The organism is Microbulbifer maximicatervae (SeqCode), assembly GCF_052466985.1.
On record NZ_CP174298.1, the window covers coordinates 4,859,179 to 5,249,552 of the forward strand.

Genomic DNA, 390,374 nt, shown 5'->3' on the forward strand with positions numbered 1-390,374 from the left:
AACGATGCCCGCATCGATGGCATGATCGAGGGCTTGGTGCAGGTGGCAGAGCTGCCCGACCCGGTGGGAGAAGTTGAAGATTTACGCTATCGCCCCAGCGGTATTCAAGTGGGCAAAATGCGTGTGCCCCTAGGGGTGGTGGGCATTATTTATGAGTCCAGGCCCAATGTGACAATTGATGCAGCGAGCCTGTGCTTAAAATCCGGCAATGCCACAATTTTGCGTGGAGGCAGTGAAGCGCTGCACTCGAACAAGGCAATTGCCACCTGTATTACCGCCGGCTTGCGCGAAGCGGGTTTGCCGGAAACGGCGGTGCAGGTTGTCGATACCACCGATCGAGCGGCGGTGGGTGCCCTGATCACCATGCCGGAATATGTGGATGTGATTGTACCCAGGGGCGGAACCGGCCTGATTGAAAGGGTCAGTCGCGAAGCCCGGGTGCCGGTGATCAAACACCTACACGGTGTTTGTCATGTGTATATCGATGATCGGGCTGACCTGGACAAAGCTTACGATATCGCCCTCAATGCCAAGACCCATCGCTATGGTGTTTGTAACGCCATGGAGACACTTTTAGTTGCCGAGATGGTTGCGGCGGATATACTGCCGCGCTTGGCTGGTGCCTACGAAGAAAAAGGGGTTGAATTGCGCGGTTGTGACCGGACCCGTGAAATCATTCCTCACTGTGTAGCGGCGACAGAAGATGACTGGAGTGAGGAATACCTTGCCCCGGTTCTCGCTGTGCGTGTTGTTGCGGATATGGAAGCGGCTATGGACCATATTGCCTGTTACGGATCCGGCCACACCGAGGCAATTGTCACCCAGGATTACAGTCGCAGCCGCCGCTTTATGAGTGCTGTGGATGCCAGCTCAGTGATGATTAATGCCTCAACCCGTTTTGCTGACGGTTTCGAGTACGGCTTGGGGGCGGAAATTGGTATCAGTACTGATAAAATCCACGCCCGCGGCCCGGTTGGCCTGGAAGGGCTCACTTCGCAAAAATGGATTGTGTTCGGGGATGGCCATATCCGGCAATAAGCACTTTTTCCTTTGGGGCAGCGAGTGCGAGAGGTACGAGAAATAATTGTGGCGAGCAAAAGGCATACGTTGGCCCTGTTTGGCGGAACCTTTGATCCGATTCATCTCGGTCATTTGCGCATGGCGCTGGAGCTGCGCCAGGTGCTCGAATTTGATGAAATGCGCTTGCTACCCAGCCACCAGCCCGCCCACCGGCAGACGCCAGGTGTATCGTCCCGCCAGCGCAGCGAAATGCTGGCTCTGGCGCTGGAGGGGTGTGAGGAACTCACCCTGGATGAGCGAGAACTCCATCGTGGCGGAGCTACTTATACGGTAGATACCCTGGAGGAGCTGCGCAGTGAGCTGGGAGGTGAAGCCTCCATCAGTTTCTGCATGGGATTGGACTCCCTATTGAGTCTGCACCGCTGGCACCGCTGGGAGCGCCTCTTGGAGCTGGCACATCTGGTGGTGGTAACAAGGCCTGGCTGGCACCTGCCAGATCGCGATAGCGAAGAGCATGGCCCTCTGGCAGAACTGCTGGAGAATCATCGGGGCACGGTTGCAGACTTGCATACACGAGCATGTGGTTGCCTGCTGTTGCGGGAGCAGACTATGTTGCCGATTTCCGCGACGCAAATTCGCGAATTAATTAAAAGTGGCCAGTCGCCACGCTATTTGCTGCCCGCAACTGTGTTGCAGTACATAGAAGATCATCGACTTTATACAGAGGTTGCTTCAGGCGACCCGCAATGAATCAAGGTGTTATGACAAATATTAAAGATATCGCTCTCAATGCGCTGGAAGATTTGAAAGGTAAGGATATTGTTTCCCTGGATGTTTCCGGGCTTTCAGATGTAATGGACAATCTGCTGATCTGCACTGGTACTTCCAGTCGTCAGGTTAAGTCCCTGGCAGAGAACGTTGTAGACGAGCTGAAAAAAGAAGGTATTCGCCCCATTGGTGTTGAAGGTGTCGACCAGGGCGAGTGGGTATTAGTCGACTACGGTGATTTGGTTGTTCACGTGATGCTCGCAGATGTTCGCGGTTTCTACGATTTGGAAAAACTCTGGTCTATGACTCCGAATACCCGTGACGATGCCGATGGCAGTGATCCGCACCAGGGTTAATTGCTGTGAAAATCCGCATTCTTGCCGCCGGTGGAAAAATGCCGGCTTGGGTGCAGGAGGGCTACGCCGAGTACGCTAAGCGCCTGCCCCGGGAAATTGCTCTGGAAATGGTGGAAATTCCACTCGGCCAACGAGGCCAAAAGAGCTCTGCAGCCCTGATTGAAAAAGCGCGAAAAAAAGAGGGCGAGGCGATGCTCGCCGCTTTGGGACCGCGGGACCACGTGGTAGCGCTCGATGTGAAAGGCAAGCCCTGGAGTACCGAGCAGTTGTCGGCGCAATTAAGTGATTGGCAAATGCTTGGGGAAAATATCAGCCTGTTAATTGGCGGGCCCGAAGGTTTATCCGAAGACTGCCTCGCCCGTGCGCGCCAGCGCTGGTCTCTGTCCCCACTGACCTTGCCGCACCCGCTGGTGAGGGTGGTTCTGGCTGAACAAATTTATCGCGCCTGGACATTATTGGCCGGCCATCCCTACCACAAATAAAATATTTGCGATAAGTCGCGGAGAGATTTGCCGACTCGGTTCTCTCTCCTGACTCGCCCTGTGTTAATGTAGGGAATTAGATTTTTTGCACGCCAGTCAAAAACCATCGAATAAATTCTGATGCCGCACGATTACCATCTCAAGGACCCCCATACCGAGCAGCGATTGTTTCGCAATCGTATGTTGGTGGCGCTTGTGGGGGTTATCTTTTTACTGGGTGTTCTCGTAGCGCGTTTCTACAACCTCCAGGTGGTTAATTACGAAGACTACCGCACTCAATCTGATGAGAACCGTATCCAGGTGCGCCCAGTCGCGCCGACCCGCGGATTGATCTACGACCGCAATGGCATTTTGCTAGCCGATAACCGCGCCAGTTATAACTTGTCGATTGTTCGCGAGCGCGTTCGCGATATGGATGCCACGCTAGAGCTGATCGGTAACCTGGTGCGACTTGATGAAAATGATGTCACCAAATTCCAGAAACGCCTCAAGCGCCGGCGCCCCTATGAGCCAGTGCCTCTCCGGTTTCGTTTGAGCGAAGATGAAATCGCACGGATCAGTGTTAATCAATTCCGTATGCCTGGGGTGTCAGTGGAGGCGGAGTTGGTGCGCTACTACTCCCTAGGGGATCTATTTGCCCACAGTGTGGGCTATGTGGGGCGAATCAGTGACCGCGACCTGAGTAACTTTACCGAGGATGATGTGCGCCGCTATCGCGGTACCCGCAGCATCGGTAAGGTCGGGTTGGAACGCTCCTACGAGGACCTCCTGCTCGGAGAGGTCGGTTATGAAAATGTTGAAATTAATGCTCGTGGCCGGGTTTTACGAGTACTGGAGCGCCAGGACCCCAAACCGGGCTCGGATCTGGTGCTCAACCTGGATGCTCAACTGCAACAAGTCGCCTCTGATGCCATGGGAGATCGTCGCGGTGCAGTAGTTGCGATCGATGTAAATAGCGGTGGCGTGTTGGCGTTTGTCAGCAAGCCGTCCTTCGACCCCAATTTGTTTGTGACCGGCATCAGCTTTGCCGACTATCGCGCCCTCAGCGATTCCCTCGATGTGCCCCTGTTTAATCGGGCGGTGCAGGGTCAGTATCCACCGGGTTCCACTTTAAAGCCGTTGATGGGGCTGGGTGGACTCCAGGCGGGCATTATTACTCGAGAGAGTACAGTCAAGGACCCCGGCTTTTACAAGCTGCCCAACGATCCGCGCATCTACCGCGACCACGTGCGCTGGGGGCACGGTGAGAAAGTGGATCTGATACAGGCCATGGCGCAGAGCTGTGACGTCTACTTTTGGGATATGGCGCACCGCTGGGATATCGATGATATGCACAGCATCGCCTCTCATTTTGGCTTGGGCAGCAAGACAGGGATTGATCTGCCCATGGAGCGCTCTGGACTATTTCCTTCCCGAGACTGGAAGCGCGGCGCCCGCGGAATGCCCTGGTTCCCCGGTGACAGTTTGAATGCGGTGCTGGGGCAGGGGTTTGTGTTGGCGACGCCACTGCAGCTTGCAGTAATGACTGCCACGATTGCCAATCGCGGTACCCACTACCGCCCGCAGATGGTCAAGTCGATCAACGGGGTGGAGCAACCTCCCGAGATACTGCACAACCTCGAGGCCCGCCCTGATCACTGGGATTTGGTATTCGAGGGAATGGAGGCTGTAGTCAACCACAGTACCGGTACGGGGAAACGGGCAGGTAAAGATCTGGATTTCCGCGTGGCGGGTAAGTCCGGTACCGCTCAGGTGGTCGGCATTGCCCAGGGGGAGCGCTATGACTCAGAGGCCCTGCAAGAGCGCCACCGAGACCACGCCCTGTTTGTGGCTTTCGCGCCTGTGGATAACCCCCGTATCGCTGTTTCGGTACTAGTCGAGAATGGCGAGGGCGGCGGCAAGGTTGCTGCTCCGGTGGCAAGAGAGCTATTTGCGGAGTGGATGTCACGCCCGCAGTTGGAACCGCAAAAGACGGCGGATACCACTTATTTGAGCGAGGGGGCTGGCAATGGCTAGTCGCGATTTCTCCCACCGTTTGTCAGATGCCCACGGCAGTCTGCGCAAGCCGGTCAGTCTCTCACGCCGCCTGCATATTGATATACCGCTACTGGTGCTGTTGTTGGTGTTGGCCGCTGTAGGACTTGGAGTGCTGTACAGCGCTTCTGGCGGTGATATGAACTATGTGCGGCGCCAGTCAATTTTTATGTGCGTGGCCTTTGTGGGCATGTTTATCGTTGCGCAAATCCCCCTGGATTTTTATCGGCGCTGGTCCCCCTGGGCCTATTTGGCCGGTTGTGCGCTATTGGTTGGGGTATTGTTCTTTGGTACCAAGGCGATGGGGGCACAGCGCTGGTTGGAGATAGGCGGATTTCGCTTCCAGCCATCGGAAGTGATGAAGCTCGGTGTCCCCATGGCAGTGGCAGCTTACCTGCATCAACGCCGCTTGCCGCCATCACTGACCACGGTGATTGGAGCTTTGGCAATTGTGGCGATTCCCGCAGCTCTTATCGTACGGCAACCGGATTTGGGGACCTCGATCCTGATTGCGGCGTCCGGTCTTTTTGCCCTGTATCTAGCGGGGTTGAGTTGGAAGATGATCAGCGCGGCGGCAATGGCGCTGTTGGTTGCTGCCTATCCAATTTGGCACTGGGGGCTCCACGACTACCAGCGGCAGCGAATTTTGACCCTGCTCAACCCAGATGATGACCGTTTTGGTGCTGGTTGGAATATATTTAACTCCAAAGCGGCTATCGGCTCCGGTGGTGTTTACGGCAAAGGCTACCTGCAGGGAACCCAGTCACAGCTCGATTTCCTGCCGGAGAGCCATACCGATTTTATTATTGCGGTACTGTCGGAGGAGTGGGGCATGCGCGGCGCCCTGTTGCTGCTTTTGCTATATGTACTGATTATCGCCCGTGGCATTTACATTAGCTTTATGGCCCAGCACGTATTTGGCCGATTGTTGGCGGGGAGTATTACCCTCACTTTTTTTGTCTATGTATTTGTAAACATTGGTATGGTTACAGGATTGTTGCCGGTGGTGGGGGTGCCTTTGCCAGTGATTAGTTACGGCGGGACATCCTTGATTACATTGATGGCCGGATTTGGCTTGTTGATGGCTGTTGGCACTGAGCGGCGCAGAGTTCACTTTTGAGGAACACTGCATAGGGACAATAACCGGATTTAGAGACGCGAGATGAAGACAGGAGCGGTCGTTTTGAAGTGGACCTCGGGATTATTAATCGGGATGGGACTGGCCCTCGCCGCCTGTGCGCAGGAACCGGGTCACGGAAATAATAAACAAGCGCAAGAATTCGTTGATTATATGGTGGAGGAGCACGATTTTAATCGCGAAGAAATGCAGACTCTGATGCGTGAGGCCAAGCGCAAAGACTCCATCCTAAAGGCGATCAAACGGCCAGCTGAGAAAGCCAAGCCCTGGCACGAATATCGCAAAATGTTTCTCACCCCGCAGAGCATTGCCGGTGGGGTGGACTTTTGGGATCAAAATGCCGAGGCCCTGGCTGAGGCTGAAAAGAAATACGGTGTGCCCGCTGAAATGATCGTTGCCATTATCGGTATCGAAACCCGATACGGCGGTAATATGGGCGGCTACCGGGTTTTGGATGCACTTTCCACGCTGGCATTTAACTATCCCCGTCGCTCTGCGTTTTTTACCAAAGAGTTAGAAAACTACCTTCTGCTGACTCGTGAGCAGGATATGGACCCCTTGGCTCTCAAGGGCTCTTATGCTGGGGCTATGGGCTACGGCCAATTCATGCCTTCAAGCTACCGCTCTTATGCAGTGGACTTCAGCGACGATGGCAAGGCGGATATATGGAACAACCCTACCGATGCGATCGGCAGTGTGGCTAACTATTTCGTTAAACATGGATGGAAGCCCGGTGAACCGGTCGCGGTACTGGCAAGCCCCCGCCCGAATGCGGATATGACAATCGTCAACGATACTCTGCAGCCGCAGTGGACCGTTGGAGAATTGGCGGACAAAGGCTTTAACGCGACTAGCCAGGTGGCTCCGGAAATGCCGGCCAACGTATTCTCCCTGCAAACTGAGCAGGGAAAACAGTATTGGCTCGGTTTGAATAATTTCGCGACTATCACCCGCTATAACCGCAGTCGTCTCTACGCTATGGCCGTCAATGACCTGGCCCAAGAGATCGTTAAAGCGAGAGGCGGCAAGTCTTAAGGCGGCTTCAGTCCCGCAGCTAAATTTAACCCAAATGGAGGGAACCATTTGGGTTTTTAGTGTTCATATTTTTCTATTTTATTTAGCAGTTCCAGATAATAGCGGCTTGGAGACGGCAGCAATAAGTTGTCGCGCGCCGGGGGGATTATGTTTCAGTGCAAAGCGCGTTGGGGAGTGGCCCTGGCGGTCCTGATATTAGCGGCCTGTAGTGGCCCGCAGCCAAAACCACAGAAAACCGAAAACACCAAGCAACCGGACTTTAATAGCATTAAGGATAGTGGCCCTGCTGCTCCGGTAAATATGCAAGCAGCCCCTGAGCCGATCCCTGTCCGCGAGCCGATCGGCGACGCCGGCAATAAATCCCCTTATAAGGTCAACGGTGTCACGTATCGTGTACGCAATGACGTCAAGGGCTATAAAGAGGTGGGGCAGGCTTCCTGGTATGGAACAAAATTCCACGGCCGACGCACTGCAAATGGCGAGGTCTACAATATGTATGCCATGTCTGCTGCCCATAAAACGCTACCACTGCCCAGCTATGCCAAGGTCACCAATCTCGACAATGGCCGCAGTATTATCGTGCGGGTAAACGATCGGGGGCCCTTTGTGCACGGGCGCATCATCGACCTCAGTTATACTGCTGCGCAAAAGCTTGGATACATTGATAAAGGCATTGCTCGGGTTGAGGTAGAGGCTTTGGACCCGGCCGCGTTGCCGGCGGCCAATGAAGTATTGGCCAATAGTGATGGCACCGCTGGTTTGGCGGAAGATACGACTATCAAGTTACCCGACAATACCTATTTGCAAGTTGGTGCTTATAGCAGTTCCGCGCAGGCCCAGGAAATTCGCACCCAATTGGTAGCGGCCATTGACTATCCTGTTGCTGTTAGTTCTGTTCAGAGTGGCGGCAAGACTTATTATCGAGTTCGAATTGGCCCACTCACCCAGCAGAGAGCTTTGGCAACAGCGCGGGAAACTGTTGAGCAAAAGCAATTTGGACAGCCACAAGTAGTTTACGAATAGTGTTGTGGGCTTTTGGGTATCAATAGGGAAGGGTGATATCTGCCTTAAATGATTGTGACTGATGCTATCGGTGGCAGTCATTTGAATACCCGTTCACAAAATAGTGCGCATTGACGCGTTTTTTCTTGTATTTTGTAATTTTGTAATGATAGGCGGCGTTTGGTGACAAGCTCTAGTGCCGCTGATTAACCTTGTAGATTTCGTTGCAGGTTAAGCCAACGAAAACGAGGAATGACGAGACATATACCTATGATCACACGGATTATCGCCTGTTCTTTCCTGTTGTTATGTGCGGGCCTGGCCCAGGCGCAATCTCTTATCCCTGCACCGCCTCAATTGGCGGCGAAGTCTTACCTGCTCTTAGATGCCAATACCGGTCAGGTCCTGGTTGAGCACGAGGCGGATACTCCGGTACCGCCGGCAAGCCTAACCAAGATGATGACGGCCTATATCGTTTCTGAGGAGATCCTTAAGGGGAGCATCAAAGAAAACGATATGGTTCGTATCTCTGAAAAGGCCTGGCGCAAGGGTGGCTCCAAGATGTTTGTCAAAGTGGGTGACCAGGTGCCGGTTATCGACTTGATGCGCGGTGTGATTATTCAATCCGGTAACGATGCGAGTATTGCCCTGGCAGAACACGTCTCCGGTAGTGAAGAGGTCTTTGCCGAAGTTATGAACCAGCAGGCAGAGCTGCTGGGCATGGAAGATACTAACTTCGTCAACGCCACTGGCTGGCCTGCAGAGGGGCATGTAACGACTGCCCATGACCTGGGTGTACTGGCGCGTGCGCTGATAATGGATCACCCGGAGCATTACGATATTTATTCCGAGAAGTATTTCAGCTACTCCGGCATTAACCAGCCCAACCGCAACCGTTTGCTGTGGCGCGATTCCTCTGTAGACGGAATTAAGACCGGTCATACGGAAGAAGCAGGGTACTGCCTGGTAGCTTCTGCAATGAAGCGCGGCATGCGCCTGGTTGCTATTGTTGTCGGCACCGACAGTGATGAGAAGCGCGCCTCTGAGACCCAAAAACTGCTCGCCTACGGCTTCCGCTACTACCAAACCCACAAGGTCTATGGTCAGGGTGAAGAGTTGCAGACGGAGCGTGTCTGGGGTGGTAAAGAGCCCAGCGTGGGTATTGCCGTAGCTAAAGATGTATTCGTTACTATCCCCCGTGGCGGTGAGGAAGGCATTAAGGCCGACCTGATTGTGGATGGTGAGCTGGAAGCGCCTGTGCAGAAGGGCCAGCCAGTGGGTAAAGTTGTTGTGACCCTGGATGGTGAGACTGTCGCCGATGTTAAAGCAGTTGCTGCCGAAGATGTGGAGCGTGCCGGTTTCTTCAAGCGCATGTGGGACTCCATCAAGCGCTTTGTAATGGGCTTTTTTAGCTAATTGCTGATTTAGGGATGGGAATGATTCCCATCCCTGTCCATCCCTCCCCAGTCTCTGTCCACTTCCCCTTTTGCTCACTGTCCACTACTGTTTAGCCGCTGTATAATCGCCGCCCGGCTGTGCCTAAGCTTTTCTCAATATCTAACAGCCCGGCCCCGGAGAGTGGTATGAGTCAAGATCCCAATCAAAAAGCCCCGAAAATTGAATTTCCCTGCGAAGACTACATGGTCAAGGTCGTGCGTGATGCCAATGATGAGGCGCACGAATTTGTACTGGATGTGATGCGTCGCCATGCCCCCGGCCTGGACGAAGAGCGCGTTACCTTACGTGACAGTAGTACTGGTAAATTCACCTCAATGACTTTCTTTATCCTCGCCACTGGTGAGGAGCAGCTCAAAGCATTATTTGAAGAACTGAAACAGCACCCCGCTGTGCATATGGTGCTCTGATGACCATTGTTCGCGATCTTGCGCGGCGAGATTACAAGAGTGTCTGGCAGGCGATGTCGCGCTATACCGATAGTCGCGATGGCGAAAGTGTCGACGAGATCTGGTGTGTAGAGCACGAGCCGGTTTTCACCCAGGGGCAGGCAGGCAAAGCCGAGCACCTGCTGAATACCGGTGATATACCCGTGGTTCAGGTGGATCGTGGGGGACAGGTGACTTATCACGGCCCCGGCCAGTTGGTGGTGTACCCATTGTTGGACCTACGCAGAGCAAAAATCGGCGTGCGTGATCTGGTCACTGCCCTGGAGACTGCCACGGTGGCAATGCTGGAAACTTTTGGTGTTGCAGCGGCACCCCGGGCCGATGCGCCTGGGGTCTACCTCACTGAAGGCCCAGGTGCGGGAAGTAAGATTGCCTCTATCGGATTGCGAGTTCGGCGGGGGTGCAGTTTCCACGGTATTGCCATCAATATCGATATGGATCTGGCTCCATTCCTGCGGATCAACCCCTGTGGCTACGCGGGGATGCAGATGGTGCAGATGGCAGAAATATTGGAACCAACCCCGAGTTGGAGCCAGGCCGCCGAGATTTTTGTACGCGAGCTGCTCCACACTCTTCAGTTGCCCGACGCCCAGTGGCAACCCATTGATGAAAAAGTATTTGCGCAGCTGAGCGCAGAACAGCAGGAATTAAGTAATGGCTGATAAACCCGACCTGGTGCCCGTTAAGCGCACTCGCCGCCTCCAGCAGGGGGAGAAACTTCGCGATGGCGATAAGGTAGAGCGTATCCCGGTGAAGGTAATTGCCAGCGATAACCTGCTGCGTAAGCCTGACTGGATTCGCGTAAAGGTTCCCGCTTCAAAAGAAGTGGATCGCATCAAAAGTATTCTCCGCTCACAAAAACTGTCAACGGTTTGTGAAGAGGCGAGCTGCCCTAATTTGGGAGAGTGCTTTAGTGGCGGTACCGCGACATTTATGATCATGGGTGAAATCTGTACCCGTCGCTGTCCTTTCTGCGACGTGGGCCACGGTAAGCCCAATCCACTGGACCCGGAAGAGCCTAAGAACCTGGCAGATGCCATTGCTGCAATGAGTTTGCGCTATGTGGTAATCACCTCTGTTGACCGGGATGACTTGCGCGATGGTGGCGCCGAGCATTTTGCCAATTGTATTCGTGAATCGAGAGCGCAATCCCCGAACCTGCAAGTGGAAATTCTCACCCCGGATTTCCGCGGCCGTATGGATGTAGCGCTGGATATTCTGGAGAAAGAAGCTCCGGATGTGTTCAACCACAATTTGGAAACTGTGCCACGCCTGTATAAAGAGTCTCGCCCCGGTGCCAATTACAAGTGGTCTTTAAAGCTGCTACAGGAATACAAAAAGCGCCGCCCTGACGTACTGACCAAGTCCGGGTTGATGGTTGGCCTGGGTGAGGAGAAAGAGGAAATTTTCCAGGTAATGGACGATATGCGTGAGCATGATATCGATATGCTTACGATCGGCCAGTATCTGCAACCGAGTAAAGAACACTTACCGGTACAGCGCTACGTCCACCCGGATGAGTTTGAAGAGTATCGCCGCTACGCCGAGCAAATCGGCTTTAAACACGCGGCCTGTGGTCCCTTAGTACGTTCTTCTTACCATGCTGATAAGCAGGCTCATGGAGAGAAAGTGGGTTAAGCCGGCGGAATAAGTTGATTTGTTAAGGGTGCTTTCAAGCACCCTTTTTTGTCATTCTCCCCAGATCATATGTAAATACGAACCCGAACTGCCCGCTCGTAAAGATATTCAGTTGCTAATCGCTGGGGCTAATGTCAGTCCAACCCTAGGAGAGTGTGTGATGAAAGCTCCTAGCTAGACTCTAGAGATGCTGCGAAAAATCATATACTGAAAAACTCTGGTGATACATGGGTCTCGTTGTATTCTTCACAAGATCCCAAATTACTCCAAACAAAATTTATATTCTTTTGGGTTATTTTAGCTGTAAGCAAAGTTGAGTAGGCTCGAGTTACTTGGACTTCGTCAGGGAAATCAATTTTGCACCAATGCTGGGAGCAGGTCATATTTGTTTGAAAGTATACACCACCATTTTTATGGGTTATCAATCGTGTAACTTGCTCGGTGCAGTTAATTGCGGCATTTGCACTCGTAGCGCAAAGGATGAACATAAGGCTAAAAGTTATTTTGTATAGCATAGAAAAGTTTCCTGAAATTTTTACTTGCTTTGTATGGAGGTGGGTTTATTGTTTTATTTACAAGGTTGATGCTTTATTTGTTTGCGTATGAATATTGATTTCCTTTTTTAAGATTTGGGCTCGTAAGTGTCTTTAAGGTGTTATTTCGATTTTCAATGCAAGCTTGTCAGGGCTTTTCAGCTTGAAAGGATTGGTGTGCGAAGATATTTTTTTTGGTGTTTCGGGAATTACAATTAACTTGTACTACTGTTTTAAATGACCTCTAAATTTTTTAGTTTTTCTAGATAGGAGTTTAACATCTGGTTGAAGCTTTTATTCTGATTAAAATACCAGTGACTTGAATGAATGTATAGTGCATGGTAAATTTGCGAAGAATATGTATCCCTATTTTGGTGTAATTCATGGCTAAGGGATAGGAATTGGATGAGTTCCGCTCCGAAATTGGAGGTTCAGCCATGACAAGGATTTAACAATGGTTGTGCTGTATTCTAAGTCTCTTCGATTCTTCAGGGTATTTTTTGCCCAAGCTTTTCTAGCTATCTCTCTCTTTATGTTGATAGCTTCTGCATTTGCCGAAACTAATGCTAGTCTTACTTTCGACTCACCGAGTGACGGCACATATGTATCTAGTCGATTTCCAGAATTTAGATTAAAGCTTGAAGGGGTGGCAGATTTAGCGGATCTATCCCTCGTTGTAGGAGGCGACCCTTCACCAAAGAACGCCTGTACCTTGGAAAAAACTGGTATTTTTGCTCATTGCTCTCTATCGGTGAGCTTAGATAATGGTTGGCAGTCAATCTCGGCTCTTCTCTATGATGGTGGTTCTCTTATTGCGCAAGCAAATGTCTCTATAGCTGTGGATCTAGATACGGATGGGGTTCCTGACCATCTTGATAAATGTGGTGGTACCGCGGAAACAGATGAAGTTAATTTGGATGGCTGTTCCGCTATCCAGCTAGATAGTGATGGGGATGGTATATCTAATGTTGAAGAGTTTTTGCAGGTACTTCCTGCGATAAATCAACTTCTCCTCTCCCCATCTGATGCCCCTACTGAAGTGTCACAGCCGTTGCAAGAGGCTGTCGAAGATGGTTTGGTGTTTGAAACTCCTGCGCATAATTCCTTGGTCCCAAATAGTAAACCCATAATACGATTGCGTGGGGATAGGGCTAAGAACTATTCGGGAAGTATATTGGAACTATCGATTGATGGTAAGAGTATTGCCAGTTGCAACTTTGATGTAGCTACTGCTATTGGTCGCTGTTTATTGTCTCAACCTCTGCAATATGGTTGGCAAACTCTTGAAGCTTCACTGTCTTCGAGTGAAGGTGAGCTAGGAAAGGCGATCATATCAGTCGCATTAGATTCGGATGAAGATGGTACATCTGACCATCAGGACCAATGCTCTAATACATCATTGAAGGAAGTTGCAAATAAATGGGGCTGTGCTCCGTCGCAAATAGATTCGGATCTAGATGGTATCTCTGATATTGACGAGCTGGCAGGGGGTAGTAATCCCTACAGCCGCAACAGTTATCCCGCCGTGAGCGTCCACTCTTTCTCTGCTCTACCCTCGCACATTTCTAGAGCTGGAGATAGTACAGGCTTGAGTTGGTCCGTTGGTGGTGCTACTAGTATTTCTTTAAAAAATGATGCCAACGGTACTACGATTAGAGGGCTATCTGCGGTGGGGACGGCAAGAGTATCACCACTGATAGCAACTACTTATACTCTAGAGGCTACTGGTCCTGCTGGGACGAAAAGTGATCAGGTACGTGTATCTATTACTAATAGTGCACCACAAAACCAATGGCCCACTTCTCCCCTAGATCAAGTTACGGAAGCGGTTGGTTCTTCCCTCACTGTTTCTGATGATGGGTCTGTTTTTTTGGGGGCATTTGATGGGAATTACTACCGCTTCACACCCGGTGGCGATCTCGCATGGACTATGGAGAATATCGGTATCGTAATGAATAAAGCCGCTGTTTCTGGTAGTACAGTATTTGTTGGGACTAATAGTACTTCAGGTGGCAGCGTTCGGGCGCTTAATGCCGAAAAAGAAGTACTGTGGATAGAAAGAACTTCTAGTGGAGTTATTGCGAGTCCGGTTTTAAATCCCTCAAAAACGATTTTGTATATAGCTACATATGATGGAACCGTATTGGGTCTTGATGTTTCGAGCGGAAACCGAGTTTGGAGTTATAAATTGCCAGAAGGTGAAACTGTAAGTGCGACACCAGCTTTAAGCTCAGATAACTCAACACTTTATATTCATAGTAATAGTCATCAGGTTTTTGCTGTTATTGTGAAAATCAATGAGGTTCAAACCTCGCTGGATTCACAACAGATAATTTTGGAATCAGATGTTGAAGCTTCAGATAGTAAATCTTCACTTAGATGGCAGAGTGATATAAGCAACTAAGCTGAATGCTAAGCGCTCTTATTGTGCTTTTCGATAATTTATACTGTGCGCTTAAGAGTGCGTATTTATAGGGACTAATAGGTAGAGTAGGGATGTTCTGTTCTTTAATTAAAAATATTGTGTGTGGCTTTGGATTTATCTCGCACAGGAATGTTTTTAAATATATTACTTTAATCTGTCTGTCTATGATGTCTTTTGAGGGGTATGCAGGTGACGGGGGAGGGATTATCGATGTCCCGAATACTAGTAGCACCGGAAAATTCAATATAAAGTTTGTACATTACGCCCCCTCTAATGCAAGTTATCATATTGACGTATATCATAATGGAGTTAAGCATAGCAGTATCAGCAAAACAATATTGAAGAAGTATGTTGATAGTTTTGACCCATGGAGTCCCGGATCTTACCCATATACAGTAAATGAAGTAGGTTCATGGAAGTTTCAATACTGCACTAGAGATCCAGGAACGGGTACTCGTTGTAATGAGGGGCATAGCGATACAGTTGTAGTATCAAAACCAATCAGCAAACCTGTCTTTAATAAGCCAATTCCCGATGAAAAGACCGCCGCTGGAGGGATGTATACTCTTACTTGGTCAAACCCTTCAGGTGCTACAAAGATTGTTCTGTTTGAAAAGGTAAATTCGAACGGTAACTATAAAGAAGCACTGGTTTCTGAGTTGACTGGGTCAAATAAAAAACTGGCTACTAGTTTTTCTCCCTCTAGCGTAAAGAAAAAAGGGTACACATATTATTATAAGTTGGAAGCGTGCAATAATCTGAAACAGTGCAGTGGTCTTACGAGTCCAATAGGGGTTAAGGTACGAACTAATGATCATCCTGAACTTAAATTTGAAGAATTTCCCAATGGTGAGAATTATCGCCCAGGAGATTTGCTCACCTTATATGCTATTGCATCAGATTATAATGGAATTGATAGTGTTAAGTTCTATCATGATAATGGGACTAATTCTAATGGATCTAATGCCAATCAACCTGATGTAGAGGTTTTAATTGGTTCTGGTCAAACGTATAAAGCCCCTAATGAAGAAAATGTCTTGGAGGAATGTGAAACCTGTTATCGCATAAATTGGAAGTTGCCCAGTTCCGAGATAGAAAATATAGAAGTATGGGCCGTTGCGGAGGATAACTTAGGTGCTAAAACAAAAATTATTGCAGGTGGAGTGGTCAGTGTTTCTGAAAATGAGCAGCCAACAGGGTGGCTAACTAACCCTCCCTCTACCGTAATTGAAGGGGATAGTGTTAAATTTACAGCATCCGCCTCTGACAATGATGGTAGTGTAGAAGCCGTTGAGTTTCTTGTGTCTGGATCTAGTATTGGTATAGACACCTCCTCTCCGTATGAAATGTTGTGGAATGATTTTGCTACTGGTACTTTTGATGTAAAAGTAAAAGTTACAGATAATGAAGGGCTAACCAAAGAGTCCTCCCCAATAACTGTGGAGGTGATCCCAAGAACCCCTCCCGAAGCCCCAGGCCTTCTAACTATCGATGGCGTTTCGGGAAGTACACCAGATAATATAACCGGTGATTTCATCTTAGCTTGGGAGCCGGTAGCGGACGCTTACTATGAGCTTTGGAAGCTAGAGGTCGGTGTCAATACATCCTATGTAAAAGACACCTCCTACTCAAATACTAAAATACCGGGTCATTCGGTATTTGATCTGCGATCGGGGAAGTACCGCTATAAAGTATTTGCTTGCAATACGCTGGATTGTAGTAATAAATCAAGTCCCGAGGTAGAAGTTAGAGTCGTCAAAGAAAAGCCAAACTCTCCTAAGGGATTGATGGCGACTCCTGATTCTGATGCACAACTTTTCACGGGTGGATATAAGTTAAACTGGAATGATTACTCTCCCGTGATTGACGGGATTCGTCCTGACTATTATAAGCTACAGGAAAAAGTGGGCGGGCCTGAATCTGCAGGGGAATGGATAACTGTATCTCAAAGTAATGGGGTGTCGAACCATCACATTGATAGTCAAGGCCTTGGAACGTTTAGTTATCAAGTGATTGCATGTAATGCTAGGGGCTGCAGTAACCCCGGTGAAATTATAAGTGTTACAGTTTTACCTCCTCTTATTAATACAGCGCTGCTGTCTTGTGATGATTCGTGTATAAGGTTATCTGGTTCAGCTTTTGATCCTGCTTTATCACTACAATTAACGGCTATTCATAATCCCAATATACAGGAGGTAATCTCCTATGAAGGGCTTTCGATACAAACGGGTTCTGATATTGAAGTAGAGCTTAAGCTTAGTTCCGATATATATAAAGCTCTGTTTAACTTGGGTATTCGGGCAACCATTATTAATCCGAATGGTAGCCGGGGAGGGATAACCATTTACGGAGACCGAGCAACAGAAATTATCGGAGAGGTACAGTCTGCTCCTGCTCTTGGATCTGATGGCACGGTTTATGTGGGAGCAGGTAACAAGCTTTACGCTCTAGATAGTGTAACTGGAAATGTCAAACCTGCATGGCCTTTCTCAGCTAATGGGGTAATCAAGGCCACGCCGAGGGTAGATGGACTTGACGGGACCATTTACGTAGGTTCCCTAGATCATATTTTATATGCGGTTACTCCTGATGCAATTGAGAAGTGGCGTTTAAAGACTGAGGGGGAGATTGTTTCATCAGCAGTTTTGGATGATGAACGAATTCTCTATTTTGGCTCTATGGACGGACAGCTCTACGCGGTTAATGCAATTAACGGAGGTATAAGATGGACCTACCCAGCTAATGGTGGTGTGGCAGAAACACCAGTGCTGGCAGGTAATGATATCTTGTATTTCACTACTGTTGAGAGTAATCAAGTTCACGCCATATCCCGCCTTAGTCAAGGGCCGGGAAAGTTGGTTTGGGAAAGTGTGGATGACACACTTTTATGGGGAGAAATTGGAGACTGGAGCCCAACTCCCTCTATGAAGTCTGATTTTCTCACAGTAGCACGGCTCTATAGAGGACTATTACAGCCACCACTGGCGCTAAATAGAAAAGTAACAACCTTTTGGACCTACCAATTTGTTTCAGGGCTTGCCACAGAGGTAGATATTGCCCGAGCTTTTTTGGAATCTGATACGGGAAAAGTTAACTTTCCTCCTACGCAAAGTGATGAAGCTTTTATAAGTGCCTTATCCGATAGAATCTACCCTAATCAAGCAACTCTTGAGTTAAATATTGGCGGTTTAACGTATAGTCGTAGCATGCTACTTGACATGCTTGCTGGCGGGTATAGTCGAGCACAAATTGCCGCGTTATTTACCCAGTCCCTGGACTATGCATACTCGACGAATGCTCTTCTTAGTTATGCTTTTGACTATCTTTATGTCCAAGATTATTCCTGGGCGGTGACTTTATGTGATTCTGGCGATGCATACACCCGAGATTGCGATGGTGATGAGTTGCCAGATTGGTGGGAAATTCTTTTCCTCGGCAGTACCGACTACGATGCAAATGATGATCCAGATGGAGATGACGTAACTGTTGGTGAAGCTTTTGCCCAAAATCAAAGTCCATGTGCTGCCGGTTGTTACAATGGTATTACCGATGATCCACCGTTACCTGCTGAGGCCCCAATAATAAACACTATTGACTTAAGGGTATCGGAATCGATGGGCTCGCTTGCTGGAGAGTTCAAAGTGACTGAATCCGGTGCTGCAACTTATTCAGTACCCATCAGTATTCCAGTTGGCACCGCCGAAGTTACTCCCCGGTTGTCTTTGAATTATTCCAGTCAAGGGGGGAATGGTATTTTAGGTCAAGGTTGGAATTTGGGGGGGCTCTCCGCAATTTCACGTTGCCGAAGAACTCTTGGCCAAGACGGTGAAGCCGGAGCAATTTCCTGGGATTCAGATGATAGGTTCTGCCTTGACGGGCAGCGCCTGATATTGGTGGGTAGTGGTAAATATGGCGAGCCAGGATCCAAATACCGAACAGAAGTAGATGGCTTTGCCATGATAACTGCCTACGGTGGGAATCAAGGTAATCCCAGCCACTTTACGGTAGAGCGTAAAGATGGATCGATCTCGTACTATGGTCGGGGCAATAAGTCTCAACAATTAGCGGATGAGTTTGGCATTCTTAACTGGACTATCAGTCGTTATGAAGATAGCGCGGGTAATGGTATCGAGTTTATTTATTCTCGTGATAATGGGCATCGCATTCATGAGATCCATTATGCATTTGGGGATGCTACTCAACCGGGCGCGCGAGTCTCTTTTGAATATGAAGACAGATTAGATGTCATCAGTGGCTATTATTCGGGAGCGTTCTTATCCACCAAAAAACGTATGGTTGCCGTAAATGTATTGGGTGGAGATAGCTCCCTACTACGAAGCTACGAACTTGAGTATTTAGATAGTGGTTATGACTACTTGAGCCGCTTGGAGCGTATTCGAGAGTGTGCGGGTGGGCAATGTTTGCCTGATACTGTATTTAGATGGCGCTTACCAGCTACTAAGTTTTTATTCAATGTCTTTGATAGAGTACAGCTTAGCAACCAAAAAGACCGTGTAGCCATGTCACCACGCCCTGTGGATATAAATGGTGATGGTTTAGCAGACCTTATTTGGCAAGAGCCAGATTGGGACGACGATGGACGGATTCATGACCAGTATTTCAAATATTTATTGGCTGATGCCGATGGGTTTGGATCGGAGAGAACGGTTTTCAAGTATGGTGAGGATGTAGATACGCCCTACCGCTGGGAAATGATTGATTACAACGTAGATGGTCGTGCTGATCTAGTTGTTTATGCCCGTGAGCATGGTCACTGGATGCTGCATCAATCTAGAGCGGTTCACACGGATTTTGAGTGGACACTACCTTTAGGCAGTTCGCCTGTGAGACTTCCCATTACAGATGAAGATACTCGTTTTATTGATATCAATGGGGATGGTTTGGTTGATGCTGTTTCATCGAAGGGATATCGTCTGCTTGAAAGGGATTTCTCTGAGGATGATAAATCAGCGAATGTATATCATTTTGGAGATGAGAAACCTTGGCAAATAAGTGGGCTAGAAGCCTGGGAGATGTCTGATCCCGGTTGGGAAAGTACATATGTCTATCTGGATCCTCAAGTTGTTGGCGATTTCAATGGTGATGGCCAGGTTGACTTAGTTTTAGTTGACTCAAAGCAGCTTTGGAGAGCAGATTCTGCTGAAGATTTTGTGCCTGCTGATAGGGACCTGTGGTATCCCGGGGGCGGACCTAAAAACGCGTATCTATCTAATCAGCATACTCGCTTTTATTTAGCAAAAGTTGAGGGTGATAAATTAGTAGCTGAGCGAAAGCTCTTAGATTTTATCCAGGGTGGGTTTGGAAATAACAGTAAAAAGCCTGATGCTACCCCGCTAACACGTCATAATGAATTGAATAAAGGTTTATTAAGTATAGACATCAATAGTGATGGTCTTGTAGATCTATTAACTAAAAATAAAGGTGTATATTCTTATCAAATCAATACTGGAGAGGGCTTTAAGGAAAGTGTGCCATTGGGGGATTTTGGTGAAAACACAGCCCTCAACTGGTTCGACTATGAAGGAGATGGTGATCTTGATCTTGTTTGGCGAGAACATGATGGTTTTAATGGACAAATGCTATTTCGTCGTTGGGAAAGTCATGCTCAGAATTTCGCTAAAGATGATGAAGTGTTTCAGGCCCTAAGAGCAGATCAGAAAGGTGGTCAAGATATTTTCGTCGATATGAATGGTGATGGCGTAACTGACTATCTAGAATTTCATAGAGATTATCTGCATGTATATCACCAGCAGAATAGTAACGTGGCTCAGAATATGGTTGATCAAATAACCAATGGCCTGGGCGCCCAGACAACTATCCAATACGGTTCTACTTCCTCTTCTGCACATTTTGCACGCTTGGGCGTGAGTAAAGCCGTCAATACTTTTTGTGAGGATGCTGCTGGAGATGATGCTACTGAAGAGTGGTGCCTTAGCTATAAAGCGAACAGTATCGATGATTTCTATGAATCGATAAATGGCGAGTGGACAGGGGAAAGCACGCTAGGAAAAAACTCACCAGTATTTGAGACAATTGGAACACAGTTTCTAGTTACTCGTGTAGAGAGTACCGCGCCAGCCGCCGATGATATTCCTGGGGCTGTCGACAACGCCGCAACAAGCGCCGTAAGTTATTTTTATGGTCGAGCACGAATGCAAGCGAGTGGGCGAGGCTACCTCGGTTTTGAAAAGATACGCACTGTTGATGAGCAGACCGGTGTCGCTACGACAACGACCTATAGGCAGGACTTCCCATATATCGGTTATCCATTGAGCACCGAACAGCGTTCGCGGGAAGGTATGTTACTGAGTGAAGCGGAAAACACTTGGAGCTTGTATGGATGGCAGTCAAGTTGGCCGCAGACGGCTAAACTCAAAGGTACCGCTGCTCTTGGGTCTTTACAGCCCTATATATCTGAAAGTATAGAGAAGATCTACGAGTTCAAAAATGAAGGGAAAGTACAAGGTCAGTTACTAAAAACAGTAACTAAAGAGAATCAACAAGATGAGCATGGCAATGCAAAGCGCATTTACGTTAATACTGAATCCTTTAACGGAGATTACTTTTCTACAGAAACCATTAATAAATATGGTAATGGCCAGCAGGTAAGCTTCGCCAACCCAGATCATAACTTTAACAGTTATGCAGAACTGGGGCGTTTGACTGCCACAGAGGTGTCCCACAAGCGCCTGGAAGCTGGAGAGCATAATCAGGCGACACGTAAGAGTACTTTTACTTACTATGAAAGTGGAAGTGAAGCGGGGCTGCTGCGCAGCGAAGTGGTTGAACCGGATAATGGTAATTCTGGTTCATTAGAGCTACGTCTAACTACTAACTATGAGTATGACTATTTTGGCAATAAAGTTCTGGTTGAGAAAACTGCGGATAATGAAGAGAGCCGTGTGCAGCGCTGGGTCTACGATAATGGCCGTTTCATAGGTCGGGAAGAGAATAGTTATGGCCAAACAACTATATCGGTGCTTGAGCGCAATAGTTTTGGTCAGCCTACCCTGGTTACAGATATTGCTGGTGTAGAGACTTACTTGGCCTACGATGTCTTTGGACGCCAAACCTTAGAGTATAAAACGACTGGAGCGTATCAAGTTAGTCTATTTGCCCCTGCTGGCGGGCAGTGCCCAACTAGTGCCGCTTATCAGGTTGTAGAGCGCGCAGCTGGCGGCGGCGAATCTATAACCTGCTTTGACAGCCTCGTGCGGGAAGTGCGTAAGAGTACTATTGGTTTTGATGGAGGTTGGAACTTTGTAGATACTGAATATGACAATCTGAGCCGTATCCAGCATAAGTCAGAGCCCTATCAGTCCGGCAATGCTAATTACTGGACAACCCAATACTATAACCTCGCAGGACAGGTGATTGGTTCAGATCTGCCGGGCATTGATAGTTCCAATGGCACTGCCTATGACTTGACTATGCAATATGATGGCTATACCACAATAACCACAAATCCAAAGGGTCAAGTACACAAAGTTACCACTAATGCGATCGGTGAAACCGTACGGGTAGAAGACAATCTTGGTAATGTGCAGGAGTTTAAGCATGATGCGCTAGGTAACCAGCGATTTGTAATCAACCGTGGTGATGGCTCACGAAATATAGTTATGGAGATGAAATACGACCTACGTGGTCGCAAGATATTGATGTCCGATCCGGATAAAGGTATCTGGTATTACTATCATAATGCTTTTGGGGACCTAGTTCGACAGACAGATGCGGAAGATCAGGTGATTATTAATCACTATGATCGCCTCGGGCGTCTGATAGAACGAAATGATTTAGATGCTAAAGGGAACCCTGTTGAAACGACCCAGTGGCGCTACAACAATAATATAGGAGTGGATGAGTACGGAACCCCGCCTGCTGCACTCAGGGAAGTAGAATCGTTCAACTCAGGTTTTATTAAGTTACATGGCTACGATAACTTTGGTCGTACGAGTGAGACGATAACCAGCTTCTCAGAAGGGGATGACCACTTCGAGAAAAATAACTACGACCAATACGGTCGGGTCTTCCAAGTATTTGATGCCGGGGGCAATGGTAATTGGGAGAGCAGTGCTATTCAGTACAAATATAACCAGTATGGTTACCTGGAGCAGGTCGTGGATGCAGAACGAGTGAATCTAGCGACTGCCGAGCAGTTCTATACCGTATTGAAGATGGATGCCCGGGGAAATGTGACGGAGTATAAGACCGGCAATGGAGTAACTACGGAGAAAACATTTGACCCAGCTACGGGGCGTCTTACAAAACAGTTAGCACATGTCCTTGGAGTACAGTTGATCCAGGATCTTACCTACTTCTGGGATGACCTGGGCAACCTGGAGTATCGTGAAGACCGCAGTGGCGATAAAAACTTGCGTGAGGATTTTACTTACGATGGGCTAAATCGACTGGAGCGATCCCAAGTCAGTGGGCGAGATGCTCTGGAAATCCGCTACGACGACTTGGGCAATATCACCTACAAGTCAGATGTTGGTGATTATCGTTATGGCAGTGAATGTACCGAAGGTTTTGGTCCTCACGCGGTATGTGAAACTTCGGATGGAGTCAGTTATGAATATAATGAAAACGGGAGTATGACCAGTGATTCTAGTGGGCGTTCATTGGTGTACACCACTTTTGATAAGCCTGAGGAAATCACCAAAGATGGACATAAAACGGAGTTCTTATACGGCCCAGAGCGCAAGCGTTATCTACGTAAAGACACTACTAAGGATGGTCAAGTTACAGAAACCCGATATATTGGCAATGTGGAGAAAGTTACTCGGGGGGATGATACTGAAACCAAGCGCTATCTCCCAGGTGGTGCATTGGTAACGATCTCATCAGCTGGACGCCAGAGCCATTACATGCATAAGGATCATCTCGGTTCGTTGGATGTGATTACCGATGCATCGGGGCAGATCGCTGTGGATGCGTATGGTAATGAGCAGCAATTTAGTTTTGATGCCTGGGGACAGCGACGAAATGCTCTGGATTGGAGCGCGCTACTGAATGCTGAGCTCATTAGCTTTGCTTCACAAATGACAACTCGCGGCTTTACTGGCCACGAAATGCTTGACCAAGTTGGTTTGGTTCATATGAATGGGCGCATTTACGATCCGCGTCTGGCTAAGTTCCTGCAAGCGGACCCATTTGTGCAGGAACCGAAGTACAGCCAGTCCCATAACCGTTACGCCTACGCTTGGAATAATCCGCTAAATGCGACCGATCCAAGTGGATATTTTATCCAGATCATTGCGATGGCCGTACTGATTGGAGCAGAAATTACTTGCTTATGGACGATTGGTGCAGTTATGGCATACGCTGCATTTTTTGATGCTGTATTGCAAGGTGCCAGTTTCCATGATGCGCTTAGGAGTGGGCTTGTGGCCGGGGTGTCTGCGGCCGCCTTTGCGGCAATTGGGCAGGGGCTTAAAGCAAATGCAAATTTTAAAGGCACTTTTGCAGCAGACTTAAATCCTACGGGCTTTGGTGTAAAAGTTGCTGCTCATGCCCTCACGGGTGGAGTAATGGCGGAGCTCGGCGGTGGAAAATTTGGGCATGGATTTGTTTCCGCAGGTTTTACTGCGGCAGCTACCAGTTTCAATAATCCTGAATTTATAAAGGGTGCTTTCACAAGGGTTGCTATAGCTTCGATTATTGGTGGAACTGCTTCAAAGCTATCTGGGGGTAAATTTGCTAATGGTGCTATCACTGGGGCTTTTAGTCAGGCACTTAACGGGGAGCTTTCTGGAAAAGATAATAACGATGGCAAACAATCTTTATTTGACTACGTTGAAGAGTTAGTAGGGCCTGAGAACGCGGAGGCATTTCGAACTGAAGCCCCCGGGGAGTACATGGTTTGGAAGCGTTGGGCATCTAAGATTTACGGAAACTGGACGGAAACTAATATAAATTACCAGATTAAAAGATTTGAAATGGAAAGTATGGTAGTTACACAGGAATTAATAGTTGAGATGACCGTCGATTACGGTATAGGTGAAGCAGAATCCTATTATGAGGGAAATAAAGTAGCAGTAGGCACCGGAGCTCTGGAGGGGGCACTTGCCTGGTTTACAAGAAGTCTTACGAGATTTACAGGCATAAGTTATGGTTGGACAACTTGGAGTGCAGGCGGGACAATCAAAAATACTGCAACAGTTTACGATAAGCTGAATGACTTACAAAATTTTAAGGAACCCGTTTGGATTTCGGTTAAACCGATTAAGTCGACTGATTGAGTCATGAAAAATTTTAAGTTTATTGTAATCGTTCTGTTTTCTATCTTCTCTGCTGGATGTTCATTAGAAGTTAATGACGAGGACGTGTTGTATCAAGGGTACATGAGAAATTTGGACTTGGTGTACGATTATTACAAGCTAACTGCTGGCCAAAGAGAAGCAGACTCTATACTTATTAACTATCTAATAGGAGTGGGTACGCTCTCGATGGCGGTTGTAAATGATATGAAAGTTTCTCCTAGGGAAAATAGGTTTCTCTGCATATCAGACAGAAGGATTCATGAAATTAAGGATGATTTAAAAGTTAGGTTGCAGAAGAAGGAGTTGGATCCTTTTTTGAAATCTACTTTAAAAAGTTCTAGAGAAATAATTGATGAGATAAAAAATGAATTTAATCTTGAATGTGAAAGTAAGTTGAAGCAATTTAGAGATAACTTGCAGGGATAACTTGAGCTCGAAAATTAGTGCAATTGGTAAAGGGGAGCTTCGCTGGTAGAAGCGGTATCTTTCCTGACGAAGACAAAGATACTTAAGAGCTGCTGCTAGCTTAGCTGAAGCGAGCGATATTAAATGCTCAGATCGAGAAATACTGTATGCTCACTGAAAGCAAAAGATAAGCTATTGTCACCCCTAGTTGTGAGGCAATTATATTTTTCGAGGATGTCGCTCAGATGAGCACATAAGTTTGTAGGTCTTAGGGGCTGGTAATTCTATAAATTATAGGAAGTAACTGATTGAGCTTTGGCAATGAACAGAAATCTAATTAAAGAAAAATTATGTTCGCTATAAGCTATTTAAAAGGCGTTTGGTTGTGTTTTACGGTATGAAATGATATGCATGCTGATATATTTTAGTAAGGTTTGATTTTGGATAATAAGTGCAATTGGTAAGGGGAGCCTCAGCTGGTAGAGTCGGCACCTCTTCCGACCAAGAGAAAGGCACTGATGAGCTACTGCCAACTTAGCGAGAATGAACGATATCAGATTTAGAGCTTAAAAAAGCCGGACACTCTCAAAAAGCAATAGCAAAACTATTAGGGAGGCACCCCTCGACGATCAGCCGAGAGCTACGACGCAATACAGACTTGCGAGGATATCGGCCGAGGCAAGCACATAAACTTTCGGAGCTTAGACGCCGGCAAGCGCATAAGGCATAGAAAGTGACTGATGGAGTGTGGCAACAAATAGTCATCCTAACTCGGAAAGAATTAAGTCCTCAGCAGACTGCTAGCTATTTGAAAAGACATACAGGTCTATCGTTGCATCATGAGACGGTCTACCAACTCATTTATTTAGATCAGACAAATGGTGGAGACTTGTACAAGCATCTTAGGATTGTATCAAAGCCCTATCGTAAGTGCTAAGGTAAATATGATCGACGTGGAAAGATCAAAAACAGAGTGAGCATAGATGAGCGGCCAGCGGTTGTTGATCGGATGAATCGGATGCGTGACTGGGAAGGTGATACCGTTATAGGCCGGGTACGTGGTGGAGCTTTGCTGACTATGGTTGAACGCAAGACGTTATTTGCTGTTGTTGTTAGATTAACTGATAAACGATCAGCCTTGTTGGCTGAAGCAGCTGTTAGTCACATGGTGAGCTTCAAAGATAAAATCAAAACAATTACCATTCGATAATGGTCCTGATTTTTCTGGTCATGAAATAATTGTAGAAGGCTTAGAAGCTAATATTTATTTTGCTCACCCATATTCATCATGGGAGAGAGGGGTTAATGAAAATACTAATGGCCTCATCCGGCAGTATTTTTTAAAGTATACCGACTTTAATAAAGCAGTAGATGAGCAGGTTCAATTAGAAATGGATCGTCTGAACAGTAGACCAATAGCGAGTCGGGGTGGAAGGTCACTGAATGAGTTATTTATGAGGCTTTAAGATGATCTGCTTGCGGTATAAAACGATTGCGCTTGATAGTTGAAGCCAAGGAAAGTAAATTTTATTTTTGTGTGTGGCTGCCATTTTGTTCAATGTTTTATAAAAGTAATTCTCTTCCATAAGTTTTTTTGATTGAATGGTAAAGATTTATAGTTGATTTTTGATTTGGTGTGAATGGCGAGCTGTTGTTGGTGTCTAGCATATAAACTTTTTAATTTAGATGTCTTGCTTTTAGGTTAAAGTAGTGTAGATGCAAAACGCGCATGGACTAGAATGCGATGTAAAGCCAATTTTTTGAGCTTTATAAAAGGTATTCAAAGTTACGGTTTTTTTTAGCTGATCTGTCACTTGGAATTCTAGATTTTGGATTGATGCTTAATAATCACTCCATTCAAAAGCTCCTAGATAAAATTTTTCATTGGCGCCTGGCTTTAACTTTCAGTCTTAACTGATCATGGCAGATCTGGACTCCCCTTCGCCGATTGCCAGATAGTCAATAATGATATTTATGGAGGCAGCAATCTTTATTGGGTCTGTATTGCCTAATTTTATCGCATCAAATATGATCGACGTAAGTCTAGCGGCACTGGTAATTTATATCTTGACTCGGTTCTTGTACACCACTTCCCGGTGGTATCTCTAAAGCAAGCCGATTTTAAAGGTGAAATGGATGAATAGACTCATGTAGTTTATCTTCTGAGCAGTAAGGTAGGATGAAATAGGTGGCAGGAATCAATACACCAGTTACTCTTGGCAAAACAAAGTAAATTACTTGAGTTACAGAGAATTATAGTTATTGATTAAAATCAAAAGGTTAAGGTTGATTTTAGGTTTGAATAACATTCTGATCAGAAATCGAATTCATAGGTCTACGAAAGGGATATATGATGTTTAATAAAGTATTGGCTATTTTATGTTTTTTAGCGCCAGCGAGTGTTTGGGCTCATTCAAGTACAGGAAGTATATCTATTACTAAATTGCAAAGCTGGAATGGCGGTGGGATTTTTATTAAAACGGATGAGTTGGAGATAAGTAATCCCGCAGGGTGCGCTATTACTGATCAATATGTCCTTTCTCCAAATGCATCTGAAATGTCACAGTCTATGCTGCTTAGCTCATATATTGCTGAGCAAAAACTGAATCTAATAGTGTATGGTGATGGCTGTGAAAATGATAGACCTATGATAGTTGCGGTTACATTTCATAAATAAAGTAAGAAGTAGCTCGGCGATATTTGTCACCGGCACATTTTGTGTTGCCTGGTGGTAATATTTATTTCTGGCACTTGTCTATTTTGTACCAGGTTTGTCAGTAAGTCGTTTTTTTCTTGAAGATGAAAAAAATTCTGTGAAAATGCTCACGAATAAGGAAGTGGTTTTTTCTGTAGTTGGTTGTTGCAGTTTTTGGTCGGGATGCTAAAAGTGTAATCTTTCGATTCGCGAAAAATCTGGCCATCATCAAGGATGAAAAAATGGTTGGATCGCTCGCTGAGCCTCTTCATAAAATGGAAGCTAAGGTAGTTTCTATTTTTTTCTCTTTCTTCATTATGTTTTCTACCTACCCTGTTGTTGCAGCCACAACCGCATCTGTATCAATAGATGCTCCAGGTAATGATACGCTAGTTCCAGGTAGGTTTCCTGATGTCGAAGTTTCACTTGCTAACGTTCAAAATCTAACAAATCTTGAGCTTAAAATAAGCCAGGGGCGTGGAGTAGAGAGCTTATGTTTGATCGATTTGACTGAAAATATAGGGCTTTGTTCACTTGCAGTAAGTCTTGACGATGGCTGGCAGGCTATTGATGTGAGTTTGTATAGTGATGGAAGCCTGGTTTCCAAAGCAGCAATATTTGTTGCCGTAGACGAAGACCGTGATGGTATTGCAGATCATTTAGATAAATGTACGAATACTATTGATACTGAGGTCGTAGATGTCGATGGTTGTAGCCCCGTGCAGTTGGATAGCGATGGCGATGGAATTTCAAATGTAGATGAATTTCTACTTATTTTGCCTGCGATTAACATGCTACTCGACTCTCCTTATGATCCCGTAGAAGAACCTAAACCACTAGAAAACGCTATCGAAGATGGTTTGTTTTTTGAATCCCCAGCCCATAAAGCTCTGGTTGTAACCGATAAGCCCTCTTTGCGGCTGAGAGCTAACTCAAGTCTAGATTTAACTGGTGCAAAATTAACAGTCAGCATTGGTAACGGAAGCACAGAGTCTTGTAGCTTCGATCCTGATACAAAGGTTGGTAAATGCGATTTAACAAAGCCGATAGGACATGAATGGACAGATATAGAGGCTGTCCTTTTTAAGTCTGATACACAGCTTGCTCGAAGTGTTATCTCAGTTGCGCTGGATAGCGATGAAGATGGAATCGCTAATTTTGAAGATTTCTGTTCTTCAACTTCCCTAGATGAAACCGCGAATAGTTTAGGGTGTGCTCCATCTCAAATTGATTCTGATTTTGATGGTATCAGTGACATTGATGAGATAGCAGCTGGTAGTAATCCATTTAGCGGAAAAAGTTATCCGGCCGTTAAAATTAGTGCATTTACGGCATTGCCTGAAAAAATCTCTCGCGCTGGTGATAGTGTAGGGTTGAGCTGGATAACATCCGGTGCCACATCAGTTAGTCTTACTAACAATGCTGATGACTTTTCTTTTTCCCGACTACCTGATGAGGGTAATGCGAGGGTGTCGCCAAGCTTCTCGACTACCTATACCGTAGTGGCTACGGGTCCCGGAGGTAAATCAAGTGCAAATGTACAAGTTAAAGTGGGAGCATTTACGCCACAAAACCAGTGGGGAGAATCCCCTCTTGATCAAGTAGCTGAAGCGATTAGTGCTTCACTCACTGTTTCAGAAAGTGGAGCTGTTTTTCTGGGAGCTTTTGATAATAATTATTATCGTTTCTCACCTAAAGGTGATCTTGATTGGACGCTGAAAGATGTCGGTGTGGTGATGAATAAGGGCGCTATACAAGGGAGTACCATATTTATAGGAACCAGCAATTCAACTGGGGGAACTGTAGCAGCCCTTGATGGAGATAAAACCACCAGGTGGACATCAAAGACTGAGTCAGCAGTTATTGGAGGGCCGGTTCTTAATTCCACAGGCACAATTGTATATGCTGCGACATATGATGGATCGGTATACGGATTTGATACTGTAGATGGTCAAGAGCAGTGGAGTTACCAGCTGCCCGAAGGTGAGACTGTAAGTGCAACACCTGCCTTGAGTCGGGATGGTGCGACCCTCTACGTGCACAGTAACTCCCATAATGTATATGCACTGAGTTTACTGCCATCGCCCCTGTTAATGATGCGTAATTCTCAGTCGTTATCCGGCCAGAGCCCTTCAAATAGTGAGCAATCTCAGACTAATGGCACTTTACTTTGGAAAAGTGATATTGGTAAAGAGGAATAAGAAAGTCGAGTAATGGCTTTAACCACTGTCTTCAACGTAATGGATGGTGGGCGTAGTGAATTATTTATAATGAACGATAGTGCAATGTAGTCTGCCAGTCGTCTTGCATATGGAACGGTTTGTTATGTCTTTTTGGGGATTACTCTGTAAAGTTAGATCAATAGTTAGCTCTATATTTCTCGCTTTATTATTTCTTTCTTGTTCAACTAAAGTTTGGGCGATTCAGTGGTTTTCAAATGACTACCGTGATTATTTTGAAAATATAGATGTGACTTTTAGTGTCACTCCGAACTCCATAAGCAAAGATGGGAAAATTAAACTTAAAGTTGTAACAGAATCCAATGGTTACTCCTCTGGTTCATTCACTTGGCCAAGTTTGCGAGATGATGGAAAAATAATTTCTACTCCCTGTATGATCTACCAAAGTACGGACGGAGGAAGTACCTGGAGTCGGATACCGGAGAATTTCTCTTTTTTTACTGGTTTGGAAGGATTTCTTCCAGAAATTGACTGTAACCCGAACACCTTTGGTAGAGCGGGTAAACAGACCATTTTGTCTGCCACCATAACCCGGAATGTTAATAAAACTTATAAATTTAAGTTCAGAATGGCGACTGGTCCAGGTATAGGAGCAGATCCGGTAGACTATTGGACAACTCCCGTTGAAGCCGTAACGGTTGATATCCCAGAAAGACCAGGCAAAGTAAGAATTACCTCAGCTACTGGTGAAAAAGAGGCCGCCGATGGTGTTTTCACTATTAAATGGGCTAAACCTTCTGGGGATGTTAATACTTATAAAATACGGGAGTACTATAAACGAGGTAATGTTACTTCCGACCCAAAATATATCACAGTAAACAAAAACACTTACAGCTATACTCCTCCCAAAAAACCAGCTTCAACTACTTACTACTATAAAGTTAAGGGGTGTAATGAACTCAATCAATGTAGTAATGAGTGGAGTGATCCTCGGGCTGTTAAAGTAAGAACCAATGAAAAGCCGACAGTTAAATTACAGGCTCCAACTCACGGCAAGACCTACCGGCCAGGTGATATAAAAACCATTTACGCCACTGCATCAGACTATAACGGTATTAACCAGGTAGAGTTTTTTCGTAGTGCGAGCAGCTCCGGTAGCAAACCAGCTTCGTTAGGATATAGTACCTCTGATAATGGTGATTGTAATGGCTGTTACCGTATTAATTGGCCTGCAAACTCTATTTCGGGAGAAAATATCTATATTTGGGCTGTAGCTAAAGACACCCTTGGTCTGAAAAATACGATAGACGATACGAATACAGTAAAAATTTCAATTCTAGATAATGAACAGCCTGTTGGCTGGCTAAATAGTCTGCCATCCTCTATTACTCAATATGATAACGTTGTGTTAACTGCAACTGCCTCTGACAATGATGGAAGTGTGGCATCAGTTGAGTTTTTTGTCGGCGGATCCAGTTTAGGTATTGATAGAACTTCACCATATACGGCTAATTGGAATGATGTGCCAGATGGGAATCATTTATTATCGATAGTTGTTACGGATAATGAGGGGTTATCTAAGACTTCCAATCCAGTAACCGCTAGTGTAAAAGCACTAGACCCACCAGCTCCTCCTAGCAGTTTAAATATTGATGGATATACCGATCCAGTTCCAGAAAACACTACAGGGTCTTATACCGTCAATTGGAGCGATGCTGGTGAATATTATGTTCTTGAACAATTAAAAGTAGGAGTTGACAGCGTATTTAAGTCAATTCCTTTGGCGAACAATAAAATTACCGGGCAATACATGCCCAATCAAGGTGCGGGCACTTATAAGTATCGAGTATATGCTTGCAATAGGGCTGGTTGTAGCTCTCAACCTAGCCCAGAAATATCAATAGAAGTAGTTAAAGAAAGTCCTAAATCCCCCCAAAAACTTGTAGCTGTCCCTGCGGGAAATGAAGCTCTCTTCACAAGTAACTACCAGTTACAATGGGACGCGTTTAACCAACAGGAAGGGGGGGCAAGGCCTACTTATTATGTATTACAGGAAAAATCAGGAGGGCTAGAGACCTCTGGAAAATGGACTGTACTTTCCTCCAATAGCCTTTCCAACAGTTTTTCTGTGGAGCGTAAGAGCCCAGGAGTTTATAGCTATCAAGTTATGGCATGTAATGTCATAGGATGTAGCGAACCAGGGGAGATAGTCACATTAACAGTAGTTCCACCCTATTTTTCAGCGGCAGCTGTCTCATGCGACGGTCAATGTATCTCACTTTCTGTTAACGGGCTGGACCCGGAGGGCTCGATCCTGTTGAGCGCGATACATTCCAAGCTATTTGACTTGTCTATTTCTGCTAAAGATCTCAACTGGCAATCCTCTACAGAGTTTGAGCTTGCAATAGTTCCTGAGATGGAGCTTTATAAAGGCCTGTTCGAGCTTGGTGTCCGAGTAACAGCTGTTAACCCTAATAGTGCCAAAGGGGGTATAACTGTTTATGGAGATAAAGCTACAGAGATTATTGGCGAGAGTCAGTCGGCCCCAACCCTTTCCCCGGATGGCACCTTATATGTCGGTGCGGATGAAAAGCTATATGCCTTGAACACTGAGGACGGCTCCGTTCTTCCAGAGTGGCCTTTTACTACTGGAGGAATTATTAAAGCGAGCCCACGGATTGATGGAACGGATGGAACGATTTATGTTGGATCTTTAGACCACAGTCTCTATGCGGTAACTCCTTGGGCTATTCAAAAGTGGCGCTTAGAAACGGGGGGAGAGATCGTCTCCTCTGTTGTGATTGATGACAGCCGCGTGCTTTACTTTGGTTCTATGGATGGTGTGCTCTATGCCGTGAATGCACCTAATGGGAGTATAAAATGGACGTTCCCTGCGGATGGCGGCATTGCGGAAACGCCAGTCCTTGCCGGCAATGATACTCTGTACTTCACCACGGTAGACAGTAATCAAGTATTTGCAATTCCTCGCAGTAACCAGGGGCCTGGAAAGCTGGTCTGGGATAGCGTTGATGACTCTTTGATATGGGAAGAGATCGGCAATTGGAATCCAAATATCGCCCAATTGCCTGAATTTCTTACCGTTGCACGACTTTATCGAGGTCTTTTACAGCCACCACTAGCAATGAATAGAAAGGTACTAACTTTCTGGACTTATCAGCTATTGAGTGGCGACTATACGCAAGTCGACATTGCCAGAGCTTTTCTTAATTCGGATACGGGTCGTAGTATTTATGCTTCAGCATTAAGTAACACTAAATTTATAGACACTCTATATGAAAGAATTTTTCCCGGTCAGGGAGCTCCGCAGATAACTTGGGGTGGGGTAACGTATAGCCGTGCGATGCTGTTGGATATGCTATCTGGTGGCTATTCTCGTGAGCAAATAGCAGTGCTATTAACGCAGTCTCTTGAATTTAGTTATGCCACCAATACCCTTTTAAACTATAGCTTTGATTACCTTTATGAACAGGATTACAGCTGGGCAGTAACAACCTGTGACGAAGGAGATGAATATACTCGCGATTGCGACTCGGACGGGCTCCCTGACTGGTGGGAAATACTCTTTCTCGGGAGTACGGATTACGATAGCTCCGATGACCCAGATGGCGATGGAATTACTAATGGCGAAGCATTTGCAGGTAATCTGAGTCCATGTGATGCTGGTTGTTACAATGGAATCGTTGATCAACCACCGATCCCGGCAGGAATTCCTCAATTATCTGCAAGCGAGATAAAGACATCAGAATCAATAGGTGCATTATCTGGTAACTTCAGGGTCAATGAGACAGGCGCTGCGACTTATTCTATTCCCCTAAGTGTTCCTGTGGGCACCGCCGGTGTTGCGCCAGAGCTTGCTCTAAGCTACTCCAGTCGATCAGGCAATGGGCTTTTAGGGCAGGGGTGGAGCTTATCAGGACTTTCTTCTATTAGCCGGTGTAATAAAACCCTGGACCAGGATGGTAAGGGTGCAGCGGTTTCGTGGAGCAAAGATGATCGATTCTGCTTGAATGGGCGCCGCCTGGTATTGGTTGAGGGAAGTTATGGAAAACCTGGATCACAGTACCGAACTGAAATAGATACCTATGTTTTAGTTACCGCTAAAGGAGGGACAGCAGGCCACCCCAGCTACTTTACGGTTGAAAGCAAAGACGGATCGATAAGTTATTTCGGTGACGGCAATAAATCACAACAAACTATTTCTGGAAAAGGTACTTCAACTTGGGCAATTAGCCGTACGGAAGATAGTGCGGGTAATGGTATAAATTATATTTATGCAAATGATGGTGGTCATCGTATACGGGAGATACGCTATGCCTATGGAGCGGGAGTAGTAGCTGAGGCCCGAGTCTCTTTTACTTATGATGATCGTATGGACGTGATCAACGGCTATTTTGCTGGCTCCCTGCTATCAGTTAAAAAGCGAATGACCGGCATTGAAATATTTGGTAGCGAAAGTGATGCCTTGCGTCGGTATGAGATTGATTATCTAGACAGTGGTTATGATCACCTGAGTCGAATTGAGTATATACGGGAATGTGCAGGCAATATTTGTAGGCCGGATACAGCCTTCGAATGGCATCTGCCTTCCATTATGCATAATCCTCAGTACTCAGACACGCTGCAGCTGAGCAAACAATTAGATCGCGCAGCCATTTCTCCCCGACCGGCGGATATCAATGGAGATGGTTTACTGGATATCATTTGGCTGGAACCAGATTGGGATCCCGATGGAAGGATCCATGATCAATATTTCAAGTATGTACTAGCTTCTGGTGATTCATTTACAAGAGAAAGATTAGCCTATAAGTACCAAGAGGATGTTGATACACCTTATCAGTGGAGCATGATTGACTATAATGCGGACGGGCGCTCCGATTTGGCTATCTATGTGAGAGAGCGTGGCCACTGGGTAGTTCACCAGTCTCAACCGAGTTCGGCTGGAGTTTGGAGCCTTCCTTCATCCAGTATTCCGCCTATCGACTTGCCTGTTTATGAAGAGGATGCGCGCTTCATAGATATCAATGGCGATGGACTTGCCGATGCGGTATCTGCCACTGGATATCAGTTACTAGAGCCCGATAGCTCCAAACCTACTTCTTCAGCCAATTACTATAAGTATGGTAATAAAAGGAGCTGGACGATTAGTGGACTACCGTCTTGGGGTGAACTTGACAGTAAATACGAAAGTACAGAGTTGTATCTGGATCCAGGTGCAGTAGGAGATTTCAATAATGATGGTCGGGTAGACCTTGTTTTTGTTGATACTAAGCAGACTTGGGAAGTTGATTTAACTAATTTCGACTTTTCTTCAGGTAGAGATGAAACCCTCATTTTGTCCAATCAACATACTCGGGTTTACTATGCATCCATTGATGGGGATAACCTGTTTATTGATGGTAAATTGTTGGATTTCGTGCAGGCGTCCTGGCCAGATAAAGAAAATAAAGAATATGAAACCACAGCACTTGAAAGACATGGGAGCCTTAAGCAGTCGCTACAGGTGGTCGATGTTAATAGTGATGGCTTGCTAGACTTAATTACACGAAATGGAGAAAACTATAAATATCGAATAAATACTGGCGATGGTTTCAATTCGGAGGTTAACCTCGGCACATTAAATAAAAACTTATCGTTCAGCTGGTTTGATTACGAAGGTGATGGTGACCTTGATGTGCTTTGGCGAGAGGAAGATGGGGCTAGTGAAAAGTTAGTTTTCCGTCGCTGGCAAAGCCGTACCAATAACTTCTCTGAGCCTGAAACTTTCAAGCGTGTGAATAGTTCCCGGGTTGGTGGTAAGGATATATTCCTAGATATGAATGGGGATGGGAGGACAGATTATCTCGAATTCCATGATGATTACCTCTATATCTATCATGCTGAGGAGCGCCAGGTTGCCCCTAATGTTATTTCTCAGATAACTAATGGTCTTGGGGCTGAAACTTATATTACCTACAGTGCAACAAATGCCTCTGGCCACTACGCCCAGCTGGGAATCGGTGTAGCCCTTTCTGGTTATTGTTCTCGAGTTTCAAATTCTGACAGTAATGTAGAGGACTGGTGTTTAACTAATAAGGTTGCTAGTAGCAGCGAGTTCTATCAAGCCCTTAATTCTGATTGGCAACACTCTTTAACCCTTGGGAAAACCAATGTCGTTATGCCGTTATTGGGTAACCAATTCCTGGTGACTCGCATTGAAAGTTCGACTCCCGCTGCGGGTCACCAACCCGGTACGGTTGACAATCTTGCAACGAGTGGAATTCGCTATTTCTATGGAAATGCTCTTCTACAAGCGGGCGGAAGGGGCCACCTGGGGTTTGAGTCTATCCAGACTTTAGATGAACAAACCGGCGTAACCACGACCACCACCTATAGGCAGGATTTTCCCTTCATCGGTATGCCTCTACGTACAGAGCAGCGTACTGGTGATGGCGCTCTACTAAGTGAAGCGGATAATACCTGGGATATTCTGGGTATGGAGGACTCTTGGCCTGGGACTGCTAGAAGCGAAGGAACTGTCTCTTTAGGCTCGTTAAAACCTTATATTTCCCAAACTATCGAATCCAGTTACGCCTTAAGAGCGAACGGTCAAGCTCAGGGGGAACATCTCAAAACTGTTACCACCCATACGGAGCAGGACATGCATGGTAATGCCACCAGGCTTACGGTAAATACCGAGGCCGCTAATGGTGATAACTACATTACTGACACCGAAAATGATTATGGTTCTGGTCGGCGAGTCAACTTCGTTAACCCTGATCACCAATTGAATGAGTATGAGGAACTAGGGCGCCTTGTCTCTGCCAGAGTCACTCATAATCGTTTTGAGGGGGGAGAGAATGATTCTGCGGTTCGATATAGCGAATTTAGTTACTATGAAAATGGGTTTAAAGCAGGTCTCTTAAGAGAGGAAATCATCGAACCGCTCTCCGATATCTTGCGAATCACTACTCTCTATGATTATGACCAGTTCGGTAACAAAATATTCGCGCAGCAGTCAGCGGCGAATGAAGAGAACCGTTTCCAACACTGGATTTACGATGTCAGTGGGCGCTTCGTAGATAGGGAAGAAAATGTTTATGGGCAAACCACATCCCTAGTATTGGAGCGTAATGAATATGGTCAGCCGACTCTGGTTGAGAACATTTCGGGTGTGCCTACATCATTCCGTTACGATAGGTTTGGCCAGCAATTACTAGAATATAGTGCTACAGGCTCACACAAAATAGTAATGCTGGGCCATGCCGGTGCTCAGTGCCCTGCATCTGCTGTTTACCAAGTTACCGAACGCGTCGGCGGCGGTGGTGAATCTGTTACTTGCTTCGATATGCTGGCGCGGAAAATTCGTACCGCCGGGCGCGCTTTTGATGGAGGGTGGAACATTGTCGATATTCAGTATGACCAGCTGGGGCGGGTAAAGCATCAAAGCCAGCCTTATTCCCAGGGGCGTTCTCGTTACTGGACTACACAATATTACGACTTAATTGGGCGTATCGTCGGAACCGACTTACCCGGAGTTTCAGGGGTTAATGGCACTGGCTACGATGTTGCTGTGGAGTATGATGGTTATACGAGCTCATCTATAAATGCTAAAGGCCAGGTTCACCGGTCAACAAAAAATGCGTTGGGTGATCAGGTACGAGTCCAGGATAATTTGGGCAATGTGCAGGAGTTCCAATACGATGCCCAGGGTAACCTCCGATTCGTATTTAATCGTGGCGATGGCAGTCGCAACATTGTGACAGGTATGGAGTATGACCTGCTGGGACGTAAAACAAAGATGTCCGATCCCGACAAGGGGGAATGGGGTTACAAGTACACAGCTTATGGCGAGCTGTTCGAACAGACTGATGCCAATGGCCAAGTAGTAATTAATCGTTATGACCGCCTTGGTCGCTTAAAGGAGCGTACGGATAAAGATAGCTCTGGTGTAATTGTTGAGACTACGCAGTGGGGTTATAACAACGAGGTATCCTCGGATATTTATGGCACACCTGCGGGGGCCCTGCGTGAAGTGGTAGCCTTGGATAGTGGTTATATCCGCTTGCATGGTTACGATACTTTAGGCCGCCCACAAGAGACGATCACCAGTTTTGCTGATGGTGATGATCATTACGAGAGAAGTAATTACGACCAATACGGCCGCGTGTTCCAGGTGTTTGATGCGGGTGGTGATGGCAGCTGGGAGAGCAGTGCGATCCAGCATAAGTACAATGAGTATGGTTATTTAGAGCAAGTTATCGATGCCGAACAACTCAACCTTGCCACTGCGGAACAGTTTTATACTGTTATTCGCATGGATGCTCGGGGTAATGTCACTGAATATTTGAACGGGAATGGGATAACAACCCAAAAATTCATTGACCCCGCCACTGGTCGTCTTACTGGTAAAGTCGCCCATGTACTCGGGCTTGGGAATATTCAGGAGCTAAGTTACCAATGGGATGATGCGGGTAACCTCGAGTACCGGGAAGATCGCAGTGGTGACAAGGATCTTCATGAAAGCTTCAGTTACGATGGTTTGAATCGACTAGAGCGATCGCAAATCCAAGGGCGCGATGCTCAAGATGTGCACTACGATGATTTGGGTAATATTACCTTCAAATCAGATGTTGGCACTTATAAATATGCTGAGCAGTGCAGTAACGGCGCGGGTCCTCATGCGGTGTGTGAAACCAGTGATGGTGTCAGCTACCAATACGATGACAATGGCAATATGACCTCTGATTCCAGTGGCCGCTCATTGGTGTATAGCACTTTCGATAAGCCTACCGAAATTACTAAAGATGGCCATAAAACCACATTCCTTTATGGTCCAGAGCGCAAACGTTTTCTCCGCAGAGATACGGCTACTGATGGTCAGGTAACTGAAACTCGCTATATTGGGAATGTGGAAAAAGTCACGACTGATGGTAATACCGAAGTAAAGCGGTATTTACCCGGTGGAGCCTTGGTGATTATTTCTGCTGGGCAGCGCAAGAGCCGTTATATGCATACGGATCACTTGGGCTCATTAGATGTCATAACCGAAATTAGTGGGGAAATAGCCAAAGACAGCAATGGAAATCAACAGGTCTTTAGCTTTGATGCCTGGGGTCAAAGGCGCAACGCTGTAGACTGGAGTGCTTTATTGGGTGACGAACTTACAGGCTTCTCATCCAGCTTAACCAGCCGCGGCTATACCGGCCACGAGATGTTGGATCAGGTTGGACTGGTCCATATGAACGGGCGCATCTACGATCCCCGCCTGGCCCGCTTCCTTCAGGCGGACCCCTATGTGCAGTCGCCGGATTACAGCCAGTCTCATAATCGCTATGCTTATATATGGAATAACCCACTTAATTCCACCGACCCTAGTGGTTACTTCAGGCTTAGAGACTGGGTGGGAGTCATTGTTGCTGTAGTTGGTGCATGGATTTGTGGCAGCCCTTGTGCAGAATTTGGTTGGGAGATGGTCGCCCTTGGAGCCGCTTCTGGTGCAGCAAGTGCTGCCGCTAATGGAGGGAATGTTCTAGAGGGGGCTTTGATTGGGGGCATAAGTGCTGCTGCTTATGGAGCGGTAGGGCAAATGGATTTTGGTGGGCTGGGCTCGTTTGCAGGCGTAGCTGAGTTCTCTGCTTATGGCATAGCAGGTGGTATTACCAGTGTATTAGGAGGCGGAAAATTTGGACATGGGTTTGTTTCTGCCGGTGTGAATCGGAGCGTTTCTGGGAAAATTGATGGTGTTGGAGGATCAGGCTCTACGGGAGTAGCTTTACGAACGGTTGTAAAAGCTGTTGTTGGTGGAACTATTTCTGAGGTTACAGGTGGCAAATTTGCCAATGGCGCCGCTACTGCTGCTTTCTACGAATTGGTGGGTTCAGTTGAATTAGATGAAAGTTCAGGTTCAGGAGAAATTGATTTTTCAACAGAAGGAACTGCTGAAGAGCGACAGGAGCGGTTTAATCAGGTTACAAAGGGTGAAAAAAATATTGAGTTTCGTGATTGGTATAGAGGGAAGCAAAAGGATGCTGATGGAAATATTACTTATTTCGAGACCGAAGATGCCGCGGAGTTTAAAGAGTGGTTAGCAGATCGATCTGAAGGAAGATCTAGAGGGTGGGTTAATGGTGTCAACCCAGCCCCTCGGAATTTCTTTGGCTTGAAGGTAAATGGCACAATAACTTTGTATCGCACGAGTGTAATGGGTTTTCATGGGAGAAAGTATCTGCCTGATGGTCAGGAAATTAGTGGTCTATTTTCACCTTTAGAGAACGGTTACATAACCGTCGGCCACGAACTTTCACATAGAGCTGGTATTGAGATGGGGAACAATGCTGTTGCTCATTTGCAATCGAATCTGCGGGGTTACAGTAAGTGTTTGTCAGCAGGGATGTGTAATTGGCAGGGCTGGTCTTTTGGCGGTTTGTGATTATGAATAAAGTTTTTATTGCTTCATTATTTTTTATTTTGAACTGTTCTGCATTTGCAGAATCTGAGATTCAATTTCAGGCCTCTGAAGCTGAGGTTGTCGCAAGGTCATTCGATATTGTAGAAGGGGAAGTTGTTAGTGGCACGGTTGAAAAGCCAGCGGGTGTGGGGACATGTTTTAGTTATGTATATGATCTTAAAGTAGAAAATAGCTTTAGGGGGAAGTATAAAGCTGGTGAGGTAATTAAGATTGGTCTTAATTTGAATTCTATCGTGGTCGCACCGAATCAACAGCAGCTTATAGTTTTAATGGAGCCTTCTAAGGATTTTTTTAGGCATTGTGTTATCGCTGACTTTGGTGCAAGTCGTGTGGATAAAATTGTATCGGAGCACCTTGTAGGTATATTTGAGCTTTTTTCTGTTGGGGGGGAGGTGGTTAAATTTAGAGGTGTCAGTTGTAATAGGAGTAAACCTATTTTATACGAGGATTTTGCAAGGGAGAGAAAATGGATAACAGGATCATGTTATGAGGCGATTGGGCGGTATCAAGACTTAGAGAAAGAAATAAAGAAAGTGGTGGAGGAAGGTGATCGTTAGTTTTGATTTTTGATGTCGGTGTTTTTTTAGTTTTATTATCTACAACGATTCTCTCCTGGATTCAGTCACTATTTTGAGGTCAAGAATATATTATGTTCCGGTCTATTATTTTTTTCTGTTTTCTTATTTTTTCATATGGCGCCTCTGCTGCCTCCACAATGTGCTCCCAATATGGCAATAAATTGGATGGGCTGGTTGGACCCGATTCGGGCACAGGCGATAGAGTATTTTCATCGCTTAAGTCAGAAAGTATTGAGTGTGGCTGTACATTTGTACGGTTTATTGAGGGTACAGCCGATGTCAATAAAGTTCTTTCGGTACTTATGACAGCAAAAGTAAGTGGGAATACTGTCAGAGTGGATTTTGCTGAGCCGAATAATTGCAATAGTGGAGTTAGAGTTTATCTTGAGTAATAGACTGTCAGTTAGTTTTCAATGAGTTTTCACTTTTAGGGCTGAATTTTTTCAAATGAAGAGTAAGTGTTTAATATTCGTAGTGAGCATCCTTGGTTTCACACAAAATGCATTCGCAATGTGTACTCAAAATGGTAACAGTTTGAATGGGTTAGTAGGGTTGGGCAGTAGCGGAACACTGGTTTACGCGGACGTGAATTCCGCATCCAATGAGTGTGGTTGCGATCGTTTTAGATTTCAGCCTGAGAATACCGATATTAAAATTGCTTTAAGTGTTCTTCTTTCTGCCAAGATAGCGGATAAAAAAGTGAGAATTGATATTGAAGAACCAGGTAATTGTAATACGGCAACTAATGTCTACCTTCAATATTGAAACTGCCAGCCTGTCCAGAGAACGGATTACATCCTAGAGCCTGTTTAGATCCTCACGAATAAGCAAAGTCAGTACTTTCAATAATAAGGTTTGCACTTTTACGAAGACTTAAATTTTAGCCTATTCTGAATCTGTACAGCTTTCTGTCCCTCCCTCGCAATTTATATATTGGGCTTTTGATGGAAACCTAATTTATCTGGGTAACATTTTGACTATTCAGTCCCTTTTGCACTGAAGAATAATCTAAAGTAAGTTTATCCATTAAGAATAACAATAAATTCAGGCTGCCATTCAAGTTGCAGTTACTGCCAGTAGAGCCACTGTGCCACTTTATTGATGGTGTAGAAGGTTACAATCTTACTGAGGATTTTTTGAGGATATTTTCACTAATAAAGCCTGCTACTTAGTACCCAAATTACAAAAAACACAATAATGAGAGAGGACAAGCGATGACCCCGGAAGAAAAGTACGAGATGGTGAAGGACCTGCAACCCCTGGAGCTTCTATATCAAAGAGAGTTGCAACAGGCGGATACGGTCTTTCTTCGGCAGATGCAGCAGCGTCAATGGCGGGATTATACCTGGGGTGAGGTCATGGATCGGGCTCGCAGGATCGCTGGGTACTTACGGGCTCAGTATGAGCTCGGTGATCGCATCGCTATTCACGGCAAAAATTGTGCAGACTGGATTATTGTGGATCTGGGTATCATGTTGGCGGGAATGATCAGCGTGCCGCTTTACCCAGGTCAATCTGTCTCCTCGATGACCTATGTTTTGCAGCACTCTGAATCGAAGTTGCTTTTCTGTGGGGCCACCGACAATAATGCGGCTCTACAGGAAGTTGCTGATATGCTGCCCTCGGTCGCTATCCAGCGCTGTGAGATCCGTTGTGACCAGGATTTGGAAACCCTAATCAAAGGGAGTGAGCGCTTTGAGGAGAAGCCGACCTTTGATTTGGATGATATCTTTACGATCATGTACACCTCTGGAACTACAGGTAATCCTAAAGGGGTTATGCATAGCTGGTCTTCGGTGGTTTTTGTCTCCCCAAATATGATTCGCGGTTATGGAATGGATGAGAATGACCGTGTTCTTTCCTATTTGCCCTTAGCCCATGCCGCAGAGCGGATACTGGTTGAATTCCATTGTTTGTATTCTGGTACCCCAATTCATTTCCCCGAATCTCTGGATACTTTCCTGGAAGATTTAAAGCGCACGCGCCCTACGATGTTCTTCTCGGTTCCTCGCCTTTGGACCAAATTTAAAGAGGGAATTGATGAAAAAATCCCGCCGTCACTGCAAGAAGTACTGCTACGTATTCCTGGAATCAATACCTGGTTGAGAAAGAAAGTTCGAAATGGTCTGGGGTTGGATGATGCAGAAATATTGGTTAGCGGCGCGTCCCCTATTTCCATTGAACTACTGCGCTGGTACCACCGTATGGGAATGAAGGTGGCCGATGGCTACGGTATGACCGAGAATTTTATTTACGGTTGCTTTGCTCCGCCGGGGGAAGATCCTGTGCCGGGGACGGTTGGTAAGCCTTATCATGGCTGTGAAGTTAAGATTTCTGAGGAAGGGGAGATACTATTTAAGAGCGGTTCCTTGATGAAGGGATACTATCTTGAACCTGAAAAAACCGCGGAGGTAATACGGGAGGGTTATTACCACACGGGTGATTCTGGTTTTATTGATAAGGACGGTCTGGTACATATCACTGGGCGTATTTCAGAAACCTTCAAAACCAGTAAAGGCAAGTTTATTCAGCCCAGCCGACTCGAAGGATTTTTTGGTAATGAGACAATGCTGGCCCAGCTCTGTGTTCTGGGGCACGGTATGGATCAGCCAGTAATGCTGGTGACTATCTCCGAGTCCGCTGAGAAATTACCACGTGGGGAAGTTAACGAGCATTTGCAGAAGCTACTGACTTCAGTGAATGATAAGTTACCGCAACATGAGCGAATTAAGACCATCTTTATTACCAAGGAAGAGTGGACACCCCTCAATGAGTTCCTAACGCCGACACTAAAGATTAAGCGAAAGGTACTTGAAGCTCATTATCAGCCTCTATTTAAACAACACGTGGATACCAAGGGGATTATATGGGAGCCTCGCACTGCGGTGAGCGAGGGTTCAAAAGAGGCTTCACTTGAACCTGTGAGTTAATCGCCCCCGATTAATAGAAAAGCCCGGTGAGTATTGATCCGGGCTTTTTTATTGGGTTGTTGGTTGCCTAGTCAGTGAGTGTAGCTCTGACAGTGCTGGGATTTTCCTGTCAGCCCAATTTGAATGCTTTCTGCTGAGCACTCGAAGTCATCATTAAATTTACAGTCTTCCATTTTGCAGGCACCAACTCCGGCGGTGCGGGAGCTGCTTGTATGACGGGAGTTGGTGAAGAAAGTATCACAGTCGGGATCGGCACCGTCACCAATGGTAATTGCTCTGGCGTGGCAAGCATCATTGGCGTTATAAGCACATTGGCTGGCGGCACATCGACTGACTTCTGGCATATCGGTTGCGATAATCATGGCAGTCCTCTCCTTAATAGTAAGTTGGAGACTAGACCAGCATGGTTGCATGTCAATGAAAAACCACAGGGTCTGTGTGGTATTTTTATTATCAAGGTGCAGCGACGCTGTATATCAGAATAACTTTCTTAAGAAATAGTTTTTATTCTAGTTTGTTATTTCAGCTGCGTCTTTGTTCCAGGCCATTAAAATCAGTTTCTCAGTCTCGCCTGGCAATACAATTTGCTTCTCTTGGGCTAGGCCGAGTTTTTCCAGTAATCGGATAGAGGGTTTATTTTCTGGTTGTGCAATCGCAAGGATTCGCGTTAATCCCAGTGTATCCCTGGCGTACATCATTACAGCTTTGGCAGCTTCTAAAGCAAATCCCTGGCCACGATAATCGGGTAAAAAGGCAAAACCAATATCGGCTCCATTGAGCCCCTCTCGCTTAATCAGTCCGCAGATGCCTATTGCAGTGCCATTTTTCAAGGACACTTTGTACATACCAAAGCCGTGCTCACGATACATGGCAATGGGGCCATTTAGGATATAGTTGCGAGCCTCACTTTTTGTGCGAACTCCGCGATCGCCAATATTCTTTAGAAAATCGGCATCATTGAGTAGTGCCAGCATTAAACCGTTATCCCGGTCTTCATTAAGTTCTTGAATAACCAGGTTGTCAGTTTCCAATCGGAGCATTTGGACGGACCCTATTTTTTCAGTTTCACTGATGAGGGAAGGCTCTGAGGTGAGAAGATTCGTAGTTAAATTAAATAGAAGGGGAGGCTGTGCCCCCTGGCAGGGGGCACAGTTACCACTTAGAAGCGGTAAGTCAAATTGACTGAGGCAGATTCAGTCGTTGGGCGGGAAGCGACAGTTGCGCTAACAGCGATAGCGTCAGCTGCTTGCCAGCGAATACCGGCAATCATACCCATACCACCGTTGAAGATACCTTCGTCGACACTGGCATAGCTAGGCATGGCATTCATATTGCCTTCCATGGATTTTACACCCACTTCAATAGTGTCTTCTTCAGTACCGTTGGTGTCTTCATACCAAATTTCTGCATAGGCATTAATGGTATCCCAGCTCTTATTGGCGAAAGCACCAAAACGCATATTTCTCAGGCGGCGCTCTTGATCACCGTAGTGCATACCCAGTGGGTCGAGCTCATTGCCACTCAGGTCGGTATAGGTAAAGCCTTCGATGGCGTCTTCGGTGTAGCCATCTACATCCGTAGTTACCTTGGTAAAGCTTACAAATGGACCGAACTGGAAGGTTTCGCTATTGAGCAGGTTGGCACCGGCAGTAATACCCAAGGACAAGTTCTCGCCAGAGGTATTCCCGGTCAGGTTGCCGTTATAAGTGTCGCCCAGAGAGACAGAACGGCTGACGTCATCGTAATCTACATCGGTCAGGGTCGCGTTACTTTCGACAAAGAAAATGTCGTAGTGCATGCGGCCAAAAACGCTGTAGTTGGTTGAGGTGGAATCAATAGCAAGCTGTGAATTATCCACATCAATATTGGAGCGGCTTACTGCAAAACCGATTTCCGCATTGTCGCGCACGGCGAAAGTCATGCCGAGAATATTGGAGTAGCCATCTCCCCTGACATTGGCGGTGTAATCTGTATCGTAGTCGACGTTACCCAGGGAGCTACCGGCGAAAACGCCAGTCTGAGCGGAGCGGTAACGAACACTGGCCAGGCTCTCGTCAAGGCTGTTGGTGTGGGTGCGAGTAGCCTGGATTGCGATATCTGGCAGCTGACCGGCAACCTGAGCAGCATTCACGATTGCGGTGTAGTAGTCACCGAGGATTTCCTGACCAATTTGAGTGGGGTGAACACTGTCGTTGAAGATCAGCTTGTCTGCATCGGGGTCGGTGCCGTTAATGCCATAAACGGAATGCTCAATACAGTCGTTGCCACTGCCGTCGTAACAAAACAGTTGGTTCTCTGAGGAGGATAAACCAAAGATGGTCGGGTTATTGAGGGCGACTTTCAGGATACCTGCCTGGTCAACCATCAGAACGCCGTCGATATCCTTGGCCTTAGCTAACAGTGCTGAGTTGAAGGTTTCAGAAGTGCTACTTGCTTCGAAAAGTATCTCTTCGAAGGCGGTGGCCAGCTGGGCATCCGCATCTTCCTGGCTCACTAGTCCAGCATCAACTGCAGCTTGCAGAGCCTCTGCATTGTCGCTGGAGTAAACGGCTTCATATGCAGCAGCGTAAACGCCAGGAGTTTTGCTGACATCCGGTACATTGGATACGAGGATGTAATTGGCACCTGCATCGGATAGAGCGCCAGCTGCGCTTGCCAGCATTGTTGATGCAACGTCCAGGTCCGCAGTGACTTCTTCGATGGTTGAGGTGCCAGCGACGACATCTTCGAAACCGCTGAGTAAGTCGTTACCACCGCCGTTTACCCAATAGAGAGCGTTGTGATCAGCACTTCCCAGAGTACTTTCCAGGTAGCCCATTCCCAGAGGGTGTGGGTTACCGGAAGTTCCAGTAGTGGCTATAAGATCAGCAAAGGTGCCCTCAATGGCGTCGCCCATAGCAGAAGCTTGGGTCATCAGGTCAGCATAAGTTGCGGTATCACCTTCTGCCAGGGCAGCTTCGGCTTGGGCTACTAATTGGGCTGCAGTGGCCTGTTGTACCAGCAATTGGGTCAGGAGTTCGGAGTCCGGGTAGCTGGGAGTTAAGCCTTCGTCACCAGTGGTTGGCATCAGGGCGCTTAACAGGTTATGACGGCTCGGGTCAGCCTCCAGGCCATATGCCTGCAGGTAGGCTGCATAGTTGTCGGGACCGATGATATTCATCAGAACATCAGCTGCTTTGTGCCCGCCTACGGCCCAGCCTGTACCGGCATTGCTCAAGCCAGCAGCAATCTGAGCAGTAACGGAAGCTTCAAGTTCCTCTGCACTCAGTGAGGGGTCTACGGTGGGTAGGCAAAAGGAAGATTCCATACCTGCACAAGACGGAGTTACGGCACCCAGGCCCAGGTTCTGGGATAAAAGACTAATGGCTACTTCGCGATCGTCGCCCCCATTAGTGAATACATCGTAGTTGCCGACATCAGTCAGGCTGTCACCGAAGGCGATAACCTGGGAAAAGGCTGCCTCTTTGGCAAAAGCCGCAGAGCTTGTCATTGTTGCGAGTGCTATGGCCGCTGCGAGGCTACGCTTGGCGTTATGCATGGTTTTCTCCTTGTCGCGGTAATCTCACACCCGCGGAGACATCGGGAGCAGTCCAGAGGAAACTACAGGGCGCGAGTCTTTATTGTTCTTTGCTCCAGTACTTCTAGGAAGCCGGGCAATCTTAGCGGATTTGACTATGACTTGAAAATAAGTCACAAATCATTCCGCAAATCTTGGTTGGCCTTTAAGGCCCCTTTAATAGCTTTTATTCGGCTGGCGCAATATTACTTAATGAGGGTTTCCCGGTAAATGAGGTTTACCCCTAGATACACTCATTTTATAGGAAGCATTTTTTTATAATTTGATTTCTGTCAATGGCGAATTGTATCTGTGTGGTGGGGCTGGTTAATAGCTGCACTATTTGGGCAGAATGGTCATTAGATTTTGTATTTTTAGTAAAATGATGTAACTCGGGCATTGGGTGTTTATGGTTTATGGAAAAGGGAAGGTGTCTGTCCCTCAAGAAGAAATCGAAATGAGTGCGATACGCGCACAAGGCGCCGGTGGCCAAAATGTAAATAAAGTTTCCAGTGCAATTCATCTGCGGTTTGATATTCGGGCTTCTTCACTTCCACAGTTGATTAAGGATGGTCTTTTAAAGTTAAAAGATCGTCGAATCTCCTCTGATGGCGTGGTGGTTATCAAGGCTCAGAGGTTCCGAACCCAGGAGAAAAACCGCCTGGATGCCCTGGAGCGACTGCAGGAACTGGTGGATAAAGCTGCATTTAAGCCAAAATTCCGCGTGGCCACAAAACCCAGTCGTGGTGCCAAGGAGCGTCGCCTGCAAGCAAAAAGTCGTCGCTCTCAGGTGAAGTCAATGCGGGGTAGGATAAAAGACCAGCACTGATCCAATTGCCCGAAATATAGAGAATAATTTTTCTTGAAACTATCTTTTTACTTGGTTCTTTGGTGCAAATTTCCTGGTGGTCTATAAGTCGAATAGGGGGCAACCGCTGCAAGCCTGCCTTTTGTAGGAGGCCTACTTTTTCTATTTATCATATGGTGTCAGTTTGGTAGTAATGGAGACCGGGATTAGAAATGGTTGATTCACGACAATAGATAGAGACAGGAATTAACCTCTGCAGATTAGGGCCCGCAGAGGTAATCTTGGCTCTTATGGGATTTTAGAGCAGGGTTACAGGTAGGGAGAACGGGCCAATACTTCCTGATACTCGGCTTCTCGCTGCATAAGTTCGAACTGCAAGCCAGTAATTTCCATCCCCAGCTCTGAATGCCTGACCTTTAGGCGAGCAATATCAGCGAGCAATGTCACCCGCTCAGAATTGTCGACTGTCTCATCTACCAATAAAGCACCGATCTCTGTCATATCATCGAGAATATGCTCTCTTGCCAGTTCCAGGTCATGAATTGTCGATACCAGTTCCTCGACAGCAGATTTGGCAAGAAAAATATCCTGGCCTGAATTGTATCCCCGCAAGAATAACCCTTCGAGGTCTGCGGGGCAGACCCCGTTATAACTGTTGCCAGAGCGACCCTGATCAAAGCCGCGCAGCTCGGTGCAAAAAAGCTCTAGTCCTTCAGTTCGCCCATTGCGATAAGCCGTTGTATTGACTGACACACCGTACTTTGCACAAGCCTCACGACGCCCCCCTAAATAAGAAATGTCTCGACCTGCTGCACCGTCTTCATACCCGATTGCCTGCCAGTCTGCGACATAGCATTCATCTTCGCTCATGGTGGCACATCCCGAGATCAATGAAACTAAAAGAAAGAGGAGTGCAATTTGAGAGGGAAATTTCACAGCGGTTATCCGTGTCGGTGATTTCACCAAAGCTTACTGTGAATTTCCTGACTGGAAGCTGAACTTTCTGTATTGCGTGAAATTATTCCATCGGACCTTTTAAAGAGAAGGTGGAGCAAGTAGTTAGCTACCGACGACTAGTCTGATGAAGTTAGCGGATCAGTAATTGGAAGGCTTACTCGATGGGCGATTTCGTTGGGATGACAGCTCTTGAGCTGTTGCATGGATACAGGAAGAAGTCTTTCTCACCGGTTGAGGTTACCGAGGAGTTACTCAATCAAATTGAGCGACTTAATAGGCATGTTAAGGCTTTTTGTTTGATTGACAGAGAGACAAGCCTCTCCTATGCGCGGGAAGCTGAACACCGCTATATGTCTGGTAATGCGAGGGGGTTACTTGATGGGGTGCCAGTGGCAATAAAGGATGTTTTCTACACACCGATGTGGCCAACGGTTTTCGGCTCCCAAATAATTGATCCAGAGACGACGCTGGGATGTGCGGCCCCTTGCATTGCGGCATTACAGCGCAACGGGTACACGCCAATAGGGAAAACCACAACACCGGAGTTTGGTTGGAAGGCGGTGACGGATAATGCCATAGACGGTATTACGAGAAACCCCTGGGATAGGGATAAGACATCGGGTGGTTCGAGTGGCGGGGCCGCTGTTGCAGTATCACTGGGATTGAGCCCTCTGGCTGTGGGGGCTGATGGTGGTGGATCTATCCGGATTCCTGCCAGCTTTTGCGGCACAGTTGGGTTCAAACCGAGTTTTGGGCAGGTTCCCCATTGGCCATTAGGTACCTTCTCCTCCCTAGTGCATGTGGGGCCCTTAGCATCGACGGTGGAAGACTGTGCACTGATGATGAATGTAATCAGTGAACCGGATCATCGGGATATCCGCGCAATACCACGTCGGAACATTGATTTCCTTGCAGCTACAGAGGGAAGGTTGATTGAAAGAACAGGAAAGTTGCGTATTGCTTACAGCCCCAGTCTTGGTTACGTAGAACCTGATCCCATGGTGGTGAGCAACGTTTCTGCTAGTGTAATGCACTTCCAGGAATTGGGTGCTGAAGTTGTAGAGGTTGACCCAGGTATTGATGATGCTAGTGCATCTTTTGGCTGTCTATTTTGCGCGGGGATAGCGAGCATCTTTAGGGCGATGGATAGTACCAGGCGCCAACTGGTGGAGCCCCAATTGTTGGAGGTCGCAGAACAAGCGGACAAATTATCCTTACCTGATTATCTCGACGCGCTGAAGTGGCGAGATAACTTTGTCGAGCGATTACAGGAATTTTTTCTGAAATATGATCTTTTAGTGACCCCAACTTTACCCATTACCGCATTTAGTGCTGAGGCCAATGTGCCGGATAAAAATCCAGGCTCTCTATGGTATTCCTGGACACCTTATACCTACCCCTTCAATTTATCAGGCCATCCGGCAATATCAATCAATTGCGGTTTTTCAGGGAATGGTCTGCCAGTAGGTCTGCAAATAGTAGGCAGAAAATATGCTGATGAGACCGTTTTATGTGCAGCCGCTGCTTTACAAAACCAGCAGGGATTAAAAAGGAGGCTTCCTGGTTGGGTAGATTCTGTGTGAGTTGCAATCTTAAAATTCTTCTTGTAGATCTAATTAAAATAAAGGACTGAGAAACCCTCTAGTTCAGAAATTATTCCTAGTTCTATTTGCTATTAATAGTGTTTTTATATTCTATGTTTTTTGTGTATTTGTGATCCACTTAAAGTTTATTGCGGCTCTTACGCTGAAAGATGCCAAATTGTTTTAGTATTTATTTGAATGTGCTAGCTTTTCCTTGCCGGATTGGTCAACCCGGTTTTGTTTGTTCTCTCTGCGCTTTTCGAAATTCGAATAATAAAAATATTTCTGGATTGTCCGTGATTGTTTATAGGTATGGCCTGTAGTTCCATCCTCATTGATTTTTGTATTATTTGAATATTATTGAGATTCAAAACTGCTGTTTGTGCAGGCTTCTTGCATGTGTGTTTATTGCCTGCCTGTGTTTTTGAAATATCAGGGATTCGCAGGGGGCTAACTTAATGTGGAGAAGATAATGAAAAAAATTATTAGTAGGTCTTTAGTTGGGGTTCTTGCACTCCCCGGCGCTGTTATGGCAGAAGAGCTGTGGATAACTATAGGTAGTGATGGTTATAAAACCTTAAAGCAAAACAGTAGCCTGGTTGCCAAGCAACCACTCGCGATTCAAGGTGAGGAACGTAACGGAGTCACTATTCTAAAAGTTAATGAAAAGAATCTTTCCGAAATATCGACTCTGATGCATATCAACCATAACCGTTGTGGCGGCTTTATGGTACATGACTCATTGGAGGAAGCAGAAGCTGCCCAGGTTTCATCGTTGACGACAGCAGTGAATAACGTGATCGCTTACTCTATTGATAATGCAGATGTGGTTAACGCCCTGCAAGCAGAGATCTCAGAGTCTAATATACGGTCAACTATTCAAAGTTTGTCGAATTTTACTAATCGCTATTACACCACTTCAACCGGCGTGGATGGTGCTGAGTGGATAAGGGATGAGTGGCAGGCATTAACGAATTCACGAAGTGATGCCTCTGTCGAACTTTATAGCCATAGTTGGGCGCAACCCTCTGTAATTTTGACGATTCAGGGGCAAACTGACCCGGATGAAATTATCGTGCTGGGGGCGCACCTGGATTCTACGGTCGGTTTTGGCACTGGTGAAGGTACGAGAGCGCCGGGGGCTGACGACGATGCGTCTGGCATAGCAACATTGACTGATGTCATTAATGCAATTGTCGCTACAGATTATAAGCCGGATAAAACGCTGGCTTTTATGGGGTATGCTGCTGAGGAAGTGGGGCTGCGGGGGTCAGATGATATTGCCAGCGATTACAAGTCACAGAATAAAAATGTGATAGGTGCCTTGCAGTTGGATATGACTAATTACTATGGTTCAAATAGTGATATCTATATTATTGGAGATTACACCAATAGTGCCCAGAATAGCTTTCTTGAGGATCTGGCCCAGACCTACCTGAGCGGTCTCACTGTTGGAACAACTTACTGTGGTTATGCGTGTTCTGATCACGCATCTTGGTATAACCAGGGTTATCCGGTTTCCTTTCCTTTTGAGGCGACTTTTAATGGCTCAAACCCTTATATCCACACTTCAAGTGATACCCTCGCTAATAGTGGTGGAGATGCCAGTCATGCGGTGAAGTTTGGAAAGCTTGCTGCTGCCTATGTCGCTGAATTGGCCAAGGGTTATATAGGGGATGATCCGGGCCCAGACCCCGATCCGGACCCCGATCCCGACCCCGGTGAGGAACAAACAGAAACCTTTAGTGGTGATGTGGGTCGAGGTTCGGAGGATCACTATGGACCTCTCAGTGTAACGCCCGGTACAGATTTTATCGCGGATATGACCGGTACTAATGATGCCGATCTATATGTCCGTTTTGGTGCGGCACCTACTTGGCGCTATTACGATTGCCGTCCCTATGAGGGAGATAGCTCTGAGAACTGTTCCTTAACCGTGCCAAGTGGTGAGAGTGAAGCCTATTTTATGGTGCGGGGTTACAGTCGCCTTGGATCGGATTATGAAGTTGACGTTACTTATACACCTCAATAGACGGTGCTGATTTCACCTATTTATTTTTTAAGTGAATTCATTGCTGTCACTTTTGCTTCAGCCTTTCTAAAAGTCACGTTTGGCAGTTTTTGGTATTTGCTAAACGTGTACCCCCTCCTTTTAAAATAAATATCGCGACATTAATTTTTTGATTTGTTGGAAGTTGACATTTAATCGCGTAAAAGATCTACCCCAGGCGTGCGCTAATTTCTGGCATGGATGCAATTTAACGGAACGTCAGTATGCCGCTTTTTTTGTTTAACCCCTGCACGGATCTAATTTGATGTGCATTGCTTTGATGAGTTATCCGGTGATGTTCTGTTTGATGTTAATAATGAGAAGAGAGGGTGGTGAATATGAAGCGTTACTTGTTGAGACCTTTGTCATTGGCGGTGGCAGTTGCGATTTTTAATTCTGGTGGGTATGCGATTGCTGAGGAAAAGGAAGAGGGCGCCTCTAATACTGCTGATCGGGCAATGGAGGAAGTGATAACCACAGGTACACGCAAAGAGGGTGTATCTCCCACCGAGACTCTTTCTCCGGTAGATGTGGTTGGCGGAGAGGACATTGCGGATCAAGCGAGCTTTGATCTTACTGAGTCCCTGGCAAAAATTGCCCCTTCATTTAATACGCAGAGATTTCCAATTGCTGATGGCACCGCTTTTATCCGCCCGGTGACTTTACGTAATTTATCCCCAGATCAAACCTTGGTGCTGGTCAATGGAACCCGCCGCCATCGCTCTGCGCTGGTTAACTTGCAGCTTGCCCCCCTGGGCACAGTTAACCAGGGTGCCCAAGCCGTCGACTTTTCGGCGCTACCCTCTATGGCTATAGAGCGAGTTGAGGTTTTGCGTGATGGCGCTTCAGCACAATATGGCTCTGATGCGATTGCCGGTGTCGTTAACATTATCCTGAAGGATGATGCAGAGGGATTTAGCTTATCAGCTCAGACAGGGGAGTATTTTGAAGGGGATGGAACCCGGATGAGTATTGCCGCTAATACGGGATTTGCGCTGGGTAATGCAGGATTTATTAATGGCACCGTTGAATTTTCCCGCGCAGATAAAACCTGGCGTAGCGAAGCGCGGCCAGATGCGCAGCAGGTAGGATCAGTTGTGGGAAATAATTTAGTACCACTGGATGGCTTGGGTCAGAGATGGGGTGATCCCGATGTTGAGTCCCTGAAGTTTTTTATTAACAGCGGCCTGGAGATCTCTGATTCGGTAGAGCTCTATGGAAACTTCGGTTATTCACAAAATGAAACAATTTCTGACTTTTTCTATCGTGGACCGGTGCTCGACCCAGAACACCAGTTTACTGCGAGAGGTACCCTGCAAGTAGACAGCCCCAATGACCCCCTTGATCCGAATAGTATCGATTACATGCCCGACCCAGCTCCCCAGTCTTTAGTGGATTCTATTTTGGCGCAGGGCCTAAACCCCTCGGATTACCTGGTAGCAGATACTTCCAGCGACAGTGGGTACGTGTTGCGAAACCCAATTTATACTCAGTTCCCCGGCGGCTACAACCCTGAATTTGGTGCAGATATTTATGATATCGCTGCTGTATTCGGGGCGCGTGGAGAGCTTGCCAATGGTCTCTCCTGGGATCTACGCGGACGTTTGGCTGAAAATGAAGTGGACTATGTCCTGAAAAATTCAATCAATCCAAGTTTGGGTATTTTGTCTCCTACTTCCTTCAAGCCGGGAACCCTCACGCAGGAAGAGTCCAGCCTCAATGCGGATTTTGTCTACCCCATTGATGTCATGGCTTTTGCTTCGCCATTGAACCTTGCATTCGGCGCTGAGTGGCGTGAAGAGACTTACTCAATTGGTAGGGGGGATGCAGCGTCCACTGAGGTAGGTCCAACTGCTGCGTATTTTGGTGTGGGTTCAGATGGTTTTCAGGGGTTCCCGATTGAAGCGCTGGGCAGTTTCAGTAGTGAGAGTATTGCAGCTTATATTGACCTTGAAGCCGACCTGACTGAGGCTCTGACTTTGGGAGCGGCTTTACGGTTAGAGGAATATGATGAGTTTGGCTCGACATCGGATTGGAAATTGTCAGCACGGTATGATGTGAATGAACAACTGGCATTTCGAGCGACGGTAAATACTGGTTTCAGGGCGCCAACACCCGGACAGGTGAATACCTTAAATGTTACTACTACGACAGACTCCAGTGGCAACCTGATACCCAATGGAACCTACCCTGTGGCTCATCCGGTGGCATCAGCGCTCGGAGCCGTTGAGCTGGAACCGGAGGAATCCACCAGTTTCACCTTGGGTGCGGTTTTTGCCCCACTGGACAATACCAGTGTGACAATAGATTACTACAACATCGACATCGAGGATCGCCTGGCTCTGCGCAACAATGCCATCGGAGATGACGAAGTGATTCTGTTGCAAAATGCCGGTATAGAAAATGCAGCACTACTCAACGGCAGCAATGCAAACTATTTCGTCAATGCTTATGACTCGGAAGTGTCAGGTATAGATCTGGCAGTTACCAGTGATTTCGAGATTTTTGAAAGTTTATTAGTGGTGGATTTACGCCACAATCACAATCGCCAGGAAGTTACCAGTGTTACGCCAAATACCATCAATGCCTCACGGGTATTTGACCTGGAAAACCAAGTTCCCAGTGATCGAACGACTTTAACTTTTGACCTCGATACGGGTGATTTATTTGCAGGGTACCTGCGTTTTAATCGCTATGGCAGTTGGGAATCAACAGGCGGGTTGTTTGGTGCTGGGGATGCCAGTGATACCTATAGTTATGGCAGTGAAATTCTCGTTGATATCGAAGCGACGTTTACGCTGTATGAAAATTATAAATTGTCGTTGGGGGGCGAGAATATCTTTGACGTAATGCCTGATGATGAGCAGGAGCCCACGTTGCGATATCTCGGGGTACGTCATGCCCTCACATCACCATTTGGCTTTAATGGTGGTTATTGGTATTTACGTGCTAGCGCAGAGTTTTAAGCTGTATAAATAGGGGAGACTATTTAGCCTCGAGTCTTTTCCTGCTTTAACTCACAGCAGTAGCCCGGTAATTGTCCCGGGTTACTGTCTGTTCTCTTAATTGGTGAAGGGGATCTTCTCCAACGTCTAAGTGCCAGTTTTTGTGAATTCAACACGGGCATTAAAATCGGATACGATTTGAGGTTCATCAGTGAAAACCCCATCAATACCTTGAGCTGCCAACAGTATCAAATCGTTGGGGTCGTTGACGGTAAATACGTAGTTCTTAAGCCCGCGCTGTTTTGCATCGGCTATTAAATCTGCATTTATAAAATCTACGTTCGTATGTAATGAATAGGCCTTTAATGGAGCAGAGCAGGCTGCAAGATCGAGGGGAACACCGGAAACCAGAACTCCCCGCCGAACCTCAGGAGCTAATTGCAGGCACTGGTACAACTGGCGGTGATCAAAAGAGGAGACGATGTATTGCTCGTAGCTCGCACCAGTATCCTGCGTAAAGGTGTGGATTTCATCCGCGAAAAGGGCTGCACAGTTAGGCCCTTTCAGCTCGATATTGAGTTGGGCACTATTTCCCACAAGTTCCAGGACTTCCCTTAATGTAGGGACCTTATTCCCGCAAGGGAGAGGCCTCTCTTTCAGGGCATCGGGATGCATTTCAGTGATGAGTTCAGAGCCCGCGATTAGGCGTCCGAGTCGCCGGTCATGCTTGACCAGAAGCTGCCCACCAATATTCCACACATCAATTTCGATACCCCCGACGTTGAGTTCCAACGCATGCCCGATTGCTTGGAGAGTGTTTTCACTGGCTCGCTGTTGATAGCCCCGGTGGGCGAAACAGAAGAGCGTAGTTGAAGTCATGGCTTATCAGTCCATTTTCATGGTTTGCTTCAGACTGCCCTTAAATTATTACGAGGTCACTAATGCAACACCAAAGTTTCTGCCAAATACTGGTTAATTGGCATTAAAAAATTATTTTTATAGCCTTTGGGTAGTGATTAGGCTCCAAAAAGTGAGCTGCTACTCTCCAGCCAATGCACGATAACAGCCTTGATGAAAGACCAGGGGTTCACCACCAAAAGCGGCAAATTCCAGCACCTCTCCAAGCAATATTGTGTGATCTCCACCATCAATGCACTGCGCGCGGCGGCAATGGAAATAGGCTGCACACTCCTCTAGGCGGGGTATACCATTGGGGCCTTCATACCAGTTGACCTGTCCAAACTTGTCTGCCCCTCGACCAGCAAATAGGTTTGAGACATGTTGTTGGTCTGCTCGCAGGATATGCACGGCAAAGTGCTCCCGGGTGGTAAATGCTTTATAGCCCATAGACTGCTTATCGATACTCCATAGAACCAGGGCGGGGTCGAGGGAAACGGAATTAAAGCTGTTAGCCGTCATGCCGGCAGGTTGGCCATTGGTATCCTGAGTGGTAATGACAGTTACACCGGTAGCAAAGTGGCCGAGGGTGTCCCGCAGTAGCCGGCTTTGCTCGGGTGACGGGGAAATCGAACGGCTTTTCTCTGTCGTCATACTAAGGCTACTTGTACCAAAACTTTGAAGGGCCGCCATTTTAAGGCAAAAGTTAACGGTTTGCGCGCTTTACCTCGAATAGCTATTAAAATAAGTACGATTATCAGTTATTTTTTGACTGGTCGTTCATAATTGGCTGGCACTCTTGGCTGAGCCTTTCCCGGAGGGCGATCGCACCACCGGTAAGGGCAAAACCTAGTAGATTGCCCTTTTCGTCGCGAAATTCGGCGCAAACCCCTGAATCTTCTTTGTTGATTTGCCAAGTCCCCTTGGTATCAGGGCTTGGTGGGCAAACGGTAGTTGGGTGCAGGGTTGTCTTTACGGCCACAGGAATAACGCCAAAGCAAACGGGAGTCAGATTTCCTGACAGAGTTTGTGCGAGACTCTTCGCACAGCTGATTAGGGGGGCGACAAAGAGTAACTGATGGCCGTCTATTTCTGCGCAATCCCCCAGGGCGTAGATATCGAGATCGCTTGTTTGCAGATATCGATCTACAGCAATACCTCTTTGCACGGCTATACCGGCCATGGAGGCTAAGCCGGTGTTAGCCTCAAGTCCAAGTGCGGCGAGAACGACATCCGCTTCTATTTGCTCTCCATTACTCAGCTGGGCCCGGAAACCGGTGCTCAATTTCTCAATACGCTTTAATGATGAGCCCCCATGGAAGCGAACGCCATAGTCTTCCAGGGCTCTCTGCAGATCGCGTCCGGCGACTTTCGGCAGCAGTGTCGCCAGTGGCCATTGCTCCATGTCAACCAGATCCACTGCGAAGCCGGTCTGTACCAGATCGTTGGCAAATTCACAGCCAATCAAACCAGCGCCCAGGAGTAGTATGCGCTTGCGCCCCACCACGGCAGTGCGAAAACGGTGGTAGTCTCTGAGATTATTTATGCGAAAGATATGTGATTGGGCATCCCCCTCATAGTGGGGAAGTTTGCGGCACTTGGCCCCGGTTGCCAGAACTAGCTTTCCATAGGGAATCTTGGATACATGCTCTGCACCATCCTGCTGAATCGTCAGAGTTTTGTTTTGGCGATCTATATGTATTACCCGCGTGTGAACCAGAATTTGTGCATTGAGTTCGCTAGCCATATCTTCGGCACTGGAAGTGCTGAGTTGCTGTGCAGTCTTGCCGTGAGAGAAAGAGGCTGACAGCAAAGGCTTGGAGTAAAAAGCTCCATCATCGGCGGTGATTAACAGGAGAGGAGACTGGGGGGTAAGCTTGCGAAACTCTCGCGCCAGATTATACCCGGCCAGCCCTGTGCCAATAATAACTAAAAGTGCTGAGGTTGTAGTGGTTGTTTTTTGGTTGGCTGAAGGGGACGGGGCGATGGGGGCTTGGCCTACAAGAACCATATCAAATTCTTGTTTACTAACGCCGCATTGAGGGCAATTCCATTCGTCGGGAATATCCTCCCACCGAGTACCAGGAGCAATGCCATCTTGTGGACATCCCTCGGCCTCATTGTATGTCCAGCCACATACCATGCACTCCCAGATCCGGAAGCCATCATTGCTAGCTAAGCTGGCTTGAGTGGTATCGGCGCCAATCTCCAGCATGGAGAAATCTTGTTTGGCTGCACCACACTCCGGGCAGTACCAGTCTTCAGGTATATCTTCCCAGCGAGTACCGGGAAGAATTCCATCCTCGGGCCAACCTTTGGACTCATCGTATATCCAGCCGCAGTTCTGGCACTGCCACTTTCTGTATGCCGACATGTTTCTCCACCAAGCAGGGTCGAGCCCGATAAATAAATACCGGGGCTTTCCCATTTATAGTGGTAAAAACGAAAGGAGTTGTGGTTGGGCGGTATTATTCCGTGCTGCGCTGGGCGATTTTGCTGAGAGCACTTTGATAAATATCAGCAATTTCCCCCGGGTGCTTGATTGAAATACCCAAATCGTGCACCAGGCCATCCTTGAGTCCATATACCCACCCATTGACGGTCAGTTCCTGGCCCCTACGCCAGGCATCGCGGACAATGGTGGTCTGGCAAACGTGTATTACCTGTTCCAGAACATTGAGTTCGCACAGTAAGTCTGTGCGTTGCTGTTGCTGGAAAAGATCTATCAAGGTGTGATGCTTATCCCTGACATCCTGAATGTGTCTCAGCCAGTTATCGATCAGGCCAAGCTGCTCGTTATTAAGTGCAGCCTGGACACCGCCGCAGCCGTAATGACCACAGACAATAATATGTTTTACTTTTAGGATTTCTACAGCGTACTGCAGTACTGAAAGGCAGTTCAGGTCTGAGTGGACTACTACATTGGCAACATTTCTGTGGACAAAAAGCTCCCCGGGTAATAGGCCGACAATTTCATTCGCGGGAACGCGACTATCAGCGCAGCCAATCCAGAGGTATTCAGGGCTCTGCTGCTCAGACAGTTTAAGGAAAAAGTCAGGCTTATCTTCGCGAGTTGCCTCTGACCAATGTTGGTTGTTCTCTATTAAATGATTAAGCGGGTGCAATGAATCTATCCTGATGTGACCGTTTGGACAATTAGTCAGCAGGATAGCGACTTTGTTCGTGCGCGCCAAGTGTATCTGGTCTAATCTAAAAAGATGACTATTGCCTAAAACCTGGTCTAAAAAGGAATCTAAGATCATGGGAAGAAAGAAAAGCGCCATTCCCAGAAGGCGGCAGAGGGTTTCCAGGCACTCGAATTCAGTGGGGCGGCATCGCTTGAGAGTGCGTCAATTGCTTGCAAGACGGACGCGTTTGCGTAGCTATTTACAGCATTTCCCAATGGATGAAAAAGCCAATATCGAGGCGGTACCGGAAAAGAAGGGTGCTGAAGTTACGGAGTAAATCCGATATTGTACCCTCTGTTGTCCACGCTGTATCAGAGATCTATAAGTGTGGTGGATAAGTTGGCTGTATAAGTGGTTAATAAATTACATTCAATAAAACCGTTGAGCTAATGGAAAAGTAAAAAGAGAATCATATGGTGTTGTCAGGTTGTAATGTAGATATTGATTTAAAAATTAGTTTGGCGAATTATGATGACTTGCATGATGCAAAAAGCATAATTGCTTTAATGGAAGAGTATGCACTTCATCCATTTGGTGGTGGTGAAGCTCTTTCTGATCATTGTCGAACAGGGTTGGTGTCGGCACTAAGTGAATTTCCTGGAGCTTTTAGTATTTTAGCATACCGAGATAGTAGAGCTGTTGGTCTTATTAATTGCTTTACTGGTTTTTCCACTTTTTTATGTAAGCCTCTTATTAATATTCACGATGTTGTTGTTAGTGAATCTGCACGAGGTTTGGGCGTTTGTACGGCTATGCTGGGTTTTCTTGAGAAAGAAGCAAAAGATAGGGGATGTTGTAAGTTGACCTTGGAAGTTCTACAAAAAAATTACACTGCGCAGGCTGCTTACCGTAAGACTGGTTTTAAACCGTACGCCATGGATGAGGAGTTCGGTCAAGCCGAATTTTGGCAGCGATATCTTTAATGTTTACCTTTTCAAATTTGTAGTCTTTGTATGGAGCTATCTTCCGATAAGCCGTGGCTGTGATCTGAAAGCTACGGCTGGCAAATACTGTTAGATATTTTATTGGTAGCTCCTGAAGTGCGTTGTACCCCAATTATTAGTTCCATTGATTGAGCCTGTAACCCTGAGACTTTACTGATTGATAATATTAAAAATAATGTCCATACAAACGGTGGTAGCAGTAGATACGCAGAAGCTTTTTGGAAGGGAATGTTTCTTGGGGTTTTGGGTGTTTTAAGAGTCCTAAATACCAATATCATATTTCTTGACTTCGGTGACGCTAGTGCGTGAAAGCTGGTAGGAGAAAGCGATATTTATAGGGATCTAATGGTTGTATTCCAGCAACATCATGGATACCTAAAGATATTGTCTCCGTAGCTCTTATAAGAGAATTAGTAGTTGAATTAGCGATCCTCTATTCAAACAAATTTCTGACATGCTGTTGCGTCGAATTTTACTCGCGATGAAAGCCATTCACTTTGCTGTACCAGCAAGTTACTGGTTTCGATGAGTGATATGGATAATGATAAAATTTGAGAGTTTTCTCTTTGGTCATGCTCAAGAATTAAAGGCTACCAAATATATTTGGCTCATTCCCCCGGAAATCCTGTGCTGCCAGCTGGAACTTTGTGCTTATGTGACGTGGGAAAAATTATTTGATGTTTATTGCGCCAGCTTGACGTTATTCCGCTTAAATAGCTTAAGTTTCTTTTGGGTGAATGAGAATAAAAGAAGAGGCTGTAAGTACTTTTGTAGATATAGGTTTTCCAATGATTGATAGTTGGTTCTAGGTCAGGAGTTACCTGGAATTTTGACGAGCCTAATTTCTGGATACCTTAAATGAATCTCACTAGTGCTTTATATAAAACGTTCACTCTATTGGTGCATCCGGCTGGAAAATTCTTCAACTACTTCAGGTTAAGTCATTCACTTTGGGGGTGTTTCAGCTGTTTCATAGTTTTCTCCTATTTTTAAATCCTTGTGTTAGTCACTGTCTCCATAGTGTTTGGCTAAAGGAGGCGTAAAAAACGAGGTTAGCCTCCCTCCATGTGCAATACTTTTTGGGTACTGGACCGCCGGTCTGATGTACAGCGAGCAAGGAGGGAACCTGCGATGCGTTTAAATTCAACTTTGGCTCAGGGTCGCTATCACTACAGTTGTGATGGCAGGGAAATGCCTGTGCAAGATAGTTGGCAGTTAGGGAATGATGAGCAGGGGCGACGCTCGCTTGTCAGTCGGCGCTTAGTCGGGGACCAGGGGTTTGGTATCGAAGTATTTGCTCTTTTGGAAGGGGGGCTAGTGAGTGAGTGTGTTGTGCATTGGCGAGATGAAGTTGATGAGGTGAGCGCCCACTACAAGTTAATTCCAGAAGAGGGAAAGAGTCCTGCGATAGGTGATGATATTCAAGCCAGCTGGACAGGCCCCAATGGCCCTCAGCAACTCAATATCGAAGGGGAAGAGCGGCTATTGTTTCCACTGATGCGGGTTTTTATGGGGCCTGTATTGTCGAGGTTGGTACAACATGAAAATGGCCTGGAAGTTGTATCCCCTGATATCGTCGATCCATCTCAGCGGGGCAAGTTGCTCTCTCCTAGGGTGAGCCATCGCACGGCAAGATCAATGGCGGGGGATGTTTCGAGTCAGAAGGCTCAGGAACTGGGTTCCGATATAATTGCTTACATTTACCAGGGTGATGAAGCTGAAAGAGATGCCCATTGCTATGTTGATAGTCGGAGCCTGTTAGTGGGGTACGATTGGCCATCTAGTACTGGTCGCCTGTGGCAGGTTCGGCTGAGGGACTTGGAGTGGTCGTCGAGCTTAAAAGGACTACTTTAGCCCAGCTTGAGGAAACTTTATAACCACTATTGGTCACACAAATAGTCTTAAATGGAGATTCCTGTTTCTATACCTGTCACTATTTAGTTTTCTGTTCTATCTAAGCTGAAATTAGAGCTTCTCTAGCCTGATTGGCTGTCTTGTCACGATAATCGCAAAATTATGTAGTGGGACTTGTAATCCTCTCCAGTGTAAGCTTGCATCACGATTGCAATAAATGACTGGGGGAAAGCGTTTTGTCCTACTATCGAAGAAGGGTTTTTGCCGGGCTCACATTACTTTCTTCTGTTGGGTTAGTTGCACAGTTGCCAACAGCTTTAGCTGAAGAAGCGCCAGAATCAACTTTTTCTATGGATGCGGGAGAAAACCTGCAGACCCACCATAAGCGCTGCTTGAACGAGCAAATTCTTATTTCGGATGCCGATGTCACGATAAGGGAAATCCGACGTATCTGCGCTGAAAGAGTTAGAGCTGAACTGACTCTTGAAGAGGATCCGGTGATAGCGGACTTTATTGTCGACGAGTATGAGGAAGACCTTCCGACAGATGAAATATTGTTAGGGGGCAGGGCTCAGGCTATCAGGGATGCTGCCAATAACCCTTTTACTTTAGCTTCCCATAAAACTAACTACGTGCTGCCAATGGTCTACAATCCAGCCCCTGAAGAGGGAGGGCTGGCAGACATTGAAGGCCTAGCTGAGGCAGAAGAGTTGGATAACGTCGAAGTTCAATTCCAGCTTTCTGTGCAGGTGCCTATTTGGCGGGGTTTTTTGGGGCAGGCTTCTGTACTGAGTGTCGCCTATACAAATCGCAGCTTTTGGCAGGCGTACAACTCCGATGACTCCGCTCCCTTCCGTGAGACAAACCACGAGCCGGAATTGATTCTGAGTTGGCTCAATGACTGGAGCCTATTTGGTTGGAATAATGTGGCTAACCAAGTAGCGATTAACCACCAGTCAAATGGGCGTAGTGAACCCTATTCCCGTAGCTGGAATAGAATATATGCGAATTTCATTTTTGAGCGGGATAATTATTCAATCAGCCTAAAGCCCTGGTACAGGGTTCCTGAAGATAAGGATGATGATGATAATCCGGATATTGAGCACTACCTGGGGCATTTTGAACTAGGTGGGCGATACCGCGATGGAGATCACACGGTTTCACTGATGTTACGTAACAATTTGCGCTCAGATAATCGTGGTGCAGTGGAGCTGACTTGGGGCTTCCCTCTCGGGAAACGCGTCGATGGATATATCCGCTATTTCAATGGTTACGGCGAGAGCCTCCTTGATTATGATGAATCAGTGCAAACTTTAGGATTTGGATTTGTATTAGCCCAGGGGTTTTAACCTTAACGACGAGGGCGTACTCGCAATGAATAGGCTCTCGTTTTTCCCTTCTTAACCTGACTTGTTATCAGGGTTTGTTCATGGCCTTTGATGATAGTTACCGCTTGAGTGCCCATGCGGTAATCACGAATACTGGCGGAGAAGTACTGCAGCTGAAAGCGACTTATGCTGAGCGTAGCTGGGGCTTGCCAGGTGGAGCATTAGACCCGGGTGAAACTGCCCATGAGGCATTGGTGCGGGAGTGCCATGAGGAACTTGGACGAGAAGTTCGAATAGAGTATCTCAGTGGCATCTACTACCACAACGCTTTCAATTCACATGTTTTTATTTTTCGAGCCCATTTCATTAAAGAGGGTGACTATATTCTCTCTGATGAACATTCCCAATGGGCTTACTTTCCGCTTCACCAATTATCCCAGGTACAACGTCACAGGGTCGAGGATTGCCTCACGTTTAATGGTATTGTGCGTAGCGCAAAGTTCTAACTTTATTATCTTCCTTGGCAATAGATCTGGTATGCCTGGGTACATTTGGCGAAAATCGCCAAATGCAATGTAGTCGCAGAATTCCCCTCCCTCCTACATTAGTATTTGCTCCCTGGTGTTTATTGCCCTGGAATTCCAGAGCCACCGCAACTCGCGGGGGCCTTATAAAAGTTAATAAAATCAAATAGTTGAATAATTGATACAGCAAGTTGTACTCACCTGCAAGCTATGCTGATGGATAAGAATTATGGGTTTGGAATTGAAGATGCCTGAGTTGGGCAACCTAAACGAAAACAGCCTTGAATTAGAGTGCCGGGTCGCTCTGGTCAGTTCTGATAGCAAATTGGCCAATGAGTGGATTACCGCTCTCAATAATACGGCAGCAGTACACGACAATCCTTTTGGCCTTCATTTTGAAGCCGTAACGCCCGCAGATGCTGAAAGGTTGGCAAAAGAAGAGGATTCCCTGCAAGCGGTCATTGTCGATGGTGGCAGTGACGGGCAGGGGCTGGATGCTGCAGATGACCTCGCTGACCGAATTCACGCTTTGCGTTCCCAGCTTAATATCTTCCTCGTAGCCCACAGTGGTTTTGCTGGAACAACCTCCAAGCCGGGCAAATCCGGTTCAAAATCCCTGGCAAATTTGCGTCGCCGCTTCGATGAGTTGTTCGACCGCCGTGAGGGTAATTTCAACCATATGTTCCGCTTGGTGCAGGCGTTTATTGCTCGAAGAGCTTCGACTCCTTTTGCCGACACCCTGAAAGAATACGTATTCTCAGCTCGGGATGCGTGGCATACACCTGGTCATTCTGGTGGTGACAGTTTGCGCAATAGTCCCTGGGTGGGGGATTTTTATCGCTTTATGGGTGAACATATCTTCAATACAGACTTGTCTGTATCTGTTCAAGTTTTAGATAGTTTACTCGAGCCCCATTCGGTTATTCAGGAGGCGCAGGATCTAGCGGCTCAGGCTTTTGGGGCTCGCCATACCTTTTTCCTGACCAACGGCACCTCTACCGCGAATAAAGTGGTTATTCAGCAAATTCTTGGCGGTGGCGGAAAAATTATCGTTGACCAAGCGTGTCACAAATCAGTTCACCATGCGATTGTGATGAATCGCTGTGAGCCGGTTTACCTGAAGTCTGTACTGCATCCAGAGTTTGGAATTTACGGGCCTGTAAAGCGTTCGGATATTGAAGCTGCCCTGGATGAGCATAGTGACGCGCGCCTATTGGTAATTACCTCCTGCACCTATGATGGATTGCGTTACGACCTTAAGCCAATTATCGACTACGCCCATGAGCGTGGAGTGAAAGTGCTGGTGGATGAAGCCTGGTTTGCCCACGGTTTCTTCCATCCCGAGTTGCGGCCTACAGCACTGGAGTGTGGGGCAGATTATGTGACCCAAAGCACCCACAAGATGCTGTCGGCCTTTTCCCAGGCCAGTATGATCCACGTGCAAGACCCGGACTTTGATGAATTCCGTTTTCGTGAAAACCTGAATATGCACGCCTCTACCAGTCCTCAGTACGCAATGATTGCGAGCCTAGATGTGGCGCGTAAACAAATGGCGATGGAGGGATATGGTCGTTTGAAGCAATGTCTAAAGATGGTGGAAATTTTACGTAATGCCGTTAATGAGACAGGTGTGTTCCGCGCGCTAACACGTGATGACTTAATTGCTGACCCACTTTCCAGTGATAACATTCGCCTTGATCCCACCAAGGTTACTATTGATATTTCCAAGAGTGGTTACTCTGGCAATGAAATGCAGATTAAATTGTTTGATCAGTATGGCATCCAGGTGGAAAAGACCACCTACAATACCATTACTGTACTTGTAACCCTCGGTAGTACAGAGAGCAAATTACTTCGCTTGATTCATGCTCTTAAGCAATTGGCAGGAAATACTCACAAGCGTATTCATATCGGGTCGCCGAGGCGTTTGCCAGAATTTACCCGTTTTACATGTCTACCGGCAGATGCTTATTTTTCGGAAGCAGAAGAATTGCCGCTGATGGATAATGGCACAGAAGCTATTGAGAACCTGGTTGGTCGGACCAGTGCAGATGAAATTGTTCCCTATCCGCCAGGTATTCCGGTCCTTGTGCCGGGACAGGAAATTTCAGCCCAGATAGTGCAGTTTTTACAGCAGCTACTTCAGGGGCAGAATACGACAGAAATTCACGGTCTTATTTTCCGCTCTGATGAGCCGATGCTAAGGGTCGTTAAGGAAGCCTCCAAGGGCAAAGCTGAGAAAGTGCAGTCTTCTGGAGAGAAAAAGAAAGGAAAATAGTAAAACTCCATAATCCGGCATGGAGGCCGGTATGCTCGAAAGTCCACAATCTGTGTTGATAGCCGGTGCTTCCGGTGGCATAGCGCAGGCTATTGGCGCCGAAATTATTCGGCGCTATCCTCAAGTTACATTATTGACCTTGAGTCGAATCACAGTTGATATGATTCCTGGCCATGTCGGTGAGCGACACCATTTATCCGTTTGTTTAGAGCAAGCCGAGTCCATCGATATTGTTGAAAATTTTTTGGCCGAACACTCTGAGCCACCAGGTTGGGTAATCAACTGCTGTGGCATTTTACATGATGAGTTCCACGGACCGGAGAAGTCCCTATCGCAATGTGATGATCACTGGTTATTGCAGTCGATTCAGGTCAACGTACTTTCCCATTTACATTTAGCGCGCGCACTGGATGGATTCTTGAAGCGCAGACGCCCTTTGTTGTGGGCATCGCTTTCGGCAAAGGTGGGAAGTATCACGGATAACCAACTCGGTGGCTGGTACAGCTACCGGTGTAGTAAGGCCGCATTAAATATGCTGGTTAAGAATCTGTCTATTGAGTGGGCGCGGAAACTGGAGGAAAGTTGTGTGGTAGCGATTCACCCAGGTACGACAGATACTTCACTATCCAAACCTTTTCAGTCTAATTTGCCCCCAGATAAACTCTACACCCCTGAATTAAGCGCGAATCGTATTGTAGATGTCTTGAGCCAACTGGCATCGGCAGACACCGGAAAATTACTGTCATGGGATGGAAGTTTTATACCCTGGTAGCGATCAGCGTGAAATAGGCGCGATAGTAGCTGTTATCGTATCTTAAGTTATAAGAGGGTTTCCCCGCTCCAGAATAGTGGCGATATCAATCCCAGTGGGTAGGCTTCCAGTATTGTGTGTGCCGTTAATCCCTATTCTTGATTTGATAAAGGCGTCAGTTACACAAGTGTTACTCCCCTGTAGCAGAAGGTGCGCCTGCATGGTCAGGGCCATTTGGTCAATAATATGACGGGCACGGTATTCAAATTGATTTAGGTCGGAAAGATCGTTTCTTAACTTGTCGACTGCCGTATCAAATTGTGTGTTTATGCCTCGGCTAATGTTTAACTCATCAAACCAGTGGCTAATTACTGCAGGGGTTTTAGTGATGGCACGTAACACGTCCATCGCTTGAATATTCCCTGAGCCTTCCCAGATTGCATTTATCGGAGCATCTCGGTACAGCCGTGCAGTAATAAAGTTTTCAATAGCTCCATTGCCTCCCAGGCACTCCATAGCCTCATAGGCGTGATGGGGACTGCGTTTGCATATCCAGTATTTTCCCACCGCGGCCCCGAGTCTGAGTAGCATCTTTTCGTGTTCGCTGCCCTCTTGATCCATTGCTCTGGCTATGCGCATGGTAAAGGCAATTGAGCCTTCCACCTCCAATTGCAGGTCGGCAAGCACATTTTGCATCAGTGGCTGATCAATCAGCTTTTTGCCAAATGCTTTGCGCTCACTAGCGTTGTATATTGCCTGGATAACAGCTTGCCGCTGCCCTGCAGATGAACCCATCATGCAATCAAACCGTGTAATCGCTACCATCTTGATGATGGCGCTGACTCCACGCCCTTCCTCGCCGATTAGCCAGCCCAATGCGCCGCGTATCTCAACTTCTGAAGATGCATTGGAAACATTGCCACACTTTGTCTTCAGGCGTTGAATCTCCAGCTGGTTCTTCGATCCATCCGGCCTCCATCTTGGAACCAAGAAGCAGGATAAGCCGCCGGGCGCCTGGGCAAGAATTAAAAAGGCATCGCACATAGGGGCGGACATAAACCATTTGTGCCCTAATAATTCATAGGTTCCATCGGCGAGGGGAATTGCAGCGGTGGTATTTGCCCTGACATCTGAGCCCCCTTGTTTTTCGGTCATGCCCATACCGATCGTCAATGAATTTTTCTCAAAATATGGGCGATTACTTCCATCGTAAGTGCGGCTGGTTATTTTGGGTATCCATTCGATGGCGATTTCAGAGTTTAGCTCGATAGTGGGCACTGAGGCGAAGGTCATAGTGATTGGACACCCGTGACCGGCTTCAAGCTGAGTGTGCAAGTAATTTTTTGCAGCTCTGGCCACGTGGGCACCTGCGCGTGGGTCGGTCCAGGGAGAGCTGTGTAAACCTTCTGAAAGTGCCAGCTGCATTAGCTGGTGATAAGAGGGGTGGTATCGAACCAAATCAATGCGGTGGCCGGAACGATCGTGACTTTCGAAGATAGGTTTAAATTCATTAGCGGCATAACCCCGCTCAATCATTTCTGGCCTGCCACACACCTCCCCATACCGCTCCAGGTCATCTTCAGCCCAATGGGCCCCATTAATATGTACGGCTTCCTTTAACGCTTGATCAGCAATATAGAGGTTATGACCAGAAAGCGGGCTGGGCTGGTTGGCAACCTGATAATTGGTTTTGCAATCTGATGTGTGGATCTCACTGTTCATAACTTCACCCTGGAGGATGTAGATTTCTATTTGATGCTGTAATTTAACTTGTACGGTTTTGCCAATTCCCCTAGGGGAATAGTTCAGGCATAGCCGAATATGAGCATAAAACAAGCTTTTCCTGATTACTATTTAAGCTGTTTAATTTTAAGTCGTGATTTTGCCGTTTTTATTTGCAGGGCCTGATCCTATGAATTCTCAGGTGATTTTACTCGATCAAATATGGCTTAAAAGTAATGAGGTGAAATTTATATTTTATTGCTATCGAATACCGTTTTGTCAGTCTGTCTCCGATGAGGCTCGAATCATCTTGTGTTTGTCGTCTTATTGTTGGTAGCAATTTTTTTTATCTTAAATTATTCAAAATAAATTTATTAATAATGTGGACCAGTACAAAAAAATTGATATTTATAGAGCTCTATTGCCGATAGGAAATCTATACCAAAGCATGTTGATTTTTCTTTTTAGTTTACTGATCCATGATACCTTTGTATTACAAAATGGTATTAGAGAACCAAGTTGGCACACTTAAGATTGAATTTTTGATATCTAGATCACTACCGGTTGCAGTTAATGAGTTGATCGAATAGATTTAGCTCACAGCGTAAGATGAGCGCGGAAAATTGATAAAAAATAGTTAGGCTGGTAACAGGCTGAAACATAAAAGGACTGCACATTGGGGGAACCCAGATGAATTTGCATAAGGATTATGCACCACTAAAGGTTGTTAGCCCTAAGTCAGAAAAAACAGGGATTACAGTTGCCTTTTTAACCGCATGCGTCAATCTTCAATCCTCAATATTTGCCGGGCGAATTGAAGATGAATTTAAGACTACCTGCGCTATCCTTCAGCGCTCGACACTTTCATCCCTAAGTGGTATTAAGGCCGAATACCTTCTTCTTGATTGTGCCGATGTATCCTCTTCAGATCTCGAGAATCTTTTGAGGGAGATACACTCCCTGCCCACACCTCCTAACATAGTATTGATCAATGTCGATCAGAAAGCCGATATTGATTTTGTTCTCCATTGGGAAAAAGTTCTGGGATTAATACCCTCCGAATGCGAAGCAAAAGTCATTATGGAGAGGTTGGGTAGGATATTCTCGGGAGAATACTGGTTTCCAAGAGATGTTCTCCATAATTTTCTCAGGCAACACAGAAAGCCTAAAAAGTGGTGCGATAAGGCTTCAAACCTCACGCAGCGAGAACGGCAAATTTTACAGTTGATCTGTGATTGTAATACCAATGCCAATATAGCCGAAACATTATGTGTTAGCGAGCATACCGTTAAAAGTCATTTGTATAAAATCTATAGAAAAATAGGCTGTAAGAATCGGTTAGAAGCAAGTAGTTGGGCCAGTCAAAACTTGTAATATTATGAAATCAATATTTTTGTGCGCAACTGTGTTAACAGTTGCGCTTTCGTGTATCGTTCACAAAAGTCACGCTCAAGAAACAAGTGATCAAAGCTCTGAGGAATCCCTGCTTACTGGATTGGTAATTGATAATACGGTAAGCGGTATAGGTCATGAGTTCGCTAGATCGCTATCAATTTATATAACAACTAATTTGACAGGATTCGACTACAACCTGACCGTGCATGAAAGGCCTTCGGCAAGGTGGGGCAGTGTTGTTTGGGTAACCTTTGATAGCAAGCAAGTCTTTAAAACTGTCATTTATCCTGGGCGGAGAAAGTTCGGTGCAATTGTCGAGCAGGCTGCTTCGCAAATAAATAATAATGTGAGGCAGCAACGGTTGCAGGATCTTTTATCTCAAAATGTTGATTTGGCGGGGGATGAAATATAATGAAATTTTTATTCACAACGGCTTTTTTATTGTTTTCTGGCTCGGTGTTTGCAACAGAGCTGGTGTACACGCCTGTGAATCCATCGTTTGGGGGTAATCCTCTTAATGGTAATTATTTACTGAATAATGCTAGTGCACAGAACAGTAAAAAAGATCCTGACGCTAAGGATTCACCGTACTCTGATTCTTCTTCCCTGGATAGATTTACTGACACACTAGAATCTCGTCTGCTCTCACAGCTGCTAACAGATGTGGGAAATGGTAATGACGGTACTTTGGTAACTGATGACTATATCGTAAATATTGTTGATATTGATGGTGAATTGACGATCACCATTACCGACGCTGTTACGGGTGAGATATCTGAAATTGTAGTTGTAGGTCTCAATCCAAGTAACTAATAAAATTATATTTGTAAGCTTAGGTTTTGTGGGGTGGTGCGATGTTATCGAGAATATTTATTCTAATTATTGTTTTTAGTATTAGTGGGTGTAGTTCTGTTAAGGAAGCGTTGTTCGGCCCTGGACAACAAAAGGCAACTTTGACGGATAGAATGAGCACCTATTCTGATTTAGTCAGTTTGCCTGCTCCTAGAGGGAAAATAGTTGCCGCAGTATACGGTTTTAGTGATCAAACTGGACAATATCGGCCAGCGCCCTCCAGCTCATTCTCGACCGCAGTGACTCAAGGGGCTGCAGCTATGCTGGTTCAGGTTCTGAATGAATCTGGGTGGTTTGTGACTCTTGAGCGGGAGGGTTTACAAAACCTCTTAACCGAAAGGAAAATAATTAGAGCTGCACTGAAAGAACAGGACAATCCTGCCAGTCCTGTATTCGATCTGCCTTCTCTTATGTCAGCCAATATTATGTTAGAGGGTGGAATAGTCGGTTACGATACAAACATCAAAACAGGGGGTGCGGGGGCACGTTACTTCGGTATCGGTATTTCTGAACAATATCGTGTAGATGAGGTTACTGTAAACCTGCGTGCGGTAGATGTCCGAAGTGGACGAGTTCTAAGTAGTGTTTTAACGAGCAAGAAAATCTTGTCGAGGCAAGTTCAAGGCGATGTTTACACTTTTGTGGAATACAAGCGCTTACTTGAAATAGAGGCTGGGATGACCACGAACGATCCAGCTCAATTATGTGTTCTTTCTGCGATAGAGTCGGCGGTAATTCATCTTATATCCCAGGGGGTTAATGCTAATTTGTGGGCATTGGAAGATAATAGCCAATACCCTATGTCTGTCCTCAGTGAATATTCTGCGACACCAGTAAAAATATTATAAATCTTTAGCGGATATTAAATTTTATTGGTATGTTCATTTAGAGGTATATGTAATTTGGTGAAATGGAATTTTATTAAATTATATCTATGTGTTTTCATGTTTGTGTGTGTAATTTGGTGGAATTGAACTGTTTTATTTTTTGTGTGTTTTGATTTAAATCACCACCTTAATACAAAAGTTTTACGTTCTTCTTATTCTTTCCGGTTAAATGTAATCTTTCTTCTGATTTAAGATATATTTTTTTTTACCTATAGTGTCCATGTTGTTTCTTATAGTTGTTAACCGTTCTTATTGGAGAGGTGGTTGGTGATTGCTACAGCTAAACGAGTAACGGCAATTTTATTTCTGTTTCTGGTTTTACCGCTTTCGGTGTGCTGGGCTTCTGATTTAGATGACCACAATGAATTGTCTGCGGGGCAGGGTGCTCTGGATCTTCTTTTGTTAAGAAAAGATTCAATTACGGGTAACTTGGCCCAGGTTTCACAAGTAGGTGATTACAACCTTGCTGAAGTTACCCAGTCTGGTCTTTACAACCAGGCTGTCCTGATCCAGGAGGGTGGCTCCAATGCAGCGTTGGTGCAACAAACAGGCGATTCTAATTATGCTGCGATATCGCAGTCAGGAGCCTACAACCAAGCTACAGCGATACAGAATGGCGTAGATAATGTGGCTTTAATTAGCCAGGTTGGTTACGGAAATTCTGCAAACATTATTCAAAATGGTGATGGATTGTTTGGTTATGTCGCGCAGTTCGGTGACGACCATGCGGTGCAACTGGTGCAGTACGATTAAGGCATTGCACTATTTTACTTGTATTTATAATTTTATTCTGAGGGAGATTGATAAATGAAAAAGATTACACTTGCTGCTGCTATTGCTTTGATTGCTGGCGCAGGTCAGGCTGTAGCTGATAATAACTACGGTGATCAGGTTCAGCTCGGCGAAAATAACTCTGCAAATGTATCCCAAGTATATGAGGCTAACAATAATGCTGCCTATCAGTGGCAGGAGGGTAATGATAACGTAGCTGTTGCAGCTCAGGATTATGCTGATGATAACTACATTGATCAGACCCAGCTTGGTGACCGTAATGCTGCTTACACCAGTCAGTCCAGCCAAATGGGCAGTGAAGCTTTGACCTACCAGGATGGGGAAGGTAACAATGGAACTATCCACCAGTGGACCGGTTCCTACAATAGTGCCTACGCTGCGCAGTTTGGTAGTGAAAATATGATTCATTTGGATCAGTATACCGACTCTAACTTTAACTATGCCGACATGTATCAAGACGGCAGCGACAACATGGGCGTTCTGCAACAGGAAGGTGACGGTAACTACTTCGTCAGCACCCAGGTTGGAGACAATAACGGTGTTTGGAACAGCACCTGGTACTCCTCATTTGATGGTTTTGTTGGTGGTCAGGTAGGTGACTTCAACGTAGGTACTGTTTTTCAGTCAGGTGCTGAGAACACTGCAAACCTGATGCAGAGTGGTGATATTAACCTGCTCGACCTGTCTCAATCCGGCCTCAGCAACACTGCGACTATCCTGCAGCAAGGTGATGCTAACGCTGCTTTCGGTTACCAATCCGGTGTTAACAACGTTGCCAATATCACCCAGAATGAGACCAATAACTTTGGTGCTATGGCTCAATTTGGCAATGACAATACCGCTAACCTTGTACAAACCGGTGACATGAATAGTGCTGACTTTGGTCAGTATGGCGATGCTAACCTGGCAAATATTGATCAGACAGGCAACAGCAACTACGCCTATGGTTACAGTGCTGGTGTTGCAAATATCGTAGATATTGATCAAGCGGGTGAGTTGAACCTGGCAGAAGTTCACCAAGACTTTGGCGGCGATAACCTGATTACTGTGGCCCAAACTGGCTACGAGCATTCCGCTCACGTTGGACAGGGTGGCTATGAAAATGTTGCCACTGTTAGCCAGAACAGTGCATATAATATGGCTAGCATTGAGCAGGTTGGTGCAAGCAACGTTGCCACCATCACTCAGAACTGATTCTGAAGAGTTTCAGGTATGAAGAAACCGCCCTATTGGGCGGTTTTTTTATATAAAGGTAGAAGCTAATCCTTATCTAAGAGCAGATTGACTAAATGGTTCTCTGCCCGCAAAAATTGAGAGTCAGCTCTAATAGCCCTGTCCATGGAGATTGCTGCCCACTACCACCTTTAATAGAGCTATCTATAGCTCGAGCGCGAATTAATAAGCTTTCCAGTTGCTTCTTATTAAGTCTGTGTAGGGCTCCTTGGACCAATGGCTGTCGCTTTTGCAGCCGAACCAATCTCGCTAGAGGTTGGCCTTGATCCAGTTTTTCCATAATGTCGAGAAGAGTGCGAATTTCTCTTGCTATTGCCCAAAGTACAATGGGTGGTTCAATACCTTCGACCCTCAATCCGTCGAGTGTTTTGACTGCTTTGGCTGAGTTGCCAGAGAGTGCTGTGTCAATTAGGTCAAAAACACTGTAACGGGCGGAGCTGGTGACACTATGCTCCATCATTTCCCGGGTGATTTCTTGCCGGGGGCTGGAAAGCTTAAGTTTTTCTATCTCCTGGCTTGCGGCAAGCAAGTTACCCTCTACTCTTTCTGCCAGGATTTGTACTGCTTCTGGTTCGGCTGAGAGGCCTGCAGATGCAAGGCGCTGGTTGATCCAGCGGGGCATTTCCTGAATCGTCACAGGCCATACCTGAACCAGTACTCCTGATTGTTCTAGGACTTTGACCCATTTGCTGTTGAGTTGCGATTTATCAAGTTTCGGTAATACCAGTAAAAGCAAAAGATCTTCACTCGCCATTGAAGCAAACTCTTGCAGGGCTTTACTGCCCTTATCCCCGGGTTTACCTCCGGGTAAACGCAGCTCGACAAGTTTTTTTTCTGCGAAAAGAGACATATTTCCGGCTGAAGCAACCAGCGTGTTCCAGTCAAAATTATGCTCTGCGTGAATAAGTTCTCGCTCGGTGAAACCGTGCTTTTTCGCTGTTGAGCGGACTAAATCGCAGCACTCTTGTACTATTAAGGGCTCATCACCAGTGATAATAAAAATTGGCGATAGGCCCTTTTTTAGATTTTGCGATAATTGATGGGGGTTAACGCGCATTAATAAAACTAACCTAGTAGCTCTTTTCTTCTAATGAAGCATTCACATCGATACGCCGTAAGCGATCGATAATGCGCCCAATAAGCTCCCGCTGCATCTCCGCGCGCAAGGTATTTTCCTCTTCACTTTTACTGACAATTTCATCGACATCCCACTCCAAGGTGCGGTAAACATCTGCCTGTGCTTTATTTAGGAGGACTTGGCCTGAAGCTGTGCGTACGCTATAGATTGCACTGGTAATTAATTCGTATTCAGATGCTCGCCCTTCAGAGTCTACAGCTACGGTTAGTTTTCTCTCGGTTTCCTGGTGAATGATGAGTGTATAGTCAGCTTCTGCAGGTGATTCCGCCATAGGCACACCCGCATTATTGAGCAGTCGAGTTAATTGATCTGCGATATCACTGCGAGGGTCTACTGTGGATATATAGAGTGTACTACCGGGAGGAAAATTCTTAGGGGCGCCTCTTAGATGCCAGCCGCAACCGGCAATAGTGATAGCGAGAAGAAAAATAAAGGCTCGAATTGCGATTGTTTTCATAAACTACTTGCCTTGGTCTTGTCGGCTACAGCGAGCTGACTTAAGTGAGCCGGGAGTGAAACTCCCGGCATCATATTGCGGGTCTCTACTTGGCGACAATATTAACCAGTTTGCCAGGAACGACGATTACTTTGCGCACCGTAGCTTCACCGATAAATTTCTGAACGTTCTCATCGGCGAGGGCGAGTTTTTCCAGGCTCTCTTTATCTGCATCAGCAGGCGCATCCAGTTTTGCGCGTACCTTGCCATTGACCTGGACGACCAAAGTAATCGAGGTGCGCACCAGTGCTTTTTCATCTGCCACTGGCCAAGGAGAATCGATTAGGGCACTGGTATTCCCCAGAACCTGCCACAGTTGGTGACAGATATGAGGAGTAACCGGAGCCAACAGCAAGACGGCGGTCTGTAGGGCTTCTCTCTCTACAGCCAGTCCTTGATCACTGTTGCGATCTGCCAGCTTGCCGACTTCATTGAGCAATTCCATTACTGCTGCGATAGCGGTATTAAAGGTTTGGCGGCGGCCATAGTCATCCCCCACTTTTTGGATGGTCTCGTGGGTTTTGCGGCGCAGCTGCTGTTGCTTGTCATTGAGGGACTGCTGGTCGATCTGTGCTTCACTGGAGCCCGCTGCAATATGGGCGTGAACGGTTTTCCAGAGTTTGCGCAGGAAGCGGCTGGCACCTTCCACACCGGCATCGTGCCACTCCAGAGTCTGCTCCGGAGGGGCGGCAAACATGGTGAACAGGCGAACGGTATCGGCACCGTACTCCTCAACCGCAGCGTGAGGGTCTATGCCATTGTTCTTGGACTTGGACATCTTTACCACGCCGCCGGCAATAATCTCTTCGCCGGTGGCTCGCTCAATCGCTTTGGTCGGCTTGCCCTTGTCATCGCGCTCGACGTCCACATCGGCGGGGTTGATCCAGGTCTTGTGGCCGTGTTCTTCCTTGTAGAAGGATTCGGCTAACACCATGCCCTGACACAGCAGCTGCTTGAAGGGTTCATCGCTATTGACCAGGCCCTCATCCCGCATCAGTTTGTGGAAGAAGCGCGCGTAGAGAAGGTGCAAGATGGCATGCTCAATACCGCCGACATACTGGTCCACTGGCAGCCAGTAGTTGGCGCGGTCCGGGTCCAGCATGCCCTCTTCAAAATCGGGACAGGTATATCGGGCGTAGTACCAGCTGGACTCCATAAAGGTGTCGAAGGTATCGGTTTCACGCTCTACGGGAGTGCCGTTGAGTTCGTCTTTACGCCATTTGGGGTCGGCTTTAATAGGTGATTGAACGCCGTCGAGCTCGACATCTTCCGGCAATAGAATCGGCAGCTTGTCGGCGGGTACTGGTATTTCTCCGCCGTCGGCCAGGTTGAACATGGGGATGGGCGCACCCCAGTAGCGCTGGCGGGAGACACCCCAGTCGCGCAGGCGATAGTTGGTCTTAACCCGACCCTTACCTGCAGCAATCAGCGCTTCGGAGATCGCAGTAAAGGCGCCATCAAAATCCAGGCCGTCAAAACTGCCGGAATTTACCAGTTTGCCTTTCTCCGTATAGGCCCCTTTCTCCAAATCGATAGACTCGCCGTCGGCAGCCTCGATAACCTGGATAACGGGCAGCTGGTATTTTTGTGCAAACTCCCAATCGCGCTGGTCGTGTGCCGGTACTGCCATCACCGCGCCTGAGCCGTAATCCATCAGAACATAGTTGGCCACCCATATGGAGACTTCTTCACCGCTGATGGGGTGAATCGCCTTGAGCCCGGTATCCATGCCTTTCTTGTCCATCGTGGCCATATCGGCTTCGGACAGGGACTGCTTTTTGCACTCGGCGATAAAGGCTTTGAGTTCGGGGTTGGACTCGGCAAGCTCCAGAGCGATGGGGTGCTCGGCGGCGAGGGAGACATAGGTAACGCCCATCAGTGTATCCGGACGGGTGGTATACACATCGAAGTGGTCCATACCCGCAATAGGCTTGGGCAGGGCAAAGCTCAGCTCTACTCCCCGGCTTTTTCCGATCCAGTTGCGCTGCATGGTGCGCACCTGCTCGGGCCACTCGGGCAGTTTGTCCAGGTCTTCGAGCAGCTCTTCGGCATAATCGGTGATCTTGATAAACCACTGGGCCAGCTCGCGGCGCTCAACGGTGGTGCCACAGCGCCAGCAGGCGCCATCTTCTACCTGTTCATTGGCCAGTACAGTCTGGTCGTGGGGGCACCAGTTCACTGCAGAGTTTTTCTTGTAGACCAGGCCTTTCTCGTAGAGACGGGTGAAGAACCACTGCTCCCAGCGGTAGTAGGTGGGCTGGCAGGTGGCCAGTTCGCGGGACCAGTCAAATCCAAAACCCAGGGCCTTGAGCTGGCCTTTCATGTACTCGATATTGGCATAGGTCCATTTGGCTGGAGCGGTCTTGTTCTGGATGGCCGCATTCTCTGCCGGCAGACCGAAAGCATCCCAGCCCATCGGGTGCAACACGTTTTTGCCCTGCATGCGCTGATAGCGAGTAATTACATCGGTAATGGTGTAATTGCGCACATGCCCCATGTGTAGCTTGCCGCTGGGGTAGGGGAACATGGATAGGCAGTAGAACTTTTCCCTGCCGGCGTCTTCCTTTACTTCAAAGCTCTTCTCGGCCTCCCAGAATTCCTGGGCGGAAGCTTCGACTGCGGAGGGGTTGTACTGCTCTTCCATCGATTCGGGACCTATACTCTGTGATCAAAATTTGCGGGAAACTGTTCAGTGTTTATTGGGGGATGTGAACGCTTGTCAATCGGTAAAGATTGATCGCGATCAAGTTTCGCTCCCAGTGCATCTTTTACGATGCGTAAACGCGGGATTATAGGAGGGATACCGTGACGAAGGAACCAAAGTTGCCGCCGAAGGACGATCTGATTAATGAGTTTCGCGAAGACTTTGAAGATTTGGTCGAAGGTGAGCTGGCTGTTGAGAATCTCACCGCCAATAAGATGGCATTTTTGCGGGCTTGGCTGAAAGATGACCTGCATCGGGCTGCTGACTATATCCGGGGACTAGGTGGGGAATTGAAGACCCTGGAGGAGCGCAGCGGTGATTGGCTGCTGGATGCGGCGGACCCCACAGAAACCGCCTGGCCAAACTTAATGCGATGCATCAAAGAGGGCAAGCCCTGGGCTTTGGCCGGCGAGTTTGTAGGGCCGGATGAGGAGTTGCAGTGTTTGGGCTGTGGATACCGAGCTATGCCACCGGCAAATACCCAGATCACTCCCTGCCACCGGTGTGGTTATGGATGCTTTCGCCAGATTGAGGGTGGTCTCGAGTATTGAATGGGTTCTATACGGCGGCGGCCACGCTTCTGATGCCTCCAGCAGCCCCATTGTTGGGGCTGCTGGTTGCATTTCTTTTGCGATTCTCTTCATCCGGGTCCCTGCTTGAGAGATGCTCTCTACCCTTGGCTGTGATTTCCTTTTGTGTGCTTTGGTTAGGGGCGACCCCGGCATTCTCATCCTGGCTTGGGGATCGATTGGGCAAGGTACCTTATCAACCCCATGTAAGGCCTGAGGCCGTTGTGATCCTTGGTGCAGGGCGTTATCGCGACAGGTATTCGAATAGGGAGAGACTCTCTGCGGCGAGTCTTGAAAGAGTTGCCGGTGCTGTCGAGCAAGCACCAGAAGAGTTACCGATTCTGGTATCTGGCGGTCGGGTTCACAGCGGAGAGCGGCTGGCAGAGTCTGATTTAATGGCTGCGTTGTTGGAGGAGGAGTTTTCCACTCCGGTCACTTGGCGTGAAGATTGCAGTCGCACTACTGCAGAGAATGCAGTAAATAGTGCTGATATTTTGCACAGTGCTAATGTGAGGTCGGTTTTTTTGGCCACTCACTGGTGGCATATGCCTCGCGCAGCGGAAATTTTTTCCCGCGCTGGCTTAGAGGTACAACCCCTGCCAGTTGGGAGTGCCGGAGAATTGATGCCCCGCGCTCAAACAGGTGTGGGGCGCTGGCTGCCCAATGCTGTCTCCCTGCTAAGGACCCAGGTCTACTGGCGGGAAATACTGGCACGGATCTGGTATCGGTGGAGTTCGCTACCGCCCATCAGAAAATGTTGAGGATGGATAAGGAACTTTTTGATAAATGTAATCTCAGAGGCCTACAGGATTTGAGGGATCAGGCGTCGAGCCCAAATGTTTGAGAGCTCTTGATTGCTGGTTGTACCGGGCTTAGGATGACTGGCGCCACAGGACATACCCATTGATTACCTTTTTATATGGAGTAGCGGCTGTGGATAAGAAACATAACAATAATCGAGATAACCTTATGATGAAGGGCATCCCACTTTCTTTCTCTCCGATACAGTTACATAACCGGTTAAACCGGGCTGTTTGGATTGGCTTCAAGCGGGTTGAGCAAGATGGCCGCACACTGGTTTTTCTGTGTGCCGGTGGCGATAGCGGCGCCCAACTCAGTAAAAATTTTGAGACCTTTGCCGGGCAGATAGTCCGGGAGTTCGGTTTTGCTCCCGCCGAAGTGGAGTTTATCGAGCTGCGTTCAAAAGCCGAGGAGTCCCATTGGTATCGCTGGCATGCCCAATGGGTGGGGTCTGCGCCAATGGAGTGCCATGGCGACCTGGTGACCAGTGAATCTAGCCGACGCTACTTAGCCCAGGCACTCGAAAGCGATATGGCCGCTGCTTAAATTCATTTGTTCAGGCGCTGGCTTTAGTGGTAGCGCCGTCACCCTTGAGCAGGTCTGAGAGGGCTTGCTCCAGAGTTGGAAATTGGAAGGTATAGCCGGTTTCCAGTGCTGTACAGGGCTCGACCCTATCACTGGCTAGCAGTAATTCATCAGCCATCTCTCCAAAAGCTATCTTTAAGGCCCAGGCTGGTGAGCGTAAAAACGCCGGGCGATGCAACTCTTTAGCCAGGATTCGGGCAAAGCTGTTGTTGGTTACAGGTTCCGGTGCACTTCCGTTAAATGGGCGGCAAAGTTGATTGTCGATGGCGTGTAATATCAGCCCGACTTCGTCTTCTTCGTGAATCCAGCTCATCCAGTGCTCGCCCGAGCCCATGGGGCCGCCAAGCCCGAGACGAAATGGTGGCAGCATTTGGGGAAGGGCGCCACCGCGCATGGAGAGAACGATAGCTGTGCGGATAATGCCTACCTTAACGCCAGAGTGCTGCAGCGGGAGCGTGGCGGCCTCCCAGTCCCGACACAGCTGTGCGGCAAAGCCCCCTCCTGGAGCGCTGTCTTCTTTCAGTAACTCCCCTCCGCGATTGCCGTAATAGCCGATTGCGGAGCCGGACAAGAAGTAGGATGGCTTGTCTCTTTGGCCCAGGGTCCAGCGAACCAGCTTCTCTGTTGTGTCCAGGCGTGAACTGCGAATTTCAGTGCGATACTTTTCTGTCCAGCGACGGGAGATGGGGGCCCCGGCAAGGTTCACAATAACATCTACGGGCTGGTTCACCTCTGCGGGATCGCGGCAGGCGTTGGCTGATTCGCCACATAAGTTTCGAACCCTGTCCGGATGTCGGCTTAATACCGTAATAGTATTGCCTCGCTCCAGCCAGCGCCGACAAAAGAGCCTGCCTATAAGCCCGGTGCCACCGCTAATCAAGCAATGCATGGGGAATCACCTTGCCTTATATTCGCTAGAAAATTGAATGGAGCATAGCAGTGATATTCAGTGGCGGTAGCTTACCGATGGCCACCCCGGCAGGGAGTGGCTGCAGGGCTTGTTTTAATCGGGTAGCTCGCCACTGAGAGGGGAGTTGGATTGGGGCTCCACCCTACGGCGTAAAAACAGGGCCAGGGCCAGCATTGGGAGCGCCAAGGCAAATACCAATGAGATGCCGGCTAGCATAAACGGGGTGGCGCCACTCATCGCTCTGATATCCCCGGTCATATTCGCGCGCTCGAATTGGGGGAGTTTTTTAATAACCTTCCCCTTGGGGTCCACAATTGCCGTCACACCAGTATTTGTCCCTCTCACCAGGTAGCGACCAGTTTCCAAAGCGCGCATCTGCGTCATTTGCATATGTTGTAAGGGGCCAATAGAGGTCCCGAACCATGCATCATTGCTAATGGTCAGCAAAACCTGGGAAGACAGTGCTGAGTCGGCAACCAGCCTGGGATAGACAACCTCATAGCAGATAAGCGGCGCCCAGCTTGCACCAGCAGCATTGAGCGGCGATTGTTCGTCCGGGCCTGAGCGGATAAAGGAAGTGGGGAGATTAAAAAACTCGATAGTGCCCCGAATAAAATCCTCCAGAGGTACATACTCACCAAAGGGGACCAGGTGACGCTTGTGATACACGCTGGGGCTCTGGCCAAAAACTGCGGCGGAGTTGTGAATACTCCGCCCCTCCTGTGTCGAACCCCGGGTGTCATAGAGAATACCGGTGATCAAATCGATGTTGGTAGTCTCAGCATTGCGTTGCAGCGCCTGCATAAGGTTGGGGGCTTGCCCGTAGAGCATGGGCAGGGCGGCTTCGGGCCAGATAATAACGTCTACATCCTGATCGCTAAGGGCGCGAGTACCCTCCTGGTAACGACTGATAGTTTCCCCGCGAAATTCTGGCAACCACTTCTTTTCCTGAGGAATATTAGCTTGCACCAGCCCAACGCTTATAAGAGGACCTTTTGCGGAGGTCCACTCCACTTGGGAGAGGGCAGCTCCTATTGGCCAGGGGGCCAGTGCCGCAGTGAGTAGAATGATATGGCTGTGTCGCTTGAGCGGGGATAGGCGGCCACTGACAACCAGGGCCAGCACTGCGCCGGTAAATGCCAATAGCAGGCCTATGCCGTAGACACTCAAAATCGGCGCCCAGCCCGCTAGCCAGGTTTCTGTATGGCCATAGCCGGCGAAGAGCCAGGGGAAACCGGTAAAGGCCCAGCTGCGCAGCCATTCACTGATAAACCACAATGCGGCAAAAGCCAGGGCGAAGCTGAATTTATTATCTGTGAAGCGGCCCAGAATGTAGAAGGGCGCGGCTAACAGCAGCGCCATAATAGCGACGAAGCTTCCGGTGAGGGCCAGTCCTAATGGCACCGATGAGTTGCCAAAATTTGTAATCGAAACGTAGACCCAGGAAGCCCCGCTGGCGAAGAGGCCCAATCCATAGCAGAGGGCGAGCCAGAAGCTTTTGCGACCCGGTAGCACCTGCCCTTTGGCTGCGGAGAGCAGAATCCAGGCGAATAGTGTCAGGGACAGCAGGCCACATACCCAATAGTTAAATGGGGCAAATGAAAGTGTCATCAACCCGCCAGCTACAACGCTGGCGAGAGGAGAAAATAATCTGCGCATAAAGTTGTTGTCAGGACACCCCGTTCGCTCAGGGTATCAGTGTGTTAAGGCTTGCAGTAATGAGCGGTGCTCAGCTGTCTTCTTCTGGCGGTTTGCGCATATGGGCAACCCGCAAAAGGTGTATTTGGCGGCTGTCTGCATAGAGTACCCGGAACATAAAGTCACCCAGTCGGGTGACTTCGTCGCGGCCTGGCAAATGGCCGAATGACTGCATAATAAGACCGCCGACAGTGTCGAATTCTTCGTCACTAAAGGCGCTCTCGAAAAATTCATTGAACTCTTCAATGGGAGTCAGAGCTTTAACGATAAAATCGTTTTCCCCAACTTTACGGATATAACTATCCGCTTCTTCCTCGTCGGTCTCGTCTTCGATTTCACCGACAATTTCCTCGAGGATATCTTCGATAGTCACAACACCGGATACACCGCCGTACTCGTCTATCACGACCGCCATATGGTAGCGGTTCTCACGGAACTCGCGCAGCAGGATATTGAGGCGCTTGCTCTCGGGAATAATATTGGCTGGGCGGATCAGGTCTTCGAGCTGAAATCCGTCGAAACCTTTCAACAGGAGAGGGAGCAGGTCTTTGGCGAGCAATATCCCGCGTATATCATCGACACTTTCGCCGACGACAGGGAATCGGGAGTGACCCGAATCAATAATTTTGGGGAGGAACTCTTCCGGCTTATCGTGAAGGCCTACCACAACCATTTGCGAGCGTGGAATCATAATCTCGCGGACTTGCTGGCTGGAAACGTCCAGTGCGCCTTCGATAATAGAGAGCGCTTCAGCATCTACCAGCTGATTTTCAGCGGCGTCCTTAATGATGTCCAATAATTCGTCGCGAGACTTGGGTTCAGCTGAAAAGGCGCTGAACAGCTTTTCCAGCCAACTTTTTTCACTCGCGCGGGATTTGCTCGCTGAGTGACTACTTGGGGGCTCGTCTGTGGTCATGGAAGTGGCCATGCTCCGGGGTTCTCTCGTTTGTAGATAAAATTCAGTAGCAGTTTGCCATTACTTCGGTGGTACAGCGGCTATCATCCCACTTCATCCTGTGGGGCGTAGGGGTCTGCAATGCCGAGGTTGGCGAGCAACTTCGTTTCCAGGCTTTCCATAACCTGAGCGTCTGCATCTTCGATATGGTCATAACCTAGAAGGTGCAGTGTGCCATGGACCACCATATGTGCCCAGTGCGCCGATAGTGATTTGCTCTGTTGCTCCGCTTCCAGTTCAACTACTGGGGCACAGATCACAAGATCTCCAAGCATCGGGAGATCCAGCTCCGCAGGGAAATCGGTAGGGAAGGATAAAACATTAGTGGGTTTATCCTTGCCCCGGTACTGGTGATTAAGTTCCTGGCTCTCACTTTCGTCCACGATTCGCACCGACAGTTCCGCTTCGTTGCGGTGGCCGGTCAAAGCCTTGGATACCCAGTTGCTGATAGCCTCATCGGAAGGGATGTCGTGGCAGCGGCTGACCCGCTGCACATCGAGTGTTAAATCAGTCATAACTCAGGTGCGGACTCTAAGCGGCATTCTCGTCGGCTTTATTGGAAATTCGATCTGCCGAGGCCATTTCCAGCTCAGCTTCATGAATATCGTAGGCCTCCACAATGCGCTGCACGAGGGGGTGGCGAACCACATCCTTGGCTCCAAAGTGGGTAAAGCTGATTCCATTAACTCGCCCCAGTACTCCAACAGCATGGCGCAAACCGGAAGCTTGGCCACGGGGCAGGTCGACCTGGCTGGGGTCACCGGTAATTACGGCGGTGGAGCCAAAGCCAATCCGCGTGAGGAACATTTTCATCTGCTCGCGGGTGGTATTTTGGCTCTCATCGAGAATAACAAAGGCATTGTTCAGGGTGCGCCCGCGCATATAGGCAAGGGGAGCCACTTCGATAACGTTGCGCTCGATCAGCTTGCCAACAGTTTCAAAACCGAGCATTTCGTAGAGGGCGTCGTAGAGTGGGCGGAGGTAAGGGTCTACCTTTTGGCTCAAGTCACCGGGCAGGAAGCCCAATTTCTCGCCGGCTTCAACGGCGGGGCGGACCAGGAGGATTCGCTCAACTTCATCCTTGAGCAGAGACTCCACAGCACAGGCTACCGCCAGGTAGGTTTTACCGGTACCGGCGGGTCCGATACCGAAATTGATATCATTGGTCTGCACAGCACGAACGTATTTACGCTGATTGAGCCCTCTGGGGCGTACCGAGCACTTCTTTGTGCGAATCAGTACTACTTGGTCAGCTTCGCTGGAATCACTGCTACCATCTTGGCCGGTGAGTTCTTCAACCCCCGATTGCTGCAGAGCCAGGTGAATCTCATCTGGAGTGAGATAGTCCTTGGTACCGGTTTCCTTGTAGAGCCTACTGAGTAGTTCGCCAGCGGCACGCGCCGATTTGGCATCGCCGAAAAATGAAAACTGGTTGCCGCGATTTCGAATTTCGATATCCAGGCGCTGTTCTATTTGGCGTAGGTGTTGGTCGAACTGACCGCAGAGATTGGCGAGACGGCGTGCGTCGTTGGGCTCGAGAGTGATGCTGTGAGCGAGGGTTTGTGTTTCCAAATTGGTTTCCGGCACCTTTAATCCAGGGGTTATATTGCTAGGGTATACCCATTTTCCCTAAAGGGGAAAGAGGTGATTCCTACAAATAGGTTCTAACTTTACCTGATTTTAATTACGGGGCGTAATTTGGGGGGTAAGTTGAGCCTAATTTGGCGGCAGGATGTGCTTTCGAAGTACATCTTGCCGCTATTTGAGGTAATCACAAAGTCTTAGAACAGGTCTTCTTCCAGCTCAGATGTGACTAAAGTACCGCGCAGGGAGTTTGGCAGGGCCTCTTCAATCACAACATCGGCAAATTTGCCGATCAGGGCGAGATCGTCCGCACGGAAGTTGACTACCCGGTTGTTCTCGGTGCGGCCTTGCAGCTGTCCGGGGTCCTTTTTGGAGACACCGGTTACCAGTACACGCTCGGTGTTGCCAACCATGCGGCGTGCAATAGCTGCCGCCTGCTGGTTAATCCGCGCTTGCAGCAGCTGTAGGCGCTGCTTTTTCACTTCTTCCGGCGTGTCATCGGCCAGGTCGGCAGCTGGGGTGCCCGGGCGAGGGGAATATATAAAGCTGAAGGAGATATCGAAGCCCACGTCCTGGATCAGGTTCATGGTCGCTTCAAAGTCCCTGTCAGTTTCGCCGGGGAAGCCGATAATAAAGTCTGAAGACAGGCAGATATCCGGGCGAATTTTCTTCAGGCGGCGGATCTTGGATTTGTATTCCAGGGCGGTGTGGCCGCGTTTCATTGCCATCAGAATGCGGTCGGAGCCACTCTGTACGGGCAGATGAAGGTGACTAACCAGTTCTGGTACCTGTCCGTAGACATCGATCAGCGCATCGGAGAACTCTACCGGGTGAGAGGTGGTATAGCGGATACGGTCGATGCCATCAATCGCTGCCACATAAGTGATCAGCTCGGCGAAATCCACTTCGTGGCCATCTTCTCCTGTAGCGCGGTAGGCGTTTACGTTTTGCCCAAGCAGGTTCACCTCGCGGACACCCTGGTCTGCCAGGTGGGCGATCTCTTCGAGTACATCGGCCACAGGGCGGCTGACTTCTTCGCCACGGGTGTAGGGAACCACGCAGAAAGTACAGTACTTGGAGCAGCCTTCCATAATAGAGACAAATGCGGTGGCGCCGTCGGCCTCTGGCTGGGGTAGGCGATCAAACTTCTCGATCTCCGGGAAGCTCACATCGACGATAACCGCGCCGCTTTTTTGCTCCTTGGTCTCCATCATCTCCGGCAGGCGGTGCAGGGTCTGGGGGCCAAAGATCAAGTCTACATGGGGCGCGCGCTTGGCAATCGCCTCGCCTTCCTGACTGGCTACACAGCCGCCAACACCAATCACCAGGTCGGGATTTTTTTCCTTCAGGTGTTTCCAACGGCCCAGCTGGTGGAACAGCTTTTCCTGGGCTTTCTCGCGGATAGAACAGGTGTTGACCAATAGTACATCCGCCTCGTCGGGATCGTCGGTAGGTACCATGTCGTGGGACTCGCCGAGCAGATCGCGCATCCTCGCGGAATCGTACTCATTCATTTGGCAGCCGTGGGTCTTAATATATAGCTTTTTCACCGATGTTTCGGACATATCGCGCCTGGTTAAAAACTGGTCAACAATTAGGGTGGGGCATTATAGCGATAGGACCCGGCACTGCATAGATGGCTATATTAGCTGTTGCGAACCTGTGCTATTCTTGCGCGCTTTTTCGGGCTTTGCCCGTTCTTTGATCAATTTGAGCTTCGGGGTCATCCCCATCCTGAGAGACTTATGGCCAACCCGATTTATAAAGTTATTTTCCACAATCAAAACCAAGTGTACGAACTCTACGCTCGGGCCATCTATCAAAGTGATATGTACGGCTTTATCGAGGTGGAGGAGTTTGTATTTGGGGAAAAGGCTCAGCTTGTGGTCGACCCCAGTGAGGAAAAGCTGAAAACCGAATTTGCTTCGGTAACCCGTTCCTATATTCCGATGCACAGCATCGTGCGTATTGATGAAGTGGAAAAAGAGGGCACCGGCAAGATTGTTGAAGTAAAGGGTGACAAAGTTGCCAAGTTTCCTTTTGCCCCGCCTATCCGTCATCCCCAGGACACAGAGTAAGCTTTATTTTTACTCTGAATCAGGCCGGGCTCTATGCCCGGTTTTTAGCGCCAAAATCATCCGCTGCACCTTTTTTTCCTCTGCAATATAAGCTTCAATAAAAATCCTCCTGACTGTCATCAAATCGCTGCAAAGTGGTTGCGCTGACGATCAACGCCGTTCTGTATTTAGTTGATCTCAATTTGCTAGCAAGAGAGCAAATACGGATTTATCGATTTTTCTCAAGTTAGCTCAAGCGACGACCTATATTTTTGCCGCGTATCTGCCCTGATTTTTATGGGCTGATAACTGGTACAGACTGGAACTTTGCTATGAGCAATCGCTATCGCGCACTGTGGATTTCCGATGTCCATTTGGGCAGCAGAGACAGTGAGCCCCATCGACTTGCAGATTTTCTGGCTCAGAATCGCGCCGATACGGTCTATCTGGTTGGGGATATTTTTGATATGCAGGCACTCGCTCAAGGACGAGGTACATGGTGCCAGGCCTCTTCGCTGCTACTGGAAATGCTTTCCGAATTAAGTAGCCTGACGCCTGAAGTCATTTATATTCCTGGAAATCACGACGCGCCAATGCGCAGCTGGGCCGGAAAGCGGCTCGGCAATATCCGAATTGAAAAAGACTATATCCACACCGCTTCCAATGGGCGTCGCTTTTGGGTGACCCACGGCGATCAGTTTGAACACCGAATTAAAATAAATCCAATCAGTTACCATATCGGCGATCGCAGTTATTACCTGATGCTGCGCTTTAATCGCTGGATCAATTATTGGCGCAATCGATTTAATAAGCCTTGGTGGTCGCTGGCCAGCCAGATAAAAAATCGTGTGGGTGCCGCTCGACAAATGATGAGTGATTTTGAGGATGTCGCCACCCGTGAAGCGATATCGCGGGGATTTGATGGTGTTATTTGTGGCCATATCCATAGGCCTGCCCTTAGAAATAAAACCGTGTGTGGGGATGCTGTGACCTATGCGAATTGTGGTGATTGGGTCGACTCTATGAGTGCGGTTGTAGAACAACAAGATGGCAATTTAGATCTTTTACATTGGTATCGGACTCCAAAAATTGCCAGCATAATGACAGAGGTGGTTGCGGCATGATTCATCTTGAGACTCTTTTGCAGAAAAACGCCTGGTACAGCGCGGCACCACAAAAAACCACGCGAAAATTAGTTTCTGCCACAGTAAAGAAAATCTGTTGTGAGGAGCAGCTACAGGAATTTACCAGCAGTTACCCCCACCTTGGCGGCCTGGATTTTATTCGCCAGGTATTCGATGACTTGAATTTTCGCTACGAATTAAATCCATCAGAGTTGGCTCGGGTTCCCACTAGTGGGCCGCTGGTGATTGTGTCTAATCACCCCTTAGGAAGCCTGGATGGTCTCGCTCTGATCGATATGGTAGCGCGGGTACGGAAAGATGTTCGAGCTGTTGCGAGCCAGTTATTGTGGAACATAAAATCCCTGCGCCCCTGTTTATTGCCCGTAGATAACTTTAATGGGCGTACCCGTCGAGCCGATATTGAAGGTATTTATAGCCATTTAGGTGACGGGGGAGCGATTATCATTTTCCCGGCGGGCGAAGTATCCAGGCTCACCCCCCATGGGGTTCGGGATGGACGCTGGAATTCAGGCTTTGCCCGTTTTGCGGAAAAAACAAATGCGCCGATATTGCCGGTGCAGGTTTTAGGGAGAAACTCCTGGTGGTTCTATGGCCTCTCCATGTTGAACAAGCCTCTCTCGACTTTATGGTTGATCAGGGAGATGTTTAAGCAGGCCAGCCGCAGTATCGATATTCGTATAGGACGTCCCTTGGAAGCGGAACACTTTCGTAGCTGGCCGCTAACACCCCGCGCCAAGGCTGCCTTGTGGCGTAAACATGTCTACCAATTACATCGTTCGCCCGCCCCTCTGGGGCCGGAATTAATTGTTGAAGCTGAGCCAAAAGCCGATGTAGCGCGAGTGGTTGAGTCCTGTGTATCACTCTCTGAACTGGGTAATTTTTCTGTGCGTTTGTATCGGCAAAAAGCAGATTGCCCCGTCATGCGGGAATTGGCCAGAGTGAGGGAGATTGCCTTTCGCTCAGTGGGGGAAGGGACCGGCCAGAGCCGGGATTGGGATGCGTTTGATGCTCATTACGACCATCTATTGTTGTGGGATGCAGAAAATCGACAGATTGCAGGAGCTTACCGCATAGCAGCGACCGAGGCGCTCTCGGATGATCAGATATACAGCAGTACGCTATTTAATTACCCGCAGCCTCCTCGGCAGTGCCTGCCAGATTCTGCTGAGCTAGGGCGTAGCTTCCTACTGCCGGAATATTGGAGAGGGCGCGGGTTAGACCTGCTCTGGTGTGCTATTGGACAGTGGGTATTGCGCAATAAGGTACGCTACCTATTTGGCCCAGTGTCTATGCCCGGTACATTTTCCGTGAGAGCGAAGTCCGTCATTGTGCGCTATTTTTCCCATTATTTTGCTCCTGAAAACTCCTTGGGGGATGCTCGACTGCCATTTCCGGAAGCACAATCTGAACTGCCTGAATTACTTGGGGATTCGGTGTCAGATATGCGTCAATTGAAGCATATTTTGCGTGAGGAGGGCGTTATGCTACCTCCCCTATTTAAAAAGTATGCCTCTGTTACTAAAACTGGAGGGACCAGTTTCCACGCCTTTAATATTGACCCGGATTTTTGCGATGCTGTGGATGGGCTGGTCGTTGTTGATTTATCAAAAGTGGACAAGAAGTTTGCTAAACGTTATTTATCCAGCTGACTTAGAAGTGACTCTTTATGAAAAAGGCAGCGTAAAGCTGCCTTATTTGAAGATTCAGGAAATCTCACCTGGCATTTTGGATGGTTAAATTTTGCCAAGCTTTTTACGTAGACTCACCAGTTTGACACAGAGGACGAAAACAGACATTGCGGTATCCAGTTCTTCCAGCGGTGGGAAACTGGGTGCAATACGAATATTGCTGTCCTCAGGGTCCTTACCATAAGGGAAGGTAGCGCCGGCAGGTGTTAATTTTACTCCAGCATCCGCAGCCATTTTAACCACTGCTTTTGCGCAACCGGGAAGGGTATTAAAGGAAACAAAATAACCCCCTTCAGGTTTTTCCCAAGTACCCATATCTGCATCGGTGAGGGCATTATGTAAATGCTCCAGAACACACTCGAACTTCGGGCGAAGAATATCTGCATGTTTATGCATGTGTTCTGTCAGACTGGTGTATTCGGTAAAAAATCTCGAGTGACGCAATTGGTTGACTTTGTCAGGACCAATGGTCATTGCCTGCATTTGGCCTTTGAGGGAATCGAGATTTGCCTGGCTGGCGCTCACAAACGCAACGCCTGCGCCAGCGTGGGTGACTTTTGAAGTTGAGGCAAACTGTATTACGGAGTCTGCAGTATCATTTTCCAGGGTTGCTGTGCGAATATTTGGCAGTTTTACATAGTTGCCAATGTCATGCACCGAATAGGCATTGTCCCAAAATATCCGGAAGCCGGCGCCGGCAAACTGTCCCAGCTGCGCCAATCTTTCTACAGTTTCCTTGCTGTAAGTGGCTCCTGTTGGATTTGAAAACTTGGGCACACACCAGATACCAACAATCTCTGCGTCTTCGCGCACGAGCTTTTCCACAAGCTCCATGTCGGGCCCCTGCTCTCCTATGGGCACGTTAATCATCTCGATACCCAGCTGCTCACAGATCGTAAAATGGCGGTCATAGCCGGGAACAGGGCAGAGAAATTTGGGAGCTTTTAATTTGCGCCAGGGGGTAGTGCCCGCAAAGCCGAACAGGTAACCGGTGACTAGGGCGTGATACATCAGTGTAAGAGAGCTGTTGCCTCCGGCAATCACTTCGTTGACCGGCACTTGAAGCATTTCGGCTCCCAGCTCCCTTGCGCAGGTCAGACCGATTAAGCCACCGTAGTTGCGAGTGTCGGTACCGTCTGCCGCTCGATAGTCACCGGAGAGAATTCCATCAAGTTTATCGGAAAGTTTTAATTGCTCCGCCGAGGGCTTTCCACGTGTGATATCCAGGCTTAACTCGTGTTGACAGATCTTGTTGTAGTGAGCGCTTAATTCTTTTTCCCACTCGATCAATTGTTCCTGTGTGGCGGATTCGATATGCACTTGAATTCCCCTGGCTGGTAATGTGAGTTGGCGAGCTTATCAGCCTTAGGTCGCTTTCGTCAGCAGGAAATCGCACATGATTATTAGTTTCTCTTGAAATCTATTGAGTGGAATTTATTCTGGATACGCTAGATTTTTGAGGTGTCATGTCGTTCATTAGTTCGGCGGTGGTGTTGGGATCTGGGCGTCTGATTATTGGCTGGCTAGAGAGCGGAAGTCCTGGGCATAGTCGCGCAGAGTTTTGCTTAGATGACGGCGTTGTGTGGGGCTGGTACTGGATAGAATTTGTTCTCCCAGTTCGCGAGCTTGGGTTTTGCGCTGCTCTTGCGCCTTGCGATATTCGTCGGACCAAAGTTGGTCTGGGTTTTCCAACAGACCGCGCAATTGTTGTTGGTATCCATCAGGCTTCTGTCGGATAAGCTCAATAGCATGTTGTTGCCAAATCATATGTTGTTCGTTACGTAAAACAGGGTTGTACTCTACCTGCTTTACCCAGGCTGCGATCAGCTGCTTTTGTTGCTCGGTTAAACTTCCCAGCCATCGCCTGCTCTCCCGGCGAATTTGCCGATCGCGGTGTCGTTGTATTTTCCACGGCGAGCGCTGCCATTTTTCCAGTGTTTTCTGCTGCTTTTTGGCCAGGTTGTGTTGCAGGTGATCAATCTGTTGTGGTGTTAACTGCGCCACAATAGGAAGCATTAAGTTGAAGGCGTTGTTACTGGCGCTTTCGATGAAGTGGTACACCTCTTTTTCAACTGGGGCCAGCTGAGGATTCTCAAGTTGGCCTTGATCTACTTTATCTGCCAGTTGGCTCAGGAAATCGGCATATTTTGGTAGCTGTGTTTGGCGGTGCCAGTGAAAAAAGCTGTTAAGAGCCCCTTGAAACTCCAGCTCTTGCTGGGAATTTAAGTCGACATAGTCACGAAGCTTCCAGCGTATCCAATAATCAATGTTGTTATAGGCGAATTGAATGCTGGAGCAGCTGCTCAGTAAGCTCGCAACTACAAGGAGAATGATTAAACGCCATTTTTGTGTGGTGTAACTGCCCGGGGTTTGGGGCATTGATCCTTCCTGTAGATATGATCGGCAGCGACTGATAGGGGTGCCTTAAGCATAGATTAAAAAGGTATACCCAATTCCAGTTTTATTGTGACAGTAATGGGGTATCGGGTTGGCGAGCTAGTGGGCGTTTGAAAACAAAGCAGGACGATTAATGGCGTCAATTATCCGAGGTGAAGTACTGCTGGGCATAGACTGATTGGTGGAGCTCGGTATTAATGTGAGAACTGGGTTCATATTTTGTGTGAGTCAGGTAGGAAGTATTATGGTTACAACGGTCATGGAGGCTGAGGCTCGTGAGGCGCCGGATAGGATTGCTGAACAGCTGCATTCCAATGCCAATATAATGTCTCATCTGGGTGAGCGACTGCGCCAGAAGCCTCCTCGTTTTGTGATGATTGTGGGGAGGGGGTCTTCTGATCATGCGGGCGTCTTTGCCAAGTATCTGATAGAGATTGAAACTGGTACCCCTACTTTTGCTGCCGCACCGTCGGTCTCCAGTGTTTATGGTCGCAAATTAAAGCTCGATGAGGCCCTGGTTATCGTCATTTCCCAGTCTGGGAGAAGCCCAGATATTCTGACTCAGGCCCGCATGGCGAGAGAGCAGGGGGCTTATACAGTCGCTTTGCTTAACGATGAAGATGCGCCGATTAAAGATGTGGTTGACCTGGTAATTCCCTTAAAGGCTGGCCCGGAAAAAGCGGTTGCAGCTACGAAAAGTTATCTGGCGACCCTATCTGCGATACTGCAGATGGTCGCCAATTGGACGCAGGATCCCGCTCTTTGTAATGCTCTGGAAAAGTTGCCGGAAACTTTGAGATCTGCGGTGCGGGCAGAAATTCAATTGCGTCCGGAAAACCTGGCCTCGGTACAAAATCTGGTAGTTTTGGGGCGGGGTCCCGGTTATGGGATTACCCGGGAACTGGCGCTGAAGTTAAAAGAAGTCTGCAATATTCATGCGGAGTCCTATTCCAGTGCGGAATTCTTGCACGGCCCCGTTACGCTGGTGGAAGGGAAATTGACAGTGGTGAATGTTCCAATCGAGGATGAGTCATTCCCCACACACAGCCAGCAGATCGATGAAATTCGTCGGCGTGGGGCGGCTCTGATTAATTTGCATGTGCCGAGTAAGGGGGTTCACCCGAGGGTGGCTCCACTGGCGCTGTTGCAGCGTTTTTATATCGATGTGGCCCACGTGGCGGTAAGTCGGGGGATTAATCCCGATGAGCCGGCGGGTTTAAAGAAAGTTACTCAGACAGTCTGAATAAAACAGAAAATAGTATTTGGGAGGGGGAAGTGGGGGTTATCCTGATTGCTGAAAAGCTATTTGATGGCGAGCGCATACTTGCAGATGTTGCTATCACCATTGGAGATAGCGGACTGATTTCCGCAGTGGGTGGGGGTGTCAGTTCGGATGCTGAGCGCTTACCGGGTTTGTTGGTGCCGGGCTTTATTGATATCCAGGTCAATGGTGGTGGTGGTGTACTGTTTAATCAGGAGCCCTCAGTTAATGCGCTTCAGAAAATAAGCGAAGCCCATAGTCAGTTTGGTACCAGTGCTTTCCTGCCCACCTTGATCACGGATAGCTTTGCAGTGATGCAGCGGGCAGCCGATGCGGTAAGTGGGGCCTTGTCCAGCGGTGTTCCGGGTGTGATTGGAGTACATTTTGAGGGGCCGCATTTAAGTGAGGCCAAAAAGGGTACCCATGAAGGAGGGTTTATCCGCTCTTTGAGTCATGAGGAGCTCTCCCTCTACGCCCGGGAAGACCTGGGAATCCGCTTGGTCACTCTGGCGCCAGAGTGTGTATCGGTATCCGATATCCGAAAGTTGGTTTCCCTGGGGGTTCATGTTTGTCTCGGCCATTCGAATGCGAGTGCTGAAGTTGTTGAAGCTGCATTGGATGCTGGAGCGACAGGATTTACCCACTTATACAATGCAATGTCCCCGCTTCATTCGCGTGAGCCGGGTATGGTGGGGGCAGCCCTGATCCGGGATGATGCCTGGTGTGGATTAATTGCCGATGGCCACCACGTCAGCACCGGCGCTATGGCGTTAGCTTTGAAGGCAAAACCTCGCGGTAAGTTGTTACTGGTAACCGATGCAATGTCGCTAGTGGGCAGTGATGCCACCAGTTTTCCCCTATTTGATCGAGTGGTTACACGAGAAGGGGATAAACTGACCTCCAGTACCGGAGAATTAGCGGGTTCTCACTTGGATATGATCGGCGCGGTTAAAAATATCCGCGACCGGTGTGGGATTGAGTTGCCGGAAGCGCTGCGCATGGCAAGTTTGTATCCGGCGCAGTTCCTTGGTCTGGGAGCAGGTGTAATCACTGAAGGGGCCCGAGCGGATATGGTTTTATTGGGTGAGGATCTGCAAGTGAATAGGACCTGGAGCCTGGGGCGTGAAATTTATCGACAAAATTAACTTTCCAGATCTCTCTTAAGCCGAAGGGGTTATTTGGGCGCGGGGCCAGTGGATTGTCGAATAATTAACTCGGGGGTGAAGCTACGGTATGTTTCACTCTCTTGCCCAGAACCATTGAGTTCTTTTGAACTTTTACACTGAATTTTCTCAAGCAGTAATTCTGCTGCCGAGCGGGCGATTTCCTGGTTGGGTTGGTGTGCGGTTGTAAGTTTGGGCCAGGTTTGTCGAGAAAATGGGCTGTCTTCAAATCCTGCGATAGAGACTTGCTCGGGAACATCAATCTTTAACATACGGGCGGCAAATAGAGCGCCCGCTGCGATTTCGTCATTAGCGGCAAATATTGCTGAGGGAGGTTTGTCGCTGTCGAGGATCTTTCTTGCATTGATCTCGCCCGATTCAAATGAATATTTCCCTTCAACAATCAAATGTCGGTCTACTGCTATTCCTGCATCTTCGAGTGCCTGGCTGTATCCATTTTGGCGCCCCAATGTGGAAAGGTGCTCCTCGCCTCCGCTTAAATAAGCGATACGCTTGTGCCCGAGTGAAAGTAGATGCTGGGTAATATTGTAGGCGGCCTGGCGGTCGTCAATCTGTATAGACTTTCCCTTTGCTTTCTCTGTATTGGTGGAGGATATAATTCGCACAAATTCCACATTCATGGATTGGAGCGTATCGATAAAAGAAGGTGACTCTGAAAAAGGGGGGGTCAGGACCAATCCGGCTACTTTGCCGTGCTCGACCAGTTTATTTAAGTCGCTGTGGATAACTGGAGATTTCGAATTGCAAGGATGGATAAGTAGCTCATACCCTTTTGCTCTGCAGGCTTCCAATATGCCGTTTTGCATATCGATAACGTAGTGGGCATTAGGGTTGTCATAAATAAATGCGATGGAATAGGAGTGTGTCCCCGCCAGATTCCGCGCTGCCAGACTGGGTGTGTAGTTCAGGCTTTTGACTGCGTCGAGCACTTTTTGCCGAGTGGCTGCGCGTACAGAGGGCTCATTATTGATCACCCTGGACACTGTTTTGATAGATACGCCGGCGCGCTCGGCAACATCGTTAATTGTGACTTTCATGCATCAACTAGTTCTATCTGAGCCTTGGCCTTACTGGCATCGACAAGTAAGTATTGCTGGAAGGTGGGATTTTAACAGTTATGAGCCTGCAATTAGCTTATGGGGTGCGCCTCCTTTCTTAATTTGTGGGTAATTTGTAGTTTTTTATCCCAATTCTTTGAGATTCCTAGACTTTATCATTTGCCTGTAAAAATCCTACACCTAAGTAAGGCCAATCTTTCACTTTGTGACTGAATGAAGGCATTAAGTTTCCCGGTATTAAAGAAAATGATGGCTTTTACGCCAAATACTTCCTATATGCCTGTCTCCCCTGGTCAACATCTTCAATCACTATTTGAAGCCTCTTGAAAATTTTTGTAGTTTTACTACATAATGCGCATCAATAAGATTGAGTGGCTACAGATTGGGTGAATTACTCAAGCCGGGCGTCCAAAGTCTCTACCACCTCAGTGGGGAGGAGGTTCCGGCATTGTTGGATCACTAACATTCAGCTCTAAGAGCGGGAAGAGGTTCGGAAGTGAGATTTCTACCCGATAACAGGATTTCCCATGAGTCTCCATAAGCAGTCTTGCCGTGGGCTGAAAGGTTGTCCGCTGGAATGATTGGGTTTCCAGCGATCTGATAAAAGCAACTTTGTTCCTCCTGCTTCAGATTTACGATTGGGCAATAGGACATTGATGGCACTACAACCAAAGGGTTGCAGTGGGAGCCATTCCGCCGAAAGGCGCTCCACGGAAAGATAATCACAGGTGGCTGATGCCACTGAAATGTGACCCTGGTGGTTTTTGTAACTAGAGACCACCTCAACAGAGTTATTACGGAATAGTCATGGTTCACAGCAAGCTTCAGACCGTTACCGAACGCATCATTAAGCGCAGCGAAGAAACTCGTGCAGAGTATCTGGCGCAGGTTGAGAAAGCGCATATTGAAGGGCGGGCAGCGGCACATGTGTCTTGCGGAAACTTGGCCCACGCAATAGCTGCATCTCCGGAAGGTGATAAGCAGTTGATCGCCTCTGGGCGGGGGCCGAACCTGGGTATCGTCAACGCATACAACGATATGTTGTCCGCTCACCAGCCCTATGGTGCCTACCCTGCTCAATTGAAAGAGGCAGCTGCGCGCAATGGCGCAACGGCCCAGGTTGCCGGTGGCGTACCGGCAATGTGCGATGGGGTGACTCAAGGGCGTGCAGGGATGGAACTCAGCCTGTTTTCGCGAGATGTGATTGCCATGTCCACAGCAATCGCGCTTTCGCATGATGTTTTCGAAGGAGCCATATTCCTGGGTATCTGCGACAAAATTGTCCCCGGCCTGGTTATTGGTGCTCTTTCTTTTGGCCACTTGCCTTCAATTTTTGTACCTGCGGGTCCAATGCCCACTGGCCTGTCCAATGCGGAAAAAGTCCGGGTTCGCCAGCTCTATGCTGAAGGCAAAGTAGGGCGCTCTGAACTATTGGAAGCCGAGAGTGCTTCCTACCACAGTGCCGGCACCTGCACCTTTTACGGCACTGCCAACAGTAACCAGATGCTGGTAGAAATTATGGGGCTGCAATTGCCCGGCAGTTCCTTCGTAAACCCCGGTACTGATTTGCGCTCGGCATTAAATGAAGCTGCTGTGGCGCAATTGGTAAAAATTACTGAACCTAGCCAGCACACTTCGGTAGCTAAAATTCTCACTGAAAAAGCATTCGTCAACGGAGTGGTGGGATTGCTCGCTACCGGCGGATCCACAAACCACACATTGCACCTTATTGCGATGGCGCGTGCAGCAGGTATTCAGTTGACTTGGCAGGATATGGCAGACCTCTCTGAAGTGGTGCCGCTGCTTTGTCATGTCTACCCGAACGGCACTGCGGATATTAACCACTTTGCCGCAGCCGGGGGTATGCAGTTCCTGATTCGCGAACTCCGCTCCGCTGGCCTTTTACACGATGATGTTCACACAGTACTCGGTAATTCCGGTCTCGAACCCTACTGTGAAGACCCCTTCCTCAACAGTGATGCTGGCGGCGGTGTGGTTTGGAAACCCACTCCAGAAGAGAGCGGTGATACGACGGTCATTCGTCCAGCCACAGACCCTTTCTCCCAGCATGGTGGTTTGCAGTTGCTCGAAGGAAACCTGGGACGCAGTGTAATCAAAGTCTCTGCGGTTAAATCTGAGCACCTCAAAGTGAAGGCTCCGGCCATTGTTCTGGATAACCAGGACGACCTGCTCAAGCGATTCAAAGCCGGTGAGCTAGAGCGTGACTTTGTCGCTGTAGTGAGATTCCAGGGGCCTCGCGCCAATGGTATGCCGGAACTGCACAAGCTGACACCGACTCTGGGCGTACTGCAGGATCGTGGTTTTAAAGTGGCGCTAGTTACAGACGGGCGCATGTCCGGTGCATCCGGAAAAGTACCGGCTGCTATTCATATGTCACCGGAAGCCGTAGAGGGCGGCGCGATTGCCAAGGTGCAAGAGGGTGACATGATTGAGCTGGATTCAGAGGCTGGCGTCCTGCGCGTACTGGTAGACGAAGCTGAATTTAATGCTCGCGAACCGGCTCAGTGTGATCTGTCGGCAAGTGCCCGTGGAACCGGCCGTGAACTATTCGCTAATATGCGCGGGCTTGCCAGCGGTGCAGAGACCGGTGCAAGTATTCTTTATTGATTATTGCGGAGCCAGTAAGGCTCCGAGACAAGAACGATCTCAGAGCAAAATTTATGATTAACCCTTTTGATATGGTGTTATTTGGTGGAGGCGGAGACCTTGCACTGCGCAAGTTACTACCGGCGCTTTACCGAGCATTTAGAGAGGGCAGCTTGGTTGAGGGCTGTCGCATCCTTCCGGTGTGTCGCCGCCAGTCAGATGTTGATCAATATATCGATACAGCCCACCAGGCACTGCAAAAATATCTCCGTGAGGGTGAGTACAGTGCTTCGAGCTGGGACCAATTTAGCCATTTACTTTGTCCGATCGCACTGGATATCGCCGTACCGGATAGCCAGTGGGATCACCTGGCAGAAATTCTCGGTTCTGACTCAGAGCGGGTTCGTATTTTCTATTTGGCAATACCGCCCGCGGTATTTGGCCCCTGTTGTGAAAACCTCTCCGTAAAAGGCCTTATTACTGGAAATTCCAGAGTCGTAGTGGAAAAGCCATTGGGCTATAACGCTCAAACCTCTGATGAAATCAACAGTAAAATTGCCAGTTACTTCCCGGAAGATAGTATCTTCCGTATCGATCACTACCTGGGTAAAGAAACTGTCCAAAACCTTCTTGCACTGCGTTTTAGCAATGTATTGTTTGAGCATCTTTGGGATGCAAAAACCATTGATCATATCCAGATCAGTATTTCAGAAACCGTAGGCCTGGAAGGGCGCGCGGGTTTTTATGATGAAACTGGTGCTATGCGGGATATGGTGCAAAACCATCTGCTGCAACTGCTGTGCCTTATCGCCATGGAATCTCCCAACAGTATGTCGGCGAAGAATATCCGTGCAGAAAAAATTAAGGTACTTGAGGCTTTGCGCCCGCTTATCGGTAATTTGGTCGATAAAAACGTTGTGCGTGGCCAGTATATAGCTGGGCAAATCAATGGCAGTGATGTTCCTGGTTATCTCGATGAACTCGACAGTGGAACCAGTTCAACCGAAACCTTCGTTGCCATTCGAGCGCATATCGATAGTTGGCGTTGGGCAGGGGTGCCGTTTTACTTGCGTACTGGCAAACGCATGGAAAAGCGTTGTGCCGAAATTGTAGTGCAATACAAAAATATTTCTCATCATGTATACGATGAGTCAGCCGGAAAGATTGTTCCCAACCGTTTGGTTATTCGCTTACAGCCAGAAGAAAGTATCAAACTGGTTTTGATGGCGAAGAAAATGGACAGTCTCACCACCGAGTTGCAACCGGCTGAATTGAATTTAACCCTTTCTGATACTTACGACAGCTTCCGCAGCGACGCTTATAAACGCCTGATGTTGGATGCTGCAGCAAATAATCCCGCGCTTTTTATCCACCGTGACGAAGTTGCTGCTGCCTGGGCGTGGGTGGATCCAATTATTGAGCATTGGCGCGAAACGGCTAATCAGCCGCAGCCCTATCCTGCAGGTAGCTGGGGGCCAGAAGAGGCAGAAAAACTGCTGTCACGCAGTGATCGTCATTGGTTTAACGCGCAGTAATAATTTGGAAAGCCGGCGCAGCTATTAATTTTACCGCGCCGGTTTCCACTAAGAGAAATGGAAGAATCCATGGCTGAAGAAAAATTTTTCCAAGATCGCGAGCGCCTGGTGCAGGCTCTAGCCCACGATTGTGCTTGCGAACTGCAAAAAGGTATTAAAGAAAATAATCACGCAAGTTTCCTGGTATCTGGCGGCAGTACGCCGGAATCAGTATATCGCGAGCTATCCAAACGCCCGCTTCCGTGGTCGCAAATTACAGCGGCTCTCGTTGATGAGCGCTGGGTAGAAAAAACCGAAAGCGGTAGTAACGCAGCTTTTATTGAGAAGTCGCTTTTACAGAAGTTTGGCGCCGAAGCCAATTTCCTGGGTATGAAAAACTCACATGCAACAGCCGCTGAAGGTGAAGAAGCCTGTGAGCGCGCATATAGCGAGTTGCAGAAACCGTTTGATGTTTGTCTGCTGGGTATGGGCAGTGACGGCCACACCGCATCACTATTCCCCCATGCACAGGGCTTACAGGATGCACTAAATCCTGATTCACAAGAATTGTGCAAGGCAATTACTGCTAATCAGAGTGAAGTTACCGGCTCCAATACCGAGCGTATGACTTTGACCCTGAGTGCAATTTTGCAAGCGCGCAATATCAAGTTGTTGATCACTGGTGAAGAGAAGCTAAAAGTTTACCGCGAGGCGTTGCTCGGCAGTGATGAGTTGGAAATGCCGGTGCGCAGTATTCTTAAGCAGGGGCTGAAACCAGTCACTGTTTACTGGGCGCCTTAACGAGAGATTTGGAATTAACTGATGCAGAAAAATATCGCCGAGATTTTGCAGGTAGCTGGCGTTGTCCCAGTACTGGTTGTAGATAAAGTTGAAGATGCCCTCCCTCTTGCCGGCGCTTTGATTGAAGGTGGCCTGAAAGTACTTGAGGTAACCCTGCGCACTGAGGCAGCCCTGGAAGTTGTTGAACAAATTGCAAAACACCTGCCGGAAGCCCATGTGGGAACTGGCACGGTGCTCAATGGTGATGATCTGCGTCGCTCTATCGAAGCCGGCGCCAGCTTTATGGTGAGCCCCGGCGCAACCGACCGCTTACTGGATGCTGCTGAAGGCAGTGAAGTACCGCTGCTGCCTGGTGCTGCCAGTGTTTCAGAAGTGATGCGCCTCTACGAGCGTGGTTATCGCTACCAGAAATTTTTCCCAGCCCAGGCGGCAGGGGGAGTGCCAATGCTGAAATCCATTGGCGGTCCGCTACAGGACGTTCGCTTTTGTCCCACCGGTGGTATAGGGCCTCAAAATGCCCCGGACTTTCTGGCTCTGAACAATGTGGTCTGTGTCGGTGGTTCCTGGATGGCGAGCAGCACTCTGGTTCGTGAAAAGAACTGGGCAGAGATTACTCGTCTGGCAAAACAAGCTGCGGAATTGAAATAACACACACTCGGTATGGTGCACTCGCAAGCGGGTGCCACTTGAAAAACCAGAAGCATATAAAGAGGGTAAAGCGAGATGAAAATTAAAATTGCCATTAATGGTTACGGTCGTATCGGTAGAAATGTCACCCGAGCTATCTATGAATCAGGCTACAGCGATCGTGTTCAATTGGTCGCGATTAATGATCTCGCTCCGGTAGCTTCTAATGCTCACCTTACTCGCTTCGATACTATTCACGGTCGCTTTGGTACAGACGTCAAAGTCGATGGTGATTCTCTGGTTATTGGTGGTGATCGAGTTCAGGTTTGCCAGGAGCGCGACCCTTCCAAATTGCCTTGGAAGCAATTGGGTGTGGATTTAGTCCTGGAGTGTACTGGCCGCTTTACCGATCGCGCTTCCGCTTCTGCCCATATTGAAGCCGGTGCCGCTGCAGTGCTGATTTCTGCACCCTCAAAAGATGCGGATCTCACAGTTGTTTACGGTGTAAACGACAGCAATCTCACTGCGGATCACCGTGTGGTATCCAATGCATCCTGCACTACCAACTGTCTGGCACCTGTAGCTCAAGCACTGCATCGTGAATTGGGTATTGAGCGCGGCTTTATGACCACCGTGCACGCCTATACCAATGACCAGAATACCCAAGATGCGGTGCACGCAGATATTTATCGTGCCCGTGCGGCGGCGGATAATATGATCCCTACCAAAACAGGTGCGGCTGCAGCGGTTGGTTTGGTATTGCCTGAGTTAAAAGGTCGCCTCGATGGTATGGCCGTCCGTGTACCGGTAAGCAATGTGTCTCTAGTGGACTGCCAGTTTATTGCCGGCCGTGACACCACCGCCGAAGAAGTTAACCGCATTATGCAGGAAGCTGCTCAGGCCAGTGGTGGTGTACTGACTTACTGCGATCAGCCCTTGGTATCTGTGGACTTCAATCACACCAGTGCCTCCAGTCACTTTGATGCGAATCACACCCGTGTGAATGGTAACTTGGTGAAGGTCATGGCCTGGTACGATAACGAGTGGGGCTTCTCCCACCGTATGTTGGATACCAGTCTGGCAATGGCTGAGTCACTTCAGTTGAAGCAGCCTGTTGCTGAATCCGCCTGATCCCCCCTCATTTACCATATTTTGGTAATTCAATTACTGAGGGCCATTAAATGGACATAGAATTCCTGTTTGATAGCCCTCTGAACCTCCTTCTCAAATTATTAGATGACGGGATCTTATGATTCGCCATACAAAAATCGTAGCAACCTTAGGCCCGGGTACGGACAAGCCTCGCGTAATCGATGAAATGATTCGCGCTGGGGTGAACGTTGTACGTCTGAACTTTTCTCACGGATCGGCGGAGGATCACCGACGCCGCGTTACAGAGGTGCGCAATGCCGCCGAAGCGCAGGGAAAAATTGTTGCGGTTTTGGGGGACTTGCAGGGTCCCAAAATCCGCATTGCCCGTTTTGCCAAGGGCAGTGTACAGCTTGAAAACAATGACGAATTTACCCTCGACCTGGATTGCCCGGTTGAAGGGGGAGATGAGCACCGCGTTGGAGTAGATTATCCAAGCCTGATCAGCGACTGCCAGTCCGGCAATATCCTGCTGTTGGATGACGGCAAGATTCGTCTCGAAGTAACCGGCACTACGCCAAGCAAGCTCTATTGCCGGGTTTTACAAGGCGGTAAGCTGTCGAATAACAAGGGCATCAACTTATTGGGCGGCGGCCTGTCTGCACCGGCACTGACAGAAAAAGACTACCGGGATATCAAGCTGGCAGCAGATCTCGAAGTGGATTTCCTCGCAGTCAGTTTCCCGCGTTGTGCGGAAGACCTGGATACTGCTCGCAAAGCCATGGCAGAGGCTGGTAGCCAAGCAGCGATTGTCGCCAAAGTTGAAAGGGCCGAGGCTGTTGCCGATGATGAGCAAATGGACAGCCTAATCCTGGCTTCTGATGCGATTATGGTAGCTAGAGGTGACCTGGGGGTAGAGATCGGTGATCCCGCTCTGGTCGGGGTGCAGAAAAAACTGATCAACCGCGCAAATGCTCTCAATCGCGCCGTAATCACTGCAACACAAATGATGGAGTCGATGATTACCAGCCCGACTCCTACCCGTGCCGAGGTGATGGATGTTGCCAATGCGGTGCTGGACGGTACCGATGCAGTTATGCTGTCGGCGGAAACAGCTGCAGGCGATTACCCGGTTGCCGCTGTGGAATCTATGAGTGAAGTGATTATCGGCGCTGAACAGTATTTGGGCAGTGTTCCCTACACTGCAGAGGACCACGGTTCTTCAGCTTTAATCGATACTGTAATTGCCCAGGCGGCGATTGATGTTGCAACGCGCGTGGAGAATCTCTGTGCTGTAGCCGCACTGACCGAGTCTGGCCGCACACCGAGAATGATGTCCCGTGCAAATACTCGCTTGCCGATCTATGCACTAACCCGGCACCCTAAGATCGCTCGCCAGCTGATGCTGTTACGGGGAGTAGAGACAGTGAGCTTTGATCCGGCTTCAGTTCCCCTGGGACATTTAACCGAAGCGGTTATCGAGGTATTAAGCTCTAGAATCGATTTGCAGAAAGGGCAGCGGGTACTGATTACCCAGGGGGAACGCCTCAATATGGGTGGGCACACCAACTCCATGCGGATCAAAGAGATCGAATAGGCTTTCTGAAAAAAGGCCCAGGCACCTGATAATGAGGTTACTGGGCCTACTTCAACCCATACGCGCTTTATTTGCAGTTAACGCTATTTTCCAGCTATTCATGTTTGCTGATTTTCCCCTATCCCTCAGCCTGTAACTGAATTGTTTTGTGATAAGTGTCACAAATTTAAAAATTCAATTTCACGGTCTGCCAAACGTTATCTAATTAGATGCTTTTATCAATAACGGAATATTGATGCTCGCTGTTGGGAAATTATCCAATTACTGTAATTAATTGGACAATAATTGTTCATATAAATTGTATTGCGGGATATTTTTCTAATACGCAGGTACTATATTTATTTGATTATTAAAAATTAATCGATGATAGTTTTAGTCTAATTCTTCATTACTGAAGTTTTGATCACTGTTCCCGAAAGCTTCGCGACTCAGCTTAACACTTGCTATCTACCGTATTTACCTAATTTGCGGTAACCTCGCGAAGTAGATCTCAGCCCTATGTTTTATTCGGCGCCACCTGGATTCTTAACCTCTTTAGATTGACAAGGAAGATAAGAATCTAATCGTTAGTATTCTTCTAGCACGGTAGCCCTTAAGCTCCCTTTTTTGGATAGAGAATGTTCTTCTCAGCGGCTTCGTTGTGTAATGGCGTGGTATTGGCTGGTCTTTCAATTTCGATTTTAATCGACGCCGACAAAGCCCGGAGGAATTTTCAGTTGAAGTCACGCTGGTTTCAGCTTAAGGGCATTTTGTTCGAAAAATAGACGGAATCGAAAGCTTACCGGAGTTCTTTGGGGGTTCCCTAATGTTCGCGGGTGAGAGTTAACTGAATTAGGTCCCCACTAGGTCCAGATAGGCGTAAGTGTTTAAAGGATTATCATGCAGCTACGTGTTGAAAATAAGCAGGGCATCCAGTACGAAGTGAGAGTAGGGTGGACGTACCCGCTGGGGATTCCGGTGCAGGTCGATGCCGGCCACTTGCTTTCGATGTTCGACGATGCGGTTATTGAGAAAATTTACCAGCACTTTTTCAGCCTGGGAGGTAGCTCCTGCAATTTGCTCAGTACCAGTATTCAAGCGGGTACCTCGGGCACAATCTTCCTGGGGCCCCTATCTGAGCCGCCCGGCCATTTGTCCTCTTCTGAACGAGAGGTTTATCGCGCTTTAATCCAGAATCGACTGATTATTGAAGAAGCGCCAACAGCAGCTGCCGTAATTGCTGACAAACAGGCTGAGTTGATTGCCAAGATTCGTATCGGCCTACAGCAAATTATTGCCCAGGAGAGGGCAGAGGCGGCCCAAATCCAGCAGCAGCATGAGAAGCGCTCAACCCTGGAAAAAGTGGGTGCCTATATTGAAAGTGGCGCGACCGGTTTTGGCAATGCCGCCTGGGGCTTGGCGGTATGGACAAAAGATGTGCTTGAAGTGGCGCAAATGCTGAATCCCATGCGTCAGTCTCAAAGGCTGGGTGTTGCCACAGCAAATTACTTCTGGAATGACAAAAGCTTTACAGAATCTGGCCAGGAATACGTCACGGACTTACAAAAGGAAGTGGTGGATGTACTCGGTTTTGACCCTTCAAAGATTACAAAACAGCAACTGGATTTGGCATTTGATGTTGCTCAAATTATTTATGATGATCCGGCCCTGCGCGAGATTATTTTCCGCTTTGCCCAGGATTATGTAAAAGCACAGCACAGCCTGGAAATTACCGAAATAGCTGGTGGCGGAGCATTTGAAATTATCCTTACTATCGTCCTTGCTGCGATAACTGGAGGCGTCGGTGCAGCTGTAGCTATGGTCAAAAATGCACGCCTGCTGAAGTCCTTTAAAAATGTCGGCGAGCTGATGTTGGACTTGGCGAAACTGAAGAGGCAGCAACAGTTAGTTTCCAAGAAAAAGGGTGGCAACGCTAAGGGAGGAGAAGGCGCTAACTTCTCCGATTTGAGTTCCTCTGAAGCGGCGGCACCCACCAGTTCTAGTGGTACATCTTCAAGCAGCTCTAGCACAAGTAACTCGGGCAATAGTTCAGCTTCAAACTCCAGCCAAAGCAACAGTAACTCCAATAGTGATTCAAATGGAGCAGAGAATAACCAAGCGAACAATACTGACGAACCCGATAATACTACTGAAGCAACAGGGCAGACCCCGGAAGGTGATGAGGCACAATGTGAAGCGAATACCTGTTTCGGCGGTGAGCCAGTCAACTTAAAAACCGGGGAAGAGAACCTCTCCTTGGTAGATGCGGTACTGGATGGCCCATTGCCGTTGATCTTAACCCGCACGTATCGCAGTAGTAACAGTAAAGACTTTGGCTTGGGCCATGGCTGGACTCATACATTAAATGAACACTTGGTCTGGCGTCCAGGCAAAGCGGTACAGCTTTACGATGCAGAAGGCCGGGTAATTAGTTTGCCTGCACCAGGTAATAGTGGTCGAAGCCACAATGTGGTGGAAAAGTTATCGCTGACTCGCATCAATGATGAGCACTGGGTTGTAACTCCTTACGGTGCTTTAAATGGTATTCAGAAACACTTTAAGGCTATGGGTAATAATGGTGCCTTAAAGTTGTCCGAGATTCGCGATGGTTATGGTAACTATTACCTCTTCCACTATATCGATGAGCGTCTGATTTGTATCGAGAGCAGCCTTGGTGAAGCTCTGCATATCAGCCCGCCCGAAGGGCAGTCGAATAGTCTGCGCATTGGCGAACTGAAAAAAGAAACTCGCGATGGTCGCATTAAAATACTGGCTAAGTACGAATACAGTGATGAAGGCGATCTGATAAAAGCCACCGATGCGGATGGCTACAGTGAGCAATATGAATATCATCAGCATATTATTTCGAAGCGTACTTTAAAAACCGGTTACCGCTTCTACTTTGAATGGGATAGAGAGGGCCCTTCTGCCCGCTGTGTACGCCAATGGGGCGATTCTATTGATGGGCAGGCCACCTACAACTACGAGTTTGACTGGGATGAGGATGGTCACGGGGTTACCGTTACGGATACCCGTGGCGGACAGGAACGTTACCGCTTTAACGATCGAGCCCTACCGATTTATCAGCGCGCCCCTGAAGGCGGAGAGACCCTCTACAGCTACAACGAGCTGGGCCAAGTTACCAAAGTACAATTGCCCAGCGATGATGGCAGTCGGCGTGAGGAGTTCTATAAATATGATGACCAGGGTCGCCTGATACAAAAGACCGATGCCGCCGGCAATAGCCACCGCATCGAATACAATAGTGAAGGCCTGCCAGCCAAAGTTACTGACCCCAGTGGTAACACCTGGCAACGTGAATACAACAAGAAAGGCCAGATCGTCACGACCAAAGACCCTCTTGGCAGTAGCACCCGATATAGCTATAACCCGGTAGGATTGATCGGCAGTGTTACCGATCCCTTGGGCAACGCCACCCGCTATCTATGGAACCCCGAAGGCAAGTTGGCAGCGGTCAAAGACCCCATGGGCCGCACTCAGCACTACCGCTACGATGGTGCCCGCCGTCTGGAAGAAGTGCAGCATGCCCCAGGCCAAATTACTCGCTATGAATACGACGCCCAAGACCGTATCCACGCGGTCATTACCCCGGATGGTGCCCGCACTCAATATAGCTACAACCCCCAAGGATTGCTCGCGGAAATTACTGACTCCGAAGGCCGTAGCACTTGTTACGCTTATGATGGTCTCAGCCAGGTTAAAACACGCACCAACCCGGATGGTAGCCGCCTGGAGTACCACTATGATGGTGAGCGCAACTTAATTGGCCTCACCAATGAAAATGGTGAACGTTACCAGCTGAAATATGACCTCAATGAGCGACTGATCGAAGAAGTGGGTTTCGATGGACGTGTTACTCGCTATGCGTATAACAGCGCCGGGCACCTGATTAGTTCCAGGGCAGTCACTGATGCTGATACCGGCAAGGGTATTGATACCATCTTCGAGCGCGACCCCTTTGGCCGCCTGTTGGAAGAAGTCACCCCTGATGGTGCAACCAATTTCCGCTATAACCGCAGTGGCCAGCTGATCGAAGCAGAAAATGCCCACCGCAAGCTGCGCTGGGAATACGATGCCAATGGCCGCGTAACTGCGGATTGGCAGGGCAAGGATAAACTCACCCATAACTACGATGCGGCAGGCAACCGCATCGCCACGACCTTACCCGATGGCGAAGTGCTCAACTTCGCCTTTAACCCCGCCGGCCAATTCCAAAGCCTGCACCGCCGCCCATTAGGCAGTGATACGGATCAACTGATTACCAGTATCAATCACGATGAGCAGGGTAGGGAGAGCCAGCGCAAGCACGGTAATGGGCTGGAGAGCCAGCGAGATTATGATCCTCAGGGGCGCCTGCAAAAACTGCGTCTGGGTAAAGTCAGCGGTCCGGTATCAGATCCAACCCTAAGTACAAACTCAATTCTGGAGCGTAGCTACCAGTACAATAAAGCTGGTCAGATTGCCAAAATCGAGGACAGTCTCCGTGGTACGCGTAGCTACCACTACGATACCCTGGATCGCCTAACCCAGGTTGATGGCCCCAACCCAGAGTATTTTGTGCACGACCCTGCACACAATATTCTTGCTGCCGCTAATTCGAAAGATGAAGCCAAACAGCAGGCTGGCGCCACTCAAGTCAAAGGCAATCGTTTAGCCTTACGTGGTGATACCCACTACCGTTACGACATCCACGGCAATCGTATCGCCGAGCTGCGGGGTAAAGGACAGAAGCTACAGACCCGATACCATTACAATGCTCGTCAACAGTTGGTATGGGTAGAAAAACTCAAGGTAGAGGAAGGAGCTGAGCAGCTTCAACAAGAGATTCACTACCAGTACGACCCACTGGGCCGTCGTGTTGGTAAGAGAACCACCAGTGAATACACTAACTTTCTCTGGTATGGGGATGTCCTGCTTCGTGAAAGCAAATCTGATATCCAAACGCGGCAGGAACTGAATACTCGGACTTACTACTTCGAGCCAGGCACCTTTAAGCCTGTTGCACTGAAAGAAGACGAACAGATTTTCCACTACCATCTGGATCATCTAGGAACTCCTGATACTCTTACCAATCAGGAAGGTGCCGTGGTTTGGAGTGTTGCCTATAAAAGCTATGGCAATATAGCGTTAGCCCATAAAAATCAGATTGAACAGCCTATTCGCTTCCAAGGGCAGTACTTCGATGAGGAGACTGGGCTGCACTACAATCGGTTTAGGTTCTATGATCCTGAGGTTGGGGAGTTTACTCAGCAGGATCCGATTGGACTGTACGGAGGTGTAAATAACTATAAGTACGCGCCTAATCCGATAGAGTGGATTGATCCGTTCGGTTTGAAGTGTAAAGAGGGGGAAGGTTCTTCTGGCACTGCCTCGACGGTAAAGAAAAAGAAGTGGCGAAAAAATACAGTAGAAGGTAGAACCGTCTACCAGCGTGATGATTTAATCGATCCGAATCGAATAGATGAAAATGGTGTTTCAAATTTAGATAGAATGCTGAAAGGTAATGCGCCAATAGGGCCTGATAGTTTAGAGGTTAACTTACACCATGTCATTCAAGATGAGCCGGGGCCTATGTTGGAGATTGCATCAAGTTATCACTCTGAAAACGATCGTGTTTTGCATATGTACTCAAATCAATGGGATAAAACTTGGGTTGGCCCTGATGGAGTAAGGCGTAGATATAATAGTGCTCCGCCATCAATGGATCGTAGGCCGTTTAATAAATGGAAAAAGAAATACTGGAAAGCTAGGGCGCAAGACTTTATCTAACTATGAACAATAAAATAGAATTGGCAAATCAATTAATGCTTGAAACTGGTGAGGATATTGATAGTTATCCATTACCTGAGTCTAGTCAGCATATAAAGGAGGTTGAAGAGGCTTTAAAGGTGATACTGCCTAAGTCCTATAAATACTTTCTCGATAAGTATGGCAACTTATCATTTGATGGCGAAACGTTCTACGGCCTTACTAAATCAGGTAAGGCTGCAACTGCAGCACCATCCGTAATATTTGTAACTAACACATTACGCCAACGTGGCGATTTATCAGATAGTATGATTGCCATTAAGACGTCTGGGTATGGCCCAAATTTTTGCATAGATTTGTCTGAAGTAGATGAGCATGGAGAAGGCCCAGTTTATGAGGTGCCACTGTCATTTAAACGAACGGGAGATAAAACAAAATTGTCCGAAAATTTTGCCGATTTCTTTTATGACGAAATTAAAGCAGCTGTAGATGATTTAGAAGGAGAAGGCTAGGTTCTTTAAGCCATTGATAGAACAATCCTTGGACACTTTTCTGGACAGTCACAGTTTGAAAGTAAGTTCTAACTGTGCTGTCAGTGAAAAATTAATGTGGTTTCTATCCGACTTAGTGCTTAAGGCAAACCAATCTAGAGTATCTATATTTTGGAAATATATTAGGCCAAAGAGGAACTCATCCCGATATGTGGATAATATAAAGCCAGTGGAGCGTGATAAGACAGGCCGAGGGAGAGATGAAAATTATGTAAGTATGATATGTAAAGGTAAATGTCTAGAGCTTATTTTGAGGTGAATACGAGGGGGTAGTATTAAACTCTATTTGGTTTTTTATTGAAAATATTTCTGATGGAGTCTCTTCATTTACCGGAGTGATGCCAGAGAATTCAGCTCTCACTATGCCTGAAAAGTATATAGAAATGGCTTGAGGTAAGCCATTGAGTACGGGAGGAGGGGTATCTCATCCACTATTTGGAGAGATATCAAAATGAACCTTCCAAAATTTCAAAAGTGAATATTGTATCAATATCACCTTTGAGAATTATCAAGTAAAAGAATAATGTATCAGTTATTCTCACGATTATCAAATGTAGATTTTAGATTAAATATCGTTCCATGTGGGTGTGTTAGTTGATAGCTTAATTATCTCAAGAGCGCTCACTAGCTATCTCTAGGATGTCGACAGGTTATTTCACTTAAGAATAATAATATTAGACTACATCTCAAAAGCTATTTTTTGGAGTAGGTATATTGGGAAGTGTAAATCTTGTATTTAGAACTGACATATAAAGGACGTGGAAGATTGAATATAAATAGTATGCAATTACATATTGGCTGGATCCTATGATATTGGATAAGCAGGGGGGGGAGCAGATAGGTAGCTCTTATAGTCTCATGCCTCCCAACTTTGTTTGGCCAGCTTGTTGTATCGTCTCTATTTTTCCTGTCTAACCTTTTTAGCCTATTTAGATGCTCGCGACCTATAAATTGCTGAAGCCTATTGGGTTAAAGGTCTGAGATCTCCGCACATATGTGTTGTTGAATCGTGGCATAGTTAGTCTCTTCTGGTGTTGTGACTATATCAATATGGATAAGAGTGAGGTCGGCAAAGGTAATATTGGTAGCAAGGTGCCTTTTATCCAATAAACGCTGAAACTTGAAGCGGCCTTTCTAGAAGAGACTTGTGCTAATGTCTTCGGCATTAGTTTGGTGGGCGATAGTTTTGTTGTAGTAGTGTGTAAATCAGCAAAGCCCCTTCAATAGTTCTCTTCAAAGAGTTAGCTTTCCCTCCTCGTAATGATCATATGTATCGCCTGAAGGTAAAGCAGGGTTAGATTGGAGGCTTTAAGTAACCTTTACCTGCGCAGACTGACTTATCTATCCGGCCAATTCAGAGTTAGTTCTTTGTTTATCTGAAGTACAGCATGTAGCGATTGCTCATCACACATGTGCCGCGATATTGATGGAAAGTCGGAGCGAGGTTTTGAATTTTAGATATAACTCAGTCACGATGTTGCTTGTAGTTATTGCCAGGATCCATATTTTGATCTTATAAAGAGTCACTTTGATTACAGTGAGTAATTTGTGAGGAATAGTGTGTAATTTATAATGACTCCTGAGTGCTACAGATAATCGTGATTAGTTTCCCCGCGTCTAATTATTTATTAAGTATTTGAACTGTCATTTTATGTTGTGTCAGCATAAGCGACCCTGAAGTTACCACTTTATTCGATGGCCAAAATAAGAAGGGGCCGCTTGGATCTGCTTCATTTTTACTTTGCTATGTCCTCTGTCTATGTTCTGCACTATGGCTATTAGGTGAGTAAGGTGTCTCCTGCTTCTCGCCTATATATCTTTTGTATAGATAAACGAGCATCTCAATTGTGCTGGGTTGAATCTCGGTTTGTTGGAGTAAAGAGTTGTCTTTTGTTTGTAGTGAAACTTTCTTGCAGTGTGTTGTAGGGCTTCCTTCAGAGTGTATAGCCATAAACTTTGTGTGGTTGTTGGTGCGGTGTTTGATAAGATTTCTAATATTTCATTCTTACTTTGAAATTTGCATAAAAAATTCCTTAATTGAGATGCTGGTATTTTATTGAGAGTTTGAGTGATGTTTATTTCGATAACATCTGTTTTTTTTATTTATCCTTATTATGATTTTTCTAGGGTGGCGCTAGTGACTAAATGATAGATGCTTCCATGTTATTTGTTTCCATTGATCTAAATTTGTTTATCTGCAACCATTAAAGACAGTTAGGCCTAGCTTGAAATGAAGAATCTAAATTTACGACCGGGCCTTGGTATTCCAGTCAAAAATAGGTTCTATAACCTTTGATTGATAGGGGATGTGATGAAAGCTGTTCAGTTTGGAAAAGTAATAATTCATAAAAAAGAACAAGCCAGTGGTAATGAGGCGATCCTTTACGCACATGGTTCATTTGATAACGGCTCTTTTGGTAACGCTGAATTGCCAGAGAATTTGGCTCTATACTTCTACTCATTTCATGGTTCGGCGTCTTCTGATCATGCAGTCAGGAGTTTGACAAAAACAGGTAAGCCTGCCAATGAGGAAAATAGTAAAGAAAAATTTGGAACTTTAGAGTTCCTAAATATGGGGTCAGGAAAAGTTCACTCGATAGCTGGTGGTGGTGCGAGTGTTTATAATTATAATCTCTCATATAATGAAAAAAGCCCTGGTCATGTGGATAATATTAAGAAGGCTTGGCAGAGTGGTCTTCATGATCATGATTTGATTTTGGTTGAAGAGGGGGCCCATATTCATTTAGATGATGTTCTAAAAGTTATTACTGAAAATAAGCTAGGTTATAACAAGCTTCACTTTACCGCCTGCCGCTCGCCGAGCAGCGGAAATGATCTTAGCTCTCAAAAACAGTGGGGTTAATTTAGAGCAGAGTGTTCACTCTAGTTTAAAAATTGTAGAATTTATAAAGGCCACTTACCTTCATGGCCACAGAAGGTAAGTGGCCTTTGTTATTTGTGATTGGCCTTTTGAATTGGGTGCTCTAGTGGTTGGAATATCTTTTTATTGTTAACCCCAGTTGGTGCGAGCTGTTTTTGCGATGATGTATCATAAAAAATATAACTGTCCGCTTTGTTGAAATAAAATTCGGTATTTTTTGTTGGAATTTTACCTGTCAGTAATTTCAGGTTCCTCAACTTTTTGTTCGCATTTTTAAGTGAGTTGCACCTTGTGTTTTACGTGAAAAAATTTCATATGTAACTACTTTTAGAGAAGAATGTATCTGCATTTTGTTTTTTTGGGTTTTTATTTTTTTATATTTACATTTTTTTGTTGAACGTTACGCCTTGTTAAAGAGTTTGGTGTCATTATCATCAATTTAAGAATTGGTGCTATTGACAAAAGTTTATGGAAGCGTGGAAAGTTGGCGGGCTCTTATGGGAGTGTAAATAAATAATAAAATTAAGGCTTAGGTTATGAGAAAGACTGTTTCCAATATCTCGATTAAAACTGCTCTATCATTGTGCGTGCTTGCTTCATCAACTATAGGTTTTGCTCAGAGTGTTTCTTCGGTTGAGGCTGCCAACAATAGCGTTGGGCTAAAGCGCTGCGGTACAGACCACCCATCAATTCAGGAAGCTGCATTAAAAGAGCAGCATTTTTCTACTCTGCGTGGTATATCAAGTGATAGAAGTGTGGCACACACATTGCGGCCCGCAGGTTCTGTAGAAGTTGATGTTTACTTTCATGTAATTACTGACTCAGCTAATAATGGAGCGCTTTCTAATAGTGAGATTAATGCGCAAATGGATGTGTTGAATGATGCTTACGCAAATACTCCATTTACTTTTAATTTAGTTTCAACCACTGTTACAGCAAATAATTCTTGGTATAACGTTGGTTACAATTCATCGGCTGAGCAGTCAATGAAATCCTCCTTACGAGTTGGCGATGCCGGGGATTTGAATATCTATGTAGCTGAAATTAGTGACGGCCTACTTGGGTGGGCTACATTCCCAAGTAGTTACTCCTCTGATCCACTTGATGACGGTGTAGTAATTTTAACTGGTTCTGTGCCTGGAGGTGATGCTGCGCCCTACAATGAGGGGGACACCTTAACTCACGAGGTTGGCCACTGGTTGGGTCTTTATCATACGTTCCAAGGTGGATGTTTTGGCCGGGGGGACTATGTCTCAGATACTCCTGCGGAGAGATCGGCTGCTTATGGCTGCCCTGTTGGTCGGGATACCTGTACCAGGGGAAGAAATGCTGAAGGGGAAGATCCGGTAACTAATTTTATGGATTATACTGACGATAGCTGTATGTACGAGTTCACTGAAGGTCAAGCCACTCGCGCGGATGAACAAAGCGCGACTTATCGTGGACTTTAATGGTTAAGGGGGGCTTGCCCCCCTTCTTTAATTATGAATAAAGAACATTATTTATTTTTAGTGCTGAGCTTATTTGTTTTTGCTAGTCCGAATCTTTTGGCTCAAAGGCTAGCTGTTCCAGAGTACGTGACTTGTGATCGAAACCAATTAACTTCATGGCAGGGGGAGATTACAAAACTTGTGCGGGTGAAAGATGGAGTTAAGCTTTGGGTTGCTACTGACCATGGAACAAATGAGTTTCTAAACCTGACTATGCCAAATTGGAAGGAGGTTCTCGGGCAGTTCCGCATCCATGGCCGTTCTTTTCATTCCAGCGATTGGGAGAAACTCATTGACACTAAGGGGAAGCTTAAGGTTGGCATAAAAGCGATTGTTTGGTTATGTAATACTGAAGGAGTAAGCCCGGTAATCAATTGGCAACCAGCCTCAGAGTGAAATCTTGCTATAGGCGGAGAAAGAATTTTTTTGAATCTTATGCTTAAGCGATTATTTTGAGTGCATAAAGTTCTGAGATCAAAAGTATATTGGTGTGATTTTATCTGTGACATAAATTGCAAGAAAAAGAACTATAAAGGTGCCCATTATCCATATACTCGATTCCATTAAAGATAAAGAATGCATCTCCATTTTAGGCGTTTCTGCTTGTGAGGTAGCCTGGATGTGCGGTGCTGAATTTGAGGCGCATTCATGAGAGCAATGACCAAGATTGGGTGCGACTCCATCTTTTCCCGGGAGGGTCATACAGCCATGTTTTAAGTGATTTTTTACCAGCCAATAGTTAATAGGGTAAGCAATGATGCCCCCAACAATGGTTGCCAGGCTCATACGAAACCAAAAGGTAGCATTTGTTGGGTCTTCAGAATTTGGCCATATAGAAGTCAGTATTACCATAGCGGGTATCATGCCAGCCATAACTATATTCATAGATACAGTTTCAGCAAAGAAAGTTTTACCCACTGCTTTTAAGTAGTTTCCCTGATACATACTTCGCATCATCAATGCCTGAAAAATAAACAAACCACAAACAAAGCCAGCCAAGTACTCAATTATGGAATCCCATCCATTGGTGAGGCCCAGTGTGGGTACAATAGATGCTGCGATAAGGATCCCAGTTGCATCACCTGCAAGACAATGCATTTCGCTATTTACACTTTGCTTCCATGTCGCTCGAGTGAATTGATCATGGCCGCCTGGAAAGGGGCGGCGACAGGTGAGCAGGTAGAAGATTAAGCCGATAACACCGGTATAAAGAATCACTAATATCCAAGCCAGGCGCTGAACCCAGCTGGTTGGCGCATTAGTGATTGAGTCCCAAATAACAAAAACTAGGCTGAGACTGGTAAGAATAAACCAAACAAGCATTGCTCCGGTTAACATATAGGCTACCCATGATTGAGGGGGCGGGGTCCGTGTATATAAAATAATTATATCTTCTGAGCAATCAAGTAGGCGTGTAATTCTGACGGTTGATCGTACTCCAGATGTCTACAAATACAACCAGATGAAATAAGGAGTTGTACAAATTTATTTGTGCCTAAGGTGGAGTAATATAATTCCGGTCCCATCGCATCATTCGTATGATAGTCCTCTTTATCTGTTCCACCAAAGGAAAATATTAGAACGCCTTCCTTGTTTAAGTAAGACGCTAGATTCCTTATTGTTTCCTCTTGTTTTTCAATTGGTATATGCCAGATGCTATCCCACGCACTTATAAAGTCATATTTTCTTGTGGCTTTCCACTTACATATATCCTCTAGATAGAAGTTGACATTAGGGTGCTTATCCCTGGCGATCTCTATCATTTTCTCAGAAACATCAATTCCCTCGGGAGAAAATCCTTCAGTTAGCAGAAGCTCGATATGCCTTCCTGTGCAGCCACACCCTACATCTAGTGCGGAGCCTCTATTTTTTACAAGGCCAAGTGCCCGCTTATACTGGCTAATACCGTTGTTCCTGTTGAACTCTTTACGTTCCCATAGATGTGTGATGGTATCGTATGCTATCCCGGTTTGTTTCGGTTCCATAATTGTAAATTCTGTTTATGAGTTTTATTTAATGATTGCTGCACGCTTTTTGTTTTGTAGATTCGTTAGAGTTTGATTTATTTGAGGCGAATACTTCAACACCTATAATTATAACGGTCGCCACGAGTATCCACATGAGCCACTTCATGCCATTTTAAGCTAGTGTAACTTGTAGTGGGTTGCCAATAAGGTAATCCATCAATGGTTGCCTCACTAGAGCGCCGTGAATGGCTGTTAGTAGAGCTGAAAAAATTAGAATTCTAAATGGAAGTCTGTATTTGAATAGTTTGTCCTGTATCAGGAAATATAGAACTATTGCAGTGACGCCATACATCGATTGATATCAATAGAGCTATATATACTTCTATTTTGGTATTCCCTGGTCGATAAACCCAGAATCAACACCAAACCAAAAGCTTCCATCCATATTGTTAAAATACATATATCTTATATTTCCACCACTTGGAACTGGGGTCTTGCTTGTAAATTTCTCTTTTTCTGTGTTAAAGGCAAAAATGATATTTGGAATCTCTCCAGTATCAGCGAGCCAAAGTTGGTTATTGTTGTCCAGTGCTGTTCCGTAGGGGCGTGGATTCTTACTGGGTAGCTTCCACTCTTTAAACTCCTTGGTCGTCGGAGTATAACGCCCCAAATAGCCTTCTGGATAATCAACGTACCAAATATTGCCGGTAGGATCGATTTCCAGTCTGCGAGGGCGAGCATTTGGGCGTGGCAGGTTAACCTCATTTATGGCCATGGTTTTTGCGTCTACTCGCGCTAACTTGTTGGTGCCAAATAGAGCTACCCAGGGGTTTCCCTGGGCATCAATCTTAATACCATAGGGGCGGGCATTAGCGGTTGTTGGGGTGACACTTAGAACTTTGCCACTCTGTACATTTAGCAGGCCTATGCGGTTACTTTGCTGGGCTGTGAACCAGATATTTCCCTCTCGATTGAAGACTAGCGTATGTGGGTCTTTGATACCTTCAGGCATTGGATATTGTTTAATTTGTCCATTATTAGTGTCTAATCGCCCAATATGCGCATTTCGATTACCTGCATACCAAACAATATCGTTTGAATCCACAATCAGGTTATGAGGGTGAGTACCTTCAGGTATTTCATACTGCTTAAACTCTTCAGAGGTGGGTGTAAAATTCCCGATGTAGTTACCCGCTTGTCCACAGAACCAGACATTACCTCTACTGTCTACATGCGGGTCTCTGGGGAGTCCCTCCCAGGGAACCTTCCATTCGTTTAATTTAAGTTTGTCAGGTAAGTTATCTTCTTGAGCAACGGCGTTCACCAGTAGAAAAGGGAGTGTGGTAAATATCATGACTAAGGTGAGATGATAAATTCGCCAGGAATGAATACGCATTTTTCTCTCCAAGAGTTATCTATGTCGGTAATCAGCCATGCTGTGGTGTAAGGCGCCTAGCTATATAGCAGTTAAAGCATAGGTGAGTTTAGATTAGAATTGTCTGATTCTAGTCGTTATAGATAGTGAACTAAGCTTCCTCATCTCATTCAAAATACATAATCAGCGGTAATTTATACATAATTAGATTGCTTGCTACTTTTCCAATTGGTACGTCTTGTTTACCAATTTTTCGGGCAATTGAGCAAGTGGTTGGTCGGTGTTACCACTATTTAATGGTTTAATTAGTATTTGATTTATGAGCTGTAATATTCTCGATGAAAAGCTCATTCTCCAGTGCTATTTTTATAATTTTACAGTTGGATATTGAGGGCGTATATTGCGGGCCTTAGCTATAGGAGGTCATTTATGCTACAACGTCTTCGCCGGCCTGAAATTCTTTTGCTTATTCTGGCAGCTTCGATGCCGCTCTCATTTGCTGTTTGGAATACGCTACTTAATAACTTTGTCATTGAAAAGGCAGCATTTACCGGTGCAGATATTGGTTTGTTGCAAAGTGTGCGTGAGATACCTGGCTTTTTAGCCTTCCTGGTAGTCTTTGTTTTGCTTTTTGTCAGGGAGCAGAGGCTGGCGATAATCTCCCTGGTAGCAACTGGCCTTGGAGTGATGCTAACGGGACTGTATCCATCATTGACCGGGTTGTTACTCACTACACTTTTAATGTCTACGGGATTTCATTTTTATGAGACCTTGCAGACTTCCCTGGCACTCCAGTGGTTTCCCAAACAAACAGCAGCAGTTTGGATGGGACGCATGGCTGCCGCAGGTTCCTTTGCTGCGCTTCTGGCTTATGGTTTGGTGTGGGGTTTAATGAACTTCGCGGGTTTGGATTATTCCTGGGTTTATCTAATTGGTGGTGGCGCGACCATTGTCATTGCTTTAGGTGCCTGGGTCCTTTTCCCTCAGTTTGCTCAGCCCCACAGCCAGCATAAGAAGCTTATTCTGCGAAAACGCTATTGGCTCTATTATGCGCTCACGATGATGAGTGGGGCTCGCAGGCAAATCTTTATAGTATTCGCTGGTTTTTTGATGGTGGAGAAATTTGGATACAGCGTGGGGGAGGTTGCTGCTCTCTATACGGTAAACCATTTACTTAATTTGTATATCGCACCGAAGATCGGACAGTTTATCGTTCGATTTGGCGAGCGCCGTATCCTCACTTTGGAATATATTGGCCTGATACTGGTATTTGCGGGTTATGCGCTGGTAGAAAGTGCTGAGCTGGCAGCGGCATTATATATTGTTGACCATTTATTCTTTTCTATGGCAATTGCGATTAAAACCTACTTCCAGAAGATAGTCGACGAGCGGGATATCGCGGCTTCGGCTGGAGTCAGCTTTACTATCAATCATATTGCCGCAGTAGTTATCCCTGTAGTATTTGGCTTGCTGTGGCTTGTCTCTCCGCCAATGGTATTCTTTGCCGGGTCTTTAATGGCCTTAATTTCTCTTGGGTTGGCACAGCTGGTTCCAGAGCAGCCGTTGCCCGGTAATGAGATTAGGGTTGGGCAGTATTCTGGGGCTACCTAGAAAGAGTTGAAATGGAGTTTTTGTTCCATTATCCTTGGCGGCAACTTGAACAAGACAATTTACTATGAAATACGCGCAAGAACTTCTTTCTATATGTTGCTGCCAGGCAACCTGCGTGCTTCTGTAAATTTATTCGGAAGCGTTTTTTGCTTCCGTAGAGTCAAAGAACCCGGAGCGGAAGCGCCGGGTTTTTTTATGGCCAGGTGGCAGAGAGGAAATGCGACGGTCTGCAACACCGTTTTTCACCGGTTCGAATCCGGTCCTGGCCTCCATCTATTCTGTTGATCTATGGATATATGCTTGGCAAGCTGTCTTTTGTATAGCTATCCCCCTTTTCTTTTCTCAGCTTGCTTTTAAATTCCGTCGATAGCGCCAAAGAGCCAATAGTTGTCTGGATTATCCGGGCAGACAGTAGGTCCACACTCTGCGAAGGTTATAAATATATTAAGTGTGGTAATTGAAAATGCAGCCACTATGGCCGTTTTTCCGAGAGCTCTCTGATCTCGAAAGCTAATAAATATGGGGTTCCCATATTGCTTATTAAATGCACTGACAATCGCGATGCCAATAATTGTCATGTAGAAGATAATCAGTGCCCAGGTGTAATAGTGATACCCCATTAATGGATTGCCATAACCTGGTGTTCCGGGAATAACATGTAGGCTGACTTGGCGCAGTGCGGTAGCGGCGCCAAATAGCGCTGACAGTGTAGCCAGGCTGTAATGTAGTGGGCGATTGCCATAGAGTACATTTAGCATCAGGCCAAATAAGACTCCTGTGAGTCCAATCCGTTGGAGTAAACAGAGAGGGCAGGGCAATTCTCCATTCACTAATTGAAAGTACTCTGCGGCGACGAGTACGGCACATACGGCAAGTATGCCCACTGCATTAAGCTCTCGAAATATTTGCCCCATTCACCCTCCTCTACAAGGCCAAGTTGAGATTGTCGCCGGTGTGATAGCCCAGCCAGGCGATACTTGATATCAAGGCAAAAATGAATGTTGCGGTTGCTAGGGTGTGGTAATTCTTCACGGCTAGAGCCATTGCAAGGAGATGGAAGAGAAATAGTAGGCTCATCATAATGAGGCGCCCCTCGGTTTTTGCATCGAACTCACTCCAACCACTTCTTCAATCGTATAAAAAAGCACCACTTGTTACGATAGCTGTAGAGGTTAGGGAGGGGTGATACAGGTAATGCGCTACCTGTCAGGGTTGGCTAGCTAATACTCGATTCGTTGAGTTTGAAGGTTGCCGGGTCATTTTAAGGGGGGAGTAGTGAATTTAATTGGTGCGATAGTCTTGAATAGTATGAACCTAATCAAATAAATTTGTCTTTAGGTTAATGTTGGTGGACTTTGTTTGCCAGTTGGGCTTCTTCCCTGTTTAATGCTGGCTTTGGTTTCCGGCGACTGCCGGGAAGCATTTGTCATCGTAGATGCGTAGAAGAGTGGTACGTTAGGGTATCTCTGAAAATTTAGTAACTATAAAAGTAGCTAGGAGTTGTACTTATGGCACAGATCAAAGCTTTGGATAAAAAGGCACATGCCAACCTGAAACTCACCCAGGACATTACTTTTGACCATGTAAGCGGTAATCACATCTTGCCGCTGGTGGTTCAGGAAATTGTACAGGCAGCCCAGAGCTACCCGATCCTGTTTGTTAAAGACCAGAATACTGACCAGTTTAAAGTTGTGGCGCTTACCGGTCTGCGCCCCGGTGAGAACCTGTTCTCTGGCGCTGATGGCTGGAATGGCAGCTACATTCCTGTGCAAGTGCGCACTTACCCGTTTGTTTTGGTGAAGAATCCAGATAACGCTGATCAGGCTGTTCTGTGCATCGACGAAGACTCCAAGATGCTGAGCGACTCTGAAGGTGAAGCGCTGTTCGATGAGGAAGGCGAGCAAACTGACTTCCTGAAGAATCGTGCCCAGGCAGTGGTTGAAACTGCACAGCGTGTTGCAGTGACTGACTCTTTTATCGAGTTCCTGGTTTCCAAGGACTTGCTGACCCAGAAGAAACTCACTCTCCGTGTTAGCGAAGATGACAAGCCTTACGATCTGACAGGTTTCTTTGTTATCGATGAAGAGAAGCTTAACAAGCTGTCTGATGAAGACTTCCTGGAGCTGCGTAAGCGTGGCGCGCTGCCGGCAATCTACGCCTCTATGATGTCCTCTATGCAGGTTCAAAACCTGATTCGCAAGAAGCGCTTGAACTAATTGCGCTTTGCCCGGCAGCTGAGTCTGCCGGGCAACCCTTCTAGCCGTCGCCAAATCTTGCCTTGATCCCATCTCACACTCGTACCACTATTGTCTCTCTCTGACGCTTTAGCTCACAAATAATAAGATGAAAAACGTGGCGCGATTCTCTCTTCGCTATTGGTTTACTTGGTTGGCTCTGTTTTACGGTGTTTGGTTGTTCCTGATTTTACAGGGCGAGAACCTGGCCCTGGCGCTCGAGCATTGGTCTATGGCCCTGGCGATGGCGCTGGGTAGCTATGCCGCAGGTTCTACGCCGATGGGCGGCGGGACAGTTGGGTTTCCCGTGCTGGTGCTGTTTTTTGATATGCCGGCAAGCCTGGGTCGCGACTTTAGTTTTGCGGTTCAATCGATAGGGATGGTCAGCGCCAGTTTGTTTATTCTCTGCCGACGCCAGCAGCTGGCCTGGTCGATGTTGCGGGGGGCGCTGCTGGGTTCCCTATTGGCGACTCCCGCCGGTATCCTGCTGTTTGCCCCTCTGATACCCGAACTCTGGGTGAAACTCTCCTTTGCCGTCCTCTGGGGCAGTTTTGGTATTTTTCATTTGTATCGCCTCAGCGAAATTACTGATTGTGAGCACGCGGGGGACCCCCGGTGCCCAACAGATTTTCGTGTCGGCTTGCTATTGGGTGCTTTTGCCGGCTTTTGCGTGGTGGCAGTTACCGGTGTGGGTGTGGACATGCTGGTGTATGCGGCTCTTGTGCTATTGAGCAGGGTGGATCTCAAGGTGGCGATCCCTACATCCGTGGTGATCATGGCATTTTGCTCGGTACTCGGAGTAATAGTGAAGTCGCTGGCGGGAGATTGGCAGCCTGGGGTGTTTGGGAATTGGCTGGCGGCAGCACCGGTAGTGGCCCTGGGGGCGCCTCTGGGCGTTTTTGTCGTTAGCTTGCTGGGACGCAAGCCGACCCTATTGATTGTGGCCTTCCTGTGCGTTGTTCAGCTTGTGTGGACCTGTATGTCCGAGAGTGAGGCTATGAAGGGATATGGCGGCCCGCTAGTGCTGCTGGCATTGCTGTGCTGCCTGGCGGGTTTCGAGTGGCTGCGGGCACTGGGTTTGCGCAGGGAACAAGTGCGAACGCCTGCAGCAACTTCAGTTACTACTGCCCTTGAGCCCGATAGAGCCGGAGTGACAGTTGTGGAAGCGAATGGTGTGGTGCTGCCGGAGTAGTTGATTTTTCGATTGTGTTCGCCGGACGAACTCTGGCGAACTATTCGCAGAATCAGATAAAAAACGGTTGGGCTTTTGATTGCTGCCCAGACTTGGGCCTGCTAGATAATTTCGGAAGATGGCTGGGGCGGAAGGATTCGAACCTTCGCATGACGGGATCAAAACCCGCTGCCTTACCGCTTGGCTACGCCCCAGTTTCAAGTTTCACAAAGAATAGTCTCTGTGATTTGAAATGGTAGCAAGGGGGAGACTCGAACTCCCGACCTCAGCATTATGAGTGCTGCGCTCTAACCGGCTGAGCTACCTTGCCATTTCTTTTGTTGTCTCGGCTGTCCCGAGGGCGCGCATTATTAAACGATGGGCCGGGGGTGTCAACACTTTTTTGTATTCTTTTCAGATAGTTAGCGATTTTTTTCATCTGATGCCCGGGACTGCTCAGAACCGCGCCTGGAACTGATTGCGGCAAGGGCGGAACCGAATACTACGGCGCCAGCGCCGGCCCAGCTTATCCAGTTGAGCGGCTCAACTGCAATATAGTCGGGCCAGATAGAGCTGATCAGCGTACTGAACAATAGGGTGATGACTGGCACTAATGACAGGGTTGCGCTGACACTGGATGCCTCCCAGTGCGCTAGTGCCTTGCTAAAAGCCCCATAGGCGATCAGCGTATTGGCGGTGAGAAATGCCAATAGCACCCACTCGAGCCAGCCCAGGTGAGAAACCTTCATTGGCTCCGCCATGGGCAGGAAGAGCAGGGTCCCTGCGATATAAATTACTACCAGTAGATCCTGGGGTGTTGCGCGGCTCAATATTTTTTTCTGGAAAAAGCCGTAAATCGCCCAGGTGACAGCGGCGATCAGGATATAGCCGAGCCCCAGCAGGTATTCGCCGCCGGCGCCACTGGTCAGCTCTTCCAGGCGCTGGTTAAAAAATAGCAGCAGCCCGATTACTACCAGTACCACGCCGCTCCACTGACGCAGAGAGAAGCGCTCTCCCAGCCAAAGCACGCTGGATATCAGCAGAAGCAGGGGAGCCAGTTGGATTACAACCTGGGCGGCACCAGGGGTGATGTGATTGAGTCCACTGGCGTAGGCGAGGTAGTTCACAAGAAGGCCGGCAATGGCTAGGAAGGTGAAAAGTAGTAAGCCGCGACTGAATAGTGGCTTGAGCTGTAGTTTACGCGCCTGTCCGTAGTAGACGCCCGCTAACAGTGCTGCACCGGCGAAGCGATACCAGGTGGCGGTACCGGGACTGATGTATTCGAGAAGCCCTTTGAGAGCGATGGGCAGGGTTGCCCACATAAATACGGTAATCAGCGCCAGGGGCAGGCCGACTTTCCAGTTTGATTGAGCCATGGAATTTACACGGGTGGCGCGCCTCCCCGGGGTGGGGAGGCAAAAAAGGAGAGGCGGTTAGACGTTAAAGCGGAAGTGGATTACGTCGCCGTCGGCGACAATGTAGTCCTTGCCTTCCAGGCGCCATTTACCAGCGTCTTTAGCGCCGGCCTCACCGTTGTTGTCAATGTAATCGCTGTAGCTGATCACTTCTGCGCGAATAAAACCCTTTTCAAAATCGGTGTGGATTTTACCGGCGGCGTTGGGAGCGGTAGCGCCCAGAGGGATGGTCCAGGCACGAACTTCCTTCACGCCAGCGGTGAAGTAGGTGTGCAGGCCCAGCAGTTGGTAGCCGGCGCGGATCACGCGGTTCAACCCCGGCTCTTCCATACCCAGTTCTTCCAGGAACTCCTGCTTCTCTTCGTCGTCCAGCTCGGCAATTTCTGCTTCGAGCTTGTTGCAGATAGGTACCAGTACCGCGTTTTCTTCAGCGGCGATAGCTGCTACAGCATCCAGGTGCGGATTGTTCTCGAAGCCATCTTCGTCCACGTTGGCGATATACATGGTGGGCTTGATAGTGAGCAGGCTCAGTTCGCGCAGGTCCGCCAGTTCGTCTTCTGAAAGCTCGAAAGAGCGCAGCGGCTTGGCTTCATCCAGGTGTGGCTGGATTTTTTCCAGCAGCGCTTTCATCTTGATCGCGTGCTTGTCCTGCCCCTTGGCGGCGCGGGTAAAGCGTTGTAGGGCCTTTTCCACAGTGTCCAGGTCGGCCAGGGCCAGCTCGGTGTTGATTACCTCGATATCCGCTACCGGGTGTACTTTGTTGGCGACGTGGATAACGTTATCGTCTTCGAAGCAGCGAACAACGTGGGCGATAGCGTCGGTCTCGCGGATATTGGCGAGGAACTTGTTACCCAGACCTTCCCCTTTGGAGGCGCCCGCAACCAGACCGGCGATATCGGTAAATTCCATGGTGGTGGGAATTACCTTTTCCGGCTTGACGATCTCAGCCAGCTTGTCGATGCGGGGATCTGGTACCGGCACGACCCCAGCATTGGGCTCGATAGTGCAGAAGGGGAAGTTTTCCGCATCGATACCCGCTTTGGTCAATGCGTTGAATAGGGTGGATTTGCCCACATTAGGTAGGCCGACAATACCGCAAGTAAAACCCATGGTGATATTTTTTCCGTTTGCCCGAGGCGCATACAGCGCGCTCTGCTAATTGCGTTTGAGGTCCGGTAGTGGTTGCGCTGGCGGGATTTTGGATGGGCGGGATGTCTCGGCCACCACAGGGTCCGGGCCAGCCGGGAAAATACCGGCAATTTAGCGCAGCACACTATCGAGATTTCCGCGGCAAAAGGCAAGCCGGCGGGTGGGATCTATTTGTTGGTGTGCAGCGTTTTCATGGCTGCGCCCCAGTCGCCGGAAGCGGCGGTGGGCAGCACGTCGATCGAGCGATCGATCGCATCAGCCAGTGTTTCCTGTTCCGCCCTGGGGGCTCGCTGGAGTACAAACCGGGCCACTTCGCTCGAGCTGCCGGGGTGGCCAATGCCGAGTCGCAGGCGCATAAAGTTTCGGTTGTTGCCCAGTGCGGCAATGATATCCCGCAGGCCGTTGTGTCCACCGTGACCGCCGCCGGCTTTCAGGCGCGCGATACCTGGGGCCAGGTCCAGCTCATCGTGAGCGACCAGAATGGCTTCCGGGGGAATCTTGAAGAAGTTCGCCAGTGGGCCGACAGATTGGCCACTGCGATTCATATAGGTGGTGGGAATCAGCAGCCGGATATCCTGGCTGCCGACCCGCACACGGCCAGTGAGGCCGTGATACTTGCTGTCGAGGCTGAGCTGGGTGCCTTGTTGGCGGGCCAGCTCGACAACAAAGTCGGCACCGGCGTTGTGTCGCGTCCGATCGTATTCCGGTCCGGGGTTTCCCAGGCCGACAATCAACTGGATCGGAGTATCCGGTGCCGCAGTCAAGGCGATTACTCTTCGCCTTCGCCAGCTTCGGCTTCAGCTTCCACAGCGCCGCGAGGCTTGTGGATAGAAGCTACAACCAGATCGTGGTCTGCACCGTGGCTCAGTGCCACAGACTCAACACCTTCCGGCAGTTTCAGGTCGGAGATGTGCAGTACGCCGTCCATTTCCAGGTCGGCCAGGTCCACTTCGATGAACTCAGGCAGCTTGCCGGCAGGAGCGTTAACTTCCAGCTCGGTCAGGGTGTGGGAAACGATACCGCCAGCCTTAACACCTTTGCTGCTCTCTTCGTTCAGGAAGTGCAGAGGTACTTTAACGTGTACTTTGGTGTTGGCAGATACGCGCTGGAAGTCGATGTGCAGCAGCAGGGCCTTGGCCGGGTGACGCTGCAGGTCGCGCAGGATAACTTTCTCTTCTTTGCCGTCTACGTCAACAGTCAGCATGGAGGAGAAGAAAGCTTCGTTTTCCAGAGCTTTGGTCAGGTCTTTGTGCAGCACGGAGATAGAAGCAGGCTCTGCTTCACCGCCGTAGATGATGCCGGGTACACGGCCTTCCAGGCGACGCAGGCGGCGGCTCGCACCTTTCCCTTCATCGCTGCGGGCAATGGCGTTCAATTTAATATCAGACATGGGATAAACCTCGGGTTGTCTGTCCAGAGTGACCTGCGACCGGACCGCTCTGGCATGGATGTTAAATGGGCACTGGGCCCAAAAGTAATTGCCCGGCAGTGCCGGGCGGGCGCGTATTCTACGGGAATCAGCGCTAAAGGCAAAGTGCCCCGGCATGCGGGGCGCAGGGATACCTCGATCGGCAAGCTCCTAGCGGAACATTGCGGACAGGGATTCCTCATTGCTGATACGGCGCATGGACTCGGCCAGCATTGCAGACAGAGTCAGCTGGCGAATTTTTGGTGCCTTCTCCATTTTGTCACCCAGGGGGATGGAGTCGGTAACCACCAGCTCATCCAGAACGGAGTTGTTCAGGTTGGTGATGGCGTTGCCGGACAGTACCGGGTGGGTACAGTAGGCGACAACTTTCTCGGCGCCGTGCTCTTTCAGGGCGTTGGCGGCGTTACACAGGGTGCCGGCGGTGTCGACCATATCGTCTACCAGCAGGCAGGTGCGGCCGCTGACTTCACCGATAATATTCATTACTTCGGCAACATTGGCGGCCGGACGGCGCTTGTCGATGATAGCCAGTTCGCAGTCGAGGCTCTTGGCCACGGCGCGGGCGCGCACAACACCGCCGATATCCGGGGATACCACCACCAGGTTCTGGTACTTTTGGCGCTCGATATCGTCGAGCAGGACAGAGGAGCCGTAAACGTTATCCACAGGAACGTCGAAGAAGCCCTGGATCTGTTCCGCGTGCAGGTCGACGGTTAATACGCGGTCGATACCTACGCTTACCATCATATCGGCAACCACTTTTGCGGAAATCGGCACGCGCTGGGATCTTACGCGGCGATCCTGGCGGGCGTAGCCAAAGTAGGGGACTACAGCGGTAACGCGGCCGGCGGAGGCGCGGCGCAGGGCGTCTACCAGCAGGATCAGTTCCATCAGGTTGCGGTTGGTGGGTTGGCAGGTGGATTGCACCACGAAAACGTCGCGACCGCGTACGTTATCGGTAATTTCTACTGCAATCTCACCGTCGGAGAAGCGCTTGACCGTGGCTTCACCCAGGGGGATCGCCATATGGTCGACAACCTTCTGTGCCAGTTCCGGGTTTGCGTTGCCGGTAAAGACCATTAAGTCAGCCACTGCGAGTTCCTTTAATTCTGTCTTGAAGTGAATTGAAGTGTAGATGCCTGCATATTTGCTAGCAGTCAGGGTTTTTGCTGCAACACTTTTGCGTTGAGCGGCGCACTGTTGCGCGGATAAAAACAGGGTTTTGGCCACAGTTTTTTTCCTTGCTCAACGGGTTGCTCTGGGTGCGTGCTCGCACAACCATCGGGCGCTTGCGCTCAAGCCTGCCTTCAGGATTCTTTAAATATTGGGGGGTGGCTTTGTAATGCCCTGTGCGAATGGCCTGGGCCGGCTGGATCAGCGTAGACTGAATCATGTCGGAACCGGTTTTTGACTGCGCCATTGCATATAAAGAAAGTGGCTGGGGCGGAAGGATTCGAACCTTCGCATGACGGGATCAAAACCCGCTGCCTTACCGCTTGGCTACGCCCCAGTAATGTTTCCTCAAAAATCTGAGGAGATTTTCGCTAGCGCTTGATGTGTCGGTGAAACCAATACACCCGCTGCTGTAAAACCCTGCCACGCTTCAGGCAGTTTGGCGTGTGCCTCAATGGCTGCCTCTGCCGTAGGGAATGCCGCAAAAATGCAGCCCCCGGTGCCGGTGAGTTGTGCTGGAGCAAATTGCTCGAGCCATTCTCTGGCATCGCGTATTTCAGGGTAGAGCTTCTCAACTAATGGTTGGCAGTCATTACCGGAAAATGTTTCCAGTTTTTCGCTGCCGAGTCGCATCTCGTTGGCCTGCTCCTCGCGAAGGGCCGCTAATGTAATTGCGACTGAATCTCTTGTCAAACGTGAATCGCGAAAAATTTTTGCAGTGCTCACTTCGCAACCAGTTGAGACAACCAGGTAGTGGCGTTGCTCGGTGGTTATTGGGGTTAATTTTTCACCAACCCCTTCCGCCCAAGCGGTGCGTCCCCACACAAAAACTGGAATATCCGCGCCCAATTGCCGCCCCAGCTCCGCCAGTTTATTGATCGATAAATTGCACTGCCATAAGTGGTTGAGCCCGAGCAAAGTGGTGGCGGCATCGCTACTGCCTCCACCGATGCCGCCGCCGTGAGGCAACTTCTTTATCAACCGAATAGAGGCGCCAAGAGAATTTTGTCGGTCCGGCTCAACTTGTTTGCGCAGCAATTGGGCTGCGCGATAAACCAGGTTGTCTTCTTCAGCTACATCCAGCTGGCCGGCATCGACACTGACAATGCCATCGCTGCGCTCACTGAATTCCAATAAGTCGCCGAAATCGAGGAGTTGGAACAGGGTTTGTAACTCGTGATAGCCATCCGGGCGACGGCCGAGAATGCGCAGAATCAGGTTGAGTTTTGCTGGGGCGGGCAGGGTTAGCAGCATGAGGCAAAAAGGAGTCAATCAATTACAGGATCGCCATAATACCTGCATGCTGCGATTTGGGCATTGGCAGAGTTATGTGAAACTCTCTACAACCCCCAGTCTTTAATCACCAGGGTGACGGATACCGGGCCAGTGGGACTGTTGGTTTGTGCTTTGATCCGGGTTGGCAGCATAAAGGAGCCTTCGCTGCGATACTCACTAAAACTCAAGGCCCAGCCGGATTGTTGCAGGCTTTGCAGCTGGCCCTGGGCGTTGCGCTGCTCACCACTTTTGGCGCCGGGCGCGGGAAGACCGCGCACCCAGTAGAACATCTCCCGGGCGGGCAGGGGCCAGCCCAGTGCTTCCTGGGTTAGCTGTGCCGGGTTGCGCGCATAAATTGGCGGCTCGCTACCGCGCACCAAACTGACTCCACCGGCTGAGCCGGTGATGACGGTAGTGCCCGCTCCGAGCGGACCGCTGAGATGCAGGCGAAAGTTCTCTGCACCGCCCTGAAGCCAAGCCAGGTTAGCGCTGCCGTTTTCTTTGGGGGAGCGAACACCCAGCTTGCCCTTGAGATTCCACTGGGTAAATTCAGCTACTGTTTGCGGCGTTGGATTTTGATTTTCAGTGGGGGAGCCTGGCTCCGGTTCCTGTTTGGTTTTTTGACCGGCACAAGCGGAAACCATTATTGCCAGACATGCCAGCAGTAACAGATAGAATCTTCGCGCGGTTGTCTTGTCAGCTATCTGATGCATGTTGTTCCAGTGACTCTTTGATTTGTAGGCGCTTCATGGCAGCCGGAATAATTTTGCTGTGGGGATTCAGCAGAAGGCCTTTTCTCCACATATTCATGGCGGCTTCTCTGTTTCCCTGAACCCAGAGTACTTCACCGAGGTGTGCGGCAATTTCGTGGTCGGGCAACTTTTCCATCGCTTGCCGCAGATACTTTTCCGCAGCTTCGTGATTGCCGAGACGGTACTCTATCCACCCCATGCTGTCGATTATTGCCGGGTCCTCAGGCTCGAGCTCCAAAGCGCGGCTGATCAATTGGTAGGCTTCTGTGTGCCGGGATTTATCTTCAATCAGTTTATAGCCGAGCGCGTTGAGAACTGTGGCGTTATCGGGATTTCTTTCCAGTAGGTTTCTCAAGTCCTTTTCGAATTGTTGTGCGTTGCCGAGTTGGTCATGCAACAGCGCGCGGGTGTACATCAAGCGACCGCTGGTGCTGTTGGTTTGTAGTGCCTCGTCTACTCGCTGCAAAGCCATACTGGCTTCACCACTTTTGCGAAGTAATTCGACCTCCATCAGGTAAAAATGTTCTTCCTGAGTGGGGTGTTTTTTTCTTAGTTCAGCAAACCACTCCCGGTTAGTGTTGTACTGTCCGAGGCTCGTCAGTAATTCCGTACCGCGAGTAATGGCTTCTACGTAATCACTACCGGGCCCCACTTCGCGGAAATATTTAATTGCATTGGAAAAATCCCCAGATTTTTCTGCAATGCTGCCCAGGTAAAAATAAGCAGCGGATTCGTGCTGCTGTAATTCAAGTAGTTGGGTAAAGAGGACTTTGGCCTCGTCAGTTTGCTCGGTCTCGTACTGAATTAGGGCCAACGACAAAATCAGGTTGCCATCTTCAGGGCGCTGCTTAACCAGTTCGGCAAACTGTTTGCGTGCCAGGGCCAGGTCCTCCCGAATCAACAGGCGGGCGTACTGAAGGCGCAGGCGGCTCTCGGAGGGATGGATGCCGACGAGTCGTTCGAGAAGGGAAATGGCTTCCTTGCGCTTGCCCTGATCAACCAATAGGTGACTTTCTAGCAGTGGTGCATCCAGTTGGTCTGGATGGTGCTCTTGGACGCGGCGCACCAGGGACAGGGCGCGGGCGAATTCCCTTTCGGTGCGCAGTACCATGGCATAGGCGAGCACGACCTCGTCATCGAGGGGGTAGACTTTTGCCAGCCGGGCAAACTCCCGCTTGGCTTGATCTGTGAGTTGCTCGTGCCCGATAGCGGTTGCCGCGAGAGATTGCATGGGTGGGTTGCCGCCAAGTTCCAGGGTTTTACTGGCGTGAATCAGGGCTGTGTGTAAGTCGCCGGACAAAGTCAGCTCGGCTGTGAGGGCCAGCTGTGCATCGGCGTTTTGTGGCTCAAGCTCTACCCATAGCCTGGCTGAATCCAAGGCGGCCTGGCGGGCATTTAAAAAGCGGGCAATGCGTGTAGCGCGGGCGGCAACCCCGGGATCTTTGGTGACCTCCGCCTGGTGGTAGTAATTGGCTAGTGCAACGTCGTACTGCTCGCGGATACCGGCGACTTCGGCCACTAGAAGGGTGTAGAAGGTATCAATAGGGAAAGTTTTAGCTTCCGGCCCTTCTGACTCAGTGGTTTCCTTTCCCTTAAGGTTGCTAGGCTCCAGTGCTGTGTTCACGGTTTCTGTAGAGGGGGCTGCCGGCGTCTGGTACTGGGTACAAGAAGCAAGCATTACGGATGCTACAAGGAATGCGGCAAGCTTGAGCAAGTGGCTGGAAATTCGGGCCGGAAGCTGATGTGCGCGAGGTGGGAGCATAGATCGTGTCCATACGTTACGTTGTCGCTGAAAGCTGGGTATTACTGGCGTGTTTTAAACGATTATCGCCATATAATTCTAGTCGTGAATCGGGTTTGGAACGGTAGTGGGCAGGGGCTCTTGTCAAATCGGCGGGCAATTTTACTGCCTCTTACGCTTGCAAGGGAGACGGCTGCCTATGAAAATGCGCTCCCAGTGCGGTTTCCGCCTTTTAAGATTTAATGCTAACGGAAGTCTATGCCAATTCTTACCCTGGGTATCAACCACGATAGCGCGTCGGTCGAAGTGCGCGAGCGGGTGGCCTTTGCCCCCGAGGTGATGCCCGGCGCACTGGGAGATGCGCGAAAAGCACTGGGGTGCCGCGAGCTGGCCATCCTGTCTACCTGCAATCGCACCGAAATATACGGAAATGTGGAGTCAGAAGCCCTGTTGCAATGGCTGTCTGAATACCACCAGGTGCCCCTGGAGCAGCTCAAGGGCTGTGCCTATGTGTACAGCGATGAAGAAGCGGTACGCCATATGATGCGCGTTGCCTGTGGTCTCGATTCCCTGGTGTTGGGTGAGCCGCAGATCCTCGGCCAGATCAAGTCCGCCTATGCGGTGGCGCGGGAATCCGGCAGTGTTGGCAGTGAACTGCACCGGGTTTTCCAGCGGGTGTTTACCGTCGCCAAGAAGGTTCGCACCGAAACTGCAATCGGTGAAAACCCGGTTTCTGTTGCCTACGCTGCTGTTTCTCTGGCTTCGCGTATCTTCACCGACCTGAAAAAGCAGACTGCCCTGTTGATCGGTGCGGGAGAGACTGTGGAGCTGGTTGCCCGCCATTTGCTCGATCAGGGAATCAAGCAGGTCATTGTTGCCAACCGCACATTGAGTCGGGCCCAGTTGCTCGCAGAGAGCTTTGGTGCCGAGGCAATCCTGCTTGCGGATATCCCCGAGCATCTGGCGCGCGCGGATATCGTTATCAGTTCCACCGCGAGCCAGCTGCCGATCCTGGGCAAGGGAGCAGTCGAATCGGCGCTGCGCAAGCGTCGGCACAGCCCCATGTTTATGGTGGATATTGCGGTACCCCGTGATATCGAATCGGAAGTTGGCGAGCTGGATGATGTTTATCTGTATACGGTGGACGATCTGCGCGGGGTTATTGATGAGGGCAAGCGCTCCCGTGAGAAAGCGGCGGAGGCCGCTCAGGAAATCGTAAATGCTGCTGCGGCTGAATTTACCAAAGAGAGCCGCTCTTTGGAGGCTGTGGATAGTATTCGCAGTTATCGGCAGCGAGCCCAGGAAGTGAGCACTTCCGAACTTGAACGGGTACTTTTGCAGCTGGAAAAAGGCGAGGACCCTCGTCGACTGATGGAGCAGCTCGCTCGCTCTCTCACTAATAAATTAATTCATGCACCCACCGTCAGTCTGAAAAAAGCCACGGCGGAGGGTGATGTTGAGCGTTTGCGTATCGCTCGCGAGGTCGTTGGGTTGGATGATCTCACCGATATCGATTTAGAGAAAAAGCATCAATGAAAGAATCGTTACTGAATAAACTGGAAACCTTGCTTGAGCGCCACGAGGAAGTATCTGCGCTGTTGGGCGATGCCGACGTAATTGCTGATCAGGATCAATTCCGCGATCTTTCCCGCGAGTATTCTGAGCTGGAAGAAGTGGTGAAATGCTACGGCGCTTACAAACAGTTGCAGGAAGATATAGTCGCGGCTCGGGAGATGCTGGGGGAAGATGACCCGGAAATGCGCGAGATGGCTCAGGAAGAGCTGCGCGAGGCTGAAGGTCAAGTGGAGCCGCTAGAGCGAGAGCTACAGACTTTGCTGTTGCCGCGCGACCCCAATGACAGAAAAAATGTTTTCCTGGAAATTCGCGCAGGAACCGGTGGTGATGAAGCGGCTATTTTCTCCGGCGACCTGTTCCGCATGTACTCTCGCTATGCGGAGAAACAGGGATGGCGCATAGAAATTGTCAGTGAAAACCTTGGTGAGCACGGTGGTTACAAGGAAATTATCACCCGCGTCGCCGGTGAAGATGTCTACGCAAAATTAAAATTTGAGTCCGGTGCGCACCGGGTACAAAGGGTTCCTGAAACAGAATCCCAGGGTCGTATCCACACTTCGGCTTGTACGGTCGCGGTGATGCCGGAGCCGGATGAGCGCGATGCGATTGAAATTAATAAAGCGGATTTACGTGTGGATACCTACCGTGCATCCGGTGCCGGTGGTCAGCACGTTAACAAAACCGATTCCGCTGTGCGCTTAACCCATATTCCCACGGGGATTGTGGTGGAGTGTCAGGACGAGCGCTCCCAGCACAAGAACAAAGCCAAGGCGATGGCACTGTTGCAAGCGAAGCTCAATACTGCGCAGGAAACGGCGGCGGCCCAGGAAATTTCCGATGCCCGCCGCAGCCTGGTGGGCAGTGGTGATCGCTCTGAGCGAATCCGTACCTACAACTATCCCCAGGGCCGGGTTACCGATCACCGTATCGGCCTCACTCTCTATAAACTCGATGAGATTATGCAGGGGTCTCTGGGGGAGGTGATCGGGCCATTGCGCACGGAGTACCAGGCCGACCAGTTGGCGGCCCTGGCCCAATAAATCCAGATTTTTTACGCCGCCTCGAGCGGCGTTTTTATAGGTTTTTCTCCATGACCAGCGTCAAGGAAAATATCGCACGCTGCGCCCAATTAACCGATAGCGACAGCGCGCGCCTGGATGCAGAGCTTCTGCTCGGCAGTGTGTTGGGGCGCGAGCGCACCTGGCTCTATACCTGGCCGGAATACGAATTGAATGAAGCTGAGCAAGTGCGCTATGAGCAGTTGCTCCAGCGCCGGCAAGCGGGAGAGCCGGTGGCACACCTTATCGGTGAGCGCGAATTTTGGTCCCTGCCGCTAAAGGTGGATTCCTCCACCCTGATCCCCCGCCCGGACACTGAATTATTGGTGGAGACCGCGCTGGAGTTTTTCCCCCAGGGCAGGTTGCGAGCATTGGACCTGGGCACTGGCACTGGTGCTATTGCACTGGCTCTGGCGTCGGAGCGACCGGGATGGGAAATTATTGCAGCGGAGAAATCACCCGCTGCGGTAGCACTGGCAGAGGAAAACCGGCGCTCCCTCAAGTTGCAAAATGTGCAAGTTATCCAGAGCGATTGGTTTTCCAGTTTGGAGCCACAGCCGTTTTCCCTGATCGTTAGCAACCCTCCCTATATCGATGCATCTGACCCGCACTTGGTGCAGGGCGATGTGCGCTTTGAGCCCCGCACTGCGTTGGTGGCAGAGCGACAGGGTTTGGCAGATATTGAGCATATCGCCACAACCGCTAGTGATTACTTGGAAAACGATGGCTGGCTAATGGTGGAGCACGGTTGGCAGCAAGCTGAGAGCGTGCGGGATATTTTTTCTGCGGCGGGATTGAATAAAGTTTCAAGTCGCAGGGATTATTCCGGTTGGGAGCGAATTACCTTAGGGCAAAAATAGTGATACCTGCGGAGCTGCCACAGGGATTTGAGGAGGGAGCCTATGCATGATCATGTCCACCACCGAACCGGCAATGGGGCTTTGCGCCCATTAATTATTGCACTGGTTCTCACTCTCAGTTTTTCCATAGTTGAAGCCATAGGTGGTTGGCTATCTGGTTCACTGGCATTGCTCGGTGATGCCGCCCATATGCTGACCGATACTTTTGCCCTGGCACTGGGGGCTATTGCCGCAGTACTGGCGAAAAAGCCCGCTGATCGGGAATTGTCGTTTGGCTGGGGGCGAGCGGAGGTCTTAGCTGCGGTAACCAACGGCCTGATTATGCTACTGATCGTGGTCGGTATTTCTTTTATGGCCATTGATAGGTTGCGCAATCCCCAGCCGGTGCACGGCAGTACGGTGATGTTGATTGCGGCCATGGGGTTACTGATTAATATTCTGGCGGCCTGGGTTTTATTAAAAGGCGAGCGCACGCTCAATATTCGCGGTGCGCTTTTGCATGTGATGGGCGATATGCTGGGCTCTGTCGCAGCACTGGCTTCCGGAGCTGTGATTTATTTTACCGGTTGGGTACCCATCGACCCCCTGCTTTCACTGCTTATTTGCCTGCTAATCCTGGTTTCCTGCGTGCGACTGCTCAGGGATGCAATCGATGTATTGATGGAGCGGGTACCCAGGGAATTGAGCCTTCCGGTTGTGGGCGAGACACTGGCGGCGGTAACCGGGGTGCGCTCTGTGCACGATCTTCATATTTGGCGCTTGGATTCCAGCACTATTTCCCTATCGGCCCATATTGTGGTGGATGACTTACAGGCTTGGCCCAGCGTACTGGAGCGCTTGCGGGAAACCCTGGTCAAGCGCTTCGATATCGACCATATCACTCTTCAGCCGGAACCTTTGACAACGCCCGAAGTGACGGTGATCGATAAAGTCAGTGATTAATAAGTGAGGATTTACTCCTCACCTTCTGTCGGCGGTTGGCGGTTTTCTGGAGTGGCCGGTACTTTGCTCTCTGATTTGTCAGCGACCGACTCTTCCGCTACTACTTCCTGGGGCTGGCTGATTTGTTCCTGGGGAGCCTGGATACCGATATGGTAGGCGGCAAATCCCGGTTGCACGACCTGGTTCAATGCCATGCCGAGAATGCGGCCGTTGTGCTCAGAGCGAATTTCTGTGCGTACATTGGTAATTGGGTTAGTTACCGTTCCCAGTAAGTCGCCTTTACGTACAAACTCACCGAGCTGTACCTCACTAAAGATAACCCCACCGGTCGATGTCCGCTGCCAGGTGGAGGTGTAGTAAACCGGTTCGGGGTCGCCCCAGAGGCGGAATTTACTGACCATACCCAGCTGGTTGAGCAGAGTGCGTATACCTTTCACGCTGTGACTTACCGATAGCTCATCCAGCACCATGGGTGCTCCGGCTTCCAGAGTAACAGTAGGAATACCTGTCTCCACAGCGGCGCGGCGCAGGGTACCCTTGGCTCCGGCGCTGTGCAGCACTACAGTGGAGCCAAAACCCTGGGTCATTTTCACTACCTTGGGATTGGTTAAGTCGCCGCGCAGCTGTGGCAAGTTGGTGCGATAAAAAGAACCCGTATGTAAGTCCACCACGGCGTTACAGTGGCTGATCACCTCGTGGAAAAATGAATTGGCAATTCGCGAGGCCGAAGAGCCATTGGGATCGCCGGGGAAGTGCCGGTTCAGGTCGCGTCGATCAGTCAGGTAGCGGGAGCCTCGATGGAAGCCTTGCAGGTTGACGATGGGTACGCCAATTACCGCACCGCTCAAATGGTCTGCGTCCAGGTCGTACATAACCCGCCGCACAGTTTCCACACCGTTCAATTCATCACCGTGCACTGCAGCAGTAAGGCAGAGAACCGGCCCTGGCTTGGCGCCGTTAACCACTAATACAGCGGTGGGGCTATAGACCCCTTCGAAGTGTTGGCTGGGAGACCAGGCCAGGCGCGTGGAGGTCGCAGGGGGAACCTCTGAGCCTAATAACCGCAGAGGCTTGGCAGTCTCTCCCGGAACCAGGGAGATGGTGCCGGGCTCTGGTAATTCTGGTTGAGGTTTAACTGTTTCAGTTTCTTTATCGGCAGTGGGAGCAGTCTCGGTGGGAGCTGCCGGTTTATCCAGTTCCTGAATAGGTTGGTCCAGCTCCAGATTTTCCGCTTGGGGCAGGGAAACTTCTTCAGAACCAGCATCTGTCGACTGGGATTGCTCTTCAGTAGGGGCAGCGTTGGTGGGTGGCCCCAGTTCTGTGATCACCGGTTGGTCCAGCTGCATATTGGCAGCCTGGGGGACCGCTTCTGTCTCTTCGCCTGTGCTGTCGTCGGCGCTCAAGGCCTGGGTGGATGAAAGCAGTAAAGCCAGGCTTAGCAGGTGTCGGGTCCTTCGGGAGGATTGGCGCGGGATCATTCGGCACTCCGGTCAACTTCGTATATCTGGGTGTGCCGGAGAGCCTTGTGTCCGGCACAGAATGGGACTTTGGAGCGCCAGTATAGTCAATACGTTCCCGAGGAATGTGATACGCGCCGAATTACGCGTATCCGTAGGTTCGCTCGATGGCTCTGCGGCTGGTTCGCCAAAAGCGAATTCCCAGCAGGATTGAAGCCGTTCCCAGGCCGATACAGACCCCGGTCCAATAACCGTATACCCCCCAGAAGCTCTCTCCCAGCCAGTAGGCGGTAGAAAGCCCCACCAGCCAATAGGAAAATAGCTGTATAAACATGGGCGCACTGGTGTCCTTATATCCGCGCAGTGCACCCCAGGTCATTGCCTGGGTGACATCCACCAGCTGGAATGCGGCACACAGCAATAGCAGGTTGGAGGCCACTGCAATAATTTCTTCATTGCTGGTGTAGGCCTGAACAAACAGGGTACGCAGGGTAATCAAAAGTACGCCGGTGCCCAGTGCGTAGATTAGGCCGCTACTGATGCCCACTTTGCCACAGAAGCGCGCGCGCTTTGGCCGTCCCTGACCGAGTAGTTGGGCGGTGCGGATACTCAGGGCCTGGGCCAGTGCCAGTGCGACCAAGTAAAAAATCGAGCCCACGTTCATGCCGATCTGATGGGCGGCGACAATGGCTGCGCCATAGGGGGCAAGCAAAATGGTAAGACTGGCAAAAAAAGTAACTTCACTGGCCGCACCCACACAAATTGGCAGGCCAACTGCGAGCAAGTGGCGCAGGGTTGGCCAGTGGGGGCGTGGCGGTAACAGCCTAAGTTTTAGCTTGTGATAAACCGGATCAGTGTTCGCGTGCCAGAAGAGTGCCAGTGCGATCAGGCAGCTGACCGCTGCGGTAGCCCACCCACACCCCGCTCCTCCCATCGCCGGTATGGGGCCGGCACCAAATACCAAAAGAATATCCAGGGGAATATTTAAAATAGCGGCAGTGATATAGATGCGCATTACCGGGCGCACTTGTCCCATACCCTCACAGTAACCGCGCAACGCCGTGCCAAGTGCAAAAGGCAGGGTACCGACAGTCAGGGCCAGTACATAGCCCTCCATCACTTTGCGAACCGGCTCTTCCGTGTCTATCCAGTGGCTCCAGATAGGAACCGCAAGCAGGGCGGAGAATACCAGGATGCCACCGATCAGTGCGATCCACAGCGCTTGGTGCAATTGCCTGGCGCAGCCAGCTTCATCGCGACCACCGCGCAAGTGTGCAACAACCGGGGAGATAGCAGCGAGCAGGCCGATTAGTGTCACTGCGCAAACAGCCCAAATACTGGCTCCCAAGGCGAGCCCGGCGAGACTTACTTCTCCAGCGCGTCCTGCTACCAGAGTATCGACAACTCCCATGCTCACCACAGCCAGGTTACTGACTACCAGGGGGCCTCCCAAGGTGGTTAGGTGCGACAGTTCGGTTTTAGTGGCATTTCGGTAAAGCTTGAACAAAGAAAAACCTGAGCTCTTGTTACTGGTCTCGATAGAGGGTTCTGGGGTCTGGGCTAATTTTGACAAAAAATTAATCCTGCGGGGGATTGTTAACAGGCCCTGGCCTTCGCAAATACAGCTGAAAACGGGCGGTGGGCCAAAATTCGTAGAGGCTTTCAGTCTGCCGGGGGAAGGCGGGGCGGTACTGCAAAAAGGTCCGACATTCTACGGTACAAACGGCGCCTGCGCCCAGTGCTGATTACGGACTTTCCTCAAGTAGTTTGGCCACAATTTCTGCCTTATTAATAATGCAGTCGTGGTTTATTGCTGCCTCCCGATAAACCCACCCGCTTATCCGCTTTGCTTTGCGGCTACTGTAGATGGCTGGCGGGTACTCGGGTTGGGTACAGTGAATAAAAGTGCATGGAGGGCCCTGCTCAGGAGAGCGTTTTAAGTGGATGGGATCCAGTAACGTTTTGATGGGATGCGGGGTCATACGGCGTTTTAGCCAGTTGATATCATCTGGCTGGGTTATCCCCAGGTCTTCTGGTGGTGGCGGCATAATGCACAGAGTGCCGTCAATATTCTGCGCTTGTTTTAGTCGCTGCTCCTCTATACCGCTGGGAAGTTGGCTGCTGAATGGGCGCCCTGGCTCAGGAACAGCGCCATCCAGGTAGATCAATCTGTGTACCCGTTCGGGTAGAGCGTCGGCGGCACCGGTTGCAGCCATTCCCCCAAAGCTGTGGCCTACAAGGGTGACTTGCTGCAACTCCTCCCAAAGGATTGTATTGATCAGGTCTTGGATAAAAGTATCCAGGCCAACGGAGGGTGAGAGTAGGTGTTTGCGTTCCCCCAGACCACTGTGGGTGGGGGTGAATACTCGATGCCCATTACGCTGCAGTAGATTGGCGACCCTGCTCCAGCACCAGCCTCCATGAAATAGCCCGTGGACCAGTACGTAAGTTTTCCCCACCAGGTTGCTCTCAAGTTACTTGGGTTCTGCAAGCATAGATGTGCTTTGTGGGGCGCTGAGATAGGGCTGTGTAAGAGTTGGCGATATCACTCGACTAAAGTGAACAAAGACACTGATAAGAGAGTGAGCTAAATGAGTGGAGCTATGAATAGCCTGAGCGGTTGGTACAACTGCTTTGTACATTATGTACGCAAAATAGACTGGCTGGGGCCATTATTACTACGGATTTATTTGGCGCCAATTTTTATCCTGGCCGGTATGAATAAGATGAATAATATCGAAGATGTCGCTGCCTGGTTTGGCAATCCCGATTGGGGCTTGGGGCTTCCAGCGCCGATGTTGATGGCGTGGATAGCTGCCTTGGTGGAATTCTTTGGTGGTATCGCCATCTTGCTGGGCGTAGCGACTCGGTTGGTAGCGATTCCCCTGATGTTTGTGATGGCAGTGGCAGCATTTACGGCCCACTGGGAGAACGGTTGGTCTGCGTTGCCGGATAAAACCTTGAGTGTGCCCTGGGAGTGGCGCAAGGACCTTATCGATGAAGCTTCGGTGCGTAAAGAGAAGATTGTTGGTTTACTCAAGGAGCACGGCAATTATGAATGGCTTGTGGAAACTGGAGGAGTGACCATCCTGAAAAATGGTATTGAGTTTGCAGCTACCTACTTCATTATGCTGCTGGCGCTATTTTGTAGTGGGGCGGGGCGGTTTTTCAGTGTGGATTACTGGCTGTGCCGTCACTATAGCGGGCAGGGATCCCCGTAGAGATGTTATACTCGCCGATTATTTGAACATTTGAGCGAGTATTTCACTTGATAGGAAAGTTGTTCCGCCGATCCTCCTCCAAAGAGGATAAGGGCTCCCGCCGGGGAGAAGACAGCTCCGGACGCCGAAAAGAAGGGCAAAAGCCGTCTGATAAGGCTGCCAAGGGGCGTACAAAATCCGCACAGGCGGAGGGGAAGTCGCGCCGGGGCGGTAGCAGAAACGCTCAAAAAGGGCGCCAGCGTAGCAGAAAGCCAGCGGCACCCGCAGCGCCCTGGTCCCTGGATGAATTCCAGGTTCCAGAACAGGAGGGCAAGGTCCGCTTCCATGACCTGGGACTGCCCAACGAGCTGATGCACGCTATTCACGACCTGGGTTTCCAGTATTGCTCGCCAATTCAGGGTCGCTCCCTTCCCCACACCCTCAATGGCCACGACCTGGTGGGTAAGGCACAAACCGGTACCGGTAAGACAGCGGCCTTCCTGATCACAGTGATTGACGATCTGCTCAAGCACCCGTTTGAAGGTGAGCGCTATGCCGGCGAAGCCCGCTCCTTGATTATCGCTCCGACCCGTGAGCTAGTAATGCAGATTGCCGATGATGCCAAGGCACTGTGTAAACACACCGAGCTGGAAATTCATACCCTGGTGGGCGGTATGGATTATGACAAGCAGCAGAGAAACCTGAATGAGCGGCTGGTGGATATCCTGGTGGCGACGCCGGGTCGCCTGCTGGACTTTGTCAGCAATCGGGATTGCTTCCTGGATCAGGTGGAAGTCCTGGTGATCGATGAGGCGGATCGCATGTTGGACATGGGCTTTATCCCCCAAGTGCGCCGCATTGTTCGTCAGACGCCGCGTAAAACTCATCGCCAAACTATGTTCTTCTCCGCCACATTTACTCCCGAAGTTGATGATCTGGTGGAGCAGTGGACGGATGATCCGGTAGTTGTGGAGATTGAGCCGGAGAGAGTTGCCACAGATACCGTGGAGCAGCATGTCTACCTGTCCGCCAGCGAAGAAAAGTACACCTTGCTTTACAACATTGTGCAGCGAGAAGAAGTGGATAGCCTGATTGTTTTTGCCAACCGCCGCGACCAATGCCGCCGCTTGCACGAGCAGCTTCTCGCTCACGGCATTTCTGCGGGCCTGTTGTCTGGTGAAGTGGCGCAAAACAAGCGGGTTCGCACCCTTGATGACTTTAAGTCTGGTAAAACCAAGGTGCTGGTAGCTACCGATGTCGCCGGGCGTGGTATTCATATCGACGGTATCAGCCACGTGGTGAATTTCACTTTGCCTGAAGAGCCGGAGGATTATGTTCACCGCATTGGCCGAACTGGCCGGGCGGGTAAAACGGGCACTTCTATCAGTTTCGCCTGTGAAGATGATGCCATGCGTCTGGAGCCCATTGAGCAATTGCTCGGTGGTAAGCTCAAGTGCGAAGTACCCCCCGAAGAGCTTTTGGTTGAGCCACCCAAAGTGAAAGTTCAGCGCAGTCACGGTGATCGCGATGGGCGTCGCGGTGGCTCTGGTGGTCATCGTCGTCCACGTCGGCACTGATTCTCCTGTGTGCTGTAAGGAGGTTAGCCCTTACAGCACTTACTACCTGCTTGAGAAAGCCATTCCTCCTCCTGCTATTCAGCGCTCCTCTGCTTTGTTAAGGTTTAAACTGTGATGAATGTACCAGTAGAGGCTTTAATTTCATTCAAACTTTCAATTCTGTCCTAAAATTAAACAAATTTGGCTTATTACGTGAAGTAAGGCCCTGCGACTTCAGATGACACAGGTAATACTGGAGTCTACTTGCGGCCTGAAATTGACATCCTTCATTCAATAAAAATTACAGTTCATATTCGGATGCGTATCCTTTATCTACATATCGGTTTCCATAAAACCGGCTCCAGCTCCCTTCAATTGGCAATGAAGGAGCAAGTACAGGCTCTGGATCAGGCAGGCTTTGAATTTCTTTCCCTTGGGAAAAAGGGGAACTCTTCAGGGTGTATTGATGTATGCAAAGAGAAGGGCCGCGTCCATTTCCAGGTAAATTCCCGACTTGATGAGCTGCTTGCTGCGAGCCACAGTGAGCAAGTGATAGTTTCAGCTGAGCATCTTTCCTATCTGTATCAGCGCGATAGTATCGAGCTTGTTCAGAGAGTATGTAGCAAGTATTTCGATAAGATTGTGGTAATTGTTTACTTGCGTAGGCAAGACCTACAGGCAATATCTTTCAAGAAGCAAGGAGCTAGAGGAGCGGCTTCCAATCGGAGCTCCTCGAGTAAATTACTCGGCCACGATGAAGGGGCTTTCCCTTCTTTCAGTAAAGATATTGAAATTTACTACGACTATTTTACCAAGTTAAAGTTGTGGGCGGCTGTATTTGGAGCTGATTCCCTCAGAGTGAGGCTTTTCAGTCGGGAAGCCTTGCACGGTGGTGATATTGTGAGTGACTTTCTCGCTTTGCTTGGCGGGGGAGTAGAGCTTTCTGCTCGCAGAGTGAATGAGGGGGTAGGTAGAAAGGAGTTTTTGCTGACTCATAAATTACTGGAATTGGGCATGGCGGAATCTGAATTGATTAAGCTGAAGCCAATGATGTTGGAGGATGACACTCAGTTGCTGCCTTCAAGGGGGGATGCCAAGCAGTTCTTTATGAGGTTCAAAAATTCCAATCATTTGTTAAATAATACTTTTCTAAATAACGATTCCGGCCTGGCATTCGATACTGATTTTTCTGGCTATCCTGAGCAGGGAAACGATTGGATAACGGTTCGGGATCTGTCTGAGTGGATTCCTGAAATTCTTTCTGCAGGTATTCAGAGGCCAGAGGGATTGCGTGATGCATTGTTGGCAGACAAGCTCCAGCAGATGGTAAGGAAAAAATTTTCAGGTGAAGTGCTTACCCAGGAGCTTGAGGATTTGGCCAATTGCCTGTCGGCTAGCGCTTATATTGCCAAGGATCAGCAGCCCTGGTATCGCGCACTGAAAAAGAAGAAAACATCGGGAAGATAGTGTCAAAATAAAAAGCCCTCTGTACGAGAGGGCTTCCTATCTTACTGGTAAGGTTACTGAAGTACTGGAGTTTGAGCTCCCGGATCCCCTTCAATACGAAGTCGCTCAATCCACAGAGCCGTACCGCCAGCAACTGCCGCAGGCATAATAAAGATATTTAAAATCGGCACCATTTTGGCAAGCATCACGGTCCCACCAAAGGTAAGGCTAGTGAGTTTACGGCGGCGCAGTACCGTTTTTAATTCATCGAATGGCCGTTGGTGGTTATCCAGTGGGTAGTCAACGTATTGAATAGCCATACACCAAGCGCCCCAAACTGCGGTGAGCACTGCGGGGATAATAATGGTCCAGCTGGTGATGGTGGCAATTATAAATACGATCAACCCCCAAAATATAAAGTAACCCAGCTTACGCAATTCCCGGCCCAGGGTACGCCATACCATTTGCACTATCGGCTCGGCAGGAGGAGCTTTATCGGTTAGCAATTCTTCTACTTTCTCAGCGAGCAAACCGTTAAAGGGGGCGGCAATAATGTTGGTGATGACGCTAAATAAATAGCCGTAAGCAAGGAAAAATAGGAAAAGCACTATTAGTGCAATAATCCAGGCGAGCCAGCGAAAAACACTGGCGGTCCATGCTGCACCCTTGGCCATAATGGCTTCCCACCAGGACATATTCTCCGTATTTACCGGCGTGTGGGAAAGCAGGCTACTGATATAATCGGTAAGCCCTCCGAGCTGTGAAATCATTATGCTACTGATAATAATAAACAGCACCAGATTTATTAGTAATGGCACCAGGATAAATGGGCGTAACTCACGCCGGGTAATCAAGTGGATACCGCGCACCAATGCGTCGATACCGTGAACGGGATTTGAAGTCATACTCTCACCTTTCGCTGGTACGATGCCTAAATTTCCAGAGTTCTTAGTTGGCGCCAGCGGCTTTTAAAATCTCGCTATATTCTGCGCCCTGGCGGTGTTCAGCAATACGTGCAAGCAGAGTTTTTCCATCGGGGCCAGGGCTGTTCAGATCCATGCCTTCAGCGAGAAACAGCTTAACAAATGTGGCAAAACTCTCTGCTTTCATGCTTCGGTAGGCGCGCTCGAGCAGGTGAAAATCCCGGTTTACGCCTGCGGGGGCTTCACCAATCAAGAATCCAGCAATACGCTCCTCGTCAAAAACTTCTCCGAGTACTTTTTGTTTGTCTTTTTTCAGGCTCAAAACTATATCCTTGCTACATAAATAGGGGTCGGGCGAAGCCCGACCCAGGTCTTGAAATGTTGAGGGTTAAAGCAGTGCGTCCAATTTTTGCTTGAGGATTTTATTAATCATCTTCGGGTTTGCCTGCCCTTTGGACGCTTTCATAATTTGCCCGACGAAATACCCCATCATTTTGGGGCGTTTTGATTCATCTGCCTTGCGGTAGTTTTCTACTTGGGCATCGCTTGCAGCGATCACCTCATCCACCATTTTTTCGATAGCGCCGGTATCGGAAACCTGTTTCAGCCCACGCTTTTCGATGACTTCGTCGGCACTGCCCTCTCCGTCGGCAATAGCCTCGAATACCTGTTTGGCGATTTTGCTGGAAATGGTGTTGTCTTTGATGCGTGTGATTAGTCCAGCTAGCTGGTCGGCAGAAACCGGGGATTGGGAAATAGTCAGTTCACGACGGTTGAGCAGCGCTGCCAGTTCACCGTTAATCCAGTTGGCGGCAAGCTTGGATTCGCCACATGATTTACTCACAGTCTCAAAATAGTCTGCACTGGCACGCTCCTGTGTCAGCTGGTCTGCATCATAAGCAGATAGCTGATATTCCGCTTGGAAGCGGGCTGCTTTTGCATCAGGCAGTTCTGGCAGGATGTTGCGCAGTTGTTCGACATATTCATCAGTGAGTACAACTGGCAGAAGGTCCGGGCAGGGGAAGTAGCGGTAATCATTGGCTACTTCTTTGCTGCGCATAGAGCGGGTTTCATTTTTGTCCGCGTCGTAGAGGCGGGTTTCCTGGGTAATGGTGCCGCCGTCTTCCAGGATATCGATCTGACGTTCAGCTTCGACTTTAATTGCGCGCTCGACAAAGCGGAAAGAATTGATGTTTTTTAATTCTGTGCGGGTGCCGAGTTTTTCTTCGCCTTTCAAGCGCACGGATACATTGGCATCACAGCGCAGTGAGCCCTGGGACATATCACCATCGGAAATGCCCAGGTAGGTTACGATACTGTGAATTTTTTTCAGGTAGGCCACAGCCTCGGCGGCACTGCGCATATCCGGTTCAGAGACAATCTCGATCAGCGGCGTACCTGCGCGGTTCAGGTCGATACCAGACATCCCGTGGAAATCTTCATGCAGGGATTTACCGGCATCTTCCTCCAGGTGGGCGTGGTGTAAACGCACTTTCTTACTGCTGCCATCTTCCAGGTGAATTTCCACTTCACCTGGGCCGACAATAGGTTGTTCCAATTGAGTGGTTTGATAGCCCTTGGGCAAGTCGGGATAGAAGTAATTCTTGCGTTCAAAAACGGAGCGCTTGCCGATCTCCGCGTTCATCGCCAGGCCGAACATTACCGCAAAGCGAAATGCTTCTTCATTCGGTACCGGCAAGGTGCCCGGCATAGCCAGGTCCACAGCGCAAGCCTGGGTATTCGGCTCGGCGCCAAAGCGGATGCTAGCGCCGGAAAAGAGTTTTGACTGGGTGGAGAGCTGGACGTGAATTTCCAACCCGATAACGATTTCCCATTCCACAATTTATCTCCTTATACGGCGCTGGCTTTGTGCCAGTCGGTTACCTGTTGGTATTGGTGGGCGATATTGAGCATGCGCGCCTCTTCCAGGTAATTACCGGTTATTTGCAGGCCCACTGGCATATTGTCCACCAGGCCACAGGGTACAGACATGCCAGGTAGTCCGGCGAGGTTGGTGGCGATGGTGTAGATATCCTCCAGGTACATAGCTACCGGGTCAGCGCTCTTTGCGCCAAGCTCGAAAGCGGGGGAGGGGGTCGTGGGGCCCATAATCACATCCACTTTTTCGAATGCTTCGACAAAGTCCTGCTTGATCAGGCGTCTGGCCTGTTGGGCTTTGTTGTAATAAGCATCGTAATATCCGGCGGATAGGGCGTAGGTGCCTACCAGGATGCGACGCTGCACTTCTTCGCCGAAGCCTTCACCACGGGAGCGCATATAGAGATCGCGCAGGTCCTTGGGTTCTTCACAACGGAAGCCATAGCGCACCCCATCGAATCGAGAAAGGTTGGCAGAGGCTTCAGCGGGGGCGATCACGTAGTAAGCAGGTATCGCTAACTCGGTATGTGGCAGGCTGATATCGACGAGTTGCGCCCCCAGCTTTTCAAACGCTCTCAAAGCCTCTTGAACCCGGCTTGCGGTTTCAGGGTTAAGGCCTTCCCCAAAGTACTCTCGGGGTACTCCAATCCGCAGCCCGGTGATCGGGTTATTCAGTTCGGCGGTAAAATCAGAGGGCTGCTGCTTCAGGCTGGTGGAATCTTTCGGGTCGTGGCTGGCCATAGCGGACAGCAGGTAAGCCGCATCTTCGGCGTTGCGGGCGATGGGGCCAGCCTGGTCCAGGCTGGAGGCGTAGGCCACGATGCCATAGCGGGAAATACGCCCGTAGGTGGGCTTCAGCCCGGTGGTATTTGTCAACGCCGCCGGCTGGCGAATAGAGCCGCCGGTATCGGTAGCTGTGGCGCCGGGTATCAGTTGTGCAGCAACTGCCGCAGCTGAGCCACCGGAGGAACCGCCGGGCACACAGCGGGTATTCCAAGGGTTTTTTACTGGGCCGTAAAAGCTGCTTTCGTTGGATGAGCCCATGGCGAATTCATCCATATTGGTTTTGCCCAGGGATACGGTACCGACAGCGTTGAGGTTCGCTGCCACCGTGGCATCGTAGGGGGGGATAAAATTATCCAGCATTTTTGAGGCACAGCTGGTGCGCACGCCGTTAGTGCAAATAATATCTTTGTGGGCGATGGGCACACCGCACAGTGCCGGTGCCTCCCCGCTGGCCAGGCGTTGGTCGGCGGCCGCGGCCTGTGCCAGAGCGCTCTCTTCGGTGACGGTAATAAAACTGTTGTAGTTGCTGTCCAGTTGCTGGATGCGGCCGAGTAAATGGCGGGTTAGCTCTGTACTCGAGAACTCTTTGCTCCGCAATCCACGGATGATCTCGGCGATAGTAAGCTGATGCATATTATTCCCTTAAAGGCTCTAGACGGGCTGAGGGCTGGGTATTTAGGTGAACTTAGTCAGTGTTGGGCCGGCTAATCAATTACTTTGGGAACCAGGTAGAGGCCTTCTTCGGTTTGGGGAGCCAGTTCTAGGAAGTCTTTGCGCTTGTCAGTCTCTGTCACTGCGTCGGTACGCAGTTCCTGGACTTCATCCAGTGGGTGCGCCATCGGGGCGATACCATCGGTATTGGTGGATTGCAGCTGGTCGACCAGTTGCAATACATCGCCGAGGCGGTTGCTGACTTCTTCGATGGTTTCTTTGGATATGGCGATACGGGCCAGTTCCGCGAGTTTTTCTACAGTTTGCGTATCCACTGCCATGGTGATGGACTCCTCCAGCTTGAGTTGCGAGTCGAAAACTGCCCGGATTATTTGCTGCGGGCAGAACCGGCAAATTTAGCACATTGGGGTTATATTCTCACCGGCTCCGGCAGTAATGGATAGTGGGCCTCAAATGACCTCCCTTCAGCCTTGCCCTGATGCCTAGCGGTTGTTAGAGTTTGCCGAATCCTGCCGAGTGATGAGAGACTCCGGTATTTTGCGTAGAATCCGATTCGAAATGCGGCTCGGAACTCAGAATTATTTTTGCGGACTAATTAGGATTTGTATCCATAAAAGAAGCCGCGCCCGCAGTGCCCGACCTGGGGGCTGATAATTAGTACAAGGTAATCGAATTCCATGTTTAAACGTTTGCGGGGTATGTTTTCCAGTGATCTCTCCATCGACCTGGGAACTGCCAACACGCTGATTTACGTTCGCGATCGCGGCGTAGTACTCGACGAACCCTCTGTCGTCGCAATCCGTCACTACAATGGCCAGAAAATCGTTGAGGCTGTCGGAGTAGAAGCCAAACGCATGCTCGGCCGGACTCCTGGCAATATTACCGCTATTCGCCCGCTGAAGGACGGTGTTATCGCCGACTTCCAAGTGACCGAGAAAATGTTGCAGCACTTTATCAAGAAAGTGCATGAAAATAGCTGGATGCGCCCGAGTCCGAGAGTGCTGGTGTGTGTTCCCTGCCAGTCCACAGAAGTGGAGCGCCGCGCGATTCGCGAGTCGGCCCTGGGTGCAGGTGCTCGCGAAGTGTCACTGATCGAAGAGCCCATGGCCGCTGCCATAGGCGCAGGCTTGAATGTCGAGGAAGCGAGCGGCTCCATGGTGGTGGATATCGGTGGGGGCACCACTGAGATCGCCATTATCTCCCTGAATGGTGTGGTTTATTCCGATTCGGTGCGTATCGGCGGTGACCGTTTTGATGAAGCTATCGTCAACTACGTGCGTCGCAACTACGGCAGTGTGATTGGTGATGCAACTGCTGAACGGATCAAAGAGGAAATTGGCTGCGCTTATGCAGGCAGTGAAGTTCGCGAAATCGATGTGCGCGGACGCAATCTGGCCGAGGGCGTGCCTCGCAGCTTTACCTTGAACTCCGACGAAATTCTCGAGGCCCTGCAAGAGCCTCTGACTGGTATTGTGCAGGCTGTTAAAAGTGCGCTGGAACAATCCCCTCCCGAATTGGCTTCTGATATCGCTGAGCGCGGTATGGTGCTGACTGGTGGTGGTGCTCTGTTACGCGATCTGGACCGCCTGTTGATGGAAGAATCGGGCTTACCGGTGATTGTTGCCGATGACCCGCTGACCTGTGTGGCGCGGGGTGGCGGCAAAGCGCTGGATATGTTGGATCGCAGCCGCCTCTACCTGATGTCTAACTAGTAGACATCGGTATTATGTGACCTGCTAGGGAGCTTGTGGCTATATCCGCAAGCTCCTTGTAATAAAAAAATGCGAGTCACCTTTTGTGGCTTGTACTGTTCTCACCATCTTTGATTGACCTGTTAAGAGGGGATTGCCTGTGAAACCGCTATTTACCCGCGGTCCCTCTGCCGAATACCGCCTGGGCTTTCTCATCATACTCGCGATCTCGCTGATCGTTTCCGATCATTACACCAATTGGTTTCAGCCTGTCAGAGAACGCTTATCAGGAGTTATTGCTCCACTGTACTGGGTTACAGGAGCCCCCGAGCGTGTGGGCGATTGGGCCGATGAGCAGTTTCGCTCGCGCGAAGAACTGCAAGAGGAAAATAGCCGCCTCAAGCGCCAGGTTTTACTGCTGGAACAGCGCAGCCAACTATTGGCGGCCGTAAAAGCGGAAAACACTCAGCTCAAAGAACTGATGAACTCAGCAGAAATGGTCGATGACCGAGTATTGGTGGCTCAGGTAATTGGTGTTACCCCGGACCCTTTGGAGCATGTGCTGCTGATTGACAAAGGCCGCGATGACGGCATTGATATCGGTACCCCGGTAATGGATGCCAGTGGATTGCTGGGGCAGGTGATTGAAGCTGGCGACTCCTACAGTCGTATCCTGCTGATAACTGATTCCAGTCATGCCATTCCCGTCCAGGTTCTGCGCAACAGTATGCGCACCGTCGCCGAGGGTACAGGTGATCTGTATCGCCTGAAGTTACGCCATCTTGCTAATACCAGTGATATTCGTGAAGGCGATTTGCTGCTCAGCTCCGGCTTGGGTAGCCGCTTTCCCGCAGGTTATCCGGTTGGGGAGGTCATCTCAGTGCAGAGAGATCCGGGTAAACCTTTTGCGGAGGCTGAAGTGTTGCCGAGGGGGCGGATGAATCGCAGCCGCTTTGTATTGGCGGTCATTGGCAGTGGAGGACATTCTGTTGCAAGCGAATAACCGCTGGTTTATCGCGGTCACTATTCTGCTGTCACTGCTTCTCTCGGTTATGCCCCTGCCACAGCAGTGGCTCTGGTTTCGGCCGGCATTTCCGGCTTTGCTGGTGATATTCTGGATTACCCGAATGCCCCAGACCTTTGGGGTGGGGTTCGCTTGGATGATCGGTATTGCCCAGGATTTGGCTACGGGGGCGAGCTTGGGAACTCATGCCCTGGCCCTATCGGTACTCGCCTATTTCAGCTTACTGACTTACCAGCGTACCCGGGCATTTAATCCGGCCCAGCAATTGTTGTGGGTATTTGTTCTGGTGGGCATTCATCAAGTGGTGGGCAACTGGGTGCACGGCCTTGAGGGGAAATCGGTACCCGGGCTGACTTTCCTGTGGCCCGCCTTGACTACAGCCCTGCTCTGGCCCTGGGTGACCCCGTGGCTCAGGGGGCTTTCCGGGCGTTTACACGTTCGTTGACCGTCTCGTCGGCACTGTAAATCAGTGTAAAAAATCGATCATTTTTCGAACAGTGCCGCTATAATCAGCCGCTGACCCACAGGGAATATGTAATAGAGTGACAACAAGCGCTTCAGAAAATCGACTTCTTTTGGCCTCTGGTTCGCCGCGCCGCGCCGAACTGTTGGCCCAGATTGGGGTGCCTTTCTCCCAATTGTCCCCCGCTGTTGTAGAACAGCGCCAACCTGCTGAAAGCCCTCTTGAGTACATAGAACGCTTGGCCCACGACAAGGCTGTCGCCGGGTTTCAAGCCGCTGACAGCCCGCAGGGACTCTGGTCTTTGGGAGCGGATACGGTGGTTATGGCAGGTGAGAGGCTGCTGGAAAAACCCCTAGATTTTGCTGACTTTGAGTCCATGATGCTGGCGTTATCGGGAGTAGAGCACTCTGTTTTCACGGCAGTGTGCTTGCGTTCACCGGATCGACAGTTTAGCCGAGTAGTGGAAACTCGAGTCAGGTTTCGCCACTTGTCCAAAGTTCAAATAGCGGATTACTGGAGTACTGGAGAGCCTGTCGATAAAGCTGGCGGTTACGGTATTCAGGGTTTTGGTGCCGCCTTGGTAGAAGCTTTTAGTGGCAGTTACAGCAATGTTGTAGGGCTCCCATTGGAAGCTGTAGTCCCCATGCTGGATCATGCAGGCATTCCCTATTGGCAGGAGGGCCAATCTTGAGCGAAGAGCTGTTAATTAATGTTGCGCCGACTGAAACCCGGGTTGCGCTGGTAGAAAATGGTGTGCTCCAGGAGGTCTACCTGGAGCGGAGTGCCCGGCGAGGGATTGTAGGAAATATCTATAAGGGAAAGGTGATTCGCGTATTGCCCGGAATGCAGGCCGCTTTTGTCGACATAGGCCTCGAGCGTGCGGGCTTTATCCATGCCTCGGATATTGCACCTCTCGACGAAGAAGGTATGGAGGCACGGGATGCCGAGGTGGCGGATATCCGCGCGCTAGTCAGAGAGGGGCAGTCACTGATCGTGCAAGTAGTGAAGGACCCTATCAGCAGTAAAGGTGCCCGGCTGACTACCCATCTGTCGGTTTCTGCACGTTACCTGGTGTATATGCCGCAGACGCGCCATATCGGTATCTCTAATCGAATTGAAGACGAGAACGAACGCGAGCGATTGCGCCAGTTGGTTGAAGCAGCTTCTCTACGCCTTGCAGAGGATGGTTTGTCGGCCGACGGGGGCTTTATTTTGCGTACCGTTGCCGAGGGGGTGAGTGAGGAAGAGCTGCTGAGAGATATCCCCTTTCTGTACAAATTATGGGGGGAGCTGGATGAGCGCATTAAGGAGCGTCCAGTGACTTCGGTTATCTATGAGGACCTTCCACTATTTATGCGCGCATTGCGTGACCTTGCGCGCCCTTATACCGAAAAGATTCGTATAGACTCCCGAGAGGCCCACGGCCGTGCGGCAGAATTTGCCGGTAAATATGCGCCGGAAATTGCCGGTCGTCTGGAGCACTACCCGGGTGAGCGCCCACTGTTTGACTTGTACGGTGTTGAAGAGGAAATAAGAAGGGCACTACACAACAAAGTCACCTTGAAGTCTGGCGGCTACTTGATCGTAGAGCAGACAGAGGCGATGAGTACAATTGATGTCAATACGGGTGCTTTTGTTGGGCATCGAAACCTTGAAGAGACTATCTTCAAGACCAATCTGGAGGCCGCTACAGCGATTGCCCGTCAGCTGCGTTTGAGGAACCTGGGTGGGATTATTATTATCGATTTCATCGATATGAAAGACCCAGAGCACCAGCGACAAGTCTTGCGCACCCTGGAAAAGACCCTGGAGCGCGATCATGCCAAGTCCAGTATCACCGGGGTCTCCGAATTGGGGTTGGTGGAAATGACTCGCAAACGCACCCGTGAGTCACTGGGGCAGATTTTATGTGAGCCTTGCTCTGTTTGCAGTGGGAGGGGCACCTTAAAGAGTGCGGAGACAGTTTGCTTCGAGATTTTCCGCGAGATTATTCGAGAGGCGCGCTCTTACGATAGTGAAAAAATTATGGTACTGGCCAGTCAGGTGGTTATAGATCTTTTACTGGATGAAGAGTCGGCTAATGTCGCCGATCTTGAAGAATTTATTGATCGGCCGATTCAGTTCCAGGTAGAGCCCATTTACAACCAGGAGCAATATGACATTGTTCTTGTGTAATCCATTATTCACTCGCCAGCAAGCTAAGAGAGCTTATTGTCAGCACTCGGTCCGTGCCTGTTTGGTGGTGAGGGTATAGCGATGGTTGTAATACGCTGGATTGCAAGAAAGTTCTGGTTACTGTCGGTAAGTTTGGTGATTGCACTGGCAATCATCGTGCAAACAGGCCGACTGCTGTCCCCGCAGGTAGAGAACTATCGTCCGCAGATTAGTCATTGGCTTAGTGAGCAGCTAGGCGTTCCTGTACAGATGGATCGTATTTCCCTGCGTTGGGAGGCCCTTGAAGTTGCATTGCAGCTGGATGGACTGCGTCTGGGGGAGCACGGTGAGCTGAGAATGGGGCACGGCCTGTTCCAGCTGGATCTACTTTCCAGTCTCTGGAACCGGGAATTGGTCTGGAAAGACCTGCAAATGAATCAGTTTTCGGCCGGGCTCAACCGCGATGAAAATGGCCTCTGGTATCTACAGGGGTTTCCCGATGCCCCGCTTAAGCTTGAAGGCAGCACTGCACCCAATCCCGAAGCGGCAGATCCGGCCCGCCTATTCCAGTTGAGCCCCAAAATCCAAATCAGTGATGCAGCGATCACTGTGCGCCTTCCCGATGAGCAGCTGGCAGAAATCAATTTGCCTGAAATCCAGCTGGAAAATAGCGGAGATTTTCACCGACTGACTGCACGGGCTTTTATTTCCCGTGAAGGGGAGAGCAGCCAGGTTGATGAAGAGACCCTACGGGTTGTGTTAGAGGGGCGGGGCAATCCCAAAGATAAAGAGCACTTCTCACTGCGCGGCTATATGCAGCTTAATGAGTTGCTACTGGATGAAGACATTGTCAGCTTGCTTCACGAACTCACCCCGTTACCCGACCGGTTTCACTGGCAGGGGAAGAAGTGGGCAGACGGCCGCTTGTGGTTGCATAGTGATGCCGTAAGTGGGTATCGCATAGTGGGCCAGGTGGACTTGGCCCAAGTAGAAAGCCTGACCGATATGCAAAGGGCAGGAGATGATATAGAAGAGCATACACTGGCTCCGTTGCGCGCTTTTTCTGGCAACTTGTCGGGCCGCTGGTTGCCGGGAGAGCACTGGCGATTAGCGCTGCAGGATATTGAAATTGATTGGCAGGGCTTGAAAATGCCGTCGCTGAACCTGCAGGTTAACAGTGACCAAGAGGGTATAGCCCTGATGGCCGATCTGGTCGATCTCGCTGGTTGGAGCAGTATCTTAAATCGCTTGTCGTTACTCGAGGGAGCTGCAGATGAATGGTTGCGTGCACTAAAACCCCAAGGTCAGTTGCGCAGCCTGCGTCTGCGAGCTGGTGCGGACCGGCAGTTAGAGATCAGCGCAAACCTGGAAGATATTGCGGTCGAGGCGTTTCGAGGAGCCCCGGCAATTACTCAGTTGAGTGGATATTTGCAGGTTGAGGGCGCCAGTGGCCGGGTTGAACTCGACGGTACCTCCCTCGGGGCGCACTTTCCCAGTTTGTATAAGAATGCTTTCGGATTCGAGCAAGCTAGCGGCACCATAGCCTGGGATGTCGATAAGGCGTTGAACGAAGTCAACGTATTGTCGGGCCCGCTGATGCTTGGCGGTGAACTTGGTCAGGTCGGTGGTCAGTTTATGCTGTCACTACCCTTCCACGCCCAAACACGACCTGTGGATCTGGTGCTTTCCCTATCGATAAAAGATGCGGGGGTTATTACCCAGGAAGAGCTGGTGCCATTTGTGGTTAGCGATGATTTGCGCAGCTGGTTGAAAACTGGCCTGGGTAAGAACAATCAAGGGCGCGTTGAGAGTGCGGCCTTTATCTATCGCGGCAGCAGTTATAGCAAAGAGGGTAAAGAAGAATCCCTTAGAGCATTCGCGACTCACCAAAAGCGCAGAACGATTCAGTTGGCGCTCGACTTTTCAAATGCGAGCCTGGACTACGCCAGTGAGTGGCCTGAGGTCAGGGATGTGGATGGCCGTTTGTTGCTTGATGATGAAACTGTGCGGGTCAATGCCGATAAAGCCAAGCTCTGGAATATGGATGTTGGAAATATTCTGGTTGCGGTAACCCCACAGAGGGGTGGAGGCTCACGCCTCGATGTACAAACTGAGGTGGTTGGACCCGCTGCTGATGGGTTGCGATTATTGCGTGAATCACCACTCAGGGATCACCTTGGAAGTGCCTTTGATGATTGGAGCCTGACTGGGAATTTGGATGGCGTTGTATCCTTAACTCTACCTTTGGGACAGTCATCAGTAGTTCCCGAGCAACAGGTTGAAGTCAACCTGAAGCACGGCGACCTTCAGCTGAAAGGGCTCCGCCTCAATGCGACTGCGTTGAATGGTTTGGTGAAATACGATAGTGCGACAGGCCTTGAAGGGACCCAACTGAACGGCAAATTGTGGGGCCTCCCGCTGACTGCTCGTATCCAACATATTGGTGAGGGGGATGCACGGGATACCCAGGTGCTTATCGATGGCAATGCATTGGTTGAGTCGGTACACGCTTGGAGTTCGCGGCCAGAACTGCAGTGGCTGGAAGGAGAAATGGATTATCAAGCCCTGGTGACCATTCCTGCAAAATCAGCGGAAACCCCCTACGCCGCCGTATTTGAGCTCACTTCCAACCTGGCCGGTGTGGCTGTAAACCTGCCTGACCCACTTGGTAAGACGGCGGAAGCAGAAACCAATTTTGTATTGCGAGTGCCGATTGGGGAGCAGGGCAGCTTGTTCCATTTGGACTATGGGGAGCATTTACAGGGGCAGTTTTGGCTGATTGATGGAGAGTTGGATCGGGCTGCAATCGCTTTGAATGCTGAGGCAAAATTGCCCTCCAAGCGGGAGTTGACGGTCACTGGAGATATTTCTACTGTTGACTTGCCTCGCTGGCAGTCTCTGCTGGATATTTATCAGTTGTCTGAACCAGCGAAGCCAAGCAGCGCTGTTGTAAGTACCGCAGAAAACCCGGGAGAGGCTGCTGAGAGTGTTATTGAGCCACTTCCGATACGTCTGGATGTCAGTACAGATCAGCTTCGGCTGGGCTCTGCAGAAATTGAGCATATCCATGTTACCGGTGAGGGAGTGGGGACAGATTGGAAGCTCAAATTTGACAGTGAAATGGTTGCAGGAAATCTAACAGGCCTATTGGATGGCAGTACACCGTTACGCCTCAAGCTGGCTCATTTGCGTCTGCCTCAGCCAGAGAAACCGGCTGAAATCGGTGATGAAGCTTTTCCCTTAGACCCCTTTGCGGAGGAGGTGGTAGCGGACCCTTTGGCGGAGTTTGATTTTACTAGTTTGCCACAAATCGATTTTAGTACTGATAACCTTCAAATAGGTGAAGAGGTCTTGGGCCCCTGGTCATTTAAGTTGAGGACAGCTGTAGATCGTTTGGTGGTGAGTGATATCCACGGCACGGTGAGAGGGTTCCGCATCGAGGGGCAGGGCAAACACAGTGGTGAGCTAGGTGCAGAATTGGTGTGGATGAGGGATGCCGAGGGGCAGCAATCATCACAGTTTATCGGTCGATTGGTGGCTGATGATCTTGCAGATATCCAGCGGAACATGGGCCATGAGCCGTTGATTGAGAGTAAATCGGCGAGCTTTGAGACTGCTTTGAAGTGGGAGGGGGCCCCGACCCAGGTAAAAGGAAGTCTTCTCTCCGGAGAGCTTAAGATCGATATTCGCGATGGCCGTTTCCTGCGATCAACCGGTGCGACAGGCTCGACCGTGCTGCGCCTATTGTCATTGTTTAATTTTGATACCTGGGCGCGACGCTTGCGTCTTGATTTCACCGACCTTTACAAGAGTGGTATGGCTTTTGATAGGGTGCGTGGAGAAGTGGTCTTTGAAGGTGATGGCCAGCTTCTTATTGCAGTACCCATTCAGGTGGAGGGGCCCACCAGTGAACTGCAGATGGCGGGGCGGGTTAACTTGGTCCGGGAGGATCTGGACTTAACTTTGGTGGCTACTTTGCCGGTGGGCAACAACCTGGCTCTGGTTGCAGCCCTAGCCGGTGGCTTGCCTGCGGCTGCGGGTGTCTACCTGATCAGTAAGGCATTTAAAAAGCAGGTTAAAAAGGTCGCCAGTGTCAGTTACCGAATTAGTGGCGGCTGGTCAGACCCACAAATGCGATTTGAGAAATTGTTTGATGGAGATGGCGCCAAACGTGAGGGCGCGGTTCTGGATCATGAAGGGAACAAGACACAGGTTAGAGTCGGTTCTGAAGAGAAGTCCCCACCTGCAGCTTGAGTTTTAATATCCAGAGGTAGCGTGCAATAGCCATCTAATCTTAGTGATGATCCCCTGTAAAAGGAGCACTGTAGATGGCGTTGCACTCATTATTGCCCCTCCTTCTTTTTACCGTCGTCACCCTTTCGGCATGCTCTGAGGCAGATGACCACCAGCGCGACCAAAATATGACGGTCGCTCAAGCTAAAAAGCATATTGCAGAGGGTACTGATCTCGATCAGATCCCTAAGTCTGTGTGGAAGCAGATTCTGCCAGAGGATCGCTACAAGGTTCTCTGGAAAAAAGGTACTGAGCCCGCTTTTAGTGGCAAGCTTCTGTATAACAAAGAGAAGGGGGTCTATGTCACCGCGGGTTGCCGTCTACCAGTTTTCAGCTCTGAGCAGAAGTTTAAATCGGGAACTGGTTGGCCCAGCTTCTGGGATGTTGCCTACCCACAAAATATTGTCTTGAAGGACGATTACAGCTGGGGGCTGAAGCGGACTGAGGTGCTATCAAAGTGCGGGGAACACTTGGGGCATGTTTTTAAAGATGGTCCAGAGCCCACTGGCTTGCGCTACTGCCTAAATTCTCTCGCCCTGGACTTTGTGCCTGCCTCAGGGGATAAGAAAGTGCAATAACTTCTGATGACTAGATTGCGGGCGCTGCCAGCCAGTTAACTCTGGAGCGCCCGGAGTCCTTATTCCGCTTCCTGGATAAAGAAGTCGCGAAGATAGCGGAATAATTTTCGTTGATTGGTTGGTGGCTTATTGTTTTTGATTTCTCGATGGGAGTCCCTAATCAGTTGACGCAGCTGTTGGTGATCGACACTTGTATGCTGGTCAAAGAACTCACCCTGGGCACTATTGCCTTCTTCCAGTAGTCGTTTGCGCCAGTCTTCAGCCATTTTATCGAAACGCAGGTATTGGTGGTCTCGCTCTTTAAAACGGTTCAACACTGATTCTATCGCCTCTTGATCGGCACTGCGCATCAACTTGCCGATGTACTGCATCTGGCGCCGGCGAGCTTCATTGGATTTGATCCGATGTAGCGTAGCAATAGCCTCCTGTAAGTCCTCATCTATGGGGACTTCAGCCAGTTGGGACTTGGAGAGCTCGGTTAGTTGCTTGCCGAGATCCTGCAGCTCGTGCATTTCTTTTTTGACCTGACTTTTACTTTTCGGCAGGTCGTCATCGTAGTCGTCTTCGTACATCTTTGATTCGCTTTCAGTAAATAAGGGGGCTTGGTCCAGAGGTGGTTTAGCTAAAGTACCAAGTGGCCAAGCCCAGAAAAGACATAAAGCCTACTACATCGGTGACTGTAGTAAGCGCTACCCCGCCGGCCAGTGCCGGGTCTATATTCATGGCACGCAATGCTACTGGTAATATCGCTCCGGCGAGTGCGGCGGTTAATAGGTTGATTATCATGGCGGCAAGGATAATGACCGCAATCCATATATCGCCAAACCACATGGCGGTTATCAAGCCCATCACAAGCGCCCACAAAAGAGCATTGAGTGCCGCCGAACCCAGCTCACGGGAAAGTAGCCAGCTTAAATTACTGCGTCCTATCTGGCCTAAGGCCATACCGCGAATGACCACTGTCAGCGTTTGGCTACCGGCCACGCCCCCCATGCTGGCGACGATGGGCATTAGGACTGCTAGGGCTACCACCTTATCCAGGGTATTTTGGAACAAACTGATTACCCAGGAGGCAAGCAGAGCTGTGAGCAGATTAATACCCAGCCAAACGGCCCGACGCCGAGCAGTGCGCCCTACTGGGGCAAAGGTGTCTTCCTCCTCATCGAGGCCGGCAAGGCTCATCAGGGAGTGATCTGCATCCTCTCGGATAACATCTACTACATCGTCAATGGTGATTCGCCCCAGCAGGCGGTTATCTTCATCGACTACTGGTGCGGTAATCCAGTCATATTTCTCAAACAAGCGCGCGACTTCAGTGTCGGGCATATCTGCGGGTATCGGTTCCACATCGGTATTGACCACTTCGCGAACTGTCACCGATGGGTCTGTGGTGAGAAGTTTGGATAGTGGCAAGAGACCGATATATTGGCCCCTCCGGTTAATCACAAAAAGGCTGTCGGTAGATTCCGGTAGTTGTTCATGGCGCCTAAGGTAGCGAAGTACCACATCGAGAGTCAGGTTGGGGCGGACAGAGATAGTGTCCGTATCCATTAAACCGCCAGCCGTGTTCTCATCATAGGCGAGAACACTTTCAACTCGGAGACGGTCGGTTTCCGTCATCGATGAGAGTACTTCGGCAACAACGCGCTCCGGCAGCTGCTGAAGTATATCGGCGATGTCGTCGGCATCCAGGCCTTCCATCACCTCCACCATCTCCTCGGTATCCATAGTGGCGAGGATCTGGCTGCGCACATCGTCGGTGAGTTCCTGCAGGACCTCACCTTCTATTTCTCTGTCCACCAAATTCCAAAGTACCTGGCGGATACGCGGTGGAGAGCTCTCCAGCAATTGCGCAACACTCTGGGGAGTTAGGGTCTTGAGCATGCGCCGGACTTCTTGTCCCGTACCGCTATCCAGCGCGGCATACAGCTCACCCAGCTGATTCTGTGCGCGGAATTTGATTTCGGCTTGGGGAGAGCTGGGCACAACAAGTCCTTACTGCTAGTGGTGGATTTGGGAGGCGATGTAAAAGCTTAGCGATTTAATGTTTAGAGTGAGCTTTTCGTGGCAATAGTATACTGGCCTCTATTCAGCTTCGCCGAATCGATTGGAGATCAGTGTGCTGATAGCTTCCAAGGCGGCACTTTCATCTGTCCCCTCTATTTCCAGTTCTAGCTCCGTGCCTTTGCCTGCAGCTAGCAACATTAGGGCCATCACACTTTTTCCATCTACGGCTTTACCCTGGCAATGCACTTTAATATTGGAGCAGAACTTGGAGGAAGTCTGCGCGAACTTGCTTGCAGCTCGGGCGTGCAAGCCGAGTTTATTGATGATGGTCAGTTGGTGTTTCTGCATTGCGCTGCTCGACAAAAATCTATTTTTGTTGCTCCCGGTGGCGTATCTGGACGTTATCAAACTCTTTGGAAAATTTCTTTACCAGCTGTTCAACCATATAAACTGATCGATGTCGGCCCCCAGTGCAGCCGATAGAGACACAGGTGTAGCTGCGATTACTTTTCTGGTAGGAGGGCAGCCAGTTTTCCAAAAAGTTGGTGATATCAGCCTCCATCTTTGCGGTCTCTGGGTGAGAGCGCAAGAATTCAACGACCTCGATATCCTTACCGGTTTTTTCTCTTAGAGCTGGTTCCCAGTAGGGATTGGGTAGACAGCGCAAGTCAAAAATCAAGTCAGAGTCCACAGGCACCCCATACTTGAACCCGAAAGACTGGAAAAGAATCGCCATGCTGTTTGATTGTTCACCAACAACACGATTTTTAATCAGTTCGCGCAGTTGGTGCAAACTCAGGGTGCTGGTATCAATAACCATATCCGCAATGGTTGAGATAGGGGTGAGCAGCTCTTTTTCCTGATTGAGAGCTTCTAGTAAATGGGTGCAATCATTGCTGAGAGGGTGCTTCCGTCTGGTCTCACTGAATCGCTGTACTAAAACCGGCTCGCGGGCATCGAGATAGATAACATCACATTGAACCCCTGCCTCGCGCAAGGACTCAATAACACTGGGAGCCTGTCTTATATCTTGCCAGAGGTTGCGGGCATCGACGCCCAGGGCCAGGGGTGTGTTTTCTTTTGGCGGTTGTGCCTTGACCCTCTTAACCAGCTCCGGGAGCAGGCTGGTGGGAAGGTTGTCGATACAATTGAAGCCGACATCTTCCAGTAATTGCAGTGCAGAACTTTTTCCGGAGCCGGAGCGTCCACTAATTATCACCAAGCGCATGGAGAGCCCTTTTCTTTGATCAAGTCTTTATTATTTCGCTTGTTGCACTACCTGAACAATGAGGTGAATGTCAGCTCTGAAACTCAGTTACTAACAAAACCTCCTCTAGGCGGCTGCGGTACTATCAATAGCGAGGGCATATAGCTCATCACTACTTTGTGCTTGCCTTAGCTTATCTCTAACCTGGCTGTTGGAAAACAGAGCGGCGATTTCGGCTAGCGTATCCAGATGTTCCTGCTCAGCATCTTCGGGGACCAGAAGAGTAAATAGCAAATCGACAGGCTGGCGGTCGACAGAGTCAAAATCAATGGCGGGCTGGGTGGTACAGAGAACCCCAATGGGGCTATCACAGCCGGGCAGCCTGCAATGGGGAATGGCAACACCATCGCCGATACCGGTGGAACCAAGGCGCTCACGGGCGATCAGTTGATTAAAAACTGTATCGGAGTCGTGTTGAGGATATTGTTCGGCGATGGCCTGGGCAATATTGAGCAGTAGCTTTTTTTTGCTGCTCCCCGCCAGATGGCAAAGGCTAAGGCGGGGAGAGAGTAATGCTTCCAGTGTCATAGTTCAGCGATGGTTCTGCAACTTCTCTTTGTGTTTTTTCAGTTGGCGGTCCAGCTTATCGGTGAGCGCATCAATTGCCGCGTACATATCTCTGTCTTCGGATCCAGCACAGAGGTCGTGACCGTTTATATGTACCGTCGCCTCAGCTTTTTGGATCAGTTTTTCGACGGATAAAATTACTTGCGCGTTGGTGATGTTGTCGTAATGTCTGGACAGCTTCTCCATTTTGCTTTCGCAGTAGCTGCGCATAGGTGAGGTAACGTCGACGTGGTGGCCACTAATATTGATCTGCATGGATTTCTCCTTAAAGGTGCATCACAAGCCGGCGCTCACCCCCTATCGGGTCGCAACCCTACTAGGAAGTGGGCCAGAATGGAAGGATACACTCAAATTTTGGATTTTGGTTGCAGGTTGGGGGCGGAAGGCGCCAGTAGCGCATGACTGGAGGTGGGTTAGGAGTCAGATTAATTGGCTGTGTTTGGGTTGTGGCTTAAATGAGCCTCTTTCTCTCACTTGAGGAGGGGATGCCCATAGATTCACGGTATTTCGCTACCGTTCGGCGCGCAACCTTGATGCCTTGCTTGTCCAGCTCCTGAGTGATCTTGTTATCTGATAGCGGCTTTCGAGGTACTTCTGTGTCAATCAGCTTGCGAATCAGAGCTCGAATGGCGGTGGATGACGCATCCTCACCGGAATCTGTACTGACGTGGCTTGAGAAGAAATATTTGAGTTCGAAAACTCCCCGTGGAGTCAGCATATATTTTTGGGTGGTCACTCGGGATATGGTGGATTCATGCATGCCAATGGTTTCAGCAATATCTGCCAGAACCATTGGTCGCATTGCCTCTGGGCCTTCCTCAAAAAAGCCCTGCTGCTTATCCACAATGGACGTGGCGACCTTTAGCAGGGTGTCGTGGCGGCTCTGCAGGCTCTTCAAGAACCAACGGGCCTCCTGCAAGTGATCCCGCATGAAATTGTTTTCCCGGGAGTTGTCCGCCCGTTTTACCAAGGAGGCGTAGTGGCCATTAATCCGGATCTTTGGAGTGATTTCTGGATTGAGTTCGACCAGCCAGCGGTGATCCTTACGGGACACAATAATGTCGGGAATGACATAAGCGGGCTGTTCCCCGCTGAACTCCTCACCTGGGCTGGGGGTTAGTGTCTGGATAAGGCGGATCACTTCGCCGAGCTGGGTTTCGTTGAGGCGTGTGCGTCGGGTGAGTTGTCTGAAATCCCTTTTTCCAAGTAATTCCAAGTGGCGCTCAATGATGGTCTGCGCTTCGTTTAGCCACGGAGTTTCCGCTGGTAGCTGCTTGAGCTGGAGTAGAAGGCATTCTTGGAGGTTTCTGGCCCCGCAGCCAGCTGGTTCGAATTGTTGTACAGCTTTAAGGACTGCAACTACCTCATCTTCTTCGAGCTGAAGTGAGGTGGCTACGTCATCAACGGTGGTATTGAGAAGACCGTTTGGGTCGATGGCGTCAATAAGGTGCTCGCCGATCCATTTATCGTGACTGGAAAGTGCTGTCAGGTTTAATTGCCAGCGCAAGTGGTCTTGAAGTGTGTCGGTGGAAGAGTTGCGCTCAAAATTGGGGTCGTCGCCTTCGGCGGGGCCACTGTAGCTGCTGTAAATGTCGTCCCAGTGAGAATCAACCGGCAGCTCTGTTGGAATATCCTGGCTCCAGTCGGAATCACCAAGCTCTTTTTCCTCAGCGGCTGTTTGGTTTAAATCCTCCCCTGCAGCGGCTGGCGGCTCTTGTTGTGCGTTGCTCTCGGTATTGGCTGTTGCTTGTTGAGCCTGATCTTCACCCTCAGCTTCCAGCATTGGGTTGCTGTCGAGGGCTGCCTGGACTTCTTGCTGTAAATCTAGTGTGGAGAGCTGCAGGAGGCGTATTGCCTGCTGCAACTGGGGGGTCATGGTTAGCTGTGCGCCGAGCTTGAGCTGGAGAGACTGCTTCATAATTTAAAGTTGCAGGCCAGTGCGACAAAGGGTTCGTCAAAATTAACCCGAGATGGCGCAGACTACCTTGGCCCTCAAACTATTACAAGCAATAAGCGTGCCGACTATTGCCTGCTAAGAGGTCGTTTCTTGGTTGATGTATGATAAGTTTCTCGAAATTTTTATTATTAAGTTACACTTGTCATTATTTGCCATTAAATCGTGAACTCATGTCCCAAATAGACTTCGCGTACCTGCTGGTTAGCGAGGACATCATCGGGAGTGCCAGAGGCAATAATATGTCCCTCGCTAACGATATAAGCGGTTTCACAGATATCCAAGGTTTCCCTTACGTTGTGATCTGTGATCAAAACGCCGATATCCCTGTCCCGCAAGTGGCGAATAATGTGTTTGATATCGTTAACTGAAATAGGGTCTACACCAGCAAAGGGTTCATCGAGCAAGACAAAGCTTGGGTCTGTAGCCAGGGCTCGTGCAATCTCCACTCTGCGCCGCTCTCCGCCGGATAGGGCCATTCCTAGGCTGTTTTCAATGTGTGTGATATTGAACTCTTCGAGCAACTCCTGGGCCTGTTCTTCGCGCTCTGTACGATTGAGCCCTTTTCGGGTTTCGAGGATTGCGAGAATATTGTCACGCACTGACAGTCGTCGAAAAACAGAGGCTTCCTGGGGTAGGTAGCCGATTCCTTTGCGGGCGCGCCCATGCATTGACAGGCGGGTAATATCTTCGTTGTCGATCAGGACTTGCCCGGCATCGGCCTGCACCAGTCCTGCGATCATATAGAAGCAGGTGGTTTTCCCGGCTCCATTGGGGCCAAGTAAGCCAACAACCTGTCCACTTGAGACGCTGACAGAGACATCTTGGACAACTTTTCTTTTCTTATATTGTTTGGCGAGGTGTAACGCTTGTAGCGTTGGCATAATGAGTCCTGAAATCTAACCGCAGCCGAGACAGGCCGCGGATTACATCATTGTAAATAGCGCTGTTTTACAGGCATTGAAATTTGGGTGGATTACTGATCTGTGTCGGTATTTGTTTCAGTTGGCTCGCTGGATTCGGTGCTCTCAGGTTTCCAGATCATCTCAACTCTGCCTTGACCCGGTTGGCTGCGAGCGCTCATTTGCTCAGTAGCGAGATCGTAGTCGATTTTCTCGGCAGTCAGGGTGTTGCCATCGCGATCGATATAAGCTTGCCCTGTGAGCTGCAGTTCTTCAGAGCTGATGACATACTCTATGCGCTCAGCGCGGGCTTTAACTGGTTCCTCGCTCTCCAGTATCTTTTGCTGGAAGTGCGCGGGGCGGCCCACAGCAATGACCCGGCTGATTTCATCGCTGGCCGTAAAGTACACTTCCACGCGATCCGCCCTGATTTGGAGTGAGCCCTGTGTGATGACCACATTGTCACTATAAACCACTAAGTTATTGGCGCGGTCGGCTGACATAGATTCCGAGCCCACAGAGATTCTCTGGGTTCTATCATCAGGTAAAGCCTGTGCTACGGTGGTAATAGCTGCCAGCGTAATCGCAGTGAAGGTCTTAAGCATAGAGGGATAGCGGTTATTGGGTGTCATAGCTGCTCTTCACGTCGGATAGAATTTCCATCCGGTTTTCTTTCAGGTAAGCGCGCATCCCCGTTCCTTCAGTGCGGTTGGGGCCGGAGCTAATAGTAACAACTTTGTCGGTCTCGGCGAATTCCCTGTCAGGGAAGATTGTGATTCGCGGTGTCTCCAATTGGATGCCATTCGGGCCAGGGAGTTCATCAATTTGAACGTCGCCACTAAGTACGATACGTTCTCCTCGATTGAAGGCCACACCCCTTTGGGAGCGAGTTGCCCACTTGGGCTGGTCGTCCGTATAGAACAGCATGCGCGGCTCTTTAAGGTTGGCTCGATCCCGACGTTTAAATTGAAAATAGGTGATTTGCTCTGCATCTACTCGATAAGCTAGGTTGCCTGCCTGGTCAAAATGGCGAGTTTCAGCCCTTTTGATAACAAGGTCCGCAGCCCGATTTTGTTGCTGAGGAGTGGGCCTTTTGCCTAAGAGCTGTTCTGGCGGACTCTCGGAAAACCAGAGCCCGGCACTTATAAGCAGAATGACCAGTATGAGAGGCAACCACGAGCGCATCATTTTTCTCCGATATAGGGGGCGAGCGCCGCGTCAAAGGTCCCTTGTGCAATCATAATGCGGTCGCAGACTTCGCGTACAGCACCCTCGCCGCCACGGGCCTCTGTGATCCACAGGGCTCGCTCCCGTACGGGGGGGGCTGCATTAGGTGGTGCGATGGGGCATCCGACCTTGGTCATTACCAGTAGATCGGGATAATCATCCCCGACATAGGCGATATCTTCCAGGCGGCATGACTCTTCAGAAAGTAACTCCTGTAGTGCGGCAAACTTGTCCTCTCGGCCCTGGATCAATTTATTGATACCCAAGTCGTGCGCTCGGCGCTCTACAACATTACTGCGCCGGCCGGTAATGATTGCTACACGCACCCCAGAGTTTTGCAGCATTTTAATGCCGTGCCCATCCAGGGTGTGGAAGGTTTTGAGCTCGTTGCCGCTATTGTCAAAATAAAGCTTGCCATCTGTCAGAACACCGTCCACATCCAGAACAAGCCAGCGGATATTTTTCAGGGAGTCATTTAATTTTTGTTCGGGCATCACCGGAGTAATCTCTCTTCGCCTTTGATTGTGAGGGCAAAACCTGCGTATTAATTGTCCGGTATTATCTCAGATAACTCCGGCGCGCAGAATATCGTGCATATGGAGTACGCCGACAGGGTGGTGAGCTTCATCTTCTACCACTAATGCAGTGATTTTGTAGTCCTCCATAATTCTCAGGGACTCTGCAGCGAGGGTGTCAGCAGAAACCGTTTTAGGGCGGCGACTCATCACCTCCTCCATGAGTGCTTTGTCGAGTTCGATTTTTTGATCTATTACTCGGCGCAAATCACCGTCGGTGAAAACGCCCAGTAATTCACCGTCGCTATTTACAATAGTTGTCATGCCGAACCCTTTGCTGGTCATCTCTAGCAGGGCTTTTGATAGCAGCGTCTCTGGAGTTACCTGGGGGAGTTCATCGCCCGCATGCATCACGTCCTCAACCTTCAGTAGAAGCCTGCGCCCGAGGGCGCCGCCGGGATGAGAGAAGGCAAAATCTTCGGCAGTAAAACCCCTGGCCTCGAGCAGGGCGACTGCAAGTGCGTCTCCCATCACCAGAGTAACTGTTGTTGATGAGGTGGGGGCCAAGTTGAGGGGGCAGGCCTCTGTGGCTACCGATATATCCAAATTGACTTCCGCAGCTTGAGCCAGAGGGGAGTCGGTTTTTCCTGCCATGCTAATTAGTGGAATGCCCAGGCGTTTTAGCAGAGGCAGTAGGGTGAGGACTTCAGCGGATGAGCCAGAATTGGATATGGCTATGACAACATCATCCCGAGTGATCATTCCGAGATCACCGTGGCTCGCTTCGCCGGGGTGAACAAAAAAGCTCGGTGTGCCAGTGCTGGCAAGGGTGGCCGCGATCTTTCGGCCAATATGCCCAGATTTTCCCATGCCGGTAACAATTGTGCGGCCGCGACATTGCATAATCATTTCACAGGCTCGCTGGAATTCGCCATTAACTCTGTGTTCCAGTGCTGCCACCGCTTCAGTTTCCATGCGGACGGTGCGGCGCCCAGCTTCCAAAATCAAATCCTGTGTCATCAACTGCCTCGAATCGCTTACTAGTGCTCTAACAAGTTCTCGTAAAACTGTCTTATTATGCGACAGTTACGATATTTACTTATGCGACAGCGTGGATAATTTTTGTCATATGAGTCCAATATTTAAAGGCGACTCGATCTTTTGCTGTCGTGCTAATCTATATTAGCGGGCTGCTGGCGGCGGAAAAAGCCAGTGCGCACTTTAGGTGTGTCAAATGACACGCTCGTACACCGCCACATTGCCGGGTGTGGCCATGGTATAGTTTGCCGTCTCCGCTGTCAGCTATGTCACTCAATGGATGATCGACACACTCTCAGTTGGGCTGCGGGAAGGTTGATATGTGGTATTGCTATGGCACTAAATTCTGTCATATGCGTCCAAGGATTGATTTGCTAACTGGAGATAATTTGTGAACGCATCATTTTGGATTGGCCGAAACGGTTTGTCGCGGTGGATTAGATTTGCGCTTTGTGTTGTTTTTGCTTCTGCAGTGGTGCCTGCAGCCAATGCGGCCCAAAATCCATATGTAATGATTAAAGGGGTTTCCGATGAGCTTTTGGGGGTAATTCGTACCAACGCTCAGTATGCAAATTCAGACCCACAAAGATACTACAGTGCTGTTGAAGGGGTGCTGACCCCGGTTGTTGATTTTGACTTTATCGCTCGCGGTGTAATGGGGCGCTATGCCAAGCAGGCGACTGCCGACCAACGCTCTCGCTTTACGGATGCTTTTCGTCGCGATCTTGTAGCGACATTTGCTCGCGGCGTGGCAAATTTTGGCGACCTGGATGTAAAAGTGGTCAATCCCGGCACCACACCTCAAGGTAATCGTGTAAATGTGCTGCAGGAAGTTCGCAGTAAAGAGGGTATAACAAAAGTTTCGTATACCTTGGTGCGCAATCGGACAGGCCAGTGGAAGTTGATCAATGTGATTCTGAATGGGGTCAACCTGGGTAAGACTTTCCGCAGTCAGTTCTCGCAGTCAATGCAGACTTATGGGGACATCGACAAGGTGATTTCTAATTGGTCAGCGGCAGACGATGCCGCAAATAAAGTGAGTTGATCCGCGAACTTTGGAGTGCGTAGCTGCGCACTCCGCTTGATTCAAGTACACTTGCGTGCTGTTTTTAACCAATCGCAAGTCCCTCCTATGCAACCAGACGAAATCAAGGCCCTAATCGAAGGGCAAATTCCCGATAGTACTGTTGAAGTGGCTTTTGAAGGTAGTCACCTGATGGTCACTGTAGTGAGCAGTTCCTTTGAGGGGCTGAGTCGTTTAAAAAAGCAACAGCTTGTCTATGCCGCACTTGGTGAAAAAATCGCCGATGGCACCTTGCATGCCGTGCAAATGCAGACTCTGACTCCAGAAGAAGCCAGTCGTTAACTTGCCATTGCCGCTGAGGTGTTGGCTATCTAGAAAGAAATTGAATGGATAAGTTGATAATAGAGGGTGGCAGCCCAATTTCCGGGACTCTGCGGATTTCTGGTGCTAAGAATTCAGCCTTGCCGATATTGGCTGCTGCTTTGTTGGCTGACGGGCCCGTGCAAATCGATAATTTGCCGCATCTCAACGATATTACCACCATGATTACCCTGCTCCGGTGTATGGGGTGTGATGTCACTATTGATGAAAAGCTGGGTGTTGAAATTGACCCTCGCTCAGTCAATGACCTGACAGCTCCCTATGAACTGGTTAAGACGATGCGGGCCTCAATCCTGGTTCTTGGGCCCCTGCTGGCTAGGCATGGAGTTGCTAATGTCTCCTTTCCCGGTGGTTGTGCAATTGGCAGCCGCCCGGTCGATATTCACCTAAAGGGCCTTGAGGCAATGGGTGCGGAGATAACCATCGATGGTGGTTTCATTCGGGCGCGCTCCAATGGTCGTCTTAAGGGAGCCAATATTGTCATGGAGAAAGTGACAGTTGGCGGCACTGAAAACCTGTTGATGGCAGCGGCACTGGCAGAGGGAACTACGACTCTGCACAACGCCGCTCGCGAGCCTGAAATCGTCGATTTGGCAGAGTTCCTTATTGCTATGGGGGCTCAGATTGAAGGGGTTGGCACTGACACCCTGCGTGTTCACGGTGTACCTAAGCTTACCCCCTGCAAGTTCACTGTTATGCCGGACCGTATTGAAACCGGAACCTTCCTTGCGGCAGCTGCTGCGGCGAGGGGCAAAGTGCGCCTGCTCAATACTCGTGCCGATATCCTCGATGCGGTTATGGTTAAGTTCGAGGAGGCCGGAGCTCATATCAGTTGTGGCGACGATTGGATTGAGCTGGATATGAAAGGCAATCGCCCTAAAGCGGTGAGCTTCCGTACAGCGCCTTACCCAGCCTTCCCTACAGATATGCAATCCCAGTTCACAGCAATGAATGCTGTAGCCGAAGGAAAGGGAACTGTAGTTGAAACAATCTTTGAAAACCGCTTAATCCAGGTTCATGAGCTGAATCGAATGGGGGCGGATATCACTCTGGAGGGCAATACAGCAATTGTTACCGGGGTGGAGAAGCTTAAGGGCGCTCCAGTAATGGCTTCAGACCTGCGTGCGTCAGCTAGCTTGGTTATAGCTGGTATGGTGGCGGAGGGTACTACTATGGTAGATCGTATTTATCATATTGACCGCGGCTACGAGTGTATTGAGGAAAAGCTCCGACAGCTGGGCGCGAATATTCGGCGAGTTCCTGGCTGATTGCTAAGAAGTTAACCCCTAGAGCCAATGACGGACTGGCGTAAATCGAAATGACTGCACAAATTACAATCGCACTGACAAAAGGGCGGATTCTTCAGGAGACTCTACCGCTTCTCAAGGCGGCAGGGTTGGAGCCTGCTGAAGACCTAACTAAAAGTCGAAAGTTGATATTTCCGACGAATCGCGAAGGGGTGCATCTCCTCCTCCTGAGGGGAGTGGATGTGCCCACTTATGTGCAGCATGGAGCCGCAGATATTGGTGTGGCGGGGAAAGACACTCTACTCGAGCATAGTTCTGATGGTATATACGAGCCTCTCGATTTGGGCATTGCCCGCTGCCGCCTGATGACCGCTGGTGTTAAGGGGGGGCAACTGCCCAGTGGTCGAATTAAGGTCGCTACCAAGTTTGTACAGAGTGCCAAAAAGCACTATGCCTCGATTGGCCGTCAGGTTGACATTATTAAGTTGTATGGGGCTATGGAGCTTGCTCCGCTAATGAATTTGGCCGACGAGATTGTCGATATTGTAGATAGTGGCAATACGCTAAAGGCCAATGGCCTTGAAGCCCGAGAGACTATTGCGCAAATCAGCAGTCGATTGATCGTCAACAAGGCAGCCATGAAGATGAAATATGCGCCAATCAATAGTTTGATTGAGAAGTTGGCATCGGCTGTAGCACAAACCAAATAGATACCCGAAGCATTATGACGAGCAAAGTGATTCGTCGGCTAAATACGGTCGATAGAGATTTCGATGGCCAATTGAAGCAGCTATTGGCTTGGGAGGCAGTGGCAAATCAAGAGGTTGAAAGTATCGTTGCAGAAATATTGCAGCGTGTTCGCGCTCATGGTGATAAGGCTGTTATCGAGTTCACCAACCGCTTTGATCATCGGCACCTGGAAAGGGCGAAAGACTTTGCTCTGCCGGCTGCTGAGCTTACCGCGGCTCTAGGTCGTATAAGTACCGAGGAGCGCGAGGCCCTGGAGGCAGCTGCTAATAGAGTGAGGCGTTACCACGAGCATCAAAGACAGGAGTCCTGGCGCTATACGGAGGCCGATGGGACTGTGCTGGGGCAGCAGATTACCCCAATGCAAAGTGTCGGCATTTATGTTCCTGGAGGTAAGGCGAGTTACCCTTCTTCCGTGCTTATGAATGCAATTCCTGCAAAAGTTGCTGGGGTTGACGCCGTAAATATGGTGGTGCCGGCTCCGAAAGGGGCGCTGAACGACCTGGTGTTGGCGGCAGCGGCAATAGCAGGGGTGGACCGGGTGTTTACGATTGGCGGTGCCCAGGCAGTAGCGGCGCTAGCCTATGGTACTGAGTCTGTCCCCGCGGTGGATAAAATAGTTGGCCCGGGGAATATCTTTGTGGCCAGTGCCAAGCGTGCTGTTTTTGGTCATGTCGCTATCGACATGATTGCGGGCCCCTCTGAAATTCTGGTGATTTGTGATGGGCAAACAAATCCTGACTGGATTGCCATGGATCTGTTGTCACAGGCTGAGCACGATGAACAGGCGCAGTCAATTCTGTTGTGTCCTGACTCCAAGTACTTAGATCGGGTTGAGAGTTCGCTGCAAAGGCTTCTAGCCGAGTTGCCCCGAGCTGAAATTGCCTCCCGCTCCCTTGCTGATCGTGGAGCATTGATCCAGGTGGAATCTATTCAGCAGGCGATAGAAATCTCTAATCAGATTGCGCCGGAGCACCTGGAAGTTTCAGTAGATAACCCTGAAGCTTACCTTCCTGAGATCCGGAATGCCGGAGCCATTTTCCTTGGGCGCTATACGGCAGAGGCATTGGGGGACTACTGTGCTGGCCCCAATCATGTCCTTCCTACCAGTGGCACTGCCCGTTTTTCCTCACCGCTGGGAGTTTACGATTTCCAGAAGCGCAGTTCGGTGATCTACTGTTCTGAAAAAGGTGCTGATACCTTGGGGCGCGTAGCGCATACTCTTGCGCTTGGGGAGGGGTTAGAAGCTCATGCCCGCTCTGCGGGTTTTCGGGTCAAGGATCTCTGAGTAATACACCCCGACAGGTTCCTCTATGCGGGGTGTACATAACGCACTTATTCTATAGGGGGGATGCGGGTAGCCTGCCAGGCTAGCGCGCGCCACTCACCGTCCCGTTTAATAAATGTGCCGGTATTAAAGTAGTAGCTTTGTTCACCCTTGCCGCTGTCATTTGCAGATAACTTGAATGCAATGATAGCGATATCCCCTAGCAACCGAATGTCGATCTCCTCGGCGGCATAGCTCGTAGTTACAGGCTCGGTGGGAGATGTTTGCATTCCTTGCATAATCTCGCTTTTTCCAAAGCGTTTTCCGTTTGAGCTGGTGTATACCAGGTCCTCGGCCCAAAAGCGTTGGTGGGCCTGGGGATCAGAGGCAGCTTTGCTGATAAAATCAATCAGCAGTTTTTGTAAATCTTCCTTATCTTCCGCTACTGCGGGAGTTACAGTTATTGTAAAAAGCAGAGCTAAAACCATTGAGCGCATGGAGGCTCCTCCTTGAGGGGTTATTCTATTGCTGTTTTTGTCTGTGGCTCTTCTGAAACTGTGGCATTAACTGTATGGGAAGCACCTTCTCTAATAAAGGTTATTGAGATGGTATCGCCGGGGCGCAGAGTGGCCATAGTGGCCTCTCCCTGTTTGCCATCGCCGATAGGGAGGCCGTCAATATGCGTGATGACATCTCCTGGCTGAAGACCTGCAACATGCGCGGGGCCCTCGTTGTAAATAGCTGTTACTAATACGCCACCAGTAGAGTTTAAATTGAACTCCTTGGCCATTTGAGGGCTAATGCCAGTAGCTTCAATGCCCAGCCAGCCGGGTACAACCCGTCCGTAAGCGATAATATCTTGCATGACTTTGAAGGCAATATTGGCGGGAATAGCAAAACTGATTCCGCCTGAATAGCCGGATTGATTGAGAATTGAGGTGTTGATGCCGAGCAGGCGCCCTTGAGAGTCAACCAGTGCGCCGCCAGAGTTTCCAGGGTTGACCGCAGCATCTGTCTGCAAAAAGTTCTGTAAGTAGCTGCCGGTACCTGAGTTTTCAAGGTGACGGCCTTTCGCACTGATAATGCCTTGAGTCACAGTTTGCCCGACTCCAAAAGGGTTGCCGATTGCGAGGACGACGTCGCCCACCTGTGCTCTGTCGGGCTCACCAACAGAAATGGAGGTCAGGCCGTCAAGGTCAATTTTGAGGACGGCCAAGTCAAAATCTGTATCGCTTCCGACGAGTCTTGCCTGTGCCTCCCGTCCATCAGCTAAAAGAATAACAATGGCATCTGCCTGGTCGACTACATGATGATTGGTCAGGATGTAACCGTTGTCACTGGCAATGACACCCGAGCCAAGATTGGATTGCATCCTCTGCCTTTGCGGGACATCCATGTTGTCGAACAAGCGCCTAAAAAGGGGGTCATTGAACAGCGGATGCTGGCGCTGCGGCATAGCCATTCGGGTGTAGATATTGACTACAGCAGGGCCTGCCACATTGACGGCATGGGCATAGGAAACCGGACCTTGGGCATTATTTCCATTGGCCTCAGGGGCGATACCACGCAGTTGTGGGAATATAACCAAGAGCAGGGCAGCCATGGCAAGGCCTACCAGGGTTGGTAGGATCCAATCTTGTAAAAATCGGTTTTGGGACACTCGTGACTCCTCTTTGCGCTGATTATACACACGTCTTCAGGCGGAATCGCTGCACATGGCGTTTGTTAGAGGAAATAGTTTCTTTTGGCTGGGTGGTTGCTCACGGCACAACAATTAGCATATAGGGGCTCTACAAAATGGCTTGGACAGAGGGGCAGTTTGTGAGCCTAATTGAAGGGCGCTTGTATTTCTCACTCTACTATATAGCGATTGTCCGGGTCTGCTCGCTTGGCTGTTGAGACCCTGGAGTTGCTCGGGGAGTGGAATTTGGGAGGTATAATCTAACTCCTGTATGGCAATGACATTGGTCGCTTACGATAGATGCGTATAATGGCCAATCGAAATTTTAAGACTAACCGGTAACTACTGTTTTTGGAGACCTAAATGTCCCTAGTTCGCCCCCATGGCAGCGTTGAACTTCAGCCACGCTTTGTATATGACAGTGAGAGGCATCACCAGTTGATGCACGAAGCGGAGTCCCTGCCGTCAATCGTGGTCAGTTCGGCAGCTGCCGCTAATGCGGTAATGCTTGGGGCGGGATACTTCAATCCGTTGCACGGCTATATGAACCTGGCAGATGCCATGAGTGTTGCTGAAACCTTGCGCACAGTAGATGGCCTGTTCTGGCCAGTGCCGGTTGTTAATGTTGTTAAAGACGCCAGTGAAATTGAGGGTGCCTCCCGTATAGCCCTGCGTGACCCGAATGTCGAGGGTAATCCGGTTCTCGCCGTGATGGATGTTGAGGCGATCGAAACCATTTCAGAAGAGCAAATGGACACCATGGCTGAGCAGGTGTTTGGCACTCTGGATGAGAAACACCCCGGTGTCGCAACTTTTAAGTCTGCGGGTAGAACTCTGATATCGGGCCCGATCGAAGTGCTGAACTTTAGCTACTTCCAGAATGACTTCCCGGATACTTTCCGCACTGCGGTTGAGATTCGCAATGAATTCAAAGAGCGTGGCTGGAATAAGGTGGTAGCCTTCCAGACTCGTAACCCGATGCACCGCGCACACGAAGAGCTTTGCAAGATGGCCCTCGACGGAGTGGAAGCCGATGGTGTGCTGATTCATATGCTGCTTGGCCAGCTGAAGCCAGGTGATATCCCTGCTCCGGTGCGCGATGCCTCCATTCGTAAGATGGTAGAGTTGTACTTCCCGGCGAATACTGTGATGGTGACCGGCTATGGCTTCGATATGCTGTATGCTGGCCCGCGCGAAGCGGTATTGCATGCGGTGTTCCGCCAGAACTGTGGCTGTAGCCACCTTATTGTTGGTCGCGATCACGCCGGCGTTGGCGATTACTACGGCGCTTTCGATGCTCAGACAATCTTCGATGAAAAGGTGCCCGAAGGCGCTCTTGAGATTGAAATTTTCCGTGCCGACCACACCGCTTATTCCAAAAAGCTGAATAAGGTGGTGATGATGCGTGATGTTCCTGATCACACGAAAGAAGACTTTATTCTGCTTTCAGGTACTAAGGTGCGTGAAATGTTGGGTGATGGTATTGCGCCGCCTCCTGAGTTTTCTCGCCCCGAAGTGGCGCAGATTTTGATGGATTACTATCAGAGCCTGTAAATGCCGAATAAAAAAGGCGGGTTATTACCCGCCTTTTTCTATTTCTTGGAAAGCTGCGTTTCATCATCTCGTACAGCTTGTTAATTATTAGCTGCTCTCATGGGCCTCTTTTTCGAGTCCGTAGTCCTCAGCAAGCGTGCCTTTGGCACCAGGTTCCTTGGGGGCCCAGTCGCGAGGCGGCTCTATATCCTGCAATTTCTCATCGTTGTCTTTTAATTTTCCACTGCCGGCTTTTAGCATCTGGCGGCCAATATCCTGGCTGGATAAGCGCAGCGCACTATTAGATAGGTATTCGTGAACCTCTTTATAGCTCTCGGTGAGGTTGTGAACAAGTTGTGACGTTTGGTCAAAGTGATCGTTGACCTGCAACTGGAAATCTTCGAGTTTGTTGTTGGCTTCGCGGAGTCTCTGCTCCAGTTCCTCTGAGCGCTCCACACTGGTACGCCCGCGCACAGCCAGGAATGCGAGGAATGCACCCAGGGTCATACCGAGGACGCCGACTAGAATTAATACCGATGTAGAGTGCACTTACTACCTCCTCAACTTGCTTTTTTATTGTACAGATCGCCTCGTGGAGAGATGAGGCTGCCAATCTTGGCCCAGCCGGCTTCTGCACTTTGGGTAGCCCGCGTTCGTGGCTATTGCCCCTCATAATAGAGAGGCCAGTATACGCGATTATTACGCTGACAATTAATGTTGTCGGTCAATTGCGACAGAATGCTTGGTGCCCGGTTCCAGTTTGCGGGGAGGGCTGGCTATTTCGGGTAGTTGCACTGTTGTAAAGGGTGCCAACCATGTCTATCTGCGGTCTATGCGTAGATTGGTTGAATTTGATAGAGTGCGCGCCAGTTATTCAGTAGTCGAAGAAATTTTCCTCTATGTTGCCCGCCAAACCACTATTTTCTTCCCCTCTTGAGCGTTATGAGAGTGATCTTCAGCGCCCTGACTTTGTTGAGGATCAATCCCAGCGTCAGGCAGTCGAGGAGTTGCAAGATCTCCATCGGCGTCTGGTGGCCCGGTCTGAGCGCGGTGCGATCGTCAGTTTCTTGTCCCGTATTCGCAGTCGCGCTAATGAGCCCGAGAAGGGTCTCTACTTTTGGGGTGGGGTAGGTCGTGGAAAGACCTACCTAATGGATGCGTTTTTTGAGTCCCTGCCATTCGCGGAAAAACAGCGCACCCATTTCCATCGCTTTATGCGGCGGGTTCATCAGGATCTAAAAGAGTACGCTGGAGAGAAGAACCCGCTGGAGAAGGTGGCGGATAAGATTGCCCGCCGCGCTCGGGTGCTCTGCTTTGATGAGTTTTTCGTCTCAGATATTGCCGATGCCATGATATTGGCCGGTCTGTTGGATGCGTTGTTCCGCCGGGGGGTGGCCCTGGTGGCGACCTCGAATATTGTGCCCAAGGGCTTATATAAGGATGGGCTGCAGAGGGTACGGTTTCTTCCCGCCATCGATCTGTTGGAGAAATACACCAAGGTGGTTAATGTCGATAACGGTACCGATTACCGGCTGCGCACTCTGGAGATATTGGAGCTATATCATTCTCCACTGGGACCTGAGGCGGATAGCAGTCTGGAGCAGAGTTTTTCGCAGCTGAGTGTCAGCGGCTGCGAAGCTCGTAGCGAGGTTCAGCTGCAAGTGGAGGGGCGCCCAATTCGAGCCTTGAAAGTAGCGGATGATGTTGCGTGGTTTGATTTTGTGGATCTATGCGATGGGCCGCGATCGCAAAATGACTATATCGAATTGGCCAGGGAGTTCCATACGGTGCTTCTGGGGTCGGTGGTCAAGTTTGATGAGCGTATGGATGCCCAGGCGCGTCGCTTCATTAATCTGGTGGATGAATTTTACGACCGGTGCGTGAAGCTGGTGATTTCTGCGGAGGTTCCAGCTGAGGAACTGTACGTCGGCCGGAACCTTAAGTTTGAGTTTGAGCGCACGGTGAGTCGGCTTTTGGAGATGCAGTCCCGCGAATATCTGGAGCGGCCCCACCGCCCCGAATAAGTCTGTCGGGTCGGGGTAAATTCTGCTTGAAAAGCATACACTCCTTTTGTACTATCCGCGCTCTTTTGTGGGACGGCCCCTAATTCTGGGGGTCATATTACAGGTGTTTATAACATGAAGACTTACAGTGCCAAGCCAGAAGCGGTAAAACGCGACTGGTACATTGTTGACGCTGCGGACAAGACCCTCGGCCGTATTGCTGCCGAGATCGCAACCCGCCTGCGCGGCAAGCACAAGCCTGAATACACGCCCCACGTGGACACTGGTGATTACATTGTTGTAATCAACGCAGAAAAGGTTCGCGTGACCGGTAACAAGGCCAAAGACAAGATCTACCACAGCCATTCCGGCTACCCCGGTGGTCTCAAATCCATCAGCTTCGAAAAGTTGATCGAAAAAGCGCCCGAGCGCACCGTTCAAAGCGCCGTAAAAGGCATGCTGCCGAAGGGTCCTTTGGGTCGTGCCATGTTCAAGAAGCTGAAAGTATACAGCGGTAGTGAACATCCTCATGCGGCACAACAGCCGATTGAACTGGCGCTCTAAACGGGAATATATCTGATGGCAACTACTCAATACTACGGTACCGGCCGCCGCAAAACCTCCACCGCTCGCGTCTTTCTCGCGGCGGGTGAAGGTAAAATCACCGTAAACGGTCGCACCCTGGACGAATACTTTGGCCGTGAAGTGGCTCGCATGATCGTGCGTCAGCCGCTGGAAAAGGTTGAAATGGTCGAGAAATTCGATATCACTGTTACTGTTAAAGGTGGCGGTTCCTTTGGTCAGGCGGGTGCTATCCGTCACGGCCTGACCCGTGCCCTGATGCAGTACGACGAAGCGCTGCGTCAACCGCTGCGCGCCGCTGGTTATGTTACCCGCGACGCCCGTGAGGTTGAGCGTAAGAAAGTGGGTCTGCGCAAAGCGCGTAAGAAGCCGCAGTTCTCCAAGCGATAAGCTTTCTTTTTGGCCCGGCTTTTGCCGGGCTTTTTTATATTCCCGTATCTGTGGTTATCCAGTGTTCTTATGACTTTTGCTGGATATATCGCGGTTTCGCCGCGTGATTCCCGACGTTCCCCGTAGCATTGCCTTGTATCAAATTGGCATTTTCTTTAACATTGCGCCGATTTGTATCCGCTTGATTTGTGGGGTTTATTCGCGCGGGCAATCTGCCGGGCGGGACTTCTTTCAAGACTTTTTGGGTTTGGGCCAGCGAATCTCCGGGCTATCGGGGTCGCTGTGATGGGAGAACTACGTCATGAGTGATGACGGTGTAAATGTAGGACGGCGCCGTTTTCTAACCGCAGCCACCTCAGTTGTTGGTGGCGCGGGTGCGGTGGGGGTTGCCGTTCCCTTCGTCGCTTCCTGGAAGCCGAGTGCTAAGGCGAAAGCTGCGGGCGCTCCGGTTAAATACAATGTTAGCAAAGTTGAACCGGGCCAAATGGTCACCGTAGAGTGGCGAGGCAAGCCGGTCTATGTTGTGCGCCGCACCGATGAAATACTTCAAGACCTGGAGAAGGTGGAGCCTCTTCTGCGCGACCCTAACTCCGAGGAGTCTATCCAGCCAGCTTATGTAGATCCGGAAAACCGCTCTATCAAGCCAAAGCTGTTGGTGTTGGTTGGTCTGTGTACGCACCTTGGCTGCGCGCCTATGTACCGCCCGGAAGTGGGTGCTGCCGATCTGGGTGGCGAAGAGTGGATGGGTGGCTTCTTCTGTCCCTGTCACGGTTCCAAATACGATATGGCTGGCCGTGTTTACACCGGTGTTCCCGCGCCTACCAACCTGGAGGTGCCGCCTTATTCCTATGAAAACGACGATGTAATCGTGATTGGCGTAGACCAGGAGGGCACCGCATGAAATGGCTCGCAGATTTCGGTGATTGGGTAGATCAGAGACTACCCATTTACCAAGCCTGGGATAAGCACATGGGCAAGTACTACGCGCCCAAAAACTTTAACCTGTGGTATTTCTTCGGCGTTTTCTCCCTATTGGTCCTGGTCAACCAGCTGTTGACCGGTATTTGGCTCGTTATGAGCTACAACCCCTCTGCCGAGGAGGCATTTGCCTCGGTTGAGTACATCATGCGTGATGTGGAGTGGGGTTGGTTGATACGATATCTCCATTCCACAGGTGCGTCTGCCTTCTTCGTGGTGGTATACCTGCATATGTTCCGCGGTTTGATGTACGGCTCTTATAAGCCGCCCCGCGAGCTGGTGTGGATCTTCGGTATGTGTATCTACCTGGTGCTGATGGCAGAAGCCTTTATGGGTTACGTACTGCCTTGGGGCCAGATGTCCTACTGGGGTGCCCAGGTGATTGTTTCCCTGTTTGGAGCAATTCCCGGTATTGGCGATAGCCTGGTTGAGTGGATTCGCGGAGACTACCTGATCTCTGGTATTACCCTGACCCGCTTCTTCTCCCTGCACGTTATTGCACTGCCGCTGGTATTGGTATTGCTGGTAGTTCTGCATATCCTGGCGTTGCACGAAGTGGGTTCTAACAACCCAGACGGCATCGAGATCAAGAAGAACAAGGATGAGAACGGCATCCCCAAAGACGGTATTGCTTTCCACCCTTACTACTCTGTTCACGACTTGGTAGGTATCGCGGTATTCCTGTTTATCTTCGCAACGGTTGTGTTCTTCTTCCCGGAAATGGGCGGCTTCTTCCTGGAGTACGCTAACTTCGAAGAGGCGAACCCGCTGAAGACGCCACCGCATATTGCTCCGGTTTGGTACTTCACGCCGTTCTACGCAATCCTGCGTGCGGTTACCATGGATATCGGTCCGCTGACTGCGAAATTCCTTGGTTTGTTAGCCATGGGTGCCGCTATCGCTGTGCTGTTTGTGCTGCCTTGGCTGGACAAGAGCCCGGTTCGCTCGATCCGCTACAAGGGTTGGTTGCCGAAGGGCCTGCTGCTTCTGTTTGCTGCAGTATTTATTATCCTTGGTTATCTGGGTGTTAAATCCCCGACCCCGGATCGTAACTTCCTGTCTCAGGTAGCGACCCTGTTCTACTTCGCCTTCTTCCTGACCATGCCGGTTTGGACGAATCCGAAGAGTAAGAAAGGCATTGGTTCCTGGGCTGTTTGTGTCATCTTCGGCGTGCTGTTCCTGTGGATGGCGGTAGCTAATTACTCCGTGAATACTTTCATGGTGATTGTAACTCTGCTGCTCGCTGCCTTCTTTACTTTGCTGCCCTGGATTACCAATCGCGATGAGGTCTACCCAGAGCCCGAGCGTGTAACCAGCCCGTCTGGTGGTAAAACTTTCGGCATTCTGTTTATCGGTATTATCGTTGTCGGCCTGCTGACCTTTATCCCGATTAAAGCGGTAGGTGCAGAATCTGAAGTGGAGCTGGATCACATCAATATCGATCTGCGGGACAAGCCGTCCCTGCAGCGTGGTGCCAAGTACTTCGTCAACTACTGCATGGGTTGTCACAGTGCCAATTACTCCCGTTGGGAGCGCGTGGCCACTGACCTGGATATCCCGGTTGAGTTGATGATGGAGAATCTGGTTTTGGGTGACGACAAAATCGGTAACTTGATGACGATCTCCATGCGTCCAGATGATTCCAAAGTATGGTTCGGCGCCGCGCCGCCGGACCTGACGCTGGTTGCTCGTTCTCGCTCACCGGAATGGCTCTACACTTACCTCCGCAGCTTCTATAAGGACGACAGTCGTGCTACCGGGGTAAATAACAAGGTCTTCCCGAGTGTGGCCATGCCCCACGTTCTGATGGAACTGCAAGGTCTGCAGGAATGTGCCCCTGGTCCCAAGCGCGACCACGGTAAAGTTGTCCGCGATGAGCTGGGTAACCCGATTATGGATGCCGCTTGTGGTAGCCTGGAAGTCGGTAAGGTGAAAGGCTCTATGACACCTGAAGAGTTTGATGGGGCAATGTATGACCTCGTCAACTTTATGGAGTACATTGCTGAGCCGATGGCTGAAGATCGCAAGCGTGTTGGCTTCTATGTGCTGGCGTTTATTTTTGTGTTCTTTATCTTCGCCTGGTTGCTGAACCGCGAATACTGGAAAGACGTGCACCACTAAAGCCGTCGCTAGTTTGTCTCTAATGGGTGGTGGGTTTACTCACTGCCCTTTTATATTTTGAATAAAAGGTCGGCTCTAGCCGGCTAAAAGTTTGAGGTAGTTTGAACATGGGTGTGCCTACCAACAAGCGCTCCTCGATGACCTTCTTCTCCGATGGTCGCAGCCACTATAGCCACCGAGTACGTATCGTACTTGCAGAGAAAGGGGTTTCCGTCGATATCACCGATGTGGACGCCGATGATAAACCAGCTGAACTCGCTGACCTCAATCCTTACAACTCCCTGCCAACCCTGGTAGATCGCGACTTGGTTCTGTTCGAGACCAAAGTGATGATGGAGTATCTGGACGAGCGTTTCCCGCATCCGCCGCTGCTGCCGGTTTACCCGGTTGCCCGCGCGCAGAGCCGCCAGATCATGCATCGTATCGAGCGCGACTGGTGTCCTTTGGTGGACAAGATCCTTGCTGGTGGTAAGGACGCGGCCTCCGCTCGCAAAGAGCTGCGCGACAACCTGGTTGGCATCGCTCCGATGTTTACCGACCTGCCGTACTTCTTTAATGAAGAGTTTTCCCTGGTAGATTGCTGCATGGCCCCGCTGTTGTGGCGCCTTGAGCAGTTTGAAATCAGCCTTCCGAAAACCAAGCAGGTTAAGCCGTTGCTGGATTATATGGACCGCCTGTTTGCCCGCGAGGCATTCCAGCAGAGTCTGACCGAATACGAACGGGAAATGCGTTGAGGGAATACTGGTGAGCAAGCCGGCCATGACATCCAATCGTCCCTATATTTTGCGGGCGTTTTACGAGTGGATAACCGATAACCGGTGCACTCCTTATATTCTGGTTGATACGCACCTCCCCGGTGTTTTGGTGCCGCAACAACATGTGAACGACGATGGTCAGATAGTGCTGAACATCTCGGAATCAGCGGTTGCCAGTCTGACTATGGATAATTACGCAATCAGGTTTAACGCCCGTTTTGGCGGGGTTCCGACAGATATCCAAGTTCCAGTGGGGTCTGTGGTCGGAATCTACGCACGGGAAAACGGGCAGGGGATGGTATTTGAGGCTGAGGAAACTCCAGAGCCGCCCGAACCGACGCCACCCACCAGTTTGGGTAAAAAATCGGTGAAAAAACCGGCTCTGCGTGTCGTTAAATAGTGCTCCTTTTCGCTGGTAGGGCAGATTTCTGAAGCCCTGCCAGTTCCCCCCGCCCCCGCTTCAATTTTGTGACCTAGTTCCGGGTATACGCTTGTCCCAAGTCCGTATAATGTCGCGTTATCTTTTATTGCCGCGAATGTCATGCCGCCGTACCTTCAATGGCTGCGCTTTATTTGGCTGCCAGGGATGCTTCTGGTGCTTCTCGTTGCGCAGTATCTTCCCTGGATCGATCTGACCCACTTATACAGTCCGCAGCTGCCTGTGTTGCTATTGGCTATGGCAGCATTGCTCAGTTTTGGTTTTCGCTCAAGCCGGGTTGCGCTTTCAGCGCTGCTTATCATGGCCCTATACATCGCGGCTCACTCCCAGTTGCTCCCCAGCTTGCACAGGGATCTCCCGCTATATCTCTCACTGGTAGCGGTAAATCTTGTTCTCTTTACTTGCAGTCGTGATCGCAGTGTCTTCAGTATTTTTGGGCTGCTGTGGGGCCTGTTTTTGCTGGCTGAGGGGGTGGGTTTTGTCTTGCTCTACGATTGCTGCGCGCCGCTGAGGCTGGCATTTCCGGTCGAGAATTTGCCCAGGGGGTTGTCCGGGTTTTTACCCGACGCATTTTCGTTGCCACAATTGATCGGCAGTGTCTCCGCTCTCGGTGCTTTTGCCTTACTTTTTCTCTACCCTGGCCCCACCGCTATGGGTCTGTTTAGTTGTTCTATTTTGCTGCTGTGCAGTGTTTGGTTGGGCTTTCCTCTCGAGTTTACCGGGTCTGTAGCGGGAATATTGTTGGTCGCTTCGCTGCTTGGGGCCAGTTATGAATTGGCGTTTCGCGATGAGCTGACTGGGCTTCATTCCAGGCGGGCCTTCCGCTATCAGATGCTGACGCCAGCATGGAATTACAGCCTTGCCATGGTTGATATCGATCATTTTAAGAGGCTGAATGATCGCTATGGGCACCAAGTGGGTGATCAGGCTTTGCAAATGGTTGCGGCTCAACTCGCGCGCCACTCTCACGGTGCCGTGTTTCGCTATGGTGGCGAGGAGTTTGTTATTTACCTTCCGGGCCGCAGTCGCGAGGCGAAAGAAGCTTTATTGGAAAAAATCAGGGAGAAAATCTCAAGCTACCCGCTGCGCCTAAGGTCATCGGGGCGTCTTGCCGCAGGGGCCTCACTAAGGGGGAAGGGCGGAGGGAGGCCAGTAAAAGTTACTGTGAGTATTGGCGTTGCCCACCGCAATAAAAAACTAAAGAAACCCGAGAATATCCTTAAAGCGGCTGATCAAGCGCTTTATAAAGCAAAGCGCAGCGGGCGAAATTGCCTGTCGGTCCACAGCTGATATAAATCAAGTAAATTTGAAAGTGACGCTTAATTCCCTTTTGGCATTGGTCAATCTGTTGTGCGCCACCGATACTGCAAAGCAGGGTATTGGAAGGGAGATTTGGTGTGCGGATACTCAGTCATACAATAGGTATTCTTACCAACCCGGAAAAAGAGTGGAAAGCGATACGCGCTGATCGCCATTCTTTTTTTGAGGTGTTTGTAACTCATGTGCCGCTTCTGGCGTTGATTCCTACTGTGGCCGGTTACTTTGGGGTTACCCGGGTAGGCTTTCAGGTTGGGGGACATCTAGCAAAGCTGACACCTGAAAGTGCAGCTGTTCTGTCGGTTGTTACTTACTTTGCATTGCTGGTTGGCGTCTATTGCCTCGGAGAGTTTATTAACTGGATGGCGCGATCCTACGGGGTTGAGGGCGATGAGCCCACGCGCCATTATGAAGGGACGGCACTTGCGGTGTTTATTACTACGCCAATCTTCCTGGCGAGTATCGTCGTCCTTTATCCGCACCCCTGGCTCACGATGGCGTCCGTAGGCATTGCCGGGATGTATTCTATTTACCTGGTCTTTGCCGGCATTCCGATCCTGATGAATATGAATAAGGATCGAGCATTTCTGTATGCCTGTGCAGTATTAACCGTTGCCCTGGTAATGATGGTTACGGTGCTTATTGGCTCCGTCATTTTATGGAGTGTGGGCATCGGGCCGGTTTATCAGCACCACGCCTATTAAGGCTTCACAACGCCAGCATTTGTGCTGGCGTTGTGCGGCTACCTAGACTTATCGATAATCGGTGGCATAGGGCAGTCCAGGCTGTCAGCGACGGCCCTTAACAGTTCGATCTCCTCCGCTTTAATTACCCCATTGTGATTCAAGGTGATCACAATCGCTTTCAGTAAGTCGGGTTTCTCCAGGGGCGGTATAAGGCTGGCGATTGCAATGGCCTTGTCCAGTCGTGGCAGGGTGATATCAGCGATGCCGGGTAGCGGGGTTATTTCAAGCCTGAGAGCACTGAGTCCCTTCTCATAAGCACGTTTTGCTGGAAGGTATTGGCTGTTTCCCGCATGGGCGATGGCTGCAATGATAAATCGTGAAGCATCTTTGTTGGCATGTTTGCTGTGGGAGAGGCGCTGACGATCTGGAGCGCCGTCGAGCGCGTGCATTAATACCCGGTATAAGGCCCACTCCCAAACTTCAACTTTCCCATCGCTGTGTAGAAGCTTGATAAGGTTTCGTTTAAAGATCTGGTACTGCTGAGGGACTAGGGCACGCAAGGCCGGGATACATAGGTCTATCAATGCGAGGCGAGCGTTGCTCGGCAGTGATTCCATATGTGGTGTGAGTTTTTTCATCTCGCGGATAACAGCGGGATGGGCAATTTTCTCCAAGAGGTTTAGCTGTTTGTCTCGCTCGGTTTTATCCTTGTGCAGAAGAAGGAAGTAAACCAGTGCCCGGGCGGTAAAAGGTTCGTGTGCAGCCTGTTGGATCAGAGGTGGAATAGAACCCAGCAGTTGATGCCCAAGCTCAACTTGGTGTGTATCTGGTTTGGCAATGCTGTTGTCCACCGCATCCAGAGCAGCCTGGAAAGGCGTTGTAGGAGCGGCCATGGCGAACTGAGGATTTTGCAATTCACTGGGTTTTACAGTCTGGGCTTCACTTTTTACCTGTTCTTCCGTATTGGCGAATAGGCCGTTCCAGGCGGGTTCTAACCTCTTTATGCGCACCGGTAGTGGAGGGTGAGTGGCAAAAAGGCTGAGCAGGGAGCGTTTTACCCCAACCGCGAACAACATATGGTTAAACTCTGCTGCGTTGGGGCTGCTGAGTTCTGAGCCTAAATCGCGGCCACCGATCTTTTTCAGTGCGTTGGCAATACCGAGGTTGTTGCGAGTAAATTGTACTGCGGAGGCATCGGCAAGAAACTCCCGCTGCCGACTGACTGCGGCCTTGATCAGGTTGCCGATCAGCGTACCGGTGTAGCCGAGGATAATCAGAGTTATTCCCAGGCCTAGTAGCGGATATCTTATGGGGGTTATGCGCCTGTGGGGTGCCGGGCTTCTGACAAGGAGCTGTCCCAAAAGTCCAATGATTAAGATTCCATGTAGCAGCCCTGTGATCTGGGTGTTTAGACGAATGTCTCCATTGAGAATATGACTGAACTCGTGGGCAACAACTCCTTGTAGCTCCTCCCGGGTAAGCTTTTCCAAGGAGCCCCGCGTCAGGCCAATAATGGCGTCGGTAGGGTTTTGGCCAGCGGCAAAGGCATTGATGCTGCTGTCCTCAATGATGTAGACATCGGGTACCGGAATACCTGCTGCAATAGCGATCTCTTCCACAACATTGAGCGCTCTCTTTTCCCGCTCAGTTCGCGCGGAAGTATTAAGTTTGTGCCCTCCCAGGGATTCCGCCACAGCCTTTCCCCCAGGGGATAATTGATGGAACTTGTACAGACTGCCCAGAATAACGACGGTACCGATGACAAAGGCTATTGAGCCAAGGGTCTCCCAGCCCAGAAGTTGCACAACTTCAAAGGGAGTAAATGGCTGGCCGCGAGACAGTGACACCATGGCTGCCGTAGCCAGGGTACTCAAACTGATTAGGGCAATGAGGGCCAGGCTGAACAGGAAAACCAGCAAACGACTGCTGTGCTTGGCTTTGTCCTGGTGAACGTAAAAGTTCATATTTAAAACTCGATACGTGGCGCGACTTGAAAGGTTTCTGAGTCTGCGAACTCAAGCAGTTGGGCGTTGGCTCTGTGGCCAAAAAGGTCGGCCAGAAATACTGGGGGAAAGCTCTGCTTGTAGATGTTGTAGCTGGTGACGCAGTCGTTAAAAGCTTGGCGTGCAAATGCCACGCGGTTTTCGGTGCTGTTTAACTCCTCGTTGAGTTCGCGGAGGGTCTGGTCGGCTTTCAGTTCCGGGTAGGCCTCAATCACCATATTCAGGCGACCCAGAGCGCTGTTGAGAAGGCCTTCTGCGCGGCCGAGCTTATCGATAGCGGCTGGATTGGTAGGGTTTTTAGCGGCAGATTTAAGGTCTGAAATTGCGGTATTACGCGCACTGATTACCGCTTCCAGGGTTTCCCTCTCGTGATTCAGGTATGCCCTGGCACTCTCTACCAGATTTGGTACCAGGTCGTGGCGTCGCTTTAACTGTATTTCTATCTGCGCAAAAGCATTTTCGCTGTGGTTTTTCAGTGAAACCAGTTTGTTAAAGATACTGATGATGAAAAAGAACAGTGCGATGACCACCGCCAGCACAACAAGTCCCGTAGATCCCATAACGCTCCCCTATTTATCCCTGTTGGTGGCGTAAATAGTAACACGATGGGCTGATACTGCTGCGCACTGGTCGCACCCCTGGCGGAGCGGGGTGGGGCTTCGGCTATAATGCGGCGACATTAAAACAATTGCCGCCACCACGGTGATGGCGGCACAGAACTTGGAGCAGCCAGAATGAGTGATGTAACTTCGGACCCAGTAGTGATTGTCGGAATGTCGCGTACGCCAATGGGCGCTATGCAGGGCAGCCTTTCAGCCCTCACTGCCCCGCAGTTGGGTGCTGCGGCGATTCGCGCAGCCCTTGAGGACGCGGGTGTGGCACCTGCCGATGTGGATGAAGTGCTGATGGGTTGTGTGCTCCCGGCAGGTGTTGGTCAGGCTCCGGCACGTCAGGCATCACTGGGTGCTGGCATCCCGGTTGGCACTCCTTGCACCACTGTTAACAAGGTGTGTGGCTCTGGAATGAAGACTGTGATGATGGCCCGCGATGCCCTGCTGATGGGTGAGGGTAAGGTTATCGTTGCTGGTGGTATGGAAAGCATGAGCAATGCCCCCTACCTGCTGGCCAAGGCCCGCTCTGGTATGCGCCTCGGTCATGGAGAGGTCAAAGATTCCATGTTCCTGGATGGCCTGGAAAATGCTGCAGATGGCAAGCTGATGGGTACTTTCGCCGAATCTACTGCCGATAAGTACGATTTCACCCGCGAAGAGCAGGACGCTTTTGCCCTGGAATCTCTGGCGCGTGCCCAGGCTGCGATTGAGAGTGGAGATTTTACCCGTGAAATTGCCCCGGTCACGATTGCCTCTCGCAAAGGTGAGGTTGAGGTGAGTGTCGATGAGGCTCCAGGTAATGCCCGTCCAGACAAAATCCCTCAACTGAAGCCAGCGTTCCGTAAAGACGGCACTGTAACCGCAGCGAACTCCAGCTCTATTTCTGACGGTGCTGCGGCTCTGGTGTTGATGCGCAAAAGTGAAGCTGAGAGGCGCGGCTTGAAAGTTCTGGCTGTTCTCAAAGGGCAATCCCAGTTTGCCCGTGAGCCCGAGTGGTTCACTACGGCTCCGGTCGGCGCTATGCACAAGCTGCTGGAAAATGCCGGTTGGTCTGCGGCGGATGTGGATCTATTCGAGATTAATGAGGCATTTGCGGTTGTGACTATGGCTGCAATGCGTGAGCTCGATTTGCCCTGGGAAAAGGTCAATGTTAACGGTGGTGCCTGTGCCCTCGGTCACCCGCTAGGTGCTAGCGGTGCCCGTATCCTGGTTACCCTGTTGGCAGCGATGGAGAAGCGCGACGCCAAGAAAGGCGTGGCAAGCCTTTGCATTGGTGGCGGTGAGGCTACAGCGGTTGCTATAGAGCGCGTATAAGTTACAGGCTTGAGCGCTAAAAAAACGGAGGCAGTTGCCTCCGTTTTTTTTGTGTAGTGCGGGAAATATTAGTTGATGTATTCCACTGCTTTCACAACCTTCTGTACCCCGCCTACCGAGCGGGTCACTTCGGCTGCCCGTTCCGCTTCGGCCGGAGTTAGCAGTCCCATCAAATAGACAACTCCATTCTCGGTCACGATTTTGATGCGACCACTGTCTACTTCCTTATTGGCAAACAAGTTGCTTTTCACCTTGGTGGTTAGCCAGGTATCGCTGGTGCTGGCCAGTAAAGTGACTTTACCGCGCACCTGAATTTCGTTGTAGACCTGGCGAACATTCTGCACTTGTTCCGCCGTGCGCCCGGCGAGCAGGCGCAGTTCCTGGCTGGGCACCTGGCCGGTGAGCAGTACAACACCGTTAAAAGAATTGATATTGATGTTGGAGATTTTCAGGTCTGGGTGAGCTTTGTTGATATTGACTGTGGTCACCGTCTCGATGCGTTGGTCATCAATATAGGTGCCAAAAGATCGCTCACCGGGGTCCTGTTGTATGGGGCCGTCATGGGTGGCCTCCAATACAGTGCTGCATCCCGCTAACAAGGTGGTTGCCGCGAAGGCAGCCAGGAGATATTTCCCCAGGGTCAACTTTTTGTTGTTCATCGTTTATTCCTCGTAGCCACCAAACAAACTACTGTCGATTAGGTCGCACAGGCAAAAAATTGTCAGAAGATGTACTTGGTGTACCTCTGCTGCGACATCGGATGGCACCCGTAGTTCAATATCATGGGTATCGAGCAGGGCGGCGCAGTCGCCACCATCACCGCCGGTCAGTGCGAGTATGCCCATATCCCGGTCCCGAGCCGCACGCATGGCCTGAACCAGGTTTGAGTCGCGCCCATCGCTGCTGATAATTACGAGAAGGTCACCGGGTTGCCCCAGGGCGCGAACCGGGTGTGCGAAGGTGTCTGCACCGCCGTGGTTCGAGGCAACGGTGCCCATGGAGACGCCGTCGCTGTTGAGGGCCATAGCTGGTAGGCCGGGGCGTTCGCGCTGGAAGCCGCCGGTCAGTTGCGAGCTAAAACTTTGCGCCAATGCGCCACTGACACCATTGCCACAGAGCAGGACTTTGCTCTCTGCCAAGAGTGTATGCACCACCATTTCGCTGGCTTCTGCAATCAGCGGGGCCAGTATCTCGCCAGCGTTCATTGTGGCTTCAAGGCTGTGGTGAAAAAGGGTTACGACTCGCTGTTCCATTGTGTCCTTAATTCAGGTGAGCTCGAACTCACCATAACTTGACGGGGTAAATCTCGGTTTTGCCTCAGGCTTCGAAGGCGCTTTTAATCCACTGGATGTTTTGTGCATCGCCATCTATGGCCAGGACATCGAAGCGGCACGGACAGTCCAGTTTATGTTGCTGCAAATAGCGGCTGGCAGTGGCCAATAGCTTAGCTTGCTTGCGTGAATCCACGCTGGCTGCGGCCCCGCCGAATTGGCTCTTGCGGCGGAAGCGCACCTCCACGAACACGACAGTATCGCTTTCACGGGCGATAAGGTCTATCTCTCCGTGTGAACTGCGATAATTGCGCTCCAATAAGGTGAGCCCCGCGCGCTGCAAATAGCGGGCTGCGGCAGCCTCCATTTGGCTGCCGACAGTGCCGCTTGAGCCCTTAAAAAGCCTCACGATTCCCACTTAATTCGATCGGCTCCCGCTGCGGCAATTGGGGCTCGACGGTAGTGATGGGCACCGGCACCCCTTTGTCGATTCGCGCCCACATTTGTTCGCGCACTATGCGGCCATCAGCGCTCAGGCTCAATGCGCCAGTGAGACCGTGTACTTTCTGTTCCGGGAATTGGCGCAACATCGGCAAGCGCGGGTAGAGGCGGAAGGCATCGGCACCTAGGGCATACAGTCTGGCAAAAGCCGGTGCGGGCGACGCCTGCTCCTCGATATCCTGCTTGGTTTGATTGCTTTCAAACAGCCAGGGCAGTGCGGTAAAGCGAATACCGTTCATATCCCTGTCGCGATTGCGGTTGATGCTGCCACCAAAGACATGAGAGGTAGCGTATACGGGCAGGTCACTGGCGTAGTAGTAGGTCAGCATGGGGTTGAGCTGGCGCGCCTGTTGGGGTTGTGCTGCCAGGAATACCATATCGACATCGTCACGGCGTCTGGGGGTAAATTCCAGCTTTGCCGCCAGGCGACTCTGCAATTCCTTCTTGCGCGCGTTGCTGGCGGGAATTAACAGGGCATCGCTGATCAGGGCTGAGAACTTGCTGTTGTCCTTAAACGTCCGGCGAATGCTAACTGAGCCGCCGAGGCGCAGCCACTCTTCTTCAAATGCTTCAGCGCCGCGCTGCCCCCAGCTATTGTCAGCGGTGAGGACCATTGCCTGTCGCTTGCCCTGCCGGTAGGCGTGCTGGGCAATTTGCCGCGCTTCATCTTCAATTGCCAGTCCAAACTGGACCAGGTCTGTGGTCAGGCGCCCCTCATCGCCGTAGTTGAGGGCGAGAGTAGGCACTGGCAGTTTTTCTGTGGCAAGCAGGTTGGCTACCTTGCTCTTATCCAGTGGGCCAACAATCATCTGCGCACCGGCATCTACGGCGCTCTGGTAAATTTCCTCGAATGGCTGATCGGAACCGGTGTCGTAAACCATCACTTTCGGAGTTGCGCCGCCAGCATTCAGGGCGGTGTAGTGGGCGGCCATAAAGCCATCCCGGATTGCCCTGCCGGCGTTGCCCAGGGAGCCGGACAGTGGCAGGAGCAGCGCTACGCGGTCTGCCCGCTGGGCGGCCAAGCGCTCTAACAGCTGCAGTGCCTGTGGCGGATGGGAATTGGCACTATGGGCGGGCCAGCGCTCGCGCCAGCGGCTGAGGGCGGTCAGCTGTGAGCTGATATCCGTCTGAGTGTCACGGCCCAGCAGGGCGAGTTGATACCAGGCGCGCATCTGGGTGTCATTGCTTTGGGTGGCGCGAGCCTGCAATTCACTGGAGGGCAGCTGGGTCAAGAGATGCCAAAAGCCGTTGTTATTTTCTGTGATCGCTGCGTCGGACTGGGCGATATAGGAGATTTCGCGCCGCTCACTAATTGCGCTGTCCAGATTGCCCAGAAGTCCCCATAGGTCAGCGCGCAGGCTGCGTAGAGGTAAGGCAGTCTTCTGTGGCAACTCCGACCACACATTTTCCAGGCGCGGAGAGGCTGCCAGGTCGAGGGCCTCAAAGAAGTCGTCGTCTGCGGCAAGCAGGCTGCCATAGACCTGTGCATAGCTGGCAAAGAGGTTGTCGTCCAGTTGTTCGGGGGTAATTTTGATTACCGCCTCTTTTGCCGTCTCTTTATCTCCCAGCTCGTATAGAATAGCGGCCGCTTGCAGGCGCTGTTGATCCCGCGCTGGTGCCGGCAGGGTGTCGGCACTGCGCAGCATGCGTACAGCTTCACTGCGGCTTGCGGTGTGGCCGGCCGAATAATCTGGCTGGTAAACGTTTGGCCGGGAGGCCGGTGTCTGGCAAGCAGCCAGTGCGACTGCCAGTGAGGCAGCTGCCATTCTGGTGATTACAGTAGAGGTGCGCCGGGAAGAGGCGGACATAATCTTCTCCCGCAATATTTATATTTGGAGTGAACAGCTATGGGGCCGGATCAGGCGCTGCTTTATATTGTCGCTACGCCCATTGGTAATTTGGCCGATATGGTACCGCGAGCGATCGAAGTTCTACAATGTGCCGATCTGGTTGCGGCGGAGGACACACGTCACAGTCAGCGATTATTTTCCCATTTTAATATCGATACGCCATTGATGGCATATCACGATCACTCGGATGACAAGCGCACAGAGCAGATTTTGCAGCGCTTGGAGCAGGGCCAGACCATTGCCCTGATTTCCGATGCGGGCACCCCACTGATCTCAGATCCCGGTTATCGCCTGGTACGTGAAGCCAGGGAGCGAGGAATCAAAGTCTCTCCGATACCGGGGGCTTGTGCTTTCGTCTCCGCACTGAGTGCCGCCGGACTCCCCAGTGACAAGTTTAGTTTCGAGGGATTTCTGCCGGCCAAGTCCGGTGCCCGTGAGCGAGCCCTGCAGGAGTTGGCCAGTGATACCCGTACCCTGGTGTTCTACGAGGCCCCGCATCGGGTTGCTGGCACTCTGGAAGCAATGGCGGTCGTGTTCGGCGGTAATCGAGAGGCGGTAATAGCCCGCGAGGTCAGCAAGGCCTTTGAAACTTTTCAGTTGATGCCTCTGGCAGAGTTGGTTGAGTGGGTCCGCGCTGACAGCAATCAGCAGCGCGGTGAGATTGTTTTGATGGTGCGTGGTGCAGAGCGCTCTCGCGAAAGTGAGCTGGATGGGGAGGCACAGCGTGTAATGTCGCTGTTGCTGGCGGAGTTGCCGCCGAAAAAGGCGGCGGCGATCGCTGCCGAAATTACTGGAGTGAAAAAGAAAGTCCTGTACAACTGGAGCCTGGAGCAAAAATAAGGCACTGATTGCTGCAATTGCCTGTTGCAATCCGTCTGTCGCCTCTTTACTCTTCGCCGCGAGCTGGCCGGGCAATCGCTGTCGCCTTGTGCGATGGAGGAAAGTCCGGGCTCCATAGGGTGGAACGCCAGGTAACGCCTGGGGGGTGCGAGCCTACGGAAAGTGCAGCAGAGAGTAGACCGCCGATGGCTCCTTTTTGGGGAGTACAGGTAAGGGTGAAAGGGTGCGGTAAGAGCGCACCGCGCGGCTGGTAACAGTCCGCGGCATGGTAAACCCCGTTCGGAGCAAGACCAAATAGGCCCTCTATAGGTGTGACCCGCACTGAGGGCGGGTAGGTCGCTTGAGGTGTCTGGTGACAGGCATCCCAGATGAATGATTGTCCTCGACAGAACCCGGCTTACAGGCCAGCTCAACAATTTCAAAAGCCCGGCATTTGCCGGGCTTTTTTGTTTGCCTGATGTGGTGGTCCCGGCTCCGGTAGCCCTCTTTGTATTCGCCTATTTCTTCTCGTTTAATTTCGGCTAAAGCCTCTTCTTGGCGCAAAAAAATTGATTAACTATTAAGGGGGCGATCGTGCCAGATAGTGCTGTTCCGACTAGTTTCAATGTGCCAATATGCGCCACTTCTCTGGAGGCCGCGATTTTACAAGGGGTTATGGGGACTTTGGGGTCGAATTCCTTGACTTTGTGTCGACCAGTTTTATAGTGTCGAGAGTGGGAAAAAGTGGAAAATCGTGGAAATTTGTGGTTTATTCGCGATAAGTAAGTGGGTGTTCACACCGCCAGGTTAAAGTCGAACATCTTTCTCCATTGACCTGCCATATGGGAGTGAGTCGCGAGAGGCGCGATCTCCAAAGCGAGAACCACTAAACGTGTATTTGGGCAGCCATGCAATCAATATGGACGCCAAGGGGCGTCTGGCAATACCGGCACGCGTCCGCGATAGGCTGTTGGATGAGTGTGAGGGGTGCTTGGTGGTGACTGCCCATACAGAGGAACGCTGTTTGTTGGTGTATCCGTCGCCTCAATGGCAGCAAATTCTCCCGAAGATTGAAGCATTGCCCAGCTTTAACAAAGTGGCTCGGCGCGCTCAGCGCCTGCTGATCGGGTATGCCTGTGAGCTGCAGGTGGATGGCAATGGCAGGGTATTGATTCCGCCAACTCTGCGTGAGTACGCGGGGCTGGAAAAGAAATTGATGTTAGTGGGCCAGGGGAAAAAGCTGGAGCTCTGGAGTGAGGAGCGCTGGATGTCCTGGCTCGATGATAGTGAAGACGAAGAGGGTATGCCTGAGGAAATGGCATCCCTCTCTTTATAAGGGGAGTACCGGGTGTCTCAAGAATTGCATCGCAGTGTGTTGTTACGCGAGGCCGTAGACGCTCTGGTGACTGAGCCGGATGGGTTTTATATCGATGGCACCTTTGGCCGGGGTGGGCACAGCGCCTCAATCCTTGAGCACTTGGGGCCCAATGGCCAGTTGGTAGGGGTGGATAAAGATCCCCAGGCTGTCGAATTTGCAGAGCAGCGGTTTGCCGGTGAATCCCGTTTTTCCATTTGGCATGGGTCTTTTGCCGACATGGATAAGGCTGCCGGGCGAGCTGCCGGTAAGGTCAGTGGAATATTGCTCGATCTAGGAGTGTCTTCGCCGCAACTGGATCAGGCCGAGCGCGGTTTCAGTTTTATGCAGGATGGCCCCCTGGATATGCGTATGGATACCAGTCGGGGTATCAGTGCAGCGGAGTGGGTCAACACTGAGGCTGAGGCCGAAATGGCCCGGGTGTTTAAAGAGTACGGCGAGGAGCGTTTTGCCCGTCGAATGGCTGCTGCCATTGTAAAGCGCCGGCTGGAAAAACCATTTGAGCGCACCCTCGATTTTGCCGAGGTTGTGAAAGAGGCGAATCCGGCTTGGGAAAAAGGTAAACATCCTGCTACCCGAGTCTTTCAGGCTATTCGTATCCATATTAATGGCGAGTTGGATGACCTGCAGAGTGCATTGGATAAATCCCTGCAGTTGCTGGCACCGGGTGGGCGACTGGTGATTATCAGTTTCCACTCTCTTGAAGACCGAATGGTGAAGCGTTTTATTCGGGAAAAAGAGCGCGGTCCCCAGTTGCCTCGTGGCCTTCCGGTTATGGATAGTCAGATAGCCAAGTCACTGCGCTCGGTGGGCAAGGCAGTGAAAGCCAACACGGTTGAAGTGGATGAAAATCAGCGGTCCCGCAGTGCAGTAATGCGGGTGGCAGAAAAGCTGGCGGGAAGCTGAGTTTATGTCTGGCAAGGCTCTACTTGGAGTGGGGGTAATGTGGATAGCGGTAATACTGTCGTCGCTGTCCGTTATTCATACCACCCAACAAAGCCGAGAGTTAACTGCTGAGCTGGGTAAGGCACAAAAAGCCCACGATGAATTGCGCTATGAGCAGGAGCGTCTCCTTTTGGAGAAAAGTGCCTGGTCTGCCTATAGCCGGGTCGAACAGGTCGCCCGAGAAAAATTAAAAATGCATATGCCAGCACCTTCGGAACAGGTATTGGTAGTGGCGGATTAAGTTTTAACCGCCTTGGATGAAGACGTAAGTACCCCACTGCTTGCCCGGTGGGGTTTCTGCGTTTGGGGGCTTTGGCCTTTAAATAATTATAAAGAATTTTGCGTTAATTGAGTTTTGGAGTTCAGGCCCTGGAGAGTGGCATGCTCAGCCGGGATGCAAAATAAATAGATAACGCCAACTGGGAAAACATGGGCGCAGTCAAAAAAAAGGATATTCAGCCGGGTATAGCCCGCTGGCGCTTTGCGCTGGTGGCGGTCCTGCTGTGCCTGCTCGCTCTTACCCTTGTGTTCCACTTGGCCAAACTGCAGGTAGTGCCTGCTGCTGAGCGCGGATATCGTTTCCTGCAAGACCAGGGCCGGGCCCGCACCTTGCGCACCGAAGAGATTGCTGCCTATCGGGGCTCAATAGTCGATCGAAACGGTGAGCTTCTCGCTGTCAGTACACCGGTACACAGCCTTTGGGCCAATCCCAAGCTGTTGAGTGAAATAAGCGATGCGAATTTAGTGCGCCTGGCTCGCGCGCTGGATTTACCGTCTTCCAAACTGGGCTCTCGCCTGAAGAAATACCGAAACAAAGAATTTATGTACCTGCGCCGGCACCTGTCTCCAGAAGAGGCTGAGAAAGTGCTGGACCTGGGTATTGCAGGTGTTTTCAGTAAAAAAGAGTATCGGCGCTTCTATCCTGCTGGGGAGGTCGTAGCCCAACTTCTCGGTTTTACCAACATCGATGATCGCGGCCAGGAAGGAATGGAATTGGCCTACGACGATTGGCTGTCCGGACAGCCGGGATCACGTCAGGTAATTAAAGATCTGAAAGGGCGCACGGTAAGGGATTTGGCAATTCGTCAGGAAGCGCAACCGGGCAGGGATCTGCGTTTGTCTATCGATATGCGCCTGCAATATTTGGCCTACCGGGAATTAAAGCGGGCGGTGTCGGAAAACGGCGCCGCTTCCGGCTTTATGGTGATTCTCGATACTCACAGTGGCGATGTGTTGGCCATGGCCAACCAGCCTTCATTTAATCCCAATGACCGCAAAGGGGTTAAATCGGCGGCTATGCGCAACCGTGCGCTGATCGACCAGTTTGAGCCGGGTTCTACAGTGAAACCCTTAACAGTATTGGCGGCTTTGGAAACCGGGCGCTACACCCCAAGAACAGAAATAAACACCAGTCCTGGATATATTCGCGTGCCGGGAAAAACCCTGGTGGACCCGGTTAATTACGGAAAAATAGATCTCACCAAGATTATTACCAAGTCGAGCCAGGTGGGAATTACAAAAATTGCTCTCGATTTGGAACCAAATTCTCTGCGGGGACTCTTTTATCGCTTGGGTCTGGGCGAGGCTGTGGGCAGTGGCTTCCCCGGTGAAGCACAGGGGATCTTGCCCAGTCGCAGCCGCTGGCACCCAATCGAGCGGGCTAATTTCGCCTTCGGCTACGGTTTAACAGTTAACGCTGTGCAACTGGCACAAGCCTACAGTGTACTGGCGAATGAAGGGGTTAAGCGTCCTGTTTCCCTGGTTTTATCCGGTGACAAAGTTCCGGGCGAGCCTGAGCAGGTTATTGAGCAGTCCTTGGCTGGGCAGGTTACTGCGATGTTGGAGACGGTGATTGGTGCTAAGGGTACCGGACGCCTTGCCGCTGTAGAAGGTTATCGTGTCGCCGGCAAGACCGGTACTGTGCACAAAGTTGGCAGTAGTGGCTATGCGGATAATCGCTATCGCTCAGTATTTGCGGGCTTTATCCCCGCTGATAATCCGCGCCTTGCCGCGGTAGTTGTTATTGATGATCCCAGTCACGCCAAATATTACGGTGGTGAAGTTGCTGCACCGGTATTCGGTGCGGTGATGACTGGTGCTATGCGCCTGTTGCAGGTTCCGCCGGAAAAAATTGAATCGGCGGAAGGGCAATTGGCCGCGCAGTTAAGCGAGAGGGGTTCAAAATCGTGAGTCAGCGCGAACAACATTCTGTTTCTATCAAAGAATTAGTGCCGGGATATGCCGGTATTCCCGATATTTCTGTCACTGGTATTGCCCTGGATAGCCGCAAGATAACAGCGGGCGATGCATTTATGGCCTTGCGCGGTTCTGTGGTCGATGGTCGGGAATATATCGATGCGGCAATTACTGCAGGTGCTGCGGTAGTGCTTGCCGACGGCGACAAGTTGGAATGTAAAAGCCGTGGTGATATCCAGGTGGTCAGTGTTCCTGGTCTGGCAAAGCGGGTAGGGGAAATTGCCGCGCGCTTCCACGGTAATCCCAGTGGTGAAATGCACTTGGTTGGAGTGACTGGCACTAACGGTAAAACCACTTGCGCCTATTTGACTTCCCAATTACTGGCTCGCCACTTTGGCAGTGCAGCATTGATAGGCACCATCGGTAATGGTGTTTGGAAAAATAACCAAATCGAATTGCAGGAAACGGGTTTAACAACGCCTGACCCGGTGAGTTTACAAGCGGACTTTGCAAATTATCGCGATAGTGGCGTTGCCGCTGCCGCAATGGAAGTTTCTTCGCATTCCCTTTCTCAGGGACGTGTGCATGGGCTGATTTTTGATACGGCAATTTTTACCAATTTGAGCCGCGATCATTTGGATTATCATGGCAATATGGCCGTTTACGGCGCAGCCAAAGAGAAACTTTTCGGACTGCCAAAATTGAAGCGAGGAATCATTAACCTGGATGATCCGTTTGGCGCCCAGTTGGCAGAGCGCTGCAAATTGCGTGGCCTGCGCGTTATTACTTATGGGCTGCAGGCGGGTGATTTATATGTTGCTGACCTGCGTCGCCATGAGCGCGGTTTTTCTGTAAAACTTAATTCCCCTTGGGGTAGCGGTGAGCTGCACGCACCCTTAATAGGCGATTTTAATATTCACAATGCCTTGGCTGTGGTAGCTGCTGCAGCGGCAGAGGGCATGCCTTTTGAAGATATTCTTGCCGCTTTCCCCACTATCAAAGCGGTGCCGGGGCGTATGGAGCGTGTCCTGGTTGAGGGTTCCGATGATGTGGGTGTATTGGTGGATTATGCCCATACACCAGATGCTCTTCGCGCGGCTTTAGCTGCAGCGCGCCCTTACTGTCGCGGTAATTTGTGGTGTGTTTTTGGTTGTGGCGGTGACCGGGATACGGGTAAGCGTGCGGCGATGGGGCGTATTGCCTCCGAGATGGCGGACCGTGCCATTGTGACTAGCGATAACCCGCGCAGCGAGGAACCACAAAAAATTATCGACGATATTCTCGAAGGGGCTGCCAGTAATATCGAAGTTGAAATTGATCGCGCGACAGCGATATCTCAGGCGGTATCTACAGCACAACCGGGGGATATTGTATTGATCGCCGGTAAAGGGCACGAGAATTACCAAATTATCGGCAGTGAAAAAATTCACTTCTGCGATCGTGAGCAAGCTGCTGCAGCTCTCAAAGCCCGCGTGGATGAATCGGGCCAGTCAAGTGAAGGCAAGGAGAGCCAAGGTGATTAATTCCCTGACGTTGCAGCAACTGCAAAGCCGTTTTGGTGGTGAGTTAATCAATGGCTCTGTGGAGTTTGAACTGGTTTGCACGGATACCCGCAAGCTGGACCCCAAATCTTTATTTGTTGCTCTGGTTGGCGAAAATTTTGATGCGCACGACTTTGTCGGTGAGCTGGATGGCCAGGTATTGGGGTTGGTCGTCGATCGTGAAGTGCCCAGTTGCAGTTTACCGCAGTGGCGCGTTGAAGATACGACGGTCGCATTGGGACAAATTGGCTTACTGTGCCGTGAGCAGTTTGACGGTCCGGTTGTGGCGATTACAGGGTCCTGCGGAAAAACCACCGTTAAGGAGATGCTGTCTGCAATTTTTTCCCAGAGTCATACACCCTGTGTAACCGAGGGAAACCTGAACAACCAGTTCGGTTTACCCATGACTTTGTTTGGGCTGACAGCGCAACACGATGTGTTGATTCTCGAAATGGGAGCTAACGGCCCTGACGATATTGGCTACCTGTGTAGTATCGGCAAGCCGCAGGTGACGGCGGTAAATAACGTAATGCCAGCGCATGTCGAAGGCTTTGGCTCTGTTGATGCTATTGCAAAAGCCAAGGGCCAAATTTATACCCGTTTGGATGTATCGGCGACGGCGGTGATCAATACCGATGATGGCTATGCGAATTACTGGTTGGAGAATATGCCCGAAGGGGTAAAGACTCTGGGTATTGGCTTATCTAATGAGTGTGCTATCCATGCGGATAATATTGTATTGAATCCTAACGGTTGCCCTTCATTTGACTTGGTAATCGAAGGCGTTGCCCACCCTGTTAGCCTGAAATTGCTTGGTGAGCACAACGTTCACAACGCTCTGGTTGCTGCTGGATGTGCTTTTGCTGCGGGAATACCTGCGGTGGAAATTATCAGCGGACTTAACACGGTGACCGGGGTCGCTGGGCGTTTGCAGGAGCAGGCAGGTATAGCCGGTGCAACCGTTATTGATGACAGTTACAACGCGAACCCGGGTTCAGTAGGTGCGGCCATTGAATTGCTGTCACAGCGTTCAGGTAAAAAAATTCTGGTGCTGGGGGATATGGCCGAGTTGGGGCCGGACGCGGAGGAAATGCATAGAAGCGTTGGAGCTTTGGCACGAGAGCGGGGCTTGGATGCGCTGTTTACATTGGGGCCGCTGGGTACTGCCGCCAGCATGGCCTTTTCTGCGGGGAGGCAAGAGTCGCTGTGCAATTATCGCGAGAGAGAACCCCTGGTTACTGCTCTCACTCAACAATTGGATGAACAAACCACAGTTTTGGTTAAAGGATCACGCAGCGCCCGTATGGAATTGGTAGCGCAGGCACTGCTTGGCAATAGCAGAGGGGAGAAGTAATGCTGCTTTGGCTAGCGGAGCTATTACAACAACATGTCAGCGGTTTTTCGGTATTTAACTACCTGACAGTGCGCGCAATTCTTGCTGCGTTGACGGCTCTGGGTATTTCACTACTTGTGGGTCCGCGCATGATTCATTGGTTGAATCATTTACAGGTGGGGCAGGCTGTTCGCGATGATGGTCCGCAAAGCCATTTGAGTAAATCTGGCACCCCGACTATGGGCGGCACCTTGATTCTCGCCTCAATTTTTGCCTCAGCCCTACTCTGGTCTGATCTCAGCAATCGTTACGTGTGGGTTACTTTATTAGTTACCTTTGTTTTCGGTGCTGTGGGCTTCGTGGATGACTATAAAAAAGTCGTTTACAAAAATCCCCGTGGCCTTATTGCTCGCTGGAAATATTTCTGGCAATCCGTTGCCGGGTTGGGTGCAGCTATTTATCTGTATATGAGTGCTTCAAGCCCGGCAGAGACCCAGTTTTTTGTTCCCTTTTTTAAAGATGTTGCGATAAACCTGGGACCGATATCTTTTATATTGCTGACCTACTTTGTCGTTGTTGGCTCCAGTAACGCGGTTAACCTGACTGATGGCCTCGATGGCTTGGCGATTATGCCTACTGTGATGGTGGGTGGAGCACTTGGGGTGATTGCTTATTTATCCGGCCATATGGAATTTGCTGACTACCTGCATATTCCCGCAATTCCAGGAGCTGGGGAGTTGGCGGTGTTCTGCGCTGCCCTCGGTGGTGCCGGACTAGGGTTCTTATGGTTTAACACTTATCCGGCCCAGGTGTTTATGGGGGACGTGGGCGCTCTGGCACTGGGGGCGGCGCTGGGAATTATTGCGGTAATTACCCGTCATGAAATTATTCTGTTCATCATGGGCGGCGTGTTTGTGATGGAAACGGTTTCCGTAATTTTGCAGGTGGCATCCTTTAAATTAACGGGGAAGAGAATTTTTCGCATGGCGCCTCTGCACCACCACTTTGAGTTAAAAGGGTGGCCGGAGCCTCGAGTCATTGTGCGCTTTTGGATTATTACCGTCATTCTGGTCTTGGCTGGTTTGGCAACACTGAAAATTCGATAAATAGATAAATGAGCCTGATCGCGACTTCTTCACAGCAGAAAGTGGTAATAGGTCTTGGCGCTACCGGAAAGTCGGTGGTGCGCTACCTGCTGCGTCACGGCCATACGCCGGTCGTGGCAGACAGTCGCGATAACCCGCCGGGGCTCGAAGCTTTCCGTCAGGAGTTCCCTGAGGTTGCGGTGGAAACAGGTCCATTGCGCCCGGGGACAATACTCGCCGCGAGCTTGATTATTGCTAGCCCGGGAGTTGCGCTTGCTGAACCCGTATTGCAGCAGGCGATTGCGGATGGGATTCCTGTGGTTGGGGATATTGAGTTATTTGCCCAGGCCCTGACTCGGATGCAATCGACAGCAAAGCTCGCCGCGATCACAGGCTCCAACGGAAAGAGTACAGTGACCACACTCCTGGGGGAGATGGTTGAAGAGGCAGGGCTGACAGTTGGTGTGGGCGGCAATATCGGTGTGCCGGTGCTGGATTTACTTGAGAAACCTCTGCCGGACATCTTTGTTTTGGAGCTTTCCAGCTTTCAATTGGAAACCACCTACTCGCTGGCACCTACCGTAGCCACCATTTTAAATATGAGTGCGGACCATATGGACCGCTACCCCAGTATGGTGGAGTACCACCGGGCCAAGCAGCGCATTTATCGCGGAGCGGATCAGTTCGTGATAAATCGCGCGGACCCCTTATCCCAGGGGCCTCTTTCCCGAGAGAGACGGGAGTGGAGTTTTGGGCTTGATCAGCCGGATCTCAATCAGTTTGGCCTGCGCTTGCATGAGGGGCAGAACTGGTTGGCTCGAGGCACAGAAGTTTTAATGCCTGAGGCCGATTTGGCTATGGTGGGTAAGCATAATATTGCCAATGGTTTGGCAGCCCTGGCAATGGGTTATGTACTGGGCCTGCCCACTGAGGCGATGCTAAAAATTTTACGCAGCTTTCGCGGGCTGAAACATCGCTGTGAGCGCGTGGCTGATTTTGAAGACGTTGTTTATGTTAACGATTCAAAAGGCACCAATGTAGGAGCAACCCAGGCGGCATTGGATGGCTTGGCTACGGCAACCAGTAAAATAGTGCTTATTGCTGGAGGGGATGGCAAGGGTGCTGATTTTGCTCCCTTACGAAAAAGTGCAGGAGCACTCCGGGCTCTGGTGTGTATCGGTGTAGATGGAGACAAAATAGCCGGTGTCTTTGATGGCCTGTGCGAGATTCGCAGGGCTAGCACAATGGCAGAGGCCGTCGCTGAGGCCAGACAATTAGCCAATGGCGGTGACTATGTATTGTTATCACCGGCATGTGCCAGCTTTGATATGTATAAGAATTTTGAAGCCCGCGGTGATGATTTTCGCCAGGCCGTTTTGAAATTATGCGATACCGCTGGAGGCTCCCAGTGAGTGCCCAGGTAATCAAGGCTCAAGGTAGTGAATGGCAGGATGGGCTGCTGCTACTCTGTGTTCTGGTTCTGGCTAGCATTGGTGTGGTGATGGTCGCTTCAGCATCTATCGCTTTTGCTACGGATATTTATGGTGATCCCTGGTATTTCCTTAGGCGTCATTTGGCTTTTTTGATGTTTGGTGGATTAGCTGGGTTTGTCGTTAGTCAGATTCCCCTGTCAATTTGGTCGCGACTGTCCTGGCCATTATTACTGTTTGCCTGCCTGCTATTGATTGCCGTGCTTGTGCCGGGGATTGGACGGGAGGTGAACGGTAGCCGGCGTTGGCTGGTATTTGCAGGTATAACTGTGCAACCCGCGGAAGTGGCTAAGTTCTGTCTGTTAGTTTTTTTTGCCAGTTTTTTAACTCGTCGAAATAAGCAACTACGCCACTGGACCAGCTTTATGGTGCCAGTGGTGATTCTCGCAACGGTTGCTCTGTTATTGCTTTTACAGCCGGACTTCGGTTCGGTGGTTGTAATTTCAGGCACCGTGTTGGCAATGGTTTTTTTGGCGGGAGCGCGTCTTCCCCATACTTTTTTATTGGTAGCTGCGGCTGCGAGTGGACTGGCGCTAATGGCACTGATGAGCCCCTATCGCTTACAGCGATTGCTGACATTTCTGGATCCTTGGGGGGATCAGTTTGCCAGTGGCTACCAACTTACCCAGTCCCTGATTGCATTTGGTCGCGGAGAGTGGTTTGGAGTTGGTTTGGGCAATAGTGTGCAGAAACTGTTTTACCTGCCTGAGGCACATACGGATTTTATTTTCGCCATTCTGGCAGAGGAATGGGGAATGTTGGGTGGCGTAGTGCTGGTAGGGCTTTTTGTTGTTCTCACCTACTCACTGCTCCGCCTGGTAAAAGAGGCCCTGGTGCAGGAGAAGTTTTTCGCTGCACTTCTAGCTTTTGGTATGGCAGTGCTATTGGCAGGGCAAGCTTTCGTGAATATGGGCGTTGCTTCAGGCCTGTTGCCGACTAAAGGGCTAACGCTGCCATTTGTCAGCTCTGGTGGCAGCAGCCTGATTGTATGTTGTGCATTACTAGGCTTGGCGATGCGGATTCGGGCTGAACTAAAAAAGCCTGTTGAAAACGGAAGCGGGGGGCTTGAGCTTTTGCGTCAGCTGCCAATATTCCATTCACCCAAGTCCAGTGTGAAGGGCAGCAACGGAGAAACGGTTTGATGTCTGAAGTAAATAAGCGTTTTTCTGGAAAGAAGTTTTTGCTGATGGCCGGTGGTACCGGCGGTCATGTGTTCCCAGCGTTGGCTGTGGCTAAAGCGTTGCAAGAGCAGGGAGCTGTTGTCGAGTGGTTAGGCACTGCCCGTGGGATTGAATCCCGATTAATACCTGCGGCGAATATTCCTTTGCACTGCATTAAAGTGGAGGGTATTCGGGGGAAGGGAAAGTTGGCCTTACTCAAAGCCCCGCTGCAAATTTTGCGGGCAATTGCTCAGGCCAGGACAGTTGTTAAGCAGGTACAACCTGATGCAGTACTCGGCTTTGGCGGCTTTGCGACCGGCCCAGGGGGTGTTGCAGCCCGTCTCGGGGGGATACCGTTGATTATTCACGAGCAAAATGCTGTTGCCGGAACGACAAACCGCTTGTTAGCGCGGATTTCCAGCCAGGTGCTTGAAGCATTTCCCAGTGGGCTACCCGGTGCCAGGCAAGTGGGCAATCCAGTGCGCAAAGAGATTGCAGAATTGCCTGAGCCAGAAGCTCGAATTGGCAGCCAGTCGTCTCTGCGCCTTTTGGTATTGGGCGGTAGCCTCGGTGCTGTAGCAATTAATGAGCTGGTTCCTAAGGCAATCGCATTGCTGAAACCCTCCCTGCGCCCGGTAGTGGTCCACCAGGCTGGAGAGCGCCACCTTCAGGCTGCCAAAGACGCCTATAAAGAGGCTGCAGTAGAAGCAGAGGTGGTCCCTTTTATTGCGGATATGGCTGAGGCCTACCGCTCTGCGGACCTGATTATTTGCCGTTCCGGGGCTTTGACTGTTTCTGAAATTTCAGCTGCGGGAGTCGGTGCAATCATGGTGCCTTTCCCCTTTGCAATTGATGATCATCAAACGCGTAATGGCGAGTGGTTGCAAAATGCTGGCGGAGCGATTGTTATGCAGCAGCGGGAAATGGACGAGCAGAAGTTATCCGGCTTATTACAAAGCCTGTTAGAAGATCGCGAGAAACTATTGCAAATGGCGACCTCCGCGCGGCGCGCGGCAAAAACTGATGCGACCGAGCAAGTAGTAAATGCTTGCAGGGAAGAGCTGGCCTCGGTCAGGTAACACAGAAAAAGTGGACGAAGGTTAAAGTGATGTCTTCAGTGCGGACAAACGAAGATAAAAGTTATGCGGTACCGGCCATGCGTCGTATCCGCCGTATCCACTTTATTGGGATCGGTGGTGCCGGTATGAGCGGCATTGCAGAGGTATTGCAGAACCAGGGCTACGAAGTCTCAGGTTCTGACCTGCGTGAATCTGCGGTTACTGATAGATTGCGCAAATTAGGGGTTAAGGTCCAAATCGGACACAGCGAGGAAAATGTTCGCGGCGTTGATGTTGTTGTTAACTCCTCTGCCGTACATGGCGATAACCCGGAGCTGATTGAAGCGAGAGAAAAGAGAATCCCTATTGTACGCCGTGCCGAAATGCTCGGTGAACTGATGCGCTATCGCTATGGCATTGCTGTGGCGGGAACCCACGGAAAGACCACCACGACCAGCTTAATCGCCTCAATCTTTGCAGCAGACAAAAAAGATCCGACCTTTGTTATCGGTGGCCTGGTCAACGCTGCCGGTGCCAATGCTGCCTTGGGCGAAAGTCGCTATCTAGTGGCTGAAGCTGATGAGAGTGATGCGTCTTTTATTCACTTACAGCCGATGGTGACGGTGATTACCAATATCGATGCGGACCATATGGAAACTTATGGTGGCGACTTCGAAAAGGTGAAACAGATCTTTATTGATTTTGTACACAACCTCCCATTTTACGGTCTGGCGGTAGTTTGCGGGGATGATGCCAATGTTCAGGAAGTCATCCCCAAGTTTTCCCGCCCGGTTCTGACCTATGGATTTGATGAGGGTAATGACTACCGCATCGTTGAAGTAAAGCAAGAACCTCTGCGCAGCCATTTCACGGTACAGAGACCCAAGGGTGATCTATTGCAGGTTTCTGTGAATACTCCGGGTATTCACAATGTTCTCAATGCGACTGCAGCAATTGCTGTAGCTAGTGATGAAGGCGTTAGTGATGAAGCAATTCGCCAAGGCCTGATAGGCTTCCAGGGCGTTGGTCGTCGATTCCAGATCTACGGTGATTATGCCGTTAGCGATGATACCGAAGCTGATAAGGTGATGTTGGTAGATGACTACGGCCACCACCCACGTGAGGTAGCCGCTACTGTAAAGACAGTTCGAGATGGCTGGCCGGATCGTCGCTTGGTAATGATTTATCAGCCCCACCGTTATACCCGTACGCGGGACTTGTTTGAAGACTTTGTCCAGGTCCTCTCTGAGGTGGATAAGTTAATTTTGCTGGATGTATACAGTGCGGGTGAAGCGCCAATTGCTGGTGCGGATGGCAGAACGCTTGCGCGAAGTTTACGCAACAGGGGACAGGTAGATCCGATTTTTATGGAAACTATCGATCAGGTTCCCCCGGTATTAGCTGATCTGTTGGAGCCAGGTGATATTGTCCTGACCCAGGGAGCTGGCAACGTCGGAGCACTTTCGCAACGGTTGGCTGATTGGCGCTTGGGCGAGCGCAGCGGCGAGGGCTAAGTAGCTAGTGAAAGGAGCTGGAACGAAATCTGCCCGGAGAAAAAAAAAGACAGCTCGCGGAGCGAGCCCTCTTGGAACCGATGATCCCGAGAAGCTTCGTCTGAACTGGAAGCGGTGTTTTTTTTTATTGGTGATGTTCGCAGGCTTTAGTGCTTTGCTCTATGGTGCAGTTTGGTTATGGCGATGGGTGCCATCGGTTGAGTTGAGTAATGTTGATGCCCTAGAGCAAGTTGAAGTACGCGGGGCTTTTAATGCGGTAACTGAAGAAGAGTTAAAAGAGGTGCTTCTTCCTCACTTGAAAGCGGGCTTTTTTTCAGCGGACATTCAGGCGATGCAGCAGACATTACTGTCTAACCCCTGGATTACCTCCGCCTCGGTGAGCAGGCGTTGGCCGAAGGGTGTTGAGGTTGATATCACTGAAGCGCAACCTCTCGCCACCTGGGGTAAAGATAAATTGTTGGTGGCGAGTGGGGATCTGCTGCCGCGTCCGTCACATATGGGGGTTCAGTCCCTGCCCGAGCTTGCCGGGGATGAAGAATTGGTAGAGCGGATTATGCTGCAATACCGCGCGCTTGCGGGGTTACTGACCACGCGGGATATGGAGGTTAAACGGTTGTCATTTGACGACCTAAGCGGTTGGCATCTGGAGTTAGTGTCGGGAATTGAATTAAAACTTGGCCATGATGCTTTATTGGAGCGGGTACACCGTTTTCTGTATTTGAGTCGGGGTGTACTGGCGCCGCACTTGCAAAAAGTTGTCAGCGTCGATACGCGCTACAGCAATGCGGTAGCGGTTCAGTGGAAAGACGAAGAAAAGTAAAAATCGAGGCAGCCCGGGTGGCTGTTTTATAGATAAAAGTTTAAAAGCGAATGCTGTGTTCTGGTCCGATAGCAGAACCTGAAACAGAATGCAGCTCAGCGAGGTTGGCACGAAAATGACACAGGTATCCGATCAGCGCATGATTGTTGGACTGGATATAGGCACCTCTAAAGTAGTCGCTATTGTCGGTGAAGCTTCCGGTGATGGGGAACTTAATATTGTCGGTATCGGCTCTCATCGTTCCACTGGAATGAAAAAGGGCGTAGTGGTTAATATTGAATCAACCGTGCAATCTATACAGCGCGCTGTGGAAGAAGCTGAGTTGATGGCGGGTTGTGAAATTCACTCTGTGTACGCAGGGATTGCGGGAAGTCACATTCGCAGCTTGAACTCTCACGGTATAGTTGCGATTAAGGATCGAGAGGTTACCCAGCAGGATCTCGATCGTGTTATTGATGCTGCCAGGGCTGTCGCTATTCCTGCGGACCAGAAGATTTTGCACACGCTTCCGCAGGAATACCTGATTGATAATCAGGAAGGGGTAAAAGAACCTCTCGGAATGTCTGGTGTTCGCCTCGAAGCAAAGGTCCATTTGGTCAGCGGTGCAGTGAATGCTGCACAGAATATTGAAAAGTGTATTCGTCGATGTGGTCTGGAAGTAGAAGATGTCATTCTTGAACAATTGGCTTCAAGTTACGCAGTCCTGACCGAAGATGAAAAAGAGTTGGGAGTATGCATGGTAGATATTGGTGGGGGAACTACCGATATTGCTGTGTTTACTGGTGGGTCTATTAGGCATACCGGTGTGATACCGATTGCTGGAGACCAGGTTACCAATGATATTGCCATGGCTTTGCGCACACCGACACCGCACGCAGAAGATTTGAAAATCAAATATGCGTGCGCGTTGGCAAAACTCGCTCGCGAAGGTGAGACCATTAAGGTGCCGAGCGTTGGTGATCGCGCGCCCAGGGATTTATCCCGACAGGCATTGGCCGAGGTCGTTGAGCCGCGCTACGACGAATTGTTTACATTAGTACAGGCGGAGTTACGTCGCAGCGGCTTCGAAGATTTGTGTGCGGCGGGTGTAGTACTTACCGGCGGCTCTTCAAAAATGGAGGGCGCGGTTGAACTGGCTGAGGAAATTTTTCATATGCCGGTTCGCCTAGCAGTGCCTCAGGGTATTGCAGGTTTGACGGATATCGTCAGCAACCCAATTTATTCCACTGGAGTTGGATTATTGATGTATGCGATGCAGCAGGAAGAGGCTCGAGAGGGCAAAATACAGCCTGTGCGCAACGATAATCAGTGGTGGGACAAGGTAAAGCACTGGTTTCGCGGAAATTTGTAATAGAGTGCAACCAGATTTAGCCATCCGGTGAAGGATTTTTTTTAGGCATGGCTGTAAAATTCGACATGAGCAAGAAAGGGGAACAGCAATGTTCGAACTAGTTGATAGCGTACAGGATAAGCCTGTCATCAAGGTGATTGGTGTCGGCGGCGGTGGTGGTAATGCTGTTAAGCATATGATCGCCAATGATGTTGAGGGCGTAGACTTTATTTGTGCAAATACAGATGCACAGGCCCTTAAAGATGTTGAGGCTCGCACAATCCTGCAACTGGGTAACACAATTACACGCGGTCTGGGCGCAGGGGCAAACCCGGATATTGGCCGTCAGTCCGCACTTGAAGATCGCGATCGCATTGCTGAGGTATTAACCGGTGCGGATATGGTATTCATCACTGCCGGTATGGGCGGTGGTACCGGTACCGGTGGTGCGCCGATTGTCGCTGAGATTGCAAAAGAACTGGGTATCCTTACCGTTGCTGTAGTTACTCGCCCATTTAAGATCGAAGGGCGCAAACGCACAGTTGTAGCTGAAGAGGGTATCCTCGAGCTGCGTGATAAAGTTGATTCTCTGATTACTATCCCCAACGATCGTTTGCTGGAAGTACTCGGTAGCAAGATCACAATGAAATCTGCTTACAAAGAGGCAGATAACGTTTTATTGGGTGCTGTACAAGGCATTGCCGACCTGATGATTCGTCCGGGCATCATGAACGTGGACTTCGCCGATGTGCGCACCGTAATGTCTGAAATGGGCATGGCGATGATGGGGTCCGGTTCTGCCGTCGGTGAAAACCGTGCGCGCGAAGCGGCTGAGAAAGCCGTGCGAAGCCCGCTACTGGATAACGTCAACCTGGCAGGTGCTCGCGGTATCCTGGTGAATATCATCACCGGTAGCGAAGAGGCGGGCTGTCAGGAACTGACCTTGGGTGAGTACTCTGAAGTAGGTGAGATTGTCCAGGAAATCGCCTCCGATGAAGCTACTGTGGTTATCGGTACAGCGGTAGATGATAAGCTCGGTGATGAGATGCGGGTTACCGTTGTGGCCGCAGGTCTTGGCGAGGGTACTCCTGCAGCGCGTCCGGCGAAGGTGGTGGATAATACTCGCCGCCCAGAGCCTCGCGAGCCTGTTCGTGAAACCCGTGAGGTTCGCGATAATCACAGCGCTCACGCTGGCCACAGCTCTGCGGGACTGGCAAGCCGCGAGGCCATTGATCCGCGCCCTCGTGCTGAAGCGGAGCGCCCCAAGCGCCCGGCTCCTGCCCTGAATCCCGCTGATGCGGATATGGAGTACCTGGATATTCCAGCCTTCCTGCGCCGTCAGGCAGACTAGGAAACGGTACCGCAGAGGCAGAACACCGCTCATGTCTGCCCGGCTCCGGCTGGGTATTGCCGCTGCGGTGCGGCTTTTGCTCGGGTCTACCTTGTCGAATGGGTGGGCCCTTGCCCCGTTTGTGTAGATTTTGATCAGAACTGGTGAGTCGCAATAACTATCTAAAATAATTAACAATTATTAACAGCGCTTGCGGAGCTTAGGATCTTAGAATGCTGTCATAGCGACATGCGTTGGCGCTGCAATCTTTGCTTGATCTATCCTCATATAGGTAGGTGGTGCACAGTTGTGGTGACCACTCGCCCAGAATTGGTATTGGCGTCGCAATTGTGCTAGTATCGATGGCTTGCTGCGCCTTAGGGGCGTAGTCCACCGACGGGGAAAAGATAGTTTCATGATCAAACAGCGCACGCTTAAGAATGCTATTCGCGCCACTGGCGTAGGTCTGCACACTGGCAAGAAAGTTGTACTTACCCTTAAACCAGCGCCCGTAGACACCGGTATCGTGTTCCGTAGAACCGATTTGGACCCTGTAGTTGAAATCGAGGCTCGTGCGGAAAATGTCGGCGACACTCTCCTTTCAACCACCCTGGAAAAGGGTGATGTTCGCATTGCTACGGTAGAGCACCTGCTCTCGGCAATGGCGGGCCTTGGCATTGATAACGCGGTTGTCGAGTTATCCGCGCAAGAAGTGCCCATTATGGATGGCAGTGCCGGCCCATTTGTATTTCTAATTCAATCTGCAGGTATCCAAGAGCAAGCAGCTCCGAAGAAATTCCTGCGAATCAAGAAGCCAGTAACTGTAGAGGATGGCGATAAGGTTGCCAGCTTCCTGCCTTTTAATGGCTTTAAAGTGTCCTTCACAATCGACTTTGACCACCCGGTTTTCCAGGGGCGTAACCTGAGTTCATCCGTGGACTTCTCCAGTACCTCCTTTGTGAAGGAAGTGAGTCGCGCCCGTACCTTTGGCTTTATGCACGAAATCGAGTACCTGCGCTCCAAGGGCCTGGTTCAGGGCGGTTCCGTTGATAACGCAATTGTGATTGATCAGTACCGCATTCTGAATGAAGGCGGGTTGCGTTATGAAGACGAATTTGTGAAACATAAAATTCTGGATGCGATTGGCGATCTCTATCTTCTGGGGACCAGCCTGATTGGTGAGTTCAAGGCCTTTAAGTCTGGCCATGCGCTGAACAATAAATCCCTTCGCAACCTGATGGCTCAGGAGGATGCTTGGGAAATGGTCACCTTTGAAGGTGAGCAGGAAGAAGCACCGATCTCCTATATTAAGCCTATTTTGGCAGTTTGATACTTTCGCAAGAAGCCGGCATTATAGTGCCGGCTTTTTTGTATGATTGTTTCACAGAGAAAGCCTATAGATTTTTGGTATCCTTATTGGTTTGGCACCTCGGCTTGTGAGCTGGGGACTAACGAAAATTAAAAATGTCGAACTTCTCACAGCTCCTATGAAAGTAATCTTGGTTAATGAGCGCGGTGCGACTCGCAGCTTTAATTTTGGCAGTTTGAGCAAAGCCCTGTTGGGGTTGTGCTTGCTGAGCCTCCCTGTGGGTGCATTTCTGCTGGGGGCGAATTTACCGGTTACTAAAACTGACCTATTTGATTCCCGAACGGCCAAGGCCTGGAGTCGCGCACTGCGCAAACAGCAGGAAGAAATTGCTGAAGCAGATAGAGAGGCGCGGGAGCAGCTGGCAGCTCTTACCGTTAAGCTTGCAGAGTTGCAGGCGCGTTTAACTCGCCTTGATGCACTGGGTGAGCGTTTAACCTCTGTTGCCAATCTCGATGAAGGAGAGTTTGAGTTTGGCAGTGCACCTGCTATCGGTGGGCCGGAAGACCCCGGAATCGCAGGTGCATCGGAGTTGCCGTATCAGCCACCGGAATTCCTGGATGTTATTGGAGATCTCTCTCATCAGATTGAAGATCGCCAAATGCAGCTGAACACTCTCGAATCCCTGATGGCGAACCTCAAACTTGAGGATGAGCAGTTTTTGGCAGGCCGCCCGATCAGCAAGGGGTGGATGTCTTCCCGTTATGGTTATCGCACCGATCCATTCACTGGCCGTAGGACCTGGCACAAGGGGGTGGATTTTGCTGGCAAGATGGGCTCCGATGTTGTTTCAGTAGCCGCAGGTGTTGTCACTTGGGCTGATGAGCGCCATGGTTATGGTCAGTTGGTAGAAATTAATCACGGCAATGGTTATTCAACCCGCTATGGGCACAATAGTGAGCTGAAAGTGGGATTGGGTGACGTGGTCAAGAGGGGGCAGACTATTGCCCTGATGGGTTCCAGTGGCCGTTCTACCGGGCCCCATGTTCACTTTGAGATATATAAGAACAACCGCACGGTTGATCCAGCTAGCTATATCCGCCGCACAGGCAGATAAGAACTATCCTTCCTTTACGCGTAATTGTTGGTAGCTTGGCATAAGAGTTGCCAGCGCTTGCGCCTTCCTGTTTACTTGCACCCCTCGCATAAAGGAGCGTCGGTGCATCGATCTGCCCGATATTAGCGCCGACAGCGCAAATAAGATAAGTGGTTTCTAGATAATGATTGGCAAACTGATTAAATCGGTCTTTGGTTCAAAAAATGACCGCGAGCTGAAGCGCATGCGACGCGTCGTGGGAAAGATCAACGCTTTGGAAGAGGATTTCCAGAAGCTTGACGATGCAGGCCTGCGGGCTAAAACGGATGAGTTTAGGCAGCGACTCGCTGACGGGGAAAAGCTCGATCAAATTCTGCCTGAGGCGTTTGCTGCAGTGCGTGAAGCGGGTCGTCGGGCCATGGGCATGCGCCACTTCGATGTTCAGCTGATCGGCGGGATGACCCTGCATGAAGGGCGTATTGCAGAAATGCGTACCGGTGAAGGTAAAACCCTGGTTGCAACCCTGCCGGCCTATCTGAATGCACTTGAAGGTAAGGGCGTTCATATTGTTACGGTGAACGATTACCTCGCTTCGCGGGATGCCAATTGGATGCGCCCGGTGTATGAATTCCTGGGTATGACAGTGGGAGTTATTGTTTCCCAGCAGCCACCGGAAGAAAAGAAAGCGGCCTATGAGGCTGACATTACTTACGGCACTAATAACGAATTCGGTTTTGATTACCTGCGTGACAACATGGTGTTGCGCAAAGAGGACCGTACCCAACGCCCTCAGAACTTCGCTATTGTCGATGAGGTGGATTCCATCCTGATCGATGAGGCGCGTACTCCGCTAATCATTTCTGGAGCCGCCGAAGACTCGTCCCACCTTTATATGGCAATGAATAAGTTGGTTCCCCAGCTGGAGCGTGCCGAAGAAGGTGGGGAGGGGCACTACACCGTTGATGAAAAGACTCGCCAGGTTGAGCTGACGGAACAGGGCCACTTGTTGATCGAAGACCTGTTGTCACGCAGCGGGTTGATGAAGGAAGACCAGTCCCTTTACGCCCCTGGGAACCTGGGCCTGTTGCACCACGTGCACGCCGCCCTGCGCGCGCATGTACTGTTTAATCGCGATGTGGATTACATCGTGCAGAACGGCCAGGTGGTGTTAATTGATGAGCACACCGGCCGGACCATGCCGGGTCGCCGTCTCTCCGAAGGCCTGCACCAGGCGCTGGAAGCAAAAGAGAGTGTGCAGATTCAGAGTGAGAGCCAGACCCTCGCTTCTACAACATTCCAGAACCTGTTCCGCTTCTACCCCAAACTTGCGGGAATGACCGGTACAGCGGATACAGAGGCGTTTGAATTCCAGCAAATTTATGGCCTGGACGTGGTGGTGATCCCCACCAATAAGCAAATTCAACGTGAAGATCTCAATGACCTGGTTTACCTGAGCCAGGAAGAGAAGATGGAAGCGATTATTGAGGATGTGAAGCACTGTCGCGAAAAGCAGGCTCCAATCCTTGTAGGTACCGCTTCTATCGAAACCTCTGAAGAAATGTCCCGTAAGTTGCAAAAGGCGGGAATTAAGCACCAGGTTCTCAACGCGAAATACCACGAGCGCGAAGCACAGATTATCGCCCAGGCGGGTCGCCCGGGTGCAGTGACTATCGCTACCAATATGGCTGGTCGCGGTACCGACATTGTTCTCGGTGGTAACTGGGAAGCTGAAGCGACGGCCTTGGGTCAGGAAAAAGATCGCGAACTGACTGAAGCGGAACTCGCACAAGTCAAGGAAGATTGGAAGAAGCGTCACGAGCAGGTAATCGCTGCGGGCGGTCTGCATATTATCGGTACTGAGCGCCATGAATCCCGCCGTATTGATAACCAGCTGCGAGGTCGTGCAGGTCGTCAGGGTGACCCGGGTGTTACTCGTTTCTACTTATCTCTGGAAGATAACCTTATGCGCATCTTCGCCTCTGACCGGGTGAAGAATTTTATGCAGATGCTGGGTATGGAGCGCGGTGAGGCGATTGAGCACCGCATGGTTTCCAACGCTATCGAAAAAGCCCAGCGCCGTGTTGAAGGTCGTAACTTTGATATTCGCAAACAGTTGTTGGAATACGATGACGTGGCCAATGACCAGCGTCAGGTGATTTACGGCCAGCGCAATGAGCTGCTGGAAGCTGAGAGTATCAGCGATACGATCTCCGCCATTCGTGAAGATGTGGTTGACGGCATTGTCTCCGGCTCTATTCCCCCCCAGAGTGTAGAAGAACAGTGGGATATTCCAGCCCTGGAGCAGCAGCTCTCTGGCGAATTGGGTATCCAGTTGCCGGTTCAGCAGTGGCTCGATGAAGATCGCACTCTGCACGAAGAGAGCCTGCGGAAAAAGATTACTGTCGCCGCGCAGGAAGCCTATGCTGCAAAAGTTTCCCGCATTGGTGAATCTTCCGGTGATGCCAATCTGATGCCGACTATCGAGCGTCAGATTATGCTGCAAGTATTGGATCAATTGTGGAAGGAGCACCTTTCCAGCATGGACCACTTGCGTGCAGGTATTGGTTTGCGGGCTTACGCCAACAAAAACCCCAAGCAGGAATTCAAGCGCGAGTCTTTCCACCTGTTCCAGAGCATGCTGGAGAACCTCAAGCATGAAGTGGTGCGTATTCTTGCCCACGTAGAGCCGATGACTCGTGAGCAAGCGGAAGAGATGGAGCAGCGTCGCCTGGAAGAGCAGCGCAGGCAGCAGCTTGAGCTGCAACACGCTCAAGCTTCGGCGCTTCCAGAAAGTGAGCCCAAGGAGCAGCAGCCGGCTACCCCGGCACCGGAGCGTCGCGGTCCTAAAGTCGGGCGTAATGACCCCTGCCCCTGTGGTTCCGGGAAAAAGTACAAGCAGTGTCACGGTAAGCTGGCTTCCTCTACCCAGAGCTAATTATTTACTGCTTGAATTCAAGAAAGTGCCCCGCTTAGCGGGGTATTTTTTTAATCAGCAAAAGAATTATCTGCGGAAAAAGGTTTCCATTCCGCAGATAAGTCTATTTTTGGCTTGCCTTACTGAGGTTCGGCTTTGATAATGTCGACCGCTCATTTATTTCCGCTAATCCGTTTGGGTGGACCGGGGTCTAGGTTTGCCTGCGCTGTGATAGCCCAAAGTCGTTATTCTTATGCCTGAATTATCCATACCCGTTGTCGAAGGAGTTCGCCTCGCCAGTGTACCTGCCAGGGTCAAAGACTGGGAACGCAATGACCTGTTGTTGGTTGAGCTTGCTGAAGGAACTTCAGTTGCAGCCACTTTTACCCAGAATACTTTTTGTGCGGCTCCAGTAATGGTTGCTAAAGAGCATATCGTCAAAGGAGAAGTGCGAGCCTTGGTGGTTAATGCCGGCAATGCCAATGCCGCTACTGGGGTAAGGGGGCTGGCGGATGCCCGGGCTACATGTGAGGCGGTGGCAGATGCACTGAAGATTTCCGCTGAGCAAGTATTGCCTTTTAGTACTGGCGTCATTGGTGAGCACTTACCGATGGAGAGGTTACTCGCTGCTATTCCGGGGTCTGCTGGACAGCTTGATCCCGCCGGATGGGAGTTGGCGGCCGAGTCCATTATGACTACGGACACCCGGCCAAAGATTGCGAGCCGCAAGTTAATGATTAATGGTGAAGAGATTGCCGTTGTCGGTATTGCCAAAGGTTCCGGCATGATCCAGCCGAATATGGCTACCATGCTCGCCTATGTCGCCACTGATGCTGGTGTAACGCAGCCCCTGCTAGATCAAATGGTGCGCGAAGTTGTCGCGGCTTCATTTAATCGAATTAGCGTAGACGGAGATACCTCGACGAATGATGCTTGTGTTTTGATGGCCACAGGTGCGCGGGGGGAGATGATCAGCAGCTCTGAGAACACTGGCTACATGGAGCTGTACAGAGCAATTTCGGAAATACATATAGAGCTGGCCCAGGCCATTGTCAGGGACGGTGAGGGGGCGACCAAGTTTGTTACCGTACAAGTGGATGGCGCGCTCAGCAGTGTAGAGGCCTTGGCAGTAGCTTTTGAAGTCGGTGATTCTCCGCTGGTGAAAACTGCACTTTATGCTTCAGACCCTAACTGGGGTCGGCTGGTTATGGCGATCGGCAATGCTATCCAAGGCGAGTTAGACACCGATAAGGTGGAGATTTTCCTCGATGATGTACAGGTGGTAAGTGCCGGTGGGCGCGCATCTGGATATCAAGAGCAGGCTGGAGAGCGGGTATTTTCAAAACCCGAATTTAAAATCCGTATAGAGCTGGGTCGCGGTGTCTGCAGTGAGCATATCTGGACCTGTGACTTCTCTCACGAGTATGTCACCATCAACGCAGAATATCGGACTTGAGGTAGTAGAGTGAGTAAGGTTGTCCATGTTGCTGTCGGTGTAGTAACCCGAGGGGATGGCAAGATCCTGATTGCCCGCCGTCCCGACCATTTGCATATGGGAGGGCGCTGGGAATTTCCCGGTGGCAAGGTGGAAGCTGGTGAGTCTGTGCAGGAGGCGCTCTATAGGGAGCTACTTGAAGAAGTGGCCATTGAAGTACAGGAGTTGCAGCCGCTGGTGGAAATTCGTCACGATTACCCTGAAAAAACCGTGCTGCTGGATACCTGGCAGGTAACGCGGTTTACGGGTGAGGCCCTCGGGCGAGAGCAGCAGGAAATCAAGTGGGTATCTGCTGGGGAGCTGGACAACTTCCACTTCCCCGACGCCAATCAAGCGATTATTGAAGCGGTAAAAGGGAGTTTCTCCTAAGCTTCATCTTGAACAGCTGCTTGCAGGCAGCTGTTCAAGTGAGTTGGATGGCCTTAATGGCGGGGCTTGTTCGGGTCCAGGTCATCACTCAGCACATCGTCATACACTGACTCCCCGGGAATCTTGTGTCCCTCACTAGCCCATTCGCCGAGATCAATCAGCTTGCAACGTTCGCTACAAAAAGGTTTGAAGGGAAACTTATCGCTCCACTCAATGGGCTTTTTGCAGGTAGGGCAGTTGAGTGTCGGCGTTACGCTGGATTTAGGCATAAGTTAGCTTGGGCTCTAAAGTGATCTGAATCGGAATTGTACTCTAATTAACTTAGCCCGATTGTTTCAACCGGACAATCCGTAAGTACTCCCGATGGAGCTGCTCTACTTGATCTTTGAGTGAAGCTAAGTCATTAGCGTTATCCAGCACATCATCCGCCTTCTCTAGTCTTTGCTCCCTTGTCAGTTGGGCCGTCATGATTTTGCGAATCTGTTCCTGCTGGCTGTTATCGCGCGCGCTGGCGCGCTCAAGCTGCAAAGCCTCGGGTAGATCGACTACACAAATCCTGTTAACGAGCTCATATTGGCCTGACTCAATCAGGAGGGGGGACTCCAATATTGCGTAGGGCCCCTGGCTTCCGTTCAGTGAGGAGGTTATCTCCTCTCTTATCAGTGGGTGTAATAGACTTTCCAGCCATTGCCGTTCGCCTGGGTCGTCAAATATTAGTGTGCGCAGTTTGCTCCGGTTTAATTCGCCACTTTCCAGTAAGACATCGGTCCCGAAGTGTCGGGCTATCTGTTCCAGAGCGGGCTTTCCCGGTTGTACCACAACCCTTGCCGCCCAGTCTGCATCTACTACATTAATGCCCAGGTCACGGAAATACCCAGCGGCTGCTGACTTTCCGCTACCGATCCCGCCGGTTAAACCTACGGTAAACAATGGCTGCCCTCCCCAAGAATAAATAAGGTTGCGGTATAAATAAAAACCCCGGCCAGATAGCTGGCGGGGGTCATAGTAAAGCAAATAGTAGGAGAGTAGTGAGTTGGTCGTTTAGCTACTAAGACCAGCGATATTAAAATACCAGCTCATGATTTGATCACCCCAAAGCATAGCGATCCAGCCCGCTCCGGCAAGGTAGGGGCCAAAAGCGATGGGCAAGTTGCGATCCCGCCCTACGGCAATGCTCCAGGAAATTCCTGCAATAGCTCCCACGACAGCGGAAAGCAGGATGACCATCGGTAGCACCTGCCAGCCAAACCAAGCTCCGATAGCTGCCAGGATTTTAAAGTCACCAGCCCCCATACCTTCTTTGCCGGTAACAATCTTAAAGATGTGGAACACTAGCCAAAGAGATAGGTAGCCGGCAATAGCACCGATTACTGCGTCCTGCAGAGAAGCAAACACTCCCCAAATATTGATGATTAAACCGGCCCAGAGTAGCGGCAGAGTAATACTGTCTGGAAGCAGTTGCTTGTCAAAATCGATACCTGTTAAGGCGACCAAGGCCCAGGTAAAAAAGCATCCAGCCAGTGCCTGCCAGGTGAAGCCCAATTGCCAGACAACGATAGCGGTCAAAATGCCGGTAATCAGTTCCACCATTGGGTAACGTTTGGAAATGGAGGTACCACAGGAGCCGCACTTACCGCGAAGAAATAGGTAGCTAACAATGGGGATATTTTGCCAGGCTTTGATCTCAACATAGCATTTGGGGCAGTGGGAGTGTGGGAGTACCAGATTAAAAGGCTTTTCTAACTCTTTCTGCTCCTCGCTAGGAGGATTTTTATCAAAGTAACTATAGAAGTCCCGCTTATATTCCCGCTCCATCATTACGGGGAGGCGCAGGATCACGACGTTTAAGAAGCTGCCTATAAGTAGGCCCAAAATAAAGGCGCTGCCTATGAGCAGTGCCGGGTAAAAGGTTAGGGTTTCAATCATCTGTTTTAAACAACTTGACCTAGCTGGAAAATAGGTAGGTACATGGCGATCATTAGGCCGCCGACTAAAACGCCAAGTACTGCCATAATTAACGGCTCCAACAATGTAGTGAGGTTGTCGACCATATTGTCGACAGCCTCCTCGTAGTAGTCTGCGGCTTTACCTAGCATTTCATCCAGGGCACCAGATTCTTCACCGATAGCTGTCATTTGCACCAGCATGGTGGGAAAAACTCCTGATGTTCGAAGTGCAGTATTTAGTGGGATACCAGTGGCAACAGAATCTCTAATCTTTAATGTTGCATCAGTGTAGACACTGTTGCCTGTGGCTCCTGCAACAGATTTCAGGGCATCAATTAGAGGTACACCTGCAGCAAAGGTTGTGGAAAGTGTGCGAGCAAAGCGTGCTGCAATGGAGTTATATGTAATTTGTCCCAAAATGGGTAATTTTAAAATTAGCCTGTCAAAAAAGTCTGCTACCGTTCTATTGCGTTTTTTGGCCTCTATAATGCCGCCAATGGTGAGAATTATAATAATAAGCGCAATAAACCAATAATCCTGCATCCAGTCTGACATGCGGACTACAAGTTGTGTAAATGCGGGCAGGTCTGCTCCAAAACCGGCAAATGTTGAAGCAAACTGGGGAACTACTTTGATTAGCAATATGGATGTTACAATAATAGCAACTAAGATAACCGCAATGGGATATGTCATCGCCTTCTTGATTTTTGCCTTTAAGGATTCTGTTTTCTCCTTATAGGTAGCAATCCTGTCAAGCATGGTTTCAAGTGCGCCAGATTGCTCACCCGATGCAACCAGGTTGCAAAACAAATCATCAAAATAGATAGGGTGTTTACGAAGTGCATCAGCAAATGGGGTACCTGATGCAACTTCGTCGCGTATTTTAAAGATTAGCTCCTTGACTCCTTGGTTATCCAAACCGTCGGCAACAATTTCAAAGCTTTGTACCAGAGGTACTCCGGCCTTCATCATGGTAGCCATTTGACGAGTAAATAACGCGATATCAGCGGGTTTGACTTTCTTTTTCCCTCCCCCAAAGAGAGGTTTGGGTTTTTTTTGAACACGGTTCGCAATAATTCCCTGCTTACGCAGCTGGGCCTTGACTAGGGCTGGGCTAGTACCGCTGATCTCCCCTTGAACCTTGGTGCCTTTGCTATCTACACCTTTATAGATATATTCAACTGCCGTGGCATTAGCCATAAATGCTCTTCCTGCTCTCTGTCTCTTGCATACAGTTGCTAAACTTACAAGATCCGACTCTTCATTCTTTCAATTGGTTTCTAACGATGTATGGGAGCATAAAGCTCAACTTTTAAGATGCGTACAGATCTCTTCTACTACTTTTGTGTTCTTCATGCGAAGCCATAATCCTGCCAGTTAGGCAGATGTTAATCTTTAGTTACCCTATTGGCTTCTTCAAGGCTGGTAACACCCATTACAACTTTTCGTAGGGCAGAAACTCTCAAGTTATTAAAGCCCTCCTCTCTTGCCTGGTCTGCAATCTGAATGGAGTTACCTCCTTCCATTATAATTCTGGAGATACCATCAGTAATGCGAACCACTTCATACACGCCCACCCGCCCCTTATAGCCTTTTGAGCAGTGCTCACAGCCTACGGGCTGAAAGATAGTCCATTCAGTTTGTGGGATTGTAACTGCTGAAAAGCCCTCTGCCTCAAGTACTTCCTGCGGTAGAGAGGCTGGCTTTTTGCATTCATTGCATAATCTTCTCGCCAAGCGCTGGGCAATAATGACACTCACTGAGGTCGCGATATTAAAAGTGGGTACACCCATATTCATTAGGCGAGTTAGGGTTTCGGGTGCAGAGTTGGTGTGTAGTGTTGAAAGCACCAAGTGTCCAGTCTGAGCTGCTTTAATAGCAATTTCAGCAGTCTCCAAATCCCTGATCTCCCCCACCATAACAATATCAGGGTCCTGACGTAAAAATGAGCGAAGGGCTTCGGCAAAGTTAAGGCCCACTTTAGCGGAAACGTTAACTTGGTTTATTCCCTCTAAATTAATTTCCACTGGATCTTCGGCAGTAGAAATGTTGCGCTCTGGTGTATTGAGGATGTTCAGGCCTGTGTAGAGTGATACCGTTTTGCCTGAGCCGGTAGGGCCAGTAACCAAGATCATACCTTGGGGCTGAGCTAAGGCATCCATATAGATTCTTTTTTGCTCGTCTTCATAGCCAAGAGCATCAATCCCCAGTTTGGCGGAAGAGGGGTCGAGAATTCGCAATACAATTTTCTCTCCCCAAAGGGTGGGCAGGCTGTTAACACGAAAGTCGATGGCTTTGGTTCTGGAAAGCTTCATCTTAATGCGGCCATCCTGGGGGACGCGTTTCTCAGAGATATCCATCCTGGACATAACTTTTAGGCGAGCGGAGAGGCGGCTGGCTAATTGGATAGGGGGCTTGGCAACTTCATGTAGTACACCGTCAGTTCGGAAGCGTACTCGGTAAGATTTCTCATAAGGTTCAAAGTGAATATCAGAGGCGCCGGTTCGAATCGCGTCCAGTAGTACTTTGTTCACGAATCGTACAACTGGCGCTTCATCTCCTCCTGGCTCATTGTCATTGTCGGTATCCGGTTCACTGTCGTCGATATTTAGCCCGTCCAACTCTTCATCGTCAACACCCTCGAGCCCGGCACCTATGTTGTCGTTTTGGGAGAGATAGCTTTCGATAGCTTTACCAAGCTTATCGGCTTCAACTAGAACTGCATCGGTGTTTAGGCCGGTATTAAAGTTGATTTCATCTAAAGCGGCGAGATTGGTGGGGTCTGCTACGGCAACAAAGAGGCGGCTACCACGCTTGTAGAGGGGGAGCGTAAAATGCTTGCTGATCAGTTTTTCATCAACAACGTCCCTGGGGATTAGTTCAAAGTTATAGCTTCCCAGTTCAAAGAGCGGTGTACCAAACGCAAGGGAGGCGATGCTGGCAAGCTCTTTTGCTGAGACCAGTTTGGCCTCGACAATATGTTGGGCATAAGTCTGGTTTTCTCTACGAGCGGCTTTGAGTGCCGAGATTGCTGTGGTTTCGTCGAGCACTTGGTCTGCGACCAAGCGCTTTGCCAAACCGCTAAGGGGGGAAGTAGTCATGGATTGGGATGCCACATAGTGTTATTGCAGAGTTTACGCCTACATGTTTTCTTTAATCTGGAGCTGAGCTGAACCATTGCTGAGGGCGTAGCCTGAGCCAATATAGCGAATTAGCCGAAGTGAGCCAAATCAGATACATTGTGTGTGGCTCACAGCCTTGGGGGGAATTCACAGTGACAATTTTTGTCACTCTTGGGTCAGTATTGTCATATAGTGTTCACTTCGAGTACTGGCGTGATTTGTGGAGTGATTAACTTCTCAATCGCAAAGGCCAGGGCCATCGGCAGCTTGCAAGAATTGGCACAAACCTTGTATCGTATTCTGCGATTTCCTCACAGGATATATTTCCTCACGGAACTCATATTTACTTAAGTCTGTATGGAGACGGTTACAATGAAAAAGCAACAGGGTTTTACTCTTATTGAATTGATGATCGTAGTGGCGATCATTGGTATTTTGGCTGCCGTGGCGCTGCCTGCTTACGAGAACTACCAGAAGTCAGCGCGAGGGGTAGGCATGACTACCGCAGTTGGCGCTTACACGACTGCGGTGGGCGTAGTAGTACAAACCGGTGAGGTTGCTGCTGTAGGGGATATTAGCGCCGCCTCTGGTGTTCCTAGTGCAGATGACCTAAAGGTAGATCCGAACATTAAAACAGCGGTAATTGATGCTACTACTGGCGCTTTAACCTTGACTGGTACTGATGGTCAGGGTGGTTTGACTCTCATCGCAACACCCGCGATCGATAGCAACGCAGTTACCTGGACTTACACAGGTACTTGTGTAGATCAGAAGATCTGTAAAGGTTTTTATTAAGTTTTACCCTGGTATTCCGCATAGGGTTTTATTTAAGGGTTATGCATTAGCATGGCCCTTTATTTTTGCGCTTATTTTAGAACAAGCATTATTTCTCACTAACCTAGCAGCTGCCCGTGACGTGCTTTAGGTTTATGTGCATCTCTCTTGCTGGACTTGTTTCTCCAAAATCGGGGAAATAGGCTTCAATGAAAATTCCGGATCATTTGTTTTAAGCCTATGTCTACCTGTTTCATTGCAAATGCCTTTAAGTGAGTAACATTATATTTATTGTTGCTTCTGTAGTTGGCCAATTGAACCCACCCGCTAACTACAAGTACTTTTCCTTTGAGGATTTCCTGTCTATATCTTTCTTGGATGTGTCTATGAACAATAACATTAATATTTCCTGTTTCATCTTCCAGTGTTAGGAATAGCAGCCCTGAGCTGCTGCTTGGTCTCTGTCTACAGGTTACCATTCCAATAACGGTAACACTTCTTTTATTGCCGCAGAATGCAAGATTTCTTGCTGCTATACAGTGGCGCCAGTTTTTCTGCTGTCGAAAGATGGCGATAGGATGCATATTTAGTGTGAGTCCAGTACTCGTATAATCACCAGTTATATTGTCCTTTATAGAAGAATTTGGTAAATATGCAGTATGTTGGTAATTAAAGTTGCTTTTTATGGATGTCCAGTTGTCTTGCAGGCGGTTTCGACTAAGGCTGACAAATACATTGGCCTGGGCTAGGTGAGCGAGTTGTTCGCTGTTAACACTTAATAACTCTTGAAATTGTGCTAGCGATTGAATTTCCATCTTTTTTCTGAGTGTTAAAATCGATTTACTGGTAGCTTCTTTTAATCCCTTTATTAAGCGCATGCCTAAGCGTAGGCTTGGAGTTCTGGTGGTGGATTCTGGTTTTTTCTGAAGTGGTGATAGTGGTTGACTGGTTTGCTGGCTGATTTTTATATTGTAATTTTTCTTGGATGCTTCTTGGCCCGGATAGAGTATGTCTCGGATTTCTAGGTTGTGATCCCAATAGCTATAAAGTACATCAATAGGCAAAACCTTAACTCCGTGGCGTTGAGCATCATAAACCAGCTGTGCCGGCGCATAGAATCCCATCGGTTGGCTATTGAGCAACCCACAGTAAAAGGCCGCTGGGTGATGGTATTTAATCCAGGCAGAAAAATAGGCTAAAAGCGCAAAGCTTGCAGAGTGAGATTCGGGGAAGCCATAGGAGCCAAAACCTTTCATCTGGTTGAAGAGCTGTTCAGCAAAACTTTCCCTATAGCCATTACTTTGCATCCCCCGCACAAGCTTATCCCTGAATTTATACAAGTCCCCATTTTTCCCCCAGCTGGCCATGGCTCGGCGAAGCTCATCCGCTTCACCGCCGCTAAACCCTGCTGCGACCATCGATAGTTGAATAACTTGTTCTTGAAATATAGGAACACCGAGAGTGCGCTCAAGCACTGGGCGTAAACTGTTATGTGGATAGCGCACGGTCTCCAACCCCTGCTTGCGTTTCAAATAGGGGTGTACCATGCCGCCTTGAATTGGTCCGGGGCGGACAATGGCGATCTCTATAGTAAGCTCATAAAAATTTCGGGGTTGTAACCTTGGCAGCATGCTCATTTGAGCGCGAGATTCAATTTGAAAAACTCCAACGGTGTCGGCCTTGCACATCATTTCGTAGACCTGTGGATCTTCGGCGGGAATATCCTGCAATCGCAATTTGGGGCCGTATAGAGCAATATAATTCAGGGATTTACGCAGTGCAGTTAGCATGCCCAGGGCGAGCACATCGACCTTCATTAGTTTTAAATCTTCGATATCCTCTTTGTCCCATTGGATTAGGGTGCGATCCTCCATAGCGGCATTTTCAATTGGAACCAGCTGGTATAATGGTTGTTCTGTAATAACAAAACCACCCACATGTTGCGACAGATATCTTGGAAAACCATATATTTGCTGCAGTAACTGTGGGAACATTTTTCCTACTACGCTGCCCGGATCTATTCCTACTTTCTGCATCTGCTGGGGGAAACTATCTAGAGTGTCCCACCAGGCACGTTCAGCAATAAGTTGTTCTATTGTGGCAGCGTTGATACCAAGGGCTTTGCCGATATCCCTTACGGCGCTTTTAAAGCGGTAGGTGATCTTACTAGCTGTAAGTCCAGCTCTTTCCCGGCTATATTTTGTGTAAATATACTGAATAACTTCTTCGCGTCTTTCGTGCTCAAAGTCTACGTCAATGTCTGGGGGTTCATTGCGTTCCCGTGAGATAAACCGTTCAAATAGCAATCCAATTTTATGAGGATCTATCTCTGTGATGAATAGGCAGTAGCAAACTACTGAATTGGCTGCGGAGCCACGGCCCTGGTACAAGATATGATTTTCGCGGGCAAACTGGACTATATCGTAAATGGTTAGAAAGTAATGCTCATATTGCAGTTCTGCTATTATTGCGAGTTCTTTATTGATAATCTCATCAATTCTCTTTTCAGGACCCTGTGGCCAGCGAGCAGCCCTTCCTATTTGTACTAGCTTTTTTAAATAGCTGCTCGCATTACTTTCTTGAGGGATAACTTCTGATGGGTATTCGTAACTGAGTTCGCTCAAGCAAAAAGTACACTGTTTGGCAATGAGGTTGGTATTGTCTATAGACTCTTTGGAGTGTAACGACTGGATATCACCTAATCTGCGAAGATAACGTTCAGCATTTTGCTCAATACGATACCCTAGATTATCCAGGGTACAATTATGGTAATTTGCGTTGAGTACATCTTGTAGTGGCTTTCGGCTATAGCAGTGCATCAATACATGATTGGTTGCAATCAAGGAAATATTCTCTCTTCTTGCAAGCTCAGTAATTCTATTGCACTTAAGGCTTCCCTCTGCGTGTAGGTGATTGTTGATGGCAATGTAAAGCCGTTCGCTGAAGGTTTTCTTGATTTCTTCAGGTATTTCTATTTCATTAAAATTTGGAATCCAGATGGCAATTAGGTTTTTGCATAACTCTGTCAAGTCACTTTGATAAGTAATGTAGGTTCCTTTTTCCGCCCTTAAGCGTGATTTTGAAATTAACTGACATAGCTCGCTGTAGGCAGTTTTGTCCGGAGCCAGTAGAACTATTTCTATGTTGTTATGGAGCCGGAAATAACTGCCAAAAATTAGTTTAAACTCGGGATTTTTAGAGTCTGTAGACTTGATGGTTTCAAGTTCTTTATAGGCTCTAACGGCTCCGGAAAGGGAGCATTCATCGGTGATAGCAAGGGCTGTATATTGCAGATCGTAAGCAGCGTGGACTAATTCCTGTGGATGCGATGCCCCCTGCAGAAAAGAAAAGTTGCTTTGACAAAAGAGTTCGGCGTACTTCATGCTGATTCTCTCGGCGCCTATCTGTTGATTGTGATGGGGTTGGGATTTTGGTGAAGATCAGTATTACAAAGGGGGATTAGGCTTAGCTATAAACGCCATGTAAAAACCACTCTTCGGTTGTAAGATCCTGAAAGACCCAGTAGAGCTCATCTCTTCTATTTCTTGCGATATAGTAATCCCGCCCGTGACGCCCGTGCTGCCACCAATAGCCATCAATTCGCTCTGGCCCCTGTAATAGTTGTAGCTCTCCCTGATAAAATAATTTGTGCTCGCTATTTTCCAGTTTGGTTGGATGAGCTAATAGCCAATTGGGGCGCGGTGCTTGGATGGGTTTGATTTGCTGTTCCTTAGCGTTACTTTTAATTATCAGGGTATCTGTATTTTGCCAGGCCTCCTCTGGTAGGTAGCTTTCTTTTAGGGCAATTCCCGAGAGTGCTTGATGACCGAGGCGGGCTTTTAATTTGTCTAATAGCTGTTGATTGCGTTTATGTTGGCTGCCTTCACCAAATAAATCTTCATCCAGTGATCCCTGCTCCAAGGGGAGTAAATGCTTGCAATTTAAGCTGATGGACTGCACTGGCTGATCAAGAGTTACTCTTTCCATTTGCAGCTTGGTTAGTGCTATTAGGCGTTGAGGATCCAACTGCGGAGTGGAGAGTTCTACGGTTATTACCAGAGATTTATTTTGGCCGAAATCCATATGCCAATTTAACTGTTGTGTGTAGAGCTGGCGTCGCTGCAACTGGGAGCATAATTCCCTTAGTAGGCGACCGATAGGAAATAGCAGCTGTTCGCTATTATCCAAGGGACTGGGGAAAAATAACTCGCTGCGGAATTGTGCTGGGGGCTGATAACTACAGACTGGATCTTGGCGAGTTCCGTTCAGGCGTGCCAGGTAGTCCACAAATGGGCGACCAAAACGAGAGCCTACCTCAGAGAGTGGAATAGCGAGCAGCTGGCTTACTCGCTTGATACCACATGCGTAGAGCTTGGAAATAGTTTTGTTGTCGCAACTAAGGAGCTTGGAAGGGGCAAAGCTAATCCACTGTCTCCACTGCTGAGGGCTGGGCGGAGAATCTGATTGCGTAAGCCAGTGCCGGTGTACGGTCAGTTGGCTTAGCATATGAGCTGCACTGGGGCTGTGGCCGAGGCCCATCAGGCTGTGGATTCCCATCTGCTCAAGCTCATCGCTCAGCTGCTGTATCAATGCCTTGAAGCCACCGCTGGCCTTTAGGCAGCCGCTCAGCTCCAGGTAGAGGTGGGCGGGAGTGCTCTCACCATTGCTCATAGGCCCTGCGGACTGAGGTGATACAAGTGGTGTAAAGCTGTATGCCCACTGGGCCAGTTGCTGTAATTCTTGTTGTTCCCGCTGGGAATCGCGTTGTAGCAGCTGTAAATCTGCACAGAGAGCAGACGCAGTGGCAATACTGAGCCCGGTCTCAACGCCGCATTGGGATGCCGCTGGGTTTCTATCAATCACCAACTGTTTTTCAACCACAACTTGGGGTAGAGCCTCTTCTCCTTGTTGCTGAGCGCGGGTCAGAACTTCTAACGGAAGCCTGGGGAATTGAATACAAAGCCAGAGCATGGAGCTATCCCTCGAAACCGTTCAGTGCATTGGTTGGTCCCGTCGGACCAGTTTTGCTGCTCTTGCCAAATAGAGGTTTTGGCCTGAATTTCCACCCAATTGCTTTAAAAGCCTTAGTGCCAGCTCTCCTTCCCTGGGTGTGAGCTGTAGGCGCAAGCTCGCGGGTGAGGGGTTTGCTGATTCACACTGAGGGCGAAAGTGGAAGTGCAGACAGTCCCCATTGCGGGCAGCGAGTTGCAGGCGACGAAGATCTTTATGGTTCAGGGATTGCCGCCCCTGCCAGCTGAGTAAGGCACCACAGCTTCCGGATTGTAGGGACTGCTCGATCGCCCAGAGAGTATCCTTGGGGCCTCGGGGGTGCAGGATCAGCAGGTTCTCAAGGCGGATACCACTGTTGGCCAATGAGGGCGCATAGGGGATATGGGGTGGATTGACCAGTATGACCATTTGCCCCCTCTGAGTGAGGCCTGCCAGGGCCGGTAGTATTAAGGTGAGTTCACCGATACCCATCTGGTCCATGAGTAGCTCAGTAGTGGCCCCTCTTGGCCAGCCGTGGTTCGCTAGGAGGGCATCGAGGCTTGGATAACCACTGGCGATGCCGTTTCGCTGTCGTCGGGGTTCATTCGCTGCTTGCCAGATGTCGGCTCTGGTGAGTAACTGTGCCAGTTTCTGGTGTTTTGCCTGGCTTTCTAACTGATTGTTTTCTATGAAGTTTTCTGCGCTGCCCACGATTCCACCACTGAATTTTAGTCCGATCTGGCCACTGTCTTCGTCTTAAGCTGTATGTGTATACAGTGATGCTGTTAATTTATACAGTATCTATCCAGTGGCAACAAGTGAGAATTCATTGGATAGGCACTTTTTTGCACAGCCTAAACCGGCTATGATTCCGCCTCTTTAATTGAGCACTAATTATTCTATTCAGGGGGACGGAGTGAGTATCAAGTCCGACAAGTGGATTCGCCGCATGGCAGAGCAGCACGGTATGATTGAGCCTTTTGAGGCTGGTCAGGTGCGTCATAACGATAATGGCGATCGACTCATCTCCTATGGCACCTCCAGCTATGGCTACGATGTTCGCTGTGCTCGTGAATTTAAGATTTTCACCAATGTTCACTCAGCGACAGTTGATCCCAAGACCTTCGATGAAAACAGCTTTGTGGATGTTGAAGGCGACCACTGCATTATTCCGCCAAACTCCTTTGCCCTGGCGCGTACGGTGGAGTATTTCCGTATCCCGCGCTCTGTATTGACGGTTTGCCTGGGTAAATCCACTTATGCCCGTTGCGGTATTATCGTCAATGTGACGCCACTGGAGCCGGAGTGGGAGGGTCATGTGACTTTGGAGTTCTCCAACACCACTAACTTGCCCGCGAAGATCTATGCCAACGAGGGCGTGGCACAGATGCTGTTCTTCGAATCCGATGAAGTTTGTGATGTGTCCTATGCCGATCGTGGTGGCAAATACCAGGGCCAGCGCGGCGTTACCCTGCCTCGCACCTGATCACCGGTCTTACTGCAGTACTATTTCCTACCTATGACAGAGGTTTCTACCAGCCAGCTACCGGAAAGCGTCGATGTATTGGTCATTGGCGCTGGGGCAGCTGGACTAATGTGCGCGGCTACAGCGGGCCAGCGCGGGCGCAACGTGTTGGTCTTGGACCACGCCAATAAAGTCGGAAAGAAAATCCTGATGTCTGGTGGTGGCCGCTGCAACTTTACCAATCTCTACACCAGTGCAGAGAACTTCTACAGTAATAACCCCCATTTTTGTAAGTCCGCCTTGGCTCGCTATAGCCAGTGGGACTTTATTGCACTGGTGGAGAAGCACGGGGTTACCTACCACGAGAAAACCCTCGGTCAGCTCTTTTGCGACAATAAATCAAGGGATATTGTCGACTTGTTACTAACGGAATGCCGTGCGGCCAAGGCACAGATCCGCACGCGCTGCAGCATTACTCAAATTCAAGCTCTGGGGCAGGGGTATAAGGTCGAAACCAGTATGGGGACGGTTACCTGTGAATCCTTGGTCGTGGCTACTGGAGGCCTTTCTATTCCCACCATGGGGGCGAGCGGGTTTGGCTATGAGATCGCTGAGCAGTTTGGGCTTGATTTAGTCCCAACTCGAGCAGCGCTAGTGCCATTCACCCAGCATAAACGGCAATTGGAGCGTCAGGGTACCTTGCCTGGAACCTCCCTTTCAGTGACTGCTTCTTGCGCTGAAGGTAGTTTCCAGGAGCAGATGCTGTTCACTCACAGGGGACTGAGTGGGCCAGCGGTTTTGCAAATTTCCAGCCACTGGCGAGAAGGTCAAACGGTAATATTTGACTTGGCTCCAGAGAAAAATCTGGCAGAGTGGTTACCGCTGCGCCGACAACAGAGCCCGGATAGCCACTTACACAGCGTTTTGGCTGAGGTTTGGAGCAAAAAGTTAGTACAGTTTTTCCTGCAGCGAACGCAAATTGTTAGCCGCCCCCTAAAACAGTTTGGGGAGGGGGAGTTACAGCAAGCTGGGGAAAAGTTACAAAGCTGGAAATTGGTACCGGCGGGCACTGAGGGATATCGCACTGCTGAGGTAACATTAGGTGGAGTCGATACTGCACAGGTCTCTTCCCGTACTATGGAATGTAAAACCCGGCAGGGGCTTTATTTTATTGGTGAGGTTCTCGATGTAACCGGCTGGCTCGGCGGGTTTAATTTCCAATGGGCTTGGGCTTCAGGTCATGCTGCAGGAGAGGTGGCTTAATGGTGTGCCGGTACAATAAAGTTTGAACACTGTAGAAAAAGTTTGAACACTGAATAATAAAGTTTGAACACTAATTATAAAGTTTGAATATTGCCACATCTGCGAGTGTACTCAGCGGGAGAGGTAGTCGTGCAGCCTATGCAGCTGGAATAAATGAGGATGAATATAACAATATATCCTTCGTTACTAGTTCAAAATCGATAACAAACCAAATCTTATATATAGATTTTAAGTGCAAACTGTTGACTTGAATGCCACCTTTTAAGGCCATCCGTATTTTAAGCCAAGCTCAGAAGTTGTGTAAGGCTTTATATGGCTCATAAAATACTCATTAAATGAGTCATAGAGCCTATTTCTATGACTCACAAAATACCCATTAAATGAGTCATAGAGCCTATTTCTATGACTCATAGTAGATTTACTTTGGCTGAAAATTTTATGAGATATTTTCTTTTTATAAGAAATTATCAAGACAATCCTTAAATCATATAACATAAAAAAATCAGATTTATAATAGGTAGAAACACTCTACGGTTTAGGCATAGCGGTCCTACGAATTTGTAAGATTTGCTAAATTTCATAATGTTTGAATAAGGATGAACACAACCACTTAAATATGACCTCAGTATGTATACTATAGATATCGGATTAATAAATCTTACAGACCTAAGATGTTAATGCTTTAGTCATAAATCAGATTGGGGTGAAAAGTTTTGGCGCGACACAGAAGGTTAGAGAGGCTAACTGATTTTCAAAGAGCTCTGAAAAACAAGTATGGGCTGGGAGCTGGAGAAGAATACAAACCCTGGCTGAGAGTTCAGGATGTTAAATCTAAGGGAAATAGTGGAAAAATTCAGGGCATTAAAGTTAATAGAGAGCATCATACCCTCTCAGAAAACGAAAGCTGTCTCTTCTATCTGGTTGAAAATTGTGATTCAGTAATCGATATAAGGGAACAGTTTCCCCTTCTCCCCTTAGACTTTTCTATCAAGATTGCAAAGAATCTAGATATAAATCATCCAAAAGTGCCTGGTTCTGGATCATACAATGTCATGACTACAGACTTTGTTTTGACTTGCACAGATAAACACGACTTTTGGTATGAGGCTATCTCTGTTAAATCAGCCCAAGAACTATCAATAAAGCGTACAGCTGAAAAATTAGAAATTGAACGTATTTGGTGGGAGCTTCTGGGGGTAAATTTCCATATATATACTATAAATGAAATATCGGTTATTCAATCTAAAAATATTCAGTGGTTTACCTCTGCATATAGACAAGGACGTAGATTTAAGGAAAATATAGAAAAGCAAGCCATAGAGACATTACATGTTGGGATCAATTTAATCGAAGATATATGCAATGGATTCTGTAAAAATTTAGATGTTGAGAACGATGAAGCTTTAGTACTTTTGAAGCATTTAATCGCTATTAAGAAAGTTGAGGTAGACTTAAGTAAACCGATAGTAGAGTCTGGAGTTATAGATATAACAAATATTCTTTCATCAATCGGTAGGTAAAAATGCGAGTTGAACGAAACAGTGTTTGGAGTGTAACTGATATTGATGGGGTTGATAGTGGTGTGTATCGTGTTCTTGAACTTTTTTATGATATAAATATTCTGGTTCTTTTTAATCTTGAAGAATCTGGAGGTTTAAGAAGGCCTATTAAGATTGATAGCTCCAGATTTTTGTGTGCGATTAAAGGAGGAGCTGTGAAAAGAAACTTTAGTCCTCTTCCCTACTATCAGCTAGCTGATGAGGGGTTGATACCTGAAGCTCATATTAAAAAACGTGATAGAAATATTGAGCTGATAAGTGAGCTAATAGAAAATCCAGATTTTCTCCTTGAGATTTCTACTGAAGAAAGAAGCAAAGTTCTGGTAAATCAGGCGAAAAGTAAAGGGGTAAGGGCTCAGAGAATATATAGGTTATTAAATCAATATTGGAGGGGTGGGCAAGAAAGAAATGCCCTCCTGCCTGCTTACAAGAATTCAGGAGGAGCTGGAAGAGTTAGGGTTTCAGGATGTCTTAAACGTGGAGCTCCAGTAAGAATGCTTACACCGAGCATGGAAATATATCAAGGGGTTAACACTACGGAAAATGATAAGAATAATTTTATTTTCGCGATGAAGAAGTATGGCTTGAAAGGGCGTCGAGTTCCATTTAGTCAAGTTTATGAAAAAATGTTGAAGGAGTTATACTCACAAGAACTAATACTGGCAGAGAGTGAATTTAGGTCGCCGAATGTTCCATCATATCGTACTTTTATATATTGGATTAAAAAATTAATTCCAAAAAATGAAATAATCCGAAAGCAAACTACAGCGGGTGACTTTGAAAGAAACAAGCGTGGATTAAGAGGAGCTGCGACAGATCATACCGAAGTTCCTGGAAGTTGCTTTGAATTGGATTCAACGGTACTGGATGTTCATATTGTCTCTGAATTTAGGCGCTCTCATGTTCTAGGTAGGCCTACTGTTTATTGTGTGGTAGATAAAGAAAGCAGGATGATTGTTGGGCTTCACGTTTCTATGGAATATGCTTCTTGGCGTGCAGGCCGTCAAGCTCTTGTCAATAGCTTTACGGATAAGAAAAGTTATTGCTCTAGGTTCGGTATCGAAATCGAAGATCATGAATGGCCTTGCCATCATATCCCCCAGCGTTTGCTTTGCGATCGAGGGGAGTTTATATGTAAGAGCGCTGAAAAATTAGCCGTTCCATTAATCGGTCACCTGAGTATAGCTCCACCTTATCGCGCCGATCTTAAAGGCATTGTGGAACGAAGATTCGAAATTTTGAATAAAAATCTAGTCCATGAATTATTAGGAACAACTAGAGGACATCATTATATTCGAGGTGATCGTGATCCACGTCTCGATGCAACATATACATTAGATGAAGTGACAAAATTACTTATTGATGAAGTTATGGAGCATAATAATTCTCTATTTGACGGCTTAGCTGCACAATCCGTCTTGTTAGTGCAAAATGGATTGGCCCCTACACCGCTTAATTATTGGAATATCCATCTAAAAAAGCATCGACATGCTTTAAGTAGATCAGAGGAGTCCGAAGTAAGGGCTAAACTTCTACCTGCGGTAGAAGTATCTATGACGAGTAAAGGTATCCGCTTAAATGAGGATATGTACTATGAATGTGACCGGGAAGAATTTCAAGAATGGAAAGTGCTTGCCCGGTCTACCAAGTGCTGGAAAATGGAAGCTCGTATCGATCAAGATAACTCTTCATTCATATATGTTCGCCTTAAGGAGCGCGAAGGGTTCACTAAATGCAACTTGATGAAGTTTTCTGCAAGCCTTAGTGATAAACATCAAGCTGATATATTGTATTTTAAAGATTGGAAAAAGAAAGAAAAAAGTAAAAATAAACCAGGTAAAAAGTCTATAGAAAGACATAATAGACGTAAATTAGTTAGCCAAGTAGCAAAAAGTGAAACAAAAAAAGATATACAAGATAAGAGTAAGACTGAGCGAATAAAGGGAATGAGAACACGAAGAAAAGAGGCGGTTCTTGATAGACGAATTGAACACGGTGAATCCATTAGAGAAGAGAAATCAGAAGTATATCCCGATGATCAGAACCTAGAGTCAAAAAGGAAAAATGAAGCTGTCTCATTAATAAAAAGGAAGAGGCGGAACCAGTGAGGGGTGTAAATGATGCAGAGTATAACATTGCAATACTCCCGGAGCATCGGGGGAACCCCTTGATCGAAGCATTACCAAAAAAATTGAAAGATGAGGATTTGGTAGAAAAATTAAGTAGCTATCCTTCATTTTCTGAAAGCGAGAGAAAATTGAGTGCTTTCGAGCGTATTGAATACCTTACAAGAATCGATGAGTTAAGGCAGCCTCTTCCAGTATATCTAGAATGCTTTAGAGCAATTGAAATTGCGATTAAGAAAGGTTATTCAAGCAAGAATCCCCTGTCGCCGACAACCATGAACTATTTACACTACCCTATAGACCAACGATCTAAAGTTGCTCCTAGAACAGGTTATTTCAAATCTAACGGGAGTGGTATAACTTTACTTGGGGAAAGCGGTGTCGGAAAAAGTTGTATGCTAGAGCAGATTTTAAATTGTTTTCCAGAAGTTATTGAGCATCGTAAATACCAAGGTGAGCCTTTATATATTAAGCAAGTAGTATGGGCTAAAGTAGATTGCCCAGAAAATTCGAGTATCAGAGCCCTTTGTCTTAAGATTTTATCGGAAATTGATAGAAAGCTTGGAGGAGAAGAGACTAAGCCAGAAAAAACGAGTGATCTACTTGTTAAGCAAATTGAAGCTAAAATAAAGTCTAGCTTTTTAGGTGTCATAATAATAGATGAAATGCAGCATTTAAATTTGGCAAAAGCTGGAGGCGAAGATAAATTTCTGGGGTTTCTTCATAATCTTATGAATGAATTGGGAGTTCCCATTCTTCTGTGTGCAAACCCTCCCTTTGACAAGTTATTAGGGAAAACTCTAAAGACAGCAAGGCGTGCAGAAAGTCAAGCTTCTTTTACTATGGACTTGATGAAGAATGATGAGGAGTGGAGCATGTTTATTGAAGAACTTTGGGTGTTGCAATGGACAAAGGAAAAAACTCCTTTAACTAAATCTCTTAGTGACAAATTATATGATCTATCTATTGGTAATATGGATCTGGCTGTAAGAATTTATAGGGAATCTCAGCGTTTAGTAATTGGTTCAGATAACGAGTCTATAACGGAATATGTCCTGGAGTATGCAGCAAAGAAAGCTATAAATTTCTCCAAAAAATCTGTAGATGAAGCAAGGATAAATAGGCTTGAAAAATTTCGGCGTATCAGAAGGGAAAAGAGTAATAATAGGTCTAAGGTCGAAACTAGTGAAATTTCATTTAAATCTATAGATACTTCGACATCAGAAGTTATGATTATCCCTGGAGATTTAAATCGCCCCCAGCACCATGAGTTTCATCAGAAGCTATCTTACTTACAATCTATTGGTGACTTAAATGAACTTATTAAAGATCCAGACTTGATAAGGCGAGCATCTATTTCAGAGAATCCTGAAGCTGAGTTAAAAAAAATGGGAGTTTTATTTAAAAATCCGATCAAGCATCTATCCTCAAAGTAAGTTTCACCCCATATGTGGCAATATGCTCCTGCCCAAAGCTTTTCCTGATGAACTTTTCTTTAGTCGAGTTATTCGCTTTGCTACTATTTCTGGATTAAAGGGTAAAGAGTTTAATAAAATATATCTTGCTGAGGAGAGGGCCTCCATACACCCCTTTTTGACATCGAATCTAAAAAAACTTTCAGCCCTTACAGATGATGAACCGTACGAAATTTTATTTGGTCAGACATTGGCTCCAATATATATATTTTATTTGCCTAAGTACTCAAATAACATAATAAAATTTATGTTGAGTAATGATAGCGCGAGATCAATAAGGGAAAGTCAGCTCCCATCATTTGGTGCAGGTTCTTCGCTATGCTTGAAATGGTGTCAAGAGTGCGCCTGTAGCGATATAAATCAATATGGAGTTGCTTATTGGCATAGATCGCATCAAATCCCTGGAGTCTCTTCTTGTGGTATACATCCAGTTCTCTTAGAGAGAATTGACTTACATAATCGTCAACGAATTAGCCTTGGGATGTTACCATCAGTAACCTGCCGTGCTAAAGAAGCATCTAGTGTTGAATATAAAGTAGGTAAGTTTGGATATGATCTTTTAAGAAAGATCAAATGGCCTATTCCGTTAATAGATATTTCTTCAAAATATCGCTATAAATTGCAAAGTATGGGCCTGGTAACGAATAGTGGCCGTATTAGGCGTCTAAAATTAATGCAAAATTTTTATGTATTTTCACAAAACTATCGACCATTTTATAATAGCTCGCTCCCCAAATCGTCTGAAGACTTCAGATATATTTCTCAACTTTTAGTCCCAGGAGAAAACCATAATCCCTTCCAGCATATTTTTTTCTCAAGCTGGCTTTTTTCTACCTTCCAGCAATTATTAGAGGGTCATAATAGTGTAGAGTTTGAGTTTAAGACCCGTAAAAAGGAATTTGCTAAGAGGACGAAAAGGAGGGAGAGGAAATGTGTTGAGCTTCTACGAAGCAGGTCGCTTAACGAAACTTCTAAAATTACAGGAAGAAGTAGAACTTATCTGAAAAGACTTGCAGCGCTCCACAATATCCCCTTGAATCTTAAGCCGCGAAAAATATCTAAGGCCTGTATAGATGAAATTATTCGCCTAGGGTATACAAGGATGAACCGGCATCGAATAGCTACAATCTGCAAAATTGGTGTAGGATCAGTAGAGCAAGTTATCTCAACTCACCCTGAACTAGTAACTTATCGTAAACGATGCCATATGGAGTCAATGCGACGTCGCTATAGACTAAAAATTCTTAAATATTACAAATTACACCCTAAAGCAATTCGTAAAGATATTAAGTTTCACTGTAATAAAGCCTTTTATTGGTTGTATTTATATGATCGTGAGTGGCTAGAGGTTGCTCTACCTAAACCTCTAAAGGCTAAAGGGAGGTATCCTAAAAAATAGAGGAAATATTTATTCATTGAGAGGTGCAGGGAGGCCTAAGGGATGTTTATAACCATACTTCTTGCGGAACTCATACCTTTGTATATTTAGCCAAGTAATGGTGCACCTTTTTGTAAAATCAATATAGTTATTGCTGTTAATTACCATTCTTGAATGATCGCTTTCACGAGAACTAGCTATAACGCCTGAAATTGAACAATCAGTGAAAGAATCTATATTCCATCGGGCACAAGATGCGCAGGTTTCTTTTTTATCTTTAAGTACAGGGAACTCCATTCCCCATTGTCTAACTTTTATAATTTCAAGATCTTCTTTTTCGAAGTTTTTAATGTTTTTGTAGTTTGATTTTAATTCTTTGCTGTACACATCATAAAAGCTCAATAGACAATACCTCTTTAATCTTGCTCTTAAGAGGTTTAGGTCGCCCGTGGGTTCTGCTAGTCTCCTATCAGAAAACCTTTCAATGTAATCTTTCTGATAGGATAAAGTCTGAACAAAATATTTTATGTAGCTTAATTTTGCACAGGGAGAAAAATAAAGTTTCCACTTCTTTATGGGGTCCAGATAATATTTATTGCTGTCTACTTCTGAAGTTAAGTGTTTTATTGAGTTGGATACTTTCTCCCAGTTAGCCGATAAAACACTTAAAATCACGTTTTTAATTTTGTTTTTTACTGAAGGAGTTCTTTTGATTTGCCATAACGGACAGTTATGCTTTTCGCAATATGATATATATAACCACTTGCTTTCGAAAAACGCATGACCCTGATTTGCAAGTTTTTCTTCAATACACTTTTTACAAAACTTAATAGGTATTCGTTTTCCAGTAAATTGCCCATGAGAGTAGTTAAGAATTTGTGGGAAGCCTTTAAAATGTGTAAATCTATTTCTGCTAAAAGTGTCCTCTGTTCCGATAGAGTAAGTAGAGTCAAAAATATCAATCAGTACTTTCTCGGGATAAAAAGTGAAATATTTTTTGGCTGTATCCGGAATTGAAGGGTACTCTCTCCATCCACCCCCGCCAGCTATTAAGCTATTTATATTCCGAAACCCAGCTTTTATAAAAACTCTTAATATAAAGGAATGGATGGATTCATCCGGCTGTTGCAATGCTCTAAGCATGGTTATACCATATTGTCAATATAGAAATATTGTGTGGATTGTAGTTTCTCTATCTAGCTTGCTGATAAGTTTTTTCTGAGAGCTATAGAGTTTCATAAATATACACACATATATTTTGAAATGCCTATTATTTTTTATGAATACCTACTGACATACCAAGAAATCTAATATTTAATAATTAAAAGTACTTAAAGGACATGTTATTGTTTCCATATAGTATATCCCTTGAAAAATTTCCAATACTCTATTGAGCCACGTCAATTGATGTCGGGCTCATTCTCAATATTTCACTCTGTTTATATGTATATTATAATTTTTGTATGCTAATGATTTTTTTCATTTTTAAAAAATACTATAGGGTTTAGCATGGTTTTTCAGAATTGCTTCAATGGTATTAAGCGCCTGCTGATTGTAGATCTTGAGGCAACTTGTTGGAATGATCGCCCACTATCTGTTGGGGTAATGGAGGTCATTGAATTCGGACTTGTACTGACTACTTTGGATGGTGACATCTTAGCTAGTCATAGTCAATTTGTTAGACCAGTGATTAATCCGAAACTTAGTAAGTTTTGCAGTGAGCTTACAGGTATCAAAAATAGCATGGTGGCTAGTGCGCCTGATTTTAGAGAAAGCACGAGTCTCCTTAACCTATGGTTATCTCATTATGAGTATCAAGCCTGGGCTAGCTGGGGGGAATACGATTGGAAGCAGATCAAAGTAGAGCTGACACGGCACGGTTGCGCGCCAGATTTTTTTGCTAAACCGCATATCAACCTGAAAGCAGTATGGCAAGAAAAGACAGGTAAGAAGCGTCGTTCAGGACTTGGATCTGCTCTACAGTCTCTCGGTATTGTCTTTGAAGGTCAGCAGCATCGCGGTGTGGATGATGCACGTAATATTTCGAGAATACTTCCTTACTTGACTATTTAAAAAATGTATCGTTGGTTTGATTCGAATAGGTGATGTACTTATTATAAATATAATTTTGATTGTATAAGAGGCTTAACCTCTGCCTTTCATGTCATAGAAATTTGTGTCATCTATTCATAGATGGCTATTGTATTTTATGACTCTTAATCTTTTATTGCGGGAAGATCAAGAGTACTCGATTTAATATTATTTAGATACTCCACTTTGATTGGTTGTTGATATGAAAGTTAAATTAGTTTATATGATTATGTAACCCTGGGTTTGTTTAAAAAGATTGTTTTATATTTTCTGGGATTCATTAGGGATATCGTATCTAAAGGAAATGATGCCCACCATATCTCCTATAGTGGCAGTTAAGTTACATATTTAGATCTCAAACTAGAGCTAGAGTTGGTATACTTTATCAGCTTAATTCTAAGGTATTACATTTACCTAAGCCCTTTGCTCGAATCCGTTTAACATTGATATTTATTAAATGACGGATCACGAAGCGAAATAGTAATTTCTTAATGCCAGTTAAATTACTTCCATAGAGCAGATAAAAATCATCAGGTTGCGTATAAACTCCGAAATCGTCTGCGATACCTTCTTTCTGTATAAATGTATCTTTATCCTCCCAGTCAATGGGTGGGTTTTGTAGGCATTTTGTGGCAATACCATAGCCTTTAAACTCAGAGCATTGGTTACGAAACCCTTCTTGGACTTTGTTCAGGTATGGGCGGTCGATAATATATCCTTCAAGGTTGATCCACCTATCATTTGAATATACTTCCACCCAGCTGTGGATAATTCGTTCAGGTACGATATAGAATAGATAACTAGGTATAGCACCTTTCTGAAGGTCTTTAAAAATAGTAAATCCATGAATGCGTGTAGGAATGCCAACAGCGCGAAGCAAAGCCATTAGCAATGTTCCTTTAGTGTTACATTGTCCGTACCCGTCTTTCAGTACCCTGCTAGCTGGAATACGATCATCACTATTGTAACCAAATAAAATATCATCACGAACAAACTTATAGATGGCACCAATGGCGTCATACTGAGATAGCTTACGCCATTTCTTATTTTCAATTAACATCTGAATGGTTTTATTCTCAAAGTCAAGCATAGGGGTTTCTGATAAGTATTCACGAGTAAGTGTCTTCATTCATTTGTTCTCCAAGGTAAGTTATAATGTGGGCATATTTAAACTCTGCCCTCTCGTATAATTGAATAAACTTCCTAAGACTTCACGAAAGCTCTCTTATCAAAATCATTCCTAAATGAATGTCGCATAGACTTTTATTTGGGTCGCTTATTCAAAGTTAACCCCCCACTTTCACGCAAGGTTAACGGTAGCTAAAAGAAATCGAATTTATCCAATGACTTTAACATTAGTATTATGGTCTCGCATCCTGATTAATTGAAGAATATAGCCCTTCTAAAGCTCTACCTTACCAACTAAAATTCCGTAGACTATGGGGCTGATAGACCCCTTACTAGTGTAAGTGTCACTATCTGTAAGTCGAGCCTTCTAGAGGCTGACTCCTCACTTGGATAGAAGGTGTGACCAAATAGATACTTTAGGATTAATGATAACTTTAAGGCAGTGAGCTTAGTTGAGGCATTTGGATTTACTTGCTAAAATCGCAGTCAGTAGATTCTGGTCTCCCTGTAACCTTTATGAATGTAGTTCGACTATCATTTTTGTTGATTGTACTTATGGTCTTTCAGACCGCAGGTGCATTCTATGATAGCCATGAAGAAGTTCAGGAGGTAACGAATCACCTGTCTCTACATCATGATGAAGATCTGCTCGGAAATTTACCGTTTCAACCGGACAGTTCCTTTTCTGATTTAAGTTTACAGGCCCCCTCCAGTGGGGATGAGACTGACCAATCTTCACTTCTTCTGGATTTATGTAATCACTGCTGTCATTGCCATGGAAGTACGTGTACCGTTCTGGTAGGTCAATCACTACACTCTACTCTGAACGGAATCGTGAATTATCGAGAATTCGGCAATACACGTGTTCCCAGTGGTTATTTTACGCCTCTACTCCGCCCACCTATAACCCAAGTCTGATTGCTCCAATACCGCGCGAGTAAGGAGAGCTACTAGGCCCCTTGCGCGAATAAAAACTGACTTGGGAGATACCCATGGATTTTTACTGCACGCTCACTGAGAGTGTGATTCGTCGTCGTGCCATATTCCAGTTGATGGTGGCGATAATGTATTTAGCTGCGCAATCAGTATCCGCGCAGGAGGGGGATTTACTGACATTACCGGATGCGATTGAGCTGACGCTCGCACAGAATCCGGAGCTTGCGGTATTCCCATTACAGAGAAGAGGTCTAGATGGTGCTGAAGAGACAGCAGCACTTAGGCCTGCGTTAAGCCTAGGAGGTGAGGCTCAATACAAGAACTTTGGTGATGGTGGCTCCAATAATGCGCCAGATCCCGAGGATGATGCCGACAATGAGCTTGAATTGACGGTAACTTTATCGTCCGTAATTGAGCTAGGGGATAAACGTAGAGCTCGAATAGATGTAGTCAATGCCCAGCGTAATTTACTGATCGCGGATGAGCAAGCTAAGGCGCTAGATCTTCTGGCAGAAGTTATCCGTCGCTATGCTCAGGTTCTTGCTGCCCAGGAATTAGTCGTATTGGCTGGAGAGAAGGTATTACTCGCACGTGAAACGCTAAGCGCTGTTAGCGCCAGAGTCAGCGCTGCTGCTAGCCCGGTTTCTGAACGCCTACGAGCGGAGTCCGCCCTGGAAAAAGCAAACCTCGCTAAGCAGACGGATGAGAGCATGCTAGTGTACTACAGGCATGCCTTATCGGCTCTGTGGGGACAGCCGAGTATAGATTATCGAGTAGACTCCAGTGAGCTCTATCGTTTTGAGCCCGGAGCTAGTTTTGACGAACTTTATGCGCGTGCACAGGAAAACCCAGCTATAGCGCGCTTTGCTTCCGAAGACCGTCTTAGAGCCTCACAGCTTCGCCTCACCCAGTCCAACTCTAAGCCTGATGTCGGGTGGTTTGCAGGTCTTCTCGTGAATCGGGCTGTTGACGAAACTACTGCTTTAGCTGGTTTCGAAGTTCCACTCTTTACTGCAAAACGCAATCGTGGTGCCGAGCTAACAGCAATGACTGAGTTGGATGAGGTTATGCTCCGTCGCGAGGCGGCATTACTAAAACTTTATCCTCAGCTATTTCTTGCCGTTACCAGTCGCGAACTGGCCTTGGCTACTGTCTCCAGTTTGCAGGATTCTGTAATCCCTAAGCTTCGCGAGGCATTGGCTGAAGTAGATCGTGCCTATCGTCGTGGCCGGAGTTCTTATCTTGACTTAATTGTTGCTCGGGAAGAGTTACTTGATGCTGAACGTGCACGAATCGAAGCAGCGCGGTCTGTACTTCTTTTCGGCGCTGAGATTGAGCAGCTTACAGCAGGGCCTTTAGGTTCCGAGAGTGTAGGAAACGGAAAATAATTTTGGATTTAGATATGAGCAGATTAAGTAAAGTAATTCGCCTGGCAATATTATCCATATTCCTCATTTTCTCTGGATTTTGGATTGCAAGCCTGGGTCATGCAAATGGTGGTTATGATGAACATGTTAAGCAAGTTGAGGAGCCGGGCTCCAATAATAGCCATGATGAGCATGATGAACGGGAAGAGAAGAAATTCTCTAGTCATGGACATAATGATAACCATGGCGGACATGAAGACCATCGGGAGGAAAAGGGCCCCAATGGTGGCCGTTTACTGACTGAGGGGGATCTAACGGCTGAGTTGCTTATTTATGAAAGTGGTGTAAAGCCAGAGTTTCGAGCCTGGATTTCTCTGAATGGTAAACCTTTAGAGAATGCTCGTGTTTCCGTAGAGCTTGAAAGACTTGGCGGAAAAGTGGATCAAATACCCTTTGCCTGGGAGGATAGTGTTGGGTATTACCGCGGTGAAGGCGTAGTAAAGGAACCTCACTCCTTTGATGTTGCCGTTTCTGTTTTTTACAACGGGGAGCGCACAAGTTGGGATTATGAGTCCCATGAAGGTCGAGTGCAGATCTCAGAACAAATGGCAAAAAAGGCAGGCATTAAAACTGCAATTGCTGCTCCAGGTATAATTAAAGAAAGCGTTACCTTATATGGTAAAACTGCGATAGATCATCGTAACCTCAGTCATGTGCGTGCACGTTACCCAGGAACCGTAATCACTGTTAATAAAACGCTTGGCGATTTGGTAGCGAAAGGGGAAGAGCTTGCTACTATCGAATCCAATGACAGCTTGCAAATTTATCCACTGGTCGCTCCTATTAGCGGTCAGATAATTGATAAGCAAGCCAGCCAAGGTGAATTCAGTGGCGAACGGGTACTGTTTACCATAGCTAACTACGACCAGCTGTGGGCTGAGTTGCAAGTATTTCCGATGCGTCGCGATCAGATCAAATTAGGCCAACAGGTTTCAATTACAGCTGGTGACCGTTCTTTTGACTCAACTATCACCAGCCTTGCTCCGAGCAGTAATGGTCAGCCCTTCGCGATTGCAAGAGCGGTGATTGAAAACCCCAATGAACTCTGGACTACCGATCTAATGGTCCAAGGCCAAGTAGTAACCAATGAAAAATCTGTGCCTTTAGTGGTCGAGAATCGTGCGCTACAACCTTTCCGCGATTGGACGGTGGTATTTATCAAAGTGGGAGAAACCTATGAAATTCGTCCACTTAAACTGGGCCGTAGCGACGGCACTGTTACCGAAGTGTTGAGTGGTCTCAATGTGGGTGATCGCTATGTCACCGAGAACAGCTACCTGATCAAAGCGGATATTGAAAAGTCCGGCGCTGAACATAGCCATTAAATGAGGCCAGAAGATGATTGAAAGTATACTGCGCTTTTCAATTGAGCGGCGCTACTTTGTACTGTCCCTGATCTTTGTATTGGTGGGCCTGGGGGTTTGGAGTTATCAGAGACTTCCAATTGATGCGGTTCCAGATATCACCAATGTTCAGGTACAGATTAATACCGAGGCTCCTGGTTATTCACCTTTAGAGGCGGAGCAGCGGATTACTTACATTGTGGAGGCGGCACTCGCGGGCTTGCCTAATTTAGAATATACCCGTTCGCTCTCTCGCTACGGTTTGTCCCAAGTCACTGTTGTTTTTAAAGAGGGTACAGATCTCTATTTTGCTCGGAACTTAATTAATAGCCGTCTCAGTAGTATTAAAAGTCATTTGCCTCCGGAGTTAGAGCCTGAAATGGGTCCTATTGCTACCGGACTCGGTGAGATTTTTATGTATACCGTGGAGGCTCTGCCTGGCGCCACCCAGCCCAATGGGCAGCCTTACGACGCTACTTCACTGAGGGAAATTCAAGATTGGATTATAAAACCGCAATTATCCTTAGTCCCCGGAGTTACTGAAGTTAATACCATCGGTGGCTATAACAAGCAGTATCACGTAACACCTGAACCCCGGCAGATGCTTAACTTTGGCGTATCCATGGAAGATATCGCCCTAGCGCTGCGTCGCAATAACGAAAGTCACGGCGCTGGTTATTTGGAGGAGAATGGACGGCAACTTCTAGTGCGCTCACCTGGGCAGTTGCGAAATATTGCCGAAATTGAGGATGTGGTAATTACCAGTCGCGCCGGGGTGCCGGTTAAAATTTCGGATGTGGCCGAAGTGGCTATTGGAAAAGAGCTTCGCACCGGTGCAGCCACTCGCGATGGTGAAGAGACCGTATTGGGTACAGCCATGATGCTGGTCGGGGAAAACTCCCGGGAGGTAGCTCGAAGTGTGGCGGAAGCCTTAGAGCGAATAAAATCAACCGTGCCAGAAGGTATTAAGGTAGAGGCGGTTTACGATCGGACCACTCTGGTAGATAAAGCTATCGCTACAGTGCAAAAAAACCTTGTTGAGGGTGCGCTGCTGGTTATCGTGGTATTGTTCTTGTTGCTGGGAAATATTCGAGCTGCCTTTATTACTGCAGCAGTAATCCCGCTTTCCATGCTTGCGACCATTTTCGGCATGGTGCAAACGGGTGTTTCCGCCAACCTGATGAGTCTCGGAGCTCTTGACTTTGGCCTGATTGTCGATGGGGCCGTGATAATTGTGGAGAACGCGATTCGCCGACTTGCAGAAGCCCAGCATCGCAAGGGAGGCAAGCTGCCCCTACAAGAGCGTTTGGAGCTAGTATTCCAAGCTACCAACGAAGTGATTCGCCCAAGTTTGTTTGGTGTTTTGATCATTACCGTGGTGTATATCCCCCTATTTTCGCTTACAGGTGTGGAAGGGAAGATGTTCCACCCCATGGCTGCCACTGTAGTGATGGCATTACTCGCTGCATTGGTGCTTTCTTTAACCGTTGTGCCTGCAGCAGTTGCCGTTTTCCTGACAGGTAAAATCAGTGAAAAAGAAAACAAAGTTATTGTTGCGACCAAATCTTTATATAAACCATTGTTGATTGCTGCAATGAAAGTGCGGTGGTTAGTACTTTCTGGGGCTCTTGCATTAGTACTGTTCTGCAGCTGGCTTGCAACAACACTGGGCTCTGAATTTATTCCTCAGCTCAATGAGGGTGATATCGCACTACACGCCCTGCGTATTCCTGGTACTGGTTTAGAGCAATCTGTAGAAATGCAAAGCTTGTTGGAGCAGCGTATTAAGGAGTTTCCCCAGGTAGATAAAGTATTCGCAAAAATTGGTACACCAGAAGTAGCAACAGACCCAATGCCGCCAAATGTAGCCGACAACTTTGTGATTCTGAAACCACGTGACCAATGGCCTGATCCGAAATTGCCCCAGGAACAATTGGTTGCTGAAATCGAAAAAGCTGTGCGTCAGTTACCGGGAAATAACTACGAGTTCACCCAACCAATCCAAATGCGTTTTAATGAACTAATTTCCGGTGTACGTGCAGACCTAGGTATTAAAGTATTCGGTGATGATCTGGATCAGCTGGTGGCTTCTTCAAATGAAATTCTCGGTGTGTTAAATGGAATTGAGGGTGTTGCTGATGCTCGTGTAGAACAAGTGGAAGGTCTACCGATTCTATCAATAGTGCCAAAGAGAGTCGCACTCGCCCGCTATGGAATAGATCTGCAAACCTTGCAAAATTTGGTTTCAACGGCTATTGGAGGGGAAGAGGCTGGACTGATTTACGAAGGCGATCGCCGTTTTCATCTGGTAGTGCGTCTGCCGGAAGGCTTACGACGAGACTATGAGAACCTTGGGGATTTACCTGTTCCGTTACCCACTGATAGCCAATTAGGTAGCTATGTGCCCTTGTCAGAAGTTGCTAACTTGGAAATGACCCCTGCCCCCAACCAGATTAGCCGGGAAAATGGTAAGCGCCGTGTTGTGGTAACGGCCAACGTCCGTGACCGTGATTTGGGTTCCTTTGTTGAAGAGGCGAAGGGTCGTATTGATCAGCAGGTCTCTTTGCCTGCAGGTTATTGGCTAGTATACGGCGGCACTTTCGAGCAATTGGAGTCCGCCAGTACTCGCCTCTCGATAGTGGTTCCACTGACACTATTGGTAATTCTGGGGCTTCTGGTGATGGCCTTTGGTTCATTCAAGGATGCCTTAATTATTTTCAGTGGAGTACCCCTCGCGCTTACTGGAGGTGTCTTGTTCCTATGGTTGCGCGATATGCCTTTATCTATTTCTGCCGGAGTAGGATTTATTGCACTATCTGGTGTGGCGGTGTTAAACGGTTTGGTAATGCTCTCCTTCATTCGACAACTTCGACAGCAAGGTGGTGAGTTGCTCACATCTATTATCGATGGCGCTATGATCCGCCTGCGTCCAGTATTGATGACTGCGTTGGTTGCGAGTCTCGGTTTTGTTCCTATGGCTTTGAATGTAGGCACTGGAGCAGAGGTTCAAAGACCACTAGCTACGGTGGTGATTGGAGGCATAATTTCTTCTACTCTCCTAACCTTGTTTGTACTGCCATTGCTTTATCGGATAGTGCATGGAAGAGAGGGTATATTAAAAATAAAAACATAATTTACGATGCTCACCTTTGCCTATATTTAGGTAGGGGTGGGCAAAATTTTAATAAAAATATTTAAGTGTGCGCTGGTTCATTTTTGAGTATGAAAGAGATGGATACGTTTGATATTTACATTAGATAAGTAGAAAATAATAGATGTTTCTATTGTCTCAATAGAGTGACGGGGTTTTAGTGTGTAGGTTTAGTATGGGTTTACTGCTTGCAGATTTTTATTCTGGTTCAAAGGCAGCCTTTATAGATCCTAAATAGAGTGGACAGAAGTGCTGGTGCCCTTGATTTCTGATTTTAGTGAATTGTAATTTTACTTCTCATGAAGTTGACTTATAAATATGATCTGAGTTTTTTAAAAAAGACAGGAACTAGCCTTGAGCGAGACTTTGAAGTAAGTAATTGTTGATATTTAAAGCATAAATATCCCTAAGTGGAGTTCTGTTTAGAGAGGGCGTGAATATGTCTGAATGTGGTTGCGGTTTAGAGCAAGCAGATAAATTAGAGAGAAGCACTTTAATGGTGCTGCTAGTGATCAACGCAATTATGTTTGTGCTTGAATTAACTCTTGGATGGTTTGCTCAGTCAACAGGATTGATTGCAGACTCTCTGGATATGTTAGCTGATGCTGCTGTGTATGGGATTTCTTTATTTGTTGTAGGTAGAGGGGTTATATATCAAGCAAAGGCAGCTAATGTCAGTGGAATAATTCAAATTATATTGGGGTTGTGGGTGTTGTATGAGATTTGTAGGAGATCGCTTTTTGGCAGTGAGCCAGAAAGTATACTGATGATATCAATAGGGGCCTCTGCCTTGTTAGCAAATGTTGTTTGCCTCCTAATAATATCTAAGTATAGGGAAGGAGGGGTACATATGAGAGCTGCTTGGATTTTTTCAGCCAATGATGTTGTAGCAAATTTAGGAGTGATTATGTCAGGTCTACTAGTCGCGGTAATCGATAGTCGTTTCCCTGATCTTGCTATAGGCTTAATAATTTCAGCTGTTGTTATTCGAGGTGGTTTTTTGATTCTTAAAGAGGCGAGAGAGTCCACTCGAAAAGCCAAAATATCCTAAGTGACCTTAAGGTTTTAATAGTAATGAGTGATATCAGCTTCTTAGTGGCTTGTCTAAAATAGTTTGTAGATCAATGGAAGTCTTACCTGAAGATGCTTGTCACTAATTTATGAGAGCAAAAGATGCAGTGATCCCTTAAGGCTTGAGTTGGCGAACTTATGAGTGCTTTTCTCTCATAGAGCAGTTTTGTGTATCCATTTTAGTGCGTTATGACATGACGCACTTTTTTCACTTTTGACCTAGATGGTCTAGGCAGAAATTTTATTATTATATACTGCCGAATATTCCCTTACAGCCTCCAAAGGACCTAGTCAAAGTATTGTTGGTGTTGAATATCTTTCATTTGGGTATAGAAGCCTAAGAAATCCTCAAGTGTTTTTTCATAGCTCTAAATCTTTAGTCGACTATAACTAAAAATTGATACGTACCTTCTGTTGAAAAGAATATTGAGCCGCGGCATTAATGTCTACTAAGTGAGCTTCCTCGCAAAGTATGGTGCAATGCTTTAGATCGGTGATTTGATCTATATCTCTTCAGTCTTAAAGCAGTATGACAAATAGTTGTCGAGCAGCTGTTTCATCGAGTTAGATGTTTCAGAAAGTTCTCTGTCGCTCATATTCTATAGGTAATATTGGTAATGATAACGATTTTCAATTAAGTGTGTGGTTCTGTGCCTGTAAAAATTTATACTCTTCATAACTTCCGGCCTAGTGGATACTTTTGGTGGGAAAGTTGAGTTTAATAATTTAACCCTAAGTTAGGGCGAAGTATGGGGCTTAAATGGGGGGCTCGGAGCTGCTAGAAAGGTGCTCTGTTTCTATAGATACTAAATATCGCCATTGTTAGATGAAATAAGAGAATGTTACGTAGGTTGCGTGTGCCGTATGCTCTCTCATTTTGCAAAGTGCTCCTAAAGTTAGCTAGAAATCAGCTCTTATCCTCAGTCATATCTGCGAGATTTGGTATGCGCTTTATATGTGAAGCCGATTTTGTAGTGCTTCTGTAAACTGGCCAGCAAAGATAATGCTTTTCAGTTCATCTACGAATGTAGATAAATCTATCCCCGGTGCTCAGCTTTCAGCATTTTTAGTTTGGTGGATGCTTCTAAAGTGCCAGCTAAATAGCTATTTCCCTACGGTAATAAAATGTGTAAGCACGATTGGGTATTTCTGAGGGATGTCTAAAGCGGTATTCTGGTTTTTTGTGTGTTGAAAATGGCCATTGCTTCTGTGGTTTTAATTGTGCAATAGGGAATCTCGCAATGATAATGCGGATGATTTTTTGTTAATAGTTAAAAAATAAAGAGTAATAAATAGATTATCATGGACGAATTTCATAAATTAGACTGAGTTTTGTATTTTAGTCATGAGAATTAATGGCGTTTAGTTGGTGCAGGTAAAAGAAAAGGAGGTGGAAGTACAGTTGCGCCTTACTTGGTACTATTCTCCTTAAAGTGGATTGTTGTAATAAAAAAATATCCAATAAATTACTTTGGGTTGCGGGGCGTATTGTTAATTGTGGTGTGGTTTATGTGAATGTGATGTGTCAATCTTTACTTAAAAATACGAATTTTCTGCTGAAAAATAGCAGGGAGATTAAAGATTGAGGAAAAACGACAGTGTACGCTTGAATGTTTGTGCGAATTTACGCTACCCCTAAGATGGAATTAATTCCAGTAAGCTTGTCATCAAATAGTTTATATTTGTTAATTGACTGGTCACAATATGTTACCAAAATATAAGCTGTGATTTGCTGTAATTGGCGGCAAGGAGCTTTCTTGGGTTTCCCGTTGGGAGTCGGAGTTAGGTGTGAGTGCAAGCTTCAATAGTAAAAAAAATACGCATAAAACCTGTTCGTTTTGTTGTGAGCTCATGATCGCAGGATGATTTTCATGTGATTGGCGGACCGATTGTTCTGGCTAATTTTTAGAGGTAATTTGAAGGGGTAAGATTGTAAGCGGGTGTAAGTGAGATGGGCTGGTCATGTAGCAAAAAAAAACCATACTGCGCGGCAAGAAAAATAAAAAAATAAAGAAAATTACTTTGAAGTGATTGTTAAAATTTCTAATGTGTTTAATATTTCTCTCGGAAAATAATAAATAGAATCGATGAGTAGAGACTCTTGATGGTGGTCAAAGATTTACCCGGCAGATTTACCCGGCAGATTTACCCGGCAGATTTACCCGGCAGATTTACCCGGCAGATTTACCCGGCAGGTTTACTCGGCAGGTTTACCCGGCAGGTTTACCCGGCAGGTTTACCCGGCAGGTTTACCCGGCAGGTTTACCCGGCAGGTTTACCCGGCATGATTCCCGGACGGGTGGTCTTTCAGTCGAGTTCTAAATTCTCTGATGTTTAAACCATTCTTAATTCAAGCTTTGAGGTTTTTGTTAAGTTTTTTGATATATATCAGCTTGATTAAAACAGTAAAAAAATAGCCTAAATGCCTCCGCATAGACGATTGAGGCCGTGTCTTATTTGACTTTAAAAACGGAGATTGAAATGTCGATACAGTTACAAAACATACTCAAGGAAAACGGGTTAGACCCTTTAAAGGTGGCACTGTCATCTGTGGCGGAACTCTATTCGATGACAGAGGATAACTTACTGGATTTCAAGACAGGCTTGATCCATGAGGCATTCGCTTATCACTATGAGAACAATGCTTTTTTCCGCTCCGCTTGCGATAGCAAAGGAGTGACACCGGATATGATCTCAACTCCAGCTGACCTGATCAAAATACCTCTGATTCCCATTGAGCTTTTTAAATCAAACGATAGCCATAAGTTACTTTCAGTCAGCCTACGTGATGTAGAGCTAGAAATGCGAAGCACAGGTACCTCTGGTATTCCCAGCGTTTCGCGCCGCTGCGCAGACACCGTTGACAATGCGGTGCTGGGGATTTACTCGATGTATCGCGAATTCCTAAAGATCTCCAAAGGTGCCGGCCTTTATCTTTGCCCCTCAACCGAGGAAATTCCTGAAATGGGCATGATCAAGGCGCTCAATATGCTCGCAGGTCTACTGGACACTCATAGATTCATGGTTCGGCAAGAATCTTTTAAGCCCGAAGAGGCCTTAGAACAGCTTGAGGATTGGAATGATAAATTCAGTCGCCATTTGATTGGTCCTCCATTCCTGATCAATCGTTTTATCAGCTACCTCAAAGCTACCAACACCCGAATTAAACTCGATAAGAGTAGTTACATCATCACTCTTGGGGGGTGGAAGCGCTTCTCAGGCCAGATGTTGTCACGTGCAGAATTCAACAGTGAATGTATCGAGTACTTGGGCGTTGAAGAGAGCCAGATCCGTGATATCTACGCCTTGGTTGAATCCAATGTCATTGCTATTGACGATGAGTATGGAATCAAGCATGTCTCCCCCTTCGTTCATTTCTCGGTAAGAGACCCCAAACAACTAGATCGAGAGGTCGAACCGGGCCAGACCGGCCAATTGGCAATTCTTGACCCTCTCGCACGTTCGACGCCTGGTTTCATGCTTACTGAGGACTTGGTGCGACTGTTGCCTGAAGCGAGTCGTTCGGGAAGAAGTGGTCAACGCATGCAGTATGTAATGCGCCTACCTGAGTCAAAAGAATTTGGTTGCTGTGCGGTTAATTTAGATAAGCGGCTTGAAGATTTGGACGCAGAGCAGGCTGCTAGCGGCAGTTGTCCAGTCGTCGCCTAATTACAGCTGTCCAAGATGGAGCTACAACATGTACAACGACATCATCATTGACAACTTTTCCGACCCGGCTCATGTCGGTGATATCAACGAACCCAATTACGAATATGAAATTGGCAATCCAGTATGTGGAGATCGGATTCGCGTTCAGATCAACATCACCAATGGACTGATTGACAGTGCTCGCTTTAGAGCTTGGGGTTGCGCTACTTCGGTGGCGACGGCCAACATTTTCTGTGCCTCGCTTGAGGGGTTGGCACCGGAACAGCTTGCCGGGAGAACAAGTAGCGAAATAGAAGGCATGCTTGGTGAACTAGAGCCATCACAACACCATTGTGTTGAGATTTTGCAGCAGCTTCATCATAGGTTGCTGAGCTTAGTTGGCAAAGATTGTCGGGAGGTGATGCCATGACAAATGCTCACTCGATTGAGGGTTACTTCGACTACAACGCCACAACCCCGGTGTCGGAGGCTGTAGCTACGGCTATGTCCTCTGCGCTTCGGCTCTTTGCTAATCCATCTGGGCGTACGCTTCCTTCGACCAGTAATCGTGAGCTAATCCAGCGAGCAAAGACCCATGTCGCTAGCCTACTGGGTACCGCGCCGGAAAAAGTTTTCTTTACCTCCGGCGGTTCTGAAGCCAATAACTGGGCTATTAAAGGAAGCCTGATGAACGACCTGGGTAGGGCCGGCCATATCCTAACCACGGCGATTGAGCACCCTTCAGTTCTAGAAACTATCCGATACTGCGCCCACCAATTCGGATTCGAAGTCACCTGCTTGAAGCCGGGACCGAGCGGCGCCGTCAGTTTTGAGGCTGTCGCTGAAGCTATCCGGCCTGACACCAGGTTGATTTCCATGATGTATGCGAACAATGAAACCGGCGTTATTCAACCTGTGGATCAGGTGGCAAGGCTGACCCGCTCCCGAGGCATTCCGTTCCATGTCGACGCAGTGCAAGCAGTAGGTAAGCGGCCTCTTGATGTCGAGGCATTAGGTGCTGATTTTGTTTCTTTTTCCGCACACAAATTCTATGGTCCCAAGGGTATTGGCGGCCTATATATCCAGAATATAGATCGCATATCTCCCTTGATTCATGGTGGTGGACAAGAGATGGCAATGCGCTCTGGTACCGAGAATTTGGTCGCTATCGCCGGACTCGGTGAGGCTGCTGACGAATGTCGCAGGGAGCTTGAGTACTGGGACCATCACTGTCTGAAGTGCAAACAGCACTTGATCGAACAGCTTGGCAAATCCTCTATCGAAACACATATCAATGGTGCTAGTCATTATGAGGGGGCGATTTCCAATACCTTAAACCTATCGATTCCAGGCATTCGGGGTGAGGCGCTTGCTCTGTTAATGGAAAAGAAAGATGGGATTGTGGTGTCGATTGGCTCTGCATGCAGTAACAACAAGACCCGTCAACTATCGCCTGTATTACAAGGAATGGGGCTAAGTGATGAAGAAATACAAAGTGCGATCAGGATTAGCTTCGGCCGCTTTACCAGCCTTGATGATATAGATCGTTTTGTTGATTCATTGCAGCGGTGCGTGGCACAGCTCAAAAGCATGAGCTTTAAAGGGTGAGGAGTTGGGCTCATGACGGATAAGATTTTTCCAGCTCAGCGCTTCATGGATCAGTTCGCCCGACACGTGGTTAATGAGCCTAGCCGTACCGCCTGCGTATTCCAGCCTCATGGGCCTGATAGTGCTCTATCGCTGAGTTACGGTGAACTGAATCAGCAGGTACTGGAACGGGCCCGACTGTTAGTCGAGCGCGGATATAGAGGCCAGCCGCTTGCTCTGCTTTTCCCTGCTGGTCTTGATTTTGTGGTCAACTTCCTCGCCTGCCTCGCGGCTGGCGTCATTGCTGTACCCCTGAACCTGAGTCGCAATGCTCAGCAATTAGAGCGCACTGTTCGTATTCTTGGTGATGCAAAGACCAAAGCCATTCTGACGACCGCTGAGACTCGTGAACAGCTATTTGAGCAATTAGCAGAATTACCGGCGATTAATTTGGGCGACCAAGCCTGGATTGATGAGCAGCAGGTTGGTGCTGCTAAAGATGTAGAGTTACCTCTTCCGGCTCCAGATGAGTTGGCGTTTGTTCAGTACACCTCAGGCTCTACTGATCTACCCAAAGGTGTAATGGTAAGTCACGCCAACATTATCGATAACCAATTGGCTATCCAGCAGGCGTGTGGCCACAGCGAAGGTGTAATTGCTGGCGGCTGGCTGCCACAGTTCCACGATATGGGACTGATAGGCCATATGCTGCAGCCATTGTTCCTTGGTGGTACCTACGTCTTCATGCCACCGATGAAGTTCGTTCAGCGTCCACGCCGGTGGTTAGAATTGATATCTCACTATCGAATTCATAGCTCTGCTGCACCTAATTTTGGCTATGAGCACTGCATCAAGTTCATAGGTGAGCGAGAGGACCTATCGGGATTAGACCTGAGTTGCTGGAAGGTGGCTTTGAATGGCTCTGAGCCTGTCAGCGCCGACACTATGAGGATATTTGCTGAACGTTTCCAGCCTTACGGTTTTTCCTCTACTGCTTTCTTTCCCTGCTACGGCATGGCTGAAACCACTTTGTTTGTCTCTGGAGGACCGAAAGGCGTAGGCATTGAAACCCTGGCTTTCGATCCCGCAGCATTTGACTCTGGTCGACTGCAATCTACTGGTGAGGGGCGTCAAGTGGTTAGCTGCGGTCGTATCACGCCAAGGATGATTTTGAAGGTTGTTGATCCGGAGAGTGGCCGGCTAGCAGATGAGGATTGTATTGGTGAGATATGGATTAGTGGTGCCTCAATAGCACAAGGTTATCTTAACAACCTTGAGATTAGTAAGCAGCAATTCGGTGCTCGTATATCGCCCTGCGACGGTCATTATTACCTCAAAACCGGGGACATGGGCTTCGTCCGTGACAATAAGTTGTATATCACCGGGCGGATCAAGGAAATGTTAATCCTGCGCGGCCGCAACCTTTATCCATACGATATTGAACGTACCTGTAGTGACCATCCTGATGCGGCAGGCAATAACGGAGCCTCGGTTTTCACTGTGGATAGCAATGGCCAAAACCGACTGGCAGCCATTGTTGAGATTCGCCGCCACGCCTTTCTTAACCGAAACCACGATGAACTCCGACAGGAGCTGCGTGAGGCAGTGATGTTGGCACATGATGTCGCCCTCGACCAGCTCTTGCTGGTCAAGCCTGGCGGTATTCCGAAAACCACCAGCGGCAAAGTTCGTAGGACTGCCTGCAGGGATCTGATTGCAGCCGAAGAGGCGCAGCTCGCATGAACCGTTGATAGGAAATATAAGATGACGAATGAATTTAGAATGAAAAACCTGGTGGAACAGATCACAGATTTTATCGCTGCTAAAACACCAGAATTTTCGATTGATAAGCACAGTGACACCTCTTTCTCAAGTCTAGGTCTAGACTCGGCAGACCATGTCCAGCTATCGACTATGGTGGAGGACCACCTCTCTGTTGACGTCGATCCGACGCTAGCCTTCGACTACCCAACGATTAACGCTCTTGTGGCACATCTCGAAAAGAATTTTTCAAGAACAGCTTTGGAGCGCAGTTGATGTCGCGACTTGATTGCATAGTTATCGGTGGAGGCCAGTTCGGTCTTCACACCGCACGAATGCTGCAGCAGGCTGATCTCAACTACCTTCTGCTTGAACGGGATAGTATTGGCGACGTTTGGCGTAACCGGCTCGAAGGTATGAAGCTATTCACTTCACGTCAATTCTGTGCCCTGCCAGGACTAGCCTTTCCGGGCGATCCTGAGGGCTTCCCGACTACAGTAGAAATAGCTGATTATTTGGTCAGCTATGCAGGCCACTTTGATCTTCAGGTTCGAGAAGGCTGTGAAGTTGTTGGTCTCGATCGCCTTTCGAACGGCAGTTTTCAGGTCGACCTTGCCGACGGCACGTCTCTGCTCGCCACCAGTATCGTCAATGCAACTGGTGCTAATCAGATACCCCAGGTGCCGGCGATAAGTTCCCAACTTGCTGGAGAGGTGCAGCAACTAGACGGTAGTCTCGCCTCAACCGATGTCATTTCTGATGGCCACACTGTTGCCGTTATTGGGGATGGTGCTACTGGGCGTCAGATCGTGGACCGGCTAGCGGGGCGTTGCAATGTGTTTTTGGCCACGGGTTCCCCACGTGGCCTGCCTCCCAACCGTTTGTTCGGACGTGATATTTTTTGGTGGCTTGATCGCTTGCGTATCCTTTCCGCCGATAAGAACAGCCTCATCGCGAAGATATTAAAAAAGCGTAACCCTGTCCCCTGTGGTGAATACAACAATAGACGGCTGAAGGCTAAAGGCGTAAAGATTGTTGGCCGTGCTTTGGAGTGCTCTGGCCGTCAAATCCGTTTCGACTCCGTCGGTTGGCATGACATAGATACAGTGATTTGGGCAACAGGCTATTGCGACCGAACGAGCTGGCTAAAGTTGCCGCACTGTGTCGATGAGAGGGGCTTCATTGAAAACTATGGAAGGACTCCAGAGCCTGGGCTTTTCTTAGTGGGACGTAAATGGCTTAGTTGTCGAGCGTCGGAGCTGGTAATGGGGGTTGAGAAGGATGTAGAGCGAGTAATGGTGCCGCTGCGAGCATTTTTATCCGAAAGGAAAGAAATACCTTGAACAAAAATATAAAGACCGATTGGATCATTCGCTCTGGCGCCAGTAAGTGGCTATTAGCGCTGGTGCTGTTGCTCACATTGATGTCGGCTGTTGGCCTAAAACGGATGGGGCTGGCCAGTGATTATCGCGTTTTCTTCGATGATAACGATCGTGACCTACTGCGCTTGGAGCAGATGCAAGATACTTATAGCACGACTGATAACGTGTTCATCATGATTGAACCGGTGGATGACAACATCTACAACCAGCGTACTCTGAGCCTTATACATGAAATGACACGCGCGTTGTGGCGGACGGCCCATGTCTCTCGAGTAGATTCGCTAACGAACTTCCCCTATAGCTCTGCTGAAGACGATGATATTTTGATTGAGGAGTTCGTCTACGAGCTTGACGAATTGACGCCGCAAAGGATCGCCTTTATTGAAACTGCCGCTAGTAGTGAGAGGGACTTGGTTGGCAATTTGGTTAGTAAGAACGGACGATTTACCGCGATCAATGCGACCATTCGGTTGCCAGGGTTAGACCATAAGGCCGAAGTGCTAGCCGTTACCGGTGCTGTCGATGAATTGATTAAGTCATTCAAGATGGAATATCCGGATCATCGTTTTTTTGTCACCGGTGTGGTGGAGATGAACGGTGCCTTTTTCCAGGCGGCAAAAAAAGACTTCATCACGCTGATACCGTTGATGATCCTTTTTGTGCTGGTCAGCGCTGCTCTGATTCTCGGATCACCTGCTGCAGGTGGCGCTATTTTGACGGTAGTAGTGTTGGCACTGCTAGGGTCTTTGGGTCTAGCTGGTTGGCTCGGTATTCAATTGTCTGCGCCATCAGTATCGGCTCCAATCATCATGTTCACGGTGATAGTAGCGTCGGCCATCCACATTCTCAGCTATATTCAGCGCCAGATACGCAGTGGTGTTTCTCGTGAAGAAGCAGTCTTGCAATCCTACCGGCGCAATCTCAAGCCGATTGCGGTGAGCCATGTCACTACTATTATCGGTTTTCTGGCGATGAATTTCAGTGACTCACCGCCGTTTCGAGATCTTGGCAATATAGTTGCCTTAGGTGTGCTCTTCTCGCTACTTTTGTCGTTGACGGTTCTACCACAGCTTCTGTTGCGTATTCGTTTTTCAACGCGGGAAACAGGTGCCAACCGACTGATTAATCGCATGGCTTTGTTGTCAGGCTGGGTTATCGCTTACCGCCGGCGGATATTGTGGCTAATGCTACCTTTGTCCCTATGCGTCGCTGCACTCAGTCCATTGAATCAATTAAACGATGATTTAATCCGCTATTTTGATGAGTCACAGCCCTTCCGTGCTGATTCTGAACGTATCGATCGCCACTTTTCTGGTATTTATACAATCGATTACTCGCTCTCGGTACCAGAGCAGAACGGTATGTTTCAGCCAGAGTTTTTACAGTTTCTTGATACATTCGATGACTGGCTACATGAGCAGCCAGAAGTTTTTACAACTGCAAGCCCCCTGCACCGAATCAAGGATCTTAACCGTTTGATGAATGGTGGTGATGAGGACTCTTACCGGTTACCTGGCGATACAATTACCGCTGCACAGCAGTTCCTGCTATACGAGATGTCGTTGCCGTTTGGTCGTGATGTGACCCATCAGGTGAATTTGAATAAATCCTCGGTGAAACTGACTGCACGATTAAAGAATCTAAGCTCGGTGGGCTTAATTGCTTTTGAAAAACGGGTCGAAGAGTGGTTGTTGCAAAACCAACCTCGCTCCATTGATATCTATCACAGCAGTCCCGCAGTGATTTTTTCCCACATTGGCCAATCAAATATTGTAAGTCTCCTTGAAGGTGCCTCGCTAGCGTTTGTGGTGATTTCATTGACGTTGATGCTGGTATTCCGCTCACTCGATATTGGTCTATTGAGCTTGGTTCCAAACCTGCTTCCAGTCGCGGCAGCATTTGGATTTTGGTATCTCGTTAATGGTCAAATCTCAATGGGGCTGGCTGGGGTGTCGGCAATGGCGATCGGCATAATCGTCGATGATACAGTTCACTTCCTCTATCAGTATGTCAACGGTCTAAAGCGGGGGCTCAGTCCTGAAGATAGCGTAAGCGAAACCATTAGTAAGACTATGGGTGGGATCGTGATTAGCTCAATGCTGCTAGTGATAGGCTTCCTTCTATTGTCGACCTCGGCGTTCGAGAAAAATGCCCAGATGGGTATGCTCACGGGGATGTCTATTGTGTTGGCATTGGTGTTTGACTTGATATTACTACCGGCCTTGGTTCTAACCTTTATGCGCAGGACACGTACGTCGAACCTGCAATTTCGTACCGACAAGGAACTAAATAATGCGAACTGATTACCGTCTCCTCCTTCCAGTGACAATACTTTGTGGCCTAATCGGTTTGCCGGTTCAAGGCGCTGCTAGCGATGTTAGAAAGGGGCGGGAGGTCGCAGTGGCAGTGGATAACCGTGACCTTGGTTACGGCGACAGTGTTGCCGAATTGACGATGATTCTACGCAACAGGGCCGGAGATGAAACTCGACGTGAACTGCAGATCAGCTCACTTGAGAGTCACGAGGGTGGAGACAAATCGTTAATCCGCTTCAATTTTCCTGCCGATATCCGGGGCACGGCGCTTCTAACGCATCCGCAGTTAGAGGATACCGATAAGCAGTGGTTATATTTGCCTGCCTATTCCCGTATTAAGAGGATCTCATCTCGCAATAAGAGTGGTGCGTTCGTCGGTAGTGAGTTTTCGTTCGAGGACTTGTCTGATAAGGCGGTCGACGATTTCCGCTATACCTACGTGAGAGAGGAATCATGCGAAGATGGTGCCCTGGTTTGTGACGTAATTGACCGAGTGCCAGAAGACTCTCACTCTGCATATAGCCGGCAGCGGGTCTGGGTTGATCAGAGTGCTCGACGTATCTTCCGTATAGACTATTTCGACCGTAAGGAAACGCTGCTCAAGACTTTTTCCGCAAGGGATTTTCGCCTCTACGACGATCGTTATTGGAGGCCCATGGAGGTGGTTATGCATAATCAGCAGAGTGGAAACGTAACGATCTTAAGCTATAGCCGCATCGAGTTTGGTACCGGTCTCTCAGTTGCGAATTTCCATCGCAATACACTCCGGGATTAAGGGTATGGGGGTCTTGCGTTTAGCGTTTTGGGTGCAGCTGTGTCTAAGCCTTACCATTATGCCGGTCCTCGCAGAGGTCAAGGTTGACAAGTATTCTGTTGATATCGCGGCCACGGCTCGTATATTTGCAGAAGAGGAGTCGCTGGCCATTGATGATAGCTACCGCTTCGGACCGGGGCTTGAAATTGAAGCAAATGCTGAGGGGGATATTGGTGATACTGGCTATAAGTTGCGGTTGTTTGGTAGCTGGGATGAGCAGGATGGGGAGCGTCGTTATGCCGATATCCGCCAAGCCAGCCTTCACTGGCGCCGTGATCAGTTATCGCTGAATCTCGGTGTTAGTACTTTCTTTTGGGGCGTTTCTGAATCTCTGAATATAGTCAATGTACTTAATCAGGCTGACTTGCGCCAAGCTATCGACGGAAAGGAAAAGATGGGGCAGACCTTCGCATCTTTAGGTCTGCGTTTTGATAACGGCGAACTATCGATATTCTATCTGCCAACTTTTCGTGAGCGAGAATTTCCAGAGCGCCCGTCATTCGGACTACCGATTTCGGACCGGGCACTTTTTGAAAGCTCGAATAGAGGTGGAGATGTTGCTCTGCGAGGCCATTTTTACGCTGGTGATTTAGAAACAGGGATCGGTTACTTCAGAGGCACTAGGCGGGCGCCACTACTGGTAAGGCCTAGCCCTTCAGCGACGATGTTGACTCCCTTTTACATCGAAACCGAGAATTTTTTACTGGACACACTTTATCTCCTCGGCGACACGACCTTTAAGTTGGAAGCGAAAACTGGTCGCGAACTGGAGCAAGGTTTCTTTGCTGCAAACGTTGGCCTTGAGCACCCGATTTATTCGCTACCGGATAGTATGCAAGATCTGTCCTTGATCGCCGAATATCTAATCGACGATAGGGATGAGCAAGCTGAAACATTAGGTCAGAACGATCTCTTTGTCGGCCTTAGAGCTAGCTTCGGTGATACCGGTGACAGCGAATTTCGAGGAGTCATAAGTTATGACTTCGATAGTCATGGCAACTACCTCGACTTAGGCTTAGAACACCGTCTGAGTGATTATTTTAGAATCGAAACTCGGGCGTTTTTATTCCTCAATGTGGGCCGCAGTGATACTTGGCTGTATCCAGTACGGGATGAGGATTTTATCGAGTTTAAGTTGCATTATTCTTTTTGAGCGGACCCTATGAAGACCGGAGTTAACAGGGATATAGGTCTTTGGATTGCTACCGTGAAGGAGTTTGAAACTCTAATTAAGCATGATCCGCAAACTGTCTTCACCACAGTTAGCGAGGCTGAGCAGAAAAGATATAGTGGGATTGTTAATCGAGCGGCGGGCCTACATTTTCTGCTTGGTCGTTACCTATTGCGTTATGTTTTATCCACTAAAAGAGGCGTAAGTATTTTGCCGGCAGATTGGGAAATTTTCCCTGATGAGCAAGGCAGGCCTAGAGTTTTAAACCAAAGTGTGGCCCCAATAAAATTTAGTATTTCTCATGCTAGTGGTGTGGTCGCGATTGCGCTTAGCTCTACCGTTGATCCAGGTATAGATCTGGAGCCCCTTGCTCGTGAACTGGGCTCAGGTCTAAATTTCAGGCATTTACTTAGTCCAGAGCAATATGACCAGGTAATGACTATCCCAAGCGCTGCTCACTGTGAATTGTTAACAAGGGTTTGGTGCATTAAAGAGTCTGTGTCCAAAGCGTGTGGTTTGGGGCTTCGACTGCCTTTTTCTACGATCGAGTTTGATCTTGTATCTTTGCTTAACTCGCAACCAGCCACGTGGCTTGAGTGTAAGGTAAGAGAAAGGGGGAGCTTTTGGTTTAACCTTTGCACGTTGGCGCAACGTTATTGGCTTTGTGTAGCGATGGAGTCGCCGGCGTTGTCGCCTTTGGGTCGATTGGAACCAAACCATTTTAACCTACTCAGCCGCAAGGCGTTTTAGAAACAAGACGTGGAGTTGGAAGTAGCTGCCGCACAAAATTAATTTTAGGTCCAGTTACGCTGCTTCAATGTCATTAATACAGGATGAGATGATGGACGTGCTTGAGTACATCAGGGAAAAGGAAAGGTTGCTTAGGGCTCGGATTAACAATTTGGACCTCAAAAGCACCCATGATAATCACCTGCATCAGTTGTCCTATTACATCAGTAACTTGCTTAAAAATTCCTGGACTTCGAAAGCTGGGCCGGTTGTTGATCCTGCTAGCAATCGTGAATTACAAGTCATTAAGAACCCTAAGGCCATCGCTTTCTACCAAGACTGGCAAGCACGTATTGGTCAGCAGATATATATTGGGCGCTGGATTGTAGTTGACCAGTCGCGCATTGACAGTTTTGCCGAAGTAACTGGGGACCGCCAGTGGATTCATATTGATCCAGAACGAGCAAGGGCTGAATCGCCGTTTGGAGGCACAATTGCCCACGGCTTTTTGGTCCTATCGCTAATTCCCGAGCTCACCGATACTGTCAATCCGGAAAAACCGCCTTACCCTGAAGCTAGAATGATTATAAACTGCGGCCTTGAACAGGTGCGTTTTCCTTATCCAGTTAAGACTGGCAATCGTATCCGAGCTCGTACGACTTTAAAGTCCCTGGTGCCATCGAAGCGTAGTGTGGAAATGATCAATCATATTGAGGTAGAGGTTGAAGGTTCAGGTCGCATGGTTTGTGTTGCGGATAGTGTGCTGAAACTTTACTTCTGAATTCAAAATGCACGCGCACCCTCCCGGCACTTATAATTATCATAGGCAAACTGGGAGGAGAGTAATTCTCGATTGATCGCTCTTGCAAGAGCGCAGAATTAGCCATCTCTGGATAGAGATATGAACCTTGAGTATCTGTGATTATCGAAAGGTGTATTCCTGCTATCTGATAGGGAATTTCAGAGGCTATGGGGGCTGGGGTTTATTAATTTCCCTGGTTAAGTAGGGAAATACAGCTGGGGGCGGCGTTAGACGTGTCTTTACCACCTAGATAACTCTTCTATTTCTGACCTTTCTGACTGAGCGCTCCATTGCCGAGGATTAGTGGCTGCGTTGCTACAAATCTAGATGGATTCCATCAAAGATCGAGTGGTTCACTTGTAATGATGAGGTATGAGCGCTAGATGTGTAACCAACCAATAAGCAAATAACTAGAAAAAATTTTTTGAATAAAGATTTTTTTTGGTATGCTATATCTAATTTTTTCTTTTTTTAGGATAAAATTGTCGGTATGTATGTGTAATTTGAAGCAACTTACCTCTTCATTTATCTCACCTGTTTGATACCCCAAAGGTACAGTTAGGCTCTTGAAGTGATTAGTGTTCAAACTTTATTGTTCCAAAATAAAATTAGTGTTCAAACTTTATTGTGCGAGAACAAATGGGAGATGTTATTCCTTTCAAAAGAAAAACCGCTTGGCAAAAGCACAAGGGCAGCACCCTGTGCAGGGAAGGTTTTCATAAATGGAAAGTGGTCACCGAGCGCAAGTTTGACGTAAAGCAGGGAAAGTTGGTTACTGAATATCGTTGTGAACGCTGTGGAAAAACGAAAATTAAACACTTGTAAATTTTCTCTCTCCAAATCCGATATTCATGGGGCAGCAAATAATGCAACGTTACTGTTGAGTTACGCAGTAACGTTGCATAGGTTTATAAGTAGATTAAGAGACTGATTTGGTTTGCCCTGATAGATAGTCTACTGAACTGTGCCTCTTTAGGTTCAGCACGCCTTGTGTTACTTGCCATGTGATAGCCAGTGCACCGACGATAAACACCACATCACCAATAGTTCGTATCCATCTTAGAGTAACTAGCGTTCCACTTTGCATTAGGGTTTCACTGCGGGCATACCAAAGGCCTTCTGAAGCGCTCGCCATAAACTGGATAATACCGACCGGCAAAAGGCTGATGAACAACATTAAAGCCAAACCTATATTCATCCACCAGAATGCCGTTTTCATCAATTTCTCGCTAAATATAAACTGGGGACGAATATATCTAAGAACGAGTAAACTAAAGCCCAATGCCAAGAACCCATATACTCCAAACAATGCACCATGGGCATGTGTGGCTGTGGTATTTAAGCCCTGAAGATAATATAACGCTATCGGTGGATTAATGGTAAAGCCAAGTACGCCTGCTCCTAACATATTCCAGAAAGCAACAGCTACAAAAAACATCAAAGGCCATTTGATTTTCACCATCCAGGGTGCACGATTTTTTAAGCTATAATGATCCCAGGCTTCATAACCCAACAAGATAAGTGGGACCACTTCGAGTGCACTAAATGTGGCCCCTACCGCCATAACTGGTGTTGTCGTCCCTGAGAAATATAGGTGGTGAAAAGTTCCCGGTACCCCCCCTAGTAGAAATAATGACGCTGATGCTAGAGAAGTCACAGTAGCCATGCGTTTAGATACAAGGCCCATACTGAAGAAGATAAATGCAAGCGCAGTTGTAGCAAAAACTTCAAAGAAACCTTCTACCCATAAGTGCACTATCCACCAGCGCCAAAACTCCATGACCGATATGTGTGTGCGCTCGCCATAAAAGAAGCCAGCACCATAAAACAATCCTATGGCAATTACGGAGGCAGTAAACAGGGCTAGCAGGTTTTTATCACCTTTTTGCTTTAATGCTGGAACAATGCCGCGCAGCATTAATGCCAACCATAATACGATGCCGGTAAATTTACCGATTTGCCATAGTCTGCCAAGATCTACAAATTCATATCCTTGATGACCTAGCCAAAAGCTGAGTTCTGGTGGCAGAGTTTGCGCAATGGCTAGATAATTGCCGACAAATGATCCAATAACGACTGCTATTAATGCCCAAAACAATATATCAACACCAAGTTTTTGGAACTTAGGATCTTTTCCACCGTTGATAATTGGAGCAAGAAATAGTCCGGCAGCTAAAAATCCTGTAGCTATCCAAAATAGAGCAGCCTGTATATGCCAGGTGCGTACCAGGCTGTATGGAAACCACTCCGATGTTTCTATCCCATAGAATCCTTGTCCTTCGACGGTATAATGTGCAGTGAAACCACCTAAGAAAACTTGGAAAGTAAATAGTCCTACTATAGCTAGTAAGTATTTTCCAAGAGCTTTCTGTGAGGGAGTTAATTTGAAGGTGCTGATTGGATCTTGCTTGGGGGCAGTTGGGTGTTTGTCTTCGGTGCGTAGGAACGCCCATGCCCAAACTAGGGCGCCAATACCGGCAATCAATAAGACCACACTAATAATAGACCAAATAATATTTTCGCTAGTTGGCTTGTTGTCAATTAATGGTTCGTGGGGCCAATTGTTAGTGTAGGTTGCGCCACCTGTTGAACGCTCGGTTGAAGCTACCCAGGATGTCCAAAAGAAGAACTCAGTAAGTCGTGTTCGGCGATCAGCATCGGGCAGTGTAACCTCTTTCATTGCGTAATTTGCGCGGGTTGGCTGTAAAGCGGGATCACCTCCAAAAAGTGCATTATAATATTTTGCAGTTTTCTCTATAGCTGTGATTCTTCGCTTAGATAAAGTGGCAATTCCAGATTCGCTGCTATAGGTGTTGGTTCTATAATCTAATTTAAGATCATACAGAACTTTGTGTTTTTCTCTTTTGGATAAAGATTCATATGGTAGGCCAAATTCCTCTTTTGCCGCTATTGATAACCAATTAATTAGCTCTCGATGTAACCAGTCAGCGGTCCAGTCTGGGGCTTGATAGGCTCCATGTCCCCAAATAGATCCCAGTTGCATTCCTCCAACGGATTGCCAAGAAGTTTGACCATCTAAAATTTTATCTTTAGTGGTCAGTATGTTGCCATTTTCTGAGACAAAGGCGTCAGGTATCGGAGGTGCTTTCCGATATATTTCACTGCCAAAATATCCGAGTATTGAAAAGGTTACAGCTAAAACGCCGATCAATGTCCACCAAAGAGATTTGTAAGTTCTCATCAGAATTATCCTTGCCAATATAAATTGGCTTTTTTAGCAATATGCTATTTAAACTATTAATTTTTGTATATCTCCCTAGGCTGCTTGTAAAACAAAACATCGTAAACATCGGGTATCTCTAATTTTTTGGAGTGGATCTATGCTACCTGATTGAGTATTAATAGGTTTTAAGCCTGACTTTTCACGTTCTTGCTTAGCTGTGTTGATCTCACGAGATTGGCCTCCAGTAGAGGCGTTAACTTGCAACAGAAAAAACATAAACTCTCCTTTTCCTTGTGTTGCTTGAATAAATCAAATTGAGAATGGGTTTCTCAAAATAATGTTTGGTCTTGTAAGACATTGAATTTTTAGGTGACTGATACCTTGTATTTGGGTAATGAAAAGTAACCATTAATCGTTGTTAATCTGCCGCTCCTGGGTAGAGTTTACGTAAGCGAATATATCGATGTTCACTTCTCGGCCTCTTGGATTAATTAGCGACCTTGAATTCAGGAAAGCAGCCTCTGACTTCAGGGTGCTTTCGCTCGAAATTCCTCTAATAGCTTTTGGGTCAGTCATAAATAGCACATTCGGCTGTAACCGCAGCCTAAGGGCTAGGTTGAACGAACATTTGAGACTGAGCATTCTCTACCCCTTTATCTATACATGCATATAAGATGCATCTTTTGCGTGGCAATTTACACCTAAATCCCAATGATGTAAACTAGATGCATCTTTAAATTTTCAAGGGATGAAAATTCTTGGCTTCACAATGAGGGACTTTGCCAATGAAGATCACGCAATTTACCGACTACTCTTTGCGAGTGTTGATGTACCTTGCTATACAGGATCGAGAGTTAGTAACCATCAGAGAAGTTGCTGAGCGCTACCAAATATCTAAAAACCACCTAATGAAGGTGGTACAAGAGTTGAATCTCAAAGGCTACTTGATTGCAACCCGGGGTAAGTATGGTGGCATTCGGCTAAGCCGAGCTCCTGAAGACATTAATGTTGGAGAGCTAGTTCGATTATTGGAGCAAGATACCGTGTTAGTAGAATGCTTTGGGACAAATAATCAATGTGTCATAACTCCTGCGTGTAGGTTAAAGAAAATGTTCGCCGAGGCTATGGAAAATTTTTTTATTTGTTTGGAGCAATACACCTTGGAAGACCTAGTATCAGGCCCGAGTCAGACTGACCTTATCAATATACTAGCTTTTCCTGCGAAAACTGAGAGGGCGCAGCAAGGTCCCTAGGTTAGGCTTATCTAATATTTGCTTGAGGGAGAAAAAGTACAGTTTTCCATTCAAAGCCTGGAATATTCATACTCTAGGATCTTTATTACATAAGGGGCTTTTTATCCCGCCAGATGAAAAGCCGATCTTCAATTTCCTTTCACCCTATATCAGGATAGCCACTCAATGCACGTTGGTCTGAGGGGGGGGATTGGGAATGCTTCTTGGAGTAGGGAAATACTCAGCACAAATTTATTGCTTCTGCTCAAGCGTAATGCCTTTATCTGGGAGATGGTTGCTGAATATCGTTATGAGTGCCGTAGTAAAACGAAAGCGAGGATTGTGCCAATTTTGTCTTATAGGAACCAGTTTAATTGGGAGTCGGCTTCCCTGCCTGCCTCAGTAGTGCGAGTATCGAAGTACAATGACACCCGCACTATACTGATTAGCAACTAAAAATAAGCAGCGAATTAATAACGATAGTAGCGACCGCGATAACGATAGTAATCTCTGCGCTTTCTTTCCCTATCATAGAGGTAGCCTGCACCGGCACCAATAACCGCACCTGCGGCAGTGCCACCAGGGCGCCCGCCACTGATCAAGGCACCTGTTACTGCGCCTATACCGACACCGGTGCCGATTCGGCGGTCGGTATCACTCATATTGGCGCAGCCCGTACCTCCAAGGCTTGCAGTCAATACTGCGGCCAAGCTGAGATATTTGATAGCTTTGATACGCATAGACACCTCTGTTACTGGAAGGTTGAGGTATAAAGAATCGGCGCAGGCCGACTATTTCGGAGCCAGTGTAGAGTCCGCATGCACTGGCAACAAATCCAAATTGGGAGTTTCATTCCCTTTTTTTGTCGATATTTAGGTGGTTGTTAAGGTGTTCGAAAAACAAGACTTGGTAGAACTGGCTCGACTCAAAATGCCATTTGGAAAATACTCGGGCCGGGTTTTAATAGATTTGCCTGAGGAGTACCTGCTTTGGTTCGCAAAAAAGGGGTTTCCAGAGGGGCGTCTAGGACAGTTAATGGCATTAGCCTTGGAGATAAAAGTAGAGGGATTGCAGGGGCTTATTGATCCTCTGCGCTGACCTTTTAGCAGGTTTTCCCAGTATTGCAATCACCTTGGTCGGTTTGCTCTGCGGGACTTTGACATTAATATAGTAATGCCTAGGTGTGCTTTGCGGAGCGAAGCCCAAGAAAAAGCGGGCCGTAATGGAGACTGGACTGACCCGGAAATAGGCCCACAGCGGGTAACCACTGGTCTGAATGATTTCAGCGAGGTAGTAGCGGGAGTAGAGCCAGTCAGCTTAAAAGAGGGAGCGGTCGAAACGAATTCGGCCGCCACTCTTTTAAATTATTCTAAACTCAGTTCTCACCGACTAATATCCGCCGGCAATATTTTGTGAGAGAGTTGTCCGACTCGAAAGTCGGACGCAGCTATCTACTAACTAACTAACTAACTAACTAACTAACTGATCAGAGTGGGATTCGGATAACAACACCACCCATAGTGTGGCCCAGCTCAAAGTCAGTGCGCGGGCTGTCTACGTGATCGTTGTGACAGCTCACACAAGCAGGTGAAACACCTACATCCGCATATACTGCAGTGAAGTACTCGGTATCACCTAGTTTTTCGCGGCCGTAAAAGTTTTTCCCTGGGTTGTCGATTACGTACTGCAAGCCCTCTTTTTCCATCTCAGTGCGCGGTTTGTTTTGCTTGTTGATTGGCCACAGAGAGAGCAGGGCATAGTTAAAGCCAGACTCATTTTCGGCAACACGCTCAGCTCCCATACGCATCATCTGCGCGGGGAGTGGTAGCAATTTCTTATCTTGCCAGTGCTCATCAGCGTCGAGGATTTTCTCCTCGTTCTGCAGGCGGTTTACAACCTTGTTGGTGTAGTTGGCCCTGTCTGCCTCGATAACGGCAAAGATGGCATCCGCCATTCGCTCCGGAGCAACTCCCTGGTTTTTCTCACAGCCGGTGAGCAGTGCCAGTCCAGCGATAATACAAGCGGCAATACGCATATTTTCCCCTCCTATTGGGATTGATTTTGCTTGTTTTTGCTTTTGGTAATCCTTGCAATACGCTCGCGGATCAGCTCGAATGTTTCATGCTTCTCTGCGGGTTTATGCTTGAAATTATTGTTAATCAGAGTTTTGTCAGCCAGGGCAGCAAGGGAGAATTCGGCTCCATGACAGCTCAGGCAAACGGGCATCATTTTTTCATTGGGGCGAAGGTTATGATTTTGATTATGGTTAACTACAACCTGTTCGCCATGGGTTTCCCGTGGTAAATGGCAGCTGGCACAGCTTACGCCACCTTCTGGGTTTGAATTCCAGGTATCGAAGTGAGGGGACTCTTTGTAAGAGAGGCTGTGCTCATCACTGTGGCAACCCAGGCAAGCCTCTACAGCGGCAAATTGCAGATTTACTTCATGGGGCCCGTGACAACTGACACAGCTCAATTCATCCGTTGCGCTGGTATTCATGGGAAGGCGGGCCTGTTGCGGGGAGATGGCGCCGACCTGCTGGATAAAGCCTTCTTCCAGCTTGTTGGACATGCGCATTCCATGTTTTCCTTGAGTGAAGGATTCTTTTTGATCGCTGTGACAACTAGCACATTGCTCGACAATCTCAACACTACTGAATTGCATTTGCCCATCGACGTGACAGCTGCTGCAGTTCACCTCTGTTTGTGCGTGAATACTCTGTGCCCAGACCGTTGCGATTTCTGCAGTCTGGCTAGAGCTGCTAATGTCTGCTTCGCTAACTTTTAAAGGAGCTTTATCTGAATGCTCATTTAGCCAGGACTGAACTGCTGTACGAGCAGGTAGCTTGGCAGTTTCCAATAGATCAGGTTGATCAACATGGGCGATAAGGAAGTCTTCATAGAGGGAGCCATTATCGTGATAGTTGTGGCAGCCCGCACTCGCGCAGGTTTCAAACCCCAGGTCTTTGTGACTACTGCGCTCTTCGGCAATATCGCTGTGGCAGTGAAAGCAAAAGTCGCCCGCCAGGGTTACTCCCATCTCTCCGGTGATTTGTGGTTTGTGCTCAGTGTGACAACTTACACATAGCCGGGCGTCAAGAGTCTCCAGAAGTACAGCATTGCGCGGATCTAAAAATTTCTGCCGGGGGTGTGAGTCGTCTACAAGCTCCAGTTCTTCCGCATGGCAATTCAGGCAAGCTTGCTGAACAGCATCCTCACCGGCAAAGCCATCGGTATGGCAGGAAGTACAAGCCAGCTCAATTTGATGGTGACCGTGCGTGGCATCTCCACTGATAAATAGAGATTTATCGTCAACGTTAAGGTTGTATGCCACCGCAGAGCCGATAGCCAGCGTTAGCAATACACCGTAATGCCAGAATTTAAATTGATATGATTTCATCTAGAAGTAATAAACCGCAAAAATATGGTAGGCGAGAAGGACCGGTAAAGCCCAGAGCAGGGCATAGTGAACTCGGGACCACCATTTTCGGTGTTCGCGAAGTTTCAGGTCAGTCCAGTGGTGGTTGCGCGCCATAAAAACGCCGACGAGAGAACCAGTTGCGGTTGCAGTTAGAAATACCAGCATCAATGCCAAATTCAGGTTTTCACCAAGGCGGAAGCCTGAATGTACAGCGAGAGCAAGTAGAGCGATTAAACCTGTAACGCTGTGTGCATAGCGCCAGTGATCGACATGCCCAAGGCTAAGTTTATTCCAACGTTTCCTGATACTGAGAGCGGCAGTAAACAGGCACATAGCGAGAATGGTATAGCCCGTAACCTGCTTCCAAAAATTGTCGTACCAGAGCTTTTCCCAAAAAAGTGCAGTCTGTACTGAGGGGGAAACTGGAGCTGGCGGCATCAGGAAAGCCAGGGCTATCAGGATTAATGACAGAACAGAAGTTATCAATATCCCCTTGGAGTGCCGCATTACCAAGTTGGGAGCTGGCACATCCAGAAGCTCAGCCATTAGTGGGCGGCAACTACCACAAACAGACCCGGCTGTTGTCGCTTGTTGCAGCTCATTTAAATTGCGCTTCCCAGCGGAAATAGCCTTGCATAATTCCCCTTTGGTGACAGAGTTGCACTGGCAGACTAGATAACTATCGGGAAAATCTTTAATGCTATTGCCGCTTTTTTTGGCAAACACTCGCCCTTCGCTTTCAAAGTCTTTCAGTGTGCGCAGAGAGATTTTTTGTTCCTGTGCTACAGTCTGACGCAATTCATTGGCTTCACCCCAGCTGCCAATATAAATGGCCCCAACGATGTATTCTCCTTTGATAAATAAGCGTCTATAGATCCCCTTAAAACGATTGCGATAGACATGGCTCTCAACGCCCTCTTGCTGATTGAGGTTTTCCGGGGTTACCTCTCCCATTATTCCGCAGGGAATATGGGCAATTTTCAGCTGAATATCGGTATAAGTGCCGGAGTAGGGCTGCGAGAGAGATTTACCGCTATGGTTGCGACGAATATGTGAGCAGCAGCTTTCAGCTTGTTCGTAGCCCGGTCGGACCAATTGGTAGACTTTCTTGTCAAACTCAGCGCACTCGCCTACGGCGTAAATATCCGGGTCGGAAGTTTGCATCCATTCATTGACTACGATTCCGCGTTTAGTTGAAAGTCCGCTCTGTTCGGCCAGGCTAATTTCCGGCTTAATCCCAGTGCACAACACGATAGCGTCGACGGGAATTTTTTCGCCACTTTCAAAAGTGAGTAGGCGCTTGCTATCGCTCTCTTCAATGGATGTTAGGGAGTCCGAAATTTTTAACTCTACACCCAGTGCAGTGAGTGCGGACTTTAGGAACTCCTCTCCTTCTTCACCCAGGAGCCCGCTGAGTAAGTGTCCTCTGGATTGTAAAGTGATGTTGTTTTTAGGTGTTTTTAACGCGGTTGCAGCTTCAAGGCCCAGAGCACCAGCACCGATAACACAGATGTCTGCATTCTGCTCCCTTAACTCAAGTAAATCATTGGTGTTACGCAGACTTCGAAAAGGGTAAACACCAGGCAGATCCGCACCCGGAATCTTCGGAATAATAGGATTTGATCCAGTCGCTATTATTAGCTTGGAATAAGGTTGTATATTCCCTGCAGCATCGGTGACTGTTTTTTTGGAGCGATCAATAGAGACTATTTTACGGTCAATATATTCTGCTAGGCGGTGGTCACTTTGACTGAGAATAGGGTTATCAAGCTCCTCCAACTCTACATGGCTTGATAGATATTGAGAAAGTTTAACCCGGTTGTAGGGAGACTCTGTTTCTGCTCCATAGATAACAATTTGAGCTTCATCACAGAATTCTAATAATTTTTGTGCACAACGCACACCCACCGGACCAGTACCGATAATTACATAAATTGGGTAACTGTTATCATTAGTATGGATGCCGCTTGGTAATTGCTCGACAAGTGTGTCGTCTAGCTCAGTCATACCTCCCCCCGACTGCTTTGATTTTCTATTAGTCTTTGTATTTTTAATTTGTCTGCCAGATGGCTTGCTAACTTTCTTAGACTAATATCCCACTCTTTAGTGTTTTTTTGAATTCTAATCCCTATATGTTTAAACAAAATTAAATAAACGTCTAGTGCCGATTAGAGCATGACGATAGAGAATTGGGTGTAAAGTAAGGTCAGGTCGGAAAATAAGGCTGAATTTAACTGGCGTGCACAGTTTTTTTGAGGGCTAAATGTATCTTGCCCAAATTCGGTGCTTATATTTAATTTGATTGTGAAAAATTGGCGGGGTGAGGGGAGTGCTTTCCAGTTACTCTGTGACCGCTGAGCGGCCAAAAAATATGCGGCCCCGTCCTTGTGGGCTGCGGACTGTAAAATAGTATGCCTATTGTAAAGATTTGTTTCTTATCGGCATTCCTAGGTTAAATATCTCACTACTCCTGATAAAAAAACTAAACGTTGCTTTTAGGAGGGTTGGTAAAGGACGTAGAGTTCTTTTTCTTCTAGGGCAGTACGGCGAGTTAGCGCTTCACCGATTTTCTGATAATCCATTTTGAAATCGCGAACCATTTCAGGAGTGAAGGCTTCGTGGTTATAGCGTTTGCAAAATTGCACAACAGCATTTGCAATTTCATTCATATCGGTGCGGAAATCTTTAACTACTTGCAGTGTGTGGGCATCGCCAGCCAGTGCTTGCTCCAGGTATACGTAAAAACGTACATTTTCTTTGATTAGATGGGCCTGGAAGCCAGATTTAAATTGGGTCAGTAGCTGCGACAACTGGCGGTAGTTCTGCTTCTCATAACCCTCTGACCACATGCGCTGAAAAATACTGATCAGGGTGCGGTGATCGTCTTCAAGGGCTTTGATTAGAGTGGGATCGTAAGAGATTGTGCGGGCACCTTTAGCTCCTGCATAAGAGCTGCGAGTATATTTTTCCTCAAGGTCCGCCGCGTCTTCTGTTTTGTTACTTCGGAACATTCCAGAAATAAAACTAAGCATGAATTTAGTCTCAGTAAATTTAAAGGTTTGTTATTAGGTCTGATAGCGCCGCGAAGTTGGGGGTAACTTAAAGAAAGCAAAGCTGTTTGGGTCCCGGCGGGCGTGGCGGATTTTACATTGGATGACAGTTGGTTTAACTGTTATGGAAGGGGCGAGTAAAGCAAAATTTCCAAAGTGGGACTTGTGTCACACTTTAGGTCTTTGCTTTTTAATTTTTATCGAAAAGTAGTTGATTATTGCCAGTGAAATTAAAATAAATTCAAATATCCAGTTAATAAAAAACCCGGCATAGCCGGGTTTTTTTGATTGCTTGAGCTTAGCGCTGCTCGAGCGGTACATAATCGCGCTGCGGGTAGCCGGTATACAGCTGGCGAGGACGACCAATTTTGTACGGATTGGAAATCATTTCATTCCAGTGTGCAATCCAGCCTGAAGTACGTCCGGTGGCGAAAATTACGGTGAACATATCGGTGGGGATACCGATAGCCTTCATAATAATGCCGGAGTAGAAATCTACGTTCGGGTAGAGTTTCTTCTCTACGAAGTAATCGTCCTCAAGGGCGATTTTCTCCAGCTTTTTGGCGATCTTCAGCAGAGGATCATTTTCTGCACCCATGGCGCCCAAAACTTCATCACAGATGCCCTGCATTACGCGGGAGCGTGGATCGAAGTTCTTGTAGACGCGGTGACCAAAGCCCATCAGGCGGAAGGGGTCATTCTTATCTTTGGCGCGCTTCACGAATTCGTCGATACGGCTTTCGTCGCCAATTTCCTGCAGCATGTTCAATACCGCTTCGTTGGCACCGCCGTGAGCGGGTCCCCACAAAGTGGCAATGCCAGAAGAAATACAGGCGAACGGATTGGCACCAGAAGAGCCAGCCAGGCGAACAGTGGAGGTGGACGCATTCTGCTCGTGGTCTGCGTGCAGCAGGAAGATGATGTCCATTGCCTTGGCGACAACCGGGTCTATCTTGCTGGGCTCGCAGGGGTTGCCAAACATCATGTGCAGGAAGTTCTCGGAATAGCTGCGGCTATTGTCCGGGTACATGAAGGGCATGCCCTGGGAGTGCTTGTAGCACATCGCTGCCAGGGTTGGCATCTTGGCAATCAGGCGGTGGGCGGAAATCTCGCGGTGCTCCGGATTGGTGATATCCAGGGAGTCGTGATAGAAGGAAGCGAGGGCACCGACTACGCCACACATCATCGCCATTGGGTGGGCATCGTAACGGAAGCCTTTAAAGAAGCTCACCAGGGATTCGTGAACCATGGTGTGAGACATAATGGTGTCTACATACTTCTTCTTTTCTTCTGCGTTGGGCAGTTCGCCATTCATCAGCAGGTAGCAGGTTTCCAGATAATCGGATTTTTCTGCCAGTTGCTCGATGGGGTAGCCGCGGTGCAGCAGTTGGCCCTTGCCGCCATCAATAAAGGTGATCTTGGAATCACATGAGGCGGTAGATACGAAGCCCGGGTCGTAAGTAAATAAGCCTTTACTGGTCAGACCGCCGACATCAATAACATCGGGGCCGAGGGTGCCGGAGCGAACTGGCATCTCAAGGGCGCCGTCGATACCATCGACTGTGAGGTGCGCTTTTTTATCGGACATTGCGGACTCCTAAAAATGTTCTTATGCCGGCCTTTTCCCGCTGTTTTCGGGAGCTAGCGGCCTTTTGAGCGGGGCCAAACTTAAGTGCCGCGCCGCAAATTGTCAAACCAAAAGGAATGGACGACCAGTCTACTGGCGACAGGATATCCGGTTCCGCTCCACACTCGTAGAGTATTTGTCTAGATAATGCACAGGAAAGTCTGAGGAAATCCCGCGATTCCCGATTTACTGCGCGATACTGGTGGGAACCCGGCGTAATCGCAGGCGTTCGTTGTGTTTTGACTAGTGAATGCCTATAATCCGCGCGGCTTGCGCCATGGTACGGCTACTTTGTATAAGGCTTCATCAGGTCGAGTGCAAAGTAATCAGCAAGCAGCTCGTCCCTCCATTGAAAAGCTAACGGGCGCCCGGTCGTTCAGGGCAACAAGGTGTTTTTCCTGTGAACAAAAACAGACCTGTCAATTTAGACATTTCCACTATAAAGCTTCCCGCTACCGCTGTGGTTTCCATTTTGCATCGTATTTCCGGTGTAGTGCTCTTCGTTGTTGTTGCACTACTACTGTGGATGCTCGATGTCAGTTTGGAATCCGAGCAGGGATTCGCCGAAATTGCAGCGGTATTTAACAGTATCCCTGCCAAGCTCATTCTTTGGGCATCGCTGGCGGCACTTATTTACCACATCCTGGCAGGTGTTCGTCATCTGTTTATGGATATGGGAGTAGGTGAAAGTCTCGAAGGCGGCCGTCGCAGCGCTGTGTCAGTGCTGGTGCTGGCTGTAATCCTTATTCTTCTGGCGGGAGTATGGTTGTGGTAAAAACAGTAACAAGCTTTGGCCGTAGCGGTACTTTCGATTGGCTCTACCAGAGAGTCACTGCGGTAATATTGCTCGCCTATACCCTCTTTATAGTGGGTTTTATCTTTTTCAGTAAAGACTTCGGCTACCAAGCCTGGTCCGAACTGTTCGCCCAGCGCTGGATGCGTGTTTTCAGCCTGGTTGCCTTGCTGTCCACCATTATTCACGCCTGGATTGGCCTCTGGTCCGTGGTAACTGACTACATCACTAACCGGATGATGGGCGGTAAAGCCACTGTTCTGCGCTTGTTCGTAGAAGTGATTCTGGCTGCCGTTGCCGTGTTGTACGCGGTGTGGGGCATTGAAATTCTTTGGGGTGTATAAGCAATGGCGAACATGCGTACTATTTCATTTGACGGGATTGTAATTGGTGGAGGCGGTGCCGGTATGCGCGCTGCCCTGCAGATGGCCCAGTCCGGCTATAAAACTGCGGTTATTACCAAGGTATTCCCGACTCGTTCTCACACAGTATCTGCCCAGGGTGGCATTACCTGTGCAATTGCCAGTTCAGATCCCAACGATGATTGGCGCTGGCATATGTACGATACCGTTAAGGGTTCCGACTATATCGGTGACCAGGACGCTATTGAATATATGTGTTCCGTAGGTCCAGAAGCGGTATTTGAGCTGGAGCACATGGGCCTGCCTTTCTCCCGTACTGAGGAAGGTCGTATTTATCAGCGCCCCTTCGGCGGTCAGTCTAAAGATTTCGGCCGCGGTGGCCAGGCTGCACGTACTTGTGCTGCTGCTGACCGTACCGGCCATGCACTGCTGCACACCCTCTATCAAAACAACGTTAAGCACAAAACCGAATTCCTGAACGAATGGTTTGCGATTGACCTGGTGAAGAACCAGGACGGTGCTGTTGTGGGTGTGATCGCCATGTGCATCGAAGATGGCGAAGTGGTTTATATCAAATCCAAAGCGACTGTATTCGCTACCGGCGGTGCCGGTCGTATCTTCGCTTCCACCACCAACGCGCACATCAATACCGGTGACGGTGTCGGTATGGCCCTGCGTGCTGGCATGCCGGTCCAGGATATTGAGATGTGGCAGTTCCACCCCACTGGTATTTACGGTGCCGGTGTACTCGTGACCGAAGGTTGTCGCGGTGAGGGTGGCTACCTGATCAATAAAGATGGTGAGCGTTTTATGGAGCGCTATGCGCCCAACGCCAAAGACCTCGCTTCCCGCGACGTTGTGGCTCGCTCTATGGTTCTCGAGATTCTCGACGGCCGCGGCTGTGGCCCGGAAGGCGATCACGTATTCCTGAAGCTTGATCACCTGGGTGAAGAGCTGCTCAACAGCCGTCTGCCCGGTATCTGTGAGTTGTCCAAGACCTTCGCCCACGCCGACCCAGTTAAGGTGCCGATCCCGGTAGTACCTACCTGTCACTATATGATGGGTGGTATTCCCACCAACGTTCACGGTCAGGCTCTGACCCAGGACGCTGCGGGTAACGATCAGATTGTTGATGGCTTCTACGCCTGTGGCGAAGTTGCCTGTGTGTCCGTACACGGAGCCAACCGCTTAGGCGGTAACTCCCTGCTGGACCTGGTGGTTTTCGGTCGCGCTTCCGGCCTGTTTATTGAGAAGTCCCTGCGCGAAGGTATCGAGCACCGCGAAGCTTCCGAGTCTGATCTCGAAGCCGCTATGGCCCGCTTGAATCACCTGGAAACCAATGAGAAGGGTGAGAAGGCTGCCGACCTGCGCAAAGAGCTGCAGGGCGTGATGCAGAACCACTTCGGCGTATTCCGTCGCGGCGACTTTATGGCCGAAGGTGTGAAGAAGCTTGCAGATCTGCGCGAGCGTATTGAAAATGTGCGCCTCGAAGACAAGAGCCGTGCGTTTAACACCGCCCGTGTTGAAGCGCTGGAGCTGCAAAACTTATTGGAAGTTGCCGAGGCCACTGCAGTTGCTGCAGAGACCCGCACTGAGAGCCGCGGTGCTCACGCCCGTGAGGACTTCCAGGAGCGCGATGATGAAAACTGGCTGTGCCACTCTATGTATTTCCCCACGGAAAAACGTGTTGGCAAGCGTGCAGTAAACTTCGCGCCTAACACTATGGAAGCCTTTGAACCGAAAGCTCGGACTTACTGATTCGGGAGCGGAATAGAGTATGTTGAAAGTAAGCATTTACCGTTACAACCCGGAAACCGACAAAGCGCCTTATATGCAGGACTATGAGCTGGACACCAAGGGCAAGGACCTGATGGTGTTGGACGTTCTGGAACTGCTGAAAGCCGAAGATCAGACCTTGTCTTTCCGTCGTTCCTGCCGTGAGGGCGTTTGTGGCTCCGACGGTATGAACATTTCCGGTCGCAATGGTCTGGCGTGCACTACGCCACTGTCTGAAGCTGCCCCCAAGGGTAAACTGGTTCTGCGTCCGCTGCCGGGCCTGCCTGTTATCCGCGACCTGGTTGTGGATATGGAGCAGTTCTACGAGCAGTACAAGAAGATTGAACCGTACCTGCAAAACGATACTCCGGCTCCGGCTATCGAGCGTCTGCAGTCTCCGGAAGATCGCGAAAAGCTCGACGGTCTGTACGAGTGTATCCTGTGCGCCTGCTGTTCCACTTCCTGTCCGTCTTTCTGGTGGAATCCGGACAAGTTTATCGGCCCAGCTGGTTTGTTGCAGGCTTACCGCTTCCTGGCAGATAGCCGCGATCTGGCTACTGATGAGCGCCTGTCAAATCTGGATGACCCCTTCAGTGTATTCCGTTGTCACGGTATTCAAAACTGTGTCAATGTTTGCCCGAAAGGACTGAATCCGACGCGCGCGATCGGCCATATCCGCAATATGCTGCTGACCCGCGCCGTGTAGGGGATGCTGCGGCCGGTTATCGGCCCGCTGGGGTTCGCGCTCTGCGAACCCGGTGCCAGGTAGGGTGCCAAGCAAACGACAAAAAGCCGGTTCTAACCGGTAAAAAACTGAAAAGGGGAGGTGGCTTTGTGCGCCTCCCCTTTTGTGAGTGAAAGGAAAGCGCAGTGGCTCAAGAGAAGATAAGCACACTGCAATTGAGGTAGGCATCAACATGCACGAAAGTACCATGGAGCAGCTGTGGCGTAGCTCCCATATCTCCGGGGGCAATGCTGCCTACGTGGAGGAGCTTTACGAGACCTATCTGCACGACCCCAACGGTGTCCCCGAGGAGTGGCGCAATTATTTCGATAGCCTCCCCCGCGTTGAGGGCAGCAGCGATGTTTCCCACGCCGCTGTTCGCCAGCACTTTGAGCTGCTCAGCAAACACCGCGCGCGTCCGGTGGCCGCTCCCGGTGCGGCCGGCTCTGCCAATATTGAGCACGAGCGCAAGCAGATTAAAGTTCTGCAACTGATCGATTCCTACCGCCATCGCGGCCATAAAAAAGCGACCCTCGACCCCCTGGGCTTGATGGCTCGCGAACAAGTGCCCGACCTGCAACTGAGCTACCACGGCCTGACTGAGGGTGATTTCGATACCACTTTCAATACCGGTAGCCTGTTCCTCGGTAAAGAAGAGGCGACCCTGCGTGAAATCGTCGAGGGTTTGGAGAATACCTACTGTGGCAATCTGGGTGCGGAGATCATGCATCTCTCCAACCTGGAAGAGCAGCAGTGGTTCCAGCAGCGCCTTGAGCGCAGCCAGTCTAAAGCCAACTTCGGCACCGACATCCAGATTGAAATCCTGCAGCGCCTTTCCGCCGCTGAAGGCCTGGAGCGCCACCTGGACTCCAAGTACCCCGGCACCAAGCGCTTCGGTGTAGAGGGTGGTGAGAGCCTGATCCCGATGATGGATGCCCTGATCCGTCGCTCCGGCACCTACGGGGTGAAGGAAGTGGTGATCGGTATGGCCCACCGCGGCCGCCTGAATACCCTGGTCAATATCCTCGGTAAAAACCCTGCGGATCTGTTCCAGGAGTTTGAAGGCAAGAAGACCCTCGATACTTCCGGTGACGTGAAGTATCACCAGGGCTTCTCCTCTAACGTGATGACTCCCGGTGGTGAAGTGCATCTGGCCCTGGCCTTTAACCCGTCGCACCTGGAAATCAGTGCGCCCGTGGTAGTGGGTTCCGTGCGCGCCCGCCAGGATCGCCGCAAAGATGCGACCGGTGAGAAAGTAATGCCGATCAACATCCATGGCGACGCAGCTTTTGCCGGCCAGGGTGTGGTGCAGGAAACCCTACAGATGTCCCAGACCCGCGGTTACTACACCGGCGGTACTGTGCACATCGTACTGAACAACCAGGTGGGCTTTACCACCAGCAAGCGTGAAGATGCCCGCTCCACCGAGTACTCCACCGATCCCGCTAAGATGATCGATGCGCCGGTGCTGCACGTAAATGGCGACGACCCGGAAATGGTCGTACTGGCTGCGCTGCTGGCGGTGGATTACCGCTACGAATTTAAGAAAGACATCGTTATCGACCTGGTCTGCTACCGTCGTCGCGGCCACAACGAGACCGATGACCCCTCTGGTACCCAGCCGCTGATGTACCAGACCATCCGCAAGCACAAGACTACCCGCACGCTCTATTCCGAGAAGCTGGTGGGCGAGGGCATCCTGGACAAGGTTGCCGCAGACAAGCTGGCCAACGATTACCGCGATAAGCTGGATGCCGGTGAAGACGTTGCTACCGGTCTTGTGAAGAAGCCGGACTCCTCCATGTTTGTGGACTGGAGCCCCTATCTGGGCCACGACTGGCAGGTGCCTGCAGATACCGGCTATGCGCTGCCGAAGCTGCAGGATGTCGCCACTCGCATGACCAACGTGCCCGATGGCGTGGTAATGCAGCGCCAGGTCTCCAAAATTTATGAAGACCGCCGCAAAATGGCCGGTGGCGCCCTGCCTCTGAACTGGGGCATGGCGGAAACCCTGGCTTACGGCACTCTGCTGGAAGAGGGCTTTATGGTCCGCTTTACCGGTGAAGATGTGGGTCGCGGTACCTTCTCCCACCGCCACGCGGTGGTTCACAGCCAGAAAGACGGTCAGAGCTATGTGCCTTTGCAGCATATGTTTGAAGACCAGCCGCCTTTCTATATCTACGACTCGCTGCTGTCCGAAGAGGCGGTGTTGGCGTTTGAATACGGCTACGCCACCACGACACCAAAGTCCCTGGTGGTGTGGGAAGCCCAGTTTGGTGACTTCGCCAACGGTGCCCAGGTTGTGATCGACCAGTTCATCACTTCCGGTGAGCACAAGTGGGGCCGTATGTGCGGCCTGGTAATGCTGTTACCGCACGGTTACGAAGGCCAGGGCCCAGAGCACTCCTCTGCGCGTCTTGAGCGCTTTATGCAGCTGTGTGCGGAGCACAATATCCAGGTGTGTAACGCCACTACCCCGGCACAGATCTTCCACCTGCTGCGTCGCCAGGCGGTGCGCCCAATGCGCCGTCCTCTGGTGATTATGAGTCCAAAGTGGATTCTGCGTCACAAGTTGGCCACCTCCAGCCTGGAAGAGCTGGCAGAAGGTCGCTTCCACAACGTGATCCAGGACCAGGGTGTAGATCCAGACAAAGTGAAGCGTGTGGTTCTGTGTTCCGGCAAGGTTTACTACCACCTGCTGGAAGCCCGTATGGAGCGCGAACAGGAAGATGTGGCGTTCGTACGAATCGAGCAGCTGTACCCATTCCCGGACGAAGAGTTTGTGGAAGCGGTTTCCGCATTCAAGAAGATCAAGAGTGTTGCCTGGTGTCAGGAAGAGCCCATGAACCAGGGCGCCTGGTACTCCAGCCAGCACCACTTGCGTCGCCTGTTGTCGGAAACCCATCCGAAGCTGGATCTGGAATATGTGGGCCGCGCCCCATCCGCAGCACCTGCGGCGGGCTATATGTCCACGCACCTTGAAGAACAGAATAAGTTCATCAACGAGGCGCTGACCGTCAAATAACCGGCGGCAGTAATAAGTGAAGAGTCAATCTCAGGAAACAGAAAAAATGACGATCGAGATTAAAGCGCCAACTTTCCCTGAATCAGTTCAGGACGGAACTGTCGCCACCTGGCATAAACAACCTGGTGAAGCTGTGTCCCGCGATGAACTGATCGTGGATATCGAAACCGATAAAGTTGTGCTGGAAGTTGTTGCACCTGCCGATGGTGCCCTGACTGAAATCATCAAGGGTGAGGGCGATACCGTTCTCTCCAATGAAGTGATTGCCAAGTTTGAAGCGGGCGCTGGCGCAGCTGCTGCCCCGGCGGAAGAAAAAGCAGAAGCTCCGGCTGCCGAAGCCGCAGCTCCTGCGGCTGGCGACAAAATTGCTATGCCATCTGCCAAGAAAATGGCTGCTGAGAAGGGCGTAGACCTGGCCGGTGTTGAAGGCACTGGCAAGGGTGGCCGCGTTCTTAAGGAAGACGTAATGAAAGCGGGCACTGCGCCGGCTGCCGCTGCTGCACCTGCCGCCGCTGTTGCTGAAGTTGCGGTTGCTCCGGGTGAGCGCGTAGAGAAGCGTGTTCCCATGACCCGTATGCGCAAGCGTATCGCTGAGCGCCTGCTGGATGCTTCCCAGTCCACCGCCATGCTCACCACCTTTAACGAGGTGAACATGAAGCCGATTATGGACCTGCGCAAGAACTATAAAGACCTGTTCGAGAAGACCCACAACGGCACTCGCCTGGGCTTTATGGGCTTCTTCGTAAAAGCTGCAGTAGAAGCGCTGAAGCGCTACACCGCAGTGAATGCGTCTATCGACGGCAACGATATCGTTTACCACGGTTACCAGGATATCGGTGTGGCGGTTTCCTCGCCGAAAGGCCTGGTTGTGCCGATTCTGCGCAACGCGGAGAACATGGGCCTGGCGGATATGGAAAACAATATCCGCGATCTGGGTGTTCGCGCCCGCGATGGCAAACTGTCTATCGAAGAGATGACTGGCGGTACCTTCACCATCACCAACGGTGGTGTATTCGGTTCCCTGCTGTCCACTCCGATTCTGAACCCACCGCAAACTGCAATTCTGGGTATGCACAAAATCCAGGAGCGCCCGATGGCGGTAAATGGCAAGGTGGAAATCCTGCCGATGATGTACCTGGCGCTGTCCTATGACCACCGTCTGATCGACGGTAAGGAAGCGGTTGGCTTCCTGGTAGCGATCAAGGAAATGATCGAAGATCCAGCGCGTATCTTGCTCGAAGTTTAAACAATAAATCTTGGGGCCTGCGGGCCCCCTCGATCACACTGCATTAGAAATATCTGGAACTGATCATGTCCGAAAAATTTGACGTAATCGTAATTGGCTCCGGTCCTGGTGGTTATGTCGCTGCCATCCGTGCCGCTCAGTTGGGCCTGAAAACGGCTTGTATCGAAAAGTGGAAAAACAAGGAAGGCAAATACGTAAATGGCGGTACCTGCCTGAACGTTGGCTGTATTCCTTCCAAGGCACTGCTGGACAGCTCCTGGAAATACCACGAAGCCAAAGATGCTCTCGACGTGCACGGCATTGAAGTCGGCAAGATCAAGATGGATGTCAGCAAGATGATCGAGCGCAAAGGCGAGATCGTTAAGAAACTGACCGGTGGTGTAGCAGGCCTGTTTACTGCCAATAAAGTGACCTCCATTTTCGGTACCGGCAAACTGCTGGCCAACAAGAAAGTGGAAGTGACCGACGACGAAGGCAACAGCACCGTTTACGAAGCTGAAAACGTTATTCTGGCTTCCGGTTCTGTACCGGTAAATATTCCGCCCGCTCCGGTAGACAACAAAATTATTGTCGATTCCACCGGTGCTTTGGAATTCACTGAAACTCCAAAGCGTTTGGGTGTTATCGGTGCCGGTGTTATCGGTTTGGAGCTGGGTTCTGTATGGAACCGCCTGGGCTCCGAAGTGGTTGTTCTGGAAGCGATGGATAAATTCCTGGCGATCATGGATCAACAGGTTGCCAAAGAGTCCCAGAAGATCTTCAAGAAGCAGGGCCTGGATATCCGCCTCGCTTGCCGCGTAACCGGCTCCGAAGTGAAAGGCGAAGAAGTGGTTGTTACTTACCAGGACAAAGATGGTAAAGAGCACCAGGAAACTTTCGACAAGCTGATCGTTTGCGTTGGTCGTCGCCCTTACACCGAAGGCCTTCTTTCTGAAGATGCCGGTGTGAAGATGGACGAGCGTGGATTCATCTATGTCAACGACCTGTGCATGACTTCTGCACCGGGCGTATGGGCGATTGGTGACGTGGTACGTGGCCCAATGCTGGCACACAAGGCCTCAGAAGAAGGTGTTGTGGTTGCTGAACGCATCGCTGGCCAGAAGCCGATGATGAACTACGACGTTATTCCCAACGTTATTTACACTCACCCGGAAATCGCTGCGGTCGGTCGCACCGAAGAGCAGGTGAAGGCCGATGGCGAGCCCTACAACGTAGGCAGCTTCCCGTTTGCTATCAACGGCCGCGCTATGGCCGCTAACGATACCCAGGGCTTTGTGAAAATCATTGCTCACGCGGAAACTGACCGCGTACTGGGTGCCCATATTGTTGGCCCGTCTGCCGCAGACCTGGTTCAGCAGGTGGCGATCGCGATGGAATTCGGCTCTAGTGCTGAAGACATCGGTATGACGGTATTTGCGCACCCGACTCTTTCCGAAACTGTGAAAGAAGCGGCGCTGGGCGTGAATGGCCATGCGATTCACACCGTAAATCGCAAGAAGCGCAAGTAAGAATATTTTTCGATTTCGGGGCACTAATTATTGATTAATTAGCGCCCCGGTTTCATTTGTGGAATTTGAAATTTGCAACGACGGAAATTTTAAATTTCTCTTTTAGGTGCAGAGTGATCTGCAATTAGTAAACACATTTTATATGTGAATTGGTATTGACTATGAACTTGCATGAGTATCAGGGCAAACAACTGTTTGCGGAATACGGATTGCCGGTTTCCAAAGGCATTGCAGCGGAAACCCCGGCAGCGGCAGCAGCAGCGGCTGACGAAATTGGCGGTGATAAGTGGGTAGTAAAGGCCCAGGTACACGCTGGTGGCCGCGGTAAGGCTGGCGGTGTAAAGCTGGTAGATTCCAAGGCAGAGATTGAAGAGTTTGCCAAGAAGTGGCTGGGCGAGCGTCTGGTAACTTATCAGACAGACGAAAATGGCCAGCCGGTTTCCCGTATCCTGGTTGAAAGCTGCACTGACATCGACCAAGAACTGTACCTTGGCGCCGTTGTTGACCGCTCCACCCGTCGTATCGTTTTCATGGCTTCCACCGAAGGCGGCGTTGAGATCGAGAAAGTAGCGGAAGAGACTCCAGAAAAAATCCTGAAAGCCACCATCGATCCGCTGGTAGGCGCTCAGCCTTACCAAGCGCGCGAGCTGGCTTTCAAGCTGGGCCTGAACCCGACTCAGGTTAAGCAGTTCACCAAGATCTTCCTCGGCCTGGCAAAAATGTTCCAGGAAAAAGATCTGGCCCTGCTGGAAATCAACCCGCTGGTAATCACCACCGAAGGCAACCTGCACTGCTTGGACGCCAAAGTGGTAATCGACAGCAACGCGCTGTACCGCCACGCTGACCTGCGCGAAATGCACGATCCTTCCCAGGAAGATTCCCGTGAAGCGCACGCTGCCAAGTTCGACCTGAACTACGTAGCTCTCGATGGCAACATCGGCTGCATGGTAAACGGTGCTGGTCTGGCCATGGGTACCATGGACATCGTAAACCTGCACGGCGGCAAGCCAGCTAACTTCCTGGACGTTGGCGGCGGCGCGACCAAAGAGCGCGTTGTTGAAGCGTTCAAGATCATCCTGTCTGACGAGAACGTAAAAGCCGTACTGATCAACATCTTCGGTGGTATCGTTCGCTGTGACATGATCGCCGAAGGCGTTGTGGGCGCAGTAAAAGAAGTTGGCGTTAAAGTACCGGTTGTTGTACGCCTGGAAGGTAACAACGCAGATCTGGGCGCCAAGGTTCTGAGCGACAGTGGCCTGAACATTATCGCGGCTACCAGTCTGACCGATGCGGCTCAGCAAGTGGTTAAAGCTGCGGAGGGTAAATAATCATGTCAGTATTGATTAACAAAGACACTAAAGTAATCTGTCAGGGCTTCACCGGCTCCCAGGGTACTTTTCACTCCGAGCAAGCGATTGCTTACGGCACCAAGATGGTTGGTGGTGTAACTCCGGGTAAAGGCGGCCAGACTCACCTGGGCCTGCCAGTATTCGACACCGTTAAAGAAGCGGTAGAGAAGACCGGCGCTGAAGCTTCCGTAATCTACGTACCTGCGCCTTTCTGTAAGGATTCCATCCTGGAAGCGGCCAACGCTGGTATCAAGCTGATTGTTTGTATCACCGAAGGTATCCCGACTCTGGATATGCTCGACGCTAAAGTGAAGTGCGATGAGCTGGGCGTGCGCCTGATCGGCCCGAACTGCCCGGGTGTTATCACTCCGGGTGAGTGCAAGATTGGTATTATGCCAGGTCACATCCACAAGCCAGGTAAAGTGGGCATCGTTTCCCGTTCCGGTACCCTGACCTATGAAGCGGTTAAGCAAACCACCGACTACGGCTTTGGCCAGTCCACCTGTGTGGGCATCGGTGGTGACCCCATCCCGGGTTCCAACTTCATCGATATCCTGGAAATGTTCCAGAACGATCCGCAGACCGAAGCAATCGTTATGATCGGTGAGATCGGTGGCACTGCTGAAGAAGAAGCAGCTGCTTACATCAAGGAAAATGTTACCAAGCCTGTAGTTTCCTACATCGCTGGTGTAACTGCTCCTCCCGGCAAGCGTATGGGTCACGCGGGCGCGATTATCTCCGGTGGTAAAGGCACCGCTGACGAGAAGTTCGCTGCTCTGGAAGACGCTGGTGTTAAAACCGTGCGCTCCCTGGCTCAGATCGGCGACGCTCTGAAGGAAATTACTGGCTGGTAAGTAATTGCCAACTTTTAGTTTTCAAAAAAGCCACCCATTGGGTGGCTTTTTTTATGGCTGTATAAAGTCGGGTCAGATTAGGCAGGGTTGCGCTGGGCTCCCCCAGTAAATAGTTTTACCTATCTTTACATTTTCATGGTGTTTACAGTTTTATCTGTTGTTAAGTTTTCTTTTTTTCGCTGAAAGTTGATTTTCATTCTCTCTTCATTTTTTTACTTCTATCTATAAGCCACGTAAGTCTGCGTTTTGTAAGGTTTTTCTTGTAGTTCCTGGTTCTTTTGGTTGTTTGCTGAAAATATTTGAATATTTTTTATTACAGAAATCGATTTTGGTTTTGGTGTTAGGAAAAGGTTTTTTGTGATCTCTTCCCTCTTTTTGTTTTCTCTTTCTGTGGGGTGAATTTTGACTTGCCGAATTTGGTGCGGCAGTGTTGGTTCTCGTTATGGCAGCGAAAATAACTTTTCAGGAGGTGCGTCAGCATGGGGCTAGCTATAGATAAAAATATTCGAAAAATATCCTATAAGATAGACTTTGGTGGATTTTCTTTGGATAGAAATGAAGAGGTAGGTGGGGTTTGGCCGAATGGTGTGGTGAAATATTACGTGCCTTCCAATTTAGATTCCGGTTATGTTAATTCGGTAAAAAAGGCTATATCTCATTGGGAAATTTGCATTTATCGAAAGTTCAGATTTGCAGCGATTAAGTTCCTGCAGGTTGGAGCGGCAGGCCGTGGAGTGGTTACCATTAAGGACGACCGCAGTAGTGCGACAGTAGGGTTTACCAATAAAACCGATCAATATTGTGGTGTAGATTGGAAATCCAATAGAGCTGCGATTGCCTCCCTTCCCCATGAAATCGGTCATACACTGGGTTTGGCCCACGAACACATGCGTGCCGATGCACCTCTGTCAGTGAAGAACACACTGGACTCCTTGCAAAAGCAAACTCGGGTGCAAACTCTCACCCGGTTTTTAACACACAATTCTGCTTTTGATGGAAATTCAATCATGATGTATGACGACCAGGCAAGGGCACTGGGGATTGTAAAAAACACTCGTGAGGGAGGCTGTAAAATATCGGCCAATCAGGTGAATAGTTCTACCTGGAATCCCAGTGCTGGGGATTTGGATATGCTTTCTTATCTCTATGATGGCAAGCGTCAGACTCTGCCGAGATCTTTTGCCGGGCCTTTGATGTAGCCGAAAGAACTAGGGTGCGATGCGATTATTTTTTTTGGAATAAAAATAAGGGAGTTTTTTGCTCCCTTTTTTATGTTGCTACATGGTGTCGGGCTGAGCTGTAGTGGCCTCTTTAAAATTCAATTTCATATCTATCAATTAAGAAAAGACTTTGTTGGGTTTTGCTAGGAGAATATTGCCTTTTCTGTGTCGATGATTATTAACTGTCAGCTCTTAATGTGGTGGATAGAAATTCATTATCGTAAGCTGTAAATCGTGACGTTCTATTGATCTAAATTCTGAAGAATAACTCTAGCTTACCTGTAAAATTTTAGCGGCCAGGGTATAGGTAATAGAGATGCCACGGCTTTTCTAAGTTTCCTTTATCGTCGCTGGTGATATACACGACTTGCCCCCACTCCTATACTGCCGAAAACCAACTGTTTAGGAGCGGATATGACCAGGGCATTGATTGGGGTGATTGGAGGTAGTGGTCTGTACGATATGCCGGGGTTGACTGAGGTGGAGGAGGTCCATATCGACACTCCCTTTGGCAGGACTTCGGATGCCATTGTCTGCGGTAAGCTTGCAGGTGTGCCAGTAGCTTTCTTGGCCCGTCATGGTCGCAATCATCACCTGGTCCCTTCCCAAGTACCTTATCAGGCAAATATCCATGCCCTGCGCCAGCTGGGCGTGCGCTACATCCTATCTCTCTCAGCTGTGGGCTCCCTACAGGAAGAGGTACGGCCGCTGGATATGTTAATCCCCGATCAGTTCATTGATATGACTCGCCGGCGGCAAAGTACCTTTTTTGGAGATGGTGCGGTTGCCCATGTGTCCATGGCCGATCCTGTATGCCCTGCTGTCGCTGATAGTTTGGCGCGTGCTTTCACGCTGACCCAGGCAGAGCAGCCAATTGAGTTACACCGGGGCGGCAGTTATATCTGTATCGAGGGCCCCCAGTTTTCCACCCGTGCCGAGTCCCACTGGTATCGCAGTATGGGGGCGTCGGTCATCGGTATGACCAATATGCCTGAGGCCAAGTTGGCCCGGGAGGCACAAATTGCCTATGCCACGCTGGCCATGGCTACTGACTACGATTGTTGGCACCCTCGTGAGGAGGCGGTAACCGCAGAGATAGCGATTGCTAATCTTCAGCAAAATGCCGCGCGCGCGCAGCAGATTGCGATGGAAGCTATACGTATTTTAGGCGCTGAGCAACCGGAGTCCTCCGCTCATACAGCACTGTTGAGCGGTCTGGTGACTCCGCTCGAAGCTATGCCTGAGGAGACACAAGCTGTAATAAAACCACTGCTTGCTCCGACAGAACCAGAGCTTGAAGAAATGGAGCAGTGATATCGATGCGTGAGACCTTACCCCTGCTGGAGCTATCGGACTTCCCCTCTCTGCACCGGGGGGCCATTGAGACCTTGCAGGTCAATATTGGCTACCGTTGTAATCAGCGCTGTTTACACTGCCACGTCAATGCTGGGCCTAATCGAACCGAGATGATGTCGGACGAAAATTTGGCGCTGTTATTGGAGGTTCTCACGGTCCGTAAACCCCGTGTGCTGGATGTGACTGGTGGGGCCCCGGAATTGCACTGGGGCTTTCGATCCCTTGTAAGAGGGGCGCGTGAGCGAGGAGTACATGTAATAGATCGCTGCAACCTGACAGTTCTTTTTGAGCCGGGCCAGGAAGATACCGCAGAATTCCTCGCTGAAAACCAGGTTGAGGTCGTTGCCTCCCTGCCGTGTTACTCAATCGATAATGTTGATAAGCAACGAGGTAAAGGGGTATTCGATAAGAGTATTGCCGCGCTACAAAAATTAAATGCATTGGGCTACGGCAAGCCCGGCAGTGGCTTAGAGCTTAACTTGGTTTATAACCCCCAGGGACCCTTTTTACCCCCGGAGCAAAGTGCTTTGGAGGCGGACTATCGAAGAGAGTTGGCAAACCACTTCTCCATTAAATTTAATCATTTGTTCGCTCTCGCCAATATGCCAATCAAGCGTTTTGGTTCCATGTTGGTTTCCAAGGGGCAGTTTCACGATTATATGGCGCTACTTAAAGACAGTTACAGTGCGGATAATCTCGCTGATGTTATGTGTCGCAGCTTGGTTAGCGTCGATTGGCAGGGAAACCTATTTGATTGCGATTTTAACCAACAACTCAATATGCCTATTCCCGGCCGATTACATTTGCGAGATTTAATCGAGATGGATCTGAAGGGATCGGCAATTTGCGTTGCAGATCACTGTTATGGTTGTACAGCCGGGCAGGGCAGTAGTTGTGGTGGGGCTCTCTAGCTTTCTGTTATGGCGGATGGAACCTGAAAACGATGAGTAAAAAAATCCTGTTAGTAGCCGCTATAGTCGTATTGGTGGTGGCTTTCTACGCGCTTGATCTGCACCACTGGTTGAGCCTGGAAAAGTTAAAGGCTGGAGCGGAGGACTTTAAGCGCTGGCAGATGTCGTCGCCGCTTTTAGTCGGATTTTTGTTTCTGGTCTTCTATATTTTGGTGACTGGCTTATCACTTCCCGGGGCAGCAATTCTAACTATTGCAGCCGGCGCATTGTTCGGTCTTTTCTGGGGTACTGTAATCGTTTCGTTTGCTTCCAGTATCGGTGCCACCCTGGCCTTTTTAATGGCTCGATATTTATTCCGGGACTATATTCAGGGGCGTTTCTCAGAGCGGCTTCAAGTCGTCAATAAGGGAATTGAGCGGGAGGGGGCATTTTACCTTTTTGCGCTGCGATTGGTGCCGGCTTTCCCTTTTTTCCTAATTAATATCCTGATGGGGCTCACCCATATTAAAGCCTGGACTTTCTACTGGGTTAGTCAGCTCGGAATGCTGGCGGGTACGATAGTTTACGTAAATGCCGGCACCCAGTTGATGAGAGTGGAAAATCTCAAGGATATTTTATCTTTGCCACTATTATTGTCTTTTGTTCTATTGGGTGTGTTTCCCTTAATTGCAAAATATGCGCTCAACTGGCTTAAGCGCAGGCGTCAGGCTGGATGATCTAATTATGCAGAAACCTAAGAAGTTTGATCGTAACTTAATTGTCGTTGGTGGTGGTGCGGCGGGCCTGGTTACGGCTTACATCTCTGCGGCGATAAAAGCAAAAGTCACTTTGATCGAAGCAGGTAAAATGGGGGGAGATTGTCTCAATACCGGCTGTGTACCCAGTAAAGCATTGATTATGTGTGCGCGACAGGTCCATAGGGCAAGATGTGCGGGCGAGTTTGGGGTTGTACTCCATGAGCCAACAATTAATTTTCCCCGGGTTATGCAACATATCAAGGAGTCGATTAAAACTATTGAACCCAATGATAGTGTGGAGCGCTATAACGAGCTGGGGGTTGAAGTGCTCAAGGGAACTGCAGAGCTTATCGATCCCTGGACAGTTAAAACCCAATTAAATAGTGGAGGGGAGAAAACCCTGACGGCAAGGGCTATTGTACTAGCCACTGGCGCCGAGCCGAGTGTTCCGCCTTTTCCTGGGCTCGATCAAGTGAATTACCTCACCAGTGATACTTTATGGGAGCGGTTTTCTCAGTTAAAAAACCCTCCCCACAGGCTGGTATTACTGGGTGGGGGAGCTATTGGTTGTGAGCTGGCACAAGCCATGGCCAGGTTGGGTTCGGAAGTGGTTCTGGTGGAGAGGTCCGACACTATATTATTGGAGTTGGATGCTGACGTATCTGCGGCCGTCGCTGAGGCGCTTACTCTGGATGGCGTTAAAATTTTGACAGACCACGAAGCTGTTGAGTTTGAAGGTGTTCCTGATCGAGAAGGAGGCATACTCATTGTAGAAAATAAGGGCGATAGGGTTAAGCTCGAGTTTGATGAGGTGATACTAGCTCTCGGCAGAAAGGCGAAAGTAACCGACGAAGGTCTCGAGAACCTGGACTTGCTGGATAATGGCAGGTTGAAACTTGATGGCTACCTGCGAACTCGCTATCCACATATCCTTGCAGCTGGGGATGTGGCAGGGCCATACCAATTTACCCATATGGCCTCACACCAAGCTTGGTATGCAGCGGTAAATGCCCTTTTTGGTGATATTAAAAAATTTGCCGTAGACTACTCTCTGGTTCCCAGTGCTGTATTTGTCGATCCGGAAGTGGCGACTGTAGGCCTTTCTGAAAAAACTGCTAGTGAGCAGGGAGTGAATTACGAGATAACCCGCTATGATATCGAGCATTTGGACCGAGCTATAGTCGATGGTGCGCGGCGAGGATTTGTCAAAGTCCTTACGGTGCCGGGAAAAGATAAAATACTAGGTGTTTCTATTGTTGGGGAAAATGCTGCAGAACTAATTGCGGAGTTTATTTTAGCGATGAAGCATGGGTTGGGGTTGAATAAAATTCTCTCAACCATCCATATCTATCCCACTATGAGTGAAGCCAATAAATTTGTCGCGGGCAATTGGAAACGTGCTCACGCACCAGCAGCTATTTTACGTTTCTTAGAGGTTTTTAACCGCTGGAGGCGCAACTAATGCAATTCAGTGTGATAGTTCCTCTATTAAATGAAAAGGAACACATAGCCTCTTTACTGGAGCACTTGCAGCAATTGAGCGTGCAGGAAGATTGTGAGGTTATTGTCGTAGACGGCGGCAGTACCGATGGTAGTGTTGAGATCCTAGAGCAGTCTGATTTGCAGCTGCTCCACGCCACTCGGGGTAGGGCGGTTCAGATGAATGCCGGTGCGTTAATGGCTAAAGGTCAGTGGTTAGTGTTTTTGCATGCCGATAGCCGTCTACCCGCAGATGCCCTCAAGTCCATCACAAACCTCGAAAAGGAGAATGCCCACTGGGGGCGTTTTAATATGCAAATTGTCGGACACAGTTTTTGGTTTCCCTTGATTGCGACTTTAGTTAATTTACGCTCTCGTTTTAGTGGTATTGCTACAGGGGATCAGGCCATTTTTGTGCGCCGTGGTTTGTTCGAAACTATCGGTGGATTCCCTGCGCAGCCGTTGATGGAAGATATTGCGCTGAGTCGCCGTTTGCGCAGTTATTACTGGCCCTATTGTTCTCGTGAAAAAGTAGAAACCTCAGGGCGTCGCTGGGAAAAGTACGGCGTATTGAGAACCATTTTATTGATGTGGCGATTGCGTTTTGATTACTGGCGGGGCGTATCAGCAGAGAGTTTGGCAAAACGCTATGAGTAGTTTTCTATTGCCGCCCATGCGTCTTGTAGTGATGGCTAAGGCTCCGTTGCCAGGGTATGCAAAAACTCGGCTAGTTCCTACTTTGGGAGAGAAGGGCGCAGCCGCTCTCGCATTACAGTTATTGCAGGATACATTGGCAGAAGCGGTTAAGGCGAATCTGGGCCCTGTCGAGCTGCATGTTGCGCCTAACTCCAGGCACCCTTTTTGGCAGGAGTTCAAGTTGCCTCAGGGGGTAAAGCTATACAGCCAGTCAGAAGGTGATCTCGGTCAGCGCTTGTGGCGGGCTGCGAAAAGTTCTTATGCCGCTGGCCAGGGGCTCTTTTTATTGGGGACAGATTGTCCGGCATTAAATGCAGAAAGAATCCGAGCCGCAGCTGTGGCGCTAGTGCATACGGACTCTGTTATGTATCCCGCAAATGATGGTGGCTACACCCTGTTGGGCTTGAAGTACCTGCATTCTCGCTTGTTTGAAGATATATGTTGGAGTACTGAAGTCGTTGCCCAGCAAACCCTGGAGCGATTACTGGAATGTGATATGCGGTGTCAGCAATTGGATGTGCTTGCGGATATTGATGAACCTGAGGATTTGCAGTTTTTACCTAGAGCTCTTTTGAGGAATCTGGCAGGTTTTCGGGAAGCAGATTAAAAGCAATTGAGAGTAAGGAGTATTTCTAGCTTGAACCAGGAAGTGCTGGCTCTAGAAATATAACTTCCCGCGTGACCTGCCAGCGCCCATCTTCATACACCAAATCTATCGCCAGTTTTAACAGTTGCTCCTGGCCAGCCAAATTGTTTTTTCGCGAGAAGATTACTAAAGCACTGTTTTCATTTGCCACTATGTGGTGAATTTTTTTCCAGTCGTTGAGAGGTAGTTCACCCGCGTCACGCTTGGCTTTAAACATATTGATGAAGGCCGTTTTGTCTGCCACCGTGACCCGGTCCGAAGGATCTAGTATGAAGACCTCCATTTCCCGGTGGTAGACACTTTCCAGTTCGTCTTCTCTGCAGTACACCCCGGCCTGCACGAGGTAGTCAATAAACTGCTCGATCTCTCTTACCGTATCTGGATTATCCATCGCTCAGGCACTCCAACCGGGACCAGATGAATATAGATTAAGGTGGAGATATTTGGGGCTTTCTTCGGCCAGGCTAAGCTGGCCTAGAGGGGGATTAGAGAGCGGGGGCGGCGCTGGCTTCGGAATTCACTGCGCTGTTCTCAGCAAGGATCCCGCCGTTTTCATCATTGGCTGCGGCCAGTCGTTGTTCCTCAATGCGGCTACTCCAGCTCAGAAGGGCTTGATAGTGGCGGATATTCTGTACATAAGTCACCGGTTCCCAGCCTCGGGCATAGCCGTGTTTGGTGGTCTTGTAATACTGACGCTTGGCCAGAAGGGGCAGGTGTTCGCGCACATCGGGCCAAAGATCTGGATTGCCGCCCATTCGTTCTGTCAGTACCCGGGCATCCTCAAGGTGGCCATAGCCTACGTTGTAGGCAGCCAGTGCCATCCAGGTTCTGTCGGGCTCGCGAATGCGATCCGGCAGTTTGTTGCGGATTTGTACGATATAGCGGGCACCACCCTCAATGCTCTCTTCGGGGTTTAGGCGGTTTACACCGAGATCTTTTGCGGTGTTCAGAGTCAGCATCATCAGGCCGCGTACACCGGTGCGAGATCGGGCACGCGGATTCCAATAGGATTCCTGGTAGCTGAGGGCCGCGAGTAAGTGCCAGTCGAGGTCATATTGGTCGGCAACCTTTTGCATGGTGCCGCGCCACTGGGGCAGGCGCTCGCGGCTGCGCTTGGCAAAGGCTTTGGCGCCGCCCACATTTAGGTCGCTGACGTGGCCGAAAAATTCTTCCCGCAACTGGGCAATCATGCCATTGGTATTGGCGCGCAACATAAAGCGGCGTGCACTGCGATATAGGCTGTCGTCATCACTTTGTGGGAAGGCCCAGGAAACCGGTTGGAATTGGGTGAGGTTGAACGCAACTGCAGTGTTTGGGTAAAGGCCGCGGTGAACTGCGTAAGCGTTGGAATCCACAATTGCATAATTGTATTTTCCTTCCTGCACCATCTCCACCAATTCCATGGCGTCCACGTCGGAGACTTCCTCCCAATCCAACTCGGTATAGCGGGTGGAGAGTTTCTTCATTTCTTCTGCGTGAGCACTACCGGCAATGACGGCGACCTTTTTTCCTTCGAGATCGCTAGTTTTGCGCGGCCGCTGTTCGCCAACTCGGTAGATAACCTGTTGGCGAATCTCAAAATAGGATGGGGTAAAGCGGACTTGTTCGCGACGCTCTGGAGTTACCGTGAGGCCGGCAGCCGCGAAGTGCGCACCACCCTCCGGGTCGCGCAGCTGATCGAACATTTCGTCCAGATCGTGCACGTCGCGAATTACCAATTTCACCCCCAGCTCCTCAGCAAATGCACGCAGCATGCCGTATTCAAAGCCCGTCGGGTTGCCGGAGGCGTCTTCGTAATAAGTGGTGGGGCCGTTTTGTGACAGGACAACCAATTCACCGGTGGCTTTGACACGCTCGAGTGTATTCGGTGCTTTACTGGCAACCAGCAGGGAGGCGCAGCAGGACAAGGCGATCCCTTTGCACACACGGCGGACGTAGCGCAGCATACGGCTTTTCATCATCATAGGCTGTCCTCTCTAGCTAGTCCGTTGGTTTTTTTGCTGTTGTGCCTAAGGCCCTGTATGTCGATTTCGCTCTCAAATACGAGGGCAAAATTTGACGCAGTCCGCCAATTTTACATTATTTGACGACAATCTGCCCAGTTTGTCTTTTGAACACTGTGATCTGCACGCTTGCAAAGCATTACAGACTTAGGTAGACGAACCTGACTTTGATACAAAGTTGGTTTATTTACAGCCAAGCTTGCTGGTCTTTTGAACATTCAGGTTACTAATTAGTTCATGTGTACCCAAGTGTTGGGCGGGTGTGTTGGAGTGGCGATGCTTCAGGTACAATTGCGCCTCTCAAATTTCCGGGGCCTTGTGCGAAATCCCATTCGCGCAATCTTTCTCATTTAGACAAGAGGCTATCTCCCGCAATGTTAGTTCTGCGTGGTGCTCCTGCACTGTCGAAATTCCGCCATAAAAACCTGCTCAATCAACTGCGCGCGCTGCAACCGACCATCGACGATCTCTACGCTGAGTTCGTTCACTTTGCAGACAGCGACTCACTGGATAACCAGGAGATGGCCCTGCTGGAGCGATTGCTCCAATACGGCCCAACCGAGGAAAAGCACGAGCCGAAAGGCGAGTTGATCCTGGTAGTGCCGCGTCCGGGCACAATTTCTCCCTGGTCTTCCAAGGCTACTGACATTGCTCATAACACTGGCCTGAACAAAGTTCATCGCCTGGAGCGTGGCATCGCCTACTACGTTACCGGTGTCGAGTTAACTGAAGCTGAACGCCTTGTGCTGGCCTCCCGCTTACACGATCGTATGGTTGAAGCGGTATTCACCGATTTTGCTCAAGCTGAGCAATTATTTGTGGAAGAAGCGCCGCGCCCGTTGCGCGGTGTGGATATTCTCGAGGGCGGTCGCGAAGCTCTGGAAGATGCCAATGTCACCTTGGGCTTGGCCTTGGCCGAAGATGAGATTGATTACCTGCTCACCAGTTTCCAAGAGCTGGAGCGCAATCCCACAGATGTAGAGCTGATGATGTTTGCCCAGGCAAACTCCGAGCACTGCCGCCACAAGATCTTCAATGCCTCCTGGACCATCGACGGCGAAGAAATGCCGCACTCCCTGTTCGGCATGATCAAGAATACCTACCAGAAGGGGGGGGACAATGTGTTGTCCGCCTATGCGGATAATGCAGCCGTCGTTACTGGTAGCGAAGCGGGGCGTTTCTACCCGGATCCTGACAGCAAGGAATACGGTTTCAGCACTGAAGCCATTCATCTGCTGATGAAAGTGGAAACCCACAATCATCCTACCGCGATTGCTCCTTTCTCCGGTGCTGGTACCGGGGCCGGTGGTGAAATTCGTGACGAAGGTGCAGTTGGCCGTGGCTCCAAACCGAAAGTGGGCCTGACCGGTTTTACGGTTTCCAATTTGCGCATTCCCGGCTGGGAGCAGCCTTGGGAAGCCAACTATGGCAAGCCTGAGCGTATTGTTACCGCTCTGGATATTATGATCGAAGGCCCGATCGGTGGTGCAGCATTTAATAATGAGTTTGGCCGCCCGAATATCTGCGGTTACTTCCGTACCTTTGAAGAAAATTTCGATGGCGAGCGTCGCGGCTATCACAAGCCGATCATGTTGGCTGGTGGTTACGGCAATATCCGCGAAGAGCATGTAGACAAGCCCGAGTTTTCCCCTGGCGCCAAACTGGTAGTGCTGGGTGGCCCGGCCATGTTGATTGGCCTCGGTGGCGGTGCAGCCTCCAGTATGGCCAGCGGCTCCAGTTCTGAAGATCTGGATTTCGCTTCAGTACAGCGCCAAAATCCGGAAATCGAGCGTCGCTGCCAAGAGGTGATCGACCAGTGTTGGCAGCTGGGTGAGAGCAATCCCATTGCCTTTATCCACGATGTGGGTGCGGGCGGTTTGTCCAATGCTTTCCCCGAGCTAGTGAAAGATGGCGGTACCGGCGGTAATTTTGAACTGCGCAATGTGCCCTGTGATGAGCCGGGTATGAGCCCGCTGGAAATCTGGTGTAACGAATCCCAGGAGCGCTATGTACTGGCGGTTATGCCGGAAGACCTGGAGCGCTTCGAGAAAATCTGTGAGCGCGAGCGCGCGCCTTACGCCGTTGTCGGTGAAGCTACCGAAGACAAGCACCTGCTGTTAAATGACAAGAAGTTTGAATCCAAGCCTGTGGACCTGCCGATGTCGGTGTTGTTTGGCAAGCCGCCGCGCATGCACCGTGAAGCAGAAACTCGCCAGGTGGAAAATAAGGCATTTTCCACAGCAGATATCGACCTGAATGAAGCGGCTGAGCGGGTGCTGCGCCTGCCCACAGTGGCTAGCAAGAGCTTCCTGATCACTATCGGTGACCGCACTGTAACCGGTCAGGTTTCCCGCGATCAGATGGTCGGTCCCTGGCAGGTGCCGGTGGCCGATTGCGCGGTAACTACCGTTGCCTATGACAGCTACGCCGGCGAAGCCATGTCTATGGGTGAGCGCACCCCGGTGGCATTGCTGGATGCACCGGCCTCGGGCCGCCTGGCAGTGGGTGAGGCAATTACCAATATCGCCTGTACCCCAGTGAAGCAACTGTCCGATATCAAACTCTCCGCCAACTGGATGTGTGCAGCGGGCCATCCGGGTGAAGAGGAAAAACTTTATCGAACCGTAGAAGCGGTGGGTATGGAGTTGTGTCCTGAATTGGGCATTACCATCCCGGTGGGCAAAGACTCCATGTCTATGCGCACTGCCTGGGAGGAAGAGGGCGAGCAGAAATCGGTTACTGCACCGCTGTCTCTGGTAATTTCTGCCTTTACTCCGGTAACTGATGTCCGCAAGACAGTGACACCGCAGCTGCGCACCGATAAAGGTGAGAGTGAGTTACTGTTTATCGATCTGGGTGCCGGCAAAAATCGCTTGGGCGGCTCCTGTCTGGCGCAGGTCTACAACGAGCTGGGTGACAAGCCCGCAGACCTGGACGATGCCAAGAAGCTGAAAGGTTTCTTCGAGGTGGTACAGCAGGCTCTGAATGAAGACCTGATCATGGCCTACCACGACCGCGCTGACGGCGGTCTGTTTACAACCTTGGCGGAAATGGGCTTTGCCGGCCGCGTGGGTATGGATGTGGAAATCTACGAATTGGGTGAAGACCCGATTGCGGCGCTGTTCAGTGAAGAGCTGGGTGCGGTATTGCAGGTTCCCGCCTGTGAAGCGGATATGCTGGTACAGCGCTTTGCCGCTGTGGGTGTACCCACCCACAAGATCGGTTACCTGAACAATAACGAACACCTGTGCATCACCAATAACGGTGTTGAAATCTTCAAGCGCTCTCGCGCTGAATTGCAGCAGATCTGGTCAGAGACCAGCTTCCGTATCCAATCCCTGCGCGATAACGCCGAGTGCGCCGAGCAGGAATTTGCTGCAATCGCCAAAGAAGACCCGGGCCTGACAGTAAACCTCACGTTCGATATCAACGACGATATCAGCGCACCCTATATCGCTAAAGGTGTTCGCCCGAAAGTTGCTGTACTGCGAGAGCAGGGTGTGAACAGCCAAGTGGAAATGGCGCACTCTTTCCACCGCGCTGGCTTTAACGCTGTCGACGTACATATGAGTGACATCCTGTCTGGCCGTGTAGCGTTGGATGAGTTCAAAGGTTTGGTGGGCTGTGGTGGCTTCTCTTACGGAGACGTACTAGGTGCTGGTGAGGGGTGGGCTAAAACCATCCTGTTTAACGATCGTGCCCGCGATCAGTTTGAGGGCTTCTTCAATCGCAACGATACCTTCGGCTTGGGGGTGTGTAACGGTTGCCAGATGTTCTCAGTGATCAAAGAGCTGATTCCAGGTGCTGATCACTGGCCGCGCTTTGTGCGCAACCTCTCTGAGCAGTATGAAGCGCGCTTCGCACTGGTGGGCATTGAGGACTCACCTTCCGTGTTGTTTAAAGGTATGGCGGGTACTTACATGCCGGTTGCCGTTGCTCATGGTGAGGGGCGAGTGGAGTTTGCTGACCAGCAGGCGCTGGAGAAGTGTGAAGCTTCCGGCACTATCGCGATGCGCTACCTGAATAACAAAGGGGAAATTACCCAAACTTATCCGGCCAACCCCAACGGCTCGGTAAATGGTATTACCTCCCTGAGTTCTGAGGATGGCCGCGTGACTATTATGATGCCGCATCCTGAGCGTGTTGCTCGAGCTGTCAGCAATAGCTGGCATCCAGATGAGTGGAAAGAAGATTCCGGCTGGATGCGCTTGTTCCGCAACGCGCGGGTGTTTGTCGACTAAGACAAGTCATTCCCTCGGTTTTTGCCTGCCGAGGTACGCGTAAAGATTGTGGTGGCCGTTTCAGGTCACCAAAATCTTTAGTAAAAATAGAAATATTTCTGTAATATTTTCAGCCCTTTCATTTCTTGGCGTATTTTTTCCCTTCCTTAAAGTAGAAACTTCAGCTACTGCTATACTTAAACGATTATTCGAAATAACGTTTTTGCTATGGTGCAGTTATCTGTTGTATTTGCAGTTTACTTGCTCATTGCTCCATCCAATGTCTTGTTGGGATTAGGGTTCACATTTAATTCCGCTCGATTCTTTTCAAATTTCATCGTTTTTAACCTTTTCAGAAAAAAGCAGTTTCTGAGGGGGTATTCCTGCCTGGTAAAAGTGATTAAGGAGAAAACTATGGCGTACAGCGAAACTCTGGCTGAAAAAGTGCGCAAATTACTTCAGGGAAATGAAGGCCTCAGTGAAAAGCAGATGTTTGGAGGTCTCGCTTTTATGTTGAATGGCAATATGGCCTGTGGGGTTGTTGGAGAGGAGTTGATGGTCCGGGTTGGGCCCGATGAGTATCAAACTGCGTTGGCCGAACGCTATACCCGGCCTATGGATTACACCGGGCGCCCCTTAAAAGGCATGGTGTATGTGGAAGAAGATGCTGTCGCAGAGAATTTGGATAACTGGGTCAGTCGTGGAGCGGTATTTGCGGGCTCACTTCCTCCAAAATAATTGCTTATATTTACTGAACTTAGAAAATTAGTTTCTTTTTATTGTGTGGTGAGTGATTAGCAGTCAGGAGTTGGCGTGAGTTCGCTGTTTTCTACGCGTTGACTTCTGTACGGCCTACACTCAGCGAAATAAATGTGACCCCGGTTCTATTCCCTCTTGGTCCTTGCTGATTTACCGCTCAGTAGTCTGAAAGGATATTGATTATGTATTTTCTCGAATTGAATAACGGTGTAGAGATACCTCAGCTCGGCATGGGAATGGCTGCGATTGGCAGCTGGCAGCAGGATGATGAGTATGTAACAGAAGTTATCTTGAAAGCCATGTCTGTGGGATATCGTCATTTTGACACAGGATCGGTCTATGGAAATGAGCGAGCTCTGGGAAGAGCGATCAAAGAATCCGGCTTAGCGAGGGAAGAGCTTTTTATTACCAGTAAAGTTTGGGATACGGAGCAGGGAACTAATAAAACTCACGATGCATGTGCCCGTAGCCTGGAGCGCTTGCAGCTGGAATACCTAGACCTATATCTGATCCATTGGCCTATGCCGGCCTATACCCGGGAGACCTGGGGTGCAATGGAGGCGCTTTACCAGCAGAAAAAAGTGCGGGCCCTGGGAGTGTCAAACTTTCGTAAATCTGATATTGAACAACTGGCGACTTTCTCGGAAGTGCGCCCAGTTTGTAATCAAATTGAACTGCATCCCTACTTCACTCAGCAGCCTTTAGTAGATTATTGCCAGTTCCATAAAATTGCGATTTGCAGCTGGTCTCCTTTGGGGTCGGGATCTACATGGAGCGGTGTCGAGGCTCATGAAAAACCTCTCATAGATCCAGTAATTGTGGATATTGCGAAAAATCACGGGGTGACTTCGGGGCAGGTTATCCTTAAGTGGAATATCCAGCAGCATCGCATAGTTATTCCCAAGGCGGAAAGCCTGGATCATATACGCAATAACTTCTTAATATCTGATTTTAATTTAAGCAATGCGGAGATCCAGGCAATTAATGGATTGAACTGCAATAAAAGGTTGGGCGGTGATCCCGATTATGTTAATCAGAAAAATATAATGGTCAAAGTGCCCGATTAAATTTTTTCCAACAAAGCATAGGTCGCTATAGCGCAGGCGGAAGTAACATTCATTGAAGAATTGATACCCTGCATAGGTATGTGTACCACAGCATCTGCCAGTTCCAGAAGTTCAGGGTTGACCCCATCCTTTTCAGAACCCAATACCAAACATATTTTATTCCCTTTGGAAACGGGGGTATCTTTGAGTTCGACGCTATTTGAGGCAATCTCCAGGCAAATTAATCGATAGCCCTTATTTTTTAAGGTTTGCGCGATATTGACTGCAGATGAGTGATATTCGTAGGGAACGTACTTTTCTGTAGACCGGGAAACTTTCCGAATTTTGGAATTAGGTGGAACCAGGCTTTCACCGGTTAAATAAATTTTCTCTACGCCGAGTGCATCGGCGATACGAAATAGGCCGCCGACATTGCTCGGTGTACCGATATCGGTGGCTAAATAGCATAATGGGTAACTGTCTGTGCTGGGTTGATGACTACTGTGATCTGTCTGCATTTTTCGGTTTGTTGCTATAGGAAGTGGGGAAGTCACAACTTCCCCAAGAAAGTACTGCGGTATTGATGGGGGAGTTAGTGGCTGCTCTCTGCGATTTCGAGAGCCTCCTCGGCGACTCTTTGCGCAGCGGCCTGGCGATTACGCATCTGCTCTACCAGAGAGGGCTCCCGGTTGGCCTTTTGATTCTGGATATGCACCGCTTGCCTGTATACCTTATCTGACACAATAAACTCTTCCGCTCGCTGGTTGATTTCGCTGTAGCGTGTATTCAGTTCTGAGATCTTCTTGGATAGATGTTCAAGATCCAGGATATCGTCGAAGTAAAGGGCGATCAGCCGCTCGCACTCCCTGGCGATTGCAAGGTACTCGTTGCCTACCTGCCGGTGTCCCTCATAGTTCTTTTTAAAATTGAAGAAAGTTTGCACACCGCCCAATAGCGCGGCCAGCAGGGCCAGCGCCGCACCACTCCACTTGGTCCAATCAGGCAGCTCCGCATTGATCAAGGAGAAGAAAAGCGAACCGAGGAATAAGTTGACGACAACGATGGGCACCCCGCAAAGCACATGCAAATTGCGCCCCTTCATAGAGGCTCGAAAGTGGCTGTGTTTGCACAGGTGAGCATTCCAGCGGAGCTTCTCCAGGACTTCCACGGTATTGGGTATAGTGCTCATGATTCCTTTCCGCCCTCATTCTACTACTAGCTATTGTGGGCGATAGTTTGACGGATGCCAGCGAGATGTACAGGGGAGATGGCTTTTGGGCTAAGGGGGAGACTCTATATGTACCAAAGCAGGCCCTAAATGTTAGTGATTACCTACACTTGGGGCCTTACGACCCGGACTAGAAGTTGTAAGTTACTCCCAGCGCAGTAAAATCGGCCTTTTCCTCCTCGACTTCATAGATGGTGTGTTCAAGGCCAATATCCCAAGTACCAGTAGACCAGGATATCTCTGCACCATAGTAGAGGTCCGAGCCGTCTGTGGAGCTATCTGTGCTGTAGCTGATTTCGTAGGGTTCCGACATTATATAGACATCATAAATACCGTCGTTTTCGTAGTAGCTAAGAGTACCTATCCTTTGTGCTTGACCGCTTCGATTCGCGCACCACTGGTGTACACCTAAGCGAACAACAGCATTGAAGTTTTGCTGGAATTTCTGGGTGAGAGCAAGTCCCAGGCTGTAGGATTTATAGTCGGTTTTACTGTTCCATTCGTAAGTATGGTTATAAACTACATTTACATCCTGGCCTCGATAATAGTCCGAATAATAGAATTCCTCATCACCTTTATACTCCTGGCGAACCTCTCCCAAATTCACCACACCACCTTCGACAGCTAAATAGTCATTTATGCGGTAGCCAAGAGTAAAGCTATATTCAGTCGAATTAAGGTCTTCACTCTCTGTATAGCGGGCTCTGGTATCAAAGCTCATATAGCCCAGTGTAGCTTTGGCATAAAAGGGCTTTTCTGAAGCATAAGTGTTGGCACCTGATGCCAATGCGAGAATGGACAGGGATAGGAGTGTGATGCGTCTCAAGGGGTACCTCAATAAAAGAAAACTAACGATTGGTCATAGATTCGCGATATCTATGTATTCAAATGGGACATATAGCAGAGTTTAAGTAGTTTGTACCAATCTGCTTATTTTACACTTGTACCGCCTCAGCTGAAAGTTATTAACCTCCTTTTAGCAAGGATCTGCTAGTAAGTGAGCGCCAACTTTAGGTGGTGGTAGGGATAAGAGAAAATGTGGGTGCTTTGAATTTTGAATAATTTCTTGGTTATAGGTCTGCGCAAAAGGGCAAGTTTCTTGTATTTTTATTGTCCATCTTGGCCGAGGGGTTTACACCCCCCTAAGATTCAAGCTAATAAAAATTAAACCCTTGAGTAGTTGGGGGCAGGTATGTCAATCGCGCGGCAGCGCTTTATAGTTTTGGGGCCTCTTTTTGCTGTGGCCTTCTATTTCTTTTTATCAGCGTTGGGGATGCAGTATCTACCGGCAGTAACTGCTGCAATTACCTTGTTAACAGTGATCTGGTGGATAACGGAAGCACTTCCAATCCCCGCAACGTCACTGGTGCCTTTTGTCCTCTTGCCTCTATTTGGAGTGGCGGATCATCGGGAGGTGGCAGCTTCCTTGGGAAGTCATGTCATTCTGTTACTGATGGGGGCCTTTATTTTGTCCAAGGCCCTGGAGAAAAGTGGGGCTCACGAGCGCCTTGCCCTGTATATGTTGAGTATTGTGGGGGTCTCCAGCGGCCGCAGGCTGGTGCTCGGATTTATGTTGGCGGCAGGCTTCCTGAGCATGTGGATTTCCAATACCGCTACCACATTGATGATGCTGCCTATAGCCTTGGCGATTCTCAGTAAGATCGACAACGAGCGCTTAAGTATTGCCCTGATCCTGGGTATTGCCTACGCCGCAAGTCTGGGGGGGGTGGGTACTCCTCTGGGCACGCCGCCCAATGTTATTTTTATGGGAATATACGAGGAAGTAACCGGACGAGAGTTTAGCTTCTTGGGTTGGATGAAAATAGGAGTCCCAGTTGCTTTGGTGACGCTGCCTATAATGGCCCTCTGGCTGACCCGTCATGTGCATCTGAAAAATAACATTGAGCCCCCTCAAGTGGGAGAGTGGAGGCAAGAGGAAAAGCGAACCTTGATGGTTTTCGGTGTGGCAATTCTCCTATGGGTTACTCGCAATGCACCGTTTGGCGGTTGGAGCGAATTGATAGGTATTGATGCTGCCGGTGATGGAACCGTGGCTCTAGCAGCCGTTGTCGCTATGTTTCTAGTGCCTAACGGTAAGGGAGGCCGTCTGCTCGATTGGCAGACGGCAGAGACGATCCCCTGGGGAATGTTGTTACTTTTTGCCGGAGGTATAGCACTAGCAAAAGGTTTCTCCAGTTCCGGACTGAGCGATATGCTCGGCAACGGTCTTTCTTTCCTGACGGCGATGCCACTGTGGTTGTTGTTGGTAATTCTATGCTTTAGTGTGACCTTCCTGACAGAGATAACCAGCAATACAGCTACGGCAACTCTACTTATGCCAATTTTAGCTGTAGCCGCCACTTCAGCGGGTTTTGAGCCCATGGTGCTGATGATACCTGCGGCGATGAGTGCCAGTTGTGCATTTATGCTGCCTGTAGCTACAGCGCCTAATGCGATTGCGTATGGAACCGGTAAAGTACGTATACAGGATATGGTTCGAGAGGGCGCGATACTTAGTGTGACGGCATCGCTGATAATAGCGGGGATGAGCTGGTTGATCTTGGCCTGATAGATTCCGTTTGCGGCGGGCTAGTAAAAAAATGATAGTAATAGATTTCCAACCTCGGGAGTCTGTATGTAATCTCGCGGTATTTTTAATAAAGGGTTTGCCGAGATATTGTGGAATGATCTAGGGGGTACCCTCAGTTGTTAGCTAGATTCAAATATTAATTAATAGTCTAGAGGCGATGTTTAGGGCGTGAGCGAAGCTACAAAGTAGGAGTAGGTGTGAAGAGAGCAGAATATAAAGTTGCCGTCGGGAAAACTGGTTTTTCAAGTTTGGAGGAGGAAGTGACCCGAATGCTCAATGAGGGCTGGAAGCCTGTTGGCGGACTTGCGTTCAACTCAGGGTATCCTTATCAAGCAATGGCTCGTGTAGTGACAGTTTCAGTGGGTTCCAAAAGTCAGCCAGCGCGGCCAGGGCAAGCAGAAGGGAATGCTAACCCAGAAAAGAAAAACCTTGGAGCTCAGGATGCGATGCGGCTTATTGATGATTTAACCTAATCATAATAAAAAGTATCAGTGGATAAAAAAGCATACATTGGAGAGACGTTTTTATGAAGAAAACTACGGCGACATTATTATTCGCTCTTGGTTTGGCGGGATGCGGCGAGACAGAAAATAATCAAGTAGCAGAGGACAAAACCTTGTTTAGCGAGCAGGCTTCCGCTCCAGTAGCCAAGAAAGTGCCTCATAAAATGGTTATGCATGGCCATGAGCGTATCGATAATTACTATTGGATGCGCGATGATGAACGTAAGGCGCCAGATGTTATTGCTCATCTGGAAGCAGAAAATGCTTATACCGATTCGGTAATGCATCACACCAAAGAGTTACAGGAATTACTCTTTGAGGAAATGACTGGCCGTCTGGAGAAAGATAAATCAACGGTTCCTGTTTATTATAATGGCTACTGGTATTACAGCCGCTATCTTCCCGAGAAAGAATACGCGATCCACGCGCGACGTAAAGGGACCCAGGAAGCACCTGAAGAGGTTATGCTGGATGTGAATATGCTGGCTGAAGGCCACGGCTACTTTAGTGTAGGGCGCCTGGCGGTTTCTCCCAGTAATCAATTGGTAGCATATCCTGAAGATAGTGTTGGGCGCCGTGTTTACACGATTCGCTTCAAGGACTTAAAGACCGGTGAGATGCTGCCAGATAAATTGGAGAATGCTTCACCAGTTGCCGTTTGGGCAAACGATAACCAAACTGTCTTCTATATCAATAAAGACCATCAAACTCTGCTCGGCTATCAGGTAATGCGCCATAAGTTGGGTACGCCGCAGAGTGAAGATGTTGTTGTTTACGAAGAAATGGATAAGGCTTTCTATACGTGGATTTCCAAATCCCGGGATGGAGATCTGATACGCATTCACCACAGTTCTACAACTAGCAGTGGCCAGTCAATCCTGGATGCGAACACCCCTCTTGCTGATTTTACTCCCTTATATCCCCGGGAAGAGGACCATGAGTATTCAGCGCTAAAGTTAGGGAATGATTTTTATATCATGACTAACTGGCAAGCTGAAAACTTCCGCCTTATGAAGGTTGACATGGATGACGCAGCAGATAAGTCTAATTGGCAGGAAGTAATACCTCATAGTAGTAAGGTTTTGTTGGAAGATTTCACTTTATTTGATCATCATCTGGCAGTAATAGAACGAAAAGCGGGACAAACGGGCCTCCGAATTATCAATTTAGAGAATAATAAGGACCTTCAAGTCGGGTTTAATGATCCAGTATACAGACTGGGCTTGAGTTCAAATCCAAACTTGGACTCAGAGAGTGTTCGAGTATCTTATTCGAGTTTAACGACACCAAATAGTGTTTATGAAGCCAAGCTGGATAGTGGCGATTTGGAATTGCTTAAGCAAGACAAAGTTCTGGGCGGTTTTGATCCAGAGCACTATCAGAGCGAGGGTATCCTGGTAGCGGCACGCGATGGTGTTAAAGTGCCGGTATCCTTGGTTTATCGTAAAGATAAATTTAAGAAAGATGGCTCTAATCCATTACTGCAATATGCCTATGGCTCATACGGTAATACCATTGATCCCTGGTTCCGCTCTTCAGTGGTGTCTTTGCTTGACCGAGGTTTTGTATTTGCTATTGCCCATATTCGTGGCGGCCAAAAGTTGGGGCGTGCCTGGTACGAAGATGGAAAGATGTTCAATAAAAAGAATACTTTCACTGATTTTATCGATGTTACCAAGGCGTTGGGGAAATTAAAATATGGCGCCCCTGATAAGATCTTTGCTTCAGGTGGCAGTGCCGGGGGGCTGTTGATGGGCGCGGTAGTCAATATGGAGCCGGATTTGTACCGGGGAGTTACTGCGGCGGTGCCATTTGTTGATGTGGTAACTACCATGCTTGATGAGTCAATTCCCCTGACTGTTAATGAGTATGACGAGTGGGGCAATCCTAATAATAAGGATAGTTATGAATATATGCTTTCCTATTCTCCCTATGACCAGGTGAAAGCTCAGGATTACCCCAATATGTTGATAACCACTGGGCTACATGATTCCCAGGTGCAATACTTTGAGCCAATGAAATGGGTGGCAAAGTTACGCGAATTGAAGACCGATGAAAATCAGTTGTTATTCAATACCAATATGGAAGCAGGTCACGGTGGCTCTTCGGGTCGTTTCCGTCGCTATAAAGAGACAGCTTTGCAGTATGCGTTTTACCTTGATTTGCTTGGGTACAAAAATGGAGAGACTGATAAGAAGGTTAAGTAATAAATATGTTATGCTTATTTTAGAGATGTAGGTCTGATTATGGGTAGCTAATTATTCTTTATATCTCTACTTAAGTATCATGTAAATAAAGGGGAGCTAGCTCCCCTTTATTTATTGGGGAAACTGAAATGTCCTTTTCTTTTTCAGTTTTCTGAAATATTAACTTCTAGAGTCAGTTGGCTTTCGCGTTGTTTAGGTAGGATAAACACGCACCCCCTTGTTAGTATTCCGCTAAAAATCTAAATACTTTGAATTTCTATTTATAGGCGTAGAATGGAGATAGATTTACTGGAAGGTCTGAATTATGCGTGAGTTCGCCGCCATTGAGGCACCTGTGATTGATCGATTTGGAGGGGTAGATGGACTTCAGTCGAAGCTGGTGAAGCCAAAGCCTGCGCAGCTCTTGAGAGAGATACATGATAGTCAGTGGTTGTCATCGGCATCCCGGGCTGTTTTTCAAGCCGGTTTTAGTTGGAAGGTTGTTGAAAAAAAGTGGCCGGATATAGAGAAGATCTTCTATGGCTTTGATGTTTCGTTCTGTCGTTACTTACCGGAGGAGGCATTAGATGACCTAATGCGGCAGGACGGTATGATCAAACACTGGACTAAAACTCGCTCCATTCAAAGAAATGCAGACTTCTTTTGGCATTTATCTAATGAGCATGGAAGCTTGGGTGCGTATTTCTCTAGCTGGAATACAGGCAACTATATTGAGAATCTTCTCTACTTGCGTAAAGGTGGTGATCGACTCGGCGGTAAGACTGCCCAAGTATTTCTAAGACGAATGGGAGTTGATACTTTGGTTTTTGCAAGTGATACCATTCGAGCCCTTATACGAGAGGGGGTTATCGGCAAGTCTCCCTCCTCTAAGAAAGACTGGGCAGCATTAAAGGAAGCTATTGAAACTTGGCAGTCCCAGTCAAATCGTAGTTTGAATGAGATTAGCCAGATATTGTCCTTCTCTGTTGGGTAGGCATGCTTGGATCCAGGGTCGGTAAGTGGGGTATCAGTTTGGCAGGAACCACTATTCGCGGCTTCTGCCGGCCTCGCTGCTTGATCGAAGTTTATTCAGTTATGTGTGCCGGTCTAACCTGGAACTCCACCGACAGTGAAGCTTCATACTGGACCTCGTCGAATGAGCTAGTTTCTGTTTCGATATAGGAGTCCGAAAAACTATCTTTTAGTTTTCCAGCTCTACCCCTGGCAGCGGTAACGACAACCTCTTCCACCGCACCAGCACCCGCCGTCCCATAAAAGCCAATATTTTTTGTACGGATATTAACTGGAATTAGTTGAATACCGAGCGTCTCCTCATAATCCGCTTTTTGCGCCATAATTTTTGCCAGTGCCTTGGATTGTACTTTTTTTGTGTATTCAGAGGTTTCTGAATGTTCAAAAGAGGTACTTACTATATCTACTTCTTTATTTTGGTCAGTTAGTTCTGCGATTGCCTGTAAATGGTTTTCCTGGTCTATTGTTACCGCTACTCTATTTATCACTTTATAGCTGGATGGGTTTTTGCCCAGCCATCCAAATTGAGGAGAAGATGAGAATTTGGAATTCTTGATCTTGGATCCGTCTATTCCAGCCTTGATTAATCTTTGGGTTAAGTTTTTTCGCAGGGAGCTGTTGCTGGCAATGGCGTCTGATAACAATGGCTCCTCAGTCGTGACAATCACATTCACAATGGCTTGATCAGAGTAAGCGGTCTCTTTTGCGTTGCCATGCAGGGTAACAATTCTGGATTCCGGATAAATCAGACCGCGTAAGTCTTGTGGAGTACCCGTAATTTCAGGAACGGCCTGTGACAGGGTGGGAATGATTAGTGCAGCAAATAAGGCTAGTCTTTTCATATTGACACTTCCATGTAGGGAGGAGTTGATCTTCCAGTACAGTACTGGTCCAGTGTATTTCAGCGAGACTATATCGGTTTTACAAATTTGGAGCTAATTGTTACAGCTGTAATAGCTAGCCAGTACCTTTGTGCTCAAACTATTGCCCAATTCCTGTCTGGGCAGTGATATCTCAACTATTTGGTGGCCCGGCACCGTTTATCGGCGAAGGATTACCGCTTATCGCCCTCCAGATATTTCGAAAACCAGTTCACAGACAATCGATTGCATTCCTTTAAAGTTCACGCCCGCTGTCACATTGGGTATACAAACTTAGTTAATGGCAGCAAGTAATAACAAAAAATTTTAGCGGCATACAAGTTGGGCGGAACTGATGGGTTTACTAATTAATAAGAAATTAATAGCGCTTGCTTTGACGGCGCTGCTGGCTGCATGTGGCGGTGGTGGAGGCAGCTCCTCCTCGGATTCAGACACTTCGTCAACAGATGGCGGCAGTGACCAGGGCGGTAGTGGAAGTGGCGGTCAAGGGACTTCCGGTGATGATGATACTCCGATTTCAGATAATGTAGGGACCACGGTTGTGGTGGGGGATGTAGAAGTCACTGACTTGGGCTTTGCTTCACTGACTGCGATTGATGTGACTTTACCAGAAGGTATGAACAACGCTCGTGAGGTCTACCAGATGGCCCACTATATTGCGCGCACTGATGGCGAGCAGGACGAAGAGGATATTGATATTCCAATTCGGAACTATACGGCGACCTGCGCAACAGATACCGATACTCCCAGGATGTTTGTTTCCACTACTTTGTCAGAGGGGAGCAGTGCTGCGGATACCACTTACGGTTCTGTATATGAGTTGCAGTATGATCCAGATACCTCCAGTTTTGAACCAACGGGTAATGCCACGATTTTAAATCAATGCTACGAATCCCACGGTATAGCCGTTAGCGCTAACTGTTCCACAGTGGCGGTACTGTGTAATACAGAATATCGAGCCAGCGAACGCTATGATGTGGAGGTAGATCTAGTTGAGCAATACGGCTCAAGCTGGATGAAAATGGAAGACAATATTGACTTGATTGAATCCCGTATAGCCAATGAAATTGGTCTTATGGTGGCAACCAATCACGGTAAGTATATCGACTTTTTTACAGAGCACCCGACTCTGACATTCGATGATTTTCTTGCCGGACTGGAAGCAAACTTCCCCGATACTGATTTTGGAGATTCTCCCTCGTTCAGCACGATTAAAGGGTCTGATATGCAGGAGGAGATGGAATACATTATTACCAGTCTCTCTTCTGGTGACTATGACGATTTACTGCAGCACATTCGAGATGCCAGTTACAGCTATAACGAGCAGATTTGGCTGCTAGAGTGGGAAAATCAGCCTTTAAGTGAAGTTCCTGATGCTTACGTAGTAAATAAAATGCACGGTGGAACTCATCTTGGCGCACAAGAGCTGATTTATGTTGAGGATGACAGCCAGGTTCGTAGTAGCTATGGTTTCTCAGTTTCTGCACGGGTATTTGATGGAAATGGGAGTTCTCACTATTCGGCAGGCTTAACGGTTATTGACCGTAATAATTGGTCCCTGGATATGAGCAGCTCAGATAATCGCGGTTGGTATTGGGCCTGCGGCAATGGTCATGTAGTAAACATTCGCTCATTCTATAATCCAGACAATGAGATGTTTGGTGCAATTTGTACCAGTGATTGGAACGACTGGATAGGTAGCACTCATGGGCAACTCGGAACCATTGCAGTGAAAATGGAAACTTCCAGTTCGTCTACAGAAGGGCGCTTTAATCACTTCGTACCATCAACGTCTGCGATGGTATCAAATGGTGGCGGTCATACTGTTGTACCAGTGGATGCCAATACGAACCTTTCTTTGATTGTCTCGCCTAAATATATTGAAGATGCGGATATGGATCGCTTTCTTCAGGACGAAGTCGGTATTGATCCATCTGGGGAAGGCCCGTTTGATGATGATTGTGCAGATTACGACACCACAAACTGTTTCCTGTCCTACATGAGTTATAACTATTGGGAAGATGACGATAGTTTCTCCACAATAACAAGGCAGGGACTTTATTCCGGTGATGCATTAGACTCCAGCTCTTTAACCCGTATTGGTATCGCCAAAGTCAGCTCTACCGGTAGTATGGAAGGCCAGGGTTTTAATTGGTTGGTTGAGGATGATGATTGCCAAATTAGTGATCCACAACTTATTGATTTAAAAAATGGACGTTACTTATTTGGGTATGCAAAGTTCCAGTGTATTTCTGATAACCTGGCCTATAACCGTATTTATGCCGACAGCGGCTCTAAAAGATTATTAGTGCCAAAAGCCTTTTATGTAATGGAAGTCGATGCAGATCTAAACGTACTTGAAGGGCCAATCGAGTTACCTAATTATGGATGGGGTGGTTTGGATGAACCTATGTACTTAGGCGATGGAAAAGTGGCTTGGACTTATATTAAAAACCCCACCTATGACAACTATGTGAGTGGTCAGCAAAATGTTTGGCAGGCGATGATTTACCATTCAAATAGCGTTAATTAATTTTTTCTCCTGAACTGTTGTAATGATACTGGGAGATAAATTTGGTAAGGGGGCTCCCCCTTACCGCCCTCCTGCTTTTTTTACTGGAATTCGTCCTGATGTCTGAAATATGGCCACGTATATGGGGAATAAAGAAGTTACTTTTTTGCTATCAAAAAAATTGATTCCTTACTAGGCTGCCACTCCTGATCAATAAGAAAACCAACTCGTGTAAGCTTGTCTAAAAGCTCCTGCCTGTCAATTTTGTGGATATAAGGGGCCAGGTTTATGCGTTGCATCACTGGGATCAAGAATCGCCAATTGCTTTTCTTAACTAATACAGTGCTTGATACAAATATGCCCCCGGATTTCAATAAATTGTAAACTCGCGCGATAGCACCATCTATATCCTCGATAAGGTGCAATATATTTAACCCTAAGATGGCGTTAAAACTATCTGGTTCGAATTTTAGTGAACCTAAGGTGCCTTGTTTAAAATTTATGTTTTTTATGGAAGCGATTTTTACTTTTTGCTTAGCAATATCCAGCATCTTCTCGGAAATATCAGTAGCAGTTATACTGTTCACATAGGGAGAGTGATGAATAGCGGTGCTGCCGGTGCCGCATCCAAATTCCAGTACAGACCAGTCTGCCTGAAAATATTCTTGTGTTATAGCCAGTTTTCTCTTGTAACTTTTTAAATCTTTTATAGGGCTTTTGGCATAGCGCGCTGCAGTTTTATCCCAAAACTTTTTTGGCTCTATCATTTTTCCTTCCTACCGTAGATGTTCAATGAGTATGCATTCGGTCGGCGGATAATCTACTACTAGATGATTACCTTTTGATTTTAAGTATATGTAGTATATTTCCCGAATCGTTAGACTCTAAAAATTATCTCCGTAGAGGTGCTCATATATTTATACCTTGTAATTCTTGCTGCATGTTTTAATTTAGTGCCACAATTTTTTATGGAAAGGGTGCATAACGTGTCATAGGTATATCGATAGAAAAGTGGCTACGATACTTGTGTGCTACGATAGGGGTTGATCAAAATTTAAACGATTTCAACCTTTTCTTTACGTAAGTTATTTCTTCGAAAAGATAGCTTGCTCCAAAAGTTTTTTAGAAGTGCTCACTCACCTTTAGCTTCATCAATACTGTGACCTAGAGCGAAGTCGCGGTTCTTAGTTTTTGCGAACTATGTCACATTCATCTAAGCCTCCTTCTCTTTATGACTAAATAGTCATATTGCTTGTCGCCCTAAGATTCTGTTTGGCGCTATTAGTCATATTCTTGGCACTAATTAACCAGATACCTTTCGCAAGCCATAAAACAGTCTCGGCAACATAAAAAGACAATTTAAAAAATTGGGATCAAGCCCGAGCAAAAATAAAAGGACATCACAATGACACTTTGTCAACGATTGGGTGCGAGCTTCTCTTTACTATTAGCGGGGCTTTTGGGATCAGCCTCTGCTAGTGCGGATAACTGCTACATCCTGGTTCATGGCCATGGTACTGAGGGCCATATTAAGCAGCGTACTAACTCCCAGGGTAATCTTGAGCAGCCGGCTTTAGATTATTGGAGTGAGGCTTACTTCGATGAATACGCGGGTAGTGACTTTATTGAACAGTTGCGTGTAAATGGCGGCAATTACGGTGTGGTTGGTTACAACTCCACCGATGAGGGCGAGATGCCCTACTGGCATGACGGCACAGCGGGTGAAATCGCTCGGCAGATAATCGCTATTCGCAATGGCGAAGGCGATGATTATGAGCATGAAAACCAGTGTGCTGCTGATGATACTTTCTACGTGATTGCCCACAGTCAGGGTGCCACCCAGATGATGTACCTCGCAGGCAATGCCGTACCGGGGTCCCCTTACTATAACCGTGCTTACAACCAGCTGGATTCCAATACTGTGACCGAAACCTCGAAGGTTTGTACTGGCTCCTGGTTCTGGAAAAGCTGTAAGACGAAAACCGAAACCGTTAATGTCGCAGGCCTGAATGATAGTTACGCGGTTGAAGTGGACTTTGACACTGCCATTAGCGGTATCGCGGCAATCTTTACTACTGGTGGTGCAATCACCGGTACTGAGGGGGTTGATCGACTGTGTAACGGTAGCTGGATCGAAGATTTGATCAACGATTGGTTTATCGGTCGCGAGTGCGCAGCAGTACGTTACCTGCAGACTAATGATGTCTATGCTGTGCGCAACTATGTCGGCACCAACCTGGCTGCACCGGTTTATACCATTGGAGGCTACGCCGGTTTCCCTGGTATTGAGAGTGCTAGCTCTTTGCTGTTGGGCGGTGAGGACGATGGTTACATCAATCTGGCTTCCCAGATGAACTGTTCTGGTTCTGCTAAGCGCAACTTGTGGTCAAACCTGAAGGAATACAAGACCTTCCTGGGTATCGCTTACGGAAGCGCTATCTTCTCCTGCGATAATGACAATAAGGGGACAGCGCGTTCCTATAACCTGGCGAGTATTTATACCGATCATGACGCTCAGCGTAACGGCGGTATTATGGCCCCAGACTACACTGGTATCCCCGATGGCCTGAACTGTGGTGCCGGTAAAAATACGGCTGGTCGTATTGCTGCCTGTACAGAGTAATTAGCTCATCGTTTTAAAAAAGCCCGCTTAAAAGCGGGCTTTTTAGTTTGCGGGAATCACATATTTACTTCAATTAGTTTTTAGCTCTAGTGATCCTCTACCACTTGCAAATTGTTCTCTGCTTTCATACGAGATATTTCGATCTCTTCTGCAAAAATCTCGTGGATGCCGAAACGGTAACTGTCAGTACTATTTGCCGCATGGGTACCGCCTGGAATCGTTGTAAATGCAATGCGCCAGGGAGTGGTCTCTTGTTCTTTCCAGTGCTTATGCCAGGAGAGTGCATCTTTGCGCAGGTTTGGCATGTCTTTGGAGCCACTTGTTACTACCAGAGTCAGATCCTCTCTTGTCGCTTGTACAGGTTCCCTGTAGAAAAATTCCTGTTGTGGTAAGAAGGTGGCATTGCTGGCTATCAATCCTTTAAACAAGTCGGGCTTAGAAAATGCCGTGTAAAGCACAAAATATCCCCCTCGACTTTGACCGAAGAGAACTCGTTGCTGAGGGTCTACCGCGTAGCGGCTTTCAACTGCTGGTAAGAGCTCCTGCTCTAGAAAGTTGAGAAACTGAGGTGCACCGCCATACTTAAGTGTGTCACTGTCACCGGGTAGTGAAAAGTCAAAACTGCGATGATTGATCTCGGGTTTAAATGAGCCGTAAGCAATACCTACGATAATCGCCTCGGGGGCGTAATCATCGTAATGCATAAACAGGTGATTAGTAGCCAAAATTGGGAACAGTGAATCCCCATCGAGGAGATAAATGACCGGGTAGGTTGTATCCTCGTTTGGATTATAGCCCTCAGGCAGGCGAGTATAGATATGGTAGGGGCGCCCAATAATCGCTGAATCCAGCTTAAAGTAGTCCCCTTTCAGGGCAGGTAAGAACTCAAGAGGCTGGGAATGACTTTCAGGAGAAGAGTTACTTTGGTGGTTAGCAGGGCAGCCACTTAGCAGTCCGGCTGCTAATAGCGTTGATAGAAAACGAATAAGGGGCTTTTTCATCGAGTCTCCTATACTAACGGTGGGATTCATTGGTTGACTAAGTCTCTTCTTATATTCTCAAGTGGGGTGCTAATGAGCAATATAAAGCTTGCTGCTGGTATCGATTTTCCTGCAATAGAAGTAAAGCGACTTGGTGGAGGTGAGTTGGTACTGGGGAAGCTTGAAGGTAGTTTCCCTTGGCAAATGGTAGTCGTTTACCGAGGTAAGCACTGCCCACTTTGTACCAAGTATTTGCGTGTCTTGAGTGTACTACTACCCCGCTATCATGCGGAGGGTATTGACGTGGCTGTTGTCTCTGCCGATACGGAGGAAAAAGCTTCTCTGCATATGGAAGCAATTCAGCCGGGGTTTACTGTCGGTTACGGTTTATCAATACCCCAAATGCAGCAGCTTGGGCTCTATATTTCAAAACCCCGCTTCCCTGAAGAAACAGATAGGCCCTTTGCTGAACCGGGTGTTTTTGTCATCAACGAATCTGGAAGGTTGCAAATAGTCGACATTTCCAATGCACCTTTTGCGAGGCCTGACTTGCAAACGCTATTGGTGGGTATCGAGTTTATCCGAAATCCTGATAACCATTACCCAATTAGGGGAACATATTAAGATTTTTTAAATACCCTGCTAATTCAGGGAGCTATATTTTGGATTAAAAGTTTGTAGTAAAGTTAGAGGTCTGGAATTTAAGGGGGTAGGGTAGTGACGAACGCTTTTCTCTCTGAGGTGAATAACTTCAAGCTTAATCCAATTGATAATAGTAAAGTCGTATTAATTGATGGCTCCAACCAAAGAGCTATACCCGTTTATGGTAGAGAGATTGTTGCTCAATACCAATTTCTCGATAAAGTGTTAGTTATCCTACATGATTGGTGGTCTCTGGATCAGGGAGTTAATATCTACTTACTCTCTAGAGGAAGAGTTTTGGATTTTGCTTTGAGTTCGGATATCGACTTATGGGGAGATTTAGATGACGTGAAAGTTATCCAACCGGATACTATTTGCTTTTCTTTTCCGAATGCTTTGCACTGGCGACTGCGCTGCTATAAGCGGGCAAGGCCGGCTTTATATCTTTCTCTTCCTTATAGTTTTTGGTGGCGTCGAAACTTATTTTATTCCTGGTTTTCATTGCAACGCCTCAAGTGAATAGTATATATAAATATCAGGCGGCGAATCTGTAATTGTATATTACCCAAGTGAGATAACAGATGTTTACCCTGTTATCTCACTTTTATTCAATAGAGCTGAACTTTCTTTGTCGGATTTTTGAAGCGATAGCTTCAACGTGAATAGCCTATTTAGACGTTGTTCAGTTCTTCCCGTAGATCGATCTCTAGTTCCTCTGAGCTAGTAATCCATACGCTTTTATCCGGCGCAGGAAACACACCTATTTCAATGCCGTCACCTTTTAAGCCAGAAAGCCACTTCTTTAAAAACTGTGGTAAGGGAATGCTTTTAGGGGTGAGGCCCGTTTCATTCTCAGCATAGGCTTGGGCAAATTCAGCGCTTGGCCATACTGGCAGATATTCAAAGCCACCATCTTCATCGGTGTGTATTTTAAGAAAGCAATTTTGGCTATCGATCAGTATCCAGATCTCCCGCTCTTCTCCGGCTATGCTCAGAAAATACTCGTAGCGATCTTCACAGCTCAAGGTGGCAATATCATTCAAATCAAGGGTACTCATAGAGAATTCACAATCATAAATTTAAGACGGGCGGCTACAACAGGCAACGCCTTCTTGGGGGCGAGTGTAGCTAATATGAGTTATTATGCGCCAATTCTGAATCTTGTCCAAACTGTTTGACCTATTGATAGGCGTCAATGGTGATCTGTAAGGGCTTTAGTGGAACATAAGTCTAGTTTGAGGGAGGTAGCAAGAATAGGGGCTCATTATATGCTGTACTCCCAAAGTCACTATCTAAAACGATGATTGCTATTGTTATCTGACTGTACATATCTCAAAAACAATCCTCTCGATGTTGCATAAGGATCTCGTGCGCATATCTTATTTGGCTTTTCCCCCTGTTTATTTGGGTTCTCCCCCTGTTTACAACTTTTCTCTAGAACACTTTCCTTCTACCCCCTAACTTTGAGGTTCTATTTGAGTGAGGTGGTTAACATGGAAAATCAAAGACAAGTATCAAGTCATCAAAGAAAAATTAATGTACTTCTAGCATTGAGCGTAATTTTTTTGGGCGGCTTAACGGGGTTTAAGAGAGACACCGTTGAGTTTGAAGAAATTTTTGTCGAGCGAATCAATATTGTAGAAAAGAACGGCTTGAATCGTATGGTTCTAGCTAACTCAGATAAGGCGCCAGGGGTCGAAAGGTATGGGCGAGAGGTATTTCGATCAGAGTCGTCTAGACCTGGGATGATTTTTTACAATGATGAAGGGACTGAAAATGGGGGATTTATATTTCGAGGAAGTCAGGACGATGGTATAACTAACCATGGGTTACACCTATCTTTTGATAGATATAATCAAGATCAAACTCTAATGGTGCAACACATTGAAAGTTCTGATTATATGGTCACAGGCCTTACAGTAATGGACCGTCCTGATCAGGATATGGATTTTGATCTGTCTAAGGAGTTTAGTGAGGCTAAAAGGCTTGGCGATAAAGAGCGAATAGAACGGCTAGCAAAACTGTATAAAGAAGAAAAGCTTGGTGGGACTAGAAGGGCTTTTTACGGTACCCTAAATGGGGATTCGAAGCTTCAGCTAAATGATATTGATGGAAACAAACGTATTCAGCTAATGGTTACCAAAGATGGTGAGGCAAAATTAGAGTTTCTCGATATCAATGGTCAGGTTATTATGCGCCTTCCGCAATAAATAAAGTATAAAGATGAGCAAGGCAGCCATTATTTTTTTGACGACGTGTTTCTCAATTTTGGTTGTCTTGTACTCTGCTACAATAAAAGCTACTCCGGGAAGTGCCATCGTTATACATTATGATGCACCAATTTGGATTGTATTACAGTGCTTTCTCTCTCAATGGTTGTCGTTGAAAGTATATGGTACGTTAACGCCAAGTAAAAAAAGGGATAATATATCCATTCAATTCTTCCTTGCAGTTTTTGTAATTAGCGGCTTTATCTACCTTTTCCTGGCAATATTTCTTACTTTGTCTTTGGAGCTGTTCTTTGGTATCCAGGAGATAGATAGAAGACATGTGTCCTTACTTGCGTTGAGTTTGATTTTTTTACATGTTTTAAACTATGGTGCAGTTACTTCCTTCAAGCTAATTAAAGGGGTTAATGATCAGCGTCTAGATTTGGAGAGGGTGCAAAAGTTACTTTTGGAGAAGCAGCTTGAAGCTATGCAGCATAAGCTGGATCCTCATTTCTTATTTAATAATCTAAATGTTCTGTTGGCACTTATAGGTTCCAATCCTGAGGTAGCTGATGAGTTTCTAGATAAGTTTACAAATATCTATCGCTATGTCTTAGAATGTCAAGATTTCAAAACGGTAAGTCTTGATCGTGAAATTGCTTTTGCAATGGATTATATGTCATTGATGGAGCAAAGGTTTTCTCATGCGTACAAATTAGATGTTGAATGTAGAAGAAATACTTTATATCAATATGTAACTTTACCTTGCTCTCTTCAGTTGGCGTTGGAAAATGTAATCAAACATAACCAGGGGGATAGGGAGAGCCCTTTATGGGTTAAAGTGATAGTTACTGATCATTGGCTTGAGGTGAGAAATAGGATAAGGCCAAAAGTTACAACGGTTCCTTCAGGAAAGTTGGGGCTTATAAACCTGAGGGAAAGATCGGAGATGATCCTGGGTAGGTCAATAGAAGTCACGCAAAAGGATGGTGAATTCATGTTGCGCCTTCCACTAATCTGTAACTAATGTAATCATTTGATGAATATTCTATTGATTGAGGATGAGCCGTTAACGGCTGAGAAGCTAAAGAAGTATATATTGAAGTATAACTCTCAAGCCATAATCTTGGGTCCGTTGGATAAGGTTGAAAAGGTTCGGAGGTTTTTCCTGAAGGAAATTGAGTTAGATCTTATATTCTCAGATATAGAGCTGCTCGATGGGCCAGTGTTTCATGTGTTGAATGAGATTGATTTACCCTGCCCGATTATATATACCACCGCCCATGACTCCTATTGGATGAATGCTTTTCAAAATATGGGAATTGAATATTTACTTAAGCCATATTCTTACAAGCGTTTTACCGGTGCTATGCTGTCTTTCGAACAGTTAAAGAGTAGTTTTTCGAATAAAACTTATGCGAAGGAAGAACCGGCTGGCGGCGCTGGATTTAGATATAGATTTCTATTGAGAAAGGGAGGAGGTGTAGAGGTTTTATGGGTAGAAGATATTGTTTGCCTAAGAGCTGGGCAAGGAATTATTGTTGCTCACGATAAAAAAGGGATGACTCACTCGTTAGTGCAACAGTCGGTGACTGATCTTGAGTCCCAGCTGAACCCTCAAAAATTTATTCGAATCAATCGTAGCGATATTGTCAATATCCAGTATGTGCAGCGCTTTGAGGCTTATGGTAAAGACACTCTCGCCATTCATCTCTCAGGTTTGAACGAACCTCTCATAACTAGTAAGACAAGAAGTTCTGCTTTTCGGCGCTGGCTTGATAGTTAAAGTTAGGCAGTAGTATTTGTGGGGTGAATACTAAGGAAGATCTTCAGCAAGCTATTGTTAGAATAAAAAAAACGGGCATTAAGCCCGTTTTCAATACTTCTCTTCCTGTGAGCGACTACTTTCTCCTTTTTAGTAATTCGCTAACCAGGAAGCGCTTACCACTGCAGTGCGCCGCCGGTTTGGTATTCGATAACGCGGGTTTCAAAGAAGTTTTTCTCTTTGCGCAGGTCCATAATTTCAGACATCCACGGGAATGGGTTCTGAGCGCCAGGGAACTGCTCTTTCAGGCCCAGCTGGCTAAGGCGGCGGTTAGCGATAAACTGGAGGTACTCCTCCATCATATTCGCATTCATGCCGAGTACGCCGCGGGGCATAGTGTCGCGGGCATAAGCTACTTCAAGCTCCATACCCTCGAGAATCATCTGGGTCACTTCCTGCTGGAATTCCGCTGTCCACAAGTGTGGATTTTCCAGCTTAATCTGGTTGATGACGTCAATGCCGAAGTTCAGGTGCATAGACTCGTCGCGCAGGATGTACTGGAACTGCTCGGCAACACCGGTCATTTTGTTGCGGCGACCCATGGACAGGATCTGGCTGAAGCCACAGTAGAAGAAGATACCTTCAGTGACTGCGTAGAAGGCGATCAGGTTGCGCAGCAGCTCCTGGTCGGATTCAACGGTGCCGGTTTTGAAGTTGGGATCACCGATGGCCTGGGTGTGGGACAGGCTCCAGGCCGCCTTTTTGGCAACCGCAGGCACTTCGCGGTACATATTGAAGACTTCACCTTCGTCCATACCCAGGGACTCTACACAGTACTGGTAGGCGTGGGTGTGAATGGCTTCTTCAAAAGACTGACGCAGCAGGTACTGGCGGCACTCCGGGTTGGTGATATGGCGGTAGATCGCCAATACCAGGTTGTTAGCAACCAGGGAGTCTGCGGTAGAGAAATAGCCCAGGGAGTATTCCACGATGCGACGCTCGTCCTCGGTTAGACCGTTGGGGTCTTTCCACATGGACACGTCTTTGTTCATGTTGATTTCCTGGGGCATCCAGTGGTTGGCGCAGCCGTCCAGGTATTTTTGCCAGGCCCAGTCGTATTTAAAGGGAACCAACTGGTTGAGGTCAGCGCGGCAATTAATAATGCGCTTTTCATCTACCTGGATACGGGCCGCACCCATTTCCAGTTCTTCCAGGCCGGGAGCCGGGTCCATATTAGCAACTGCGGCACGGGCGGCATCAACGGCAGTGGAGCCGCTTTGGGCCGCAGGCGACGCCGGAGCGGCTGTGTAGGAAGCGCTGGGCTCCTGCACGGATTTTGCCTGGGCCTCCGGCGTCGGTCGCGGTTCGGTTGCTTTTTCAGGTTGTTGGGGCTTGGTGTCGATGTCGTCCCAGCTCAGCATAGTTGGCCCTTTTGATCGGTCTCACTATCGAAAGTTCGATAAAAAATTCTTAAATCTTCCTGGTGTATTACTCACTAATTGTGTGCAACCAGGGATGACATACCGGTGATATTTTTTACCGGTAATAATTCATTACAGGCTTGTATTTTTAACTCGCCTGGGCACAGAAAATCCTGTGCCAGATCAATTTTTGCTGCGCTTTTGTGCATTTATTTGCACTTAATTTTCGCTGGCAATTGCACTGGGTTTTCTCGGGAAAATAAGCCGCAGCCGATCCCCGGTCCCTATGGTATTACCCACTATTAAAATAATGGGTGGACCGGGGTCGCTGCGCATGGTCATGCCCGCACTTGCGGTTACGACGCTCTCCCCCGAGAGTCAGTGCAGCCCCTATAAAAAAGGGGCTTAAATTTTACTGGCAGGCCTCGCAATCCGGGTCGTCCAGTGAGCAGGCCTGAGGTACTGCGGCCGGTGCAGGAGCAGCTTGCTCAGCAGGTACTGCCGCAGCCATTCCGTTGCTACCGCCGTGTGCACTTACCGCGTTCAGGGTGCCGCTATTCACCGTAGATTTCTCTGTGGTAGTGGCAGCCAGTGCGCGCAGGTAGTAAGTGGTTTTCAGGCCGCGGAACCAAGCCATGCGATAGGTCAGGTCCAGCTTCTTGCCGTCGGCGCCGGCAATATACAGGTTCAGGGACTGGGCCTGGTCGATCCACTTTTGGCGACGGCTGGCGGCGTCCACAATCCAGCGCGGCTCCACTTCAAACGCGGTGCAGTATTTCGCTTTCAGGTCTTCCGGTACGCGATCGATTTTCTGTACAGAACCTTCATAGTATTTCAGGTCGTTAACCATGACCTGATCCCACAGGCCGCGATCTTTCAGATCGTGTACCAGATAGGGGTTTACTACGGTGAATTCGCCGGACAGGTTCGATTTCACATACAGGTTTTGGTAGGTCGGTTCGATCGACTGGGATACTCCGGTGATATTGGCAATGGTCGCAGTAGGAGCGATCGCCATCACGTTGGAGTTGCGCATACCTTGGGCTTTGACTTTCTCGCGCAGGCCATCCCAGTCCAGAGTGGAGCTGGTGTCCTGTTCGATAAACTGCTGTCCGCGCTGCTCAGCCAGGATCTGGATGGAATCCAGCGGCAGAACACCTTTGCTCCACAGGGAGCCTTCGTAGGTCTGGTACTTGCCGCGCTCGGCAGCCAGGTCGCTGGAAGCGGAGATGGCTTCGAAGCTGATCGCTTCCATGGTGTTATCGGCGAAGGCCACGGCTTCGTCGCTGGCATAGGCGATGCCGGCCTTGTACAGCGCGTCCTGGAAGCCCATCAGGCCCATGCCCACCGGGCGGTGACGCATGTTGGACTGGCGTGCACTTTCAACTGCGTAGTAGTTGATGTCGATAACGTTATCGAGCATACGCACCGCAGTTTTTACGGTATTGGCCAGCTTGGTGCGGTCGAGTTCACCGTTCTCACCAATGTGTTGAGCCAGGTTGACGGAGCCCAGGTTACACACGGCGATTTCGTCGTCGGCCTTGGTGTTGAGAGTGATCTCGGTGCACAGATTGGAGCTGTGAACCACACCGGCGTGTTGCTGCGGGCTGCGCAGGTTGCAGCTGTCTTTAAAGGTGATCCAGGGGTGGCCGGTTTCGAACAGCATGCCCAGCATCTTGCGCCACAGGTCTAGTGCGCGGATCTTCTTGAACAGACGCAGCTTGCCTTCGGCAGCCAGTTGCTCGTAGTGGTTGTAGCGCTCTTCGAATGCGGTACCGAACAGGTCGTGCAGGTCCGGGCAATCGGCCGGGGAGAATAGGGTCCACTCTTTGTCTTCGAACACGCGCTTCATAAACAGGTCGGGGACCCAGTTGGCGGTGTTCATATCGTGGGTGCGGCGGCGGTCGTCACCAGTATTTTTGCGCAGCTCGAGGAATTCCTCGATATCCAGGTGCCAGGTTTCCAGGTAGGCACAGACAGCGCCTTTGCGCTTACCGCCCTGATTCACGGCTACTGCGGTGTCATTGGCCACTTTCAGGAAGGGCACAACACCCTGGGACTTGCCGTTGGTGCCTTTGATATAGGAACCCAGGGAGCGCACCGGCGTCCAGTCGTTGCCGAGACCGCCGGCCCACTTGGACAGCATGGCGTTATCTCGGATAGCACCGTAAATGCCGTGCAGGTCGTCCGGTACCGTGGTCAGGTAGCAGGAGGACAGCTGCGGGCGCAGGGTGCCGGCGTTGAACAGGGTCGGGGTGGAGCTCATGTAGTCGAAAGAGCTCAACAGATTGTAGAACTCTACCGCACGCTCGTTTTTGTTCTCTTCATTAATGCTGAGGCCCATGGCGACGCGCATAAAGAAGATCTGCGGCAGCTCGAAACGAATATCGTCGCTGTGCAGGAAGTAGCGGTCGTACAGAGTCTGCAGGCCCAGATAAGTGAACTGGTGATCGCGCTCGCCTTTTAGAGCTTCGCCGAGTTTTTCCAGGTCGAAGGTGGCCAGTGCAGGGTCCAGCAGGTCCAGCTCGATACCCTTTTTCACGTAAGTGGGCAGAGTAGAGGCGTATAGCTTTTCCATCTCGTGCTGGGTGGCGCGCTCGGCAACACCAAGGAAGCGCAGAGCTTCGGAGCGCAGCTTGTCCAGCAGCAGGCTGGCGGTAGCGAAGGTGTAATTGGGCTCCTGCTCAACCAAGGTGCGCGCAGTGATTACCAGCGCGGTGTTGATATCGTTTTCGGAAACACCGTCGTACAGGTTTTTCAGGGCTTCGTTAAGAATTGCCGCGCTGTCGACATCTTTGAGGCCTTCACAGGCTTCTTTGACAACGGTGCGCAGGCGCTCCATATCCAGAGGTGCAAGGCTGCCATCGTCCTGCTTTACACGGATGCTGGGGTGGGCATCGACGGCTTGCTCGGCAATTTGAGCAGTTTTTTCTTTCTCTGCGCGCAGGCGGGCGTGTTCTTCGCGGTAGAGTACGTAGTCGCGGGCAACCTTTTGTTCACCGGCGCGCATCAGGGCCAGTTCTACCTGGTCCTGGATCTCTTCAATGTGGATAGTGCCGCCAGAGGGCATGCGGCGTTTGAAAGTGGCACTGATCTGGCTGACCAGTTCTTCAACTTGCTCGTGGACACGGCTGGAAGCAGCGGCGGTGCCGCCTTCAACAGCGAGGAAGGCTTTAGTGACGGCGACGGCAATTTTGCTGTCGTCGTAGGGTACAACGGTGCCATTGCGCTTGATTACGCGGATCTGGCCCGGTGCAGTAGCGGCCAGAGTCGTGCCGCCAGTCGCCTGGTCGCTGGAGGTGCCTGATTTTTCCGCAGGCACGGCTTGAGAGCGCCCTGTCTCTGTGTGCATGTAAATCTCCGAAAGGTTTGTTCTGTTGTCTGTCCGCGTGCGTTCAAAAGAACGGCGGCCACATGACTGTGTGGCATGGCGGAGCGTGTCCTTCGCTTTGCCAGTGTTTATCCACAGCTGTGGACACTGGAAACAGGCGGCTTGTCACCGGCTATCTGAAAAGGTTTGCCAGCTGCTGCCTGTGGCGGAAATTCCATTCCGCCCGCTTACCTCTGATTCTGCTTTGAAAAAAGCAGCGCCTGACGCCCACCGCCAAAAAGTGTGGTGGTGCGCCGGAATTTGCCCCACATAATGGGGGTGCTCTTGAGCCTCTACCCCAATATATAGGGGGTCGGCCTCGAGTGCGCTACAAGATAATGCGGTAGGCGGGTCAGTTCAAGGCGAATAACTATGTAGTTGTTTGTGGATAAATTGTGGGTAGAGGTGCTGAGTCAGTAGCCACTTTCGCGGCAGAGCCCGCCAGCCCTGGGCTGCAAAGGAGTGGGTGCCGGGAAAGAACGCTGGGTACAGTGTCTTACAATTTTTTTTAATAGCTAGAGCGCTGTAAATTAACAACGGCAATAACCATTTGCAAATGGCTGCTCTTTGAGCAAAGTGGTACTCAATTGCTCAATTTACTGACGCTTATTTAATTCTGACATCTTGGCTGGCTGTAAATTAGTCGTTGGCGCCGATTGCTAAATTTAGCGATCTCTTGGATTTTTTGTCGCCAATCGCATCTTTTATACGTTGTCGGGAGGAGAGGCGCAGGGGAGTGAGTACAGGTAGCAGGGTACAACCGCAGGAGTGGCTGTACCCTTTTAGGGTTTATCGACTGTGGTCTTGGAGGAATTCCATCAGGGCTTTTTGCGCGTGAAGGCGGTTTTCAGCCTCATCCCATACCACCGAGATGTTGCCATCCTCTAAAAGTTCGGCACTCACCTCCTCTCCACGGTGGGCGGGCAAGCAGTGCATAAAGATGGCATCGCTATTGGCGTGGCTCATCAGCTCATGGTCCACGAGGAAGCTCTCGAAGGCTTTCAGGCGGATCTGTTGTTCAGTTTCCTGTCCCATGGAAGCCCACACATCGGTGGCCACCCAATCGGCCCCTTTAACAGCCTCCACCGGATCGTGTACTACGGTGACCCGATCACTTGCCGAAGCGAGGATATTGGCGTTGGGTTCGTAGCCGGGCGGGCAGGCTATACGCAGCTCAAAATTGCACAGGCGGGCAGCATTAATATAGGAGTGGCACATATTGTTGCCATCGCCGACCCAGGCGACCACCTTGCCCTCAGGGCTGCCGCGGTGCTCCACAAAGGTTTGGATATCTGCGAGCAGCTGGCAGGGGTGGTAGCTGTCGGAGAGGGCATTAATCACCGGTACCTTTGAATATTCTGAGAAGCGCTCCAGTACCTGGTGGCCAAAGGTGCGAATCATCACCATATCCACCATGCTGGAAATTACTCGGGCGCTGTCTTCAACGGGCTCCCCGCGGCCTAACTGAGTATCGCGGGGAGATAGGAAGAGGGCGCTGCCGCCCATCTGTGCCATACCGGCCTCAAACGAAACGCGGGTGCGAGTAGAGGATTTTTCAAAAATCATCCCCAGCACTTTGCCGCGAAAAAGGTCGGTATTTATTCCTTGAGCGCGCAGTGTTTTGAGTTCGATTGCGCGTTCAATAATTTGCTTGAGCTCTTCCGAGGACAAGTCTGTCAGGGTGAGAAAATGTCTGATCGCCATAAGCTGTTCTCCTTTTTTTGCATCAGACTGCTTGCAGTGCAAACTGGTGAATCAGTGAGCTGACATCGTTTGCCAATTGATGGCACTCGTCGTCGCTGAGTGTGAGTGGGGGGAGCAGGCGCACTACATTGCCGGCGGTAACATTTATCAGCAATCCGCGCTCGCGGGCTATGTCCACCAGTTTGGCACAGGGCTGCTGCAATTCTATTCCGATCATCAGCCCCAAGCCCCGCACCTCTTTGACCTGGTCGCAATCGGATAACTGCTGTTTGAGTTGGTGCTGCAGGCGTTGCCCCAATGCCTCGGCGCGCTCTAACAGCCATTCACTTTCCAGCGTATCGATCACTGCCAGTGCGGCACTGCAGGCTAGAGGGTTGCCTCCAAAAGTGGAGCCGTGGGTGCCCGCAGAAAATAATTGTGCGGCAACTCCCCTGGCCAGGCAGGCTCCGATGGGGACACCGTTACCCAGTCCTTTGGCAGTGGTCACCACGTCGGGCAATATGTCCGCATGCTGGTAGGCAAACATTTTGCCGCTGCGGCCGTTTCCGGTTTGCACTTCATCCAGCATCAGGAGCCAGTTATGTTGATCGCAGATTTCGCGCAATTGCCCCAGGTAGTTGGAAGTGGGCACGCGTACACCGCCCTCTCCCTGAACCGGCTCAACCAGCACTGCGACAATATCGTTGCGCTCACCTGCGAGCTTTTCGATGGCTGCGGTATCGTTAAACGGCACACGTAAAAAACCCTCGGGCAGAGGGCCGAAGCCCTCTTGGATTTTTTCATTGCCGGTTGCTGTCAGGGTAGCCAGGGTGCGGCCGTGGAAAGCGCTTTCCATTACCAGGATTTGAGGGGTTTCAATGTTGCGGCTATTGCCTAGCCGCCGCGCTAATTTAATCGCTGCTTCATTGGCCTCAGCTCCAGAGTTGGAGAAAAACACATTGTCCATACCGGATAGCTGTACCAGCTTGTCTGCCAGTTTCTCCTGTGCAGGGATATTGTAGAGATTGGATACGTGTAACAAGGTCCGAATCTGCTCGTGCAGGGCCAGGGTTACTTTGGGGTGGCAGTGGCCAAGGCCGCAGACGGCGATTCCAGAGATTGCATCCAGGTATCGTCGGCCCTGATCATCCCATACATAATTGCCTTCACCCCGCACCAGTGTGAGGGTTCGATCGCCATAGTTTTGCATGAGTGTCGGGGTGGCCACCGGGGCATCTCCTTAAATATTGACTATTTGGACTATCTGTTTCCCGCAGAAAATTCTGTTTAAGCTTTCTAATCTGCACTTTATATTGATTGGGGCAATGGTAACACAGCCTTTATAAGCTGTGTGCTATCTGGCTGGCTGAATTTTCAACATGGTATCCGGTGTTGCAGATCTGCGGTTTTTGCTTTCATCGAGGGGATGGTGTACTTATTGCCGGCCCCACTGGGGTACAATGGATGCCGGCGCGCTATACCAGATGATGGTATGGTGCCTGTAAACTTACTTTTTGCTTCGACCACCTGAGGTTTTTCACGCTTATGGATACACTGGAGAACATCAAGCAGCAGATCGCTGATAACACCATTCTGCTTTATATGAAAGGTAGCCCTAATGCCCCCCAGTGCGGCTTTTCCATGCGGGCCTCCCAGGCGATGATGGCTTGCGGTAAGCGCTTTGCCTACGTTGATATTCTGGCTAACCCGGACATCCGCGCTGAGCTGCCTAAGTATGCGAACTGGCCGACCTTCCCCCAGCTGTGGGTTAAGGGCGAGCTGATCGGTGGCTGTGACATCATTATGGAAATGCATGAGAACGGTGAGCTGAAAACCTTGATTGATGAGGCATCAGCGGAGAGCGAAGGCGAGGATTAATTTCCGCTTTTGCTCCAATATGTCTGCTGCTATAGATGGTAGGCATACTGTAGAAACAAAAAAACCGCAGCGGAAGCTGCGGTTTTTTTATGCCTGTGAGAGGACTTAAACTACTTGCCAGAGTGGCCGGCTGCAGTTTCCATTTGAGTTTGCAGGTAGTTTTGAATGCCAACTTTGTCGATCAGCTCCAGCTGGGTTTCCAGCCAATCTACATGCTCTTCCTCAGACTCGAGGATTTTCTCCAGCAATTCACGACTGCCGTAATCCCGAACGGACTCGCAATAGGCGATGGCTTCACGCAAGTCGGGAATGGCCTTGGATTCAATTTTCAGGTCGCACTTGAGCATCTCTTCGGTATTTTCGCCGATCAGAAGTTTGCCCAGGTGCTGCAGGTTGGGAATACCTTCGAGGAAAAGAATGCGCTCGATCAGCCAATCGGCGTGCTTCATTTCATCAATGGATTCGTGATATTCCTGTTTGCCCAGCTCTTTTAAACCCCAATTGTCGTACATGCGGGCGTGTAGGAAATACTGGTTAATAGCTACCAGTTCATTACCCAGTACTTTATTTAAATGCTCAATTACCTTGGGGTCGCCTTTCATAGCCTGTGCTCCTGAAGCCCTGCCAACTCAATAAGGTTTGCAGAGAGTTCCTATTTGTTAGTCGCTAGAGATTAGTTGATATTTTTAGTTACTAAAGTTTATTAGTCACTAAAGTCTGCGGCTGCCTGATTTACCTAATTTTATTTTAGGATTTCAGCTGCAATCGGGGCCGAGTTTGCGTTGCGATTTGCGGCAAGTCAAGAAAAAGTTTTTCTTGCGGAATGCAGGAAAAACAAGGGTTTTAACGCAAATTTAGCCGAAAATAGCAACGAAAATAATTATCATTTAGGTTGTGTGAGCAATACAACAATAAGTCATTTATTTCGAATATTAACCCTTGTTATTGGTGGGTTGTGCATTTTAGTTGAGGTTAATGTTTTCATGTTTGGTATTAATAATGCTTCTTATTTATATATACGGGTGAAGCGCTTGCAGTTATAAGTTGAGCCAAAACCTTTTCTAGTATTCGAATGGCGCTTGAATAATTAATTTTTTTCTAAATTAAATGATCCCACCTTTTGATAGTTTGCCATCTGACCGACTCATTGAATGGTTACCTGGAATATAAAAGCGATTGAGTTGATATTTTGTCGATGGACTAATGCCCTGAATTGATGTTGACCACTGTCGAATATCACGTGGATTACGAAGGGGTTAACAAAGCGGTGTCTGAATAAATCCGTAATATTTTCGGGCTCCTGAAGTCAGCAGATTTTAGGTGCCTCGCTGCGAGTGCCTTGTCTAACAGGGCCGACCCTACAGGCTTTCATAGCGATTTACGCTTTGTGCTGTAAAAACCAAAAACATCACGGAGTTGTTTTGGGGCTTTCTAAAACAGATTTTCTCAATATCCAACTTTTCCGATCCAAGGGGTATTGCATTGAGATTGGAGAGGTAAGTAAATCGGAGGGCTAGAGTTTGGCCGGTATGTAAAGCTGGGAGACGCGTTTGCAGGTTGAGATTTATAGCTGCCCAAGGTTGGCCGATATGTGTTCAGGTTGAGAGCGGAGATAAAGACAGTGGAGGCACGCTAGTTCGACTTGGATGGGAGTCTTATACAGGTTTTTAAGATTTTACGAAGAGCTGGAGGGCTGGGTAGATAAAAGTGGTATAGAGGCCACCAGAGGAGGGTGGCCATATTGGACGGTCAGCTGGCGGAGTAGAAGAGGCCGTTGTTGGCAGAGGACACCATCCCACCGCTCATGGTCTCGTCGATGATCTCCTTGGTCTGCTCGGCACAGCGTCCACATTGAGAAGAAACGCCCAGCTGGCGTCTTAACGCCTTCACCGAAGTGGAGCCATCATAGATCGCCTCTTTAATCTGGCGGTCAGTTATGCCCTTACAAATACATACATACATGGCGGTGGCTCTGTTCAACTCTTACTCAATAGTAGTCAGGTAGGAATCCTATTGCAATTGAGAATGAGTGTCAATAAGATTCCGGAATGGTCGCATTTCGCCCTCTTTGTTTGCTATTTGTACATTTTTGCGGGTAGGTCATCCTATTTTGGGTGTTAGTTCACGCATAGCCGTTCTGCTATCAGCCTGATTTAAAAAATTTATGGGCCTGAAATAAGTGGGTGTGTATCATAGCGGCCCACTATTAATTCCCATTCGATTTATAGCTGTTGCTCATAAATTGAACACTCTACGTATCATCAACAACCCATCATTGGATTGAGGAGGTTTTCATGGCAGTTCTGGTAGGCAAGCCGGCTCCGGATTTCACCGCTGCAGCGGTATTGGGTAACGGCGAGATCGTCGATACTTTTAACCTGAAAGAAGCAATCAAAGGTAAGAAGGCTGTAGTTTTCTTCTACCCGCTGGACTTCACCTTCGTATGTCCTTCTGAGCTGATCGCTTTCGACCACCGTTTCGCTGAGTTTGAAAAGCGCGGTGTTGAGGTAATCGGTGTATCCATCGATTCCCAGTTCTCTCACAACGCATGGCGTAATACCTCCGTCAACGACGGTGGTATCGGCCCGGTTAAGTACACTCTGGTTGCAGACGTTAAGCACGAAATCTGCCAGGCGTACGACGTAGAAGCTGACGCTGGCGTTGCTTTCCGCGGTTCCTTCCTGATCGACGAAGAAGGCACTGTACGTCACCAAGTAGTTAACGATCTGCCGCTGGGCCGTAACGTTGACGAAATGCTGCGCATGGTTGACGCTCTGGCGTTCCACCAGGAGCACGGTGAAGTTTGCCCCGCCGGCTGGCAGGAAGGCGACAAAGGTATGAACGCTTCTCCGGAAGGTGTAGCGGCTTACCTGAGCGAGAACGCTGAGAAGCTGTAAGACGCTTTTTGCGCTGGGGTCTCCGGGCCCCAAAAGAAGAACCGCCGCAAGGCGGTTTTTTTGTTTGTACAAGCCTTGTTGCGCTGATCTGCGCTGATTGGCATGACCGTCCCCGCGCTCGAGAAAAGTGCAGACTAGAATTCAGCGGTCAGTCCTGCGTGGCGCCTAAATAGAGTTTTTGCCCGCTGGCTGCTAGTCTTATCTGCAACTACCGGATTGCTTTGGCGGCTCGATTTGCTTATGAGACCTGCAATTCTTTCAAATATCGTCTACGTCATGCGCGCCTCTATGGCACGTTTTTTCCTCTTCCTGGTGATTCTGGGGAGTCTGTCCCTGCCTGCGCAAGCGGCTGATATAGACGACAGGGCCAAACAGTTTGGCCGATACTTCAAACAGATGATGGCGGGTAAGTCTATACCCGGCGGCGCCTATGTCATCGTGGATGGCAACCGGGTGGTCGCGATGGACACCTATGGCGTCAGGGTCAGGGGTAAATCCGGCAAGGTGGATCAGGACACGGTGTTCCGTCTGGCCTCGGTATCCAAGACCTTCGCCGCCAGTATGGCCACTATGTTGGAGCATGAAGATCGCTTCAAATGGGATGACAAGGTGGTCAACTATGTGCCAGACCTGAGCTTTAAGACGCCCTCGCTGTCTCGCCAGCTTCAGGTGGAGCACTTACTCAGCCATTCCTCGGGTCTGACCCCCAACGCCTACGACAACTACCTTGAGGACAACAAGCCTCTCAGCAAGATATTGCCCAAGTTTGCCAATATCGATCCGCGCTGCACGCCGGGAAAATGCTACGGCTACCAGAATGTGTTGTTCAGCCTGATTGAGGATGTGATTTTTGAGGCGACCGGGGTCTCCTTTGCCAGCCAGCTTAAGAAGAGAATTTTTGTCCCGCTGAAAATGCAGAACGCATCGGTCGGCTGGGAGAGCTTTATGGCCTCCGATAACCGTGCGGCACCCCATATTCAGACAGGCAGCGGTTGGCGCCCGGTAAAAGTGGAGAAGGAATACTACTTTGCTGCACCGGCGGCGGGAGTGAATGCCAGTATCTCCGATATGGCCCAGTGGCTGAAAGCGCAGATGGGCTACTACCCGAAGGTACTGTCACCGGAAGTGATCGCCGATATGACTACTGAGCGAGTCGCTACCCAGCGCCATATGCGCCATCGTATCTGGAGAGATTACCTGTCTCACGCGGGCTATGGTCTGGGCTGGCGCCTCTATACCATTGGTGACGACCGTATTATTTACCACGGCGGTTGGGTTGCGGGCTTCCGTGCGGCGGTTGCCTACTCGGAAAAGTTGAAAGTGGGTATCGCTATTCTGATGAATGCGGAGTCCCGTGTGATCTCAGATCTCACTGCCAATTTCGTGATCGATATTACTGGCAAAGGCAATCTCGCTACCGCTCAAACCAGTGGAGATCGCTGATCTCCACTGGTAAGTGATTGTCCTTCCCCCCTTGAAACCTGCTGGCTGATCCCAATATTTGCTCCCTGTTCCGATTGACGTTTACGGGGAGACCGAATAGATGACCGTTGAGGCCCAAAAAGAGAGCCATGGATTCCAGACGGAAGCCAAGCAGCTACTGCACCTGATGATCCACTCGCTCTACTCCAATAAGGAGATTTTCCTGCGCGAGCTGGTATCCAACGCTTCTGATGCCGCCGACAAGCTGCGTTTTGAATCGCTGTCCAAGCCCGAATTACTGGGTGAAGATGCAGACCTGCGCATTCGCATCGAGTTTGACAAGGAAGAGGGCACACTCACCATTACCGATAACGGTATTGGTATGAGCCGCGATGAAGTTATCGAAAACCTCGGTACTATCGCCCGCTCGGGCACCTCTGCGTTTATGCAGCAGCTGACCGGAGACCAGAAGAAAGATGCGCACCTGATCGGCCAGTTCGGTGTGGGCTTTTACTCCGCCTTTATCGTCGCTGACAAAGTGGACGTATTCACCCGTCGCGCCGGCTTGAATTCCGACCAGGGTGTGCACTGGGAGTGTCACGGTGAAGCGGAATACTCCGTAGAGACTGTTGAATGGCCCCAGCGCGGCACTCGAGTGGTTCTGCACCTGAAAGAAGAAGCGAAAGAGTTTGCCGATAGCTGGCGCCTGCGCTCCATCATTAAAAAGTACTCCGATCACATCGCCATTCCGGTGGAAATGCTGAAAGAGGAAATGCCGGCGGCGGAAGAGGGCGAAGAACCGAAGGAAGAGAAGGCGCCTGAGTTTGAAGCAGTAAACGCTGCCCAGGCCCTGTGGACTCGCCCCCGCTCCGATGTGAAATCTGAGGAGTACAAGGAGTTCTACAAGCATATCTCCCACGATTTTGACGAACCCTTAACCTGGAGCCACAACCGCGTAGAGGGCAAACAGGATTACACCAGCCTGCTTTACATTCCGGCGCGCGCACCGTTTGATCTGTACCAGCGCGATGCCGCCCGCGGCCTCAAGCTGTATGTGCAGCGCACTTTTATCATGGACGATGCGGAGCAGTTCCTGCCGCTGTACCTGCGTTTCGTGAAAGGTGTTCTGGACTCCAATGATCTGCCGCTGAACGTATCCCGTGAAATCCTGCAAAAAGATCGCAATACTGATGCGATCAAGAGCGCGCTGACCAAGCGTGTTCTGGATATGCTGGATAAATTGGCGAAGAAAGATGGCGATGAATACCAGAAGCTCTGGGATCTGTTCGGCAATGTATTGAAAGAAGGTCCGGCTGAAGATTTCTCCAACAAAGAGAAAATTGCCAAGCTGCTGCGCTTTGCCAGCACCCATACCGATACCGAGAAGCAGGATCAATCCCTGGAAGACTATGTGGGTCGCATGAAGGATGGCCAAAAGGCGATCTACTACGTGTGTGCCGACAACTTCGCTACGGCCAAGTCCAGCCCCTACCTGGAAGTATTCCGCAAGAAGGGCATCGAAGTGCTGCTGCTCACCGATCAGGTGGACGAGTGGTTCGTGGGCCATATGAACGAGTTCGATGGCAAGCAGTTCCAGGACGTGGCCAAAGGTGCGCTGGATCTGGGTGAAGCCGAGAGCGATGAGGACAAGGCTGAGCGCGAAAAAGTTGAGCAGGAGTCCGGTGCCCTGGTTGAGCGTGTACAGGAGGTTCTGGAGGGTCGCGTTGAATCCGTACGCGCAACCACTCGCCTGGTGGACTCCCCAGCGTGTCTGGTGGTGAGCGAACAGGATATGGGCCCGCAAATGCGCCGCATTCTGGAGCAGGCCGGCCAGGCCCTGCCAGATGCCAAGCCGATCTTTGAAATCAATCCGTCCCACCCACTGGTACAGCGTCTGGACCAGGAGGCGGATGAAGATCGCTTTGCGGATCTCACCAATATCCTGATGGACCAGGCTAATCTGGCTGCCGGTAACCAGTTGGCAGATCCGGCGGATTATGTGCGCCGCCTGAACACGCTGCTGCTGGAAATGCACGGCTAAGTCAGCGCTATTGATTGGTGCTAAGCGATGGCCAGCGGAGTTGTTTTAGACTTTGCTGGTCCCAGAAGCGGCCCCTGCCGGATCGAACGGTGTTTTATCGGTTGGTCAAGGCAGAGGGCCGTTTTTGCTATTTACTGTGCCGTTTCGCACAATTGGCAGAAGTTTAAAACAAATTGACCCCATTGGGCTCAGCGGGTCATGCCTCTATAATCCGCAAGTCTTATAAGAAGCTTTATCGGTGTGACAATGCAAAAAGAAACTTCCAACCCCCTCGCTATTGCCGTATTGGGCGGCGGCAGTTTCGGAACCGCGATTGCTAACATTGTGGCGGGCAACGGCCACGACACCCGCCAGTGGATGCGCAACGCGGAGACGGCGGCTGAGTGTCGCGACACTCGAGAAAACCATAAATACCTGCCCGGCGTGCCCCTGCACCCGGAATTACAACTTACCAGCGACCTGGAGCAAGCGGTCGATGGTTGCAGTATCGTTTTTGTCGCGATACCCAGTAAATCCTTTCGCGAGGTGGTAAAAAAAGTAGCCCCGTTGTTGGCGCCGGGCACCAGGCTGATCTCCACCACTAAGGGAATCGAGCACGACAACTTCCACTTAATGAGCGATATCCTGCGCGAAGAAACCACCGACATGCGTGTCGGGGTCTTGAGCGGACCAAATTTTGCAAAAGAAATTGTTGCGGGGCACTACACTGCAACGGTGGTGGCCAGTGAAGACGAGGCGCTTTGCAAAGCGATTCAATCGGCACTGCACTCGGAGACTTTCCGGGTTTATTCCAGTAGCGATGTGTTTGGAGTCGAGCTTGCCGGTGCGCTAAAAAATATCTACGCGATCATCACTGGTATGGCTGCGGCACTGGAGCGCGGGCAAAATACCATCAGTTTATTGATCACCCGCTCCCTGGCAGAAATGATGCGTTTTGCCGAAGCGATGGGTGCCGATCCCATGACGTTTATCGGCCTCGCCGGTGTCGGCGACTTGATTCTGACCTGTTCCTCAGACCTCAGCCGAAATTATCGGGTGGGGTATATGGTCGGTAAAGGCAAGCCGCTCGATCAGGCTGTCGCAGAAATCGGTCAGGTGGCCGAAGGTGTGAATACGGTTCGTCTGATTAAACAGAAAGCTGACGAAATGGGTGTCTACATGCCCTTGGTTTCCGCGATTCACGCCATATTATTTGAACAGCGGCCGATTCCTGAGGTGATTCGTAATTTGATGTCGGGCGCACAAACTTTTGATGTGGCCTACTCGGCCAAGCCTTAAATGGAAGCCTCATATGAAAAATGACGATCTAAAGCGCAATCTTACTTCCGGCAACCAGTGGGTGCGCCTTATCTATATGGTGCTGTTTGCAGTGTGCCTTCAGGTTGCCGCGTGGTTACTGATGGCGGTAGTGATACTGCAATTCCTGTTTTCGATTATCAGCGGGAAATCCAACGATAATCTGCGTCGCTTTGGCGATCAGCTCGCCTCCTATGTTTACCAGGCGATCCAGTTCCTGATCTACAACTCCGACGAAAAACCTTTCCCGTTTGCCGAGTGGCCTGAATCTGAAGTAGAAGATTTGTCCGGTTACGAGGGCGCCGAAGATGTTTCTGCAGAAGTGGTTTCTACGGAAGTAAAGCGTGAAAAGGACAAGGCTGAAGACGAAGCCGAGGATGCCATTATCCTGGGTAGCTCCGAGCCCGAGAGCAGTGAAAAGCCCGAGCTAGTAGAGGAAAGTGCCGACGACGCCGACAAACCTGTCGACAAGAACTGATCGCTTTTCCTATCGCTAATTTATCCGGTGCCTTATCCGTGGGCACCGGATAAATATCTGCTGCCCTCCCTGTGAATATTCCCGCAGATATCAACAAAGTCACAACCTACCCTTGAGGAAGCCCCATGCAGCTGTTTATTTTGCGTCACGGTAAAGCCGAGCCCATGCTCGCCAATGATGCAGAAAGAGCCCTGACAGAGCGCGGGCGCAGGCAGGTTGCACAGGTTTGTAAAAAGCGCGCCGAGGAACTGGCGGCGGTAAAGGCTATTTGGGCCAGCCCATTTGTACGCACCCAGGAAACCGCTGAGATTGCTGCCGCTCAACTGGGGTTGCCCGTTATTACCGAGCCGCTGCTGATCGGCAATACTTACCCACAGCAACTGCTCGATCATTTGCAAACCCAGGATACCTTTCCGCTTCTGCTGGTTAGTCACCAGCCTCTGGTGGGCAGCCTGCTCAATGGCCTCTGTGGCAGCGGTAACGAACACCCGATGGGCACTTCCAGCCTCGCCTGTGTCAGTGCGGATGTATGGGCTAATGGCTGCGCTGACCTGGAGTGGTTGCAGCACGCAGAGTAACTTTTCCGGTTGTGTCTGCCAGTAAATCCCTATTGCGCTGATCACAACTGTCATTGCGGATGTTGTTGGTGGGCCGCACCATTTCACCACCTGTTTTAGTCACTATCCGGTGGATATCACTTTGGCGATAAATCAAATCACTCCCCGTGAAATCACCCTTGAGTTTGATCACAAGTCGATTGCTGCACGCCAGTGGGGCGATCCAGAGGGAGAGCCGGTAATTGCTCTTCACGGCTGGTTGGATAACTGTGCCACCTTCAGTCGGCTGGCTCCCCTGCTCAGCGGAATTAATCTGGTAGCGATAGATATGCCGGGCCACGGACGCAGCTATCACCGCTCACTCGATGCCAACTACAACATCTGGGAAGAGGCGGAAGATATTTTGGGGGCGGTACACGCGCTGGGCTGGCGCAAGTTCTCCATTGTGGCGCACTCCCGAGGTGCTATCGCCGGGGTGATAACCGCAGGTGCTTTTCCCGATCGGGTAAAGCGCCTGGCACTGATCGATGGCCTGGTACCTCCCTCCACCGAAGATGAAAAAGCTCCGGAGAACCTGGCCAAGGCCATTGCCCAGAGAGCCCGTTACGGCACGCGCAAGCTGCGGGTTTACGGTACCTTCGAAGAGGCGGTCGAAGCGCGCAAAAATGGCATGTTCCCGCTAACTGAGTGGGCAGCGCAGGTATTGACTGAGCGGGGCACCCGGGAAGTGGAGGGAGGCTATATGTGGAGTAATGACCCCCGGCTGATGGCGGCTTCCACAGCCAAGCTCAATGAGCCACAGATTAAAGCTTACTTATCCCGATTGAAGATGCCGGTGCAGCTGGTTCTCGCTGAAGATGGTATCGCAGATATGCTCAAGCGCCTGCGCCCTGTACTGCAAGAGTTTCCGGGTATTGAGGCACGTGAGATTCCCGGAAGCCACCACTTACACCTGGAGGAGAGCGGTGCCCGGGCGATTGCAGAGTGGTTTGGGCCTTTCTTGCGCGGTGAAACCGCTTAGAAGGGAACCCGTTTGGAATAGCAGCTGGCATCCATCTCCCGCACCTCTACCGAGACTGCGGGAACTCCCTCGGCAAATTGGCACAGGCTGTTAAAAACCGCCGAGCTCAATGCCTCCCTTTCCCGCGTAGAGCGCCCTTCAAGCAAGCGGATCTCTGCGTGGATAAAGCTGTTGCCATTGTCCCCAGCGATAAACTGATCGTAGGACTTGGCGCGAGTCTTGATATTGTGGGAGGCGAACAAACCGGAACGGTGCATCGCCTCCTGAGCCGAGCTGACCAGTGCAGCGACAGAAATCTTCTCTTCCAGATTTTTCGCATACTCTATGATCAGGTGAGGCATAGCGGTCACTCCTCGGTCAAAGCGGCCCTGGCGGCCGCTGGGTACCTGTGGCGTTTACTGGCGCAGCAGGGAGAGGAACTCGTTGCGGGTGGCCTGGTTGCTGCGGAAAGTACCGAGCATAGCCGAAGTCTTCATCACAGAGTTCTGTTTTTCCACACCGCGCATCATCATGCACATATGCTTGGCTTCGATGATCACGCCGACACCGGCAGCACCGGTAACGTTTTGCAGGGTCTCGGCGATCTCTACGGTCAGCTGCTCCTGGATCTGCAGGCGGCGCGCAAACATATCCACAATGCGTGCTACCTTGGACAGGCCAACGACCTTGCCATTGGGAATATAGGCTACGTGGGCGCGGCCGATAAACGGCAGCAGGTGGTGCTCACACAGGGAGTAGAGTTCGATATCCTTAACCAACACCATTTCGCTGCAGTCGGACGGGAAGAGCGCGTCGTTGACTACATCTTCCACGGTCTGTTTATAGCCGCGGGTCAGGTATTCCATGGCTTTGGCGGCGCGCTCCGGGGTGTCTTTGAGCCCAGGGCGTTGCGGATCTTCGCCGATTGCTTCAATAATTCGCGCGTAATGTTCGTTCATGCTGCTCTTTCCAACATCTCAGCCCGAAGGGCGGGTGCGCTACCCTAAGCGTTTGTAACCCGAGAGTAAAGATCCACGCGGCCCCAGGAGCCTGTTAGCTGTTATTTGACGACCACTGGCGAAGGCTGTTTTGTTAGCAGGGCAGAGGAAGTTGGGCGGAAAAATGGCTTAGGGCCTTTAGGTAGCAGCTGTAAAATGGCCACTTAACCTTACTCGTCGCTTATTTGGTGTGAGCAAACTACACTCCCCGGGCATTGATTGGCCCCTCTGCAGCAACAACAGAGGACACCCGCTAGTGACAGTGGGCCCCGACGAGATACAAAGCACTTAAGGATAGATTGATGATAGAAAGGCGTGAAACAAGCCTCCACGAACTGACCACGGTTTTGGACTATATCCGCTGGGGGACCAGCCGATTCAATGAGGCCGACCTCTACTACGGCCATGGCACCGACAACGCCTGGGACGAGGCCGTTTTACTGGTAACCCACGCCCTGCATCTCCCCCCTTATAGTAAGCCGGAGATACTCCAGGCCCGTTTGACCATGGAGGAGCGCCGCGACGTACTCACTATCCTGGAGCGGCGCTTTAGCGAGCGGATACCGGCGGCGTACCTGACCAAGGAAGCGCATTTCTGCGATATGACATTTTATGTGGATGAGCGGGTACTGGTACCCCGTTCACCGATTGGCGAGATGATTCGCCACAACTTCCAGCCCTGGCTCAATGTTGAGCCCCTGGCGATTCTGGACCTCTGTTGTGGTAGCGGTTGTATCGGTATCGCCTGTGCCGAGGCCTTCCCGGAAGCGCGTGTCGATGTGAGCGATATTTCCGAGGACGCGATCGAAGTTGCACAGATCAATATCAATCGTCACGAGTTGAACGAACGTGTGCGCGCAGTGCAGTCGGACCTATTTTCCGGCCTGCACGGTATGAGTTACGAGTTGATCGTGTGCAACCCGCCCTATGTCGATGCCCGCGATCTGGCCGAAATGCCTGAGGAATACCACGCTGAGCCGGATATAGCCCTGGGCTCTGGCGATGACGGTCTCGATTTTACCCGCCGACTGCTGCGCGAGGCTGCCAACCACTTACAGCCCGACGGGCTGTTGATCTGCGAAGTGGGCAATAGCTGGGAAGCCCTGGAAAAAGCCTTCCCGGAGGTGCCGTTTATGTGGCCCGAGTTTGAGGATGGTGGCCACGGTGTTTTTGCCATCAGCCGGGAAGAACTGCTCGCCTACCAACCCTACTTCGAAAAGGAATAATTCCTTTTGCCTCCCCGGCAATCTCGGTTGCCGGGTTATGGGCACAAGCCCGGTTCTGCGGACACTTGTGCTTTTTGCCCCAGTCTGCGCACTGGGGCGGGCAGATCATTTATAATGCGCGCCCCTATTGTGGGCCATCCTGTTTTACTACCTACTAGCTGGAAAAGTCGTCTATGTCGGGCAATACCTTTGGCAAGCTGTTTTGTGTCACCACCTTTGGCGAAAGCCACGGCCCCGCGCTCGGTTGTATCGTCGATGGATGCCCTCCGGGTCTGGGGATTAGTGAAGAAGAAATTCAGCGAGAGCTGGACCGCCGCAAGCCCGGCACTTCCCGCTATACCACCCAGCGCCGCGAACCCGACCAGGTAAAAATCCTTTCCGGTGTTTTCGAAGGAAAAACCACCGGCACGCCCATTGGTCTGTTAATTGAAAATACCGACCAGCGCTCCAAGGACTACAGCAATATCGCTGAACAGGTAAGGCCAGCCCATGCCGATTTCACCTATTGGCAAAAATACGGCATCCGCGACTACCGTGGGGGTGGCCGATCCTCCGCCCGTGAAACTGCCATGCGGGTTGCCGCCGGGGCCATCGCCAAAAAATGGCTAAAACAAAAATACGGTATTGAAGTGCGCGGTTATCTCTCACAATTGGGCCCGATCAAAGTACAAAAACTGGATTGGGACCAGGTAGAACAAAACCCCTTCTTTAGCCCGGATGCTGATCGGGTCCCCGAAATGGAGACCTATATGCAGGAGCTGATTAAAGAGGGGAACTCCATCGGTGCGCGTATCTCAGTACACGCCAGCGGCGTTCCTGCTGGACTGGGTGAACCTATTTTTGATCGCCTGGATGCAGATCTGGCCCACGGCTTAATGAGTATTAACGCGGTAAAAGGCGTGGAAATTGGAGCTGGTTTTGACAGCGTGGAGCAAAAGGGTACTGAGCACCGAGATGAGATCACTCCAGAAGAGGGGTTCCTGTCGAATAATGCCGGGGGTGTCTTGGGTGGTATTTCCAGTGGCCAGGATGTCATTGCCCATATCGCCCTGAAGCCGACTTCCAGTTTGCGCATTCCCGGCCGCAGCGTTGACCGCTCCGGCAATCCTATTGAAGTCGTCACCAAAGGCCGCCACGACCCCTGTGTTGGTATTCGAGCAACGCCTATCGCTGAAGCCATGATGGCCCTGGTTCTGATCGATCACGCACTGCGCCACCGCGCGCAAAACGGCGATGTAACACCGGGATAATTCGATCGGCTTTTTTCTATTGGATACCGGCGAAAGCCGATATCCAATCTCTTCGCTACTAAGATGCAGCCAATAAGCCAAGCCCCTGGGCTTCCCCTGCCTTACTGCCAACAAAATAGTTAGCTCCAGCCTCCTCAATTTTATTAATGTTGCACAGTCGATCTGAGGGGCTTAAAACGCCTTTATTTCCCCGATTTACGACATGGGTATAAATTTCAGCAGTACTAACATCCGAATGCCCTAGCAACTCCTGAATCGTACGCAAGTCATAACCCGCTTCGAGCAAGTGAGTCGCAAAGCTATGGCGAAATGCATGGCAACGCGCCGGTTTGTTGACTCCCGCTAGCTTGACAGCTATACGAACCTGGCGCGCTAAAGTTGTTGCGTGCATATGGTGCCTTCTGTTTTCACCGGAGCGAGGACATTGGCCGATGGTGCTGGAAGGGAAAAGGTATTGCCAAGCCAGTTGTCGGCTTGCACTTGGATACTTTCTTTCCAAAGCGTTAGGTAAATAAACCGAACCAAAACCAGCCAAAAGATCTTGTTGGTGTAATAGGGAAGCAGTCTCCACCTGCCTATGTAACTGCACAATTAACCCATTAGGTAATATCGTAGTGCGGTCCTTATCCCCCTTACCACCTCGAACAAAAATATTATTGCTGTCGAAGTCTATATCCTTTATGCGTAAAGAAAGCAGTTCGGCACTGCGAAGACCACTACCGTACATTAGTTCAACCTGTAATCTGTAGGTGCCTTCCAAACAATCCAAAATTGCTGATATTTCTCTACGGCTATAAACCACAGGCAAGTACTTCTGTTGTTTTGCCAGTTTAAAGTCCAGTGCCTGAATATCTCTACCTAAGAATCTCTTGTACAGATATATCAAAGCATTCAGGGCTATTCGCTGTGTATTTGCTGAGCAAAGGCCCTGAACTGCAAGGTGAGAGAGAAACGTCTCAATCTCAACAGCTCCCATATCGTTAGGGTGCTTCTTTTTATTGAAATGAATGAAACGTTTAATCCAATGGGTGTAAGTTTGCTCTGTTCGGTACGATAGTCCTTGCTTTCGAATATGAAATCGCAGATTGTCCATAAATCGTTCAGGCTTACCTGGGATTTTGTGGCGAATGTCGTCCATGATATTGCCCTTATACTGTTTTTATATACAGTATTTGCTCTTTTGTCTTGCTGTCAATATCAGAATTCAAGAGAAGCTTCTCCTATTTCTGGAGGTGACGATCTATCTCTTTGATTTTTATAGGGTAGGTAATGTTATAAAGAGCGGAAAAAGCAGGTAGATATATAGCGCCTGCTATATATCTACCTGTAGAGAAATATGCCAAATTTCTTAACTTTTTGATATTATTGGATTTTTGAGGTTATCTTGAAAGAAGAGAGTAGAATTATATAGAAGGATGATATAAAGATGCTTCTTTTGAATTAACTGTTATAAGTAAGAGTATGGGCAAGAAATTACCTCCAGAAGAACTAGAATTCTACAAAGTCATAGATGAAATTTTATGGTGTGACTGGGACCCTATTGGTGTAAATGACATGCCAGAAGCTCGCGACGAGTATCAGAGTTATCTGCCACATATTTTTCGTCTTGCGGTCGAGGGTAAAGATGCCGAGCATATATCCTCGTCACTGGTAGCAACAATAGAGGGCAATATTGGTTTGGGTGCTAGCAAAGAGCATTGTCTTAGGGTTGCACGCAAAATTGTCGGTGCTAAAAATGAAATTATTGGGTAGCGTCACTTATAACAAGGCCAAGCAGCAACGCGCACTGCGTGCGCTGGACAGCTTTTCCGCGGCTTCGCCGCTGCAAAGCTTCCGCTGTTGGCAACGTTAAGTATTTAGCTTATGTATAAACTGATAGCACTTTTAATCTTTCTATTTACATCATCGGTTTCTGCTAGCACAGTCGCAGTTTGTTTAGGCGAAGGATATGTGGTTGCTACCAATGAGCGATTTATCGATTTAAAAGTTGCCGAGGGTACTCAATGCAAGGGAAGCTTCAGAACCATGAAAGCTGGTGCAATCCACCGAGTATATTTTTATGGCCAGTCAGTCAAAGAAAATCCGATCGAGGTATATATATCAAAATCTGGTGATTACCTTAAAAATCGGCCGGTAGGTTACAAATTTGGGTTTATCTACACTATTTCAGAGAGTGAAGGTACTAGTAAGATCACATGGCAAATCGAACCGGCAGAATAATACTTAACGAGTGGCAGCAGGCGGACCTCCTTTCCGTTCCTTTGTCACTCCAAGTCGCCCGCTGTGCCAGGCGTTATTGTGGCGGTCATTTTTTAGATGGTTTGTAGTTGCTGCAAGTAACAATCTCTACCTGAACACGCTTCGCCAGAGAGTTCTCCTTCAAACTGGTACCGCAGTTTCGTTCAAGTGCCTTCGTTTAAAGCCAACAAGTTCTGCAAGCCAGCTGCACCATTGTGGAGTGCCAATCAGCTAGTTAACTGGTGGGGAAAGTATGGTATTTTTCCCTGTAAATTTATCGGGCAGTGGCCAGCCAAAGTTGGCTGGCAGAGAGCAAGTAGGTCGTTCAGAGCGCGCCAGCTATAACCAGGCCAGGCAAGATCGCCCAGCCGGTGGCTGGGCTGGACAGCCTACGCTTTGCTTCGGCTGCCCTTGCTGGCAACGTTATGGTGCCGGTCGGTATTTTTTAGTTTTCCGTGGTTTCTGAAAGTTCAGTACCACTAAATAGCAATTCAATATCGAGCCATTGTGGCCGGTTGCTATTCAATCATGTTCGTTCCTAGAGTGGTCGTTCATGTTTGGCAGAAAAGGGTAGTTCGCTGCAGTTTTGCGGAGTGCCAGTAAGAGAATAAAGAGTTGGGGGAAGTTCAGTATTCTTTCCTCGTAAATTTTGGCAGCGGCCAGCCAAGCCGTGGCTGGCAAAGTGCTAGTAGTTGGGTCTGAGTGCGTCAGCCATAACCAGGCTAGGCAGGATCGCCCAGCCCCTTCGGGGCTCGGCTGGACAGCCTACGCGGCGCGCTTCGCCCGCCAAGCGCTCCGGCTGCCCCTGCTAGCGGCGTTATGTGTGAGCAAACATGAATAATAAATTAGGGACAATTATTGTAGTAGCTTTGGCATTGTTGCTTTCAGCTTGTCATGCAGAGTACAAAGATATCAGCAGTGAGCCAGAGTATTCTCAATATATTGGCAAGCAATATAAACTAATATCCGATATGGACTATTCCGGGGTTAACTTGCCACCAGGCTATAACGATGAAATTCATGTTTATATTATTTCATCACGAGATCCTGGCTGGAGTGGTCCAGAGGTGGTAACAAGAGAAACGCTGCCTACTGGCTCTGTTGTCATAATATCAAAAGTAGAGGAATGCGCTAACTGTTTAACTTTTGGCGCTCCACTCAGGCGTGCACAAGTTGAAATTAAAGGAGTCCCACCTATTAATCTACCAATACAGTTAGATTTTGATCAAATACTATCTGGAAAGCACCTTGAACGAGTTCAATGAAAACATAACTAGTCAAGGCAGCAAGGGCTGCTTCGCGCGCCGGGACGCATAAACCGCTACGCAGTTTGGCGCCCCTGCTTGAAACGTTATGGATCTTAGATTATGAGCCAGAAATACATAGTGGAAGGCCAAAGAAGAATAAATACGTATGCATATATGGCAATGAGTGCAGAGCACTCTTTGGAATGCGCCTCGAAAAATGAAGAAGGCTGTTTCTACCAATTTATGTCTTCGCTGATATTTAGTGCCTTTACCCTAGAGGCGTATATGAATCATATTGGCAATGAACGTATTGAGTATTGGGAGGAAATTGAGTCTATTCGGTATCTTGATAAGTTGAAGGTTCTCTATCTAAATTTAGGTTTGGAATTCGATAAATCGAAGAGACCTTTACAGACCATAATCCAGCTAGTTAAGTTTAGGAATTTAATGGCTCATGGAAAATCTGAGAATATCTCAGGAAGCAAAGTAATCAGCACTCCGACATTAGACCCTGGCACAGAAGTGGTTGAAGCCGAATGGGAGAAGTTTTGTAATTCCAAAGAGGCTAAAAGAGCCCTTGATGATGTTAAAGAAATAGTTGAACTACTTAATTCATCAGCAGGAAACTCAGATGTAATGCTATGGAGTTTTGGAGGCGGCAGCAGTGTTACGTCCTTGCACAATCCATAACAAATCAATCAACTTCGCGCCTTCGGCGCCGGACAGCTTACACTACGCTTCGCTTCGTTCCAGCTGCCGGTTATTGAGGCGTTAGTGCGTCAAGCTAAACTTGATGCTTCTTGCAGGGTGGAAGTCCCTGTCGGGTAAGGCCTAACCAGCCACCTGTATCGAGTGTTGCGCGTAGGGCGGAACAGAAAGAAAAAAAATATACTCATTTTTTTTTCTCACTGTGAACAAACTATGTGAAGCGTACACAGAGAATTCTATAGGCCATAGGGGTTATCGTGACCCTGAAGTGCTGGTATCGCTCCGATAATAAAATGAGCTCCGATTGACGAGATGTGTAACGCCATCGAAGTCCAGGCAAAGCAACCGCATTGGTGAGGTTGTGGCGGATCGGCGGGGTTATCAAGCCGTGGCATGTAGAAAGAGAGGTATTGAGAACTTGAGAGATCCGAGCAGGTTCCTGAAGGAACAGGTAGGGACGTTAAGCCTAATGGTGAAACTAACGAAGACCACTCGGAAGTCGGATCAGCTCATAGTAGTCCGAGAGCGGGAAAGCCGCTTACATGGCGAAGGGGCTGACAGTAATATCGGTGTGCAACAGAAACATAGTCCGGACAAAGTAGGGCTGGATACACTATGACAACCGCCTTGCACGCCATCGCATTTAAAGCACAGAGCCACCCCACGCACAGGTTTCAGAATTTATACGGACTGCTAAATTCCAACCTGCTGTATCAAAGCTGGGGCCAGCTCAATAAGCAGGCCCGCCCCGGTATCGACGGAGTAACTACCGAAGTTTACCGGCAAAGACTGCCGCAAAATATTCAATGCCTACATCAACGGCTGTGTGACAAACGCTACCGCACCCAGGCGATTAAGCGGGTATTGATTCCCAAAGGCAACGGCAAGCAGCGCCCACTGGGGCTGCCTACGGTGGAAGACAAACTGGTGCAGCAGAGCGTAGCGCAGCTACTGCAAAGTATCTGGGAGCAGGATTTTCTGCCCTTCAGCTACGGTTACCGTCCCAGGAAAAGCGCCCACCAAGCCGTACACAGTCTTGGCTTAAATCTGCAATTCAAAGGCTACGGCTACATCGTTGAAGCCGATATTAAAGGCTTCTTTGATCAGCTGGATCACGACTGGTTACTGCGGATGCTAGCCCTTCGTATCGACGACAAAGCCCTGCTGACACTGATTAAGCAGTGGCTGAAAGTACGCGTGCAAACTCCAGATGGTAAGTTCAGTAAAGCGGCAGCAGGCACCCCGCAAGGAGGTGTGGTCAGTCCGGTACTGGCGAACATCTATCTGCACTACGTCCTGGATTTGTGGTTCGAGAAGAAAGTTAAGCCGCGTATGCGTGGCAGAGCCATGCTAATCCGGTACGCCGATGATTATGTAGTGGCTTTCCAATTGAAAACGGATGCAGAGCGCTTTTACCGGGTACTACCGCAACGGCTGAACAAGTTTGGCCTGCAGTTAGCCCCCGAGAAAACGCACCTGAAGCGCTTTAGCCGCTTCCATCCGGGCCGAAAACGGCAGTTCCAGTTTCTGGGTTTTGAGTTCTACTGGAGCTTGGACGTCAACAAACGCCCCAGGCTCAGGCGCCGGACTGCCGCACAGAAACAGAAGGGCGCAATGGAAGCGCTCTACCACTGGATCAAAGCCAAGCGCAGTGAGCGTCTGAGAGAATGGCTGCCCACACTGAAGCGCAAGCTACAGGGGTTCCAGAACTACTTCGGTCTACCAGACAACAGTCGAAGCTTGTCCCGTTTGTACAGCTATGTTTTACACAGCATACACAAATGGCTCAACCGGCGGAGTCAGCGCAAGAGTTACAACTGGAATGGTCTAAAGGAAATGCTGGGATATTTTGGGCTAAAGCCACCGCGAGTATACAAACGCAGTATACTTGTGGACTGGTATTAGGGTTCGTGCTTTACACGAGCGAATATATTACTGAAGAGCCGGATGCGGTAGTTCCGCACGTCCGGATCTGCGTGGGGGCAGTTAGGGTAACCGGCTGTCCTACCACTACTGAGTCTTTAGGGGTTCAGTGGATGAGGAATTTTATAACACCCCTCTGTTTCTTGATGTCGTTTGAGGTTCAAGCAAATGACTACTTAGAAAACAAGAGGTGGAGAGATGATTTTACCGAAGGGCTTTGGAAGGGGTGCATCGATAAAACAATCGTTCAGTCAGGGTACTTCTCTGAGTTTGGTAACATATCAAAAGAGTATTTTGAAAATCCGCGAGATCCATATTTAATAAAAATTAAAGAAGCCTGCAGTTGTCAAACAAAGTACTTTGAAGAAAATTACAGTACAGAAAACTTGAAGGAGATCCTTTCTGGACCAAAAGTTACACAGGCATTTTCTGTGTTGGCGGCAGGGTTGGCGGAATCATGCAATTAACTCATAACAAGTTGCCGCACAATCGCCCTTCGGGCTGGACCTCCCTTTCGGTCGGCCTGTGGGCAAGGCGTTAAGTGTATGAGTATGAGGATAGCTTCAATAGTGGCGTTCTTGTTGATGTCTCAGGGGGTTAGTGCTGAGGTATCAGATAAAATTCCATCTTTTGTTGGAATGTGGGTGCAAGCTGTAGTTTTTGGTATGGTCTTTTTGTTTGCCTCATTCAAAAAGCCGTGGTGTGTATTATTGGGTTTGCTGTTTTCATTGTTCTTGGCATCCGGGTTCTATGACATGGCAAATGACAAGTTTATGTATTTGGCTGTTATTAAAGAGCAGGGAGAGCTTTATTTTCTCAATGGCTATGCTTCCTCTTTTACGGTCGGGGTTCTAGCACTCTTGGGCTTAATAATTAATCGGAGCGTTAATGCAAGGAAAAACACTTAACAAAGGTAGGCAAGGTCGCGCTTCGCGCTTGACCTCGTCGCTATCGCTTCTCGGCACTTGCTACCGGCGTTATGTGTAAACCATGATTGACCGAGAATCTAGAAATAAACTTGCTGAGCTTATTCGTCGCTTGGTTGCTGGCATAATTACAAATGACGAGTTTGAAGATGCTTTACCTCAGTCAAAAGATGATGCTGTACGGGAGGTTTTTCATCACGGGGTTTGGTGTCTGTACAGCGATATGAAAGAGTATAAACTTAGAGGCAAAGAGGCACTTTCCAATGAAGAGCGGTCTGTTGTAGCGCGTTGGATTCTTTTCCTAAAGTCAGATATTGAGTATAAGTGGCCCTCTGCTCGTTTCAGAGACAGATTTCTTAACTCAATCAGTTTCGGAGCTTTCGGGCAAAGCACTCTCGAAAAGTGGCAAGAACATGGTGAGTTGGCATATTGGCCTTTCACTGATATCGCTCAGTACAACAAGGCAAAACTGGGTAAAGGGTATCTCGGTGCCAAAAATACATAACAAATCAATCAACTTCGCGCCTACGGCGCCGGACAGCTTGCTCTACGCTTCGCTTCGTTCCAGCTGCCGGTTATTGAGGCGTTAGCTGTCAGGGATAGTATGAAACGTATAGAAGTTGGAATTTCTTTAATTGCTCTTGTCATTTCAGTGGTGGCAATTTGGGTGTCACTTTATACCTCTGATAGCAATCTAAAATACCAAAAATGCCTGAATGCACCATATTTCAGTTTTTCAACAATTTTGGATGAATCAACGGCAAGCAAGTTTAATGGCTATGGTATCTTCTTGAACAACAATGGATCTGGTGTTGGAGTTATTAGAGATGCTCGAATATTCATTGGTGGGAATTTAGAATCAAAGTTTAGCCTTCAATCATGGGAGCAAGTCTGGGAATTTATGGGCTGGAGGGGGAAAGAGACTAAAGTTCGAGCATTTGTCCCATCGAGCCTTGAAGCAGTGAGCCCTAATAATTGGGTCCCAATCCTCTACTTACATAAAGATCATTACAATAGTGAAGATATCGAACGTTTAGCTAAGGTATATCATCGCTTAGGTATTGTCATTGACTTTGAGACGCCTCTAGGTGAGACGGGCCGAGTACAGACTGGCATGCTGCCTATGAAATATAAGCGTGAAAATAGACAGCTAACAAGTGCATGCAATTGACGCATTACGTGTTGCTTCATGTGCAATTGATGCAGGCGTTATAGCTCCTTAAATGGATAATGCGGAATGTACGAGCTGTTTAATATTTCCAATATCGAAGCCCTGGGTATATTACTATGGTTTTGTGTTGTATTAGCTCTTAGCTATATGCTAGCTATCAAAAAAACCTTAAAGGTTAAACGAGCGGTTGTAGTTGGTGGATTTATGGCATTATTACCTCCTCTGGCAATTATATATTTGGTCTCGCTGCTACTTAGAAAAAGCCTTTCTGTATCAGAGAGATTAGATGAGACGTTATAACAAAACGCTGAAAATTCGCCCCCAAAAAACGTGGGCTGGACCTCCGGCAAAAAAATTCCTCCGGCCTTTTAGCTTTGCGTTATTGTGGCGGTCATTTTTTAGATGGTTTGTAGTTGCTGCAAGTACCAATCTCTACCTGAACAGACTCCTCCAGAGAGTTTTCCTGGAAACTAGCACCGTAGTTTCGTTCAAGTGCCTTCTTTTTAAGTCAACAAGCCCTGCAAGCCAGTTGCACCTGTGTGGAGTGCCGATTAGCTAGTTAACTGGTGGGGAAAGTATGGTATTTTTCCCTGTAAATTTATCGGGTAGTGGCCAGCCAAAGGTGGCTGGCAAAGAGCAAGTAGGTTGTTCAGAGCGCGCCAGCTATAACCAGGCCAGGCAAGCTCGCCCAGCCGGAGGCTGAGCTGGACAACCTACGCTCTGCTTCGCCTGCCCTTGCTGGCAACGTTATAGGGCTAGAAATTGAGCCAAATTCACAAAGACCAAAAATTAAGTGTATATCTGTGGAAATTCATGGTTTGTCTTTTTGCTTCAAGCTTGATTCCCATGGCATATGTACTTTGGGCTGTTTTACCAGGGTTAAAGGGAAGTTGGTTTGGTGTTGCTGTGGTTTCAGCGGTTTGTTCAGCATTATTGACTGCGGCTTTACCGGTAAATAATGCTCGTTACTATGTCCCAAGTAGTGTTGTTGTGGGCGTGCTATTTTATGGGATAATTCAGGGTTACTTATTATACAATGGGGCCCCATAACTAGGCCAAGCAGGCTCGCCCAGCCCCTGTGGGGCTAGGCTGGACAGCCTACGCGGCGCGCTTCGCACGCAAACGCTCCGGCTGCCCCTGTTGGCAACGTTACAAGGCATAAATATGCGCACCGCACTTATTTTTATCTTTCTCCTTTGCATTGCTAGCTACTCCAGCGCGAGAACCGTGATAGCTATCGAAGAAAAAGCAAGAAATGAGGTGCGCATTACCCCAAATAACACCATCGGTTTCTATGCAACGGTCGAAGATGTCAAAGGCTATGCTGTTTTAAAGCTTACTCTTCCAACAGCTGTTGATGGCGGGGAGTATCAGCATAGCGAAGTAATTCTCTCCAATGGCATAGACAATATCGCCAAAACCCCGCTAGAAAAATTTGGCATCAATCAACAAGAAGTCATTGGTATAGAAATAAACAAGAGCATTGTTAGTGTCGTCACCTTCAGGGTTACTTACACCAATACCATTTATATAGTCGAGTGCCACATCAATGCCTTGTAACAAGTTTATCAACCATCGCCAGCAAGCTGGCTGGACAGCAAAAAGCGTGGCTTCGCCACAATGCTGCCGGTTATAAAGGCGTTAGGTGAATATGAGATCAATACTTTTAACTATTTTTTTAGCTCTTGCTTCACAAGCGACTGCTTGTGGTGAGTGTGATCTTGTAGATACTTTGAGCCGGATCTCTGAATTCAAAAATATTTCACGAGAGAAACTTTCGCTAGCCATTGACCAAGGAAAGTGGAATAAGTGGAAAAGCGCTTATGCGCTGTGCTACAAAGAAGAGTCTTCACAATGTTACTTAATTATCTTCGGGGCAGGTGACCTGCATGTAACCGACATGAGTAAAATCGAACATGCAAACCTCGGTAAATTAGGTGCACCAGGAACTAAGTATGAAAACGTAAAAACAACAGTTACTAAATGGTTTTATTCGAACGATAGGTTCTTTCAGTTAGAGCTAAAAACCGTTGCTTATAGAGATGGACAGAGACTTACAGTAACAGAACCTGTATTTGTAAAGAAGAATGGCGAACTTATTTATCGGTAAGTCACCTAACCAAGCCAGGCAGTACGCTCCGGCGCTGCGCGCCTTCGCAGGACGGCCTACGCTATGCGCTGTGCGCATACACAGCGTAGGCCAGCCTCTGCTGGCAACGTTAAGTTTTAATCAGATTATGCGTAAATTGTTAATTTTAATATTCTGGGTTTCTTTTTCCACTAATGCAGTAGAGGATGTGGCTCGCCCCATTACACATATTGGTATGTCTGGCGAATTTAGAGATCTGAGATATAAGGTGAGCTTGGAGGTTTCAAGTGTAGAGATATCGACTTACCCGCACAGAGCTCACTATAAACTTGAGGGAGTGAGTTTTGAACTAGGCGGCAAAGAAATCCAAATACCAAAAATAGATTTTAAGCCGGTAACATATATTGATCTTGGCCAAGTATTCGTATTAGGTAGCGCAAATGATATTCTTTATTTGCAACTACCGGTATCACCAGATGATCGTAGTTACGTTCGTCTCGTGTTTCAACATGGTGAATATAAGGGAACCATTGAGCATCTGTATTCAGTTGAACACAAGAATAAAACCAAGGGCGTGAAGTGGTACCAGTAAAACTTAACAAGGCGTTGCAGTGGGACTCCCAAAGCTATGCACCTTTTTGTGTAGTTCGCTTCGCTCATATTTTGCACAAAACGGTGCGCCGCTTTGGTAGCCCCTGAACGCAGCGTTATGTGTAAACCATGATTGACCGAGAATCTAGAAATAAACTTGCTGAGCTTATTCGTCACTTGCTTGCTGGCATAATTACAAATGACGAGTTTGAAGATGCTTTACCTTAGTCAAAAGATGATGCTGTATGGGAGGTTTTTCATCACGGGGTTTGGTGTCTGTACAGCGATATGAAAGAGTATAAACTTAGAGGCAAAGAGGCACTTTCCAATGAAGAGCGGTCTGTTGTAGCGCGTTGGATTCTTTTCCTAAAGTCAGATATTGAGTATAAGTGGCCCTCTGCTCGTTTCAGAGACAGATTTCTTAACTCAATCAGTTTCGGAGCTTTCGGGCAAAGCACTCTCGAAAAGTGGCAAGAACATGGTGAGTTGGCATATTGGCCTTTCACTGATATCGCTCAGTACAACAAGGCAAAACTGGGTAAAGGGTATCTCGGTGCCAAAAATACATAACAAATCAATCAACTTCGCGCCTACGGCGCCGGACAGCTTGCTCTACGCTTCGCTTCGTTCCAGCTGCCGGTTATTGAGGCGTTATTGTGGCGGTAGGTTTAATTGATTTTTCGTGGTAACTGAAGGTTTAGTGCCACTAAATAGCATCCAGTGTTGAGAAATTTTACTGATTGCTATTCAAGTGGTTTCGCTCCCAGAGTGTTCGCTCAGGTGTTGTAAAGAGAGGCAGTCCGCTGCAATTTCGCAGAGTGCCAGTAAGATAGAAATTGGTTGGGGGAAAGTGCGGTATTCTTTCCTCGTGAATATTAGGCAGCGGCCAGCCAAACTATGGCTGGCAAAGTGCTAGTAGTCGGTCCCGAGTGCGCCAGCCATAACCAGGCTAGGCAAGCTCGCCCAACCCCTTCGGGGCTGGGCTGGACAGCCTACGCGTTGCTTCGGCTGCCCTTGCTAGCGGCGTTAAATTTCATAAGATCATGAGTCAAAAAGTAAAGATAGAGCACATACTAGAAAGAAAGCCAGTTGGCATATTCGTCCGTGTGCTCGATGACACCAAATTTGAACTCGGAGCTAATCCCGCATTAGCTGGGTGCCCAATAAAGAAATCGGTGACACAACCTAGGGCTTTAAAAAAGGATGGCAGTCCAGATTTGGATGTGTTTTGTTTTTACCTTGTAAATGGTAATGACAAAAGTAAATTTAAAGTCGGTGAGGTAGTTGAGCTTGTTCCGTGAAAAATTTAACAAGTGCCGGCACAATCGCGCACTACGTGCGCTGGACTCGCAACAAGTTGCTCGCCTGTGCGGCGGACGTTAAATGCCTGAGAAAGAATGAGAGAAATTATCGATTTAAGTAAGCTGCCAGAAATAGAGAGGGATATTTACCTCAATGATTCATGGTGCGATAAGTGCAAAGAAGCGGATCTCGGCATCGTTAATGCAGAGTTGTACGTTCAAAATGGTCGCAAGTATATTAGCGGTAGTTGCAAAATTTGCGGCACAGAGTGCATTTCTGAAATCATAGAAAAACAAGTGGAGTAGCTGGCTCTGTGCCATCTGCATTTAACAAGTTTAGGCAGCATCGCCCCTTCGGGGCTGGACGGCCTAACGGCCGCCGCTGCTAAAGGCGTGTGTGCCAGGCATGGCATTTAACTAGAGAGGTGAAAGTCCTCTTACCAGGTATTCGTGGAGCCGAAGGTTAGCGAAAGGGCAAGGTTAATGTCGCGAGGTATTGGCTGGAGGAAGCTCAACGCAAATTCACGGGGTGATGAACAAGAACTGGATATGAGGTGTGACGTAGGCGGAGCCAGTGGGCACGTGACCATAAAGCTCTCCATCCACAATTGGCCTACGTTTTATAAATCCAGCATCTACGTGAAGAAAGTTAAATGTCTTACCCTGGGAGGTCTATGGGTTGTTAATGGAGTAACTGAAAACTGAGAGATTGGTTTTGACCGACCCATAGAAGTCAGCAGAGGGCATAGTAGGTAGATTTCGTGCTACTGAAGGCCTGAACAATTCTGGACAGTATTATTAATGCAGAGCTTGATGACTGCATCTGACAAGTAACTGAGTTGCCAGGAAAAAAAATATTTTTTTTTCTGGGTGAACATCAAACTGGAAACTTAATCATACATTGTCCAATTTCCCATCTCTTTTAATGCAGCGAATTCTAGATAGGAATAATCTGTTTCGAGCATTACAACAAGTTTCTCGTAACCAGGGTGCGCCAGGTCTCGATGGTATGACGGTAAAACAGTTGCCGGAACATCTTAAGCAGACTTGGATTGCTACCCGACAAAAGGTGTTAAGTAGTATCTATCGTCCTCAACCGGTGAAACGCGTCTTTATACCAAAAGGCAATGGAGGCCTGCGTCCATTGGGTATACCCACTGTGCAAGATAGGTTGATCCAACAAGCTATCGCACAGATACTCAGTGAGCAATGGGAGCCGAAGTTTCATGCTCTTAGTTTTGGTTTTAGACCAAATCGATCGGCACACCAGGCGATTAGACAGGTCCAAAACTTTGTCCGGCAAGGAAAGCGCTGGACGATCGATATGGACTTGAAATCCTTCTTTGATGAAGTGAATCATGACAGGCTCATGCTAACACTGAAGCAAAGCGGAATACCGGCTGATGTGCTGGGGTTGATAAACCGATACCTAAAAGCGCCAACGGTAGTCGATGGCAAGGTAATAGCTACAACAAAAGGCGTCCCGCAAGGTGGGCCGTTATCTCCGCTTCTAGCGAATATTGTGCTTAATGAACTGGACTGGGAGCTGCACAAGCGGCAACTCAGTTTTGTACGATATGCCGATGATTTCCAAATACTGGTGGGAAGTCATCGGTCTGCAGAGCGGATAAAAGTAAGCCTTACGCACTTCATCAAATGTAAGCTGAAGCTCACAGTAAATACTGAGAAGAGTGCAGAGGATCACTTCTGGAAGCGGAGCTTTCTAGGATTTAGATTGCTGAAGAAGGATGCCCGGATAAAGGTATCAGAATCATCGATTAATAAATTGAAGGCAAAGATCAGAATGATCACCCGCCGAACACGAGGCCGTAAGTTTACTGAGATCATAGAAGAGTTAAAGAAGTCCCTGCTTGGTTGGAAAGCGTACTTTGACATCAGTGAAGTACTGAGCCCTCTGAAAGATCTGGACAAGTGGATAAGGCGGAAGTTGCGATGTTATTTATGGAAGCAATGGGGACGTAGTGGTTACCGCAGATTAAGAAGGCTGGGCGTTGATCGTTTTTTAGCGTGGAACACGGCCAAATCAGCACATGGACCATGGAGGCTAAGCAAAAGTCCTGCCCTTTACAGAGCATTGCCAAATAGATACTTTAGGAACTTGGGGCTGCCGGAATTGGCAGATAGGAAGGGGAATAGAATTGAACCGCCATGGTACGTGACCCGTATGCCTGGTGGTGTGGGAGGAGGGGCATCGTGAGGTGCCTCCCTATCCCGATTAGCAATACGCGTTGACAGACGCTCCTTTGCAATAGGTAGCATGAAAAAAATTGATAAAATAAAAAGTTATTGTTGTATCGGCCTCTTCTATGCAGTGGAAGAGGCGGAAGGTGGTGACGAAGTTATAGTTAAATACACAAGCTCGTTTCGGGGGGAGTCCGTCTGGTATGTTGAAGTTCCAGATGGATCAATTGGTGGAAATCTAATTTCGTATTGCCCATGGTGTGGTTCTAAGCTCTCTAAAACACCATATCGAGTGCAAGGTTCCGAAGCTTGAGTGCTATTAAATTGCTAACAAGTCAATTAACTTCACGCCTTCGGCGCCGGACAGCTTACACTGCGCTTCGCTACGTTCCTGCTGCCGGTTATTGAGGCGTTAAGTGTTAGTCATGTCAGAACAAGAGATGGCATTTTTACTGGTTGCTCTAGTTTGTTTTTTATGTGTCGTAATATATTCTTACAAAAAGACCAGCAAACCATGTGAGCAGTGTGGTGGGAAAATGAGTCTTGTAAAGATTAGAGATCCAGCTGGCAATAATATAAATCCAAAAATCACTCTGTCATTTTATGTGGGACGAAGAAACTTGGAAGTGCAAAAATTGTGGGGTGTCAAAGATTATAAAGTACTGGGGGAGCTAGCAAGTGCTGTCCGCAACACTTAACAAGCACTAGCAATCCGACATTTATTCCGGTGCATGTTTTTTGTTCGCTACGCTCATAACACAAAACATGCACCTCCATAAATGCGGTTGTGGTGGGCGTTAGCCACCACATTAAGGAGATTAACCGTTGCTAAGTCTATTTAAGAAGAAAGAAAAGAAGGAGGAGGTCGAGCCTCAATTTATTGTGGTCACTGTAAATGCTCGACTTCAGCCTATGCACCGAGGCGAAATATACGAAGATCCGCTTGATGAAATACTTGCAAAAAATGCAGTAGGTGAGGTTTCTGGCGGGGGAACTCTTCAATCCCAGTCGGGTGAAATTGAGTATTGTGATATTGAAATTCAAGTTAGAGATTCTAGTGATGAAACCGTTGAATTAATTAAATCATCACTAAATAAATTGGGTGTGCCAAAGGGTTCTAAAATTAGAATAGAATCCACAGATTCAGACATTGAGTTTGGCACATTAGAAGGATTGGCCATTTATCTAAATGGTACAGACTTGGACGATGAGGTTTATGCTAAAAGCGACTCTAACCATGTCTATAGTGAACTAGACAGATTAACTCAGGGTGTGGGAAAAGTGTTTAGTTATTGGCAAGGGCCAACCGAAACAGCTTTATATTTGTACGGCACGTCGTTTTCTCAGATGAAGTCTCAAATTGCTGAGCTTGTGAATAATTACCCTTTATGTCAAAAGTGCAGAATTGAGCAGATCGCGTAAATATGGCTAACAAGTTGATGCTGTTCGTTCCGGCAACTGCGTTGCCTCCACCGGACCTCCGCTTCGCTGCGGCCGCAGATCAATGCGTTATGTGAATATATGAGTGACTATAAGAAATATATAGAACAATTAGGTTCACCTGATGAAGTAGTTCAAGACATGGCGGTAGCATATCTAGGGGATTTATTAGAGTTCCATAATATTCCTAAACACGAACACCAAGAAATTACGGATGCTTTAGTTAATCAGCTAAGGAATTGTTCTAGTGATACTGTTACAGACTCTATTTTGAGTTCACTTTGGTACAGTTCCGGTAGAAATCTAGATTTATCGACTCTATTCGAGTTTTTACCTGGCAAGATGACGGGCTTCAATGACTATTGCCTTTCTCAATCTATATACTTGCTTGGTACTAGCGGAAAAAAAGAATTTGTTGAGTTGCTGCGGCCCTATAAAAACCATCATTCATATTGGGTAAAAGAAGCTGCTGAGGAGGCTACAATTGAAATTGCAAACACATAACAAAACAAAGCATGTCGCACCTTCTGTGCTGGACCTCCGCACTGCGTGCTCCGGCCCATGTTTGCGGCGTTAAATTCTGAATAACGAAGTATCAGGACAAAAATATGAAAATAGTTTCTCTTTCTGTTTTAGTATTTGCCGTGTCGCAAACACTAGGGTGTGGGGTGAAGGTAGGCGTTGGCTCTGAGGATATCGGCCAGAGTGAAGGAGAGGCTCAATGTAGGGAGTTGGTCAAGAAAGAAAACTACTTGGAAGCAAGGGGGGCTTGCGAGGCCAGTGCAAATCAGGGTAGTGCTTACTCTATGTATGCGTTAGGAACAATGTATTCTAATGGTTTGGGTGGTAAAGAGAGTAAAGAAGCAGCATATACCTTTTATAAGAAAGCCTCAGATAAGGGACATGCACCGAGTCAATATAACCTGGCCGCTTTCTATCAACAAGGCCTCATAGTGGAACAATCGAGCCAGAAGGCATTTGCTCTTGTAGGAAAAGCGAGTGAAAAAAATTACGAGGTAGCCCTTGCAGATCTGTCGGTCAGATATAAGAGCGGTGTAGGGGTAGAAGTGAACGAGCAAAAAGCTCTGGCTTACTTGAAGCAAGCTGCCTACATTGGCGATGGACAGTCCATGTACAATTACGGCTATGCAATGATTGAAGGAGCATATGGCGAAAAGGACTCCGATGGCATAGTTTGGATGGTCGCTGGACTGGAGTTAGGTGCTAATCAAGGGTTGTCAAGTACTGAGTTATTTAATGAATTCGGTTTGTCGAGCTCAGAAGGTCAACAGATCCATGTTTTCGCAAAGCAATGCATAGACATGGTTCAAAAGAACCAGGCAATTGCCAGATCTAAGTACTTATAACCAAGCTACGGAATTTAACAAGAGCCGGCACAAGCGCGCACGTAGTGCGCTGGACTCGCAACAAGTTGCTCGCCTGTGCGGCAAGCGTTATTGTGGCGGTCGATTTTATTGATTTTTCGTAGTAACTGAAAGTTTAGTGCCACTAAATAGCAGCCAGTATTGAGCAGTTTTTATTGATTGCTATTCAAGCAGTTTCGCTCCTAGAGCGTTCGCTCAGGTGCTGTAAAAGAGGCAGTCCGCAGCAATTTCGTGGAGTGCCAGTAAGATAGGAATTGGTTGGGGAAAGTGCGGTATTCTTTCTTCGCAAATATTGGGCAGTGGCCAGCCAAAGTTGGCTGGCAGAGAGCAAGTAGGTTGTTCAGTGCGTGCCAGCTATAACCAGGCCAAGCAGGCTCGCCGAGCCCCTGTGGGGCTAGGCTGGACAGCCTACGCAGCGCGCTTCGCACGCAAACGCTCCGGCTGCCCCTGTTGGCAACGTTAGGCATCCAGTATGAGCAGAAACTTAGATCTTAATGCTGAAATAGTTGCTGGAAAGTCGGCGGCGGGATTTTATATTGGAATGAATCTCCATGAGATAGATCACTTACTCAAAGAAGCAGAAGTGATTGAGTATTTTCAAGGCTTCAATCTAGTACAAAAAATCAATGAAACTACAGAGTACTTTCTTTTAAAGCACTTTAGTGGTGATGCAGGTGGCTCTCTATATTATGGCAATGGTACCCTTCGCTTAGACTTTAATAGTAGCTCAGAGCTTTACTGCATCTATGTCTACCGCGGCTATCTCGGCAGTTACAAGAACGTCAAAATTGGAGAATCACTCAACAGATTGAGAGAGAATGAAACACTTCAATACGATGAAGGTGACGATATGCATTATCGCGTATCTCAAGATGGGGAATACATTCCTGGCCTAGCTATTATTGCCTTAGGGGATGAAGAGGGCAGCTCCAACGATGATCCAGTCGAAGGGTACTGTATACATGATTGGAGCAAACAAAATACCTAACAAGTGACTATGGTTACTCGTCAAGTTTTTAAGCCATACTTTCATCCCAGTAGGTGTTGTTTTTCACCATCGTATTCAGAATCGTAATCTGCTTTCTCATGCAGGCAATCAGAGCGACCTTTTTAGGTTTGCCAGCGTCGACTAATCGCTTATACATCGGCTTTAATTTGGGATGATGTTGTATGGCCGACATAATGGAAACAAACAGAACCGTACGTACACGATGCCTTCCACCCCTAATATGTCTCTTTCCCTGGAAGCTGCCGCTATCACGGTTCATCGGGGCGATACCGACAAGTGCAGCGATTTCTTTACGGTTCAATTTTCCTAGCTCGGGAAGTTCACTCATCAACGTATAAGCCAATACATTTCCGACCCCTTTAGCACTCAACAATAGGTCGCGCCTTTGCCGCCACTCAGACACACTGTTAACCAGTTTATCCAGTTGCTTGTCGATACCTTGTAGCTCTTTTTTGATGGTGTTTAGAATGGTCTGTATAGGTTTGTGTACTGATTTCGGCATTCTCTGAAGCCTATTCTTTTGCATTGTGCTCATCTCTAAACACTGACTTCTTACCGCCAGTAAGTCACTGATCTCCCTAAGCTTTTCTGGCTTTAGTACCGACAGCCTTGGCTTCATGGCCTCACCAAAATGTGCAATATCCATTGCATCTAGCTTGTCGGTTTTGGCGAGACGCCCTGCGGATTTAGCGAAGCTTCTTATCTGAGAAGGATTGCAAACAACAATAGGTAATTCTGCTTTGTCGGCGGCGCAAACAAACTCTAACTCGAGTCTTCCCGTAGACTCTATTAATACTCTTTGAGGTTTAAGAGGTTGAAGTTGTTTAATGGCATCCTTAATGCCACTTTTATCATTGGCAACACTAAAAAACTGGCCAGTAGGTCTCACATAAATATCGAGTTGTTTACTGCTGGTATCGATACCGACATTGATCTCTTGAGGTTCCATAAGATAAGCTATCTCCACCTTGCTATTCGGGCTCGAGGCCCACATGACTATCCGAGTTATGCCTAGTGAGTGCTTATCACGTTCATACTTGTTATCGGTCTTTTATGAACCGGCCAGGCAGCGAACTGTGATAAACAAGGCCTTCGGTGGCCGCCGAAAGTGGGTCTCAATTTACCCGTTAACGAAAAGGATTTTCAAGATCAGAATCAGACAAGAACAATCATACAAGGCCATGTTGTTCGCCCAGCTAGCTGGGCCGGACAGCCTTTCCGCTGCTTCGCAGCTACAAGTCTGCCGCAAATGGCGGCGTTAGTAGTGCATCATGATTAGAATAAACGGCCCTAAAAACAGAGATTGGTCAGAGATTAACTTCTATGATGGTGTTTATCATCGGAAGCACAGCCCTGAACCATTTTTTGCTGAAGCGAGAACGCTATCTGATGCGATAGCTAAATATTGTGAGAACTATAAGGTATCGATAAAAGAAGAAGAATTCCTTGGCGAGGTAAGACTCCTTCATAAGCCATTAAAAAAGAAAAAATCCGTTGGAGATTTTGTTAAAGTTTTTGTTATCAGAAACAGAGATATGTTACAGCCAGAAGAGTGGGAGAGTTTTACCTTAGAAGAAGGCGACATAGTTGAAATCAAGTAAAATATCTAACAAGCCGCTTAAATACGTTCCGGCCACAAAAAAGTGGCCTCCACTGGACTCGCTAACGCTCGCCATTTAGCGGAGCGTTATGTGGCCACATGAATTACTACATACTTTCAAAAGATTTTTACATAGGTCAATCGAGGCTGGAGCATGCTGATTTAGGTGTGGGCATGGTTCATGGACGTTTTATACAAGGTCCTGACTATCAAAAAGTAAAAAGTGTTTTTAAGCTATTCGCCAGCGAGCAATATGATGAGTATTATCAAAAGAGAGATGATCTGGAGTTGATGCTTCAAGATGAGTCAGGTAATAAAATTTCCACTGACTTTATTCATATTGAAGATTATTCTCCAGAATTTGAAGAGATTAGTGTAGAGGTCAAGTTAGTAAACGGCCAGTCATGGGCAGGTATTGAAAACACATAACTAGGCCAAGCAGGCTCGCCCAGCTGATAGCTGGGCTGGACGGCCTACGCGCTGCTTCGGCCGCCCCTGTTGGCAACGTTAGAGCTAAGACTTACCCACGTTTAGTAGACACCCTGTATAGTTAGGTTTAGGCCTAACACGGAGGTGTATCATGGGTAAGAAAAGAACTCAGGCGTATACGGAGGAGTTCCGTAGAGAAGCAGTTAAGAAAGCGGAAAAGCCTGGAGCAACAACGGCTTCTGTGGCGCGAGAGCTAGGCGTCAGTGCGTAGTAAAATTGTATCTGGCAAGTTTATTTTAAGAGGCTATTTGATATGTAATTCAATGGCATGGATCATATTGAATATTCAAAGTGATAAATAGCTGAGGTTTACTAATAAAAAGGACGTATTTAACGTTCGTTAAGAGGTAACGTTACCTTGGTAAAGGCCTCTATCCTATATAATTCACGAAGAGTGTACAGCGGTATACCTGATACACTCGATATGTCAGTAATTATACTGCTTAGAGTTTAAAGATTTTTCAATTGATAAAATTTTCATTTTGGTATGCCTGGAAGGGCCTTTGTGGATTTATTGATTTTTTATTATCACAATGAATGATAAGCTCTGATGGTCAGCATAAAAGATAAGATATATGCTACAGTCGGTAGCATCTTTAGTTAGATTAAGTATGGAAATATTGAGTCATGGAAGTAGACATAGTTACATTTATTTCTTCATTGGGGGTTTCTTCTTTTGCTGCTGTCTGGCTAACAAAATTACTTGTTTCTCATCGGCTTAAAAAAGATTTGCAAGTTCATAGGGTTGAGCTTGAAAAATCACTTGATGCATTTAAAGGTAAGCAAAATGGTCAAGTTAGGAAAGATGTTGAACTATATTTAAAACAGCATGACGCAGATATTAAGTATAATTTTGAGGCCAGGGCTCGTCTTTATCACGCTATTGGGCCATTGAAATTTCAGCTTTTGTTGGCTGCTCGAGACTTTAAAGTAAGGGTGTCAGAGATGCCAAGAAATCCATATAGTATTAATTTGGATGGGCATTATGGTAAAAGTACCATATATCGTTTGGCTAGACTTCTCTGTCTTTCAGAGCTTATAGAAAGCAAGGTCGCGTATGCTGATTTTGCTGTAGATGATTCATCGATTAAGTTACTAGAATTTAAGAAGTCTTTGTTTGTTATGCTGTCTGGCTCAAAAGTGATTTGCCATCATCCTAAGGCTAATTGGAAAACACAAAAAGAACATATATTTTTTGATGTACTGTCGAATATTGGTAATGCTCTAGTTGTTCATGAAGGTCAATCAATAATGCGATGTATGTCTTTTTCAGAATTTTCTGACGAGCTTGTGAATATTGATTTTGTGAATAAACTTTCGCCCCTTGTTGATGTCATGTCTGGGTTTTGTCTCAAAGATACACCAATTCTTTGGGTTAGATTATCTTGTATTGCCGTACTGTGTAACAAATTAATCGATGAAATTGGACGGCCAGTTGGGTTTAAATATACTTCTATTGATTTGGTTTCTCTTTTAAAAAATAGTGATGATAAATATATTCATTGTAAAGCTGATAAGTATGTAAGATTATGTCGTGAAACAATGAGTGAGGGACTTTAGTTGGGTATATGATAATAGGCTCGTGTATAATATCTTCTAAATATGACATGAGTGTTATTTAATATTAGGTTCTGCCTATGCTGCCAGATTAAATCTATTTAATTGATAAATCCAAGGAGCTTGTGGAAGCTTGGAGTGAAGTATTTGAAGATGTTGAAATTGTAGACGTTATCGAGGGTGATTTCTTTTCCGAGTCAGCTGATGCAATAGTTAGCCCTGCCAATAGCTTCGGAATTGTGGATGGAGGGTTGGATCTGCCAATTAGGGATAGGCTCGGTTTTCAAGTAGAGGATCGGGTGCAAGCACGGTTCAAATACGACTTTCATGGAGAACTTCCGATAGGATCAGCAGTAGTAGTACCTACCTCCCATGAGAATTGGCCATATTTAATGTCAGCTCCAACTATGCGAATGCCGGAAGATGTTTCCAATACGCTAAATGCATATTACGTTTTTCGAGCAATCTTAAACTCCGTGCAGCTATTTAACCGATCAAACTTCCCGGAGGGAATTAACTCGATTCTATGTGGGAACAGGTATAGATAACTTATCGGCTAGGCGCTGTACAGGCCATATGTGAGCAGCCTATAACTCCTTATCCAAGCCTTCAAGAATACCCAGTTATACAGAAATACATGCAACATATAAGAGGGATGCAATTAGCTTGCTAGTGCATAGTAAGTATCTTTATAGAAAGTGAGTGAAAAATAGTCAGGAAAGCCTTAAGCTGCATTGAGTTGAGAAGTACATCTTCTTTTAGCAGATTAAGGCTTTAGGCATAAGTACCAGTACTAGGGGGATACTCTATGGCGTTTGATTACGGCTCGATTGATTTGGGCCTGAAGAACCCTTTTAAGAAAGAAGGCCGGGTTACCGCAATTAGGGGGGGAGTTCAGTTCATTGTTGCCCTAATCTTGCTGTTTATCGCTGCTGGCCAAGTGAAGTCGGACCCCGTAAGTGGTTGGGTGCTTGTCGTAGTGGGGGCAATCCTGCTGGTCGGCGGTATAAGGGCTCTATCAGGCGGTATTTTGGCCTTATTGCGCTTCTTTGTAGGTCGAAATCATCCGGTATCATTAGCTTTCAACCATTCTAAATCTGAAACGAGTACGGCATCAGAAGAGAAAAATGAAGTGGCTTATACCGCTTCCGGCTTAGAAGAGATGTTAGTTGGCCGTAAGAATCCAACCTTTCTAGAGCCTAAGGGCTTCTTGGCTCGGGTATTACACAGTATCTTCCCTAAATTGCTTTATATGCCATACCCCATTCGAAATATGGCTCAGGCACAGTTTGGCGCATGGGTAAGTACATTAACTGTCTTGCTCTCTTATGTCATTGTCGCTTTTATTTGTCTCAGTGGTTTTGCTGGTGATATGGGAGAAAAGCTATTCCCGATGTACTCTGCCATCGCTTTACTTTATACATTGATTGTATGGCACTCTGCGAGTAAAGGTATTTCACGGGAAGCCCAGAAAAGTGTAGCGAGCCTTACGGGGGGAAGTATTGCAAAAACGATATTATTCTCGATTGTGGTGCCTCTGTTGCTAGGATTGGGTTTAAGTTTAGGCGTTGAGGCTTTTAAGGGGGAAGGTACTACTTCCCTAGATGAAATAATTAGTGTGTCCGGTGTATTGACTGAAGCTTTACCGAGCTTTAGCCCGTTCTTGTATATTCTTGGGGTTATATTTGTAGGCGCTACTTGTAGTTTCGCTGTTGTCTATATGCTGCGCTTTAGAAGCGAAATTGCAAACCCGGTCACTGAGGTTTCCGAGTTAAGGGATAACTGGCAGGAATCGGTTCACCCGAAGGAAATCTTTATAAACTTGGATAACCTTGTGATGGCAAATCGTCGTTATAAGGAAGTGCCTAATCGTATTTACAGAGAGCTTGATCCAAAACTTGAAGAGCAAGTGGATGGTAAAGGTTCATTCAATGGGGAAATGATACAGGAAGTACAACCTACGGTTCGTCCTGTTGATTTGGGTGATAAATTCAGGCTGATTCGGGATATTAGTCTTTTCGCAGGTAATGCGCTTTATATCGTTGTTACTGCGCTAGCTATTTGGCTGGCATACTCTTTGATTGATGTTATTCACTTCTTTCAGCCGGAATCTCTTACAGCCATTAAACAGGAGTTTGGCGCCTTAGACGAGGAAGCTGGCCGCTTAGCTCTGCTAGAACAGTATATTTCAGCAGGTGGCGCTCTCTGTATGACGCTAATTCACCTGCTATTGATAGGATTTATTCTTAATACATTTGCTCGATTGTTGGTCAACGCGGCACATATCTTCTTTGCTGAGATGCAGTTTGAATCACTATTGGTGTATTTTAAATGCGAAGGGACATTCACTGAGTCTAAGATCTCAACGGGCACTGGAATACATGACAGTACTCGTTCTGAAAATGTACTAGTCAGAAGTTCGATTACGCCTTGGGTGATTGTAACCAGGGTTGTCTCCAGTACATTTGCCGCATCTGGCATGAGAAACTTGGAGTATCCAAGGCATATACTTGAAATGCATAAGTCTGAACGCGACTTATCTGAAATCAGGGATGACGTAATTAGTTTCTTGAAAGATAGAGAGTCTATTGCCTCCATTACAAGCAGCAGAGACTTGGAAAACACTTCGAATATTCATGCTATTAATCAGCAAAGTCGTGCTCTGCCAATGACAGAACAGGGACAATTAGCTCAAGATGAAAATGCGGCTGGTTATTTGAGGCAAGAAGATAAGGACACGGTTGAGTAGGATTTACAGCCTTTTCTTTGGCTCTACTGTCACTTACTTTGAGTGAAAGTGATAAAAAAAGCTGGCAAGGTTCGGAGTCTCTGGACCAGAAAGAGAATTCCTGGTACCCCTTGCCAGCTGAGGGTACTAGGCTAGCAAATTACGTATTTTTAGTAATACTGAGCCCCTAAGATTGACCGTATTTGCTGGTAGAATTACAGAAAAGTACTGTTTTATCTTTACTGTTAGGTACACAAGACCACTTTTGTTGGTATTTAACAAGCTAGGTTATTACTCTGGAAGCAGCTCTAGCACTGTGTGAGACTCTTCTTTTGTGACTTTCAGATTATAAGATTTGCTCAGACAGAGGACGGTATCTTCTATATGATTCAGGTCATAAACTCCACTAACAAGTAGTCTACTAGTGTTCTGGTCTCTCGTCACAAGTGGTGTATTTGTAAAGCGATTTAGCGATATTAGAAGTTCTGTTAATCTGATGTTATCAGCCTTTGTAAATCCACTTCCCCAATCCTTATAGCTGGAAACCTCAAAATCTTTGATTGCACCGGTGTTGTGCTCAGTTACTTTGAGCATCTCCCCTTTCTTTATTTCGGCGCGATTTTTATTTTGTTTTATTGGGCTGACGGTGATATTCCCTTCGAGAACAGTGACTTCTGTTACTCCATATCGCTGGTCAATATTGAAAGTGGCTTTATGTGTACGGATCAATGCTTGTCGTGATTCTACTATAAATGGCCAGGTTACCTCTTTACAAATGCCTATTTGGGCCGCCCCATTTAATAGACGTATGCGTCTGCGTGTCTCTGAATAATTGACGAGTACTTTAGTTGTGGCGCTCAACTTTATATGGCTGCCATCGGGGAGGGTTTGTTTAGATATTTCCTTGGGAGCTGTTTGGTAACGGCATTTAAATGTCTCCCGTGTCTTTAAATCTTCCATACTTTTCCCCTCGGCTTGGCTCGAAAGCAGAATTGGTCCTTATAGGTGGGACCTTAGTCCGTTTTATATATTTTATTGTGAGCGCCTGACTTTTTATTATTCCACCTGATTGGGGAATTAATAGGGCATGCTTGTCTCCGATACTGGCTCTTATCTTGCGACGCTTTCTTTTCTTTTTTAAGGGGGATTTGTTGTGGTTTTATTAAATGGTCATGACTAGAGAGCTATTTCGCTGTGTTTTACCGTATTACGATAAATTTTATCTGCTTGGAGGTAGGTTATCTTGGCCTGAACCGGCGATTGTTGCTGTTTTGTGAAATAAACAGGGGGCTAATTAGGGTGGCCTGGGTTACTTTGTGATAGGCGATTCAGAGAGTTTCCACGGGGACACTTACTTTTTCGATGTAAAAGAGCTTTAAACGCCATCAGGGACTAAAGTTGGAGACGTATGAGTTTGGTACATGTGTGATATTTGGCATAAAGATTGCTCCTTTTATCTTGTGGGTAGAAGTTCATATTGTTGGAATCGTAAAGGAATTGTTCATCAAGGGAGCTGAAAATGTCGTCACTCTATTTTTCATCGCATGCCATGCCACTTAGAGTCCCAAGTTACTGCTGCTTTGAACTTGGGTCCTGTTCGGACATAGAGTATGAAAGTTATAAGATAGCTTTGTTTAAAAAGGGGATTGCGCTTATCCATCTCAAATTTTCTGATGATTCTGCTGAAGTGATGGAGGATATTGTCAATACCATTGGTTTGGTACATGAGCATGATTCTATGGGGCGAACGGTTTGGGATGTGAGAATTGGTGGTGAGACAGGCGATGAGGCATTGGCTATATCTCATAGTGATAGAGAATTCTTTTTGCACAATGACGGTGCTTTTGAATCGGAGATGCCTGGCTACTTTGGTCTCTTCGTAGTGCACGCTGATATGCATGGCGGCGGAGAAAATATTCTTGTCTGTGCCGACAGGATAATCGAGAGCCTCTCCGATAAAACTTTCCAGGTGCTTTCAAGTAGTAAGTTTAAACTGCGTGTTCCTGAAGAGTTTCGTAAGTCGTCTGAGTTTATAGAGGCATCCTTAATTGATGAGAGTCACGGTTTCAGATACAGGTATGATATTATCGAGCGTGAGTATTGCTCTTCAGATGAGCTTGATGCTTTACGTGAACTGGAGCTAAAAATATCGTTGCCACATAATATGTTTAAGGTTAGGTTGAATAATAATCAGATATTGTTGTTGGATAATCGACGATACCTTCACGCAAGAACTGGAATAAAGGATAGGAAAAGGCACCTTAAACGAATACGTTTTAATATGCCTGCTATATCGAGGGTTGCTTAACGGGTGGTCATAGAGATAGTTATAGTTGGGTTGTTGCTTATTCTGGTAGCAGGTATGGCTCACGGAGCATTGGGGTTTGGTTTCCCAATGCTTGCGACGCCTATTCTGGCACTTGCTTATGATTTGAAAACGGCAGTGGTGTTAACCATCTTGCCGTCGCTTTTGGTAATTATATCCAGTCTTTATAAGTGCCGAGATTATAGGATTAATTTTTCTAAATATAGTTTAGTAATATTATTGGTGTCTCTTGGAAGCCTTGCTGGAACATGGCTGTTAACCTGGGCAAATCCGGATATTCTCAAGTTGTTACTGGCGGTATCAATCTTGATCTACCTGTTTTCCAATCGTTTAAGGGGTTATCTGTCCAAATTCTCCAGTCGGCCAGTACTTTTTCCTGTCATTATGGGCGGCTTGGCCGGGGTGATTGGTGGCGCAACTAATGCGATTGCGCCTCTACTGATGATTTACTTATTGGAAGTTGCCAGATCATCAAAGGAAGTAATCCTTATTTCCAATATTTGTTTCTTGATTGGCAAGCTGATACAGCTTTCTGTGCTTTCAGTTTACTTGAGTTTTGATGATTTGGAGTTGATGTCGCTATCTGCAATTACCGTATTTGCATATTTTGGACTTGTTATCGGATTTAAGCTTCAATCGAGGATTGATGAAGAACGATATCGTTCGATTATTCGGTATGCTTTATCAATTTTTATGTGTGTGCTGACTTATCAGGGAATTTCTAATTTGGTATTTCCTGATGGTGCGATTGTTTAGGTTCTCTGTTTGAGGTCTCACTGACTGTGACAATCAAATGCCCTAAGCTGGCTCTACTGAATAGCTCTGCTGTTGCAGGCTAATCATCTTTTCAAATGGTTGCAGAAGCTTGGAATACTCATTTTTATCTTCAAGTTGAGCCATAGCCAAGGCAATACTTTCAATGGTTGACAGACCATCCGCAACGGTGGTTTTCCGAATAGCGTAGTTGGATTTCAAGTCCCCACTGAGATTGACTCTTGGAAGCTGTTGTAGCTTGGGGTTCAGGTGAAGAATCTTTTTAGATTTTTTCCAAGTCGCATCAATAACAATTAGCTGTTCAATCTTTTCCAGCTGATTCTGGTGGCTAGGGGTATTATTCCCTTCAGCTAATTGGGGTGTTTGGGGTAGCCATGATAGTGACGGATAGAGTAGAGCGCTGGGTTTATCGAGTAGCCTTTCCAACTGTTGATTAGGAAGAGTTTCAGAAATAAGCATTTCACTGTTATTTAAACACAGGTTCGCCATACGCCCGGTATTGAACGGGTGCTTCTCTTCTTGTGGGTGCTGTATGATCACCACTTTTATGGTATTAGCCAGGCTCACCAACGCACTGCAGTAGCAGACATTGGGCGGGCGCAGGCAGGTGCTACAGGTCTCTCTGGGCATTTTTCTACTTCAGGGGTACAGGGGCAGGTTTATGGCGAAAACGCAGCCTTCTAATGGTGTTCAGTGGCTGGCAGATATAGAGATTCCGCTAGCGAACAAATTTTATCGCATGTATGGATTTCGTGGCAAAGCCAAACGCCACGAGGACTGCGGGATAGTACGCGGCGAACGGGGGGAGGTGATTGCCTGCGGTTATTTGCGGCGCTATGAGAGCTTTAAGCTCCTGGCCGGAGTTGCTGTTGCACCAGATCATCAAGGGCAGGGTGTTGCAAGGCAGCTGTTGACGCTCCTTGCTGAACGTTTTGATAGCGACACCTATACATTTCCCTACGACCACCTGGAGCCTTTTTACTCCTCTTTGGGGTTTGAGAGGGTTGAAGTGAATGAGTTAAGTGGTCCTGTTGGGGATTTATTCCGCGGTTACGTGAAGCAGGGGCGCTCGATTCTGGCGATGGTCTACCGTTAGCCTTGGGAAGGTTATTATTTTCAGGTTGGCTTTGAATTAGAAAGAATTACTGTACACAGGCGTGTAGCACCTCTAGCTTTGGAATTTTAGTTCCTTCGGTGGCAGTTTATAGGTAGGGCAGCACTGTACAAGTGCTGCCCGAGTTGCTACTACCAGCTGCTATTAGTAAGTGCTAATTTCCCAAATGGAGTAGCCGTACACGGTATTGCGTTCGGTGCAGTCAATCTTCAGGTAACGGTAGTTTCCCTCTACGGTGATTGCGTCGGTGCGTTCACCGGCTCCCATTCCAGAAAATGACTCAACAGTTGTCCAGTTGCTGCCATCGGTACTGCCGAGCAGAGTGTAGGCAGCCGCATTGGCAGTTTCCCAGTCGATATTGAGGGTGCCAATGGACTGTACAGAGCCCAAGTCATAAGTCAGGCTGACATTGTCCACACCGTGGGCGCTCTCCCAGCGGGTATTGCTATCTCCGTCGATTGCCAGTTCAGCACTTTGCAGTTCAGAGGTTGCAGAGATACTTGAAGCCTGACCGTCGCCACCAGTTAAGCCCAGCTCCCAGATGGAGTAGCCATAGCTTGTGCTGCGCTCAGTGAAGTACAGGCGCACATATCGATAGCTTCCACTCAGGGAGTGCTCATCGGTTCTCTCTCCAGCGCTACCACCACTAAAGCTGGCCAGTGTGGTCCAGGAAATAGTGTCGTTACTGCCTTGGACCGTATAGGTTGCTGCGTTGGCGGTTTCCCAGTCGATTGTCAGGGTGTTCAGAGCTTCTGCCTCACCCAGGTCCAGAAGTACCCATACTGAGTCACCGCCATGGGCGCTCTCCCAGCGGGTGTCGCTGTTGCCATCAACTGCATTTGCGATGGACTGGATTTCGTTGCTGGCGGTGACGGTAGCCTGTGCAATCAGGTCCTGGCTGCCAGCTTCACCGCTATCGCCAGAGCCTTCGCCGTCGTCCTCGTCGCCTCCACTATCGGAATCGTCACCGGAGTCATCGTTGCCGCCAGTACCGCCAGAGAAGTAGATATTGTCGATCTCGATATCGCTGATTTCTCCATCCACGCCTAGAAGCTCGAATAGTTGAACCACGTTAGACATGTCTACTTCGTCACTGAAGTCGCTTACGGGGATAGAGATCTGGTGCCACTGGCCATCCCGTGCGAAACCGTAGGGATCGGCGCCATTGGCAAAGTCAATCCACTTTTGTTCTACATCGTCAATGCTGCCGCTCTTCATGCCGATCTTAAAGGTCGTGGTGGAGCTGCTTTTCAAAGCAAAATTGAGCGTGGCGGTATCGTTGTCGAAGGCTGACATGTCGTAGTAATAGTCAGCAGTGAAAGCCATACCAAACCAGCCAGCACCTGCGGAGGTGTAGGACAGGGATTCAGAGCCTTCGTAAGGGGAAGGAGAAGTCTCGATCAGGGTTTCGCCCCAGATATACAGATTGCCATCAGTGCCCAGTTCGAAACTGGAGTCGGCCTCGGTGTTTTCACTGTATAGGGAGAAGGTGCCGCTTGGCGTGGTTTTTTCGACGCTCTCACTAAAGTAAATATCGTCAATGGAAAGGGTAAAGGCTTCTGACGCTCCATCGCCGCGTACCATAAATGCCTGGCTAATGGTGTTGTAGTCCACCCCAAATTTGCTCAGGGGGATACTCACCTCGTGCCATTGCCCATCCCGTTCCAGGCCAAAAGTATCGCCTTCTACGCTCAGGTCCACCCAGGACTCACCACCGCTGGTACTGTTAATACCGATGCCGATAGTCTCTTCGCTAGTGGTTTTCATGCGGAAGTTCAGGTGACCATTTTGATAGTTCATCAAATTCAGGTCGTAGTGCATCCATACACCCATGCCATACCATTCGCCGGTATCGATTTGGAACTCCAGGGCATCACTCTCATCGACGCTGGATTGGCTTTCCATATTGTTCCAGACGTAGAGCTCGATATCAGTGCCAAACGTCAGGGATTCGGAAATATCGCTGCTGTCCCCGAACACGCCCAGGTTGCCGCTTTTTGCGGTATCGGTAGCCAGGGAGAGCTCGGTGCTGTAGCTGCTGTCATCGTTGTCGTAGATACGTACGTAGTCAACATACATCTTGGCGGGCATTGGGGCAGTGATCTCGCTGTTGTCATAGATCTGCGGGAAGATGCCACCTACTGCCAGGTTGAGAATTAAAAAGTTATGCTGGCGAAATTCATCGAATGCGGAATCACTGGTATCCGTCAAAGCTGCGATTTGGTTGGATTCGTCATCCACCCACATAACGATGCTATCGGGCGTCCAGGTCATGCCGAAGATATGGTAATCCTCAGTGAGGTCGGAGCTGGAACCGAAGTCCTCAACCAGGTTTTGCGATACACCATAATCTGCTTGCCCGGTGTAGTCGTCGGACTCGTGCCACCAGTGGAAGGCTCCGGAAATTTCAGAATTTACGACGCCGGCTTCTAGCGCTTCGGCCATACCCGCTTCGAGAATATCCAGTTCGCCACAGGCAGGCCAACCGGCTTGACCGTAGTCGCTGCCCAGTTGCCAGAATGCTGGCCATAGCCCCGCATCCAAATCCGGCAATTTAATTCGAGCTTCAATGGTTCCGTATTTGTAGGACAGACGCCCGAGAGACTTTAGGCGAGCAGAAGTAAAACTGCCATCACTTTCCTGTACGGCCTGAATAATCAGGTTGCCGTCTTCGACATAAGCGTTGTCGCTGTCATCGGTATAATTTTGTAACTCGTTGTTACCCCAGCCGGAGTTGCCAACATCGTAGGTCCAGACGGAGGAGTCGATAGTGTCTCCGTCAAAATTATCTTCCCAGACCAGAGTTTTTGAATTGGCCATTGAGGACACAATTGTGCCGACAATAGCGGCGGCTATCGCTGATTTTTTAATAATCATAATTTTCTTTCGTTGTTAATTATTTATAAGAATAAAATGCCTGATAGTGATGGTGTGGCACAGTTAAATGCTATTTATGAATCTAGTGAATACTAGATACTTAAATTGCAGTTTCCTTCAATTCACTTGAAAATCAGGTGCCGGCCACGGGCAAAGCCTAGCAAAACGATCGTTCTGCTGGGAAGTGAATTTAGACCTCTCGTCGTGGTTGCGGTCCTGCTTGTCGCATACAGCGGAAAAATAATTCCTTGTAATTTTTTTACAAAAGAATAAATTCCTTTTTGTGTTTTTGTTCGCAAATATTTTGTGTGGAAGTTCTTTTCCTGGCCTTGCTGCATTGAACAAAATTGTAGGCAGATTTAATCTGGATTTATTGTTTTTATACTTTGTCTTACACCAGGTTATACCCTAAAAGATAATATCTGTCGGCGGATAAGACAGGTTTTGATATTGGTGAAAAAGGTTGAGTGGTGTAATAAAAAAGGGCGCTGCTATTTGGCAGCGCCCTTGTACTTTTAGTTTCTGCGAGGTCCCTGTGCGCATCGTGCGGGTGGGGTGCAGTCTCTATGGCGATGGTTGTGCCCTTTATGGTGAGGGTGGCACTTGTGAGGGTGAGGACGGCAGTTTTCATTATTATCGCTGTCTGAGCTTCCGCCGGAGAAATAGATATCGTCAATCTCAATATCGCTGATATCTCCATCAACACCCAGTAGTTCAAATAACTGGATAACATTTGACATATCTACCTCGCTACTGAAATCAGTAACGGGGATTGATACTTGGTGCCACTCGCCATCCCGCGCGAATTCGTAAGGATCGGAACCGCTGGCAAATTCAATCCACTGCTGCCCAATATCGCTGACGCTACCGCTCTTCATGCCAATTTTAAAGGTGGCTTCTGAGCTGGTTTTCAGGGCGAAATTCAGCGTTGCAGTATCATTATCGAAGGCGGATAGATCGTAGTAGCTGTCGGCAGTAAATGCCATTCCAAACCAGCCGGCCCCGGAGGAATAATAGGAGAGGGATTCTTCACCTTCGAATGGGGTTTGTGTGGCCTCCAACAGGGTATCGCCCCAAATATACAGGTTGCCATCAGTTCCCAGTGTGAAAGTCGAGTTGGCCTCTGTAGTTTCGGTGTATAGAGAGAAGACACCGGTTGGCGCTGTTTTTTCAACACTTTCGCTAAAGTAGATATCATCAATGGACAGAACAAAATCTTCAGAGGCGGCATCACCTCGAATCATAAATGCCTGGCTGATAGTGTTGAAGTCCACTCCCAGTTTGCTCAGGGGGATACTGACCTGATGCCATTCGCCATCGCGCTCCAGGCCGTAGGTATCATCACCATCCACCAGATCTACCCAGGCATCTCCGCCACCAGTACTGGAAATACCAATGCCGATAGTCTGGCTGCTGGTGGTTTTCATTTTGAAATTGAGATGACCGTTTTCGTAGTTCATTAGGTTTAGGTCATAGTGCATCCAGAAGCCCATGCCGAACCATTCACCAGCGGTAATATCAAACTCCAGGGCTTCATCACCCTCGGCAGCTTCGGCACTGACAGTAGCTGACATGCTGTTTTGGTTCCAGACATACAGCTCTGTATCGGTGCCAAGCTCCAAGGATTCGGAGAGGTTACTGCCCTCGGAAAATACGCCGATATCACCTGTTTTGGCAGTGTCTTCAGCCAGAGAGATTTCTGTGCTGTAGCTGCTGTCGTCGTTATCGTAGATGCGAACATAGTCCACATACATTTTGGCGGGCATGGGGGCAGTGACGTCGCTATTGGCATAAATCCCCGGGAATTTGCCACCTACCGCCAGGTTTAGAATCAGGAAGTTGTGCTGGCGGAATTCATCTAGCGTCTCGGGTCTATCCTCGGGTTCAGTGTTGAAGCTGATGATTTCATTGGCTTCGTCGTCGACCCACATAATGATGCTGTCCGGGGTCCAGGTCATGCCGAAAATATGGTAGTCCTCGGTAAGGTCTGTGCTGAGGCCGAAATCGTCAACTAGATTTTTTGATAGGCCGTAGTCCGCTGTGTAGTTTATACCTTCATCGGATTCATACTGCCAATGAAAAGCGCCAGAAACCTCTGAGTTGACCGTGCCGGCGTTGAGCGCATCTGCCATGCCTGCCTCAAGAATATCCAGTTCGCCGCAAGCGGGCCAGCCCACTTGGCCGTAGTCGCCACCCAGCTGCCAGAAGGCGGGCCACAATCCGGCATCCAGGTCGGGTAATTTAATGCGGGCTTCAATGGTGCCGTATTTATAAGTCATACGACCCAGGGATTTCAGACGGGCGGAAGTAAAACTACCGTCGTCGTTTTGCAGTGCTTGAATAATAAGGTTGCCATCTTCGACATAGGCATTGGCACTATCATCGGTGTAGGTTTGCAGCTCATTGTTACCCCAGCCTGAGTTGCCCACATCGTAAGTCCAAACGGACTTATCAATACTGTCGCCGTCAAAATTATCTTCCCAGACCAGAGTTTTTGAATTGGCAAGTGAGGACACACAGGTGCCTACAATAGCAGCCGCGATCGCTGATTTTTTTAAATTCATGATTTTGTCTTTCTTTAATTATCTATGGGGGTGCCAACTTCATTGTATTTTTATAATGGCGGTGATCTGCCACGATGATTAATGCTTGTTGGGCTTGGGGATTTATCTGCTTTTTTATTTTGATATTTATATATTCAGTACAGCAGTAACAGACTAACAAAAAGCCGATTGTTGCATAGAGAAAGCTCGGGCTTTTTATCGTAAGACTGGTCCAGCTTGTCGCATATGCAAAATTTTTTCGCTTTGAAATTGAATCTGTCAGTGTGTATTAGTGAGGTTTTCCATTGTTTGGGTTTTTATTTTTAAGTTTGTAGTTGCTGGGTAGATTCCCTGCTTGAAATTAATTGCCGAATTAAGGCCTGTTTTAAAATTTAAATTCTAATTTGAAGGTGGACCGGCGGCGGAAATTAGGTTTGGTAGCTTGGCGCCCATGGGCGATCTTCTTTTCTTGAGCGCACTTCGAAATATACGGTTTGCCTTTTGGTGTCAGTGTCGGCGCTGGTGTGCGGTCAGTGTGGCTTGAGTTTTTATAGAGCTTGCAGTTCCGCTATTGAGGGAGGGTTGCATGTTCGGCTGTGGGGCAGCTTGTTTAAAATGGGGGTAGTAAGATTGCCGAAGGTCGGCACCCGGAATAAGAGCCGACTTTTGTGCTGTAATGCTTGAGCTAGGGCCCAGGAGCGGTTGAATAGGAAGAAACGGTGGAATACAGAGAGATAACTGAGCTTGCCAGAGAGTTGGGCGGGGAGCTGGAAAAGAGAGATTGGCGTGTGACGTCAGCAGAATCTTGCACCGGTGGTGCGATTGCGGCGGCTATTACCTCTATAACGGGTGCTTCGAATTGGTTTGATGGATCGATCGTGAGCTATGCGAATCGTATCAAGAACGGTGTTCTGGGTGTCGACAGCAATGATCTCAAGCAGTTTGGGGCGGTGAGTGAGCCGGTCGCCCGGCAGATGGCTTGTGGTGTTCTGGCGATGATGGATGCCAATCTCGCCGTTGCGGTCAGTGGTATCGCGGGGCCTGATGGTGGCACTGCCGAGAAGCCGGTAGGTACGGTTTGGATTGCCTGGGCCCATGCGGAGGGGCAAGAGCCAGTGCAGATTGATGCGAAGTGTTTTCTGTTCAGTGGTAACCGGGCAGAGGTGCAATCGCAGACGGTCGTTGAGGCGCTAAAGGGAATGTTAAGGATTGTCCGTGAGCACCCGGTTTGAACTTGTCCGCCGGGTCAAACTTTGTTCGTTTGCCTCAGCTTTAGGCTTCTTTTTGAGGCGTGGCTCGCTCAGCCTGAAGCTGGTACTCAGTATGAGGAATTACTGGTTGCCTATACAGTAATCCTTCGTTAAGCTTGCCACCACTCAATTCAGCTCAGAAATACGGGAATGGTCATGGATTCCAATAAAGACAAGGCATTAAAAGCGGCGCTATCTCAGATTGAACGTCAGTTCGGTAAAGGCACTGTGATGCGTATGGGAGACAAGGAGCGCGAGCGTATTCCTGCGATCTCCACCGGCTCCCTCGGCTTGGATGTGGCCCTGGGTATAGGCGGCTTGCCGCGTGGCCGTATCGTTGAAATCTATGGACCAGAATCCTCCGGTAAAACCACCCTCACCTTGCAGGTGATTGCCGAGGCCCAGCGCAATGGTGGCACTTGTGCTTTCGTGGATGCTGAGCACGCCCTCGACCCTATCTACGCTGAAAAACTGGGTGTTAACGTCGATGAGCTGATCGTATCCCAGCCGGATACCGGTGAGCAGGCGCTGGAAGTTGCCGATATGCTAGTGCGCTCCGGTGCCGTTGATGTGCTGGTAGTGGACTCCGTTGCGGCCCTGACCCCGCGCGCTGAGATCGAAGGTGAGATGGGTGATTCCCACGTGGGCTTGCAGGCTCGTTTGATGTCCCAGGCTCTGCGTAAGCTCACTGGTAATATCAAGAACACCAACACCCTGGCGATCTTTATCAACCAGATCCGCATGAAGATCGGTGTTATGTTCGGCAGCCCTGAAACCACCACTGGTGGTAATGCCCTCAAGTTCTACTCTTCTGTACGCTTGGATATCCGTCGTATCGGCTCCGTTAAAGATGGCGATGAGGTGGTCGGTAACGAAACCCGAGTGAAAGTGGTTAAGAACAAGGTAGCTCCTCCGTTTAAGCAGACCGAGTTCCAGATCATGTATGGCGAAGGCATTAACATGATTGGTGAAATCGTCGATTACGGCGTGAAGATGGGACTGGTGGATAAAGCTGGGGCTTGGTACAGCTACAAGGGCGACAAGATTGGCCAGGGCAAGGCGAACGCTACCAAGTTCCTGCGCGATAACCCCGACATTCGCAACGAGATTGAAGGTCAGTTGCGTGCGCAGCTGCTCGGTGATTTAGTGCCTGCGACCCCTGAAGAGGCTGCGGAATTACCGGAAGAGTAAATGCCGTACTCAAAAGCGGATTTTTCCGCTGATCCAGCTCAAGCGCTTTTCAGCGCGGCGCTTGAGCTGTTGACCCGCCGCGAGCACTCCCGCCATGAATTGAGGCAAAAGCTCGCGGCAAAATTCCCCAGCGCCGATTTCGACACGCTTTTTGAGCGCCTACACGAACTCAACTATCAATCCGATCAACGCTTTGCCGAAGTTTTTGCCCGCTCCCGTGTCCAGCGCGGTCAGGGGCCGATGCGTATTCGCCATGAGCTACAGCAGCGCGGCGTGCGCGGTGAACTAATTGCCCAGGCGCTGGATCAGTTGGAAGTGGATTGGTTTGAGTTAGCTGCGGAAATGCTTCAGAGAAAATACCGGGCCCCTATGAGCGCAGAGCTTCCACGGGATCAGTGGATGAAGGAGCGAGCGCGGCGCCAGCGATACCTGGCTTACCGGGGCTTCCCCACGGACGCGATTAGCTGGGCGCTGGACGGCAATTAATCGGGCTTATACTCTGACTACTACCTGAATGACTGGTCGATAGGTTTCGGCCATTTTTCAGGTACAGAAAGAGACTAAAAGAATAAGCGCGAGAACCCTATGATCCTGTCTATTGACCAGGGCACCACTGGTACCACAGCTTTTATCTTCGATAGTAAGGGCCACCTGATTGGTCGCAGTTACTCGGAAATTCCCAATCGTTATCCCCAGCCTGGCTGGGTTGAGCAGGATGCGGAAGAGATTTGGTCGGTAACTCTCCGGGTCTGTGCCGCAGCACTCCAGCGCGCTGGTGTTCGCGCGTCGGATATCACCGCAGTGGGAATTACTAACCAGCGCGAGACCACGATCGTCTGGGATAGGTATACCGGCGAGCCGGTTTTTCCTGCGATTGTGTGGCAGTGCCGGCGCTCGGCGGAGGTATGCCGGGAGTTGGGGGAACTCGGCAGGTCTGATTGGTTGCGAGAGCGCAGTGGCCTATTGCTGGATGCTTACTTTTCCGCAAGTAAGTTGACTTGGCTGTTCCGCCGTAACCCGGATTTACTAACCCGAGCTCAAAATGGCGACCTGTGTTTCGGCACCGTAGATAGCTGGTTGATCTGGAAAATGAGCGGTGGCAAAGCCCATCTCACCGATCACACCAATGCTAGTCGTACCCTCCTGTACAACATAAAAGATAAAGCCTGGGATAGTGAGCTGCTGGATTTTTTCCAGTGCCCTGAATCCATTCTTCCCAGAATTCTACCGTCGGCTGGCCACTTTACCGATACAGACCCCCACGCTTTTCTCGGCACATCGGCTCCGATTTGTGGTGTTGCCGGGGATCAGCAGGCAGCACTGTTTGGCCAGGGTTGTACCGAGCCCGGTAGTATAAAAAACACCTACGGAACTGGCTGCTTTATGCTGGCTTTTGCCGGCGAGGATCGCCCTGAGCTACCCCAGGGGTTGCTGGCTACAGTGGCCTGTGATGCCCAGGGTAATCCGGCCTATGCCGTAGAGGGTTCAGTTTTCACAGCGGGCTCCGCTATACAGTGGCTGCGGGACGAGATGGGAATGATCCAGCAGGCGGTGGATACCGAAATTATCGCCCAGAGTATTCCTCATACCCGTGGCGTTTATCTTGTGCCTGCATTTAGTGGACTGGGTGCGCCGCACTGGGACCCATCGGCACGGGGGACTATTTGTGGCTTGAGTCGGGGGGCTGGTCGAGCTGAGGTGGTGCGTGCCACTTTGGAATCTATAGCTTACCAGAGTGATGAGCTGGCCCGCTTGATGGAGCAGGCCCTGGGCTTGCCGATTACCCATATGCGTGTGGATGGGGGTGCTTGCGCGAATAATTTCCTGATGCAATTCCAGGCGGACATTTCCTCTTTGCGTGTTGAGCGGCCCCAGCAGATTGAATCGACGGCTATTGGTGCTGCGTTGCTGGCTGGTATTGGAGGTGGAACCTGGCGACCAAAGGAATTACCGGAGTGTTTGCAGGAAATTGAAAGGGACTTTATGCCGGCAATGACTCAGGCGGAGAGGGAGCAGTTGTTGGCTGGTTGGCGGAGGGCGGTAAAAGCCTGTAAAGCTTTTTAGGCTGGACCGCCTATCCTCTTAGCGTAATAACCTAAGGGAGGGGTAGAGATGTCACATATCGATATGCTGGAGGAAACTGTAGCAACTTTGGTCGATGGTCAAAGGGGCATCCTGGCTGCCGATGAGAGTGGCGGCACCATTGCCAAGCGCTTTGCCACGATTGGAGTGGATTCCACTGAGAAAAACCGGCGCGACTACCGTGCTGCGCTGCTGTCCTGTAAGGGGTTGGGTGAGTGTATCAGTGGCGTTATTTTGTTCGAGGAAACTCTGGGGCAAAAAGATGCCGAGGGTCAGCCCTTGCCGGAAGTGGCAGCGTCACAGGGGATAGTGCCGGGCATAAAGGTGGATAAGGGCAAGGGCCCCCTGCCTGGAGCGCCTGGGGATATGATCACCTACGGGCTGGACGGGTTGTCTGAGCGCTTGCAGCAATATAAAAAGCAAGGAGCTCGCTTCGCCAAGTGGCGCGAAGTCTATCCTATTGGCCATCACAACCCCACGCGCCTGGGGCTTACCGCAAATGCTGAGATGTTGGCCCGCTATGCAGCGGTATGCCAGGCCGAAGGGGTGGTTCCTATTGTCGAGCCAGAGGTTCTGATGGACGGTGAGCACGATATAGAGCGCAGTGCGGCGGTAAATGAGCGGGTTTGGCACTCTGTGTTCCATGCACTCCACCAGCACGGGGTAATACTGGAGCTGATGTTGCTCAAGCCCAGTATGGTAACCCCTGGTGCGGAGGCGGAAACGGCTGACCCTGAGCAGGTGGCCGAATATACCCTGCGCAGCTTGCGGCGAACGGTCCCCGCAGCAGTGCCGGGAATTAACTTTCTTTCCGGGGGGCAGGGACCAGAAGAGGCCACGGCCAATCTCAATGCAATGAATCAGCAAGGTGGTGGCCCCTGGCAGTTGAGCTTTTCCTATGGGCGCGCACTACAAGAGCCAGCACTCGCTGCTTGGCAGGGGCGCCCGGAGAATGTTGAAGCAGCCCAGGAAGCGCTACTTAAACGGTCCCGCATGAATCATTTGGCCATGCTGGGCAGGTACCGCGAAACCCTGGAATAGCGATTAGCTAGCAAAATAATAATCAATAAGGAGATTGCAATGGAGTTTGTCACCAGGGGAGTGACGCTGTATTACCGGCGCTGGTGGGTAGAAGAAGCTGTGGGTGTAGTGGTTATATCCCACGGGTTGGGCGAGCACAGTGGGCGTTACAGTGAGCTGGCGGAAGATCTCAATCGAGCAGGGTACAGTGTCTATGCCTTAGATCATTATGGCCATGGATTGTCGGATGGGAAGCGCGGGGATATTGAGGATTTTGCACTTTATAGTGAGGATCTAAATGAATTTTTCTCTTTGGTAAAAAGTGGAAACCCCGGGCTTGGGATGCATCTTCTTGGCCACAGTATGGGAGCTGTTATCGCTTGTGGCTGTGCTATTCGATATAAATCTGTCGACAGTTTAAATCTTTCCGCACCGGGCTTTCGCGGTAAAAGTGAGCCAAAAGGCCTCCTGCTATGGTTCGCGCTATTTTTGGCTCGCTGGCTTCCGGGTTTGGCTCTTTCCAGCCAGATAAATAGTCAGTGGATATCTCGTAGTCCGGATGTGGTCAAGCGGTATGTCAGTGATGAACTTGTGCATCACAGCATCTCTCTGCGCTGGTTTAAGACTTTTTTGCAGGAGCGGGAGTTTTTATCTGGCCGGTTGGATGGGATATCCATGCCTTGCCTTCTGTTATTGCCGGAATCAGACCATATTGTCGATGTGGAACTCAGCCGCAAGTGGTTTGGACAGGTGGGGTCAAAAAATAAGCAGTTGCACTGTTTCTCAAGGTCTTACCATGAGGTATTTAATGAAATAGAGGAGGGGCGTTTAGCCCGGGAGCTGCTACTTAGCCATCTCAATTCTGTTTCAGTAGAGACTGCTTCTGTCATATAAGGGTAAAAAAGCGCAAAGCCAGCAGGTGGCGCAGCAGAAGCTATGGCGAATACCGTGTAAAAGCGTATGAAGCATTGTATGATACGCGGTCATTTTTGCCCATCGGAAGTATTACCGAGGGAAAATAGTGGGGTGGAACATGGATAAAAAGTTGCTGAGCCTGTTGGTATGTCCGGTGAGTAAAGCGCCGCTTGAATACCGGGAGGACACACAGGAGCTGGTCTGCAAGGCCAGTGGTCTAGCCTATCCGGTGCGGGACGGTATACCGGTAATGCTGGAATCTGAAGCGCGGCAGCTGACAGCCGAGGAAAAGCTGGAAAAGTAAACCAATGGGTGAACCCAGCGTTTTCAGTCAAATTATCTCGGGAGATATCCCTGCTGAGATGATCTACGAGGACGACCAATGTGTCGTTATTGAGGATCGCGCGCCACAAGCGCCGACCCATCTCCTCATTATCCCACGCAAACCCCTAGTGAATTTATCCGCAGCTCAGGCTGAGGATAAATCCCTGCTCGGCCACCTTATGTGGGTGGTGGCAGAATTGGGGCGCAAGCTGGGGCTCGAGGGCTATCGACTGGTAGTTAATAACGGTCGAAGCGCAGGTCAAACCGTATTTCACCTGCATGTTCACCTGCTTGCCCAAAAAAGAATGCCCGAACAGGGGCTGGCACAGTAGTGGAACAGAAGTGACACCGTGTCACTGACTCCAATCAAATAAAACTCAACTAACGAAGTGGAATTACGCCGGATGAAAAGCGCACAGATTCGCGACGCCTTTCTGAATTATTTTGCTGAGCAGGGGCATGCCATTGTGCCCTCCAGTTCCCTGGTTCCGGGCAATGACCCGACGCTGTTATTCACCAATGCCGGCATGGTGCAGTTTAAGGACACCTTCCTGGGGCAGGAAAAGCGTTCCTACAATCGCGCCACCAGTTCACAGCGCTGTGTACGTGCAGGAGGCAAGCATAACGACCTTGAAAATGTCGGTTACACCGCACGGCACCACACGTTTTTTGAAATGCTCGGTAACTTTAGCTTCGGCGACTACTTCAAGCGCGAAGCGATTCGCTTTGCCTGGGAATTCCTGACCAAAGTATTGAATTTGCCAGAGGAGCGTCTTTGGGTAACCGTACATATCAGCGATGATGAAGCCGCTGATATTTGGCTGAAGGAAATGGGAGTGAGTGCCGAGCGCTTCTCCCGTCTCGACGAGGATAACTTCTGGCAGATGGGTGACACTGGTCCCTGCGGTCCAAGTTCTGAGATTTTCTACGATCACGGTGCCGATGTGCCCGGCGGCCCTCCCGGTTCCGATAATGACGACCTTGATCGCTATATCGAGATCTGGAACCTGGTATTTATGCAGTATGAGCGCACCGCTGATGGTGAACTGCACCCACTGCCCAAACCCTCAGTGGATACCGGCATGGGGCTGGAGCGTATTGCCGCCGTAATGCAGGGAGTACACTCCAATTATGAAATTGACTTGTTCCAAGCGCTGCTGAAAGCGGCGGGAGAAGTGGTTGGCTGCAGCGACCTGGAAGAGAAATCCCTGCGAGTGATCGCCGACCATATCCGCTCTTGTTCATTCTTGATTGCCGATGGCGTAATGCCTTCCAACGAAGGCCGTGGATTTGTACTTCGCCGCATTATTCGCCGCGCAGTGCGCCATGGCCACAAGCTTGGGCACAAAGACATCTTCTTCTACAAGCTGGTAGAAGCGCTCGCCGAGCAGATGGGTGACGCATACCCGGAGCTGCGTGAAAAGCAGCAGGTGATTGAGAATGCGCTGCGCAAAGAGGAAGAACAGTTTGCGAAGACTCTGGATAAGGGAATGGCGCTGCTAGAGGATGCCCTGGCGTCCCTCGAAGGCAGTGAGATCCCCGGTGAGTTGGTATTTACTCTGCATGATACTTACGGCTTCCCAACAGACCTAACCCAGGATATTGCCCGTGAGCGCGGTCTATCCCTGGATATGGATGGATATGAAGCTGCTATGGAAGCCCAGCGCCAGAGAGCTCGCGCTGCCGGTAAATTTAAACAGGACTATACCGACGTCCTCGAACTGGAAGGGGCTACAGAGTTTCTCGGTTACAACGCGACCGAGGCAGCAGGCAAAGTATTGGCCATCGTAAAAGGTGGTGAGCAGGTTGAGCGCCTGGAAGACGGTGAAGAGGGTGCAATTGTTCTAGATCGGACCCCCTTCTACGCAGAGTCTGGTGGTCAGGTAGGTGATAGTGGCTATTTGAGTTCCACTGATGCCCGCTTTGAAGTACGCGATTGCACCAAGCAGAGCGCGCACCATTTGCATACTGGTAAGGTGTTGAAGGGGGGCATCGCTGTGGGCGAAACCCTTGAGGCAGTCGTATCTGCAGATGTTCGTCAATCCACCGCCCTGAATCACTCTGCAACCCATCTATTACATGCCGCCTTGCGCAAAGTGCTGGGCGAGCACGTCACCCAGAAGGGCTCCCTGGTGGACTCGGAGCGCTTGCGCTTTGACTTCTCCCACCCCGAAGCTGTAACGGCAAAGCAGCTGCACGCGATTGAATCCCTGGTTAATAGTCAAATTCGCGCAAATACCCCTGTTGAAACTCACGAAACCGATATTGAGTCTGCAAAAGCGATGGGCGCTATGGCTCTGTTTGGCGAAAAGTACGGCGATACTGTGCGTGTACTTTCCATGGGCAAAACCGATGACAAGGCTTTTTCCGTTGAGTTGTGTGGCGGTACTCACGTGAAGCGCACCGGTGATATCGGTTTGATTCGCATTGTTGGGGAAAGCGGTATTGCTTCCGGCCAGCGCCGAATCGAAGCGGTTACTGGCGCTCACGCAATGTCTCTGTTTGATCAGGCGCAGCAGCGTCTGGAACATGTAGCGACTCTGCTTAAGGCGCGTCCGGACTCCTTGGCTGACAAAGTTGAACAATTGCTGCTTAACAATCGAAAACTGGAAAAAGAGATTGCCCAGTTAAAAACCAAGTTGGCCAGCGGTGCTGGCGGAGACCTTTCCGCTCAGGCCATTGAGTTGGCGGGCTTTAAGTTGCTGGCAACCTCTATTGACGGAGCTGACCCCAAATCATTGAGAGATTTGGCGGATCAAATGAAGAACAAGCTGGGCAGTGGCGTGGTGCTGCTGGCGGCTCCGGGCGATGAAAAGGTGGCTTTGGTTGCCGCAGTTACCCAAGACCTGACAGATCGGCTTTCTGCTGGTGACCTTATGCGCTTTGCTGCCGGGAAGCTGGGCGGCAAGGGTGGCGGTCGAAAAGACATGGCCCAGGGTGGTGGAACCGATGTGTCCGCGCTCCCTAATATGCTGAAAGAAGTGCCAAATTGGATAGAGCAATCCTTAAACTAGTTAAGTTTTGTCAAATTAGTGGTCTGAATTCGTAGTTGAGTTGATTTCGCAGAGGTTTGGTGATTAAGTGCGCGCCTGCACGAGTTGGGCAGGAAGCGTACTTATTGTGGAGCTAAGGAAACACAGTAAGTTATGAGTTTGTTCGTGCAGAAGTATGGCGGGACTTCAGTTGGCTCAATTGAGCGAATTGAAGCTGTGGCCGATAAAGTCGCCGCGTTTCGCGCTCAGGGACATGACATGGTTGTCGTTTTGTCTGCCATGAGTGGTGAAACTAATCGCCTGATTGATCTCGCTTATCAAATCCAGGAAAAACCAGATCCCAGAGAATTGGATGTTCTGGTTTCCACAGGAGAGCAGGTCACAATTGCCCTTTTGAGCATGGCTCTGAAGAAGCGTGGTTATGACGCCTGTTCCTACACGGGTGGGCAGGTAAAAATTCTTACGGATAATGCTCATACCAAAGCTCGCATTCAAAGTATCGATGTGGAGCGAATGCGCACCGATCTCGATGAAGGCAAAGTCATAGTTGTGGCTGGTTTTCAGGGAGTGGATGACGACGGCAATATCACCACACTTGGGCGCGGCGGGTCTGACACGACGGGTGTGGCGTTAGCTGCGGCGTTAGATGCTACCGAGTGCCAGATTTATACCGACGTGGACGGGGTCTATACCACTGACCCTCGAGTGGTCGACAGTGCACGCAGACTCGAGCGAATCACATTTGAAGAAATGTTGGAAATGGCCAGTCTTGGCTCCAAGGTTCTGCAGATCCGCGCCGTAGAGTTCGCCGGTAAATACAAGGTTCCCCTGCGCGTACTCTCAACTTTTGAAGAGGGTAACGGAACCCTGATTAGCCTGGATGAGGAAGATAACGATATGGAACAGCCAGTTGTATCCGGTATCGCGTTTAATCGCGATGAAGCAAAACTGACAATTCGTGGAGTGCCGGATACCCCTGGGGTTGCATGCCGAATCCTGGCACCGGTCGGCGCTGAAAATATCGAAGTTGACGTTATTGTTCAAAATATCAGCGCTGTCGATGGCACGACTGATTTCACCTTCACTGTTCACCGCAATGATTTAGGTAAGGCTCGTGATGTTTTAGAGCGAGTTTCTGCGGAACTTGGTGCGCGAGAGGTGATCACAGACGACAAGATCGCCAAGGTTTCTATTGTTGGCGTAGGTATGCGTTCACATGCAAATGTGGCAAGTCGTATGTTTAGTGCCCTGGGTGAAGACAATATCAATATCCAAATGATCACTACTTCTGAAATTAAGATCTCAGTGATTATTGACGAGCGTTATTTAGAGTTGGCTGTTCGGGCGCTGCATAGCGAATTTGAGCTTTCAGACAAAGAAAGGTAACGAGATTTTATAGCCGGCCTGCAGGCGGAAAAAACAACCAATTACAATTCAGTGGCTCGACGTAGCATGCAACCTGTTGAGATTTTGTTCGACTGGTCAATACTGAAGAGTGTGAAGGTTAGTTTTTAGCCTTTTGTGCACCGCCATCCGGTTATGATGACCAAGTAAGAGCAGTTCCAGGGGAACGCCGGCTGCTCTTTATCACAGGATGATCAAGGAGAAGTAGGTAATGTTGATTTTAACCCGCCGAATTGGCGAAACGCTGATGGTTGGCGACAATGTCACGGTTACCGTGCTGGGGGTGAAAGGCAATCAGGTGCGTATTGGTGTCAATGCCCCTAAAGAAGTTGCCGTGCACCGTGAAGAAATTTATCAGCGCATCCAGCGCGAAAAGCAATCCTCCGAGGAGGGTGGCAACGAGTAGTGACACAGTTCCCTAAAAAAGGCCGGCTTTCCGGCCTTTTTTATTTTGTGTTGTAGATATTTTCAACGGTGACTTTGGCGGAAAAGTCTTTTTTTTGAACGTCTTGTCCATTTCCTGTTCGAGAAGACAAAAAAGTGCAAAAAGTTATTGATTCCCCATTGCTTTTTGCCGAGCCGTTGGTATTATGCCGCCCACTTTCAGCGAGCAACCAAACAGGTTCAGCGACGCGAAAGACCTCCTCGGAGGTGGCCTGAAAGCGGAGCTTCCGCTGCGGCTTAAAAGGAGAGATGGCCGAGTGGCTGAAGGCGCGCCCCTGCTAAGGGCGTATGGGTTAACACTCATCGAGGGTTCGAATCCCTCTCTCTCCGCCATTATTTAAGTCTTCCTGGTGAGGGCTTGAGTCTTGGAAAAAGAAATTTTTTAAGGCTTGTAAAAGAAGATGTCGCGGCTA

325 protein-coding genes, 5 tRNA genes, 1 other RNA gene and 1 pseudogene (1 of these 332 running past the window's edge) are annotated in these 390,374 nt (G+C 48.8%); 225 read left to right on the forward strand and 107 right to left on the reverse strand.

The genetic code is table 11. The annotated features are described in order from the left end of the window. The 21 genes and pseudogenes from ACJJI3_RS21395 to ACJJI3_RS21495 all read left to right on the forward strand — a co-directional run. Nucleotides 1-1,038: the 3' portion of a glutamate-5-semialdehyde dehydrogenase gene (locus ACJJI3_RS21395; protein WP_444940873.1), read on the forward strand. Its footprint begins 246 nt before the window's first position; the window shows 1,038 of its 1,284 coding nt (coding positions 247-1,284); its start codon lies beyond the left edge, outside the window; the stop codon is at nucleotides 1,036-1,038. A gap of 24 nt (nucleotides 1,039-1,062) precedes the next feature. Further along, a complete protein-coding gene (gene nadD, locus ACJJI3_RS21400) occupies nucleotides 1,063-1,770 on the forward strand; it encodes a nicotinate-nucleotide adenylyltransferase (RefSeq protein WP_444940874.1) in 708 nt (235 codons plus the stop codon). Then, nucleotides 1,767-2,144 (forward strand): ribosome silencing factor, encoded by a 378-nt coding sequence (rsfS, locus tag ACJJI3_RS21405; protein WP_413663146.1) that lies wholly within the window; start codon nucleotides 1,767-1,769, stop codon nucleotides 2,142-2,144. Before nadD ends, rsfS begins: the two co-directional genes overlap by 4 nt. Nucleotides 2,145-2,149: 5 nt before the next feature. After that, a complete protein-coding gene (rlmH, locus tag ACJJI3_RS21410) occupies nucleotides 2,150-2,626 on the forward strand; it encodes a 23S rRNA (pseudouridine(1915)-N(3))-methyltransferase RlmH (RefSeq protein WP_444940875.1) in 477 nt (158 codons plus the stop codon). 120 nt (nucleotides 2,627-2,746) lie between these two features. Then, entirely contained in the window at nucleotides 2,747-4,642 is a 1,896-nt protein-coding gene (mrdA, locus tag ACJJI3_RS21415; RefSeq protein WP_444940876.1) for a penicillin-binding protein 2, read from the forward strand. Continuing rightward, complete coding sequence (rodA, locus tag ACJJI3_RS21420) at nucleotides 4,635-5,780, forward strand: rod shape-determining protein RodA (RefSeq protein WP_413663143.1); 1,146 nt, start codon at nucleotides 4,635-4,637, stop codon at nucleotides 5,778-5,780. The genes mrdA and rodA overlap by 8 nt, the downstream gene beginning before the upstream one ends. Before the next feature lie 42 nt (nucleotides 5,781-5,822). Beyond that, nucleotides 5,823-6,833, forward strand: coding sequence for a lytic murein transglycosylase B (gene mltB, locus ACJJI3_RS21425; protein ID WP_413663142.1), 1,011 nt, complete (start codon nucleotides 5,823-5,825; stop codon nucleotides 6,831-6,833). A 147-nt stretch (nucleotides 6,834-6,980) separates the two neighbouring features. Continuing rightward, nucleotides 6,981-7,856 carry a septal ring lytic transglycosylase RlpA family protein gene (locus ACJJI3_RS21430; protein WP_444940877.1) on the forward strand — a complete coding sequence of 292 codons (876 nt, stop codon included), beginning with the start codon at nucleotides 6,981-6,983 and terminating at the stop codon, nucleotides 7,854-7,856. Between the two features lie 249 nt (nucleotides 7,857-8,105). Then, the gene (locus ACJJI3_RS21435; protein ID WP_282931472.1) at nucleotides 8,106-9,251 is read left to right on the forward strand and encodes a D-alanyl-D-alanine carboxypeptidase family protein; all 1,146 of its coding nucleotides are present in this window, start codon (nucleotides 8,106-8,108) and stop codon (nucleotides 9,249-9,251) included. 167 nt (nucleotides 9,252-9,418) lie between these two features. Next, complete coding sequence (locus tag ACJJI3_RS21440; RefSeq protein ID WP_282931473.1) at nucleotides 9,419-9,700, forward strand: HP0495 family protein; 282 nt, start codon at nucleotides 9,419-9,421, stop codon at nucleotides 9,698-9,700. After that, nucleotides 9,700-10,401, forward strand: a complete 702-nt coding sequence (gene lipB / locus ACJJI3_RS21445) for a lipoyl(octanoyl) transferase LipB (protein ID WP_444940878.1) — start codon at nucleotides 9,700-9,702, stop codon at nucleotides 10,399-10,401. Before ACJJI3_RS21440 ends, lipB begins: the two co-directional genes overlap by 1 nt. Next, complete coding sequence (lipA, locus tag ACJJI3_RS21450) at nucleotides 10,394-11,377, forward strand: lipoyl synthase (protein WP_108734311.1); 984 nt, start codon at nucleotides 10,394-10,396, stop codon at nucleotides 11,375-11,377. Before lipB ends, lipA begins: the two co-directional genes overlap by 8 nt. A gap of 987 nt (nucleotides 11,378-12,364) precedes the next feature. After that, the gene (locus ACJJI3_RS21455) at nucleotides 12,365-14,314 is read left to right on the forward strand and encodes a BamB-related PQQ repeat family beta-propellar protein (RefSeq protein ID WP_444940879.1); all 1,950 of its coding nucleotides are present in this window, start codon (nucleotides 12,365-12,367) and stop codon (nucleotides 14,312-14,314) included. Nucleotides 14,315-14,406: 92 nt separating this feature from the next. Next, the gene (locus tag ACJJI3_RS21460) at nucleotides 14,407-24,597 is read left to right on the forward strand and encodes an RHS repeat-associated core domain-containing protein (protein ID WP_444940880.1); all 10,191 of its coding nucleotides are present in this window, start codon (nucleotides 14,407-14,409) and stop codon (nucleotides 24,595-24,597) included. A 3-nt stretch (nucleotides 24,598-24,600) separates the two neighbouring features. Further along, nucleotides 24,601-25,044 carry a hypothetical protein gene (locus ACJJI3_RS21465; protein WP_444940881.1) on the forward strand — a complete coding sequence of 148 codons (444 nt, stop codon included), beginning with the start codon at nucleotides 24,601-24,603 and terminating at the stop codon, nucleotides 25,042-25,044. 497 nt (nucleotides 25,045-25,541) lie between these two features. After that, a pseudogene (locus tag ACJJI3_RS21470) lies at nucleotides 25,542-26,489 on the forward strand (IS30 family transposase). Between the two features lie 887 nt (nucleotides 26,490-27,376). After that, nucleotides 27,377-27,700, forward strand: a complete 324-nt coding sequence (locus ACJJI3_RS21475) for a hypothetical protein (protein ID WP_444940882.1) — start codon at nucleotides 27,377-27,379, stop codon at nucleotides 27,698-27,700. Nucleotides 27,701-27,876: 176 nt separating this feature from the next. Further along, on the forward strand, nucleotides 27,877-29,919 hold the full coding sequence (locus ACJJI3_RS21480; protein ID WP_444940883.1) for a BamB-related PQQ repeat family beta-propellar protein: 2,043 nt from the start codon (nucleotides 27,877-27,879) through the stop codon (nucleotides 29,917-29,919). A 607-nt stretch (nucleotides 29,920-30,526) separates the two neighbouring features. Beyond that, a complete protein-coding gene (locus tag ACJJI3_RS21485; RefSeq protein WP_444940884.1) occupies nucleotides 30,527-40,327 on the forward strand; it encodes an Ig-like domain-containing protein in 9,801 nt (3,266 codons plus the stop codon). Between the two features lie 2 nt (nucleotides 40,328-40,329). Beyond that, nucleotides 40,330-40,923, forward strand: a complete 594-nt coding sequence (locus ACJJI3_RS21490) for a hypothetical protein (protein ID WP_444940885.1) — start codon at nucleotides 40,330-40,332, stop codon at nucleotides 40,921-40,923. 1,235 nt (nucleotides 40,924-42,158) lie between these two features. Beyond that, the gene (locus tag ACJJI3_RS21495; RefSeq protein WP_444940886.1) at nucleotides 42,159-43,874 is read left to right on the forward strand and encodes an AMP-binding protein; all 1,716 of its coding nucleotides are present in this window, start codon (nucleotides 42,159-42,161) and stop codon (nucleotides 43,872-43,874) included. 71 nt (nucleotides 43,875-43,945) lie between these two features. On the opposite strand, the gene ACJJI3_RS21500 is transcribed toward ACJJI3_RS21495, so the two are convergent. The 3 genes from ACJJI3_RS21500 to ACJJI3_RS21510 all read right to left on the reverse strand — a co-directional run bounded on the left by ACJJI3_RS21500 (nucleotide 43,946) and on the right by ACJJI3_RS21510 (nucleotide 47,412). Beyond that, a complete protein-coding gene (locus ACJJI3_RS21500; RefSeq protein ID WP_413663139.1) occupies nucleotides 43,946-44,236 on the reverse strand; it encodes a DUF1540 domain-containing protein in 291 nt (96 codons plus the stop codon). Nucleotides 44,237-44,383: 147 nt separating this feature from the next. Continuing rightward, complete coding sequence (locus ACJJI3_RS21505) at nucleotides 44,384-44,914, reverse strand: GNAT family N-acetyltransferase (RefSeq protein WP_444940887.1); 531 nt, start codon at nucleotides 44,912-44,914, stop codon at nucleotides 44,384-44,386. A 119-nt stretch (nucleotides 44,915-45,033) separates the two neighbouring features. After that, a complete protein-coding gene (locus tag ACJJI3_RS21510; RefSeq protein ID WP_413663137.1) occupies nucleotides 45,034-47,412 on the reverse strand; it encodes an autotransporter domain-containing protein in 2,379 nt (792 codons plus the stop codon). A 427-nt stretch (nucleotides 47,413-47,839) separates the two neighbouring features. Between ACJJI3_RS21510 and arfB the strand changes: the two genes are divergently transcribed. Continuing rightward, on the forward strand, nucleotides 47,840-48,259 hold the full coding sequence (gene arfB / locus ACJJI3_RS21515; RefSeq protein ID WP_413663136.1) for an alternative ribosome rescue aminoacyl-tRNA hydrolase ArfB: 420 nt from the start codon (nucleotides 47,840-47,842) through the stop codon (nucleotides 48,257-48,259). 288 nt (nucleotides 48,260-48,547) lie between these two features. Here arfB and ACJJI3_RS21520 read toward each other — a convergent pair whose 3' ends face one another. Continuing rightward, a complete protein-coding gene (locus ACJJI3_RS21520) occupies nucleotides 48,548-49,108 on the reverse strand; it encodes a DUF2799 domain-containing protein (protein WP_444940888.1) in 561 nt (186 codons plus the stop codon). A gap of 248 nt (nucleotides 49,109-49,356) precedes the next feature. On the opposite strand from ACJJI3_RS21520, the gene ACJJI3_RS21525 reads away from it, so the two are divergent. The 3 genes from ACJJI3_RS21525 to ACJJI3_RS21535 all read left to right on the forward strand — a co-directional run bounded on the left by ACJJI3_RS21525 (nucleotide 49,357) and on the right by ACJJI3_RS21535 (nucleotide 55,794). After that, nucleotides 49,357-50,778: an amidase gene (locus ACJJI3_RS21525; protein WP_444940889.1), complete on the forward strand. Its 1,422-nt coding sequence runs from the start codon at nucleotides 49,357-49,359 to the stop codon at nucleotides 50,776-50,778. A gap of 472 nt (nucleotides 50,779-51,250) precedes the next feature. After that, the gene (locus tag ACJJI3_RS21530; protein WP_444940890.1) at nucleotides 51,251-52,810 is read left to right on the forward strand and encodes a M28 family peptidase; all 1,560 of its coding nucleotides are present in this window, start codon (nucleotides 51,251-51,253) and stop codon (nucleotides 52,808-52,810) included. Nucleotides 52,811-53,166: 356 nt separating this feature from the next. Further along, on the forward strand, nucleotides 53,167-55,794 hold the full coding sequence (locus tag ACJJI3_RS21535; RefSeq protein ID WP_444907418.1) for a TonB-dependent receptor plug domain-containing protein: 2,628 nt from the start codon (nucleotides 53,167-53,169) through the stop codon (nucleotides 55,792-55,794). A 126-nt stretch (nucleotides 55,795-55,920) separates the two neighbouring features. Here ACJJI3_RS21535 and ACJJI3_RS21540 read toward each other — a convergent pair whose 3' ends face one another. The 4 genes from ACJJI3_RS21540 to can all read right to left on the reverse strand — a co-directional run bounded on the left by ACJJI3_RS21540 (nucleotide 55,921) and on the right by can (nucleotide 59,795). Next, nucleotides 55,921-56,652, reverse strand: a complete 732-nt coding sequence (locus ACJJI3_RS21540) for a glycerophosphodiester phosphodiesterase (protein ID WP_413663131.1) — start codon at nucleotides 56,650-56,652, stop codon at nucleotides 55,921-55,923. Between the two features lie 159 nt (nucleotides 56,653-56,811). Next, complete coding sequence (locus ACJJI3_RS21545) at nucleotides 56,812-57,324, reverse strand: flavin reductase family protein (protein ID WP_444940891.1); 513 nt, start codon at nucleotides 57,322-57,324, stop codon at nucleotides 56,812-56,814. Nucleotides 57,325-57,427: 103 nt separating this feature from the next. Next, on the reverse strand, nucleotides 57,428-59,044 hold the full coding sequence (locus ACJJI3_RS21550; protein WP_444940892.1) for an FAD-dependent oxidoreductase: 1,617 nt from the start codon (nucleotides 59,042-59,044) through the stop codon (nucleotides 57,428-57,430). 94 nt (nucleotides 59,045-59,138) lie between these two features. After that, complete coding sequence (gene can / locus ACJJI3_RS21555; RefSeq protein ID WP_413663129.1) at nucleotides 59,139-59,795, reverse strand: carbonate dehydratase; 657 nt, start codon at nucleotides 59,793-59,795, stop codon at nucleotides 59,139-59,141. A 136-nt stretch (nucleotides 59,796-59,931) separates the two neighbouring features. On the opposite strand from can, the gene ACJJI3_RS21560 reads away from it, so the two are divergent. The 7 genes from ACJJI3_RS21560 (at nucleotide 59,932) to ACJJI3_RS21590 (ending at nucleotide 67,558) form a co-directional block, all read left to right on the forward strand. Then, complete coding sequence (locus tag ACJJI3_RS21560; protein WP_413663128.1) at nucleotides 59,932-60,135, forward strand: hypothetical protein; 204 nt, start codon at nucleotides 59,932-59,934, stop codon at nucleotides 60,133-60,135. Nucleotides 60,136-60,271: 136 nt separating this feature from the next. Next, a complete protein-coding gene (locus ACJJI3_RS21565) occupies nucleotides 60,272-60,781 on the forward strand; it encodes a GNAT family N-acetyltransferase (protein WP_444940893.1) in 510 nt (169 codons plus the stop codon). Between the two features lie 1,152 nt (nucleotides 60,782-61,933). Then, the gene (locus tag ACJJI3_RS21570) at nucleotides 61,934-62,656 is read left to right on the forward strand and encodes a hypothetical protein (RefSeq protein WP_413663126.1); all 723 of its coding nucleotides are present in this window, start codon (nucleotides 61,934-61,936) and stop codon (nucleotides 62,654-62,656) included. Nucleotides 62,657-62,892: 236 nt separating this feature from the next. After that, a complete protein-coding gene (locus ACJJI3_RS21575) occupies nucleotides 62,893-64,005 on the forward strand; it encodes a phospholipase A (RefSeq protein WP_444940894.1) in 1,113 nt (370 codons plus the stop codon). 80 nt (nucleotides 64,006-64,085) lie between these two features. Continuing rightward, nucleotides 64,086-64,490 carry an NUDIX hydrolase gene (locus tag ACJJI3_RS21580; RefSeq protein WP_413663124.1) on the forward strand — a complete coding sequence of 135 codons (405 nt, stop codon included), beginning with the start codon at nucleotides 64,086-64,088 and terminating at the stop codon, nucleotides 64,488-64,490. Between the two features lie 247 nt (nucleotides 64,491-64,737). Next, the gene (locus ACJJI3_RS21585; RefSeq protein ID WP_444940895.1) at nucleotides 64,738-66,786 is read left to right on the forward strand and encodes an aminotransferase class I/II-fold pyridoxal phosphate-dependent enzyme; all 2,049 of its coding nucleotides are present in this window, start codon (nucleotides 64,738-64,740) and stop codon (nucleotides 66,784-66,786) included. 31 nt (nucleotides 66,787-66,817) lie between these two features. Further along, the gene (locus tag ACJJI3_RS21590) at nucleotides 66,818-67,558 is read left to right on the forward strand and encodes an SDR family NAD(P)-dependent oxidoreductase (RefSeq protein WP_444915672.1); all 741 of its coding nucleotides are present in this window, start codon (nucleotides 66,818-66,820) and stop codon (nucleotides 67,556-67,558) included. 42 nt (nucleotides 67,559-67,600) lie between these two features. Here ACJJI3_RS21590 and ACJJI3_RS21595 read toward each other — a convergent pair whose 3' ends face one another. Beyond that, nucleotides 67,601-69,259, reverse strand: coding sequence for an acyl-CoA dehydrogenase family protein (locus ACJJI3_RS21595; RefSeq protein ID WP_444940896.1), 1,659 nt, complete (start codon nucleotides 69,257-69,259; stop codon nucleotides 67,601-67,603). Between the two features lie 690 nt (nucleotides 69,260-69,949). On the opposite strand from ACJJI3_RS21595, the gene ACJJI3_RS21600 reads away from it, so the two are divergent. From ACJJI3_RS21600 to ACJJI3_RS21625, 6 genes are all read left to right on the forward strand, one after another. After that, a complete protein-coding gene (locus ACJJI3_RS21600) occupies nucleotides 69,950-70,633 on the forward strand; it encodes a helix-turn-helix transcriptional regulator (protein WP_413663120.1) in 684 nt (227 codons plus the stop codon). A gap of 4 nt (nucleotides 70,634-70,637) precedes the next feature. Next, the gene (locus ACJJI3_RS21605) at nucleotides 70,638-71,066 is read left to right on the forward strand and encodes a CsgE family curli-type amyloid fiber assembly protein (RefSeq protein ID WP_444934026.1); all 429 of its coding nucleotides are present in this window, start codon (nucleotides 70,638-70,640) and stop codon (nucleotides 71,064-71,066) included. Beyond that, nucleotides 71,066-71,467, forward strand: a complete 402-nt coding sequence (locus ACJJI3_RS21610) for a curli assembly protein CsgF (RefSeq protein ID WP_413663118.1) — start codon at nucleotides 71,066-71,068, stop codon at nucleotides 71,465-71,467. The genes ACJJI3_RS21605 and ACJJI3_RS21610 overlap by 1 nt, the downstream gene beginning before the upstream one ends. Nucleotides 71,468-71,508: 41 nt before the next feature. Continuing rightward, entirely contained in the window at nucleotides 71,509-72,354 is an 846-nt protein-coding gene (locus ACJJI3_RS21615; RefSeq protein ID WP_413663117.1) for a CsgG/HfaB family protein, read from the forward strand. 306 nt (nucleotides 72,355-72,660) lie between these two features. Further along, entirely contained in the window at nucleotides 72,661-73,146 is a 486-nt protein-coding gene (locus ACJJI3_RS21620) for a hypothetical protein (RefSeq protein WP_413665886.1), read from the forward strand. 54 nt (nucleotides 73,147-73,200) lie between these two features. Further along, nucleotides 73,201-74,379, forward strand: coding sequence for a hypothetical protein (locus ACJJI3_RS21625; protein ID WP_444907429.1), 1,179 nt, complete (start codon nucleotides 73,201-73,203; stop codon nucleotides 74,377-74,379). 91 nt (nucleotides 74,380-74,470) lie between these two features. On the opposite strand, the gene holA is transcribed toward ACJJI3_RS21625, so the two are convergent. The 3 genes from holA to leuS form a co-directional block, all read right to left on the reverse strand. Next, entirely contained in the window at nucleotides 74,471-75,475 is a 1,005-nt protein-coding gene (gene holA / locus ACJJI3_RS21630) for a DNA polymerase III subunit delta (protein WP_444907430.1), read from the reverse strand. 13 nt (nucleotides 75,476-75,488) lie between these two features. Next, nucleotides 75,489-76,013, reverse strand: a complete 525-nt coding sequence (locus ACJJI3_RS21635) for an LPS-assembly lipoprotein LptE (RefSeq protein ID WP_444896284.1) — start codon at nucleotides 76,011-76,013, stop codon at nucleotides 75,489-75,491. An 85-nt stretch (nucleotides 76,014-76,098) separates the two neighbouring features. Further along, on the reverse strand, nucleotides 76,099-78,696 hold the full coding sequence (leuS, locus tag ACJJI3_RS21640) for a leucine--tRNA ligase (protein ID WP_444940897.1): 2,598 nt from the start codon (nucleotides 78,694-78,696) through the stop codon (nucleotides 76,099-76,101). 161 nt (nucleotides 78,697-78,857) lie between these two features. Between leuS and ACJJI3_RS21645 the strand changes: the two genes are divergently transcribed. From ACJJI3_RS21645 to ACJJI3_RS21655, 3 genes are all read left to right on the forward strand, one after another. After that, nucleotides 78,858-79,307, forward strand: a complete 450-nt coding sequence (locus ACJJI3_RS21645) for a zinc ribbon-containing protein (RefSeq protein ID WP_108734284.1) — start codon at nucleotides 78,858-78,860, stop codon at nucleotides 79,305-79,307. Nucleotides 79,308-79,504: 197 nt separating this feature from the next. Further along, nucleotides 79,505-80,086, forward strand: coding sequence for a YdcF family protein (locus tag ACJJI3_RS21650; RefSeq protein WP_444940898.1), 582 nt, complete (start codon nucleotides 79,505-79,507; stop codon nucleotides 80,084-80,086). A gap of 172 nt (nucleotides 80,087-80,258) precedes the next feature. Beyond that, nucleotides 80,259-80,672 (forward strand): hypothetical protein, encoded by a 414-nt coding sequence (locus ACJJI3_RS21655; RefSeq protein ID WP_413663111.1) that lies wholly within the window; start codon nucleotides 80,259-80,261, stop codon nucleotides 80,670-80,672. 10 nt (nucleotides 80,673-80,682) lie between these two features. On the opposite strand, the gene ACJJI3_RS21660 is transcribed toward ACJJI3_RS21655, so the two are convergent. The 6 genes from ACJJI3_RS21660 to miaB all read right to left on the reverse strand — a co-directional run bounded on the left by ACJJI3_RS21660 (nucleotide 80,683) and on the right by miaB (nucleotide 87,423). Continuing rightward, on the reverse strand, nucleotides 80,683-81,600 hold the full coding sequence (locus tag ACJJI3_RS21660; RefSeq protein WP_444940899.1) for a TIGR01777 family oxidoreductase: 918 nt from the start codon (nucleotides 81,598-81,600) through the stop codon (nucleotides 80,683-80,685). Between the two features lie 114 nt (nucleotides 81,601-81,714). Next, the gene (gene lnt, locus ACJJI3_RS21665; protein ID WP_444940900.1) at nucleotides 81,715-83,280 is read right to left on the reverse strand and encodes an apolipoprotein N-acyltransferase; all 1,566 of its coding nucleotides are present in this window, start codon (nucleotides 83,278-83,280) and stop codon (nucleotides 81,715-81,717) included. A gap of 70 nt (nucleotides 83,281-83,350) precedes the next feature. Continuing rightward, nucleotides 83,351-84,247 carry a CorC family transporter gene (locus ACJJI3_RS21670; RefSeq protein WP_413663108.1) on the reverse strand — a complete coding sequence of 299 codons (897 nt, stop codon included), beginning with the start codon at nucleotides 84,245-84,247 and terminating at the stop codon, nucleotides 83,351-83,353. Between the two features lie 71 nt (nucleotides 84,248-84,318). Then, the gene (ybeY, locus tag ACJJI3_RS21675; RefSeq protein WP_444940901.1) at nucleotides 84,319-84,789 is read right to left on the reverse strand and encodes an rRNA maturation RNase YbeY; all 471 of its coding nucleotides are present in this window, start codon (nucleotides 84,787-84,789) and stop codon (nucleotides 84,319-84,321) included. Between the two features lie 16 nt (nucleotides 84,790-84,805). After that, nucleotides 84,806-85,861: a PhoH family protein gene (locus tag ACJJI3_RS21680; RefSeq protein ID WP_444940902.1), complete on the reverse strand. Its 1,056-nt coding sequence runs from the start codon at nucleotides 85,859-85,861 to the stop codon at nucleotides 84,806-84,808. A 194-nt stretch (nucleotides 85,862-86,055) separates the two neighbouring features. Further along, on the reverse strand, nucleotides 86,056-87,423 hold the full coding sequence (gene miaB / locus ACJJI3_RS21685) for a tRNA (N6-isopentenyl adenosine(37)-C2)-methylthiotransferase MiaB (protein ID WP_413663105.1): 1,368 nt from the start codon (nucleotides 87,421-87,423) through the stop codon (nucleotides 86,056-86,058). Between the two features lie 180 nt (nucleotides 87,424-87,603). On the opposite strand from miaB, the gene ACJJI3_RS21690 reads away from it, so the two are divergent. The 3 genes from ACJJI3_RS21690 (at nucleotide 87,604) to olsF (ending at nucleotide 90,709) form a co-directional block, all read left to right on the forward strand. Then, the gene (locus ACJJI3_RS21690) at nucleotides 87,604-87,936 is read left to right on the forward strand and encodes a DUF1820 family protein (RefSeq protein WP_172975496.1); all 333 of its coding nucleotides are present in this window, start codon (nucleotides 87,604-87,606) and stop codon (nucleotides 87,934-87,936) included. Nucleotides 87,937-88,247: 311 nt separating this feature from the next. After that, nucleotides 88,248-89,039 (forward strand): UDP-2,3-diacylglucosamine diphosphatase, encoded by a 792-nt coding sequence (locus tag ACJJI3_RS21695; protein WP_444896292.1) that lies wholly within the window; start codon nucleotides 88,248-88,250, stop codon nucleotides 89,037-89,039. Further along, nucleotides 89,036-90,709, forward strand: coding sequence for a bifunctional ornithine lipid synthase OlsF (olsF, locus tag ACJJI3_RS21700; protein ID WP_444940903.1), 1,674 nt, complete (start codon nucleotides 89,036-89,038; stop codon nucleotides 90,707-90,709). The genes ACJJI3_RS21695 and olsF overlap by 4 nt, the downstream gene beginning before the upstream one ends. Before the next feature lie 84 nt (nucleotides 90,710-90,793). Here the strand turns inward: olsF and ACJJI3_RS21705 are convergent, their stop codons facing one another. Together ACJJI3_RS21705 and ACJJI3_RS21710 are read right to left on the reverse strand one after the other, a co-directional pair. Next, nucleotides 90,794-92,068: an aspartate aminotransferase type Ic gene (locus ACJJI3_RS21705; protein ID WP_444940904.1), complete on the reverse strand. Its 1,275-nt coding sequence runs from the start codon at nucleotides 92,066-92,068 to the stop codon at nucleotides 90,794-90,796. 192 nt (nucleotides 92,069-92,260) lie between these two features. Beyond that, on the reverse strand, nucleotides 92,261-93,127 hold the full coding sequence (locus ACJJI3_RS21710) for a DUF6279 family lipoprotein (RefSeq protein ID WP_444940905.1): 867 nt from the start codon (nucleotides 93,125-93,127) through the stop codon (nucleotides 92,261-92,263). Nucleotides 93,128-93,389: 262 nt separating this feature from the next. On the opposite strand from ACJJI3_RS21710, the gene nagB-II reads away from it, so the two are divergent. Both nagB-II and nagA read left to right on the forward strand, forming a co-directional pair. Further along, nucleotides 93,390-94,388 carry a glucosamine-6-phosphate deaminase NagB-II gene (gene nagB-II, locus ACJJI3_RS21715; protein WP_413663100.1) on the forward strand — a complete coding sequence of 333 codons (999 nt, stop codon included), beginning with the start codon at nucleotides 93,390-93,392 and terminating at the stop codon, nucleotides 94,386-94,388. 32 nt (nucleotides 94,389-94,420) lie between these two features. After that, nucleotides 94,421-95,551, forward strand: coding sequence for an N-acetylglucosamine-6-phosphate deacetylase (gene nagA, locus ACJJI3_RS21720; RefSeq protein WP_444940906.1), 1,131 nt, complete (start codon nucleotides 94,421-94,423; stop codon nucleotides 95,549-95,551). A 29-nt stretch (nucleotides 95,552-95,580) separates the two neighbouring features. Here the strand turns inward: nagA and ACJJI3_RS21725 are convergent, their stop codons facing one another. Further along, a complete protein-coding gene (locus tag ACJJI3_RS21725; protein ID WP_444940907.1) occupies nucleotides 95,581-96,627 on the reverse strand; it encodes a LacI family DNA-binding transcriptional regulator in 1,047 nt (348 codons plus the stop codon). 828 nt (nucleotides 96,628-97,455) lie between these two features. Between ACJJI3_RS21725 and edd the strand changes: the two genes are divergently transcribed. From edd to ACJJI3_RS21780, 11 genes are all read left to right on the forward strand, one after another. Beyond that, complete coding sequence (gene edd / locus ACJJI3_RS21730; RefSeq protein WP_444940908.1) at nucleotides 97,456-99,276, forward strand: phosphogluconate dehydratase; 1,821 nt, start codon at nucleotides 97,456-97,458, stop codon at nucleotides 99,274-99,276. 53 nt (nucleotides 99,277-99,329) lie between these two features. Next, entirely contained in the window at nucleotides 99,330-100,790 is a 1,461-nt protein-coding gene (zwf, locus tag ACJJI3_RS21735) for a glucose-6-phosphate dehydrogenase (RefSeq protein ID WP_444940909.1), read from the forward strand. 69 nt (nucleotides 100,791-100,859) lie between these two features. Continuing rightward, nucleotides 100,860-101,570 (forward strand): 6-phosphogluconolactonase, encoded by a 711-nt coding sequence (pgl, locus tag ACJJI3_RS21740; RefSeq protein WP_444940910.1) that lies wholly within the window; start codon nucleotides 100,860-100,862, stop codon nucleotides 101,568-101,570. A 21-nt stretch (nucleotides 101,571-101,591) separates the two neighbouring features. Further along, nucleotides 101,592-102,218, forward strand: coding sequence for a bifunctional 4-hydroxy-2-oxoglutarate aldolase/2-dehydro-3-deoxy-phosphogluconate aldolase (locus ACJJI3_RS21745; RefSeq protein ID WP_444940911.1), 627 nt, complete (start codon nucleotides 101,592-101,594; stop codon nucleotides 102,216-102,218). A 75-nt stretch (nucleotides 102,219-102,293) separates the two neighbouring features. Further along, on the forward strand, nucleotides 102,294-103,328 hold the full coding sequence (gene gap, locus ACJJI3_RS21750) for a type I glyceraldehyde-3-phosphate dehydrogenase (protein ID WP_444915692.1): 1,035 nt from the start codon (nucleotides 102,294-102,296) through the stop codon (nucleotides 103,326-103,328). A gap of 118 nt (nucleotides 103,329-103,446) precedes the next feature. Next, nucleotides 103,447-104,883, forward strand: coding sequence for a pyruvate kinase (gene pyk / locus ACJJI3_RS21755; RefSeq protein WP_444907446.1), 1,437 nt, complete (start codon nucleotides 103,447-103,449; stop codon nucleotides 104,881-104,883). An 879-nt stretch (nucleotides 104,884-105,762) separates the two neighbouring features. After that, the gene (locus tag ACJJI3_RS21760) at nucleotides 105,763-110,652 is read left to right on the forward strand and encodes an RHS repeat-associated core domain-containing protein (protein ID WP_444940912.1); all 4,890 of its coding nucleotides are present in this window, start codon (nucleotides 105,763-105,765) and stop codon (nucleotides 110,650-110,652) included. Nucleotides 110,653-110,654: 2 nt separating this feature from the next. After that, a complete protein-coding gene (locus ACJJI3_RS21765) occupies nucleotides 110,655-111,143 on the forward strand; it encodes an SMI1/KNR4 family protein (RefSeq protein WP_444940913.1) in 489 nt (162 codons plus the stop codon). A gap of 2,350 nt (nucleotides 111,144-113,493) precedes the next feature. Continuing rightward, on the forward strand, nucleotides 113,494-114,045 hold the full coding sequence (locus ACJJI3_RS21770) for a putative adhesin (protein WP_444940914.1): 552 nt from the start codon (nucleotides 113,494-113,496) through the stop codon (nucleotides 114,043-114,045). A gap of 554 nt (nucleotides 114,046-114,599) precedes the next feature. Beyond that, a complete protein-coding gene (locus tag ACJJI3_RS21775; protein WP_444940915.1) occupies nucleotides 114,600-115,514 on the forward strand; it encodes a zinc metalloprotease in 915 nt (304 codons plus the stop codon). A 33-nt stretch (nucleotides 115,515-115,547) separates the two neighbouring features. Further along, nucleotides 115,548-115,949, forward strand: a complete 402-nt coding sequence (locus ACJJI3_RS21780; RefSeq protein WP_444918043.1) for a hypothetical protein — start codon at nucleotides 115,548-115,550, stop codon at nucleotides 115,947-115,949. A gap of 78 nt (nucleotides 115,950-116,027) precedes the next feature. Here ACJJI3_RS21780 and ACJJI3_RS21785 read toward each other — a convergent pair whose 3' ends face one another. The 3 genes from ACJJI3_RS21785 to ACJJI3_RS21795 all read right to left on the reverse strand — a co-directional run bounded on the left by ACJJI3_RS21785 (nucleotide 116,028) and on the right by ACJJI3_RS21795 (nucleotide 118,916). Continuing rightward, nucleotides 116,028-116,891: a DUF4396 domain-containing protein gene (locus ACJJI3_RS21785; RefSeq protein WP_444940916.1), complete on the reverse strand. Its 864-nt coding sequence runs from the start codon at nucleotides 116,889-116,891 to the stop codon at nucleotides 116,028-116,030. Between the two features lie 47 nt (nucleotides 116,892-116,938). Beyond that, complete coding sequence (locus tag ACJJI3_RS21790) at nucleotides 116,939-117,538, reverse strand: class I SAM-dependent methyltransferase (protein ID WP_444940917.1); 600 nt, start codon at nucleotides 117,536-117,538, stop codon at nucleotides 116,939-116,941. A gap of 364 nt (nucleotides 117,539-117,902) precedes the next feature. Further along, entirely contained in the window at nucleotides 117,903-118,916 is a 1,014-nt protein-coding gene (locus ACJJI3_RS21795; RefSeq protein ID WP_444940918.1) for a Vgb family protein, read from the reverse strand. Nucleotides 118,917-119,324: 408 nt separating this feature from the next. Here ACJJI3_RS21795 and ACJJI3_RS21800 point away from each other — a divergent pair, with 408 nt between their 5' ends. Together ACJJI3_RS21800 and ACJJI3_RS21805 are read left to right on the forward strand one after the other, a co-directional pair. Then, nucleotides 119,325-120,506: an MFS transporter gene (locus ACJJI3_RS21800; protein ID WP_444940919.1), complete on the forward strand. Its 1,182-nt coding sequence runs from the start codon at nucleotides 119,325-119,327 to the stop codon at nucleotides 120,504-120,506. Between the two features lie 197 nt (nucleotides 120,507-120,703). Further along, nucleotides 120,704-120,778 (forward strand) — tRNA-Cys (locus tag ACJJI3_RS21805). A gap of 81 nt (nucleotides 120,779-120,859) precedes the next feature. Here the strand turns inward: ACJJI3_RS21805 and ACJJI3_RS21810 are convergent. Then, entirely contained in the window at nucleotides 120,860-121,420 is a 561-nt protein-coding gene (locus ACJJI3_RS21810; protein ID WP_444940920.1) for a disulfide bond formation protein B, read from the reverse strand. 10 nt (nucleotides 121,421-121,430) lie between these two features. Continuing rightward, nucleotides 121,431-121,586: a DUF5993 family protein gene (locus ACJJI3_RS21815; RefSeq protein WP_444940921.1), complete on the reverse strand. Its 156-nt coding sequence runs from the start codon at nucleotides 121,584-121,586 to the stop codon at nucleotides 121,431-121,433. Nucleotides 121,587-122,014: 428 nt separating this feature from the next. Between ACJJI3_RS21815 and ACJJI3_RS21820 the strand changes: the two genes are divergently transcribed. Both ACJJI3_RS21820 and ACJJI3_RS21825 read left to right on the forward strand, forming a co-directional pair. Continuing rightward, nucleotides 122,015-122,722, forward strand: coding sequence for a SapC family protein (locus ACJJI3_RS21820; RefSeq protein WP_444940922.1), 708 nt, complete (start codon nucleotides 122,015-122,017; stop codon nucleotides 122,720-122,722). 127 nt (nucleotides 122,723-122,849) lie between these two features. Next, nucleotides 122,850-123,932, forward strand: coding sequence for a sulfite exporter TauE/SafE family protein (locus ACJJI3_RS21825; RefSeq protein WP_444940923.1), 1,083 nt, complete (start codon nucleotides 122,850-122,852; stop codon nucleotides 123,930-123,932). 119 nt (nucleotides 123,933-124,051) lie between these two features. Here the strand turns inward: ACJJI3_RS21825 and ACJJI3_RS21830 are convergent. The 11 genes from ACJJI3_RS21830 to ACJJI3_RS21880 form a co-directional block, all read right to left on the reverse strand. Beyond that, nucleotides 124,052-124,126 (reverse strand) — tRNA-Gln (locus ACJJI3_RS21830). Between the two features lie 39 nt (nucleotides 124,127-124,165). Continuing rightward, nucleotides 124,166-124,242 (reverse strand) — tRNA-Met (locus ACJJI3_RS21835). A gap of 91 nt (nucleotides 124,243-124,333) precedes the next feature. Beyond that, entirely contained in the window at nucleotides 124,334-125,287 is a 954-nt protein-coding gene (locus ACJJI3_RS21840; RefSeq protein WP_444940924.1) for a DMT family transporter, read from the reverse strand. 57 nt (nucleotides 125,288-125,344) lie between these two features. Next, nucleotides 125,345-126,436 carry a redox-regulated ATPase YchF gene (ychF, locus tag ACJJI3_RS21845; protein WP_282933944.1) on the reverse strand — a complete coding sequence of 364 codons (1,092 nt, stop codon included), beginning with the start codon at nucleotides 126,434-126,436 and terminating at the stop codon, nucleotides 125,345-125,347. A gap of 206 nt (nucleotides 126,437-126,642) precedes the next feature. Beyond that, nucleotides 126,643-127,239 carry an aminoacyl-tRNA hydrolase gene (gene pth, locus ACJJI3_RS21850; protein ID WP_444940925.1) on the reverse strand — a complete coding sequence of 199 codons (597 nt, stop codon included), beginning with the start codon at nucleotides 127,237-127,239 and terminating at the stop codon, nucleotides 126,643-126,645. Between the two features lie 5 nt (nucleotides 127,240-127,244). Beyond that, a complete protein-coding gene (locus tag ACJJI3_RS21855) occupies nucleotides 127,245-127,865 on the reverse strand; it encodes a 50S ribosomal protein L25/general stress protein Ctc (protein ID WP_413663073.1) in 621 nt (206 codons plus the stop codon). Between the two features lie 189 nt (nucleotides 127,866-128,054). After that, nucleotides 128,055-128,984 (reverse strand): ribose-phosphate pyrophosphokinase, encoded by a 930-nt coding sequence (locus ACJJI3_RS21860; RefSeq protein ID WP_282934570.1) that lies wholly within the window; start codon nucleotides 128,982-128,984, stop codon nucleotides 128,055-128,057. A gap of 355 nt (nucleotides 128,985-129,339) precedes the next feature. Then, nucleotides 129,340-129,414, reverse strand: a tRNA-Gln gene (locus ACJJI3_RS21865). 11 nt (nucleotides 129,415-129,425) lie between these two features. Continuing rightward, nucleotides 129,426-130,331 carry a 4-(cytidine 5'-diphospho)-2-C-methyl-D-erythritol kinase gene (gene ispE / locus ACJJI3_RS21870; RefSeq protein WP_444940926.1) on the reverse strand — a complete coding sequence of 302 codons (906 nt, stop codon included), beginning with the start codon at nucleotides 130,329-130,331 and terminating at the stop codon, nucleotides 129,426-129,428. Nucleotides 130,332-130,417: 86 nt separating this feature from the next. Then, nucleotides 130,418-131,065, reverse strand: coding sequence for a lipoprotein insertase outer membrane protein LolB (gene lolB, locus ACJJI3_RS21875; protein ID WP_444896324.1), 648 nt, complete (start codon nucleotides 131,063-131,065; stop codon nucleotides 130,418-130,420). Beyond that, entirely contained in the window at nucleotides 131,049-132,866 is a 1,818-nt protein-coding gene (locus tag ACJJI3_RS21880; RefSeq protein ID WP_444940927.1) for a tetratricopeptide repeat protein, read from the reverse strand. The genes lolB and ACJJI3_RS21880 overlap by 17 nt, the downstream gene beginning before the upstream one ends. A gap of 237 nt (nucleotides 132,867-133,103) precedes the next feature. Between ACJJI3_RS21880 and hemA the strand changes: the two genes are divergently transcribed. Genes hemA through ACJJI3_RS21900 form a run of 4 tightly spaced genes read left to right on the forward strand, consistent with a single transcriptional unit; the run spans nucleotide 133,104 to nucleotide 137,280 of the window. Continuing rightward, nucleotides 133,104-134,381, forward strand: coding sequence for a glutamyl-tRNA reductase (hemA, locus tag ACJJI3_RS21885; RefSeq protein ID WP_444896326.1), 1,278 nt, complete (start codon nucleotides 133,104-133,106; stop codon nucleotides 134,379-134,381). Then, nucleotides 134,378-135,460, forward strand: coding sequence for a peptide chain release factor 1 (gene prfA / locus ACJJI3_RS21890; protein ID WP_444896327.1), 1,083 nt, complete (start codon nucleotides 134,378-134,380; stop codon nucleotides 135,458-135,460). Before hemA ends, prfA begins: the two co-directional genes overlap by 4 nt. Before the next feature lie 50 nt (nucleotides 135,461-135,510). Beyond that, nucleotides 135,511-136,338, forward strand: a complete 828-nt coding sequence (gene prmC / locus ACJJI3_RS21895) for a peptide chain release factor N(5)-glutamine methyltransferase (RefSeq protein ID WP_444896328.1) — start codon at nucleotides 135,511-135,513, stop codon at nucleotides 136,336-136,338. A gap of 42 nt (nucleotides 136,339-136,380) precedes the next feature. After that, nucleotides 136,381-137,280 (forward strand): cation diffusion facilitator family transporter, encoded by a 900-nt coding sequence (locus tag ACJJI3_RS21900; protein WP_444940928.1) that lies wholly within the window; start codon nucleotides 136,381-136,383, stop codon nucleotides 137,278-137,280. Between the two features lie 11 nt (nucleotides 137,281-137,291). On the opposite strand, the gene ACJJI3_RS21905 is transcribed toward ACJJI3_RS21900, so the two are convergent. From ACJJI3_RS21905 to ACJJI3_RS21915, 3 genes are all read right to left on the reverse strand, one after another. After that, on the reverse strand, nucleotides 137,292-138,758 hold the full coding sequence (locus ACJJI3_RS21905) for a succinylglutamate desuccinylase/aspartoacylase family protein (protein WP_444940929.1): 1,467 nt from the start codon (nucleotides 138,756-138,758) through the stop codon (nucleotides 137,292-137,294). Between the two features lie 121 nt (nucleotides 138,759-138,879). Beyond that, nucleotides 138,880-140,310, reverse strand: coding sequence for an MATE family efflux transporter (locus ACJJI3_RS21910; RefSeq protein WP_444940930.1), 1,431 nt, complete (start codon nucleotides 140,308-140,310; stop codon nucleotides 138,880-138,882). Between the two features lie 172 nt (nucleotides 140,311-140,482). Next, nucleotides 140,483-141,196, reverse strand: a complete 714-nt coding sequence (locus tag ACJJI3_RS21915) for an alpha/beta hydrolase (RefSeq protein WP_444940931.1) — start codon at nucleotides 141,194-141,196, stop codon at nucleotides 140,483-140,485. Nucleotides 141,197-141,328: 132 nt separating this feature from the next. Here ACJJI3_RS21915 and ACJJI3_RS21920 point away from each other — a divergent pair, with 132 nt between their 5' ends. From ACJJI3_RS21920 to ACJJI3_RS21930, 3 genes are all read left to right on the forward strand, one after another. After that, the gene (locus ACJJI3_RS21920; protein WP_444940932.1) at nucleotides 141,329-141,958 is read left to right on the forward strand and encodes an HvfX family Cu-binding RiPP maturation protein; all 630 of its coding nucleotides are present in this window, start codon (nucleotides 141,329-141,331) and stop codon (nucleotides 141,956-141,958) included. Between the two features lie 47 nt (nucleotides 141,959-142,005). Continuing rightward, the gene (gene rhlB / locus ACJJI3_RS21925) at nucleotides 142,006-143,514 is read left to right on the forward strand and encodes an ATP-dependent RNA helicase RhlB (protein ID WP_444940933.1); all 1,509 of its coding nucleotides are present in this window, start codon (nucleotides 142,006-142,008) and stop codon (nucleotides 143,512-143,514) included. Nucleotides 143,515-143,757: 243 nt separating this feature from the next. After that, nucleotides 143,758-144,960, forward strand: a complete 1,203-nt coding sequence (locus ACJJI3_RS21930) for a hypothetical protein (RefSeq protein WP_444940934.1) — start codon at nucleotides 143,758-143,760, stop codon at nucleotides 144,958-144,960. Nucleotides 144,961-145,013: 53 nt separating this feature from the next. On the opposite strand, the gene cysZ is transcribed toward ACJJI3_RS21930, so the two are convergent. The 5 genes from cysZ to gatC all read right to left on the reverse strand — a co-directional run bounded on the left by cysZ (nucleotide 145,014) and on the right by gatC (nucleotide 149,518). After that, entirely contained in the window at nucleotides 145,014-145,844 is an 831-nt protein-coding gene (cysZ, locus tag ACJJI3_RS21935) for a sulfate transporter CysZ (RefSeq protein WP_444940935.1), read from the reverse strand. Nucleotides 145,845-145,887: 43 nt separating this feature from the next. After that, nucleotides 145,888-146,184, reverse strand: a complete 297-nt coding sequence (locus tag ACJJI3_RS21940; RefSeq protein WP_444918020.1) for a PA4642 family protein — start codon at nucleotides 146,182-146,184, stop codon at nucleotides 145,888-145,890. Nucleotides 146,185-146,250: 66 nt separating this feature from the next. Further along, on the reverse strand, nucleotides 146,251-147,702 hold the full coding sequence (gene gatB / locus ACJJI3_RS21945; RefSeq protein WP_444940936.1) for an Asp-tRNA(Asn)/Glu-tRNA(Gln) amidotransferase subunit GatB: 1,452 nt from the start codon (nucleotides 147,700-147,702) through the stop codon (nucleotides 146,251-146,253). A gap of 11 nt (nucleotides 147,703-147,713) precedes the next feature. Further along, nucleotides 147,714-149,159 carry an Asp-tRNA(Asn)/Glu-tRNA(Gln) amidotransferase subunit GatA gene (gene gatA / locus ACJJI3_RS21950; RefSeq protein WP_444940937.1) on the reverse strand — a complete coding sequence of 482 codons (1,446 nt, stop codon included), beginning with the start codon at nucleotides 149,157-149,159 and terminating at the stop codon, nucleotides 147,714-147,716. 71 nt (nucleotides 149,160-149,230) lie between these two features. Next, nucleotides 149,231-149,518, reverse strand: a complete 288-nt coding sequence (gatC, locus tag ACJJI3_RS21955) for an Asp-tRNA(Asn)/Glu-tRNA(Gln) amidotransferase subunit GatC (RefSeq protein WP_444896336.1) — start codon at nucleotides 149,516-149,518, stop codon at nucleotides 149,231-149,233. Between the two features lie 357 nt (nucleotides 149,519-149,875). Here gatC and ACJJI3_RS21960 point away from each other — a divergent pair, with 357 nt between their 5' ends. The 7 genes from ACJJI3_RS21960 to msrB all read left to right on the forward strand — a co-directional run bounded on the left by ACJJI3_RS21960 (nucleotide 149,876) and on the right by msrB (nucleotide 159,401). Then, complete coding sequence (locus tag ACJJI3_RS21960) at nucleotides 149,876-150,910, forward strand: rod shape-determining protein (RefSeq protein ID WP_020412569.1); 1,035 nt, start codon at nucleotides 149,876-149,878, stop codon at nucleotides 150,908-150,910. 139 nt (nucleotides 150,911-151,049) lie between these two features. Further along, entirely contained in the window at nucleotides 151,050-151,892 is an 843-nt protein-coding gene (gene mreC / locus ACJJI3_RS21965) for a rod shape-determining protein MreC (protein WP_413663056.1), read from the forward strand. Next, nucleotides 151,879-152,358 (forward strand): rod shape-determining protein MreD, encoded by a 480-nt coding sequence (mreD, locus tag ACJJI3_RS21970; protein ID WP_413663055.1) that lies wholly within the window; start codon nucleotides 151,879-151,881, stop codon nucleotides 152,356-152,358. The genes mreC and mreD overlap by 14 nt, the downstream gene beginning before the upstream one ends. Before the next feature lie 97 nt (nucleotides 152,359-152,455). After that, nucleotides 152,456-153,067 carry a Maf family protein gene (locus ACJJI3_RS21975; protein WP_444940938.1) on the forward strand — a complete coding sequence of 204 codons (612 nt, stop codon included), beginning with the start codon at nucleotides 152,456-152,458 and terminating at the stop codon, nucleotides 153,065-153,067. Then, nucleotides 153,064-154,551, forward strand: coding sequence for a ribonuclease G (rng, locus tag ACJJI3_RS21980; protein ID WP_444940939.1), 1,488 nt, complete (start codon nucleotides 153,064-153,066; stop codon nucleotides 154,549-154,551). Before ACJJI3_RS21975 ends, rng begins: the two co-directional genes overlap by 4 nt. Before the next feature lie 36 nt (nucleotides 154,552-154,587). Further along, nucleotides 154,588-158,784 (forward strand): YhdP family protein, encoded by a 4,197-nt coding sequence (locus tag ACJJI3_RS21985; protein WP_444940940.1) that lies wholly within the window; start codon nucleotides 154,588-154,590, stop codon nucleotides 158,782-158,784. 74 nt (nucleotides 158,785-158,858) lie between these two features. Beyond that, complete coding sequence (gene msrB, locus ACJJI3_RS21990; RefSeq protein WP_444940941.1) at nucleotides 158,859-159,401, forward strand: peptide-methionine (R)-S-oxide reductase MsrB; 543 nt, start codon at nucleotides 158,859-158,861, stop codon at nucleotides 159,399-159,401. Between the two features lie 59 nt (nucleotides 159,402-159,460). Here msrB and yjgA read toward each other — a convergent pair whose 3' ends face one another. The 12 genes from yjgA to ACJJI3_RS22050 form a co-directional block, all read right to left on the reverse strand. Then, the gene (gene yjgA / locus ACJJI3_RS21995; protein WP_444940942.1) at nucleotides 159,461-159,973 is read right to left on the reverse strand and encodes a ribosome biogenesis factor YjgA; all 513 of its coding nucleotides are present in this window, start codon (nucleotides 159,971-159,973) and stop codon (nucleotides 159,461-159,463) included. A 46-nt stretch (nucleotides 159,974-160,019) separates the two neighbouring features. Continuing rightward, nucleotides 160,020-161,387, reverse strand: a complete 1,368-nt coding sequence (mgtE, locus tag ACJJI3_RS22000) for a magnesium transporter (RefSeq protein ID WP_413663049.1) — start codon at nucleotides 161,385-161,387, stop codon at nucleotides 160,020-160,022. Between the two features lie 99 nt (nucleotides 161,388-161,486). Then, on the reverse strand, nucleotides 161,487-161,756 hold the full coding sequence (locus ACJJI3_RS22005) for an HPr family phosphocarrier protein (protein ID WP_444918013.1): 270 nt from the start codon (nucleotides 161,754-161,756) through the stop codon (nucleotides 161,487-161,489). 19 nt (nucleotides 161,757-161,775) lie between these two features. After that, nucleotides 161,776-162,636 carry an RNase adapter RapZ gene (gene rapZ, locus ACJJI3_RS22010; RefSeq protein WP_444940943.1) on the reverse strand — a complete coding sequence of 287 codons (861 nt, stop codon included), beginning with the start codon at nucleotides 162,634-162,636 and terminating at the stop codon, nucleotides 161,776-161,778. 105 nt (nucleotides 162,637-162,741) lie between these two features. Beyond that, nucleotides 162,742-163,203, reverse strand: a complete 462-nt coding sequence (gene ptsN / locus ACJJI3_RS22015; RefSeq protein WP_444896344.1) for a PTS IIA-like nitrogen regulatory protein PtsN — start codon at nucleotides 163,201-163,203, stop codon at nucleotides 162,742-162,744. Nucleotides 163,204-163,206: 3 nt separating this feature from the next. Then, nucleotides 163,207-163,497, reverse strand: a complete 291-nt coding sequence (hpf, locus tag ACJJI3_RS22020) for a ribosome hibernation-promoting factor, HPF/YfiA family (protein ID WP_108734230.1) — start codon at nucleotides 163,495-163,497, stop codon at nucleotides 163,207-163,209. Nucleotides 163,498-163,693: 196 nt separating this feature from the next. Further along, nucleotides 163,694-165,160 (reverse strand): RNA polymerase factor sigma-54, encoded by a 1,467-nt coding sequence (locus ACJJI3_RS22025; protein WP_444940944.1) that lies wholly within the window; start codon nucleotides 165,158-165,160, stop codon nucleotides 163,694-163,696. Between the two features lie 194 nt (nucleotides 165,161-165,354). Then, nucleotides 165,355-166,080: an LPS export ABC transporter ATP-binding protein gene (lptB, locus tag ACJJI3_RS22030; RefSeq protein ID WP_444940945.1), complete on the reverse strand. Its 726-nt coding sequence runs from the start codon at nucleotides 166,078-166,080 to the stop codon at nucleotides 165,355-165,357. A gap of 92 nt (nucleotides 166,081-166,172) precedes the next feature. Beyond that, nucleotides 166,173-166,730, reverse strand: coding sequence for a lipopolysaccharide transport periplasmic protein LptA (gene lptA, locus ACJJI3_RS22035; protein ID WP_444940946.1), 558 nt, complete (start codon nucleotides 166,728-166,730; stop codon nucleotides 166,173-166,175). After that, complete coding sequence (lptC, locus tag ACJJI3_RS22040; protein ID WP_444940947.1) at nucleotides 166,717-167,286, reverse strand: LPS export ABC transporter periplasmic protein LptC; 570 nt, start codon at nucleotides 167,284-167,286, stop codon at nucleotides 166,717-166,719. Before lptC ends, lptA begins: the two co-directional genes overlap by 14 nt. Continuing rightward, nucleotides 167,283-167,819: a KdsC family phosphatase gene (locus ACJJI3_RS22045; protein ID WP_444940948.1), complete on the reverse strand. Its 537-nt coding sequence runs from the start codon at nucleotides 167,817-167,819 to the stop codon at nucleotides 167,283-167,285. The genes lptC and ACJJI3_RS22045 overlap by 4 nt, the downstream gene beginning before the upstream one ends. 69 nt (nucleotides 167,820-167,888) lie before the next feature. Next, nucleotides 167,889-168,860 carry a KpsF/GutQ family sugar-phosphate isomerase gene (locus ACJJI3_RS22050; protein WP_444933973.1) on the reverse strand — a complete coding sequence of 324 codons (972 nt, stop codon included), beginning with the start codon at nucleotides 168,858-168,860 and terminating at the stop codon, nucleotides 167,889-167,891. A gap of 409 nt (nucleotides 168,861-169,269) precedes the next feature. Here ACJJI3_RS22050 and ACJJI3_RS22055 point away from each other — a divergent pair, with 409 nt between their 5' ends. The 5 genes from ACJJI3_RS22055 to hisD all read left to right on the forward strand — a co-directional run bounded on the left by ACJJI3_RS22055 (nucleotide 169,270) and on the right by hisD (nucleotide 173,565). After that, a complete protein-coding gene (locus tag ACJJI3_RS22055) occupies nucleotides 169,270-169,923 on the forward strand; it encodes an MlaC/ttg2D family ABC transporter substrate-binding protein (protein ID WP_444940949.1) in 654 nt (217 codons plus the stop codon). Between the two features lie 87 nt (nucleotides 169,924-170,010). Then, nucleotides 170,011-170,244 (forward strand): BolA family protein, encoded by a 234-nt coding sequence (locus ACJJI3_RS22060; RefSeq protein ID WP_444896351.1) that lies wholly within the window; start codon nucleotides 170,011-170,013, stop codon nucleotides 170,242-170,244. A 44-nt stretch (nucleotides 170,245-170,288) separates the two neighbouring features. Next, nucleotides 170,289-171,551, forward strand: coding sequence for a UDP-N-acetylglucosamine 1-carboxyvinyltransferase (gene murA, locus ACJJI3_RS22065; protein WP_444896352.1), 1,263 nt, complete (start codon nucleotides 170,289-170,291; stop codon nucleotides 171,549-171,551). Between the two features lie 50 nt (nucleotides 171,552-171,601). Then, entirely contained in the window at nucleotides 171,602-172,240 is a 639-nt protein-coding gene (hisG, locus tag ACJJI3_RS22070; protein ID WP_413663036.1) for an ATP phosphoribosyltransferase, read from the forward strand. Nucleotides 172,241-172,254: 14 nt separating this feature from the next. Beyond that, on the forward strand, nucleotides 172,255-173,565 hold the full coding sequence (hisD, locus tag ACJJI3_RS22075; RefSeq protein ID WP_444940950.1) for a histidinol dehydrogenase: 1,311 nt from the start codon (nucleotides 172,255-172,257) through the stop codon (nucleotides 173,563-173,565). A 47-nt stretch (nucleotides 173,566-173,612) separates the two neighbouring features. Here hisD and ACJJI3_RS22080 read toward each other — a convergent pair whose 3' ends face one another. Together ACJJI3_RS22080 and ACJJI3_RS22085 are read right to left on the reverse strand one after the other, a co-directional pair. Further along, on the reverse strand, nucleotides 173,613-174,041 hold the full coding sequence (locus tag ACJJI3_RS22080) for a nuclear transport factor 2 family protein (RefSeq protein ID WP_444940951.1): 429 nt from the start codon (nucleotides 174,039-174,041) through the stop codon (nucleotides 173,613-173,615). Nucleotides 174,042-174,061: 20 nt separating this feature from the next. Further along, on the reverse strand, nucleotides 174,062-175,204 hold the full coding sequence (locus ACJJI3_RS22085) for a S1C family serine protease (protein ID WP_444940952.1): 1,143 nt from the start codon (nucleotides 175,202-175,204) through the stop codon (nucleotides 174,062-174,064). Between the two features lie 384 nt (nucleotides 175,205-175,588). On the opposite strand from ACJJI3_RS22085, the gene sat reads away from it, so the two are divergent. After that, nucleotides 175,589-176,779: a sulfate adenylyltransferase gene (gene sat / locus ACJJI3_RS22090; protein ID WP_444925708.1), complete on the forward strand. Its 1,191-nt coding sequence runs from the start codon at nucleotides 175,589-175,591 to the stop codon at nucleotides 176,777-176,779. A gap of 87 nt (nucleotides 176,780-176,866) precedes the next feature. Here the strand turns inward: sat and ACJJI3_RS22095 are convergent, their stop codons facing one another. Continuing rightward, nucleotides 176,867-177,307, reverse strand: coding sequence for a Z-ring associated ZapG family protein (locus ACJJI3_RS22095; RefSeq protein WP_157954137.1), 441 nt, complete (start codon nucleotides 177,305-177,307; stop codon nucleotides 176,867-176,869). A 350-nt stretch (nucleotides 177,308-177,657) separates the two neighbouring features. Here ACJJI3_RS22095 and zapE point away from each other — a divergent pair, with 350 nt between their 5' ends. The 9 genes from zapE to ACJJI3_RS22140 all read left to right on the forward strand — a co-directional run bounded on the left by zapE (nucleotide 177,658) and on the right by ACJJI3_RS22140 (nucleotide 186,047). Further along, nucleotides 177,658-178,782 carry a cell division protein ZapE gene (zapE, locus tag ACJJI3_RS22100; protein WP_444940953.1) on the forward strand — a complete coding sequence of 375 codons (1,125 nt, stop codon included), beginning with the start codon at nucleotides 177,658-177,660 and terminating at the stop codon, nucleotides 178,780-178,782. Nucleotides 178,783-178,896: 114 nt separating this feature from the next. Continuing rightward, on the forward strand, nucleotides 178,897-179,325 hold the full coding sequence (gene rplM / locus ACJJI3_RS22105) for a 50S ribosomal protein L13 (RefSeq protein WP_282933888.1): 429 nt from the start codon (nucleotides 178,897-178,899) through the stop codon (nucleotides 179,323-179,325). Between the two features lie 15 nt (nucleotides 179,326-179,340). Next, nucleotides 179,341-179,733, forward strand: a complete 393-nt coding sequence (rpsI, locus tag ACJJI3_RS22110; RefSeq protein WP_282933887.1) for a 30S ribosomal protein S9 — start codon at nucleotides 179,341-179,343, stop codon at nucleotides 179,731-179,733. A gap of 301 nt (nucleotides 179,734-180,034) precedes the next feature. After that, nucleotides 180,035-180,634, forward strand: coding sequence for a ubiquinol-cytochrome c reductase iron-sulfur subunit (petA, locus tag ACJJI3_RS22115; RefSeq protein WP_444936483.1), 600 nt, complete (start codon nucleotides 180,035-180,037; stop codon nucleotides 180,632-180,634). Next, on the forward strand, nucleotides 180,631-182,832 hold the full coding sequence (locus ACJJI3_RS22120) for a ubiquinol-cytochrome c reductase (protein WP_444940954.1): 2,202 nt from the start codon (nucleotides 180,631-180,633) through the stop codon (nucleotides 182,830-182,832). Before petA ends, ACJJI3_RS22120 begins: the two co-directional genes overlap by 4 nt. Nucleotides 182,833-182,939: 107 nt before the next feature. Then, nucleotides 182,940-183,566, forward strand: coding sequence for a glutathione S-transferase N-terminal domain-containing protein (locus ACJJI3_RS22125; protein WP_108734210.1), 627 nt, complete (start codon nucleotides 182,940-182,942; stop codon nucleotides 183,564-183,566). A 25-nt stretch (nucleotides 183,567-183,591) separates the two neighbouring features. Then, the gene (locus ACJJI3_RS22130) at nucleotides 183,592-183,987 is read left to right on the forward strand and encodes a ClpXP protease specificity-enhancing factor (protein WP_108735312.1); all 396 of its coding nucleotides are present in this window, start codon (nucleotides 183,592-183,594) and stop codon (nucleotides 183,985-183,987) included. A gap of 141 nt (nucleotides 183,988-184,128) precedes the next feature. Next, nucleotides 184,129-185,316, forward strand: a complete 1,188-nt coding sequence (locus ACJJI3_RS22135) for a GGDEF domain-containing protein (protein WP_444940955.1) — start codon at nucleotides 184,129-184,131, stop codon at nucleotides 185,314-185,316. Between the two features lie 107 nt (nucleotides 185,317-185,423). Beyond that, nucleotides 185,424-186,047 carry a Yip1 family protein gene (locus tag ACJJI3_RS22140; RefSeq protein WP_282933883.1) on the forward strand — a complete coding sequence of 208 codons (624 nt, stop codon included), beginning with the start codon at nucleotides 185,424-185,426 and terminating at the stop codon, nucleotides 186,045-186,047. A gap of 38 nt (nucleotides 186,048-186,085) precedes the next feature. Here the strand turns inward: ACJJI3_RS22140 and ACJJI3_RS22145 are convergent, their stop codons facing one another. Next, nucleotides 186,086-187,993 (reverse strand): M48 family metallopeptidase, encoded by a 1,908-nt coding sequence (locus tag ACJJI3_RS22145; RefSeq protein ID WP_444940956.1) that lies wholly within the window; start codon nucleotides 187,991-187,993, stop codon nucleotides 186,086-186,088. A gap of 2 nt (nucleotides 187,994-187,995) precedes the next feature. Continuing rightward, complete coding sequence (locus ACJJI3_RS22150; RefSeq protein ID WP_444940957.1) at nucleotides 187,996-188,592, reverse strand: LemA family protein; 597 nt, start codon at nucleotides 188,590-188,592, stop codon at nucleotides 187,996-187,998. Between the two features lie 174 nt (nucleotides 188,593-188,766). On the opposite strand from ACJJI3_RS22150, the gene ACJJI3_RS22155 reads away from it, so the two are divergent. Continuing rightward, complete coding sequence (locus ACJJI3_RS22155; protein WP_444940958.1) at nucleotides 188,767-189,957, forward strand: acetyl-CoA C-acyltransferase; 1,191 nt, start codon at nucleotides 188,767-188,769, stop codon at nucleotides 189,955-189,957. A 68-nt stretch (nucleotides 189,958-190,025) separates the two neighbouring features. Here ACJJI3_RS22155 and ACJJI3_RS22160 read toward each other — a convergent pair whose 3' ends face one another. The 4 genes from ACJJI3_RS22160 to ACJJI3_RS22175 all read right to left on the reverse strand — a co-directional run bounded on the left by ACJJI3_RS22160 (nucleotide 190,026) and on the right by ACJJI3_RS22175 (nucleotide 193,537). After that, complete coding sequence (locus ACJJI3_RS22160; protein ID WP_282933879.1) at nucleotides 190,026-190,616, reverse strand: BON domain-containing protein; 591 nt, start codon at nucleotides 190,614-190,616, stop codon at nucleotides 190,026-190,028. Between the two features lie 3 nt (nucleotides 190,617-190,619). After that, nucleotides 190,620-191,210, reverse strand: coding sequence for an SIS domain-containing protein (locus ACJJI3_RS22165; RefSeq protein ID WP_108734203.1), 591 nt, complete (start codon nucleotides 191,208-191,210; stop codon nucleotides 190,620-190,622). Between the two features lie 64 nt (nucleotides 191,211-191,274). Further along, nucleotides 191,275-191,637: a YraN family protein gene (locus ACJJI3_RS22170; protein WP_413663021.1), complete on the reverse strand. Its 363-nt coding sequence runs from the start codon at nucleotides 191,635-191,637 to the stop codon at nucleotides 191,275-191,277. After that, nucleotides 191,624-193,537: a penicillin-binding protein activator gene (locus ACJJI3_RS22175; RefSeq protein WP_444940959.1), complete on the reverse strand. Its 1,914-nt coding sequence runs from the start codon at nucleotides 193,535-193,537 to the stop codon at nucleotides 191,624-191,626. The genes ACJJI3_RS22170 and ACJJI3_RS22175 overlap by 14 nt, the downstream gene beginning before the upstream one ends. A gap of 39 nt (nucleotides 193,538-193,576) precedes the next feature. On the opposite strand from ACJJI3_RS22175, the gene rsmI reads away from it, so the two are divergent. The 21 genes from rsmI (at nucleotide 193,577) to mutT (ending at nucleotide 218,755) form a co-directional block, all read left to right on the forward strand. Next, nucleotides 193,577-194,419 (forward strand): 16S rRNA (cytidine(1402)-2'-O)-methyltransferase, encoded by an 843-nt coding sequence (gene rsmI, locus ACJJI3_RS22180; protein WP_444940960.1) that lies wholly within the window; start codon nucleotides 193,577-193,579, stop codon nucleotides 194,417-194,419. Between the two features lie 59 nt (nucleotides 194,420-194,478). Further along, an RNA gene (gene rnpB, locus ACJJI3_RS22185) (RNase P RNA component class A) lies at nucleotides 194,479-194,835 on the forward strand. Between the two features lie 455 nt (nucleotides 194,836-195,290). Beyond that, nucleotides 195,291-195,734: a division/cell wall cluster transcriptional repressor MraZ gene (gene mraZ / locus ACJJI3_RS22190; protein WP_444925699.1), complete on the forward strand. Its 444-nt coding sequence runs from the start codon at nucleotides 195,291-195,293 to the stop codon at nucleotides 195,732-195,734. Nucleotides 195,735-195,746: 12 nt separating this feature from the next. After that, the gene (rsmH, locus tag ACJJI3_RS22195) at nucleotides 195,747-196,679 is read left to right on the forward strand and encodes a 16S rRNA (cytosine(1402)-N(4))-methyltransferase RsmH (protein ID WP_444940961.1); all 933 of its coding nucleotides are present in this window, start codon (nucleotides 195,747-195,749) and stop codon (nucleotides 196,677-196,679) included. Between the two features lie 4 nt (nucleotides 196,680-196,683). Continuing rightward, nucleotides 196,684-196,959, forward strand: a complete 276-nt coding sequence (gene ftsL, locus ACJJI3_RS22200; RefSeq protein ID WP_413663017.1) for a cell division protein FtsL — start codon at nucleotides 196,684-196,686, stop codon at nucleotides 196,957-196,959. Nucleotides 196,960-197,147: 188 nt separating this feature from the next. Then, nucleotides 197,148-198,908 carry a peptidoglycan D,D-transpeptidase FtsI family protein gene (locus ACJJI3_RS22205; protein WP_444940962.1) on the forward strand — a complete coding sequence of 587 codons (1,761 nt, stop codon included), beginning with the start codon at nucleotides 197,148-197,150 and terminating at the stop codon, nucleotides 198,906-198,908. Beyond that, entirely contained in the window at nucleotides 198,905-200,437 is a 1,533-nt protein-coding gene (locus tag ACJJI3_RS22210) for a UDP-N-acetylmuramoyl-L-alanyl-D-glutamate--2,6-diaminopimelate ligase (protein ID WP_444940963.1), read from the forward strand. Before ACJJI3_RS22205 ends, ACJJI3_RS22210 begins: the two co-directional genes overlap by 4 nt. Then, on the forward strand, nucleotides 200,430-201,809 hold the full coding sequence (locus ACJJI3_RS22215) for a UDP-N-acetylmuramoyl-tripeptide--D-alanyl-D-alanine ligase (RefSeq protein ID WP_444940964.1): 1,380 nt from the start codon (nucleotides 200,430-200,432) through the stop codon (nucleotides 201,807-201,809). The genes ACJJI3_RS22210 and ACJJI3_RS22215 overlap by 8 nt, the downstream gene beginning before the upstream one ends. Next, nucleotides 201,809-202,894, forward strand: a complete 1,086-nt coding sequence (mraY, locus tag ACJJI3_RS22220; protein ID WP_413663013.1) for a phospho-N-acetylmuramoyl-pentapeptide-transferase — start codon at nucleotides 201,809-201,811, stop codon at nucleotides 202,892-202,894. Before ACJJI3_RS22215 ends, mraY begins: the two co-directional genes overlap by 1 nt. 8 nt (nucleotides 202,895-202,902) lie before the next feature. After that, nucleotides 202,903-204,285: a UDP-N-acetylmuramoyl-L-alanine--D-glutamate ligase gene (murD, locus tag ACJJI3_RS22225; RefSeq protein WP_444940965.1), complete on the forward strand. Its 1,383-nt coding sequence runs from the start codon at nucleotides 202,903-202,905 to the stop codon at nucleotides 204,283-204,285. Next, nucleotides 204,282-205,505, forward strand: coding sequence for a putative lipid II flippase FtsW (ftsW, locus tag ACJJI3_RS22230; RefSeq protein ID WP_444940966.1), 1,224 nt, complete (start codon nucleotides 204,282-204,284; stop codon nucleotides 205,503-205,505). The genes murD and ftsW overlap by 4 nt, the downstream gene beginning before the upstream one ends. Beyond that, entirely contained in the window at nucleotides 205,505-206,602 is a 1,098-nt protein-coding gene (gene murG / locus ACJJI3_RS22235; RefSeq protein ID WP_444940967.1) for an undecaprenyldiphospho-muramoylpentapeptide beta-N-acetylglucosaminyltransferase, read from the forward strand. The genes ftsW and murG overlap by 1 nt, the downstream gene beginning before the upstream one ends. Nucleotides 206,603-206,631: 29 nt before the next feature. Continuing rightward, nucleotides 206,632-208,095: a UDP-N-acetylmuramate--L-alanine ligase gene (gene murC / locus ACJJI3_RS22240; protein ID WP_413663009.1), complete on the forward strand. Its 1,464-nt coding sequence runs from the start codon at nucleotides 206,632-206,634 to the stop codon at nucleotides 208,093-208,095. A 133-nt stretch (nucleotides 208,096-208,228) separates the two neighbouring features. After that, nucleotides 208,229-208,915: a cell division protein FtsQ/DivIB gene (locus ACJJI3_RS22245; RefSeq protein ID WP_444942581.1), complete on the forward strand. Its 687-nt coding sequence runs from the start codon at nucleotides 208,229-208,231 to the stop codon at nucleotides 208,913-208,915. A 115-nt stretch (nucleotides 208,916-209,030) separates the two neighbouring features. Then, complete coding sequence (ftsA, locus tag ACJJI3_RS22250; protein ID WP_282933862.1) at nucleotides 209,031-210,266, forward strand: cell division protein FtsA; 1,236 nt, start codon at nucleotides 209,031-209,033, stop codon at nucleotides 210,264-210,266. Between the two features lie 88 nt (nucleotides 210,267-210,354). Continuing rightward, nucleotides 210,355-211,596 (forward strand): cell division protein FtsZ, encoded by a 1,242-nt coding sequence (gene ftsZ, locus ACJJI3_RS22255; RefSeq protein ID WP_413663008.1) that lies wholly within the window; start codon nucleotides 210,355-210,357, stop codon nucleotides 211,594-211,596. 394 nt (nucleotides 211,597-211,990) lie between these two features. Beyond that, nucleotides 211,991-212,905 carry a UDP-3-O-acyl-N-acetylglucosamine deacetylase gene (gene lpxC / locus ACJJI3_RS22260; protein WP_282933860.1) on the forward strand — a complete coding sequence of 305 codons (915 nt, stop codon included), beginning with the start codon at nucleotides 211,991-211,993 and terminating at the stop codon, nucleotides 212,903-212,905. A gap of 157 nt (nucleotides 212,906-213,062) precedes the next feature. After that, complete coding sequence (locus ACJJI3_RS22265; RefSeq protein WP_413663007.1) at nucleotides 213,063-213,998, forward strand: M23 family metallopeptidase; 936 nt, start codon at nucleotides 213,063-213,065, stop codon at nucleotides 213,996-213,998. Between the two features lie 163 nt (nucleotides 213,999-214,161). Next, nucleotides 214,162-216,912: a preprotein translocase subunit SecA gene (secA, locus tag ACJJI3_RS22270; protein ID WP_444915755.1), complete on the forward strand. Its 2,751-nt coding sequence runs from the start codon at nucleotides 214,162-214,164 to the stop codon at nucleotides 216,910-216,912. Between the two features lie 232 nt (nucleotides 216,913-217,144). Beyond that, nucleotides 217,145-218,347, forward strand: a complete 1,203-nt coding sequence (argJ, locus tag ACJJI3_RS22275; RefSeq protein ID WP_444940968.1) for a bifunctional glutamate N-acetyltransferase/amino-acid acetyltransferase ArgJ — start codon at nucleotides 217,145-217,147, stop codon at nucleotides 218,345-218,347. 9 nt (nucleotides 218,348-218,356) lie between these two features. Next, nucleotides 218,357-218,755 carry an 8-oxo-dGTP diphosphatase MutT gene (mutT, locus tag ACJJI3_RS22280; protein WP_444907511.1) on the forward strand — a complete coding sequence of 133 codons (399 nt, stop codon included), beginning with the start codon at nucleotides 218,357-218,359 and terminating at the stop codon, nucleotides 218,753-218,755. Between the two features lie 53 nt (nucleotides 218,756-218,808). Here the strand turns inward: mutT and yacG are convergent, their stop codons facing one another. From yacG to pilB, 5 genes are all read right to left on the reverse strand, one after another. Further along, nucleotides 218,809-219,024, reverse strand: a complete 216-nt coding sequence (yacG, locus tag ACJJI3_RS22285; RefSeq protein ID WP_108734183.1) for a DNA gyrase inhibitor YacG — start codon at nucleotides 219,022-219,024, stop codon at nucleotides 218,809-218,811. A gap of 52 nt (nucleotides 219,025-219,076) precedes the next feature. Then, a complete protein-coding gene (gene coaE / locus ACJJI3_RS22290; RefSeq protein ID WP_444896377.1) occupies nucleotides 219,077-219,685 on the reverse strand; it encodes a dephospho-CoA kinase in 609 nt (202 codons plus the stop codon). Nucleotides 219,686-219,796: 111 nt separating this feature from the next. Continuing rightward, nucleotides 219,797-220,681, reverse strand: a complete 885-nt coding sequence (locus ACJJI3_RS22295; RefSeq protein ID WP_444940969.1) for a prepilin peptidase — start codon at nucleotides 220,679-220,681, stop codon at nucleotides 219,797-219,799. Nucleotides 220,682-220,686: 5 nt separating this feature from the next. Further along, nucleotides 220,687-221,901, reverse strand: coding sequence for a type II secretion system F family protein (locus ACJJI3_RS22300; RefSeq protein WP_444940970.1), 1,215 nt, complete (start codon nucleotides 221,899-221,901; stop codon nucleotides 220,687-220,689). A 188-nt stretch (nucleotides 221,902-222,089) separates the two neighbouring features. Next, entirely contained in the window at nucleotides 222,090-223,802 is a 1,713-nt protein-coding gene (pilB, locus tag ACJJI3_RS22305; protein ID WP_444940971.1) for a type IV-A pilus assembly ATPase PilB, read from the reverse strand. A gap of 393 nt (nucleotides 223,803-224,195) precedes the next feature. On the opposite strand from pilB, the gene ACJJI3_RS22310 reads away from it, so the two are divergent. After that, nucleotides 224,196-224,618, forward strand: a complete 423-nt coding sequence (locus ACJJI3_RS22310) for a pilin (RefSeq protein ID WP_444940972.1) — start codon at nucleotides 224,196-224,198, stop codon at nucleotides 224,616-224,618. 185 nt (nucleotides 224,619-224,803) lie between these two features. Here ACJJI3_RS22310 and ACJJI3_RS22315 read toward each other — a convergent pair whose 3' ends face one another. From ACJJI3_RS22315 to imuA, 3 genes are all read right to left on the reverse strand, one after another. After that, nucleotides 224,804-227,980: an error-prone DNA polymerase gene (locus tag ACJJI3_RS22315; RefSeq protein ID WP_444940973.1), complete on the reverse strand. Its 3,177-nt coding sequence runs from the start codon at nucleotides 227,978-227,980 to the stop codon at nucleotides 224,804-224,806. Between the two features lie 82 nt (nucleotides 227,981-228,062). Next, nucleotides 228,063-229,568 (reverse strand): Y-family DNA polymerase, encoded by a 1,506-nt coding sequence (locus tag ACJJI3_RS22320; protein ID WP_444940974.1) that lies wholly within the window; start codon nucleotides 229,566-229,568, stop codon nucleotides 228,063-228,065. A 21-nt stretch (nucleotides 229,569-229,589) separates the two neighbouring features. Beyond that, the gene (gene imuA / locus ACJJI3_RS22325; RefSeq protein WP_444940975.1) at nucleotides 229,590-230,297 is read right to left on the reverse strand and encodes a translesion DNA synthesis-associated protein ImuA; all 708 of its coding nucleotides are present in this window, start codon (nucleotides 230,295-230,297) and stop codon (nucleotides 229,590-229,592) included. A 205-nt stretch (nucleotides 230,298-230,502) separates the two neighbouring features. Here imuA and dcd point away from each other — a divergent pair, with 205 nt between their 5' ends. The 6 genes from dcd (at nucleotide 230,503) to ACJJI3_RS22355 (ending at nucleotide 238,873) form a co-directional block, all read left to right on the forward strand. Beyond that, entirely contained in the window at nucleotides 230,503-231,072 is a 570-nt protein-coding gene (gene dcd / locus ACJJI3_RS22330; protein ID WP_282933840.1) for a dCTP deaminase, read from the forward strand. A 33-nt stretch (nucleotides 231,073-231,105) separates the two neighbouring features. Next, nucleotides 231,106-232,314, forward strand: coding sequence for a BaiN/RdsA family NAD(P)/FAD-dependent oxidoreductase (locus ACJJI3_RS22335; protein ID WP_444940976.1), 1,209 nt, complete (start codon nucleotides 231,106-231,108; stop codon nucleotides 232,312-232,314). A gap of 713 nt (nucleotides 232,315-233,027) precedes the next feature. Beyond that, the gene (locus tag ACJJI3_RS22340; protein WP_444901101.1) at nucleotides 233,028-233,834 is read left to right on the forward strand and encodes a TnsA endonuclease N-terminal domain-containing protein; all 807 of its coding nucleotides are present in this window, start codon (nucleotides 233,028-233,030) and stop codon (nucleotides 233,832-233,834) included. 2 nt (nucleotides 233,835-233,836) lie between these two features. Further along, the gene (locus ACJJI3_RS22345; protein ID WP_444901102.1) at nucleotides 233,837-235,981 is read left to right on the forward strand and encodes a TnsB C-terminal domain-containing protein; all 2,145 of its coding nucleotides are present in this window, start codon (nucleotides 233,837-233,839) and stop codon (nucleotides 235,979-235,981) included. Nucleotides 235,982-236,040: 59 nt separating this feature from the next. Then, nucleotides 236,041-237,435 (forward strand): ATP-binding protein, encoded by a 1,395-nt coding sequence (locus tag ACJJI3_RS22350; RefSeq protein ID WP_444901103.1) that lies wholly within the window; start codon nucleotides 236,041-236,043, stop codon nucleotides 237,433-237,435. A 22-nt stretch (nucleotides 237,436-237,457) separates the two neighbouring features. Then, a complete protein-coding gene (locus tag ACJJI3_RS22355; protein ID WP_444901104.1) occupies nucleotides 237,458-238,873 on the forward strand; it encodes a TnsD family Tn7-like transposition protein in 1,416 nt (471 codons plus the stop codon). Between the two features lie 9 nt (nucleotides 238,874-238,882). Here ACJJI3_RS22355 and ACJJI3_RS22360 read toward each other — a convergent pair whose 3' ends face one another. Beyond that, on the reverse strand, nucleotides 238,883-239,995 hold the full coding sequence (locus ACJJI3_RS22360) for a hypothetical protein (RefSeq protein WP_444901105.1): 1,113 nt from the start codon (nucleotides 239,993-239,995) through the stop codon (nucleotides 238,883-238,885). Nucleotides 239,996-240,361: 366 nt separating this feature from the next. Between ACJJI3_RS22360 and ACJJI3_RS22365 the strand changes: the two genes are divergently transcribed. Continuing rightward, a complete protein-coding gene (locus ACJJI3_RS22365) occupies nucleotides 240,362-240,925 on the forward strand; it encodes a 3'-5' exonuclease (protein WP_444901106.1) in 564 nt (187 codons plus the stop codon). A gap of 403 nt (nucleotides 240,926-241,328) precedes the next feature. On the opposite strand, the gene ACJJI3_RS22370 is transcribed toward ACJJI3_RS22365, so the two are convergent. After that, a complete protein-coding gene (locus tag ACJJI3_RS22370) occupies nucleotides 241,329-242,072 on the reverse strand; it encodes a transglutaminase-like domain-containing protein (RefSeq protein ID WP_152454492.1) in 744 nt (247 codons plus the stop codon). Between the two features lie 991 nt (nucleotides 242,073-243,063). Between ACJJI3_RS22370 and ACJJI3_RS22375 the strand changes: the two genes are divergently transcribed. From ACJJI3_RS22375 to ACJJI3_RS22455, 17 genes are all read left to right on the forward strand, one after another. Further along, nucleotides 243,064-244,395 carry a TolC family protein gene (locus ACJJI3_RS22375; protein WP_444919693.1) on the forward strand — a complete coding sequence of 444 codons (1,332 nt, stop codon included), beginning with the start codon at nucleotides 243,064-243,066 and terminating at the stop codon, nucleotides 244,393-244,395. A 14-nt stretch (nucleotides 244,396-244,409) separates the two neighbouring features. Continuing rightward, complete coding sequence (locus ACJJI3_RS22380) at nucleotides 244,410-245,759, forward strand: efflux RND transporter periplasmic adaptor subunit (RefSeq protein WP_444901108.1); 1,350 nt, start codon at nucleotides 244,410-244,412, stop codon at nucleotides 245,757-245,759. A gap of 13 nt (nucleotides 245,760-245,772) precedes the next feature. Further along, a complete protein-coding gene (locus ACJJI3_RS22385) occupies nucleotides 245,773-248,910 on the forward strand; it encodes an efflux RND transporter permease subunit (protein WP_444940977.1) in 3,138 nt (1,045 codons plus the stop codon). 457 nt (nucleotides 248,911-249,367) lie between these two features. Beyond that, nucleotides 249,368-249,979, forward strand: coding sequence for a cation efflux transmembrane domain-containing protein (locus tag ACJJI3_RS22390; RefSeq protein WP_444902624.1), 612 nt, complete (start codon nucleotides 249,368-249,370; stop codon nucleotides 249,977-249,979). Nucleotides 249,980-252,103: 2,124 nt separating this feature from the next. Continuing rightward, nucleotides 252,104-252,337, forward strand: coding sequence for a hypothetical protein (locus tag ACJJI3_RS22395; RefSeq protein WP_444940978.1), 234 nt, complete (start codon nucleotides 252,104-252,106; stop codon nucleotides 252,335-252,337). Nucleotides 252,338-252,480: 143 nt separating this feature from the next. Continuing rightward, nucleotides 252,481-253,668: a LuxE/PaaK family acyltransferase gene (locus tag ACJJI3_RS22400; RefSeq protein WP_152454489.1), complete on the forward strand. Its 1,188-nt coding sequence runs from the start codon at nucleotides 252,481-252,483 to the stop codon at nucleotides 253,666-253,668. Between the two features lie 28 nt (nucleotides 253,669-253,696). Then, a complete protein-coding gene (locus ACJJI3_RS22405) occupies nucleotides 253,697-254,077 on the forward strand; it encodes an iron-sulfur cluster assembly scaffold protein (protein ID WP_152454488.1) in 381 nt (126 codons plus the stop codon). Continuing rightward, on the forward strand, nucleotides 254,074-255,255 hold the full coding sequence (locus ACJJI3_RS22410; protein ID WP_152454487.1) for a cysteine desulfurase family protein: 1,182 nt from the start codon (nucleotides 254,074-254,076) through the stop codon (nucleotides 255,253-255,255). Before ACJJI3_RS22405 ends, ACJJI3_RS22410 begins: the two co-directional genes overlap by 4 nt. A gap of 12 nt (nucleotides 255,256-255,267) precedes the next feature. Further along, nucleotides 255,268-256,977 (forward strand): fatty acyl-AMP ligase, encoded by a 1,710-nt coding sequence (locus ACJJI3_RS22415; protein WP_444901110.1) that lies wholly within the window; start codon nucleotides 255,268-255,270, stop codon nucleotides 256,975-256,977. A gap of 21 nt (nucleotides 256,978-256,998) precedes the next feature. Further along, nucleotides 256,999-257,271: an acyl carrier protein gene (locus ACJJI3_RS22420; RefSeq protein WP_444901111.1), complete on the forward strand. Its 273-nt coding sequence runs from the start codon at nucleotides 256,999-257,001 to the stop codon at nucleotides 257,269-257,271. Then, nucleotides 257,271-258,338 (forward strand): flavin-containing monooxygenase, encoded by a 1,068-nt coding sequence (locus ACJJI3_RS22425; RefSeq protein ID WP_152454485.1) that lies wholly within the window; start codon nucleotides 257,271-257,273, stop codon nucleotides 258,336-258,338. Before ACJJI3_RS22420 ends, ACJJI3_RS22425 begins: the two co-directional genes overlap by 1 nt. Further along, complete coding sequence (locus ACJJI3_RS22430) at nucleotides 258,335-260,680, forward strand: efflux RND transporter permease subunit (protein ID WP_444901112.1); 2,346 nt, start codon at nucleotides 258,335-258,337, stop codon at nucleotides 260,678-260,680. The genes ACJJI3_RS22425 and ACJJI3_RS22430 overlap by 4 nt, the downstream gene beginning before the upstream one ends. Continuing rightward, on the forward strand, nucleotides 260,670-261,467 hold the full coding sequence (locus ACJJI3_RS22435) for an outer membrane lipoprotein-sorting protein (RefSeq protein ID WP_152454483.1): 798 nt from the start codon (nucleotides 260,670-260,672) through the stop codon (nucleotides 261,465-261,467). Before ACJJI3_RS22430 ends, ACJJI3_RS22435 begins: the two co-directional genes overlap by 11 nt. Before the next feature lie 4 nt (nucleotides 261,468-261,471). Next, nucleotides 261,472-262,659: a hypothetical protein gene (locus ACJJI3_RS22440; RefSeq protein WP_444901113.1), complete on the forward strand. Its 1,188-nt coding sequence runs from the start codon at nucleotides 261,472-261,474 to the stop codon at nucleotides 262,657-262,659. Nucleotides 262,660-262,668: 9 nt separating this feature from the next. Continuing rightward, on the forward strand, nucleotides 262,669-263,427 hold the full coding sequence (locus ACJJI3_RS22445) for a 4'-phosphopantetheinyl transferase family protein (RefSeq protein WP_444925671.1): 759 nt from the start codon (nucleotides 262,669-262,671) through the stop codon (nucleotides 263,425-263,427). A 67-nt stretch (nucleotides 263,428-263,494) separates the two neighbouring features. Continuing rightward, on the forward strand, nucleotides 263,495-264,187 hold the full coding sequence (locus tag ACJJI3_RS22450) for a MaoC family dehydratase (protein WP_444901115.1): 693 nt from the start codon (nucleotides 263,495-263,497) through the stop codon (nucleotides 264,185-264,187). A 660-nt stretch (nucleotides 264,188-264,847) separates the two neighbouring features. Continuing rightward, the gene (locus ACJJI3_RS22455) at nucleotides 264,848-265,033 is read left to right on the forward strand and encodes a hypothetical protein (protein ID WP_413662993.1); all 186 of its coding nucleotides are present in this window, start codon (nucleotides 264,848-264,850) and stop codon (nucleotides 265,031-265,033) included. 94 nt (nucleotides 265,034-265,127) lie between these two features. Here the strand turns inward: ACJJI3_RS22455 and ACJJI3_RS22460 are convergent, their stop codons facing one another. After that, nucleotides 265,128-267,410, reverse strand: a complete 2,283-nt coding sequence (locus tag ACJJI3_RS22460; protein WP_444940979.1) for a nitric-oxide reductase large subunit — start codon at nucleotides 267,408-267,410, stop codon at nucleotides 265,128-265,130. 767 nt (nucleotides 267,411-268,177) lie between these two features. Here ACJJI3_RS22460 and ACJJI3_RS22465 point away from each other — a divergent pair. Then, nucleotides 268,178-268,645 (forward strand): RrF2 family transcriptional regulator, encoded by a 468-nt coding sequence (locus tag ACJJI3_RS22465; RefSeq protein ID WP_444940980.1) that lies wholly within the window; start codon nucleotides 268,178-268,180, stop codon nucleotides 268,643-268,645. A 449-nt stretch (nucleotides 268,646-269,094) separates the two neighbouring features. Here the strand turns inward: ACJJI3_RS22465 and ACJJI3_RS22470 are convergent, their stop codons facing one another. Beyond that, nucleotides 269,095-269,364 (reverse strand): YMGG-like glycine zipper-containing protein, encoded by a 270-nt coding sequence (locus tag ACJJI3_RS22470; RefSeq protein ID WP_108734168.1) that lies wholly within the window; start codon nucleotides 269,362-269,364, stop codon nucleotides 269,095-269,097. Nucleotides 269,365-269,512: 148 nt separating this feature from the next. On the opposite strand from ACJJI3_RS22470, the gene ACJJI3_RS22475 reads away from it, so the two are divergent. Continuing rightward, nucleotides 269,513-269,722: a DUF3820 family protein gene (locus ACJJI3_RS22475; protein ID WP_282933831.1), complete on the forward strand. Its 210-nt coding sequence runs from the start codon at nucleotides 269,513-269,515 to the stop codon at nucleotides 269,720-269,722. A 388-nt stretch (nucleotides 269,723-270,110) separates the two neighbouring features. Here the strand turns inward: ACJJI3_RS22475 and ACJJI3_RS22480 are convergent, their stop codons facing one another. The 5 genes from ACJJI3_RS22480 to gltA all read right to left on the reverse strand — a co-directional run bounded on the left by ACJJI3_RS22480 (nucleotide 270,111) and on the right by gltA (nucleotide 276,682). Next, entirely contained in the window at nucleotides 270,111-270,659 is a 549-nt protein-coding gene (locus tag ACJJI3_RS22480; RefSeq protein ID WP_282933830.1) for a Tll0287-like domain-containing protein, read from the reverse strand. An 11-nt stretch (nucleotides 270,660-270,670) separates the two neighbouring features. Beyond that, entirely contained in the window at nucleotides 270,671-272,023 is a 1,353-nt protein-coding gene (locus tag ACJJI3_RS22485; protein ID WP_444911362.1) for a cytochrome c3 family protein, read from the reverse strand. Beyond that, nucleotides 272,024-274,051 (reverse strand): FAD-dependent oxidoreductase, encoded by a 2,028-nt coding sequence (locus ACJJI3_RS22490; RefSeq protein WP_444940981.1) that lies wholly within the window; start codon nucleotides 274,049-274,051, stop codon nucleotides 272,024-272,026. Nucleotides 274,052-274,539: 488 nt separating this feature from the next. After that, entirely contained in the window at nucleotides 274,540-275,076 is a 537-nt protein-coding gene (locus ACJJI3_RS22495) for a hemerythrin domain-containing protein (RefSeq protein ID WP_413662988.1), read from the reverse strand. A 316-nt stretch (nucleotides 275,077-275,392) separates the two neighbouring features. Continuing rightward, nucleotides 275,393-276,682: a citrate synthase gene (gltA, locus tag ACJJI3_RS22500; protein WP_413662987.1), complete on the reverse strand. Its 1,290-nt coding sequence runs from the start codon at nucleotides 276,680-276,682 to the stop codon at nucleotides 275,393-275,395. 439 nt (nucleotides 276,683-277,121) lie between these two features. Here gltA and sdhC point away from each other — a divergent pair, with 439 nt between their 5' ends. From sdhC to ACJJI3_RS22580, 16 genes are all read left to right on the forward strand, one after another. Next, a complete protein-coding gene (gene sdhC / locus ACJJI3_RS22505; RefSeq protein ID WP_282933825.1) occupies nucleotides 277,122-277,496 on the forward strand; it encodes a succinate dehydrogenase, cytochrome b556 subunit in 375 nt (124 codons plus the stop codon). Next, nucleotides 277,490-277,858 (forward strand): succinate dehydrogenase, hydrophobic membrane anchor protein, encoded by a 369-nt coding sequence (gene sdhD, locus ACJJI3_RS22510; RefSeq protein WP_282933824.1) that lies wholly within the window; start codon nucleotides 277,490-277,492, stop codon nucleotides 277,856-277,858. The genes sdhC and sdhD overlap by 7 nt, the downstream gene beginning before the upstream one ends. Nucleotides 277,859-277,861: 3 nt before the next feature. Beyond that, a complete protein-coding gene (gene sdhA, locus ACJJI3_RS22515) occupies nucleotides 277,862-279,634 on the forward strand; it encodes a succinate dehydrogenase flavoprotein subunit (protein ID WP_282933823.1) in 1,773 nt (590 codons plus the stop codon). 19 nt (nucleotides 279,635-279,653) lie between these two features. Next, nucleotides 279,654-280,358 (forward strand): succinate dehydrogenase iron-sulfur subunit, encoded by a 705-nt coding sequence (locus ACJJI3_RS22520; RefSeq protein ID WP_282933822.1) that lies wholly within the window; start codon nucleotides 279,654-279,656, stop codon nucleotides 280,356-280,358. 211 nt (nucleotides 280,359-280,569) lie between these two features. Then, nucleotides 280,570-283,401, forward strand: coding sequence for a 2-oxoglutarate dehydrogenase E1 component (locus tag ACJJI3_RS22525; RefSeq protein ID WP_282933821.1), 2,832 nt, complete (start codon nucleotides 280,570-280,572; stop codon nucleotides 283,399-283,401). A 46-nt stretch (nucleotides 283,402-283,447) separates the two neighbouring features. Beyond that, on the forward strand, nucleotides 283,448-284,647 hold the full coding sequence (gene odhB, locus ACJJI3_RS22530) for a 2-oxoglutarate dehydrogenase complex dihydrolipoyllysine-residue succinyltransferase (RefSeq protein WP_282933820.1): 1,200 nt from the start codon (nucleotides 283,448-283,450) through the stop codon (nucleotides 284,645-284,647). A 65-nt stretch (nucleotides 284,648-284,712) separates the two neighbouring features. Further along, nucleotides 284,713-286,155 (forward strand): dihydrolipoyl dehydrogenase, encoded by a 1,443-nt coding sequence (gene lpdA, locus ACJJI3_RS22535; RefSeq protein WP_444940982.1) that lies wholly within the window; start codon nucleotides 284,713-284,715, stop codon nucleotides 286,153-286,155. A gap of 161 nt (nucleotides 286,156-286,316) precedes the next feature. Beyond that, nucleotides 286,317-287,483: an ADP-forming succinate--CoA ligase subunit beta gene (gene sucC, locus ACJJI3_RS22540; protein ID WP_282933818.1), complete on the forward strand. Its 1,167-nt coding sequence runs from the start codon at nucleotides 286,317-286,319 to the stop codon at nucleotides 287,481-287,483. A 2-nt stretch (nucleotides 287,484-287,485) separates the two neighbouring features. Beyond that, nucleotides 287,486-288,358 carry a succinate--CoA ligase subunit alpha gene (sucD, locus tag ACJJI3_RS22545; RefSeq protein ID WP_108734154.1) on the forward strand — a complete coding sequence of 291 codons (873 nt, stop codon included), beginning with the start codon at nucleotides 287,486-287,488 and terminating at the stop codon, nucleotides 288,356-288,358. 479 nt (nucleotides 288,359-288,837) lie between these two features. Further along, nucleotides 288,838-289,557 (forward strand): M12 family metallopeptidase, encoded by a 720-nt coding sequence (locus ACJJI3_RS22550; protein WP_444940983.1) that lies wholly within the window; start codon nucleotides 288,838-288,840, stop codon nucleotides 289,555-289,557. Between the two features lie 435 nt (nucleotides 289,558-289,992). Beyond that, nucleotides 289,993-290,892, forward strand: a complete 900-nt coding sequence (gene mtnP / locus ACJJI3_RS22555; protein WP_282933816.1) for an S-methyl-5'-thioadenosine phosphorylase — start codon at nucleotides 289,993-289,995, stop codon at nucleotides 290,890-290,892. 5 nt (nucleotides 290,893-290,897) lie between these two features. Then, a complete protein-coding gene (arsS, locus tag ACJJI3_RS22560; RefSeq protein ID WP_444940984.1) occupies nucleotides 290,898-291,845 on the forward strand; it encodes an arsenosugar biosynthesis radical SAM (seleno)protein ArsS in 948 nt (315 codons plus the stop codon). 32 nt (nucleotides 291,846-291,877) lie between these two features. Continuing rightward, entirely contained in the window at nucleotides 291,878-292,561 is a 684-nt protein-coding gene (locus tag ACJJI3_RS22565; protein WP_444940985.1) for a TVP38/TMEM64 family protein, read from the forward strand. A 7-nt stretch (nucleotides 292,562-292,568) separates the two neighbouring features. Then, a complete protein-coding gene (locus ACJJI3_RS22570) occupies nucleotides 292,569-294,044 on the forward strand; it encodes a dihydrolipoyl dehydrogenase family protein (protein WP_444940986.1) in 1,476 nt (491 codons plus the stop codon). Continuing rightward, nucleotides 294,044-294,718 carry a TIGR04283 family arsenosugar biosynthesis glycosyltransferase gene (locus ACJJI3_RS22575; RefSeq protein WP_444940987.1) on the forward strand — a complete coding sequence of 225 codons (675 nt, stop codon included), beginning with the start codon at nucleotides 294,044-294,046 and terminating at the stop codon, nucleotides 294,716-294,718. Before ACJJI3_RS22570 ends, ACJJI3_RS22575 begins: the two co-directional genes overlap by 1 nt. Next, complete coding sequence (locus tag ACJJI3_RS22580) at nucleotides 294,711-295,364, forward strand: TIGR04282 family arsenosugar biosynthesis glycosyltransferase (protein WP_444940988.1); 654 nt, start codon at nucleotides 294,711-294,713, stop codon at nucleotides 295,362-295,364. Before ACJJI3_RS22575 ends, ACJJI3_RS22580 begins: the two co-directional genes overlap by 8 nt. Nucleotides 295,365-295,389: 25 nt before the next feature. Here the strand turns inward: ACJJI3_RS22580 and ACJJI3_RS22585 are convergent, their stop codons facing one another. Both ACJJI3_RS22585 and mltF read right to left on the reverse strand, forming a co-directional pair. After that, the gene (locus ACJJI3_RS22585; RefSeq protein WP_444940989.1) at nucleotides 295,390-295,794 is read right to left on the reverse strand and encodes a hypothetical protein; all 405 of its coding nucleotides are present in this window, start codon (nucleotides 295,792-295,794) and stop codon (nucleotides 295,390-295,392) included. A gap of 94 nt (nucleotides 295,795-295,888) precedes the next feature. Further along, a complete protein-coding gene (mltF, locus tag ACJJI3_RS22590) occupies nucleotides 295,889-297,367 on the reverse strand; it encodes a membrane-bound lytic murein transglycosylase MltF (protein WP_413662975.1) in 1,479 nt (492 codons plus the stop codon). A 413-nt stretch (nucleotides 297,368-297,780) separates the two neighbouring features. Here mltF and purL point away from each other — a divergent pair, with 413 nt between their 5' ends. The 3 genes from purL (at nucleotide 297,781) to ACJJI3_RS22605 (ending at nucleotide 303,452) form a co-directional block, all read left to right on the forward strand. Continuing rightward, a complete protein-coding gene (gene purL / locus ACJJI3_RS22595) occupies nucleotides 297,781-301,647 on the forward strand; it encodes a phosphoribosylformylglycinamidine synthase (protein WP_444936443.1) in 3,867 nt (1,288 codons plus the stop codon). A 393-nt stretch (nucleotides 301,648-302,040) separates the two neighbouring features. After that, a complete protein-coding gene (locus tag ACJJI3_RS22600) occupies nucleotides 302,041-302,364 on the forward strand; it encodes a TfoX/Sxy family protein (protein ID WP_444940990.1) in 324 nt (107 codons plus the stop codon). 203 nt (nucleotides 302,365-302,567) lie between these two features. Next, nucleotides 302,568-303,452, forward strand: a complete 885-nt coding sequence (locus tag ACJJI3_RS22605; protein ID WP_444940991.1) for an aldo/keto reductase — start codon at nucleotides 302,568-302,570, stop codon at nucleotides 303,450-303,452. Here the strand turns inward: ACJJI3_RS22605 and ACJJI3_RS22610 are convergent. The 3 genes from ACJJI3_RS22610 to ACJJI3_RS22620 all read right to left on the reverse strand — a co-directional run bounded on the left by ACJJI3_RS22610 (nucleotide 303,449) and on the right by ACJJI3_RS22620 (nucleotide 305,485). Next, the gene (locus ACJJI3_RS22610; protein ID WP_444940992.1) at nucleotides 303,449-303,949 is read right to left on the reverse strand and encodes a TrmH family RNA methyltransferase; all 501 of its coding nucleotides are present in this window, start codon (nucleotides 303,947-303,949) and stop codon (nucleotides 303,449-303,451) included. The two genes, ACJJI3_RS22605 and ACJJI3_RS22610, sit on opposite strands and share 4 nt — an antisense overlap. Nucleotides 303,950-304,023: 74 nt before the next feature. Further along, the gene (locus tag ACJJI3_RS22615; protein WP_413662971.1) at nucleotides 304,024-304,620 is read right to left on the reverse strand and encodes an SLATT domain-containing protein; all 597 of its coding nucleotides are present in this window, start codon (nucleotides 304,618-304,620) and stop codon (nucleotides 304,024-304,026) included. Nucleotides 304,621-304,789: 169 nt separating this feature from the next. Next, entirely contained in the window at nucleotides 304,790-305,485 is a 696-nt protein-coding gene (locus ACJJI3_RS22620; protein ID WP_444940993.1) for an outer membrane beta-barrel protein, read from the reverse strand. Nucleotides 305,486-305,851: 366 nt separating this feature from the next. Here ACJJI3_RS22620 and ACJJI3_RS22625 point away from each other — a divergent pair, with 366 nt between their 5' ends. From ACJJI3_RS22625 to ACJJI3_RS22640, 4 genes are all read left to right on the forward strand, one after another. Beyond that, entirely contained in the window at nucleotides 305,852-307,228 is a 1,377-nt protein-coding gene (locus ACJJI3_RS22625; RefSeq protein WP_444940994.1) for an SLC13 family permease, read from the forward strand. A gap of 218 nt (nucleotides 307,229-307,446) precedes the next feature. Continuing rightward, nucleotides 307,447-307,722 carry a hypothetical protein gene (locus tag ACJJI3_RS22630; RefSeq protein ID WP_282933802.1) on the forward strand — a complete coding sequence of 92 codons (276 nt, stop codon included), beginning with the start codon at nucleotides 307,447-307,449 and terminating at the stop codon, nucleotides 307,720-307,722. A gap of 53 nt (nucleotides 307,723-307,775) precedes the next feature. Further along, nucleotides 307,776-309,959 carry a S9 family peptidase gene (locus ACJJI3_RS22635; RefSeq protein WP_444940995.1) on the forward strand — a complete coding sequence of 728 codons (2,184 nt, stop codon included), beginning with the start codon at nucleotides 307,776-307,778 and terminating at the stop codon, nucleotides 309,957-309,959. Nucleotides 309,960-310,263: 304 nt separating this feature from the next. Beyond that, on the forward strand, nucleotides 310,264-310,932 hold the full coding sequence (locus tag ACJJI3_RS22640; RefSeq protein WP_444940996.1) for a DNA-3-methyladenine glycosylase I: 669 nt from the start codon (nucleotides 310,264-310,266) through the stop codon (nucleotides 310,930-310,932). A 91-nt stretch (nucleotides 310,933-311,023) separates the two neighbouring features. Here the strand turns inward: ACJJI3_RS22640 and ACJJI3_RS22645 are convergent, their stop codons facing one another. Next, a complete protein-coding gene (locus ACJJI3_RS22645; RefSeq protein ID WP_444940997.1) occupies nucleotides 311,024-311,812 on the reverse strand; it encodes an SIMPL domain-containing protein in 789 nt (262 codons plus the stop codon). Between the two features lie 373 nt (nucleotides 311,813-312,185). On the opposite strand from ACJJI3_RS22645, the gene ACJJI3_RS22650 reads away from it, so the two are divergent. Continuing rightward, a complete protein-coding gene (locus tag ACJJI3_RS22650) occupies nucleotides 312,186-314,384 on the forward strand; it encodes a hypothetical protein (protein ID WP_444940998.1) in 2,199 nt (732 codons plus the stop codon). A gap of 137 nt (nucleotides 314,385-314,521) precedes the next feature. Here the strand turns inward: ACJJI3_RS22650 and ACJJI3_RS22655 are convergent, their stop codons facing one another. Next, nucleotides 314,522-315,130, reverse strand: coding sequence for a class I SAM-dependent methyltransferase (locus tag ACJJI3_RS22655; protein ID WP_444940999.1), 609 nt, complete (start codon nucleotides 315,128-315,130; stop codon nucleotides 314,522-314,524). 638 nt (nucleotides 315,131-315,768) lie between these two features. Here ACJJI3_RS22655 and ACJJI3_RS22660 point away from each other — a divergent pair. Then, nucleotides 315,769-316,986 (forward strand): hypothetical protein, encoded by a 1,218-nt coding sequence (locus tag ACJJI3_RS22660; RefSeq protein ID WP_444941000.1) that lies wholly within the window; start codon nucleotides 315,769-315,771, stop codon nucleotides 316,984-316,986. A gap of 86 nt (nucleotides 316,987-317,072) precedes the next feature. Here ACJJI3_RS22660 and ACJJI3_RS22665 read toward each other — a convergent pair whose 3' ends face one another. Then, on the reverse strand, nucleotides 317,073-317,987 hold the full coding sequence (locus tag ACJJI3_RS22665; protein WP_444941001.1) for an alpha/beta hydrolase: 915 nt from the start codon (nucleotides 317,985-317,987) through the stop codon (nucleotides 317,073-317,075). Between the two features lie 72 nt (nucleotides 317,988-318,059). On the opposite strand from ACJJI3_RS22665, the gene ACJJI3_RS22670 reads away from it, so the two are divergent. Then, complete coding sequence (locus ACJJI3_RS22670) at nucleotides 318,060-318,590, forward strand: redoxin domain-containing protein (protein WP_444941002.1); 531 nt, start codon at nucleotides 318,060-318,062, stop codon at nucleotides 318,588-318,590. Between the two features lie 93 nt (nucleotides 318,591-318,683). Next, on the forward strand, nucleotides 318,684-319,127 hold the full coding sequence (locus ACJJI3_RS22675; RefSeq protein WP_444941003.1) for a hypothetical protein: 444 nt from the start codon (nucleotides 318,684-318,686) through the stop codon (nucleotides 319,125-319,127). 152 nt (nucleotides 319,128-319,279) lie between these two features. Here ACJJI3_RS22675 and ACJJI3_RS22680 read toward each other — a convergent pair whose 3' ends face one another. Beyond that, nucleotides 319,280-319,666: a DUF2750 domain-containing protein gene (locus ACJJI3_RS22680; RefSeq protein ID WP_444941004.1), complete on the reverse strand. Its 387-nt coding sequence runs from the start codon at nucleotides 319,664-319,666 to the stop codon at nucleotides 319,280-319,282. Between the two features lie 435 nt (nucleotides 319,667-320,101). Here ACJJI3_RS22680 and ACJJI3_RS22685 point away from each other — a divergent pair, with 435 nt between their 5' ends. Genes ACJJI3_RS22685 through ACJJI3_RS22695 form a run of 3 tightly spaced genes read left to right on the forward strand, consistent with a single transcriptional unit; the run spans nucleotide 320,102 to nucleotide 322,604 of the window. Beyond that, nucleotides 320,102-320,818, forward strand: coding sequence for a hypothetical protein (locus ACJJI3_RS22685; protein ID WP_444941005.1), 717 nt, complete (start codon nucleotides 320,102-320,104; stop codon nucleotides 320,816-320,818). A 13-nt stretch (nucleotides 320,819-320,831) separates the two neighbouring features. Continuing rightward, on the forward strand, nucleotides 320,832-321,845 hold the full coding sequence (locus ACJJI3_RS22690) for a sensor histidine kinase (RefSeq protein WP_444941006.1): 1,014 nt from the start codon (nucleotides 320,832-320,834) through the stop codon (nucleotides 321,843-321,845). A gap of 12 nt (nucleotides 321,846-321,857) precedes the next feature. Next, nucleotides 321,858-322,604 carry a LytR/AlgR family response regulator transcription factor gene (locus tag ACJJI3_RS22695; protein WP_444941007.1) on the forward strand — a complete coding sequence of 249 codons (747 nt, stop codon included), beginning with the start codon at nucleotides 321,858-321,860 and terminating at the stop codon, nucleotides 322,602-322,604. A gap of 155 nt (nucleotides 322,605-322,759) precedes the next feature. Here ACJJI3_RS22695 and ACJJI3_RS22700 read toward each other — a convergent pair whose 3' ends face one another. From ACJJI3_RS22700 to ACJJI3_RS22720, 5 genes are all read right to left on the reverse strand, one after another. Beyond that, nucleotides 322,760-324,004, reverse strand: coding sequence for a ribonucleotide-diphosphate reductase subunit beta (locus ACJJI3_RS22700; protein WP_108734126.1), 1,245 nt, complete (start codon nucleotides 324,002-324,004; stop codon nucleotides 322,760-322,762). Between the two features lie 74 nt (nucleotides 324,005-324,078). Continuing rightward, nucleotides 324,079-324,213 carry a hypothetical protein gene (locus tag ACJJI3_RS22705; protein WP_444941008.1) on the reverse strand — a complete coding sequence of 45 codons (135 nt, stop codon included), beginning with the start codon at nucleotides 324,211-324,213 and terminating at the stop codon, nucleotides 324,079-324,081. Between the two features lie 203 nt (nucleotides 324,214-324,416). Beyond that, the gene (locus tag ACJJI3_RS22710) at nucleotides 324,417-327,356 is read right to left on the reverse strand and encodes a ribonucleoside-diphosphate reductase subunit alpha (RefSeq protein ID WP_444941009.1); all 2,940 of its coding nucleotides are present in this window, start codon (nucleotides 327,354-327,356) and stop codon (nucleotides 324,417-324,419) included. A gap of 807 nt (nucleotides 327,357-328,163) precedes the next feature. Then, entirely contained in the window at nucleotides 328,164-329,078 is a 915-nt protein-coding gene (gene argF / locus ACJJI3_RS22715; protein WP_444941010.1) for an ornithine carbamoyltransferase, read from the reverse strand. A gap of 22 nt (nucleotides 329,079-329,100) precedes the next feature. Then, nucleotides 329,101-330,285 (reverse strand): acetylornithine transaminase, encoded by a 1,185-nt coding sequence (locus tag ACJJI3_RS22720; RefSeq protein ID WP_444896447.1) that lies wholly within the window; start codon nucleotides 330,283-330,285, stop codon nucleotides 329,101-329,103. Between the two features lie 317 nt (nucleotides 330,286-330,602). On the opposite strand from ACJJI3_RS22720, the gene grxD reads away from it, so the two are divergent. After that, nucleotides 330,603-330,935 carry a Grx4 family monothiol glutaredoxin gene (gene grxD / locus ACJJI3_RS22725; protein WP_282933784.1) on the forward strand — a complete coding sequence of 111 codons (333 nt, stop codon included), beginning with the start codon at nucleotides 330,603-330,605 and terminating at the stop codon, nucleotides 330,933-330,935. A gap of 110 nt (nucleotides 330,936-331,045) precedes the next feature. On the opposite strand, the gene bfr is transcribed toward grxD, so the two are convergent. Both bfr and ACJJI3_RS22735 read right to left on the reverse strand, forming a co-directional pair. Beyond that, nucleotides 331,046-331,537 (reverse strand): bacterioferritin, encoded by a 492-nt coding sequence (gene bfr, locus ACJJI3_RS22730; RefSeq protein WP_020412720.1) that lies wholly within the window; start codon nucleotides 331,535-331,537, stop codon nucleotides 331,046-331,048. A 1,147-nt stretch (nucleotides 331,538-332,684) separates the two neighbouring features. After that, nucleotides 332,685-332,915 (reverse strand): bacterioferritin-associated ferredoxin, encoded by a 231-nt coding sequence (locus ACJJI3_RS22735; protein ID WP_413662956.1) that lies wholly within the window; start codon nucleotides 332,913-332,915, stop codon nucleotides 332,685-332,687. 314 nt (nucleotides 332,916-333,229) lie between these two features. On the opposite strand from ACJJI3_RS22735, the gene ACJJI3_RS22740 reads away from it, so the two are divergent. The 7 genes from ACJJI3_RS22740 to ACJJI3_RS22770 all read left to right on the forward strand — a co-directional run bounded on the left by ACJJI3_RS22740 (nucleotide 333,230) and on the right by ACJJI3_RS22770 (nucleotide 340,647). Next, nucleotides 333,230-333,832, forward strand: a complete 603-nt coding sequence (locus tag ACJJI3_RS22740; RefSeq protein WP_444896448.1) for a peroxiredoxin — start codon at nucleotides 333,230-333,232, stop codon at nucleotides 333,830-333,832. A gap of 240 nt (nucleotides 333,833-334,072) precedes the next feature. Beyond that, entirely contained in the window at nucleotides 334,073-335,275 is a 1,203-nt protein-coding gene (locus ACJJI3_RS22745; protein ID WP_413662955.1) for a serine hydrolase domain-containing protein, read from the forward strand. A 100-nt stretch (nucleotides 335,276-335,375) separates the two neighbouring features. Next, the gene (htpG, locus tag ACJJI3_RS22750) at nucleotides 335,376-337,295 is read left to right on the forward strand and encodes a molecular chaperone HtpG (RefSeq protein WP_444941011.1); all 1,920 of its coding nucleotides are present in this window, start codon (nucleotides 335,376-335,378) and stop codon (nucleotides 337,293-337,295) included. A 246-nt stretch (nucleotides 337,296-337,541) separates the two neighbouring features. Next, entirely contained in the window at nucleotides 337,542-338,573 is a 1,032-nt protein-coding gene (locus ACJJI3_RS22755; protein WP_444941012.1) for an NAD(P)H-dependent glycerol-3-phosphate dehydrogenase, read from the forward strand. A 13-nt stretch (nucleotides 338,574-338,586) separates the two neighbouring features. Then, on the forward strand, nucleotides 338,587-339,069 hold the full coding sequence (locus ACJJI3_RS22760) for a DUF4389 domain-containing protein (RefSeq protein ID WP_282933779.1): 483 nt from the start codon (nucleotides 338,587-338,589) through the stop codon (nucleotides 339,067-339,069). A 125-nt stretch (nucleotides 339,070-339,194) separates the two neighbouring features. After that, nucleotides 339,195-339,647, forward strand: coding sequence for a phosphohistidine phosphatase SixA (gene sixA, locus ACJJI3_RS22765; RefSeq protein WP_444896453.1), 453 nt, complete (start codon nucleotides 339,195-339,197; stop codon nucleotides 339,645-339,647). Between the two features lie 121 nt (nucleotides 339,648-339,768). After that, nucleotides 339,769-340,647 (forward strand): alpha/beta fold hydrolase, encoded by an 879-nt coding sequence (locus tag ACJJI3_RS22770; protein ID WP_413662950.1) that lies wholly within the window; start codon nucleotides 339,769-339,771, stop codon nucleotides 340,645-340,647. Here the strand turns inward: ACJJI3_RS22770 and ACJJI3_RS22775 are convergent. Both ACJJI3_RS22775 and folE read right to left on the reverse strand, forming a co-directional pair. Next, nucleotides 340,644-340,988, reverse strand: a complete 345-nt coding sequence (locus ACJJI3_RS22775) for a 5-carboxymethyl-2-hydroxymuconate Delta-isomerase (protein WP_282933776.1) — start codon at nucleotides 340,986-340,988, stop codon at nucleotides 340,644-340,646. The two genes, ACJJI3_RS22770 and ACJJI3_RS22775, sit on opposite strands and share 4 nt — an antisense overlap. Before the next feature lie 54 nt (nucleotides 340,989-341,042). Continuing rightward, on the reverse strand, nucleotides 341,043-341,585 hold the full coding sequence (folE, locus tag ACJJI3_RS22780) for a GTP cyclohydrolase I FolE (protein ID WP_282933775.1): 543 nt from the start codon (nucleotides 341,583-341,585) through the stop codon (nucleotides 341,043-341,045). Between the two features lie 341 nt (nucleotides 341,586-341,926). On the opposite strand from folE, the gene prmB reads away from it, so the two are divergent. Next, nucleotides 341,927-342,850, forward strand: coding sequence for a 50S ribosomal protein L3 N(5)-glutamine methyltransferase (prmB, locus tag ACJJI3_RS22785; protein WP_444941013.1), 924 nt, complete (start codon nucleotides 341,927-341,929; stop codon nucleotides 342,848-342,850). Between the two features lie 173 nt (nucleotides 342,851-343,023). Further along, nucleotides 343,024-344,100 (forward strand): chorismate synthase, encoded by a 1,077-nt coding sequence (gene aroC, locus ACJJI3_RS22790; RefSeq protein WP_444941014.1) that lies wholly within the window; start codon nucleotides 343,024-343,026, stop codon nucleotides 344,098-344,100. A 58-nt stretch (nucleotides 344,101-344,158) separates the two neighbouring features. Here the strand turns inward: aroC and ACJJI3_RS22795 are convergent, their stop codons facing one another. Next, nucleotides 344,159-345,238, reverse strand: a complete 1,080-nt coding sequence (locus ACJJI3_RS22795; RefSeq protein WP_444941015.1) for an integron integrase — start codon at nucleotides 345,236-345,238, stop codon at nucleotides 344,159-344,161. A 323-nt stretch (nucleotides 345,239-345,561) separates the two neighbouring features. Between ACJJI3_RS22795 and ACJJI3_RS22800 the strand changes: the two genes are divergently transcribed. The 25 genes from ACJJI3_RS22800 to ACJJI3_RS22920 all read left to right on the forward strand — a co-directional run bounded on the left by ACJJI3_RS22800 (nucleotide 345,562) and on the right by ACJJI3_RS22920 (nucleotide 362,309). Then, complete coding sequence (locus ACJJI3_RS22800; protein ID WP_444941016.1) at nucleotides 345,562-345,852, forward strand: hypothetical protein; 291 nt, start codon at nucleotides 345,562-345,564, stop codon at nucleotides 345,850-345,852. Between the two features lie 111 nt (nucleotides 345,853-345,963). Then, nucleotides 345,964-346,320 carry a hypothetical protein gene (locus ACJJI3_RS22805; RefSeq protein ID WP_444941017.1) on the forward strand — a complete coding sequence of 119 codons (357 nt, stop codon included), beginning with the start codon at nucleotides 345,964-345,966 and terminating at the stop codon, nucleotides 346,318-346,320. Between the two features lie 851 nt (nucleotides 346,321-347,171). Then, entirely contained in the window at nucleotides 347,172-347,603 is a 432-nt protein-coding gene (locus ACJJI3_RS22810; RefSeq protein WP_444941018.1) for a hypothetical protein, read from the forward strand. A gap of 102 nt (nucleotides 347,604-347,705) precedes the next feature. Then, nucleotides 347,706-348,275, forward strand: coding sequence for a hypothetical protein (locus tag ACJJI3_RS22815; RefSeq protein ID WP_444941019.1), 570 nt, complete (start codon nucleotides 347,706-347,708; stop codon nucleotides 348,273-348,275). A gap of 633 nt (nucleotides 348,276-348,908) precedes the next feature. Then, complete coding sequence (gene ltrA / locus ACJJI3_RS22820) at nucleotides 348,909-350,198, forward strand: group II intron reverse transcriptase/maturase (protein ID WP_444941020.1); 1,290 nt, start codon at nucleotides 348,909-348,911, stop codon at nucleotides 350,196-350,198. Nucleotides 350,199-350,203: 5 nt separating this feature from the next. Further along, nucleotides 350,204-350,683, forward strand: a complete 480-nt coding sequence (locus tag ACJJI3_RS22825) for a hypothetical protein (protein ID WP_444941021.1) — start codon at nucleotides 350,204-350,206, stop codon at nucleotides 350,681-350,683. A gap of 117 nt (nucleotides 350,684-350,800) precedes the next feature. Continuing rightward, nucleotides 350,801-351,124 carry a hypothetical protein gene (locus tag ACJJI3_RS22830; protein WP_444930257.1) on the forward strand — a complete coding sequence of 108 codons (324 nt, stop codon included), beginning with the start codon at nucleotides 350,801-350,803 and terminating at the stop codon, nucleotides 351,122-351,124. 82 nt (nucleotides 351,125-351,206) lie between these two features. Next, a complete protein-coding gene (locus tag ACJJI3_RS22835) occupies nucleotides 351,207-351,647 on the forward strand; it encodes a hypothetical protein (RefSeq protein WP_444941022.1) in 441 nt (146 codons plus the stop codon). Between the two features lie 99 nt (nucleotides 351,648-351,746). Then, complete coding sequence (locus ACJJI3_RS22840; protein ID WP_444941023.1) at nucleotides 351,747-352,313, forward strand: hypothetical protein; 567 nt, start codon at nucleotides 351,747-351,749, stop codon at nucleotides 352,311-352,313. 66 nt (nucleotides 352,314-352,379) lie between these two features. After that, nucleotides 352,380-352,613: a hypothetical protein gene (locus tag ACJJI3_RS22845; protein WP_444892212.1), complete on the forward strand. Its 234-nt coding sequence runs from the start codon at nucleotides 352,380-352,382 to the stop codon at nucleotides 352,611-352,613. Between the two features lie 462 nt (nucleotides 352,614-353,075). Continuing rightward, complete coding sequence (locus ACJJI3_RS22850) at nucleotides 353,076-353,363, forward strand: hypothetical protein (protein WP_444941024.1); 288 nt, start codon at nucleotides 353,076-353,078, stop codon at nucleotides 353,361-353,363. Between the two features lie 114 nt (nucleotides 353,364-353,477). Beyond that, on the forward strand, nucleotides 353,478-353,873 hold the full coding sequence (locus tag ACJJI3_RS22855) for a hypothetical protein (RefSeq protein WP_444941025.1): 396 nt from the start codon (nucleotides 353,478-353,480) through the stop codon (nucleotides 353,871-353,873). A gap of 91 nt (nucleotides 353,874-353,964) precedes the next feature. Continuing rightward, entirely contained in the window at nucleotides 353,965-354,423 is a 459-nt protein-coding gene (locus tag ACJJI3_RS22860) for a hypothetical protein (protein ID WP_444941026.1), read from the forward strand. Continuing rightward, complete coding sequence (locus ACJJI3_RS22865; RefSeq protein WP_444941027.1) at nucleotides 354,401-354,994, forward strand: hypothetical protein; 594 nt, start codon at nucleotides 354,401-354,403, stop codon at nucleotides 354,992-354,994. Before ACJJI3_RS22860 ends, ACJJI3_RS22865 begins: the two co-directional genes overlap by 23 nt. Nucleotides 354,995-355,281: 287 nt before the next feature. Further along, nucleotides 355,282-355,563 carry a hypothetical protein gene (locus ACJJI3_RS22870; RefSeq protein WP_444941028.1) on the forward strand — a complete coding sequence of 94 codons (282 nt, stop codon included), beginning with the start codon at nucleotides 355,282-355,284 and terminating at the stop codon, nucleotides 355,561-355,563. A gap of 473 nt (nucleotides 355,564-356,036) precedes the next feature. After that, nucleotides 356,037-356,294, forward strand: coding sequence for a hypothetical protein (locus ACJJI3_RS22875; RefSeq protein ID WP_444941029.1), 258 nt, complete (start codon nucleotides 356,037-356,039; stop codon nucleotides 356,292-356,294). A 96-nt stretch (nucleotides 356,295-356,390) separates the two neighbouring features. Next, a complete protein-coding gene (locus tag ACJJI3_RS22880) occupies nucleotides 356,391-356,600 on the forward strand; it encodes a hypothetical protein (RefSeq protein ID WP_444941030.1) in 210 nt (69 codons plus the stop codon). A gap of 177 nt (nucleotides 356,601-356,777) precedes the next feature. Next, complete coding sequence (locus ACJJI3_RS22885) at nucleotides 356,778-356,999, forward strand: hypothetical protein (RefSeq protein ID WP_444941031.1); 222 nt, start codon at nucleotides 356,778-356,780, stop codon at nucleotides 356,997-356,999. A 220-nt stretch (nucleotides 357,000-357,219) separates the two neighbouring features. Continuing rightward, nucleotides 357,220-358,512 carry a group II intron reverse transcriptase/maturase gene (gene ltrA, locus ACJJI3_RS22890; protein ID WP_444942540.1) on the forward strand — a complete coding sequence of 431 codons (1,293 nt, stop codon included), beginning with the start codon at nucleotides 357,220-357,222 and terminating at the stop codon, nucleotides 358,510-358,512. 60 nt (nucleotides 358,513-358,572) lie between these two features. Then, nucleotides 358,573-358,809 (forward strand): hypothetical protein, encoded by a 237-nt coding sequence (locus tag ACJJI3_RS22895; protein WP_444941032.1) that lies wholly within the window; start codon nucleotides 358,573-358,575, stop codon nucleotides 358,807-358,809. A gap of 112 nt (nucleotides 358,810-358,921) precedes the next feature. Next, the gene (locus ACJJI3_RS22900; protein WP_444941033.1) at nucleotides 358,922-359,194 is read left to right on the forward strand and encodes a hypothetical protein; all 273 of its coding nucleotides are present in this window, start codon (nucleotides 358,922-358,924) and stop codon (nucleotides 359,192-359,194) included. 127 nt (nucleotides 359,195-359,321) lie between these two features. Continuing rightward, entirely contained in the window at nucleotides 359,322-359,918 is a 597-nt protein-coding gene (locus ACJJI3_RS22905) for a hypothetical protein (RefSeq protein WP_444941034.1), read from the forward strand. 99 nt (nucleotides 359,919-360,017) lie between these two features. Further along, nucleotides 360,018-360,440, forward strand: coding sequence for a hypothetical protein (locus tag ACJJI3_RS22910; RefSeq protein WP_444941035.1), 423 nt, complete (start codon nucleotides 360,018-360,020; stop codon nucleotides 360,438-360,440). A gap of 104 nt (nucleotides 360,441-360,544) precedes the next feature. Beyond that, entirely contained in the window at nucleotides 360,545-361,303 is a 759-nt protein-coding gene (locus tag ACJJI3_RS22915; protein WP_444917896.1) for a tetratricopeptide repeat protein, read from the forward strand. Nucleotides 361,304-361,793: 490 nt separating this feature from the next. Continuing rightward, the gene (locus ACJJI3_RS22920) at nucleotides 361,794-362,309 is read left to right on the forward strand and encodes a hypothetical protein (protein WP_444941036.1); all 516 of its coding nucleotides are present in this window, start codon (nucleotides 361,794-361,796) and stop codon (nucleotides 362,307-362,309) included. Between the two features lie 28 nt (nucleotides 362,310-362,337). Here ACJJI3_RS22920 and ACJJI3_RS22925 read toward each other — a convergent pair whose 3' ends face one another. Next, a complete protein-coding gene (locus ACJJI3_RS22925) occupies nucleotides 362,338-363,279 on the reverse strand; it encodes an IS110 family RNA-guided transposase (protein ID WP_444941037.1) in 942 nt (313 codons plus the stop codon). 322 nt (nucleotides 363,280-363,601) lie between these two features. On the opposite strand from ACJJI3_RS22925, the gene ACJJI3_RS22930 reads away from it, so the two are divergent. The 6 genes from ACJJI3_RS22930 (at nucleotide 363,602) to ACJJI3_RS22955 (ending at nucleotide 368,725) form a co-directional block, all read left to right on the forward strand. Continuing rightward, on the forward strand, nucleotides 363,602-363,931 hold the full coding sequence (locus tag ACJJI3_RS22930; protein WP_444941038.1) for a hypothetical protein: 330 nt from the start codon (nucleotides 363,602-363,604) through the stop codon (nucleotides 363,929-363,931). Between the two features lie 98 nt (nucleotides 363,932-364,029). Continuing rightward, complete coding sequence (locus tag ACJJI3_RS22935) at nucleotides 364,030-364,359, forward strand: hypothetical protein (RefSeq protein WP_444941039.1); 330 nt, start codon at nucleotides 364,030-364,032, stop codon at nucleotides 364,357-364,359. 151 nt (nucleotides 364,360-364,510) lie between these two features. Continuing rightward, nucleotides 364,511-364,630, forward strand: coding sequence for a transposase (locus tag ACJJI3_RS22940; protein ID WP_444941040.1), 120 nt, complete (start codon nucleotides 364,511-364,513; stop codon nucleotides 364,628-364,630). 416 nt (nucleotides 364,631-365,046) lie between these two features. Beyond that, nucleotides 365,047-365,979: a hypothetical protein gene (locus ACJJI3_RS22945; RefSeq protein ID WP_444941041.1), complete on the forward strand. Its 933-nt coding sequence runs from the start codon at nucleotides 365,047-365,049 to the stop codon at nucleotides 365,977-365,979. A gap of 122 nt (nucleotides 365,980-366,101) precedes the next feature. Further along, the gene (locus ACJJI3_RS22950) at nucleotides 366,102-366,524 is read left to right on the forward strand and encodes a macro domain-containing protein (RefSeq protein ID WP_444941042.1); all 423 of its coding nucleotides are present in this window, start codon (nucleotides 366,102-366,104) and stop codon (nucleotides 366,522-366,524) included. Between the two features lie 260 nt (nucleotides 366,525-366,784). Then, nucleotides 366,785-368,725: a hypothetical protein gene (locus tag ACJJI3_RS22955; protein ID WP_444941043.1), complete on the forward strand. Its 1,941-nt coding sequence runs from the start codon at nucleotides 366,785-366,787 to the stop codon at nucleotides 368,723-368,725. 270 nt (nucleotides 368,726-368,995) lie between these two features. Here ACJJI3_RS22955 and ACJJI3_RS22960 read toward each other — a convergent pair whose 3' ends face one another. Further along, nucleotides 368,996-369,664: a FecR family protein gene (locus ACJJI3_RS22960; protein ID WP_444941044.1), complete on the reverse strand. Its 669-nt coding sequence runs from the start codon at nucleotides 369,662-369,664 to the stop codon at nucleotides 368,996-368,998. 559 nt (nucleotides 369,665-370,223) lie between these two features. Between ACJJI3_RS22960 and ACJJI3_RS22965 the strand changes: the two genes are divergently transcribed. Continuing rightward, nucleotides 370,224-371,012: a TauD/TfdA family dioxygenase gene (locus tag ACJJI3_RS22965; protein ID WP_282933761.1), complete on the forward strand. Its 789-nt coding sequence runs from the start codon at nucleotides 370,224-370,226 to the stop codon at nucleotides 371,010-371,012. A 3-nt stretch (nucleotides 371,013-371,015) separates the two neighbouring features. Beyond that, the gene (locus ACJJI3_RS22970) at nucleotides 371,016-371,786 is read left to right on the forward strand and encodes a sulfite exporter TauE/SafE family protein (RefSeq protein ID WP_444941045.1); all 771 of its coding nucleotides are present in this window, start codon (nucleotides 371,016-371,018) and stop codon (nucleotides 371,784-371,786) included. A gap of 42 nt (nucleotides 371,787-371,828) precedes the next feature. Here the strand turns inward: ACJJI3_RS22970 and ACJJI3_RS22975 are convergent, their stop codons facing one another. After that, nucleotides 371,829-372,434, reverse strand: coding sequence for a tRNA-uridine aminocarboxypropyltransferase (locus ACJJI3_RS22975; RefSeq protein WP_444941046.1), 606 nt, complete (start codon nucleotides 372,432-372,434; stop codon nucleotides 371,829-371,831). Nucleotides 372,435-372,465: 31 nt separating this feature from the next. On the opposite strand from ACJJI3_RS22975, the gene ACJJI3_RS22980 reads away from it, so the two are divergent. Next, nucleotides 372,466-372,900, forward strand: coding sequence for a GNAT family N-acetyltransferase (locus tag ACJJI3_RS22980; RefSeq protein WP_444941047.1), 435 nt, complete (start codon nucleotides 372,466-372,468; stop codon nucleotides 372,898-372,900). Between the two features lie 162 nt (nucleotides 372,901-373,062). On the opposite strand, the gene ACJJI3_RS22985 is transcribed toward ACJJI3_RS22980, so the two are convergent. Continuing rightward, nucleotides 373,063-375,795 carry a discoidin domain-containing protein gene (locus ACJJI3_RS22985; RefSeq protein ID WP_444941048.1) on the reverse strand — a complete coding sequence of 911 codons (2,733 nt, stop codon included), beginning with the start codon at nucleotides 375,793-375,795 and terminating at the stop codon, nucleotides 373,063-373,065. 515 nt (nucleotides 375,796-376,310) lie between these two features. After that, nucleotides 376,311-378,359 (reverse strand): glycoside hydrolase family 16 protein, encoded by a 2,049-nt coding sequence (locus tag ACJJI3_RS22990; RefSeq protein ID WP_444941049.1) that lies wholly within the window; start codon nucleotides 378,357-378,359, stop codon nucleotides 376,311-376,313. A 698-nt stretch (nucleotides 378,360-379,057) separates the two neighbouring features. On the opposite strand from ACJJI3_RS22990, the gene ACJJI3_RS22995 reads away from it, so the two are divergent. From ACJJI3_RS22995 to ACJJI3_RS23050, 12 genes are all read left to right on the forward strand, one after another. Beyond that, nucleotides 379,058-379,570, forward strand: a complete 513-nt coding sequence (locus ACJJI3_RS22995) for a CinA family protein (protein WP_444917874.1) — start codon at nucleotides 379,058-379,060, stop codon at nucleotides 379,568-379,570. A 174-nt stretch (nucleotides 379,571-379,744) separates the two neighbouring features. Next, nucleotides 379,745-380,779 carry a recombinase RecA gene (gene recA, locus ACJJI3_RS23000; protein ID WP_108735301.1) on the forward strand — a complete coding sequence of 345 codons (1,035 nt, stop codon included), beginning with the start codon at nucleotides 379,745-379,747 and terminating at the stop codon, nucleotides 380,777-380,779. Continuing rightward, nucleotides 380,780-381,265 (forward strand): regulatory protein RecX, encoded by a 486-nt coding sequence (locus ACJJI3_RS23005; RefSeq protein ID WP_444911307.1) that lies wholly within the window; start codon nucleotides 380,780-380,782, stop codon nucleotides 381,263-381,265. 99 nt (nucleotides 381,266-381,364) lie between these two features. Further along, a complete protein-coding gene (gene glpK, locus ACJJI3_RS23010; RefSeq protein WP_444941050.1) occupies nucleotides 381,365-382,843 on the forward strand; it encodes a glycerol kinase GlpK in 1,479 nt (492 codons plus the stop codon). Nucleotides 382,844-382,891: 48 nt separating this feature from the next. Continuing rightward, entirely contained in the window at nucleotides 382,892-383,902 is a 1,011-nt protein-coding gene (locus ACJJI3_RS23015; protein ID WP_444914426.1) for a class I fructose-bisphosphate aldolase, read from the forward strand. A gap of 39 nt (nucleotides 383,903-383,941) precedes the next feature. After that, the gene (locus ACJJI3_RS23020) at nucleotides 383,942-384,775 is read left to right on the forward strand and encodes an alpha/beta hydrolase (RefSeq protein WP_444941051.1); all 834 of its coding nucleotides are present in this window, start codon (nucleotides 383,942-383,944) and stop codon (nucleotides 384,773-384,775) included. 139 nt (nucleotides 384,776-384,914) lie between these two features. Further along, entirely contained in the window at nucleotides 384,915-385,100 is a 186-nt protein-coding gene (locus ACJJI3_RS23025; protein ID WP_108734085.1) for a Trm112 family protein, read from the forward strand. Between the two features lie 4 nt (nucleotides 385,101-385,104). Beyond that, complete coding sequence (locus tag ACJJI3_RS23030; protein WP_444941052.1) at nucleotides 385,105-385,452, forward strand: histidine triad nucleotide-binding protein; 348 nt, start codon at nucleotides 385,105-385,107, stop codon at nucleotides 385,450-385,452. A 72-nt stretch (nucleotides 385,453-385,524) separates the two neighbouring features. After that, on the forward strand, nucleotides 385,525-388,134 hold the full coding sequence (gene alaS, locus ACJJI3_RS23035; protein WP_444941053.1) for an alanine--tRNA ligase: 2,610 nt from the start codon (nucleotides 385,525-385,527) through the stop codon (nucleotides 388,132-388,134). A 132-nt stretch (nucleotides 388,135-388,266) separates the two neighbouring features. Beyond that, nucleotides 388,267-389,499, forward strand: a complete 1,233-nt coding sequence (locus ACJJI3_RS23040) for an aspartate kinase (protein WP_444896482.1) — start codon at nucleotides 388,267-388,269, stop codon at nucleotides 389,497-389,499. A gap of 229 nt (nucleotides 389,500-389,728) precedes the next feature. Then, a complete protein-coding gene (gene csrA / locus ACJJI3_RS23045) occupies nucleotides 389,729-389,923 on the forward strand; it encodes a carbon storage regulator CsrA (protein WP_091391203.1) in 195 nt (64 codons plus the stop codon). A 281-nt stretch (nucleotides 389,924-390,204) separates the two neighbouring features. Further along, a tRNA-Ser gene (locus tag ACJJI3_RS23050) sits at nucleotides 390,205-390,294 on the forward strand. Nucleotides 390,295-390,374: the final 80 nt, after the last annotated feature.

Excerpts from the sequence above, each read along its gene's own strand:
- ACJJI3_RS22005 (WP_444918013.1), bottom strand. The coding sequence starts at position 161,756 with ATGCAGAAACACCAACTGACCATCATCAATAAACTCGGCTTGCACGCC.
- ACJJI3_RS21485 (WP_444940884.1), top strand. The coding sequence starts at position 30,527 with ATGGCGACTGGTCCAGGTATAGGAGCAGATCCGGTAGACTATTGGACA.
- ftsA (WP_282933862.1), top strand. The coding sequence starts at position 209,031 with ATGACACAGGTATCCGATCAGCGCATGATTGTTGGACTGGATATAGGC.
- ACJJI3_RS21695 (WP_444896292.1), top strand. The coding sequence starts at position 88,248 with ATGAGCAATCGCTATCGCGCACTGTGGATTTCCGATGTCCATTTGGGC.
- ACJJI3_RS22615 (WP_413662971.1), bottom strand. The coding sequence starts at position 304,620 with ATGAGCACTATACCCAATACCGTGGAAGTCCTGGAGAAGCTCCGCTGG.
- lptB (WP_444940945.1), bottom strand. The coding sequence starts at position 166,080 with ATGCCAACGCTACAAGCGTTACACCTCGCCAAACAATATAAGAAAAGA.
- ACJJI3_RS22690 (WP_444941006.1), top strand. The coding sequence starts at position 320,832 with ATGAGCAAGGCAGCCATTATTTTTTTGACGACGTGTTTCTCAATTTTG.
- ACJJI3_RS22775 (WP_282933776.1), bottom strand. The coding sequence starts at position 340,988 with ATGCCTCACCTGATCATAGAGTATGCGAAAAATCTGGAAGAGAAGATT.
- ACJJI3_RS22940 (WP_444941040.1), top strand. The coding sequence starts at position 364,511 with ATGGGTAAGAAAAGAACTCAGGCGTATACGGAGGAGTTCCGTAGAGAA.
- pyk (WP_444907446.1), top strand. The coding sequence starts at position 103,447 with ATGATTCGCCATACAAAAATCGTAGCAACCTTAGGCCCGGGTACGGAC.
- ACJJI3_RS22460 (WP_444940979.1), bottom strand. The coding sequence starts at position 267,410 with ATGAGAACTTACAAATCTCTTTGGTGGACATTGATCGGCGTTTTAGCT.
- aroC (WP_444941014.1), top strand. The coding sequence starts at position 343,024 with ATGTCGGGCAATACCTTTGGCAAGCTGTTTTGTGTCACCACCTTTGGC.
- ACJJI3_RS22520 (WP_282933822.1), top strand. The coding sequence starts at position 279,654 with ATGTTGAAAGTAAGCATTTACCGTTACAACCCGGAAACCGACAAAGCG.
- ACJJI3_RS21855 (WP_413663073.1), bottom strand. The coding sequence starts at position 127,865 with ATGTCTGATATTAAATTGAACGCCATTGCCCGCAGCGATGAAGGGAAA.
- ACJJI3_RS21770 (WP_444940914.1), top strand. The coding sequence starts at position 113,494 with ATGAAAGCTGTTCAGTTTGGAAAAGTAATAATTCATAAAAAAGAACAA.
- ACJJI3_RS22710 (WP_444941009.1), bottom strand. The coding sequence starts at position 327,356 with ATGCACACAGAGACAGGGCGCTCTCAAGCCGTGCCTGCGGAAAAATCA.
- hisG (WP_413663036.1), top strand. The coding sequence starts at position 171,602 with ATGACTGCACAAATTACAATCGCACTGACAAAAGGGCGGATTCTTCAG.
- ACJJI3_RS22380 (WP_444901108.1), top strand. The coding sequence starts at position 244,410 with ATGAGCAGATTAAGTAAAGTAATTCGCCTGGCAATATTATCCATATTC.
- ACJJI3_RS22125 (WP_108734210.1), top strand. The coding sequence starts at position 182,940 with ATGGGTGTGCCTACCAACAAGCGCTCCTCGATGACCTTCTTCTCCGAT.
- prfA (WP_444896327.1), top strand. The coding sequence starts at position 134,378 with ATGAAAGAATCGTTACTGAATAAACTGGAAACCTTGCTTGAGCGCCAC.
- arsS (WP_444940984.1), top strand. The coding sequence starts at position 290,898 with ATGCGTGAGACCTTACCCCTGCTGGAGCTATCGGACTTCCCCTCTCTG.
- ACJJI3_RS21545 (WP_444940891.1), bottom strand. The coding sequence starts at position 57,324 with ATGACGACAGAGAAAAGCCGTTCGATTTCCCCGTCACCCGAGCAAAGC.
- ACJJI3_RS22670 (WP_444941002.1), top strand. The coding sequence starts at position 318,060 with ATGAGCAATATAAAGCTTGCTGCTGGTATCGATTTTCCTGCAATAGAA.
- ACJJI3_RS22315 (WP_444940973.1), bottom strand. The coding sequence starts at position 227,980 with ATGAAGTACGCCGAACTCTTTTGTCAAAGCAACTTTTCTTTTCTGCAG.
- ACJJI3_RS22135 (WP_444940955.1), top strand. The coding sequence starts at position 184,129 with ATGCCGCCGTACCTTCAATGGCTGCGCTTTATTTGGCTGCCAGGGATG.
- bfr (WP_020412720.1), bottom strand. The coding sequence starts at position 331,537 with ATGAAAGGCGACCCCAAGGTAATTGAGCATTTAAATAAAGTACTGGGT.
- ACJJI3_RS22365 (WP_444901106.1), top strand. The coding sequence starts at position 240,362 with ATGGTTTTTCAGAATTGCTTCAATGGTATTAAGCGCCTGCTGATTGTA.
- ACJJI3_RS22160 (WP_282933879.1), bottom strand. The coding sequence starts at position 190,616 with ATGAACAACAAAAAGTTGACCCTGGGGAAATATCTCCTGGCTGCCTTC.
- ACJJI3_RS21610 (WP_413663118.1), top strand. The coding sequence starts at position 71,066 with ATGAAATTTTTATTCACAACGGCTTTTTTATTGTTTTCTGGCTCGGTG.
- ACJJI3_RS21525 (WP_444940889.1), top strand. The coding sequence starts at position 49,357 with ATGGGCGATTTCGTTGGGATGACAGCTCTTGAGCTGTTGCATGGATAC.
- ACJJI3_RS22680 (WP_444941004.1), bottom strand. The coding sequence starts at position 319,666 with ATGAGTACCCTTGATTTGAATGATATTGCCACCTTGAGCTGTGAAGAT.
- olsF (WP_444940903.1), top strand. The coding sequence starts at position 89,036 with ATGATTCATCTTGAGACTCTTTTGCAGAAAAACGCCTGGTACAGCGCG.
- ACJJI3_RS21465 (WP_444940881.1), top strand. The coding sequence starts at position 24,601 with ATGAAAAATTTTAAGTTTATTGTAATCGTTCTGTTTTCTATCTTCTCT.
- ACJJI3_RS22585 (WP_444940989.1), bottom strand. The coding sequence starts at position 295,794 with ATGGATAATCCAGATACGGTAAGAGAGATCGAGCAGTTTATTGACTAC.
- rpsI (WP_282933887.1), top strand. The coding sequence starts at position 179,341 with ATGGCAACTACTCAATACTACGGTACCGGCCGCCGCAAAACCTCCACC.
- ACJJI3_RS22830 (WP_444930257.1), top strand. The coding sequence starts at position 350,801 with ATGTCTCAGGGGGTTAGTGCTGAGGTATCAGATAAAATTCCATCTTTT.
- ACJJI3_RS22145 (WP_444940956.1), bottom strand. The coding sequence starts at position 187,993 with ATGAACTTTTACGTTCACCAGGACAAAGCCAAGCACAGCAGTCGTTTG.
- mraY (WP_413663013.1), top strand. The coding sequence starts at position 201,809 with ATGCTGCTTTGGCTAGCGGAGCTATTACAACAACATGTCAGCGGTTTT.
- ACJJI3_RS21520 (WP_444940888.1), bottom strand. The coding sequence starts at position 49,108 with ATGAGCGAAGATGAATGCTATGTCGCAGACTGGCAGGCAATCGGGTAT.
- ACJJI3_RS22645 (WP_444940997.1), bottom strand. The coding sequence starts at position 311,812 with ATGAAAAGACTAGCCTTATTTGCTGCACTAATCATTCCCACCCTGTCA.
- mtnP (WP_282933816.1), top strand. The coding sequence starts at position 289,993 with ATGACCAGGGCATTGATTGGGGTGATTGGAGGTAGTGGTCTGTACGAT.
- ACJJI3_RS22865 (WP_444941027.1), top strand. The coding sequence starts at position 354,401 with ATGGCGAACTTATTTATCGGTAAGTCACCTAACCAAGCCAGGCAGTAC.
- ACJJI3_RS22450 (WP_444901115.1), top strand. The coding sequence starts at position 263,495 with ATGTCATTAATACAGGATGAGATGATGGACGTGCTTGAGTACATCAGG.
- htpG (WP_444941011.1), top strand. The coding sequence starts at position 335,376 with ATGACCGTTGAGGCCCAAAAAGAGAGCCATGGATTCCAGACGGAAGCC.
- ACJJI3_RS22565 (WP_444940985.1), top strand. The coding sequence starts at position 291,878 with ATGAGTAAAAAAATCCTGTTAGTAGCCGCTATAGTCGTATTGGTGGTG.
- ACJJI3_RS22370 (WP_152454492.1), bottom strand. The coding sequence starts at position 242,072 with ATGAAGACACTTACTCGTGAATACTTATCAGAAACCCCTATGCTTGAC.
- cysZ (WP_444940935.1), bottom strand. The coding sequence starts at position 145,844 with ATGACTTCAAATCCCGTTCACGGTATCGACGCATTGGTGCGCGGTATC.
- prmB (WP_444941013.1), top strand. The coding sequence starts at position 341,927 with ATGATAGAAAGGCGTGAAACAAGCCTCCACGAACTGACCACGGTTTTG.
- ACJJI3_RS21880 (WP_444940927.1), bottom strand. The coding sequence starts at position 132,866 with ATGCTCCCACCTCGCGCACATCAGCTTCCGGCCCGAATTTCCAGCCAC.
- ACJJI3_RS21585 (WP_444940895.1), top strand. The coding sequence starts at position 64,738 with ATGGGTTTGGAATTGAAGATGCCTGAGTTGGGCAACCTAAACGAAAAC.
- ACJJI3_RS22860 (WP_444941026.1), top strand. The coding sequence starts at position 353,965 with ATGAGATCAATACTTTTAACTATTTTTTTAGCTCTTGCTTCACAAGCG.
- ACJJI3_RS21435 (WP_282931472.1), top strand. The coding sequence starts at position 8,106 with ATGATCACACGGATTATCGCCTGTTCTTTCCTGTTGTTATGTGCGGGC.
- ACJJI3_RS22795 (WP_444941015.1), bottom strand. The coding sequence starts at position 345,238 with ATGGACGACATTCGCCACAAAATCCCAGGTAAGCCTGAACGATTTATG.
- argF (WP_444941010.1), bottom strand. The coding sequence starts at position 329,078 with ATGGCGATCAGACATTTTCTCACCCTGACAGACTTGTCCTCGGAAGAG.
- ACJJI3_RS21745 (WP_444940911.1), top strand. The coding sequence starts at position 101,592 with ATGCAGAAAAATATCGCCGAGATTTTGCAGGTAGCTGGCGTTGTCCCA.
- ACJJI3_RS21460 (WP_444940880.1), top strand. The coding sequence starts at position 14,407 with ATGTTCTGTTCTTTAATTAAAAATATTGTGTGTGGCTTTGGATTTATC.
- ychF (WP_282933944.1), bottom strand. The coding sequence starts at position 126,436 with ATGGGTTTTACTTGCGGTATTGTCGGCCTACCTAATGTGGGCAAATCC.
- ACJJI3_RS21840 (WP_444940924.1), bottom strand. The coding sequence starts at position 125,287 with ATGGCTCAATCAAACTGGAAAGTCGGCCTGCCCCTGGCGCTGATTACC.
- ACJJI3_RS21605 (WP_444934026.1), top strand. The coding sequence starts at position 70,638 with ATGAAATCAATATTTTTGTGCGCAACTGTGTTAACAGTTGCGCTTTCG.
- ACJJI3_RS22640 (WP_444940996.1), top strand. The coding sequence starts at position 310,264 with ATGCGTGAGTTCGCCGCCATTGAGGCACCTGTGATTGATCGATTTGGA.
- ACJJI3_RS22915 (WP_444917896.1), top strand. The coding sequence starts at position 360,545 with ATGAAAATAGTTTCTCTTTCTGTTTTAGTATTTGCCGTGTCGCAAACA.
- glpK (WP_444941050.1), top strand. The coding sequence starts at position 381,365 with ATGATCCTGTCTATTGACCAGGGCACCACTGGTACCACAGCTTTTATC.
- ACJJI3_RS22150 (WP_444940957.1), bottom strand. The coding sequence starts at position 188,592 with ATGGGATCTACGGGACTTGTTGTGCTGGCGGTGGTCATCGCACTGTTC.
- ACJJI3_RS22960 (WP_444941044.1), bottom strand. The coding sequence starts at position 369,664 with ATGGAAGATTTAAAGACACGGGAGACATTTAAATGCCGTTACCAAACA.
- ACJJI3_RS21615 (WP_413663117.1), top strand. The coding sequence starts at position 71,509 with ATGTTATCGAGAATATTTATTCTAATTATTGTTTTTAGTATTAGTGGG.
- ACJJI3_RS22385 (WP_444940977.1), top strand. The coding sequence starts at position 245,773 with ATGATTGAAAGTATACTGCGCTTTTCAATTGAGCGGCGCTACTTTGTA.
- ACJJI3_RS21475 (WP_444940882.1), top strand. The coding sequence starts at position 27,377 with ATGTTTAATAAAGTATTGGCTATTTTATGTTTTTTAGCGCCAGCGAGT.
- leuS (WP_444940897.1), bottom strand. The coding sequence starts at position 78,696 with ATGGAAGAGCAGTACAACCCCTCCGCAGTCGAAGCTTCCGCCCAGGAA.
- ACJJI3_RS21815 (WP_444940921.1), bottom strand. The coding sequence starts at position 121,586 with ATGATGAGCCTACTATTTCTCTTCCATCTCCTTGCAATGGCTCTAGCC.
- sixA (WP_444896453.1), top strand. The coding sequence starts at position 339,195 with ATGCAGCTGTTTATTTTGCGTCACGGTAAAGCCGAGCCCATGCTCGCC.
- ACJJI3_RS22605 (WP_444940991.1), top strand. The coding sequence starts at position 302,568 with ATGTATTTTCTCGAATTGAATAACGGTGTAGAGATACCTCAGCTCGGC.
- hemA (WP_444896326.1), top strand. The coding sequence starts at position 133,104 with ATGCCAATTCTTACCCTGGGTATCAACCACGATAGCGCGTCGGTCGAA.
- ACJJI3_RS22355 (WP_444901104.1), top strand. The coding sequence starts at position 237,458 with ATGCTCCTGCCCAAAGCTTTTCCTGATGAACTTTTCTTTAGTCGAGTT.
- ACJJI3_RS22840 (WP_444941023.1), top strand. The coding sequence starts at position 351,747 with ATGAAACGTATAGAAGTTGGAATTTCTTTAATTGCTCTTGTCATTTCA.
- ACJJI3_RS22740 (WP_444896448.1), top strand. The coding sequence starts at position 333,230 with ATGGCAGTTCTGGTAGGCAAGCCGGCTCCGGATTTCACCGCTGCAGCG.
- ACJJI3_RS23040 (WP_444896482.1), top strand. The coding sequence starts at position 388,267 with ATGAGTTTGTTCGTGCAGAAGTATGGCGGGACTTCAGTTGGCTCAATT.
- miaB (WP_413663105.1), bottom strand. The coding sequence starts at position 87,423 with ATGTCCGAAACATCGGTGAAAAAGCTATATATTAAGACCCACGGCTGC.
- ACJJI3_RS23030 (WP_444941052.1), top strand. The coding sequence starts at position 385,105 with ATGGGTGAACCCAGCGTTTTCAGTCAAATTATCTCGGGAGATATCCCT.
- zwf (WP_444940909.1), top strand. The coding sequence starts at position 99,330 with ATGATTAACCCTTTTGATATGGTGTTATTTGGTGGAGGCGGAGACCTT.
- ACJJI3_RS22080 (WP_444940951.1), bottom strand. The coding sequence starts at position 174,041 with ATGCGCTCAATGGTTTTAGCTCTGCTTTTTACAATAACTGTAACTCCC.
- ACJJI3_RS22155 (WP_444940958.1), top strand. The coding sequence starts at position 188,767 with ATGAGTGATGTAACTTCGGACCCAGTAGTGATTGTCGGAATGTCGCGT.
- murC (WP_413663009.1), top strand. The coding sequence starts at position 206,632 with ATGTCTTCAGTGCGGACAAACGAAGATAAAAGTTATGCGGTACCGGCC.
- ACJJI3_RS22470 (WP_108734168.1), bottom strand. The coding sequence starts at position 269,364 with ATGCGTATCAAAGCTATCAAATATCTCAGCTTGGCCGCAGTATTGACT.
- ACJJI3_RS22930 (WP_444941038.1), top strand. The coding sequence starts at position 363,602 with ATGATTAGAATAAACGGCCCTAAAAACAGAGATTGGTCAGAGATTAAC.
- ACJJI3_RS22435 (WP_152454483.1), top strand. The coding sequence starts at position 260,670 with ATGCGAACTGATTACCGTCTCCTCCTTCCAGTGACAATACTTTGTGGC.
- ACJJI3_RS22625 (WP_444940994.1), top strand. The coding sequence starts at position 305,852 with ATGTCAATCGCGCGGCAGCGCTTTATAGTTTTGGGGCCTCTTTTTGCT.
- ACJJI3_RS22320 (WP_444940974.1), bottom strand. The coding sequence starts at position 229,568 with ATGCTCTGGCTTTGTATTCAATTCCCCAGGCTTCCGTTAGAAGTTCTG.
- lipA (WP_108734311.1), top strand. The coding sequence starts at position 10,394 with ATGGCTGATAAACCCGACCTGGTGCCCGTTAAGCGCACTCGCCGCCTC.
- sdhA (WP_282933823.1), top strand. The coding sequence starts at position 277,862 with ATGGCGAACATGCGTACTATTTCATTTGACGGGATTGTAATTGGTGGA.
- ACJJI3_RS22845 (WP_444892212.1), top strand. The coding sequence starts at position 352,380 with ATGTACGAGCTGTTTAATATTTCCAATATCGAAGCCCTGGGTATATTA.
- ACJJI3_RS22375 (WP_444919693.1), top strand. The coding sequence starts at position 243,064 with ATGGATTTTTACTGCACGCTCACTGAGAGTGTGATTCGTCGTCGTGCC.
- ACJJI3_RS21625 (WP_444907429.1), top strand. The coding sequence starts at position 73,201 with ATGAAAAAGATTACACTTGCTGCTGCTATTGCTTTGATTGCTGGCGCA.
- ACJJI3_RS22700 (WP_108734126.1), bottom strand. The coding sequence starts at position 324,004 with ATGCTGAGCTGGGACGACATCGACACCAAGCCCCAACAACCTGAAAAA.
- ACJJI3_RS21775 (WP_444940915.1), top strand. The coding sequence starts at position 114,600 with ATGAGAAAGACTGTTTCCAATATCTCGATTAAAACTGCTCTATCATTG.
- ACJJI3_RS22400 (WP_152454489.1), top strand. The coding sequence starts at position 252,481 with ATGTCGATACAGTTACAAAACATACTCAAGGAAAACGGGTTAGACCCT.
- ACJJI3_RS21490 (WP_444940885.1), top strand. The coding sequence starts at position 40,330 with ATGAATAAAGTTTTTATTGCTTCATTATTTTTTATTTTGAACTGTTCT.
- ACJJI3_RS22550 (WP_444940983.1), top strand. The coding sequence starts at position 288,838 with ATGGGGCTAGCTATAGATAAAAATATTCGAAAAATATCCTATAAGATA.
- ACJJI3_RS22345 (WP_444901102.1), top strand. The coding sequence starts at position 233,837 with ATGCGAGTTGAACGAAACAGTGTTTGGAGTGTAACTGATATTGATGGG.
- ACJJI3_RS23005 (WP_444911307.1), top strand. The coding sequence starts at position 380,780 with ATGCCGTACTCAAAAGCGGATTTTTCCGCTGATCCAGCTCAAGCGCTT.
- ACJJI3_RS21725 (WP_444940907.1), bottom strand. The coding sequence starts at position 96,627 with ATGAAAGTCACAATTAACGATGTTGCCGAGCGCGCCGGCGTATCTATC.
- ACJJI3_RS21960 (WP_020412569.1), top strand. The coding sequence starts at position 149,876 with ATGTTTAAACGTTTGCGGGGTATGTTTTCCAGTGATCTCTCCATCGAC.
- ACJJI3_RS22570 (WP_444940986.1), top strand. The coding sequence starts at position 292,569 with ATGCAGAAACCTAAGAAGTTTGATCGTAACTTAATTGTCGTTGGTGGT.
- ACJJI3_RS22665 (WP_444941001.1), bottom strand. The coding sequence starts at position 317,987 with ATGAAAAAGCCCCTTATTCGTTTTCTATCAACGCTATTAGCAGCCGGA.
- ACJJI3_RS22920 (WP_444941036.1), top strand. The coding sequence starts at position 361,794 with ATGAGCAGAAACTTAGATCTTAATGCTGAAATAGTTGCTGGAAAGTCG.
- ACJJI3_RS22575 (WP_444940987.1), top strand. The coding sequence starts at position 294,044 with ATGCAATTCAGTGTGATAGTTCCTCTATTAAATGAAAAGGAACACATA.
- murG (WP_444940967.1), top strand. The coding sequence starts at position 205,505 with ATGTCTGAAGTAAATAAGCGTTTTTCTGGAAAGAAGTTTTTGCTGATG.
- ACJJI3_RS21920 (WP_444940932.1), top strand. The coding sequence starts at position 141,329 with ATGAGTGGAGCTATGAATAGCCTGAGCGGTTGGTACAACTGCTTTGTA.
- ACJJI3_RS21455 (WP_444940879.1), top strand. The coding sequence starts at position 12,365 with ATGGTTGTGCTGTATTCTAAGTCTCTTCGATTCTTCAGGGTATTTTTT.
- rapZ (WP_444940943.1), bottom strand. The coding sequence starts at position 162,636 with ATGCGCTTGGTGATAATTAGTGGACGCTCCGGCTCCGGAAAAAGTTCT.
- alaS (WP_444941053.1), top strand. The coding sequence starts at position 385,525 with ATGAAAAGCGCACAGATTCGCGACGCCTTTCTGAATTATTTTGCTGAG.
- odhB (WP_282933820.1), top strand. The coding sequence starts at position 283,448 with ATGACGATCGAGATTAAAGCGCCAACTTTCCCTGAATCAGTTCAGGAC.
- ltrA (WP_444941020.1), top strand. The coding sequence starts at position 348,909 with ATGACAACCGCCTTGCACGCCATCGCATTTAAAGCACAGAGCCACCCC.
- ACJJI3_RS22265 (WP_413663007.1), top strand. The coding sequence starts at position 213,063 with ATGAAAGTAATCTTGGTTAATGAGCGCGGTGCGACTCGCAGCTTTAAT.
- ACJJI3_RS22980 (WP_444941047.1), top strand. The coding sequence starts at position 372,466 with ATGGCGAAAACGCAGCCTTCTAATGGTGTTCAGTGGCTGGCAGATATA.
- ACJJI3_RS22760 (WP_282933779.1), top strand. The coding sequence starts at position 338,587 with ATGAAAAATGACGATCTAAAGCGCAATCTTACTTCCGGCAACCAGTGG.
- ACJJI3_RS22120 (WP_444940954.1), top strand. The coding sequence starts at position 180,631 with ATGAAATGGCTCGCAGATTTCGGTGATTGGGTAGATCAGAGACTACCC.
- ftsL (WP_413663017.1), top strand. The coding sequence starts at position 196,684 with ATGTCTGGCAAGGCTCTACTTGGAGTGGGGGTAATGTGGATAGCGGTA.
- rplM (WP_282933888.1), top strand. The coding sequence starts at position 178,897 with ATGAAGACTTACAGTGCCAAGCCAGAAGCGGTAAAACGCGACTGGTAC.
- ACJJI3_RS22705 (WP_444941008.1), bottom strand. The coding sequence starts at position 324,213 with ATGCACAAAAGCGCAGCAAAAATTGATCTGGCACAGGATTTTCTGTGC.
- ACJJI3_RS21530 (WP_444940890.1), top strand. The coding sequence starts at position 51,251 with ATGAAAAAAATTATTAGTAGGTCTTTAGTTGGGGTTCTTGCACTCCCC.
- ACJJI3_RS22060 (WP_444896351.1), top strand. The coding sequence starts at position 170,011 with ATGCAACCAGACGAAATCAAGGCCCTAATCGAAGGGCAAATTCCCGAT.
- ACJJI3_RS22395 (WP_444940978.1), top strand. The coding sequence starts at position 252,104 with ATGGTGGTCAAAGATTTACCCGGCAGATTTACCCGGCAGATTTACCCG.
- ACJJI3_RS22165 (WP_108734203.1), bottom strand. The coding sequence starts at position 191,210 with ATGGAACAGCGAGTCGTAACCCTTTTTCACCACAGCCTTGAAGCCACA.
- ACJJI3_RS22050 (WP_444933973.1), bottom strand. The coding sequence starts at position 168,860 with ATGACACAGGATTTGATTTTGGAAGCTGGGCGCCGCACCGTCCGCATG.
- ACJJI3_RS21500 (WP_413663139.1), bottom strand. The coding sequence starts at position 44,236 with ATGATTATCGCAACCGATATGCCAGAAGTCAGTCGATGTGCCGCCAGC.
- lptA (WP_444940946.1), bottom strand. The coding sequence starts at position 166,730 with ATGACACCCAATAACCGCTATCCCTCTATGCTTAAGACCTTCACTGCG.
- ACJJI3_RS22815 (WP_444941019.1), top strand. The coding sequence starts at position 347,706 with ATGAGCCAGAAATACATAGTGGAAGGCCAAAGAAGAATAAATACGTAT.
- gatC (WP_444896336.1), bottom strand. The coding sequence starts at position 149,518 with ATGGCAGTGGATACGCAAACTGTAGAAAAACTCGCGGAACTGGCCCGT.
- rodA (WP_413663143.1), top strand. The coding sequence starts at position 4,635 with ATGGCTAGTCGCGATTTCTCCCACCGTTTGTCAGATGCCCACGGCAGT.
- ispE (WP_444940926.1), bottom strand. The coding sequence starts at position 130,331 with ATGCTGCTAACCCTGCCCGCCCCAGCAAAACTCAACCTGATTCTGCGC.
- gltA (WP_413662987.1), bottom strand. The coding sequence starts at position 276,682 with ATGTCCGATAAAAAAGCGCACCTCACAGTCGATGGTATCGACGGCGCC.
- ACJJI3_RS22405 (WP_152454488.1), top strand. The coding sequence starts at position 253,697 with ATGTACAACGACATCATCATTGACAACTTTTCCGACCCGGCTCATGTC.
- ACJJI3_RS22485 (WP_444911362.1), bottom strand. The coding sequence starts at position 272,023 with ATGAAATCATATCAATTTAAATTCTGGCATTACGGTGTATTGCTAACG.
- ACJJI3_RS21595 (WP_444940896.1), bottom strand. The coding sequence starts at position 69,259 with ATGAACAGTGAGATCCACACATCAGATTGCAAAACCAATTATCAGGTT.
- ACJJI3_RS22600 (WP_444940990.1), top strand. The coding sequence starts at position 302,041 with ATGGCGTACAGCGAAACTCTGGCTGAAAAAGTGCGCAAATTACTTCAG.
- petA (WP_444936483.1), top strand. The coding sequence starts at position 180,035 with ATGAGTGATGACGGTGTAAATGTAGGACGGCGCCGTTTTCTAACCGCA.
- ACJJI3_RS22205 (WP_444940962.1), top strand. The coding sequence starts at position 197,148 with ATGGGCGCAGTCAAAAAAAAGGATATTCAGCCGGGTATAGCCCGCTGG.
- ACJJI3_RS21795 (WP_444940918.1), bottom strand. The coding sequence starts at position 118,916 with ATGCGTATTCATTCCTGGCGAATTTATCATCTCACCTTAGTCATGATA.
- ACJJI3_RS21590 (WP_444915672.1), top strand. The coding sequence starts at position 66,818 with ATGCTCGAAAGTCCACAATCTGTGTTGATAGCCGGTGCTTCCGGTGGC.
- ltrA (WP_444942540.1), top strand. The coding sequence starts at position 357,220 with ATGCAGCGAATTCTAGATAGGAATAATCTGTTTCGAGCATTACAACAA.
- folE (WP_282933775.1), bottom strand. The coding sequence starts at position 341,585 with ATGAACGAACATTACGCGCGAATTATTGAAGCAATCGGCGAAGATCCG.
- secA (WP_444915755.1), top strand. The coding sequence starts at position 214,162 with ATGATTGGCAAACTGATTAAATCGGTCTTTGGTTCAAAAAATGACCGC.
- gatA (WP_444940937.1), bottom strand. The coding sequence starts at position 149,159 with ATGCATCAGCTTACTATCGCCGAGATCATCCGTGGATTGCGGAGCAAA.
- ACJJI3_RS21710 (WP_444940905.1), bottom strand. The coding sequence starts at position 93,127 with ATGCCCCAAACCCCGGGCAGTTACACCACACAAAAATGGCGTTTAATC.
- ACJJI3_RS22955 (WP_444941043.1), top strand. The coding sequence starts at position 366,785 with ATGGCGTTTGATTACGGCTCGATTGATTTGGGCCTGAAGAACCCTTTT.
- ACJJI3_RS21790 (WP_444940917.1), bottom strand. The coding sequence starts at position 117,538 with ATGGAACCGAAACAAACCGGGATAGCATACGATACCATCACACATCTA.
- lolB (WP_444896324.1), bottom strand. The coding sequence starts at position 131,065 with ATGCATCAGATAGCTGACAAGACAACCGCGCGAAGATTCTATCTGTTA.
- ACJJI3_RS21780 (WP_444918043.1), top strand. The coding sequence starts at position 115,548 with ATGAATAAAGAACATTATTTATTTTTAGTGCTGAGCTTATTTGTTTTT.
- ACJJI3_RS22295 (WP_444940969.1), bottom strand. The coding sequence starts at position 220,681 with ATGATTGAAACCCTAACCTTTTACCCGGCACTGCTCATAGGCAGCGCC.
- ACJJI3_RS21760 (WP_444940912.1), top strand. The coding sequence starts at position 105,763 with ATGCAGCTACGTGTTGAAAATAAGCAGGGCATCCAGTACGAAGTGAGA.
- ACJJI3_RS22335 (WP_444940976.1), top strand. The coding sequence starts at position 231,106 with ATGACAGAGGTTTCTACCAGCCAGCTACCGGAAAGCGTCGATGTATTG.
- grxD (WP_282933784.1), top strand. The coding sequence starts at position 330,603 with ATGGATACACTGGAGAACATCAAGCAGCAGATCGCTGATAACACCATT.
- ACJJI3_RS22390 (WP_444902624.1), top strand. The coding sequence starts at position 249,368 with ATGTCTGAATGTGGTTGCGGTTTAGAGCAAGCAGATAAATTAGAGAGA.
- ACJJI3_RS22480 (WP_282933830.1), bottom strand. The coding sequence starts at position 270,659 with ATGCGTATTGCCGCTTGTATTATCGCTGGACTGGCACTGCTCACCGGC.
- zapE (WP_444940953.1), top strand. The coding sequence starts at position 177,658 with ATGTTGCCCGCCAAACCACTATTTTCTTCCCCTCTTGAGCGTTATGAG.
- edd (WP_444940908.1), top strand. The coding sequence starts at position 97,456 with ATGGTTCACAGCAAGCTTCAGACCGTTACCGAACGCATCATTAAGCGC.
- ACJJI3_RS23015 (WP_444914426.1), top strand. The coding sequence starts at position 382,892 with ATGTCACATATCGATATGCTGGAGGAAACTGTAGCAACTTTGGTCGAT.
- ACJJI3_RS22855 (WP_444941025.1), top strand. The coding sequence starts at position 353,478 with ATGCGCACCGCACTTATTTTTATCTTTCTCCTTTGCATTGCTAGCTAC.
- yacG (WP_108734183.1), bottom strand. The coding sequence starts at position 219,024 with ATGCCTAAATCCAGCGTAACGCCGACACTCAACTGCCCTACCTGCAAA.
- ACJJI3_RS21540 (WP_413663131.1), bottom strand. The coding sequence starts at position 56,652 with ATGACTTCAACTACGCTCTTCTGTTTCGCCCACCGGGGCTATCAACAG.
- purL (WP_444936443.1), top strand. The coding sequence starts at position 297,781 with ATGTTAGTTCTGCGTGGTGCTCCTGCACTGTCGAAATTCCGCCATAAA.
- ACJJI3_RS21900 (WP_444940928.1), top strand. The coding sequence starts at position 136,381 with ATGCATGATCATGTCCACCACCGAACCGGCAATGGGGCTTTGCGCCCA.
- murD (WP_444940965.1), top strand. The coding sequence starts at position 202,903 with ATGAGCCTGATCGCGACTTCTTCACAGCAGAAAGTGGTAATAGGTCTT.
- ftsZ (WP_413663008.1), top strand. The coding sequence starts at position 210,355 with ATGTTCGAACTAGTTGATAGCGTACAGGATAAGCCTGTCATCAAGGTG.
- mltF (WP_413662975.1), bottom strand. The coding sequence starts at position 297,367 with ATGATGATGAAAAGCCGTATGCTGCGCTACGTCCGCCGTGTGTGCAAA.
- sucD (WP_108734154.1), top strand. The coding sequence starts at position 287,486 with ATGTCAGTATTGATTAACAAAGACACTAAAGTAATCTGTCAGGGCTTC.
- ACJJI3_RS22660 (WP_444941000.1), top strand. The coding sequence starts at position 315,769 with ATGACACTTTGTCAACGATTGGGTGCGAGCTTCTCTTTACTATTAGCG.
- ACJJI3_RS22755 (WP_444941012.1), top strand. The coding sequence starts at position 337,542 with ATGCAAAAAGAAACTTCCAACCCCCTCGCTATTGCCGTATTGGGCGGC.
- ACJJI3_RS21825 (WP_444940923.1), top strand. The coding sequence starts at position 122,850 with ATGAAAAACGTGGCGCGATTCTCTCTTCGCTATTGGTTTACTTGGTTG.
- ACJJI3_RS22875 (WP_444941029.1), top strand. The coding sequence starts at position 356,037 with ATGAGTCAAAAAGTAAAGATAGAGCACATACTAGAAAGAAAGCCAGTT.
- lpdA (WP_444940982.1), top strand. The coding sequence starts at position 284,713 with ATGTCCGAAAAATTTGACGTAATCGTAATTGGCTCCGGTCCTGGTGGT.
- holA (WP_444907430.1), bottom strand. The coding sequence starts at position 75,475 with ATGCGCGTTAACCCCCATCAATTATCGCAAAATCTAAAAAAGGGCCTA.
- ACJJI3_RS22990 (WP_444941049.1), bottom strand. The coding sequence starts at position 378,359 with ATGAATTTAAAAAAATCAGCGATCGCGGCTGCTATTGTAGGCACCTGT.
- ACJJI3_RS21430 (WP_444940877.1), top strand. The coding sequence starts at position 6,981 with ATGTTTCAGTGCAAAGCGCGTTGGGGAGTGGCCCTGGCGGTCCTGATA.
- ACJJI3_RS22880 (WP_444941030.1), top strand. The coding sequence starts at position 356,391 with ATGAGAGAAATTATCGATTTAAGTAAGCTGCCAGAAATAGAGAGGGAT.
- yjgA (WP_444940942.1), bottom strand. The coding sequence starts at position 159,973 with ATGTACGAAGACGACTACGATGACGACCTGCCGAAAAGTAAAAGTCAG.
- ACJJI3_RS22360 (WP_444901105.1), bottom strand. The coding sequence starts at position 239,995 with ATGCTTAGAGCATTGCAACAGCCGGATGAATCCATCCATTCCTTTATA.
- pgl (WP_444940910.1), top strand. The coding sequence starts at position 100,860 with ATGGCTGAAGAAAAATTTTTCCAAGATCGCGAGCGCCTGGTGCAGGCT.
- ACJJI3_RS22300 (WP_444940970.1), bottom strand. The coding sequence starts at position 221,901 with ATGGCTAATGCCACGGCAGTTGAATATATCTATAAAGGTGTAGATAGC.
- ACJJI3_RS22635 (WP_444940995.1), top strand. The coding sequence starts at position 307,776 with ATGAAGAAAACTACGGCGACATTATTATTCGCTCTTGGTTTGGCGGGA.
- ACJJI3_RS22925 (WP_444941037.1), bottom strand. The coding sequence starts at position 363,279 with ATGGAACCTCAAGAGATCAATGTCGGTATCGATACCAGCAGTAAACAA.
- ACJJI3_RS21495 (WP_444940886.1), top strand. The coding sequence starts at position 42,159 with ATGACCCCGGAAGAAAAGTACGAGATGGTGAAGGACCTGCAACCCCTG.
- rsfS (WP_413663146.1), top strand. The coding sequence starts at position 1,767 with ATGAATCAAGGTGTTATGACAAATATTAAAGATATCGCTCTCAATGCG.
- ACJJI3_RS22655 (WP_444940999.1), bottom strand. The coding sequence starts at position 315,130 with ATGATAGAGCCAAAAAAGTTTTGGGATAAAACTGCAGCGCGCTATGCC.
- lpxC (WP_282933860.1), top strand. The coding sequence starts at position 211,991 with ATGATCAAACAGCGCACGCTTAAGAATGCTATTCGCGCCACTGGCGTA.
- ACJJI3_RS22490 (WP_444940981.1), bottom strand. The coding sequence starts at position 274,051 with ATGACTGAGCTAGACGACACACTTGTCGAGCAATTACCAAGCGGCATC.
- ACJJI3_RS21765 (WP_444940913.1), top strand. The coding sequence starts at position 110,655 with ATGAACAATAAAATAGAATTGGCAAATCAATTAATGCTTGAAACTGGT.
- ACJJI3_RS21535 (WP_444907418.1), top strand. The coding sequence starts at position 53,167 with ATGAAGCGTTACTTGTTGAGACCTTTGTCATTGGCGGTGGCAGTTGCG.
- argJ (WP_444940968.1), top strand. The coding sequence starts at position 217,145 with ATGCCTGAATTATCCATACCCGTTGTCGAAGGAGTTCGCCTCGCCAGT.
- ACJJI3_RS22900 (WP_444941033.1), top strand. The coding sequence starts at position 358,922 with ATGTCAGAACAAGAGATGGCATTTTTACTGGTTGCTCTAGTTTGTTTT.
- ACJJI3_RS21670 (WP_413663108.1), bottom strand. The coding sequence starts at position 84,247 with ATGGCCACTTCCATGACCACAGACGAGCCCCCAAGTAGTCACTCAGCG.
- ACJJI3_RS22695 (WP_444941007.1), top strand. The coding sequence starts at position 321,858 with ATGAATATTCTATTGATTGAGGATGAGCCGTTAACGGCTGAGAAGCTA.
- ACJJI3_RS21800 (WP_444940919.1), top strand. The coding sequence starts at position 119,325 with ATGCTACAACGTCTTCGCCGGCCTGAAATTCTTTTGCTTATTCTGGCA.
- lptC (WP_444940947.1), bottom strand. The coding sequence starts at position 167,286 with ATGATGCGCTCGTGGTTGCCTCTCATACTGGTCATTCTGCTTATAAGT.
- ACJJI3_RS22465 (WP_444940980.1), top strand. The coding sequence starts at position 268,178 with ATGAAGATCACGCAATTTACCGACTACTCTTTGCGAGTGTTGATGTAC.
- ACJJI3_RS22420 (WP_444901111.1), top strand. The coding sequence starts at position 256,999 with ATGACGAATGAATTTAGAATGAAAAACCTGGTGGAACAGATCACAGAT.
- sucC (WP_282933818.1), top strand. The coding sequence starts at position 286,317 with ATGAACTTGCATGAGTATCAGGGCAAACAACTGTTTGCGGAATACGGA.
- hpf (WP_108734230.1), bottom strand. The coding sequence starts at position 163,497 with ATGCAGATCAATATTAGTGGCCACCACGTCGACGTTACCTCACCTATG.
- ptsN (WP_444896344.1), bottom strand. The coding sequence starts at position 163,203 with ATGACACTGGAAGCATTACTCTCTCCCCGCCTTAGCCTTTGCCATCTG.
- ACJJI3_RS22895 (WP_444941032.1), top strand. The coding sequence starts at position 358,573 with ATGAAAAAAATTGATAAAATAAAAAGTTATTGTTGTATCGGCCTCTTC.
- recA (WP_108735301.1), top strand. The coding sequence starts at position 379,745 with ATGGATTCCAATAAAGACAAGGCATTAAAAGCGGCGCTATCTCAGATT.
- ACJJI3_RS22910 (WP_444941035.1), top strand. The coding sequence starts at position 360,018 with ATGAGTGACTATAAGAAATATATAGAACAATTAGGTTCACCTGATGAA.
- rsmI (WP_444940960.1), top strand. The coding sequence starts at position 193,577 with ATGGGGCCGGATCAGGCGCTGCTTTATATTGTCGCTACGCCCATTGGT.
- ACJJI3_RS22130 (WP_108735312.1), top strand. The coding sequence starts at position 183,592 with ATGACATCCAATCGTCCCTATATTTTGCGGGCGTTTTACGAGTGGATA.
- ACJJI3_RS22440 (WP_444901113.1), top strand. The coding sequence starts at position 261,472 with ATGGGGGTCTTGCGTTTAGCGTTTTGGGTGCAGCTGTGTCTAAGCCTT.
- ACJJI3_RS22175 (WP_444940959.1), bottom strand. The coding sequence starts at position 193,537 with ATGTCCGCCTCTTCCCGGCGCACCTCTACTGTAATCACCAGAATGGCA.
- ACJJI3_RS22945 (WP_444941041.1), top strand. The coding sequence starts at position 365,047 with ATGGAAGTAGACATAGTTACATTTATTTCTTCATTGGGGGTTTCTTCT.
- ACJJI3_RS22445 (WP_444925671.1), top strand. The coding sequence starts at position 262,669 with ATGAAGACCGGAGTTAACAGGGATATAGGTCTTTGGATTGCTACCGTG.
- ACJJI3_RS21660 (WP_444940899.1), bottom strand. The coding sequence starts at position 81,600 with ATGCATTGCTTGATTAGCGGTGGCACCGGGCTTATAGGCAGGCTCTTT.
- sat (WP_444925708.1), top strand. The coding sequence starts at position 175,589 with ATGTCCCTAGTTCGCCCCCATGGCAGCGTTGAACTTCAGCCACGCTTT.
- ACJJI3_RS22975 (WP_444941046.1), bottom strand. The coding sequence starts at position 372,434 with ATGCCCAGAGAGACCTGTAGCACCTGCCTGCGCCCGCCCAATGTCTGC.
- ACJJI3_RS22870 (WP_444941028.1), top strand. The coding sequence starts at position 355,282 with ATGAAAGAGTATAAACTTAGAGGCAAAGAGGCACTTTCCAATGAAGAG.
- ACJJI3_RS21560 (WP_413663128.1), top strand. The coding sequence starts at position 59,932 with ATGGGAAGAAAGAAAAGCGCCATTCCCAGAAGGCGGCAGAGGGTTTCC.
- ACJJI3_RS22495 (WP_413662988.1), bottom strand. The coding sequence starts at position 275,076 with ATGCTTAGTTTTATTTCTGGAATGTTCCGAAGTAACAAAACAGAAGAC.
- ACJJI3_RS22045 (WP_444940948.1), bottom strand. The coding sequence starts at position 167,819 with ATGCCCGAACAAAAATTAAATGACTCCCTGAAAAATATCCGCTGGCTT.
- pilB (WP_444940971.1), bottom strand. The coding sequence starts at position 223,802 with ATGACTACTTCCCCCCTTAGCGGTTTGGCAAAGCGCTTGGTCGCAGAC.
- hisD (WP_444940950.1), top strand. The coding sequence starts at position 172,255 with ATGACGAGCAAAGTGATTCGTCGGCTAAATACGGTCGATAGAGATTTC.
- ACJJI3_RS21820 (WP_444940922.1), top strand. The coding sequence starts at position 122,015 with ATGGCACAGATCAAAGCTTTGGATAAAAAGGCACATGCCAACCTGAAA.
- ACJJI3_RS22805 (WP_444941017.1), top strand. The coding sequence starts at position 345,964 with ATGTATAAACTGATAGCACTTTTAATCTTTCTATTTACATCATCGGTT.
- ACJJI3_RS21570 (WP_413663126.1), top strand. The coding sequence starts at position 61,934 with ATGCGTTTAAATTCAACTTTGGCTCAGGGTCGCTATCACTACAGTTGT.
- arfB (WP_413663136.1), top strand. The coding sequence starts at position 47,840 with ATGGTTTATGGAAAAGGGAAGGTGTCTGTCCCTCAAGAAGAAATCGAA.
- ACJJI3_RS22685 (WP_444941005.1), top strand. The coding sequence starts at position 320,102 with ATGGAAAATCAAAGACAAGTATCAAGTCATCAAAGAAAAATTAATGTA.
- ACJJI3_RS21860 (WP_282934570.1), bottom strand. The coding sequence starts at position 128,984 with ATGGTCTTTACCGGCAACGCAAACCCGGAACTGGCACAGAAGGTTGTC.
- msrB (WP_444940941.1), top strand. The coding sequence starts at position 158,859 with ATGGCGTTGCACTCATTATTGCCCCTCCTTCTTTTTACCGTCGTCACC.
- lnt (WP_444940900.1), bottom strand. The coding sequence starts at position 83,280 with ATGCGCAGATTATTTTCTCCTCTCGCCAGCGTTGTAGCTGGCGGGTTG.
- ybeY (WP_444940901.1), bottom strand. The coding sequence starts at position 84,789 with ATGACTGATTTAACACTCGATGTGCAGCGGGTCAGCCGCTGCCACGAC.
- ACJJI3_RS22025 (WP_444940944.1), bottom strand. The coding sequence starts at position 165,160 with ATGAAGCAGTCTCTCCAGCTCAAGCTCGGCGCACAGCTAACCATGACC.
- ACJJI3_RS21635 (WP_444896284.1), bottom strand. The coding sequence starts at position 76,013 with ATGAAAACAATCGCAATTCGAGCCTTTATTTTTCTTCTCGCTATCACT.
- ACJJI3_RS22885 (WP_444941031.1), top strand. The coding sequence starts at position 356,778 with ATGTCGCGAGGTATTGGCTGGAGGAAGCTCAACGCAAATTCACGGGGT.
- ACJJI3_RS22245 (WP_444942581.1), top strand. The coding sequence starts at position 208,229 with ATGTTCGCAGGCTTTAGTGCTTTGCTCTATGGTGCAGTTTGGTTATGG.
- ACJJI3_RS22965 (WP_282933761.1), top strand. The coding sequence starts at position 370,224 with ATGTCGTCACTCTATTTTTCATCGCATGCCATGCCACTTAGAGTCCCA.
- ACJJI3_RS22425 (WP_152454485.1), top strand. The coding sequence starts at position 257,271 with ATGTCGCGACTTGATTGCATAGTTATCGGTGGAGGCCAGTTCGGTCTT.
- mrdA (WP_444940876.1), top strand. The coding sequence starts at position 2,747 with ATGCCGCACGATTACCATCTCAAGGACCCCCATACCGAGCAGCGATTG.
- ACJJI3_RS22410 (WP_152454487.1), top strand. The coding sequence starts at position 254,074 with ATGACAAATGCTCACTCGATTGAGGGTTACTTCGACTACAACGCCACA.
- ACJJI3_RS21810 (WP_444940920.1), bottom strand. The coding sequence starts at position 121,420 with ATGGGGCAAATATTTCGAGAGCTTAATGCAGTGGGCATACTTGCCGTA.
- ACJJI3_RS22415 (WP_444901110.1), top strand. The coding sequence starts at position 255,268 with ATGACGGATAAGATTTTTCCAGCTCAGCGCTTCATGGATCAGTTCGCC.
- ACJJI3_RS21440 (WP_282931473.1), top strand. The coding sequence starts at position 9,419 with ATGAGTCAAGATCCCAATCAAAAAGCCCCGAAAATTGAATTTCCCTGC.
- csrA (WP_091391203.1), top strand. The coding sequence starts at position 389,729 with ATGTTGATTTTAACCCGCCGAATTGGCGAAACGCTGATGGTTGGCGAC.
- ACJJI3_RS21510 (WP_413663137.1), bottom strand. The coding sequence starts at position 47,412 with ATGCATAACGCCAAGCGTAGCCTCGCAGCGGCCATAGCACTCGCAACA.
- ACJJI3_RS22610 (WP_444940992.1), bottom strand. The coding sequence starts at position 303,949 with ATGCAGACAGATCACAGTAGTCATCAACCCAGCACAGACAGTTACCCA.
- ACJJI3_RS21505 (WP_444940887.1), bottom strand. The coding sequence starts at position 44,914 with ATGCTCCGATTGGAAACTGACAACCTGGTTATTCAAGAACTTAATGAA.
- ACJJI3_RS21785 (WP_444940916.1), bottom strand. The coding sequence starts at position 116,891 with ATGTTAACCGGAGCAATGCTTGTTTGGTTTATTCTTACCAGTCTCAGC.
- ACJJI3_RS21550 (WP_444940892.1), bottom strand. The coding sequence starts at position 59,044 with ATGTCGGCATACAGAAAGTGGCAGTGCCAGAACTGCGGCTGGATATAC.
- nagB-II (WP_413663100.1), top strand. The coding sequence starts at position 93,390 with ATGGTTACAACGGTCATGGAGGCTGAGGCTCGTGAGGCGCCGGATAGG.
- ACJJI3_RS22810 (WP_444941018.1), top strand. The coding sequence starts at position 347,172 with ATGAATAATAAATTAGGGACAATTATTGTAGTAGCTTTGGCATTGTTG.
- ACJJI3_RS22525 (WP_282933821.1), top strand. The coding sequence starts at position 280,570 with ATGCACGAAAGTACCATGGAGCAGCTGTGGCGTAGCTCCCATATCTCC.
- ACJJI3_RS21580 (WP_413663124.1), top strand. The coding sequence starts at position 64,086 with ATGGCCTTTGATGATAGTTACCGCTTGAGTGCCCATGCGGTAATCACG.
- ACJJI3_RS21905 (WP_444940929.1), bottom strand. The coding sequence starts at position 138,758 with ATGATCCCGCGCCAATCCTCCCGAAGGACCCGACACCTGCTAAGCCTG.
- ACJJI3_RS22835 (WP_444941022.1), top strand. The coding sequence starts at position 351,207 with ATGATTGACCGAGAATCTAGAAATAAACTTGCTGAGCTTATTCGTCGC.
- ACJJI3_RS21565 (WP_444940893.1), top strand. The coding sequence starts at position 60,272 with ATGGTGTTGTCAGGTTGTAATGTAGATATTGATTTAAAAATTAGTTTG.
- ACJJI3_RS22310 (WP_444940972.1), top strand. The coding sequence starts at position 224,196 with ATGAAAAAGCAACAGGGTTTTACTCTTATTGAATTGATGATCGTAGTG.
- ACJJI3_RS21600 (WP_413663120.1), top strand. The coding sequence starts at position 69,950 with ATGAATTTGCATAAGGATTATGCACCACTAAAGGTTGTTAGCCCTAAG.
- ACJJI3_RS21690 (WP_172975496.1), top strand. The coding sequence starts at position 87,604 with ATGGCCAACCCGATTTATAAAGTTATTTTCCACAATCAAAACCAAGTG.
- ACJJI3_RS22745 (WP_413662955.1), top strand. The coding sequence starts at position 334,073 with ATGAGACCTGCAATTCTTTCAAATATCGTCTACGTCATGCGCGCCTCT.
- ACJJI3_RS22935 (WP_444941039.1), top strand. The coding sequence starts at position 364,030 with ATGAATTACTACATACTTTCAAAAGATTTTTACATAGGTCAATCGAGG.
- murA (WP_444896352.1), top strand. The coding sequence starts at position 170,289 with ATGGATAAGTTGATAATAGAGGGTGGCAGCCCAATTTCCGGGACTCTG.
- ACJJI3_RS22455 (WP_413662993.1), top strand. The coding sequence starts at position 264,848 with ATGGGAGATGTTATTCCTTTCAAAAGAAAAACCGCTTGGCAAAAGCAC.
- gap (WP_444915692.1), top strand. The coding sequence starts at position 102,294 with ATGAAAATTAAAATTGCCATTAATGGTTACGGTCGTATCGGTAGAAAT.
- ACJJI3_RS22800 (WP_444941016.1), top strand. The coding sequence starts at position 345,562 with ATGGGCAAGAAATTACCTCCAGAAGAACTAGAATTCTACAAAGTCATA.
- ACJJI3_RS23020 (WP_444941051.1), top strand. The coding sequence starts at position 383,942 with ATGGAGTTTGTCACCAGGGGAGTGACGCTGTATTACCGGCGCTGGTGG.
- prmC (WP_444896328.1), top strand. The coding sequence starts at position 135,511 with ATGACCAGCGTCAAGGAAAATATCGCACGCTGCGCCCAATTAACCGAT.
- ACJJI3_RS22650 (WP_444940998.1), top strand. The coding sequence starts at position 312,186 with ATGGGTTTACTAATTAATAAGAAATTAATAGCGCTTGCTTTGACGGCG.
- ACJJI3_RS22985 (WP_444941048.1), bottom strand. The coding sequence starts at position 375,795 with ATGATTATTAAAAAATCAGCGATAGCCGCCGCTATTGTCGGCACAATT.
- mltB (WP_413663142.1), top strand. The coding sequence starts at position 5,823 with ATGAAGACAGGAGCGGTCGTTTTGAAGTGGACCTCGGGATTATTAATC.
- ACJJI3_RS22580 (WP_444940988.1), top strand. The coding sequence starts at position 294,711 with ATGAGTAGTTTTCTATTGCCGCCCATGCGTCTTGTAGTGATGGCTAAG.
- lipB (WP_444940878.1), top strand. The coding sequence starts at position 9,700 with ATGACCATTGTTCGCGATCTTGCGCGGCGAGATTACAAGAGTGTCTGG.
- ACJJI3_RS23025 (WP_108734085.1), top strand. The coding sequence starts at position 384,915 with ATGGATAAAAAGTTGCTGAGCCTGTTGGTATGTCCGGTGAGTAAAGCG.